Origin of the sequence: Nocardia sp. NPDC060255 (assembly GCF_042727395.1) — a bacterium.
Taxonomy (GTDB): Bacteria; Actinomycetota; Actinomycetes; order Mycobacteriales; family Mycobacteriaceae; genus Nocardia.
Map to the genome: position 1 here is coordinate 1 of NZ_JBHXAU010000001.1, position 453,243 is coordinate 453,243.

The 453,243-nt window shown below is 67.0% G+C and carries 436 protein-coding genes, 2 tRNA genes, 1 pseudogene and 2 riboswitches (1 of these 441 only partly in view); of the genes and pseudogenes, 192 read left to right on the top strand and 247 right to left on the bottom strand.

The window, feature by feature from the left end; all coding sequences use genetic code 11:
* The first annotated feature begins 152 nt into the window (after window positions 1-152).
* Window positions 153-491 carry an MmcQ/YjbR family DNA-binding protein gene (locus ACFWF1_RS00005; RefSeq protein ID WP_379284348.1) on the top strand — a complete coding sequence of 113 codons (339 nt, stop codon included), beginning with the start codon at window positions 153-155 and terminating at the stop codon, window positions 489-491.
* On the opposite strand, the gene ACFWF1_RS00010 is transcribed toward ACFWF1_RS00005, so the two are convergent.
* Window positions 488-1,462 carry a dipeptidase gene (locus ACFWF1_RS00010; RefSeq protein WP_379284347.1) on the bottom strand — a complete coding sequence of 325 codons (975 nt, stop codon included), beginning with the start codon at window positions 1,460-1,462 and terminating at the stop codon, window positions 488-490. The two genes, ACFWF1_RS00005 and ACFWF1_RS00010, sit on opposite strands and share 4 nt — an antisense overlap.
* A gap of 181 nt (window positions 1,463-1,643) precedes the next feature.
* Here ACFWF1_RS00010 and ACFWF1_RS00015 point away from each other — a divergent pair, with 181 nt between their 5' ends.
* Together ACFWF1_RS00015 and ACFWF1_RS00020 are read left to right on the top strand one after the other, a co-directional pair.
* Window positions 1,644-3,701: a prolyl oligopeptidase family protein gene (locus ACFWF1_RS00015; RefSeq protein WP_379284346.1), complete on the top strand. Its 2,058-nt coding sequence runs from the start codon at window positions 1,644-1,646 to the stop codon at window positions 3,699-3,701.
* A gap of 77 nt (window positions 3,702-3,778) precedes the next feature.
* On the top strand, window positions 3,779-4,435 hold the full coding sequence (locus tag ACFWF1_RS00020; RefSeq protein ID WP_379284345.1) for a TetR/AcrR family transcriptional regulator C-terminal domain-containing protein: 657 nt from the start codon (window positions 3,779-3,781) through the stop codon (window positions 4,433-4,435).
* Here ACFWF1_RS00020 and ACFWF1_RS00025 read toward each other — a convergent pair.
* From ACFWF1_RS00025 to ACFWF1_RS00035, 3 genes are all read right to left on the bottom strand, one after another.
* Window positions 4,432-5,292 (bottom strand): alpha/beta fold hydrolase, encoded by an 861-nt coding sequence (locus ACFWF1_RS00025; RefSeq protein ID WP_379284344.1) that lies wholly within the window; start codon window positions 5,290-5,292, stop codon window positions 4,432-4,434. The genes ACFWF1_RS00020 and ACFWF1_RS00025 overlap by 4 nt on opposite strands.
* 49 nt (window positions 5,293-5,341) lie before the next feature.
* Window positions 5,342-5,974 carry a TetR/AcrR family transcriptional regulator gene (locus ACFWF1_RS00030; protein ID WP_379284343.1) on the bottom strand — a complete coding sequence of 211 codons (633 nt, stop codon included), beginning with the start codon at window positions 5,972-5,974 and terminating at the stop codon, window positions 5,342-5,344.
* Window positions 5,975-6,650: 676 nt separating this feature from the next.
* Entirely contained in the window at window positions 6,651-7,115 is a 465-nt protein-coding gene (locus tag ACFWF1_RS00035) for a MarR family winged helix-turn-helix transcriptional regulator (RefSeq protein WP_379284342.1), read from the bottom strand.
* A 124-nt stretch (window positions 7,116-7,239) separates the two neighbouring features.
* Between ACFWF1_RS00035 and ACFWF1_RS00040 the strand changes: the two genes are divergently transcribed.
* Window positions 7,240-8,262: an SMP-30/gluconolactonase/LRE family protein gene (locus tag ACFWF1_RS00040; RefSeq protein ID WP_379284341.1), complete on the top strand. Its 1,023-nt coding sequence runs from the start codon at window positions 7,240-7,242 to the stop codon at window positions 8,260-8,262.
* Between the two features lie 75 nt (window positions 8,263-8,337).
* On the opposite strand, the gene groL is transcribed toward ACFWF1_RS00040, so the two are convergent.
* On the bottom strand, window positions 8,338-9,963 hold the full coding sequence (groL, locus tag ACFWF1_RS00045) for a chaperonin GroEL (RefSeq protein WP_379284340.1): 1,626 nt from the start codon (window positions 9,961-9,963) through the stop codon (window positions 8,338-8,340).
* A 207-nt stretch (window positions 9,964-10,170) separates the two neighbouring features.
* Window positions 10,171-10,464 carry a hypothetical protein gene (locus ACFWF1_RS00050; RefSeq protein ID WP_357385170.1) on the bottom strand — a complete coding sequence of 98 codons (294 nt, stop codon included), beginning with the start codon at window positions 10,462-10,464 and terminating at the stop codon, window positions 10,171-10,173.
* A gap of 89 nt (window positions 10,465-10,553) precedes the next feature.
* Here ACFWF1_RS00050 and ACFWF1_RS00055 point away from each other — a divergent pair, with 89 nt between their 5' ends.
* Window positions 10,554-12,611, top strand: coding sequence for an NAD(+) synthase (locus tag ACFWF1_RS00055; RefSeq protein WP_379284339.1), 2,058 nt, complete (start codon window positions 10,554-10,556; stop codon window positions 12,609-12,611).
* Between the two features lie 126 nt (window positions 12,612-12,737).
* Window positions 12,738-13,412 carry a suppressor of fused domain protein gene (locus tag ACFWF1_RS00060; RefSeq protein WP_379284338.1) on the top strand — a complete coding sequence of 225 codons (675 nt, stop codon included), beginning with the start codon at window positions 12,738-12,740 and terminating at the stop codon, window positions 13,410-13,412.
* Window positions 13,413-13,595: 183 nt separating this feature from the next.
* On the opposite strand, the gene ACFWF1_RS00065 is transcribed toward ACFWF1_RS00060, so the two are convergent.
* The 6 genes from ACFWF1_RS00065 to ACFWF1_RS00090 form a co-directional block, all read right to left on the bottom strand.
* Window positions 13,596-14,324 carry a Clp protease N-terminal domain-containing protein gene (locus ACFWF1_RS00065; RefSeq protein WP_379284337.1) on the bottom strand — a complete coding sequence of 243 codons (729 nt, stop codon included), beginning with the start codon at window positions 14,322-14,324 and terminating at the stop codon, window positions 13,596-13,598.
* 112 nt (window positions 14,325-14,436) lie between these two features.
* Window positions 14,437-15,525 carry an NAD(P)/FAD-dependent oxidoreductase gene (locus tag ACFWF1_RS00070; RefSeq protein ID WP_379284336.1) on the bottom strand — a complete coding sequence of 363 codons (1,089 nt, stop codon included), beginning with the start codon at window positions 15,523-15,525 and terminating at the stop codon, window positions 14,437-14,439.
* A gap of 97 nt (window positions 15,526-15,622) precedes the next feature.
* Window positions 15,623-16,702 (bottom strand): RNA polymerase sigma-70 factor, encoded by a 1,080-nt coding sequence (locus ACFWF1_RS00075; protein ID WP_379284335.1) that lies wholly within the window; start codon window positions 16,700-16,702, stop codon window positions 15,623-15,625.
* Window positions 16,703-16,764: 62 nt separating this feature from the next.
* Window positions 16,765-17,667, bottom strand: coding sequence for a CDP-alcohol phosphatidyltransferase family protein (locus ACFWF1_RS00080; RefSeq protein WP_379284469.1), 903 nt, complete (start codon window positions 17,665-17,667; stop codon window positions 16,765-16,767).
* The gene (locus ACFWF1_RS00085; protein ID WP_379284334.1) at window positions 17,667-18,401 is read right to left on the bottom strand and encodes a phosphatidylserine decarboxylase; all 735 of its coding nucleotides are present in this window, start codon (window positions 18,399-18,401) and stop codon (window positions 17,667-17,669) included. Before ACFWF1_RS00085 ends, ACFWF1_RS00080 begins: the two co-directional genes overlap by 1 nt.
* A 102-nt stretch (window positions 18,402-18,503) precedes the next feature.
* Window positions 18,504-18,776: a GlsB/YeaQ/YmgE family stress response membrane protein gene (locus ACFWF1_RS00090; RefSeq protein ID WP_379284468.1), complete on the bottom strand. Its 273-nt coding sequence runs from the start codon at window positions 18,774-18,776 to the stop codon at window positions 18,504-18,506.
* A 260-nt stretch (window positions 18,777-19,036) separates the two neighbouring features.
* Between ACFWF1_RS00090 and ACFWF1_RS00095 the strand changes: the two genes are divergently transcribed.
* Window positions 19,037-20,074 (top strand): beta-ketoacyl-ACP synthase III, encoded by a 1,038-nt coding sequence (locus ACFWF1_RS00095; protein WP_379284333.1) that lies wholly within the window; start codon window positions 19,037-19,039, stop codon window positions 20,072-20,074.
* A 157-nt stretch (window positions 20,075-20,231) separates the two neighbouring features.
* Here ACFWF1_RS00095 and ACFWF1_RS00100 read toward each other — a convergent pair whose 3' ends face one another.
* Window positions 20,232-20,690, bottom strand: a complete 459-nt coding sequence (locus tag ACFWF1_RS00100; protein ID WP_379284331.1) for a hypothetical protein — start codon at window positions 20,688-20,690, stop codon at window positions 20,232-20,234.
* Window positions 20,691-20,973: 283 nt separating this feature from the next.
* On the opposite strand from ACFWF1_RS00100, the gene ACFWF1_RS00105 reads away from it, so the two are divergent.
* Window positions 20,974-21,198 (top strand): hypothetical protein, encoded by a 225-nt coding sequence (locus ACFWF1_RS00105; RefSeq protein ID WP_379284330.1) that lies wholly within the window; start codon window positions 20,974-20,976, stop codon window positions 21,196-21,198.
* Between the two features lie 336 nt (window positions 21,199-21,534).
* On the opposite strand, the gene ACFWF1_RS00110 is transcribed toward ACFWF1_RS00105, so the two are convergent.
* Together ACFWF1_RS00110 and ACFWF1_RS00115 are read right to left on the bottom strand one after the other, a co-directional pair.
* Window positions 21,535-21,801 carry a hypothetical protein gene (locus tag ACFWF1_RS00110; protein WP_379284329.1) on the bottom strand — a complete coding sequence of 89 codons (267 nt, stop codon included), beginning with the start codon at window positions 21,799-21,801 and terminating at the stop codon, window positions 21,535-21,537.
* 118 nt (window positions 21,802-21,919) lie between these two features.
* Entirely contained in the window at window positions 21,920-22,453 is a 534-nt protein-coding gene (locus tag ACFWF1_RS00115; RefSeq protein WP_379284328.1) for an SMI1/KNR4 family protein, read from the bottom strand.
* A gap of 552 nt (window positions 22,454-23,005) precedes the next feature.
* Between ACFWF1_RS00115 and ACFWF1_RS00120 the strand changes: the two genes are divergently transcribed.
* The gene (locus ACFWF1_RS00120) at window positions 23,006-23,155 is read left to right on the top strand and encodes a hypothetical protein (RefSeq protein WP_379284327.1); all 150 of its coding nucleotides are present in this window, start codon (window positions 23,006-23,008) and stop codon (window positions 23,153-23,155) included.
* 25 nt (window positions 23,156-23,180) lie between these two features.
* Here ACFWF1_RS00120 and ACFWF1_RS00125 read toward each other — a convergent pair whose 3' ends face one another.
* Complete coding sequence (locus tag ACFWF1_RS00125; RefSeq protein WP_379284326.1) at window positions 23,181-23,888, bottom strand: SIMPL domain-containing protein; 708 nt, start codon at window positions 23,886-23,888, stop codon at window positions 23,181-23,183.
* Window positions 23,889-23,939: 51 nt separating this feature from the next.
* Window positions 23,940-24,395 carry an SRPBCC family protein gene (locus tag ACFWF1_RS00130; RefSeq protein ID WP_379284325.1) on the bottom strand — a complete coding sequence of 152 codons (456 nt, stop codon included), beginning with the start codon at window positions 24,393-24,395 and terminating at the stop codon, window positions 23,940-23,942.
* Between the two features lie 207 nt (window positions 24,396-24,602).
* Here ACFWF1_RS00130 and ACFWF1_RS00135 point away from each other — a divergent pair, with 207 nt between their 5' ends.
* The 13 genes from ACFWF1_RS00135 (at window position 24,603) to mnhG (ending at window position 38,907) form a co-directional block, all read left to right on the top strand.
* Window positions 24,603-24,767 (top strand): hypothetical protein, encoded by a 165-nt coding sequence (locus tag ACFWF1_RS00135; RefSeq protein WP_379284323.1) that lies wholly within the window; start codon window positions 24,603-24,605, stop codon window positions 24,765-24,767.
* Window positions 24,768-24,833: 66 nt separating this feature from the next.
* A complete protein-coding gene (locus tag ACFWF1_RS00140; protein ID WP_379284322.1) occupies window positions 24,834-26,501 on the top strand; it encodes an FAD-dependent oxidoreductase in 1,668 nt (555 codons plus the stop codon).
* A 15-nt stretch (window positions 26,502-26,516) separates the two neighbouring features.
* Entirely contained in the window at window positions 26,517-28,028 is a 1,512-nt protein-coding gene (locus ACFWF1_RS00145) for an ATP-binding protein (protein ID WP_379284321.1), read from the top strand.
* Complete coding sequence (locus ACFWF1_RS00150; protein WP_379284320.1) at window positions 28,025-28,378, top strand: UBP-type zinc finger domain-containing protein; 354 nt, start codon at window positions 28,025-28,027, stop codon at window positions 28,376-28,378. The genes ACFWF1_RS00145 and ACFWF1_RS00150 overlap by 4 nt, the downstream gene beginning before the upstream one ends.
* Window positions 28,379-28,462: 84 nt before the next feature.
* Entirely contained in the window at window positions 28,463-28,906 is a 444-nt protein-coding gene (locus ACFWF1_RS00155) for a hypothetical protein (protein WP_379284318.1), read from the top strand.
* 50 nt (window positions 28,907-28,956) lie between these two features.
* Window positions 28,957-31,257 (top strand): AAA family ATPase, encoded by a 2,301-nt coding sequence (locus ACFWF1_RS00160; RefSeq protein WP_379284317.1) that lies wholly within the window; start codon window positions 28,957-28,959, stop codon window positions 31,255-31,257.
* Between the two features lie 135 nt (window positions 31,258-31,392).
* Window positions 31,393-32,688, top strand: coding sequence for a hypothetical protein (locus ACFWF1_RS00165; protein WP_379284315.1), 1,296 nt, complete (start codon window positions 31,393-31,395; stop codon window positions 32,686-32,688).
* A gap of 111 nt (window positions 32,689-32,799) precedes the next feature.
* A complete protein-coding gene (locus tag ACFWF1_RS00170; protein ID WP_379284313.1) occupies window positions 32,800-35,730 on the top strand; it encodes a Na+/H+ antiporter subunit A in 2,931 nt (976 codons plus the stop codon).
* Window positions 35,727-36,110 carry a Na(+)/H(+) antiporter subunit C gene (locus ACFWF1_RS00175; RefSeq protein WP_357385137.1) on the top strand — a complete coding sequence of 128 codons (384 nt, stop codon included), beginning with the start codon at window positions 35,727-35,729 and terminating at the stop codon, window positions 36,108-36,110. Before ACFWF1_RS00170 ends, ACFWF1_RS00175 begins: the two co-directional genes overlap by 4 nt.
* A gap of 29 nt (window positions 36,111-36,139) precedes the next feature.
* On the top strand, window positions 36,140-37,720 hold the full coding sequence (locus tag ACFWF1_RS00180) for a Na+/H+ antiporter subunit D (RefSeq protein WP_379284467.1): 1,581 nt from the start codon (window positions 36,140-36,142) through the stop codon (window positions 37,718-37,720).
* A gap of 5 nt (window positions 37,721-37,725) precedes the next feature.
* Window positions 37,726-38,271, top strand: coding sequence for a Na+/H+ antiporter subunit E (locus tag ACFWF1_RS00185; protein WP_379284466.1), 546 nt, complete (start codon window positions 37,726-37,728; stop codon window positions 38,269-38,271).
* Window positions 38,268-38,528 (top strand): monovalent cation/H+ antiporter complex subunit F, encoded by a 261-nt coding sequence (locus ACFWF1_RS00190; RefSeq protein ID WP_379284312.1) that lies wholly within the window; start codon window positions 38,268-38,270, stop codon window positions 38,526-38,528. The genes ACFWF1_RS00185 and ACFWF1_RS00190 overlap by 4 nt, the downstream gene beginning before the upstream one ends.
* A 46-nt stretch (window positions 38,529-38,574) precedes the next feature.
* Window positions 38,575-38,907 carry a monovalent cation/H(+) antiporter subunit G gene (gene mnhG / locus ACFWF1_RS00195; RefSeq protein ID WP_379284311.1) on the top strand — a complete coding sequence of 111 codons (333 nt, stop codon included), beginning with the start codon at window positions 38,575-38,577 and terminating at the stop codon, window positions 38,905-38,907.
* Between the two features lie 150 nt (window positions 38,908-39,057).
* On the opposite strand, the gene ACFWF1_RS00200 is transcribed toward mnhG, so the two are convergent.
* The 5 genes from ACFWF1_RS00200 to ACFWF1_RS00220 all read right to left on the bottom strand — a co-directional run bounded on the left by ACFWF1_RS00200 (window position 39,058) and on the right by ACFWF1_RS00220 (window position 43,442).
* Entirely contained in the window at window positions 39,058-40,362 is a 1,305-nt protein-coding gene (locus tag ACFWF1_RS00200; RefSeq protein ID WP_379284465.1) for a DUF5933 domain-containing protein, read from the bottom strand.
* Between the two features lie 129 nt (window positions 40,363-40,491).
* On the bottom strand, window positions 40,492-41,637 hold the full coding sequence (locus ACFWF1_RS00205) for a glutamate--cysteine ligase (protein ID WP_379284310.1): 1,146 nt from the start codon (window positions 41,635-41,637) through the stop codon (window positions 40,492-40,494).
* A gap of 13 nt (window positions 41,638-41,650) precedes the next feature.
* Window positions 41,651-42,337 (bottom strand): superoxide dismutase family protein, encoded by a 687-nt coding sequence (locus tag ACFWF1_RS00210; RefSeq protein ID WP_379284309.1) that lies wholly within the window; start codon window positions 42,335-42,337, stop codon window positions 41,651-41,653.
* A 159-nt stretch (window positions 42,338-42,496) separates the two neighbouring features.
* Window positions 42,497-43,078 (bottom strand): LytR C-terminal domain-containing protein, encoded by a 582-nt coding sequence (locus ACFWF1_RS00215; protein WP_379284308.1) that lies wholly within the window; start codon window positions 43,076-43,078, stop codon window positions 42,497-42,499.
* A 19-nt stretch (window positions 43,079-43,097) separates the two neighbouring features.
* The gene (locus ACFWF1_RS00220) at window positions 43,098-43,442 is read right to left on the bottom strand and encodes a DUF3263 domain-containing protein (protein ID WP_379284307.1); all 345 of its coding nucleotides are present in this window, start codon (window positions 43,440-43,442) and stop codon (window positions 43,098-43,100) included.
* 188 nt (window positions 43,443-43,630) lie between these two features.
* On the opposite strand from ACFWF1_RS00220, the gene ACFWF1_RS00225 reads away from it, so the two are divergent.
* The 3 genes from ACFWF1_RS00225 to ACFWF1_RS00235 are packed head-to-tail and all read left to right on the top strand — an operon-like array spanning window position 43,631 to window position 46,064.
* Complete coding sequence (locus tag ACFWF1_RS00225; RefSeq protein ID WP_379284306.1) at window positions 43,631-44,221, top strand: peptide deformylase; 591 nt, start codon at window positions 43,631-43,633, stop codon at window positions 44,219-44,221.
* Entirely contained in the window at window positions 44,211-45,215 is a 1,005-nt protein-coding gene (locus tag ACFWF1_RS00230) for a GNAT family N-acetyltransferase (protein WP_379284305.1), read from the top strand. The genes ACFWF1_RS00225 and ACFWF1_RS00230 overlap by 11 nt, the downstream gene beginning before the upstream one ends.
* Before the next feature lie 33 nt (window positions 45,216-45,248).
* The gene (locus ACFWF1_RS00235) at window positions 45,249-46,064 is read left to right on the top strand and encodes an exodeoxyribonuclease III (RefSeq protein ID WP_379284304.1); all 816 of its coding nucleotides are present in this window, start codon (window positions 45,249-45,251) and stop codon (window positions 46,062-46,064) included.
* Window positions 46,065-46,073: 9 nt separating this feature from the next.
* On the opposite strand, the gene ACFWF1_RS00240 is transcribed toward ACFWF1_RS00235, so the two are convergent.
* Window positions 46,074-46,655 carry a Uma2 family endonuclease gene (locus ACFWF1_RS00240; RefSeq protein WP_379284302.1) on the bottom strand — a complete coding sequence of 194 codons (582 nt, stop codon included), beginning with the start codon at window positions 46,653-46,655 and terminating at the stop codon, window positions 46,074-46,076.
* Between the two features lie 64 nt (window positions 46,656-46,719).
* Window positions 46,720-48,642: an acyl-CoA dehydrogenase family protein gene (locus ACFWF1_RS00245; protein WP_379284301.1), complete on the bottom strand. Its 1,923-nt coding sequence runs from the start codon at window positions 48,640-48,642 to the stop codon at window positions 46,720-46,722.
* A 182-nt stretch (window positions 48,643-48,824) separates the two neighbouring features.
* On the opposite strand from ACFWF1_RS00245, the gene ACFWF1_RS00250 reads away from it, so the two are divergent.
* From ACFWF1_RS00250 to fahA, 3 genes are all read left to right on the top strand, one after another.
* The gene (locus ACFWF1_RS00250; protein WP_379284300.1) at window positions 48,825-49,451 is read left to right on the top strand and encodes a TetR/AcrR family transcriptional regulator; all 627 of its coding nucleotides are present in this window, start codon (window positions 48,825-48,827) and stop codon (window positions 49,449-49,451) included.
* Between the two features lie 304 nt (window positions 49,452-49,755).
* On the top strand, window positions 49,756-50,952 hold the full coding sequence (locus ACFWF1_RS00255) for a homogentisate 1,2-dioxygenase (RefSeq protein ID WP_379284299.1): 1,197 nt from the start codon (window positions 49,756-49,758) through the stop codon (window positions 50,950-50,952).
* Complete coding sequence (fahA, locus tag ACFWF1_RS00260; RefSeq protein WP_379284298.1) at window positions 50,949-52,130, top strand: fumarylacetoacetase; 1,182 nt, start codon at window positions 50,949-50,951, stop codon at window positions 52,128-52,130. Before ACFWF1_RS00255 ends, fahA begins: the two co-directional genes overlap by 4 nt.
* A gap of 66 nt (window positions 52,131-52,196) precedes the next feature.
* On the opposite strand, the gene ACFWF1_RS00265 is transcribed toward fahA, so the two are convergent.
* Window positions 52,197-52,886, bottom strand: a complete 690-nt coding sequence (locus tag ACFWF1_RS00265; protein ID WP_379284297.1) for a TetR/AcrR family transcriptional regulator — start codon at window positions 52,884-52,886, stop codon at window positions 52,197-52,199.
* 97 nt (window positions 52,887-52,983) lie between these two features.
* Here ACFWF1_RS00265 and ACFWF1_RS00270 point away from each other — a divergent pair, with 97 nt between their 5' ends.
* Complete coding sequence (locus tag ACFWF1_RS00270) at window positions 52,984-54,387, top strand: lipase family protein (protein ID WP_379284296.1); 1,404 nt, start codon at window positions 52,984-52,986, stop codon at window positions 54,385-54,387.
* 133 nt (window positions 54,388-54,520) lie between these two features.
* Window positions 54,521-54,629, top strand: a riboswitch (TPP riboswitch).
* Window positions 54,622-56,271 (top strand): phosphomethylpyrimidine synthase ThiC, encoded by a 1,650-nt coding sequence (thiC, locus tag ACFWF1_RS00275; protein WP_379284295.1) that lies wholly within the window; start codon window positions 54,622-54,624, stop codon window positions 56,269-56,271. It overlaps the preceding riboswitch by 8 nt.
* Before the next feature lie 155 nt (window positions 56,272-56,426).
* On the opposite strand, the gene ACFWF1_RS00280 is transcribed toward thiC, so the two are convergent.
* From ACFWF1_RS00280 to ACFWF1_RS00300, 5 genes are all read right to left on the bottom strand, one after another.
* Entirely contained in the window at window positions 56,427-57,008 is a 582-nt protein-coding gene (locus ACFWF1_RS00280) for a YbhB/YbcL family Raf kinase inhibitor-like protein (protein ID WP_379284294.1), read from the bottom strand.
* Between the two features lie 76 nt (window positions 57,009-57,084).
* Window positions 57,085-57,630 carry a 3-isopropylmalate dehydratase gene (locus tag ACFWF1_RS00285; protein WP_379284463.1) on the bottom strand — a complete coding sequence of 182 codons (546 nt, stop codon included), beginning with the start codon at window positions 57,628-57,630 and terminating at the stop codon, window positions 57,085-57,087.
* Between the two features lie 2 nt (window positions 57,631-57,632).
* Complete coding sequence (locus ACFWF1_RS00290; protein ID WP_379284293.1) at window positions 57,633-58,880, bottom strand: aconitase/3-isopropylmalate dehydratase large subunit family protein; 1,248 nt, start codon at window positions 58,878-58,880, stop codon at window positions 57,633-57,635.
* A 3-nt stretch (window positions 58,881-58,883) separates the two neighbouring features.
* Window positions 58,884-59,759 carry an oxaloacetate decarboxylase gene (locus ACFWF1_RS00295; protein WP_379284292.1) on the bottom strand — a complete coding sequence of 292 codons (876 nt, stop codon included), beginning with the start codon at window positions 59,757-59,759 and terminating at the stop codon, window positions 58,884-58,886.
* Window positions 59,759-61,189 carry an MmgE/PrpD family protein gene (locus ACFWF1_RS00300; RefSeq protein WP_379284291.1) on the bottom strand — a complete coding sequence of 477 codons (1,431 nt, stop codon included), beginning with the start codon at window positions 61,187-61,189 and terminating at the stop codon, window positions 59,759-59,761. Before ACFWF1_RS00300 ends, ACFWF1_RS00295 begins: the two co-directional genes overlap by 1 nt.
* 181 nt (window positions 61,190-61,370) lie before the next feature.
* On the opposite strand from ACFWF1_RS00300, the gene ACFWF1_RS00305 reads away from it, so the two are divergent.
* Window positions 61,371-62,414 carry an Lrp/AsnC family transcriptional regulator gene (locus tag ACFWF1_RS00305; RefSeq protein ID WP_379284289.1) on the top strand — a complete coding sequence of 348 codons (1,044 nt, stop codon included), beginning with the start codon at window positions 61,371-61,373 and terminating at the stop codon, window positions 62,412-62,414.
* A gap of 13 nt (window positions 62,415-62,427) precedes the next feature.
* Here the strand turns inward: ACFWF1_RS00305 and ACFWF1_RS00310 are convergent, their stop codons facing one another.
* Window positions 62,428-63,225 (bottom strand): LLM class flavin-dependent oxidoreductase, encoded by a 798-nt coding sequence (locus ACFWF1_RS00310; protein ID WP_379284287.1) that lies wholly within the window; start codon window positions 63,223-63,225, stop codon window positions 62,428-62,430.
* Window positions 63,226-63,445: 220 nt separating this feature from the next.
* On the opposite strand from ACFWF1_RS00310, the gene ACFWF1_RS00315 reads away from it, so the two are divergent.
* Window positions 63,446-63,844, top strand: coding sequence for a hypothetical protein (locus ACFWF1_RS00315; RefSeq protein WP_379284286.1), 399 nt, complete (start codon window positions 63,446-63,448; stop codon window positions 63,842-63,844).
* A 172-nt stretch (window positions 63,845-64,016) separates the two neighbouring features.
* Here the strand turns inward: ACFWF1_RS00315 and ACFWF1_RS00320 are convergent, their stop codons facing one another.
* Window positions 64,017-64,508 (bottom strand): tetratricopeptide repeat protein, encoded by a 492-nt coding sequence (locus tag ACFWF1_RS00320; protein WP_379284285.1) that lies wholly within the window; start codon window positions 64,506-64,508, stop codon window positions 64,017-64,019.
* Window positions 64,509-64,562: 54 nt separating this feature from the next.
* On the bottom strand, window positions 64,563-64,970 hold the full coding sequence (locus tag ACFWF1_RS00325) for a VOC family protein (RefSeq protein ID WP_379284283.1): 408 nt from the start codon (window positions 64,968-64,970) through the stop codon (window positions 64,563-64,565).
* A 57-nt stretch (window positions 64,971-65,027) separates the two neighbouring features.
* On the opposite strand from ACFWF1_RS00325, the gene ACFWF1_RS00330 reads away from it, so the two are divergent.
* Window positions 65,028-65,483 (top strand): MarR family winged helix-turn-helix transcriptional regulator, encoded by a 456-nt coding sequence (locus tag ACFWF1_RS00330; RefSeq protein WP_379284281.1) that lies wholly within the window; start codon window positions 65,028-65,030, stop codon window positions 65,481-65,483.
* On the opposite strand, the gene ACFWF1_RS00335 is transcribed toward ACFWF1_RS00330, so the two are convergent.
* Window positions 65,480-67,018 carry an MFS transporter gene (locus ACFWF1_RS00335; RefSeq protein ID WP_379284280.1) on the bottom strand — a complete coding sequence of 513 codons (1,539 nt, stop codon included), beginning with the start codon at window positions 67,016-67,018 and terminating at the stop codon, window positions 65,480-65,482. The two genes, ACFWF1_RS00330 and ACFWF1_RS00335, sit on opposite strands and share 4 nt — an antisense overlap.
* A gap of 246 nt (window positions 67,019-67,264) precedes the next feature.
* On the opposite strand from ACFWF1_RS00335, the gene ACFWF1_RS00340 reads away from it, so the two are divergent.
* Window positions 67,265-68,164, top strand: a complete 900-nt coding sequence (locus tag ACFWF1_RS00340) for a thioesterase family protein (RefSeq protein ID WP_379284279.1) — start codon at window positions 67,265-67,267, stop codon at window positions 68,162-68,164.
* Window positions 68,165-68,171: 7 nt separating this feature from the next.
* Here ACFWF1_RS00340 and ACFWF1_RS00345 read toward each other — a convergent pair whose 3' ends face one another.
* Both ACFWF1_RS00345 and ACFWF1_RS00350 read right to left on the bottom strand, forming a co-directional pair.
* Complete coding sequence (locus ACFWF1_RS00345; protein WP_379284278.1) at window positions 68,172-68,579, bottom strand: VOC family protein; 408 nt, start codon at window positions 68,577-68,579, stop codon at window positions 68,172-68,174.
* Window positions 68,580-68,661: 82 nt separating this feature from the next.
* A complete protein-coding gene (locus ACFWF1_RS00350; RefSeq protein ID WP_379284277.1) occupies window positions 68,662-69,309 on the bottom strand; it encodes a TetR/AcrR family transcriptional regulator in 648 nt (215 codons plus the stop codon).
* Window positions 69,310-69,395: 86 nt separating this feature from the next.
* Between ACFWF1_RS00350 and ACFWF1_RS00355 the strand changes: the two genes are divergently transcribed.
* Together ACFWF1_RS00355 and ACFWF1_RS00360 are read left to right on the top strand one after the other, a co-directional pair.
* Entirely contained in the window at window positions 69,396-70,532 is a 1,137-nt protein-coding gene (locus ACFWF1_RS00355) for an epoxide hydrolase family protein (RefSeq protein WP_379284276.1), read from the top strand.
* Between the two features lie 123 nt (window positions 70,533-70,655).
* Window positions 70,656-71,279 carry an NAD(P)-dependent oxidoreductase gene (locus tag ACFWF1_RS00360; RefSeq protein WP_379284274.1) on the top strand — a complete coding sequence of 208 codons (624 nt, stop codon included), beginning with the start codon at window positions 70,656-70,658 and terminating at the stop codon, window positions 71,277-71,279.
* 68 nt (window positions 71,280-71,347) lie between these two features.
* On the opposite strand, the gene ACFWF1_RS00365 is transcribed toward ACFWF1_RS00360, so the two are convergent.
* A complete protein-coding gene (locus ACFWF1_RS00365; protein WP_379284273.1) occupies window positions 71,348-72,496 on the bottom strand; it encodes a GTP-binding protein in 1,149 nt (382 codons plus the stop codon).
* A 91-nt stretch (window positions 72,497-72,587) separates the two neighbouring features.
* On the opposite strand from ACFWF1_RS00365, the gene thiD reads away from it, so the two are divergent.
* Window positions 72,588-73,451, top strand: a complete 864-nt coding sequence (gene thiD / locus ACFWF1_RS00370; protein WP_379284272.1) for a bifunctional hydroxymethylpyrimidine kinase/phosphomethylpyrimidine kinase — start codon at window positions 72,588-72,590, stop codon at window positions 73,449-73,451.
* A 180-nt stretch (window positions 73,452-73,631) separates the two neighbouring features.
* On the opposite strand, the gene ACFWF1_RS00375 is transcribed toward thiD, so the two are convergent.
* Window positions 73,632-74,354 (bottom strand): TetR/AcrR family transcriptional regulator, encoded by a 723-nt coding sequence (locus ACFWF1_RS00375; protein WP_357385863.1) that lies wholly within the window; start codon window positions 74,352-74,354, stop codon window positions 73,632-73,634.
* Window positions 74,355-74,495: 141 nt separating this feature from the next.
* Between ACFWF1_RS00375 and ACFWF1_RS00380 the strand changes: the two genes are divergently transcribed.
* Window positions 74,496-76,085 carry a flavin-containing monooxygenase gene (locus ACFWF1_RS00380; protein WP_379284271.1) on the top strand — a complete coding sequence of 530 codons (1,590 nt, stop codon included), beginning with the start codon at window positions 74,496-74,498 and terminating at the stop codon, window positions 76,083-76,085.
* Window positions 76,082-76,930: an SDR family NAD(P)-dependent oxidoreductase gene (locus ACFWF1_RS00385; protein WP_379284270.1), complete on the top strand. Its 849-nt coding sequence runs from the start codon at window positions 76,082-76,084 to the stop codon at window positions 76,928-76,930. Before ACFWF1_RS00380 ends, ACFWF1_RS00385 begins: the two co-directional genes overlap by 4 nt.
* Window positions 76,931-76,937: 7 nt before the next feature.
* On the opposite strand, the gene ACFWF1_RS00390 is transcribed toward ACFWF1_RS00385, so the two are convergent.
* Entirely contained in the window at window positions 76,938-77,936 is a 999-nt protein-coding gene (locus ACFWF1_RS00390) for an Lrp/AsnC family transcriptional regulator (RefSeq protein WP_379284269.1), read from the bottom strand.
* 138 nt (window positions 77,937-78,074) lie between these two features.
* On the opposite strand from ACFWF1_RS00390, the gene ACFWF1_RS00395 reads away from it, so the two are divergent.
* A complete protein-coding gene (locus tag ACFWF1_RS00395; protein ID WP_379284268.1) occupies window positions 78,075-79,592 on the top strand; it encodes an MFS transporter in 1,518 nt (505 codons plus the stop codon).
* Between the two features lie 99 nt (window positions 79,593-79,691).
* Here ACFWF1_RS00395 and ACFWF1_RS00400 read toward each other — a convergent pair whose 3' ends face one another.
* Window positions 79,692-79,817, bottom strand: coding sequence for a hypothetical protein (locus ACFWF1_RS00400; protein ID WP_379284267.1), 126 nt, complete (start codon window positions 79,815-79,817; stop codon window positions 79,692-79,694).
* 159 nt (window positions 79,818-79,976) lie between these two features.
* Here ACFWF1_RS00400 and ACFWF1_RS00405 point away from each other — a divergent pair, with 159 nt between their 5' ends.
* Together ACFWF1_RS00405 and ACFWF1_RS00410 are read left to right on the top strand one after the other, a co-directional pair.
* Window positions 79,977-81,287 (top strand): glycosyltransferase, encoded by a 1,311-nt coding sequence (locus ACFWF1_RS00405; protein ID WP_379284266.1) that lies wholly within the window; start codon window positions 79,977-79,979, stop codon window positions 81,285-81,287.
* Complete coding sequence (locus tag ACFWF1_RS00410) at window positions 81,284-83,338, top strand: glycosyltransferase family 39 protein (protein ID WP_379284265.1); 2,055 nt, start codon at window positions 81,284-81,286, stop codon at window positions 83,336-83,338. The genes ACFWF1_RS00405 and ACFWF1_RS00410 overlap by 4 nt, the downstream gene beginning before the upstream one ends.
* 60 nt (window positions 83,339-83,398) lie before the next feature.
* Here ACFWF1_RS00410 and ACFWF1_RS00415 read toward each other — a convergent pair whose 3' ends face one another.
* The 9 genes from ACFWF1_RS00415 to ACFWF1_RS00455 form a co-directional block, all read right to left on the bottom strand.
* Window positions 83,399-84,181 (bottom strand): SDR family oxidoreductase, encoded by a 783-nt coding sequence (locus tag ACFWF1_RS00415; RefSeq protein WP_379284264.1) that lies wholly within the window; start codon window positions 84,179-84,181, stop codon window positions 83,399-83,401.
* A 104-nt stretch (window positions 84,182-84,285) separates the two neighbouring features.
* Window positions 84,286-85,164, bottom strand: a complete 879-nt coding sequence (locus ACFWF1_RS00420; protein WP_379284263.1) for a phosphotransferase family protein — start codon at window positions 85,162-85,164, stop codon at window positions 84,286-84,288.
* Window positions 85,165-85,350: 186 nt separating this feature from the next.
* Window positions 85,351-85,965, bottom strand: coding sequence for a TetR/AcrR family transcriptional regulator (locus ACFWF1_RS00425; protein ID WP_379284262.1), 615 nt, complete (start codon window positions 85,963-85,965; stop codon window positions 85,351-85,353).
* A 4-nt stretch (window positions 85,966-85,969) separates the two neighbouring features.
* A complete protein-coding gene (locus ACFWF1_RS00430; RefSeq protein ID WP_379284260.1) occupies window positions 85,970-86,752 on the bottom strand; it encodes an enoyl-CoA hydratase family protein in 783 nt (260 codons plus the stop codon).
* A gap of 11 nt (window positions 86,753-86,763) precedes the next feature.
* A complete protein-coding gene (locus ACFWF1_RS00435) occupies window positions 86,764-87,924 on the bottom strand; it encodes an acyl-CoA dehydrogenase family protein (protein ID WP_379284259.1) in 1,161 nt (386 codons plus the stop codon).
* Window positions 87,921-89,927 (bottom strand): acetyl/propionyl/methylcrotonyl-CoA carboxylase subunit alpha, encoded by a 2,007-nt coding sequence (locus ACFWF1_RS00440; RefSeq protein ID WP_379284258.1) that lies wholly within the window; start codon window positions 89,925-89,927, stop codon window positions 87,921-87,923. The genes ACFWF1_RS00435 and ACFWF1_RS00440 overlap by 4 nt, the downstream gene beginning before the upstream one ends.
* Window positions 89,928-89,935: 8 nt before the next feature.
* On the bottom strand, window positions 89,936-91,534 hold the full coding sequence (locus ACFWF1_RS00445; RefSeq protein ID WP_357385033.1) for a carboxyl transferase domain-containing protein: 1,599 nt from the start codon (window positions 91,532-91,534) through the stop codon (window positions 89,936-89,938).
* Complete coding sequence (locus ACFWF1_RS00450; RefSeq protein ID WP_379284257.1) at window positions 91,531-92,685, bottom strand: acyl-CoA dehydrogenase family protein; 1,155 nt, start codon at window positions 92,683-92,685, stop codon at window positions 91,531-91,533. Before ACFWF1_RS00450 ends, ACFWF1_RS00445 begins: the two co-directional genes overlap by 4 nt.
* Window positions 92,682-94,397: an acyclic terpene utilization AtuA family protein gene (locus tag ACFWF1_RS00455; protein WP_379284256.1), complete on the bottom strand. Its 1,716-nt coding sequence runs from the start codon at window positions 94,395-94,397 to the stop codon at window positions 92,682-92,684. The genes ACFWF1_RS00450 and ACFWF1_RS00455 overlap by 4 nt, the downstream gene beginning before the upstream one ends.
* Before the next feature lie 198 nt (window positions 94,398-94,595).
* On the opposite strand from ACFWF1_RS00455, the gene ACFWF1_RS00460 reads away from it, so the two are divergent.
* A complete protein-coding gene (locus ACFWF1_RS00460) occupies window positions 94,596-94,757 on the top strand; it encodes a hypothetical protein (protein ID WP_379284255.1) in 162 nt (53 codons plus the stop codon).
* A gap of 1 nt (window position 94,758) precedes the next feature.
* On the opposite strand, the gene ACFWF1_RS00465 is transcribed toward ACFWF1_RS00460, so the two are convergent.
* The 6 genes from ACFWF1_RS00465 to thiO form a co-directional block, all read right to left on the bottom strand.
* A complete protein-coding gene (locus tag ACFWF1_RS00465; RefSeq protein WP_379284253.1) occupies window positions 94,759-95,682 on the bottom strand; it encodes an adenylate/guanylate cyclase domain-containing protein in 924 nt (307 codons plus the stop codon).
* A 417-nt stretch (window positions 95,683-96,099) separates the two neighbouring features.
* A complete protein-coding gene (locus ACFWF1_RS00470) occupies window positions 96,100-96,861 on the bottom strand; it encodes an ABC transporter permease (protein ID WP_379284252.1) in 762 nt (253 codons plus the stop codon).
* Window positions 96,861-97,805 (bottom strand): ABC transporter ATP-binding protein, encoded by a 945-nt coding sequence (locus ACFWF1_RS00475; RefSeq protein WP_379284251.1) that lies wholly within the window; start codon window positions 97,803-97,805, stop codon window positions 96,861-96,863. Before ACFWF1_RS00475 ends, ACFWF1_RS00470 begins: the two co-directional genes overlap by 1 nt.
* Window positions 97,806-97,971: 166 nt before the next feature.
* Window positions 97,972-98,736: a thiazole synthase gene (locus tag ACFWF1_RS00480; protein WP_379284250.1), complete on the bottom strand. Its 765-nt coding sequence runs from the start codon at window positions 98,734-98,736 to the stop codon at window positions 97,972-97,974.
* A complete protein-coding gene (thiS, locus tag ACFWF1_RS00485) occupies window positions 98,729-98,947 on the bottom strand; it encodes a sulfur carrier protein ThiS (RefSeq protein WP_379284249.1) in 219 nt (72 codons plus the stop codon). Before thiS ends, ACFWF1_RS00480 begins: the two co-directional genes overlap by 8 nt.
* Window positions 98,944-100,041 carry a glycine oxidase ThiO gene (gene thiO / locus ACFWF1_RS00490; protein WP_379284248.1) on the bottom strand — a complete coding sequence of 366 codons (1,098 nt, stop codon included), beginning with the start codon at window positions 100,039-100,041 and terminating at the stop codon, window positions 98,944-98,946. The genes thiS and thiO overlap by 4 nt, the downstream gene beginning before the upstream one ends.
* A 204-nt stretch (window positions 100,042-100,245) precedes the next feature.
* On the opposite strand from thiO, the gene thiE reads away from it, so the two are divergent.
* Complete coding sequence (gene thiE, locus ACFWF1_RS00495) at window positions 100,246-100,944, top strand: thiamine phosphate synthase (RefSeq protein WP_379284246.1); 699 nt, start codon at window positions 100,246-100,248, stop codon at window positions 100,942-100,944.
* A gap of 48 nt (window positions 100,945-100,992) precedes the next feature.
* On the opposite strand, the gene ACFWF1_RS00500 is transcribed toward thiE, so the two are convergent.
* On the bottom strand, window positions 100,993-101,697 hold the full coding sequence (locus ACFWF1_RS00500) for an NUDIX domain-containing protein (protein ID WP_379284245.1): 705 nt from the start codon (window positions 101,695-101,697) through the stop codon (window positions 100,993-100,995).
* A gap of 180 nt (window positions 101,698-101,877) precedes the next feature.
* On the opposite strand from ACFWF1_RS00500, the gene ACFWF1_RS00505 reads away from it, so the two are divergent.
* From ACFWF1_RS00505 to ACFWF1_RS00515, 3 genes are read left to right on the top strand one after another with little or no spacing between them, the layout of a single operon-like run.
* On the top strand, window positions 101,878-103,266 hold the full coding sequence (locus ACFWF1_RS00505; RefSeq protein WP_379284244.1) for a hypothetical protein: 1,389 nt from the start codon (window positions 101,878-101,880) through the stop codon (window positions 103,264-103,266).
* The gene (locus tag ACFWF1_RS00510; protein WP_379284243.1) at window positions 103,263-104,243 is read left to right on the top strand and encodes a glutamate ABC transporter substrate-binding protein; all 981 of its coding nucleotides are present in this window, start codon (window positions 103,263-103,265) and stop codon (window positions 104,241-104,243) included. Before ACFWF1_RS00505 ends, ACFWF1_RS00510 begins: the two co-directional genes overlap by 4 nt.
* A gap of 5 nt (window positions 104,244-104,248) precedes the next feature.
* On the top strand, window positions 104,249-106,588 hold the full coding sequence (locus tag ACFWF1_RS00515; RefSeq protein ID WP_379284242.1) for a serine/threonine-protein kinase PknG: 2,340 nt from the start codon (window positions 104,249-104,251) through the stop codon (window positions 106,586-106,588).
* A 384-nt stretch (window positions 106,589-106,972) separates the two neighbouring features.
* Here the strand turns inward: ACFWF1_RS00515 and ACFWF1_RS00520 are convergent, their stop codons facing one another.
* Complete coding sequence (locus ACFWF1_RS00520) at window positions 106,973-108,181, bottom strand: acetate kinase (RefSeq protein WP_379284240.1); 1,209 nt, start codon at window positions 108,179-108,181, stop codon at window positions 106,973-106,975.
* 101 nt (window positions 108,182-108,282) lie between these two features.
* Window positions 108,283-110,355, bottom strand: coding sequence for a phosphate acetyltransferase (gene pta / locus ACFWF1_RS00525; RefSeq protein WP_379284239.1), 2,073 nt, complete (start codon window positions 110,353-110,355; stop codon window positions 108,283-108,285).
* Between the two features lie 218 nt (window positions 110,356-110,573).
* Between pta and ACFWF1_RS00530 the strand changes: the two genes are divergently transcribed.
* Window positions 110,574-111,080: a nitroreductase family deazaflavin-dependent oxidoreductase gene (locus ACFWF1_RS00530; RefSeq protein ID WP_379284238.1), complete on the top strand. Its 507-nt coding sequence runs from the start codon at window positions 110,574-110,576 to the stop codon at window positions 111,078-111,080.
* 1 nt (window position 111,081) lies between these two features.
* On the opposite strand, the gene ACFWF1_RS00535 is transcribed toward ACFWF1_RS00530, so the two are convergent.
* Window positions 111,082-111,531, bottom strand: a complete 450-nt coding sequence (locus tag ACFWF1_RS00535; RefSeq protein ID WP_379284236.1) for an RpiB/LacA/LacB family sugar-phosphate isomerase — start codon at window positions 111,529-111,531, stop codon at window positions 111,082-111,084.
* Between the two features lie 67 nt (window positions 111,532-111,598).
* On the opposite strand from ACFWF1_RS00535, the gene ACFWF1_RS00540 reads away from it, so the two are divergent.
* A complete protein-coding gene (locus ACFWF1_RS00540; RefSeq protein ID WP_379284235.1) occupies window positions 111,599-112,240 on the top strand; it encodes a type 1 glutamine amidotransferase family protein in 642 nt (213 codons plus the stop codon).
* Window positions 112,241-112,295: 55 nt separating this feature from the next.
* Window positions 112,296-112,745, top strand: coding sequence for a MarR family winged helix-turn-helix transcriptional regulator (locus ACFWF1_RS00545; protein ID WP_379284234.1), 450 nt, complete (start codon window positions 112,296-112,298; stop codon window positions 112,743-112,745).
* Window positions 112,746-112,771: 26 nt separating this feature from the next.
* Here ACFWF1_RS00545 and ACFWF1_RS00550 read toward each other — a convergent pair whose 3' ends face one another.
* Window positions 112,772-113,530, bottom strand: a complete 759-nt coding sequence (locus ACFWF1_RS00550) for an HAD-IIA family hydrolase (protein ID WP_379284462.1) — start codon at window positions 113,528-113,530, stop codon at window positions 112,772-112,774.
* 311 nt (window positions 113,531-113,841) lie between these two features.
* Here ACFWF1_RS00550 and fgd point away from each other — a divergent pair, with 311 nt between their 5' ends.
* Both fgd and ACFWF1_RS00560 read left to right on the top strand, forming a co-directional pair.
* Complete coding sequence (gene fgd / locus ACFWF1_RS00555) at window positions 113,842-114,852, top strand: glucose-6-phosphate dehydrogenase (coenzyme-F420) (protein WP_379284232.1); 1,011 nt, start codon at window positions 113,842-113,844, stop codon at window positions 114,850-114,852.
* A 157-nt stretch (window positions 114,853-115,009) separates the two neighbouring features.
* Window positions 115,010-115,978 (top strand): hypothetical protein, encoded by a 969-nt coding sequence (locus tag ACFWF1_RS00560; protein ID WP_379284231.1) that lies wholly within the window; start codon window positions 115,010-115,012, stop codon window positions 115,976-115,978.
* A gap of 35 nt (window positions 115,979-116,013) precedes the next feature.
* Here ACFWF1_RS00560 and ACFWF1_RS00565 read toward each other — a convergent pair whose 3' ends face one another.
* The 3 genes from ACFWF1_RS00565 to ACFWF1_RS00575 form a co-directional block, all read right to left on the bottom strand.
* On the bottom strand, window positions 116,014-117,228 hold the full coding sequence (locus ACFWF1_RS00565; protein WP_379284230.1) for an O-succinylhomoserine sulfhydrylase: 1,215 nt from the start codon (window positions 117,226-117,228) through the stop codon (window positions 116,014-116,016).
* Between the two features lie 52 nt (window positions 117,229-117,280).
* A complete protein-coding gene (locus ACFWF1_RS00570) occupies window positions 117,281-117,697 on the bottom strand; it encodes a rhodanese-like domain-containing protein (RefSeq protein WP_379284228.1) in 417 nt (138 codons plus the stop codon).
* Window positions 117,698-117,711: 14 nt separating this feature from the next.
* Window positions 117,712-117,828, bottom strand: a riboswitch (SAM riboswitch).
* Window positions 117,829-117,891: 63 nt separating this feature from the next.
* Window positions 117,892-118,338 (bottom strand): hypothetical protein, encoded by a 447-nt coding sequence (locus ACFWF1_RS00575; RefSeq protein ID WP_379284227.1) that lies wholly within the window; start codon window positions 118,336-118,338, stop codon window positions 117,892-117,894.
* Window positions 118,339-118,688: 350 nt separating this feature from the next.
* Here ACFWF1_RS00575 and ACFWF1_RS00580 point away from each other — a divergent pair, with 350 nt between their 5' ends.
* Together ACFWF1_RS00580 and ACFWF1_RS00585 are read left to right on the top strand one after the other, a co-directional pair.
* Entirely contained in the window at window positions 118,689-120,077 is a 1,389-nt protein-coding gene (locus tag ACFWF1_RS00580) for an FAD-dependent oxidoreductase (RefSeq protein WP_357384974.1), read from the top strand.
* A 59-nt stretch (window positions 120,078-120,136) separates the two neighbouring features.
* Window positions 120,137-121,009 (top strand): amidohydrolase family protein, encoded by an 873-nt coding sequence (locus ACFWF1_RS00585; protein ID WP_379284225.1) that lies wholly within the window; start codon window positions 120,137-120,139, stop codon window positions 121,007-121,009.
* 2 nt (window positions 121,010-121,011) lie between these two features.
* Here the strand turns inward: ACFWF1_RS00585 and ACFWF1_RS00590 are convergent, their stop codons facing one another.
* The gene (locus ACFWF1_RS00590) at window positions 121,012-121,494 is read right to left on the bottom strand and encodes a DUF456 domain-containing protein (RefSeq protein WP_379284224.1); all 483 of its coding nucleotides are present in this window, start codon (window positions 121,492-121,494) and stop codon (window positions 121,012-121,014) included.
* A gap of 244 nt (window positions 121,495-121,738) precedes the next feature.
* Here ACFWF1_RS00590 and ACFWF1_RS00595 point away from each other — a divergent pair, with 244 nt between their 5' ends.
* Complete coding sequence (locus tag ACFWF1_RS00595; protein WP_379284222.1) at window positions 121,739-122,836, top strand: CaiB/BaiF CoA transferase family protein; 1,098 nt, start codon at window positions 121,739-121,741, stop codon at window positions 122,834-122,836.
* Window positions 122,837-122,905: 69 nt separating this feature from the next.
* Here ACFWF1_RS00595 and ACFWF1_RS00600 read toward each other — a convergent pair whose 3' ends face one another.
* Entirely contained in the window at window positions 122,906-123,733 is an 828-nt protein-coding gene (locus ACFWF1_RS00600; protein WP_379284220.1) for an SDR family NAD(P)-dependent oxidoreductase, read from the bottom strand.
* 133 nt (window positions 123,734-123,866) lie between these two features.
* On the opposite strand from ACFWF1_RS00600, the gene ACFWF1_RS00605 reads away from it, so the two are divergent.
* Window positions 123,867-124,457 carry a TetR/AcrR family transcriptional regulator gene (locus ACFWF1_RS00605; RefSeq protein ID WP_379284219.1) on the top strand — a complete coding sequence of 197 codons (591 nt, stop codon included), beginning with the start codon at window positions 123,867-123,869 and terminating at the stop codon, window positions 124,455-124,457.
* Window positions 124,458-124,500: 43 nt separating this feature from the next.
* Here ACFWF1_RS00605 and ACFWF1_RS00610 read toward each other — a convergent pair whose 3' ends face one another.
* On the bottom strand, window positions 124,501-126,003 hold the full coding sequence (locus ACFWF1_RS00610) for a PLP-dependent aminotransferase family protein (protein ID WP_379284218.1): 1,503 nt from the start codon (window positions 126,001-126,003) through the stop codon (window positions 124,501-124,503).
* A 62-nt stretch (window positions 126,004-126,065) separates the two neighbouring features.
* On the opposite strand from ACFWF1_RS00610, the gene ACFWF1_RS00615 reads away from it, so the two are divergent.
* The 3 genes from ACFWF1_RS00615 (at window position 126,066) to ACFWF1_RS00625 (ending at window position 128,215) form a co-directional block, all read left to right on the top strand.
* Window positions 126,066-126,485 carry a hypothetical protein gene (locus tag ACFWF1_RS00615; protein ID WP_379284217.1) on the top strand — a complete coding sequence of 140 codons (420 nt, stop codon included), beginning with the start codon at window positions 126,066-126,068 and terminating at the stop codon, window positions 126,483-126,485.
* A 55-nt stretch (window positions 126,486-126,540) separates the two neighbouring features.
* Window positions 126,541-127,110: a methylated-DNA--[protein]-cysteine S-methyltransferase gene (locus ACFWF1_RS00620; protein WP_379284216.1), complete on the top strand. Its 570-nt coding sequence runs from the start codon at window positions 126,541-126,543 to the stop codon at window positions 127,108-127,110.
* Window positions 127,111-127,384: 274 nt separating this feature from the next.
* Window positions 127,385-128,215, top strand: a complete 831-nt coding sequence (locus tag ACFWF1_RS00625) for an alpha/beta fold hydrolase (protein WP_379284214.1) — start codon at window positions 127,385-127,387, stop codon at window positions 128,213-128,215.
* Between the two features lie 57 nt (window positions 128,216-128,272).
* Here the strand turns inward: ACFWF1_RS00625 and ACFWF1_RS00630 are convergent, their stop codons facing one another.
* The 3 genes from ACFWF1_RS00630 to ACFWF1_RS00640 form a co-directional block, all read right to left on the bottom strand.
* Window positions 128,273-129,244, bottom strand: coding sequence for a hypothetical protein (locus tag ACFWF1_RS00630; protein WP_379284212.1), 972 nt, complete (start codon window positions 129,242-129,244; stop codon window positions 128,273-128,275).
* A 299-nt stretch (window positions 129,245-129,543) separates the two neighbouring features.
* Entirely contained in the window at window positions 129,544-132,144 is a 2,601-nt protein-coding gene (locus ACFWF1_RS00635; RefSeq protein ID WP_379284210.1) for a LuxR C-terminal-related transcriptional regulator, read from the bottom strand.
* Between the two features lie 89 nt (window positions 132,145-132,233).
* The gene (locus tag ACFWF1_RS00640; protein WP_379284209.1) at window positions 132,234-133,523 is read right to left on the bottom strand and encodes an adenylosuccinate synthase; all 1,290 of its coding nucleotides are present in this window, start codon (window positions 133,521-133,523) and stop codon (window positions 132,234-132,236) included.
* 372 nt (window positions 133,524-133,895) lie between these two features.
* Here ACFWF1_RS00640 and ACFWF1_RS00645 point away from each other — a divergent pair, with 372 nt between their 5' ends.
* From ACFWF1_RS00645 to ACFWF1_RS00660, 4 genes are all read left to right on the top strand, one after another.
* Entirely contained in the window at window positions 133,896-134,555 is a 660-nt protein-coding gene (locus ACFWF1_RS00645; RefSeq protein ID WP_379284208.1) for a hypothetical protein, read from the top strand.
* Complete coding sequence (locus tag ACFWF1_RS00650) at window positions 134,552-135,334, top strand: site-2 protease family protein (protein WP_379284207.1); 783 nt, start codon at window positions 134,552-134,554, stop codon at window positions 135,332-135,334. The genes ACFWF1_RS00645 and ACFWF1_RS00650 overlap by 4 nt, the downstream gene beginning before the upstream one ends.
* A gap of 286 nt (window positions 135,335-135,620) precedes the next feature.
* On the top strand, window positions 135,621-136,487 hold the full coding sequence (locus tag ACFWF1_RS00655) for a glycosyltransferase (protein ID WP_379284206.1): 867 nt from the start codon (window positions 135,621-135,623) through the stop codon (window positions 136,485-136,487).
* 243 nt (window positions 136,488-136,730) lie between these two features.
* On the top strand, window positions 136,731-137,597 hold the full coding sequence (locus ACFWF1_RS00660) for a glycosyltransferase family 2 protein (RefSeq protein ID WP_379284204.1): 867 nt from the start codon (window positions 136,731-136,733) through the stop codon (window positions 137,595-137,597).
* Between the two features lie 292 nt (window positions 137,598-137,889).
* Here the strand turns inward: ACFWF1_RS00660 and ACFWF1_RS00665 are convergent, their stop codons facing one another.
* Window positions 137,890-138,993, bottom strand: a complete 1,104-nt coding sequence (locus tag ACFWF1_RS00665; RefSeq protein WP_379284461.1) for an aromatic acid exporter family protein — start codon at window positions 138,991-138,993, stop codon at window positions 137,890-137,892.
* 58 nt (window positions 138,994-139,051) lie between these two features.
* On the bottom strand, window positions 139,052-139,504 hold the full coding sequence (locus ACFWF1_RS00670; RefSeq protein WP_379284203.1) for a DUF3151 domain-containing protein: 453 nt from the start codon (window positions 139,502-139,504) through the stop codon (window positions 139,052-139,054).
* A 154-nt stretch (window positions 139,505-139,658) separates the two neighbouring features.
* Between ACFWF1_RS00670 and ACFWF1_RS00675 the strand changes: the two genes are divergently transcribed.
* The 3 genes from ACFWF1_RS00675 to ACFWF1_RS00685 all read left to right on the top strand — a co-directional run bounded on the left by ACFWF1_RS00675 (window position 139,659) and on the right by ACFWF1_RS00685 (window position 143,763).
* A complete protein-coding gene (locus ACFWF1_RS00675) occupies window positions 139,659-142,061 on the top strand; it encodes a hypothetical protein (protein WP_379284202.1) in 2,403 nt (800 codons plus the stop codon).
* Between the two features lie 213 nt (window positions 142,062-142,274).
* A complete protein-coding gene (locus ACFWF1_RS00680) occupies window positions 142,275-143,348 on the top strand; it encodes a fused (3R)-hydroxyacyl-ACP dehydratase subunits HadA/HadB (RefSeq protein ID WP_379284200.1) in 1,074 nt (357 codons plus the stop codon).
* A gap of 100 nt (window positions 143,349-143,448) precedes the next feature.
* Window positions 143,449-143,763 carry an excalibur calcium-binding domain-containing protein gene (locus ACFWF1_RS00685; RefSeq protein ID WP_379284199.1) on the top strand — a complete coding sequence of 105 codons (315 nt, stop codon included), beginning with the start codon at window positions 143,449-143,451 and terminating at the stop codon, window positions 143,761-143,763.
* Window positions 143,764-143,766: 3 nt separating this feature from the next.
* Here ACFWF1_RS00685 and ACFWF1_RS00690 read toward each other — a convergent pair whose 3' ends face one another.
* Both ACFWF1_RS00690 and fbaA read right to left on the bottom strand, forming a co-directional pair.
* Window positions 143,767-144,885 (bottom strand): BTAD domain-containing putative transcriptional regulator, encoded by a 1,119-nt coding sequence (locus tag ACFWF1_RS00690; RefSeq protein WP_379284197.1) that lies wholly within the window; start codon window positions 144,883-144,885, stop codon window positions 143,767-143,769.
* 34 nt (window positions 144,886-144,919) lie between these two features.
* Entirely contained in the window at window positions 144,920-145,954 is a 1,035-nt protein-coding gene (gene fbaA / locus ACFWF1_RS00695) for a class II fructose-bisphosphate aldolase (RefSeq protein WP_379284196.1), read from the bottom strand.
* Window positions 145,955-146,296: 342 nt separating this feature from the next.
* Between fbaA and ACFWF1_RS00700 the strand changes: the two genes are divergently transcribed.
* Together ACFWF1_RS00700 and ACFWF1_RS00705 are read left to right on the top strand one after the other, a co-directional pair.
* The gene (locus ACFWF1_RS00700) at window positions 146,297-146,953 is read left to right on the top strand and encodes a DedA family protein (protein WP_379284460.1); all 657 of its coding nucleotides are present in this window, start codon (window positions 146,297-146,299) and stop codon (window positions 146,951-146,953) included.
* A 52-nt stretch (window positions 146,954-147,005) separates the two neighbouring features.
* Window positions 147,006-147,656 carry a DedA family protein gene (locus tag ACFWF1_RS00705; protein WP_379284195.1) on the top strand — a complete coding sequence of 217 codons (651 nt, stop codon included), beginning with the start codon at window positions 147,006-147,008 and terminating at the stop codon, window positions 147,654-147,656.
* A gap of 40 nt (window positions 147,657-147,696) precedes the next feature.
* On the opposite strand, the gene ACFWF1_RS00710 is transcribed toward ACFWF1_RS00705, so the two are convergent.
* The 3 genes from ACFWF1_RS00710 to ACFWF1_RS00720 all read right to left on the bottom strand — a co-directional run bounded on the left by ACFWF1_RS00710 (window position 147,697) and on the right by ACFWF1_RS00720 (window position 151,063).
* Window positions 147,697-148,782 (bottom strand): glycoside hydrolase family 76 protein, encoded by a 1,086-nt coding sequence (locus ACFWF1_RS00710; protein ID WP_379284459.1) that lies wholly within the window; start codon window positions 148,780-148,782, stop codon window positions 147,697-147,699.
* 260 nt (window positions 148,783-149,042) lie between these two features.
* The gene (locus ACFWF1_RS00715) at window positions 149,043-149,696 is read right to left on the bottom strand and encodes a LuxR C-terminal-related transcriptional regulator (protein ID WP_379284194.1); all 654 of its coding nucleotides are present in this window, start codon (window positions 149,694-149,696) and stop codon (window positions 149,043-149,045) included.
* A complete protein-coding gene (locus ACFWF1_RS00720) occupies window positions 149,693-151,063 on the bottom strand; it encodes a sensor histidine kinase (protein ID WP_379284193.1) in 1,371 nt (456 codons plus the stop codon). The genes ACFWF1_RS00715 and ACFWF1_RS00720 overlap by 4 nt, the downstream gene beginning before the upstream one ends.
* A 92-nt stretch (window positions 151,064-151,155) precedes the next feature.
* Here ACFWF1_RS00720 and ACFWF1_RS00725 point away from each other — a divergent pair, with 92 nt between their 5' ends.
* From ACFWF1_RS00725 to ACFWF1_RS00735, 3 genes are all read left to right on the top strand, one after another.
* On the top strand, window positions 151,156-151,491 hold the full coding sequence (locus tag ACFWF1_RS00725; protein WP_379284192.1) for a DUF4190 domain-containing protein: 336 nt from the start codon (window positions 151,156-151,158) through the stop codon (window positions 151,489-151,491).
* Window positions 151,492-151,548: 57 nt separating this feature from the next.
* Window positions 151,549-152,235 (top strand): TrmH family RNA methyltransferase, encoded by a 687-nt coding sequence (locus tag ACFWF1_RS00730; RefSeq protein ID WP_379284191.1) that lies wholly within the window; start codon window positions 151,549-151,551, stop codon window positions 152,233-152,235.
* Between the two features lie 126 nt (window positions 152,236-152,361).
* Window positions 152,362-152,808 (top strand): hypothetical protein, encoded by a 447-nt coding sequence (locus ACFWF1_RS00735; protein WP_379284190.1) that lies wholly within the window; start codon window positions 152,362-152,364, stop codon window positions 152,806-152,808.
* A gap of 66 nt (window positions 152,809-152,874) precedes the next feature.
* Here the strand turns inward: ACFWF1_RS00735 and ACFWF1_RS00740 are convergent, their stop codons facing one another.
* The 7 genes from ACFWF1_RS00740 to clpB form a co-directional block, all read right to left on the bottom strand.
* Window positions 152,875-153,570 (bottom strand): lysoplasmalogenase, encoded by a 696-nt coding sequence (locus ACFWF1_RS00740; protein ID WP_379284188.1) that lies wholly within the window; start codon window positions 153,568-153,570, stop codon window positions 152,875-152,877.
* Window positions 153,571-153,573: 3 nt separating this feature from the next.
* Window positions 153,574-154,632: a beta-ketoacyl-ACP synthase 3 gene (locus ACFWF1_RS00745; RefSeq protein WP_379284187.1), complete on the bottom strand. Its 1,059-nt coding sequence runs from the start codon at window positions 154,630-154,632 to the stop codon at window positions 153,574-153,576.
* Between the two features lie 44 nt (window positions 154,633-154,676).
* On the bottom strand, window positions 154,677-155,258 hold the full coding sequence (gene pyrE, locus ACFWF1_RS00750; RefSeq protein WP_379284185.1) for an orotate phosphoribosyltransferase: 582 nt from the start codon (window positions 155,256-155,258) through the stop codon (window positions 154,677-154,679).
* A gap of 2 nt (window positions 155,259-155,260) precedes the next feature.
* Window positions 155,261-156,073 (bottom strand): SDR family NAD(P)-dependent oxidoreductase, encoded by an 813-nt coding sequence (locus ACFWF1_RS00755; protein WP_379284184.1) that lies wholly within the window; start codon window positions 156,071-156,073, stop codon window positions 155,261-155,263.
* Window positions 156,074-156,119: 46 nt separating this feature from the next.
* The gene (locus ACFWF1_RS00760) at window positions 156,120-157,283 is read right to left on the bottom strand and encodes a hypothetical protein (RefSeq protein WP_379284182.1); all 1,164 of its coding nucleotides are present in this window, start codon (window positions 157,281-157,283) and stop codon (window positions 156,120-156,122) included.
* A 76-nt stretch (window positions 157,284-157,359) separates the two neighbouring features.
* Window positions 157,360-158,163 carry a DUF5666 domain-containing protein gene (locus ACFWF1_RS00765; protein WP_379284181.1) on the bottom strand — a complete coding sequence of 268 codons (804 nt, stop codon included), beginning with the start codon at window positions 158,161-158,163 and terminating at the stop codon, window positions 157,360-157,362.
* Between the two features lie 179 nt (window positions 158,164-158,342).
* Window positions 158,343-160,898: an ATP-dependent chaperone ClpB gene (clpB, locus tag ACFWF1_RS00770; RefSeq protein WP_379284180.1), complete on the bottom strand. Its 2,556-nt coding sequence runs from the start codon at window positions 160,896-160,898 to the stop codon at window positions 158,343-158,345.
* Window positions 160,899-161,164: 266 nt separating this feature from the next.
* Between clpB and ACFWF1_RS00775 the strand changes: the two genes are divergently transcribed.
* The 3 genes from ACFWF1_RS00775 (at window position 161,165) to ACFWF1_RS00785 (ending at window position 164,384) form a co-directional block, all read left to right on the top strand.
* Entirely contained in the window at window positions 161,165-162,100 is a 936-nt protein-coding gene (locus ACFWF1_RS00775; RefSeq protein WP_379284179.1) for an NADP-dependent oxidoreductase, read from the top strand.
* Between the two features lie 329 nt (window positions 162,101-162,429).
* Complete coding sequence (locus ACFWF1_RS00780) at window positions 162,430-163,590, top strand: FAD-binding oxidoreductase (protein ID WP_379284178.1); 1,161 nt, start codon at window positions 162,430-162,432, stop codon at window positions 163,588-163,590.
* A gap of 14 nt (window positions 163,591-163,604) precedes the next feature.
* Entirely contained in the window at window positions 163,605-164,384 is a 780-nt protein-coding gene (locus ACFWF1_RS00785; protein ID WP_379284176.1) for an FAD-binding oxidoreductase, read from the top strand.
* 96 nt (window positions 164,385-164,480) lie between these two features.
* Here ACFWF1_RS00785 and ACFWF1_RS00790 read toward each other — a convergent pair whose 3' ends face one another.
* The 5 genes from ACFWF1_RS00790 to dnaK all read right to left on the bottom strand — a co-directional run bounded on the left by ACFWF1_RS00790 (window position 164,481) and on the right by dnaK (window position 170,335).
* On the bottom strand, window positions 164,481-165,650 hold the full coding sequence (locus ACFWF1_RS00790) for a globin domain-containing protein (protein ID WP_379284175.1): 1,170 nt from the start codon (window positions 165,648-165,650) through the stop codon (window positions 164,481-164,483).
* 569 nt (window positions 165,651-166,219) lie between these two features.
* The gene (locus ACFWF1_RS00795; RefSeq protein WP_379284174.1) at window positions 166,220-166,627 is read right to left on the bottom strand and encodes a heat shock protein transcriptional repressor HspR; all 408 of its coding nucleotides are present in this window, start codon (window positions 166,625-166,627) and stop codon (window positions 166,220-166,222) included.
* Window positions 166,627-167,787: a molecular chaperone DnaJ gene (gene dnaJ, locus ACFWF1_RS00800; protein ID WP_379284173.1), complete on the bottom strand. Its 1,161-nt coding sequence runs from the start codon at window positions 167,785-167,787 to the stop codon at window positions 166,627-166,629. Before dnaJ ends, ACFWF1_RS00795 begins: the two co-directional genes overlap by 1 nt.
* Window positions 167,788-167,813: 26 nt before the next feature.
* A complete protein-coding gene (gene grpE / locus ACFWF1_RS00805) occupies window positions 167,814-168,491 on the bottom strand; it encodes a nucleotide exchange factor GrpE (RefSeq protein ID WP_379284172.1) in 678 nt (225 codons plus the stop codon).
* Window positions 168,488-170,335 (bottom strand): molecular chaperone DnaK, encoded by a 1,848-nt coding sequence (dnaK, locus tag ACFWF1_RS00810; protein WP_379284171.1) that lies wholly within the window; start codon window positions 170,333-170,335, stop codon window positions 168,488-168,490. The genes grpE and dnaK overlap by 4 nt, the downstream gene beginning before the upstream one ends.
* A 341-nt stretch (window positions 170,336-170,676) precedes the next feature.
* Here dnaK and ACFWF1_RS00815 point away from each other — a divergent pair, with 341 nt between their 5' ends.
* Window positions 170,677-172,278: an FAD-binding oxidoreductase gene (locus tag ACFWF1_RS00815; protein WP_379284170.1), complete on the top strand. Its 1,602-nt coding sequence runs from the start codon at window positions 170,677-170,679 to the stop codon at window positions 172,276-172,278.
* Window positions 172,279-172,294: 16 nt separating this feature from the next.
* Here ACFWF1_RS00815 and ACFWF1_RS00820 read toward each other — a convergent pair whose 3' ends face one another.
* Window positions 172,295-172,789, bottom strand: a complete 495-nt coding sequence (locus tag ACFWF1_RS00820; protein WP_379284169.1) for a MarR family winged helix-turn-helix transcriptional regulator — start codon at window positions 172,787-172,789, stop codon at window positions 172,295-172,297.
* A 110-nt stretch (window positions 172,790-172,899) separates the two neighbouring features.
* On the opposite strand from ACFWF1_RS00820, the gene ACFWF1_RS00825 reads away from it, so the two are divergent.
* Both ACFWF1_RS00825 and ACFWF1_RS00830 read left to right on the top strand, forming a co-directional pair.
* Entirely contained in the window at window positions 172,900-174,591 is a 1,692-nt protein-coding gene (locus ACFWF1_RS00825) for an MFS transporter (protein WP_379284168.1), read from the top strand.
* Between the two features lie 5 nt (window positions 174,592-174,596).
* Window positions 174,597-174,896, top strand: a complete 300-nt coding sequence (locus ACFWF1_RS00830) for a hypothetical protein (protein WP_379284167.1) — start codon at window positions 174,597-174,599, stop codon at window positions 174,894-174,896.
* Window positions 174,897-174,972: 76 nt separating this feature from the next.
* On the opposite strand, the gene ACFWF1_RS00835 is transcribed toward ACFWF1_RS00830, so the two are convergent.
* Entirely contained in the window at window positions 174,973-176,409 is a 1,437-nt protein-coding gene (locus tag ACFWF1_RS00835) for an MFS transporter (protein ID WP_379284165.1), read from the bottom strand.
* An 87-nt stretch (window positions 176,410-176,496) separates the two neighbouring features.
* Between ACFWF1_RS00835 and ACFWF1_RS00840 the strand changes: the two genes are divergently transcribed.
* The 3 genes from ACFWF1_RS00840 to ACFWF1_RS00850 all read left to right on the top strand — a co-directional run bounded on the left by ACFWF1_RS00840 (window position 176,497) and on the right by ACFWF1_RS00850 (window position 178,323).
* Window positions 176,497-176,937 (top strand): winged helix-turn-helix transcriptional regulator, encoded by a 441-nt coding sequence (locus tag ACFWF1_RS00840; protein WP_379284164.1) that lies wholly within the window; start codon window positions 176,497-176,499, stop codon window positions 176,935-176,937.
* A 62-nt stretch (window positions 176,938-176,999) separates the two neighbouring features.
* Window positions 177,000-178,160, top strand: coding sequence for a zinc-binding dehydrogenase (locus tag ACFWF1_RS00845; RefSeq protein ID WP_379284163.1), 1,161 nt, complete (start codon window positions 177,000-177,002; stop codon window positions 178,158-178,160).
* Window positions 178,161-178,206: 46 nt separating this feature from the next.
* Complete coding sequence (locus ACFWF1_RS00850; RefSeq protein WP_379284162.1) at window positions 178,207-178,323, top strand: hypothetical protein; 117 nt, start codon at window positions 178,207-178,209, stop codon at window positions 178,321-178,323.
* Here the strand turns inward: ACFWF1_RS00850 and ACFWF1_RS00855 are convergent.
* From ACFWF1_RS00855 to ACFWF1_RS00865, 3 genes are read right to left on the bottom strand one after another with little or no spacing between them, the layout of a single operon-like run.
* A complete protein-coding gene (locus ACFWF1_RS00855) occupies window positions 178,304-179,848 on the bottom strand; it encodes a dynamin family protein (RefSeq protein ID WP_379284161.1) in 1,545 nt (514 codons plus the stop codon). The genes ACFWF1_RS00850 and ACFWF1_RS00855 overlap by 20 nt on opposite strands.
* Before the next feature lie 55 nt (window positions 179,849-179,903).
* On the bottom strand, window positions 179,904-181,769 hold the full coding sequence (locus tag ACFWF1_RS00860) for a dynamin family protein (RefSeq protein WP_379284458.1): 1,866 nt from the start codon (window positions 181,767-181,769) through the stop codon (window positions 179,904-179,906).
* 52 nt (window positions 181,770-181,821) lie between these two features.
* Window positions 181,822-183,990: an IniB N-terminal domain-containing protein gene (locus tag ACFWF1_RS00865; protein ID WP_379284160.1), complete on the bottom strand. Its 2,169-nt coding sequence runs from the start codon at window positions 183,988-183,990 to the stop codon at window positions 181,822-181,824.
* A 293-nt stretch (window positions 183,991-184,283) separates the two neighbouring features.
* On the opposite strand from ACFWF1_RS00865, the gene ACFWF1_RS00870 reads away from it, so the two are divergent.
* The 6 genes from ACFWF1_RS00870 to ACFWF1_RS00895 all read left to right on the top strand — a co-directional run bounded on the left by ACFWF1_RS00870 (window position 184,284) and on the right by ACFWF1_RS00895 (window position 193,685).
* The gene (locus tag ACFWF1_RS00870; protein WP_379284158.1) at window positions 184,284-185,984 is read left to right on the top strand and encodes an Hsp70 family protein; all 1,701 of its coding nucleotides are present in this window, start codon (window positions 184,284-184,286) and stop codon (window positions 185,982-185,984) included.
* Window positions 185,977-188,577, top strand: a complete 2,601-nt coding sequence (locus tag ACFWF1_RS00875) for a LuxR C-terminal-related transcriptional regulator (RefSeq protein ID WP_379284157.1) — start codon at window positions 185,977-185,979, stop codon at window positions 188,575-188,577. Before ACFWF1_RS00870 ends, ACFWF1_RS00875 begins: the two co-directional genes overlap by 8 nt.
* Window positions 188,578-188,623: 46 nt before the next feature.
* Window positions 188,624-189,730, top strand: a complete 1,107-nt coding sequence (locus ACFWF1_RS00880; protein WP_379284156.1) for a hypothetical protein — start codon at window positions 188,624-188,626, stop codon at window positions 189,728-189,730.
* Window positions 189,731-189,896: 166 nt separating this feature from the next.
* Entirely contained in the window at window positions 189,897-191,255 is a 1,359-nt protein-coding gene (locus ACFWF1_RS00885; protein ID WP_379284154.1) for a S1 family peptidase, read from the top strand.
* Between the two features lie 78 nt (window positions 191,256-191,333).
* Window positions 191,334-192,659, top strand: a complete 1,326-nt coding sequence (locus ACFWF1_RS00890; RefSeq protein WP_379284153.1) for a S1 family peptidase — start codon at window positions 191,334-191,336, stop codon at window positions 192,657-192,659.
* A gap of 138 nt (window positions 192,660-192,797) precedes the next feature.
* A complete protein-coding gene (locus tag ACFWF1_RS00895; protein ID WP_379284152.1) occupies window positions 192,798-193,685 on the top strand; it encodes an NRDE family protein in 888 nt (295 codons plus the stop codon).
* 59 nt (window positions 193,686-193,744) lie between these two features.
* Here the strand turns inward: ACFWF1_RS00895 and ACFWF1_RS00900 are convergent, their stop codons facing one another.
* Complete coding sequence (locus ACFWF1_RS00900; protein ID WP_379284151.1) at window positions 193,745-194,455, bottom strand: hypothetical protein; 711 nt, start codon at window positions 194,453-194,455, stop codon at window positions 193,745-193,747.
* Window positions 194,456-194,910: 455 nt separating this feature from the next.
* Between ACFWF1_RS00900 and ACFWF1_RS00905 the strand changes: the two genes are divergently transcribed.
* Both ACFWF1_RS00905 and ACFWF1_RS00910 read left to right on the top strand, forming a co-directional pair.
* A complete protein-coding gene (locus ACFWF1_RS00905; protein ID WP_379284150.1) occupies window positions 194,911-198,132 on the top strand; it encodes a (Fe-S)-binding protein in 3,222 nt (1,073 codons plus the stop codon).
* A gap of 479 nt (window positions 198,133-198,611) precedes the next feature.
* Window positions 198,612-199,379, top strand: coding sequence for a lytic polysaccharide monooxygenase (locus ACFWF1_RS00910; protein WP_379284149.1), 768 nt, complete (start codon window positions 198,612-198,614; stop codon window positions 199,377-199,379).
* A gap of 55 nt (window positions 199,380-199,434) precedes the next feature.
* Here the strand turns inward: ACFWF1_RS00910 and ACFWF1_RS00915 are convergent, their stop codons facing one another.
* The 3 genes from ACFWF1_RS00915 to ACFWF1_RS00925 all read right to left on the bottom strand — a co-directional run bounded on the left by ACFWF1_RS00915 (window position 199,435) and on the right by ACFWF1_RS00925 (window position 202,560).
* Window positions 199,435-200,583, bottom strand: coding sequence for an acyl-CoA dehydrogenase family protein (locus tag ACFWF1_RS00915; RefSeq protein WP_379284147.1), 1,149 nt, complete (start codon window positions 200,581-200,583; stop codon window positions 199,435-199,437).
* Window positions 200,583-201,812 (bottom strand): acyl-CoA dehydrogenase family protein, encoded by a 1,230-nt coding sequence (locus tag ACFWF1_RS00920; RefSeq protein ID WP_379284145.1) that lies wholly within the window; start codon window positions 201,810-201,812, stop codon window positions 200,583-200,585. Before ACFWF1_RS00920 ends, ACFWF1_RS00915 begins: the two co-directional genes overlap by 1 nt.
* Before the next feature lie 151 nt (window positions 201,813-201,963).
* Complete coding sequence (locus ACFWF1_RS00925; RefSeq protein WP_379284144.1) at window positions 201,964-202,560, bottom strand: YdcF family protein; 597 nt, start codon at window positions 202,558-202,560, stop codon at window positions 201,964-201,966.
* Window positions 202,561-202,634: 74 nt separating this feature from the next.
* Between ACFWF1_RS00925 and ACFWF1_RS00930 the strand changes: the two genes are divergently transcribed.
* A complete protein-coding gene (locus tag ACFWF1_RS00930; RefSeq protein WP_379284143.1) occupies window positions 202,635-203,957 on the top strand; it encodes a UDP-glucose dehydrogenase family protein in 1,323 nt (440 codons plus the stop codon).
* Between the two features lie 138 nt (window positions 203,958-204,095).
* Window positions 204,096-205,400, top strand: coding sequence for an Hsp70 family protein (locus tag ACFWF1_RS00935; protein ID WP_379284141.1), 1,305 nt, complete (start codon window positions 204,096-204,098; stop codon window positions 205,398-205,400).
* Between the two features lie 24 nt (window positions 205,401-205,424).
* Here ACFWF1_RS00935 and ACFWF1_RS00940 read toward each other — a convergent pair whose 3' ends face one another.
* The 3 genes from ACFWF1_RS00940 to ACFWF1_RS00950 all read right to left on the bottom strand — a co-directional run bounded on the left by ACFWF1_RS00940 (window position 205,425) and on the right by ACFWF1_RS00950 (window position 209,835).
* Window positions 205,425-206,696, bottom strand: coding sequence for a YibE/F family protein (locus ACFWF1_RS00940; protein ID WP_379284140.1), 1,272 nt, complete (start codon window positions 206,694-206,696; stop codon window positions 205,425-205,427).
* A 432-nt stretch (window positions 206,697-207,128) separates the two neighbouring features.
* The gene (locus ACFWF1_RS00945) at window positions 207,129-208,385 is read right to left on the bottom strand and encodes a pyridoxal phosphate-dependent aminotransferase (RefSeq protein WP_379284457.1); all 1,257 of its coding nucleotides are present in this window, start codon (window positions 208,383-208,385) and stop codon (window positions 207,129-207,131) included.
* Between the two features lie 109 nt (window positions 208,386-208,494).
* Window positions 208,495-209,835, bottom strand: coding sequence for a helix-turn-helix domain-containing protein (locus ACFWF1_RS00950; RefSeq protein WP_379284139.1), 1,341 nt, complete (start codon window positions 209,833-209,835; stop codon window positions 208,495-208,497).
* A gap of 259 nt (window positions 209,836-210,094) precedes the next feature.
* Between ACFWF1_RS00950 and ACFWF1_RS00955 the strand changes: the two genes are divergently transcribed.
* The 4 genes from ACFWF1_RS00955 to ACFWF1_RS00970 all read left to right on the top strand — a co-directional run bounded on the left by ACFWF1_RS00955 (window position 210,095) and on the right by ACFWF1_RS00970 (window position 212,582).
* Window positions 210,095-210,544, top strand: coding sequence for a hypothetical protein (locus ACFWF1_RS00955; RefSeq protein WP_357384834.1), 450 nt, complete (start codon window positions 210,095-210,097; stop codon window positions 210,542-210,544).
* A 112-nt stretch (window positions 210,545-210,656) separates the two neighbouring features.
* Entirely contained in the window at window positions 210,657-211,271 is a 615-nt protein-coding gene (locus tag ACFWF1_RS00960) for a TetR/AcrR family transcriptional regulator (protein WP_379284138.1), read from the top strand.
* 20 nt (window positions 211,272-211,291) lie between these two features.
* Complete coding sequence (locus tag ACFWF1_RS00965; protein ID WP_379284137.1) at window positions 211,292-212,095, top strand: helix-turn-helix domain-containing protein; 804 nt, start codon at window positions 211,292-211,294, stop codon at window positions 212,093-212,095.
* 79 nt (window positions 212,096-212,174) lie between these two features.
* Complete coding sequence (locus tag ACFWF1_RS00970; RefSeq protein WP_379284136.1) at window positions 212,175-212,582, top strand: hypothetical protein; 408 nt, start codon at window positions 212,175-212,177, stop codon at window positions 212,580-212,582.
* A 25-nt stretch (window positions 212,583-212,607) separates the two neighbouring features.
* On the opposite strand, the gene dcd is transcribed toward ACFWF1_RS00970, so the two are convergent.
* Window positions 212,608-213,207: a dCTP deaminase gene (gene dcd / locus ACFWF1_RS00975; protein ID WP_379284134.1), complete on the bottom strand. Its 600-nt coding sequence runs from the start codon at window positions 213,205-213,207 to the stop codon at window positions 212,608-212,610.
* A 159-nt stretch (window positions 213,208-213,366) separates the two neighbouring features.
* Between dcd and ACFWF1_RS00980 the strand changes: the two genes are divergently transcribed.
* The 6 genes from ACFWF1_RS00980 (at window position 213,367) to ACFWF1_RS01005 (ending at window position 218,854) form a co-directional block, all read left to right on the top strand.
* Complete coding sequence (locus ACFWF1_RS00980; RefSeq protein WP_379284133.1) at window positions 213,367-214,140, top strand: SDR family NAD(P)-dependent oxidoreductase; 774 nt, start codon at window positions 213,367-213,369, stop codon at window positions 214,138-214,140.
* 45 nt (window positions 214,141-214,185) lie between these two features.
* Window positions 214,186-214,905: a phosphatase PAP2 family protein gene (locus ACFWF1_RS00985; protein WP_379284132.1), complete on the top strand. Its 720-nt coding sequence runs from the start codon at window positions 214,186-214,188 to the stop codon at window positions 214,903-214,905.
* A gap of 17 nt (window positions 214,906-214,922) precedes the next feature.
* The gene (locus ACFWF1_RS00990; protein WP_379284131.1) at window positions 214,923-215,702 is read left to right on the top strand and encodes an HAD family hydrolase; all 780 of its coding nucleotides are present in this window, start codon (window positions 214,923-214,925) and stop codon (window positions 215,700-215,702) included.
* Window positions 215,703-216,228: 526 nt separating this feature from the next.
* Window positions 216,229-217,242 carry an acyl-CoA dehydrogenase gene (locus tag ACFWF1_RS00995; protein ID WP_379284130.1) on the top strand — a complete coding sequence of 338 codons (1,014 nt, stop codon included), beginning with the start codon at window positions 216,229-216,231 and terminating at the stop codon, window positions 217,240-217,242.
* A gap of 56 nt (window positions 217,243-217,298) precedes the next feature.
* Window positions 217,299-217,559, top strand: coding sequence for a hypothetical protein (locus ACFWF1_RS01000; RefSeq protein WP_379284129.1), 261 nt, complete (start codon window positions 217,299-217,301; stop codon window positions 217,557-217,559).
* 116 nt (window positions 217,560-217,675) lie between these two features.
* Window positions 217,676-218,854, top strand: coding sequence for a serine hydrolase domain-containing protein (locus ACFWF1_RS01005; RefSeq protein ID WP_379284128.1), 1,179 nt, complete (start codon window positions 217,676-217,678; stop codon window positions 218,852-218,854).
* Between the two features lie 42 nt (window positions 218,855-218,896).
* Here the strand turns inward: ACFWF1_RS01005 and ACFWF1_RS01010 are convergent, their stop codons facing one another.
* Window positions 218,897-219,505, bottom strand: a complete 609-nt coding sequence (locus tag ACFWF1_RS01010) for a hypothetical protein (RefSeq protein WP_379284127.1) — start codon at window positions 219,503-219,505, stop codon at window positions 218,897-218,899.
* Between the two features lie 384 nt (window positions 219,506-219,889).
* Here ACFWF1_RS01010 and ACFWF1_RS01015 point away from each other — a divergent pair, with 384 nt between their 5' ends.
* Window positions 219,890-220,837, top strand: a complete 948-nt coding sequence (locus ACFWF1_RS01015) for a hypothetical protein (RefSeq protein ID WP_379284126.1) — start codon at window positions 219,890-219,892, stop codon at window positions 220,835-220,837.
* Window positions 220,838-220,841: 4 nt separating this feature from the next.
* Here ACFWF1_RS01015 and ACFWF1_RS01020 read toward each other — a convergent pair whose 3' ends face one another.
* Window positions 220,842-221,552 carry a class I SAM-dependent methyltransferase gene (locus ACFWF1_RS01020; protein WP_379284125.1) on the bottom strand — a complete coding sequence of 237 codons (711 nt, stop codon included), beginning with the start codon at window positions 221,550-221,552 and terminating at the stop codon, window positions 220,842-220,844.
* Window positions 221,553-221,785: 233 nt separating this feature from the next.
* Between ACFWF1_RS01020 and ACFWF1_RS01025 the strand changes: the two genes are divergently transcribed.
* The 5 genes from ACFWF1_RS01025 (at window position 221,786) to ACFWF1_RS01045 (ending at window position 226,199) form a co-directional block, all read left to right on the top strand.
* Window positions 221,786-222,184: a VOC family protein gene (locus tag ACFWF1_RS01025; RefSeq protein ID WP_379284124.1), complete on the top strand. Its 399-nt coding sequence runs from the start codon at window positions 221,786-221,788 to the stop codon at window positions 222,182-222,184.
* 179 nt (window positions 222,185-222,363) lie between these two features.
* The gene (locus ACFWF1_RS01030) at window positions 222,364-223,563 is read left to right on the top strand and encodes an MFS transporter (protein WP_379284123.1); all 1,200 of its coding nucleotides are present in this window, start codon (window positions 222,364-222,366) and stop codon (window positions 223,561-223,563) included.
* 68 nt (window positions 223,564-223,631) lie between these two features.
* Complete coding sequence (locus ACFWF1_RS01035) at window positions 223,632-224,051, top strand: Dabb family protein (protein WP_379284122.1); 420 nt, start codon at window positions 223,632-223,634, stop codon at window positions 224,049-224,051.
* Between the two features lie 822 nt (window positions 224,052-224,873).
* Window positions 224,874-225,047 (top strand): hypothetical protein, encoded by a 174-nt coding sequence (locus ACFWF1_RS01040; RefSeq protein ID WP_379284121.1) that lies wholly within the window; start codon window positions 224,874-224,876, stop codon window positions 225,045-225,047.
* Between the two features lie 18 nt (window positions 225,048-225,065).
* On the top strand, window positions 225,066-226,199 hold the full coding sequence (locus ACFWF1_RS01045; protein WP_379284119.1) for a hypothetical protein: 1,134 nt from the start codon (window positions 225,066-225,068) through the stop codon (window positions 226,197-226,199).
* Between the two features lie 280 nt (window positions 226,200-226,479).
* Here ACFWF1_RS01045 and ACFWF1_RS01050 read toward each other — a convergent pair whose 3' ends face one another.
* Window positions 226,480-226,626, bottom strand: a complete 147-nt coding sequence (locus ACFWF1_RS01050) for a hypothetical protein (protein ID WP_379284118.1) — start codon at window positions 226,624-226,626, stop codon at window positions 226,480-226,482.
* 145 nt (window positions 226,627-226,771) lie between these two features.
* On the opposite strand from ACFWF1_RS01050, the gene ACFWF1_RS01055 reads away from it, so the two are divergent.
* The gene (locus ACFWF1_RS01055) at window positions 226,772-228,151 is read left to right on the top strand and encodes a pentapeptide repeat-containing protein (RefSeq protein WP_379284117.1); all 1,380 of its coding nucleotides are present in this window, start codon (window positions 226,772-226,774) and stop codon (window positions 228,149-228,151) included.
* Window positions 228,152-228,751: 600 nt separating this feature from the next.
* Here the strand turns inward: ACFWF1_RS01055 and ACFWF1_RS01060 are convergent.
* The 19 genes from ACFWF1_RS01060 to ACFWF1_RS01150 all read right to left on the bottom strand — a co-directional run bounded on the left by ACFWF1_RS01060 (window position 228,752) and on the right by ACFWF1_RS01150 (window position 242,258).
* Window positions 228,752-228,970, bottom strand: coding sequence for a hypothetical protein (locus tag ACFWF1_RS01060; RefSeq protein WP_379284116.1), 219 nt, complete (start codon window positions 228,968-228,970; stop codon window positions 228,752-228,754).
* A 28-nt stretch (window positions 228,971-228,998) separates the two neighbouring features.
* Window positions 228,999-229,214, bottom strand: coding sequence for a hypothetical protein (locus tag ACFWF1_RS01065; RefSeq protein WP_379284115.1), 216 nt, complete (start codon window positions 229,212-229,214; stop codon window positions 228,999-229,001).
* Window positions 229,215-229,225: 11 nt separating this feature from the next.
* Entirely contained in the window at window positions 229,226-230,440 is a 1,215-nt protein-coding gene (locus tag ACFWF1_RS01070; RefSeq protein ID WP_379284114.1) for a hypothetical protein, read from the bottom strand.
* 401 nt (window positions 230,441-230,841) lie between these two features.
* Window positions 230,842-231,135: a hypothetical protein gene (locus ACFWF1_RS01075; RefSeq protein ID WP_379284113.1), complete on the bottom strand. Its 294-nt coding sequence runs from the start codon at window positions 231,133-231,135 to the stop codon at window positions 230,842-230,844.
* A gap of 191 nt (window positions 231,136-231,326) precedes the next feature.
* Window positions 231,327-232,010, bottom strand: a complete 684-nt coding sequence (locus ACFWF1_RS01080) for an MspA family porin (RefSeq protein WP_379284112.1) — start codon at window positions 232,008-232,010, stop codon at window positions 231,327-231,329.
* 352 nt (window positions 232,011-232,362) lie between these two features.
* Complete coding sequence (locus ACFWF1_RS01085; RefSeq protein WP_379284111.1) at window positions 232,363-233,001, bottom strand: hypothetical protein; 639 nt, start codon at window positions 232,999-233,001, stop codon at window positions 232,363-232,365.
* Between the two features lie 101 nt (window positions 233,002-233,102).
* Window positions 233,103-233,273, bottom strand: a complete 171-nt coding sequence (locus tag ACFWF1_RS01090; RefSeq protein ID WP_379284110.1) for a hypothetical protein — start codon at window positions 233,271-233,273, stop codon at window positions 233,103-233,105.
* A 426-nt stretch (window positions 233,274-233,699) separates the two neighbouring features.
* The gene (locus ACFWF1_RS01095) at window positions 233,700-234,698 is read right to left on the bottom strand and encodes a GAF domain-containing protein (protein WP_379284109.1); all 999 of its coding nucleotides are present in this window, start codon (window positions 234,696-234,698) and stop codon (window positions 233,700-233,702) included.
* 82 nt (window positions 234,699-234,780) lie between these two features.
* Entirely contained in the window at window positions 234,781-235,599 is an 819-nt protein-coding gene (locus tag ACFWF1_RS01100; protein WP_379284107.1) for a hypothetical protein, read from the bottom strand.
* Window positions 235,599-235,805, bottom strand: a complete 207-nt coding sequence (locus tag ACFWF1_RS01105) for a hypothetical protein (protein WP_379284106.1) — start codon at window positions 235,803-235,805, stop codon at window positions 235,599-235,601. The genes ACFWF1_RS01100 and ACFWF1_RS01105 overlap by 1 nt, the downstream gene beginning before the upstream one ends.
* Entirely contained in the window at window positions 235,802-236,191 is a 390-nt protein-coding gene (locus tag ACFWF1_RS01110; protein WP_379284105.1) for a hypothetical protein, read from the bottom strand. Before ACFWF1_RS01110 ends, ACFWF1_RS01105 begins: the two co-directional genes overlap by 4 nt.
* Window positions 236,188-236,658 carry a hypothetical protein gene (locus ACFWF1_RS01115; protein ID WP_379284104.1) on the bottom strand — a complete coding sequence of 157 codons (471 nt, stop codon included), beginning with the start codon at window positions 236,656-236,658 and terminating at the stop codon, window positions 236,188-236,190. Before ACFWF1_RS01115 ends, ACFWF1_RS01110 begins: the two co-directional genes overlap by 4 nt.
* A 440-nt stretch (window positions 236,659-237,098) precedes the next feature.
* Entirely contained in the window at window positions 237,099-238,445 is a 1,347-nt protein-coding gene (locus tag ACFWF1_RS01120) for an AAA family ATPase (RefSeq protein WP_379284102.1), read from the bottom strand.
* On the bottom strand, window positions 238,442-239,962 hold the full coding sequence (locus ACFWF1_RS01125; protein WP_379284100.1) for a hypothetical protein: 1,521 nt from the start codon (window positions 239,960-239,962) through the stop codon (window positions 238,442-238,444). The genes ACFWF1_RS01120 and ACFWF1_RS01125 overlap by 4 nt, the downstream gene beginning before the upstream one ends.
* A 99-nt stretch (window positions 239,963-240,061) precedes the next feature.
* The gene (locus ACFWF1_RS01130; protein WP_379284099.1) at window positions 240,062-240,259 is read right to left on the bottom strand and encodes a hypothetical protein; all 198 of its coding nucleotides are present in this window, start codon (window positions 240,257-240,259) and stop codon (window positions 240,062-240,064) included.
* The gene (locus tag ACFWF1_RS01135) at window positions 240,256-240,657 is read right to left on the bottom strand and encodes a hypothetical protein (RefSeq protein ID WP_379284098.1); all 402 of its coding nucleotides are present in this window, start codon (window positions 240,655-240,657) and stop codon (window positions 240,256-240,258) included. Before ACFWF1_RS01135 ends, ACFWF1_RS01130 begins: the two co-directional genes overlap by 4 nt.
* The gene (locus ACFWF1_RS01140; protein WP_379284097.1) at window positions 240,654-240,890 is read right to left on the bottom strand and encodes a hypothetical protein; all 237 of its coding nucleotides are present in this window, start codon (window positions 240,888-240,890) and stop codon (window positions 240,654-240,656) included. Before ACFWF1_RS01140 ends, ACFWF1_RS01135 begins: the two co-directional genes overlap by 4 nt.
* Window positions 240,891-240,896: 6 nt before the next feature.
* The gene (locus tag ACFWF1_RS01145) at window positions 240,897-241,856 is read right to left on the bottom strand and encodes an AAA family ATPase (protein WP_379284096.1); all 960 of its coding nucleotides are present in this window, start codon (window positions 241,854-241,856) and stop codon (window positions 240,897-240,899) included.
* A 165-nt stretch (window positions 241,857-242,021) separates the two neighbouring features.
* The gene (locus tag ACFWF1_RS01150) at window positions 242,022-242,258 is read right to left on the bottom strand and encodes a helix-turn-helix domain-containing protein (RefSeq protein WP_379284095.1); all 237 of its coding nucleotides are present in this window, start codon (window positions 242,256-242,258) and stop codon (window positions 242,022-242,024) included.
* A 198-nt stretch (window positions 242,259-242,456) separates the two neighbouring features.
* Between ACFWF1_RS01150 and ACFWF1_RS01155 the strand changes: the two genes are divergently transcribed.
* The 4 genes from ACFWF1_RS01155 to ACFWF1_RS01170 all read left to right on the top strand — a co-directional run bounded on the left by ACFWF1_RS01155 (window position 242,457) and on the right by ACFWF1_RS01170 (window position 245,946).
* The gene (locus ACFWF1_RS01155) at window positions 242,457-242,846 is read left to right on the top strand and encodes a helix-turn-helix domain-containing protein (RefSeq protein ID WP_379284094.1); all 390 of its coding nucleotides are present in this window, start codon (window positions 242,457-242,459) and stop codon (window positions 242,844-242,846) included.
* A gap of 235 nt (window positions 242,847-243,081) precedes the next feature.
* Entirely contained in the window at window positions 243,082-244,194 is a 1,113-nt protein-coding gene (locus ACFWF1_RS01160; RefSeq protein ID WP_379284093.1) for a tyrosine-type recombinase/integrase, read from the top strand.
* Between the two features lie 116 nt (window positions 244,195-244,310).
* Window positions 244,311-244,381, top strand: a tRNA-Gly gene (locus ACFWF1_RS01165).
* A gap of 281 nt (window positions 244,382-244,662) precedes the next feature.
* Entirely contained in the window at window positions 244,663-245,946 is a 1,284-nt protein-coding gene (locus ACFWF1_RS01170) for an alpha/beta hydrolase (RefSeq protein ID WP_379284092.1), read from the top strand.
* Window positions 245,947-245,987: 41 nt separating this feature from the next.
* Here ACFWF1_RS01170 and ACFWF1_RS01175 read toward each other — a convergent pair whose 3' ends face one another.
* From ACFWF1_RS01175 to ACFWF1_RS01200, 6 genes are all read right to left on the bottom strand, one after another.
* Window positions 245,988-247,109: a methyltransferase gene (locus tag ACFWF1_RS01175; RefSeq protein ID WP_379284091.1), complete on the bottom strand. Its 1,122-nt coding sequence runs from the start codon at window positions 247,107-247,109 to the stop codon at window positions 245,988-245,990.
* Between the two features lie 215 nt (window positions 247,110-247,324).
* Window positions 247,325-247,849, bottom strand: coding sequence for a flavin reductase family protein (locus ACFWF1_RS01180; protein WP_379284090.1), 525 nt, complete (start codon window positions 247,847-247,849; stop codon window positions 247,325-247,327).
* Window positions 247,842-248,351, bottom strand: a complete 510-nt coding sequence (locus ACFWF1_RS01185; protein WP_379284456.1) for an NADPH-dependent FMN reductase — start codon at window positions 248,349-248,351, stop codon at window positions 247,842-247,844. The genes ACFWF1_RS01180 and ACFWF1_RS01185 overlap by 8 nt, the downstream gene beginning before the upstream one ends.
* 52 nt (window positions 248,352-248,403) lie before the next feature.
* Window positions 248,404-249,690: an acyl-CoA dehydrogenase family protein gene (locus ACFWF1_RS01190; RefSeq protein ID WP_379284088.1), complete on the bottom strand. Its 1,287-nt coding sequence runs from the start codon at window positions 249,688-249,690 to the stop codon at window positions 248,404-248,406.
* Entirely contained in the window at window positions 249,690-250,805 is a 1,116-nt protein-coding gene (sfnG, locus tag ACFWF1_RS01195; RefSeq protein ID WP_379284087.1) for a dimethylsulfone monooxygenase SfnG, read from the bottom strand. Before sfnG ends, ACFWF1_RS01190 begins: the two co-directional genes overlap by 1 nt.
* Before the next feature lie 121 nt (window positions 250,806-250,926).
* On the bottom strand, window positions 250,927-252,312 hold the full coding sequence (locus ACFWF1_RS01200) for a styrene monooxygenase/indole monooxygenase family protein (protein WP_379284086.1): 1,386 nt from the start codon (window positions 252,310-252,312) through the stop codon (window positions 250,927-250,929).
* Window positions 252,313-252,410: 98 nt separating this feature from the next.
* On the opposite strand from ACFWF1_RS01200, the gene ACFWF1_RS01205 reads away from it, so the two are divergent.
* Window positions 252,411-252,899 (top strand): GAF domain-containing protein, encoded by a 489-nt coding sequence (locus ACFWF1_RS01205; RefSeq protein WP_379284085.1) that lies wholly within the window; start codon window positions 252,411-252,413, stop codon window positions 252,897-252,899.
* Window positions 252,900-252,944: 45 nt separating this feature from the next.
* Here ACFWF1_RS01205 and ACFWF1_RS01210 read toward each other — a convergent pair whose 3' ends face one another.
* The 5 genes from ACFWF1_RS01210 to ACFWF1_RS01230 all read right to left on the bottom strand — a co-directional run bounded on the left by ACFWF1_RS01210 (window position 252,945) and on the right by ACFWF1_RS01230 (window position 256,699).
* A complete protein-coding gene (locus ACFWF1_RS01210; RefSeq protein WP_379284083.1) occupies window positions 252,945-254,375 on the bottom strand; it encodes an LLM class flavin-dependent oxidoreductase in 1,431 nt (476 codons plus the stop codon).
* The gene (locus tag ACFWF1_RS01215) at window positions 254,372-255,592 is read right to left on the bottom strand and encodes an acyl-CoA dehydrogenase family protein (RefSeq protein ID WP_379284082.1); all 1,221 of its coding nucleotides are present in this window, start codon (window positions 255,590-255,592) and stop codon (window positions 254,372-254,374) included. Before ACFWF1_RS01215 ends, ACFWF1_RS01210 begins: the two co-directional genes overlap by 4 nt.
* Window positions 255,593-255,753: 161 nt before the next feature.
* Window positions 255,754-256,089: a hypothetical protein gene (locus tag ACFWF1_RS01220; protein ID WP_379284081.1), complete on the bottom strand. Its 336-nt coding sequence runs from the start codon at window positions 256,087-256,089 to the stop codon at window positions 255,754-255,756.
* 102 nt (window positions 256,090-256,191) lie between these two features.
* Window positions 256,192-256,488 (bottom strand): hypothetical protein, encoded by a 297-nt coding sequence (locus ACFWF1_RS01225; RefSeq protein WP_379284080.1) that lies wholly within the window; start codon window positions 256,486-256,488, stop codon window positions 256,192-256,194.
* Window positions 256,475-256,699: a hypothetical protein gene (locus ACFWF1_RS01230; protein WP_379284078.1), complete on the bottom strand. Its 225-nt coding sequence runs from the start codon at window positions 256,697-256,699 to the stop codon at window positions 256,475-256,477. Before ACFWF1_RS01230 ends, ACFWF1_RS01225 begins: the two co-directional genes overlap by 14 nt.
* A gap of 133 nt (window positions 256,700-256,832) precedes the next feature.
* Between ACFWF1_RS01230 and ACFWF1_RS01235 the strand changes: the two genes are divergently transcribed.
* The gene (locus ACFWF1_RS01235) at window positions 256,833-257,618 is read left to right on the top strand and encodes an alpha/beta fold hydrolase (RefSeq protein WP_379284077.1); all 786 of its coding nucleotides are present in this window, start codon (window positions 256,833-256,835) and stop codon (window positions 257,616-257,618) included.
* An 8-nt stretch (window positions 257,619-257,626) separates the two neighbouring features.
* Here ACFWF1_RS01235 and ACFWF1_RS01240 read toward each other — a convergent pair whose 3' ends face one another.
* From ACFWF1_RS01240 to ACFWF1_RS01250, 3 genes are read right to left on the bottom strand one after another with little or no spacing between them, the layout of a single operon-like run.
* Complete coding sequence (locus ACFWF1_RS01240) at window positions 257,627-258,292, bottom strand: TetR/AcrR family transcriptional regulator (RefSeq protein WP_379284075.1); 666 nt, start codon at window positions 258,290-258,292, stop codon at window positions 257,627-257,629.
* A complete protein-coding gene (locus ACFWF1_RS01245; protein ID WP_379284074.1) occupies window positions 258,277-259,041 on the bottom strand; it encodes a crotonase/enoyl-CoA hydratase family protein in 765 nt (254 codons plus the stop codon). Before ACFWF1_RS01245 ends, ACFWF1_RS01240 begins: the two co-directional genes overlap by 16 nt.
* Entirely contained in the window at window positions 259,038-260,570 is a 1,533-nt protein-coding gene (locus tag ACFWF1_RS01250; RefSeq protein WP_379284073.1) for an acetyl-CoA acetyltransferase, read from the bottom strand. Before ACFWF1_RS01250 ends, ACFWF1_RS01245 begins: the two co-directional genes overlap by 4 nt.
* A 149-nt stretch (window positions 260,571-260,719) precedes the next feature.
* On the opposite strand from ACFWF1_RS01250, the gene ACFWF1_RS01255 reads away from it, so the two are divergent.
* The 4 genes from ACFWF1_RS01255 to ACFWF1_RS01270 all read left to right on the top strand — a co-directional run bounded on the left by ACFWF1_RS01255 (window position 260,720) and on the right by ACFWF1_RS01270 (window position 264,792).
* The gene (locus tag ACFWF1_RS01255; RefSeq protein ID WP_379284072.1) at window positions 260,720-261,481 is read left to right on the top strand and encodes a crotonase/enoyl-CoA hydratase family protein; all 762 of its coding nucleotides are present in this window, start codon (window positions 260,720-260,722) and stop codon (window positions 261,479-261,481) included.
* 177 nt (window positions 261,482-261,658) lie between these two features.
* The gene (locus tag ACFWF1_RS01260; RefSeq protein WP_379284071.1) at window positions 261,659-262,765 is read left to right on the top strand and encodes a DUF4185 domain-containing protein; all 1,107 of its coding nucleotides are present in this window, start codon (window positions 261,659-261,661) and stop codon (window positions 262,763-262,765) included.
* Window positions 262,766-262,859: 94 nt separating this feature from the next.
* The gene (locus ACFWF1_RS01265; protein ID WP_379284070.1) at window positions 262,860-264,080 is read left to right on the top strand and encodes an erythromycin esterase family protein; all 1,221 of its coding nucleotides are present in this window, start codon (window positions 262,860-262,862) and stop codon (window positions 264,078-264,080) included.
* A gap of 10 nt (window positions 264,081-264,090) precedes the next feature.
* Complete coding sequence (locus ACFWF1_RS01270; RefSeq protein WP_379284069.1) at window positions 264,091-264,792, top strand: class I SAM-dependent methyltransferase; 702 nt, start codon at window positions 264,091-264,093, stop codon at window positions 264,790-264,792.
* Window positions 264,793-264,824: 32 nt separating this feature from the next.
* Here ACFWF1_RS01270 and ACFWF1_RS01275 read toward each other — a convergent pair whose 3' ends face one another.
* Entirely contained in the window at window positions 264,825-265,421 is a 597-nt protein-coding gene (locus ACFWF1_RS01275; protein ID WP_379284068.1) for an alpha/beta family hydrolase, read from the bottom strand.
* 263 nt (window positions 265,422-265,684) lie between these two features.
* Here ACFWF1_RS01275 and ACFWF1_RS01280 point away from each other — a divergent pair, with 263 nt between their 5' ends.
* A complete protein-coding gene (locus tag ACFWF1_RS01280; RefSeq protein ID WP_379284455.1) occupies window positions 265,685-267,520 on the top strand; it encodes an acyl-CoA dehydrogenase in 1,836 nt (611 codons plus the stop codon).
* A gap of 48 nt (window positions 267,521-267,568) precedes the next feature.
* Here the strand turns inward: ACFWF1_RS01280 and ACFWF1_RS01285 are convergent, their stop codons facing one another.
* The 32 genes from ACFWF1_RS01285 to ACFWF1_RS01440 all read right to left on the bottom strand — a co-directional run bounded on the left by ACFWF1_RS01285 (window position 267,569) and on the right by ACFWF1_RS01440 (window position 296,707).
* On the bottom strand, window positions 267,569-268,672 hold the full coding sequence (locus ACFWF1_RS01285) for a GGDEF domain-containing protein (protein WP_379284067.1): 1,104 nt from the start codon (window positions 268,670-268,672) through the stop codon (window positions 267,569-267,571).
* 422 nt (window positions 268,673-269,094) lie between these two features.
* Complete coding sequence (locus tag ACFWF1_RS01290; RefSeq protein ID WP_379284066.1) at window positions 269,095-269,325, bottom strand: hypothetical protein; 231 nt, start codon at window positions 269,323-269,325, stop codon at window positions 269,095-269,097.
* Window positions 269,326-269,821: 496 nt separating this feature from the next.
* The gene (locus ACFWF1_RS01295; protein WP_379284065.1) at window positions 269,822-270,577 is read right to left on the bottom strand and encodes a hypothetical protein; all 756 of its coding nucleotides are present in this window, start codon (window positions 270,575-270,577) and stop codon (window positions 269,822-269,824) included.
* A gap of 97 nt (window positions 270,578-270,674) precedes the next feature.
* Window positions 270,675-270,959, bottom strand: coding sequence for a hypothetical protein (locus ACFWF1_RS01300; protein WP_379284454.1), 285 nt, complete (start codon window positions 270,957-270,959; stop codon window positions 270,675-270,677).
* 352 nt (window positions 270,960-271,311) lie between these two features.
* A complete protein-coding gene (locus ACFWF1_RS01305) occupies window positions 271,312-271,764 on the bottom strand; it encodes a hypothetical protein (RefSeq protein WP_379284064.1) in 453 nt (150 codons plus the stop codon).
* 286 nt (window positions 271,765-272,050) lie between these two features.
* Entirely contained in the window at window positions 272,051-272,491 is a 441-nt protein-coding gene (locus ACFWF1_RS01310) for a hypothetical protein (protein WP_379284062.1), read from the bottom strand.
* A gap of 26 nt (window positions 272,492-272,517) precedes the next feature.
* The gene (locus ACFWF1_RS01315) at window positions 272,518-275,970 is read right to left on the bottom strand and encodes a hypothetical protein (RefSeq protein WP_379284061.1); all 3,453 of its coding nucleotides are present in this window, start codon (window positions 275,968-275,970) and stop codon (window positions 272,518-272,520) included.
* A gap of 177 nt (window positions 275,971-276,147) precedes the next feature.
* A complete protein-coding gene (locus tag ACFWF1_RS01320; protein ID WP_379284060.1) occupies window positions 276,148-276,525 on the bottom strand; it encodes a hypothetical protein in 378 nt (125 codons plus the stop codon).
* Between the two features lie 65 nt (window positions 276,526-276,590).
* Window positions 276,591-276,899, bottom strand: a complete 309-nt coding sequence (locus tag ACFWF1_RS01325) for a hypothetical protein (RefSeq protein WP_379284059.1) — start codon at window positions 276,897-276,899, stop codon at window positions 276,591-276,593.
* Window positions 276,900-276,950: 51 nt separating this feature from the next.
* A complete protein-coding gene (locus tag ACFWF1_RS01330) occupies window positions 276,951-277,250 on the bottom strand; it encodes a hypothetical protein (RefSeq protein ID WP_379284058.1) in 300 nt (99 codons plus the stop codon).
* A complete protein-coding gene (locus ACFWF1_RS01335; protein WP_379284057.1) occupies window positions 277,251-277,460 on the bottom strand; it encodes a hypothetical protein in 210 nt (69 codons plus the stop codon). It lies immediately after the preceding gene.
* Window positions 277,460-278,233, bottom strand: coding sequence for an N-acetylmuramoyl-L-alanine amidase (locus tag ACFWF1_RS01340; protein ID WP_379284056.1), 774 nt, complete (start codon window positions 278,231-278,233; stop codon window positions 277,460-277,462). The genes ACFWF1_RS01335 and ACFWF1_RS01340 overlap by 1 nt, the downstream gene beginning before the upstream one ends.
* Before the next feature lie 32 nt (window positions 278,234-278,265).
* Window positions 278,266-278,703 carry a hypothetical protein gene (locus ACFWF1_RS01345; RefSeq protein WP_379284055.1) on the bottom strand — a complete coding sequence of 146 codons (438 nt, stop codon included), beginning with the start codon at window positions 278,701-278,703 and terminating at the stop codon, window positions 278,266-278,268.
* Between the two features lie 169 nt (window positions 278,704-278,872).
* The gene (locus tag ACFWF1_RS01350; RefSeq protein ID WP_379284054.1) at window positions 278,873-280,162 is read right to left on the bottom strand and encodes a hypothetical protein; all 1,290 of its coding nucleotides are present in this window, start codon (window positions 280,160-280,162) and stop codon (window positions 278,873-278,875) included.
* A gap of 100 nt (window positions 280,163-280,262) precedes the next feature.
* Entirely contained in the window at window positions 280,263-281,315 is a 1,053-nt protein-coding gene (locus tag ACFWF1_RS01355; protein ID WP_379284053.1) for a hypothetical protein, read from the bottom strand.
* Window positions 281,312-282,268, bottom strand: a complete 957-nt coding sequence (locus ACFWF1_RS01360) for a hypothetical protein (RefSeq protein WP_379322145.1) — start codon at window positions 282,266-282,268, stop codon at window positions 281,312-281,314. The genes ACFWF1_RS01355 and ACFWF1_RS01360 overlap by 4 nt, the downstream gene beginning before the upstream one ends.
* A gap of 126 nt (window positions 282,269-282,394) precedes the next feature.
* Complete coding sequence (locus ACFWF1_RS01365; RefSeq protein ID WP_379284051.1) at window positions 282,395-283,438, bottom strand: hypothetical protein; 1,044 nt, start codon at window positions 283,436-283,438, stop codon at window positions 282,395-282,397.
* 22 nt (window positions 283,439-283,460) lie between these two features.
* Window positions 283,461-285,080, bottom strand: a complete 1,620-nt coding sequence (locus ACFWF1_RS01370) for a phage tail protein (protein WP_379284050.1) — start codon at window positions 285,078-285,080, stop codon at window positions 283,461-283,463.
* Window positions 285,080-285,973 (bottom strand): phage tail protein, encoded by an 894-nt coding sequence (locus ACFWF1_RS01375; RefSeq protein WP_379284049.1) that lies wholly within the window; start codon window positions 285,971-285,973, stop codon window positions 285,080-285,082. The genes ACFWF1_RS01370 and ACFWF1_RS01375 overlap by 1 nt, the downstream gene beginning before the upstream one ends.
* The gene (locus ACFWF1_RS01380; RefSeq protein WP_379284048.1) at window positions 285,970-288,489 is read right to left on the bottom strand and encodes a hypothetical protein; all 2,520 of its coding nucleotides are present in this window, start codon (window positions 288,487-288,489) and stop codon (window positions 285,970-285,972) included. The genes ACFWF1_RS01375 and ACFWF1_RS01380 overlap by 4 nt, the downstream gene beginning before the upstream one ends.
* A gap of 62 nt (window positions 288,490-288,551) precedes the next feature.
* A complete protein-coding gene (locus ACFWF1_RS01385) occupies window positions 288,552-288,866 on the bottom strand; it encodes a DUF5361 domain-containing protein (protein ID WP_379284047.1) in 315 nt (104 codons plus the stop codon).
* Between the two features lie 62 nt (window positions 288,867-288,928).
* Window positions 288,929-289,219, bottom strand: a complete 291-nt coding sequence (locus tag ACFWF1_RS01390; protein WP_379284046.1) for a hypothetical protein — start codon at window positions 289,217-289,219, stop codon at window positions 288,929-288,931.
* 126 nt (window positions 289,220-289,345) lie between these two features.
* Window positions 289,346-289,933 (bottom strand): hypothetical protein, encoded by a 588-nt coding sequence (locus ACFWF1_RS01395; protein ID WP_379284045.1) that lies wholly within the window; start codon window positions 289,931-289,933, stop codon window positions 289,346-289,348.
* A 156-nt stretch (window positions 289,934-290,089) separates the two neighbouring features.
* Entirely contained in the window at window positions 290,090-290,476 is a 387-nt protein-coding gene (locus ACFWF1_RS01400) for a hypothetical protein (RefSeq protein ID WP_379284044.1), read from the bottom strand.
* Between the two features lie 50 nt (window positions 290,477-290,526).
* Window positions 290,527-290,961, bottom strand: coding sequence for a hypothetical protein (locus ACFWF1_RS01405; protein WP_379284043.1), 435 nt, complete (start codon window positions 290,959-290,961; stop codon window positions 290,527-290,529).
* Window positions 290,962-290,981: 20 nt separating this feature from the next.
* Window positions 290,982-291,590, bottom strand: coding sequence for a hypothetical protein (locus tag ACFWF1_RS01410; protein ID WP_379284042.1), 609 nt, complete (start codon window positions 291,588-291,590; stop codon window positions 290,982-290,984).
* 915 nt (window positions 291,591-292,505) lie between these two features.
* Window positions 292,506-292,703, bottom strand: a complete 198-nt coding sequence (locus tag ACFWF1_RS01415; protein ID WP_379284041.1) for a hypothetical protein — start codon at window positions 292,701-292,703, stop codon at window positions 292,506-292,508.
* A 615-nt stretch (window positions 292,704-293,318) separates the two neighbouring features.
* Window positions 293,319-293,528 carry a hypothetical protein gene (locus tag ACFWF1_RS01420; protein WP_379284040.1) on the bottom strand — a complete coding sequence of 70 codons (210 nt, stop codon included), beginning with the start codon at window positions 293,526-293,528 and terminating at the stop codon, window positions 293,319-293,321.
* A gap of 458 nt (window positions 293,529-293,986) precedes the next feature.
* Window positions 293,987-294,682, bottom strand: coding sequence for a hypothetical protein (locus ACFWF1_RS01425; protein ID WP_379284039.1), 696 nt, complete (start codon window positions 294,680-294,682; stop codon window positions 293,987-293,989).
* 40 nt (window positions 294,683-294,722) lie between these two features.
* The gene (locus ACFWF1_RS01430) at window positions 294,723-295,517 is read right to left on the bottom strand and encodes a hypothetical protein (RefSeq protein ID WP_379284038.1); all 795 of its coding nucleotides are present in this window, start codon (window positions 295,515-295,517) and stop codon (window positions 294,723-294,725) included.
* Entirely contained in the window at window positions 295,517-296,299 is a 783-nt protein-coding gene (locus ACFWF1_RS01435; protein ID WP_379284037.1) for a hypothetical protein, read from the bottom strand. The genes ACFWF1_RS01430 and ACFWF1_RS01435 overlap by 1 nt, the downstream gene beginning before the upstream one ends.
* Before the next feature lie 90 nt (window positions 296,300-296,389).
* The gene (locus tag ACFWF1_RS01440) at window positions 296,390-296,707 is read right to left on the bottom strand and encodes a hypothetical protein (RefSeq protein WP_379284036.1); all 318 of its coding nucleotides are present in this window, start codon (window positions 296,705-296,707) and stop codon (window positions 296,390-296,392) included.
* A gap of 92 nt (window positions 296,708-296,799) precedes the next feature.
* On the opposite strand from ACFWF1_RS01440, the gene ACFWF1_RS01445 reads away from it, so the two are divergent.
* Window positions 296,800-296,943 carry a hypothetical protein gene (locus tag ACFWF1_RS01445; protein ID WP_379284035.1) on the top strand — a complete coding sequence of 48 codons (144 nt, stop codon included), beginning with the start codon at window positions 296,800-296,802 and terminating at the stop codon, window positions 296,941-296,943.
* 121 nt (window positions 296,944-297,064) lie between these two features.
* On the opposite strand, the gene ACFWF1_RS01450 is transcribed toward ACFWF1_RS01445, so the two are convergent.
* Window positions 297,065-297,289 (bottom strand): hypothetical protein, encoded by a 225-nt coding sequence (locus ACFWF1_RS01450; protein WP_379284034.1) that lies wholly within the window; start codon window positions 297,287-297,289, stop codon window positions 297,065-297,067.
* Window positions 297,290-297,432: 143 nt separating this feature from the next.
* Here ACFWF1_RS01450 and ACFWF1_RS01455 point away from each other — a divergent pair, with 143 nt between their 5' ends.
* Complete coding sequence (locus ACFWF1_RS01455; protein ID WP_191093744.1) at window positions 297,433-297,690, top strand: helix-turn-helix domain-containing protein; 258 nt, start codon at window positions 297,433-297,435, stop codon at window positions 297,688-297,690.
* A gap of 191 nt (window positions 297,691-297,881) precedes the next feature.
* Here ACFWF1_RS01455 and ACFWF1_RS01460 read toward each other — a convergent pair whose 3' ends face one another.
* A complete protein-coding gene (locus ACFWF1_RS01460) occupies window positions 297,882-298,139 on the bottom strand; it encodes a hypothetical protein (protein ID WP_379284033.1) in 258 nt (85 codons plus the stop codon).
* A gap of 268 nt (window positions 298,140-298,407) precedes the next feature.
* Window positions 298,408-300,312, bottom strand: a complete 1,905-nt coding sequence (locus ACFWF1_RS01465; RefSeq protein ID WP_379284032.1) for a VanW family protein — start codon at window positions 300,310-300,312, stop codon at window positions 298,408-298,410.
* Between the two features lie 307 nt (window positions 300,313-300,619).
* Between ACFWF1_RS01465 and gnd the strand changes: the two genes are divergently transcribed.
* Window positions 300,620-301,648, top strand: a complete 1,029-nt coding sequence (gene gnd / locus ACFWF1_RS01470; protein WP_379284031.1) for a phosphogluconate dehydrogenase (NAD(+)-dependent, decarboxylating) — start codon at window positions 300,620-300,622, stop codon at window positions 301,646-301,648.
* 153 nt (window positions 301,649-301,801) lie between these two features.
* Here the strand turns inward: gnd and ACFWF1_RS01475 are convergent, their stop codons facing one another.
* Window positions 301,802-303,124, bottom strand: a complete 1,323-nt coding sequence (locus ACFWF1_RS01475; RefSeq protein ID WP_379284030.1) for a lipase family protein — start codon at window positions 303,122-303,124, stop codon at window positions 301,802-301,804.
* Window positions 303,125-304,396, bottom strand: a complete 1,272-nt coding sequence (locus tag ACFWF1_RS01480) for a hypothetical protein (protein WP_379284029.1) — start codon at window positions 304,394-304,396, stop codon at window positions 303,125-303,127.
* Between the two features lie 433 nt (window positions 304,397-304,829).
* Here ACFWF1_RS01480 and ACFWF1_RS01485 point away from each other — a divergent pair, with 433 nt between their 5' ends.
* The gene (locus ACFWF1_RS01485; RefSeq protein ID WP_379284028.1) at window positions 304,830-306,584 is read left to right on the top strand and encodes an SDR family oxidoreductase; all 1,755 of its coding nucleotides are present in this window, start codon (window positions 304,830-304,832) and stop codon (window positions 306,582-306,584) included.
* A gap of 211 nt (window positions 306,585-306,795) precedes the next feature.
* On the opposite strand, the gene ACFWF1_RS01490 is transcribed toward ACFWF1_RS01485, so the two are convergent.
* Entirely contained in the window at window positions 306,796-308,118 is a 1,323-nt protein-coding gene (locus ACFWF1_RS01490; RefSeq protein WP_379284027.1) for an acetyl-CoA C-acetyltransferase, read from the bottom strand.
* Between the two features lie 285 nt (window positions 308,119-308,403).
* Here ACFWF1_RS01490 and ACFWF1_RS01495 point away from each other — a divergent pair, with 285 nt between their 5' ends.
* Window positions 308,404-309,762, top strand: a complete 1,359-nt coding sequence (locus ACFWF1_RS01495) for a 3-oxoacyl-ACP reductase (RefSeq protein WP_379284026.1) — start codon at window positions 308,404-308,406, stop codon at window positions 309,760-309,762.
* On the top strand, window positions 309,762-310,628 hold the full coding sequence (locus tag ACFWF1_RS01500; RefSeq protein WP_379284453.1) for a MaoC family dehydratase: 867 nt from the start codon (window positions 309,762-309,764) through the stop codon (window positions 310,626-310,628). The genes ACFWF1_RS01495 and ACFWF1_RS01500 overlap by 1 nt, the downstream gene beginning before the upstream one ends.
* Window positions 310,629-310,698: 70 nt before the next feature.
* Here the strand turns inward: ACFWF1_RS01500 and ACFWF1_RS01505 are convergent, their stop codons facing one another.
* The 3 genes from ACFWF1_RS01505 to ACFWF1_RS01515 form a co-directional block, all read right to left on the bottom strand.
* Window positions 310,699-311,856 (bottom strand): DUF5685 family protein, encoded by a 1,158-nt coding sequence (locus tag ACFWF1_RS01505; RefSeq protein ID WP_379322146.1) that lies wholly within the window; start codon window positions 311,854-311,856, stop codon window positions 310,699-310,701.
* A gap of 108 nt (window positions 311,857-311,964) precedes the next feature.
* The gene (locus tag ACFWF1_RS01510) at window positions 311,965-312,564 is read right to left on the bottom strand and encodes a TetR/AcrR family transcriptional regulator (RefSeq protein WP_357384726.1); all 600 of its coding nucleotides are present in this window, start codon (window positions 312,562-312,564) and stop codon (window positions 311,965-311,967) included.
* A gap of 88 nt (window positions 312,565-312,652) precedes the next feature.
* Window positions 312,653-313,816, bottom strand: a complete 1,164-nt coding sequence (locus tag ACFWF1_RS01515; RefSeq protein WP_379284025.1) for a glycoside hydrolase family 3 N-terminal domain-containing protein — start codon at window positions 313,814-313,816, stop codon at window positions 312,653-312,655.
* A gap of 204 nt (window positions 313,817-314,020) precedes the next feature.
* On the opposite strand from ACFWF1_RS01515, the gene ACFWF1_RS01520 reads away from it, so the two are divergent.
* The 5 genes from ACFWF1_RS01520 to ACFWF1_RS01540 all read left to right on the top strand — a co-directional run bounded on the left by ACFWF1_RS01520 (window position 314,021) and on the right by ACFWF1_RS01540 (window position 321,061).
* Window positions 314,021-314,509: a universal stress protein gene (locus tag ACFWF1_RS01520; protein WP_379284024.1), complete on the top strand. Its 489-nt coding sequence runs from the start codon at window positions 314,021-314,023 to the stop codon at window positions 314,507-314,509.
* A gap of 185 nt (window positions 314,510-314,694) precedes the next feature.
* Complete coding sequence (locus tag ACFWF1_RS01525; RefSeq protein ID WP_379284023.1) at window positions 314,695-315,786, top strand: isochorismate synthase MenF; 1,092 nt, start codon at window positions 314,695-314,697, stop codon at window positions 315,784-315,786.
* A 169-nt stretch (window positions 315,787-315,955) separates the two neighbouring features.
* Window positions 315,956-316,126 carry a DUF2613 domain-containing protein gene (locus ACFWF1_RS01530; RefSeq protein WP_357384718.1) on the top strand — a complete coding sequence of 57 codons (171 nt, stop codon included), beginning with the start codon at window positions 315,956-315,958 and terminating at the stop codon, window positions 316,124-316,126.
* Window positions 316,127-316,217: 91 nt separating this feature from the next.
* Window positions 316,218-320,546, top strand: a complete 4,329-nt coding sequence (locus ACFWF1_RS01535; protein WP_379284022.1) for an alpha-(1->3)-arabinofuranosyltransferase family protein — start codon at window positions 316,218-316,220, stop codon at window positions 320,544-320,546.
* 14 nt (window positions 320,547-320,560) lie between these two features.
* Window positions 320,561-321,061: a DinB family protein gene (locus ACFWF1_RS01540; RefSeq protein ID WP_379284021.1), complete on the top strand. Its 501-nt coding sequence runs from the start codon at window positions 320,561-320,563 to the stop codon at window positions 321,059-321,061.
* Between the two features lie 4 nt (window positions 321,062-321,065).
* Here ACFWF1_RS01540 and ACFWF1_RS01545 read toward each other — a convergent pair whose 3' ends face one another.
* The gene (locus ACFWF1_RS01545; protein WP_379284451.1) at window positions 321,066-322,301 is read right to left on the bottom strand and encodes an acyltransferase family protein; all 1,236 of its coding nucleotides are present in this window, start codon (window positions 322,299-322,301) and stop codon (window positions 321,066-321,068) included.
* A gap of 231 nt (window positions 322,302-322,532) precedes the next feature.
* Between ACFWF1_RS01545 and ACFWF1_RS01550 the strand changes: the two genes are divergently transcribed.
* Entirely contained in the window at window positions 322,533-323,660 is a 1,128-nt protein-coding gene (locus ACFWF1_RS01550) for a DUF3068 domain-containing protein (protein WP_379284020.1), read from the top strand.
* A 330-nt stretch (window positions 323,661-323,990) separates the two neighbouring features.
* Here the strand turns inward: ACFWF1_RS01550 and ACFWF1_RS01555 are convergent, their stop codons facing one another.
* Window positions 323,991-325,271, bottom strand: a complete 1,281-nt coding sequence (locus tag ACFWF1_RS01555; RefSeq protein ID WP_379284019.1) for a polysaccharide biosynthesis protein — start codon at window positions 325,269-325,271, stop codon at window positions 323,991-323,993.
* Between the two features lie 446 nt (window positions 325,272-325,717).
* On the opposite strand from ACFWF1_RS01555, the gene ACFWF1_RS01560 reads away from it, so the two are divergent.
* Window positions 325,718-327,559: a hypothetical protein gene (locus ACFWF1_RS01560; RefSeq protein WP_379284018.1), complete on the top strand. Its 1,842-nt coding sequence runs from the start codon at window positions 325,718-325,720 to the stop codon at window positions 327,557-327,559.
* A 61-nt stretch (window positions 327,560-327,620) separates the two neighbouring features.
* Here the strand turns inward: ACFWF1_RS01560 and ACFWF1_RS01565 are convergent, their stop codons facing one another.
* Window positions 327,621-328,793 (bottom strand): glycosyltransferase family 4 protein, encoded by a 1,173-nt coding sequence (locus ACFWF1_RS01565; protein WP_379284017.1) that lies wholly within the window; start codon window positions 328,791-328,793, stop codon window positions 327,621-327,623.
* 236 nt (window positions 328,794-329,029) lie between these two features.
* On the opposite strand from ACFWF1_RS01565, the gene ACFWF1_RS01570 reads away from it, so the two are divergent.
* The gene (locus tag ACFWF1_RS01570; protein ID WP_379284016.1) at window positions 329,030-329,824 is read left to right on the top strand and encodes a class I SAM-dependent methyltransferase; all 795 of its coding nucleotides are present in this window, start codon (window positions 329,030-329,032) and stop codon (window positions 329,822-329,824) included.
* A gap of 2 nt (window positions 329,825-329,826) precedes the next feature.
* Here ACFWF1_RS01570 and ACFWF1_RS01575 read toward each other — a convergent pair whose 3' ends face one another.
* On the bottom strand, window positions 329,827-330,129 hold the full coding sequence (locus tag ACFWF1_RS01575; RefSeq protein WP_357384703.1) for a hypothetical protein: 303 nt from the start codon (window positions 330,127-330,129) through the stop codon (window positions 329,827-329,829).
* 209 nt (window positions 330,130-330,338) lie between these two features.
* On the opposite strand from ACFWF1_RS01575, the gene ACFWF1_RS01580 reads away from it, so the two are divergent.
* A complete protein-coding gene (locus ACFWF1_RS01580; protein WP_379284015.1) occupies window positions 330,339-331,781 on the top strand; it encodes an aldehyde dehydrogenase in 1,443 nt (480 codons plus the stop codon).
* On the opposite strand, the gene ACFWF1_RS01585 is transcribed toward ACFWF1_RS01580, so the two are convergent.
* The gene (locus tag ACFWF1_RS01585; RefSeq protein WP_357384699.1) at window positions 331,782-331,985 is read right to left on the bottom strand and encodes a hypothetical protein; all 204 of its coding nucleotides are present in this window, start codon (window positions 331,983-331,985) and stop codon (window positions 331,782-331,784) included. It abuts the gene before it with no gap.
* Window positions 331,986-332,421: 436 nt separating this feature from the next.
* Complete coding sequence (locus ACFWF1_RS01590; RefSeq protein ID WP_379284014.1) at window positions 332,422-333,372, bottom strand: GlxA family transcriptional regulator; 951 nt, start codon at window positions 333,370-333,372, stop codon at window positions 332,422-332,424.
* Between the two features lie 171 nt (window positions 333,373-333,543).
* Here ACFWF1_RS01590 and ACFWF1_RS01595 point away from each other — a divergent pair, with 171 nt between their 5' ends.
* From ACFWF1_RS01595 to ACFWF1_RS01610, 4 genes are all read left to right on the top strand, one after another.
* Complete coding sequence (locus tag ACFWF1_RS01595) at window positions 333,544-333,873, top strand: helix-turn-helix domain-containing protein (protein ID WP_379284013.1); 330 nt, start codon at window positions 333,544-333,546, stop codon at window positions 333,871-333,873.
* Entirely contained in the window at window positions 333,870-334,700 is an 831-nt protein-coding gene (locus tag ACFWF1_RS01600) for an ImmA/IrrE family metallo-endopeptidase (protein ID WP_379322147.1), read from the top strand. The genes ACFWF1_RS01595 and ACFWF1_RS01600 overlap by 4 nt, the downstream gene beginning before the upstream one ends.
* Window positions 334,697-335,323, top strand: coding sequence for a hypothetical protein (locus ACFWF1_RS01605; protein ID WP_379284012.1), 627 nt, complete (start codon window positions 334,697-334,699; stop codon window positions 335,321-335,323). The genes ACFWF1_RS01600 and ACFWF1_RS01605 overlap by 4 nt, the downstream gene beginning before the upstream one ends.
* 104 nt (window positions 335,324-335,427) lie before the next feature.
* Window positions 335,428-336,183: a phosphohydrolase gene (locus tag ACFWF1_RS01610; protein WP_379284011.1), complete on the top strand. Its 756-nt coding sequence runs from the start codon at window positions 335,428-335,430 to the stop codon at window positions 336,181-336,183.
* Between the two features lie 121 nt (window positions 336,184-336,304).
* On the opposite strand, the gene ACFWF1_RS01615 is transcribed toward ACFWF1_RS01610, so the two are convergent.
* From ACFWF1_RS01615 to ACFWF1_RS01655, 9 genes are all read right to left on the bottom strand, one after another.
* Window positions 336,305-336,901 (bottom strand): hypothetical protein, encoded by a 597-nt coding sequence (locus ACFWF1_RS01615; RefSeq protein ID WP_379284010.1) that lies wholly within the window; start codon window positions 336,899-336,901, stop codon window positions 336,305-336,307.
* Between the two features lie 27 nt (window positions 336,902-336,928).
* The gene (locus tag ACFWF1_RS01620) at window positions 336,929-337,246 is read right to left on the bottom strand and encodes a hypothetical protein (protein ID WP_379284009.1); all 318 of its coding nucleotides are present in this window, start codon (window positions 337,244-337,246) and stop codon (window positions 336,929-336,931) included.
* 42 nt (window positions 337,247-337,288) lie between these two features.
* Window positions 337,289-337,633 carry a hypothetical protein gene (locus tag ACFWF1_RS01625; protein ID WP_379284008.1) on the bottom strand — a complete coding sequence of 115 codons (345 nt, stop codon included), beginning with the start codon at window positions 337,631-337,633 and terminating at the stop codon, window positions 337,289-337,291.
* 93 nt (window positions 337,634-337,726) lie between these two features.
* Entirely contained in the window at window positions 337,727-338,125 is a 399-nt protein-coding gene (locus tag ACFWF1_RS01630) for a hypothetical protein (protein WP_379284006.1), read from the bottom strand.
* An 83-nt stretch (window positions 338,126-338,208) separates the two neighbouring features.
* Complete coding sequence (locus ACFWF1_RS01635) at window positions 338,209-338,571, bottom strand: hypothetical protein (RefSeq protein ID WP_379284005.1); 363 nt, start codon at window positions 338,569-338,571, stop codon at window positions 338,209-338,211.
* 362 nt (window positions 338,572-338,933) lie between these two features.
* On the bottom strand, window positions 338,934-340,766 hold the full coding sequence (locus tag ACFWF1_RS01640) for a phosphoenolpyruvate carboxykinase (GTP) (protein ID WP_379284004.1): 1,833 nt from the start codon (window positions 340,764-340,766) through the stop codon (window positions 338,934-338,936).
* A 284-nt stretch (window positions 340,767-341,050) separates the two neighbouring features.
* Window positions 341,051-342,628, bottom strand: a complete 1,578-nt coding sequence (locus tag ACFWF1_RS01645) for a hypothetical protein (RefSeq protein WP_379284003.1) — start codon at window positions 342,626-342,628, stop codon at window positions 341,051-341,053.
* On the bottom strand, window positions 342,615-343,748 hold the full coding sequence (locus ACFWF1_RS01650; protein ID WP_379284001.1) for a hypothetical protein: 1,134 nt from the start codon (window positions 343,746-343,748) through the stop codon (window positions 342,615-342,617). Before ACFWF1_RS01650 ends, ACFWF1_RS01645 begins: the two co-directional genes overlap by 14 nt.
* 63 nt (window positions 343,749-343,811) lie before the next feature.
* Window positions 343,812-344,594, bottom strand: a complete 783-nt coding sequence (locus ACFWF1_RS01655; protein ID WP_379284000.1) for an SDR family oxidoreductase — start codon at window positions 344,592-344,594, stop codon at window positions 343,812-343,814.
* A 187-nt stretch (window positions 344,595-344,781) separates the two neighbouring features.
* On the opposite strand from ACFWF1_RS01655, the gene ACFWF1_RS01660 reads away from it, so the two are divergent.
* The 4 genes from ACFWF1_RS01660 to ACFWF1_RS01675 are packed head-to-tail and all read left to right on the top strand — an operon-like array spanning window position 344,782 to window position 350,746.
* Entirely contained in the window at window positions 344,782-346,125 is a 1,344-nt protein-coding gene (locus tag ACFWF1_RS01660) for a lipase family protein (protein WP_379283998.1), read from the top strand.
* A gap of 59 nt (window positions 346,126-346,184) precedes the next feature.
* The gene (trmB, locus tag ACFWF1_RS01665; protein ID WP_379283997.1) at window positions 346,185-346,997 is read left to right on the top strand and encodes a tRNA (guanosine(46)-N7)-methyltransferase TrmB; all 813 of its coding nucleotides are present in this window, start codon (window positions 346,185-346,187) and stop codon (window positions 346,995-346,997) included.
* Window positions 346,994-347,722 carry an NYN domain-containing protein gene (locus ACFWF1_RS01670; RefSeq protein ID WP_357384686.1) on the top strand — a complete coding sequence of 243 codons (729 nt, stop codon included), beginning with the start codon at window positions 346,994-346,996 and terminating at the stop codon, window positions 347,720-347,722. The genes trmB and ACFWF1_RS01670 overlap by 4 nt, the downstream gene beginning before the upstream one ends.
* Window positions 347,723-350,746 (top strand): MMPL family transporter, encoded by a 3,024-nt coding sequence (locus tag ACFWF1_RS01675; protein WP_379283995.1) that lies wholly within the window; start codon window positions 347,723-347,725, stop codon window positions 350,744-350,746.
* Window positions 350,747-350,897: 151 nt separating this feature from the next.
* Here ACFWF1_RS01675 and ACFWF1_RS01680 read toward each other — a convergent pair whose 3' ends face one another.
* Entirely contained in the window at window positions 350,898-352,661 is a 1,764-nt protein-coding gene (locus ACFWF1_RS01680; RefSeq protein WP_379283993.1) for a DUF2339 domain-containing protein, read from the bottom strand.
* A 434-nt stretch (window positions 352,662-353,095) separates the two neighbouring features.
* Window positions 353,096-353,554 (bottom strand): hypothetical protein, encoded by a 459-nt coding sequence (locus ACFWF1_RS01685; protein ID WP_379283991.1) that lies wholly within the window; start codon window positions 353,552-353,554, stop codon window positions 353,096-353,098.
* 187 nt (window positions 353,555-353,741) lie between these two features.
* On the opposite strand from ACFWF1_RS01685, the gene ACFWF1_RS01690 reads away from it, so the two are divergent.
* Window positions 353,742-354,932 (top strand): helix-turn-helix domain-containing protein, encoded by a 1,191-nt coding sequence (locus tag ACFWF1_RS01690; protein ID WP_379283990.1) that lies wholly within the window; start codon window positions 353,742-353,744, stop codon window positions 354,930-354,932.
* 9 nt (window positions 354,933-354,941) lie between these two features.
* On the opposite strand, the gene ACFWF1_RS01695 is transcribed toward ACFWF1_RS01690, so the two are convergent.
* The 4 genes from ACFWF1_RS01695 to ACFWF1_RS01710 form a co-directional block, all read right to left on the bottom strand.
* Window positions 354,942-355,598, bottom strand: a complete 657-nt coding sequence (locus ACFWF1_RS01695) for a DUF1707 domain-containing protein (protein WP_379284449.1) — start codon at window positions 355,596-355,598, stop codon at window positions 354,942-354,944.
* 125 nt (window positions 355,599-355,723) lie between these two features.
* Window positions 355,724-356,359, bottom strand: a complete 636-nt coding sequence (locus ACFWF1_RS01700; protein WP_379284447.1) for a response regulator — start codon at window positions 356,357-356,359, stop codon at window positions 355,724-355,726.
* Window positions 356,360-356,425: 66 nt separating this feature from the next.
* Window positions 356,426-357,601 carry a MacS family sensor histidine kinase gene (gene macS / locus ACFWF1_RS01705; protein ID WP_379283989.1) on the bottom strand — a complete coding sequence of 392 codons (1,176 nt, stop codon included), beginning with the start codon at window positions 357,599-357,601 and terminating at the stop codon, window positions 356,426-356,428.
* Window positions 357,582-358,826, bottom strand: coding sequence for an AI-2E family transporter (locus tag ACFWF1_RS01710; RefSeq protein ID WP_379283987.1), 1,245 nt, complete (start codon window positions 358,824-358,826; stop codon window positions 357,582-357,584). Before ACFWF1_RS01710 ends, macS begins: the two co-directional genes overlap by 20 nt.
* Before the next feature lie 158 nt (window positions 358,827-358,984).
* Here ACFWF1_RS01710 and ACFWF1_RS01715 point away from each other — a divergent pair, with 158 nt between their 5' ends.
* The 3 genes from ACFWF1_RS01715 to ACFWF1_RS01725 all read left to right on the top strand — a co-directional run bounded on the left by ACFWF1_RS01715 (window position 358,985) and on the right by ACFWF1_RS01725 (window position 362,080).
* On the top strand, window positions 358,985-360,496 hold the full coding sequence (locus ACFWF1_RS01715; protein WP_379284445.1) for an adenylate/guanylate cyclase domain-containing protein: 1,512 nt from the start codon (window positions 358,985-358,987) through the stop codon (window positions 360,494-360,496).
* 4 nt (window positions 360,497-360,500) lie between these two features.
* Window positions 360,501-361,589, top strand: a complete 1,089-nt coding sequence (locus ACFWF1_RS01720) for a YbhN family protein (protein WP_379283986.1) — start codon at window positions 360,501-360,503, stop codon at window positions 361,587-361,589.
* A 110-nt stretch (window positions 361,590-361,699) separates the two neighbouring features.
* Window positions 361,700-362,080, top strand: a complete 381-nt coding sequence (locus ACFWF1_RS01725; protein WP_379283985.1) for a DUF3054 domain-containing protein — start codon at window positions 361,700-361,702, stop codon at window positions 362,078-362,080.
* Window positions 362,081-362,083: 3 nt separating this feature from the next.
* Here ACFWF1_RS01725 and ACFWF1_RS01730 read toward each other — a convergent pair whose 3' ends face one another.
* Window positions 362,084-363,763, bottom strand: coding sequence for an NTF2-like N-terminal transpeptidase domain-containing protein (locus tag ACFWF1_RS01730; protein WP_379283984.1), 1,680 nt, complete (start codon window positions 363,761-363,763; stop codon window positions 362,084-362,086).
* A 397-nt stretch (window positions 363,764-364,160) separates the two neighbouring features.
* Between ACFWF1_RS01730 and ACFWF1_RS01735 the strand changes: the two genes are divergently transcribed.
* Both ACFWF1_RS01735 and aroQ read left to right on the top strand, forming a co-directional pair.
* The gene (locus ACFWF1_RS01735) at window positions 364,161-364,772 is read left to right on the top strand and encodes a hypothetical protein (RefSeq protein ID WP_379283982.1); all 612 of its coding nucleotides are present in this window, start codon (window positions 364,161-364,163) and stop codon (window positions 364,770-364,772) included.
* A 65-nt stretch (window positions 364,773-364,837) separates the two neighbouring features.
* The gene (gene aroQ / locus ACFWF1_RS01740; protein ID WP_379283981.1) at window positions 364,838-365,278 is read left to right on the top strand and encodes a type II 3-dehydroquinate dehydratase; all 441 of its coding nucleotides are present in this window, start codon (window positions 364,838-364,840) and stop codon (window positions 365,276-365,278) included.
* A gap of 17 nt (window positions 365,279-365,295) precedes the next feature.
* On the opposite strand, the gene ACFWF1_RS01745 is transcribed toward aroQ, so the two are convergent.
* On the bottom strand, window positions 365,296-365,742 hold the full coding sequence (locus ACFWF1_RS01745; RefSeq protein WP_379283979.1) for a nitroreductase/quinone reductase family protein: 447 nt from the start codon (window positions 365,740-365,742) through the stop codon (window positions 365,296-365,298).
* A gap of 211 nt (window positions 365,743-365,953) precedes the next feature.
* Between ACFWF1_RS01745 and ACFWF1_RS01750 the strand changes: the two genes are divergently transcribed.
* A complete protein-coding gene (locus tag ACFWF1_RS01750) occupies window positions 365,954-367,081 on the top strand; it encodes a glycerate kinase (RefSeq protein WP_379283977.1) in 1,128 nt (375 codons plus the stop codon).
* Here ACFWF1_RS01750 and ACFWF1_RS01755 read toward each other — a convergent pair.
* A complete protein-coding gene (locus ACFWF1_RS01755; RefSeq protein WP_379283976.1) occupies window positions 367,078-367,428 on the bottom strand; it encodes a winged helix-turn-helix transcriptional regulator in 351 nt (116 codons plus the stop codon). The two genes, ACFWF1_RS01750 and ACFWF1_RS01755, sit on opposite strands and share 4 nt — an antisense overlap.
* 143 nt (window positions 367,429-367,571) lie before the next feature.
* Between ACFWF1_RS01755 and ACFWF1_RS01760 the strand changes: the two genes are divergently transcribed.
* Window positions 367,572-368,453 carry an NAD(P)-dependent oxidoreductase gene (locus ACFWF1_RS01760; protein WP_379283975.1) on the top strand — a complete coding sequence of 294 codons (882 nt, stop codon included), beginning with the start codon at window positions 367,572-367,574 and terminating at the stop codon, window positions 368,451-368,453.
* An 11-nt stretch (window positions 368,454-368,464) separates the two neighbouring features.
* On the opposite strand, the gene ACFWF1_RS01765 is transcribed toward ACFWF1_RS01760, so the two are convergent.
* The 4 genes and pseudogenes from ACFWF1_RS01765 to ACFWF1_RS01780 form a co-directional block, all read right to left on the bottom strand.
* Entirely contained in the window at window positions 368,465-368,707 is a 243-nt protein-coding gene (locus ACFWF1_RS01765) for a helix-turn-helix transcriptional regulator (protein WP_379283974.1), read from the bottom strand.
* Entirely contained in the window at window positions 368,697-369,548 is an 852-nt protein-coding gene (locus tag ACFWF1_RS01770; RefSeq protein WP_379283972.1) for an ABC transporter permease, read from the bottom strand. The genes ACFWF1_RS01765 and ACFWF1_RS01770 overlap by 11 nt, the downstream gene beginning before the upstream one ends.
* Before the next feature lie 33 nt (window positions 369,549-369,581).
* Window positions 369,582-369,659: transfer RNA gene (locus ACFWF1_RS01775), tRNA-OTHER, on the bottom strand.
* Between the two features lie 362 nt (window positions 369,660-370,021).
* A pseudogene (locus ACFWF1_RS01780) lies at window positions 370,022-370,474 on the bottom strand (ATP-binding cassette domain-containing protein); the annotation flags it as partial.
* A gap of 159 nt (window positions 370,475-370,633) precedes the next feature.
* On the opposite strand from ACFWF1_RS01780, the gene ACFWF1_RS01785 reads away from it, so the two are divergent.
* The 3 genes from ACFWF1_RS01785 to ACFWF1_RS01795 all read left to right on the top strand — a co-directional run bounded on the left by ACFWF1_RS01785 (window position 370,634) and on the right by ACFWF1_RS01795 (window position 372,463).
* Window positions 370,634-371,431 carry an ArsR/SmtB family transcription factor gene (locus tag ACFWF1_RS01785; RefSeq protein WP_379284444.1) on the top strand — a complete coding sequence of 266 codons (798 nt, stop codon included), beginning with the start codon at window positions 370,634-370,636 and terminating at the stop codon, window positions 371,429-371,431.
* Between the two features lie 148 nt (window positions 371,432-371,579).
* On the top strand, window positions 371,580-372,062 hold the full coding sequence (locus tag ACFWF1_RS01790; RefSeq protein ID WP_379283970.1) for a peptidylprolyl isomerase: 483 nt from the start codon (window positions 371,580-371,582) through the stop codon (window positions 372,060-372,062).
* Window positions 372,063-372,109: 47 nt separating this feature from the next.
* Window positions 372,110-372,463: an MmcQ/YjbR family DNA-binding protein gene (locus ACFWF1_RS01795; RefSeq protein WP_379283968.1), complete on the top strand. Its 354-nt coding sequence runs from the start codon at window positions 372,110-372,112 to the stop codon at window positions 372,461-372,463.
* Window positions 372,464-372,478: 15 nt separating this feature from the next.
* Here ACFWF1_RS01795 and ACFWF1_RS01800 read toward each other — a convergent pair whose 3' ends face one another.
* Entirely contained in the window at window positions 372,479-372,841 is a 363-nt protein-coding gene (locus ACFWF1_RS01800) for a hypothetical protein (RefSeq protein ID WP_379283967.1), read from the bottom strand.
* Window positions 372,842-372,959: 118 nt separating this feature from the next.
* A complete protein-coding gene (locus ACFWF1_RS01805) occupies window positions 372,960-373,652 on the bottom strand; it encodes a nitroreductase family protein (RefSeq protein ID WP_379283966.1) in 693 nt (230 codons plus the stop codon).
* Between the two features lie 303 nt (window positions 373,653-373,955).
* On the opposite strand from ACFWF1_RS01805, the gene ACFWF1_RS01810 reads away from it, so the two are divergent.
* The 3 genes from ACFWF1_RS01810 (at window position 373,956) to ACFWF1_RS01820 (ending at window position 376,006) form a co-directional block, all read left to right on the top strand.
* Window positions 373,956-374,288: a hypothetical protein gene (locus tag ACFWF1_RS01810; RefSeq protein ID WP_379283965.1), complete on the top strand. Its 333-nt coding sequence runs from the start codon at window positions 373,956-373,958 to the stop codon at window positions 374,286-374,288.
* 16 nt (window positions 374,289-374,304) lie between these two features.
* Window positions 374,305-375,807 carry a hypothetical protein gene (locus ACFWF1_RS01815; protein WP_379283963.1) on the top strand — a complete coding sequence of 501 codons (1,503 nt, stop codon included), beginning with the start codon at window positions 374,305-374,307 and terminating at the stop codon, window positions 375,805-375,807.
* A gap of 73 nt (window positions 375,808-375,880) precedes the next feature.
* On the top strand, window positions 375,881-376,006 hold the full coding sequence (locus tag ACFWF1_RS01820) for a hypothetical protein (RefSeq protein ID WP_379283962.1): 126 nt from the start codon (window positions 375,881-375,883) through the stop codon (window positions 376,004-376,006).
* A gap of 82 nt (window positions 376,007-376,088) precedes the next feature.
* Here ACFWF1_RS01820 and ACFWF1_RS01825 read toward each other — a convergent pair whose 3' ends face one another.
* Window positions 376,089-377,657, bottom strand: coding sequence for an alpha/beta hydrolase (locus ACFWF1_RS01825; RefSeq protein WP_379283961.1), 1,569 nt, complete (start codon window positions 377,655-377,657; stop codon window positions 376,089-376,091).
* Window positions 377,658-377,862: 205 nt separating this feature from the next.
* Between ACFWF1_RS01825 and ACFWF1_RS01830 the strand changes: the two genes are divergently transcribed.
* Complete coding sequence (locus ACFWF1_RS01830; protein ID WP_150400259.1) at window positions 377,863-378,174, top strand: GNAT family N-acetyltransferase; 312 nt, start codon at window positions 377,863-377,865, stop codon at window positions 378,172-378,174.
* Here ACFWF1_RS01830 and ACFWF1_RS01835 read toward each other — a convergent pair.
* Window positions 378,168-378,929: a lysophospholipid acyltransferase family protein gene (locus ACFWF1_RS01835; RefSeq protein WP_379283960.1), complete on the bottom strand. Its 762-nt coding sequence runs from the start codon at window positions 378,927-378,929 to the stop codon at window positions 378,168-378,170. The genes ACFWF1_RS01830 and ACFWF1_RS01835 overlap by 7 nt on opposite strands.
* Before the next feature lie 114 nt (window positions 378,930-379,043).
* Between ACFWF1_RS01835 and ACFWF1_RS01840 the strand changes: the two genes are divergently transcribed.
* The 3 genes from ACFWF1_RS01840 to ACFWF1_RS01850 all read left to right on the top strand — a co-directional run bounded on the left by ACFWF1_RS01840 (window position 379,044) and on the right by ACFWF1_RS01850 (window position 381,000).
* Complete coding sequence (locus ACFWF1_RS01840) at window positions 379,044-379,688, top strand: YqgE/AlgH family protein (RefSeq protein ID WP_379283959.1); 645 nt, start codon at window positions 379,044-379,046, stop codon at window positions 379,686-379,688.
* Between the two features lie 62 nt (window positions 379,689-379,750).
* Window positions 379,751-380,260 carry a sigma-70 family RNA polymerase sigma factor gene (locus tag ACFWF1_RS01845; RefSeq protein WP_379283957.1) on the top strand — a complete coding sequence of 170 codons (510 nt, stop codon included), beginning with the start codon at window positions 379,751-379,753 and terminating at the stop codon, window positions 380,258-380,260.
* On the top strand, window positions 380,257-381,000 hold the full coding sequence (locus ACFWF1_RS01850) for an anti-sigma factor family protein (RefSeq protein ID WP_379283956.1): 744 nt from the start codon (window positions 380,257-380,259) through the stop codon (window positions 380,998-381,000). Before ACFWF1_RS01845 ends, ACFWF1_RS01850 begins: the two co-directional genes overlap by 4 nt.
* A 60-nt stretch (window positions 381,001-381,060) precedes the next feature.
* On the opposite strand, the gene ACFWF1_RS01855 is transcribed toward ACFWF1_RS01850, so the two are convergent.
* The 3 genes from ACFWF1_RS01855 to ACFWF1_RS01865 all read right to left on the bottom strand — a co-directional run bounded on the left by ACFWF1_RS01855 (window position 381,061) and on the right by ACFWF1_RS01865 (window position 383,441).
* Window positions 381,061-381,831: an ABC transporter permease gene (locus tag ACFWF1_RS01855; protein WP_379283955.1), complete on the bottom strand. Its 771-nt coding sequence runs from the start codon at window positions 381,829-381,831 to the stop codon at window positions 381,061-381,063.
* Window positions 381,831-382,802: an ATP-binding cassette domain-containing protein gene (locus ACFWF1_RS01860; protein WP_379283953.1), complete on the bottom strand. Its 972-nt coding sequence runs from the start codon at window positions 382,800-382,802 to the stop codon at window positions 381,831-381,833. Before ACFWF1_RS01860 ends, ACFWF1_RS01855 begins: the two co-directional genes overlap by 1 nt.
* A 123-nt stretch (window positions 382,803-382,925) precedes the next feature.
* Window positions 382,926-383,441 carry an EXLDI protein gene (locus ACFWF1_RS01865; RefSeq protein ID WP_379283951.1) on the bottom strand — a complete coding sequence of 172 codons (516 nt, stop codon included), beginning with the start codon at window positions 383,439-383,441 and terminating at the stop codon, window positions 382,926-382,928.
* 178 nt (window positions 383,442-383,619) lie between these two features.
* On the opposite strand from ACFWF1_RS01865, the gene ACFWF1_RS01870 reads away from it, so the two are divergent.
* The 5 genes from ACFWF1_RS01870 to ACFWF1_RS01890 all read left to right on the top strand — a co-directional run bounded on the left by ACFWF1_RS01870 (window position 383,620) and on the right by ACFWF1_RS01890 (window position 389,020).
* Window positions 383,620-384,405 (top strand): MspA family porin, encoded by a 786-nt coding sequence (locus ACFWF1_RS01870; RefSeq protein WP_379283950.1) that lies wholly within the window; start codon window positions 383,620-383,622, stop codon window positions 384,403-384,405.
* Window positions 384,406-384,547: 142 nt separating this feature from the next.
* Window positions 384,548-386,227 carry a thiamine pyrophosphate-binding protein gene (locus ACFWF1_RS01875; protein WP_379283949.1) on the top strand — a complete coding sequence of 560 codons (1,680 nt, stop codon included), beginning with the start codon at window positions 384,548-384,550 and terminating at the stop codon, window positions 386,225-386,227.
* On the top strand, window positions 386,224-386,937 hold the full coding sequence (locus ACFWF1_RS01880) for an SRPBCC family protein (RefSeq protein WP_379283948.1): 714 nt from the start codon (window positions 386,224-386,226) through the stop codon (window positions 386,935-386,937). The genes ACFWF1_RS01875 and ACFWF1_RS01880 overlap by 4 nt, the downstream gene beginning before the upstream one ends.
* An 8-nt stretch (window positions 386,938-386,945) precedes the next feature.
* Window positions 386,946-387,989, top strand: a complete 1,044-nt coding sequence (locus tag ACFWF1_RS01885) for a 3-oxoacyl-ACP synthase III family protein (RefSeq protein ID WP_379283946.1) — start codon at window positions 386,946-386,948, stop codon at window positions 387,987-387,989.
* Complete coding sequence (locus ACFWF1_RS01890; protein ID WP_379283944.1) at window positions 387,986-389,020, top strand: aminotransferase class I/II-fold pyridoxal phosphate-dependent enzyme; 1,035 nt, start codon at window positions 387,986-387,988, stop codon at window positions 389,018-389,020. The genes ACFWF1_RS01885 and ACFWF1_RS01890 overlap by 4 nt, the downstream gene beginning before the upstream one ends.
* Here the strand turns inward: ACFWF1_RS01890 and ACFWF1_RS01895 are convergent.
* Complete coding sequence (locus tag ACFWF1_RS01895; RefSeq protein ID WP_379283943.1) at window positions 389,017-390,021, bottom strand: bile acid:sodium symporter family protein; 1,005 nt, start codon at window positions 390,019-390,021, stop codon at window positions 389,017-389,019. The genes ACFWF1_RS01890 and ACFWF1_RS01895 overlap by 4 nt on opposite strands.
* Before the next feature lie 143 nt (window positions 390,022-390,164).
* Between ACFWF1_RS01895 and ACFWF1_RS01900 the strand changes: the two genes are divergently transcribed.
* Window positions 390,165-390,971: an MBL fold metallo-hydrolase gene (locus ACFWF1_RS01900; protein ID WP_379283942.1), complete on the top strand. Its 807-nt coding sequence runs from the start codon at window positions 390,165-390,167 to the stop codon at window positions 390,969-390,971.
* Window positions 390,972-390,976: 5 nt separating this feature from the next.
* Here the strand turns inward: ACFWF1_RS01900 and ACFWF1_RS01905 are convergent, their stop codons facing one another.
* The 3 genes from ACFWF1_RS01905 to ACFWF1_RS01915 are packed head-to-tail and all read right to left on the bottom strand — an operon-like array spanning window position 390,977 to window position 393,144.
* Window positions 390,977-391,312 (bottom strand): hypothetical protein, encoded by a 336-nt coding sequence (locus tag ACFWF1_RS01905; RefSeq protein WP_379283941.1) that lies wholly within the window; start codon window positions 391,310-391,312, stop codon window positions 390,977-390,979.
* An 8-nt stretch (window positions 391,313-391,320) separates the two neighbouring features.
* On the bottom strand, window positions 391,321-392,193 hold the full coding sequence (locus ACFWF1_RS01910; protein WP_379283939.1) for a DUF692 domain-containing protein: 873 nt from the start codon (window positions 392,191-392,193) through the stop codon (window positions 391,321-391,323).
* A 24-nt stretch (window positions 392,194-392,217) separates the two neighbouring features.
* Window positions 392,218-393,144, bottom strand: coding sequence for a TIGR04222 domain-containing membrane protein (locus tag ACFWF1_RS01915; RefSeq protein ID WP_379283938.1), 927 nt, complete (start codon window positions 393,142-393,144; stop codon window positions 392,218-392,220).
* A 154-nt stretch (window positions 393,145-393,298) separates the two neighbouring features.
* Here ACFWF1_RS01915 and ACFWF1_RS01920 point away from each other — a divergent pair, with 154 nt between their 5' ends.
* Entirely contained in the window at window positions 393,299-393,679 is a 381-nt protein-coding gene (locus tag ACFWF1_RS01920; protein WP_379283936.1) for a cupin domain-containing protein, read from the top strand.
* Here the strand turns inward: ACFWF1_RS01920 and ACFWF1_RS01925 are convergent.
* Complete coding sequence (locus tag ACFWF1_RS01925; RefSeq protein ID WP_379283935.1) at window positions 393,676-394,083, bottom strand: SdpI family protein; 408 nt, start codon at window positions 394,081-394,083, stop codon at window positions 393,676-393,678. The genes ACFWF1_RS01920 and ACFWF1_RS01925 overlap by 4 nt on opposite strands.
* Window positions 394,084-394,434: 351 nt before the next feature.
* Here ACFWF1_RS01925 and leuS point away from each other — a divergent pair, with 351 nt between their 5' ends.
* On the top strand, window positions 394,435-397,281 hold the full coding sequence (leuS, locus tag ACFWF1_RS01930; protein WP_379283934.1) for a leucine--tRNA ligase: 2,847 nt from the start codon (window positions 394,435-394,437) through the stop codon (window positions 397,279-397,281).
* A 1,102-nt stretch (window positions 397,282-398,383) separates the two neighbouring features.
* Here leuS and ACFWF1_RS01935 read toward each other — a convergent pair.
* On the bottom strand, window positions 398,384-399,157 hold the full coding sequence (locus ACFWF1_RS01935) for a polysaccharide deacetylase family protein (RefSeq protein WP_379283423.1): 774 nt from the start codon (window positions 399,155-399,157) through the stop codon (window positions 398,384-398,386).
* A gap of 146 nt (window positions 399,158-399,303) precedes the next feature.
* Window positions 399,304-400,005 (bottom strand): SDR family oxidoreductase, encoded by a 702-nt coding sequence (locus tag ACFWF1_RS01940; RefSeq protein WP_379283399.1) that lies wholly within the window; start codon window positions 400,003-400,005, stop codon window positions 399,304-399,306.
* 196 nt (window positions 400,006-400,201) lie between these two features.
* Here ACFWF1_RS01940 and ACFWF1_RS01945 point away from each other — a divergent pair, with 196 nt between their 5' ends.
* Entirely contained in the window at window positions 400,202-401,539 is a 1,338-nt protein-coding gene (locus tag ACFWF1_RS01945; RefSeq protein ID WP_379283398.1) for a glycogen debranching protein, read from the top strand.
* A 91-nt stretch (window positions 401,540-401,630) separates the two neighbouring features.
* The gene (locus tag ACFWF1_RS01950) at window positions 401,631-402,365 is read left to right on the top strand and encodes a glycoside hydrolase family 25 protein (RefSeq protein ID WP_379283397.1); all 735 of its coding nucleotides are present in this window, start codon (window positions 401,631-401,633) and stop codon (window positions 402,363-402,365) included.
* Between the two features lie 64 nt (window positions 402,366-402,429).
* Here ACFWF1_RS01950 and ACFWF1_RS01955 read toward each other — a convergent pair whose 3' ends face one another.
* Entirely contained in the window at window positions 402,430-403,233 is an 804-nt protein-coding gene (locus tag ACFWF1_RS01955) for a hypothetical protein (RefSeq protein ID WP_379283422.1), read from the bottom strand.
* 74 nt (window positions 403,234-403,307) lie between these two features.
* Window positions 403,308-403,832: a lipoprotein LpqH gene (locus tag ACFWF1_RS01960; RefSeq protein ID WP_379283396.1), complete on the bottom strand. Its 525-nt coding sequence runs from the start codon at window positions 403,830-403,832 to the stop codon at window positions 403,308-403,310.
* A gap of 144 nt (window positions 403,833-403,976) precedes the next feature.
* Between ACFWF1_RS01960 and ACFWF1_RS01965 the strand changes: the two genes are divergently transcribed.
* The 3 genes from ACFWF1_RS01965 to ACFWF1_RS01975 are packed head-to-tail and all read left to right on the top strand — an operon-like array spanning window position 403,977 to window position 407,855.
* Window positions 403,977-405,320, top strand: a complete 1,344-nt coding sequence (locus ACFWF1_RS01965; protein WP_379283421.1) for a hypothetical protein — start codon at window positions 403,977-403,979, stop codon at window positions 405,318-405,320.
* Complete coding sequence (locus tag ACFWF1_RS01970; RefSeq protein WP_379283395.1) at window positions 405,320-406,345, top strand: hypothetical protein; 1,026 nt, start codon at window positions 405,320-405,322, stop codon at window positions 406,343-406,345. The genes ACFWF1_RS01965 and ACFWF1_RS01970 overlap by 1 nt, the downstream gene beginning before the upstream one ends.
* A gap of 1 nt (window position 406,346) precedes the next feature.
* A complete protein-coding gene (locus tag ACFWF1_RS01975; RefSeq protein WP_379283394.1) occupies window positions 406,347-407,855 on the top strand; it encodes a tetratricopeptide repeat protein in 1,509 nt (502 codons plus the stop codon).
* A 34-nt stretch (window positions 407,856-407,889) separates the two neighbouring features.
* Here ACFWF1_RS01975 and ACFWF1_RS01980 read toward each other — a convergent pair whose 3' ends face one another.
* A complete protein-coding gene (locus tag ACFWF1_RS01980) occupies window positions 407,890-409,041 on the bottom strand; it encodes an RNA-guided endonuclease InsQ/TnpB family protein (RefSeq protein WP_379283393.1) in 1,152 nt (383 codons plus the stop codon).
* A gap of 91 nt (window positions 409,042-409,132) precedes the next feature.
* Between ACFWF1_RS01980 and ACFWF1_RS01985 the strand changes: the two genes are divergently transcribed.
* Window positions 409,133-410,395, top strand: coding sequence for a CHAT domain-containing protein (locus ACFWF1_RS01985; RefSeq protein WP_379283392.1), 1,263 nt, complete (start codon window positions 409,133-409,135; stop codon window positions 410,393-410,395).
* Between the two features lie 40 nt (window positions 410,396-410,435).
* Here ACFWF1_RS01985 and ACFWF1_RS01990 read toward each other — a convergent pair whose 3' ends face one another.
* The 7 genes from ACFWF1_RS01990 to ACFWF1_RS02020 form a co-directional block, all read right to left on the bottom strand.
* Window positions 410,436-410,723: a type II toxin-antitoxin system Phd/YefM family antitoxin gene (locus ACFWF1_RS01990; protein ID WP_379283391.1), complete on the bottom strand. Its 288-nt coding sequence runs from the start codon at window positions 410,721-410,723 to the stop codon at window positions 410,436-410,438.
* Between the two features lie 40 nt (window positions 410,724-410,763).
* Window positions 410,764-411,168 carry a nitroreductase family deazaflavin-dependent oxidoreductase gene (locus ACFWF1_RS01995; protein WP_379283390.1) on the bottom strand — a complete coding sequence of 135 codons (405 nt, stop codon included), beginning with the start codon at window positions 411,166-411,168 and terminating at the stop codon, window positions 410,764-410,766.
* A gap of 75 nt (window positions 411,169-411,243) precedes the next feature.
* Window positions 411,244-412,083, bottom strand: coding sequence for an alpha/beta fold hydrolase (locus tag ACFWF1_RS02000; RefSeq protein WP_379283389.1), 840 nt, complete (start codon window positions 412,081-412,083; stop codon window positions 411,244-411,246).
* A gap of 29 nt (window positions 412,084-412,112) precedes the next feature.
* Window positions 412,113-412,409: a hypothetical protein gene (locus ACFWF1_RS02005; RefSeq protein ID WP_379283388.1), complete on the bottom strand. Its 297-nt coding sequence runs from the start codon at window positions 412,407-412,409 to the stop codon at window positions 412,113-412,115.
* A gap of 91 nt (window positions 412,410-412,500) precedes the next feature.
* Window positions 412,501-413,226: an amino acid ABC transporter ATP-binding protein gene (locus tag ACFWF1_RS02010; protein WP_379283387.1), complete on the bottom strand. Its 726-nt coding sequence runs from the start codon at window positions 413,224-413,226 to the stop codon at window positions 412,501-412,503.
* A complete protein-coding gene (locus ACFWF1_RS02015; RefSeq protein WP_379283386.1) occupies window positions 413,227-415,023 on the bottom strand; it encodes an ABC transporter substrate-binding protein/permease in 1,797 nt (598 codons plus the stop codon).
* A 235-nt stretch (window positions 415,024-415,258) separates the two neighbouring features.
* Window positions 415,259-416,053 carry an LLM class F420-dependent oxidoreductase gene (locus ACFWF1_RS02020; RefSeq protein ID WP_379283385.1) on the bottom strand — a complete coding sequence of 265 codons (795 nt, stop codon included), beginning with the start codon at window positions 416,051-416,053 and terminating at the stop codon, window positions 415,259-415,261.
* Between the two features lie 231 nt (window positions 416,054-416,284).
* On the opposite strand from ACFWF1_RS02020, the gene ACFWF1_RS02025 reads away from it, so the two are divergent.
* Entirely contained in the window at window positions 416,285-417,370 is a 1,086-nt protein-coding gene (locus ACFWF1_RS02025) for an ABC transporter ATP-binding protein (protein WP_379283384.1), read from the top strand.
* Window positions 417,371-417,447: 77 nt separating this feature from the next.
* Here ACFWF1_RS02025 and ACFWF1_RS02030 read toward each other — a convergent pair whose 3' ends face one another.
* Complete coding sequence (locus ACFWF1_RS02030) at window positions 417,448-417,723, bottom strand: hypothetical protein (protein ID WP_379283383.1); 276 nt, start codon at window positions 417,721-417,723, stop codon at window positions 417,448-417,450.
* A 208-nt stretch (window positions 417,724-417,931) separates the two neighbouring features.
* Window positions 417,932-418,453 (bottom strand): winged helix-turn-helix transcriptional regulator, encoded by a 522-nt coding sequence (locus ACFWF1_RS02035; protein WP_379283382.1) that lies wholly within the window; start codon window positions 418,451-418,453, stop codon window positions 417,932-417,934.
* Window positions 418,454-418,552: 99 nt separating this feature from the next.
* Between ACFWF1_RS02035 and ACFWF1_RS02040 the strand changes: the two genes are divergently transcribed.
* Window positions 418,553-419,722, top strand: a complete 1,170-nt coding sequence (locus tag ACFWF1_RS02040) for a thiolase family protein (protein ID WP_379283380.1) — start codon at window positions 418,553-418,555, stop codon at window positions 419,720-419,722.
* 35 nt (window positions 419,723-419,757) lie between these two features.
* Here ACFWF1_RS02040 and ACFWF1_RS02045 read toward each other — a convergent pair whose 3' ends face one another.
* Entirely contained in the window at window positions 419,758-420,096 is a 339-nt protein-coding gene (locus ACFWF1_RS02045; RefSeq protein ID WP_379283379.1) for a hypothetical protein, read from the bottom strand.
* Between the two features lie 184 nt (window positions 420,097-420,280).
* Window positions 420,281-420,679 (bottom strand): hypothetical protein, encoded by a 399-nt coding sequence (locus tag ACFWF1_RS02050; protein ID WP_379283378.1) that lies wholly within the window; start codon window positions 420,677-420,679, stop codon window positions 420,281-420,283.
* A gap of 142 nt (window positions 420,680-420,821) precedes the next feature.
* Here ACFWF1_RS02050 and ACFWF1_RS02055 point away from each other — a divergent pair, with 142 nt between their 5' ends.
* Complete coding sequence (locus ACFWF1_RS02055) at window positions 420,822-421,808, top strand: o-succinylbenzoate synthase (protein WP_379283377.1); 987 nt, start codon at window positions 420,822-420,824, stop codon at window positions 421,806-421,808.
* Window positions 421,809-421,897: 89 nt separating this feature from the next.
* On the opposite strand, the gene ACFWF1_RS02060 is transcribed toward ACFWF1_RS02055, so the two are convergent.
* Together ACFWF1_RS02060 and ACFWF1_RS02065 are read right to left on the bottom strand one after the other, a co-directional pair.
* A complete protein-coding gene (locus ACFWF1_RS02060; RefSeq protein WP_379283376.1) occupies window positions 421,898-422,410 on the bottom strand; it encodes a TIGR04338 family metallohydrolase in 513 nt (170 codons plus the stop codon).
* 522 nt (window positions 422,411-422,932) lie between these two features.
* A complete protein-coding gene (locus ACFWF1_RS02065) occupies window positions 422,933-423,796 on the bottom strand; it encodes a DUF2786 domain-containing protein (RefSeq protein WP_379283375.1) in 864 nt (287 codons plus the stop codon).
* Window positions 423,797-423,917: 121 nt separating this feature from the next.
* Here ACFWF1_RS02065 and ACFWF1_RS02070 point away from each other — a divergent pair, with 121 nt between their 5' ends.
* The 6 genes from ACFWF1_RS02070 (at window position 423,918) to ACFWF1_RS02095 (ending at window position 430,749) form a co-directional block, all read left to right on the top strand.
* The gene (locus ACFWF1_RS02070) at window positions 423,918-425,219 is read left to right on the top strand and encodes an ABC transporter substrate-binding protein (RefSeq protein ID WP_379283374.1); all 1,302 of its coding nucleotides are present in this window, start codon (window positions 423,918-423,920) and stop codon (window positions 425,217-425,219) included.
* Window positions 425,220-425,265: 46 nt separating this feature from the next.
* Window positions 425,266-426,288, top strand: a complete 1,023-nt coding sequence (locus ACFWF1_RS02075) for a carbohydrate ABC transporter permease (RefSeq protein ID WP_379283373.1) — start codon at window positions 425,266-425,268, stop codon at window positions 426,286-426,288.
* A complete protein-coding gene (locus ACFWF1_RS02080) occupies window positions 426,288-427,166 on the top strand; it encodes a carbohydrate ABC transporter permease (RefSeq protein ID WP_379283371.1) in 879 nt (292 codons plus the stop codon). The genes ACFWF1_RS02075 and ACFWF1_RS02080 overlap by 1 nt, the downstream gene beginning before the upstream one ends.
* A gap of 247 nt (window positions 427,167-427,413) precedes the next feature.
* Entirely contained in the window at window positions 427,414-429,666 is a 2,253-nt protein-coding gene (locus tag ACFWF1_RS02085) for a transglycosylase domain-containing protein (protein WP_379283370.1), read from the top strand.
* Between the two features lie 188 nt (window positions 429,667-429,854).
* Window positions 429,855-430,313, top strand: a complete 459-nt coding sequence (locus ACFWF1_RS02090) for a GyrI-like domain-containing protein (RefSeq protein WP_379283369.1) — start codon at window positions 429,855-429,857, stop codon at window positions 430,311-430,313.
* A gap of 10 nt (window positions 430,314-430,323) precedes the next feature.
* Window positions 430,324-430,749, top strand: coding sequence for a GyrI-like domain-containing protein (locus ACFWF1_RS02095; protein ID WP_379283368.1), 426 nt, complete (start codon window positions 430,324-430,326; stop codon window positions 430,747-430,749).
* 96 nt (window positions 430,750-430,845) lie between these two features.
* Here the strand turns inward: ACFWF1_RS02095 and ACFWF1_RS02100 are convergent, their stop codons facing one another.
* Together ACFWF1_RS02100 and ACFWF1_RS02105 are read right to left on the bottom strand one after the other, a co-directional pair.
* Entirely contained in the window at window positions 430,846-431,946 is a 1,101-nt protein-coding gene (locus tag ACFWF1_RS02100) for an inositol-3-phosphate synthase (RefSeq protein WP_379283367.1), read from the bottom strand.
* Window positions 431,939-432,496: a PadR family transcriptional regulator gene (locus ACFWF1_RS02105; protein WP_107653374.1), complete on the bottom strand. Its 558-nt coding sequence runs from the start codon at window positions 432,494-432,496 to the stop codon at window positions 431,939-431,941. Before ACFWF1_RS02105 ends, ACFWF1_RS02100 begins: the two co-directional genes overlap by 8 nt.
* Window positions 432,497-432,666: 170 nt before the next feature.
* Between ACFWF1_RS02105 and ACFWF1_RS02110 the strand changes: the two genes are divergently transcribed.
* The 3 genes from ACFWF1_RS02110 (at window position 432,667) to ACFWF1_RS02120 (ending at window position 437,899) form a co-directional block, all read left to right on the top strand.
* Window positions 432,667-433,077: a DUF5318 domain-containing protein gene (locus ACFWF1_RS02110; protein ID WP_191093751.1), complete on the top strand. Its 411-nt coding sequence runs from the start codon at window positions 432,667-432,669 to the stop codon at window positions 433,075-433,077.
* A 97-nt stretch (window positions 433,078-433,174) separates the two neighbouring features.
* Window positions 433,175-435,928: a transglycosylase domain-containing protein gene (locus ACFWF1_RS02115; protein WP_379283366.1), complete on the top strand. Its 2,754-nt coding sequence runs from the start codon at window positions 433,175-433,177 to the stop codon at window positions 435,926-435,928.
* A 153-nt stretch (window positions 435,929-436,081) separates the two neighbouring features.
* A complete protein-coding gene (locus tag ACFWF1_RS02120) occupies window positions 436,082-437,899 on the top strand; it encodes a glycosyltransferase family 87 protein (protein ID WP_379283365.1) in 1,818 nt (605 codons plus the stop codon).
* Here ACFWF1_RS02120 and ACFWF1_RS02125 read toward each other — a convergent pair.
* Together ACFWF1_RS02125 and ACFWF1_RS02130 are read right to left on the bottom strand one after the other, a co-directional pair.
* Window positions 437,881-439,509: a TerD family protein gene (locus ACFWF1_RS02125; RefSeq protein WP_379283364.1), complete on the bottom strand. Its 1,629-nt coding sequence runs from the start codon at window positions 439,507-439,509 to the stop codon at window positions 437,881-437,883. The genes ACFWF1_RS02120 and ACFWF1_RS02125 overlap by 19 nt on opposite strands.
* Window positions 439,510-439,539: 30 nt before the next feature.
* Window positions 439,540-440,943, bottom strand: a complete 1,404-nt coding sequence (locus ACFWF1_RS02130) for a TerD family protein (protein ID WP_379283363.1) — start codon at window positions 440,941-440,943, stop codon at window positions 439,540-439,542.
* Window positions 440,944-441,127: 184 nt separating this feature from the next.
* Here ACFWF1_RS02130 and ACFWF1_RS02135 point away from each other — a divergent pair, with 184 nt between their 5' ends.
* The 4 genes from ACFWF1_RS02135 (at window position 441,128) to ACFWF1_RS02150 (ending at window position 444,115) form a co-directional block, all read left to right on the top strand.
* Entirely contained in the window at window positions 441,128-441,751 is a 624-nt protein-coding gene (locus ACFWF1_RS02135) for an AIM24 family protein (RefSeq protein WP_379283361.1), read from the top strand.
* 10 nt (window positions 441,752-441,761) lie between these two features.
* Window positions 441,762-442,457, top strand: a complete 696-nt coding sequence (locus ACFWF1_RS02140; protein ID WP_379283360.1) for an AIM24 family protein — start codon at window positions 441,762-441,764, stop codon at window positions 442,455-442,457.
* Between the two features lie 2 nt (window positions 442,458-442,459).
* Window positions 442,460-443,224, top strand: a complete 765-nt coding sequence (locus ACFWF1_RS02145) for an AIM24 family protein (protein ID WP_379283358.1) — start codon at window positions 442,460-442,462, stop codon at window positions 443,222-443,224.
* A gap of 108 nt (window positions 443,225-443,332) precedes the next feature.
* A complete protein-coding gene (locus ACFWF1_RS02150; RefSeq protein WP_379283357.1) occupies window positions 443,333-444,115 on the top strand; it encodes a hypothetical protein in 783 nt (260 codons plus the stop codon).
* On the opposite strand, the gene ACFWF1_RS02155 is transcribed toward ACFWF1_RS02150, so the two are convergent.
* Together ACFWF1_RS02155 and ACFWF1_RS02160 are read right to left on the bottom strand one after the other, a co-directional pair.
* Window positions 444,116-444,877 (bottom strand): NAD-dependent epimerase/dehydratase family protein, encoded by a 762-nt coding sequence (locus ACFWF1_RS02155; protein ID WP_379283356.1) that lies wholly within the window; start codon window positions 444,875-444,877, stop codon window positions 444,116-444,118.
* Window positions 444,878-444,901: 24 nt separating this feature from the next.
* Complete coding sequence (locus ACFWF1_RS02160; protein ID WP_379283355.1) at window positions 444,902-445,699, bottom strand: MBL fold metallo-hydrolase; 798 nt, start codon at window positions 445,697-445,699, stop codon at window positions 444,902-444,904.
* A 46-nt stretch (window positions 445,700-445,745) separates the two neighbouring features.
* Here ACFWF1_RS02160 and ACFWF1_RS02165 point away from each other — a divergent pair, with 46 nt between their 5' ends.
* Window positions 445,746-446,174 carry a MerR family transcriptional regulator gene (locus tag ACFWF1_RS02165; protein WP_379283354.1) on the top strand — a complete coding sequence of 143 codons (429 nt, stop codon included), beginning with the start codon at window positions 445,746-445,748 and terminating at the stop codon, window positions 446,172-446,174.
* 5 nt (window positions 446,175-446,179) lie between these two features.
* Here the strand turns inward: ACFWF1_RS02165 and ACFWF1_RS02170 are convergent, their stop codons facing one another.
* From ACFWF1_RS02170 to ACFWF1_RS02185, 4 genes are read right to left on the bottom strand one after another with little or no spacing between them, the layout of a single operon-like run.
* A complete protein-coding gene (locus ACFWF1_RS02170) occupies window positions 446,180-447,025 on the bottom strand; it encodes an HAD family hydrolase (RefSeq protein ID WP_379283353.1) in 846 nt (281 codons plus the stop codon).
* The gene (locus tag ACFWF1_RS02175) at window positions 447,022-449,520 is read right to left on the bottom strand and encodes a phosphoribosyltransferase (protein WP_379283351.1); all 2,499 of its coding nucleotides are present in this window, start codon (window positions 449,518-449,520) and stop codon (window positions 447,022-447,024) included. The genes ACFWF1_RS02170 and ACFWF1_RS02175 overlap by 4 nt, the downstream gene beginning before the upstream one ends.
* Window positions 449,517-450,731, bottom strand: coding sequence for an HpcH/HpaI aldolase/citrate lyase family protein (locus ACFWF1_RS02180; protein ID WP_379283350.1), 1,215 nt, complete (start codon window positions 450,729-450,731; stop codon window positions 449,517-449,519). The genes ACFWF1_RS02175 and ACFWF1_RS02180 overlap by 4 nt, the downstream gene beginning before the upstream one ends.
* Before the next feature lie 13 nt (window positions 450,732-450,744).
* The gene (locus ACFWF1_RS02185) at window positions 450,745-451,962 is read right to left on the bottom strand and encodes a hypothetical protein (protein WP_379283349.1); all 1,218 of its coding nucleotides are present in this window, start codon (window positions 451,960-451,962) and stop codon (window positions 450,745-450,747) included.
* 145 nt (window positions 451,963-452,107) lie between these two features.
* On the opposite strand from ACFWF1_RS02185, the gene ACFWF1_RS02190 reads away from it, so the two are divergent.
* Together ACFWF1_RS02190 and ACFWF1_RS02195 are read left to right on the top strand one after the other, a co-directional pair.
* Window positions 452,108-452,683 carry a TerD family protein gene (locus ACFWF1_RS02190; RefSeq protein ID WP_379283348.1) on the top strand — a complete coding sequence of 192 codons (576 nt, stop codon included), beginning with the start codon at window positions 452,108-452,110 and terminating at the stop codon, window positions 452,681-452,683.
* 217 nt (window positions 452,684-452,900) lie between these two features.
* A protein-coding gene (locus ACFWF1_RS02195; protein ID WP_379283347.1) for a DUF475 domain-containing protein crosses the window boundary here: on the top strand, window positions 452,901-453,243 show its beginning. The gene runs 758 nt beyond the window's last position; the window shows 343 of its 1,101 coding nt (coding positions 1-343); it begins with the start codon at window positions 452,901-452,903; its stop codon lies beyond the right edge, outside the window.

The window sequence follows — 453,243 nt, forward strand, 5'->3', positions numbered from 1 at the left end:
TGTGTGGGTTTTTTTTTTTTTATTCTGCCCCGGTTGGGGGGGGGGGGGGGGGGGGCCGCCCGGGGGTGGGGGTGGGCCCCCGCCGGGGCCCCCCCCCCCACACCGGTTTCCGGCACGGCTCAGGTGTCGTACCCCGGCGCGATACTTGGCCGATGGTGACAGCTGATGACGTGCGGCGGGTGGCGATGAGCCTGCCGCGAACAACCGAGGCGCTGGTTCGCGACCGGGTCAAGTATCGGGTCGGCCGGATCGTCTACCTGGCGCTGTCTCCGGACGAAACACGGATGGGCTTCGCGTTTCCGAAGGCCGAGCGGGTGGCACTGGTCGAAGCCGAGCCGGGCAAATTCATGATGCCGCGCCCGGTAGACGAGCGGTACAACTGGGTCCGGGTGCGGCTCGACGCCATCGACGAGGCGGAGCTGACCGAGCTCATTGTCGAGGCGTGGCGGATGTGTGTGCCGAAGCGGGTGGCCGCCGAGCATCTCGGTTAGTCGCGCCACACCTGTTCGGCGACCCGGGAGAAGTTACCGCCGAACACCGCCGCTCGATCGGCTTCGCTGAAACCGCGCCGCGCCAGCACCTCGTCGAGGCCGGGCACCCGGCTCGTGCCGAGCAGCTCCTCCGGCGGAACCCATTGCAGCGGGCCCCATTTGGTGTACGACTCGGGGAACAGTTCCGGATGGTCGGCGAGCATGCCGTTGAAGTCGTCGGCGTCGAACGAATAGTCCGACCCGATCCCGATGTGCTCGATGCCGACCAGCTCGACGCCGTGCTGGACGTGATCGGCCATCGCTTCGATGCGTGCGGCACCGTCGTCGATGCCATTGTGGCCCAGGAAGATACCCACGCCGTTGATGCCGATCACACCGCCGGTCGCGGCACAGGCCTTCGCCTGTTCATCGGTGATATTGCGCGGATGCTCCCACAGCTCGGCGAAATTGGAATGGCTGTAGATCATCGGCACTTGCGTGTGCGTGGCCAGGTCGAGCCCGGTGCGGCGGGAACAGTGCGATCCGTCGACGAACATGCCGACCTCGTTGAGCTTGCGCACGAGGTCTTCGCCGAAGGCGGTGAGCCCGGTGTCGTCGGCGTCGAGGCAGCCGCAACCGGCCTTGTTGGCGCTGTTGTAGGTCGGCAGCATCGAGCGGACGCCGAGGTCGTAGAACAGTTCCACGTTGTCCAGGTCGCCGCCGAGTGGGCCGGAGTCCTCCAAATCGAAGGCCAGCGCGATGGTTTCCGGATCGCCGAGGTCGGAGTGGCTGTGCACCAAGCGGAATCGTCCGTCGGCCAGCGCGTCCGCGCGGTACTGCCGGGTCAGCTTGACCGAATCCTCGGTCGAATGCGGCGAATACCCGACATTCACCGACAGGTACGACCCGAGTGGATATCGGGCGAGGTCCGCGATCCGCGCCGACGGCACCAACGGCAGACAGCAGTGCTGCTCCCAGAGAAAGTGCGGCAAGGAAACCTCCTGATCGGATCGGCCTCGAACCGCGATCGTAGGCGAGCGGATCCCCGGGCGGACCGCAGCCGCGCGGGTGTCGCGCAGTACGTCATGTCCCATTTGCCTGATTCGCTCAGGGCGTAGCACCCTTCTAGCGACCCCGACGCTCTGATTTGCGCTGGTCGGCAACAATGAGGGGATGAGTGGCGTTGAGCAGAATGTGACTGACCCCTACCTCTGGCTCGAAGAAGTAACCGATGAGCGGGCCCTGGACTGGGCGCGTGCGCACAACAGTGTGGTCGTCGAGCGATTCGCCTCCTCCGACCGGTTCAGCGAGCTGGAACATCGCATTCTGGACATGCTCGACACCGACACCAAGATCGCCTACCCGGGCCGGCGCGGCAGCTGGCTCTACAACTTCTGGCGCGATGCCGAGCATCCGCGCGGGCTGTGGCGGCGCACCACGTTCGCCGAATACGCCAAGGAGTCGCCCGCCTGGGACGTGCTGATCGACCTCGACGCGCTGGCCGCCGCCGAAGATGAGAACTGGGTGTGGGGCGGCGCCGGGGTGCTGCGACCCGAACAGTCGCGCGCGCTGATCAGCCTGTCGCGCGGCGGCGCGGACGCCAAGGTGGTGCGCGAGTTCGACATGGCGACACGGGAATTCATCGATCCGGCGGACGGCGGCTTCTTCCTGCCCGAGGCGAAATCCGAGATGCGCTGGATCGATATCGATTCGGTGTACATCGGTACGGACTTCGGGCCGGGCTCGCTGACCGACTCCGGCTACCCGCGCATCGCCAAGCGCTGGCAGCGCGGCACCGAATTGGCCGAGGCGGTCACCGTTTTCGAGGGCGAGGCCGGGGACGTCGCGGTCTCCGCGGGCTACGACCGGACTCCCGGCTACGAGCGGCACTACATCGGCCGCGCCACCGATTTCTTCAACGAAGACGTGTACCTGCTCGAAAACGACGGCACGCTAAGGCATCTGGACACACCCACCGACGCCAGCGAGTCCTGGTACAAGGATTGGCTGCTGGTCCGGCTGAAGTCGCCGTGGGAGGTCGGCGGCAACTCCTATCCGGCAGGCGCGCTGCTGGCCATCAACTTCGACAAGTTCCTCTCCGGCGCACGGGATTTCGAGGTGATCTTTACCCCCGACGCACACACCTCGCTGCACGGCTACGGCTGGACCGAGAACCACCTGCTGCTCATCACCCTCGAGGACGTGCAGACCAAGCTCTACGTGGTGACGCCGGGCCCGGACGGCTGGCGCCGGGAGTCGCTGGCCGACACCCCGCCGATGGCGACCACCAGCGTGCTGAACCTCGACCCGCTCGAGGGCGGCGACGAATTCATGCTCACCACCAGCGGATTCACCACGCCCGCCACGCTGCTGGCCAGCTCGGTCGGCGGCGAGACCGAGCAGCTCAAGCAGGAGCCCGGCTTCTTCGACGCCGACGGGATCGAGACCGAGCAGTTCTTCGCCACCTCGGACGACGGAACGCAGGTGCCGTACTTCGTGATTCGCCATCGCGACCGCAAGGGCACCCCGGGCCCGACGGTGATGTCCGGCTACGGCGGCTTCGAGGTCTCGCGCACGCCCGCCTACAGCGGCGCGTCCGGCATGGGCTGGCTGGCCCGCGGCGGCACCTGGGTGATGACCAACATCCGCGGCGGCGGTGAATACGGCCCGCAGTGGCACACCTCGGTGCAGAAGGCCAACCGGCACAAGGTGTACGAGGACTTCGCCGCGATCGCGAAAGACCTTGTCACGCGCGGCATCACCACCGCCGATCAGCTCGGCGCGGTGGGCGGCAGCAACGGCGGGCTGCTCATGGGCGTGATGCTCACCCGCTACCCGGACCTGTTCGGCGCGATCGTCTGCCAGGTGCCGCTGCTGGACATGAAGCGCTACCACCTGCTGCTCGCGGGCGCCTCGTGGATCGCGGAATACGGCGACCCGGACAAGCCGGACGAGTGGGCGTACCTCAGCGAGTACTCGCCGTATCAGAACGCCAAAGCCGAGGTGGCCTACCCGCCGATCCTGCTCACCACCTCCACCCGCGACGACCGGGTGCATCCCGGCCACGCCCGCAAGATGGCCGCGCTGCTGGAGGAGCAGGGCCACGAGTTCTGGTACCACGAGAACATCGAGGGCGGCCACGGCGGCGCGGCGGACAACAAGCAGTCGGCGTTCCAGGCCGGCCTGATCTACGAGTTCTTCACCCAGATGCTGCTCGAGCGGCGCGGATAACCGCTGGTACGAGGCCCAGGGGCCTACGGTGTAGATATCATCTACGTCGTAGACCTGGGCCCGGGAGGAGAGCTGTCGTGGATTCCGACAACGTCGTCGAGGTGAGCCGCAAGCGGCGCGCCCGCACCCGGCGGGCGAGTCCGGCGCCGACGACACGCACCACGTTGAACCGCGACTATATCGCCGCGGTGGCGCTGACCCTCATCGATCGGACCGGTGTCGACGGATTTTCGATGCGCAAACTCGGCACCGCGCTCGGCGCCGACCCGATGGCCGCCTACCGGCACTTCACCGATCAGCAGGAGCTGTTCGACGGCATCGCGGACGCGATGTTCGCCGAGCTGGACATGGAATCCCTGCCGTGGCAGGAACCTTGGCGCGACCTGATGCGCGCCTACGCGCACCGGCTGCGTTCCACGCTGCGGCGGCATCCGAACGCGGTGCCGGTCTTCGCGACTCGTCCGGTGCGCAGCGAACTGGCCGTCGAGACCGGTAGCTGGATGGTGGAACACCTACAGGGCCACGGATTTTCGGCGACGGTCGCGCTGCAGCTGACCCGTTGCCTGCGCGAGTACGCGATCGGTCATATCCTCAGCCACGCCATCGCCACGGTCGCCGCGCAGCGCACCGAAGAGCCCGAACAAGCCACGGACACCGATCATTTCGAGGTCGGGCTGGACGCCATGCTGGACGGCTTCAGCCGCCATCTCGAGCCGGGCCGCCGACACATCTAACGATCGCGCAGCCACTTCTCGATCTGGTCGATGGTGGTGCCGTACTCGCTGATCCAACCGTTGTGCCCCAACGGTTCCGGCTGATGCCACCTGGTCACGTCGGCCTTGGGCAGCTTCGCCAGCAGGTGGTCGGCGGAGCCGGGCGGGGTGAGGTCGTCGCCGGTCATCGTGATGGACAGCACCGGCAGCTTCAGGCGGGCGATGCGCTCCTCGTAGTCGATGTCCGCATCGACCGGCTGGAAGCGGCCGGTGCGGGCCAGCCGCGCCCAATCCGCGATCAGCACCTTGGACTGGCGGCCGAAGCCGCCCGCCGGGATCCGGTCGCCGGGCCAGAAGCCGGCCAGGCCGGCGGTGAGCGCGGCGGCCGCCGAGCCGACGAGGACGCCGGGGCTCGAAAGTCCCGGATAGCCACGGTAATACGGCGTTCCGGAGGCGATCAGGATCAGGCCGCCGAGCCTGCCTCGGATCCGCGAGGCGTACATGACGGCGAACTGGCCGCCCATGCTGTGCCCGAGCAGGTACGGCGTGCTGGCCGGGAACCGGTAGCGCACCACCTCGAAGATCGCCGGAAAATCGACCGAGACCAGTTCCTGGTAGCCGTAGCTGCTGGCGGCGCTCGGCTTCGGCCTGCTGTCACCGTTGCCGCGCAGCTCACCGATTGCCACATCGAACCCGCGCGCCGCCAGTTTCCCGGCGAACCCCTCGTAGTACCCGGCGGGTACGCCGAGCCCGGGCGCGATCACCAGCACCGGGCGCGGCGCGTCCGGCGTGATCGGATGCCGGTGCGCGCCGCCGGCCGGGATCAATCGCACCGGAACCGTGCTGCCGTCCGGCATTTGGATCGGAACCGTCTCCATCATCCGCACGCTACCGGTCCCCGGCCACCGCGCCCTGGCCGATCGGCGGTTACGCGCCGACCGCCCCCATGATCACCCGGCTCAGCACCCTGATCACGTCGTCGAGCGGCGGACGCGGGTCGGCGCCGCTCCACGAGTCCACCACGTAGTTGACCGCGCCGATGATCGCGAGTACCCGCATCTCGTAGTCGCCGGTCGGGATCTCGCCGTGCATGGCCGCGTCCTCCGCGGCACCCGCCAGCAGCGAGCCCCAGACCCGGCGCAGCTCGAGCCGGAACTTCTCCACCTTCGGGCCCGCCCCGACCACTTCGACCAGCGCGACGCGCGCCTTGCGCGGGTCCGAGCCGATGGACTCGACGTAGGCGCGGGTGGACGCGTCGATGATCTCGAGCGCGCTCGCGTCGGCCTTGCTTTCCAGTGACTTGGCGACCGCGTCGCGCGACTCGCGATCGATCTGTTCGTAGAGCTCTAGTAGTAGGGACTCGCGTCCGGTGAACTCCTCGTAGAACTGTCGTGAGGAGAGTCCGGCGTCCTTACAGATGGCGCCGACCGAACTATTGGCGTAGCCGTCGCGCGCGAAGACCGTCAGGCCCGATTCCAGAAAACGCGCACGCCGCTGACGTTGCCGGTCCTCGACGGGTTGCCCGGCATACATTCGACCCGTATTCGCATCCTGTGACATTGGGCCAGACAATACAGAAGCCCAAGAAGCGCTCGACATGGATCGGGCCCTTGGTATCAACCCGCAACTGACCAGCCGTTAGCCGAAAGTTGGCAGAGTTGTTGCCAACTCATCGTTCGCTTACTCAGCAGTTTGCGTACTGTGCCGACGACAGGTGCGCACGCACGCCCGATAGTGCTGTGCGACATCGATAGTTGCGATAAGCATCGACTAAATCCATTGTCACTGACTGTTTGCCATAACAGACCATACCGATGGACGGCGATGTGCGTACGCGATTTTGACGGGAATTTGTAGAATGAATTCTCAACCGAACTGGACCGCTGGTTATGCCTGATTCGTCCTGTCCACCAACGACGTTCGAGGCGTACCGGTAGTACCGAATAGCGCGTCGAATAGACGACATAGGCGTACCCCCCGCCTTCGCCCGGCTAACCGCGGCTGACCACGGAGTTCGTCGAGCCGCACTATTGGAGTGAGCCACCTGCCGATTGCGCGAGAGCTACCCGCTCGGCACCACAGTGGACGGTGGCACAACGCGAGCGTTCGCGGGAGCGACCCTCGAAGACCCACCGCGATCTTCGGCAACGGCGACTAGATCGAAATGACCACCGCGACAGAGCTTCTCGGGCCCGTACCGCACCCTTGACAGCGGCTGACTCCTGGTCCTTTCGGCCTATTTCTTTGGGGCCGTGGAGGTTTCGGGCCGAACAGAATCGAAGAGATCCGCGCAGCGCGCCAGCAGCTCCTGCAGGGTCGCGCGTTCGGCATCGGTGAATCCGGCGGCCACCGCGCGCTCCACCCGGACCGCGCGGGCGTCGGCGTCCTTCATCACGGCGGCGCCCGCTTCGGTGAGGCGGGTTTCCAGGATGTTCTTGTGCCAGGCGTGCGGGGTGCGTTCGATGAGGCCGCGGTCCTGCAGGTTGGTCAGCACGGTGTTCATCGTCGGCGGGGTCACGCCGCACAGCCGGGCCAGGGCGGCGGCCGAGATGCCCGGGTTCTCGTCGAGGAAGAGCAGGGCGGAGTACTGCGGGACGGTGACGCCCGCGGGCTTCAGCGCGGCGTTCTTTGCCGTTTGCAGCGCCTGCTCGGCGCGCTTCACGTACGAGCCGAGGCGCTCGGAGGAGTGCAGGGACGTCATTACCGCATGGTATCTGCCCGACCTTCCATAAGACTCTTGACTGATATTAGAACTCTAATCTATCTTCGTACACATATTTAGATGTGAGCACGTCTAAGTGATAGACCTGATGAGAGGCACGACCATGTCCCACGCAACCCGCCGCCGCATGGCGACCTTCGCCATCGCGGTGGCCTGCACCGCCGGCGCGGCCTGTGGCAGCACCGAGAACGCGGCACCGCCCACCCCCGCCGCGCAGTCGGTACGGATCACCACCGCCTACGACCTGCCGGGCGACCACGTCTATCCGGAAGGCATCGCCGCCGATCCGCGCAACGGCGACACCTACGTCGGCTCGTTCGCCACCGGGGCCGTCTACCGCGCCACGCCCGGCGCCAAGCAGGCCGAGGTCTTCCTGCCCGCGGGCGCCGACGGCCGCAAGACCGCCAACGGGCTGAAGGTCGATCAGGCGGGCCGGCTCTGGGTGACCGACTCCACCGCGGGAGTTGCCGTGTACGACATCGCGACTCGCGCCCTGATCGCCCGCTTCGACGTGCCGGGCGCGGCGGCGCGCTTCGTCAACGACCTGGCCATCACCCCGGACGGCACCGCGTATCTGACCGACACCACCCGCAGCGTCGTCTACCGCGTCACCGCCGCCGACGTGGCGGCCGCTGCGGCGCACGGCGGACGTGCCGATATGACAACACAATTCGACCTGAGCACGATCGTCGCGCCGCACGCCCCGGATGTCTTCACACTGAACGGCATCGTCGCCGACGCGGGCGGCAACTACCTGCTTGTCGTCGACATGAGCGTCGGCGACCTGTACCGCATCGCCCTCGCTCCGAACACCGCAGACCCGATCCGCAAGGTCGCCCTGCACGGCGGCGACCTGATCCACGGCGACGGACTGGAACTGCGCGACAACACCCTCTGGGTGGTGCAGAACACCGACAACGCGCTCGCCCGCTGGACCGTCACCGACGACGGCGCCGCGGCGACGCTGGACCAGCGCATCACCGACGAATCCCTGGGCCTGCCAACCACATTGGTCCGCGTAGGCAACCAAACCCTGGTTGTCGCTTCACAATTCGACAAGGGCGGCCCGATGGGGCCAGGCACCCCGAAGGAGCCCTTCACCGTCCTGTCCGTCGACGGCCTCTGAGCAAAACGCCGGAAGCCGGCCCACCCGAGGGTGGACCGGCTTCCGGTTGCTAAAGGTGTTGCCGGGTGGCTGGACTCAGAAGTCCATGCCGCCCATGCCACCGGTCGGGTCGCCGGCAGGTGCGGCGGACTTCTCCGGCTTGTCGGCGACGACGGCCTCGGTGGTGAGGAACAGGGCCGCGATGGACGCCGCGTTCTGCAGCGCGGAGCGGGTGACCTTCACCGGGTCGGCGACACCGGCGGCGAGCAGGTCCTCGTACACGCCGGAATCGGCGTTGAGGCCGTGGCCGGCCGGCAGGTTGGAGACCTTCTCGGCGACAACGCCCGGCTCGAGGCCGGCGTTGAAGGCGATCTGCTTCAGCGGCGCGGACAGCGCGACGCGCACGATGTTCGCGCCCGTCGCCTCGTCACCGGTGAGCTTCAGGTCGTCGAGCGCGGGCGCCGACTGCAGCAGGGCCACGCCGCCACCGGCGACGATGCCCTCTTCGACGGCGGCCTTGGCGTTGCGCACGGCATCTTCGATGCGGTGCTTGCGCTCCTTGAGCTCGACCTCGGTCGCGGCACCGGCCTTGATGACCGCAACACCGCCGGCCAGCTTGGCCAGACGCTCCTGCAGCTTCTCGCGGTCGTAGTCCGAGTCCGAGTTCTCGATCTCGGCACGGATCTGCTGCACCCGGCCCTTGATGGCCTCCGGGTCGCCCGCGCCCTCGACGATGGTGGTCTCGTCCTTGGTGATGACGACCTTGCGCGCCTGGCCGAGCAGCTCGACGCCGGCGGTCTCCAGGGAGAGGCCGACCTCTTCGCTGATGACCTCGCCACCGGTGAGGATGGCGATGTCGGCGAGCTGCGCCTTGCGGCGGTCACCGAAGCCCGGCGCCTTGACGGCGACGGACTTGAAGGTGCCACGGATCTTGTTGACCACCAGGGTCGACAGGGCTTCGCCCTCGACGTCCTCGGCGATGATCAGCAGCGGCTTGCCGGCCTGGATGACCTTCTCCAGCAGCGGCAGCAGGTCCTTGACGGTCGAGATCTTCGAGCCGACGAGCAGGATGTACGGGTCCTCGAGGACCGCTTCCTGACGCTCGGGGTCGGTGACGAAGTAGCCCGAGATGTAGCCCTTGTCGAAGCGCATGCCCTCGGTGAGCTCCAGCTGGAGCCCGAAGGTGTTGCTCTCCTCGACGGTGATGACACCTTCCTTGCCGACCTTGTCCATGGCCTCGGCGATGAGCTCGCCGATGGACGAGTCGCCCGCGGAGATACCGGCGGTAGCGGCGATCTGCTCCTTGGTATCGATCTCCTTGGCGGAGTCCAGCAGGCGAGCCGTGACGGCCTCGACAGCCTTCTCGATGCCGCGCTTCAGGCCGAGGGGGTTGGCGCCGGCCGCGACGTTGCGCAGGCCTTCACGCACGAGCGCCTGGGCGAGCACGGTGGCGGTGGTGGTGCCGTCGCCAGCGACGTCGTCCGTCTTCTTGGCAACTTCCTTGACCAGCTCGGCGCCGATCTTCTCGTACGGGTCCTCCAGCTCGATCTCCTTGGCGATGGAAACACCATCGTTGGTGATCGTGGGGGCGCCCCACTTCTTCTCCAGGACAACGTTGCGACCCTTCGGGCCCAGCGTCACCTTGACCGCGTCAGCGAGGGCGTTGAGGCCCCGCTCGAGACCGCGACGGGCCTCTTCGTCGTACGCAATTGTCTTGGCCATGGCGTTGTTGAGATCCTCCATGTGTATGGCTGACACACAGGACGACCGCAGGTTGGATCGCCCCATTACGCTGGCCAGGTTCGGTGCCCGCGACGGACGACCGAGGGTGTCGATGGAACCCGGTCTCACCGTCCCGACCTGGCACTCACAGGTGCAGAGTGCCAAAGCCATTTCTAGCACTCGGGGGTGCCGAGTGCAAGGTCGGGTTCAGGCCCGGTCGTCCACTCGGAGCACCAACGCGACGAACGCGTCGGTCCGGCGTTCCTCCGGGGACCTCGGCTCGCCACCCTCGACGGTGACCAGCTCCGCATCGTGCAACAACAACTCCGCCTCGACCCGCATGATCGCCCGAATAAATGGGGGCGCCACCTCGGGGGGAAGGTCTCCGTTGACGACATAGCTGCCGTCCGGCTGTGACTCTGTGGACACATACGAAAGCGCACGCAGCAGGTCGGCGCGCAGTTCCCCCGCGATTAGGTCGGAATCCGTTTCATCCGCCATTGCTATAGCTTAGCGGGCGAGCATCGAGGGTAGGTTCCGGAGGAGAAAATCATGATCATCTCCGGCATCCTCGTCGAAGGGGGACGGCAGTGCACGAACTGCCCTTCGAATCGATCTACCGGCACGACTTCGCGCGGGTGGCGGTGGCCGTGCCCCGGGTGCGAGTCGCGGACCCCGCCTACAACGTCGAGCAGACGCTGCTGCTCGCCAGGCAGGCGGCGGCCGACGCGGTGGTGCTGACCGTTTTCCCGGAGCTCGGGCTGTCCTGCTACACCGCCGACGACCTGTTTCACCAGGACGCGCTGGACGACGCGGTGCAGGCGGCGCTGGCCGAGGTGATCGCCGCGAGCGCCGACATCGACACGGTGCTGGTGGTCGGTGCGCCGGTGCGGACCCAGGGTCGGCTGTTCAACTGCGCCGTCGCGGTGTGCCACGGCGTGGTGCTCGGTGCCGTGCCGAAGAGTTACCTGCCGAACTATCGGGAGTTCTACGAGAAGCGCCAGTTCGCGGCGGCGCGGGAGAACCTCGACACACATGTCACGATCGCCGGGCAGCGGGTGCCGTTCGGGGCCGACCTGCTGTTCACGGCGAGCAATCTCGACGGGTTCGTGTTCCATCTGGAGATCTGCGAGGACGGCTGGGTTCCGTTGCCGCCCAGCGGTTATGCGGCGCTGGCCGGGGCGACGGTGCTGGTCAACCTGTCGGCGAGCAATATCGTCATCGGCAAGGCCGACTATCGCCGGGCGCTGTGCACGTCGCATTCGGCGCGCTATCTGGCCGCCTATCTGTATTCGGCTGCGGGACATGGGGAATCGACGACCGACCTGGCATGGGACGGGCAGGCGCTGGTGTGCGAGAACGGTGATCTGCTCGCCGAGGGCGTACGCTTCGCCGATCAGCCGCAGCTGGTCACCGCCGACCTCGATCTGCGCCGGCTGGCCGCGGATCGGCTGCGCACCACCAGCTTTGCTGACAATGTGCACGACCATCGGGAGCGGCTGACTCGGCTGCGCCGGATCGAGGTCGAGCTGCCGATTCCGGCGGGCGCGGTTGATCTCCGACGCGAAATCGAGCGCTTCCCTTACGTTCCGGCCGATCCCGCAGTGCGCAACGAACGCTGCGCCGAAGTGCAGCACATTCAGGTGGAGGGGCTGAGCACCCGGCTGCGCGCCACCGGGCTGCAGCGGGTGGTCATCGGCGTTTCCGGCGGGCTGGACTCAACCCTGGCGCTGATCGTGGCGGCCAAGACGATGGACCGGCTCGGGCTGCCGCGGGCACATGTGCTGGCCTACACCATGCCCGGGTTCGCGACCAGCACCCGAACCCGCACCGACGCGCATCGGCTGATGGACGCGCTCGGGGTGACCGCGCAGGAGATCGACATCCGTCCGTCGGCCACCCAGATGCTGCGCGACCTGGGCCACCCGGCCGCCGACGGTGCGCCGCAGTACGACATCACCTACGAGAACGTGCAGGCGGGCGAGCGCACCTCGCACCTGTTCCGGCTGGCGAACCAGCACGGCGCGCTTGTCATCGGCACCGGTGATCTGAGCGAACTCGCCTTGGGCTGGTGCACTTTCGGCGTCGGCGACCACATGGCGCACTACAGCGTGAACGCGTCGGTGCCCAAGACGCTGATCAAATACCTGATCGCCTGGTCGGTCGACACCGCGCAGTTCGGGCCCGCGGCGGGCGAGGTGCTCTCATCGATCCTGCGGACCGAGATCTCGCCGGAGTTGGTGCCCGACACCGATTCCGCCGCACCGGGCCAGAGCTCCGAGGCCACCGTTGGCCCCTACGAACTGCAGGACTTCCACCTCTACTACCTGCTTCGTTTCGGCTACCGCCCCAGCCGCATCGCCTATCTGGCCAGGCACGCGTGGTCGGACGCGAGCCGAGGACAGTGGCCCGATCTGATTCCCGCCGATCAGCGCAACACCTACGACCTCGGCACCATCAAACAGTGGCTCGCGGAGTTCCTGCGCCGGTTCATCCAGACCAGCCAGTTCAAACGCTCGACGCTGCCGAACGCGCCGAAAGTCGGTTCCGGCGGCTCGCTCTCACCGCGCGGGGACTGGCGCGCGCCGAGCGACGCGTCGGCCGCGGCTTGGCTGGACGAACTCGCCCGCAACGTGCCGGAGGCCTGACCGGCTGCCCGCCAAGGCAATCCGACTCGGGCGGACCGGATCTGCAGAACAGGCGCAGCCGGACGAAGTCCGTCCGCAGCCGCGCATGGCCGGAGCGAATGCGGCGGTTCCGCATAGGGTGGGCTGGTGAGTGAAGCACCCGGCTGGAATGCCATCGACGGCGCGCTACGGCCGTTGTACGGCGATATCGAACCTTTCCATTGGGCCACCGATCACCGCTGGTCACTCGGCGGGCCCGATCCGCTCGACGGGATCAGCGCATACTCACGCACCGAACCGGTACCGCATTGGCACTACATCAGTTACGGCATGACCGAGCTGTACGAGAAGGAGTGGGACAACCCCGGCGAGTCCGGCTGGGGCTTCGAGTTCACCTTCCGGCTGGTGCGCAAAGCCGCCGACACCGAGCCACCGGTGTGGCCCGCGAACTTCCTGCAGAATCTGGCGCGCTATGTCTTCCAGTCCGGCAAGTGGTTCGAGCCGGGGCACACCATCAAAGCGAACGGCCCGATTGCCGCCGATCAGCCGAGTTCGGACATTCACGCGGTGGCATTCACGGTCGACCCGGAGCTCGGCACCATCGAAACTCCGCACGGCAGTGTGCGATTCCTGCAGATCGTCGGGCTGACGATGCCCGAGTATCGGGCCGCGCAGGGTGGAAAGACCCTCGCATTGCTCGACGAGCTGGCACCTCACCTACCGCTGTACGTCACCGATACCGAGCGCGAGCCGCTGGTGTCCGAGCCGAAACCCCAAGCGCAGTGGCCACGTTGGGGTGGCGGACTGCGCGGACGCGCCTAAGGGTTCATGCCGCGCGCAGCAGGTCGAGCGGACGCTGCTCGCCCCGCCGCACCACCTCACGCGAGCGGATCATCCGCCTCCTGCGCATCCGTGCGGCGGTGGCCGCACGAATTCCGAAGCGCGCGCGGCGGATCCGGCAACTAAGCGACGTCAGACGGGCCAGACCGGCTGCCCGTCCGCGCCTCATGACTTTTCGGTGTAGAACGCGGACAGCAGCTCGAGGATGTGGGCTTCGGTCTTCGTCTTGTCCATGCCGAGCCCGGTGAGCAGGCCGTTGCCGTTCTCCTGTTCGAGCAGGGCGAGCAGGATGTGTTCGGTGCCGACGTAGTTGTGGCCCAGGCGAAGTGCCTCGCGGAAGGTCAGTTCGAGGACCTTCTTGGCTTCCGGGTCGAAGGGGATGAGCGGGGGCACCTCGCCGGTGCTCGCGGGCAGCACGACGGTCGCGGCGGCGCTCACCGTCTCCAGGGTGATGCCGCTGGTGAGGATCTCTTTCGCACCGATGCCGTTGGGTTCGGCGAGCAGGCCGAGCACCAGGTGCGGGGTGCTGATCTCCGAGTTGCCCGCGGTGCGGGCGGCTTCTTGCGCGGCCACGATGACCGACCGCGCTCGATCGGTGAACCTGGCGAAACCCGCGTTCGGGTCCAGCTGGGCGGCTTGACTCACATCGCCCGGTCCCTTCGGCACGAACCGCTTCTGCGCGGCCTGCTTGGTGACGCCCATGCTGACGCCGATGTCGGTCCAGGAGGCGCCGGCGCGGCGGGCCTGGTCGACGAAGTGGCCGATCAGGTGATCGGCCAGTTCGCCGAGGTGGTTGCCGGTGACCACTGCGTCGGACAGTTGGTCGAGCACGTTGTCGGGGCGGGCTTTCTTGATGCCGTCGATCAGATCGTCGAGGCGATACGGGATGGTCATGCCGTCAACGATAGGTTGACGATTTGTAGGCGTCAACCCTGAGTTGACGATTCCGGACGCTGATGCGGAAAGGGCCCACCGGCACCGGAAAGCACCTCGGCGACACCAGAATTCAGGGCCGAGCGGCCCACCCCGCGCCGCGCACGATCCGCTCCTTCACCCAGGCCGCCGTCCGGCCGGTCAGCACGGTGCGTCCCGGCGCATCGTCGGCGTGCAGGAACTGGATGAGCCCGTCCCGGCGGCCGAGGCTCAGGCACTGCAGCGCGTACCGGAACCGCAGCTGCCGCGGCTCCACACCACGCAGCCGCGCGGCAACGGCATCGGCCGCGTACTTGCCGGTGGGCAGCGCGGTCGCGCAGGCCATCCGCAGTTCCCGGCCGCCCGGACCGGCGATCACCGCGCTGTCGCCTGCCGCGTAGATATCCGGGTGCGAGATCGACCGCAGCGACGGGTCGGTCAGCACCCGGCCCGCGCCATCAACCGAAAGGCCAGCTCGCGCAGCCAGATCCGGCACCGCGAAGCCCGCGGTCCACACGGTCGCCGCCGAATCGATCACCGTGCCGTCCGCCAGCCGCACCCCGCCCTCGGTCACCTCGATCACCTTGGCGTCCGAGCGGATCTCGACACCGAGCCGCTCGAGCACACGGCGGATATGCGCCTGCGCCCGTGGCGACAGCCACGCACCGGGCTCGTCGGGGCTGAGCAACACGACACGCGAATCAGGCTGAGACTCAGCCAGTTCCGCGGCTAGTTCGATCCCGGTGGCCCCTGCGCCGACGACAACGACTGTGCCCGGGGGAGCCTCGAAGCGGTCCGCGTTCTCGGGTGTCGACACCGAGTAGGCGTGTTCCGCGACGCCGGGGACGCCGTTCGGGTCGCCGATACTCCCCAGTGCGTAGACAAGCGTGTCGTAGCCGAGAGCAGTTGCGGTATCCAGCAATACCCGCTTGTCCCCGGTATCGATAGCCGTCGCACGGGCACACACGAAGCGGTTCTTTTTGCCTGCCAAGAGTTCCCGCAGGTCCCATGTCGAAATCCGTTGCCCAGCAGCCTGTTGATGCAGCCGTACCCGTTCGACGAAGTGGGCGCGCGCGTCCACGACGGTGATCTCGGCGTCCGGTGCCTTGCTCGCGAGGCGGCCCGCTGCCGCCAGGCCCGCGTATCCGGCGCCGAGTACAACGATCCGATGCTGTCCGGTCATGATGTGGCTCCTTTTCGATCGGCCGACACCCTTTAGACCGAACAGCGCCACCCTCCCTGACACTACGGGCCGTGAAGCACGTCACTCTTGCGCGAAGCTACCGCGACGACCCCGCCGACCTGGCGAAATAGGCCAGCTTGGCGGGATTCACGACCAGCCGCAGCGTGGCGATCGCGCCATCGACCAACTCCACCGCGACAACGGCCACGGGCACATCGTTGACCCTGGCCACCGCGGCGGGCGCGCCGTTGACCTCCTCGACGAAGATCTCCATCCCGGGCACCTCCCACCGGAACAGGCCGGACAGGTACCGCGCGACCTTCTTCGCCCCGACAACCGGCCGCTGAGCCGCGTTGACCTGGCCGCCGCCGTCCGCGATCGAGACGACGTCGGCGCTCAGCATCTGCTCCAGCGACTCGAGGTCCCCGGTGCGCGCCGCCTTCAGGAACCGCTTGATCAGCTCACCGGCGTACTCGTTCGGAATGTCGAAGCGCGACCGGCCTTCCCGCACCCGCACCCCGGCGCGCCGATAGACCTGCTGCGAGTTGGCCTCGCTGATGGTGAGCATGTCGGCGATCTCGCGGTGCGCGTAGCCGAACGCCTCGCGCAGCACGAACACGGCCCGCTCCACCGGACTCAACCGCTCCAGCGCGGTGAGCAGCGCGAACGAAACCAGCTCGCGCTCCTCGACGCTCTCCAGCGGACCGAGCGCACCGAACTCGGTGGACACCGGCTCGGGCAGCCATGACCCGACATAGGTCTCCCGGCGCGCCCGCGCCGAAACCAGCCAGGCGCGGCACAGATTCACCAGCACGGTGGTCAACCAGGCCTCGGCGGATCGGATTCGGCTGCGGTCGGCGGCATCCCAGCGCAGATAGGTCTCCTGCACGGCGTCTTCGGCCTCACCGGCCGAGCCGAGCATCCGGTAGGCGAGTGCGAACAACCGAGGACGATGCGTCACGAATACGCCCAACCCGTCCGGCTCCACCGCTACCTTCTTCCGCGCCCGCCCGCCGGATATGACCGTACCGCTCGCCCGTGCGGGCAGCCGCCTATGTTCGACCCGCGCCGAATCCGCGATGCCGAGCAACCGCTTCAGGCCGAATCTCGCGGCACCGAAGCCGCCGATACCCCATCCACTGAAGCCGAAGCCACCCACTGCTGCCAGAGTGCCCATGCTCCAAGAGCATTGTCGCCCTGGCTTTCCAAGACCTTAAGAAATCCCAGTAGGAAACAGCGTCAGCGGGACAGGTCGTTGGGGTCCCGCTGCCTGCCGCCCGGCCTGCGCAAACGCAGCCGGGCGGTGGAGCCGCGGATGGCAGGGCGCCGGATCACCGGGCGACGCTGGGCCCGGCGTTGCGCGCGCCGCTCGGCGGGCTTGTGCGTCCAGGTTTCCGGGCGGGCGGCGACCCAGCGCTGCGAGTGCCAGGCGAACGGGATGTGCGCCAGGTACAGCGCGACCAGGATCAGCAGCAGCACGGTCGGATAGGTGACCAGCAGTGCGGCGGCCAGCGCGACGAGCACCAGCAGCCCGGCGGCCGCCTGCGGCGCCACCGACACCGACTTCATCGCCAGCGTCGGCACGGTGCTGACGGCCAGGGCGGCCGCGAGCACGGTCCACGCGGCGACCCCGTAGAAGCCGACCCACCAGCCGTCACCGAACTGCACCGACAACGCGACGGGCACCATCGCGATGAGCGCCGCCGCGGGCGCGGGCACCCCGACGAAGTATTCGCGCGACCACTCCGGGCGGGTGTCGTCGTCGAGCAGGGTGTTGAACCTGGCCAGCCGCAGCACGATGCTCACCGCGAACAGCAGGGCGATGATCCAGCCCGCGGTCTCGGTGTGCAGCAACGTCACGTACAGCACGAGCGCGGGCGCGACGCCGAAGGAGATGGCATCGGAGAGCGAATCCAGCTCCGCGCCGATCTTGGTGGTGGCGTCCAGCATTCGGGCCAGCCGGCCGTCGAGCGTGTCGAGCACCGCCGCCGCGCCGATCATCGCCAGCGCGATGTCGAGGCGATTGTCCAGGCCGAACTTCACCGCGGACAGTCCGGAGCACAGCGCCAGAATGGTCACCACGCTCGGCAGCAGCCGGATCGGGCGGCGGCGCTGTCGCTGGGTCGGAGCAGCCGCCTCCATCATGAAACGGCGGATGAGCTGGACCCGAGCACCGCCAGGACGGTCTCGCCGCCGATGGTGCGCTGTCCCGGCTCGACGAGCAGCTCGGTGCCCGCCGGGAAATAGGTGTCCACGCGCGAGCCGAACCGGATCAGCCCGTAGGTGTCACCGATCGTCAGCACATCGCCGACCTTGGCGTCGCACACGATGCGGCGGGCGAGCAGGCCCGCGATCTGCACCACGATCACCTGCTGCCCGGCCGGGGTGTCCAGCACCATGGTGTTGCGCTCGTTCACCGAGCTGGCCTCGGGCAGATCCGCCGAACGGAACTGGCCCGGCTGGTGCAGCACCGTGCGGACGATGCCGGACACCGGCGTGCGCTGCACGTGCACGTCGAGCACGGAAAGGAAGATGCTCACCCGGGGCACCGGCTGGTCGCCGAGGCCCAATTCCGCTGGCGGCGCGGCGGTATCGACGAGGGCTATCTCGCCGTCGGCCGGCGCGACAACGGCACCGGGACGGTTGGGCGCCACCCGATTGGGGTGACGGAAGAACGTCGCGCACGCGGCGGCGGCCAGCAGGCCCGTCCGGCGCACCCACTTGCGCTTGCCGCCGAGGACGGCGACCGCGAGCGGTGCGGCGACGAACGGCAGCCCGGCGGGATGCAGCGGGGGAATCGCGTTGCGAACCAGGTCGGCGACGTGGCCGACTCCGGTGCGTTCAGGCGTGCCGGGCGGCGTGGGACGGCGGGCCACAGGCTCCTCTTTCGTGCTAGATGCAGTCGGATCGCGCCGTCGAGCATCGGACCGGCGCAAGCGTTCACACCTTACGGGAAAGGAGCCTGTGGCACGGTGTCGTCAGCTTCGGACTCGACGTCCTGTCACCAGACCGACCAGGAACAGCAGAATCACCGCACCGGCGATGCAGGTGAAGAAGCTGAACCAGAGGCCGCCGCCTTCGACATCGACGCCGAACAGCTTCAGCAGGAAGCCGCCGAGCAGACCGCCGACGACACCCACCACGATGTTCAGCAGGATGCCCTGCTGAGCGTCCGTCTTCATGATCTTGCTGGCGATCCATCCGGCCAGACCGCCGATGATGATCCACCCGATAATCCCGAGACCGAGCATGGTGTCCTCGCAATCCGCGCCTGCCGTCCGCCGAACCGTAAGGATGCAGACACATAGTTGGGGCACGCTGGACTGAGCATTCAGCATGCTAATCGGCGTATACCCGGGGTTTGTGAGAATACGCACGGCGAAACGCCGACGTTCGGGCTAATATGAGGGTGCCTCATGTCTACGGCTCCGTAGGTGGTGGCTGATGAGGGATCCATTTCGAGGTTCGGGGACAACCCGGCGGCGGTGCCGCAGGTACATAGGAGACGCACATGGCTGCTCGAATCGCCCAGACCACCGGGGCAGAGCACACGGCGATCCTCGGGCTCGGCGTATACCGCCCGGTCCGGGTCGTCACCAACGACGAGGTGGCGGGCCCGATCAACTCGAGCGACGAGTGGATCCAGACGAGGTCCGGGATCAAGACCCGGCGCTTCGCCGGAGAGTCGGAAACCGTCCAGAGCATGAGCGTCGCCGCCGCACAGGGCGCACTGGAATCGTCGGGGATCGCGGTCGATCAGGTCGATTGCGTGATCGTCGCGACGTCCACCCATCTGCTGCTCACCCCCGCGGCCGCACCGCGGATCGCGACCGAGCTCGGCATGAACGGCTCGGCCGCCTTCGACGTCTCCGCGGGTTGCGCAGGCTTCTGCCACGCGCTCGCGCTGGCCTCGGACCTGGTCCGCGGCGGCACCGCCGGGCACGTGCTGGTGATCGGCGTGGAGAAGCTGACCGACACCATCAACCCGAAGGACCGCTCGACCGCGTTCCTGTTCGCCGACGGCGCGGGCGCGGTCATCGTCGGCCCGTCCGACGAGCCGGGCATCGGCCCGACGGTGTGGGGTTCGGACGGCACCCAGCATCACGCGATCCGGCAGGACAAGGACTGGGTCGAGTTCTTCCGCGAGATCGAGGAAAAGGGCACCGACGCGGTGCGCCCCTACCTGGCGATGGAGGGCACGGCGGTATTCCGTTGGGCCGCACACTCACTGGAGAAGGTGTGCCGCGACGCCATCGACCGGGCCGGCCTGGCCACCGACGACCTGGACGCGATGATTCCGCACCAGGCCAACGGCCGGATCATCGAGATCATGGCGCGGGTGCTGAAGCTGCCGGAGAACTGCGCGCTGGCCAACGACATCGAGGAGACCGGCAACACCTCGGCCGCGTCGATCCCGCTGGCCATGGAGGCGATGCTGCGCAAGGGGCAATCCAAGCCGGGTGATACCGCGCTGCTCATCGCGTTCGGTGCGGGGCTTTCCTATGCGGCACAGGTAGTTACGTTGCCGAAGTACGCGATCACGGTCTAATCAGCTGAGCCCCCAGGTGACCTTCACGGTGAAGGTCACCGTTTGGGTGCCCGGTTCCAGCGGCACCGACTGCGGTGCGGCGTCGCGCGCGGACATCTTGGCGCTAAGTGGCGCGGGCCCGCTCCGGCGTATTGGTGGTGGCGATGCGCCCCACCGGTCACCGGGGTTCCGGGACCGACGAAGGCGCGGTAATCGGTTGAGCACCGCAGAACTTCCAGTCCCCGTTCTCCTTCTTGAACCGGTATGTGATTGGCGGGTTGGGCAGGACGGCGCCGTTCTGCTGGTCGTTCTCGTAGTGCGTCACAATGGCAGCGGTCCCTTCATTTTGATAAATGAACGGGCTCACAAAGTTGTCAAGGATCATCTTTCCGTCGGCTTGGAAGTCCTTTTTAATAAGTTCCTCCGCAGACTTGCCCTCACGGGGTTTCTTGAGCATGTCGGCGTATTCTGCACAGCTTGCGGCGGCTATCTCGTCGAGGCTCTGTGAATTGAACGCGGTAAGGTACTTGTCGTACGCGGTGCGCAGGGGACCATCGTCGCTCTTATCATTGGCCGATGTGCCGCCGGAGCACCCCGTCAGACTTGCGATACCCGCAAGTGCGGCAATCGTCGCCACGGCAGTCCTATTCATTTCGATTCCTAGCTCCAATCACCCTAATGGCCACGTACCAGAGGCCCAACGCAACGGCAGTGGAGAGTAGAACGATCAGCGTGTATAGCCACGAACGAGCACCAGCCCAGTATGCGATGCCTGCTGAAGAGAAGATAATGATGAAGCATGTTGCCACCAGCACAACACGTTTCCACACTCCCTCTCTCCTATCACGAATCATGACAAAACCTGAGTTATCGACATAGATTCCAGTGATTACCAGCGTCTCGACGTTATCGTTGGCAACGTGCGGATTCTTACACAGGCATTTCTTTCCTTCACGGTGAAGGTCACCGTTTGGGTGCCCGGTTCCAGCGGCACCGACTGCGGTGCGGCGTCGCGCGCGGACATCTTGGCGCTGTTGTCGTCGCGGCTGTTCGCCTCGGAGATGGTGATGACCTTGGTCAGCTTTGCCGTACGCGACTGTCCTGAGAAGGTTGTTGTGCTGAGAAGATCATGGGGCTCGATCTGATGTCAAATGTTGTGTACTTGCGCAACTGCCCGGTGTGCTTCGTTCGGTCTCTGAGGGACGGTGCCAGACCTGTTATCGGTGTTCGGATCCGCAGATCCTCCACAACCCGTCGTGCCATTCCATATTGATGCGCAGAGGTTCGTTGGTAGCGCCGCCGAGAGCGTCAATGGGGCGCTCGTAGAAGGCGGTGGTATCAATGTGAGCACGGTCGCGAGTGGAATACTCGATCAGGTTGGTGAACTCCACGTGTGGGCGGCCATGGCTGGCGTACTGCTCTCGGACCCAGGTGCCAAGCGCGTCAGGGCCTTCCTCGTCCCAGGATTGTTGCAGGATCGGTCAGGTGATCTCGTACACCTGACCACTGTTCTGCTCGCCGATGGCATCGAAATAGCGGCGCACCGCGTCCAAGATCAGCACATTTTGTTTGGTGTAGAAGGGGTCCAGGATCGGCAGATCTCGCTGATCGAAGTAGGTTTTGTCGGTGATCGGGGTGGCTGTTTCCCGGTAGAGGTTGGGGTCATTGTTCTCGACGCTGTTGCGGGAGTTGTAGTAGCGCCCGGCCAGGGAGATCCCCATGGTCACGATGGCCGCGACCGCGACCACTGCCCAGATGCGGGCAGTGGGCCAAACGCCTCGCCCACGTACCTTGGGCTGTCCCGGCCGCTTGCCCGACTCAGGCGGTGGTGGTGTTGCGTCTTCATTATCGGGAGGGTCTGGAAGGTCAGCCATCGTTGCTTTCCCCTCGCGCGATGTCTCGCTCCATGGTGTCTCTCCATTCGGCCATCCAGCTGTAGTAGTCGGGGATTTCGGCGTCTTCGCCGGACATACAGTCGTAGCATCGGCTGACCGGTTCGTACTCGTCGATCGAGAACGCGGCGACGAGGAAGTGGGCGGTGTTGAGGTTGTCGGCTATCAGCACAAGTTTGTGGCCCACTGCGGCGGTCAGTGGGTTCTGTTCAGAGTCGAAGTAGGCGTTGACGCCGACCATGGATTCCTGCCACACCGAACTTTGCCCGAGTTCATCGGCACCAAACAGATACCAGTCGGCACCAAGACTCGCCCACCCGTTACACCTGGCGAGAAAGCCACGAAACACGTCATCGAACCGAACTCCCAAACGCCGTTCCGCATCAGCGATAACCTCTGGCTCTGCCGGTGGCCTCGGATCCTCGACCTCTAGGCCGAAATTCACCGCCGGGTCACGGTGAAGCGCTGCCATACGGTCGATCAGCGTGTTCCAGTCGTTAATGAACACTCCCGTCGCAATGTGTAGTCCCTGCGTGCTCGATAGATGTTGGTGAGGCTACTCGCCAACATCTGCGATACATGTCCCGTCCGAGGCCCAGACACCCGGGACGAAGACGGTAGCCATGTATCCGTACCGGTACGACGCATGCTGCCCGCCGATTGAACTGTTCAGGCTTGCTCGTCATCCGCACCCAACCTCCGGCTGCCTCCTCAGAGCCACCCCATGTCGTATCCGGTGCATGCCCCACGTCGTACCCGTGGTAGTACTCCTTATTGCGCCGCCGCTCTCTGCGTGCAGCGTTGTCCGCATCTGTTCGCAATATATTGCCGGTTTCAGGGTTGATCACGTTGGTGGGGACGTGTGGGCGAGGTCGTGGGCCTTATTGGCCATGCCGATATATTCGCAACGCTGGGCGGCCTCTTCCGGGGTTTCTGGTGGCCCGCTCTTAGGATTGGCGCCGCACACGGCCACCGGGCCCCCGCATTTATTGTTTACCTGTAGCCGCGAAAATTCCTTGCAGCAGTCGGTCGAGTTGCCCGTTCTTCTCCACTCGTTGAATTGGGCAATGGTTTCTCTCTGCTTTTGTTCTTCGGCGAAGCCCAGACCGATCTGGTACAGCTGCTGCTTGCCGGCTACCTTCAGGCACGGTCACCGCTTTCCTATGCGGCGCAGGTGGTTACGTTGCCGAAGTACGCGATTGCGGTGTAGTTCGATAACCCGCGCCCGCGCGAAGTCACTCGAGCCCCCAGGTGACCTTCACGGTGAAGGTCACCGTTTGGGTGCCCGGTTCCAGCGGCACCGACTGCGGTGCGGCGTCGCGCGTGGACATCTTGGCGCTGTTGTCGTCACGGCTGTTCGCCTCGGAGATGGTGATGACCTTGGTCAGCTTTACCCCGGCGAGCACCGCGTATTGCTCGGCGCGAGCCTTTGCGTCGGCGAACGCGCGTGCCCGGGCGTCGGCGAGCAGCTGCGAATTGTCGTCGATCGCGAAAGACACCGAGCGCAGCCTGGTTTCGTTGCCACCGGCCTTGATTGCGCTGTCCAGCACGCCGGACGCCTTGCTCAGATCCCGCACGACGACGCGCACCGAGTTGCTCGCGCGGTAGCCGACGACGGTGTTGTCTGTGCCGCCCGCGTATTGCGGCTGGATCGAGACGTCGGTGGTGCGCACGTCCTCCTTGGTGGCGCCCGCGCCGACGATGGCATCGGTCATCGCCTTGGCGCGGTCGTTGGCGCGGGAGATCGCGGCCGAGACGTTGTCGGCGGTCACCTCGACGCCGATGTCGGCGTTCAGGATGTCGGGCGCGCCGCGCACCTGCCCGCTGCCGACCACGGTGACTTCGCGCTCGGGTCCCGAATCGGAGCTGCCACAACCGGTCACCACCACGGTGGCCGTCGCGAGTACGGCAACCACCATGGGCCAGTGCGTCATTCGTCGCATAGTCGGCAATTTACGCACCGAACCGGGCACGCCGAGCGCGAACACGCCGAACTAGTTGTGTGCCTCGACCACGGTCTTGATCTTGCCGAGCGTTTCGTTCATGCCGCGGACCAATTCCTCCTCGAACGGCTGCTCGCCGCCGAGCGCGGCATTGATCGACTTGCGGGAAAACCAGCTGACGCCGTTGGGCACGTCGCGCCGCTCGATGAGCCGGGTGCCGTGTTCGGTCGGCTCCAGCGTGTAACTCCAGATCGAGCGGTTCTCGTTGATCTTGAAGGCGAACGCCTGGTTCGGTTCGTACCGCACGATGCGCGCGGTGGTCGGCCAGTATTTCTTGCCGTCGGTGTTCAGGTTGAGCACCCAGGTACCGGCCTTCGGGGTACCGAGCGGCAGCATCCGCACACACTGCGGGCTGAACTCGGGCATCCGCTTCAGGTTCGAGACCACCGCCCACACGCGGTCCGGCGGGGCGGCGATATCGATGGTGGCTTCGAGATTCTTCGGCAACGCTGCCTCCGGGATCCATGCGAGCGAACCGACAGGTTGTCCGGCCGAGCGCGTTTGATGGGTAATGCGCATATTAATCGGGAAGACAGTTGGGTCACATTCCGCATGTTGTCCATCGATCTTGGTAATGGCCAGCGCACAATGCCGGATAGAAGAAGCAAAGACACTGCCTCCAGATATCTTCCGTCCAACGTGAGGTGATCGGCCGTGAACCTGCGCTCCCTCTTACACCGGCGGCATGCCGACCAGGTGCCGCTGCTACCCGCCGACGACTCCGACGGCGGCCCGCCCGCCCGCGGCCCCGCCGCCGAGAAACTCGAGCGGCTGCTCACCCCCAACGAACTCGACCTGATCCGGCACCACATGCTGTGACCCGACTTGTCCGCCACGAGTGAAACACCGACGACACGGTTTGCACCGAGGATTCATACTCGTTAGGTGACTTCACCCGCTGCCACGAAACCGGCCATCCTGAGCGTCGACGACGATCCGGGTGTCTCCCGCGCGGTCGTGCGCGACCTGCGGCGCCGCTACGGCGCCGAATACCGGATTCTGCGCGCGGAATCGGGCGCCCAGGCGCTCGACGCACTGCGTGAGATGAAACTGCGCGGCCAGCCGGTCGCCGTCTTGATCGCCGACTACCGGATGCCGGGCATGGACGGCATCGAATTCCTCGAGCAGGCGATGGACCTGCACCCGTTCGCGCGCCGCGTGCTGCTCACCGCGTACGCCGACACCAGCGCCGCGATCAACGCCATCAACGTGGTCGACCTGGACCACTACCTGCTCAAGCCGTGGGACCCGCCGGAGGAGAAGCTGTATCCGGTGCTGGACGGCCTGCTCGACGCCTGGCGCGGCAGCGAGCACCGGCCGGTGACCGAGACCAAGGTGGTCGGCAACCGCTGGTCACCGCGCTCCTCGGAGGTGCGCGAGTTCCTGGCCCGTAATCAACTGCCCTACCGCTGGTATCTGGCCGACGAGCCGGAGGGCGCGCGGCTGCTGGAGGCGGCGGGCGCCGATCCCGAGCGCTGTCCGGTGGTGATCACCGCGGCGGGCGACACCCTGGTGCAGCCGTCGGACAACGAGCTCGCGCAGAACGTCGGGCTCACCGTCAACGCGACGGGCGACTTCTACGACCTGATCGTGGTCGGCGGCGGGCCGGCCGGCCTCGGTGCCGCGGTGTACGGCGCCTCCGAGGGCCTGCGCACCGTGCTGGTCGAGCGCACCGCCACCGGCGGCCAGGCCGGGCAGAGCTCGCGCATCGAGAACTACCTCGGCTTCCCGGACGGGGTGTCCGGCGGCCAGCTGGCCGACCGGGCGCGGCGGCAGGCCGCGAAGTTCGGCGCCGAGGTGATCACCACCCGCGAGGTGGTCGCGCTGGAGGTGAACGGTTCCGCGCGCACGGTGCGCTTCGCCGACGGCGGCAAGCTCTGCGCGCACACGGTGATCATCGCGACCGGCGTCGACTATCGCAGGCATCCCGCCCGCGGCGTCGACGACTTCACCGGGCGCGGTGTGTATTACGGCTCGGCGATGACCGAAGCCTCCGAATGCGCCGACCGCGACGTCTATATCGTCGGCGGCGCGAATTCGGCGGGCCAGGCGGCGGTGTTCTTGTCGCGCAACGCGAAGACGGTGCATTTGGTCGTGCGGTCCGGCTCGCTGGACAACTCGATGTCGCACTACCTGATCCAGCAGCTCGCACAGCTGCCGAATATCAAGGTGCACACCAATACCGAGGTGATCGCCGCCGACGGCGACGATCATCTGCAACAGATCGTGTTGCGCAACAACGAAACCGGCAACGAGGAAAAGGCCGAGGCCGAGCGCCTGTTCCTGTTCATCGGTGCCGCACCGCAAACCGACTGGCTCGACGGCCTGGTCAAGCGCGACCAGGCCGGTTATGTGCTGGCCGGGCCCGATCTGATGATCGACGGCGCGCGGCCTGCGGGCTGGGAATTGCCCCGTCCGCCACACCATTTGGAAACAAACGTGCCCGGCGTTTTCGTGGCGGGCGACGTGCACGCCGATTCGGCCAAGCGCGTCGCATCGGCGGTCGGCGAGGGTGCGATGGCGGTCATGCTCGTGCACCGGTACCTAGCCTAACCAGGAGGCTGGCAAATGAATTCAACGGAAAACGCGGACCGCAGCAGCCGAGGGGTGTGCGACCCAGCGGAACTGCGCACTCTGTTCCTGTTCGAGAAGCTCAATGACGAACAGCTGGACTGGCTGTGCCGGGACGGGCGCATCGAGACCATCGAGCCCGGGCTGGTCTTCCGCGAGGGCGAACCGGCCACCTGCTTCTACGTGCTGATCGAGGGCGAGGTCGTGCTGACCAAGCTCTCCGGCGGCACCGAGATCGAGCTGGTCCGCACCCAGCACCACGGCGCCTACTCGGGCGCCTGGATGGCGTATATCGGGGACAAGGTCGACCAGACCTACAACGGGTCGTTGAAGGTGACGGTGCCGTCGCGGTTCTTCGTGCTCGACGCCTCGATCTTCGCCGAGATGATGAACGAGTGGTTCCCGATGGCGGTGCACCTGCTGGAGGGTGTGTTCTTCGGCAACCGGAACGCCAACGCGCGGGTCGGCCAGCGTGAGCGGCTGCTCGCGCTCGGCTCGCTGTCGGCGGGTCTCACGCACGAGCTGAACAACCCGGCCGCCGCCGCGGTGCGGGCCACCTCCGGCCTGCGTGAACGGGTCGCCGGCATGCGGCACAAGCTGGCCATGATGGCCGACGGCAAGTTCGACCCCGCATCCCTCGGCGCACTGGTGCGGCTGCAGGAGGAGGCGGCCGCCCAGGTGGCCAAGGCGCCGGAGCTGACGCCGATGGAGGCGGCCGATCGCGAGGACGTGCTCGGCGAGTGGCTGGAAGAACACAACATCGGCGACGCCTGGAGCCTCGCACCGAACTTCGTGCAGGCCGGGTTCGATGTCGACTGGCTGGAGCGGATATCCGCCACCCTCGAGGGCAGCACGGAAAAGGTGTTCGAGGGCGCGATCCGCTGGTTGAACTACACCATCGAGACCGAGCTGATGATGAACGAGATCGCCGACTCGACCACGCGCATCTCGTCACTGGTCAATGCGGCCAAACAGTACTCGCAAATGGACCGGGCACCGTTCCAGGTGGTCGACATCCACGATCTGCTCGACAGCACGCTGGTGATGCTCAGCCGCAAGATCGGTGACGGAGTCGAGGTGGTCAAGGAATACGACCGCTCGCTGCCCCAGGTGCCTTGCTACGCAGCGGAATTGAACCAGGTGTGGACCAACCTGATCGACAACGCGGTCTACGCGATGGGCGGCCAAGGCACGCTGTCGATCCGCACCAGGCACGAAAACGATTGCGCCGTCATCGAAATCGGCGATACCGGCCCCGGCATTCCGGAGGACGTGCGCAGCCGCATCTTCGAGCCGTTCTTCACCACCAAGCCGATGGGCGAGGGCACCGGGCTCGGCCTGGACATCTCGTTCCGGATCGTGGTGAACAAGCACGACGGCGACATCCAGGTCGATTCCGAGCCGGGCAACACCAGATTCACCGTCTGGCTGCCGTTGAACCGCACGCCCGACGATCCGGCGGAGCAGAATCAGCCCGAACCCGAAACCACTTCAGGAGGTCGACGATGACGCAGGAACTCGAGGGCATCGATACCGCGGTGGCGCCGAGCGGTGCGGGCTGCGTGGAATGCGATGCCGCCCAAGGCTGGTGGGTGCATCTGCGCCGCTGCGCGCAGTGCGGCCACATCGGCTGTTGCGATACCTCGCCCGCCCAGCACGCCACCCTGCACGCGAAAGAGACCGGCCACCCGTTCATTCAGAGCTTCGAGCCGGGCGAGGATTGGTACTACAACTTCACGACCGAGGAAATGTACGGCGACGGACCGGAACTCACGCCGCCGACCAGCCACCCGGCCGACCAGGGCACGCCGGGCCCGCGCGGCCGGGTGCCCGCGGACTGGCAGGCACACATCCACTGAAACCCCGCGCACCCGGTACGCTGCACCCGACGTGCCGGGTGCTCCGGTGCTAATCGGACACATATCCACCGGGGAAAGCACGGTATGAAGCGAACTTCCGCCATCGTCCTGGTCACCGGGACGGTGGCTTTGCTGCTGGCAGGCTGCGGCCAGTCCTCGAACGATGCCAGCGACGCGAACGGACTGCGCAAGGGCGACTCTGCCACGAGCGCGACCTCGGCGGCAGCGAAGCCGTCGACACCGGCCGCCGCGTCGAGCACGGGCACGCCGGCCAGCGCGCCGACGGCAGAGCTGCCGAGCGCTCCCGTCTCCACCGATCCGGCCAAGACCACCTGCGGTGAATTCAAGAAGCTGGACTCCGAGGCGGAGAAGGCCGTGATCGAGCAGATCCTGGCGGCCAACCCGGACAGCAAGTTCACGGGCAGCCCGAATGTCGCGCTCGGCACGGCGAAACTGGTCTGCCTGTCCGGCAGCGTGGCCGAGACGCCGGTTGCCCAGGCCGCCGGGATCGTGCCCAAGACCAAGTAGCTCCCGCCATCCCCGGCCCCCACCCTGCGTCGGCGCGGCAGAATGGCACGGTGGCAGAACTCGCGCTCACCGCTCGGCTCAATCCCTCCGCCGCCGACGCCCGCCGTGGCGTGGTGCGGCTGCATCCGGAGGCGCTGACCGCGCTCGGGTTGCGTGAGTGGGACGGCATCGCGCTGGTCGGTGCGCGGCGCACCGCGGCGGTGGTCGGGGTGGCCCCGGCGGACACCCCGGCCGGGGTCGCGCTGCTCGATGACGTGACGCTGTCCAACGCGGGCCTGCGCGAGGACGCGACGGTGGTCGTCGCGCCGGTAACCGTGTACGGCGCCAAGCAGATCTCGGTGAGCGGCTCGGTGCACGCCACCCGCACCATCCCGGCGGCGACGCTGCGCCAAGCGCTGCTCGGCAAGGTGGTGACCGTCGGCGACACGGTCTCGCTGCTGCCCCGCGATCTCGGCCCGGAGATCAGCTCCGCCGCTGCCTCCCAAGCACTTTCGCGCACCTTCGGCATCGCGTGGACCACCGAGTTGCTCACCGTCACCGCGACCGATCTGCGCGGCCCGGTCAGCGTGCAGCCGAACACCGCGGTCGTCTGGGGCGCCGGGGTGGTCGCGGCCAGGGACGCCGCCGACCGGGCGCTGGCGGGCAGCCCGATCCCCGCGGGCGCGGCCGCCCGCGGCGCGACCGAGGCGGCCGCGTTCGACGGCGCGGCGGCCGCGAACGGCGCCCCGGACGGCCGGAGCGCGGCCGTCCGGGATACCGATCCGCAGATCACCGTCAAGGATCTGGCGGGTGCGCACAGCCAGGCGACGAAACTCGCGGAGTGGCTCAGCCTCGCCCTCGACGAGCCCGAATTACTCAAAACCCTCGGCGCCACACCGCGTCTCGGCGTCTTGATCACCGGCCCGGCCGGCGTGGGCAAGGCCACCCTGGCCCGCGCGGTCACCGCGCCGCGCCGACTGGTCGAGCTGGACGGCCCGACGATCGGGGCCGCCGAGAGCGGCACCAGGCTGCGCGCGGTGGCCGAGGCGGTGGCCAACGTCTGTTCCGGCCAGGGCGGCATCCTGCTGATCACCGATATCGACGCGTTGCTGCCCGCGCAGGCCGAGCCGGTCGCCACGCTCATCCTCGATCAGCTGCGGGCCGCGGTCGCGGAGCCGTGCGTCGCCTTCCTCGCCACCACGGCGCACCCCGCCGGGATCGACCCCCGGCTGCGCGCGCCCGACCTATGCGACCGCGAACTCGCCCTCGCGCTGCCCACCGCCCCGGTGCGCAAGTCGCTGCTGGAGCAGTTGCTGCGTAAAGTCCCGACGGCCGAGCTGAAGCTCGACGAGATCGCCGCGCGCACACCGGGATTCGTGGTGTCCGACCTGGCCGCACTGTGCCGGGAGGCGGCGCTGCGGGCCGCGTCGCGGGCCAGCAGGGGCCACACCGATCCGCAACTGACCCAACCGGATCTGGTCGACGCGCTGAAAGTGATTCGGCCGCTGTCGCGTTCGGGCATGGACGAGCTGGCCATCGGCAGCCTCACGCTGGACGAGGTCGGCGACATGGTGGAGACCAAGCAGGCGCTGACCGAAACGGTGTTATGGCCACTGCGGCACCCGGATTCGTTCGCCCGCCTCGGCATCGACCCGCCGCGTGGCGTGCTGCTCTACGGTCCGCCCGGCTGCGGCAAGACCTTCCTGGTGCGGGCGCTGGCGAGTACCGGCCAGCTCAGCGTGCACACGGTGAAGGGCGCCGAGCTGATGGACAAGTGGGTCGGCTCCTCCGAACGCGCGGTGCGCGAATTGTTCCAGCGCGCACGCGATTCCGCGCCGTCGCTGATCTTCCTCGACGAGGTGGACGCGCTGGCGCCGCGGCGCGGCCAGAGCGGCGACTCCGGCGTCGGCGACCGGGTGGTCGCCGCGCTGCTCACCGAACTCGACGGGGTGGAACCGCTGCGCGATGTGGTGGTGCTCGGCGCGACCAACCGGCCGGAGCTGATCGACCCGGCGCTGCTACGGCCAGGCCGGTTGGAGCGGCTGGTCTTCGTGCCGCCGCCGGACAGCGCGGCCCGGCTGGAGATCCTGCGGACGGCCGGGCGCTCGGTGCCGCTGGCCCGCGACGTCGACCTCGCCGCGCTGGCCCGCAAGCTCGACGGTTACTCCGCGGCCGACTGCGCGGCGCTGCTACGAGAGGCCGCGCTCACGGCGATGCGCCGCGACCTCGACGCCGCCGACGTCACCGCGGCCGATGTGGCGGCGGCCCGCGCGACCGTCCGGCCGTCGCTGGACGCACTGCAGGTCGAGTCGCTGCGCCGGTACGCGGAGACGCGGGGCCAGCCGACGGGCAACGAAGGCCGGTACCTCTAACGATTGCCGACCGGATGGCAAACGCACTGTAAACCGCAGCTTTCTGGCATTTCACCCATTTCGACATGCGCCCGCGAAGTGATGGCAATCACAGAATCGCAGGTCGCGCGCAGGTATGTTCGGCACGTGCGGCGGATGGGTGATGCGTTCGACGCGGTCACGGCCTTCTTCGGAGCCGCGGTCGCGGGTGTGACGCTGTTCCTGCCGGTCACCTTCTCCTCGATCCGGGAGAGCACGCCGTATCAGATCACCAACCTGTGGGACAGCGTGCCGCGCGGCGCGGCCATCGGCGTGATCGTCGCGGTCGCGGTCGCGGTGCTGGTCGGCACCGCCTTCCGCCCGGCCACCGCATGGGCGGTCGCCCTGCTCGGCACCATCGCGCAGCTGGTGAATCACGTTGTCGGCCGCCATGTTTCGTCCGCCGACATGCTCACCACGCAGAACTACGTGGACGCGGCGTGCGCCGGGATCCTGCTCGGCGGGCTCGGCGTCGCCGCGCTGCGCAAGCCGGTGCTCGCCGGCGGCTACGCGCTCGGCTGTGCCGGGTTCTTCGTGTTCAGCGACCTCGCGGACTTCCTCGACATCGAGGACGACCCGTTCGACGTGCTGGAGACGCCGCCGAGCTGGCTGATCGGGCTGACGATGGTGCTGCTGGTGCTCAGCACCCTGCGGAATCGGAGCAAGGCGGGCGAGCCGGAGCCCGCGCGGTTGTCCATCGACCTTCCGGTGGCGCCGATCCTCGCGGCGATGGTGCTGGCCCTGGTGATCCTCGCTGTCACCGAATGGCTGCAACGGCAATACACCAACGCGCCCGCGATCAATCACGCGGTCGATATCGGGCTGACCGCCGCCGCCACCGTGTTCGCCGCGACCGCGGCGGCCATGCTGCTGCCCGGCCGCGACGGCTACGGCGTGTATCTCGCGGTCAGTTTGACGGCGGTCGCCGACGCCTTCGGGTATGCCGCCCGGCCCGGCTGGAGCGTCTGGGTGTTGCTCGCGCTCACCGCCGTCGGCCTGTTCGCCGGTGCCCGGCGGCCCTCGGTGCCGCTGGCCGTCGCCCTGCTGGCAAGCATCGCCGTCTTCGCGATCAGCACGCCGCCGGACGCGAACTGGATCCTCTTCTCCCTCGGCAGCGCGGCGCTCGCGGTCACCGCGGGCTACTGCTGCGCCACCGCCCGGCCGCAGTTCGCCCCGAGCGGCGTGCTCGCGCTCGCCGCCCTCTACCTGCCGACGGTCATTTCCGTGCTGCCCGACGACACCAAGAGCTGGCACGTGACCGACGACGCGGCGCACGACACCACACCCGGCCGTGCCGCACTGGCGATCGTGCTCGGCAGCGCGGTCGGCCTTGCCGTGCTGCACCACTTCCGACCGCGCGGCCGACCAGAATCGACCGACCCCGCCAGCGACGAAGCGTTAGCGGACATATAGCCCCAGTGGCGTCATGTACCCGACGCCATACCCGACGAGGACGCGGAAACCCCAGGCTCCACGTAAGATTGTCCCGCACCACCCCGCCGCCCCTACCCGACGGAGTGCAGTTTGCTCGCAATCCTGCTCGCCCTAGCCGCAGCCGCGCTCGTCGCACCGCTGTGGGTAAAGGCGCTGGGACGCAACGCTTTCTACGTGCTTGCCCTGGTCCCGCTCGGCGGCCTGGTCTGGGTCGTCGCGAATTGGGGTAGCACACAGCGGGTTCGGCTGGCGTGGGCGCCGAGCATCGAGATGAACATCGATCTGCGGTTCGACTCGCTCGCCGCGATCATGTCGGCGCTGGTGCTCGGCATCGGCGCGCTGGTGCTGTGCTACTGCGCGAGTTACTTCGAGGACGACGAGCCGCGCCTCGGTGTTTTCGCGGCCGAGATGGTCGGCTTCGCCGGGGCCATGTTCGGCCTGGTGACCAGCGACAACATGCTGCTGCTCTTCGTGTTCTGGGAAGTGACGACGGTGCTGTCGTTCCTGCTCGTCGGCCACAACGCCGAGCAGGCGAACAGTCGGCGCGCGGCCATCCAGGCGCTGCTGGTCACCGCCGCGGGCGGGCTGGCGATGCTGGTCGGGTTGATCATCCTCGGCGAGACCAACCACAGCTACCTGCTCTCCGACCTGCTGGCGCAGGCGCATCCGCCGCACGGGCTCGCGGTGAACGTCGCGGTGGTGTTGATCCTGATCGGCGCGCTCAGCAAGTCCGCCGTGGTGCCGCTGCACTTCTGGCTGCCCGGCGCGATGGCGGCGCCGACCCCGGTCAGCGCGTATCTGCACGCCGCGGCCATGGTGAAGGCCGGTGTGTATCTGGTGGCGCGGCTGGCGCCGGTGTTCGCGGAGAACCCGGTCTGGCATCCGCTGGTGCTCACCCTCGGCGTGGCGTCGATGCTGCTCGCCGGGTTGCGGTCGCTCGAGGTGGTCGATCTGAAGCTGGTGCTGGCCTTCGGCACGGTGAGCCAGCTCGGCTTCCTGATCGTGCTGGTCGGCATCGGCACGCCCGACGCGGCGCTCGCCGGGGTGGCGATGATCGTGGCGCACGCGATGTTCAAGGCCTGCCTGTTCATGGTGGTCGGGATCATCGATCACGGGGCGGGCACCCGGGATCTGCGCCGGCTCTCGGGGCTCGGCCGCCGCGCCCCGGTGCTGTGCGGCATCGCGATACTCGCCGCGTTGAGCATGGCCGGGATTCCGCCGCTGGTCGGGTTCGTCGGCAAGGAAAGCGCGCTGGGCGCGATCCTGGACGCCGATACCCTCGCCGGGCCCGCGCGGGTGGCGCTCGCGGTCGGCGTGGTGCTCGGGTCGATGCTGACCGTCGGCTACAGCATTCGCTTCGTCTGGGGTGCCTTCGCGGACAAGCCGGGGATTGCGCGACCGACCGCGCACGGCGCGCATCGGGTGCGCAGGGTTTCCGACTACGCCGCCGAAAGTACCGGGCCGACAACGGATTCCGATGATGGATCGCACGGCGTCGAAGACGGCGGCTGGCACGCGCCGAGTGCGTTGTTCCTGGCCGCGCCCGCGGTGCTCGCGGTGGCGAGCCTGGCCGCCGGTCTGGCGGCGCCGGGCACGGATCACCTGCTGAGCCCTTACGCGGAAACGTTTTCCGAGGATCTGCTGTCCTATCTGTCGCTGTGGCACGGCTTTACCGTCCCGCTGGCGCTGACGGTCGCGATCATCGCAGGCGGTTTCGCGCTGTTCCGGCTGCGTGATCGCCTCCGCGATCCCACCCGGCCGCGGCTCGGCAACGCGGACCGGGCCTACGACGCGGCGCTGCGCGGCATGGATCAGCTGTCGCTGCGGATGACCGGCGCGGTGCAGCGCGGGTCGCTGCCGCTGAGTCAGGCGACGATCCTCGGCACGCTGATCATCCTGCCGACCGTGCTGCTCGCCCTGGGCACCCGCACCGGAGTGCGACTGCGACTGTGGGATTCGCCGTTGCAGGCGGTGATCGGCGGGATCCTGATCGCGATGGCGCTCGGCGCGACGGTGCTGCGCAACCGATTGGCCAGCGTGCTCGTGGTCGGGGTCACCGGCTACGGCTGCGGCGTGATCTTCGCGCTGCACGGCGCGCCCGATCTCGCGCTGACCCAATTCCTGGTCGAGACACTGACTTTGGTCATCTTCGTACTGGTGTTGCGCGCGTTCCCGGCGGAGATCGAGGCAGGCCGGGCGACCCCGTTCAAGGCGCGCCGGGCGGTGCTGGCCGCGCTGGTCGGCACGGCCGTCACGGTGCTCGGCGCGTTCGCCGTCGCCGCCCGCACCGCCGAGCCGATCTGGCACCGAATCCCCGACGCCGCTTACCAATTCGGTGGCGGCAAGAACGCCGTCAACGTGCTGCTCGTCGACGTCCGCGCGTGGGACACGCTCGGCGAGATCTCGGTGCTCGTGGTCGCCGCGACCGGCGTCGCCTCGCTGGTGTTCCGCAGCCGCCGCTTCGGCAGCGCCCCGCGCGCCGCCGATTCGCCGAACTACGACCCGGACCTGGTGAGCTGGCTGCCCGCCGGACGGCTGGTCGATCGCGCGGACCGCTCGATGGTCATGCAGATCACCACCCGGCTGGTGTTCCCGACCATCATGGTGCTGTCGGTGTACTTCTTCTTCTCCGGCCACAACGCGCCGGGCGGCGGTTTCGCGGGCGGGCTCACCGCCGGGCTCGCGCTGACCTTGCGCTATCTCGCCGGTGGCCGGTACGAACTCGGCGAGGCGCTGCCGGTCGACGCGGGCCATCTGCTCGGGGCCGGACTGGCCTTGGCCGCCGGAACCGCGGTCGGGTCACTGTTTTTCGGCGTGCCCCCGCTGTCCTCGGCGATCTTCGAAGTGACGCTGCCGCTGCTCGGCCACGTCAAGCTGGTGACCGCGCTGTTCTTCGATCTCGGCGTCTACCTGATCGTCGTCGGCCTGGTGCTCGACGTGCTGCGCAGCCTCGGCGCGCGACTCGACAGCGAGCTCGCGGTCAGCGAAACCTCCTCGACCGCTGGAGGTTCCGTCGAATGACCGCCAACCTCACGCTGCTGATCGTGATCGGGGTCCTGGTCGCCTGCGGGGTGTATCTGATCCTGGAGCGCGCGGTGTCGAAGATGCTGCTCGGCATGATCCTGTTCGGCAACGCGGTGAACCTGCTGATCATCACCCTCGCGGGCCCGGACGGCCGCGCGCCGATCCAGGGCCAGACCGACACCACGCACCGGGACACGGCCGACCCGCTCGCGCAGGCGATGGTGCTCACCGCGATCGTGATCACCATGGGCCTCGCCGCGTTCGTGCTTGCGCTGGCCTATCGCTCCTACACCATCACCACCACCGACGATGTCGAGAACGACCAGGAAGACGTCGATATCGCCCGCAGGCGCGAGCGAGAGGACCCGGAAGATTGAACCTCTCCCCCGGCCTGCTGCCGATCCTCATGCCACTACCCGTGCTGGTGCCGCTGCTCGCGGCGGCGGGCACGCTGGTCTTCGGCCGCAGGCCACGGACCCAGCGCACGTTCATGCTCGGCGCGCTCACCGCCGTCGTCGTCATCTGCGGGCTGCTGCTGTATCTGGCCGACCGCGACGGCACCACCGCATTGCAGGTGGGCAACTGGGAGACGCCGATCGGCATCACGCTGGTGGTGGACCGGCTGTCCGCGGGGATGCTGCTGGTCTCCTCGATCGTGCTGCTCGCCGTCGCGCTCTACGGTTCCGGCCAGAACATTCGCGACGGCGACGAGCGGCAGCCGACCTCGATCTATCGGCCCACCTATCTGGTGCTGACCGGCGGTGTCTCGGCCGCGTTCCTGGCCGGTGACCTGTTCAACCTGTTCGTCGGCTTCGAGATCCTGCTGGCCGCGTCGTTCGTGCTGCTCACCGTCGGCGGCACCGAGGAACGGATCCGCGCGGGGGTGTCCTATGTGATGGTCTCGATGCTGGCGTCGCTGATCTTCCTGACCGGCATCGGCATGACCTACGCGGCCACCGGCACGTTGAACCTGGCGCAGCTGGCCCAGCGGTTCGGTGCGGTGCCGGAGGGCACCCGCACGGCCATCTACGCGGTGCTGCTGGTGGCGTTCGGCATCAAGGCGGCGGTGTTCCCGCTGTCGAACTGGCTGCCCGACTCCTACCCCACCGCGCCCGCGCCGGTGACCGCGGTGTTCGCCGGCCTGCTCACCAAAGTCGGTGTGTACGCGATCATCCGGACGCACTCGCTGCTGTTCCCCGGCGGTGAGTTCGACTCGATCCTGCTGGTGTGCGGGTTGCTCACCATGCTGGTCGGCATCTTCGGCGCGATCGCGCAGAGCGATATCCGGCGACTGTTGTCGTTCACCCTGGTCAGCCACATCGGGTACATGATCTTCGGCGTCGGGCTGGCCAGCACGGCCGGGCTGTCCGGCGCGGTTTTCTATGTGGCGCACCACATTCTGGTGCAGACGGCACTGTTCCTGGTGGTCGGCCTGATCGAGCGGCAGGCGGGCTCGACCTCGCTGCGCAGGCTCGGCGGGCTGGCGACGGCGAGTCCGCTGCTGGCCGTGCTGTTCCTGATTCCCGCGCTGAATCTCGGTGGCATTCCGCCGTTCTCGGGGTTCATCGGCAAGGTCGCGCTGTTGCAGGCGGGCGCGGATGACGGCAGCGTGCTGGCCTGGACGCTGGTGGCGGGGTCGGTGCTCACCAGCCTGCTCACGCTGTACGCCATCGCGCGGGTGTGGAGCAAGGCCTTCTGGCGGCCGCGGGTGGAGGCGCCCGAGGGACACCTCACCGCCGCGAAAACTCCGTCGCTGATCGAGGATTCGACGGACGTGCTCTACGACGAGCGCCCGCACCCCGGCCGGATGCCGCTGTTGATGGTCGGTTCGACGGCGGCGTTGGTCGCTGTCGGGCTCAGCCTGACGGTGCTCGCGGGTCCGATCCTGCGCATCGCCGACCGGGCGGCCGCGGATCTGCGCGATCCCGGCGTGTACATCACTGCGGTGCTTGGCAATTCGCCTCCGGCGCCGGGAGCGGATAAATGAGCGGGGTGAGTCGCGAGACGGTCGTGCGGGTCGGCGTGCTGAGTTGGCTGACCGTTGTCTGGGTCGCGCTGTGGGGCGATCTCAGCATCGCCAACGTGCTGGCCGGGCTTGCGGTGGGCGCGCTGATCATGGTGGCGCTGCCGCTGCCCCGGGTGCCGGTCAACGGGCGGCTGCATCCGCTGTCGCTGGTCGAATTGATCGTGGTGGCCGCGTATTACGCGATCGAATCCAGTCTGCAGGTGGCGTGGTTCGCGATCCGGCCCGCGCCGCCGCCGGTCTCCGGGGTGCTGCGCGTCTACTTGAGCACCAAATCCGATCTGGTGCTCGTGCTGTGCACCGACCTGCTCAACCTGATCCCGGGCACCATGGTGCTGGAGATCGATCGGCGGCGCTGCGTCGTCTACGTGCACGTGCTCGACGTGAGCAGCGACGCGGCGGTGGACAAGTTCTACCGGACCACCCGGCGCCTGGAGAAGCTGCTCATCTCGTCGTTCGAGCGCCACTCCGAATGGCGCTCCACCCCGGCCAGGCCGCCGGAGGTGGCGCCGTGACCGTTGTCGCCATCATCGCGGGCGTGCTGCTGACGGCCGCCGCCGTGATCACCAGCTATCGCATTCTGGCCGGGCCGAGCACCCTGGACCGGATCGTCGGCATCGACTCGCTGATGGCCATCGCCGCCTCCGGGCTGGCCGTCTGGGCCGCCTACAGCGAGGACACCACGATCATTCCGGCGATCATCGCGCTGGCCCTGGTCGGCTTCCTCGGCTCGGCCGCCGTCACCCGCTTCCGCGTGAAGGACGAACAGTGAACCCAATGCTGCTGAAACGACCGGCATTCCGACCCGGAGGCAACCGATGACCTTGTGGCAGTGGATCTCCGGCGCACTCATCCTCTTCGGCGCCACCCTGGCCCTGACCGCATCGATCGCGATCGTGCGCTTCCCCGACACCCTCACCCGCATGCACGCCGCCACCAAACCCCAAGTGATCGGCCTGATCCTGGTCCTGGCAGGCGCAGGCATCGAACTATTCGGCCACGGCAACGTCTGGGCCCTAGTCCTCGTCGGCCTCTTCACCCTACTAACCGCCCCGGTAGTAGCCCACCTCATCAGCCGCACCGCCTACCGCGAACAAAGCCACCGAGACGGCCTACTCACCGTCAACGAACTCGGCGACAGCATCGACTGAGCTCGGCCATTCGATTTCTACCGAAACGCGAAGATCTATCTCGGTCGTAGCGGACTATGCACTGGGAGCCTGACACTCCGGGCGTGCGGAAGGGATCAGCCATGCGAGTCGTACCCATAGTGGACGAATGACACCGCAGCACTGCGAACCTCAGCGCGAGGCGGTCTCGACCTCGCGCTGTGACGCTGTGGTCTGGCGTTGGCCTGCGAACCAGGTGGCGTGGAAGGCGGCGGCCAGGCCTGCGAGCAGGGCGAGGATGACTGTGCCTGCGAGGACTGGGTATTCGGCCATCGAAACCGGTAGGTAGCGGTAGGACAGTAGGAGGATGGCGAGGACTGCGGTGCCGCCGACGACGAGGCGGATGCGGAACCAGCCCCAGCCGCGCTCGGGATCGCGGAGCGCCGATTCGACGGTCAGGCACAGCACCGCGCCCGCGACGAGGTCGATGCCGTAGTGGTAGCCGAAGCCGAGGGTCGCGGTGACGGTGGCCAGCAGCCAGAACGCGCCGCCCCAGCGCACCAGGCTGGGTGCGGGGCCGCCGTCGGTGTCGCGACGGGTGTGCAGGAACACCGACAGTGCCCAGGCGGTGTGCATGGACGGCATGCAGTTGCGCGGTGTCGCCGAATCGAACGGCATCGGCATCGGGTTGCGGTCCAGTGGCGGCACCACGCTCGGCCAATAGTTGCCCAGTTGCAGCCCGTGCCCGTCCGCGCCGAACGCGAACATCGGCCCGACCACCGGGAAAATCACATAGACGATCGGGCCGACCAGCCCGAGCACCAGGAACGTGCGCACCAGATAGTGGGTCGGCCACCGGCCGCTGGACACCACCCGGCGCAGCTGCCACACCGCCACCACGATCGCCGCGACCGGCAACTCGATGTAAACCCAGTGCAGCACCCCGTAGACGACCGGGCCGAGCACGTCGAGCACCCGACCCATCACCCAGGACGGATCGCCCAGCGCGTGATCGGCCAGCAGCACATATTCGTCGAGCACCGTCGGCCTGCTCATGACTGTCACGTGCAACCACACGTCGCCGACCTTGGTGGCGAGGATGAGCAGCGCACCGAGCGCGGCGGCGTGCAGCGCGTTGCGCCGTTCGGTGCCGTCCCAGCGCAGCCAGGCGAACACCGCCAGCCCGGTGAGCACGATCACCGGACCGTTGCCGATCGCGAACGACTCTCCGGCCAGCAGCCGGACACCCAACCACACCAGGTCGATGGCCACGGCCACACTCAGCGCGATGATCCGGCGGCGCGCCGAAATGCCAACCAGCGCAAGGACCAAGCCCGCCCACGGCACCGACATCGATTTGGGGGTGCCGACGTAGTCCTGCCATAGGCTGCCGAGCGGGCCCTGGAACCCTTCGCGCATGGCCACGATTTGCAGCGCGATCAGCAGTACCGGCACCGCGGTGACGCCCGCCGCGACCCATACCCGGGTCGGCGGCACACGCAACCGAGGAGCGGCACTTCCTACTCTGGGTCCCGGGTCTTCGACAAGCACTCGACCATAGTAAACGGGGGGTGAACGCCATCCCACTGGCCGACTGAACAGTGGGCAACCGAACCCACCGGGGAATTATTGCTCGAGCTCCTTGACCAGCGCGTCTACCACCGCGACCAGGTCACCTTGCGCTGCGGCGGCGACTTTTCGCTGCCGCTGGTATGACGCACCTCGCTCCGGGATCTCCGCGACGAACGCCAATTCGTCCGCGCAGCCGAGCCGTTTCGCGGTCGGCTCCAACCGGTTCAGCAGATCGGTCACGTCGTCGGTGACCAGTCGCTCGTTGCTCTTGTCATCGACGATGACGATCGCGTCCAGCCCGTAGCGGGCAGCACGCCACTTGTTCTCCTGCGCGTGCCACGGCGGCAGCGACGGCAGCGTCTCGCCCTCCTCGAGCCTGCGGTCCAAGTCGACGATCAGGCAGTGGATCAGCGCGGCCATCGCCGCCAGCTCGGCGCGCGTCGACACCCCATCGCACACCCGGACTTCGATCGTCCCCCACTTCGGCGCCGGCCGGATGTCCCAGTGCATCCCGCCGAGCTGCTCGAACACCCCCGTCTTGAACTGGTCGTGCACGAAATGTTCGAACCCCTGCCAGTTTTCGAATTGAAACGGCAGACCGGCCGTGGGTAGCTGCTGGAACATCAGCGTCCGGTTGCTGGCGTAGCCCGTGTCGGCGCCCGCCCACATCGGCGAGGACGCGGATAGCGACAGCAGATGCGGGTAGTGGATCAGCAGCGCGTTCAGGATCGGAAAGACCTTGTCCCGGTGCGAAACTCCGACGTGCACGTGCACGCCCCAGATCATCATCTGCCGGCCCCACCACTGGGTGCGCTCGATCAGCTCGTCGTAATGCTCCGAACGGGTCAGCTGTTGCGCCGACCACTGGGCGAACGGATGGGTGCCCGCGCAGAACAGGTCGACTCCGAGCGGGTCGGCGGCGCGCCGGACCGCGTCCATGGTGCCGCGCAGATCATCGACCGCCTCGCCGACGGTCTCATGCACGCCGGTGACGAGCTCGACCGTATTGCGCAACAGCTCCTTGGTCACCTGCGGGGTGCCATCGTGCGCGTGTAGATCACCCAACGAATCGAACACCGCCGCAGCGGTATTCGATAGATCGCGGCTCACCTTGTCGACGAGTGCGATCTCCCACTCGATACCTATGGTGGGCCGGGGCGATCCATGGAAGGGAACGTGTTCTCTGCCTGCCCCGGCCATATCGGCTCCTGCGCTACTGGATCACACCGCAGGCAACGCGGCCGCCCGCGTCGCCTGTCGCTAGCGTCGTATCATCCGGGCCGGCAACGCCGTCGGCCCGGAGGTATCGGTTCGGGATGTTGCCGAAGTTGTCGGCGTCGGCGTGGATCATCAACGCCTTGTTCTTCAGATCGTCGAGCGTCAGCGCGTCGGTGGTGGTGACCAGCTTGGCGGTGCCGTCCGAGCGGACCTCGAGCGAGGTGAGATCGCCGCTGGCCGGGTGCGTGTTCGCGCTACCGACCTGCAGATGGCCACCGGCGGAAAGGAAGTCGCCGGACGGGCCGCCGGTCGGCGCGACCGAGTTGGCCTCGCACTTGCCGATCGAGTGCACGTGCAGGCCGTGGAAGCCCGGGCGCAGGCCGTGCGCCTCGACGGTGAACTGCAGGTGGTTACCGTCCTTGACGATGTTCGCGGTGGCGACCGAGGCGCCCGCGGCGTCCTTCAGGTCGACCTTCACGCCCGTGTTCGCCTCGGCACTGCCGGTTTCCTTGCCGGATTCGCTCGCGGGCGGGGCGGCGGCACCGCTCCACACCGGCGGGGTCGTCCCCTGCACGTCACTCGACTCCTGACTGTTGGTGCAGCCTGCGAGGCCGAGGACCGCGATCGCGAGCACCGGGGTCACAGTCCGCCAGGACGGGCGACGAGTTGTGGACGGGGCCATCGGGGAACTCCTTTATGAGTACCGAGTTTACGAAGTTTACGAGTAAAGCTGGGTGGACACGTTCGTTACCGGACAAGATGATGCCACGTCCGCCGTGTCGCGCCGTGACAGGCCCGTTCAGCGGCACGTCGCCAGTTGACGCGGCCAGGTCGCCAGTTGTCAGTTGCCCGTCACGATGACGGTGACCCCGGGCGAGGACTCGCCCAATCCGCTCGATTTCGGTTCCGCGGTGATGCCGAGCTGCTGCGCGATGGCTTGGCCCGCCTCTTTGTCGCCGGGCGAATTGCCGTAGTACACGGTGGTTTTCGGGATATTCGCGCCGGGGTAGTTGCCGGTCTCGACGACATTCCAGCCGTCGGCGGTGAGCTGGCCCGCGGTCTTGCCGGCCAGCCCGACGATCATGCTGTTGTTCAGCACGGTCACCGGAACCGCCTTGGCGGCGGCCGTGGTGGTCGCCGGAGTCGTGGTCGTCGGCGTGGTGGTCGCCGCGGACGACGGGGCGACACTCGTGGACGACGCGGCGTCCGGGGTCTTCGCGGGCGTGGTGGCCGCGGGCACCTGCGGTACCGGCTTGGCGCTGGTCGAGGTGGCCGACTCCGCGGGACCGGATCCTGAGCTGTCGGCATCGGACTTCGACAGCGACATCGCCCCAAGGCCACCGAACACGATGGCCAGTGCGATCAACACCATCGCCAACGCTCGCAATGGCGGCCCACCGGAGGTGGGATTCGGGTAGCTCACCTAGTCGAGCCTAGCCCGGTCATACCTGGAATCCGAGCCGTCGCGCGGCCCTGGCCTTTTGCCTGCTCGCCCGCAGCCTGCGCAGCCGCTTGACGAGCATGGGGTCGGCGGCGAGCGCCTCCTGCCGATCCACCACGGTGTTGAGCACCTGGTAGTACCGAGTGGGCGACATGCCGAACAGCTCCCGGATGGCTTCTTCCTTGGCCCCCGCGTACTTCCACCACTGGCGCTCGAAGGCCAGGATGTCGTGTTCGCGACGGCTCAGGCCGTCGCTGTCGCCGGTCGTTTCCGCTGCCGTGACATCGTCGCTCGCGGAAGGGTCGCCCTGGATCGCGGAAAAGTTCCGTGCCGCTGCGCCGTCCATCTTGCTCCCTCGCCGAGTTACCACCAGACGAAAAATGGTGCTTGTACGTCGCGGATCATTCAACCACGAGAGCGTGGGATCGCCGGGGGTACGGCGCGGCGTGTTCCCTACCTGCCGGTAGGCGTGTCGCGGGAAGGTTGCCGCCCCCGCACGGTCGGCGACCGGGCGGCGCGGCAATAATTGGTCCCATGGCTATCCTCCCGATCGTGATCGTCGGCGACCCGGTTCTGCACAACCCGACCGAGCGGGTCACCCATTCACCGGAGGAATTGGCCGAGCTCATCGCGGATATGTACGACACGCTCGACGCCGCGCACGGTGTCGGCCTCGCGGCCAATCAGGTCGGCGTGCCGCTGCGGCTGTTCGTCTACGACTGCCCCGACGTCGCGTCGGACGGCACCGCTACCCGACGCCGCGGCGCGGTGATCAACCCGGTCCTGGAGACCTCGGCGATCCCGGAGACCATGCCGGACCCGGACGACGACGAAGAGGGCTGCCTGTCGGTGCCCGGCGAGCAGTATCCGACCGGTCGTGCCGAATGGGCCAAGGTCACCGGCACCGACGAGCACGGCAACCCGGTCGAGATCGAGGGCAAGGATTTCTTCGCCCGCATGCTGCAGCACGAGGTCGGGCACCTGGACGGCTTCCTCTACGTGGACGTGCTGATCGGGCGCAATGCCCGGGCGGCGAAGAAGGCGATCAAGCGCAACGGTTGGGGCACACCGGGACTCAGCTGGATTCCCGGGACTGTCGCGGATCCGTTCGGCCATGACGACTGACCCGGATTTTCCGGAGATCCCGCTCGGCCGCCGCGTGGTGCTGCGTTATCGGCTGCCCGCCGGTTATCCACAGCCACTCACCGATGTGATCGGCGAACTGGTCTCGCTGGATCCGCCGACCGTGCGCGGGGCCGACGGGCAGGTCGTTTCGGTGACGCCGGATCGGGTGGTCGCGTTGAAAGCGGTGGGGCCCAGGCCGATTCGTACTCGCGAGATCAGGTCGCTGGAAGCCGCGGCGGCGGATGCCTGGCCCGGCATCGAGCACACCTGGATCGACGGGTGGTTGGTGCGCGCCGGGCACGGGTACACCGGTCGCGCGAATTCCGCTGTGCCGCTGGGTGGTTCCGACGGGCCCGCCGTGGTGACGCCGGCGGCGATCCACCGCATCGGCGAGTGGTACACCGAGCACGGGTTGCCGCTACTGCTCGTGTTGCCCGATCGACTGGCTCCCATCCCGCCGGGGTGGGACAGTTGGAGCGAGACCATCGTGCTGGCCATCGACATCGAGAATTTCGTGCTCCCACAGGGGCCTTCGATGGTGCGCGTCGCCGGCACACCGGACGACGCCTGGTTGGACTTGAACCGGTATGAAGGCGAAGCGCCGACACCGCAACGACTTTCGGCGCGGGAACCGGATGTCGAGGTGTTGACCGCCGTGCGCGACGGCGAGCTCGGGTTCGCCTCGCTCGGCGTGCCGACGCCGATCGCGATCGGTCGCGGCGCGGTAACCACGGCGCCGGACGGGCGGCGGTGGGTCGGACTCACCTGTGTGGCGGTGGGCGCGGAGCATCGCAGGAAAGGGCTCGGTTCGCTGGTGTGCGCCGAGCTGATCCGGTGGGGTCACGCGCGCGGTGCGACGCACGCGTACCTTCAGGTCGAGGCCGGAAACAGTGGCGCCCTCGCGCTGTATCGCGAGCTGGGTTTCGTCGAACACCACATGTATCGGTACGCATCCCCGACGAACCACCCCCACCGGTCCGCCGGCCTCCGGTAAAACGGAGTCATATCCCTACGAAGGAAGGCCGCTGTGCGCCTCGCCACCTGGAACGTCAATTCGATCCGCTCCCGGCTCGACCGGGTGGCGGAGTTTCTGGACCGCCAGGACATCGACGTGCTAGCGATCCAAGAGACGAAGTGCCGCGACGACCAGTTCCCGTTCGAGCGGTTCGACGAACTCGGTTACGAGGTCGCCCATCTCGGCATCAACCAGTGGAACGGCGTCGCCATCGTCTCCAGGGTGGGTCTGAAAGATGTGGAGTTCGCCTTCCCGAACCAGCCCGGCTTCGACAAGGAGGCCGGTGAATCGCTGATCAGCGCGCCGGTCGTCGAGTCACGCGCCCTCGGCGCCACCTGTGGCGGTGTCCGGGTGTGGAGCCTGTACGTGCCCAACGGCCGTGCCTTGGACGACCCGCATTACACCTACAAGCTGGAATGGCTTGCCGCCCTGCGCGACAACGGCGCCCGCTGGCTCGCCGAAGACCCCGCGGCCAAGATCGCACTCGTCGGCGACTGGAACATCGCCCCCACCGACGACGACGTCTGGTCCCCCGAATTCTTCGACAACAAAACCCACACGTCCCAACCCGAACGCGACGCCTTCCAGTCCTTCCTCGACACCGGCTTCGCCGACGTCATGCGCCCCTACGCCCCCGGCCCCGGCGTCTACACCTACTGGGACTACACCCAACTCCGCTTCCCCCGCAAAGAGGGCATGCGCATAGATTTCATCCTCGCCTCCCCCACCCTCGCCACCACCGCAACCGACGCCGTAGTCGACCGCGAAGAACGAAAAGGCAAGGGCGCCAGCGACCACGCCCCCGTAATCGCCGACTTCACCGTCTGAATACGGCGATTACAACGCCCACTGCTCGAGCGGCTCGGTATCGAGAGTTATATCGAGCGGCGCAGGGAGCAGCACCTCGGCACCGAACGGCATCGTCATTATCTGCTGATACCGATCTGCGCTGACACCGCTGTAGACAGCGACCTCGCGGGCCGCTCGATCGATCAGTAAGTAGACGGGAATACCCGCTGCCGCGTAGGCCTGTGGCTTGTCTGTTCGGCACCGACGATCGGCGTCCTCGGCGCGCGATGTGACTTCGACAACCATTAGTACCGGATCCGCGTCTGCCCATTTGCTTTGGCCTACAAAGGCTTCGGCGTCGGCCAGCACGCCGTCCGGGCGCGCCCGCCCCGTGCGATCGGCACCGACGATGAGTCCTTGCACAGTCGACAACCACAGCTCCGGCCGGTTCAGCACGAACAGGCGTATCAGCCACGCGACGGTGCAGCCGTGATTCCCATTCGGCGGAGGTTTCGCACTCAACTTTCCCTCGACGAACTCCAACCGCAAACCCTCCGCGATGCGGTGGGCCGCCTGAGCGAGTTCCTCGAACTCCGCTGTGCTCATCAGCGGCTCCCGAACCATGGCCATGGCGTCACGATACTGGCAGCGGCCTGGACCTTTGTGGGTTCAGGCCGCTGCCCTAGCGTTCGACCTATGGGTTCATTTCGTAGGTGCCTGCGAGGGCTCGGGCTTGGGTGAGGACCTGGTCGAAGCGGGCTCGGTCGGGGATTGGGCGGCGGATGAGGTCTAGGGCTCGGGTTTGCTGGGGTTTGGTGGCGGTGGGTTTGGTGTGCAGGGTTAGGGCGTTTTTGGCGAAATCTCGGACGAAGTTGTCGAAGATTTGGTCGAGGACGGCGGGAGTGGTGCCTTCGATTTCGGCCTGTTCGAGGACTAGTTGGGCGTAGGGGAGGGCGGTGAAGAGTTCGCCAAGGGCGAAGAGGAAGTCGACGTCGCGTTGCTGGGCGGCGGTGGGGGGCGCGGCGGCGAGCAGGGTTTGGAAGGCAAGGGCCTGTTCCAGGAAGACGGCGACGTTCGGGATGTGGGTGAACTTTTCGAAGACTTGGCGCCAGTCGCTGAAGCGGATGCGGCCCAGGCCGCTGCTCGGGCCCTGGCGGAAGAGGAATTCGTCGTCGGCGGTGTCGCGGCGGGTCGGCACGGGAGCGTATGCGGCACCGGCGAATTCGGCGCGCAGCTTCGGCACCGCGGCGCCCGCGCGTGGGGCGAGCTTGCGGCTGGACCAGCTCAGCGCACCGGAGACGGCGCGCAGGGTGCCCTTGGGCGCGGAACCGGCACCGGGCAGGAATTGCAGGGCGGCGAGGCCGGCGTCGGCGGGATGGAACATGTAGTTGGCCATGAACTTCAGTGCCAGGGCCATGTTCACGTGCACGGTGCCCTCGAGCCTGGGCAGGCCGAACAGTCCGAGCATCGCCATCGGGAAGTACATGTCCTTCTCGAAACCGCGGGCGGCGATCACGTCGGCGAGGTCCTCGATGATCCGCTGTCCCTGCCGGGTGACGGTCATCTTCTCGATTGCGTTGAACAGCAGGTAGCGCCGGTCTTCCGGTGCGGCGGAACGCATGTAGTCGATCGCCCGCTCGCTGTAGAGCTTCATCGCGATCAACCGCGCGTACGAGTCGGTCATCAGCGACTGCACCTGCGGGAACTCGGTTACCCGATGCCCGAACAGGATTCGGTTCTCCGCGTGCGTAATCGCCTCGTAGTAGGCGTGTTCGCAGGCACCGACGGCGCCGAAGCCGAGGTTGAATTTGCCGACGTTGACGGTGTTCATCGCCGCGTGGAAGGCGGCCTCGCCGCGGTGCAGGATGTCTTCCTCGGCAACGGGATACCCGTCGAGATCGAAGGCGGCCACGTACATCTGGCCGTCGACGACATTGCCGCGCAGATGGTATTTCTCGTGCTTGCTGTCCGCGACGAAGAACAGATAGCCCTCGTAATCCTCTTGCGTCGGTTTGCTTTCCAGCGCCTTGGCGCTGTCGATGATCGGCTTGTCGGAGCGGCGGCCGAACACCGAGACCAGCGCGGCCTGATTGCCGTTGCCGATGTAGTGCTTGCCGCCGGTGGCGCGGTAGCCGCCGCCCGGCTGCGGCTCGACCGTCATGTCGGTCGAGTAGACGTCGGCGCCGTGCTCCTTCTCGGACAGGCCGAAGGCGAAGATCTCGCCGGAGTCCAGCAGGGCGGCGGCGCGCTGCTTGGCCGCCGCGTTGTCGCTCTGCCAGATCGGGCCGAGCCCGAGGATGGTGACCTGCCAGACGTACCAGTACTGCATGGAGTAGAAGCCGAGGATCTTGCTCGTCATCGCGATCCGCGCGGTGTCCCAGCGCTTGTCCGGATCGCCGTTGGCCTCGGCGGCCGGTGTGAGGAAGGTCGCGAAGAGCCCCTCGCGCTTCACGAAATCGAGGAATTCGGCGTACCAGACCCGATCCCGATCCTCCTGCTTGAGCACCGCCTTGCCGCGGCCCTCGAACCAATCGACGGTGGCGCGCAGCAGCCGCCGGGTTTCCGCATCGAACTCGGCGAACTCGCAGGTCTTCGGGTTGAACAGGGTTTCGGTCATCGCTGACTCCTCGGCCGTGGCATCGCGCTTGCGCCTGCGTGCAGGTCGCTCGACAAGGTCGGTCGGCACCATCCGCCGACTTCATGCACGACTGTAGCATTAACATTCGTGGATGTAGGAAGTTGAGCTACAGGCGCAGGACCAGCGAGAACTCAGCAACCTCCGCTGCTATGTTGGTGCCCATGGGTAGCGATTCGGCCGTGCAGCCGCGGCAGCGAGCGCCGCACCTCGGCCCGGAACGCCGCCGCCCGCAGGTGCTCGATACCGCGCTGGCCATCGCCGTCGAGCACGGCATCGCGGCGATCACCATGGCCGCCATCGCCGAGCGGATGAACGTCACCCGTCCGGTCGTCTACGCCTGCTTCGCCGATCGCGTCGAACTGATCGAGGCGCTCATCCAGCGCGAGGAAAGCTACCTGGTCGACGACCTGCTCGGCGTGATGCGGCGCCGCGACGTCGACGCGGGCGAGACCGTGTTCATCGAAGGCTTCCGGGCACTGCTGGAGAAGGCGGCCGCACGGCCGGACGCCTGGCGCCTGCTCTACGGCAATCCCGATCCGGCCGTTGCGGATTCGTTCGGTCGCGGCCGCGCACTCGCCATCGAACGCTGCAGCGCACTGTTGCGGCCGACGCTGCGCGCCTGGGGCACCGAAGACGCCGAGCGCAAACTGCCGGTGCTGGTGGAGCTTTGGGTGTCGGCGGGCGAAGGGGCGGTGCGCAACCTGCTCTCGGACGAAGGCGCTTGGACACCACAGGATCTCGGTGCCTTCGTCGGCGCCGCTGTATACCGCGCCTTACGGCACGCCTGAGCTCCTCTCCGGATACTCACAGGCGACAGTCACCTCGACGACCGGCCGGTTGATCGGGCTGGGTCCGCCCATGCCCGACGAGTTATCCATGCGCTCTCGACATCAGCCGACCTGTGCGTCAACCGCCTTGTTTGACAAATCGTCGGCTGCTAACCGAACAGCTAGTCGAAATGCCTCCCGATACTCCGATGTTCCGGCAGAATTCGCCCTGTCGGGGGCGGATTCCGCCACTACGCCCGGCTGGCCATCACTACGATGGTGACTTAGTCGAACCAGGCCACAAGCCAGGCAAGGAGGTGCGGTCATGGCGTTCTACCGACAGGTAGGAGCGGTGCCGCCGAAACGGCATACCCAACATCGGGACGAACAAGGCCAGCTCTACTACGAGGAGCTGATGGGCGAGGAGGGCTTCTCCGGCGACTCGTCACTGCTGTACCACCGTGGGCTGCCGCCCGCGATCGTCGACTCGACGGTGTGGGAGCTGCCCGATCAGTCGACCACCCCGAATCATCCACTGCGGCACCGGCATCTGCGATTGCACGAGTTGTTCCCCGATGACACGCCTGCCAGGACCGACGCGGTGACCGGCCGGCGCCTGATACTCGGCAACTCTGATGTGCGCATCTCCTATGTCGTGGCCAAGGGCGCGTCGCCGCTGTACCGCAACGCGATCGGCGACGAGCTGGTCTACCTGGAATCCGGTGCCGCCGTGCTCGAAACGGTCTTCGGCGCGGTGCCAGCGCGGCAGGGCGATCAGGTGCTCATCCCGCGCGCGACCACGCACCGCTGGCTGCCCACCGGCCCGGAACCCTTGCGCGCGTACGTGATCGAGGCGTCCAGTCATATCACCCCGCCGAAGCGGTACCTGTCGAAGTTCGGCCAGCTGCTCGAGCACGCGCCCTACTGCGAGCGCGACCTGCACGGCCCGGCCGAGACGCTGACCGCGACCGGCACCGACGTGGAGGTGCTGGTCAAGCACCGGCCCGGCGGCAAAGTCGTCGGCACCAGGCTGCTGTACGCCACCCACCCGTTCGACGTGGTCGGCTGGGACGGTTGCCTGTATCCGATCACCTTCAATATCAGCGACTTCGAACCGATCACCGGCCGCATCCATCAACCGCCGCCCGCCCATCAAGCCTTCGAGGGGATCAACTTCGTGGTGTGCAATTTCGTACCGCGCAAGGTGGACTACCACCCACTGTCCGTCCCGGTGCCGTACTACCACTCCAACGTGGACTCCGACGAGATCATGTTCTACTGCGGCGGAAACTACGAGGCGCGCAAGGGATCCGGGATCGCGCAGGGCTCGGTGTCGGTGCACCCCGGCGGCTACGCGCACGGCCCGCAGCCCGGCGCCTACGAGCGCAGCATCGGGCTCGACTACTTCGACGAACTCGCCGTCATGGTCGACACCTTCCGGCCGCTGGAGCTCGGCGAGGGCGCCCTCGCCTGCGAGGACCCGGCCTACGCCTGGACCTGGTCGGGTCGGGGGCCCGCGTGAAAACTCGCGTCGAGGTACCCAGCGATTCGCTGTTCGGCGAGGACAACCTGCCCTACGGCGTGTTCGCCCCGGACGGCCAGAATTACCGCGTCGGAACGCGATTGGGCGATTCGGTCATCGATCTCGCGACCGCGCTCGGCGATCCGGAATTCGCCGAACCGAGCCTGGCCGCCCTCATGGCGCAGGGCCCGCGCCGCTGGCGCGAGGTGCGCGAACGCGTCCGCGAACTGGTCGGCAATGAAATCGACAGTGCCGCAATACATCCGATGCACGAGGTGCGCCTCGGCCTGCCGGTGCCGATCGGCGACTACGTCGACTTCTACGCCAGCCTCGACCACGCGACCAACCTCGGCCGCCTGTTCCGGCCGGACAGCGAACCGCTGCTGCCGAATTGGCGGCATCTGCCGGTCGGCTACCACGGTCGGGCGGGCACCGTGGTGGTGTCCGGCACCGAGGTGATCCGGCCTAACGGTCAGCGCCGAACCGATTCGGGCACACCAGATTTCGGACCTTCTCGGCGGCTCGATATCGAGGCCGAGCTCGGCTTCCTGGTCGGTGTCGGCTCCGAACTCGGCGATCCCGTCGAGACCGGCGAGTTCGCCGAGCGCGTCTTCGGCGTCGTGCTGGTCAACGACTGGTCCGCCCGCGATATCCAGGCCTGGGAGTACCAGCCGCTCGGCCCCTTCCTCGGCAAGTCCTTCGCGACATCGATCGCACCGTGGGTCACGCCGCTGGCCGCGCTGGAACCCGCGCGGGTGCCGACACCCGAACAGTCCCCCGAACCCCTGCCCTACCTGCGGGAAAAGGAGCCGTGGGGACTCGACATCGACCTGACGGTGTCCTGGAACGGGGAGGCGGTGTCGCACCCGCCCTTCTCCCGGATGTACTGGTCACCCGCGCAGATGCTGGCTCACCTCACCGCGAACGGCGCCATCACCCGCACCGGCGACCTGTACGCCTCCGGCACCATCTCCGGCCCGGAGCCGGATCAGCGCGGCTCGTTCATCGAACTGTCTTGGGGCGGTAGCGAACCCGTGCTGGTGAACGGCCAAAAGCGCACCTTCCTGGAGGACGGCGACGAGGTGGTCATCACCGCGTCCGCGCCCGGTCCCGACGTGCGGCGCATCGGCCTCGGTGAGGTCAGGGGCCGCATCCAGCCCGCGCGCCCGCGCGGATAAGCAGCACAGCACAACGACGCGAGTCGGGCCGATCAGCTCGGCCCGACTCGCGTCGTTTTCGATGATCTATTGTCCCGCAACGGCTCCCCGGCCCGCGTAGACCACCGCGATGAACCCGGTCAGGTCCTCGATGAGCAGGTCCTTGCCGTCCGGCGTGCCACCGTCGTCGTGATGGTGCAGCCAGTCCGCGACGAGCTCGAACATGCCGCCGATGGCGGCCAGCGCCAACGCGAGCCGTGCTCGTTGCACACCGGGATCGCTCGCCGGTTCGCCGGACCACTCCCGGTCCAGGAAGGCCGCCGACCACCGCCGGTTGCTGCGCCGAATCCGCTCCACCGTCGGCGAAATACCGCCCGCCTCACCGAAAGTCACCTTGGCCAGGCGCGGGTCGTCGGCGATGGCGTGCACGAACGCCGCGATCACCGGCGCGGCCCGCTGCGGCCAGGCCAGCTCGGCGGCCGCGACGGCGCCGGTGATCACCCGTTGCTGGATCTGCGCGGTGAGTTGTTCGAGCAGCGCGATGTAGCACGCTTCCTTGCTGTCGAAATGGTCGTAGAACCCTTTGGTTCCGACATAGGCGCGCTGGCAGATCTGCTCGATCGATGTTCCCGAATAGCTGTGCTCGGCAAACAGTTCGGTGGCCGCGTCGAGCAGCTGATTGCGCCGCTGGGCGCTGCGCTGTTCGGCGTCGAGTCCACGGATCCGGCGGCGAGCCGGCCCCTCGGCAGGCCGCGCGGCGGATTTGCTGCGGGTCATACCTCGACCATAGCTCGATAGGTTTTAAAAAGAGTTCTTGTTAGTAACAGGTTCTCATGCTGTAATCGCTGTCACGTTGATGAGGAAGGACGCATACGTGTCAGTGATCAATGGTGATCCGACCGGCCGCCCGCGGACCGGAAAACGTACGGTGGCCGTGTTGGTGACGATGGCGATCGCCATGGCCACCGTGCTGCTGAACGGCGCGGTCCAGCCCGCGCCCGCCGCCGCACAGCCACTCCCGAACGAGGACTCGTTCTACCAACCCCCCGAAGGATTCGAAGGCCAAGCACCCGGCGCGATTCTCCGATCGCGGGAGGTGCACCTGGCGGTCCTGACCGCGCTGCCGCTCAATGTGCGTTCCTGGCAGCTGCTTTACCGCACCACCGATCTCAACGAACAGCCCACCGTCGCCGTCACCACGGTCATCCTGCCCGCGGGCGCGGATCCGAATCGGTCCCGTCCGCTGGTCTCGCTGCAGTTCTACTACGACAGCGCGAGCAACGACTGCTCGCCGTCGTATGTGCTGCAACAGGGTTCGGGCCTGGCCGGGCTCGAGGGCATCCACTCGCAGAGCGAACTGATCGCGATCGCCGGGCTGATCAGCCAGGGCTGGGCGATCTCGGTGCCGGACTACGAGGGACTCGACGGTCACCTCACGGTGCCGAAGGAACCCGGATACCTGACCCTCGACGGCATCCGCGCCGCCGAAGGTTTCCAACCGCTCGGCCTGGACGGCACGAACACCCCGGTCGCCCTGTGGGGCTACTCCGGCGGCGGCATGGGCTCCGGCTGGGCCGCCGAAATGCAGCCGACCTACGCACCCGAACTGAACGTCAAGGGGATCGCCCTCGGCGCGCCGACCTCGGATGTGGTGTCGCTGCTGCACGTCAACGGGTCGATGTTCTCGTCGCTGATCGGCATCGGCATCTCCTCACTGCGCAAGGCCTATCCGAAATTCAAGGAGGCGGCCGACCGGTACCTGACGCCCGAGGGGCAGGCGCTGATGGACCGGACCGAGCGCACCTGCCTGCCGCGCAACGCGGTCACCCAGATGTTCGTCGACTACGGGCGACTGCTGACCATTCCGATTCCCGACTTCCTGCAGGTTCCCGAGATCAAGGAGACCTTCGAGCAGACGGTGCTCGGACGCAACATCCCCACCGCGCCGATCTTCCTGTACCAGGGCGTTTTCGACGAAGCGGTGCCGGTCTGGACCAATGACCGGCTCGACCAGCAGTGGTGTGCCGGTGGCGCGTCCGTCATCTATACCCGCGATCATCTCAGCGAGCATCTGAGCCTGCCGTCGCTCGGCATGGCGGGCACGCTCAACTGGCTGAAGGCGCGGCTCGCGCCCAACGCACCCGACCAGGTCGGCTGCCGCACCGACAACGTGGTGTCCATGCTGGCCGACTTCAACGCCCTGCTCACGCAGATCGAGATCAACCTGAACGCCACCTTCGGCGCGCTGGGTTTCCCGATCGGCCCACGCGAGCGCTGATCGCCCGCCCGTTGCCTGGCCCCCGACCGGAATGTCCGGTCGGGGGCCAAGCTTTTTCGGGTCCGCGGGGCGGAGCTCGTCCGATCATGGGGCGACCCACAGGATGTGGCTGTAGTCTCGGCCTGGAAAATTTCACACCGCCAACGGGGGCTCGCACCAGCGGGCTGAGAGGACGGCTAGGGCCGTCGACCGTATGAACCTGACCGGGTAATGCCGGCGTAGGGAGGAACAATCATGGCTACTGCTACGTCCAAAGACGGCTCCGAGATCATCGACACCGTCACCACCGGACCCATCGAAGGCAGTGTCAAGCACTACACCGAGGTGGACGGGCTGCGCATTCCGGTCCGTCGGGTCAATCTGACGAACGGTGAGCATTTCGACGTCTACGACACCTCCGGCCCGTACACCGACGACACAGCCCAGATCGATCTGGAGTCGGGCCTACCGAAATTGCGTGACACCTGGGCAAAGCCCGAGGTCGACGGGCCGCCGACCCAGCTCGCCTGGGCGCGCCAGGGCATCATCACGCCCGAGATGCGTTTCATCGCTGCCCGCGAAGGTGTGACACCGGAGCTGGTACGCGACGAAGTGGCCCTCGGTCGCGCGGTGATTCCCGCCAACCACAAGCATCCGGAGCTGGAGCCGACCATCATCGGCAAGAAGTTCCTGGTGAAGATCAATGCGAACATCGGCAACTCGGCCGTCTCGTCCTCGATCGCCGAGGAGGTGGAGAAGATGGTGTGGGCGACCCGCTGGGGCGCGGACACCATCATGGACCTGTCCACCGGCAAGAACATCCACGAGACCCGCGAGTGGATCCTGCGCAACTCCCCCGTCCCGGTCGGCACCGTGCCGATCTATCAGGCGCTGGAGAAGGTGAACGGCGATCCGACCAAGCTCACCTGGGAGATCTACCGCGACACCGTGATCGAGCAGTGCGAGCAGGGTGTCGACTATATGACCGTGCACGCTGGCGTGCTGCTGCGCTATGTGCCGCTGACCGCCAAGCGGGTCACCGGCATCGTCTCGCGCGGCGGATCCATCATGGCCGCTTGGTGTTTGGCGCATCACCAGGAATCGTTCCTGTACACCAACTTCGCGGAACTGTGCGAGATCCTGGCGAAGTACGACGTGACGTTCTCCCTCGGTGACGGCCTGCGGCCCGGCTCCATCGCCGACGCCAACGACGAGGCGCAGTTCGCCGAGCTGCGCACCCTCGGCGAGCTGACGAAGATCGCGAAATCCTTTGGCGTGCAGGTGATGATCGAGGGCCCGGGGCACGTGCCGATGCACAAGATCGTGGAGAACGTGCGGCTCGAGGAGGAGCTGTGCGAGGAGGCGCCGTTCTACACCCTCGGCCCGCTCGCCACCGATATCGCGCCCGCTTACGACCACATCACCTCGGCCATCGGCGCCGCGATCATCGCACAGGCGGGCACGGCCATGCTCTGCTACGTCACCCCGAAGGAACATCTGGGGCTGCCCAATCGGGACGACGTCAAGGTCGGCGTGATCACCTACAAGATCGCCGCGCACGCCGCCGACCTGGCCAAGGGGCACCCGCACGCACAGGACCGGGACAACGAATTGTCCAAGGCGCGTTTCGAATTCCGCTGGCGCGACCAGTTCGCGCTGTCGCTGGATCCGGACACGGCCAGGGAATACCACGACGAAACCCTGCCCGCCGAGCCCGCCAAGACCGCGCACTTCTGCTCCATGTGCGGGCCGAAGTTCTGCTCGATGCGCATCTCCGCGGACGTGCGCGAGTACGCCGCCCGCAACCAGCTCACCGATGTGGCGGCGATCGAGGCCGGGATGGCGGAGAAGTCCGCCGAGTTCGCCGACAGCGGGAACGCGGTTTACCTGCCGATCGTCACGTAGGTCGAGTTCGCCCGTCCAGCAACACGTCCGGCTCCCGCGCAGCTGCGGGAGCCGGGCGTGACGACACGTCGATTCGGGGCCAGTGGGCTGACGTCGTTGGCGGTGCTGTTGCGCGTGTTGCTTGCACTGCTGAGGTAGTCGGAAGTGCAAGGGCCTCAGCTACGTTCGTAGGTCCCGGTCAGCTCTCCGCGGGCGATGACGTGCCCGTTGATGGCAAGCAGTGTTTTGGCGAGCGTCGCATCACCTCTGAGTCCGCTCGTGGTATCGAGTGCGAAGATCTGGAAGACATAGCGATGCGGACCGTGTCCCGGGATAGGGCGTGGACCTGCATATCCCCGGCGTTTGAAAGCGCCGACGCCGATATGAAACGGCAGGTCGTTCGAGACTTGGCCGCGCTCGAGGTTGAGGACACCTTCGGGGAGCTCGTTCACCTGCGGATCGATACCGGTGACCAGGCAGTGCACGATCGGGCGTGGCAACGGAACGTCGGGGTCTTCGACAATGAGCACCAGCTCGACTGTTGACGCTGGGACGCCTGCCCATTTCAGTGGTGGCGAGATGTCATCCCCAACGCCTTTACCGGCATGCCGTTGCGGGATTGGCGTCCCGTCGGCGAAGGCTGTACTCGTTAGAGTGATGAGCGCCGGCGCATCGCGGGCGGCCGGGCGATGTGCAGCAATCTTGTCGATACCCGCGCGGACGGGTCGCAACAGACGCCCAATCGGGTGTTTGATCATGTGAACTCCGTTGGTCAGCGAGCACGAGGGTGAGGTGCGGTGTGAGTTGTTCAGGAGCGGCGTTTCGGGTTCGGTGTCACGCTCCGGATCCGCTGTCGACGGGTATAGCACCCGACCGAAACACCTCTAGTAGTTCGATCGGCAGATACCCCTGCTCGGAAAGACGCGCCAGGACACCACCGCTGGCGAGAATCTCGAGGATCAGCGGCGGCAGCGGCGGTGCCTGGCCCGATATGCCGGTGACGTCGTTGCGGTAGGTCCCGGTCGCGAAGTCGAAGCTGCCTTCGTCGCCGTCGGAGAAGATCTGCGTGACCCCGGGAGCAGTCAGGGCGGGCAAGCCCGAATTGATGGCATTGCGGAAAAATAGGGAGTTGAATTCCTCGGCGATCAGTGCCGCGATGCCGAGGCTGCGGAACAGTGCGGCGACCGGTCGGGAGGATCCGACACCGAAGTTCTTGCCCGCGAGGACGATATCGCCGGGCTCGACCAGGTCGGTCCACCCAGGACGGATTTCGTAGAAGACATGCTTCGCGGCTTCGGGGATGTCGAGCTTCATCGCGAATGCCGGGTACATGGCGTCGGTATTGATGGAGTCGCCGAAGACCCAGACCCGGCCGGTGATGGTCATGCGGTCACCCTCCGGGGGTCGGTGATGTACCCGGCGACGGCCGACGCGGCGACGGTGGCCGGGGATGCCAGATAGATTTCGGCTTCGGTGCTTCCCATGCGGCCTTTGAAGTTTCGAGTGCTCGAGGTGAGGCAGACTTCACCGGAGCCGACGACGCCCATGTGGTAGCCGAAACACGCCCCGCAGGTGGAATTGGTGACCACGCCACCGGCATCGGCGATGTCCTGGAGATAACCCAAGCGCATCGCGTCGCGGTAGACCTGCTGCGAAGCCGGAGTCACCAACAACCGCACCCCGGGCGCGACGGTCCTGCCACGCAGGATCCGCGCGGCGATCCGCAGATCGTCGAGTTGGCCATTGGCGCAGGAGCCGATGAAGGCCTGATCGATGGTGCGCCGTTCGATCTGGGATACGGGTAATCCGTTGTGGCTCACCGTGCCCGGCCGTGCGACATAGGGTTCGAGACCGGCCAGATCGATGGCGCGGACGGCGAGGTATTCCGCGTCCGAGTCGGCGTCGGCGGGCTCGAAGTCGCGCACTCCCCTGTCGGTGAGGAACTCCCGCAGCACGTCATCGACACCGAAAGTGGCGAAGTCAGCGGAGATTTCGGCTGCCTGGGTGGCGATGGTGCGGCGGTCGTTGAGTGGGATGCTCGCCAGGCCGGAGCCGCCGAATTCGAGGTTCTGGTTGGTGGCGTCGCCGTAGGTGTCGGCGATGGAGAGGAAGACGTCTTTGCCGCTGATCCCCTCGGGGAGTTGGCCGTTGAGTTCGTAGCGGATGGTGGGCGCGACCTGGAGCCAGGTGGAACCGGTGCAGAGGATGGAGTACAGCTCGGCGGGCCCCAAGCCGCGAGCGGCGGTGTTGTAGGCGCCACCGGCGCAGGTGTGCGAATCGGTGCAGGCCAGCACTTCGCCGGGGCGGGCAAGACCGTTCTCGGCGATCACCTGGTGGCAGATGCCGTGGCGGCCCACGTCGAAGAACTTCTCGATTCCGAAGTCTGCGACGAACTTTCGTGCCTTCGGTCCGCCCTCGGCGTCCTCGAGTGTGGGTGCCGGGACCGCGTGGTCCATGATCACGGCGACTTTGTCCGGATTGTGGATCCGGCTGGGCGGGATCCACAGCGTCGCGAATTGCAGGTCGATCATGACGCACATGTCGACATCGACGGTGACGATGTCACCTGGACGAACCTGTGCGACACCGGCTTTGCGGGCCAGCAGGTTCTCGATCATGGTCATGCCCATGGTTCAGGCTCCTTCCGAACGGAAACGCTCGCCGAGCTCGGACCATTCGGCCAAGCCGAGCAGATCGAAGAACTCGGCGGGTTCGGCGGGCAGCCACGGCGACGGATCGCGGCCGAGGAGTTCGGCCAGGCCGGTCAGCATGGCGAACGTCGCGGCACCCAGTGGCAGCGAGGGATGGATCGCTATCGCGTAGCCGAGCTCACGCAATCGGGCGGTCGATTCGATCGGTGTCAGCCCGCCGATCACTAGATTGATCAGCAGCGGTGCCGACACCTCCTTAGCGATCTGCTCGATCTCCTCGATGCCCTGCGGCGCTTCGACGAAGATCACATCGGCACCCGCGGCGGCGTACGCGTTGGCGCGGTCGATCGCGGCGTCGATGCCAAGGGGCCCGCGCGCATCGGTGCGGGCGATGACCACCAGATCGGGATCGGTGCGGGCATCGAGTGCGGCCGCGAGTTTGGCGACGAACTCGCCGGTATCGACGAGTTCCTTGTCCGGCAGGTGCCCGCACTTCTTCGGAAATGCCTGGTCCTCCAACTGGATTGCGGCAACCCCTGCGGCTTCGTACTCGCGGACGGTGCGGATCACGTTCAGCGGTGCACCGTAGCCGGTGTCGGCGTCGGCGATGAGCGGGATATCGCCAAGCGTGCGCACCAAAACCCTTGCACGCTCTACCATTTCGGTCTGGGTGAGCAAGCCGATGTCGGGTAGTCCGAACCCGGAGGCCGCTACCCCCGCACCGGTCAGGTATGCCGCGCTGAACCCGATCCGGCTCACGAGTGACGCGGAGATTCCGTCGAAGACGCCGGGGGCGATGATCACTTCAGCACCGGCAATGGCCGCGCGCAGCTTTACCCGGGCCTCGTGGTGGCTCATTACAGCTGTTCCTTTCCAGCCAAAGCTCCCGCGACCGGCGCGGCCAGCAGGTGGGCCAGATCGCGGATATCGGCGAGTTCGTCAAGCCTCAGGACTGCTCGCTGAATTGCATCGAGTCGTTCGGTGGCCACCAACGGGCCGACTAGTGCTCGGTATTTGGCAATGAGATCGTCGTTGGTGACCGGGTCGGATGGGCCGCCGTGGGGCTGCACGATCCTGTTCTCCAGCACGGTGCCGTCGTTGAGCGTGATGGTCAGCTCGGAGGCGTAACGCTCGGAGGCGGGCCCGTTCTGGATGTTCTCGTCCAGCTTGACCTCGACCTTGCCGAGCAGCTCCCACACGTCATCGGCGTCGAGGCGTTCCTCGGTGAACTGCGGCGGCAGCACCGCGCCGTCGAGTAACGCCACCGAGGCGGCGTACCCCAGGTTCATCTGCGCGCCGATCGACGTCAGCGGACGCTCCGGTTGCCACCAGCCGTGCGAATAGACGGTCTGCCCGACCCGAATCTCGATGTGCGCGATGGACTTCGGGTCGATCCGGTGTTCGGCGCGCAGTTCGAGCGCGGCCTGGATGGTCCCGTGCAACCCGCCTTGGGCGGCATAGGATTTCACCATGATCACTTCGGTGTGCCAGCTCTCGCCGAGTCCGGCGATGACCCGCGCGGGGTCCGGGTTGTGGCCTTCACCGAAGACGGCCAGATAGCCGCCGTAGGGTCGGTCGAATACCTTCTTGATGCCGGTGTAGCCCCCTTCGGCCAGTCCCGCGGCGTAATAGCCGTTGCGCGCGGCGAATCCGTGTTGCATACGCTTGGACATGGCCTCGTATTGGGCGGCCATCAGGCCCCCCGACTGGGTGCCCGCCATGCCGAGGGCATCCTCGAGCATCGCGGCGTCGAGTTCGCGTAGCTTGCCCGCGGCCATTGCGGCAGTGTGGGTGCCGAACACCGGGCCGCTGTGCCAGCCCCGCGACAGCATCTCCGACCCGTGTAACGCCAGCCCGACCCGTGGCCCCACCTCGTAACCGGCGATGGCCGCGGTCAGCGCCGCCGCCCCCGACGCACCGCCGAACTGCTGCGCCGACGCCAATAGCACGGGCAGGATCAGCGAGTTGCTATGCAACGGTGCCAGGGGATGGAAGTCATCGAGCTCGAAGCCCTGAATGAAGGTGCTGTTCAACAGGACTGCCGCAGGCCCGCTGGTGGTGGCTCCGGTGCCTATCACCGACACCTCGCCCGCGCCTTCCAGGCCCAAGACGGACTTGGTCGCAACCCGCGACCACGGCAGTTGCGCACCGACCAGCCCGCACGCCACACCGTCGAGGAGAAGGTGTTTGGCGCGCGTGCGCACGCGTTCGGGAATCGTGTCGAGCGTGAGCTGCTCGACCCAGCTGGCAAGCGGAACTGTGACCTCGGGGGTTGTCGTGTCGCTCATGCAATTAGTGAACTACCGACAACCTTGCCGATCGTGAAATCGAAGGAAAAGTCGATGCGCGTGAGATCCGAAGATGGAACTATCCGCTGATCGACCGACTAATGTCGGAAATAGCGAATCTCCGACCGATACGGTGCAGGTCGGCTCGGTGGCGTTGGTGCAGATACCAGAGGGAGCAGATATGCCCGAGACCCGTGCACGGGCCGGCGTCGACGAACTCGAACTGACGTTGCTCGATGCCTTGCACGCCAATCCGCGGGCGAGCTTCGAGCGACTGGGCTCGGCGTTGAACATCTCCGCCGTCACCGCGGCCCGTCGATGGCAACGACTCTCGGAATCGGGCCGGGCCTGGGTGTCGTCAGTGCCCGGCCCGAAGTTGGCGCTGGCCGGGGCGGTGTACGAGGTCAAAGCCGAACCAGGACGTGTCATGGAGGTCGCGCAGGCACTGGCCACGATCCCTCAGGTCGGGAGCGTGTACTTCACCGACGGAGCCTTCGACATCCATACCCTGGTGTTCACCGGAGACATGCAGACGCTGACGGCACTGCTCTTGGAGCGATTACCGCACATCCCCGGAATCGCCGGAGCTCAGGCGCATGTCGGCCTGCGTTGGCACAGCGGGGTCCAATGGCGTCTGGGCGCAATCGACACGAGTCAGCAACGTTCAGTGGTCGACGAAACCGAGAATGCGGGCGGGCAAGCAGCACGTGACCGCTCGTTCGAGCCCGACGACCGCGCCCTATTTCTCGCTCTTCAACGCGACGGGAGAGCCCGATACCGTGATCTCGCAAGAGAACTCGGCACCTCCGAGCATCTAACCAAGCGTCGACTGGCTTCGCTCGTCAAACGCGGAATGATGAATTTCCGCACCGACTTTGCGCGCAGCGAAGGGGGCTGGCCCGCCGAACTCGTCTTATGGCTCACCGTTCCGCACCCCGAGCTACGCCGCGTCGGTGACGAGATCGGGCAATGGCCGGAGACGAGGATCTGCCTGTCCACCATCGGATCGGCCAACCTGATGGTGATGTCGCAGGTCCACCAGATCGCCGAGCTCTCCGAAATTCTCGACCGGATCCACCGGACATTCCCCATGGCGGCGGTAGCCGACCAGCGAGTAGTGCTGCGGCCCTGCAAATCCTGGGGCCGCATGCTCGACAGTGCCGGTCATGGGACCGAAGTCGTCCCCGTCGACCCCTGGGCGCCGATCACCGAACCCTCTAGCTGACCACGGCCTGTCATCACACGAGCTTTGCGACGACCGGTGCGAACCTTTCGGCGGAGTCGGCGCCGATGATGAAGTAGGAGAAGCCGATTTCCTCTCGGCGCCGCTGGATTTCCTCGATGGCGGCGGCCGGGTCGTCCGGAAGTACGGTCAGCGCGTCCGCTGCGCGGAGCGCTGCGGGGTCGGTGTCGGGAGGTCCCATGTGCGGTGCGACGCTGTCGCCGATGACCGGCACGGCGAGCGCGAGCTCGATGTTCGGAACCGCGCGGAAGTCCTGGGCCAGTCGCGCGACTTCAGACCGTGGTTGAGGCCCCAGCGCGAAGGTGACCGTGTCCGCGACCTCGGCCGCCAGTGCCCGGGCCTTCGGGCCGAGTACCGCCATCGCCACCGGCGTGTGCAGGTCGGGGCCATCGAGATCGCGTAGCGCCCGGACGGTTTCACCGATCTGGGCCAGCCGCTCGCTCGGCGGGAGCACGGGCAGTCCCTTGTCGCGGAGCTCGTCCTCGATTCCCGGCCTGCCGGTGCCGATGCCCATCTCGAAACGACCGTCGGTCAGCAGCGACAGCGAATGCGCTTCCCACGCCGTCATCCAGGGCGGGCGGAACGGTGAGGCATACACCCAGGTGCCTACGCGCAGATCGGTAAAGGCCGCGGCAGTGGCCAGTAAGGGACCAGGCGCCGGTTGCGTGAGCGGGAAATCCGGTACCAGCAGCGTCGAGTAGCCGCTGTCGGCGATGCGCCGCACGCGGTCTCGCCACGTCGGCAGGTCAGTCATGAGCGGGGCGACAACCCCGAATCGAAACGGTCGCGTCATGGCCGAATTCCCTCTCTGTCGGTTCATTTAGACATAGTGACGGCCGACCCACCCGAAACTCATCGGAACAGTCCGACGGCTACCCGACCGAAACCCGTGACAGTGGGCGTCAGGCGGGTGTCAGGTCGATGTCAGCGAGCCCAGCCAGAGTGGGCACATCGAACAAAACGAACGGCACCGACAGAGTCAGTGCCACAACCGATTTCGAGGAGTACACACCATGTCTATCACCATCACCCTCAGCGACCAGGACAAGAGCACCCTGCGGACCGCCGCCTACGGCGCTGTCGCGCTCATGGCTGCCGCCGGTGCGCCGCACAAGGGCATCTCGCACGGCTCCATCGCCCTGACCTCGGCGACCGGGCTGGTCGGGCACGTGCTCTCCGCTAAGTCCAAAGATATTCACCTGCAAGGTAAGTCGGTCGCCGACCTGGCCGACCACGTGCTGCCGAGCCTGACCGCGGCCATGCACCTGCTCGGCAAGCAGTATCCGGGCGAGGACGTCAACTTCCGCGACACCGTCCTCGTCGCCGTCGAAGCCGCTCAGTCCAGCAAGGGCGAGCCGAGCCCTGCCGTGGCGGCGATGGGGCGCAAGATCACAGCGGCCCTCGACGCCTGACGAATGCCGGCTCGGCGCTGTACATCTGGTCGCGGGGTCCGCTCAGGACCCCGCGACGCGCTACCACGGGACCTCGGTGCCGTGTCGACGAGCAGGAGCGGCGCCCCCTGCATCGGCTCGCGCTCAAGGCAATCGGCGAGGAACCCGACGCGGCGGGCTGAACGGAAGGGCCTTACTCGACCAATTCGCGGGCGTAATTCGCGGTGGAGCGCTGGTATCGAGGCAGATGCGAGGCGAGGGCGCCGAGTGTCAGCGAGAGTGCCTCGCGGTCGCGGCCGAGAGTGGACAGGCACAGGGCCAGGAACGCGCGTACGGCGTCGTCCAATTCGTCGGACCGAGCGGCGAGCTCCTCGGTCAAGAGCTTGACCCCCTCCTCCGCCTGACCGATGTTCCGTAGCGAACTCGACAGTTGGATGGTGGCCTGCCGCCGCGGGCTACCGTCGAGCCCACGCGTCAACGCCTCCCGATACAGCGGAATCGCCTTGTCGGAGTGGCCCGTTGAATCCCAGGCACCCGCCTGCTCGAAGGGGCCGAGCGGGTGATCGCTGGGCAACTCGGCGACCAACGCATCGATCACGGCACGGAACTCGCCGGCCCGGGCTTCGTCGTAGTCATCGAAGGTGGCCCAGGCCGCAGCTACCCGCTCTTCCCAATCTCGGTTCACGCTGCCAACTTTCGCACAGATCGCGCTGCGGCCGAAGGGTCCTGCCGAGCACGGTCAGTAGGACTGGAGTTCGATCAGAGTGCCGTCGGGGTCGCGGAGGTGGGCGGTCCGTAGGTTGGGACCCCACTGTGCACGGTCGGTGGGAGCGGCGACGACGGTTGCGCCGTGTCGGATGCAGAGGTCCAGGCCTGCATCCACGTCTTTGACGCGGCAGACGAACATGACTGCGTCTTGGGCAGGGGCGGATTGTGTTGGCAGGGTGGTGGTTCCCGCTATGTCGGCCATGGCGGCGCGGTCGAACAGGACCAGGACGGCTTGGTTGTCGACGTCCCAGTTGGCGTAGGGGCCTGCGGCGGTGCCCTTGATCAGTTCGGCGCCGATCAGCTCCGGGAGTACGGCGGCGTAGAAGGTGAAGCAGTCGGCGAAGCGGGTGACGAGCAGTCTCGGATGCAGGGCGTCCATGGCATTCTCCATTTAGTAGGTTCTGACCTATTATAGGTCTGGCCCTACAATAGGTCGATGGACGCTGGACGCGCATTGCCGCCGAGCTTGCTCGGGTTGGATATCTACCTGCTGTCGCGAGTGGGCAAGGCCGCCCGCGGGCAGTTCGCGGATCGGTTGGCGGCGCGGGGACTTCGCCTGTGGCACATGGCGATACTCGCCGCCCTGGCCGACTTCGGGCCGCACGCACAGCGGGATCTGGCCGAGCGGCTCACCATTCACCCCAGCGATGTGGCCAAGATCGTCGACGAGCTTGCCGCGGCCGGGCAGGTCGAGCGCACGCGAGACGAGACCGATCGACGACGGATGACCGTGCGGATCACCCGCACCGGTCGCGCCGCCCTGACCGCGCTCGACAAGGACGCGCACCAGGTCGGTGCCGACTTGCTCGCGCCGCTGAGCCCGAAGGAGCGCGATCAACTGTCCGACCTGATGCGCCGCCTCTTCGACCACGCCTACCCGTCTGAGAGCTAATGGGATCCGGTAACTCGGAATCCTTTGGGAACCAACCAGACTGCGACAACAGCGACGGTGATGACGATCGCCGCGGAGATGTAGGCGGTGGTGGTGAGAGCGGTGTCGAAGGCGTGGCGGGCGGTGGCGAGGACTTGCTCGCGGGTCGCATTGTCCAGGCGGTCGGCTACTTCCACGGCACCACCGATGGATTCCCTTGCTTCATCGAGGTTTTCACCACGCAGCGGGAGCCCCACCATGTTCTCGGTGAAGATGCGGCCGTGGATGCTACCGAGCAAGGCGACACCGAGGCCGATGCCGAGCTCGTAGTTGGTCTCCGACACGGCCCCGGCCTGCCCGGCACGTTCCGGCGGCACCGCGGAGACCAGGACGGCGGCGGCCGCGGTGATCGCCAGACCGTCGCCGAGGCCGAAGGACGCGAGCACCAGTGCGACAACGGGATACGTGGTCGGCTCGGGACTCAGCGCCAGCCCGAGGAAACCGATGGCCAGCGCGCCGAGCCCGATGGCGAGCACCGCGCGAACGCCGATGTGCTGCATCAGCCACGGGGTCGCCAGCGACGCGACCAGCAGGGTCAGCGCGGACGGCAGGGTGCGCAGGCCCGCCTCGGACGGCGAGTATCCGTGCACGTACTGCAACCACAGCGAGATCAAGAACAGCGCGGCGCCGATCGCGAGCATGGCGAGCAGCGTGGCCAGCGCGGCGGCAGAGAAGGCGCCGTTACGGAACAACCGCACGTCGAGCAGCGGGTCGGTAGCGGCGAGCTGGCGGCGGGCGAACCAGACGAGCAGCAGCACGCCGAGCACCAGGATCACCCAGTCCGCCGGTGCGGGTGTGCCCTTGGCGACATGCTTGATGCCCCAGGCCAATCCGACGATGCCGACAATGGACAGCACCGCGGCCAGCCAATCGAGCGAACCTGATTGTGGCGCACGGTATTCCGGCAGCAGCCAGGCGCCGACCGCCACGGTGAGCACGACGACGGGCACGTTCAACCAGAACGCCGAGGCCCAGCCGAACTGTTCGACCAGCACCCCGCCGACGATCGGGCCGATGGTCGCGCCCGCGCCCGCCACCGCGGCCCAGATGCCGATGGCCAGGGTGCGCTCGCGCACATCGGTGAAGATGTTCCTGATCAGCGACAACGTCGACGGCATCACCATCGCGCCGCCGATGGCGAGCAGCACCCGCCCGGCAATCAACTGCCATGAACAATGCGACGTCGCCGCCACCACCGAGGCCACCCCGAAGAGCACGAACCCCAGCAGGAACAGCAGCTTTCGGCCGACCCGGTCACCGACCGCGCCCGTGGTGATCAGCAAACCGCCGAGCACCAGCCCATATACGTCGATGATCCACAGCTGTTCGAGCTGCCCCACCCGCAGATCGGCGATCAGCGACGGCAGCGCGACATTCAAAATGGTGGCATCCATCGCCACCAACAACAGGCTGGCGCACAGCACAGCGAGCATCACCCACCGCACGCCACCCACCGTCGATTTGCCGGCCTCCGCCCCAGGCACACTCGCAGCCATCCCGCCTCCTCACTAGCCCCAACCCAGCATCCACCGCGCTCTAGCAAACACCAAGTAACCGCGCCGCCGGTCATCCAAGGAACAACTAGCGCAGGGTTCGGCGCGCCAGGTGGGCAGCGCATCGACTACGCACTGACAACTCGTTCGGCTTCAGCGGACACAACGTGGGGCTGGCCTTCGGCCGAGCCTGATACGCCGGACCACCCCCGATCAGTTGCCCGACGGGCCATCTGATTTCGTGAGGACATGGGTAACTCATCGGGCACGCCGGAAACCGGTCCCGGCAATCGATCGCCGGCCCGCGACGAAACGTCCGCGAGCTCCCACAATCGGCAAGAGTCGCGGAGAGGCGAGCTAGCGGCTTTCTACCTACCTGACGACGCAGACCCGAATCGGTTCGTTTCGACCGAGCTGACCCGGGGGCCGTGGTCGCCGGATGCGCAGCATGCCGGTCCGCCCTCCGCCCTGCTGGGGCACGCGATCGAGCGCTGTGAGCCGCGCGAGGGGTTTCAGGTGGGACGGGTCGCTGTGGAGATCCTGGGGCCGATTCCGTTGGAGCCGCTCACCGTTCGGACCCGCGTCGCGCGTGCGGGCCGCAGTGTGGAGTTGATCGAGGCGAGCTTGTCCAGCGATCGTGGCCCGGTAATGCAGGCCAACGCATGGCGATTCAAGCGAGCCGAGCCGGAACTGCAACTCCCCCAACATATCCTGCCGACCGGTGCCCGCCCCGGACCTGAGCACGCACCGGGCGCGACGCTGTTCCCGTCGGACCAGGCCGTCGGCTTCCACACCGGCATCGAATACCGCTTCGTCACCGGCTCTTTCGTCGAAACTGGACCGGCGATCTGCTGGATCAGGCTGAAGTACCCGATCGTCGCGGGCACCGACCCGAGCCCGCTGGAACGCACGCTGGCCGCCGCTGACTCCGGCAACGGCGTCAGTTCAGTGCTCGACTGGTCCAGTTACCTGTTCATCAATACCGATCTCACGGTCACCCTGCACCGGCAGCCTGCCGGTGAATGGGTCTGCCTGGACGCGGTCACCTATCCGCAACCGCACGGCATCGGCCTGGCCGAATCCGCGCTCTTCGACGAGAAGGGGCCGCTGGGCCGCAGCACCCAGACCCTGTTCCTCACCACCCGGTGAGTGGTCGTCAGGGGCGAGTGGAGATCTGCTGGACCGTCCAGCCGTTGCCGTCGGGGTCGGCGAAGAAGACGAAGCCGATGTTATCGAGCGGGTCGGCCACGTCGGGCGGGTTGGCGCCGAGGATCTGCACGTCGCTCACGTCTACGCCGCGAGATACCAACTCGGCGTGCGCCTTTCGGATATCTGGCACGACCAGTTGCAGGCCCTGCAACGACCCGGGCGTCATCTTCGGGACGGCGCCCTCGCCGATCACGATGGAGCAGCCGGAGCCGGGCGGGGTGAGCTGCACGATGCGCATCCCCTCGCCGGGCACCACGTCGTGGTCGATGACGAAGCCCAGTTTCCGCGAGTAGAAGTCCTTCGCCCGGTCGATGTCCGACACCGGGACGATCACCACCTCGAGCGTCCAGTTCATAGCGGGGTCCTTTCGCGTCTGCAGTATTCCTACCAGCGCGGACGGCGCGCGGCGGGCGAATTCGCCGGCATTGCGCGACGGCTCATTGCCGCCGCTCCCAACGCCAGGCGAACTCGCCCGCCCTGGGCGGGGGGCCGGGCAGTTCACCGTCCACGGACAGGCCGGCCACCAGCATGGCCAGCACCCGGCGGCGCAGCTGCGCGGTGCGATCCGGATCGGGCATCGAGATGGCCGCGCACGATTCCAGGATGAGGCCGAGATCCTCCGAGGTGACACCGGGACGCAGCCGGCCGGTGGCCCGCGCGCGGCGCACGATCTCGTCGTTCGCCTCGGCCGAATGCGTCACGGCGGGCAGGATCGACTCGTCCGGGGTGAAGGTGCCTGCGAGGTGCACCGTCAGCGAGTGCACGTCGGCGTCGACGACGCGCTCCAGAAAACCGACCAGCCCCTGCCAGCCGTCCGAATCCTCCAGTGCCGCATCGGCTTCCACGTTGTAGCGGCGCAGCCCGTCGTAACAGAGCGTGCGCAGCAGGACCTCCTTGCTCGGGTACCGGCGATACAGCGCGCTGATCCCCACTCCGGCCCGCTCGGCGACGGCGGCGATCGGGGCATTGGCGTCGGCCAGGAACACGGCGCGCGCCGCGTCCAGGATCAGCCCGTCGTTGCGGGCCGCCTGCGCCTTCCGGCCGGGCAAGGCCTTCTGAGCTGGAGCATCGGGTGATTTCGGCATGACTTCAGCCTAGCACTTGAAACGGAATGATCCGTTCTGCTACTGTTCAAACGGAACGAAGCATTCCGTTTCACAAGGAGATCGCCATGAGCACCATCAAGCCCTTCCAGATCAACGTCCCCCAGGCCCAGCTCGACGATCTGGCCGACCGCCTGCGCCGGGCCCTGTGGCCGAGCGAACTGCCGGGCGTCGGCGACTCCTACGGCGTGCCCGTGGATCGGGTGCGCACTCTCGCGCAGTACTGGCTGGAGACCTTCGACTGGCGGGCGCTCGAGGCGAAGCTGAACTCCTACCCGCAGTTCACCACCGAGATCGACGGCGAGAACATCTACTTCCTGCACATCCGGTCGGCCCGCGCGGACGCGCTGCCGGTGGTCCTCACCCACGGCTGGCCCGGTTCGGTGCTCGAATTCCTCGATCTCATCGAGTCGCTGACCGCACCGGAGTCGCCCGACGATCCCGCCTTCCACCTGGTGATTCCGGCCCTGCCCGGGATGGGTTTCTCCGGCCCGACGCACAGCACCGGGTGGACCCTGCGCCGCGTCGCCAAGGCCTGGATCGAGCTGATGGATCGGCTCGGCTACCAGCGCTTCGGTGCGATCGGCAACGACGGCGGCTCGATGGTCTCCCCGGAGATCGGCCGCCTGGCGCCGGACCGGGTGGTGGGTGTCCATGTGACGCAACTGTTTTCGTTCCCGTCCGGCGATCCGGCCGAATTCGCCGACCTCTCGGCGGCGGACCTGGCGGCGCTCGAGCACCTGAAGTGGTTCCAGGACAACAAGATGGCTTTCAACATCCTGTGCAGCCAGCAGCCGCAGACGCTGGCCTACGCGCTCACCGATTCGCCGCTCGGGCTGTTGGGTTGGAACGCCCAGCTTTTCGGCGAGAGCCTGGACGCCGAGTTCGTCATCGGCAATGTCGCGCTCTACTGGCTGACCGGCACCGCGGCATCCTCGGTCCGGTTCTACTACGAGGAGGCGCACAGCACCGATCGCCCGACCGGGCCGACCACGACCCCGACCGCGCTGGCCATGTTCAAGGGCGATTTCCAGTCGATCCGCCGGTTCGCCGAGCGGGACCACCACAACATCGTCAGCTGGAACTCCTACGACGCGGGCGCGCCGACCGCCGGTCCGAACGATGCCGCAGGCCACTTCGCCGCGCACGAGGCGCCCGAGCTGCTCGTCGGCGACATCCGGCAGTTCTTCGCCAAGATCGGCTGAAGTCCGGCCGCGCGAGACAGTCTCTTATGTCATCGAGACTCGAGGCCATGGTTCGTCTCACTGAGCGCTGTTGTACTGGATTCACCAACAGCTCAACAGCTTTCGACAAAGGAGAGAAAGACCATGAAACTCGCAGTCTTCGGAGCCACCAGCACGGTCGGTCGCCTGGTGGTCGCGCAGGCCATCGAGGAGGGGCACGAGGTGACCGCCTTCACCCGCAACGCGGCGGGCCTCGGGCAGCGGCACGAGCGGCTGCACATCGTGGAAGGCGATGTGCTGGACACCAATTCGGTCGGCCGGGCGCTCGTCGGCCAGGACGCCGTGCTGATCTCGCTCGGCGCGGGACGCAAAGGCGTGATCCGGGCCGAAGGCACCCTCGCGGTGCTGGAGGCGATGAGCCGGACCGGGGTCAAGCGGGTGATCGTGCAGACCACGCTCGGCGCGGGCGACAGCAGGGGCAACCTGAACTTCGTGTGGAAGTACCTGATGTTCGGGATGCTGCTGCGCCAGGCCTACGCCGACCATGTGCAGCAGGAGGCGTACGTGCGGGCCAGCGACCTGGACTGGACCATCGTGCGGCCGAGCGCGTTCACCGACGGCCCGCGCACCCGCGCCTTCCGGCGCGGTTTCCCCGCCGACGAGCGTGGGCTGGCGTTGAAGATCTCCCGGGCCGACATCGCCGACTTCATGCTCGAGCAGCTGAACGACACGACCTATCTGCACCAGGCCCCGGGTATCTCGAACTGAGGGCGGGACACGTGCTGCCCACCGCGACCCACGCTTCGGCCCCGCCGAGCGTGGGTCGCCCTCTGCTGCTACGCGTGCTCGTGCAATTCACCCCAGGCCGGAAACGGGTCGGGATAGCCGGCCCATTCGGCAGGCCCCTCGGCAAACTCCGCATCCGTGAGCAGCGCGTTGTCGAGCAAGACACGCACCTTGTCCCGATCGAGCTTGATGCCGATGAAGACGATCTCTTGTCCGGCAGGCACTTCCAGCGCCGACCACCACGCGGCGGGCTCGAAGACAAGATTGGGTCCGGCCTGGGACCAGATGGCCGCCAAGGTCGCACGGCTGGCGATCCAGCAGAAACCCTTGCTGCGCAACAACCCTCGTAGTTCACCCAGCGCATCGGACAGACGCTGCGGATGAAACGGCCGGTCCGCAGTGTAGGTGAGGCTACGGATGCCGTACTCCTCGGTCTCCGGCGTGTGCCCGCCCGCCAACTCCTCCTCCCAGCCCTCGGCCTCGGCGGCGACCACCGGGTTGTACCGGCCGGTGTCGAGCACGTCGGCCAGTTCGACAACGCCGTTGGTTGTGCGCAGTACGTGAGCACGCGGATTGAGCTTGCGCACAGTAGCTTCCACCGCGCCCGCGGCCGCCGCGCCGACCAGATCGGTCTTGTTCACCAGCAGCACATCGGCGAATTCCACCTGATCCACCAGCAAGTCGGCGATGGTGCGCGTATCCCCCTCGCCCGCTTGCAGATTCCGCTCGGCCAGCGCCTGCCCCTTGGCCACCTCGGCCAGGAACGTGGACGCGTCGACCACCGTCACCATGGTGTCCAGCCGCGCGATATCGCCGAGTTTGAACCCGTCCTCGAACTCCCAGTCGAAGGTCGCGGCCACCGGCATCGGCTCGGAGATACCGGTCGACTCGATGACCAGCTGATCGAACCGGCCGTCGCGGGCCAGCCTGCCCACCGCCTCGATCAGGTCCTCGCGCAGCGTGCAGCAGATGCAGCCGTTGGTCAGTTCGACCAGTTTCTCCTCGGTCCGGTCGAGGTGTCCCTGTCCCGCGACGAGCGCGGCGTCGATGTTGACCTCGCTCATATCGTTCACGATGACCGCGACCCGGCGGCCCTCCCGGTTGGCGAGGATGTGGTTGAGCAGCGTCGTCTTGCCCGCGCCGAGGAAACCGGACAGCACGGTGACGGGGAGCAGGTCGGGGGTCGGTGCAGGGTTCATGTCTTAATGATAATGGTTTTCATTTATCGTTAGCACCCGGGGTTGCCGGTTGCCCGTGGCGGCGCGGGCGAACGGTCGTAGGGTTTGTCTCGTGAAGCTGCTGCCATTGACCCCCGACGGGCAGACTCCCGTCCGGGTGCTCACCATCGCCGGGACCGATTCCGGTGGAGGCGCCGGAATCCAGGCCGATTCGCGCACCATGGCCCTGTGCGGGGTGCACGCCTGCGTAGCCGTCGCGGCGGTGACCGTGCAGAACTCGAAGGGAGTCAGCGACTTCCACGAGATTCCGCCGCACATCGTGGCCGGTCAGGTGCGCGCCGTGGTGACCGATATCGGCGTCGGCGCGGTCAAGACCGGCATGCTGGCCTCGACCGCCATCATCGAGGCCGTCGTCGAGGTCTGCCAGGAGGTCGGCATCGGCCGCGACGGGCGGATTCCGCTGATCGTCGATCCGGTCGCGGCCTCCATGCACGGCGACCCGCTGCTGCACGAGGAGGCCCTGGATGCGGTGCGGCACACGCTGTTCCCGCTGGCGACGGTGGTGACGCCGAACCTCGACGAGGTCAGGCTGATCACCGGCATCGACGTCACCGATGACGCGTCGGCCCGGCAGGCCGCGCGGGCCCTGCACCAGCTCGGCCCGCAGTGGGCGATCGTGAAGGGCGGGCATCTACGGTCCTCGGAATACAGCACCGACCTGCTTTTCGACGGCGAGACGTTCCTGGAATTCACCGCGCCGCGGATCAGCACCACCAACGACCACGGCGGCGGGGACACCCTGGCCGCGGCGACCGCGTGCGCGCTGGCCAACGGCTACTCGGTGCCGGAAGCAGTGGAATTCGCCAAGGAGTGGACCTACCGCTGCCTCGCCGCCTCGTACGATCTGGGCGCGGGCCACGGCCCGGTGTCCCCGCTCTGGCGGCTGCACAACGACTGTCGTCGGGGCACCCCCTGAATCTCGTAATTCCCCACTTCAAATGCCCCTTAGGGGCCGATTCTTGTCGGTGGGTGCTGAGACAATAGACGTGTCGCAAACGCGGTTGGCCTCGATGAAGCGGTCCGATCAGAACAACGTAGTTCGGGTGGCTGCGACGACAGCTTCGGCGCCGGCCCGCGCGGTCGGCGGGGCAGGGCGTTACTCGCCGGAAAAGGCAAGGTGCAGTGGCAGATCAGTGTCGATGACGATGCCGTTGAGCCGGGCATTGGCCGCCGTGAGCGCGGCGATGGTTTCGGCGAGATAGGCGACGAACTTCTCGATCGGCATCGGCTGCGTCTTCAACCGGTTCGCGCCGAGCCACCAGTCGGTGGCCGAGCCCACCGCGCCGAAGATCGAATAGATGACCAGTTCGACACTGTCCACGTCCACCGGGGTGTCGGCCGCCAGCTCGGCGAACAGGTCGGCGGCGCGCTTCGCCGACTGGCGAGCGGACTGCAGCGCGCGTTCGGAATCGTCGGACTGCTGCGCGAAGTGGCTGTGCAGCATGAAGCGGAAGACGTTGGGGTGCTCCGACACCACGAGCGCGTACTCCGCCGCACCGCGGCGGACCAGTTCGTGGGCCGAGTCGTTGGTCAGGTCGACGCCGGTGATCAGCTGCTCCCAGAGCATGTCGCGGACCCGATCGACGATGGCGTTGTAGAGGTCGGTCTTGTCCTCGAAATGCCGGTACAGCTTGGGCTTTGCCGCGCCGGCCTCCTTGGCGATATCGCCCATGCTGACCTCGGGCCCGAACTTGTCCAGCGCGCGGAACGCCGCGTCGACGAACTCCTCGCGCACCTTCAGCCGATGCTCACGCCAGCGTTCCGTGCGTGCGTCGACGCGCTTGCGTGGCACCTCGTCTGTTTTCCGGCCGCTGCGCATCACAATTCCGGATGCTACCTGCTACCAGCGGTACCGATGACCGGGTCGCGGCGTTGACATCGGAAGAGGCGTGGGACACACTCGGAAAAGTACACGGAACCGGTGGTACGAGATACTGAACACAGAGAGCCGGTGGGGACGATGGCGTCCGCGATCCACACCCGCGTCCTGATCGTCGGCAGCGGCTTTTCCGGCCTCGGCATGGGCATCGCGCTCGATCAGGCGGGCATCGACGACTACCTCATCGTGGAGCAGGCCGACGAGATCGGCGGTACCTGGCGGGACAACACCTATCCCGGCTGCGCCTGCGATGTGCCGACCCATCTGTACTCGTATTCCTTTGAGCCACGCACGAATTGGCGACGGCTGTTCTCCGGGCAGCAGGAGATCTTCGACTATCTGAAGGAAGTCACCGGCAAATACCGGCTGCGGCCGCGGATCCGTTTCCACCAGCACATGGCACACGGGTACTGGGACGAGGCCGAGCGGCGCTGGCACGCGTTCAGCGCGGACGGTCAGGAGTATGTCGCGCAGTTCCTCGTGTCCGCGGTGGGGGCGCTGCACATTCCGAGCATTCCGGAGTTCGAGGGCAGTGCGGATTTCACCGGCCCGGCTTTTCACTCGGCGCAGTGGGATCACGGAGTCGAGCTCGCGGGTAAACGGGTCGCGGTGATCGGAACAGGGGCCAGCGCAATCCAATTCGTGCCCGAGATCGTCGGCGACGTGGCCGAACTGACGGTGTTCCAGCGCACCCCGCCGTGGGTGATGCCCCGCGCCGATGTGGAGTTCTCCGCCCGATTTCGGCGGGCGCTCGCCCGGGTGCCCGGTCTGCGCCTCGCGCTGCGCAATGGGATCTATTGGGGTGCCGAGGTCGGCGGGTACGCGATGAACTGGCGGCCCACGCTACTGAAGGTGCTGGAGCGGGTCGGTAAACGGCATATCGAACGGCAGATCGCCGACCCTGTTCTGCGAGAACAGGTTACGCCCAACTATCGGGCGGGCTGTAAGCGATTGCTCGGCTCCGACACCTATTATCCGGCGCTCGCCGACCCCAAGACCGAGTTGGTCACCGAGCGCATCGACCGGTTCACCGCGGACGGCATCGTCACGGCCGACGGCGTCGAGCGCAAGGTCGATGTGATCATCTACGGCACCGGTTTTCACGTCATCGATTCGTTCAAGAATCTCCCGATGGTCGGTCTGCACGGCGTCGACCTGGGCGAGCGCTGGGCGCGGGAAGGGGTGCAGGCGCATCGCGGGATCACGGTCGCGGACATGCCCAACGCCTTCTTCCTGGTCGGCCCGAATACCGGCCTCGGCCACAATTCGATGATCTTCATGATCGAGGCGCAGATCCACTATGTGCTGCAGGCGATTCGGCAGGTGCGCGCGCAGGGCGCGGTCGCGCTGGCGCCGCGGCGGGCGGCGCAGGATCGATTCAACGCCCGGCTGCAGGACGGACTGGCGCGCTCGGTGTGGAACACCGGCGGCTGCCAGAGCTGGTATCTGGACGAGCACGGGAACAACCGCACGCTGTGGTCCGGATTCACCTGGCAGTACTGGCTGCAGACCAGGCGACTGGATCCGGCGGAATACGAATTCTTCAGTCCCGCACCGAGTTCACCGACGCGTCCCACCTTGGTACTGGAAGACCATCCGGCACAAACGTTTCCCACAGCTCTGACCAATGGCCGGCCGACCCCAGCCAGTAACCCCAAGGACGTTCCATGAAGAACTTCACCGGCAAAGTCGCCGTGATCACCGGCGCGGGCTCCGGCATCGGCCGTGGCCTCGCGCTGGAACTCGCCCGGCGCGGTGCCCAGCTCGCGCTGTCCGACATCAACACCGAGTCGGTCGCCGACACCGCCGGTCGCTGCGAAAAGCTCGGTGCCACAGCGATTCCCTATGAGCTCGATGTCGCGCACCGGGCGGCGGTCTACGCACACGCCGCGGATGTGCGCGGCGAATTCGGGCGGGTGAACCTGGTCTTCAACAACGCGGGCGTTGCCCTCGGGGCCGACGTCGAGGACATGGAGTGGGACGACTTCGACTGGTTGATGAACATCAACTTCTGGGGCGTCGCGCACGGCACCAAGGCCTTCCTGCCCGACCTCATCGCCTCCGGTGACGGCCACATCGTGAACGTGTCCTCGGTGTTCGGCCTCGTCGGCGTGCCCTCCCAAAGTGCCTACAACGCCGCAAAATTCGCGGTGCGCGGGTTCACCGAGGCGCTGCGGCAGGAGATGCGGATCGCCAGGCATCCGGTCGGTGTCACCTGCGTGCATCCCGGCGGGGTGACGACGAATATCGCGGTGAACGCGCGCGGCCTCGGCGACGATGTCGACCTCGAGACGCTGCGCCGCAGTTGGGACGCCATCACCCTGACCAGTCCGGACGCCGCGGCGAAGACCATCCTGCGCGGTGTGGAGAAGAACAAGGCCAGGGTGTTGATCGGGGCCGACGCCAGGGCCATCGATCTGATCCCGCGCCTGCTCGGCCCGGCCTACGAGGACCTCGGCGTGCCGCTGTACCGGGCGGGCAAGCGGACGGCGGCGCGGTTCGGTATCGCGCTGTAGGTAGGCCCTATCGGCGACGCGCCGCGCGGGGTGGCACCGGCGGCGGTGGGATCAGCAGGCCCGCCGTGGTGCGCGAACCCGCCTGCTTGAGGCGCTCGAGCACCGGTGTCAGCTCGAAGCTGTGCACGCCGTCCAGGGTCGCCATCTTGGTGGTCACGTAGTGGTACAGGCCGTCGGCGGTGTCCGCGGTGAGCACGGCGAAAACGTTGAACGGCCCGGTAACCGCTGCGGCATAAGCTGTTTCGTCGTGCTCGGCGATGGCCCGGCCCACGGTATCGAACTGCGCCGGCGCGACACGGAGCCAGAGGAAGGCCCAGAGGCTGGATCCCAGTGCGGCAGGGGCGATGTCGAGATCGAAGTACAGGATGCCTGCGGCCTGCAGAGCGGCGATGCGGCGCGCGATCCGGCCGATGCTCACGCCGGTGGCACGGGCCAAGACCGAGAAGCTGGCGCGCCCATCGCGGGCGAGCAACTCGAGCAGTATGCCGTCCTCGTCGCGCAGCCGCAGATCAGCGTCGGCGTAATCCGTTGCCGCCGTGCTTTTCTCTGTCCGGGCGACTTGTCTGCTGCGCCAATCGACAGCACCCGGTCCGACGAAGCGGTGCAGGATCATCGCCGCCGCGATGTCGTGCACCGGTGCCGTGCGCTGCAGCCGCTGCACCAGTAGGTCGTCACGATCCTGCGGCGTGCGGGGGTGCAGCGAGAAGTTTACCTCGGCACCGGCGGCCGCGATGCTGACCCAGGCGGCGTCGTCGCGGCGGGCCAGCGCCTCGGCCACCTGCCGGGCGCCGTCCGGTCGGCAGTGCACCCGGATGATCCAGTCGTTCTCGCCGAGCGCGCGGGAGTCCACCGCGCCGATCACCCTGACCACGCCGTCGCGGCGTAACCGCCGGTAGCGGCGGGCAACGGTCTGCTCCGCGATGCCGAGATCGGCGGCGACTCGATTGAACGAGACGCGCGGGTCGAGCTGCAGGGCTTGCACGATCTGCGTATCAACGTCATCCAAGATGGAGTTTTTGCCTATCGCGGCGGCGCTCATAGGGAGGAAATCTACGCCTGATCCACATCGGGGCGACCGTACTCATCGCTGATCCGGATACTCGACGCGGTCTCGACCCACGAATCTCCAGAGAGGACAACGGTTTTGCGTAAATGGCTGCCGCTGCTGACGGTGTGTCTCGGCACCTTCATGCTGCTGCTCGACGTCACCATCGTGAACGTCGCACTACCCGACATGCGCAACGACTTGGACGCGTCGTTCAGCTCGTTGCAATGGGTGGTCGACGGATACGCCCTCGCCATGGCCGCGCTCATGCTCGGTGCGGGCTCGATCGCCGACCTGGCCGGGCATCGGCGGACCTATCTGGCCGGTTTGGTCCTGTTCGCGGTTTCCTCGCTGATCTGCGGGATCGCGCCGAATCCGACCGTGCTCATCGTGGCAAGGGTGGCGCAGGGGATCGGCGCGACCACCATGGCGTGCACCACCTTCGCCCTGTTGAACAACTCGTACACGGGACGGGACCAGGGCACGGCGTACGGCGTCTGGGGTGCCGTCGCGGGCGCGTCCAGCGCCATCGGGCCGATCATCGGCGGCCTGCTCACCGATCTCGCGTCGTGGCGCTGGATCTTCTTCGTCAACCTGCCGGTCAGCGCGGCGGCCATCGCCCTGTGCGTCTGGGTGCTCGCCGATGTCGAGCGACCACACCGCGGCCGGGTCGATGTGGCGGGCATGGCGTCGTTCACCGTCAGCGCCGCGGCGGCGACCTACGCGCTGATCCGGGCGAACGAACACGGTTGGTCGAATGCGCTCACCTGGTGGCTGCTGTTGCTCGCCGCGGTGTCGCTGGTGCTATTCCTCATGGTCGAAAAGGCTTCGGCGCAACCGATGCTCGATCTGGCGCTGCTGCGGGACCGTTCATTCGTCGGGGTGCTGGTCGCCGCCGGTGCGTTGTTCTTCGCGGCGTTCGGTGCGCTGATGTATACCCAGATCTGGTTGCAGTCGGTGCTCGGGTTGACGGCGATCCAGGCCGGGGCGGTGGGACTTCCGTTATCGGTCATGGCCTTTCTGGTCTCCGGCGGCATCGGGCGGTTCCTGCACGGCGAGCACCGCGGCCGGATCATCGCCGGCGGGCTATTCGCGACCGGTGTCGGCGGTGTGCTCGGCGCGCTACTGGTGCACGGCGAAGCCGGTTGGGTGGCACTCGTTCCCGGCTTCCTGGCCATCGGCCTGGGTGTCGGACTGGCCACCGCGACGCTGAGTTCGGCTGCGATGGCGGCGGTTCCGTGGCAGCGAGCCGGAATGGCAACGGGGGCAGTGAATACCGCGCAGCAGCTGAGTTTCGCGCTCGGTATCGCGACGCTGGGCAGCGTTTTCACCGCGCGGGCCGCCGACGTGCTCGGCGATCGTGGGTTGCCGGATGCGGAGACCACGGCGCGAGCGATCGGGGGCGGTCAGTCCGGGACGTTGTTGCAGCAGGTTCCGGCGGCAGCGCGGTCCGGGCTCGCGGAGGCGGTGCGTGCGGCGGCCGCGGCGGGTGTGCAGAGCACTCTCGCGGTGAGCGGCGGTGTGGCGTTACTCGGCAGCGCGCTCGTATTGCTGCTCATGCGGAGGCGGGGCAACCCGGCCATGGAAGTTGCCGAAGCAGAGGAGGTGCTCGCCTGATTTGCCGGAATTCGGCTTCGGCTGCCTGATTTGCCCGGGTCAGCCTGCCGGGGAACTCTCCGCTGAGCGAGGGGACCATACGCCTCGCTCAGCGGTGGGTCAGCGCTTTTTCGGATCGACGATGCCCTGCTCTGGGGCGGACTTCAGCTTCTTGTCCGTGCGCTTCTCCTTGAGAGACTTCCCGGACTTCTTCGACATCGAGCTGCGCGGAGACTTGTCGGACAAGCGTGGTCCTTTGCTCGGAGGACCTGAACGGTCCCGCTACCGCCGACGGTACGCTACGCCCGCGCAGGCCGGGACCAATCCGCGCTGGTAGCCGTGCCCCCAGGAACCTCACAGCTGAGGCCCAGCTCCGTGACAACCGGACCGTCGAGGGTAGTTGTCATGACCGAGACTGTGACCGTCGCGGCGGCGGAATTAGCCGAGACACCGGGTTCACCCGTGCTGGACGTGGTGATACCCGTCTACAACGAAGAGACCGACCTCGGCGTGTGTGTGCGCAGGTTGCACGCATATCTGCGCCAGGGGTTCCCGTTTCCGGCGCGGATCACGGTAGCCGACAACGCCAGCACCGACGCTACCCTCCAGGTGGCCGAGCTGCTCGCGGCCGAGTTGGACGGCGTGCGGGTGGTGCACCTGGACGCCAAGGGTCGAGGGCGGGCACTGCGTGCGGCGTGGGAGGCCTCCGACGCACAGGTGGTCGCCTATATGGACGTCGACCTGTCGACCGACCTCAACGCGCTGCTGCCGCTGGTGGCACCGCTGATCACCGGGCATTCGGACCTGGCGATCGGCACCAGGCTCAGTGCGTCGTCCCGCGTCGTGCGCGGGCCGAAGCGCGAGATCATCTCGCGCTGCTACAACCTGTTGCTGAAAGCCTCACTGCAGGCACGCTTTTCGGACGCACAATGCGGGTTCAAGGCGATGCGCAGCGACGTGGCGCGCAAGTTGCTGCCGCTGGTGCGCGACGGGGAATGGTTCTTCGACACCGAGCTGCTCGTGCTCGCCGAGCGGGCCGGGTTGCGCATCCACGAGGTGCCGGTGGACTGGATCGACGATCCGGACAGCCGCGTCGACATCGTCGACACCGCACGCAAGGACCTGCAGGGCATCGGGCGGCTGACGCGGGCGCTGGCCACCGGCGCCCTGCCGCTGGAGGAGCTGCGCCGCGCGGTCGGGCGCGAGCCGCTGGTGCCCGGCGTGCCGCTCGGGATGGTCGGGCAGTTGGTCCGGTTCGCGATTGTCGGCGTGCTCAGCACCCTCGCCTATCTGCTGCTTTACGTTGTGCTGCAATCGTTTACCGATGCGCAGGTGGCCAATTTCCTGGCGCTGCTCGTCACCGCGGTGGCCAATACCGCGGCCAACCGGGCGTTCACGTTCGGTGTGCGCGGGGCGACCGGCGCGGTGTCGCATCAGTTCCAAGGGCTGGTGATCTTCGGCATCGGGCTGGCGTTGACCAGCGGGTCGCTGTTCACGCTGCACCACTGGGCGCCGGACGCGCCGGTGCATCTGGAGTTGTTCGTGCTGGTGCTGGCCAATCTGCTGGCCACCATTCTGCGGTTTGTCGGGTTGCGGTGGGTTTTCCGGAATACCCCGAATCCGGCGCGGCGGACGGTGCTCTCCGTGCAACCCGATGCGGACGCGCCCGAGTCCGACCCCGCGGTGGCGCGCGGCGGCGAAGGCGGTACTCGATGACCGCGACACTGGCGCCGCCCACCGCGGCACCGGCGGCTCCGGCACCCGAACGCAAAACCCGGTGGGAATACCCGGCTTTGGCGGTGCTGCTGCTCGGCACCGGGATCGCCTACCTGTGCAATCTGAGCTCCAGCGGTTGGGCCAACTCGTTCTATTCCGCTGCGGTGCAGGCGGGTTCGGTGTCCTGGAAGGCGTTCTTCTTCGGCTCCTCGGACGCGGCGAACTCGATCACCGTGGACAAGCCGCCCGCCTCGCTGTGGTTGATGGAGCTGTCGGTGCGGGCGTTCGGGCTGAACAGCTGGAGCATCCTGGTGCCGGAGGTGCTACTCGGTGTCGCCAGCGTGGCGCTGCTGTGGGCGACGGTGCGCCGGACGTTCGGGCCCGCCGCCGGACTGCTCGCCGGGCTGGTGCTCGCGGTGACTCCCGTTGCGGTGCTGATGTTCCGGTTCAACAATCCGGACGCGCTGCTGGTGTTCCTGATGATCGCCGCGACCTGGGCGCTGACGCGGGCGGTCGAAGACGGTCGCTGGCGATGGCTGGTGCTCACCGGTGCGTTCCTCGGATTCGGCTTCCTCACCAAGCAATTACAGGTGCTGCTGGTGGTTCCGCCGCTGGCCCTGACCTACTTGATCGCGGGACCGCCCAAGCTCGGTAAGCGCGTCCTGCAGCTGCTCGCCGCCGGGGCCGCCATGGTGCTGGCCGCGGGCTGGTGGCTGCTTGCCGTTGAGCTGTGGCCCGCCTCGTCGCGGCCGTGGATCGGTGGGTCACAGAACAATTCGATCCTCGAGCTCACCCTGGGCTACAACGGGCTCGGCCGCCTCACCGGCGACGAGAGCGGCAGCGTCGGGCCGGGCGGTGGTGATCTGCCCGCCGGTGGCAACGGCATGTGGGGCAGTACCGGCATCACCCGCATGTTCGAGCCCGCGCAGGGCGGTCAGATCGCCTGGCTGATCCCGGCCGCGCTGGTCGCGCTGGTGGCCGGAATCCTGTTGCGCGGCAAGGCTGCCCGCACCGATCGGCGACGTGCTTCGCTGATCATGTGGGGCGGTTGGCTGTTGGTGACCGGATTGACCTTCAGCTTCATGGCGGGGATCTTCCACCAGTACTACACGATCGCGCTGGCCCCGGCGGTCGCCGCGCTCGTCGGGATCGGTGCGGTGCAGCTGTGGCGGGAACGCCGGCGGCTGTGGGTTCGACTGATGCTGGCGCTAGCCGTTGGCCTCACTACCGCGACGGCGTGGATGTTGTTGTCCCGCAGTGCTCATTGGATGCCGTGGCTGCGGTGGACCGTGCTGGTGGTCGGCGTGCTCGCGACGATCGCCGCGCTCGTTCCCGCGCCGAAGAAGTTGGCCATCGTCTCCGCGCTGGCCATCGCGTTCGCCGGATTGGCCGGGCCGACCGCGTACGCCGTCGACACCATCGCGACCTCGCACGCGGGCGCAATCCCCTCTGCGGGACCGAATGTCGGACGGTTCGGCATGTTCGGCCAGCGGCCACCGTGGGCCGAGGGGATGAACGGCATGCCGGGTGGTCCCGGTGGTCCCCAAGCCGACGGACATCCCGGCGGCCGCGCACCCAACGGTGGACGCCCTGGAAACGGCCAGCCAGGCCAGCCACCCGGCATGGGTCCGCAAGGCGGCATGCCCGGCAACGGAGCCGACGCGATGGGTGGTATGGGCGGCCTGCTCGGCGCCAGTAAGCCGAGCGACAAGGTGGTTTCGCTGCTCGAGCAGCACGGCACCGACTACACCTGGGTCGCCGCCGCCACCGGCTCGAACAGCGCCGCAGGCTTCCAACTGGCCACCGAACTCCCGGTGATGCCCGTCGGCGGCTTCAACGGCAGCGACCCCTCCCCCACCCTCGACCAATTCAAAGACTATGTGGCCCAAGGAAAGATCCACTACTACATCGGCAGCGGCCGAGAAGGCGGCGGCCGCGGCCGCGACTCGGCAAACCCCTCCACCAGCTCCCAGATCGCCCAGTGGGTGCAGGAGAACTACACCGCCACCGAGGTAGACGGCATCACCCTCTACGACCTCACCACCCACTGACGCGAAAGATCCGCACCGCCATGAGGTTCACCGGCGGTGCGGATCTTTGTGTGTCAGAGACTATTTCGCGGCCGGGTAGGTGGCGTCGAGCCACTCGGCGTAGGTGGGGCCTGCGAGCGTAGCGTGCGGGCCGGGGAGGAGCGTGCCGTCCTCGAAGGCCTCGCGGTCTGCGTTGTCGGGGTCGCTGGACTCGATGATTTGGGCGGGGCCGCCGGTGCGGTCGGCGAAGAGGGTGGCGGCGCCTGCCATCGTTTCCGGTTGGGGGCCCGCGATTTCGGGGAAGGGAGCGTCGGTGGATGCGGGGGCCGGGTTGACGGCCAGGTCGACGAGGGCCTCGGCGACGGTGCGAGCGGCAACGAGTTGGGTGCGCATCTTGGCGACGTAGGCGACATCGCCCTGGGTGCCCCACTGAGTCATTACCTCGACCAGTTCGTGGAACTGGGCGGCGCGCAGAATCTGCACGGGCAGCGGGCCTTCGAGGACCCGCTGCTCGTGCGCGAGCTTGGCGGCGTTGTAGCCGGCGGTGGCGTTGTCGATACCGATGATGGAGACGACGACCAGGCGCTCGACACCGGCCCGCTGGCCCGCCTCGTGCAGGTTGCGGGCGGCGGCGGTGAAGAATTCGGTCGCAATGTCCTTGTCGGCGGACGGTGTGCTGGAGGCGTCGATGACGACCTGCACGCCGTCCAGTGCCTCGACCAGGCCCGCGCCGGTCTCGAGGTCCACACCGTTCTTCCTGGAGAACGCCACCACCTCGTGGCCCTGCTCGGTCAGTACGTCCACCACGTGCTTGCCGAGCCGTCCGGTCGCCCCGGCCACCGCGATCTTCTTGGTCGTCGTCATGGTCCCTGCTCCTCTGTGTCAGTGCGTTGTTCCGCGTTCACAGAGAGGACGCGATAGCCGCGGCGAGTGTGACATCACGACAAAAGCGCAGGTAGATCAGGTTCTCAGCGGAGCGTGGTCAGCAGGCGCTCGTGCACGACGCCGCGGACGACGGAACTGAGATCGGGTTTTTCGGCGAGCAGTTCGAGCATGCGCAGGATCTGCAGGGCTTCGATGCGCTGCGCCAGGTCGGGATCGGCGGGGTCGAAGCCCGCGCCCTCGAGGAAGTCGGGCCAGGCCGGGATGCCGGGATCGGCGAAGCTGACCGACCAGGCCCACCAGGCGGGATCGAAGAGCGGGTCGGCGAGGCGGACGGACTCGAAATCGAGCAGGCCGGTGATGGATTCGCCGTCGGTGAGGATGTTGACCGGTGCGAAGTCACCGTGCGCGAGAACCGTTGGGCGGTCGGCGAAGAGGGTGGGCAGGGATTTCAGGGTTCGGTCCAGGGTGGCGCGTTGCGCGGCGGCGAGGTCGAGCCGGGCTGCCCAGGCGGTCGCGCTCTCCACCAGGCGGGTGGGACTGGCCCACAGGTCGTCGAGTTGCAGCCCCGCGGTGGGCAGGCGGCGGAAAGCGGCGAGCAGGGTGCCCATCTCGCGGGCGATGGTCGGGAACTGCGGGCTGGCGAAGCCGATTTCGGCGCTGGCCGGGATCGGGACGCCGGGCAGCGCGTCGAAGACGATCCAGGCCGGGTCTGCGTCGAGGTCGAAGCGGCGGATGCGCGGAATGGCGATGCCGCGCTTGGCGGCCGGTTCCAGCAGGGTGTGCATGATCCGTAGGCGGCGCTCGGCGTCGTCGGGATTGCGGTAGCGCTGCAGCACCATCCGGTCGCCGTCGGCGAGCGTGAGCAGGTCGGTGCGGTTCTGGAAACCCCATTCGGCGGGCGCGCTACCGGCAATCGGCTGGCCGAGGGTCTGCTCGAGCCCGCCGTACTCCGCATGGTCCATACGGCAGACCCTAAGGCACGTACGGACTGTTGCGCGCCGATCCGTGCTGCTGCGCGGACCGGGGATCGCGGGGTCGGCCGCGGGCGCGATCATTCGCCCCGGTCGGGGCATCGATACCGCGGCATCGGCCGCTCATGCGGAGAAAGATCACTGATCCGGACCGGAAGACCGCGCGCCGGAAACCACTCAGCGTGGCGCGTTCAGCGCCGCGTGCAGGGTGGCCGCCCACTGCTGGACGATCTGCTTGCGGCGGGCCGAGTCGTCGGTGAGCACGTCGGCCAGGCCGAGTCCGCGCGCCAGGTCGAGGGTGGCCTGCACGAGGTGGTGGGTGACCGGGTCGGCGTCGTCGACGCCGAGTGCCGCCACCGCGCGCCGGTGCGAGATCCGGCCGAACTTGGCTTCCAGGGGGACAATTCGTTCCCGCAGCGCCGGATCCGCGGCGGCGTGCGTCCATACCTGCAGCGCCGCCTTGAACAGCGGACTGGTGTAGGACTCGACCAGGCCTGCCACCACGGCCTCGGTGCGGCCGAGCCCGTCGGCCAAGGTGGCGACCGCGATCGCCTCGTCCTTGGACTGCTGGGTCCGGCTGTCGAACATGTACTCGAGCGCGGCGGTGATCAACTCTTCCCTGGTCGGGAAGTGATGCTGCGCCGCGCCCCTGGACACCCCGGCCCGTTCGGCGACGACCGCGACCGTCGCTGCCGCCCAGCCGGTTTCGGCCAGGCAGTCGATGGTCGCCTCCAGCAGGCGCTGCCGGGTGGCTCGGCTGCGGTCCTGCTTGGGTTCGTGGGGTGTGGCCATAGGGTTATTCTGCCCAGCTCGGCGCGCGACGCTGCAGGAAGGCCGCCATGCCCTCGTGCACCTCGGCGGTGCCGAAGAAGCTCGCCGAGCGCTCGGCCAGTGCCTCGGCCGAGACGTCGAACTCGGCGAGCATGGCCGCGTTGACCAGTCGCTTGCTCTCGGCCAGCCCCTGCGGGGAGCCTTTGCGCAGCTCGGCGCGTAGCCGGGCCACCTCGGCCGCCGGGTCGGCGGCGCTGGTGCTGATCAACCCGATCCGCTCGGCGACGCCGGCATCGAACTTCTCGCCCGTCATGAAGTACCGGCCTGCCGCGCGCGAGGTGAGGCGCGGCAGCAGGGTGAGCGAAATCATGAACGGGGCCAACCCGATTCGCACCTCGGTGAGGGCGAAGCTGCTCGTCGGGCCCGCCACGGCGATATCGCAGGCCGCGACGATGCCCATGCCGCCCGCCCGCACGTTGCCGTCGATCTGCGCGATCACCGGCTTCGGGGTGGCGAGCAGGCGGCGCAGCACGCCGATCATGGTGCGGGTGCGGTCGTCGGCCGCCACCGCGGGATCGGCGTTGCTCGCCTCGCTGAGGTCGGCGCCCGCGCAGAAGGTGTTGCCGGTGTGCGCGAGCACGATTCCCCGCACGGCGTCGTCGGCCGCCGCGTCGTCGAGTCCCCGGAGAAGTTCGGCGACGAGCTTGGCCGACAACGCGTTCCGGTTGTGCGGCGAGTCGAGCGTGAGCGTCGCGAAACCGTCCGCGACGTCGTAGCGGACGAACGGACCCGTCACGGTGTCGGTCATCGACAGCCTCTCTAGTAGGACTTGGGCAGGCCCAGTGAGTACTGGGCGACGAAGTTCAGCACCATTTCGCGGCTGACCGGGGCGATGCGGCCGATCCGCGCCGCGGCCAGCATGGCGGCCAGGCCGTACTCCTTGGTGAGGCCCGCGCCACCGTGCGTCTGGATGGCCTGATCGAGCGCCTTGATACTCGCCTCCGCCGCAGCGTATTTCGCCATGTTGGCGGCCTCGGCGGCACCCATCTCGTCGCCGGAGTCGTACAGCGTGGCGGCCTTGCGCATCATCAGCTTGGCCAGCTCCAGCTCGATCTTCACCTGGGCCAGCGGATGCGAAATGCCTTGGTGCGCACCGATCGGCGTCTTCCAGACGGTGCGTTCCTTGGCGTACTCCACCGCGCGGTCGATGGCGTAGCGGCCGAGGCCGATGGCCATCGCGGCACCCATCACCCGCTCCGGGTTGAGGCCGGCGAACAGCTGCATCAGCGCGGCGTCCTCCTTGCCGACCAGGGCGTTCGCAGGCAGGCGTACGTCGTCGAGGAACAGCGTGAACTGATGGTCCGGCTCGATGATGTCCATTTCCTGGGGCGTCTTGTGGAAGCCCTCGGCATCGGTCGGCACGATGAACAAGGCGGGCTTGAGCTTGCCGGTCTTGTGGTCCTCGGTGCGCGACACGATCAGCACGGCCTCGGCCTGGTCCACGCCGGAGATGAAGATCTTGCGGCCGTTGAGGATCCAGTCGTCGCCGTCGCGGCGCGCGGTGGTGGTGATCTGGTGCGAGTTGGAGCCCGCGTCCGGCTCGGTGATGCCGAAGACCATCTTGGCGGAGCCGTCGCCGAGCTTGGGCAGCCACTGCGCCTTCTGCTCGTCGGTGCCGTACTTGGTGATGATGGTGCCGCAGATGGCCGGGGAAACGACCATCAGCAGCAGGCCCGCGCCCTGGGCGGAGAGTTCCTCCATCACCAGCGCCAGCTCGTACAGGCCCGCCCCGCCGCCGCCGTACTCCTCCGGCAGGTTCACCCCGAGGAAGCCGAGTTTGCCTGCCTCGTCCCACAATTCGGTGAGCGGCTCGTTGGCGCGCGCCTTCGGCAGCACGTAGTCGCGATAGTTGTACTTCGCGGCCAGCGCGGCGACCGCGGACCGTAGCGCGGTCTGCTCTTCGGTTTCGATGAAACTCATTTGTTCTCCTGGGTTTCGGTGCCGTCGGCAGGATCGACGACGGCGAGGACGGCACCGACTTCGACCTGCTGGCCGACGGTGACATTGACGGCGCTGAGCACACCGGCGGCGGGCGCGGCGATGGTGTGCTCCATCTTCATCGCCTCCAACCACAGAATGGGCTGGCCCTGTTCGACATGGCTGCCGACCTCCGCGCCGAGCCGGATCACGCTGCCCGGCATGGGCGCGAGCAGCGAGCCGGTGGCGACCTGATCGGCGGGATCGGTGAAGCGGGGCAGTTTGCGCACGCTGACCGGCCCGAGCGGCGAGTCCACGCACACCAGGTCGGCGTACCGGGCGACGGCGAAATGCCTGCGGACTGCGCCTCTTTCGCCAGGAACGGCGAGGACGACGCGATCCGGTGTCGCTTCGACGAGTTCGAGTCCGTCGTAACCGTCCACCGAGACGACACCGCGGGTATAGCGGTAGCCGATGTCGTGTGTACCGCTGGTGCGGCTCTCGAACAGCTTGTGCGTCGACTGGGACGGCAGGTTTCGCCAGCCGCTCGGCAGCCCGCCGCCGACCCGGGCGGCGCCGCGGTTGGCTGCGGCGTCGGCCAGTGCGGCGGCCACGATGGACAGCGCTTCATCGGCCTCGGACACCAAAGGCGCTGCCAGCGTGTCCAGTCCGTGGGTGGTGAAGAACGCGGTGTCGGTGTCGCCCGCCAAGAAAGCGGGGTGCCGCAGCACTCGGACGAGCAGGTCGCGGTTGGTCACCAAGCCGTGAATCTTGGCCCGGTGCAGCGCGTTGGCGAGCAATCGTGCTGCCTCGTCGCGGGTTTCGGCGTAGGAGATGACCTTGGCCAGCATCGGGTCGTAGTGCACGCCGACGACCGAACCGTCCACCACGCCGGTGTCCAGCCGTACGCCGGGCCGGTCGAGCAGATCGAATTCCGTGACCACCGAGGGGATGTCGATGTGGTGAACCGTGCCGCTCTGCGGCTGCCAGTCGTGCGCCGGGTCTTCGGCGTAGAGCCGGACCTCGATCGAATGTCCGCGCAATGCCGGTGGTTCGGCGGGCAGCGCGGCGCCCGAGGCCACCTCGAGTTGCAGGCGAACAAGATCCAGCCCGGTGGTGCATTCGGTGACCGGATGTTCCACCTGGAGACGGGTGTTCATCTCCAGGAAGAAGAAGTCACCGCGCTCGTCGGCGAGGAACTCCACCGTGCCAGCGCCGGTGTAGCCGATCGCGCCCGAGGCGAGCCTGGCCGCCTCGAAGAGTCGCTCGCGCATCCCGCCGGTGCGTTCGACGAGTGGCGACGGCGCCTCCTCGATGACCTTCTGATGCCTGCGCTGGATGGAACATTCGCGCTCGCCGACGGCCCAGATGGTGCCGTGCGTATCGGCCATGACCTGCACTTCGATGTGCCGACCGGTCTCCAGGTACCGCTCGCAGAACACCGTCGGATCACCGAACGCGGACTCGGCCTCGCGGCGCGCGCCCTCGATCTGTGGTTCGAGCTCGGCGAGGGCGCGCACCACGCGCATGCCGCGGCCGCCGCCACCGGCGGACGCCTTGATCAGCACCGGCAGGTGCGCCTCGGTGACCTCGGCCGGATCGAGCTCGGCGAGGACTGGGACACCGGCGGCGTCCATCATCTTCTTCGAGGCGACCTTGGAGCCCATCTGCTCGATGGCCTCGACCGGCGGGCCGATCCACACCAGTCCGGCAGCGAGCACCGCCTTGGCGAAATCGGCGTTCTCGGAAAGGAATCCGTAGCCGGGGTGGATCGCGTCCGCACCGGCGGCCAGTGCGGCCTCGATGATCAGTTCGCTGCGGAGGTAGGTTTCCGCGGGCGTGTTGCCCGGAAGCAGTACCGCCGCATCGGCTTCGGCAACGTGTGGGGCCGCGGCATCCGCGTCGGAGTAGACCGCGACGGTGCCGATACCCATCCGGCGACACGTGGCGAATACTCGGCGGGCAATCTCGCCACGGTTGGCGACTAGAACGTTGGTTACGTGCATCCCCGGCCTCACATTCGGAAGACGCCGAAGCCATCGGCGCCCTTGATCGGGGCATTGTGAATGGCCGACAAGGACATTCCCAATACGGTGCGGGTATCGCGCGGGTCGATGACGCCGTCGTCGAACAGGCGCCCGGACATGAACATGGCCAGCGACTCGGCCTCGATCTGCGCCTCGATCATGGCGCGCATGCCGGCGTCGGCCTCCTCGTTGAACGGCATGCCCTTGGCCTCGGCCGCCGCGCGACCGACGATCGAGATGACACCGGCCAGCTGCGCGCCGCCCATCACGGCGGATTTCGCGCTGGGCCAGGCGTAGACGAAGCGCGGGTCGAAGGCGCGACCACACATGCCGTAATGCCCGGCGCCGTACGAGGCGCCCATCAGCACCGAGATGTGCGGCACCTTCGAGTTGGAGACCGCGTTGATCATCATCGCGCCGTGCTTGATGATGCCGCGCTGCTCGTATTCTTTGCCGACCATGTAGCCGGTGGTGTTGTGCAGGAACAGCAATGGCGTGTTGGTCTTGTTGGCCAGCTGGATGAACTGGGTGGCCTTCTGCGATTCCTCGGAGAACAGCACGCCGCGCGCGTTGGCCAGGATGCCGATCGGATACCCGTGCAGCTCAGCCCATCCGGTGACCAGGCTGCCGCCGTAGAGCGGCTTGAACTCGTCGAAGTCGGAACCGTCGACGATGCGCGCGATCACCTCGCGCGGATCGAACGGGATCTTCAGGTCGTTGGGGACGATGCCGAGCAGGTCTTCCGGGTCGTACAGCGGCTCGATCACCTCGGCGCGCGGGGCGGGGCCCTGCTTGCGCCAGTTGAGCCGCCGGACGATGGAGCGGCCGATGCGGATCGCGTCCTGCTCGTCGAGCGCGTAGTAGTCGGCCAGGCCGGAGACGCGGGCGTGCATGTCGGCGCCGCCGAGCGATTCGTCGTCGGACTCCTCGCCGGTGGCCATCTTGACCAGCGGCGGGCCGCCGAGGAACACCTTGGAGCGCTCCTTGATCATCACCACGTGGTCGGACATGCCCGGGATGTAGGCGCCGCCCGCGGTGGAGTTACCGAAGACGAGCGCGATGGTCGGGATGCCCGCCGCCGAGGCCTGGGTGAGGTCGCGGAACATGCGCCCGCCGGGGACGAAGACTTCCTTCTGCGTCGGCAGATCCGCGCCGCCGGACTCGACCAGCGAGATCACCGGCAGCCGATTCTCCCGGACGATGTCGTTGATGCGCAGCGTCTTTCGCAGCGTCCACGGGTTCGAGGTGCCGCCGCGCACGGTCGGATCGGGCGCGACGATCATGCACTCGACGCCCTCGACGACGCCGATGCCCGCGATAGTGCTTGCGCCGACGTGGAATTCGCTGCCCCAGCCCGCCAGCGGGCACAGCTCCAGGAACGGCGAGTCCTCGTCGATGAGCAGCTCGACCCGCTCCCGTGCGGTCATCTTGCCGCGCTTGCGATGCCGGGCCAGCTTGTCCGGTCCGCCGCCGTCGATCGCCTTGGCGAACTCGCCCTCGACCTCGGTGAGCTTGGCCGTCATGGCTTCCGCCGCCGCGGCGTACTCCGGCGAGGCGGTGTCCAGGGTGCTGCGTAGTGTCGTCAAGACTGGTACCCCAATCGTTTCGCGGCGAGGCCGGTGAGGATTTCGGTGGTGCCGCCGCCGATGCCGAGGATGCGCATATCGCGGTATTGGCGTTCCACTTCGGATTCGCGCATGTAGCCGAGGCCGCCGAACAGCTGGACGGCCTGGTTGGCCACCCATTCACCGGCTTCGACGGCGGTGTTCTTGGCGAAGCACACCTCGGCGATCAGGTCGGTCTCGCCGTTCGCGCTGCGCTGGGCCACATCCCGGGTGTAGACGCGGGCGACGTCGATGCGCCGGGCCATCTCGGTGACCGTGTTCTGCACGGCCTGCCTGCTGATCAGCGGGCGGCCGAAGGTTTCCCGGCTGCGCACCCAGTCCAGGGTGAGGTCGAGGCAGCGTTGCGCGCTCGAATACGCCTGCACCGCAAGGCCGACGCGCTCGCTGACGAACGCGCCCGCGATCTGGAAGAAACCGGAGTTCTCCGGGCCGACCAGGTTCGCCGCGGGCACCCGCACGTCCACGTAGGACAGCTCGGCGGTATCGGAGGCACGCCAGCCCATCTTGTCCAGCTTGCGGCTGACCGTGAAGCCCGGTGTGCCCTTCTCCACCACGAGCAGCGAAATCCCGCCGGAGCCAGGGCCGCCCGTGCGCACCGCGGTGACCACGTAGTCGGCGCGGCAGGCGGAGGTGATGAAGGTCTTGGCGCCGTTGACGATGTAGTGGTCGCCGTCGCGGCGAGCGGTGGTGGTGAGGTGGCCGACGTCGGAGCCGCCGCCCGGCTCGGTGATGGCGAGCGAGCCGATCTTCTCGCCCGCCAAAGTCGGTCGTACCCAACGCTCGATGTGCTCGGCGTCGCCGGAGGCGATCATGTGCGGCACCGCGATGCCGCAGGTGAACAGCGACGCGAACAGGCCACCGGAGGCACCGGCCTGGTGCAGTTCCTCGCAGACGATCATCGCGTCGATGCCGTCACCACCGGAACCGCCTACAGCTTCCGGGAATTGGATCCCGAGCAGGCCGAGTGCCCCGGCCTTCTTGTGCAGCTCGCGCGGGATCTCGCCGTCACGCTCCCACTCGTCCATGTAGGGCAGGACCTCCCGCTCTGCGAAACCCCTTACGGTAGAACGTAATTCGCGACGCTCAGGGGAATTCCAGGGACTTACACTCATGGCAACAGCTCCAATGGGACGTCGAGATGACGGGACCGCAGCCATTCGCCGAGCCCCTTGGCCTGGGGGTCGAATCGAGCCTGATAGGCGACCCCCTGACCGAGTAATCCTTCGATGATGAAGTTCACCGCCCGCAGGTTGGGCAGTACATGTCTGGTGACCGTAAGCGAAGCGGTCTCGGGCAGTAGCTCTTTGACGCGTTCGACGGTGAGGGTGGTGGCGAGCCAGCGCCATTGCGCGTCGGTACGCACCCAGACGCCGATATTGGCGTTGCCGCCCTTGTCGCCGCTGCGCGCCAGGGCGATGGTGCCGAGCGGGACGCGGCGAGTTTCCCCGGCGGGCAACGGCTCCGGCAGCGCGGGCTCGGCGACCTCGGCCAGCGCCAGCGTGTCCGAGGACGGCGCGATATCGACGCGGGACCCGTCCGGCAGCACCGCGACGTGCGGCACCTCGGTGGCATCGACGAACCCCGGCGAGTACACCCCGTAGGGAGAACCGTTGCCGGGCATCGTCGTAAAGCTGCACCCCGGGTAACTGGCCAGCGCCAGTTCGACGGCCACGCTGGAGAACGCGCGGCCGACCTTGTTCGGGTCCGGGTCGCGTACGACGCAGCGCAGCAGCGCGCTGGCCTGCTCCTCGGTGTCGGCGTCCGGCCGGTCCAGCCGCGCGAGCGTCCAGTCCAGCTCGGCCGGTTTCACCGACAGCCACGATTCCAGCTGCCGTTGCGCCAGTGCGGCTTTCGCCTCGATGTCGAGGCCGGTGAGGATGAACTCCATCTCGTTGCGGAAGCCGCCGAGCGTGTTCAGCGACACCTTCAGCTGCGCGGGCGGCGCCTCGCCGACGACACCGCTGATCAGCACGCGATCGGGACCGTCCGCGCTGAGCGCGATGGAGTCGAGCCGCGAGGTCACGTCGGGTCCGGCGTACCGCGCCCCCTGGATCTCGTACATGAGCTGAGCTTCGATGGTGTCCACCGTGACCGCGCCGCCGGTGCCCGCGTGCTTGGTGATGACACTGCTGCCGTCCCTGCGGATTTCGGCGATCGGGAAGCCGGGCCTGCCGAGATCGGCCAGCTCGGTGAAGAACGCGTAGTTGCCGCCGGTGGCCTGGGTGCTGCATTCGATGACGTGCCCCGCCACCACCGCGCCCGCCAGCTCGTCGTAATCGGTTCGGCCCCAGCCGAAGTGGGCCGCGGCCGGGCCGACGATCACCGACGCGTCGGTGACCCGGCCGGTGACCACGATGTCCGCGCCCGCGTTCAGGCATTCGACGATGCCCCAGGCGCCGAGGTAGGCGTTCGCGGTGAGCGGGGCGCCGAGGCCGAGTTCGCCTGCGCGCGCGACCAAGTCGTCGCCTTCGACGTGCGCGATCTTCGCGTCGAGGCCGAGATCGGCGGCCACCTTGCGCAGGCGCTCGGCCAAACCGGCGGGATTGAGACCGCCCGCGTTCGTGACGATCTGCACGTTGCGTTCCAGCGCGAGCCCGAGGCAGTCCTCGATCTGCTTCACGAAGGTCTTGGCGTAGCCGAGGCTCGGATCCTTCATCCGGTCGCGGCCGAGGATCAGCATGGTGAGCTCGGCGAGATAGTCACCGGTGAGCACGTCGAGCTGCCCGCCTTCGAGCATCTCGCGCATGGCGCTCAGTCGATCACCGTAGAAACCGGAACAGTTGCCGATCCGGAGCACGTCCGGGTTGGCGGCCAGCACACTCATCAGCGGGAATGCCTCCTGTAACGGCGAACCGTCATGGCACAGCCGCGTGCCGCACCCGTGAAGTCCGCGTTCCGAGGACCAGCATCACACCGTCGCCAGAAAAAAGCAAGCATGCGTGCTTGTTAATCGCGAGTGGGTCAGATCACTGCGGGCAGCGCTGCTCGAACGGAGTGAAAAGGGCAGAGCAGAATGGGCACAATGTCCACCGACGTCACTGTGATCATCCTGCTCGCGCTGGCCGGCTTTCTGCTCGGCGGCGTCTACTCGACGTGGAAAACCGCGCGCACCTTCGCGATCGTGCTGGCAGTCCTTGCCGTGCTCGCGATCGCGGGCGCCGTGGCGTGGTGGGTCGGCGCCTGACTCAGAGCTCGGAGAGCTTGAAGATGCGCAGGTCCTCGGGGACCCCGCTCAGCGGCGCGGCGAAGAAGCTGCGCCGGTACGGCTTCACCGCGTGGCCGAGCTCCGCGAGGGTCTCGGGCTTCAGCGACTGCAGCGTCGCCTCGGACAGCATGGTGTTGCCGTTGCCGCCCGCCTCCATCACCCGGGCCGCGATCGTGACGTCGACGCCGAGCCAGTCGCCGCCGATCTCGCGCGGCGAGCCGGTGTGCAGTCCGATCCGCATCTGCGGGCGATAGTCGCGCACCTTCACCTCGGCCAGGTTGCGCTTGGCATTGATCGCGGCGCGCACCGCCCGGTCGGCCGACGGGAACACGGCCATCACGCCGTCGCCCATCCGCTTGACCACCTGACCGCCGCGCTCGGCGATCGGCGGCTCGATGGCCTTGGCGACCCGGCGCAGCAGTTCCAGGGTCGCCTCGTCGCCTGCGGACAGCGACCAACTGGAGAAGGCCACCAGGTCGGTGAACATCACAGTTACTTCCGCGTTACCTTTGCCGCGGCCGACCCGTTCCAGCATCGCCTGCCAGACCTGGAGTGCGCCGAAACCGATCTCCCTGGCCGCGCTCGGAGTGTCGCCGACCAGTTTGTCCGCGGCGCGCGCGACGGCGCGCGCACCGCCGGGTCCGGTCACCGAGAGCGGGTCGCCGAAGGAGGGGTCACCTGGCAGCTGCTCACGCGCCTTGCGGAGCACGCCGATGAAGTCCGTCCGGTTGTTCGCCGCGTTCATCAACGCGGACAGCTGGCCCTTGCGCAGCCCGGTCCCGGGACGGCGGATGGGACCGCCCTCGTCCGCGGGTACCAGCGGGATCACGACCTCGGGTTCGAGGCCGTTCTCGTCCTCCGGCTCCGACCCGGGCGCAGCACCGCCGGAAGGTGTTTCGCTCACGCCCAGAGGGTATCTCAGCCGACCTGTCGTCGGCGGATCACTGATTATCGCCACCTGCTACCTCCCGACGGATGAAGCGGGCACAACATTGGGGCCGCCGATGGATAACGAGCTGGTTGCTGAGTCGAACTGTACCCGTGGATTCAGGGCCGGTGAAGCGACGTGATTCACAGTTTCCGTGATGTTCACATGAGTCATTGACCAGCAATAATGCCGCGACGCGCCGGTGTGCTCGCACGCTTTGCGAGCCATGTCCGATAACGCCATCGGCCCGGCGTGAAGGGGATCACGCCGGGCCGATGGTCACACCGTCCGCCGGGCAGTGGCGGGGCGGTGACGGGGCGCGCGAACCTCCCGACAAGGTCGGCGCCCCAAACCCGAGTGGCGAGGGAAGGCAACTCGGGTTTGCTTAGGTCGCTACGCGTCGCGCTGGTTGATCATGATCAGCGCGCCGCCGTAGACGATCGCGGTAAAGGCGAGGAAGTAGAGCAGGCTGCCCCACGGACCCCAGTGCCAGTTGGCGCCGGACTCCGAGACGGCGAGGAAGTGGCTCGCGTTCTGGAAGGGCAGGAACGGCGCCACATTGCGGCCGAAGCTGCCGAACGCGCCGAGCAGTGGCTCGATCAGCAAGGACCACAACACGATCAGCGAGATCGCGGCCGCGGACTGCCGGACGAGCACACCGACACCGATGGCCACCGCGATCATCAGGAACGCGTAGATCGGAATGCCGTAGACGGCCCGCCACTGTCCATCCAACGTCAGGTTCGCCGCGGGGGCGGACCCGCCGATGGCCTTGGCCACCCCGATGGCCAGGAAGGCCAGGATCGTGGTGAGCACGGCGCTGAAGACACCGACGAGCAGCGTCTTGGTGATCAGCACCTTGGAGCGATTGGGCACCGCCTGGAACGTCGTCCGGATGACGCCGAAGCGGTATTCGCTGGTCACCGTCAACGCCGCCATGATCATCAGCACCATCACGCCGAAGCCGACGACGCCTGCCGTCGCGGTGCTCACGTCGAGCGTCGGGGTGCCCTCGGCGGGGTTGTCCCCGGCCGACTTGGTGACCAGCGCGAACAGCGCGGCGAGCCCGAGGGCGAGCGCGACCACGATGGCCGAGCACCACCAGGGCGACCTGGTCGAGGTGAGCTTGATTCGTTCTGCTGCCAGCACGCCCATCAGAGCGCACCTCCCATCGCCTGATCGAGGCCTTCGCCGTGGTACTGCACCGCGCCGCCGGTCATCCGCATGAACGCCTCTTCCAGCGAAGCACGTTGCGGCGCAAGCTCGAACAGCGTGATCTCGTTCGCGCCGGCCAGCTTGCCGACCGCGTCACTCGGCACGCCGGCCACCACGAGCGCGGGGCCGTCGGTGCCGGAACCGTCCTCGCGGACGGTCATGCCGTTGGAGGTGAGCACGCTGCGCAACTGGTCGAGCTGCGGGCTGCGCACGCGCACCGACTGTTCGGAGGCGCGCTCGATGAATTCCTGTGTGGTGGTATCGGAAATGAGCTGGCCGCGGCCGATCACCACGAGATGCTCTGCGGTCTGCGCCATTTCGGAGAGCAGGTGGCTGGAGACCAGCACGGTGCGTCCCTCGGTGGCCAGTCGCTGCATGAACCGGCGGATCCAGAGGATGCCCTCCGGGTCGAGGCCGTTGACCGGCTCGTCGAACAGCAGCACCTGCGGGTCGCCGAGCAGCGCGCCGGCCAGGCCGAGCCGCTGGGACATGCCCAGCGAGAAGCCGCCCGCGGTCTTGCCCGCCACCTCGGACAGGCCGACCAGCCGCAGCACCTCCTCCACCCGGGACTTGGCGATGTCGTTGGAGGCGGCCATCCACTCGAGGTGGGCGCGCGCCGAACGGTTCGGATGCACCCACTTGGCGTCGAGCAGCGCACCGACCGTGCGCAGCGGATGGTCCAATTCGCGGTATGGCTTGCCCTGGATGAGTGCGGTACCTGCGGTTGGCTTGTCCAGCCCCAGGATCATTCGCATCGTCGTCGACTTACCGGCTCCGTTCGGGCCCAGGAACCCCGTCACCTGTCCGGGTCGAACGGTGAAGGAAAGATCCTGAACGGCGACGGTCTGCCCGTAGTGCTTGGTCAGCCCTCTCAGCTCGATCATGGGGACCAGCCTGCCCGATAACGCCGCGATCCGCGTCAGTACTAGGTGTCGTGTCGAATCATCCTCGAGGATGACCACACCCCGACTCCCCCCTACCGCCACCCCGACCTCCGACCGAAGGGCGCCTTCAGTTGGGTAGACGGGGTGAAGGGCGCCTTCGGTCGGGTCAGCGGGCGGGGGAAGAGGCCTGGGCCCAGAAGCGTTTGGGGATGCGGCCCGCTTGGCGGGCCAGGTAGCCGGCCTGGACGGCGGCGGCCATGGCTTCGGCCATCAGGTGGGGTTGACGGGCCCGTGTCACCGCGGTGGCGAGTAGGACGGCCGAGCAGCCGAGTTCCATGGCCAGCGCCGCGTCACTCGCGGTGCCGATGCCCGCGTCGAGGATGACCGGGACCTTCGCCTCGGCGACGATCATCTCGATGTTGTGCGGATTGCCGATGCCGAGACCGGTGCCGATCGGGGAACCGAGCGGCATCACCGCGACGCAGCCCGCGTCCTCCAGCCGGCGCGCGAGGATCGGGTCGTCGGTCGTGTAGGGCAGCACCACGAAACCGTCGTCGACGAGTTGTTCTGCGGCGGTGACCAATTCGATCGGGTCGGGCAGCAGGGTGCGGTCGTCGGCGACCACCTCGAGCTTGACCCAGTTGGTGTCCAGGGCCTCGCGGGCCAGTTGCGCGGTGAGGACCGCCTCGGTGGCGGTGCGACAGCCCGCGGTGTTGGGCAGCGGCGCGATGTTCAAGCGCTTCAACAGATCCAGCACGCCGGTGCCGCCCGCGGCGTCCACCCGGCGCATGGCGACGGTGGTGAGTTCGGTGCCGGAGGCGATGAGCGCCTCCTCCAGCACGGCGAGGTTGTCCGCGCCGCCGGTGCCCATGATGAGCCGGGAACCGAACTCGCGGTCCGCGATTCGCAGTGGGGCGTACGTTTCAGCCACCCTGCACCGCCGTCAGTACCTCGATCTGCCAGCCGCGACCGACCGGCTCGCCCCAGCGCGACTTGGGGAACACCGCGCCGTCCACCGCGAGCGCGATGCCCTGGGTGGGCAGTTCGAGGCGGGCGAGCAGCTCTCGGACGGTGAGGGTTTCGGCGAACTCGTGATCTGTGCCGTTCACGGTGACGCCGATGGGTACGGATGTCGAAGTCATCGAACTCCTCCTGCGGATGACAAAGGGGACGGCGGGTGCGCCGTCGAAAAGCGTTGTGGGTCAGCGGATGCTGCCTCGGGCAACGGTGTTCCGGCCAGCTGGGCGAGCACCGCGTCGACGGTGAGCGGCATGGTCAGCATGCCGTTGCGGCCGTTGCCGGTGGCCGCGACGACCCGGTCGCTCAGCCTGCCGAGCAGCGGCAGGTTGTCCGGGGTGCCCGGCCGCGAGCCGGCGCTCGCCTCGGCCAGCTCGTATTCGCCGATGCCGGGGAATATCGCCTCGGCGTCGGCGATCAGGTCACGGACACCGGCGACGGTCACCGCGGTGTCGAAACCCGCCTCGTATTGTGTTGCGCCGACTACGATTCCGTCGGCGCGCGGGACCAGGTACATCGCCCGGCCGTGCACCCTGGCCCGGACCACGCGGCCCGGCGCGGGGGTGGCGCCGGGGCGGTGGCGCAGGCGCAGGATCTCGCCCTTGATCGGACGGACCGGCAACCCGGGCCACAGCCGGGCCGAGGCGGCGCCCGCGGCGAGGACGATCTGATCGTGCGGGAGTGCGTCGAGTGCGTCGACGGATTCGGCGCGGATCTGCACGCCCGCGGCCGTCGCGGCCTTGCGCAGGGCCGCGAGCAGACGCCGATTGTCGATCGCCGGCTCGGCGGGCGCGTGCAGCCCGGCGCGGACCGTGCGCGCGAGGTTCGGTTCCAGCGCGCGTACGCCCGCGCGATCGAGGACCAGCAGTTCGTGGCCGCGACCGCCCACCCAGTCGGCAACCGTGCGCAGGTCGGCCGCGTCGGCGGCGTCCAGCGCGACGGTCAGGGTCGCGTCGGCCACGAAGACCGATACGCCGGTGGCGGCGTCGATGCGGGCCGCGAAGCCGGGCCAGCGGGCCAACGAGGCGGCGCCGAACTCGAGCACCCGGTCCTCGCCCGGCCAGCCCTCGGACAACGGAGCGAGCATGCCGCCCGCCACCCACGAGGCGCCGGAGCCGACGGCGGGGTCGTACAGGGTGACCGACCAGCCCGCCTCGGCGGCCCGCCAGGCCACGCCGAGTCCGATGACGCCGCCACCCACGACGGCCAGCGTCCGCATCCGTTTCCACCTGCCTCTGTCTCCGATGGGCGGCGTCGCGGGCGCCTTCCTGGTTAACCCGTCTGCGGGCCCGTCGCGCACACCGCTGTGGTCGATTTGTGGCGTTCGACGGTCCCCTCGCAGGGACCCGCCGCGACCGCCGCATGGGCCCGGCGCTCGTGCCGCCGTTCGCTTCCCCACGGTAGCGCGGCTACGGTCGAGGGCGTGCAACCCTCCCACCCCGCCCGACCCGCAACGCCCAGGGAGCGCTTGGCAACCGCTCGGCTCTATCTCTGTACCGACGCCAGACGGGACAAGGGCGATCTGGCCAAATTCGCCGAAGCGGCCTTCGCGGGTGGGGTCGACATCATCCAGCTCAGGGACAAGGGCTCGCCCGGTGAGGCGAAGTTCGGCCCGCTCGAGGCGCGCGCCGAACTCGGCGCCCTCGCCGAGCTGAAGGCGGCGGCCCGCAGGCACGGCGGGCTGGTCGCGGTGAACGACCGCGCCGACATCGCGCTGGCCGCGGGCGCCGACGTGCTGCACCTCGGGCAGGGCGACCTGCCGCCGTGGTACGCGCGGCGCATCCTCGGCCAGGACGTGGTGATCGGGCGCTCCACCCACAATCGCGCGCAGGCCGGGCTCGCCGCGATCGACGAACACATCGATTACTTCTGCACCGGGCCGGTCTACGCGACCCCGACCAAGCCGGGGCGGCAGGCTGCGGGCATCGAACTGGTGCGCTCCACCTCCGACGCGCATCCGACCCGGGCCTGGTTCGCGATCGGCGGGATCGACGCGGACAACCTGCCGGACGTGCTCGCGGCGGGTGCGAGCCGCATCGTCGTGGTGCGGGCGATCACCGAGGCGCGCGACCCGGAAGCCGCAGCGCGGCAACTCAAGACGGCGCTGCTCGCCAACTCCTAGCCCGTGACCGGGCAGCTGATTCACCGCAGTGCTGCGCGGGTATTGAGCTCAGGACAGCACTTGACCGCGGGTGAGCGAGAGCACCGGGTCGGCGGGCGCGTTGTCCGGTGTCGGATCAGCGGGCACGGCGCCGTCCACCGCGCTGCTCGCCGGATCGACGATCCGGGCGTAGCCACCGGGGCCGTCGGGATCGGAATGGAGCCAGACGAAGCCTTGATCGGCGAGATCGACAGTGCGCGGCAGTGCGGCGGCGACGGCGCGGTCGTCGGCGAGCTCACCGAGGCACACGCGGGCGGGCTCGGCGCGCAAGCCGGGCCAGGAGGCGGCAAAGCCGGGATGCAGCAGCCGGGCGTCGACCTCGGCCTCCGGAATCCAGGCGAGCTCGGAGCTCTCCCGATTCCGGCTGGTCGGCAGCGTCGTCACGGCGTCGGCGATCACCGTGGTGTAGGTCCAGCCGCTCGGCGCGGCCGCGGTCACCCGCTCGCCGCGCACCCGGACGTCAGCGGGATCGATGCCCGCCTCCTCCCAGGCCTCGCGCACCGCGGCGTGCACGGGCGTCTCGTGGCTGTCGCGGGCGCCGCCGGGCAGCGCCCAGGTGCCGCCCTGGTGACTCCACGGCGCGCGATGCTGCATCAGCACCGCCGACCCGCCGTCGGCGAGCGGGGCGCGCAGCAGCAGTCCGGCGGCGCCGAAGCGGCCCCAACGCCGCATGCCATCGGGGTCGCGCGACCACCCGTCACCGTCACCACGCATCTCGCACCCGTCCTCAATCCGCCATCGCAGGGCACCGCGCTGCTGCCAAGCAGGGGTATTTCACACGCAACGGCACCGCTACGACCACAATAAACTCCGCAACAGCAGACACGGGGTGACCGTTTATCCGGTCGGTCCGTCGAGAAATCCGCGAATGCGGCCCAGACTGGGGAGGTGGATATGGCTCGGATAGAGCAGGCGACGGCGGTCCTTCGGCCGTCGTCCACCCCCGAGCTCGCCGCGCGGGACAGTCCAGGCGCGCTGCGGGTCGCATTCGTGCGCGAGCAGTTCGACCCGGCCCGGCTGCGCTTGTTCGCCAGTTCCTCGCCGGGCCGGCTGATCGCGATCGGGCTGCTGTTGATCACGGTGTGCGTGGCCGCGGGCTGGGTGACCGGCGCGACCGTCGGCGACCGGCAGCAGACGCTGAAGATACTGCTCGACGACACCGAACCGGACGCCTACTCCGCGCATCGGCTGTACACGTCGCTGTCCATCGCGGACGCCGCGGCGAGCACCGCGTTCATCTCCGGCGGGCTGGAGCCGCAGGCGGTGCGCGATCGGTACAGCCAGGCGGTCGGCGAGGCCGCCGCGGAATTGGTGGCGGAGACGGGGCGGGCCTCGGGCACCGAGCCGACCCGGACCGACAGCACCGATACCCAGTTGCGCACCGGGATCGCCACCAGCCTGCCGGTGTACACCGGTGTAGTGGAGACGGCGCGGGCGAACAACCGCAGCGGATATCCGGTGGGCGCCGCCTATTTGAGCGAAGCGTCCAACCAGATGCAGACGGCCGTGCTGCCGATGGCCGAGGAACTGCAGAATCGGCGCCAGGCGGCGGTGACCGAGGCGCAGCGCAATCACGTCCGGCCGCCGTGGACCGCCATCGTGCTGGTGATTCTCGCGCTGGTCGCGCTGGTATGGGCGCAATTCGAGCTGGCCAAGCGGTGGCGCCGGGTGCTCAATCCCGGGCTGCTGCTCGCCTCGGGGGCGGTGCTGATCCTGTTGACCTGGACGGTGATCGCGGGCGCGGTGTCGGCCACCTCGATGATCCGCGGCCGCGACGACGGCGCGGTGCCCGCCTCGCGGCTCACCGAGAGCCGGATCCTGGCGCAGCAGGCGCGGTCGGCGGAAACGCTGAAACTGGTCAGCCGGGACGCGACCGGCGACTACGACCGGACCTACGACGCGAACATCGCCCGCCTCGCCGACCTGCTCGGCGGCTACCCGAGTTCCGCGCCCGCCGCCGACGACGTGCGCAATGCCATTCCGGCACTGGGGCGTTGGCGGGTGGCGCATCAGCGGATGAACGACACACTGGCCCGCGGCGACTTCAACGGCGCGGCCACGGTGGCGACCGGACCGGGCGCCGCGGATGTCGCGGCCCAGGTGGACGCGCTGGACAAGGCACTGGAGCAAGGCATCGACAAGACGCGGGACACATTGCGCGACAACATTTCCCAAGCAGCACGGGTGCTCGACCTGATGGGGCCCGGCGCGCTGGTGCTCGGCATCGTCGCGGCGGCCTGCGTCGGACTCGGGCTGTGGCCCCGGCTGCGGGAGTACCGGTGAGGGCCGGGCCCGGCCTCGTCGCCGTCGCGCTGGTCACCGTCGCGCTGGTCGGTGGCTGTGCGAGCGGCTCGCCGATGTCGCTGCCGACCAGCACGGCGAAGTACACCGAACCGCCGTTGCCCGCGAAAGTCATTCCGGTGCTGACGGATTCGCCGACGCCGACGGCGGCCGCGCCGCAATGCGGCGACCCGACGGCGAGCCTGCGCCCGACCGGCCTCGGCGGCGCGGCCGGCGGGCCGACCATCGACGCGATCCGGGCCCGCGGGCGGCTGGTGGTCGGGCTCGACGCGGGCAGCAACCTGTTCAGCTTCCGCGATCCGACCTCCGGCGCCATCGTCGGCTTCGACGCCGATATCGCCAGGGAAATCGCCCGCGACCTGCTCGGCAGCCCGGATCTGATCGAATACCGCACCCTCGGCTCGGCCGACCGGGAACGCGCGCTGCAGAACCGCGACGTCGACCTCGTCGCGAAGACCATGACGATCAATTGTGAACGGCGCCAGCGGGTCACCTTCTCCACCGTGTACTACCGCTCCAACCAGCGGGTGCTCGCGATGAAGAACTCCGGGATCAACGGCATCGCCGACCTCGCGGGCAAGCGAGTATGCATCGTGCGCGGCACCACCTCGCTGGACCACATGCGCCACGATCAGCCCGCCGCCACCATTCTCACGGTGCCCACCTGGGCCGACTGCCTGGTCGTGCTGCAGCAACGCCAGGTCGACGCGGCGAGCACCGACGACTCCATCCTGGTCGGGCTGGCCGCGCAGGACCCCTACACGGCCGTGGTCGGCGACAGCATCAGCGTCGAGCCGTACGGCATCGGCATCCCCAAGGGCGACGACGATCTGGTGCGCTTCGTGAACGGCACGCTGGAGCGCATTCGCCAGGACGGCACCTGGGATCGCATCTATCGCCAGTGGCTGTCCTTGCTCGGCCCGTCCCCCGGTCCGCCCGCCCCGACCTACGCGGATTGACGGCGATGAGCACAGCGGACGACGCCACCCCCGACGCGGACGAAGCCACCGCCGCCCCCGCGGCAGGCGAGGAGTCGGTGGAGCCGGTACACACCGAGCTGGCCCGGGGTTCCCGGCCGACCCCGAGCGAGGCGGCCTCGGCCGAAACCATCATCGGCGCTTGGCGAACCGACTCCGAACCCGACTCGGCGGCGACCATGCGGACCTCGGGCCGCAGCGTGCGCACGGCACGGTCCCGGCCGACGGTGCGCAGGCTCGGCGGCGGACTGGTGCCGATCCAGACGGTCGAGCCCGCCGATCCGCGGGCCGCGGTATTGACCGATCCCGTTGTCTCCGAAGGCAAACGCTTCTGCTGGCGGTGCGGCAATCCGGTCGGGCGGGCGAGCGCCATCCGGCCCGCGGTGACCACGGGCACCTGCGATACCTGCGGTGCCCCTTACGATTTCCGGCCGTCGCTGCACGAGGGCGATCTGGTGTCCGGCCAGTACGAGGTGCAGGGCTGTATCGCGCACGGCGGGCTCGGCTGGATCTATCTGGCGATCGACCGGAATGTCAGCGATCGCTGGGTGGTGCTGAAAGGCCTGCTGCACACCGGTGATGCCGAGGCGCAGGCGGTGGCCGTGGCCGAGCGCCAATTCCTGGCCGAGGTGGCGCACGCCAGCATCGTCAAGATCCACAACTTCGTCGAGCACACCGATCAGGACGGTGCCCCGATCGGCTACATCGTCATGGAATACGTCGGCGGCCGGTCGTTACGCGAGATCCTCAACTCCTACGAGCGCCCGTACCGGATGCCGGTCGCCGAGGCGATCGCCTACCTGCTGGAGATCCTGCCCGCGCTGGAGTACCTGCACTCGATCGGGCTGACCTACAACGATCTCAAGCCGGACAACATCATGGTCACCGAGGATCAGGTGAAGCTGATCGATCTCGGTGCCGTCGCCACCATCGAATCATATGGAAACCTGTACGGCACCAGGGGATTTCAGGCACCCGAGATCGCGAAGACCGGGCCGACCGTCGCGTCGGACATCTACACCGTCGGGCGTACCCTGGCCGTGCTCACCCTCGAGATGCCGATGGAACAGGGGCGCTACCTCGACGGCATCCCCGATCCCGCGGATCATCCGGTGCTGGCGCGCTACGAGTTCTTCTACCGACTGCTGCTGTGCGCGACCGACGCGGACCCGGAACGCCGATTCCCTTCGGCCCGAGCGATGTCCGCGCAGTTGTCCGGGGTACTGCGGGAGATTCTCGCGCTGGAGACCAGTACCGAACATCCGCAGTTGTCGACGGTGTTCAGCCCGCAGCGGACCAGCTTCGGCACCGAGGAGCTGATCAGGCAGACCGACGCGTACGCCGACGGCCAGGCGCGCAGCAAACAGCTCGACGCGCGCGATGTGGTTGCGGCACTGCCCATTCCGTTGCTCGACTCGGCGGACCCGTCGGCGCCGCTGCTGGCCACCACGGTGCACGCCGAACCCGCGGAGTCGCTGGAGGCGCTGCGGGCCGCCAAGGAGCGGGCCGAGAACGATCCCGGCAACGCACCGGAGACCTTGGATCTGGAACTCCGGCTGGCCGAGGCGCGGGTGCGGCTCGACCTCGGCGAATCGGCCGCGGTGCTGCATCTGCTCACCCGATTACCCGAAAACGATTGGCGCGTCAGTTGGTATCGCGGCTTGGCGCTGCTGCTCGACGTGGAATACGAGAAGGCGTTCGCCAGCTTCGACGATGTGCTGCAGGTGCTGCCCGGCGAGATCGGGCCCAAGCTGGCGCTGGCGGCGACCGCGGAACTCGTACTGCAGCATTGGGATTCGCCCGATCCGGAACAGTGGCGGGCCTACGCCGAGAAGTTCTACGACACCGTGTGGCGCACCGACCGCGCGGTGGTGAGCGCCGCGTTCGGCCTGGCCAGGCAGTTGGCTGCGGTCGACCGGGTGGTGGACGCGGTGCACGCGCTCGACGAAGTGCCCGCCGCGTCACGGCATTTCACCACCGCGCGAATGACCGCAGTGCTGCTGCTGCTCACCGCCGCACCGGTGGCCGAGCTCGACGAATCCACCCTGCACATCGCCGCGTCCCGGGTGCTGAGCCTGCCGACCGGTGAAGGTCGAGCGGTGCAGATGCGCGTGCTGGTGCTCGGTGCCGCGCTGGCCTGGCTGCAGGCGGGGAACGAGCCGAAACGGTCGGACGCCATGCTGTTCGGGGCACCGTTCACCGAACGCTGCCTGCGCGAGGGCACCGAGGCGGGACTGCGCGCCCTGGCTCGCAGCGCCCCCGGCCGCAACCACCGCTATGCGCTGGTCGACCTCGCCAACTCGATCCGCGCCAAGACCTGGGTTTAACGCCACTCACGAAATCCTCATGATGCGCTCGGCAGAATCGGCATCGGATCAGGTTCGCGCGGCACACCGAGGCCCGCACCAGACCACCGCATGCCACCGGGACAGCGCCCTCGCCAGTCCCGGGGGTCGTCGCCTGGACTGCCCTCCGGAGACGACTCACAGCATGCGGCGAGCGGGATCATCTTGGTGCGCCTGCTTTTTCAGCGGAAGATCCACCCGGTCGGCCTTCCCTCCCGGCCGGGGCTTTCCCGCCTCTCCGCGTATTTAGGCCAGACTTAGGTGCGGCAGGAGTAGCGTTGGCGGCCGGCGGTGACCTGGTAGGTGGGTTAGCCCGTGCCCGGTGAGTTACCCATGTTCTTGCGAAATCTGTTGGTGATGAGGGGTTTACGCTGTTTCGGCGATGGCGTGCGCGGCGCGGGCGATGGCAAGTTCTTCGTTCGTGGGCACGACCAAGACGGCCACCTCGGCGTTCGGCGGGGAAATGTGCCGGGCGGTGCGGGATTTGGCGGTGTTGGCGGCCGGGTCGATCTCGATGCCGAAGCGGGAGAGGTCGGCGAGGCCGTCGGATCTGACCTGGGGGCTGTTCTCGCCTACGCCCGCAGTGAAGGTGATGGCGTCGACGCCGCCGAGGTCGATCAGGTAGGCGCCGAGGTAGCGGCGGAGGCGGTGGATGTAGACGTCGTAGGCGAGTTTCGCCGCGGTGTCGCCGTTTTCGATGAGGCGCTGCAGTTCGCGGAAGTCGTTCACGCCGGACAGGCCTTTGAGGCCGGAGTCGCGGTTCAACAGGGTGTCGATCTGGTCGATGCCGAGGTGGGCCGAGCGCATCAGGTGCGCGATGATGCCGGGGTCGATGTCGCCGGATCTGGTGCCCATCACCAAGCCCTCCAGCGGGGTCAGGCCCATGGTGGTGTCGATCGGGTGGCCGCCGCGGATCGCCGAGGCCGAGGCGCCGTTACCCAGGTGGAAGACGATCTGATTCAGTTCCGCCGGGTCGCGGCCGAGCAGCTTCGCGGCCTGACCCGATACGTACTCGTGCGAGGTGCCATGGAAGCCGTACTTCCGAATGCCGTGCGCGGCGGCGACTTTCGCGTCGATGGCGTAGGTCTTGGCGGCGTCGGGCAGGCCGTGGAAGAACGCGGTGTCGAACACGGCCACCTGCGGCACCTCGGGCAACAGCTCGCGCGCGCTTTCGATGCCCGCGACATTCGCCGGATTGTGCAGTGGGGCAAGCGAAGACAGGTCGACGATGGCCGCGACCACGGCGTCATCGATCAGCGTCGGCCGATAGAACACCTCACCGCCGTGCACCACCCGATGCCCGACCGCGCGCACCCCGGCGTGCGCCAGGTCGTGTCCGGTCTCGGCGAACATGTCGAAGATCAGCCGCAGCCCCGCCGGGTGATCGGCGATGGCACTGCGGCGCTCGATGGTCTCGCCGTCGGACTGATGCTCGATCCCGGCGTTGCCCTCACCGATCCGATCGACCATGCCGGCGGCGGTCACCGCGCCCGACTCCGGGTTCAGGAGTTGGTACTTGATGGACGACGAGCCGGAATTGATCACCAGCACCAGGTCATCCACTACCTCAGTCATCGCGCCTCCCGTGTTCGGCGGCATTCCCGCGCTCCCTCAGCAACCACGCGCGCGAACCACCTGTTCCACCTCGCGAACCAGCTGTGTCGCGAAAGACACCCTCACTCACCCTGCGCCTGAATCGCGGTGATCGCCACGGTATTGACGATGTCGGCGACCAGCGCACCGCGCGAGAGGTCGTTGACCGGTTTGCGCAGACCCTGCAGCACCGGGCCGATGGCGATCGCGCCCGCACTACGCTGCACCGCCTTGTAGGTGTTGTTGCCGGTATTGAGATCAGGGAACACGAATACTGTTGCCTTGCCTGCCACTTCGGAATCCGGCAGCTTGGTGGTCGCGACGGTCGGCTCGATCGCCGCGTCGTACTGGATCGGACCCTCGACCGGCAACTGCGGCGCCCGCTCACGGACCAGCTTGGTCGCCACCCGCACCTTGTCCACGTCCGCGCCGCTGCCGGACTCACCGGTCGAATAGGACAGCATGGCGATGCGCGGCTCGATGCCGAACCGGGCCGCGGTGGCCGCCGAGGAGATCGCGATGTCGGCCAGCTGCTCCGAGGTCGGATCGGGGACCACCGCGCAGTCGCCGTAGGCGAGCACCCGGTCGGCCAGGCACATCAGGAACACGCTGGAGACGGTCGAGACGCCGGGTACCGTCTTGATGATCTCGAACGACGGCCGGATGGTGTGTGCCGTGGTGTGCGCGGCACCGGAGACCATCCCGTCGGCGATCCCCTTGTAGACCATCATGGTGCCGAAATACGAGATGTCGGACATGGTTTCGCGAGCACGCTCGAGGGTCATCCCCTTGTGCTTGCGCATCTCGGTGTATTCCTTGGCGAAATCGTCCAGATAGCCGGAGTTTCGGGGATCGAGCACCTGCGCGGCGGAGATATCGACGCCGAGTTCGGCGGCGCGGGCCCGGACCGACGGCTCGTCTCCGAGGATCACCAGGTCGGCGATCTTGCGTTGCAGCACCCGGCCGGCCGCGCGCAGGATGCGATCGTCGTCGCCCTCGGGCAGCACGATGCGCTTGCGGTCGCCCCGCGCGCGCTCGATGAGCTGGTATTCGAACATCTGCGGCGTCACGACGCTGGTGAGCGGAACTTCGATGCGCCGCAACAACTCCGCGGCGTCGACGTGCTCCTCCATCAGCGCCAGCGCGGTGTCGACCTTGCGCGGGCTGCCTGCCGACATCCGGCCGCGGGTGCGGTAAGCGGCGCTCGCGGTGTCGTAGGTGCCGAGCTCGGTGGTGAGGATCGGCAGCTTGGGCTTCAGGCCCGACATCAGCCGCGCCACCGCGGGATGGGGCAGCATGCCGCCGTTCATGATGATCCCCGACAGCGACGGAAAGCCTTCCGCCTCATGCGCGTTCACCACGCTGAGCAACACGTCGGAGCGGTCGCCCGGCGCGATCACCACGACGCCGTCGACCAGCCGCTCCAGAATGTGCTCGGCCGTCATGCCGCCGACCATGATCTTCAGCGCCTCGCGCTGCAGCAATTCCTGGTCGCCGCTGTACATTTCGCCGTCGATGGCGCCGCACAGCTCGGCCATGGTCGGCGAGATCAGCAGCGGCACCTCGGGCAGCGTCCAGGTCGGCACGGCGGAGGTGCGCAGCGTGGCGGCGACGTCGTCGATGTGGTCCGGGTCGCAGCGGTTGGCGATGATCGCGACCAGCTGGGCGTGTTCGAGGACGAGCTCGCTCTGGCACAGCTCGGCCAGGTGCTTCACCTCGGCGGGGGTGCGGCCCGAGCCGCGGACCACCAGCAGCACGGGGGCGCCGAGGTTCACCGCGATCCTGGCGTTGAAGCGGAGCTCGCTGGGGCTGGCGACGTCGGTGTAATCGCTGCCGACCACCACCACCGCGTCGCACACCTTCGCGACCTCGTGGAACCGCATCACGATCTCGCTGATCGCGGCGTCCGGGTCCGCGTGCACCTGCTCGTAGGTGACGCCGGTGGCCTGCGCGTAGTCGATATCGGCGGTGCTGTGTTCGAGCAGCAGCTCGAGGATGTAGTCCGGTTCGGTGGTCGATCGGGTGATCGGGCGAAACACCCCGACCCGTGCGGTGGTCGCGCACAGCATCTGCAGCACGCCGAGGGCCACCGTCGACTTCCCGGTGTCACCTTCGGGTGAGGCGATGTAGACGGTGGACGGAGCGTGATCGGCCATGCCCGAAAGCTTAGTGAACCAGCCGCTATCCACGCCCCTAGGCGAGGCTCCCCCGCCTCTCCGCGTCTTCAGGCCAGACCTAGGTGCGACTCCAGTAGCGTCGGCGACCGGCGGTGACCAGGGTGAATGGGCTAGCCGATCCCAGGCGAGTTACCCATGTTCTCTCGCTATAAGTCGGCCGGCGACAAGTCGATGTGACCACCGATATAGTCCGGTCCATGGCTGAGCAGTTTCCGAACCGGCAGTGGGGTTCGCGCACCAACGCACTCTCCCGACTAGCAAACAAGTTCGCGGCGACCAAGCCCGGCTCCTGGCTGATCCGCAAGATCACTCCGCTGGACCGCGCACTGCTCGAGCGCACCGACGCCAAGTACACCGTGCTCGGACCGATCGGCGCGCCGGTGATTCTGCTGACCACCATCGGGCGCAAGTCCGGCCAGCCGCGCACCCAGCCGCTGCTCTATGTGCACGACGGCGACGTGCTCTACGTGATCGGCAGCAACTTCGGCCAGGAGCGCCATCCCGCGTGGACCGGCAATCTGCTGGCCACTCCCGCCGCGACGGTCGCCATCGCGGGCCACCGCCTCCCGGTCCAGGCGACCCTGGTCGAGGCCGACGCCAAGGACGCGATCTTCGCCCGCTTCGTCGAGATCACCGGCGCGTACGCCGCCTACAAGGACCGCACCACCCGCGATCTCCGCATCTTCGCCCTGCACCGGGCGTAACTCACTGCTCCGCGCTTTCGATCGCGGACAGGTGGGCGATGTTGGCCTGGTCGTCGGGTTCGGTGCTCGGTGCGGTGGCGAACCAGGCGTCGAGGATTTCCTGGAGTTCGGCGGTGGAGGTCGAACGTAGGCTCAGGGCAAGGACATTCGCGTTGTTCCACTGACGCGCGCCCTTGGCCGTCGTGGCGTCGCCGCACAGGGCGGCGCGGATGCCTGCGACCTTGTTGGCGGCGATCGACGCGCCGGTGCCGGTCCAGCAGCAGACGATGGCCTGGTCGGCGCGGCCCTGCGTGACGTCGCGGGCTGCTGCCTCGCTCGCCCAGGCCCAGTCGTTTCGTTCGGACTCTTCGAGTGCGCCGTGCAAGATCGTCTCGTGCCCGCGCCGGGCGAGTTCCTTGATCAGGTCCTGTGCCACGCCGACGGGCTCGTCCGCAGCCACTGAGATCCGCATACCCCCAGCTTAATGCGGCATATCAGAAACATTGACAGCATGCTGTCAAATATGACAGGATGCTGTCATGACCACGAAAACAGTTCACGTTGCCGTCTACGACACCTTCGCCGACTGGGAGATCGGTGCGCTTACCGCGCACCTCAACCGGACGACCTGGCAGCGCGAGCCGGGCACTTGGCAAACGAAAACGGTTGGGCCGACCACGGATCCGATCACCACCCTCGGCGGGATGCGCATCGTGCCGGAGATGGCGCTGGCCGATCTCACCCCCGCCGAGAGTTCGATGCTGATCCTGGCCGGGGCCGACACCTGGGACGGCGAGGAGCTCATGCCGTTCGCGGGCAAGGCGCGCGAGTTCCTCGACGCGGGCGTTCCGGTCGCGGCGATCTGCGGCGCGACGCTCGGGCTGGCCAGGGCGGGCCTGCTCGATACGCGCGAGCACACGAGCAATGTGCGGGAGTTCTTGCTGTACAGCGGATATGCGGGTGCCGACCACTACGTGGAGGAGGCCGCGGTGACCGACGGTGACCTGATCACGGCAGGCGGTACCGCACCGTTCGAATTCGCGCGTGCGGCGCTGGGACGGCTCGGCGTGTACGAGCCGCACGTCCTCGACGGCTGGTACCGGCTGTACGGGCACTCCGATCCGGCGGGCTGGGCGGTGCTCGCCGGATACGAGGAGCAGCGGTCCGGCGCACACGTCTGATACGGAAGAATCGCACCGCGATCCGGTCGAACGACCGGATCACCAGGAGGTGCAGGTGACGAGGAACGCGCAGGAGCTGTTCGCCACGGCCGCCATCACGTCGTTTCGATTGAACGGCCAGTTCCTCGCCATCGCCGAGGAGCTGGCCAGACCGGCCGGTCTCACCGCGGCATGGTGGCAGGTGCTCGGCGCGGTGATGACCGAGCCGCTGCCGGTGGCGGGCATTGCCAGGGCAATGGGCATCACCAGGCAAAGCGTGCAGCGCATCGCGGATCTGCTGGTGGACAAGGGACTTGCCGAATACCGGCCGAACCCGGCGCATCGGCGCGCCAAGCTGGTCGCGATCACCGACGAGGGGCTCGCGGCGGTGCGCCGCATCAATCCGCAGCACGCGGTCGTCGCCGAGCGCCTGGTGGACGAGCTCGGCTACGACCGGTTCCTGGCGATCGTCGACGCGCTGACCACACTGTCGGCGACACTCGACGGCATCACCGACCCCGGATGATCACTGGCCGACGCCACGCCGTGCGATCAGCCCGCGAACGGCTCCTTGGTGCGCCCGACCAGATCAGCGACGGAGTCGAGCACCATCGTCGGCCGGTAGGGATACGCCTCGACCGAAGACCGAGTCGAGATGCCCGTGGTGACCAGGATGGTGCGCATGCCCGCCTCCAATCCGGAGATGACGTCGGTATCCATCCGGTCGCCGATCATCACCGTGGACTGCGAGTGCGCACCGATCCGGCGCAGTGCCGAACGCATCATCAGCGGGTTGGGCTTGCCGATGTAGTACGGATCGCGCCCGGTCGCGCGGGTGATCAGCGCGGCCACCGAGCCGGTCGCGGGCAGTGAGCCGTCCCGGGACGGGCCGGTCGGGTCGGGATTGGTCGCGATGAAGCTCGCGCCCTTCTCGATCAGGCGGATCGCGGTGGTGATCGCCTCGAAGGAGTAGTTGCGGGTCTCGCCGAGCACCACGTAGTCGGGATTGCTGTCGGTGAGCACGTAGCCGATCTCGTGCAACGCCGTGGTGAGGCCGGATTCGCCGACCACGTAGGCGGTTCCGTTGGGCCGCTGCTCGTCCAGGAAGGTGGCGGTGGCCAGCGCGGAGGTCCAGATCGCCTCCTCCGGAATGTCGAGTCCCGTGTGCCGCAACCTGGCCTGCAGGTCGCGCGGGGTGCGGATGGAGTTGTTGGTCAGCACCAGGAACGGGGTCTCGTTGGCGCGCAGTTCGGCGAGGAACTCGTCGGCGCCGGGCACCAGTTGGTCCTCGTGCACCAGCACACCGTCCATGTCGGTCAGATAGGACAGGATCGGTTCATCAGTCACCAGACAATTGTCCGCTACCGGACAGGTCTCTGGGGGTAACTCCGACTCGATGCGACCCTTCGCACACCTTCGAGTGCCGCTGACTATGGTCGAAGAGGGCCGTATGACGTATGTGCGAAAAGCACGGGGCAGTGCTCGAATGATCACCGAGGTGCGGGAACGTTCACGGTCCCGCACCGGTTGAAGCGAAGCATGACCGCAGCGTGTCTGCGGCCAACAAACGGTGTGCGGGAATGCCCGCACAGGTGTGCAGCGAAGCGACAGGAGTGGCGCACATGGGTGAGCTCAAGCTCGGATACAAGGCGTCGGCGGAACAGTTCGGGCCGCGCGAACTGGTGGAGATCGCGGTGCTGGCCGAGGACCACGGCCTCGACAGCGCCACGGTGAGCGACCACTTCCAGCCGTGGCGGCACAAGGGCGGGCACGCGCCGTTCTCGCTGGCCTGGATGGCGGCGGTCGGCGAGCGCACGAAGCGGATCCAGCTCGGCACCTCGGTGCTCACGCCCACCTTCCGATACAACCCCGCCGTGATCGCACAGGCCTTCGCCACGATGGGTTGTCTGTACCCCGACCGGATCATGCTCGGTGTCGGCTCCGGCGAGGCGCTCAACGAGATCGCCACCGGATACCAGGGCGAATGGCCGGAATTCAAGGAGCGTTTCGCGCGGCTGCGCGAGTCCGTCGACCTGATGCGCGCGCTGTGGACCGGCGACCGCGTCGACTTCGCGGGCGAGTACTACAACACCGTCGGCGCGTCCATCTACGACGTGCCCAAGGGCGGCATCCCGATCTACGTCGCCGCGGGCGGACCGCTGGTCGCGCGCTACGCGGGCCGCGCGGGTGACGGCTTCATCTGCACCTCGGGCAAGGGCATGGACCTCTACACCGAGAAGCTGATGCCCGCCGTCGCCGAGGGCGCCGCCAAGGCGGGCCGCACCATCGACGACATCGACCGGATGATCGAAATCAAGATCTCCTACGACACCGATCCCGAACTGGCACTGGAGAACACCCGCTTCTGGGCCCCCCTGAGCCTCACCCCCGAACAAAAGCACAGCATCACCGACCCGATCGAAATGGAAGCCGCCGCCGACGCCCTCCCGATCGAACAGATCGCCAAGCGCTGGATCGTAGCCAGCGACCCCGACGAGACCGTCGACCTCATCAAGCCCTACCTCGACGCCGGCCTCAACCACCTCGTCTTCCACGCCCCCGGCCACGACCAACGCCGCTTCCTCGACCTCTTCCAACGCGACCTCGCCCCCCGCCTCCGCGCCCTGGCCTGAGTCACAGACCCAGCACACCCCTCACAGCAGTTAGAGGTGCTGTGAGGGGTGTCGAGTCTCTGTGACCCCCTCAACGAACCTCTCCACAGGCGGGAGTTGTCCACAATTCGGGGATTGGCGGTGGCGGCGGGAGGGTTCGCTGCCGAGGATGGTCGGCATGGATCTTCCTGTTCCTATTGCGCGGCGGGACGCGCTCGCGGGTGGCTTCACTGATCGGGAGTTGCACGGGGTTGCGTGGCAGCGGGTTCGGCGCGGGTCGTATGTCACCGCTGCTTCGGGGCAGGCCGTGTCTGCTGAACATCAGCATCTGATGTTGACGCACGCTGTGGCCGGGGCTTCGAGTGCCGAGGCGGTGGTCAGCCATGTCTCGGCGGCGATCGTGCACGAATTATCTTGCTGGGCACTCTCGTTGGGGCGGGTTCATCTCACCCGCGCGCGGCGCAGCGGCGGCAGGGTGACTCGGCAGGTGGCCTTGCACTCGATGCGGATCGATCCCGATGAGATCGTGCGGGTCGGGGGTCTCCGCGTCACCAGTGTGGCGCGAACCGTCATCGACCTCGCCAGGTCCGTTCCGTTCGAGCAGGCCGTCGTCGTCGGTGATCACGCGTTGCACTCTGGCAAAACAACCCGCGACGAGTTGCTCGCCGAGCTCGCACGTTCGGCGGGGCGGCCGGGTAATCCGGCGGCGCGGCGGGTGGTGGCCTTCCTCGACGGCAGGTCCGAGAGTGTCGGCGAATCGCGCAGCCGAGTAGCGTTGCGCGCCGCCCACTTCCCCGAACCCACGCTGCAAGCTCAGATCACCACCGCGACCGGCAAGATCGTCGCGCGAGTCGATTTTCTGTTCCCAGAGCTCGGTGTCATCGGCGAATTCGATGGTCTGGTGAAATACCGCGGTGCCCGTGTCGGCGATCGGCCACCCGAGGACGTGGTAATCGCGGAGAAGGCGCGCGAGGACACCCTTCGCGCACTCGGCTGGCTAGTCGTCCGCTGGACCTGGCGCGACCTGGACTCCCCGCACAACTGGTTCGCTCGCTTGACCCGCGCCGCCGAAATCGGCCGCCGGACCGAACGAACCGGCGGCTGGCATGTGTGCACAGACCCTCCGTACTCCTCACAGCAGGTCTAACTGCTGTGAGGAGTGTTGACGCTCTGTGAGCCTTGCTAGCTGAGGGCGTGGTCGAGGTCGGCGAGGAGGTCGGTGACGTCTTCTAGGCCGACGGAGATGCGGACTACGCCGTCGGTGAGGCCGATTGTGGCTCGGCCTTCGGGGCCCATGGCGCGGTGAGTTGTGGTGGCGGGGTGGGTGATGAGGGATTTGGCGTCGCCGAGGTTGTTGGAGATGTCGATGATGCGCAGGCGGTTGAGGACTTCGAAAGCGCGCTTCTTGGCTTCGTGGGCCGGGGCGTTCAGTTCGAAGGTGACCACGGTGCCGCCTGCGCTCATCTGGCTGGTGGCCAGGTCGTGCTGCGGATGTGATTCCAGGAAGGGGTATTTCACCCAGCTGACCGACTTGCTGGTCTCCAGGAAGTTGGCGATGCGCAAGGCGGATTCGGTCGAATGGCGAACGCGCAGTGGCATTGTCTCCAAACCCTTGAGCAGCGTCCACGCGTTGAACGGGCTCAGTGCCGGGCCGGTATGGCGCATCAGGGTTTTCACCGGGCCGTCGATGTAGTCCTTCGCGCCGAGGATGGCGCCACCGAGTACCCGGCCTTGGCCGTCGATGTGCTTGGTGCCGGAGTAGACGACCACGTCGGCACCGAGTTCGAAACCACGCTGCAGCAGCGGGGTGGCGAAGACGTTGTCCAGCACCACCTTCGCGCCCGCGGCGTGCGCGAGTTCGGTGACCCGGCGCACGTCGACGAGGGTCTGCATGGGGTTGGCGGGCGTCTCGAAGAACACGGCCTGGGTGGGCACGGACAGTGCCTGTTCCCACTGGTCCAGATCCTCGCCGTCGACGAAGACGGTCTCGATGCCCCAGCGCGGCAGGATCTCGTTGCACACCACGAAGCAGGACCCGAACAGGCTGCGCGCGGCGACAAGTCGATCACCGGCACCGAGCAGCGCGCCCAACGCGGTGAAGACCGCGGACATTCCGCTCGCGGTCGCGAAGCACGCCTCGGCGCCGTCGAGCAGTCGCATCCGCTCCTCGAACATGGCCACCGTCGGGTTGCCGTAGCGGGAGTAGACGAAATGCTCCACGTCACCGGTGAACGCGGCCTCGGCGGCCTCCGCGCTCTCGTAGACGAAACCGGAGGTCAGGTACAGCGCCTCGGAGGTTTCCTCGAAACCGGAGCGCCGCAACCCGCCTCGCACACCGAGAGTCGCGGGGCCGACGCCCTCGGGCAGCGGCTTATCGAACGCACCACCGGTGATCACGACCGCCTCCCGCCAGAGCTCCGCGAGAACATGTCAGCCGAACAGCAAAGGCTCATGACTGCCGCCAAGGCAAACCGAGGGCACGCCAGCCGGTGCCGCCGCGATGTCCGTCCGCGCCGACCGGCCCTTCGAAGCCCTCGAGCACGTTGTACGAGGTACCGAACCCGGCCTGTGTCGAGGCGATCGCCGCGCCGATCGAGCGCTGCCCCGAACGGCACAGGAAGATCACCGGCGCTTCCGGGTTGTGCCCGTCGAGCGCCGTGACCAGCTGCTCGGTGAACTCGCCGTTGCGCGTGCCGGTCGAGTCGACCCACTCGATCAGCACCGTCGGGCGCTCGATCGAACTGGTGTCGGGCACGCCGACGAACTTCCACTCGGCCTCGGTGCGCACGTCGACCAAGACGGCTTCGGGGTTGTCTCGCAACAGATCCCAAGCCTGCTGCGGGGTGATGTCACCGGCATAACTCATCTGGACCCTCCTAGAATCCGCACTTGCCGCGCTCGGGTTTGACGCGCGGCCAGGTCGTCACCCGGAGCACCCCACCGCGGAGGAGGGTTGCCGACCAGTATTGCCGGGGCTTAGCACTGGTTCTCATGACCTTCTGCTGAGATTGCCTGGACTAGGGCCGCCCTGTCAAATGGCTGCTCACGGTATGAGAATGCTCAATTACAGACCAACCATTTGTCACCGGATCTGGTCAGATTCCAGGTCGCGGTCGCCTCGGTGCCGTCGACCTTGGTGGTGACCGTCGCCTTCGCCCGATCGCCGTCCATCTTCGGATCGTCGAGTTTCGTGATTTCCACGGTCTTTCCGCCGCCGGAACGCCCGGCGAGTGGGGAGCGTTTCGGGTCGAAGCCCTGGCAGCCCGTGCCTGGTGGGGGCACCAGATCGGTGGTGTTCGACCCTTCGACGAAGTTGCGCACGGCGGCGGCGATCCGGTCCGATTCTGTGACATTTTTCTCAGCGGGCGACACGACCCCGCCGATGATGATCGCGCCGAGCACGATGACCGCGAGGACGGCCGCGGCGACGAACGGCGCCACGGAACGCTTGTCGGTCTGATCGACCGTGATGACTTCGTCCTCCGCGGGTGACTGCTGATCGCTCATGCCCACGATGATCCCTGGTCGGCAGGGATATCCGATGCGCACCCCCGACCCGGGTGACCGTCGATGACGAAGGCCGTTGCGCCGCGCGGGGAATCAACGTCGCGAGATCGGGTAACCCGAATAGCACGCGTCGATGGCATCCATTCAGTTCACGCACCGCCGAGGGCCGCCCCACCAACCACCGATAGAATCGCGAGACTGCGGCCTGCTGTCATAGCCGCGGCTGGAGTGGCCACGAGCCGACAACTCCAGTGTCCGCGCCGCCAGGTGCAACCAGCCAGCGCGTAACTTAGCCTAGGCTAAGGAAGACGCCGTTAATTTGTTCTCGACCAAAAGGGTGCGCGTAAAAGATGACCGAACAGAGTGCAGCTAACCGCCCGCTCCGCATCGCCATCGTGGGCGCCGGACCGGCCGGGATTTATGCCGCCGACGCGCTGATGAAGTCCGATGCCGAGGTCAGCATCGACCTGTTCGAGCGCATGCCCGCGCCGTTCGGGCTGATCCGCTACGGCGTCGCGCCGGACCATCCGCGCATCAAGGGCATCATCACCGCCCTGCACAAGGTCCTGGACAAGCCGCAGGTGCGCCTGCTCGGCAACATCGACTACGGCACCGACATCACCCTCGACGACCTGCGCACCTTCTATGACGCGGTCATCTTCTCCACCGGCGCCAACGCCGACCGCGCGCTCGGCATCCCCGGCATCGGCCTGGACGGCTCCTACGGCGCGGCCGACTTCGTGTCCTGGTACGACGGCCACCCGGACGTACCGCGCACCTGGCCGCTGGACGCCGAAAAGGTCGCCGTGCTCGGCGTCGGCAACGTCGCGCTCGACGTGGCCCGGGTGCTGGCCAAGACCGGCGACGAACTGCTGCCGACCGAGATCCCGCCGAACGTCTACGCGGGCCTCAAGGCCAACAAGGCGCTCGAGGTGCACGTGTTCGGCCGCCGCGGCCCGGCCCAGGCCAAGTTCACCCCGCTGGAGCTGCGCGAGCTGGACCATTCGCCGACCATCGAGGTCATCGTCGATCCCGAGGACATCGACTACGACGAGGGCTCCGAGGCCGCGCGCCGCCACTCCAAGCAGGTCGACATGATCGCGAACACGCTCGAGCAGTGGGCGATTCGCGACGTCGGCAACCGCCCGCACAAGCTGTTCCTGCACTTCTTCGAGTCGCCCGCGGAGATCCTCGGCGAGGACGGCAAGGTCGTCGGCCTGCGCACCGAGCGCACCCAGCTCGACGGCACCGGCAACGTCAAGGGCACCGGCACCTTCAAGGAATGGGACGTGCAGGCGGTCTACCGCGCCGTCGGCTACCTGTCGCAGAACCTGACCAACCTGCCGTTCGACGACCAGGCCGGCACCGTGCCCAACGAGGCGGGCCGGGTGATCGGCGACGAGAACGCCGACGGCGCCGACCGTTACGTCCCGGCCACCTACGTCACCGGCTGGATCAAGCGCGGCCCGGTCGGCCTGATCGGCCACACCAAGGGCGATGCCAACGAGACGGTGGCCTGCCTGCTCGACGACAGCGCGAACTTCACTCCGGCCGCGCAGCCGGAGCTGGACGCCGTCACCACCTTCCTGGAGGGTAAGGGCATCCCGTTCACCACCTGGCAGGGCTGGTACCGCCTGGACGCGCACGAGCGCTCGCTCGGCGAGCCGGAGGGCCGCGAGCGCGTCAAGGTGGTCGAGCGCGAGGACATGCTGCGGGCCAGCGAGCCGCACAAGGTCTGAGCGACCCGCTTGTTACCTCCGCGACAGCGGAAAGACTCGCACTGAGGCATTCTGTACAGGTGTTCGATGCCCATCTCCACATCTTCGATCCGCGGTTCCCGCGGTTCGAGAACGAGGGCTACCTGCCCGGCTCCTTCACCATCGCCGACTATCGAAAGCGCATGTCGCGCTTCGATGTCGGCGGCGGCGCCGTGGTCAGCGGGTCCTTCCAGGGCACCGACCAGACGTATCTGAAGGCGGCCCTCGCCGAGCTCGGCGCGGGCTGGGTCGGCGTCACCAGGCTCGACCTGGACGCCACCGACGACGAGATCATCGAACTGGACCGGATCGGCATCCGCGGCCTGCGCTTCAATCTGAAGCGGGCCGCCGCCGACATCACCGGCATGACGCTGCAGGCGCTGCGCGCCCATGAACTGGTCGGCTGGCATGTCGAGGTGTACATCGACGGGCAGATGCTCGCGTCGCTGCAACCGGTGATCTCCAAGCTGCCGGTGTTCTGTATCGACCACCTCGGCATGTCCGACGAGGGCCTGCCCTACCTGCTGGATCTGGTGGATCGGGGCGCCAAGGTGAAGGCGACGGGTTTCGGCCGGGTCGCGCTGAGCGTGCCGGACACGCTGCGGCGCATCCACGCGGTCAATCCGGAGGCGCTGATGTTCGGCACCGACCTGCCCGGCACCCGCGCGGGCCGCCCGTTCCAGGATTCCGATGTCGACCTGATCTGCGATGTGGTCGGCACGGATATGTTCGCCGTGCTGGAGGACAACGCCCGCGCGTTCTATCGCCTCCCGGCCCGGGTCCGCCCGCTGCCTGCCGACCCGGCGCCCACGCTGCCCATGTACACCACCGAGCAGCCGACCATCCCGATCCGCCGCGACAGTCTCCCGAAACTCGAAGTGGCAGACACCATCCCGCTGCCCATCATCGAATAGCGTTAGGTGACGATGGCACCAACAACCCAGACGCCGGTGGCGAGTAGCGCGCCGAGCAGTTCTATGAGCATCGACAGGCCTACGCCTTTGAGTGCGTGAACCGTTGACTGCCAGGCTTGTTGGCCGACGCGGAGGCGTTGGAGTTCGGAGAGATAGACGCCGAGCACGAAGCCCACGAACAGGCCGACCACTGGGATGACGAAGAAGCCGACGATGCCGAGTACCGCGCCGAGGATCAGCGATCGGTTGGCGACGCCCGCGTCCTTCATCTTTCGACCGGGCCAGGTGTATTTGATGACACCGGAGAGCACGAGCAGGGCGGTGCTGATGGCGAAGACGGTCCAGGCGGTAGCGCCGCCGGTCATGAAGGCCCACACCGCGATTGCGCCGAAGATCAGGATGACGCCGGGCAGGATCGGGATGATGATGCCGAGCAGGCCGACGAGAATGACCAGGCCGACAACGACGTCGCCCCCGGCACTCACGACTCCACCTCGCTAGCGCTCGGCTCCGTCATGCGCGTGGCGCGCTCTCTCATGACTCCACCCTCACCGCCGGCTCGGTTGCCGCGCTGCTGGGATTGTGGCCTACCCGGTTGGCCGATGCACAGCGAAGGCCGCGAGAGAACGACTCGACGTTATTGTCATACTGTCAATACACCTCCCGGGCCGCTCCCGGGGCAGCGCCGGACCGCCGGTGTACTGGATCAACGACGAACCGAGGTAGGGCGTGAGCACTCCATCCACCGCCGTCAAAGGCCCGCTCGCGGGCATCAAGGTCATCGAGCTGGCCGGCATCGGCCCCGGCCCGCACGCCGCGCTGCTGCTGGCCGATCTGGGCGCCGACGTGGTGCGGATCCAGCGGGCCGGGCAGATCCCCGGCGGGTTCGACCGGCCGCAGCAGCGCGGGCGGACCATCGTCGAGGCCAATCTCAAGGACCCGGCCGATATCGCGAAGGTGCTCGGGCTCATCGAGAAGGCGGACGTGCTGATCGAGGGCTTCCGGCCCGGCGTGACCGAACGGATGGGGCTCGGCCCGGACGACACGCTCGCGCGCAACCCGCGCCTGGTCTACGGCCGGATGACCGGCTGGGGCCAGGAGGGCCCGCTCGCCGATCGCGCCGGACACGACATCAACTACATCTCCCTCACCGGCGTGCTGCACGCGATCGGCCGCAAGGGTGAGCGGCCGGTGCCGCCGTTGAACATGGTCGGCGACTTCGGCGGTGGCTCGATGTTCCTGGTGTTCGGGCTGCTCGCCGCGCTGGTCGAGCGGCAGACCTCCGGCAAGGGGCAGGTCGTCGATGCCGCGATGGTCGATGGCGCCCTTGCCCTTTCCCACATGATCTGGGGCATGCGCGGTTATGGCGCGTGGTCCGACGAGCGCGGGGTGAACCTGCTCGACACCGGAATGTCGTTCTACGACACCTACGAAACCGCCGACGGCAAGTACATGGCGGTCGGCTCGATCGAGCCGCAGTTCTACGCGCAGCTGCTCGCGGGGCTCGGCATCGACCCGGAAGGCCTGCCCTTCCAGCTCGATCCGGCGGGCCAGGAAACCCTGAAAAAGCTGTTCACGGAACGCTTCCTGACCAAGACCCGCGATGAGTGGGCGGACATCTTCGTCGGCACCGACGCCTGTGTCTCCCCCGTTCTCACGTTCGAGGAAGCCACGAAGAACGAGCACATCACGGCCCGCGGCTCGTTGATCGAGGTCGACAACATCACCCAGCACGCCCCGGCGCCGCGCTTCTCCCGCACCCCGAACGGCATCCCCACCCCGCCGCCGAACGAAGCGACTCCGATCGAAACTGTTTGGGCGGACTGACTTCTCGCTACCACGAAAAGGCCCCGGGCTTACCGCCGGGGCCTTTTTCGTTGACTCGACCCGGCCTGGTCAAGCGGTAACCGCGGCAGGCTCGGCGTTGATCGGACGACCGCCGTCCGCGAGCCCACGGGTGACGAGCTTGGCGATGCGGGCCACCAGTGTGCGCGGGCGGCGCGGCAGCAGATGCGCGCTGGCGAAGTTCTGTACGCCCGGTACGACGTACCCCTTGTTGCGTTCCAGCGCGCGTAGCGCGGACCGGACAACCTGTGTGGCACTCCCCATTTGGCCGAGGGCGGCATCGCGAGTGCCGACGGTGTCGAAGAACGCTGTCTCCGTCGGGCCGGGGCAGACGGCGAGGACTTTGATACCGCGACCACGGTATTCGCTCCACAGCGACAGGCTGAAGTTGAGCACGAACGCCTTCCCGGAGGAGTACGTCGCGAAATAGGGCGACGGCTGGAAAGCCGCGATAGAAGCGACATTCACGATCTCACCGCTACCGCGCTGCAACATGCCCGGGATCAGCCGACGGGTAAGTCCCGCCAGCGCAACGACATTGACCATCAGCTGATCCTGCTCGCGATCAGCGCCGAGGTCTTCGAAGCGGCCTGCGCTGCCGAATCCCGCGTTGTTGATCAGGATGTCGATCGAGAGTTCCCGTGCCGCAACCTCATCCACCACTCGTGCGGCGGCGTCTGGCGCGGTGAGGTCTTGGCCGATCACGTCTACCCGAACGCCGTGTCGCTGATGCAGTTGCGCGGCAAGGGATTCCAGTCGCGGCAGCGTGCGAGCGACCAGGACGAGGTCGTCGCCGCGGGCCGCCAATTCGGCGGCGAACTCCGCACCGATGCCGGACGAGGCGCCGGTGATGAGAGCGGTCTTTCCAGTGCGGGTCATTTCCAGCTCCTTCGATCTGATGCAACACCAGAGTAGCAATCTTTCTATGAACTGCAACAGTAATGTTGCATGTCAATGGTAAGCCGCAGCTCACATGTAGTGTGTTGAGGAGATCTCACGGAACGGAGCCCCCATGTCGCCCACATCCGCACGCCCCTTGCGTGCCGATGCCGAGCGCACCGTCCGCGCCATCCTGGACGCCGCGGAACGAGTGCTGAGCGAGCACCCCAACGCGACCCTCGAGCAGATCGCCGAGGCCGCCGGGGTCGCCCGCACCACCGTGCACCGGCGCTTCGCCAATCGGGACGACCTCGTGCGCACCATGGCGGTCGCCGCCTGGCGGCAGATCGCGGCCGCGGTCGACGCCGCCCGGCCCCAGACGGCCCCGCCGCTGGTCGCACTGCATCAGGCCACCGCCAACGTCATCGAGATCAAGTACGGAGCCTCGTACGCGCTCGACCGGGTCGACAGCACCGACCCCGAGGTCGTCGAACTACAGGCCGACGTCTTCGCGAAATGCGACGCGGTGCTCGAGCGTGCGCGCGCCGACGGGTTCATCGCGGCCGGCGCCGACCTGACCTGGGTCCGGCGGGTCTATCTCGCGCTGATCACCGAAACCGTGCACGGCAGCACCGAATTGGACGGCACCACCGACCCGGATACCCTCGCGGGTCGCGTCATCGACACGCTGCTCGCGGGCGTCGGCACCGGCCGACGCCAGTAGTCGGCAACTACCGGCCAGCGTTATCCCTTGTGGCGCAACGACATCAGTAGCAGGTGAGCGGCTGGAGCGCGTCGGCGGCGCGCGGCGTCAGCGCCTCGTAGGCCGCGGCGATCGCCTTGACCGCCAACCGGAGGTCGGGTTCCTGATGGGTGAAGGGCAGTCGGATGAACCGCTCGAACGCACCCTGGACACCGAATCTCGGTCCGGCGGCGAGCAATACGCCGTGGTTGGGCGCGGTGGCGGCCAGCGCAGTGGAGACGGGCGCGGGCAGCTGCGCCCACACCGACATGCCGCCCGCGCCGTAGCCGAGGCGCCAATCCGGCAGTTCCTCGGCGACCGCCTCGAACAGCGCGGCACGTTGGGCGCGCAGCTGATCGCGGCGGCGGTCGAGGATGGCGCCCGCGTTGGCCAGCAGGTGCACCGTGGCCAGCTGGTCCATCACCGGCGTGCCGAGGTCGACCGTGGAGCGGATGCCGAGCAGCTTCGTGATCAGGGGTTGGTTGGTGCGGATCCAGCCGACCCGCAGGCCGCCCCAGAACGACTTCGAGGCCGAGCCGATGGTGACGATCTCGTTGCCCTTGGCGAACGCGGCCACCGGCGGCTGCTGCTCGCCGGACAGGTGCAGATCGCCCATCGACTCGTCGATCACCACGGTCATCCTGGTTTCCCTGGCGATGGCGGCCAGTTCCGCGCGGCCGTCGGCGTCGAGCAGCAGGCCGGTCGGGTTGTTGAAGTCGGGCACCAGATAGGCCAGGGTCGCCGCGGTTTGCCTTGCGGCACTGCGAATTCCGTCGAGGTCCCAGGCTTTGTCCGGCGATTCGGGCCGCAGCGGCACCGGCACCGGCCTGGCACCGACATCGCGGATCGCCTCGATCGCGTTCGGGTAGGTCGGGTGGTCGATGAGCACCCGGGCCGCGGGCGCGGTGAGCACATTCAGCAGCAGCCGCAGGCCGTGCTGGGCGCCGAGGGTGACCAGGATCTGGTCCGGTTCGGTGGGCAGGCCGCGCTCGGTGTAGCGGCGCGCGACCGCCTCGCGCAGCGTGAGCACGCCGACCGGATCCATGCCGTGGGTGCCGAGATAGGTCGGCAGGCCTTCCAGCGCAACCGAATACGCCTCCTGCATCTCCAGCGGCGCGGCCATCGCGGCATAGGTCATGTCGATGGTCGGCAGTTCCGAGGACGCCATCATCGCCAGGATGCTCCTGGCCGGCTTGCTGCCGTCGTGCTGCACGTCGCGCGGCAGGGCGACGGTGCTGCGCGAGCCCTGGCGGCTGATCAGGTAACCGTTCTCGCGCAGCAGGGAATACGTGGAGGTGATCGTCGTGCGACTGACCGCGAGGGTGGCGGCGAGATCGCGTTCACTGGGCAACGCGACGCCGAGCGGGGCCCGGCCGTCATGGATCAGCAGCCGAATGCCCTCGGCGAGTGCGAGATACGCCGGGCGGGCGGAGCGCCGAGTCGACTCGATGTCGCCGTCCTCGACCACGTTCCGCCACCGGCCAAGGTCGCGGGCCAGGGTGCCCGCTCCGATAACTCTCGTCGCCATAAGGTCCAGTATTGAGGCAGTGGCTATTTAAAGCAAGGCCAGTCGAGGCGCAGGCTGGCACCATGACCACATTCGCCACCCTTCTCGTCGTCGCCGCCTTCGGCTACCTGATCTATCGCTACCTGCCGAAGGGCACCGGGCGGGCGTTCCGGCTGGACCGATACCACCCGCACTCACCGATGTCCGACTGGCCCTCCTCCTACTACGACGAGCAGCGCCGCTATTCGGATCTGGCCGCCATCTACGGGCGCAGTGATGTGCCGGAACAGATCTCGCCGCAGGTCGCGCCGGTCGACCGGACCGAGCCGCCGCGGCTGACCACCGTCGAGCCGGTCCGGCAACCAGCCGAAACGCCGGTCACCGAGTACGCCTGGCGGTCGCGCCGGACGGTCGCGCACCGCCACGACGAGGCGCGGCGACCCGCGAAGGGCGTCCGGCGGCTCGTCACGGATCCGAGCACGCTGCACGACAAGGCCAGTTGAGCAAAACTGGACTTGTTTCTCGAAACCTGTCGGTCCCGCCGTGCACACTGAGACCATGAGTGACGCCAGTTGCCTGTCCGCCGAGGCAACACTCTTCGACACCGCGATCGGCCTCTGCGCGATCGCGTGGAGCGGTGCGGCCGTGATCCGGTTCCAGCTCCCCGAGGCGAACCCGGCCGCGACTCGCGCGCGCATCACGCGCCGCCGCACCGGCCTGCCGGACGACGAGGTCCGCGAAGAGGAGCCGACGGGCGTGATCGCCGAGGCCATCACCGGCATCCGCGCCCACCTGGCCGGTGAACTCGACGACCTGCGCTGGATTCCCTTGGATACCAGCGCGATTCCGGAATTCCATCGCGCGGTATTCGAGGTCACCCGCGCGATCGATCCCGGCCACACCCTCACCTACGGCCAGGTCGCCGATCGCATCGGCGCGCCCGGCGCCGCCCAGGCCGTCGGACAAGCCTTGGGCCGCAATCCGATCCCGCTGATCATCCCGTGCCACCGGGTGCTCGCCGCCGACAATGCGCTCACCGGCTTCTCCGCGCCCGGTGGCGTCACCACCAAGCAGAACCTGCTGGAAATCGAACGGACACCGGGGTTCGGCGAGCCGACCCTGTTCTGAGTGAACGGTTTTCGCGCTCAGCGTGGTGCACGATCCGGCCTGACGCGACCGGCAGGTGGCAGACCAGAGGGAGCGCCCCGCTCCTGGACGGTTTCCGTACATAACGTTCACGGGCATACCGGACACGAGACCGGCATAGTGAGCAGCATCACAGACTTTCGCGGGGTCTGGTCTGTCGCTACCGCCGTCGATGAATCCATGCACCCGGCACCGTCTGAACAGGCAAGGCACCAACGCATCGTTGGCCGACACCCGCGTCGAAAGTGAGATTGTTGTGGAGACCGTGACCTCCGCCGACGGCACTGTGATCGCCTACGACCGGCACGACGGCCACGCCGGAACCGTCATCCTGATCGGTGGTGCCTTCGGCTACCGGAAGTTCCCGAAGATGGTCGAACTGGCCACCACGCTCAACGAGCAGTACGGCCTCACCGTGCTCAACTACGATCGGCGCGGCCGCGGCGACAGCACCGACGCCGCGGGCTACGACGTCGAGCGCGAGATCGATGACATCGCCGCCCTGGTCGAGGCGGTCGGCGGCTCGGCGATGCTGTTCGGCTGGTCGTCCGGTGCGGCCCTCGCGCTGCGCGCCGCCGGATCCGGCCGCATCCTCGGCATCACCAAGGTCGTCGCCTTCGAGCCGCCGTTCGTGGTCGACCAGGAAGGCTTCGTTCCGGCCACCGACCTGGAGACCACGCTGCACGAGCTGGTGGCCGCCGACCGCCGCGCCGACACCGTCCGTTTCTACATGACCAAGGCGATGGGCATCCCCCGACCGATGGTCTCCGTCATGCGTTTCACGCCGTTCTGGAAGAACCTCGTCGCCACCGCGAACTCGACCCCGCACGACTGGGCGGTGATGCGCGACTACATGCGCGGCGAACCATTACGCACCGACGACTGGACCACCGTCAAAGCCCAAACCCTGGTCATCGCGGGCGCAAAGAGCGACGCCCTGCTCCGCAAGGGCGCCAAGGCCATCGCCGCCGTCCTGCCCGATGCCGAACTCCAGGAAATCGCCAAGCTCAGCCACAACCCGAACGTCAGGCTGCTGGCCCCCGCCGCAGGCGAATTCCTCACCGGCACAGCGGAAGCCGCCACCTAGCCGGTACAACAGCCAGACAACGCTGTTCGGCCAGGGTGCGAATAGCCGCCCCAGCTATTAGGCGGTGGCGCCGAACCCTGCGCCCGCGCTGCCGCCGAGAATGCCGCCGACAACGCCACCAGCCACTGCCGCCGGGATACCGATTACCGCGGCACCGGCTACCGCGCCGACGCCGGCGCCGATCGCGGCACCCGCACCGGTGGTCGCGGCGGCGATGGGCCAGGCCGCGACGAAGGCGGCGCCTACTGCGGGGAGCGCGCCCGCACCGCCGGTCGGGACTCCCGCGGCGGCAGCTGCGATCGCGCCACCGGCGGCGGTTCCCGCGACGCCGACCGCGAAGCCGATGCCCGCACCGACGCCGGCGCCGAGGGCGGCACCACCGAGTCCGCCGGCCACCGCGGCCGGGATGCCCGCGATCGCGGCACCGGCAAGTGCGCCACCGACCGCGCCCGCCGCGGTCGCGGCCGCGATCTTGTCGGAGCGGGTGGGATTGATGCCGATGGAGCGGCCGCCGGTGGCGATGGCGGCCTCGACGTCCGCGGCGGTGGTGTTGACGCCGTCGAGGAGTTCGTTGGGCACCTCGTTCGGGGCCGGTGCGGTGAGGTCACCGATGCGCAGGGTGCGCGGCGGCGGGGCGATCGGGGCGACGGGTTCGACCGGCTCCGGCGCGTGCAGTTGCTGCGGCTGGATCGGCGGGGCCGGTTCCGGTGCAGGGACCGGGCGGGCGTAGTTGAGGCTTTGCGAGTCGGCGGGGTCGGCCGGGGCGGGCTTCGGGCCGGTGGCGCCCTGCTGGTTCGGGGTGGTGACGCCGGGCTGACTCGGGGTGGTGACGCCGGGCTGACTCGGCGCGGGCGTTGCCGGGGCGGTCGGGGCGCTCGGGGTGGTCACGCCGGGCTGTGTCGGGGTGCCGGGATCGGCGACCGCCACGCCCGAGCAGGCGACCGCGATGGCCAGCGGGAGAGCCCCGACGATCGGGCGCATGGTGCGCCGGGTCGCCGGATTGTTCAGTTCTCGATACCGACGAGCCACGTCGAAGCACCACCATCAGGTTGGGTCAGCCAGCACGTCCCCGCGTACTGCGCGCTCGCACCCTATCTGTAGCTGATCGGATGCTGTCAAGTCGAGTTGGCGACTTCACACCTCCCGTACACCCCGCCGACCAGCAGGCAAAAGTCCGAATTGCAGCAGATTCTTTCACCGATCGTTAGAGCGAGCACTATTAGCTGGAAATGCGCGAAAGGGTCGTGTCGCGCTCGAGTAACACCGCTATCCACTTCGGCCAGAACCGGATTCAACGCCGAGCAGCACTCTCGACGCGGGCGATGGGTTCAGGACGACGATTCGCCGCGCATCAGGGCACCGAGCGACTCGCGATCGGTGACGTCCATCTTGATGCAGGCGCGGTAGAGGTGGCCCTCGACGGTGCGCACCGAAACGGTGAGGCGGTCGGCGATCTGCCGGTTGGACAGTCCCGCCGCAACGAGATTGGCGATCTCGCGTTCACGCGCCGTCAACGGCAGCGGCTGAGCGGCCTGCCGCAGCGCGGGCGTGCTCGCCCCGCCGCAGGCGGCCGCCAGGCGATTGGCCGCGGCGGCGGATTCCAGCAGTCGGCGGCGATCTCCCGCGCGCTCGTGTGCGGAGGCCGCCTGCGCGGCCGAGTCCGCCGCGGAGAGCAGCGCGCCGATCCGCTCGAATTCGGCTGCGGCGGCATCGAGTCCGGGCCCGTCGTGCGCGGCGAGCGCGACCGCGTGCCCGGCCTGTGCCTGCACCAGTTGACCGTCCACCCGGGCCGCGAGGTCGGCGAGCCTGCCCGCCGCGGACTGATCACCGAAGCGGGCGGCGGCGTGCAGCGCCATCGCCTCGATCGCGTGCTGGTTCGAGCGGGCGGCCGCGTCGGCCGCACTCATCGCCAGGCGGATGGCCGGGGTGACCGTGCCCTCGGCGGCGGCGTGCCAGGCGCGCGCGATTTCCAGCTGTGGTTCGTAGACGGCGCTGTGTCTACCGCCACGCGCGGTCGCCTCCGCGATGGCCTCGGCCGCTTCGGTGGACCGGCCCAGCGCCGAATACGCCTCGGCCAAACGGATTCTCGCGGGAAACATCCAGGCCGCCGCCCCCTCGGCGGCGAGCGCGGCCAGCGCCTGCTCCAAGTTCTCGATACCGTCCGGGAAATGCCCCTGCGCCACATCCACGGTGCCCTGCAGAATCTTGGACATGCCCCACGCCAAATACTGACCGGGTGCCGAGTAGCCGAAATACGCTGCGGCACAACGCCGTGCGGCTTCGAGATCGCCGGTCAGGGTCAGCGCGAGTACCTCGGCGTGGGTCGACATGAAGCGGTTGAGCCCGTCGATCTCGCTTTCCACCTCGTGCCCGCGTTCGGCGTACTGCCGGGCGGCCTCACCCTTGCCCATCAGCGCCAGCGCGAGCCCGCCGCCGAAGGAGGCCCACCAGATCGCCCACGGCGGTGCGCCTTTCACCGACATCGCCTGCTCCGCCTCGGTGATCGCGGTGTCGATCCGGTTCTCGTTGACCGCGCACGCGGAGGCCAGGCCGTCGAGGATGGCCGCGATCTTCGGGTGGGTGACCTTGCCGCGGACCAGCTTCAGCACCTCGTCGGCCCGATCGGCATCGCCCATGGCCCACAACAGATTCGCCACCCGGGTGCTGCCCCAGCGGGCCAGCTGCACCTCGGTGAGCTGATCGGGATCGAAGCTGGCCAGCGTGCGCTCGGCCTCGATGCGGTGGCCCTGCCACAGCAGCGCACGGGCGAGCAGATCGGCGGATTCCACCCCGCCGCGGCGTTCCACCGCCGCCCTGGCGAAGCGTTCGCCCAGCGGCAGATTCGCCAGGCCGATGGCGTCCGCGGCGGCCGCCTCGAACAACTCCAGATCGGCGGATTTGTCACTGTCCAAGGCTAATTCGGCCAGCCGGATCCGGTCGGCGGCGGAATTGATCGGCCGTTCCTTCAGCGAGGAGTACAGCCGACCGCGCAACCGGCGGGCCGAGGCGATGCCGAGCCTGCGCCGGATCACCTCGCCGAACAGCGGATGGTTGTAGCGCACGATCAGCTGGTGCGAATTCTCGACAACCCGGATCACGCCGCGGGTTTCGGCGGACTCCACCGCGCCCTCGCCGGCCAGCTCGGACAGCACGTCGAGGTCGATCGGCTCGCAGAAGGTGAGCAGCTCCAGCACGTGCAGCACGTCCTCGGGCAGCTGCTCGACCCGATCCTCCAGCAGCGCAGCCAGTTCCGAGGTCACCGCCGCCCGCCCGCGCAGCTGCCACACGCCGTTCACCTGACGCAGCGAGCCCGCCTCCAGCGCGCCCTCGACCAAATGCCTTAGGAACAGCGCGTTTCCGCCGGACGATTCCCACATCAGGTTCGCGGTGAACCCTTCGAGCTGCCCGCCGAGCATCGACTCCACCAGGTCGACGCTCTGCCGCTGACTGAACGGATTCAGGTCGATGCGCAGCAGGTGGCCGTCTTTCCACAGCGAAGTGACCGCGTCGGGCACCTGCACCCCGCTGCGCACGGTGGCCACGATGTGCGCCGCCTTGTCGATGGCCAGCTGCAACAACAGCGTCGCGGACAACTGGTCGAGCAGATGCGCGTCATCGACGCCGATGATGGTGTGCCCGTCCGCAAGCAGCGCTTCCCGCGCCGCGGACATGAACGTCACCGGGTCATGGGCGGTATACACGCCGACCATATGCGCGAACACCCCGAGCGGGATGCTGCGCGCCGATTCGGTGCCCGCTACCCACCGAATATTGCCGCCTACCGCAGCGGTCGCCTGCCTTGCCAGCGTTGTCTTACCGACACCGGCATCGCCGGTGAGGACCGCGCCGACATGTTCCGTGCCGGTGAGAGCAGCGCGAATCGCATCGAACTCGGTCACCCGCTCGACCATCGGCCAATTCCGAGCCATAACTCTTACTGTAGATCTAACCGATCATGGAACGTACCTAACGAACGATGAACGGCCACAATCATTCAGCCAGTTATAACGTTCTGGTATCAGCCGAGCACGTCGTGCCGGACGATGGTCTGATCGCGACCCGGTCCGACGCCGATGCAGGAGATCCTGGCCCCGGAAAGCTCCTCCAACCGCAGCACATACGCCTGCGCGTTGGCGGGCAGTTCCTCGAAGGTGCGGGCCCCGGAGATGTCCTCCCACCAACCCGGCATCTCCTCGTAGATCGGCTTCGCGTGATGGAACCCGGTCTGCGTGGTCGGCATCTGCTCGACCCGCTCGCCGTCTACGTCGTAGGCGACGCAGATCGGCACCGTCTCCAGGCTGGACAGCACGTCGAGCTTGGTGAGGAAGTAGTCGGTGATGCCGTTGACGCGGGTCGCGTAGCGGGCGATGACCGCGTCGAACCAGCCGCAGCGCCGGGCCCGGCCGGTGGTGACGCCCACCTCGCCGCCGGTCTTGGCCAGGTAGGTGCCGAACTCGTCGAACAGCTCGGTCGGGAACGGACCGGAGCCGACCCGGGTGGTGTAGCACTTGAGGATGCCGAGCACCGCGGTGATCTTGTTCGGCCCGACGCCCGCGCCGACCGCCGCGCCACCCGAGGTCGGGTTGGACGACGTGACGTACGGGTAGGTGCCGTGGTCGACGTCCAGCAGGGTGCCCTGCGAACCCTCCAGCAGCACGGTCTCGCCGTTCTCCAACGCCACGTTCAGCTTCAGCCTGGTGTCGGCGATGCGGTGCTTGAAGCCCTCCGCCTGCGCGAGCACCTCGTCGACCACCTGCTGCGGGTCGAGCGCGCGGCGGTTGTAGATCTTCACCAGCACCTGGTTCTTGAACTCCAGCGCGGCTTCGACCTTCTGGGTGAGGATCTTCTCGTCCAGCACGTCGGCGACGCGCACGCCGACGCGGGCGACCTTGTCCTGGTAGCAGGGGCCGATGCCGCGACCGGTGGTGCCGATCTTGTTGTTGCCGAGGAAGCGCTCGGTGACCTTATCGATGGCCACGTGGTACGGCATGATCAAGTGCGCGTCGGCGGAGAGCAGCAGGCCCGAGGTGTCGACGCCGCGCTCCTCCAGTCCGGCCAGCTCGTCGAGCAGCACACCCGGGTCGATCACGACGCCGTTGCCGATGACGTTCGTCACGGCCGGAGTAAGGATGCCGGAGGGGATCAGGTGCAGCGCGAAATTGTCGCCGTTGGGCAGCACCACGGTGTGGCCCGCGTTGTTGCCACCCTGGTATCGGACCACCCATTGCACCCGGCCACCGAGTAGATCGGTCGCTTTGCCCTTACCCTCGTCGCCCCACTGGGCGCCGATCAGGACGATTGCCGGCATGGTTCTATCTCCTACGGTTCGACGTGCAACACCCTGAGCGATGGCGGCCGGCGGAACCGGCGGGGCGGGTAAACGCCCGTGTTGCAGCTACTGCCGTGTCGAGGCGGTGGCCGGGAGCACAGTCTAGTCGACGCGTCGGCGACGGCATCGGACCGCATCTCTGCGTAGGCTGATTAGCGGCGTTCGCAAGCCCTCCGTGGTTACGCTGCGCTGCCGCCTCCGGGCTTGACGCTCACGCCGCAGGGCTCGACAACCTGTGATCAAAGCCTGGCCGGGCTAAGGTTGCAGCCGTCGGGACCAGGCAGGGTTCGGCGGAACTGGCGAAGGGTCCGACGGGTGTGTCGGCTCGAACCGAGGAGGGTGTACGGCAGTTTGAGTACCCACGTTCTCCGTTGCGACGGCGCACCGGTACCTATCGCCCTCGCGGCGCTGCCGACCAGTTCGACGGCCGCCATCCCCGATACCACCGAGATCGACGAACTGCTTCCCGTGCTGGCCGCCGACAGCCTGCCTCGGCTCATCGTGCTCGGTGACGACGCGGCGCTGGCCACCGTGCTGACCCACCTGATGCGCACCGAGCGCTTGCACGTGGAGCTCGGCTATGTGCCGGTCGAGAAGACCTACGGCTCCCGCGCCTATCAGACGGGCACCGGAAACGCCGCCGCCAAGCGGGCCATCGACGGCCGGGCCACCAAGGTGCCGCTGATCCGCGACGACACCGGCACGGTGCTGGTCGGTCGAGCCAAGATCACCGGGGTCGGTGAGGAAAGACTCGAGGGGGAGGCCTACGTGGACGACGTGCAACTGTTCTCCGGCAAGATCACCGCGATGCTGGTGTCGCCGACGCTGCACCAGCCGGGCGTGCGGGCCACCGCGCAGCGCGGCATGCGCAAGCGCCGCTGGGTCGAGGGGCGCGCCGCCCAGCTCGGCACACCGGGCGCGGTGGTGACCCGCGACGGTATCCGCAGCGAGCGAACGGTGCCGCGGTCCAGTTTCTATCGGCATCACGAGCCCTGGTTGCTGGTCCGATGACCGCCCAGTTCCCCGCCGAACGGCGCTCGCGCGCGGTACGGCCCAGCCCGATCTTCCTGCTCGTTGTCCTCCTCACCATCGGCGGCGGCGCGCTGGCCTGGGACGCCGATCTGGACTCCACCCGCGCCAAGGTCGGCGTGTTCGTGCTCGTGGTGTTCGGCTGGATCATCACGCTGTGCCTGCACGAATTCGCGCACGCGTTCATGGCCTGGCGGGCCGGTGATCACGAGGTCGAATTGCGCGGGTACCTCACGCTGAATCCGTTGAAGTACAGCCATCCGCTGTTGTCGATCGTGCTGCCGATGGTGTTCATCGCGCTGGGCGGCATCGGCCTGCCCGGCGGCGCGGTATACGTGCACACCCACAACTTCTCGCCGCGCACGCAGCGCATCATCAGCGGCGCGGGCCCGGCGGTGAACGCGCTCTGCGCGGTGCTGCTGCTGGTGCTCGTGCGGGTATTCGGCAGTGCCAGTTCGCATCCCGCGCTGTGGTTCGGGTTGAGCTTCCTCGGCTTCCTGCAGATCACCGCGGCCCTGCTGAACCTGATCCCGCTGCCCGGGCTCGACGGCTACGGGATTCTCGAGCCATCGCTCAGCTACCAGACCCGGCGCGCGCTCGACCAGTTCAAGCCGTTCGGCATGCTGATCCTGTTCGCGCTGCTGTTCACCCCCGCTATCAATGGGATCTTCTTCGACGCGGTGTACGCATTGTTCGAAGTGTCTGGGGTGCCATCGAATTGGTCCCGCTTCGGCAGCTATCTGACGCGTTTCTGGACTTAGCACCGGGAGATGCCGCGACCGATTCGATCGAGTAGGGTGCGAACTCGATGATCGTTTCGGGGGGAATGGGGTATTCACGCATGCGAGATCGGTAGTAACCACGATCGTCGTGCAAGGTATCGGCACACCACGCGATAAGTGGCCGAACTGCCGTCTTCGGACCGGCGTCACCGTAGATGTCCGCGTCCGGCCGACCGCCACCGCGCGCGAACGCGCGCATCGCAGCGAAAACCGGCCGCTCCGTTGGGGTTTCCGCTGCCTATCAGCAGACGTTGGAGCTCGAGCTATGACCAGCACAGCAACAGCGACGGTGCTATCCGTCGTCATTCCAGCATTGAATGAAGAAAAGTCGATCGTGCGCGCGCTGGATCGTCTCGTCGTCCAGGACGCGATCGACGAAATCATCGTCGTCGACAACGGCAGCGAGGACGACACCCGGCAGATCGTGCGCGACTACGCGGTCGACCACCCGGAGGTCGCCCTCATCGAGGAACCGAAGCCCGGCATCCCCGCCGCGCGCAACGCCGGATTCGACCGGGCCCGAGGCGATTTCCTCGCGCGGACCGACGCGGACACGCTGGTCGGGCCGGACTGGGGCGAGGTGATCCGGCACACGCTGACCGAGCATCCGGACACCGCCGCCGTCACCGGGATCACCACCTATCACGACTCGCCGATCGGCTTCTTCCTGAAATTCGGCCTGTACCTGCAGGATCGGCGCGGCAAGCTGGGCGGGCAAGTCGGCAACATGCACGGCCCCAACATGGCCATCCGCCGGTCCGCCTGGCGGGCGGTGCGGGCGGAGACCACCACCCGGTCCGATGTCGCCGAGGATCTGGATCTGGCGCTGTGCCTGACCAAACGCGGGCTGCGGATCGACCAGCTGACGAACATGCGGGTGCAGACCTCCGCCCGGCGCCGCCGGACCGGTCCGCGCGATTGGTGGCGATTCCAATTGACGGGGTTGCGCACCATCACCGACCAGGGCTATCAGGTGCGGCCGTTCCACCGGGCCGTCATCGTCGGCGCCTGGCTGACGCACACCGTGCAGTGGCCGATCTACCGGCTGTGGGACTTCGACCGCCGACGCTTCACGCTGCGACCGGCACCGGCCCGGGTCTCCGCGGTCGGCGACTCGGCGAGTCCCACCTGAGCGGTGGTGCCCCAAAGCCTTGGGGATTCTGTCTGTGTCCCAAGACAACTAGGGTCGAACCAGTGATCTCATCGGGTGGGCCCATCCGATAATCAGCAGCTTTCGCGGACCTGGCCACAATCGCGGCCGGGTCCGCGCTCGAACACCTCACATCATCTAAGCCGCACGTCTGTTCAGGGCAGGTAACAGACCGTTCTGGCGGTATTTGGCATGCCCGACTGAGAAATTGGAGCAGCACCACCCATGAGCACCCCCGATTCGGTGACGGCTTTATCGATCGTCATCCCCGTGCTGAACGAGGCCGCGTGCATCACGCAAACCCTCGACCGTCTGGTGATTCAGGACTCGATCGACGAGATCATCGTGGTCGACAACGGCTCGGACGACGGCACCCGCGAAATCGTGACTGATTACGCGCTCAGCCACCCGAAAGTCGAACTCGTCGACGAACCGCAGCGCGGTGTCGCGCGCGCCCGCAATACCGGATTCGACAAGGCGCGTGGCGATTTCATCGGACGCACCGACGCCGACTGCCTGGTCGCGCCCGACTGGGGCGCCGTCATCCGGCAGCACCTCACCGAGCATCCCGACGTCGCCGCGGTCACCGGCATCACCACCTACTACGACTCGCCGGTCGGCTTCTTCCTGAAATTCGGCTACTACCTGCAGGATCGGCGCGGCAAGCTGGGCGGTCGGGTCGGCAACATGCACGGCCCGAACATGGCCATCCGCCGCACCGCCTGGCTGACGGTGCGCGAGGACACCGTGGTGCGGCCGGACGTGATCGACGACCTCGACCTGGCGCTGTGCCTCAGCAAGCGCGGCCTGCCGATCGACCAGCTCAAAAACATGCGGGTCGAGACGTCGGCGCGGCGGCGTCGGACCAGCCCGAGTCGCTGGTGGCAGTTCCAATTGGGTGGCCTGCGCACCATCACCAATCAGGGCTACCAGGTGCTGCCGTTCCACCGGGCGGTCATCGTCGGCGCCTGGCTGGCGCACACCGTGCAATGGCCGATCTACCGGCTGTGGGACTTCGACCGGCGACGCTTCACGCTGCGCCCGGGCCAGGCCAGGATGTTCCCGCTCAGCAAGGCCGAAGGCGACAGCTGACGAACGCGGAGCCGCCCGGTCGGACCCCGGCCCAGGCGGCTCCACTCCTCGCAGCGGGCGAACTGCCCCGACCCGCCGGCCACCACACCTATGGCCGATGGGGCAGTTCGCTTGTGTGCGAAGTGGTCGACCGCGACACCCCTCGTTCGATCGCGGTCACCTGTTCAAGTTATGGGGCGGGGACTGCCGGAACACGAGTAGCGGACTACCTCAAAGAGCAGCGCGGGGGTTCTTACCGCGGCGAATGACCACCCGCTGCTGGCACGAGTGTCCAGAATCCGCTGAGTAGTCGTCAGTCCTCGGGCGTCACGAACGGCTTGGGCACCGTCGGCGGGAGCAGCGCGATCGCGGAGATGCGTTTCACGCCGCACACCTGCATCAGATCGACCACGATCGAACGCACCTGGGCGAACACGACGTGGGCCGAAAGTCCGGCGCCCTCAACGAGTTCCGGACGCGCCTCCTTGGCGACGGTGCGCAGCACCCTGGCCGCCTCGGCCTGGTCGGGCTGCTCGCCCGGATCGGCGAGCATCATCCGGCGCACCACTTCGCTTGCCTGGCCGAGCCGTTCGACCTCGTCGATCAGGCGCGGGTCGAGTATCTCGTCGTCCTGGACCAGGGTGAGCGAGCGGCGCAGCAGCACCCTGGTATTGCGCACCGCGTTGTCGAGCGGATCGGCGGTGGCCTTGATGCGTTCGAGGCGGGCACGAGAATTCCAGTACAGCGGGGAGATTCGGCTGATCTCCTTGCCGCCCTCCAGCGTGGCGCGCAGCGTATCCAGCTGCGGTTGCGTCGCGCGGACCGCGGTGAGCGCCGAGCGCAGCTTGTCGGGATCCTGTTCGAGCAGGCCGTCGGCGCACTCGGTGAGCGACTTGCTCATCACCGCAAGGATTTCCGCCGCCTGCTCACGGGCGCGCCGCACCGGGTGCAGTGGAATCGACGCCACCACAACGACTCCCACCATGCCGCCGACCAGCGCGTCGATCATCCGGGAGAAGCCGCCGCCCGCCGAGGGCGGCAGCAGGGTGGCGACCAGCACGGCGGAACCGGCCGCCTGCATGGTGATGATCGAGCCGCCGTCTAGGAACACCGCGGCGGCCATGGCGACCGCGACCACCAGCGCGATCTGCCACACGCCGGTACCGGCCCTGGTGATGAACAGGTCACCGATGCCGATGCCGACCGCGACACCGACCACCAGCTCCACCGAACGCCGCAGCCGGGCGCCGAACGAGATGCCGATCGAGACCACGGCCGCGGTCGGTGCGAAAAATGGCTGTGGATGTCCGACGAGCTCACGCGCGATGAACCAGGCCAGCGCGGCACCGACCGCGCACTGCAGAATCGGCAACGCGGACAGCCGCAACCGCGCCCACGAGGAACGCAGCCGATCCATGCTGCTGGCCCGGGCGACTCCGACGCGCGGCTTGATATTGAGGTCGATCAACTACGTCTCAGTCGAGACCGAGCTCAGCCGCAGCACGCGGATCGCAATCTTCCAACAGATCGAGGCAGCGCGCGTACTCCTCGGTCTCGCCGATGATCTTGGCCGCACGAGCCAACGCGCCGACACTGCGGAGGAAACCTTGGTTGGGCTCGTGGCTCCACGGGACCGGGCCGAAACCCTTCCACCCGTTGCGGCGCAGCAGATCGAGGCCGCGGTGGTAACCGGTGCGGGCGAACGCGTATGCGGCGACGATGTCGTGGTTGATCGGTTCGTCCTGGGCTTCGCCCCTGGTCAACGCGGCCTCGGCCAGGTAGGCCCAGGCGATCGACGCGGCCGGATGGTCGGCCGCGACGCGGACCGGATCGGCCTTGTCGAGCAACGCTTCTTCCGCGTCGGAGATTTCGGGGAGGAGTACCGGTTGGGGGCCGAGCAGATCACCGAACGAGGTCATGCGGTTCATTGTGCACCGATGACCGGTTACCTCCGCATTCACTCCGGACAAACGGACAGACATTTAGCCGCGGCCATGCGCGCTGTGAAGTCGGACTTCGTTCGGGTGTGCCCGTTAAGCTGGCCGTCGAGTTCAACTGTTCCGCCTGAGCGAGGGGTAGTGCGTGTCCGACCCGAACGACGACAAGAACCCGGCGCGGGAGAGCGCCACCCCGGCAACCCCGGCCGCAGCTGACGCACGTCCCGACGCCACCACGGAACGCAACCCGGTCGCCGGGGCGGCCAAGCCCGCCGCTCCCACCCGGCCCATCCCCGCTCCGGACAGCTCGGCTCCGACGACCAAGGGTGCGGCGAACCCGGGCTCGACCGCACCGGCTGCCGAGAAGTCCGGCACTGCTCCCGGCAAGCCAGGTGCGACGGCCGGAAGTAGCGCGGGTACAACGGGCTCCGCTGCGGAAACCGCCAGTTCGGGAAGTACGGACTCCGCCGCGCCGAAGGCCCCGAACTCAGGCCGAGGCTCCGGCAGCTCCGCCGAAGCGGGCGTGCGTAAGCCAGCCGCTGCGAGTGGTGCCGCCGCCGTGCAGGGCAAGGACGCCGCCGCATCCGGTGCGACGCCCGGAAATACCGCAGCGGCAGCCTCTTCCGCGCAGGGAACCGCAGCGGCCGACGCGAAGTCCGGCCCGGCGGCTCCCTCGACACCGGCCGGTGCCGCAGGGCAACAACCCGGCGCGGTGGACCCCAGGTCCGTGCCCAAGATCAGTCCACCCGCACAGCCCGCGAATCCACCCGGCACCGCCGCCCCGCGACCCGGCTCAGCCGACGCGGCAAAGCAGGCAGCGCCAGGTGCCGCGGCAACGTCTACGGGCGGCGCATCCGCCGGTGCGGCCGGAGCCAGCGCCTCGAGCGGAGCTGCTGAAACAGCTTCGGCCAGCCCGAAAACCGGCGCGGCTCAACAGGATGGCCCCGCTTCGAGTGATCGCCCGGCGGCCGACGGCGCCGAGACCGAAGCGATCCAACGCGACGGCCGGAACAAGTCCGGCGCCGAGTCTTCCCGAACTGGTGCTACCGCCCCGGGCGCGAAAACCGCAGGAACGCAACAAAACAAGCCCGCTTCGGGCGACGTGGTTTCCGACATCGCCAAGGGCGGCGCCCTCGGTACTGCGGAAAGTGCCGCGATCAAGCGCGGCGATTCGCCCGCGCCCGGCTCCACTCCGGCTAGCACGGGAGCATCGGCACCGTCTGCGCCGACGGGCCAGCCGGGCTCGACACCCGCTGCCGCGCAACAAAACAGCCCCGTGCCCGGCAACGCCGCGACAGCGACACCCGATACCGCCGGGTCCGATAAGACAACCAGTGGGTCGGGCGCGCCGGCGGCCGCAGCTGCCCAAGGCGGAATCGCCAGCGGCACAGCCGCGTCCGAGGCGAAGACCGAAGCGATCAAGCGGGGCGCGAAGGCCAGCCCTTGGTTCGGTGGCACGAAAGCCGCTGCGGCCCAGGCCGGCACACCCGACAAGCCCGCTGCGGCGGTGCCACCTGCGGAAGCCGCCCCGAAGGACCAGGTGCCCGACGGGGACGCGCCGACCACGGTGATGCGGGTGCAGCGGCCCGGCCCGCCGGTCGAGGACGCCGCGCCCGAGGCGGATACCGTCAAGATGCAGTCGGGCCCCGGTCAACAGGCACCGCCCGGGTCCGAAGACGTGACCATGGCCATGCCGGTGATCAAGCCGGACGACGCGCAGACCGTAGCGCTGCCGATCCAGCGCCCCGCCGACGCGCCGAAGCCCGCCGGGACCGACCGGGTCACGCCGAGCGGCGGGCGCGTGCCGATCACCAAGCCCCCGGCCACGCCGCGCTCCGCCCCCGGCCCGAAACAGCCTGGTCCGCAAGGACCTTCGTCGCCGCCGAGCGGACCGGGACCGGTCGAGGACACTCGCCCCGCCCCGCCGCAGCCCGGCCTGCCGCGACCGGGTTCCGCGCCCTCCCCCGCGGACATCCAGCCGACGATGCCCGCACAGCAGCTCGGCGGACCGCGTCCGCCGCAACCGCGGCCGATCGCGCAACCGCAGCGGATCGCCCCACCCGCGCAGGCCCCGGTCGACGCGGTTGCACCAGCGTCCGCACCGGGCCGCTCCAAGCGCTGGCTGCTCGCGGTGGCGGGCGCGGCCGCGCTGGTGGTCGTGCTGGTCGGGGTGATCGTGGCGGTGTTCGCGAACTCGACGGACAATTCGCCGGAGACCAAGGTCCGCGCCGCGATCACCGACTACACGCAGGCGCTGAAGACCGGCGATCTGACCACCCTGCAGAGCACCACCTGCGGTCCACTGCACGACTTCTACAAGGGCATTCCGGCGGATCAGTTCGCCGGCGTGCACCAGCTGTCGATGGACCGGCGCACTATTCCGGTGGTGGACGAGGTCGATGCGGTCAAGATCACGGACAAGACCGCGGTCGCCCAGGCCACCGTCTACACCGAGGCCGATCCGAACAAGCGCTCGGCACGCACCTTCGATCTCCAGCAGACGGACAACGGCTGGAAGGTCTGCGACCCGCCGACCAGCACTCCGTAATCGACCGGAAACGTGAAATAGGCTGCCCGTCCGCCGGGCAGCCTTTTCACGTTTTATAGCCGATATACATCACCGCCGATCGCTATAGATCGCACGTCACGAGCCCGCAAGTGAAGACCTGGCGAATTCGATAGCAATTCCGCATCGATCGGCGGTAGCGCTGCTCACACTCAGCTGGTCAACGGTCCTGTTCATTAGTAGCGTGGCCGCATCATGGGCAGTGAACAGACGATGGCGCTCGAAACCGATGACGTGCAGCAGACGGCGACACTGGCCGGACAGCGGTTCCGGGTGCGGGACCACTACGAGGTCGGCCGGGAGAAGATCCGCGAGTTCGCGCGAGCGGTGCAGAACCACCACGGCGCGCATCACCAGGAAACCGACGCGCACAAGCTCGGCCACGACGCCGTCATCGCACCGCCCACCTTCGCCTCGGTCATCGGCTCGTCCGGCACCCGCTCGCTGCTCGAATCGGTGCTCACCGAATACGACCTGTCCCAGATCCTGCAGACCGATCAGGTCTTCCAGGCCTACCGGCCCATCCTGGCCGGCGACCGGCTCACCAGCGAGATCCTGATCGAGTCGATCCGGCAGTTCGGCGACAACGATTTCGTGGTGGTCCGCTCCGCCCTGGTCAACCAGCACGGCGAGCTCGCGCTGATCGGCTCCACCACGATCGTGGCGCGCCGCGGCGTCGAGGTGGACCCGAGCCTCGCCGAGGTGGTCGACAACATCATGATGCACGGCCAGGTGGTCGAATTCCCCACGGCCGAAGACGGATTGGACGACACCTCGGCGCTGATCCCGCTCGGCCTCGGCGAGCTGCCCGCCCCGGCGGCCGAGCGCGCGATCCTGCCGGTGCAGACGCTGCCCGACTTCGACCAGCTCGCCGTCGGCGACCAGCTGCCCGCCGGATCCTTCCGGCTGGCCCGCGGCGACCTGGCCAATTACGCGGGAGTGTCCGGCGACGCCAACCCGATCCACTTCAGCGACCACGCCGCCCAGCTGGTCGGCCTGCCGACGGTGGTCGCGCACGGCATGCTGACCATGGGCCTGGCCGGTGGCTACCTGACCTCCTGGCTCGGCGATCCGACCGCCATCGAGAAGTTCAGCGTGCGGTTCTCCGGCTTCGTGCCGGTGACCGCGAACGCGGCGAGCACGGTCGACTTCGTCGGCCGGATCAAGTCGCTCGATCCGGATACCCGGACCGCGACCATCGTGCTCGGTGGCACCTCGGAGGGCCGAAAGTTGTTCGGGCGGGCCATCGCCGAGGTCCGACTATCCTGAGGACCCGTTCCGTCGCAGGTCAGCGTAGGTCTCCGGCACGGCTTCCGGCTCACAGCTGATCCACACCCCGCGGCGCGCTGTTTCGGCGCACGATGGAGTCGTGACCTACTCAGTAATGCGCCGCGTGGCACCGGCGATCGGCGCCGCATGTCTCGTGGTCGGCGTCGTCGCACTGGTGCCGTCGACCGCCTCCGCCGCAGCACCCACCACCGCAACCTTTATCGACAGCCCGAATGATTCGTTGCCGACGCCGGATCGCAACGGCAACGGCGACAGCGACCAGAAGAAGCGATCGACCAAGATCTACACCGACTGCGATCAGGTGCGCGCCGAAGGCGTCGGAACGCTCTACCGCGGCGAGCCCGGTTACAACTCCTTCCTCGACCAGGACGGCGACGGCATCGCCTGCGACTGACGCCTACAAGACCGCCTGGAAGATCAACATCGTTGCGCCGATGCGGATCTGGTCCCCGTCGGCGAGCAGCGCGCCGTTCTCGATCGGGTCGTCGTTGACGTAGACGCCGTTGGCCGAGTGCAGGTCCTTGATCAGCAGACCGGCCCGGCTGGGCATGATGTGCGCGTGGTACCGGCTGGCCTTCGGGTCGTCGAGCACCAGGTCGTTGTCGGTCATCCGGCCGATCCGCAGGCCGCCCTGCGCGATCGCGACCACCCGTCCGTCGGGCATCCGCAGCTGTCCGTTGCGCACCGTGCTCGGCGCCTCGGTGACGGTCTCGGTCATCGCCGCGGCCATCCGTTCGACCTGCCGGTGTTCGGCCGCGCCGAGCGGTTCCTGGCGCAGCACCCGATGTTCGAGCTCGATCAGCGCGGGACCGGGGTCGATGCCGAGTTCGTCGGCGAGCACGGCCCGCACCCGGCGGCACGCGTCGAGCGCGTCGGCCTGTCGGCCGGACAGGTACAGCGCGGTGATCAGCTGGCCCCACAGCGGCTCGCGCAGCGGATGCTCGCCGGTCATCGCGACCAGCTCGCCGATCACCGATGACGCACGCCCCAGGGCGATTTCGGCGTCGATCCGGGCGGAGGCGACGGCGAGGCGCTCCTCGTCCATCGCGGTGGCGAAGCCGTCGGCGAACTGCAGGCCGGTGAGATCGGCCAGCGCGCGGCCGCTCCATTCACGCAGCGCGGCACCGAAAAGCTGTGCGGCACCGGCGTGATCGCCGAGCGCGGCCGCCCGGCTGCCCGCCTCCCGCGTCGCCTCGAAACGGCCGAGATCGCAGGCGGTCTCGGCCACTTCCAGGCGATAGCCGGAGGATTCGGTGCGCAACACCGTCGCCGGATCCACTCCCGAATTACGCAGCGCCTTACGGATATTCGAGACGAATACCTGCAGGCTGGCGGCGTAGGAGTCGGGCGGATCCTCGTTCCACACCATGTCGGCCAGCGCGGCCGACGACACGGCGCGCCGCCGATTCACGGTGAGCGCGGCCAACAGAGCCCGCGGCTTGGGCCCGCCGACCGCCACCGGCTCACCGCCGACGAGCAACCGGACGGGCCCGAGCACGCGCACATCCAGACACATGAGCTGTCGAGCCCCCGGTGGGTTGATGAGTGGGTCAGGCGCTGATCGACCTTCCCGCGGACTTCAGATCATTGCACGCCTCGGTGACACGTGCCGCCATCGAGGTTTCGGCCTTCTTGAGGTAGCTGCGCGGGTCGTAGACCTTCTTGTTGCCGACCTCGCCGTCGACCTTGAGCACACCGTCGTAGTTGGTGAACATGTGGCCGGTGATCGGCCGGGTGAACGCGTACTGGGTGTCGGTGTCGACGTTCATCTTCACCACGCCGTAGCGCAGCGAATCCTCGATCTCCGACTTCAGTGAGCCGGAGCCGCCGTGGAAGACGAAGTCGAACGGCTGCGCGTCCTGGCTCAGGCCGAGCTTGGCCGCGGCCACCCGCTGGCCCTCGGCCAGCACCTCGGGCTTGAGCTTGACGTTGCCCGGCTTGTACACGCCGTGCACGTTGCCGAACGTCGCGGCGAGCAGGTACTTGCCGTTCTCGCCCGCGCCCAGCGCGTCGATGGTCTTCTGGAAGTCCTCGGGCGAGGTGTAGAGCTTGTCGTTGATCTCGGCCTCGACGCCGTCCTCTTCACCGCCGACGACGCCGATCTCGACCTCGAGGATGATGTTGGCCTGCGCACAGGCCTTCAGCAGTTCCTTGGCGATCTCGAGGTTCTCGTCGATCGGGATCGCGGAACCGTCCCACATGTGCGACTGGAACAACGGGGGCTGCCCGTTCTTCACCCGCTCCTGGGAAATGGCGATCAGCGGCCGGACGAATCCGTCCAGCTTGTCCTTCGGGCAGTGGTCGGTGTGCAGCGCGATGGTGATGTCGTATTTCGCGGCGATCACGTGCGCGAATTCGGCCAGCGCGACCGAACCGGTGACCATGTCCTTCACGCCCAGGCCGGAACCGAATTCGGCACCGCCGGTGGAGAACTGGATGATGCCGTCGCTACCCGCGTCCGCGAAGCCCTTGATGGCCGCGTTGATCGTCTCCGACGACGTGCAGTTGATGGCGGGAAAGGCAAAGGAGTTCGCTTTGGCCCGACCGAGCATCTCGGCGTAGACCTCCGGAGTCGCGATGGGCACAGTAAGACCTCCGTGATTGTTGCGGCAAAGACCTATTTTGTCAGCCACCACACTAGGACAGCGGTGTTTCGCCTGGTATCCAGGGAGGCCGGAGCCGGGTCAATACCGGTGACCAGCCGGTAGTCGACCGGGAACCATCAGGTGACCAGTCGGTAGTTTCGCGCACAGCGCGGGGTTTCTCAGTCGAACCCGGTACTGTGGGGCCGGTAATTACGCTGGCAGCTTCCGATGCGATGGCAAGCGATCAGGCCAGCCGTATCCAGAACAGGAGACCGCGTGATTCTGCTGGCAGCGACAGAATCGGTGACGAGCAACCTCGCTCTCAAAGAGTTGCTCGACCCGATGCACCTGCTCACGGAGACGTGGCTCAAGAACGCGGTGCTCCCGGCCATCCTGGTGATCGTTTTCATCGAGACCGGCCTGCTGTTCCCGATCCTGCCCGGCGATTCGCTGCTGTTCACCGGCGGCCTGCTCGCGGCGCAGGCGAATCCGCCGGTGTCGATCTGGCTGCTGCTGCCCGCCGTGATCGCGATCGCCTTCGCCGGTGACCAGAGCGGCTATTGGATAGGCCGGGCGATCGGGCCCGCGCTGTTCCACAAGGAAGACACCCGTTTCTTCAAGAAGCACTACGTGACCGAGACGCACGAGTTCTTCGAGAAGTACGGTCCCAAGACCATCATCCTGGCCCGGTTCGTGCCGATCGTGCGCACCTTCATGCCGGTGCTGGCCGGTGTGTCCAAGATGGACTACCGCAAGTTCGTCGCGTTCGACATCGTCGGCGCGGTGCTGTGGGGCGGCGGCGTGACCGTGCTCGGCTACTTCCTCGGCAATGTCGCCTTCATCCGCGACCACGTCGAGGCGATCTTCCTGCTCATCGTGCTGATCTCGGTGCTGCCCGGCATCTTCGCGGTGGCGAAGAAGCTGCTCAACCGTGGCGCGGAGCCGGCGGCCCGGCAAGAAGCCGAGTTGTCCGTCTCGACGAACGAGCCGACCCGCTGAGCTCGTGATCGCGGCGTCCTCGCCCCTAGCAGTGGGCAATTTCGATCCGCTGATGTCAGCGGGGCCCGCGCTCGTCTGGACAGTGGTTCTGGCCTTTGTCTTCATCGAGTGCGCGGTCATTCTCGGGCTCTTCCTACCCGGCGACTCCATGTTGATCACCGCGGGCATCGTGATGGCGTCCAACGCCTCCGGCGAAGCGCAGGTGTGGGCGCTGTCGGTGGGCACCATGCTCGCGGCCATCGCCGGTAATCAAGTGGGCTATGTCATCGGGGCGCGGACCGGGCATCGCCTGGTGGCGCGCAAGAACGGCCGCTACATCAACACCCGCAATCTGCAACGGGTCACCGAACTGCTGGAGCGGCACGGGTTCGTCGCGGTGCTCGTCGCCCGCTGGATTCCGTGGGTGCGCACGCTGTGCCCGACGGTCGCGGGCGCGGCGGGCATGGATCATCGCAAGTTCACGGTGGCAAGCACCGTCGGCGCGATCATCTGGGCGCCGATACTGCTGCTCATCGGGTACTACGCGGGCGGCTTCCTGGATCGGGTGCCGTGGCTGATGCCGATCGTGATCGGCACGCTGGTGCTGGGCCTGATCATCGGAACGGTGCTGGGGATCCGGCACTACCGGCAGGAAATGGCCAAGCCCGCAGAGGAATTCGAGCTGGAGACCTCGCCGAGCGGCATCACCGACGCGGACGGCTGAGCGGAAAGCGAAGTCGCAGGGCCGATTACAGTCCGACTGATTACAACCCGGCCGCGCTGACCAGGTAGGCGGCCTCCATCAGCATCCAGCCGGACAGCTGCACCGACAGGTCGCGTTCGGGCACCTTGGACGAGGTCACCGAGCCGCCGGCGGTGAAGTGGCCCGCACCCGCGATACCACCGGGCAGCGTCGCCGGTTGGCTCCAGTCGTGCCCGAACAGCGGCTCGCCCTCGACCTCGAGCCGGTTCGCCCAGGCGGCCGTCGCCGAGGCGCGCACGATCTGGGCCGCACAGCGTCGAGTCTCCTGCTGCGCCTTGTCGTCGCCGGGCAGCATCAGCGCGACCACCGCGAGGTAGCGGGCCAGGATGCCGTTGAACAGTCCGCCGTCGCCGCCACCGCCACCGTTGACGATGCCCCGGGTGGTCATGTGCTCTTCGACGGCCTCGAGTAATCGATGCACGCGCTCGCCGTGTCTCGGCTCGCCGGTGTGCATCGCCAATTCGGTTTCCACGCCGAGCACCACGCCCTGGCAGTAGCTGAACACCGGACGCTCGATCTCGCCGGAGGGCAGGTGGATGCCGTCGAGGATCAGGCCGCTCTCCGGATCGCGAAGCGTCGCGTCCAGCCAGTCGGCCATCTCCTGGGCTCGCGCGTGCCGCCCGAGCCGCAGCAACGCGATGGCGGCCGGGCCGTTGGCGGGCGCGTTGTAATAGTCGGAGCCGATGCGCCACGGCACGGCGCCGACCGTCGGATCGAAGCCCTCGTACAGCGGCTTCTCCAACGCGATCAGCCCGCCGCGCGCCTCGGTGACGCCTGCGGTCCGCTCGGCGCGTTCCAGCGCGATGGCCAGCCAGGCCATGTCGTCGTAGTACTTGTTGGTCCAGCCGGTGATGTTGCGGATGCGGTGCGAGCGCGCGATCGCGGCAATCCGCTTGCGCCGCACCGGGGTTGGCAGCCGGTTGGCGGCGTCGACCGCGCAGTCGATCAGGTGGGCCTGCCACCAGTAGTGCCACGACCCGAACGCGCGCTCCCGCTTGGTCGCCGGCCAGCCGACCACCCCGAGCTCGGTCCCCGGCAATGCCCACAGCGCGCGCACATGCCGGGACACGATCGCCGATTCCGCCATGTCCGCGCGTTCGGACCACAGCGCAGGTGTCACTGCGGCATCCCGCCCGGCCTGCGAGCGTTCACCCAGCGACCGCGGCGTCGCGCGCCGCGGATCCTGTGCCCTCCGCGTGGTCATGCACCAATGGTGCCAGCCCCGCCCGGATTTCCGCGCCCGATTTGTTACACAAGCGATGTGTATTTGTTCTCGCACCCATGTCCTACAGACATCCGATGCGCCGGACCCGCACTGTTCGGCCGAATCTCCGGCGGCAGCACCGATCAGCCCTTCAGGCGCAGCACCGCGAGGACGCGGCGGTGGTGCGTGTCGGAGGGGGGTAGGTCGAGTTTGGTGAAGATGTTGCCGATGTGTTTTTCGACGGCGCGTTCGGTGACGGTGAGGCTGGTGGCGATGGCGTTGTTGGACAGGCCCTGTGCCATCAGTTCGAGGACCTCGCGTTCGCGCGGGGTGAGGCGGGTCAGGGAATCCTGTTGCCGGGATGCGCCCATCAATTGGCTCACCACCTCCGGGTCTAGGGCGGTGCCGCCGGTGGCGACACGGTGGAGGGCGTCGACGAAATCGCGGACGTCGGCCACCCGGTCCTTGAGCAGGTAGCCGACACCGCTCGCGCCGCTTGCGAGAAGTTCGGTGGCGTAACGGGTTTCGACCCATTGGGAAAATACGAGCACGCCGGTCATCGGGTACTTGCGGCGCAGTTCGATGGCGGCGAGCAGGCCCTCGTCGGTGAAGCTCGGTGGCATCCGCACGTCCACCACGGCGACATCGGGATTGTGCAGGCCGACCACGTCGCTCAATGTTGTCGCGTCGCCGACCATGGCGACCACCTCGTGACCGCGTTCGGTCAGCAGGCCCGCGAGCCCGTCCCGCAGGATCGCGCTGTCCTCGGCGATCACGATGCGCAGCGACTCGTTCATCGCGAGCCGTCTTTCGGCAGCAGGATGGTGACCACGGTGGGGCCGCCGGTCGGGCTCTGCACGGTGAGGGTGCCGTCGACGGTGCGCGCTCGCGCGGCCAGGCCGGAAAGCCCACTGCCCGCGGCGAATTCGCCCGGGGCGGGTTGCAGCACACCGCCGATTCCGTTGTCCCGCACGGTGACCGCGATGGTCCGCGCGTCCGTCGGGACCACCGAGATCCAGGCCCGGGTCGCGTTGGCGTGTTTGATCACATTGGTGATCAACTCGGCCACCGAGAAGTAGGCGATCGCCTCGATCGCCGGATCCGGCCGTTCGGGCAGGTGTGCCCGCAGCTCCACCGGAACCGAGCTGCGCGCGGCCAGGGTCTCCAGGGCCGGGGCGAGCCCGAGTTCCAGTGCGGGCGGGTGGATTCCGCGCACCAGCTCGCGCAATTCGGTCAGCGCCTCCTTGGAGCTGGCGTGCGCGTCCGCGATCAGGTCGCGCGGATCGCCGCCCGTGGACAGCCGATCCTCGGCCCGGCCGAGCGCCATCGCGATGGTGACCAGGCGGGCCTGGGTGCCGTCGTGCAGATCCCGCTCCAGCCGCCGCAGCGTGGCCGTCGAATCGTCGACCGCAGCCTTCCTGCCCTGCTGCAGCTCGACGATCCGCCGATCGCCCGCGGTCACGCTCAGCAGCGCGATGGTCAGCAGTCGATGAATCCAGCAGACCGCACGCAGCAGCCAGGGCAGCGCGAAGCAGCCGACGACACCGAGCGCCGCGAGGCCGAGCACCCGAGGCCAGGTCTCGATGTAGTAGTCACCGAACTGGGCCAGCGAATGATGTTCCACGCCTTGGGCATCAATGTTGATCGGATCGAAAAGCCACCAGGGGATCGGTGAGAGCGCGACGAACACCGTCATCGCGATAACGATCAGCAGCAGCCAGCCGACCACGACACCCAGCACCGACTGCGCGAGCAGGAACAACGCGGCCCGCCAACTGGCCCGATCGGTGAACGCGCTCTTGACGAAGCCGAGCACGCCCGGCCCCGACTGAAACGGCGGCGGTGGCGTCACTTCCGTGTCGAGCAGATCCTTGGCCAGCGCCCGATAAATCCGGGCCCAGGTCCGGCCGCCGAGCAGGATCAAGGCCAGCAGCGGCAGCCCGACGATGGTGACCGCGATCGCCGCACCGCCGCCCATGAGGTACATGTACGCGACGGCGAGGCAGCCGAGGACGAACACGGTGAATACGTAGACGAGTTCTTTCCAGAAGCGGGCCTGGAACGGGGCGCGTAGCACGGCACGGGCCACCCGCTCGGCGGAACGCCCGGCTTTTCCGGGCGTCGGGTCGAGCACGAGGGTGGGTTCGGCGTGTGTCTCGGTCATGGCTCCCATGGTTGTCGGCGCGGCGGCGGTGTTCGATGGAGCTGTCCGCCGAATATGTGGTGTAGCCAGCTACACCCACTACCATCCAGCTGATGAGCTACCCGCCGCAGCAGCCGCCGTACGGCTATCCAGCCTACGGGGCCTACGGACCGCCGCCGGAACACCCACAGGCCACCATCATCCTGATCCTCGGCATTCTCAGCCTGGTGTTCTGTCAGATCATCGGCCCGGTCGCCTGGGTGCTGGGCAGGCGGGCGCTCAACGAGATCGACGCGTCCGGCGGTGCGCTGGGCGGGCGCTCGAATGTGATGGTCGGCTACGTCTGCGGGATCATCGCCTCGGCGCTGATCATCGTCGGCATCCTGTTCGTCGTGCTGTTCGTCGTGCTCGGCCTGGTCGGCGTCTGGAGCAGCACCAACACGTACTGACCCGCGCCGATCCGGCCGCATGACAGCGCGGCCGGGGACGGAATTAGCATCGTCGGAGTGAATCACCCAGTGCCGGACGCGGCGGAGCAGGACCCACCCGGGCCGACCGAGTGGGGCGAGCACCCGCACGGTGTCGGCCCGTGGGCCGCCGAGCATGCCGAGCCGCCGCCGGACGATCCCCGGCTCGACCCCGAACTACTGAGCGGCGGCGACCGCCGCAACGTGGTCGACGCCTACCGTTATTGGACGCGCGAATCCATCGTCGCCGACATCGACCGGCGCAGGCACCCGTTCCACGTCGCCATCGAGAACTTCGGGCACGACGCCAACATCGGCACGGTGGTCCGCACCGCCAACGCCTTCGCCGCCGCGGCCGTGCACATCGTCGGCCGGAAGCGGTGGAACCGGCGTGGCGCCATGGTGACCGATCGTTATCAGCACATCGAGCATCACGCGAGCATCGCCGAGCTGCTGGATTTCGCCGCGCGCGCAGGGCTCACCGTGGTCGCGGTGGACAACGTGCCGGGCTCGGTCCCGCTGGAAACCGCGGAGCTGCCGCGCGACTGCCTGCTGCTGTTCGGCCAGGAGGGCCCCGGCGTCACCGAGCACGCGAAAGACGCTGCGGCCATGACCGTTTCGATCGCCCAGTTCGGCTCGACGCGCAGCATCAACGCGGGCGTCGCCGCCGGAATCGCCATGCACGCCTGGGTCCGCCAGCACGCGGATCTCGCCGACGCCTGGTAGCGGATCCGGCGCATAGCGAACCGACCGGAACGGCCGCCACGGCCCGACTGTCACGCCCTGATTTGCGCACGTCAGTGCCGCTGCGGGCCTATCCTGAAGGTCCGGCAGTCGCCGGTGGAGGCTGGGATGGATCACGGGCGAATTTTGCGCACGGTGCTCGCGGTGACCGCCGCGTACCTGGTTGTGCTCGGGCTGTGGTTGGGCTGGATAGTTCAGCACACGCCGTCGGGGACGTTGCCGTATCAGATCGTGGCGTTGGTCGGGCTGTTCGGGACGTGCGTGGGGATCGGCATGATGGTGGCGTCGCGGCCGTCCAAGGCGGATCGGCGATTGTGGCGGGAGGGCTTGGAAGGGTGGGCGACGGTGCACGGGGTGCATCCGCTGGAGCGGACCGATCATCACACCGAGCTGACCGAACTGGATTTGGAGTTGACCATTCCAGGATCCGAGACTTACCGGGGGACAATCATTTTCGACGTCACGCCGGCGGACAAGCCGCGCCTCGCGGTCGGCGAGACCATCTCGATCCGGGTCGATCCGGCGAACCGGGATCGGATCATCGTGGTGCTGTAACCCGTACAGCGGCACCGGTTCTGATTCGTCGCACCTGGAATCGCATGCGATTTCCGGTGCCGGAAATCAAGAGTGGTGCGACCGGTGCGCGGCGGGGTCGGCGAGCAGGGACTGGGCGGCGGCGTAGGTGGCCAGGATGACGCCCTCGGTGAGCCGGCGGGTGCGTTCGGTGTGGGCGAAGAGGCGGCGGAGCACGATCAGGCCGTCGGAGATGGTGAACAGTAGGGCACCGATGCCTAGTCGGCTGCGCGGGTCGGTGTTGGGAATGTTCACGCCCGCAATGGATTTCGCGCCCGGCGCCAGTGCGGGGTCCGAGGCGAGCACGCCCGCGATGCTCAGCGTCGCGCCGTAGGCGGTCAACGGTGCGGCGACGGCAGGCGCCTTCGCGCGGAGCAGGGCCGCCGCGCCGAGCCAGGCACCCAGTCGCGGCAGCGCCACCTCGGCACGTGGACGCGCGCCCTTGCGCAACCACAGCGCCGAATACCCCGCCTGCATCACCGCGAACGACGACGCACCGGCGATCAGGCGGCGGTCGTTGTCCGGGTCGATGAGCAGGATGTCACCGAGCGTCGCGGCGCCGAGCGAGCCGAGCAGCACGGCGCGATCCGTGGGATCGATGTCGGTGCCGCTGCTGACCACGTCGGCGGCCAGCAGCGGCATCAGCAAGGGTTTCGCGATCCACTGCACCGTCTCGCGACCGATCACGGCGGCATAGACGGTGACAGTGGCCGCGGCGAGAAACCCGGCCCGGAACCACCGCATCGGTCAGAAGCTCGGCTCGACCGGCTTGGGCGGCAACGTGACGACCTGACCCGCGTAGCTGAGTCCGGCGCCGAAGCCGAGCAGCAGCGCCAGCTGACCGCCCTTCGCCTTGCCGGTCACCAGCATCTCCTCCATCGCCAGCGGGATCGACGCGGCGGAGGTGTTGCCGGTCTGCACGATGTCGTTGGCCATCGGGATGTCGTCGGCCAGGCCGAGGTTCTTCTTCATCAGCTCGTTGATCCGGGCATTGGCCTGGTGCGGGACGAAGACCTCGATGTCTTCCTTCGCCACCCCGGACCGCTCCAGCGCGGTGGACAGCGCGCGCGGCAAAGTGACTGCGGCCCAACGGAACACGCGTGGGCCCTGCATCCGCAGCGACATCCGGCCGATCGGCTCGACCGCCGGGTCGGTGCCCTGCATGGCCTGCGCCTTCTCCATGTATTCGAGGAAGTTGACGTCCTGCGCGATGGCGCCCGCGTTCTCGCCGTCGCTGCCCCAGACCGTCGGCGAGATGCCGTTCTCCGCGCTCGGCCCGACCACCACCGCGCCCGCGCCGTCACCGAAGATCATCGCGGTGCCGCGGTCGGTGGGGTCGAGTCCGACGGTCATCGTCTCGGCGCCGATCAACAGCACGTACTCGGCCGAGCCGGCCCGGATCAGGTCCGCGGCCACGCCGAGGCCGTAACCGAAACCGCCGCACCCGGACGTCAGATCGAACGCCGGGATCCCGTTGATGCCGAGGTCGTGCGCGATGGACGGGGCACCGTGCGGGGTCAGCATGAGCCAGCTCGAGGTGGCCAGGATCAGCGCGCCGATCTTGGATCGGTCGATGCCGCTGTTGACGATCGCGCGCTCACCGGCCGCCGCGGCGATCGACTGCAACGTCTCGTCGCCGCTGATCCACCGCCGGTTCTCGATGCCGGTGCGCTCGAAGATCCACTGCGGGGTGGAATCGAGGACCTTGCACACTTCCTCGTTGCTGACAATTCGCTGCGGTCGATAGGCACCGATACCGAGCATCGCAACATTGTCGCGATTTTTGTTGATTGCAATGCTCACCACTGGAGATGACCCTTCACCTTTGAAGAACTAGACCGCTGTCCAGGCTAGCTGAGGGCCAAATCCTTCAGCCCGAGGATGGATCGATACTCCAGCCCCTCGGCCGCGATCACCTGGTCGGCCCCGGTCTCCCGGTCGACGACGGTAGCGACACCGACCACGGTCGCGCCCGCGTCACGCAGCGCGCGCACCGCCGTGAGCGGGGAGTTTCCGGTGGTCGTGGTGTCCTCGACGACGAGCACCCGCTTGCCGACGATGTCCGGGCCCTCGATCTGGCGCTGCATGCCGTGCGCCTTCGCCGCCTTGCGCACCACGAAGGCGTTGATCGGGCGGCCCGCCGCGTGCATCACGGCGAAGGCGACCGGATCGGCACCCATGGTGAGCCCGCCGACCGCGTCGAAATCCCAGTCCGCGACCAGCTCGCGCAGCAGCTTGCCGATCAGCGGTCCCGCGCTGTGGTGCAGCGTCGCGCGGCGCAGGTCGACGTAGTAGTCGGCCTCTTTGCCCGAGGACAGGGTGACTCTGCCGTGCACGACGGCGAGCTCGCGCACCAGCGCCGCCAATCTGTCTCGGTCGGCACCGGCTGCGATGCCGAGCGCCGACTCGTTCGTGGTTGCCTCGTCGATCATTCCTAAGTCCTTCCGCGTGTGTTGAACAAGCCGCGATTCAGTCGGGCCGCCAGGGCTCGCGGGATCATCCCGGCGACGGTGGTAAGCGTTTTGTACTGCACACCGGGCACACTGAGCACCCGGTCCTTCTCCAGATCACGCAGGGAACCGGCAACTACCTGGTCCACACTCAGCCACAAGGCTTTCGGCAGCGACGACGCATCGATACCGGCTCGCTCATGGAATTCGGTGTGCACGAATCCCGGGCACAGGGCCTGGACCCGGACACCTGTTCCGGCCAGTCCACCTGCCAACCCTTCCGTGAAGGATACGACGTAGGCCTTGGCCGCCGAATACGTCGAGCCCCGTCCGGGGATCACCCCCGCCACGCTGGCCAGATTGACGACCGAACCCTTGGCCGCGGCGATCATAGACGGCAGCGCCGCGCGGGTGAACTGCACCACCGCGGTGATGTTGACGTCCACCTCGTCCTGCAGCTGCTCGGGCGAGAGCGCCCAGAACTCCGCCGAGTGCGCGAATCCCGCGTTGTTGACCAGGAATTCGACGCCTTCGGCCAGCCGGGCCGCCACCCGGTTCCGGTCGGCCCGCTGCGTCAGATCGGTGACGAGCACCTCGCAGCGGGTGCCGAAACGATGCTCGAGCGCCGCGGCGAGGGTGGCCAGCCGCTCCTGATCGCGGGCGACCAGCACCAGGTCGTAGCCGAGCGAGGCGAGGCGCATCGCGTAGCCGTGACCGATGCCGGAGGTCGGTCCGGTGATCAACGCCACGGGACGGGTAGCGCCGGGCAGCCGGGTGACCGCGGGGTGTTCGGTCACCTGCGCTCGATCGGCCGGAGAACCGCGCGGACGCGGGCCGAGCCGATCACTGCGGCACAGGTCCCTGGTACGGACGGAAGCCGGGATGGAACGGGCCGCCGGGCGGTTCGGCCGCGGCGTCCTCCTCGCGCGCCGCCGGGCGACGGCCGGGCTCGCCGGCCCAGTCGTCGTCGGCGGGGAGTTCGTCTCGCTGCGCCGGCGCCCACGTGTCGCGCGGCTCGGGCGTGCGCTGGTCCCGCGCCTCGGGCGACCATTCGTCGCGCGGTTCCGGCGACCATTCGTCGCGGCGCTCGGGGGTCCACTCGTCGGCGGTCCTGCGGTCCTCGCGGACCCGGGCCCGCGCGTCCGGCACCACGGCCAGCGACGGGCGGCGCGGCGGCTCCGGATCCTCGGGTGCGGACAGCGGGGCGCGGTCCTCGTCGTAGTCCTGTTCGACGAACGGCGCCTCGTCGAACTCCTCGTCCTTGCGCAGCCGCGGCGGCTGCACCCTGGCACCGCCGAGCGGCTCGTCGAGCTCCTCGGCCGCGGCCTCCTCCGGCCGCTGCCTGCCGCGCGGACGCGGGCGGCCCGGATCGTGCCCGCCGTTGTCGAAGCGCGGCTCGCTGACCGGCGGCAGCACGTGCAGCAGCCCGGACAGGCGCAGTACCGCGTCGATCGAGGTCTCCCACTCGCGCGAGGAGGTGCCGACGGACAACATGCCGAGGGTCCAGTTGCCCTCGCTCCAGAGCATCTGCACGGTGTCGGGCAGCGTCTCGATGAACGCCACCATCCGCTGATCGACGGCGTGCCTGGCGATTTCCGGGTTGGTGGCGAACACCACCCGATCGCCGATCGCGCCGAGCAGTTCGAGATCGGCGTCCTTCGGCGGCGACGCGGTCTTGAGCCGCATGTCGACATCGATGTCCGAGCCGATCTGGCGGCGCACCGCGATCAGCGTCGCGGAGTCCTCCAGATCGAAGAGCACGAACTTCTCACCCTTGCGAATGCCGGACACCACATCGACCGCCGAGAGGTAGCCGAGCTTGGCCAGCGCGCCGCGCCGCCAGGTCGAGGGGAGCGCGGGCTCCACCGACACATACGTGTAGCCCTGGGATTTCGCCCAGACCTGCCGCGCGTGACCGGTCCGCTGTCGCTGGATCCGATCGAAATACAGCAGCACGATCGCACCCACGAGTGCGATCGCCGCCAAGCCGAACCACATTGCCGTCATCGGTGTCCAGCTTAATGGGCGCGGACGGACAACGTCCGTCGACAGCCCGAGCCGGCCCGAGCGAAGCAGCGGTCGTTCATCTTCCGCCGCCGGGCAGCGCGGTGCTGATGATGACCTTGGCCTGAATCGATCCGTCCGCGGCCTTGTCACCCTGGATCAACACGATGTCGCCGACGGGCAGATCGGAGACCTTGGTGCCCGACATCGAGATCACCTGCGTCTTGGCGTCGGTGTGCACGGTGGTCGTGGCGCCGAGCAGGGTGCTGACGGTGAGCGTGCCGCCGTCGTTGGCGGTGATGGTGCCCATCGTCGCGCCGAGATTGTCGATGCCGCCGCCGAGGCCGGGCACGCCGGGCAGCCCGCTCGGTGTGGGGCGCGGCGATCCGGGCAGCGGACGGCTCGCGGTCGGGACGGTCGAGGTGCTCGCGGCGCTGGTCGACGACGAATTCTTGTTGGCGAACACCACTCCGCCGACGATGCCGAGCACCGCGACCAGCGCGACGATCCCGAGGATGAGCGCGATCCACAACCCGGTGTTGCGCCGCCGCGGCGGTTCCGGCGGCAGGTCCGCGGGCGGCATGCCGCCGGGCGGGACGGGACCGCCGGGCTGCTGCGCGGCGCCCGCCCACTGATCGCCGTAAGTGCTTTCGTAAGCGCCCCATTGGTTGTCATGCGGCGGGAACTCGCGGGTGGCGTTCGGTGGCGGCGGTGCCCACGGCTCGAACTGTTCGGTCGCCGGATATGCCGAGGGTGCGCCGGTCCCGTACGCCTCGGCGTACTCCGTGGTGTGCAGCGGCTGCTCGAACCCGGACTTGCCGCCCAGGTGCTCGGTCGGTGCCTCCGCCGGCCGCTGCCCCCACGGATCGTTCGGGTTGGTCATGGGTTCCAGGTTAGGCGTTCCGTCGCGTTCGCTCCGGTCTTGCGCGATCTGAAGTCGTGACGCGCCAGATGGGCCCTGCTCCGGCGGCTGTACTGCCCGTCGCGGTCGGGGGTGTCGCCCCATTCGACAAGTCGGCGGTCGATACCCGTAGGCATCGACCGCCGACTCACTGCTGTTCCTTACTTGCCGACGATGAGCCCGTCACCATCGGGCGTGACCGTCACCTTCACCACGTCGCCGTCGGTAACCTCGCCCGCCAGTAGCTCTTTGGCGAGGGTGTCACCGATCGACTGCTGGATCAGCCTGCGCAGCGGCCGCGCGCCGTAGACCGGGTCGTAGCCGCGCACGGCCAGCCAGAACCGGGCCGAGTCGCTCACGTCCAGCTTCAGCCTGCGCTGCGACAGCCGCCTCTGCAGCTGGTCGAGCTGGATGTCGACGATGTGCTCCAACTGCTCCTCGTCCAGCCCGTGGAACATCACCACGTCGTCGAGGCGGTTGAGGAACTCCGGCTTGAACGCCGAACGCACCGCGTTCATCACCAGGTCGCGATCGCCACCCGCACCGAGATTGGAGGTCAGGATGAGGATGGTGTTGCGGAAGTCCACCGTGCGGCCCTGGCCGTCGGTGAGCCGTCCCTCGTCGAGCACGGCCAGCAGGATGTCGAACACATCCGGGTGCGCCTTCTCGATCTCGTCGAACAGCACCACGGTGTACGGCCTGCGCCGCACCGCCTCGGTGAGCTGACCACCCTGGTCGTAGCCGACATAGCCGGGCGGGGCACCGACCAGGCGCGCCACCGAGTGCTTCTCGCTGTACTCGCTCATGTCGATCCGGACCATGGCGCGCTCGTCGTCGAACAGGAAGTCCGCCAACGCCTTTGCCAGCTCCGTCTTACCGACACCGGTCGGGCCGACGAACATGAACGAGCCGGTCGGCCGGTTCGGGTCCGCGACACCGGCGCGCGCCCGGCGCACCGCGTCGGACACCGCCTGCACCGCCTCGGTCTGGCCGACCACCCGCCTGCCGAGTTCCTGCTCCATCCGCAGCAGCTTCTGGCTCTCGCCCTCGAGCAGCCTGCCCACCTGGATACCGGTCCAGGCCGACACCACCTCGGCGATGTCGTCGGGGCCGACCTCTTCCTTGAGCATCACTTCGCCGTCGGCCGCTGTGCCGGAGACCTTTTCGGCCTCGACGAGTTTCTTCTCCAGCGCCGGGATGGTGCCGTAGCGCAGCTCGGCGGCCTTGCCCAGATCACCGTCGCGCTCGGCCCGTTCGGACTCGCCGCGCAGCGACTCCAGCTCCTCCTTGAGGACGCGGACCTGATCGATGGCGCTCTTCTCGTTCTGCCAGCGGGTCATCAGCTGGTTCAGCTTCTCCCGGTCGTCCGCGAGTTCCGAGCGCAGCTTCTCCAGTCGCTGCTTGGAGGCCTCGTCGGTCTCCTTGCTCAGCGCGACCTCTTCGATCTCCAGGCGCCGCACCGCGCGTTCGACCTCGTCGATTTCCACTGGGCGCGAGTCGATTTCCATCCGCAGCCGCGACGCCGACTCGTCGACCAGGTCGATCGCCTTGTCCGGCAGGAACCGGGAGGTGATGTAGCGGTCGCTGAGGGTGGCGGCGGCCACCAGCGCGGAGTCGGTGATGCGCACGCCGTGGTGCACCTCGTAGCGCTCCTTGATGCCGCGCAGGATGCCGATGGTGTCCTCCACCGACGGCTCGCCGACCAGCACCTGCTGGAAGCGGCGCTCCAGAGCGGCGTCCTTCTCGATGTGCTTGCGGTACTCGTCCAGCGTGGTCGCACCGACCAGGCGGAGCTCGCCGCGGGCCAGCATCGGCTTGATCATGTTGCCCGCGTCCATCGCGGACTCGCCGGTGGCACCGGCGCCGACGATGGTGTGCAGCTCATCGATGAACGTGATGATCTGTCCCGCACTGTTTTTGATGTCCTCGAGCACGGCCTTGAGCCGCTCCTCGAACTCGCCGCGATACTTCGCGCCCGCGACCATCGCGCCGAGGTCGAGCGACACCACGGACTTGCCGCGCAACGACTCCGGCACGTCACCGGCCACGATGCGCTGGGCCAGGCCCTCCACGATCGCGGTCTTGCCGACGCCGGGCTCGCCGATCAGCACCGGGTTGTTCTTGGTGCGGCGGCTCAACACCTGGACCACACGCCGGATCTCGGTGTCCCGGCCGATCACCGGGTCGAGCTTGCCCGCCCGGGCGGCCTCGGTGAGGTTGGTGGAGTACTTCTCCAGCGCCTGGTAGCTGCCCTCGGGATCGGGGCTGGTCACCCTGGCGCTGCCGCGCACGGCGGTGAACGCCTCACGCAGCGCGTCGGCACTCGCGCCGTACTTCTTCAGCAGCATCGTCACATCCGAGTCGCCGGCGGCGAGGCCGACCATGACGTGCTCGGTGGAGACGTACTCGTCGCCCAGCTCGGTGGCCAGGCGCTGGGCCGCGGTGATCGCGGCCAGGGCCTCGCGGCCGAGTTGCGGAGTCGTGGTCGCGCCGGTCGCGCTGGGCAGCCGGTCCACGATGTCCTGGGCCTCGCGCCGCACCGTCGCCGGGTCGACGCCGACCGCCTTGAGCAGCGGGGCGGCGATGCCGTCGGTTTGATCAAGCAACGCCACCAGCAAGTGGGCAGGCCGGATCTCCGGGTTGCCCGCGGCGGAGGCCGCCTGCAGCGCGGCGGTCAGGGCCGCCTGGGTCTTGGTGGTGGGATTGAACGAGTCCACGAGTCACCTTCCTACTGGTCGATTGTGCTGGCGCCGAAGCCTGATCCGCACGAATCTCGCGCGGCTCCGCGCCGTTCTCTCCATCCAACGTGGGAAAGGTTGAGTCTGTTCCGCTCAAGTTTAGAAATTTTCGCCGCGTCTGCACGGTACCGCCGCGACACCCTGCCAATGCCGCGAATCACAGCGTCCATGCGGTATGGATGCATACGATGACCTTTGTCGTTAGTTGATGCATCACTCTTCAGCCCGATTCAAGGAGCGAATGGATGCGCGCGATCGTCGTACGGAAGTTCGGAGCCGCACCCGAGTTGACCGACATGCCGGTCCCCGAGCCCGGACCGGGCGCGGTGCGGGTGCAGCTCGAGGCGGCAGGCGTCAACCCGTTCGACGCGAAAATGGCCGACGGGATACTGGACGGCAAGCTGCCGCACGACTTTCCGATGATCCTCGGGGTGGACGGCGCGGGCACGATCGCCACCGTCGGCCCCGGCGTCGGCCACTTCGCCGTCGGCGACCGGGTGGTCGGCAAGTTCCTGACCCCACCGGCCGGCCACGGCTCCTTCGCCGAATACGCGGTCATTCCCGAGGGCGGCACGCTGGTGCATATCCCCGAGGGCGTGCCGACCGTCGCGGCCGCGGCACTGCCCACCGCGGGCGTCACCGCCCAGGACATGGTGGACGCCACCAAGATCGAGCCCGGCCAGACCGTGCTGATCGTCGGCGCCACCGGCGGCGTCGGCTCCTTCCTGGTCCAACTCGCGAACATGGCGGGCGCCGACGTCATCGCCACCGCCCGCGGCGAGGTCGCCGACCAGATGACCCGGCTCGGCGCCGCCGAAACCGTCGACTACACCGCGGGGCCCGTGCGCGACCAGGTCGCCGCCGCCCACCCCGACGGCGTCGACGTCCTCTACGACCTGGTGAGCCCGCCCGAGGTCCTCGCCGACCTGACCACCCTGGTCCGCGACGGCGGTACCGTCTACTCCACCATCTGGTCCGCCGACGAAGACGCCCTGCGCACCAGAGGCATCCGCGGCGGCAACATCCAATCCAGCGGCGGCGCACCGGAATTGGCCCGACTACTGGATCGAGTGGCCGAAGGCGACGTAGTGGTCCCGATCGACGCCACCATCCCGCTCGCCGACGGCACCAAGGCCATCGGCGCGGCGGGCGCCCGCGGCAAAACGGTCCTCACCATCTAGCCTGCACGCTGCCCGGTAACCAGCCGACCAAACGCCCTCGGTAAACACCCTGCCCGAACGGGCCGGGCAATCCGACAGATAACCTGTCAGCAGCGGCCGAAGCTCCAGCGAGGCCGTATCCCACCCGCGCGGCGCATGCCGCGCGAGCGCCGGTGAGCAAGCCCTGTGGACATGACAGGCTCGCGCCCTAGCCGAGCGCCGACGAGGCGTCGTCACAAGCAGGTTGTGCATACCAACACGACCACGGCTTTTTCAGGGATACTGATCGCGAGGACGGCCGGTTACGGATACGTCCCCGGGCAGAACTGAGGGAAAGGAAGCTTCGCGTCGTGGATGCGCGTTCGGCTGCGCTGGTCCGCGCCAACTTCCGTTCGGTGATCGAGTCACCGCACGGACCCGAACGGTTGGTCAGTGCGTTCTACGGTCATTTGTTCGCCGAGAACCCGCAACTGCGTGAACTGTTCCCGCCTGCGATGGAAATGCAGGCAAAGCGGATCGTCACCGCCATCCAGTACGTGCTCGATCACCTCGAGGACTGGGGGCGGGCGCAGAAGTTCCTGGAGCAGTTGGCCCGTGACCATCGCAAATACGGAGTCGACGCGGCGCACTACGACGCCGCGGGCCGGGCCTTGCTTTCGGCGTTCCGCGCGTACAACGGCATCGGGACCTGGCATCGCGGGCTGGAGGAGGGCTGGCGCGACATCACCATCCTGATCTCGGCGTCCATGGCCATCGGCGCGAACTCCGACAAGTCCCAGCCGTACTGGGAGGCGACCGTGGTCGGTCATCGCCGGGTGCTCGAGGACCTGGCCATCGTGCGGTTGCAATCGGAGAGCCCGATCCCCTATCAGGCCGGCCAGTACGTGCCGCTCACCGTGCCGCAGCGGCCGAAGATGTGGCGCTACTTCTCGCCCGCGATCCCGGCCAACCCGTACGGCGAGATCGAGTTCCACGTCCGCAAGATCCGCGGCGGCTGGGTGAGCCCGGCCATCGTGAACGAGACCAGGGTCGGCGACCGCTGGCAGATCGCCGGGCCGCTCGGCGGGCTGCACGTGGACCGGGACAGCGGCCGCGACGTGCTGCTGATCGGCGCGGGCACCGGCATCGCCCCGCTGCGTGCCCAGCTGATCGAGATGGGGCAGCGCGGCATCAACCCGCGGGTGCACTTCTTCATCGGCGGCCGCTACCCCTGCGATCTCTACGACGTGGAGAACATGTGGCAGCTCTCGCAGAGCAATCCGTGGCTCACCATCGTCCCGGTCTGCGAACAGAAGACCAATCCGTGGTGGTATCCGCATCCGCCGCAGGAAGAGCCGTACGGCATGCACCGGCGGCTGATCGGTAACCTGGGCGCGGTGGTCGCGAGCTTCGGCGCCTGGGCGGACCGGCAGATCCAGATCGCCGGGTCGGCGAAGATGATCGCGGACACCCGGCGCGCGTTGATCGCGGTCGGAACTCCGGAGCACATCATCAGCTCCGACCCTGTGTGACGAAGGAGGCCCCCATGGGGGACCCCAGTGCGCTCGGTAATGGCGCACCCCTGCAGACCGAGTGGACCGCTACGGTCGTCGGGCACCATCGAATCCGCCACGACCTGGCGGTGATTCGCCTGATCGGCGAGTTCGTCCCGTTCCTCGCGGGCCAGTCCGTCGAGGTGACCGTGCCGCAGCAGCCGAGCATGCGGCGCAGGCTGTCCCCGGCGCTGCCGCCGTCGCTGGACGGCAAGCTGGAGTTCCATGTGCGCACGGTGCCCGGCGGCTGGTGCAGCGGTTCGATCGTGGCCGACACCCGCCCCGGCGACGAATGGCAGATCCGTGCGCCGTTCGGCAGGTTCGCGATCGATCCGGCGGGCGATGAGGTGGTGATGATCGCGGGCGGCACCGGCCTGGCCCCGCTGCGGGCGCAGATTCTGGACCTGGCGCGCGAGCCGGAGCCGCCGCACACCTATCTGTTCTTCGGCGGGCACACCCCGCGCGACCTGTACGCCTCGGACATGCTGTACCTGCTGGCCGGTGAATTGCCGTGGCTCACGGTCATTCCCGTGGTGGAGAGCCCGGACGACCCGAGCTGGGAAGACGAGTGGTACGAGCGCAGCCGGGTGAAGATCGGCTTCCCGCTGGACGAGATGCTCTTCGGCACGCTCGCCGAGGTGGTCGGCTCGCACGGCGCGTTCGACAACCATCAGGTGCTGGTGTGCGGCTCCCCCGCCATGGTCAATGCCACGGTGGATCGCCTGCTCGCCACCGGAACTCCGGCGGAGCGGATTCAGTTCGAGGGCGTGTGATCGCCTGCCCTGCCGGAATCCGGCCGCGGAACTGGGCGCGACCGGATTCCGACTGAGCCCGGGATAACGGGAGGGGTCGAAATCCCGGACGGCCGGTCAGAACAGCGGGTCGTGGCGGATGTTCTTGGTGAGCGTCCCCGCGGCCATCATGCGGAACTTGGTGGTCTGCACCATCGATGGGGAGCCGACGATCTGCACGTCCCGGTCGGCCCAGGCGCCGAAGCTGGCGACCACCTTGCCGATCTGGCCGGTCAGCCGCGGCTCCAGGCCCGCGTGCGCGGGCGACAGTTCACCGGATTCGGTGTACCACCAAGGGTTTTCGTCGTGTTCGGTGACCGGTGTGACGGTCAGCCAGCGGTTGCTGACGGCCAGGCTGTTCAGTGTGTCCAGGTCGTAGAGGTCGCACGGATGGTGGCCGCCGACGAACAGGTGCACCTTCGGGTTGGTGCGCCGCTGTGCCATCGCCATCAGCTGGGCGCGCAGCGGCGCGATGCCGGTGCCGCAGCCGACCATCAGCATCTTGCGCTTGGTGTTGCGCGGAATGCCGAGGCCGCCGAGCGGCGAGCCGAGCAGCCACTGGTCGCCGACCGCGGTCTGGCCGACGATGGCCGAGCTGACCCAGCCGCCGAGCACGCCGCGGACGTGGAACTCGATCTCCCCGTTGGCATTCGCGGGCACGGCGGGCGACATGTAGCGCCACATCCGCGGCCGGGCCGGTATCTGCACGCTCAGGTATTGACCGGCGGCGTATTGCATCGGCTGGTCCAGTTGCAACCGCAGCACGGTGAGATTACGCAGCACGTTGCGGCGTTCCATCACGGTGCCGGTCCAGACCGGTGGCGTGGTTTCCTTCTCCGCCGCGCCGATCATGGTCTCGCCGATGATCTTCAGGCCCTCGTCCCAGGCCCGGTCGACCTCGTCGGTCCACATCTCGGTGCCCGCGTACACCTGCATCGCGGTCTTCAGCGAGACCGCGACCGCCGTGTAATGCGCGGGCTGCACACCGTATTTGCGGTGATCACGACCGAGCTGAGAAAGGAAGGGCAACAGCTTGTTCGGCTCCTCGAGCCGATCCAGGGCATAGGCGATGGCCTTGACCAGGCGGTCTCGCTGTGCGTCCATGGCTGCTGGAAAGAAATCGCGGACTTGGGGGTAGTCGGTGAATAGGATCGCGTAGAACGATCTCGCTAATTTCTCCGGCCCCCCTTCCTCCGCAGCAACCGCCTTGAACGTCGTTCTGATCAAAGCGACAGTCCGCGAATCCATTTGTGTCACAACCCCATTTCGCACTCGAACACAAACTGTGCCGGCGAGTGAGGTGCTGCGGGACACTCGTCAGCAGCCGTTGCCAAGGAGTGTAGGCGAGGTTTGCCAGGAGCGGAATCCTCCGTTTAAACAACAAGCGTGTAATTCCTCGGAAACGAGGACACCCGGCGTAAAACACTCATGAAACAGACTGGCAGACCGCAAAAACTGGATGAAATCGGTCACGGATACACCGAATTTGCAAGACTCGTTATGCAGTCTTCGCTTCGATGGCGATCTCAGAGCGACCGTGCGGCAACACCACTGGACACCCGACCGACTGAGTCGGGCCGTGCCGCACGCCACGCCACCGGGGCTCCCGATGAAACTGACCAGTCGGCTATCGACCGAAAACGGCCGACCTGATGCGCTGTCGCACACCGAGTCTCGGCTTACCGTTGGCTAACCTCCGAAATGCCGAGTGCGGCATGACTTCGGGCCGCTGACCTCGGCGCATGATCAATATGCCGAGGCCCGCGGCCCGATAGTTAGCTAGCCGTATTCAGTATTGTTGCGGCACTGTTGTTCGCTCAAATACCACGGCGATTACGCGGTTGCCACACCACCAGTGCGGTACTGCGTTGCGGCGGCGAAAGATCGGGCCGATAGCCCGCTCGCAACCGATCCAGCTCGGCCGATAGTTCGGCGACGCGCTGCTGCAATTCCTCGACCTGATTGGTGAGTTCGATGATGCGTTTGATGCCCGCCAGGTTGACGCCCTCGTCCTGAGACAGCCGCTGCACCTCGCGCAACAGCTCGACGTCCCTGGTCGAGTAGCGTCGCCCGCCGCCCGAAGTCCGTTGTGGCGTAACCAGTCCCAGACGGTCATACGTGCGCAGGGTCTGCGCGTGCATGCCCGCCAGCTGGGCCGCCACCGAGATCATGAAGAACTCGACGCGCGACGAACCGCCGCCCGCCTGCTTCGGATCATTGGACATCAAGCACCTGCCCATCCTGCCCGTGGGTCGAAGCCGCTGGCCTTCTCCGCCTCCGCGAAACGCCGAAGCGCCTCGGCCGCATTGTCGTCCAGCTTCTGTGGCACCGCGACCTTGACGGTGACCAGCAGGTCACCGGCGCCGCCGCCGCGCTTGGGCACGCCACGACCGCGCACCCGCAGGATGCGGCCGTCCGCGGTGCCCGGCGGCACCTTGACGCCGACCCGCCCCTCCAGGGTGGGCACGGACACCGTGGTACCGAGCACCAATTCGCTGTAGCTGACCGGCAGCACCAGGGTCAGGTCGTCGCCGTTGCGGCCGAAGACCTTGTCCTGGCTGACGTGCACGCTGACGAACAGGTCGCCCGACGGCGCGCCGCGCAGGCCCGCCTCGCCCTGACCGGCCAGCCGAATCCGTTGTCCGTCACTGACCCCCGGGGGAATCCGCACCGTGATGGTGCGCGTGCGGTTCTGGATGCCGCTGCCGTGGCAGTCGACGCACGGGTCGTCGATGATCGAGCCGGTGCCCCGGCAGTCATCGCACGGCTCGCTGAAGCCGAACGCGCCCTGGTTGCGGCTGATGATGCCGGTGCCGTTGCAGTGCGGGCAGACCCGCGGGCTGGTGCCGGGCTTGGCGCCGCTGCCGTGACACGTGGTACACGGCGACGGACTGGTCATCCGCAGCGGAACCGTGACGCCCTGCGCGGCCTCGCGGAACCCGAGGGTCGTCTCGGTCTCCACATCGGCCCCGCGGCGCGGCCGGCTCGTCGTGCGCTGGCCGCCCCGGTTGAACAGGCCGCCGAGCAGGTCACCGAGGCCACCGTCGCCGGCGTTCGCGCCGCCGAAGATGTCACCGATGTTGAAGTCCTGCGAAAAGCCGCCCGGCGCACCGGGAGTGAACCCGCCGCCGCGTGGATAGCCGCCGCCCGCGAACAGCTTGCGGGTCTCGTCGTACTCCTTGCGCTTGGCCGGATCCGACAGCACCGCGTGGGCTTCGCTGACGGTCTTGAACCGCTCCTCGGCCTTGGTATCACCGGGATTGGCGTCCGGATGCAGATCGCGTGCCAGCTTGCGGTACGCCTTCTTGATCTCGTCCTGCGAGGCGCCGGAGGAGACACCCAGTTCCTTATAGAAGTCCTTTTCGATCCACTCCCGTTGACTCACCGGATATCTCCTCCTCTCGCGTCTTATTACTGTTTGTTCGCGCCGGCATCAGCGTCCGATGCCTCGCTCGGATCGGTGCCGGCCGCATCGGCCACGCCATCGGTTACCCCGACCAGCGCGTGCCGAAGCACCCGATCGCCGAACCGATAGCCCTTGCGCATCACGATGCCGATCACCGGGTCGTGCCCGGAGCCCTCGTGCTGCACGGCCTCGTGCAGGGTCGGGTCGAAAGGCTCACCCGCCGAACCGAATTCCTCGAGCCCCTGCTTGTGCAGCGCGGTGGCCAGCTTGTCGGCCACCGACTTGAGCGGTCCGTTGTCCAGGTCACCGTGCGCCCTGGCCCGATCGAGATCGTCGAGCACGCCGAGCAATTCGGTGACCACGGCGGACTTGGCGGTGTCGATCGCGGTCTTGCGATCGCGTTCGACGCGGCGCCGGTAGTTGGCGTACTCCGCGGTCAGCCGCTGCAGGTCGGCGGTGCGCTCGGCGAGTTCCTTGCTGATGGCGTCGGCCAGCAGCTCGGCCCCCTGCGCGGTACCGATGATGGACTCGGTGCCGTTCCCGGCGTCCTGGCCGGAGCCGGCGGCGTCTTGCGCCGCCGGCTCGCGAACCTCACCGGTCTCCGGGTCGATCTTGCGATTGTCCACGAAGGTGATCGGCTCTTGCTCGGAGTTGCGCTGCTCCGAATTGTTGCCGTGGGTCACTTCTTCTCCGTGTCCACCGGCTCGTCGACAACCTCGGCGTCGACGACCTCGTCATCGGCGTCGGTCGCCGAGGAGCCATTGCTGGACGCGGCCGACTCGTTGGCCGACGACTCGTAGATGGCCTGGCCGAGCGCCTGCGACTCGGTCGCCAGCTTCTCCACGGCCGCCTTGACCGCGGCGATGTCGGTGCCCTTGAGCGCCTCGTTCGCCTCGGCGATGGCCGCCTCCACCTTGGACTTGATGTCCGCGGGGACCTTGTCCTCGTTCTCCTTGATGAACTTCTCGGTCTGGTGCACCAGCGACTCGGCCTGGTTGCGGGTCTCGGCCTCCTCGCGGCGGGCCTTGTCCTCGGACGCGTGCTGCTCGGCGTCCTTCACCATCCGGTCGATCTCCTCCTTGGACAGGCCGGAGCCGTCCTGGATCTTGATCGTGTTCTCTTTGCCGGTGCCCTTGTCCTTCGCGGTCACGTGCACGATGCCGTTGGCGTCGATGTCGAAGGTGACCTCGATCTGCGGCACGCCGCGCGGGGCCGGCGGGATGCCGGTCAGCTCGAACGAGCCGAGCAGCTTGTTGTGCGAGGCGATCTCGCGCTCACCCTGGAACACCTGGATCTGCACCGAAGGCTGGTTGTCGTCGGCCGTGGTGAAGGTTTCCGAGCGCTTGGTCGGGATGGTGGTGTTGCGCTCGATGAGCTTGGTCATCACGCCACCCTTGGTCTCGATGCCCAGCGACAGCGGGGTCACATCGAGCAGCAGGACGTCCTTGACCTCACCCTTGAGCACACCGGCCTGCAGCGCGGCGCCGACGGCGACGACCTCGTCCGGGTTCACGCCCTTGTTCGGCTCACGGCCGCCGGTCAGTTCCTTGACCAGCTCGGAGACGGCGGGCATGCGGGTGGAGCCACCGACGAGCACGACGTGGTCGATATCGGCGACATTGATGCCCGCGTCCTTGATCACGGACTGGAACGGCGCACGGGTGCGGTCGAGCAGGTCCGAGGTGATCTTCTGGAACTCGGCGCGAGTCAGCTGCTCGTCGAGGAACAGCGGGTTCTTGTCCGCGTCGACGGTGATGTAGGGCAGGTTGATCGAGGTGCTCTGCGAGGAGCTGAGCTCGATCTTCGCCTTCTCGGCGGCCTCACGCAGCCGCTGCAGCGCCATCTTGTCCTTGGTCAGGTCGATGCCCGCACTGGCCTTGAACTTGTCGACCAGCCAGGTCACCACGCGCTCGTCCCAGTCGTCGCCACCGAGGTGGTTGTCACCGGAGGTCGCGCGGACCTCGACGACGCCCTCGCCGATTTCCAGCAGCGAGACGTCGAAGGTGCCGCCACCGAGGTCGAAGACCAGGATGGTCTGTTCCTTGTCGCCCTTGTCCAGGCCGTACGCCAGCGCGGCCGCGGTGGGCTCGTTGACGATGCGCAGCACGTTCAGGCCGGCGATCTGGCCGGCTTCCTTGGTGGCCTGCCGCTGGGCGTCCTCGAAGTACGCCGGCACGGTGATGACCGCGTCGGTGATCTCCTCACCGAGGTAGGCCTCCGCGTCGCGCTTCAGCTTCATGAGCGTGCGCGCGCTGATCTCCTGCGGGGTGTACTTCTTGCCATCGATCTCGACGGTCCAGTCGGTGCCGATGTGGCGCTTGACCGAGCGGATGGTGCGGTCGACGTTGGTGACGGCCTGGTTCTTGGCCGGCTGGCCGACCAGCACCTCGCCGTTCTTCGCGAAGGCGACGATCGACGGGGTGGTGCGCGATCCTTCCGAGTTGGCGACGACGACCGGTTCTCCGCCTTCGAGTACGGCGACGACCGAGTTCGTGGTCCCGAGGTCGATTCCGACCGCACGAGCCATTGTTGTTCCTCCTATTTGACGTACTTACTGGTGTCGGTGCTGGGCAAGTGTCGCCCTACGGCCAGGTCGCCCTGTGCCGTGAGACCTCGCCCCAGCACCTGACGGAGCACGGTCCCAGCAACGCTGAGCGTGGTCGGCTCAATCCTGCCCCCAATTATCACCGGGAGTCAACTCAAACTTGAGTCCGACACACTCAACACTGTCGAATAGCTCAACGGCCGACCGACGAGGATCATTCCCGAACGCCGACCCCAATTTCGTCCGTTCGCGATTCTCGTCTCCCGGACCCACCCGGGCCACCCGTGGTGCAATAGCTCCCGCTGCGGGCGAGAGGAGTCACGGTGTCGACGAAGACGCGGTCATGGTGGGGGTGGGGCAACGTCGAGGACGCGGTCGACGGCGCGGAGCGGGCGGCGCTGACGGCGCGGGTCGCGGCGATCCTGCCCGGTGCGGATCTGACCGCGCACGAGCCGCCGACGATCGAATCGCTCGCACTGCCCGCGCCCCGGGTCGCCGCGCCGGACGCGCTCGCCGAGTTGGTTTCCGTGGATCCGGCCGATCGGGCGGCGCACGCGCACGGGCAGGCATTTCGTGATGTGGTGCGAAATCTGCTGAGCGACGTGCGAACTCCGCCTGATCTCGTCGTCCGGCCGCGCACCGAGGCCGATATCGTCGATGTGCTCGATTGGGCGAGTCGCGCCAAGATCGCCGTAATCCCTTTCGGCGGTGGCACTTCCGTGGTCGGCGGGGTGGAGCCGCGACTCGACGGCGATTTCGCCGGTGCGGTGAGCCTGGATCTGGCCGCGCTCGATCGCGTGCTCGAGATCGATCCCACCAGTCGTGCCGCACGAATTCAGGCCGGCGTGTTCGGGCCGGCGCTGGAAGACCAACTGCGCGAAGCGAAGCTGACCCTGCGGCATTTTCCGCAGTCGTTCGAGTTCTCCACGCTCGGCGGGTGGCTGGCCACCCGGGCGGGTGGGCACTTCGCGACGCTGTACACCCACATCGACGACCTGGTGGAGTCGATGCGGGTGGTGACGCCTGCGGGTATCAGCGAATCCCGCCGGTTGCCCGGTTCCGGCGCCGGGCCCGCGCCGGACCGGATGTTCCTCGGCTCCGAGGGAACGCTCGGTGTGATCACCGAGGCTTGGGTGCGGTTGCAGGACCGGCCGCGGTGGCGCGCAACGGCTTCCGTGCACTTCGCCGACTACGGCCGCGCGGTCGCCGCCACTCGCGCCATCGCACAGTCGGGGCTGTATCCGACCAACTGCCGACTGCTGGATCCGGCCGAGGCCTTCCTCAATGCCGGTGCGGCGACCGCGGGTGGAGTGCTGGTACTCGGCTTCGAATCCGCGGATCACCCGACGCGGCCGTGGATGGAGCGCACCGTCGAGATCGCCGTCGAGCACGGCGGCACGTTGCCGGAACCCGTGCGCTACTCGGATTCGGATACGAACACGCACAGTGGCGGTACGGCCGACACCTGGCGCTCGTCGTTCCTGCGCATGCCCTACCAGCGCGATGCCCTTGCCGCGCAGTCGATGATCACCGAAACCTTCGAAACCGCCTGCACCTGGGACAAATTCGAAGCACTGAAGGCTGCCGTGACCGCCGCGGCGAACGACGCGATCCGCGCGGTGGGCGCGACCGGCGTGGTCACCTGCCGGTTCACCCACGTCTATCCGGATGGGCCCGCCCCGTACTTCGGCATCTACGCCACGGGCCGCTGGGGCAGCACGGTCGCGCAGTGGGATGAGATCAAAGCCGCTGTGTCCGAGGCACTCTCGGCCGCAGGCGGGACGATCACGCATCACCATGCGGTGGGCCGGGATCACCGGCCCTGGTACGACAAGCAACGCCCGGAACCGTTCGCGCTCGCGCTGCGCGCGGCCAAGTCCGCCCTCGATCCGGCGGGCATCCTGAATCCCGGTGTGCTGCTCTGAATTACCGAAACCCAGGTCAGCAGGGGCGCATTCGCTCGTGGGTGAGACCGGGGTGAATGCCAGGGCGTAAGCCGTTGCTCGCGGCCATCCGTTGCAGCAGCCGCAGCAGCGTCGCTCGTTCCGCCGGGTCGATGTCGGCGAACAGCTCGCCGTCGAGGACGGTCACCGCCTCTTGCGCGCGGACCAGTACGTCGTGCGCGGCGGGCAGCAGATAGACGGCGTGGGCGCGGCGGTCGGTCGGATGCCTGCGTCGTTCGACGAGCTGTCGTTTCTCCAACTCGTCCACCAGCCCGACCATCACATTGCGATGGATGCCGAGCGTCTCGCACAGCTGCTGCTGCGTTTGCCCATCGTGTTCGCGCAGCATCCGCAGCATGCCGAAGTGCCGGGGACTGATGCCGAGGGGCGCGAGCAACTCGCCGAAGCGGCCGCCGGTGTAGGAGCCGAACTGGCCTAGCAGGAAGCCAGGCTGGTCGGACAGCGGCGGGAACCTCGGATCGGCTTCGGTCACGCACCCAGCATACCGTTAATGCACCCATAATGATTGCCATCTTGCGTGATAATCACTTCATGTGCATAGTTTGAGAGGTCGCCACGCCCATCGAATCGAAGAGAGCCGCCGTGGACCACGACCTTTCCACCACAACCCCACTCGACCCCCGCCGCTGGATCGCCTTCGCGGTCGTCCTTGCCGCGGGCTTCATGGATCTGCTCGACGTCACGATCGTCAACGTCGCCGTCCCGAGCATCCAGTCCGACCTGAAAGCCCAGTACTCACAGATCGAATGGATTGTCGCGGCCTACGTGCTGGCGTTCGCCGCGGTGCTCATCACCGGCGGCCGGCTCGGCGACATCTACGGACGCAAACGCGTCTTTCTGGTCGGCATGGCCGGATTCACGCTGGCCTCCGCGGCCTGCGGGCTCAGCACCGACCCGACGATGCTCATCGCGTCGCGCTTCGTACAGGGCGCGATGGCCGGCCTGATGGTGCCGCAGATCCTGGCCATCATCCGGGTCACCTTCCCGGACAACGAACGCGCTAAAGCGATTGCGCTCTACAGCGCGGTCGGCGGGTCCGCGTCGGCGGTCGGTCTTTCGCTCGGCGGGCTGCTGGTGCAGTGGGACCTGTTCGAGCTGGCCTGGCGACCGATCTTCCTGGTCAATATCCCGGTGGGCATTGCCGCACTGTTCGCGGCCGCGGCCGTGCTGAAGGATTCTCGCTCGCCCGCGCCGCCGCGATTGGATGTGGCCGGCATGGTGCTGGCCGTCGGTGCCGTGCTGCTGCTGGTCTATCCGATCACCGAAGGCCGCCGACTCGGTTGGCCCGCTTGGACTTTCGTCATGATCGGCGCAGCGACGCTGACCTTTGCCTTGTTCGTCGGCTACGAACGCAGACGGGCGCGAACCAGCGGATCGCCGCTGATCGACCTCGGCCTGTTCCGGTCCAGGGCGTTCGCGATCGGGCTCGGCAGCTGGCTGCTGTTCTGGATCGGGCTCGGCGGGTTCTTCCTGGTCTGGACGCTGTTCATGCAGTCGGGGCTCGGCTGGTCGCCGATGCGGGCCGGACTGACGGCGGTGTTCTTCGCCGTGGGCGCCGGTGTGGGCGCAGGCGTTTCGGTCGGCGTGCTGGCGCCCAGGTTCGGCAGGCGGGTGCTGATCGCCGGCGGCGTGGTGAACGCGATCGGGTTCGGCCTCTACGGCTGGCTTGCCGCGCACTACGGCGCCGAGATCGCCTCGTGGCAAATGGTTTTCCCGCTGCTGGTGATCGGGACCGGGTTCGGCGTGGTGGTCGCGCCGACCATCGATCTGCTGCTCGGTCAGGTACCCGCCGGCGAAGCGGGCGCGGCGTCCGGACTGCTCAATACCGGGCAGCAGCTCGGCACCGCGCTCGGCGTGGCACTGGTCGGTGTCGTGTTCTTCACTCAGCTCGACCATGATTCGGGCCGCGGGGTGGACGCGGTGACCCCGCAGATCCGCGCCGAGCTCGCGGTGGCCGGCCTGCCGCTGCCCGCGCAGGACGAGATCCTCGCCAATTTCCGTGCCTGCGTGCGGGATCGATCCGCCGAGATCGATCCGACCGTGGTGCCGGACAGCTGCCTCGCGCCCAGCGGTAGCGACGAAGCCGGCCGGATATTGGCCGAAGCAGGCGCGAACGCGGCGAACTTCGCGAACACCTTCGACTACACGCTCTGGTACGGCATCGGCATGCTGCTGCTGGTATGCCTCGGGTTCTTCGCGCTGCCGAAGGACGCCAAGCTCGAACCCCACGAAACCGATACCGCGACAGCGGATCTGACACCGATAGGAGTATGAGGACAATGGATATCTTGGTCATCGGCCGCGGGCCGAGCGTGGTGGAATCAGGCATCGCCCAGCTCCGGGCACAGGGCTTCAGCGCACACGGCGTGATCGCCGACGAGGACGCCCTCGCGGTGCTCGCCGCCGATCCGGTCGACTACCTACTGATCGGCGGCGGCGTGGAAAGCGATTCACGCGACCTCCTGATCAAAAAGGCCGAGCAGTACGGAACCTCGGTGATCGAAGCCAACCGCAAGGGCCGCGACCTCGAAACCTACCTCCAGGAGGAGGTCTTCCCCATCCTGCGCGCCAAGCAGTGACGCACTCCTTCTGATCTCCCGCACCCGATTTCGAGTGCGGGAGATCAGAAGCGTGCGGCTGATGGCCAGCGCGACCTCAGGCGCGCACGAGCTCAGGCACCTCTCCGGTCTCGGCGGGTATGGTGCGGCGCAGGCCGGTAGCAGCGATCACGCCCGCCAGCACCGCGGCCAGCACCGGAACGATCAGCGCGGTACGCAGTCCGTCCATCCCCACCTCGCCCGCGTCGACAGCCGCGACGTTCACCGCCGTCACCACCGAAATCCCCAGCGCGGCACCGAACTGGATCGCGGTGTAGAGCAAACCGCCCGCCAAACCGTGCTCCGCCTCGGCGATGCCGTCGGTGCCCGCGATGGTCAACGGCCCGTAGACGAGCGAAAAGGCAACGGCGAGCAGCAACATCGTCGGCAGCATCGCGAGATAGGCCCGATCGAGATCGGTCGGCAGGAACAGCGCGTACGCCAGCGCCGCGAGCACCACGCCACCGAATACCACCCGGACGTTGCCGAACTTGCGCACCAACCAGGGTGTCAGTAGCGGCGCGAGCAGTGCGTCCAGACCGAGCACCGCCATCGCGAGGCCGGTCTGCACGGTGCTCCAGCCGCGCAATTCCTGGAAGTACAGCGTCGCCAGGAATTGGAAGCCCATGAACGAGCCGATGAACAGCACCGCGACCAGATTGGTGCGCACCAGCGCGGCCGATCGCAGGATGCCGAGCCGGACAAGCGGTGTGGCACTGCGGCGTTCGTTCACGACGAACACCCCGAGCAGCGCTACCCCCGCGGCGAAGGCAGCGACGGTCAGGACCGGGCCGTCGCTCGGATGTTCCAGCCGGACAACGCCGTAGACGAGCAACAACATCGCGCCGGTCACGCTCAACGCGCCGGGCAGATCGAAGCCGCCTCGAACCCGTTCCGGCACACCGGAATCCCGGACCAGCGCGAACGCGGCCGGTAACAGCACGGCCGAGACAAGCACCGGCACGAAAAACACCCAGCGCCAGCCGAACGCGGTCAGCAAGCCACCGACCACCATGCCGAGCGAGAATCCGCCCGCCGCGACTTCCGCATAGAACAGCAGCGCCTTGTCGCGCACCCGGCCCTCGGCGAAGTTGGTGGTGATCAGCGAGAGTCCGGCCGGGGCGAGGAACGCCGCGGCCACTCCGGTCACGAAGCGAGCGGTCAGCAGCAGCCAGCCGGTGGTGGCGAAACCACCGAGGCCGGAGAAGACCAGGAACACGGTCAGCCAGACCAGGAACATCCGCCTGCGGCCGAGCAGGTCGGCGGCGCGGCCGCCGAGCAGCACGAATCCGCCGTAGCCGAGCACGTAGGCGGACACCACACCGCTGAGCATCCCGGTGGACAGGCCGAGTTCGGCCCGGATCGAGGGCAGCGCCACATTGAGCATCGCGACGTCGATGCCCTCCAAGAAGATCGCCCCGCACAACACCGCGAGCACGCCCCAGGCGCGGCCGGACATCTCCGTGAAGACCTCGGCGGCTCTGGATTTCATCATCACGACTCCCCGAACAGAATTGGTTCCCCATAGTGGGGTCGGTTACCTCTTGATACCGAGGGAAAGTCTCGGGCAGAATCGACGACCATGGAAGACGGCACATTGAAGTCACCCGGGCACTGCGGGGATACCGCCGCCGACTACGACGTTCTCCAGTGGGACACCCGCGTCGACTGCGAGGTTCGCCAGATCCTCGATCGCGTCGCCGACAAGTGGTCGCTGCTGGTGATCGCGCTGCTGGATCAGCGGAGCCTGCGGTTCACCGAGTTGAAGCGCAAGATCGACGGGGTCAGTCAGCGGATGCTCACCCGCACGCTGCGCCAGCTCGAGCGCGACGGATTGGTCTCGCGCACGGTCTATCCGACGGTCCCGCCGCGCGTCGACTACGCGCTGACCCCGCTCGGGGGCAGCCTGCACACCACCATCAAGGCCCTGGTCACCTGGACCGAGGGACATCAGAACGAAATCGCCTCGGCGCGCAACGCCTACGACCGCCGCACCGCCGAAGAGGCACTGGCCGCAGTCTGATCACTGTTTTACCGAGCGGCGCGCCGTAGCGTGAGAGCCGCTGCCGATACGAGGAGTTCACTATGCGGGCCGCCGTCGTCACCAACTCGAAGTTCGAGGTCACCGACCTGCCGACACCGATACCGGGGCGCGGGCAGCTGCTGATCGACGTATCGCGCTGCGGCATCTGCGGTTCCGATCTGCATGCGCGAACTCATGCCGATGAGATGGCCGAGTTGAGCGTGGCAACCGGCTACGACTCGTTCATGCGGTCGGATCAGAGCGTGGTGCTCGGCCACGAATTCAGTGGCGAGGTCGTCGATTACGGGCCCGGGTGTCGCAAGCGGTGGGCGACGGGCACGCCGGTGGTGGCGCTGCCGATCGTGCGGCACGGTTCGAAGCCGCAGCTGACCGGGCTTTCGGTCGAGGCGCCCGGCGCGTATGCCGAGCAGGTGGTGGTTCAGGAATCGATGACCCTGCCGGTGCCGAACGGGTTGTCCGCCGAACACGCCGCCCTCACCGAACCGATGGCGGTGGCCTGGCACGCGGTGCGCAAAGGGCGAGTAGGCAAGGGGCAGCACGCTTTTGTGATCGGCTGCGGCCCCATCGGCCTCGCGGTGATCAGCATGCTGAAGGCCGCGGGCGTACGCACCGTGATCGCCAGCGACTTCTCCCCACGCCGCCGCGAACTCGCGACCGCGTGCGGCGCGGACATCGTCGTCGACCCCGCCACCGACTCACCATGGACCGCCGCCCCGAAACACGGCCGCATCAACGGCGTCACCGACATCCTCAACCTCGGCTTCGACACCATGGACCGCCTGCGCCGCGTCCCGAACCTGCCCTGGTGGTACATCTTCCGCCTCGCGACCACCCTCAATGCGGGCCCCTCCGGACCCGCCATCTTCGAATGCGTCGGCGTCCCAGGCATTCTCGACCAAATCCTCACCGCCGCACCCCCACTGTCCCGCGTGGTAGTCGTCGGCGTCTGCATGCAACCCGACCGCATCAACCCCGCCATGGCCATCAACAAGGAAATCGAACTCCGCTTCGTCCTCGGCTACGACCCAGGCGAATTCCGCGACACCCTCCACCTACTCGCCGAAGGCAAAGTAGACCCCACCCCCCTGATCACCGGCACCGTCGGCCTCAACGGCATCGAATCCGCCTTCACCACCCTCGCCACCCCCGACCACCACGCCAAAATCCTCATCGACCCAACAAGTCCAGCCACCACACTCTGACGACCGCGGGTATCAGCTAGATCGGGTTCAACGTGGTCTGGAGCCTGTGGATTGGAAGGTCATGCCCAGCGTGGGCCTAGGCGTCCGCGAGATACGGGTGCGTGATCACACCGGCGCGCTTCGAGTCATCTATGTCGCGAAGCCTACTCGGGTAACTGGGTGAGGGTGCCTTCGGCGCTGCGGGCGGCGGTTAGGCAGGCGGTGGTGGTGAATTGGTCGGCTAGGGGGTGGCGGGCTCGGGAGCGCCATTTGCGGACTGCGGCTATGGCCTGGTCTCGCTGCGTCGAAGGTGCGGCGTCGACTGGGAGGCCTAGGCGGAGGTGGGGGGCTATGCCGGAGCCGCCGATGAGGCGGTGGAGTTCGGCTAGATCTGGTGGGGGCAGGGTTAATTCGTCGGTGCGGAGGCGGCCGAGTAGGCGGAGTTCGGCGAAACCGTGGACGTCGGCGAGGAGGGTGCGGACGCGGGGCAGGAGGGCGTCGGCCTCGCTGCCGGGGTAGGCGGTGAGGACGCGGGCGAGGGCGGTCAGGGCGGAGTGGGCCTTGAGTTGGTCGGCGCGCTGGCCGAATTGGACGTCGAGAACCGAGCGGAGCTCGTCCACGCCGCTGCGGTTGGTCAATTCCGCTGCCAGCGTGGCGGAATCGCGTACGCCGAGCCGGATCAGGGTGACGGCCATGCGAATGCCGAACAGGCCGAATCGTTCCGCGAGCTGGGCTCTGAGTTCCGGGGCCACCGGTAGGGCGACGTCGGGGCGGGCGAATCGATCCGCGGAAAGCAGTGCCGTGCTCAGTTCGTCGACCGGGACACCGGCCAGCGCCTCGAACGCCGCGTACTCCTGTTGGCGCAGCGTCGCGGCGGCGAATGCGAGCAGTCCGGCTACCGGAATCACGGCCTGGCACAGGCCCGTTCGTTCCAGTTCGCCCGCGAAACGGGTCGCGACGTCGCGCGCCGAATGCAAGGCGTCGATCCGGCCCGCGCCGATCTCGTCGGCCCTGGAGACCACGCCGACTACCCCGAGCGGACCCGAAACACCCTGCGCCGCTCCGGTTCCGGCGCCGACCCGTTCGAGGAACCGGACGTCGGCGGCATCGAGCCTGCGCAGCAGATACACGACCGCATCGGCGCCCGGAACCGCAACGCCCTGCTCGGCCTGCTCCATATCCACACCTGGCGTGAGCAATCGGGCCGTGCGCCGCGACACCTCCCGCGACAGCGACGAGGTGCCCGGCGTATCGATGATCGTCGTGTGGGCCAGCGCGGCGGCGGGCCACTCGACCTCGAGGTGATCGACTTCGCGCGCCGCGGGCGCGTTCCAGTTGAGGCGATCCAGGTCGAAGGTCAGCCCGTGCGTGCCGCCACCGCGTCGCACCACCACGTTGGCGCGGGCGCCGTCGCCCGCGTGGGCCGTCACGCTTGGTGTGGAGCCGTAGCGGTACCAGGTGACAACTCTGGTGCATTCGGTCGCATCGGTGGGCGCGATGTCCTGTCCGACAAGGGAATTGAGCAGCGTGGACTTACCGGCCTTCAACGAACCGGCGAGCGCGATGCGCAACGGTTGATCCAAGCGACCGGCACAGTCGGCGAGCAGGGCCCGCGGCCTCGGCTCGCTCGCCAGCGCCGCACGCGCCGCCCCGACCAGCCGATGCGCCTCGGCCACGATCCCTGGCGCCGCGCCGACCTCTCGCCTCACGACTCCACCTTTCGCGAAGGCGCGCTGTGTCTTTGGTTCACTCGCCGACGCTCACTCACGAGGCCACCGTACCGACGGTCGCGCCGGGCAGCGCGGCCTGCATGGCGTCGGCGTAGCGACCGAGCTCGGCGACCACAGTCAGCTGCCGCTCGAGCACCGAGCCGCGCTCAGCCCGGCGGGCGTTGGCCATGGTCGCCGCCTCCTGCGCGGCCCGCAGCGAATCGTCGATCGACCGTAGGCTCCGCTCGGCCATACCGGCGTAGTGGTCGCGCAGCGCCCGATGGATGCGGTGCAGCCGGTCCTTGGATTCCTTGCCCGTCTGGAACGCCACGTCGTCGACGAACCGGCGGACCGCGACCTTCGCCTCGTTGCGCCGCTTGGCCAGCCTGGCCTGCTTGTCGTCGCGGAAAGCCTTGCCGCCCACCACGAGTCCCGCGCCGAGTGAGATCGGGTTGAGCAGCGCCAGCCCGGCGAACGTGCTGGCCAGCCCGACCATCAGCACACCGCCGTAGGAGCCGCGCATGCCGACGAGCAGTTTGCTGCCGAAACCGATGTCGGGCTCCAGGTCGGCGAGGGTGCCCGCACCGACGTGCCTGCCCTCGACGGCCGCATCGGACCGCACGTCCGGCAGATCGGCGGTGCCGATCTCGGTGAAATGCTCGGCCACCCGCTGCGCGAGTTGCAGTGCGCGGGAATGGGTCCACAGCAGGTTGTCACCGACCGCCGTATCGATGGTGCCGGTGAGGTATTCGGCAATGCTGTCCCAGTGCCGACCGGGGTCGTGGTCGTCGATCCACTCCTCGGTGGTTCTGGCGATGCCGCGCAACCGTTCTCGCAGATCGTGGTCGACATCGCCTGCCAGGTCGGTGATTCCGTCGGCGAGGGTGGTCTGCCACGCGGCGGTGCGGCGGTGCAGTTCTTCGGCCGAGGTCCGCGCGGCCTGGAGTTCGCGGACCGCCGCCGCGCCGCGTTCCGGGTCACGCACCGCGACCAGCTCGCTCCCCAGGGCAAGCGCCAAATGTTCGGCGGCGGAACGGATGTCCCGAGCCACCGCGGCGCGAGTGGCGAGCTGATCACGCGCCACCACCTGATCACGCAGGAACTGGTAGAGCGCGCCGAAGCCCGATTCCAGGCCGAGCTGCTGGTCCTGCAGGCGCAACGCGTGGCTGCGCAGCAACGAGGACACCGCGATCATCGGCACATCGAGACCCGCCTTGTCGAGGTGCCGCCGATCGGCCTCGTGCACCTGGCGCCAGTGCGGGTACAGGTCGGTCTTGGTGACCAGCAGCGCGACGGTGGGGCACAGCTCGCGCACCTGACGCAGGAACGCGAGCTCCGGCTCGGTGAGTTCGGTGGAGGCGTCCGAGAGCACCAGCACCGCGTCGGCGGCCGGCACCATACTCAACACGCCTGCCGCGTAAGAACTTCCGTGCCCGCCGACGCCCGGGGTGTCGACCAGCACGATGCCGTCGGCCAGCAAGGCGTTGGGCACCTGGATCTCCAAGCGCAGGATGCGCCGCCCCTGCGCCATCGGGGAACGCGCGGTGATCGTGCCGATCTCGTCGATCGGCACCGGAAGTCGGGTCTCCGGGCCACCGGAGTCGCCGCCGGGGCCGGTGAGCACCAGTTCCGCCTTCGGCTCGGGGCCGTAGGCGAGCATCGTGGTGATCGTGGTGGTCACGTCGTCGCCCACCGGGCAGATCTCGAGATTCAGCAGCGCGTTGACGAACCGGCTCTTGCCCTGATCCAGTTGTCCCGCAATGACAATGCGCCGCCGCGGGTCGCGGACCCGATCGGCCGCCACCTCTAGGCGGCCGACCAGATCGTTGCGACCGGCGGCGCGTGCCGCCGCGATGGTTTCGCCGAGTACCGACAGCAGCGGTATCGCCGGTGGCGTGGCGTTCGGTGCGGGCGTCCCCATCGCGGTATCGACCTCTTCCAGTGGAGCGAGCATTGTCAGTGCGGTGGCGCGATCAGTGCAGCATCGCGTCGCCGGCGAGATCCGCACCGGCACTGCCGGCCAGATCCGCGCCCGCGTGCGTATCGCCGAACAGTCCCGCGTCGCCGTGCGCACCGGCAGTACTGTCCAGCCCCGATCCGAAGGCACTGGAAACATCCAGTGAAGACCAGGCGTTACCGGTCGACCCGATGTCACCGCTCAACCCGGCACCGGTATCCACCGCACCATGAGTCGCGCCGCCAACCGAACCACCAAGCCCCGCGCCGGTATCCACCGCCCCATGCGTTGCGCCACCGAGCGAGCTACCGAGGGTCGCGCCGGTATCCACGGCACCATGAGTCGCGCCGCCGAGCGAACCACCAATGCCCGCACCCGTATCCACCGCTCCATGAGTAGACCCATCGAGCGAGCCACCAATGCCCGCACCTGTATCCACAGCACCATGGGCAATGCTGCCGAGCGAACCGCCCAGGCCCGCGCTGGTATCCACCGAACCGTGGGTGCTCCCATCGAGCGAACCACCCAGTCCCGCACCGGCATCCACCGCGCCGCCGATACCCGTGGACAGATCGCCACCGAGACCCGCGGCCGAACTGATCCCCGTCGACAACCCGGTCTCGAGGCCGGTCGCCGCATGGGCACCCGCATCGAGGCCACCGCCGAGACCGGTCTCGAGACCCGTCCCGACCTGCGCACCGACACCAGCCGCACCGTCGAGCCCGGCGGAAAGCCCACCGCCCAGACCGGCACCGGCATCCGCCGCAGCTCCGATCCCGGTGGACAAGCCCGTCGCCAAACCGGTTGCCGCGTGCGTGCCCGCATCAACCGCGCCACCGATCTGAGCGCCACCATCGAAGGCGCCGCCCAGTCCCGTCGACAGCCCGGTCTCCAAACCCGAACCTACGTGTGCCCCAGCATTGATCGAGCTGTCCACACTCGTGGCGAACCCGGTGCCGAGATCGGCGCCCACCTGCGTACCGGCGCCGAGCACCGCACCCGCGCTGCCGGAAAGCCCGGTCTCCAGACCCGATCCGACCTGCACGCCCGTGTTCACTGCGCCATCCACTGCAGAGTTGAGCCCACCACCGATGCCGGTGCCCGCGCCAACCGCCGCATCGAGTCCGGTCGCCAGCCCGGCCGTCGCCTGCGCCGTCGAATTAGCCACGCCGCCAACGGTTGTGGACAATCCACCGCCAAGCCCGGTGGCGAGATCAGCATTCAGATCAGCCGCACCTTGCGCGACACCATTGAGCCCGGTCGACAATCCGGCCGCAGCTTGCCCGGTCGCGTCGAGCGCACCGCCCACACCGGCCGACAAGCCCGTGCCGAGATTCGCCGCAGCGTCGACACCCAATCCCGTGGACAAACCGGCGGCCAACTGACTCCCGGCATCCACCGCGCCGTGCAGTCCGGCATTCAGACCGGCACCGAGATCAGCACCCGCACCGGCCGCCGCATCGAGTCCGGTCGTGACACCGGTCACCGCGTGCAGCGCACCCTGCAGTCCGGTGGAGAGGTCAGCCCCGGCCTGAGTGCCCGCGCCGATCGCGGCATCGAGTCCGGTGGAGATTCCGGTCGTGGCCTGCCCCACCGCGCCGAGGGCACCTCCGATACTCGTTTCGAGCCCCGTCCCCACGTGCAGCCCGGCATCCACGGCACCCTGCACATCGGCACCGATACCGGTCACCGCTTGCCCGGCGACACCGAGCGCCCCGCCGACCGCGGCGGACAGATTCGCACCGATATCGGCAACAGTCCCGAGACCTGCGGAAAGCCCCGCGCCGAGATCCGCGCCGGCCTGCAGCCCGGCACCGATCGCGGTGTTCAAGCCCGCGTTGAGGTCGAGACCCGTGCCGACCTGGCCACCCAGGTCGATGCCCAGATCAGCGCCGAGGTTCAACCCGGCATCGGCCGCCGCGGCGGTACCGACGGTGCCCGCCGCACCGAGCACGGCGGCGGCACCGGTCTGCGCACCGGCGGCGACGATCGCCGACAGCTGGGAGCCGCCCGCGACCAGCGCCGACTCGGCGACCATCGGGGCGACGGCGGCGATGTCCTCCGGCGTGACGGCGGGCAAACCCGCCGCCACCAGCGCCTGCGTCGGGTTGGCGCAGTAGCCGACCGCCGCCTCGTGGTCGCGCAGCAGGTTGAGGATGAACTCGAGAATCGCGTTGGGTGTCATCAGAAAATCTCCTGAGAGCCGGCGGACCTTCGCGATCCGCATCGTTGGAATGCATTTCACGCTAGGGGCGCCGCTCGTTACGCGTAACGGGGCCGACCCCCACAACTCACCCGATCCCGCCCTTAGGGGCATCCGCGGCATTAGGGGAATTTCCCCGGAAGTTCCCCGGAAGCGGTAACGGCTGACGGCCAGCAACCGAAACACCGAGTGCGTCGGCGTGCTCGTACCGCCTTCCGCACACGGACTAGACAGCAGCGACACCGGACCACAGAGTTTTCGAACGGGGTTCACGAATGACACAGCGTCTGGCGCTCGGCATCACTGTCGGGGCGTCGAATTCGGTCGCGGTGGCGGCAGCGGAGGATGGCGGCGACCGCGTGGTCACCCATCCCAGCGTGCTCCGCCTCGCGGCGGACACGCCGCCCGCCCTCGGCACCGCCGCGCACGCCGCCGGAGGGCATTCCAGCGACGTGCTGGTCGAGGGTTTCCTCGCCCGGGTCGGCGATCCGGTGGACATGCTCGCCGAGGACGGCACCGCACATTCCGCCGCCGACCTCGTCGCCGCCGCCGTCGCCTGCCTGATGGACGAGATCAGCACGCAAGCCCGCGAGCACGGCTCGACGGTCGCCTGCCACCCGGCGTGGTGGCCCGGGCACACCGTCGACATCCAGCGCGCCGCCCTCGATCGGGAGGGCCTGCGCGAGGTGACCCTGGTGCCGGAGCCGGTCGCCGCGGTCCGCTGGCTCGAGTCGGCGCACGGCCCGCTCGGCGACGGTGCGGTGATCGTGTACGACCTCGGTGCGGCCGGCCTGACCGTCTCGGTGGTGCGCACCGGCGATCACGCAGGCCTGCTCGGCACACCGCTGCGGACCACGGACGTCGCCGGTGCGGAATTCGATCTGCTGACCATGCGCTACGTGCTGGCAAACGCTGCGCTGGCAAATGATTTCGACCCGTACGACCCAGTGGTCGAGCGGGAATTGTCGGCATTACGCGAGCGCTGCAGAACAGCGAAAGAAGAGCTGTCGATAAATACCGCCACGGTCGTGCAGGTGCGGCTGAATCCGGCGGATACGCACAGCGGCAACGTCCGGCTGGTGCGCGGCGAGGTGGAGGACCTGCTCCGCGCGCCCCTGCTGACCTCGATCGACCTGATCCGTGACGCGGTGCACCGGGCCGGGCTCGGCATCGGCGATATCGGCCGGGTGCTGCTCACCGGCGGCGGCGGCGCGATCCCCTTGGTCGCCGAGCTGATCTCCACCGAATTCGGTCTTCCGGTGGTCGCGGCCCCCGACCCGGCCAACACCAGTGCCCGCGGTGCCGCCGCGCTTGCCGCGGACCTGGCGACGGTCACCGCGCCGGTCGCACCGCCCGCGCCCGCCGCGCCGCAGACCAAAGAGCTTCCCTCCGTGGCCATCTCGCCGCTGCCGCAGGACGACGCGCCGCGCAAGCCGCGGTTCAGTGGCAGGCAGCGCGCCGCCATTGTCGCGGGCGCCGCGGTCGTGATCGGGTTGCTGGCCACCGGCACCGTCGCGATCGGCACCGGCGCCCAGCCCGGCCCGAGCTCGCCCTCGACCGGACACTCGACCGCGGCGGAGATCGCCGCGACCAATGGGGCACCGACCGGTGATCCGGCCAATCCCAACGCGCCGGTCGCCGCGACCGACTCGACCGCGGGTCGCCCGAAACCCGCTGCGGGACAACCTGGTTCCCCCGCCGCGACGACCGTGGCCGTGGTGAACAGTCAGCCCGCCGCCGACCAGCCCGCCGCACCGCCCGCGGAACCCGGTGCGCCGCAACCAGCCCCGCAGCCACAGCCCGCTCCGGCGCCCGCGCCTGTTCCCGCCCCGGGTAACTACCCCGCGCCGCCGACCCCGCCGCAGGCACCGAGCCTGCCGACCGGTGTCCTGAAGGACCCGATCGATACGGTCGGCAACACCGTCGGCACCGTGCTGCGTGCCCCCGGCCAGATCCTCGGAGGCAACGGTGGCTGACATCGCGTTCGACACCCTGCCGTCCGCGCGCGAGATCCTCCGGGAACTGGAGTCCGCCGACCATCAGCCGGTCGTCTTCCTTATTCGCGGCCGCTCGCAGACCGGTAAAACGACCCTGCTCAACGAGATTCGCCTGCGGCTGCGCGCACGCGGCATTCCCCTCCAGGACACCCCGGCCGTCGAGCAGGCGCCCACCGATAACGTCAGCTCCGCCAACGGTTCCGGCGCCCGCCCGGCGCCGACGGCCGAGCTGCGCCCGGCCCTGATCGTCGACAACGCCCACACGCTGAGCCCGTCCGAACTCGAATACCTGTGCACCACTATCGAATCCGGCCAGCGCACGGTGGTGATCGCGGCCCAGCCGCGCCCGCACGACCTGCGCCTGCGCGCGCTGGCCGACACGGTAGCCCGGCGTGGACGGGTGGTGGAACTGCGCGCCCTCGGCGTCGCCGACATCGCCCCGTTCGCCAGGGAACTCGGCATGATGGTGCCGCGCCCGGTGTCCCAGCACATCCATCGGCAGACCGACGGCATCCGCGGCGGCGTGGTCGCCGCGCTGACCGCCGCCTGCTCGGCCCGGCTCGACGCGGGCATCGGCGCGGTCGACGCGGCCATCGCCGCCTGGGCCCGCGCGCTGCTGGACAACCTCGCGCCGGACCTGCTGGAAACCCTCGTCGTCGCCACCACCGGCGCCGGCCTGGACGCCAGCGAGCTCACCGAGGTGCTCGGCGTGGAACCCGTTGCCGCACAGCATCTCATCGATCGAGCCAGGGCCAGCGCCCTGGTCACCGATGCCGACCTGCTGCTCACCCCGGCCGTCGGCCCGCTGCGCACGCTGCTGGGCGACCGCCGGTTCGTCGCGGTCCAGCGCAAGCTGCTCGGCGCGCGGCTGGACGCGGGACTACTGCGCGACCACACCGCGCTGCTGCTCGCCGAATCCGGCGTCCGCGATCCGCGCCTGGCCGAATTCCTCGCCGCCGCAGCGGAAAAGGCGGGCCGCGAGGCGGTGCGCTACTACGCGGCGGCCGCGGCGACCGGCGCCGACCCCGATCTCATCGCGCTGCGCTGGGCCGAGGCCGCCGGGCGCAACGGCGACGGCGAAACGGCCATGCGGCTGGCCGAGCCGGTGCTGGCCCGATCCGGTGTGTCCAGCGCGGAACTCGCCGACGCGGTGCGGATCTGCGCCGCCGCGCTGACCCGGCGCGGCCTGGTTGCCCGTGCGGCCCAACTGTATTCGTGGCTCGGCGCGCAACGGGTCGGCGCGGACTGGGCCATCGGGGCCACGGTGCTCTCGCTGGCCGGCGACGTCTCCGGCGCGGCGGAGATGTCCGGCTCGTCGACGCAGTGGCCGCCGACCGAGGCCACCGCCCATGCCCGACTGATCGCCACCGCACTGGCCGGCACCCTGGGCCGCGGCATCCCTACCGCGCCAACGCTATCCACGAACGGCACGCCCGCAGCGGTCTCCGCACTGGTGCAAGCCGCGCACGCCGATTCCGGCGTCGACCGCTTCCTCCCGTGCACGGCGGTGTCCATCGCGACGCTGCTCTGCCTCGGTACCGGCGAGCCGCGCCGCGCGGGCGACGCACTGCGCCGCGCCACCGCCAGCGGCCTGCGCTGCCATCAGCTCCAGGTGCTCGCGGCCTGGTCGGCCATGCTCGGCGGCGACGAACGCGCCGCTGCGGCAACGGTTGCCGCGCTCGATCACGATTCGCTCGACGTCCGCGACCGCCTGCTCGCGCACGGTGTCGCCGTCGGCCTGGCCAGGCGCACCGGCGACCACGCCGCGCTGTCGAAGGCCTGGCAGGCGGCCTATCTGATGTTCGACGACGTAGAGGCCGACCTGCTCGCACTGCTGCCCATCGGCGAATTGTGGCTGGCCGGAATCCGATTGCGGGACGAGGGCCGCATCGCGCCGTTGATCGACTCCGCACAAGCACTGCTGCACCGGCTGGCCGAGCCGCCCGCCTGGGCGAACGCCTTCCACTGGTACGGCGTGCAGGCCGCGATCCTGCACGAGAGCCCGCAGGAGCTGTTGCCGCATGCCCGGCAGCTGAAGGCCGCGGCCGAAGCGGGCGACCGGCACGCCGCCGTGCTCGCCGACGCGGGCCGCACCTGGGTGCTCGTGCTGCGCGGCGAGGTGTCGGCGGCACCGGTCGAAGCGGCCGTCGCCGGACTGAGCGAGATCGGCATGACCTGGGACGCCGCCCGGCTGGCCAGCGAGGCGGCCCTCGCCGCGGCCGATTCGGCGACCGCGACCGCGCTGCTCAAGCTGGCCCGCACGGTCCGCGCCGACGCCAAACCGCAGGACCCGATCCTGCCGCCGGCCGCGACACCGCCGCAGCCGGGCAGCAAGCCCGCCCCGGATCCGGCGGTCGGCGAGCCGACCGCGATCCTCAGCGAGCGCGAGCGGGAAGTCGCCGAGCTGGTCCTGCTCGGGCTGACGTACCGGGAGATCGGTGCTCGTCTGTACATTTCCGCCAAGACGGTGGAGCATCATGTCGCCCGTATTCGGCGCCGGATCGGTGCTCGGTCCCGATCGGAGTTATTGTCGATGCTCCGCGCCATGGGACACGGCTCCCTACTGGTGTGACAGAGTGCGGATTCGTCAGCCGGGAAGCCGAAGCGAGGTACTGAGGATGGCCACAGGGGTGGGCCTACGCATCGCCGAGGACGAGTGCACGGCGGCGATCGTCACCGACGGCGGCGAAGAACCGTTGTTCATCGTCCGCGAGTCGCTGCTGTACATGTCCGACGACGGTGACGCCACACTCGGCGGACCACCGCCGGACGAGAATGCCCATGCGATCACCGGCTTCGCACAAGCCGTCGGCGATCCGGCGGGCATCTCGGTCGACGACGGCGAGGCCTATCGGGCCGAGGACCTGGTCGCGACCGCGCTGTTCTGCCTGATCAACCTCACCGCCGACCACCTCAACGGTCCGGCCGAGTTCTACGCGACCCACCCCGGTGACTGGCCGCGCGAATACGTGCAGGCCCTGCGCGACGCACTCGACTACCTGGGTCTGCGGTCGGTGCTGCTGGTCAGCGAGGCCGACCTGCCGAGTGCCGAGGCCGGCGCGCCGGGCAGCACGTACGCCTACGACGCCGCCCGCGCGGCACTGGCCGCGGTGCTGTCCACGCCGGCGGGCAGTACCCCGCCGGACCCGAGCCATGCCGAGAACTCGACGGTGGACACCGTCATCATCCCGGCCGTGCCCGCGTCCGAACCGACGCCGCAGGCCTACTCGGCGGCCATCCCGATGGCCGAACCGGTGGCGACGGCGGAAACCGCCACGCCGCAGGAGCCCGCGCGCAAAACCGAACCGGCGAAGGACCGCAAACAGCTCCCACTGCTGATCGCCGCCGCCGCGCTGATCGGACTCGTGCTCGGCGGCTTCGCGATGGCCGTGCTGTTCCGTGACGACGGCAGCACGCCGGTGCCGCCGATGCGCGACGCCAAATCCGATCAGGTCTCGGTGAGTCCGACGCCGCCTCCCGCACCGCCGATCAACTTCCCGACCGTTCCGGTGACACCGACCACAACCGAGGCACCGGTCACCACCACCATCGCACCACCACCGCCGCCGGAGACGACGCCACCTCCGCCGCCGCCACCGACCACCGAGCCACCGACGACGACGCCCAGCCCGTCCACGCGGCCACGGCCCACCACCACGACGCCGTACAACCCCTTGCCGCAGATTCCGACGATCCCTGGCCTGCAGATACCGGGCAGTCGGTGATTAGTAGAGACCTTCCCCGGTTTGTGCCTTAAAGTGATGCGCTGACCGGTGTTGTCGGATGAATTGCAGGCGCCCGGTCTGTTGATGGCGGACGACTGTGAGCCAACGGATTCCAGGCCCGTTGCCGCGGATTGAGCTGGCACGTGCGTGCCAACGAAGGGATTTCATGCGCAAGTTGGTGGCGCGCCGCGCCACGGTCAAAGCTGTCGCCCTCGCTTCGACCGTTTTCCTCGCACCCTTGCTCTGCACAACCATCGCCGCGGCGGCACCGGCGACACCCGCACAGCTGAATGCCGAGAACCTGCCGTCGGAACTGGTGCAGGCGATCGCCCGAGATCTGAAGATGACCCCGACGGAGTACCTGGACCGTGCGGCCCGCGCCCAGCAGCTGCGCGACTACGCCCGCGATTTCCGCTCGGAACGCCCGGAGGCCTTCGCCGGCGCCTGGATCGGCACCGACGGCAAGCCCGTCGTCGCGGTCACCTCGCTCGACGCCGCCAAGATCGCCGCGGCCGACGGCTACCAGACCCGGCTCGCCCCGGTGTCCGCGGACGGCCTGGAAGGCTCGCTGATGCAACTGAATCAGTGGATCACCAGCCTGCCCAAGGAAATCTCCACCGCGATCAACTCGGTCGCCATCGACTTCCTGAACAGCCAGCTGGTGCTCAGCGTCGCCAACACCCCGGCAGGCCACCTGCTGAACCTGCCGACCCTGATCGCCAACGTCAAGGTCATCCTCTCGCCCGGCAGCGGCGGCGGGGTGGAGCGGCGGCCGATGGGCGGCGACACCTACATCAGCGCCCCGGTTTCGCTGCACGACGCCTCGCTCAAGGGCGTCGACGTCTGCTCGTTCGGTTTCAACAGCATCGACGCGGCCGGCAACGCGCTGAATATCAGTGCGGGACACTGCGATCCGAACGTCGACCAGGGCAACCAGGGCGCCACCGTCTACTTCCCCAACGTCAAGGACATCCCGAACAGCCCGGAGCTCGGCTCCTTCGTCCAGGCGAAGCTGGGCGGGCAGAGCGCGCTGGACTACTCGGTGATCAAGCTGAACGACCGCGCGGTGCGCGCGGGCATGGACCAGCCGACCGTGCGCGGCGCCAACGGCACCACGATCGCCATCACCGGCACCGCCGACCCGATCACCGGCGCGCCGGTGTGCAAGTCGGGGCAGTCGTCCACCTTCACGTGTGGCTTCGTGGTGGCCGATCGGGTGGAGACCCAGCTGTACACCGCGGAGGGCGTGAGCAAGACCGTGCGCGGCTTCGCCAGCTCGGCCTGCACCCTCGGTGGCGACAGCGGCGGCGCGATCGTGTCCGGCACCCTCGCCCTCGGCATCACCAGCGGTTCCAACGCGGCCGAGGCACCGGACTGCAACGAGGCCAATATCGCCTTGGCGCAGTACGGCGGCACGGCCAGTCTCGGCATTCCGATCCGGCCGATCCTGGCCGATATCGACGCGTCGTCGGGCGGCGGCGTCGGCAGCGGCATCGCGGTGCGGACCCGGCCCAACGCCGGGTAAGACGTGCTGAGCGCCGGGCGGCAAAACCGGGCCTCGTTATAAGTAGGCATACCGCGCTGGAGCCCATATAGTCTGGGCATGCTCCTGCCACGTATAGGTCATCTCCGATCAGCTGCGCGACAGACCCGGGTCCGAAAAACAGTTATCGCCGCCTCGGCGGCGATACTGCTGTTCGGGCCCACGGCGGCAGTAGCGACGGCACAACCCGATCCGGCGCCGAGTCTGCCCGCCGAACTGGTCAGTGCCATCGCCCGAGATCTGAAGATCTCCCCGGAGGAGTACCTGCACCGCGCCGACGTGGCCCAGCAGGTTGCCGGATTCGCCACCACCGCGCAGCGGCAGTTCCCGGCGGTCTTCGCCGGTTCCTGGCTGGACGACAGCGGCAAGGCCGTCGTCGCGCTGGCCCAGGGTCCCGGTGCCGACGATGCCCGAAAGGCCGCGGAGTCAGCGGGTTTCGAGGTTCGCAACGTCGCCAAGAGCGAGTCCGCGCTGCGCGGTGAGAAGACCGCGTTCCAGCGTTGGCTCGACGGTCAGCCCGAGGCGGTGTCGGCCCTCGTGCGTGGCGTGGTGATCGACACGGTCAACAACAGCATTGCGGTCCGCGTCGACAAGCCCGGCCTGCCGATGCCGAACTTCATCGACCCGGCCCGGGTCATCGTGATGGCGCCGCCGGTGGCCGGTGAGCAGGGCACGCTGCAGGCCACCGAGATCGCCGGCGCCGCGAACGGCGTGCTCGCCGGCGGCGACGGCTACGCCTCGGTCGCCGGGCGCCTCTCGCTGCGCTGCTCGCTCGGCTTCAACGGCACCGACCGCAACGGCAACATCGTGAATGTCACGGCGGGCCACTGCAACCCGGACATCCCGTCCGCGGGCAACGACAACGCCGCGCGGGTGCACGAGCTCAACGGTGACCGGCTCGGCAACGAGCTCGGCCGCTTCGAGAAGTCGGTGCTCGGCGCGCAGGACTACTCGATCGTCCGGATCGCCGACCAGGCGCGGGATCGGTTCAGCAACAACGAGGTGCGGGTGCCCGGTGCCGCGTCGGTGCGCATCGAGGGCGTCGCGACTCCGGTCGTCGGCGCGCCGGTCTGCAAGTCCGGTTCGCGGACCGGTTTCAGCTGTGGCGTCGTGAACGCGGTCGACCAGACCGTGCAGGTCGGCGAGCGTGAGCTCACCCAGGCCTTCTCGGCCAACATCTGCGCGCTGCCCGGCGACAGCGGCGGCCCGATCGTGACCGGCCGGCTCGCCCTCGGCATCTCCAGCGCGTCGTCGGTGGCCGACTACCCGATCTGCGAGATCCCCAACCTGATCGGTGCCCTGACCGGCAACGCGCCGCAGCTGTTCGCGCAGCCGGTGAGCGTGGTGCTCTCGGACAACCCGGGGCTGAAGATTCGCACCAACTAGTTTCACCCAGTCGAGATGGCCGGCCGCGACACGCGGCCGGCCTTTTCGCTGTCCCGGCGACGGTTCCACCGGCCTTGCGCGGCCCGTCCAGCGGGCAATGCGTGCTGCGTCCGGCAATGTTCCGGCATTCTGGACTGTATGTGTTTGGTACTGATCGGCTGGCGAGCTCATCCGGAGTATCGGTTGATCGTCGCGGCCAACCGCGACGAGTTCTATGCCCGGCCGACCGAGTCCATGCGCTGGTGGCCGGAGGTACCCGGGCTACTGGCCGGGCGGGATCAGGGGGCCAAGAACAAGCCCGAGGGTGAACCGCCGGGCACCTGGCTCGGTCTGATGCGGGAAGACAAGGGCCACAACCGATTCGCGACGGTGACCAATGTGCGCAACCCGAAGAACGAACGCGCCGACGCCCGTTCCCGCGGCGCGCTGCTGATGGACTTCCTGCGCGGCACCTCGGCTCGGCACCCCGGCGTCGACTTCCTCGGCCCGGAGAAATACGTGCTCGACATCGCGACCGCCCCGGACGACTACAACGGCTACAACCTGGTGGTGTCCGACCTGGAATCGCTGTGGTGGCATTCCAACCGCAGCGACACGCCGCCGCGCGAGCTTACTCCCGGCTTCCACGGCCTCTCCAACGGCACATTCGTCGGCTCGGCAGGGCTGAACCCGGGTGAGCCGGATTTGACCGCCCCACAGCCCATCTGGCCCAAGGTACGCAGCGGTGTGATCGAACTGCGGGCGGTGGTCGAGTCCGATCCCGGTGCCGTCGACCGCTATTTCGCGGTGCTGGCCGATCGCACCAAGGCCGCCGACTCGGAGTTGCCGGACACCGGGGTGCCGCGCCTGCTGGAGCGGCGGGTGTCGTCCCGGTTCATCGCCGACGCCGCGCACGGCACCCGGGCGAGCACGGTGCTGCTGGTGCGCGAGGACGGCTCGTTCGAGATGGCGGAGCGGACCTTCGGGCGGTTCGGGCGGCGCAAGGGTGCGGTGTCGTTCCACGGCACCCTGGATCTTCCGGCCTGAAAACGACGACTGGCCCGCCTCTCGCGACGAGAGGCGGGCCAGTTGTCAGAGAGCGTTTCCTACTTGGCCGGGAGCGGCTTGTCGGCCCACTTGGTGGTGCCGTCCGCAGCCTGGAAGGTGTTGAGCAGCTCCAGGCCCGCGGCGATCAGGGTCGGGCCGCCGACCACGATGGTGCCGAGGATGCCGCCGATGCCCGCACCGGCCACCAGGCCGGGGAAGCAGAACGCGGGGATGGTCAGGATGCAACCGATGGTGGCACCGATGGCCGTGCCGACGAAGCCACCGATCGCGGTCGCGATGCCGAAGTTGCTCGCGAATTCGTTCTGCGCGCGCTGGTTCTCGATCGGCGACGCGATGTCCTGCGCGACCGTCGGCTTGGCGATGACCGGCTTGTCCGTGACGACCAGGTCCGCAGGCTTCTGCGGGGTCACCTCGAGAACGGCGCCGTCCTTCTTCACCTCGGTCTTGACCGGAACGAGCTTGCCGTCGACGTCCACGTCGAGCGGGAACGAGACGAGGGTGTTGCCCTGGCCGTCCCGGACGTTGGCGACGGAGATCTTCGGATCAGTGGCGGTAGCTCCGTCCTTCTCGGTGACCGAGAAGGTGCCCCCCTTGAGCGACGCGACTACCGTCTTGTCGACCAGCTTGACGGAGTAGTTGATGCCGGGGTCGGCCGGTGCGGCGACAGGCTCGGCATGCGCGGTCCCGAGACCGATGGTCATCGCGCCGATGACCAACGCGGCACCCGCGGTGGTTCTGCGGAGGTTCATTCAGTTTCCAATCCATCATCAGGTCGCCTGCCCGCCGATCCCCGCACGCGAGAGCGCTCTTCATCAAATCCGGGCGGTCGCCCCGGATCCTCCCCGAGCAGTGTGAAGACAGGCACAGCAGACAGAACGTCGTGAGCGTAATCCACCGACGAGCCATAAGCGAGATCCATTACGGGCCTTGCAGACTAAGCCTGTCCTTACCGATTAGGCCGGATGCCTCGACGTTTACGGTGGTGATCACCTGAAGACGCGCCTGGATTGGCAACCCTCGTGTGACGTTCATCACAGACTTAATTTGAGTCAAGCCCCAGTAAGAGGGGGCATAGCCCAGCTGTAAATGGTACGACGGATAGCATAAGTTACCGGTGGGTAACTTACTGCCGGTTAGGATACGAGCCAATCGGGGCGGTCCCGAACCGCCCCCGCTCGTGTTGCCTCTAGAGAAAGGTCGCGACATGAATGCCCTGACAGTGACGCTGGGCACGATTGGGGCGACGCTCAGCCTCCTGTGTTGGGCGTCGTTCTTCGGCGGCGTCCGCAGCATCGTCCGCGCCATCATGGTCGGACAGCCCGCACCGGATCGCTGGCGACCGTTCTTCCCGCGTTTCAAGCAGATGGTCATCGAGTTCCTCGCGCACACGCGGATGGCCAAATTCCGCACCGTCGGCTGGGCGCACTGGCTCGTGATGATCGGCTTCATGGGCGGCGCCATCCTGTGGTTCGAGGCCTACGGTCAGACCTTCGACCCGTCCTTCCACTGGCCGATCATCGGCGCCTGGCCGATCTACCACCTGTGGGACGAGATCCTCGGCATCGGCACCGTGGTCGGCATCGGCACGCTGATCATCATCCGGCAGCTGAACCACCCGCGGCTGCCCGAGCGGCTGTCCCGGTTCAGCGGCTCGAAGTTCGCGCCCGCGTACGTGATCGAGCTCATCGTGCTGATCGAGGGCCTCGGCATGATCTTCGTGAAGGCGGGCAAGATCGCCGCCTACGGACATTCCGACCCCTACACCGACTTCTTCACCATGCAGGTGGCCAAGCTGCTGCCCGCGAGCACCACCATGGTCGCGCTGTTCGCGTTCGTGAAGCTGATGTCCGGCATGGCCTTCCTCTACCTGGTCGGCCGCAACATCACCTGGGGCGTGGCCTGGCACCGGTTCTCCGCGTTCTTCAACATCTACTTCAAGCGCGAAGACGACGGCGGCGTCGCGCTCGGCGCGGCCAAGCCGATGATGTCCAAGGGCAAGCCGGTCGACATGGAGACCGCCGACCCGGACAACGACACCTTCGGCGCCGGGCGGATCGAGGACTTCTCCTGGAAGGGCTGGCTCGACTTCACCACCTGCACCGAGTGCGGCCGGTGCCAGTCGCAGTGCCCGGCCTGGAACACCGGAAAGCCGTTGTCGCCCAAGCTGCTGATCATGTCGCTGCGCGACCACGGCAACGCCAAGGCGCCCTATCTGCTGGCCGGCGGCCGGAAAGACATGGGCGGCGACGAGATCGGCCTGGTAGACGCCGAGGGCAAGCCCAACGAAGCCGCGCTGGCGAAGATCTCGGACGCGGCCAAGGCCGAGGCGGAGCGTCCGCTGGTCGGCGGTGCCGACGTCAGCGGCATCATCGATCCCGAGGTGCTGTGGTCGTGCACCACCTGTGGTGCGTGCGTGGAGCAGTGCCCGGTCGACATCGAGCACGTCGACCACATCATCGACATGCGCCGCTACCAGGTGCTCATCGAATCGGAGTTCCCGTCCGAGCTCGCAGGCCTGTTCAAGAACCTGGAGAACAAGGGCAACCCGTGGGGCCAGAACTCCAAGGACCGGCTCAACTGGATCAACGAGGTCGAGTTCACCGTTCCGGTGTTCGGGCAGGATGCCGACAGCTTCGACGGCTACGACTACCTGTTCTGGGTCGGCTGCGCCGGTGCCTACGAGGACCGTGCGAAGAAGACCACCAAGGCGGTCGCCGAGCTGCTCGCCACCGCGGGCGTGAAGTTCATGGTGCTCGGCGCCGAGGAGACCTGCACCGGCGACTCGGCCCGGCGCGCGGGCAACGAGTTCCTGTTCCAGCAGCTCGCCGCGCAGAACATCGAGACGCTGAACTCGGTGTTCGAGGGGGTCGAGGAGAAGAAGAAGAAGAAGATCGTCGTCACCTGTGCGCACTGCTTCAACGCGCTCAACAACGAGTACCCGCAGGTGGGCGGCAACTACGAGGTGGTGCACCACACGCAGCTGCTCAACCGCCTGGTGCGCCAGAAGCAGCTGATCCCGGTCGCCTCGGTGTCGCAGAACGTCACCTACCACGACCCCTGCTACCTGGGCAGGCACAACAAGGTCTACAACGCGCCGCGTGAACTGATGGAAGCCTCCGGCTCCACGCTGATCGAAATGCCGCGGCACGGCGAACGTTCCATGTGCTGTGGTGCCGGTGGCGCGCGCATGTGGATGGAAGAGCAGCTGGGCAAGCGCATCAATGTCGACCGGGTCGACGAGGGGCTGAACACGCTCGCGGCGAACCCGGGCGCCACGCCCGGCAAGATCGCGACCGGCTGCCCGTTCTGCCGCGTCATGCTCAACGACGGTGTCACCGCCCGTCAAGAGAAGGGCGAGGGTGAAGGGGTCGAGGTCGTCGATGTCGCGCAGCTGATGCTCGATGCCATCGATCGGGTGGACGCGGCGAAGCTCACCGAGAACCTGGTTGTCATCCAGCAGCCGAAAGCGCCGGTGGTCGAAGAGGTTTCCGAGCCGGAGCCCGAACCGGAGACGGCCGCACCCGCGGCCAAGGCGGCACCCACCGGTGGTGGGCTCGCGATGAAGGGTCCGGCGAAGAAGCCGGGCGGGCTCGGCATGAAGGGCGCCGCGAAGGCGCCCGGGACCGCGCCGTCCGAATCGCCTGCGGCCGAGGCCGAATCAGCTTCCGAGGCACCGGCCGCGCCGGTCAAGGGCCTGGCTATGAAGGGCCCGGCGAAGAAGCCAGGTGGGCTCGGGATGAAGGGGGCCGCCAAGGCACCCGGCGCCAAGGCCGATACCGAAGCCCCTGCGGCCGAAGGCGACTCGACTCCCGAGGCACCGGCCGCACCGGTCAAGGGCCTCGCCATGAAGGGCCCCGGCAAGAAGCCAGGTGGGCTCGGGATGAAGGGGGCCGCCAAGGCACCCGGCGCCAAGGCGACTCCGGCCCCGGCCGCTGAGACCGCTCCCGAGTCCGCTCCTGCGGCCGAGGCACCGGCACCCAAGCCGGTCAAGGGTTTGGGGATGAAGGGTGCGGCCAAGGCGCCCGGTGCCAAAGCGCCCGGCGCAAAGGCCCCGGCGGCTCCCGCCGAGAGCAGCGCTACCCCCGAAACCGCGGCCGCCGAAACGGTTTCGGAACCCACCGAAACCAAGCCGTCGATTCCGGCCAAGGGGTTGGCCATGAAGTCCGGGTTCAAGCGTCCCGGGGCGAAGGCACCGGGCGGCTCCGCACCGGCGGCTCCGGCTGAGCCCTCGCCGGCCGAGGAACCCGTCGCGGATGCCACCTCGGCAGAGCCCACTTCGGCAGCGGACTCGACTGCGGCAGAGTCGGTTTCGGAGCCAGATCAGCCCACGAACGGCAACGGTGCCGCCGAAGCGACTCCCCCGGCAGCCAAGCCGGGCGGTCTCGGCTTCAAGTCCGGCGCGAAGGCTCCCGGCCGCAAGGGCTGATCGCCACAACTACATAGTTATCCAGACTCGACCCGGATCCGCACGATGGATCCGGGTCGAGTCGATTTCCGGCACCTCGATCGAATTGATCCAGCGACCACCGCTCTCGATGGCCCGATTACCGATCATGATCGGGTCGCGGCACAATTCGATCATTCCGTTGACGCGCTAGCGGATTCCGCTGGGCGCCAACATACTTTCGGCATTCAGCGAAATCTCGGCGGGCGAGTGGGGAGGCACTGGGGAATGCCTTGCATATAGCGCAATACCCACCAGTTCCCTTACGCCACTGTCGATCCCGGTCATGAATAGCCGCGAGGCGCGAAACGCCCGCCGTACGGATACCTCGGCGCCTTGCTCGGCTCCAGTCAGCGCCCTATCGTTTTCGGCACATTAAGAGCTCGAAATGTTCCCTCTGCCATGACGTTTGATTACTGATCAGTATGCCGGCCCCTGCTGCTCAGGCTATTAGGAGCGCAATGATCAACAAACGAAAGCTGACGGTACTCGGGACAGCAATAGGAGTCGCACCTTTCCTGGCGGTCTTGTTCCCGGCCGGTCTGGCGAACGCACACGGTTACGTTTCGTCGCCGCCGAGCAGGCAGGCCCAATGCGCGGCAGGCACCGTGTCCTGCGGCCCGATCAAGTACGAGCCGCAAAGCGTCGAGGGACCGAAGGGCCTGCGCACCTGCAACGGCAATCTTTCCCAATTCGCCGACCTCAACGACGACAGCAAGCCGTGGAAAGTATCCACCGTCGGCCAGTCCGCCACCTTCACCTGGACGAACACCGCCCGGCACAGCACCTCCAATTGGGAGTATTACATCGGCAACACGCGCGTCGGCGTGGTCCCCGGCAATAACCAGCAGCCCGGCCAAACCGTCACGCACACCGTGAATTTCGGCAATATCACCGGCCGCCAGAAACTCCTGGCCATCTGGAACATCGCCGACACCGCCAACGCCTTCTACTCCTGCGTAGACCTGAACATCGGCGGCACCCCGCCCACGACAACCCCCACTCCCACCACGACGACCACCCCACCCACGACAACAACGGCGCCACCGACCACCACAACGCCACCCACGACCACCCCACCCGCCTCCCGCCCATGGGCCGCGGGCACCAGCTACGAGGCAGGCAACGAGGTCAGCTACGACGGCCTCCGCTACATCTGCCTCCAATCGCACACCGCGATTTCCGGCTGGGAACCGCCGAACACCCCCGCGTTATGGCAAAAGATCTGAGCCACACCGCATCCCGGACCTCCACCCCGCGTCGAGGTCCGGGAGGGTTGCCGGTCTAAGGCCGGGTCAGGGCGGCGTAGCGGGCGAGGTGCTGGTCGGCGGTGCCGAATTCTTGGTCGATGGCGGTGAGCCGCTTGAAGTAGTGGCCGATGGCCAGTTCTTCGGTCATGCCCATGGCGCCGTGTAGTTGGACGGCGTTCTGGCCGATGAAGCGGGCGGCGCGGGTGACGGTGACCTTGGCGGCGGAGACCGCGCGGGCCCGGGCCGGGGTGTCGGCTTTCAGGGAGTAGATGGCCAGGTAGACCGCGGCGATGGCTTGTTCGAGTTCCATGTACATGTCGACCATGCGGTGTTGCAGGACTTGGAAACTGCCGATGGGCTGGCCGAATTGCTTGCGCTGCTTGACGTAGTCCAGGGTGTCGGCGAGCACCTTGCGCATGCAGCCGACGGCCTCGGCGGCGATGGCCGCGATCGCTTCGTCCACGGTGGGTTCGATAGCGACCCAGGCGGTTCCGTCGACACCGAGCAATGCGTCGGCGGGCAGGACGAAGCCGGTGAAGGTGATGTCACTCGCGACGCGGTCATCGATGGTCCGATAAGAATGCACCTCGACGCCGGTGGGCGGGTGGTCCGCGTCGAAGTCGGTGCAGAACAACGAGATACCGTGTTCGTCGCGGCGACCGCCCGCGGTGCGTGCGGTGATCAGCAGGTGGGTCGCCAGCGGCGCACTGGTCACCACGGTCTTCGTACCGTCGATGCGCCACGAATCACCGTCGCGCCGGGCGGTAGTCGACACATCGTGCAGCGTCTGGCCCGAAGTCGGCTCCAGTGCGGCGAATGCGGTGCGCACGTCGCCGGAGACGATCTGCCGCAACAGCGCATCCGCGCGCTCACCACCGGACCGGTTCAACAGTCCGGCGCCGATGACAACGGTGTCCACGAACGGCTCGACCACCAGCGCCCGCCCGAGTTCCTCGGCGATCACCATCAATTCGACCGGGCCGCCGCCCATTCCGTCGACCCGTTCGGGCAGGGTCGCGCCCAGAATGCCGAGTTCGTCGGCGAATCCGCGCCACACCGCGGGCTGCCACCCGGCGCCGACCTTCGCCGCGGTGCGGCTCTTCGCCAGTTCGTATCGGGCGCCGAGGAATCCGGCGATCGCGGTGCGGAGCAGTTCCTGCTCGTCGGTCAGGGTGAAGTCCATCAGAGCCCCAATGCTGCTTTGGCGAGGATGTTTCGCTGAATCTCGTTGCTGCCCGCGTAGATCGATCCCGCGCGGTCGTTGAAGTAGCGCAACGGCGCGACGGCTTGCCACGCCGCACCGCTGCGGTAATCGTCGGCCGGCGGCGTGAATTCCGCGATCGGCCCGCCCGGTTTCGTGGCGTGCGGCTGATACACGCGGCCGCGCGGACCGGCGGCCGTCAACGCCAGTTCGGTCAGTTTCTGACTCAGTTCGGTTGCCAGAATTTTCAGCATCGAGGCGGCCGGTCCCGGGTTGTGTCCCCGCGCCATCGCCGAAATCGTGCGGTACTCCAAGATTTCGAGCACCTCGGTGCGAATCCGCGCCTCGGCCAGCCGCGCCGCGAACGCCGGATCGTCGATCAGCGAATTGCCGTCCGGCCCAGGCTGTTGCGCCGCCTCGACGGCGATCTCCTGCGCCATCGCCTGCAGGTACGGCGCCATCGACCCGCCGCGCTCGTGCACGAGCAGGTATTTCGCGACGGTCCACCCGTCGTCGATCTGCCCGAGCACGTTGCTCTTCGGCACCCGGACGTTGTCGAAGAAGACCTGGTTCTGCACCTGCTCACCCGAGGTCATCACCAACGGCCGAATTTCGATGCCCGGCGTGCGCATATCGATCAGCAGGAACGTGATGCCCTGCTGCTTCTTCCCGGATCGCGAGGTGCGCACCAGGCAGAAGATCCAATTCGCCTCGGTCGCATGGGTTGTCCAGATCTTGCTGCCGGTACATACCAGGTCGTCGCCGTCCTCGACTGCCGCCATCGTCAGCGACGCCAGGTCGGACCCCGCCTCTGGCTCCGAATACCCTTGGCAGAAGAAAACTTCCCCGGTCAGAATCCCCGGCAGATAGAACGCCTGCTGCTCCGCCGTCCCATACGCGATGATCGCGTGCGCCACCATCTTGATCCCCATCGGCGACAACGCGGGCGCCCCCGCCAACGTCGACTCCCGATTGAAGATGTAGTGCTGCGTCAAACTCCACTCACACCCGCCGAACTCCACCGGCCAGGCAGGCGCCGCCCACCCCCGCTCGTGCAGAATCCGCTGCCAGGCCATGCTCGCCGCGTGGTCCGGATACACACTCGTCGCCAGCCGCCCCGCCCGCCGCAACTCCGGCGTCAGCTTCGCCTCGAGAAACTCCCGCACCTCATCCCGAAACGCCGAATCCACCGCTGACCAGTCGTAATCCATCAGCCCTCCCAGAGGGTGCGCACCATTGCATCGCATCCGACAGGCGCCCGAAGCGAGACAGACCCAAGTCATGTCCCTCGCACTGTACCAAAACTGATGTCAGCTGCCAGCACTTGTCGGAAAGCGCCGTTGAGGTAAACCGAGGGCGCGGCTAGCAGCCCTCGAAGGCGGCCTTGAGGTAGCCCGCGGATTGATAGACATAGTCGTAGGTCCAGCGGGCTACGGATAGACGGGGCTCGGGGTCGGCGAAGAGAAGTTCACCGGGCCAGCACTTTTCGAGGATGTAGCGGGCTCGGGAGATGTGCGGGGTGAAGGTGACGACGATGACGCGGTGCCAGCCGTTGGCGGTGGCTAGGCGGGCGAGTTCGCGGCCTTCGCCTCGGGTGGTGCGGGGCGAGGGGTCGAAGCACACGACCTCGAAGCTGTAGCCGCCGTGGCAGATTCGGTTGATCATGGCGCTGTGCTCGTAGGGGTTGGAGACGAGGACGCGCGGGGCCAGGCCCTCGTGGGCGAGGCGGAGGGCTAGTTGTTCGCGGCCGTCGTGGGCTCCGCCGAGCACGAGGATGGCGTCGGCGGGGGCCGGGGTGTCGGTGCGCGGACGCACGTAGACGGGCCACAGGGCGGTCACGATCACGGCGGCGACAACGGCGAGGATCAGCCCGGTCCAGGCCCATCGGCGGCGTCGCATCCGATCGATGCTAGCGGCGTCATCGCAGGTCAGGGTGTCCAGCCCGATATATGTCGCCACATGTACACCTACCGTTGCCGTGACCCTTGCCTCGGTGACGTGGTGCGGCCACCGGCAGGGCTTATCAATCGATCATGCGATGCACAGTCTTCGGAACCGGGTACCTCGGGGCCACGCACGCAGCGTGCATGGCCGAGCTCGGGCATGACGTCATCGGGGTGGATGTCGACCCGGGCAAGGTCGCGAAGCTGTCCGATGGTGTGGTGCCGTTCTACGAACCGGGTCTCGAGGACGTGCTGCGGCGCAACCTCGACACCGGCAGGCTGCGATTCACCACCTCCTACGCTGAGGCGGCCGCCCACGCCGACGTGCATTTCCTCGGCGTCGGCACGCCGCAGAAAAAGGGCGAGTACGCCGCCGACCTGAAGTACGTGCACGCCGTGGTCGACACGCTGGCGCCGATGCTGGAGCGTCCGTCGGTGATCATCGGCAAGTCGACGGTGCCGGTCGGCACGGCCGCGGCGCTCGGTGTCAGGGCCCGCGAGCTGACCTCGACCGACGTCGAGGTGGCCTGGAACCCGGAGTTCCTGCGCGAGGGCTTCGCGGTGAAGGACACGCTGCGCCCGGATCGTCTTGTGCTGGGGGTGGATCGGGCTCGCGCCGCCGCGGGCTGGGTCGAGGACCTGGTGCGCGAGATCTACGCGGACCTGATCGCCGACGAGGTGCCGTTCCTGCTGACCGATTTGGCCACCGCCGAATTGGTCAAAGTGTCGGCGAATGCCTTTCTGGCAACTAAGATTTCGTTTATCAACGCGGTATCGGAAGTCTGCGAGGCGACCGGCGCCGATGTCACCATGCTGGCCGACGCGCTCGGCTACGACGCGCGCATCGGCCGCCGATTCCTCAATGCCGGACTGGGTTTCGGCGGCGGTTGCCTGCCGAAGGATATTCGGGCGTTCATGGCGCGCTCCGGCGAACTCGGCGCCGACCACGCGGTGGCATTCCTGCGCGAGGTCGACAACATCAACATGCGCCGCCGCACCAAGGTGGTGGACATGGCGGCGCGCGCCTGCGGCGGTTCGCTGCTCGGCGCGAATGTCGCGGTGCTCGGCGCGGCGTTCAAACCGGAATCCGACGATGTCCGCGATTCGCCCGCGCTGAATGTCGCCGGAATGATCCAACTGCACGGCGCGGTGGTGACGGTGTATGACCCTAAGGCGCTGGAGAATTCACGCCGGGTGTTCCCGACGCTGAACTACGCGACCTCGGTGGCGGAGGCGTGTGAGCGAGCCGACGTTGTGTTGGTGCTCACCGAATGGGACGAGTTCACGGCGCTGCGCCCGGAGGATCTGAATCGGGTAGTTCGGACAAAGTCGATCATCGACGGGAGGAATTGTCTCAATCGTGCCAACTGGCGAGCGGCCGGATGGGTGTACGCGGGACTCGGCACACCGTAGAGTGGCGTCGCGAAGGCGGGGTCTACGGCCGGACGAATAGTCCTGCCGTATGCACAGACGCTCGTCGACGGTATGGTCCGGGGAGCGGGCCTTCGCGCTGGCTCGCATGTCGTGAAGTGTGAACGAGATGGGCAGCTGATGAGTTCGGTATTGGGAGTTTCGGTGGGGGCCGGCGCTGTCCGTATGGCGCGTCCGCACACCGCGAACCCCCACGGACATGTCGAGGCGCATTCGTTCGATCTGCAGACCATTCCGGTTGCCGAGCAGACGGTGGAGGAGCTGGCCGCCGAGGCGATCGGCGTCACGCTGGAGACCACGCCAGGCATCACCGCCACCGCCATCGCGTACCGCAGCGAGCAGCACGCGCATGCGGTGCGGGCGGCCATGGCGCGCCAGCAGCTCACCAACTACGAACTCGTCCCCGAGGTCGTCGCCGCGCTCGAGTTCGCCCAGTCCACCGGCGATATCCGCGGCATCTCCTCGCTGGTCGTCTACGACCTCGGCAGCTCCGGGCTCACCGTGAGCGTGGTCGACACCCAATCGCGCGAGGTCCGCTACAGCGAGCGCACCAGCGATATCAGCGGCGACTATCTCGACTCGCTGATCCGCGAACAGCAGATCGCCTCGGGCCGGATCGCGCATCCGCCGGATGCCGCCGGTCTGGCCGCGCTGGACGGACTGTGTCGCGAGGCCAAGGAGCAACTGTCCACGAACACCGCGGTCGCGCTGCCCAGTGAGCAGGGCCTGGTGTTGCTGGCGCAGGAGAACTTCGAGTCGCTGATCATGCTGGCGGTCGAATCGTCGGCGCGGATGGCGCGCGACGTGATCACCCGCTCGGACCGGCCGGTGCACGGCGTGCTCGCCATCGGCGGCTGCGCCCGGATTCCGCTGGTGGCCAGGGTGCTCGAGCGTTGGATGGGGGTGCCGGTGATCGTGCCGGAGAGCCCGGAGACGGTGGTCGCCCGCGGTGCGGCGCTGCTGGCCCGGCCGGTGCTGCCGGAGCCCGTGGCCGCGCCCGCGACCCTCGACCCCGAGCTGTCCCCCGCGTGGTTGTCGGCCCCGCCCAAGCGTCGCAAGCGCGAGATCAGCGGCGCGGTGCTGACCGTCAGCGCGCTCGCGGTGGTCGCCGCGATCGGTCTCGGCCTCGGCTACGGCCCGCAGGTGCTGCAACGCGATTCGCACAGCGAGGGCTCGCCCTCGGCGCCGACCACCACCTCGCCGCGCACCACCAACCTGGCCCCGCAGATCGCGGTCGCGCCCGCCACCCCGACCGAGTCGGCGGCGGAATCGGTCGCCGCGCCCCCGCCGCGCCGCCAGACCACCACCGATCCGCCGCCACCCGCGCCCGGCCCGAACACCATTGTCGTGCCCGGCCTTCCGCCGATCGTGGTGCCGACGATCCCGCCCGAGGTGTTCCCGTTCCCACCGCCTCCGCCGCGCTGATCGGCGGTATGCGTTCACGCGGAATCAGTTGCGCGCGTGCCGGGCTCGACGCGGCGGCTCGACGTGTTCGCGCCGGCCGAACGGTTTGGCGAGCACCACCGCGATAGCCGTGGTCAACGGCACCGACAGCGCGAGCGCGATACCGCCGACGGAGGAACGGGCGATCTCGATGGCCACCGCATCACCGGTCAGCACATCGCGAATGGATCGGCCCGCGACGCTGAACAACATCAGCAGCGGCAGCGCGCCACCGGCATAGGCGAGCACCAGGGTGTACACCGTGCTCGCGATGTGGTCCCGCCCGACCCGCATGGCCGCCGTGAAAACCTCACGCCGAGTGGCCGACTCGTCGATCGCCGCCAACTCGAACGCGGCCGACGCCTGCGTGATGGTGACGTCGTTGAGCACACCGAGCGAGCCGATGATGAACCCGGCCAGCAGCAACCCGGTAATACTGACGTGCTCGATATAGGTGGCGACGTTGGTGTTCTGCTCCTCGGACAGCCCGGTGAGATGCGTCATCTTGATGGCGACCCAGGACAGCAGCGCCGCGACCAGCATCGAGGTCAGCGTGCCGAGCAGCGCGGAGCTCGTGCGCAGGTTCACTCCGTGCGCGAGATACAGCACGGCATAGAGGATCAGCGCACCCGCGACCAGCGCGACCGGGATCGCCGGTTTGCCGTCCAGCAGCGCGGGCAGTAGGAACATCACCAGCACCGCGAAGGCGAACACCAGCCCGAGCAGTGCGCGCAGCCCGCGCCAGCGCGCCACCACCACGACCACCACGACGAACACCGCGACGATCAGCAGCAACGGCATGCCACGCGAGTAATCCTCGAACGAATACATCGGGGTGCCGCTCGGATCCGCCTGCCGCACGATCCGGATCTTGTCGCCCGCGTGCAGATCGGGTTGCCCTGGGCCAGGCGGGATTTCGAACAGCGTCTTGTTGCCCTTGTGCGGCCCGGACTCGATGTCGACGAGGCTGCGCTGACAGGTGTAGGGACTGTTGCGCGGCACGTCCGGCTTCTCCACGAACACCTTGCCGTTGGAGGTGCTGCCGCACGGCCCGATGTCCTGCATGACCACCGTGCCCGCCTCGGTCTGCACCGCGCCGCCGCCGGCGTTCTGCATCGGCAGCGGAATGTCGATGTGCTGATTGCTCGGCCATAGCAGGACCGCGCCGAGTAGCACGACGGCGCCGATGACGGTGAGCAACCCGACGACGACGCGGGCGGCGTTGGCACCGATCGCGATCGGACCGGAGTGGTCGTGGTGATGGTGGTGCTCGGTCATGGCTGCGCGGGGCTCCTACCCTGTCCGTCGTATGCACTGGGTTGTTCCCAGCGGGCAGGAACGGCTGTTCAGCCGGAGTCGGCTGCCCGCAGCCGAGCTTAAAGGATTTCATTTTCAAAAGCGGCGTGGCGACCGGAAAGGCCGGGCCGGAGTCGGCGCGGTGGAAGGTTTCGGAGGGGGCGGCGGAGAGCAGGGGGATGTCTCCGCCGCCCACAGGTCGGCGGCCCAGGGGGGTAGGCGGCCGAACCCGAGACCGGGTTAACCCAGGGGGGTAGGCAACCCGGCCGGGCACTCGAAAGTGCCGAGTCCTACTGTACACAAAAGTACTTCTAATGCGCTAGCTAGTCTCCAAACTTCGCATATATCCGTACATTCGGTCTGTTTAAGAGCTAGAAGCGGGGCGACTCGGCAGCCCCGCCGAGTCGCCGCAACCTACTGGCGATAGCTCGACAGGAAGTTGCCGAACCGCTCGATGGCCACCGCGAGGTCCCTGGCCCACGGCAGCGTGACGATCCGCAGGTGATCATGCGCCGGCCAGTTGAAGCCCGTGCCCTGCACCATCAAGATCTTCTCCTGCAGCAGCAGATCCAGGATCAGCTTCGAATCGTCATGGATCTCATGGACATTCGGATCCAGCCGGGGGAACGCGTACAGCGCGCCCTTCGGCTTCACACAGGACACGCCGGGAATCATGTTCAGCCGCTCCCACGCGACATCGCGCTGCTCGAGCAGCCGCCCGCCGGGCAGGATCAGATCCTCGATGCTCTGATGACCGCCGAGCGCGACCTGAATCGCGTGCTGCGCAGGCACATTCGGGCACAGCCTGGACGAGGCGAGCAGATCGATGCCCTCCAGCAGGCCGGACGCGTGCTCCTTCGGGCCGGTGATGGCGAGCCAGCCCGCGCGGTAGCCGGCCACCCGATACGCCTTGGACAGCCCATTGAAGGTGAGGCACAGCAGATCTGGCGCAACCGAGGCCAGCGAAATGTGCTTGGCGTCGTCGTAGAGGATCTTGTCGTAGATCTCGTCGGCGAGCAGCAGCAGCTGATGCTTGCGCGCGATATCGGCGAGTTGCTGAAGAATTTCCGCAGAATATACGGCGCCGGTCGGATTATTCGGATTGATCACCAAAAGCGCCTTGGTTTTGTCGGTGATCTTCGATTCGATATCGGCGATGTCGGGCTGCCAGCCGCTGGACTCGTCGCACAGATAGTGCACCGGCGTGCCGCCGGCCAAACTGGTCATCGCGGTCCACAGCGGATAGTCCGGCGCGGGGATCAGCACCTCGTCGCCGTTGTCCAGCAGCGCCTGCATGGTGATGGTGATCAGCTCGGAGACGCCGTTGCCGAGATAGACGCTGTCCACGTCCAGCTCCGGGAAGCCGGGCACCAGCTCATAGCGGGTGACGATCGCGCGCCGGGCGGACAGGATGCCCTTGGATTCGGAGTAGCCCTGGGCATACGGCAGCGCCGCGATGATGTCGCGCATGATCACATCGGGGGCCTCGAACCCGAACGGGGCCGGGTTGCCGATGTTGAGCTTGAGGATCCGATGCCCCTCGGCCTCCAGCCGTGCTGCCTGCGCGTGTACCGGTCCACGAATCTCGTAGACGACGTTCTGCAGCTTCGTGGACTGCTCCAGAACACGCGGCGGGCGATGCGGTAGATGACTTGGGCTCACCCGTCCTATCGTGCCATCCGTCGCAAGAGGATAAAGCCCCGCTTGTCAGCAATTGCCCGTATTTCACTGCGCCGATGCGAGCACGCCCGCTGCGGAATCGGGCGATGTGATGAGGACCTCAGGAAGCGGGGTTGCCAGGAGGTATCCCTTTCGCGGCGGTGGCGCCGCAGAATTCTTCGATTCGCTCGTCCAGGAAGCGCGCCTCGACCACGTCCCGGAAGGCGGGATCCGCAATCCTGCGGCGGACTCCGGTCAGCCGCTCCTCCAGGGGGGCGATGCGTTTGTCCTCAGCGAGACCGAGCACCGGGCTCAGTGCTTCGGCCGCACCCTCCAGACTGCCGTTGATCAGGTGCGCGGCCGCGCAATCTACTCGCGCAAGCGACTCGGCACCGTACGAACGTTGCTCGGACGGGCCACTCGCGTACAGCTCGATGGCCCGTTGCGTGGCGGCGAGCGCCGGTGCCGCCTGCCCCAGATGGATGTAGGTTGCGCCCGCGTAGTACTGGGCCTTCGCGGCGCTGAAGCCGAACACGCCGCCCACTTCGTCGTGCAGTGTGTCGGTCTCGGACACCTCGCGGGCATCGTCGGCCGCGCGGATACAGCGATCGGCGTCGGACGAGCTGCCGAGCTTCGACCAGATTCGTGCCTCGATATTGAGCAGCCGCACCTTCGCGGTCGCCGACTGCGCGAACTGCTGGCCGCTCTGCGCCAGCAGCACCCCGCGCCGCGGCCGTTCCGACCAGTATTCGATGAGCGCGTGCATGCCCCGAGTCCAAGCCCGCAACCCGTTGTGCTCACACAGTTCCGAGTAGGCCCACGCCGCTCTGATCTGCTCACCCGCCGCGTCGTAATAACCGAGGTCGGTGCTGGCGTTGGCGAGCAGACCGGACAGCGTGCCCGCGACCAGGTACAGGTGACTGGTGTCCGCAGGGCGCTGATGCCCCTCCAGCAGCCGATAGACCCGGCGCCGCACCCGCAACATCTCGACCATCATGGGCACCGGGGGGACATGCACGTAGTCGTTCGCGATGCGGGTGACATCGGCGTCGAGCTGTTCCAAGGTGGTCGCACCCACATTCGTGCTCTCCGCCTGGCCGGCGTGCTCGCTGGCCTCATGGGCAGCCGCCATGATCAGATCCCTCTCCGAAATCTCTGCTAACGCATCGCCTCTCATCGCACCGGCGTCTATGAGAGCCAAAAGGTCCGCGTCGCTCGAATATTGGGCGCGCGCCGAGGTATCGGCGGGCGCATCGAACTCCGGTGCAGTCAGTCGGTCGGCCACAGTCTGATCGATCATCGCCGCAAACCGTGCCCGCACAACGTCGTCCGACCTGGCCAAGGAGGTATCGAGAGCGGCTTGATTGATCGGACGTGGATGGACCCGGACGCCGCCGGCCTCCCACTTCGACACCAGGCGTTCGTGTACCCCGAGGTGGGCCGCGAACTGCCGGATGCTCATGCGCTTGGCATCGCGAAGGGCACGGGCCTCTTTACCTGACCATTGCCGGACCACGATGTCATCCCTTCCGAACGAACTCTTTCCCAGGGTACGAGGGGTTTGTGAGCTCGGCCATATACGAAACAGACCTGGTATCAGAAGAATCCGAAACGGTGGCTGGTGACAGAGGCAGCGGAAAGGCAGCAGAAGGCGGGCGTGCGGGCAATACCGCATCCGGGGCCGGACCGGGACCCTTGAGGGCGGAGGCAAGGAGTTCGCCGTGAATGTGGAGAAACTCAGGACTGTTGACGATTGGGTGGCGTTCTATCGGCACGAGTTCGGGCTACCGGTGACCGAGCGTGGCGGCTTCGTCATGCTGCCGATCACCGGCCGCGTTTGCGTTGTCCACCTGCCTACCGCTCGTGCCGAAAAGGTGCGCGCAGCACTGGATCAGCAAGGGACCAGGGGGCCCATGCTGGCCAGGCAGATCCGGTGGAGCTTTCTGGCCGAGCCGGACAGCAGGCCGGGAACGCAGGTATTGGAGGTGCTCAATCGTCTCGATATCGGCATTCCTGCCATCGGCAGTGCCGTGATGTTGCCGACCGGCCTCGGACGGTGGACCCGGGAAGGGTGCTTCTGGGTATCCCCGCCGCGGCGCGGCGACACGCTGCCACCGCTATCCGTCATCATCACGACGGCGCTGGCGGTGGGAGCGGGCGGCGGGGACTGATCACGCGCCGCGATCGGTTCCCGTTGCCGTCCGGCGCCGGACCGGGCCGAGTCCGCCCCTTTTTTGGCAGTCGACGGGGCGGACTCGGACCGGGCTTTCGATGGCCCGCGACATGACCGCGCAAGCGCGGCGCCAGCAGGCCGAACGCCGGGCCGGCACCGAGGCCAAGTTGATCGACGCGACGATTCAGTGCATCGTCGAGATCGGTTATCACCGCATGTCGGTGCGGGAGATCTGTCAGCGCGCCGGGGTGTCGCACGGTGGACTGTTCGGCCGATTCGACACGCTGTTCGACCTGATCGTGGCCGCCGCCGTGGAGGCGGGGCGGCGGTTGACCGCCGGGTTCATCGCCGCGGTCGCCGAACTGCCGGACGAAGCCGACCTCGCCGCGATACTCGAGCTGCTGCGCGACAGCGCGCGGGTGCCGACGAACGCGGTCTGGATCGAACTGAACGTGGCGGCACGCACCGATCCGGCGTTGGCCGCGCACATGGCCGTCGCTCGCGCCGAATACCGCGCGGCCATCGTGGAATACGCGGTCACGCTGCCGGTCGCGGCCGGGGTTCCGCCCGCGGCCTTGCGCACGGTGGGATCGATTGCGCTGCAGTACTTCGACGCGAGCGCGAGCACCGACGCCGCGTTCCCGACGCCCGAACAGGACAGTGCCCAGTTGGCCGCGTTCACCACCATGGTGCGGGCCTATCTCGACTCGGTCCGGTCCGGCTGAGCTGCCTTTACTGTTGCGGGATGGGCAGTGATCGGCTGAGTGACCTGCGTGGGACGTATCAGGTGCGCGCGCACCAGGTCGTTCCCGCGCCGGCCGCCGCCTTCGCCGGGCTCGACGTGGTTCGCTGCTTCGGGTTCGACGTGCTGGAGCCGAGTCCGGTGCGGCGCAGGAAGATTCCGGGCGGCACGGTCAAGATCGTGTTCGCGCTGGAGGGCACCTTCGAGGGACGCAGCCTCGACCCGACCGCGCTGGTCATCGGTTTACACGATCGGGCGGGGACGGCCGGGCACGTCGGGCGGATGCGTAGCGTTCAGGTGCAACTCGATCCGTTGACCGCGCGCCGGTTGCTCGGGGCGCCGATGGACGAATTACGCAATGGTGCAGTCGAACTCGCCGAATTTCATGGCGGGTCGGTGCGGCGACTTGCCGAACGTCTCGCCGAAACACCAACCTGGCCCGACCGATTCGACTTGGTGGCCGATTATCTCCGCACGCGATCCGGCGAGTTGGACGAAGACCGCGCGATCACGCATGCCGTACGGGAATTGCGGCGGTCCAAAGGGATATTGCCCGTCGCTACCCTCGCGGCGGAAAGCGGCTGGAGCGCAAGACATTTCCGGCGAAGATTCGCCGAACAGGTCGGGCTGCCGCCGAAGGACTACGGTTCACTGCTGCGCTTCTCCGCCGCGCTCACCGCGTTGACGCGCGAACCCCGGTGCGACATGAGCCGTCTCGCCGGCGATTTCGGCTATTACGACCAATCGCATCTGATCCGGGATTTCCAGCGTTTCGCCGGTGCACCACCGGGCCGCCTGCTCGGCTGAGCATGTCCTATTCGTCCAATACCGTGGCGGCGGCCGAACGTAGCGTTCCACGCACCTCGACCGCGAAGGAACGTCCACGATGTCCGCTTCACCGATCACCGTGCGGATTGCCGCCCTCGGCATCGCCATACACGCGATCAACCATGTTCTCGTCCTGGTGTTCTCGCCGTTCAGCTGGAACGTCGGCACCGTCTTCCATCTCATCCACGCACCGCTCTACGCCGCCCTGGTGTGGCCGGTGCTGCTCGGCAAGAACTGGGCGCGAATCCTGATCACCTTCTTTCTCGGTGGCCAGTTCCTCGGACGGTTCGTCGTATGGGTGATGTTTCCCAGTGCGGGCGCGCACCTGGCGCTGCTCGGCGGGTGGGCGCTGTCGGTGGTGGTGCTCACGCTGCTGTGGGTGCCGGGATCGACGCGTCGCTACTTTCGCCGGGCGCGCACCGTGGCCGTGCCGGAGTCCGCGCCGGTCGCGGAAGTGACCGAGTGACAGTCACTTTCGACAACGTGTAGCGCTACCGCGACTTCGCGGCGTCCACCGCCTCGGTGGGCAGCGGGAAGTTCAGGTAGGACTTCGACGGCGTCGGACCGCGCTGCCCCTGGTACTTCGAGCCGGTGGTGGCGCTGCCGTACGGGTGCTCGGCCGGACTGGTCAGCCGGAGCAGGCACAGCTGGCCGATCTTCATGCCCGGCCACAGGGTGATCGGCAGGTTGGCCACGTTCGAGAGCTCTAGGGTGATGTGGCCACTGAAGCCGGGATCGATGAAACCCGCGGTCGAGTGCGTCAGCAGGCCGAGCCTGCCGAGGCTCGACTTGCCCTCCAGCCGGCCGGCCAGATCGTCCGGCAGCGTGCACACCTCGAGGGTGGAGCCGAGCACGAACTCGCCAGGATGCAGCACGAACGGCTCGCCCGCGGCGGGCTCGACCAGACTGGTCAGCTCGTCCTGGCGTTGCGCGGGATCGATGTGGGTGTAGCGGGAGTTGTCGAACACCCGGAACATCCCGTCCAACCGCACGTCGATACTCGACGGCTGGATCAGGCTCTCCAGGAGCGGCTCGACGCCGAGACGCCCAGCGGCGATCTCCGCACGGATGTCACGATCGGAAAGCAGCACGCCGAGCAGCGTAGCGCCTGCTCGTCCGTGCTCGGCAGCCGCACAGCGGCAGGCGGCCTCGCGCCGCTCCGGGGCGCCCTTCGCCGCGCGGCGAGACAGCGCGGCCGATATTCTCGCGTTCGTTCGGGCGCGGTGGCCCGCGACCGAAGGGATGTTCGCATGACCGAGGCTTCGCTGTTCGACCTGACCGGCCACGTGTCCGTGATCACCGGCGGCAATTCCGGCATCGGCCTCGGCTTCGCCCGCGGACTCGCCAGGGCGGGCGCTGATGTGTGCATCGTCGGTCGCAATACCGAACGCAATGCCGATGCCGCCGACCTCCTGCGCGCCTATGGCGGCCGGGTGCTCGCGCTGTCCTGCGATGTCGGGGACGAGCAGCAGGTGATCGACACCATCGCCAGGACGGCCGACGAGCTCGGCCGGATCGACTCGTGCTTCGTCAATGCCGGTGTGCCTGCCGGTGCCGCACCGTTCCTGGATACCGATCTCGCCGAGTTCCGCCGGGTCACCTCGATCAACCTCGACGCCGCGTTCGTCACGCTGCGCGAGGCCGCGAAGGTGATGGTGACGCAGGGCGATGGCGGCAGCCTGGTCGGCACCGCCAGTCTCGCTGCCCGCCAAGGTGTCCCGCGTGGGCAGTCGTACGCGGCGAGCAAGGCCGGGCTGATCGCGATCATGAACTCCATCGCGGTCGAGCTCGGCAAGCACGGCATTCGCGCCAACGCGGTACTGCCCGGGTGGATCGAAACACCCATGACCGACGGTGTTTTCGCGTGGGACCGGTTCCGCGACCGGGTGCAGCCGCGCATCCCCGCGAAGCGCTGGGGGCGGCCGACCGATTTCGAGGCGGTCGCGGTGTACCTGGCGAGCCCCGCCAGTTCGTATCACACCGGGGACACCCTGCTCATCGATGGCGGCTACAGCATGTTCTGAGCGCTCCTCAGCCAATCCTCAGCGCTGAGATGGGATCGTGGGATGGTGACCACGAATTCCCCACCCGAGCGGATCCGGAACCGAGTGCCGGTACTCGCCGTGGTTGCTGCGGTTCTGGCCGTTTTCGTCGTCGGATTGACCAGCAATGTGCTCGGGAAAGACGGGCTCACCGCGATCGACGGACCCGTGTCGGACTGGGCCATCGCACATCGCAACGGCACACTGACGCCCCTCGCGAAAATAATCAGCAACCTCGGCGGCACCGTCGCGATGACCATCCTGGCAGTACTGGCCGTCGTCGCCTTCGGCGCGCGCGGGTACCGCCGGGAGGCCGTGCTGGTCGCCGTCACCGGCCTCGGCGCCTGGGTGCTGGTGGACGGCGGCAAGAACCTCATCGGACGGCCACGCCCGCCCATCCACGATCACCTCGTCGTCAAAACCAACTTCGCCTACCCGTCCGGCCACAGCCTCGGCTCGATCGCCGTGATCGGCATCCTCGCCATCCTGCTGATCCCCCGGCTGCGCCACCCGGCCACCCACTGGATCGCGGCCATCGCCGCCACCACCTTCGTTGCCGCAGTTGGCCTTTCCCGCATCTACCTCGGCGTCCACTGGCCGACCGACGTCCTCGGCGGCTGGTCCCTCGGCGCGCTCTGGGTCATCCTGTCCTTCAGCGCTTACCGGTATGTCAACCAACGGCGGGACCGGGCCGCCGCGGAACTCCCACACTCCGGCGAACCCACTCGGACAGACGACACGGTCTAGCCGTACGGTTCACCCTCGTGCCGGCACCCACCTCACGCCCCGATCACATCCGTGCGGTCGTCTTCGACTGGCGGGGCACACTCGTCTCGGAACTGACCCCGCAGGGCTGGGCGCGAGAGGCACTGCGTCTGGCAGACCGCCCCGACGACGACGAGGCCGTCAACACGCTACTGCGAGACATCCGAAAAGCCGCCGGCGAACCGAACCGACTCCAGTCGCCGCACGGCAACACCAGCTACGAACGCCACAAAGAAACCTTCCACTCGGTATTCAGCGACGCTGGACTCGACACTCGCCTCGCCGAGGCACTCTTCGCCGTGGATTCCGACCCGAAACACAACAAGTTCGCGGCCGATGCGGCAGACACACTCACCGCCCTCCGTGCGAACGGTTGCCAGATCGGCGTTTTGAGCAACATTCACTTCGACATCCGTCCAGAGTTCGCCGAAGCAGGCCTACTCGCCTCGATCGACACCTTCGTCCTGTCGGGCGAGCGCGGCATCCAGAAACCTGACCCCGCCATATTCGAACTGATGCTCGAGGAACTCGGCACTGCTGCCGAACACACCCTCATGGTCGGCGACCGCTTCACCCGCGACGGAGCCGCAGCTACTGTCGGAATGCCGACCCTGCTAATCCCCCCACTGACCAACCATCACAAACGTCAGCTCCACCTGGTGACGAACACCGTCGGCATCACGCGAAGTCCGGCGATGCCGGTGATGTGCGATGTTCCTCACGATCTCTGGGATGATATCGAATCACCGGCCACCAGCGTCGAGGCCGCGAATCAGTAAGTCCGACAAGGTATTTAATGGGAATGTTGGCGTTTCCCACCGTGCTCGAGGCGTCCTTGGGTAAGCGCTGAATGCGGCGGCCATCGCCGCCACCATTGCCGCGACGCCGGTGCACCCGTCCACACGACGCCACCGACCGGACTCGTCACGATCAGCCCCCCGGCCGGACGCAGCACGCTGGAGATCTTCCGGAAATCGCGGACGCGACCGTTCTCCGCGACGACTCGTGGTTCGCGGCCCAGTGTTTCGATCAGCAGGTCGTCGCGGCTCGGCATACATCGATCCTGCATGAAATAGCCCCGCTCGTCGTTCGCGCCAACCTGGCGAACCGCTCGCGTATGCGAAGGCTATCCGTCTCTTATCGACCACCAGTTTCGATGTCGTGGGCCAAACTTATTGTCCGCCTGCAATTCCGAGGGGTCAACGCTGATGAATGCGGCCACATCGACGCTCCGATAGCATCTGGACAGGCCGACTCTGCGCCTACCGTCGAGTGCGAGCGATATGTCGAAGGGAGGGTGCCTGCATGCCAAGAGTCTGGACACGCGAAGCGGAGTTGCTCGTTGAAGAAGTTCTCGGCAAACACGCCGCCGAGGTCGATCGGACCGGCCACATTCCGCCCGGGAATCTTGACGAACTCGCCCACCGCGGGTTCTACGGGTTCGTGCTTTCCGAGGGAATGACACCCGATGTACTGATCGACACCGTCGCTACGGTCCTGAGTGGCTGTTTGGCCACCGGGTTCGTGTGGGCACAGCACCTCGGTGCCCTCCGCTCCCTCGCCTTCACCGACAACGAGTCGCTGCGCAATCGGTATCTGCCGGCCATGACCGCCGGGGATTTCCGGTGCGGAGTGTCCTACGCGGGCGCACGATCGACGCCGACGCTCTTCGCCGAGCGAACCGACAAAGGATTCATTCTCGATGGCGTCGCACCGTTCGTCACCGGTTGGGGCCACATCATTGGATTGGCCACCTCGGTGCGGGTTCGCGACGGCTCGGACGAATCTGTGACAACCCTGCTGATTCCGCTGCAGGAGGCCGACGGCCTGATACCCGAGCCGATTTCCCTGATCGCGGCGAACGCAAGCGACACCGTACGACTCACGTTTGCGCACACCGTGGTCGCGGAAACCCAGGTCATCAGCAGCACGCCCGTCACCGAATTCAAGTCGAGCAGAGAAGGACTGGCGGACTGGATCAACAGCGCGCTCCCGCTCGGCGTCCTCGCGGGCTGCCTACCGGAGCTCGCCGAACACGGTGTCGATGTGACCGCCTACGAGGCCCAATACGCCGCTCTGCGAAACCGATTCGGTCCCGCACTGGGTAACGCCGAAGCGACCTACGCCCTCCGGGCCGACATCGCCCACGCCGCCGTCGAAGCGGCGGCCGCAGCTGTCGTTGCTGCGGGCAGCCGGGCGACCGCCATCGGCTCCACGCCCGAACGCCTGATGCGGCATGCGGCGTTCGCGCTCGTGTGCACGACCCGCGACCCCATCAAATCCGCGCTGCTGACTCAGCTCGCACCGGGCGCAGCGTGAGTCGCACGATCCAGGAAGTCGAAGTGCGCACCTAGGCCTTCGCGGACGACCCACTGATGACCTATATCTGGCCGCGGCAACGACTGTCGCTCGCCGAAGTCTCGCGAGTCCTGCGGCCGGGCGGTCGACTCGTGGTCGGGGTGGGTGACCCGTCGTACATAGCGACGACGCCTTGGCGCAACGGACTGCTCAACCGGCCGATGACGGAGGTGGCGGGTCTCATCGAAGAGGCGGGATTCAATATCCAGGATCATCGACGAATTGGTGAGTCCGACAAGGCATTTCACGTGTATATTGCCGTCTCCGACCGTGATTGAGGTGTGCTGGGGTACGCGCTGAATGCGGTGGCTCGGACTGTCGAATAGTGTCTTGGCGGCGAGGGGGTTTCGTTGGGTTGGCGTGCCCCGCCGGAGTTGGTCGAGGAGGCGGTGTCGTGGTGGACGGATTGGTCGAGGGTGGGTTCGAGGGGGTTCGTGACGCGTTCGCGCAGGCGCAGGCCGATGACGAGGGGGCCGCACAGTTGTGCGTGTATCGGCATGGCCGGGTCGTCGTCGATCTCTGGGCGGGGCTGGACCCGATATCCGGTATGCCGTGGGATGGGGAATCGCTGTCGGTGCTGATGTCGGTGTCGAAGGGGGTGACCGCGACCTGCGTGCACATGCTGGTCGAACGCGGGCAGCTCGACCTGTCGGCTCCGGTCCGCGAGTACTGGCCGGAGTTCGCGGCAGGCGGCAAAGGCGAGGTGACCGTCGCCGATCTGCTGGCACACCGTGCAGGTCTGCCCGGCTTCGACCCGGCGGCGGGCATCGGCGCCCAAGAGCTGACGGACTGGTCGATGTGCACCGCCGCCCTCGCGTCGATGACTCCCCTGTGGCAGCCGGGAACCGCGTTCTACTATCACTCGATCACCTGGGGATACCTGGCCGGCGAGCTGATCAGGCGAATCACCGGCAAGACCGTCGGCGATTTCCTTGCCGCCGAAATCGCGGAACCGCTCGGGTTGAGTCTGTGGATCGGGCTTCCAGAAAACGAGGAACACCGGGTTGTTCCGCAGTTCAGCCGCCAGGAGCAGCCCACGCCCGCGCAAATAGCGTCGGTACTGGGCAGGATGGGGATAGACCTCGACGCGCCATTGATCCGGACACTCCTCGCGACCGTGGAAACCCGAGAGGCCGGAATAGCCCTGCTCAATACCCGCGAGGGCCACGCGGCCGAGGTCCCGGCGGGCAACGCGATCGGCAACGCCCGCGCACTGGCGCGGATGTATGCCGCGACCATCGGCGAGGTCGACGGCATCCGACTGCTGACACCGGCAACCGTGACACAAGCACAGCAACCCCAAACCGACCACCTGCGCGGACCGGCACCCCTCGACATCCTCCCCATCACCCACCGCTTCGCCAACGGCTACGAAATCCCCGGCCCCGCCCACGCCATGCTCGGCAACGGATCCTTCGGCCACAACGGCACCGGCGGCCGAATCGCCTTCGCCCACCCAGCATCCGGCCTCGCCATCGGCTACACCTGCACCAACATGCTCGTGGACGACGTAGCAGGCCCCGACCCCCGCTGGCTCCCGTGGATCGCAGCCCTCGAAAAGACCCTCGACTAGTTCAGCGCGGGTTCGATTCCGCCCCGCCTGTCGTCTCGCCGACTACTGCTTCAAGGGATGTGATGAGATCGCGTTCCAGGTGAAGATACCCTCGTCGAGATCCACGTCGACCGCCAGGAAGTGGAGGGTCGCGACGTCGAGGGAGGCGGGGGTTTTGATGGTGGAGAGGGCGAGTTCCAGTGGGGCGGAGTCGCGTTCGGCGGTGCCGTAGCCGAGGGATACGTGTGGCATCGGTGGCGGGGCTGGTAGGGAGCGGTCGGTTCCGAAGACTTGCACAGCCGCGTCACGGGTGGCGGTGTAGAGGTGTTTCCATTGGGTGTCTTCGGGGGCGGCTACGCCGACGCCGTAGTCGTGCAGCCATGGGCCCTGCATCGGGATCGCGAACGAAGGGGTGTCGGCGGCGAGGGCGGCCAGCGCGGTGGAGTAGCGGTCGAGGGCTTCGGCATCTACTTCGTTGCGCCACCAGGGGATTCGAGTGACTGTCGCGTGTTGCCAGCGCGGCTGCACGGCGGCGCAGCCCTCGAATGCTTCGACGGCGTCCAGCGCTGGCTGTACCGACGCGATGAACTCCGGATCGGGCAGCACGTAGACGTGCAGCGAGCCATGCAGCTGGGGCCAGTCGAGATGTGGTGAATCGAAAAAGTTCCGCACGGGCCTATCGTATGGGCACGGACGAATCACCATGAGCGGGCAGCGAACCCAGCTCGCGTGCGATGCAGTCCGCCGCTAGATGATCGCCGCGATCACGCAGTTGCGTAATCCGTGTGTGGACAGCGTCGACGCCGTACGACGCAACGATTTCGTGAATGCCGTGCGGTGCTACCGAATAGCCGGCGCTACCCGCAACCTGCTCCCTCGACGCGTGCTGGTACATGTGGAGACCCCTCCCGTTGCAGCCGAAAGCCTCATTCGCACAAGAGAATTAGCTTCCGACGCGGGAGTCGCTCACCAGCCGGGTACGAGCGCCAGTTTAACATCCTCCCATCGCGGCGAACACGTCGAAATCCGCTCCCTGCCGAACTAGGCTGCCCGGTCATGGACCTACCGAGGCTGTGGGTTGGCATCGACCTCATCGGCACCCTGCTGCACGGCGAGATCGTTGTGCATTCCGCCGGCGGTCAGCCGGTGGCTCGGCGGCTCCGCCGCATCGCGCCGAAGCTGGGCTTCGACCACACCGGGGAAGCCCTGTTTCGCGGTGTCGTCGCGGACCTCATGAACGGACCGCAGATCGACCACACTCGCACCGAGGCCGGGATCGAATGCCGGACACACTGGATCACCGCCGCCGACGGCACCGCGGTTGCGCTGCTGGTGTGGCTGGCATCGCCGCCGGTGACATCGCGCCCGGTGTACAACAGCTGGATCATGGACCTGCGCAAGCTCGCCACCTCGCCCGACGGCGACGACTTGGAGCTCTACGGCGTCAAACGCACTGTGGGTGAGTACAAACCGATCATGGGGGTGTTCCGCAACTTGAACCCCGATGACGCACCCGGATGGACCGCCTTGGTGTACGACGCGGGGCACGAGCGTGAGGGCGTCACCGTCGACGCCGTATGGTCGATCCGCCCGGCGGACAACTGGGTGCATTTCTGGTCGTCGGCAACGAATCTCGGCGCACCACGGCCGGGGCGCTCGGTCTACGGGCTCACCCTGCATCTGCCCCATCGTGAGCTCGACACCCGGCTGGGCACCCTGGTCCGATACACCGGCGCCAGCCTGATCATGGTCGACGTGCATTCCCGCTACGTCGTGTCCGGCTCCGGAGATCTCGCCGAAGCGCTGCTCGCCGACGAACCGCGCCTGGCCCGCGTGCTCACCCAGATCGACCTGGACCGCCTGATCGCGGCGCCCGTCAACGATGTTGTCGAGCAGACGATTTCGATCGAGGGATCACTGTTTCAGGCCGCGCTGTTCGCGATGCCCGCCGGCCAGGTTCGGCCCGGCTCGCTGATCGGGATCCTGCTCGTCCCGGCCAGGTGACCCGTCAGTCCGGTTCGGTGGCGCCCGCCTCCGGTGTGCGGCGCGGCCCGCGCGCCGTCCACACCGCGGCCGAACCACGCGTGCCGACCTGCACCGACTCGAACGCGCGCTCGAGCGCGGCCACCAGGCCCGACAGGTCGTCGGCCGCGTTGTGGAAGACGCCGGTCCGCCAGAAGCGGCGCAGCGTGGCCCGGCTCAACGCCGTATGCGGGACATCCTTGGCCAGGACGCTCGCTCCGAAGAACACCCCGTCATCGGCCATGACATCGGCAATGTGACCGAAGGCGTTGCCTTTGCTGTCCCACCCGCCCGGCACGCAATGCATGAGCCAGGTCGCCGAGACCGAGCCGAACCGGCGGCGGTCGACCGGTAACGGCTGCAGCACGCTCCCGATCCGGGTCACCGGGTCGATGCCGCGTTGACGCAGACGCCGACTCGTCTCATCGAGCGAATGCGGGTTCAAATCGACCAGGGTGACCGTTGGCTGGGTCGTGGGGTACACGGTGTGACACAGATGCCACCCGGTACCGGTGCCGATGTCCAGGTGATCGCCGGACATGTTGGCGTTGTACAGGGCAAGCGTCTGCCGGAGGGGGCAGCGCCACACGAAACGACAGTTGAACCAGACCCAAAAGTCATAGATGGACAGAACTCTCGGCGAGTACATCGCCGATCCATCGCGCTCAGCCTGACTGATACCGGACGTTGAATCCATACCCGACTCCCTCGCCTACCTGGCAGGGCACTCCGAAAACGAATACCCGCCAAGGCATCTGAACCCCCGGACGGGAATCACTCACCGACCCGCTATACGGCCACAACCTTACCGCTTCGGCCTCCGCCCTGCGGGTACTTCTTACCCGTTCTGCCCTACTCAGGGTGAACAATCGCGCTAAGGTATTGGTGGACAACTGATTTAGGCTCCTCGGGAGAGACGAGGCCAGCATCATGTCAGAAGGCATCCACGGGGGACCGGCGGCCGGCGCGAAAGTGCTCTCGCTGCATCACGTCTCGATCAACGTGCGCGACATCGATCGAGCCCTGCACTTCTATGTCGACGTGCTGGGCCTCACTCAGCGGACCGATCGCCCTGACAACCTCGGGATCGAGGGTGCCTGGCTCGACGTCGGCGACCGCCAGCTCCACCTCATCGAACAACCCGACGTCCCGTCCGCCCTCGGTCAGCATTTCGCCCTTCTCGTCGACCAGCTCGACCTCGTGGTGTCCACGTTGCGAACGCAGGGACTGACCGTGTCCGATCCCGTTCGGATAGGTCGAGGCCGCCAGTCCTTCCTGTCCGATCCCGACGGGAACGTCGTGGAGCTGCATCAAGCTTCTCGGACCTGACCGAACGCGACCGGCGGCGGTTGCCCCGCCGTCGACCGCGCGGTGCAGACGAGCCACTACCTATTCGCCGTCTCGACTGCGTATCTAGGTGAAAATCACCGACGCGAATGCCGGTGCGTGGATGGAAATCTTCATGTCAGCAAGGCGAGCACGACTTGCCGGACACGAGGAGGAACACCATGAACGCGGCACCTTACGAGGCGGTGCAGACAGAGCCGGCCACCCCAGCACGTATCGCTCGTGCCACTGTGCTGGCGGCCGCGACGCTGACGGTGATGGGTCCGGCGGTCATCGCACCGAGCCTGCCCGCGATGCGCGAGGCGTTCTCGGCGGTGGCGGGCGCGGATGTGCTGGTGCGGCTGGTGCTGACCATCACGTCGCTGGCGATCGGCCTGAGCGCACCGCTGGCGGGCATGGCCGCGGACCGGATCGGGCGCAAACCACTACTGGTAGGCAGCCTCGCGCTGTACGCGGTGGCGGGAGTGGCCGGGTTCTTCCTCGACGGTATCGGTGCGCTGCTGGTGAGCCGGGCCCTGGTCGGTGTCGCGGTCGGTGGCATCATGACCGCGATCAGCGCCATCATCACCGACTGGTTCGACGGACCACAGCGGGCGAAATTCCTTGGCCTGCAACAAGCCTCGGCCAGCATCGGCGGTGTGGTGTTCTTGCCCCTGGCGGGTGTGCTGGCCGCGTCGAACTGGAAGCTGCCATTCTGGATCTACGGCGTCGGCGCGCTGATCGCGCCGTTCGCACTGCTCGCTTTGCGTGAACTGCGACGCGACAAGGTTTCCGGACCGGTGGGTGCCGAAGCCACCGGTGCGCGGTCGGGGGTTGTCGCTCCGATCGCCGGGCTCTACCTACTCGCCTTCCTGGTCACCCTGGCCTTCTACATGGCCCCCACCCAACTGCCGTTCCTGCTGGCCCAACTACACATCGGTCCGGCCTTGGTCGGTGCGGTGATCGCCGCGACCACCCTGAGCAGCGTCGCCGGCGCACTGGCCTTCCCGGCACTGCGAGGCCGCTGGTCACCGAGTGTCCTGACCGCCGCCAGCATCGCACTGCTCGGCATCGGCTGGATGCTGGTCGGCACCGCAGGCACTGTGGTGCAGGTAGTGGCCGGGCTACTGGTGGGTGGGTTCGGTGTCGGGCTGGCGGTGCCGAACCTGAACCTGCGACTCAGCGATCTGGCACCTGCGGCCACTCGCGGCCGGATCCTCAGCGGCCTGGTCACCGCGATCTTCCTGGGCCAGTTCGTTTCTCCGCTGATCGTCGCACCACTCATCCACGCCACCAGCATCAACGCCGCGTTCGGCTGGACCGGAATCGCCATGACCGTAGGCGCGGGCATCGCCCTGCCTCTGCTCCGTAATACCAAGTAACACCAACGAATTCACCACCAACCACCGAGTCCGCATCCGCGGGTTCACCCGAATGAAGGATGAAAGACATGATCTACCACGGCAACCGCTTCACCCTCCGCGCCGACGCCTCCCCCGAAGCCGTCGAGGAAGCCCTCGAGAGCCTGCGCAACCAGGGCCGGTCCATCCCCTCGGTGAAGTCGTTCGTGGTCGGCCCCGACTTCGGTGGCGAATACCAGTGGGGCGCGGTGTTCGTCATCGAGGATCTGGCCGGCTACTGGGAGTATCTGATCCACCCGGCCCACCGCAACACCGACCGGGTCGGCCTGCCCCTGGTCGACAAGTTCGCTTCCTTCGACATCACCGACGACGAGGACCCGGCGATGGCGGAGAAGATCGCCGAACTGCACCAACGCCGCTACGACAGCGACCCGGAACTGACCAAGCTGGTCTCCGACCTCGGCGAATACAGCGGCAGCGCCGCACCCGGACACCACGGCGAAAAGTAAGCGACCCCTCAACCCCCTGCCGGACCTCCTGTCCGACAGGGGGTTGCTCGTTGTCCAAGGCGGGGCATCACCGCAGGTCAGCGGCATCTACCTGGACTTTTCTCGCCTGCTGGCGGACTCTGCTAAAGTCTCGGAAGTACCTTCACAGGTTCGCCGATGTAGTTCAATGGTAGAACTTCTGCTTCTGCCGCAACAGGATTCGGCTCTCTGCGATCATCTTCGCTTATATACTCTCATCAGCATGAATAGCCTGTGACTATCTTCTTTCGAATCCTCCTGTGCCGCATCCAATTCGGCCGGATTCGGCTGAAAATACGGAGTAAATAAGGACCTTCACTGGGTAGCGGCGGCCCGATGAAACTCGACCACGAACCCGCGACCAATGGACTAGCAGTCCACGGCTCACGAAGAGGTTAACCCCGATGGCTCGGCCACCTTCAGTGGTCAGGACACGGACCTTTTCTTTACACCTACCGAGATGGATGCCTTCGCCAAGGGCGTTGTGGACGGCGAGTTCGAGTTGAATCGCACGTAAGTCAAACGTCAACGGCCCCGCTTCGAACGTACGTCGGAGCGGGGCCGTTGACGTGTCAGAGCCTACATCGGGCGTGTGTCCGCGGCCGGTTGCGGGAGAACCACAGCGAGTAGCCGGTGAGGCACACGATAGGCGCGCCAATTACGGAAGATCGCGAACTCGCTGCACGTGGCAATACAGCCCACTCGCATCAATTGATGTCAGCGCGTTGATCGGGCGGCCCACGTCGCACAGCGGGCGGAGGTAGTCGTTGCGCGATATGCCTCTGCCGTATGTTCGGTGGAGTCATGCTGATCTTCTTCTTGAAGCTCGCAGGTTTCGCGTTCCTCGACTCGCTGAACGTCCAGATCACTGAGTTGACCGAGCAGCTGAGCGCGGCCGAGCAGTCACCGCCGGACCTTGCGGCGGGTAACTTCCTGTGTCAGTTACGGTTTCATACAGCGCAGAAACGCCAGCCGTGAGGAAATTTGGGGGTCCACATGTCAGCAGACGAAACACCAGTACCCGCACACGCAACCTTGTTGGCCGGCCTCAGCCGCCAGGACGTCGAGGTGGCCATCGCGAGGTCCGGATACCCGTTTCAGGCCGTTGTTGCGGATCGGCTGGCCAGAGCAATCAACCGGCACGTCAAGGTCTCTGGGTTCTCCGGTGTGCACGAGGAGTGGAGCTACACCGACACCGACACGGGGCAGACACGCGCTGTCGACATCATGGCCAGCGCGTCGCTCGGGACTTCCGAGAAGCCCGGCGGCGCCCTGACGTACCCGTCGCTGGAGCTTATCGTCGAGTGCAAGCAGAGCGAGTTGCCGTTCACCTTCTTCTTGCAACGGCAGACGCGCACCGACAGCATCGACCTCCACATCCCCGAAGCGCGCAGCTCGATCATGGTCATGATTCCCGAGAGTCCGAACAACACCCGCGGACCGCGGTTGATGCAGGTGCGGGACGTTTTCGGTGCATTGGACTTCCGCTTCTTCAATTGCCCAGCACCGCACGCATTTTCCGTAACGAAGATCAAGCGATCACCCAAGCCTGAGGTGTCGGGAGACGAGGCGCACCGTTCATTGACCCTGCCACTCCTGAAGGCTGCTGACTATCTCGACTCGCTGGCGATGAAGGACTCCACTAGGAGGGGATCGGTCAGCATCATCGTCTGCCTCGTCGTCCTACGGGCTCCGATGCTGGGTGTCTGGGTGAAAGACGGTGTGCCCCAGGTCTCTTCGATGCCATGGTATCGAGTCTTGCACCACGAGCCACTCGGTGCCGCAGACGAATTCGGGCAGAAGACTCGGACGAGGTACTACGACGTGGTTCACGAAGAGTACTTGGACCACTACATATCTACGATGATGCATGCTCTGAACAACCTGGCAGACCGCATTCACCCGCACGATATCGAGCTCAGGACTGGAATCGGAATGGGCGGAGATGGCGAAAAGCCATGGGAAACACTGCGATCAGTTCCATCCGACGGACTCGCCGAGGAGATCGCCGTGCCGATCGGACCGATGGTTGTGCGACTTCCCGGAGGATTTCCGATGGAGGAGGTGAATCCGATCATGCCAGACGAGGACCATGAGATCCCGTGGTGGAATGTCAAATACGAGGACTAATCGTTAAGTGCGTGAGCGGCAGCGGACGTCAGTGCAGTGAACAGCGTTGCGGTGGCGGTCGCCGTGACGAACACGATGTCGAACTTGGCGACTGTCCGTAACGACTGTGTTCCAGGTGCTCCCACCAGATCCCTCGTCTTCTAGCCCGAATCATCGGGACACCTATGCTTTCAACACTGCGGCCCAGCTGCCCCGAACTACGATTCGTACCATCTACATGTGATGCGGGTGGCTCTTCCTGGCACGTATCCGCAAGCTGCGAACATCCGATATTCGGCTATTATCGCGCGTCGGAAGTCTGGCTCTGCTCGTCGTCGACGGGCACGAGTCGCCTGAGATCCGCAGGCCACTGATAGATGCCGGGTTTCGGCTCGTCGACAGCTTCGACGAGCGCGCGGTTCGGGTCGCCGTCGACGCCGATCTCCACGACACGGAAGACGTGGACGCCACCGGCGACGAGGCGGACCTTGGAGCCTTCTTCGATTGCCCCGTGTGCAGGTTAGCGGCGCAGACCGACAGGTTCGGTTCGCTGTAAAGCTACCGTCAGCGCGCGGTCTCTGTACCGTTTTGCTGTGTCCGAGGTGGAGAAAGCGACGACCGAGACGGCCCCGGTGGAAAGCCCTAACCGCGGGCTGGTCTTGATGCGGAACCGATCGCTGTGGTTCGGCCTCGTAGGCACAACGGTCGGTGGTGGCGTCGCGGGGTTCAGTGCAGCCCTGTTGTTCGGTGTGCAGGCAGGGTTTTCGCAGCCGCTCGCGACATTCCTCGCTGGTGCCGGAGCGCTGAGTGCTGGTGTTCTCGCCTACCTCAACGGTGAACGCACCCGCAACCTCACCAAGCAGCAACACGAAGCTGACACGAAGCGTGAGCGCGAGCGCCACCAGGCCGACATGGACCGTGAGCGCGAGCGGCACGCGGAAGACTCACGCCGCGCAGAAGTAACGGGCTTGCGTGACCGCTACACCGCCATCGCCGCCCAGATCGCCGACAACAACTCCGCTGCCATCCGGCAAGCGGGCGTCTACGCGCTGACCGCGCTCGCCGACGACTGGCATGCCTTCGGCGAAGACGACGAACGACAGGTCTGCATCAACCTGCTCCAGTGGTACCTGCGCGTTCCTTTTCCGGAGGGTGAAGATCCGGAGAAGCCGGATCTGTCGGAGCGGGAGATCCGTCAGACCATCGTCGTGATCCTGGCTGAACGCCGTCGTCGGCCTGTCGAGCATTCGAAATCTTGGGCTGCCACCGCCATCAGCATGAATCAGGCATCACTACCGAACTGCGTCCTTCAAGGTAACGACCTGTCTGATCTGAGTTTTTCCAAAGCAGACTTGACCAGCGCGAACCTGAACGGAGCGGACCTGACCAGCGCGAACCTGAACGGAGCGGGCCTGAGCGGCGCGTATTTGATCGATGCGAACCTGAACGGCGCGAAGCTGCACGGCGCGAAGCTGAGCGGCGCGTACCTGATCGAGGCGGACCTGAACGGCGCGGACCTGTATGGCGCGAAGCTGAGCGGCGCGAGCCTGATAGGTGCGAACCTGAACCGTGCGAACCTGAACCGTGCGGACCTGAACGGCGCGCGCCTGAACGGCGCGAACCTGCACGGCGCGAAGCTGCACGGCGCGAACCTGAACGGCGCGGACCTGCTCTACGCGGACCTGACCAGCGCGAATTTAGGCGGTACGAGCCTGACCGACACGAGGTTGAACAGTGCGAACCTGATCGACGCGGACCTGACCCGCGCGAACCTGAACGGCGCGAACCTAAACGGCGCGAACCTAAACGGCGCGGACCTGACCGGTGCGGACCTGACCAGCGCGAACCTAAACGGCGCGAAGCTGAACCGTGCGAACCTGACCGACGTGAATCTGACCGAAATAACTACCGATGAAGGTACGCAGTGGCCGGAGGGGTTTACTGCACCACAGCCTAATCCTGACCGCCGATAACGGCGGACGAAGGAACAGATTTCGCAGGGAGATCCCGCGCAGTGGAGACGAGCCAGGAACCAGGTGGCGTGTTAGCCGGTAATGGTGTCGCTCACCCACCTTCATCGTCGACCCCGATGCAAACCCCGGCGGCCGCCTGCCCACCGCCAGATGCGGCCGCCTCCGCGCCGCATATGCCGAGGCAATCAGTCGATGTCGTCAGTTACGAGGACGAAGACGAGGACGAGTATTACCGCAATTTCAGCATCACCCAACAAGACGACTATCGGCCCCGATCGAACCGCCCACACAACCGGTAAAAGAGAGCTGGTCCGCGGCGATTGAGCCGAAGGCAGGCGCCCCCCACCCTCGGATGGCTCCGACGCAGCATCTCAGCCAACGAACGTCCGCACATGCCGTGGGACACGAAGTCACACGATGCGAGTAAGACCGAGCAGTGCCCGACACCGGCGCGGGCGCGAGCCCGTACAGATACGGTGCCACCTCGACATCCTCGCTACCAGAGTTCGCAGTAATCGGCTCGATCCGCCGGTCGGCCGCTACCTGCTTGTTCACCACCCCGGCCTCCGTGTACGCCAGTACGATCCGCACGCAACGCCCCTATTCGGAATCGTCAAAACCTTCCGTCCAGTAGTCCTTATCTATTTCGAAGCGATGGATAACGAACCGGTCGGGAAGGTCACGGAAGCCTGGCAGCACGCGTAGCCGCTCAATCGCCGCCTCCGCCTCCGCTTCGGAGGTGTACAGCCCGATTTCCTTTACTTCGTCCTCACCCTCATTCAATTCATACTCATGGTTAACGAGGAAAACACACTCCACAAAGCGCCTCCTTAACTGTCGACATCAATCATGCGGTCGCGAATCCGCGAGTCCAGTGATCTCTATTCAGCGAGTGTCTCACGATTTGAAAATCGCCTGGTCGGTGGCTGAATCCTGGCAGCTTCACCATTCGCTCGATCGCCCGTTTCGCATTGGCTTCACTGGAGTAGACGCCGATGATGCGCAGCTTCTCGGCACCGTCTGGTAATTCGTAGTAATGCTGTAATAGATATGGTTCGTTCATTCGATTACCTCCTATCTTTCACCCTTCGGCTTCGGCGGGTCCTGCCACGCTCGATCGCCGTACTTCTTGATCTTGCTGTACTCGCTGCGCGGTCCTGTATCCTCCGGTTTCAGGTCCCAGTTCCCCTCACCGTATTCCTCGTCCATCAGTCTACGCGCGTAGTCTTTTCCGCTCTCCCCTTCGCGAGGCGGTTTGCCTTTCGCGAAATTCGGCACGTTCGTTGCCCGCTCCTTATCAGATCCGGGTTTGGGGACTTTTGAGCGAGGAGTGTCGCTTGGTTTGTTCTGGCTGAACCATTTGCCCATCAGCTCTTTGAGTCGATCGAGGCCGACGCCGGCGGCGCGAGCGGCGTCTTCGATCATTTTCTGGAACTGATCGGGGTATAAAAGGGCCCAGACGGCCCCGACCGCGAGGACGACGCCCAGGATGATCGCCCACAACGGCAGCGACGCGATCGCCGCTATGGCACCGGCGACGAACGGGATCGCGAGCACGAAGAACGCCACCATCGTGTTCGGCCCGGACTTTTCCGGGTCCTCGTCTGGATTGTTGTCGCCCGGAGGCTGATCCGAGCTGTCGTCGCCGGAGCCTGGCGTCGCTGCTGCACCGGTTTCATCGCTAGAGGGCGGGCTGCCGCCGGAGGTGCCGCCGTTCCCGTAGCCACCACCGCCGTTGCCGGTGGCGGGTGGGTCCTCGACATGCGGTTGGGCGGGTCGCAGCGATTCCGCGTCCGGTGGGGGCGTGTGTGGTTGAGCGGGCTTGTTCTCCTGTTGCGGTGGTTGTTTGGGTGTGGCCATCGCCGCTGGTACCCGCCCGGGGCGAGTGCTGCCCGCTGGCGCGGAGTCAGTACGTGAAGAGATGTCTGCGGTGCCGCCGAGCTTGCCCCGCGATCGTGTGGTAGATACACCGCCAGCCAAGAACGCGGTGACACCGACGAGCAGAATCGCTGGCATCCGTCGATCCGCATCAGCAGACACGAGTTCCGGCCCACCGCCGTGAGGCTGGCCTGTCGGAGCCACGACGACATTGGTGGAGGAGTCCCCGCCGGGTTGCGCGGGGTCCTCGGGCGTGGCCGGTGTCGACGGTGGCGCAACCGAACCGCGCAGCAGGCGTTGTTTCAGATCAGCGAACTCCTGATCCGACAGCACCCCCCGCTCATGCAGTCGCGCCGCCCGTTCCAACTGGGACACGATATCCGCGCCGAGCGGTGCGGGCGCTTCAGGCACGGGGGCCGGTAGCGTTCCCGGCTGCGCCGGGGCGGGTGGGGCTGGCGGCGGGTTGCCGGGTAGGACGGGTTCGGGTGCGCCGGGGACCGGGATGATGGGGGTCCCGTTGTAGGGGCCGGGTGCGGGCGGGACATAGGCGCCGCCGTTGGGTCCACCGCCAGTGCCAGGCTGATCCGGGAACGCGGGGACCACGGGTGTAGGTACCGGTGCGGTGCTCGGCACTCCGGGCTGGGGTTGCGGTGGGGGCGGAGGTGGGCACGACACCATCGGGGAGGGGATACAGATCGGTTGTGCTGCAACAGGACTGGCCAACAAGGCGGCGACACTACCAGCGAGGACCGCGGCCGCCATCACGTACCCGGTTACTCGCCGCCTCATTGACGACACCGTGGCCGAGGTCCTCACCGGCCTGATCCGGGCCCGGCCTCACCGGTACGGATCCGTGCGATCAGTGCGTCGGCGCCTTGCCAGAACAGTCGGCCCGCGATCGACATGACCACGAAATAGCCTAAATACACCCAGATCGCACCGTAGTGATCGGCCCATCCGGGTATCCGGTTCAACAGTGCAAACGCGGCGATCAGCACGCCCAGTCCAACCACCAACGCGGCCACTGGACGAATCAGTCCTTCACTGGAATCCGCTGCCGGTGACTCCGCGGGGTTGCCTGCCGCTGTCGATGCTTTTGTAGTCACTGCCCATGCTCCCTTCGCCTGCTTCTACAGCCGTGGTCGAACTAGGGGGAATGCGGGAGAGCTGTTGACGCGACAGCATCTTCAAGATCGGTACCGTCGGGATGCTACTCCGCTAGCTCACTGCCTTGACCTGCATCAATGACGACCGTTTGCAACGATCCGGTCACTTGTAGGGAGACCAGTGATGGTGATCAGAACGACTGGGGTTCCCCGTAGACGGTGACCGAGTCGTCGCGGGTGGCGGTCGACACGGTGAACGAGGCGATGGTGCGCATCGCGACCTGCCCGATACAAGCATCCACATGTAACGCCACCCCTTTCAACGCCAAGTCCCCCGTCGCGGCGGCGATCGGCTTGGAACCCAGGGTCACGGTGGTGATCGAACCCGGCCGCAGCGTCACCGCGACATTGCCGCCGAGTCCTGCGTTGGCACCACCGTTGAGACCGGCTGTGCCCGCAGGGGACTGCGACAGCGTCCCGTTGCCGGAGGCTCCGAGGTTGGCGCCGAGGTTGGCGTTCAGCCCCAAGGTCAGCCCGGGTGAAACATCGGTATTGCAGCCGATCATCACCCCCGCCGCGATCACTCCCGCCCGCACCGGGGTGCTGCCTTGTCCACCGATCGTCGCACTGGCCGTGACCGACAAGAACGCCTCCCGAGAGAACGCCGCAGCGTTCAACGGCGGAACCGGATCCAAAGTCTCCTCGGTCTTGGCTACCGAAATCTCCCAGCCCTCCGGGGATTGCATCGTCTGAGCCTTATCGACGCCCGGTTCCGCGAACCCGACACCAGCAACAGGCACACCCAGCAGCAACACCAACGACACCGGGCACACCGCCCTGACGAACCAGCCGAGCCTACCTTCGGACACGAGCATGCAGGTCAAACCTCCACAATCGGCGAATCCTCAACGACACGACAAAAGTCCGGCAAACACTAGCCGCCGACCAAACCCGAACAAGTCATTCCAGGCGGAACACACCGGCCCTCTGCGATCGAAGTCTGGCCGGAACGGAGACAAGACCTTTCACGTACAGGGCTTCCGACCAACCGTCCGCCATGGACTGTGTCAGCCAGACTGGCCGTGCTGGCCAACGGTGTATTCGTAGCCACAACCGACCGGGATTGATGCCACATCGTGTTCTCAGTTCCGCATACCCGGGGATGGTGAACATCTCGGAAATGCATCCGCTATGCCGCATATCGTGTGGAACTTGCTCGTGCCTTGGCTATTCGAGGACACCGAGAGGAAGCTGACAGCCGAGTGCGGCGGCGAGGAGCCGGTAGTGGGTGGGCGCCCAGCTGGTGCGGCAGGCTTGGCAGGTGCAGCCCGCTGCGGTGATCTGGAGGGCAGCTTGGCGGACGAGTTCGCCGGAGGCGTCGGGGCGGTGGACGGTGCGGACTGCGCAGGCCGGGCATGCTGCGACCAGTTCCCACCGGCGAACCGGCTCGAGCAGCGCCTTCCCGGCTCCGGCCCAGTGCATCAGCAGTGAGGTCCACGCGTGTATGTGCTCGAGGTCCTCGGGTGCCCACTCGGTCGCGGCGAGCTGGTTGAGGCGGCGCACGGTCTCGGATTGGCCGTTGTCGGGGCCGGCGTCGGGACACCAGGCGGTGACCGTGGTGTCGATATCGGTGAGCCAGTCCAGGCCTTCGACCCAGGCCGGGGGCAGGCTGCGTGGCCGCAAGGTTCCGCCGTCGCCTTGGCGTGCGGCCAGTTCGGCGCGGATCTCGTCGTAGACCGATTCGCCGTAGCCGCTGCGAGTTTCGCCGTCGCTGTCGGTGTGACTACGCAGCCGGTGCCCGATGAGGGCGTGGACCGCGTCCTCGAGCTCGGTGGATACGACGATTCGTGGAATAGTGCGGGTCATGGGCGTGAATCCGGTTGTGTCACAGCGACGATCACCATATATCTACCCTAGCGTGCATCAGTAGATATGGCAGCAGTGCGTTTCTGGTGAGTCGATCGCGGTCAGCTGGCGCGGTTGAATTGTCTTGCAGCGGCTATCAATTGGTGAAACTGCTGTTGGTAGGCGTGGCCGACCAGCCCGCAGAGCATATTGACGGCTTGTTGTTCGTCGCAGTGGAAAAACAGTGTCCGCGCTTGGTTGTAGGACAGGCCCAGCAGCTCTTGGGCGAGCATGGGGACTGAGCGGCGTTTGCCGACGGTAGATGACGATTTCGTGGCATTGGGTCCATTCGGCTCCGGCGAGGGTGACAGTCCATCCGGCGACGCTGTGGGCGGTGCCTTCGGGGCGCGCGTCGGCCCAGACTCGATGATCGTGCAGGTGTGGTTTCGCACTCAGGGTGCGAAGAACTGTGTTGGCGAGCGGCAGATTCAGGACGATAGGCACCGGAACCTCCGGGCTGGCAACATGAGTATCCCCCAACCGGCCGAGTTAGCCTCGGCCCTGGAATCAGCGACTCGTCAGTGGTCGGCCCGGCCCGGCGTGACAAATCAAGCTGATGACAACGGTTCTCACGAGGGGGGCTGGCCAGGGTCGAGGGGGCCTAACCCCGAACAGACGATCTTAAACGTGTCATCCATCATAGAGGAACCCCCGCACCGCTATTCGCTTGCCGTGGTGTGCACCATGCTGACCAAGATGGCCGCTGCATCCGAATCTTGGGTCAGCAGCACACGTTTGGCTTCGATTCGGACTCGTGCCCAGCCGCCGTGGATGTCTCGCAGCCGTAGCGTCACGTTGGCGGGTCCGTCCCTTGTCGCGCGCGCCGCCTTGCGCGCGGCGGGGAGGTCGTCAGGGTGCAGTGCGGGATCACGGTCGGGATCGCCGGTGAGTTCCCAAGCGATACCGGGCATTTCAGCGCCGAGCCACCGGTGGGCGATGAGTGTTTTGAGATCGACCAGGGCGTGATAGACGCCGGGCACGGAGAGCTCGGCGGCCATCAATGCTTGGGAGAAGCTCTGCGGTGGCGGTGAGGCGGGCTCGTCGCGGCCCGGGCTGATGTCGATCACCAGACCCTGTAGGAACCGCCGACCATCGACTCTCGCTCCGCGGGCACAGAAGTGGAGGTCGCGAGCTACACCGTCGTGACGAATGATGGGCCAGGTGTTCTGGTAGAGCGTGGTGTCGTCGGCTTGCATGGCCAGCGCGAAGGCAGCACCTTCGTCCTCGGCGAAGTTCAGGTATTGAAACGCAGTCATCCGAGAGATCTCGGCGCGTCGGCGATTATCCGGAACCTGGTACATGTCGTGAGTTTCATCAGTGTAGAAGGCGGTCATCGTTTCGAGATTCAAATCGCACGCCGCCGACCGCGGAGGTGCTGGAACCTCGATCCCGGTGCGTCCGACCCAGATTCGGATGCCATATATGTGGCCGGTGGTGTTCGTGATCGGCTCGGCGATGAGATGCTCGCCGCGTGCGGTGGAGGTCTCTTCCCAGCGATGCCCGCTGCGGCGGACCTGGTTGGTCAGACGCCGAGTGGCTTTGAGCGTCTCGTTGCGCAGGACCTTCTGGAGTGGTTGCAGGCGTACGGATTTGCGCCCGATGGCCATGACGTTCGGATCTTTACGGATGCATTCGATCAGTAGCCATTCCCCCAGCATCTGTCCCAGAATAGTGGAAACGGCGGGCTTCACAGTAGGTGGTATTACCTACGTCAAGCCCGCCGTTCCATGGGCGAGGGCCTCAGTCGGCTATCGCGATGACCCTTTGGCCGGTGATCTGCTGGACGAACAGGTCCGGGTCGACACGTCCGTCCGCGTGGTAGCGGGCTCGCAAGTTCGGGTCGACTTCGACGATGACACCGTGCTCGTCGATGGCTGCTTGGTAGTGACTGGCGTCCTCCCTGGCGAGGACGCCGTGCCAGTGCCCGTCAACGGAGAAACGGTTGCCGACCTCGGGTTGTGTGGTTCCTGGTGGGTGGTAGCGGAAGATCGCGGTCTCGAACTCTGGTCCGTCGGCGGCGATGGTTCGCTTGATGTGGGAGACGAACACATAGAGCGTGTCCCGCCACGGCCGCGAGAGCCGGTAGGTCCAGATCCGGCCGCGGTAGTGGTCGGCGTTGCCGTGGAACGGGATGCGGTAGGCGCAGCCGTCCGGCGGCACCGGGCCGGGCGGCGGCTCGGCCTGAACCTTGGTCGTGTCGGTTTCGATCAGCTCGATGATGTTGATCTGAATCGGGATCGGGATCCGTCCTCGCATCGCCAGAACACGTTGGAGGAGCGGCTGTACCGGGCCGTGGAACTGGGATCCAGGACAGAACACGGGACTGTCGTCTGCGGCGTAGTCGTAGGCATTGAGGGCTGCCTCGCAGTCCTCGCAGCCGCAGTACCGCAGCCGCAGCACCAACAGTCCCATACGGACCGGCAAGGAGTGCCATTCCTGGGGGCAGTGCAGGCAGTACTCGACGGTGCCACTGTCGGGTTCGCGGGCTAGTTGTTCATCGACCAGGGCGTCGATGGCATCGACAAGGAGGCGATCAGGGGTCGGATTATGGTGCGGCATCAGTAAATTCCGAGTTTGTCTAGTCGGTCCTCGACGGCATTTGCGGCCTCGTCGGGGTCGGGGCGCAGCGCTTCGAGACGGCGGACGGTGCCCTCGATGTCGCGGTAGATGACTCTGGCGCGCCACCGTTCGGGCTCGTTCCCGCGCGCGGGAAAGTAGGTGATCTCGATGGCCGTGCAGGTGCCTGGCTCGATCGGTGGTCTCATCGGCTACTCCCGATGACACCTTTGATGCGCAGGTCCGCGAGGGTCATCGCCCACTGCCAGGGATGGCCCTTGTTCTCTTGGGATTGAACGACGTTGAGCCACAACAGGTCTTGACCCCAGATGTCGAAACGCACGAAATGCATGACGGTGCTTGCCGCGCTCAGGGCGAAGGCATCGTGCTCGGCCAGGGCGTCGGGGTCGGCCCCCAGTTCGAGCAACGCGCGCCCGATCAGCCGTGAGCCCTGCCAGCCGCCGTCGGCGTCACGCACGAAGTAGCGATTGCCATGGGGATGACGGTGGGCGGTGGGTATGACGGCGTCCGGGGTGGTCATGACGAGTTCGCGGACCTTGCAGACCAGCGCGGTCGCGGTGATCGTGGTGTTCACAGCCGCCCCCTGGCGATGCGGTCGATGATCTCGGTGAGGTCATCGAGGGTGTTGGCGGAGTGGAACAACTCGGATGCTTGAGGTTCGGAGAGCCCGAGTCGCCGCGTGGCATATTCGGCGGCACGGATCTGCTTGCCGGTGGCCAGGTCTCGTGCGGTGGTCAGATCGGCGTCCAGGAGCACCGGAGGCAGGGTCGTGTTATCGGTGAGACCAGTGGTGCGCAGAGTCATCGTGTCGTAGGCCCAGCCCACCTCGGGATCGAGTTCGACGACCCAGCCCGCGACGCACATCGCGATCGGGCACAGCGGGGCGCCGGTGTCGGCGCGGACGATGGTGGAGATGTCGACCATCCGAAAGAACTGCTGATCCCATGTCAGGCCAGGGTGGCGGCGTTGATCGGGCAGCAAGGCGATAGTCTGGATCACCTTGCGCGCGAACCGAATATCGGGTGTGGCGCGACGAATCATGACGAAACACCGCGTCCGGCAGTATATTCGGCACCAACGAGGCGTCCCGCTGCCAAAAGATGCAAGGACAACGCCGGTAGCCAGGTGGCGTGGCAGCACGGGCAATAGCCCGTGGCGACGGTCTTGCCGCCGATGAAAGTCAGGCCGGGGTCCAGGGTCAGCGGCGAGCATGCCGGGCAACGCATACCAGCCAGGTCCTCGAGGCCCGGTCTAGGCGGTGATGCGGGCCTTGACCTGGGTTCTTCGGCCCCCTCGTGCTCGAGCGGGCAGTGCAATTCCATGACGATTGTCATCGTTTCTCCCGTAGATGCGGTATTCAATTCGCAGGGCATCGGTGGTGCTAGCCACATGAAATCCCCTGCACCCCATTGTATTTCACTCACTATTCGTACTCAATACCTTAATTCGGTTGCAGTGCAATTAATTTCAATGACGGTCGTCTATTGGAATATGCCTCGGCTGCCGCACAGCCGGAAGTAGTTGTCGCCGGGTGTCCAGGGCAGCCCGTGGGTGGAGTGGTAGAGATCGTGCGGGAACAGTCGCTCGTCGCGGGCGTAGCGCCACTGGCGCAGATTGACCACGCTGGGGTGTTCTTCTTCCTCGTGCCCGCGGGCCGGGACCAGGCCGTAGCCGAACTCAGGCCAGCGCAGCAGCAGCGAGGATCCGATCGGGCGCACCGAGCGTGAACGGCCGTCGGCTGCGTGGGGGATGTGGCCCTCCAGAATCAAGGTGAACCGGTACTTCACGCGGAGCCGATCAAGGATGCGCACCAGCTCCCGTGCGCCTTCGGCGACCTCGGTGTCGAGCCCGTTGAGTCGATACAGCGGGCCGGCGACCACGAGCGCGGGCTGGTGCGCGGCGATAGCGGCCTCGATGCGGCGCAACTCGCGCGGGTCTTCCAGGCGCACGCCGTCCGGGCGGGCTTCGATGCGTAGTTCGTCGTGCCAGTCCGGGCGCGGGTGGTTCTGTTGCGCGCACACCGCGTCGATACGTGAGACCAGATCACGGTAGCGGCGGCGCAGCTGGCCGGGCAGGTTCTCCGCGTCGAGGACCAACACCCTGTGCGAGCTGGCACGCGGGGCTCCGGCGCCGATGATCGGCGCGGCCAGGAACGGGTGCAGGCCCGCGGTGACCGCGCAGGCGATCTGGGCCAGCAGCATCGACTTCCCCAGACCTTCGATGCCGGTGAGGATCATCCGGTCGCCGTACTCGAACAGCTGCGGGATCAACCAGTCGTAGGAGTCGCTCCCGGCCAGCAGTTCCGCCACCGAAGGCGGTAGCGCCGCCTCACCGGGTGAGGCCGGGTCGGTGAAATCCAAGTCGAGGGCCTCGCGCGCGCGGGCGACGACCTGACCAGTTAACGACAGCTCGCCATTGCGGTGCAGGACATGCAGTTTCTGGATCATCCGGGTCGCTTCGGCGACAGCGGTGCGCGCATGCCACAGCGTGATGATGCGATCAGCGAAATACGGGACCGATCCGGGTACGCCCCTGCCGAGCAGCTCCAACGTGATCAGGCGTAGGCGTCCGGTGTCGGCTCCGAGTTCGCCTCTGGCGCTGGCCTTTTCCAGGACCACGACCGGGTCCGCGGGTTGTCCGGCGCGCACGAGCTCGACCAGGATGGCGTGCAGCAGCTGGTGGGCGGGCCGGTAGAACGCCTCGGTCGGGACATCGGCGACCATGGCCGCTACCTCGGCGTTGTCTTCGGTGTAGAGCGCCGCGCCGAGGATCTGTTGCTCGGCTTCGATGTCGCACATCTCCGGGTACTCGAAATCTGGGTTGTTCATGCGGTCGCCTTGGTGAGACGCTCACGCAGTTTCGAGGCCGCCCACATCCCGGTCTCCCGCATCGCGCTCACTTCGGCGCGCAGCCGGTCTTGATGGACACCGGTATCGAGCAGGGCTTCCAGTTCGGCGCGCAGTGCCTCGCGGGCCGGTCCCGGAGGGTTACCGCCCTGGCTGGCGATGGCGTCGATGTGATCGCGCGCCAGCCGGTAGGCCATCGCCCGCCGCTCACCCGCAGTCACCGGGTCCGGGGTGGGCAACGCGAGGTGCGCGGCCGCCATGCGGCGGGCGTAGCCGTGGTCGCCGTGTGGATCGAAAAGCCGGTCGACGGCCGGGTTTTCGACGACGTCGGCGGTGGCGAGGTACTCGGCGCGGGTATCGATGACCGCCTCGGCGCGGTCGAGTTCGGCTTGGGCTCGGGCGTGGCGGATCGCGCCGGCATCAGGGTCGGCCAGCACGGCGACGGCATCGGGGGCCAGGCGAGCCAAGACGCGGCGGCGCAGCGCCGGGGTCGCCGGGATTTCCGGTGCGGCGGCGTTGAGCCGGTCGGCGACCTCGTCGCCGCCATGGCGAGGACGCGGTGCGGGGCGTGGTGGCGGGAGAGGTTTTTCCTCCCGCGCGTCACCCTCGTAAGGGGGGAAACCTACTGGAGTAGAGATATTTATGACTTGTGAATTGTGAGACGCGCCCGCGTTGGTAGCCGGAGCTCTGGCCGCAACGCTAGCGGTTTCGCTAGCCGTGTCTCGTCGGTTCGCGGCTTTGGCGAGCCCTCCTTTTCTACCTGCTGACCTGGCCTGTTCGGTCCTTGCGGTGGGGTCGAGGTAGTGGGTTTGGTGGCGTCGAAAGTCGTGCATGGTGAAAAAACCGTGACCGCATGGTGTGTCCGGTGTGCATGCACCGTGCTGGCACGGTGCCGTTGTGGTGCATGTGTGGTGCTGCCATGATCCGGCCGTGGTGAGCGCGTCACGGATGCGTGGTGGCGCGATCCTGCGTGCCTGACCGAGGGCGATGACACCGTTGGTGCGGTTGCGGGCGCAGTAGATCCACAGCTCGATCAGCTTGAGCTTCGTCACCGGCGTGAGCGGACCGGTTTTGCGGTTCTCGAGGAAGTCGAGGCTGAGTTTGAGGTAGCCGCGGGTGTCCTTCACACGACGGCCAGAGGCAGGGCCGTGCACGGTTTGGTGGCGGTGGTAGTCGTGCATCGTGAAGTAGTCGCGCCCGCACGGCGCCGACGGCGTGCACGCCCCGTGCTGACACGGTGTCGCCGTGGCGCATTCGTGGTGATGCCAGCAGCGCGCGAGGGTGAAGACCTCACGGATGCGGCCGGGTATCGCGCGGCGGGCCTGGGCTGCGGCGATAACGCCGTCGGTGCGGTTGCGCGCGCAGTAGAGCCACAGCTCGATGAGTTTGAGCTTGGCCACCGGTGACAGCGGGCCGGTTTTGGGGTTCTCGAGGAAGTCCAGGGCGAGTTTGATGTATCCGCGACTGTCTCGGGGGCCTTCGCGGGCTTCAACAGGCATGCGTGTACTCCGAAAGTCATTGCGCACCAAACTGGCTCGACGTCACCAGGAGTGACGTGGAGCCGTTCGGCGTGCCACGGGCACGAGAGGGTGTGAGGTTCAGGTCAGTGGCTCGACCTCGCGGGACTCGTGCTGGCCGTCATGCCAGCGGCGTTCGGTCACTCGCGCGCTGCCGCTGCCGCTTTCCACGACGTAGCGGCACTGCCACAGCACGCGGGTGAGATAGCCGTCCTGGTCGATGATTTCGTCGATGACCACCCAGTCCTGGCCGTCACCGAACGGATCGACTGTCCTCACGGCGTGGTATCGACGGGGGTGTAGACCGGTGCGCGCCTGGGGCGTTGAGCCCGTGACTGCGAGGAGCGGATGCGGCTACGTTTGAGCGCGATCTGCACCAGCATCAACGCGATCCCACCGTCGAGGGTGTGGAGCTGTTCGAGGGTGAAAGGCTCACCAGCAGCGATGAATTCATCGAGCCGATCGGCTATCCGCTGCTCGGCCTTGGACAGGACCAGGCAGTCGTAGCGCAAGATGCGGGTACGCAAGGTGGCTACGGTCAGCCCGAGGCGCGCCGCGATCGCTTCATGGGTCATGTTCGCTTCGCGCAGGAACCGATACTCGGCGACGAAGATCCGCTGGGCGTCCTCCTTCGACGTCGTGATCGCGTCGAGGGAAGGACGCCTGCGCCCGCTCACGCCGACCTCAGTTCGACCAGCTCAGCCAGGTAGGCCCAGTAGTCGCATTCGACCCACCGCAGCGGACCGGAGTCGCCGTTGAGCCGAAACCCTTTGTCCGCCAGCAGGTGTGGCTTCGTCTGGGATCTCCACTGCCGCACCAGCTGTTCGGTGACACGGAGCCTGTCTGCTATCTCGACGATCTCGATCAACCCGTGCATGCAGGCCGGTGCCTCGCATTTCGGTCTTGCCATCTGTTCTCACCCCCTCCCCTCTGCGTAGTCATCGCCCTCTTCGGCCGCCGCAGCAGCGCGTTGCGCGGCCTGCTGCTGCTCGACGGCCTCCATGGCCGCCTTGATCGCCACGATCAGCTCCCGCAGCGTCGTCGGGGTGCCTTCGTGATCGACAGTGGGTGCGCCGAGCATCCGATAGGACTCGACCTCGAGGTAGATCTCACGCAACTGCGTCATCTCTTCGACATCGAGAATCCGCTGCCGGAACTCCGAAACCGTCGGCACGGCTTGCCCGGCGTCGAGCCAGTCGGCGATCTGGGTCGCGAGTTCGGCGCCGGGCTGGGCGATGACCTGATTGGCCAGAAACGGCAGCCGGGTCTTGGAGATGTGCAGGTTGTTGCGCAGATCCAGATCAGCGACGATGTCGAACTCGTACTCCAGCCCGTCGCGCTGCACTGGTTTCGTGCCGACCTTGCGCGGGACGGCTTTGCCTTTGGAATCCTCTTCGACGAGGTATTCGGTCTTGGTTCGCAGGGTCACGATCAGATGCCCTGGATAAGTGAGCATCGCTTCGATCATCTTGCGTTCGTCGGGGGTGACTTCCTTCCAGCCCGAGAAGCTGTTGGTGCCGGTCTTGCGGCGGTCGACCTGTTCGAGCATCCCGTCGGGACCGAACCAGTAGTGCGACCAGGAATCGATAATGAAGGGGCTGAAGCCTTTTCCGGCCGCGGCACCGAGGATCTCGACCAATCCCAGCGGTGAGAACCGCTCGGGTTCAAAGGTTTCCCACTGCCAGCCATTGAGCCCCTGGTACATGCTGGCGCGGCCGTGTTCGGTGTCGACCATCCCGATCATCGTCTTCTCGCGCTGTGCCCATTCCCAGGCCATCGCCAGCGCGGTGTAGGTCTTGCCTGACCCCGACGGGCCGGCCAAGGCCAGCCGTGCCGGGGTCTTGCGCCGCACGGCGGGTTTGAACTCGATCGCCATCACGACCACCTGCTCAGCGGCAACGCGGTGCGCCCGTCTGTCGGCTTCGCGGCAGTCGGGTTAAACTGATATCGCATAACTACTCCCGTAGATGTGCGCCGACCCGGCGGAGTGCTAGCCCGCCGGGTCAACTATTTCTCTCCCGTAGATCTGTTGAGCATTTGCTCAGTCCATGCCTCCGTCCTTCTCGTCGGGGAACAGCTCGTGAGTGGGGATCTCCAGCGCCGCAGCGATTTTCGCTGCCAGCTCCGGGCTGCATGACCTTCGTGCTCCAGAGCGCAGCAGACCGATGATGCTCTTGCCGCATCCGGCCCGGTCGGCCAGTTGGCGCACCGACCAGCCCTTGGTGGTCATCGCATCCCGCAACGCCGTCTGACTTCTCAAACGCGTGCCGTTCACCATCAAAGTTCCCTCCCTCTGCACTCCTTCCCCCTGCCACAGACACTAACAACTGAAGGCATCAGTGTCTACTGACATGAACTTCGGTATAGACCATCGCAGCAGCTAGAAGCGACAGATAGCAGATATGTTCCGCATAGGTTCAAGACATTCGATATCGTGTATAGAGTTGGTGTGGACACATGCCTTACCCTTGTGGACATGGCAAGAACCCGCCCGATACCCGAACCGTGGGCCTCCGCGATGGCCGCGGTCGGTATCAAGAGCCGCAACCAGCTCGCCGACGAAGCGGGCGTGCACGCCACCACCGTCACTCGCCTGATCGACAACCCCGAACATCCAGCCGCCCTGGATACCATCCGCGCCATCGCGACCGCACTCAAGCTCGACACCCGCGACGTCGCACACTGGTCCGGCATCGCGCTGGAACTCGACGAGCCCTACAACCCACCGCCAGAAGCCGCGATCCTGGACCGCGACCAGCGCAGACTCGTCTCTGACCTCATTCGCGCCCTGGCCGCGAACAATCGACACCCCCGGCCTCCGTTGAAGATTCAGACTACCGGCGTCGTTGTACTTTCCAACGACTAGCCAAACAACCTGGAATTATTAGCTATTCGGTGATTCAATCGCACTGAATCACCGAATAGTGTTGTGGTCCCGTAGAATTGAATAGCACAACACCGGCTAGCACCGGTCGAATCATCTACGGGAGCACAAATGCAGAATGTCCATGACGCTGCGCGCGTCATAAATAGGACTTGCCATGCCTAGGTCCAGAACAAAGCCTGGCACTCACGGCAAAATCACCCGGAAGAAACTGAGCGTGGACGGGGTGAAACCGGAGAAATGGGAAGCGAATACGTACTACCGCGACCTCGACGGACGTCGTCGGCAGGTGACAGCCACCGGGCCATCAGGACCGAAAGCTGAATCCGCCCTTAAAGACAAGCTCACAAACCGTCATAGAACCAGCCAACCGACAGGTGAACTAGCTCCGGAATCCACTATCGAAGCTTTGGCGAAGATGTGGCTTGCCAAGATAAAGAGCTCTAAACGATGGTCGACCTATCGGCGCTACCGCAGCGTCACGTTGGGCCACATAGTGAAAAAGCTCGGCGGCCTGACCATAACCGAGTTGGCAGCAGCCAAGATGGAGGCGTTTTTCGACCGCCTCAAAACCGACGTCGGAGTGCCGACCGCGCATCTGGCTCGCGTCTGCCTGACCGGAATGTATGACCTCGCCACTCGGCTCGGAGCCCCAATCTTCGGCAACCTCGTCAAACTGACCTCCGCCATCTCTCTCGGTCGCAAGCCAGTAATCTCACTGAAACCGTTGCAGATCAAGATGATTCGCAAACTGCTGCGCTCCGACCGGCGGGCATGCCACAACGCCGTCGCCGACATCGTCGACGTCATGCTCGGCACAGGTGCACGCATCGGCGAAGTCGTCGTGCTCCAGTGGAAACACCTCGACCTCGACGCGAAGATCCCGACCCTGCTGATCGAAGCGACAGCCGCGTGGGGCGACGGCAAGAGCGTCTACGCCCAGCCATACCCCAAGGGTGGACCACAGGCCCGCCGACGACTGAAATTGCCGGACTGGCTCGTCGTCGTGCTGCGAGCTCTGCGGGACGCAGCCGACCACGACCCCGAGGATCTGGTCTTCCCGTCACGGGCGAACACGATCCGTCACCCCAACAACGTCCGCACCCAGATCTACGAAGCTCGCGACCGCGTCGGCCTGGTCGATATCCCGATGAACCCGCACACCTACCGCAAGACCGTGGGCACCAAGATCGGGCAGAAGGACATTGAGAAGGCCGCCTCGCAGCTCGGGCACGCGAGTAGCGTCACCACCAGGCGGCACTACGTCGAGCCCGCTCACGAAGGTCCTGACGCCCGGGAGTATCTGGAGGACTTCGCCGACCTCAGCTGAAAATGAGGAGTAAGTAAGGACCTGGGCCTCTACCAGGCTCGATCCAGAGCGACCCGGAAGGGAGTTGACCGACATAGTGCCTGGTCTGATAGGCTCGCGGACGCGCTAGCGCGCAGGCCGATGTAGTTCAATGGTAGAACTTCTGCTTCCCAAGCAGACAGCGCGGGTTCGATTCCCGTCATCGGCTCTTATCGCGAAAGCCCTGGCCAGGGATCCTGGTGCAGGGCTTTTTCTTGTTTGTAGCACCCGGGGGTGAGTTGGGGTGGCCCGGTGGGGGGATGTGGGCGGGGAATAGGTGGGCCGACGATCTGGGGCATGTTGGTTCGTCGCGCTGTGTTGGTAGTAGGTCTGGCTGTCGGACTCGGGGCGGGGGTGTTGGCCGCGTGTACTGCGGAGGCGAAGCCGAGCGCCTCGTTGACTTGGCAGCCTTGTTCGGAGAATGCCGAGTTCGACTGTGGCACAGTCACTGTGCCGATCGACTGGGCAAAGCCGGACGGGGAGCGGATCGAGGTCGCGGTGGTGCGGGATCGGGCTGACGAGCCGTCGAAGAAGGTGGGGACTTTGGTTTCGCTGCCCGGCGGGCCGGGGTCGTCAGGGGTGGACGAAATCATCAAGGGCGGAAAGTTTTCCGCGGAGCTGCGGGCGCGGTTCGATATCGTCAGCCTTGATCCGCGTGGGGTGAAGCGGAGTCATCCGGTGCGGTGTGATGCGGGGCTGGCTGCGTATCGGCCGAACCTGGTGCCGGAGCTGGGTGGGCGGATCGATGAAGTGCAGTCGTATGCAAGGGATCTCGCGGCGAGCTGCCGGCAGTACACCGGGGCGCTGATGGATCATCTCGATGCGGCGAGCGTCGCACGGGATGTCGAGGCGGTGCGGGTGGCGCTCGGGGTGGATCAAATCAGTACCTACAGCAGGTCTTACGGGACGATGCCCGCGCAGGCGTACGCGGAGCTGTTCCCGAAACACCTGCGGGCCATGCTGTTGGACAGCGTGGACGATCACAGCCTGGACGGCCGGGCGTTCCTGGCCAGCGAAGCACGGGCGGGCAAGGACACTTTCGGCGAGTTCGCGGCATGGTGTGCCCGGGATCCACAGTGCGTGTTGCACGGGGTGGAGGTCGACCGGATCTTCGGTGATGTGTATGCCAAGGCTGTGCGCGGCGAGCTGCGCGACCTCACCGACGCGACCAAACAGGTGGGACCGTTCGACCTGAACGCGCAGGTCGTTCAACTGCTCTTTCGTCCCGAATGGGTCCGGCTGGCAACGGATCTGAAAGCATGGGCAGACCAGCCCGCAGGTAGCCCGCTGCCGCCTGCGACGCCTCAGCAGCTGGGCAAACCAGCGCCGATGCCGGAGATCATTGTCTGCTCCGACTGGCGTTTCGACATCGCGGGCCAGGATCAGTGGACACAACTGTGGCGCGAACAGAACGCCAACTCCGCACCGCTGCGCGCCCACTTCGCTTGGGGCGCAGGCTCGCTGTGCTCCGGCTGGCCGATCGCGCCGCCCAACCCGGCGCACCGCCCGCAGATCACGGACGGCCCACCGGTTCTCATCATCAACTCACTGCACGACCCGGCGACGCCGTACGAGTGGGCGCTGGGCGTCGCGAAGAACACGCCACGCGCCACCCTGCTGACCTATGAGGGCTGGGGTCACGGCGTCTATGACCGCTCCCCCTGCACGACCAACGCCGCCGATCAGTACCTCATCAACCTGACCATCCCCCAAAACCGCTGTCCCGCAGCCTGATCAAGGCCGCCGAGCGGGCGCACCAGGTGCCACCCCGATCACTACGGGGAGACAACCAGCCGCCAGAGCGAGGTGACTTCCGCGGCGCGGGCGGCGTGCAGCGGGTCGGTGGCGTCCTTGGCCCGCGGGTGGCGCGGGGTGGTGTCGGTTTTGTCGATGACGCGCAGTCCAGCCGAGCCGATCATCGCGAGCAAGTCGGCACGGGTGCGCAGCCCGAGATGTTCGGCAAGGTCGGACAGGATGAGCCACCCCTCACCACCAGGCTCGAGATGGTCGTCCAGGCCCGCCAGGAAGCCGCGGAGCATGCCGCTGTCCTGGTCGTACACACCGTGCTCGATCGCGGAGGTCGGGCGGGCCGGCAGCCACGGCGGATTACAGACAATGAGATCGGCGCGGCCCTCCGGAAACAGCGCAGGCCCGACGATATCGACGGACGCGGCGAGCCCGAGCCGGTCGATGTTCTCCCGGGCGCAGGCCAGGGCGCGCGGACTGTCGTCGGTGCCGATGACGTGCCCGACCCCGCGCCGGGCCAGCACCGCGGCCAGCACTCCGGTGCCGGTGCCGAGGTCGAAGGCGGTGTGTACGGCGGACGACGCGAGCGGGGTGCGCGCGACCAGGTCGACGTACTCGCCGCGAATCGGGGCGAAGACGCCGTAGTGCGGGTAGATGCTGGCGTCCAGCGCCGGTATCCGCACACCCTTCTCCCGCCACTGGGCGGCACCGAGCACGCCGAGCAGCTCGGTGAGGGCGATGAGCATGGGCTCGTGCGGCGGCCCGTACACGTCGTCACACGCCTTGCGTACGTCGGGCGCGCGGCGCAGCGCGAGCGTGTGGTCGCCCTCCAGCTGGACGAGCAACTTGCCGAGTACCCGCGCGCGATGGTTGCGCGCCCTGCGCTGCAGCCGGAACGACTCGGCCGGACTATCGCCTGGTCCAGGCGTTTTCCGGTCGACGCGGCGGCTCATCGCCTGGAGCAGCTGCCTGCCATTGTGGTAATCGCCGCGCCACAGCAACGCCGTGCCTTCACAGGCCAGGCGATAGGCGGTCTCGGCGGTCATCCGATCGTCGGCCACCACGATCCGGGCCGGGGACGGTGTCGCGCTTTCGGAATGCCAGGGTGCGGATCGGACGGTATCGGCTTCGGTCCAGGTCATCGTGGACATCGGCGGCTCCTCGTTGTCGAGCATGCGGGGACACGGAGTGCACCGCGACGAGGAGTTATTGCGGTTGGGTGTTCCTACCGCGTCGAGGTGCGCGAGGAAACGTCACCGAGAACCATGCCCATTGCCATGACCGACCCTTCCGAATAGATGCAATTGCAGTTTCCCACACCGGCCGAGGACCAGGGCCGATCGGGTCGCCCGCTGCGCACGATCGGTCAGCCTGCGATCTGGCTGCGCACCTTGGCCTCCGCATCCAATCGACGGAATCGACTGCCATGGAAGACAAGTGGATCGACATCGGTACGAGTGGCGATCCGGTGGATCCGCAAAATGACCACCGCATGGTCACCCGCGGGCACGTGCGCCTCGGGCACGCCCTCGATCCAGGCGGACGCGCCGTCGATGAAGATCGCCTCGCCCGTGCCCCGATGCAGCTCGGTGCCCCGGAACCGATCACCGTTGCGGGCGCCGAGCGAACGGGCCGCGTCCTGCTGATCGGTGCCGAGCAGGCTCAGGCCGAGATGACCGGCGGTGGCGAGCTTGGGCCAGGTCGAGGAGGAATTCTGCACGCAGAACGACACCAACGGCGGATCCAGCGAGACCGGCACGAAGGTGCTCACCGCGAGACCCTCTGGGGTGCCGTCGATTTCGGCGCACACCGCGACCACACCGCTGGGGAAATTGGCGAAGGCGCCGCGCAGTCCACTGCCGTCCGCGGGAAACTCGAAGAGCTCATGCATGATTGGTCACCGCGGCGGTATCGGCCAGCGCCTGCACGACGGAGCGCCAGCGGTCGCTGTAGCGATCGATCACGCCGTCCTCCTGGAAGGTGCGGTCCGACAGATACAGACCGGGCAGCGCCGTGGTGGCACCCAGCTCGACGAGCACCGGCTTGAGCAACAGATCGGGTGCCAGCGCGTGCACGGGGCCCGCGCCGAGCATCACCGGAACGCCGAGGACGCCCGCCAGTCCGGTCCCACCGTCGAACTGCTCGAGGAACAACTTCAACAGCCCGGTATAGGTGGCCTTGAAGGTCGGGCTCGCGAAAACGACGAGCTCGGACTCGGATACGGTGCGCACCGCCGCCGCCACGGCCGGATCACCCCAGCCGAGCAGGGCGGCGCCGAAATCGACCAGGTCGATGACGGTGGGCTCCACCTCGGGACGCAGCCCCTTCGCGACCAGCGTGGCCGCCGTCAAGGTGCGGGAGGCGGGCTTCGGATTGCCTACTACGACCGTCACTGTCACTTTTCGTATCCTTTTCAATCACATGCTGTTTCGACCGGTAGACCGGTCAGATCACGCCGTGCAACGGTGGCGCGGTGCCGTGCAACAGCGCACGGCCGAGGTGCTGGTACTTCCATCGAATCGGATCGTGCAGGGTATGTGTGCGCGCGTTGCGCCAGAAGTGATGCAGATTGAGATCGGATGCGGCACTGCGGGTTCCCCCCACTTCGAACAGCGCACTGGACACCTCGTTGGCCGCGCGGTCGGCGAGCACCTTCGCTGCGGCTACCGCCAGCGATGCCCGACCGGCGGCATTGTCTTGTCCGCTATCAACTGTGCCACTCGACGGGAATCTGGCAAGCCCCCCTTCGGGGGGTTCCGAAATACCCTGCTGTCCGGTTCCGGTGGCCGCGTCGACGGCGGCACCCGCCGCGGTGAGGGTCGCCTCGGCCGCGGTCACCGTGACCGACAGTTCGCCGAAACGCTGAATCAACAGCGGGTCATCGATGGCGTTCGCGACACCGGACTCGAACCATGGGCGGCTCGTGGTCCGCACGAATTCCGTTGCGGCGGTGAGCGCACCACGCGCGATCCCGGCATCGATCGCCACATGCAGCAGTTGCGCGAACGCGCCGTAACCGGTGGGCGCCTGCACGGCGGCGGCCCGCCGGATCAGCTGATCTCGCCCGACCAGCACCTCCTCGAACGTGACGGTGCCGCTGCCGGTGGTGCGCTGGCCGACGCCGTTCCAGTCATCGATGATCCGCACGCCGGGCGTATCGGCGGGCAGGTACGCGATGTACTCCCCCGGCTCCAGGCCGCTGCGTCCCTCGGGATCGTCGAGCCTGGTCAGCACGGCGAGCAGATTCGCGAACAGTGAACCGGTGCAATAGAACTTGCGCCCATCGACGCGGAACCGATTCCCGGCGGGTCGCAAAGTGGTGGAAATATCGGCGATGGTCGCACCGCCGCGCTCGGACTGGGCGTTGGCGATCCGCCCACCGTCGAGCACCTGCGCGAAGTAGCGTTGCCGCTGCTCAGCGGTGCCGGCCAAGCGCACCAGATTCACGTACACGAAGTGACTGTGCGGAATCTGCGCGATATTCGGATCGGCGGCCGCGAGGATCCGCACCACCTCCGCCACCGCGCTCGGCGGCAGGCCCGCGCCGCCGTACTCGGCGGGCACGGTGATGGCGAGCAGCCCGCTGGCCGCGAGCCGCTCCACCTCCTGATGCGGCAGTACCCGGCCGCGGTCCCGCGCGGCCGCCCCCTGGGCGAAGTCCGCTGCCAGCTGCGCGGCGACCGAAAAAGCTTGCGCGGCCGACGTTATTCGATCGGCCGCGACCGCAGTCATCAGCCGACCGCCGCGACCGGCCGTCGCGCGGCCTCCAATTCCCGCACCAGCGGAAGCACTTTCGCGCCGAAGTACTCGATCTCCTCCTGAAAGTGCAGGAAGCCGCCGAGAATCAGGTCGACACCGAGCTCACGGTAGGCGACGATGCGCTCGGCCACCTGCTCCGGCGTGCCGATCAGCTTAGTGCGGAAACCGTCGTTGTACTGCACGAGATCCTCGAACGACGAGTCGGCCCACATGCCCGTGCGGTCCTTGGTGGACGCACCGGCCTGCTGCACCGCGTCCCGGAAACCTTCCACCGCAGGCTTGTTCGCCTTCTCGATGATCTCGCGCAGGGTGTCGCGCGCTTCCTTCTCGGTGTCGCGGGCGATGATGAAGCCGTTCAGGCCGAACTTCACCTCCCGGCTATTGGCCCTGGCGATCGCGCGCAGGTCGTCGAGTTGTTCGGTGACGCCGTCGAAATCCTTGCCGTTGGAGAAGTACCAGTCGGCGTAGCGGCCGCCGTTGCGGCGGGCCGCGGTCGAGTTACCGCCTTGGAACAGTTCGGGATTCGGGCGCTCGGGGGTGTTCAGCGGCTTTGGCTTCAGCGTGAAGTCGCGGATCCGGTAGAAGTCGCCGCCGTAGTTCACGTCGTCCTCGGTCCAGATCTTGCGGATCACCTCGAGGAATTCGGCGCTGCGCCGGTACCTTTCGTCGTGCTCCAGCCATGGCTCGCCCAGCGCGGTGAATTCGCCCGCGAACCAACCGGATACGACGTTGATGGCGAAGCGGCCGTTGGACAGGTGGTCGGCGGTGGCGCCGAACTTCGCGAGCACCGCCGGGTGCCAGAGGCCGGGATGAATGGCCGCGATCACCTTCAGGCGTTCGGTCGCGCCGAGCAGCGCAAGGCTGAACGAGGTCGACTCGTGCTGGAACTCGGCCCCGTAGGACGCGGTGTAGCGCACCTGGGACAACGCGTACTCGAAGCCGTTGTTCTCCGCGGTCTGCGCCAGCTTCTTGTTGTACTCGAAATCCCAGCCGGTGCGCTGCTCGATCTCGCTGGTGACCAGTCCCCCGCTGACATTGGGCACCCAGTAGGCGAATTTGATCTCATCGGCGATCTGCTCCGTGGTCATAGCTGTGCTCCATGGGGTCGGGGGTAGCCGTCGATCTCCTCCCACTCCAGCACCGCGATCCGACCGGCACGAGGGTTTGAATCTGTGCGATCGGATCGCGGTGCTGGCGATGTTCGGGTTGTCAGGCGTGGGTGAGGGTGTCCGCGTAGGTGGATCGGGCGAACGTTCCGGCCGGTGCGAAGCGGCCGAGCAGGGCCGCCGCGTCTTCGCCGGTGACGCGGGTGATGAAGTCGTTGGCCGCTTCGACCGAGTCGACCGCGAGGAACGGCTGGGGGTGATGCAGCAGGCCGACGAGCGCGGCGGCGAACTTCGGGTCGACGCTCGCGGCGGCGAAAAGCGTGTTGCCGATCTCGGCCAGCTCTGGATCGCCGAGGAACAGCCGGGTGACCTTGTTGGCGGCGTCACCGCGCACCGCGAGGAAGCCCGCGTACTGCTCGGTGAACCACGCCTCGTCGAACGCGCCGTCGTGCACCGCCGCAGCCGCGACGAGCCGCTGCGCCTGGATGAGCCCGCTCTGCGCGCCCTGGCCCGCGATCGGGTCGTAGGCGGCGGAGGTGTCACCGAGCGACGCCACCACGTGCCCGCCCGCCGTGTGCCCGACGGCGGACCGCACCACCGGCCGGACCGCACCCTTCAGCCAGGAATGCGGGTCGTCGGCGATCACCTGGGTGGCCAGCACCTCGGGCAGATCCCAATCGATGAAGTCCCGGTACAGATCCTGCACGATCCGGTGCGCGGACTCGGCGGAATCCGCTGCGGCGAAACGGGTTTCCCACTCGCTGCCCGGACGCGCCCAGCCGAGGAACGCCCAGCTCGGGCCCGCGTCCTTGTGCAGGTACGGGCCCCACCAGGCCTCGCCCTGCTCGGCCAGGATGGAGAAGCCGCTGTGCCCGCCGCCCGCCGCACTGCGGTGCGCGAAAACGTCCTTGTCGTAACCGATTCCGGTCACCGTGACGGTGAGCAACGTGCGCTGCGGTGCGTCGTACGGGGTGCGTTGCTCATCGATGGCGAACAGGTCGGACAGTCCGCCGCGGCCGGTGGCGACCAGCGTGAGAGCGTTGGCTGCGGCGATCGTATCGAGAGTTTCCGGGGTCACCTGCTCGACGACGAAACGACCGCCGCGCTCCTGGAAGGCGGTCAGTCGTTCGTCGGCCTTCAGGCGGGTGTCGACGGCGATACCGACGTAACCGTCGAAATGGCCGTCGAATTGGATCAATTCGGCGCGGTCCGGTCCGGCGATGCGGACACTGAGTCCGGTGTGCCGCGGTGCCCGCGCGGTATAGGTGTCCAGCCCGAGCGCGGACTCGGCCTGCTGGGTGATGCCGAATTCGAGCGCGGTGCCGGTGGCGGGGACATCGTCGCGCAATGCGCGTTGATCGCGGTCGCTGTAGAGGGTGACGTCGAAGCCGGCGTCGAGTAAGCCTAGTGCCGCAGTGACACCGGTCTGGCCGGCACCGATTACCGCGGCCGAACGGATGGAACGGGGAACGGAATTCTGCGTTGTCATGTTCGGATCATCCGCGCTGTGACCTGGCCCTCGTGAGTGTTGCGATCAGCGAGAATCAATGGGCGGACAGCAGTTTTGCCTGGCGTACCATTCGGGCCATGTCGTTCACCGTTGCCGATCTGACCGGAGACCGGACCGAGCAGTACCAGCAGCTCGCCGCGCAGGCGCAAGCGTTGGTGGCGGACGAGCCGGACCGGGTCGCCAACGCCGCTAATGTCGCGTCGCTGGTATTTCATGCGCTGCCCGACCTGAATTGGGTCGGGTTCTATTTCTATGACGGAGCCGAGCTCGTCGTCGGCCCGTTCCAGGGCAAGCCCGCGTGCGTCCGCATCGCGATCGGGAAAGGCGTATGCGGGACCGCGGCACAGACCAGGGAAACTCAACTGGTGCCCGATGTGCACGCCTTCCCCGGCCATATCGCCTGCGACGCCGAAACACGCTCCGAGGTCGTTATTCCGTTGGTGCACAATGGTGCACTCGTCGGCGTATTCGACCTCGACAGCCCAAAACCGGACCGGTTCGACGACATCGACAAGGCCGGGCTGGAATCCGTCGCCACGGCTTTTCTCGATTCCCTCCCGTCTTAGCCTGTCGTTCCGGCGAACACCCGGGTGCTCGCCGGAACGCTCGGACTATGGCGTGGTGATGGCGACTCCCGGACGCGAAACGTCCTCGGGCAGCACGGTGGATCCGGGTGCGCCCACCCGATAGCGCGCACCGCGATGCTCGTCGGGCAGCCGGTCGCCCGCGCCGAACAGGGCGTTGCGCAGGGTGCCCGGAACGTAGTCGGTGGCGTAGGCGCCGCGTTCGGCCAGGACCGGAACAACGTGCTGGACAACGTCTTCGAAGGAACCGGGGGTGATGGCGTAGGCGAGGTTGAAGCCGTCGAGATCGGTATCGTCGACCCATTCCTGCAGCCGGTCCGCGACCGTGGCGCCGGATCCGACGAACACCGGGCCCATCCCGCCGATACCCGCCCATCGGCCGATGTCGCGCACCGTCCACTCGCGGCCGTCGTCGTCGAACTCCTGGAAGGCGGCGACGGCGGACTGGATGGCGTTGCTCTCCACCTGCCCGATCGGATCGTCCAGGTCATAGCCGGACAGGTCGATGCCCATCCAGCCGGACATGAAGACCAGGCCGCCCTCGATGCTGGCGTAGGACAGGTACTCCTCGTGCTTGCGCTGCGCCGCCTCGTCGGTGGCGTCGGTGATGATGGTGGCCAGCGCGTAGATACGAGCCGAGTACGGATCGCGGCCCGCCTCCTGCAATGCCGCGCGGATGCGGGAAACGGTCTGGGCGAGAAGTCGTTTCGACGGCGCGGCGATGAAGATGGCCTCGGCGTTCTCCGCGGCGAAGCGGACGCCGCGGGTCGACGCGCCCGCCTGATAGATCACCGGCGTGCGCTGCGGCGACGGCTCCGAAAGGTGAATGCCGGGCACCGTGAAGTGCTTGCCCTGGTGGCCGATGTGGTGCACCTTCGCCGGGTCCACGTAGACGCCCGCGGCGGCGTCGCGGACCACCGCGTCGTCCTCCCACGAGCCTTCCCACAGCTTGTACAGCACCTCGAGGTATTCGTCGGCCTGGTTGTAGCGCTCGTCGTGGTCGAGCTGGTCGTCCGCGCCGAAATTCCTTGCCGCCGAGGGCAAATAGCCGGTGACCACGTTCCAGCCGATGCGTCCGTTGGTCAGGTGGTCGAGGGTGGAGAGCCGGCGCGCGAACGGAAAGGGATGCTCGAAGCCGGTGCCGGTGGTGATGCCGAACCCGAGGTGCTCGGTGACCGCGGCCATCGCCGAGACGAGCAGCAGCGGGTCGGCCACCGGGATCTGTGCGCCCTGCCGCAGTGCCGCGACGTCGGTGCCGCCGTAGACGTCGTAGGTGCCGAGCACGTCGGCGATGAAGACGCCGTCGAATCGCCCCTGCTCCAACAGTTTCGCCAGGTCGGTCCAGTAGCTCAGTTCCTTGTACCGGTGCGACTGGTCGTCCGGATGCCGCCACAGGCCCGGTGATTGGTGGGCGACGCAGTTCATGTCGAAGGCGTTGAAGCGAATTCGGCGGGTCACTGCGCCGCCTCCGTCGCGGGCTTGCGTTCGCCCGCGCTCCAGGCGAACGGCAGGTCGGCGCCGTTCAGCAGGTGATCGCCGATCGCCCTTGCCTTTTGGATGGCCGGATTGTGCACCGAGATGGTGCGGGCGTTACGCCAGTGCCTATCCAGCCGTTGACGTTCCGAGACGACCGAGGCGCCGCCGACCTCGAAGAGCAGCGTGGTGGCGGGCAGTACCAGATCGATCACCGCGAGCTGCGCCTGCGCGGCGGCGAGTTCGGCTGCCACCAAGGACTTTTCGTCTTTAGCGCCGCTCGCGAGCACCTCGTCGAGGAGATCGGCGACGGCGAGCACCGTGGACCTGGCGGCGAACGCGGCGGCCGACAGGCGGCCGATCACCTGCTGCACCAGCGGATCCTGGCGCGGCACGCCCGCGGCGGAATGCGAGTAGCTGCGGGTGCGTCCGGCCACCCACTCCCGGGCGTCCAGCTCCGCGCGCTGGGCGATACCGGCGAGCACCGACAGCTGGACCAATTGCAGATACGCGGTCGCGTAGGTCGGGCCGGGTGCGCCGTAGCCCGGGCCGAGGATTCGTTCCTCGGTAATCACGACATCGGTGAATTCCGTTGCGCCGCTGGCAGTCAGACGTTGCCCGAAGCCGTCCCAGTCGTCGTGCTGGCGCACGCCTTCGGCATTCGCGTCGACGAGCACACCCACCCGCTCGCCGTCACGGTCGGCTGCGGCCAGGATGTAGTCGGCGTACAGCGAGCCGGTGCTGTAGTACTTCACGCCGTTGAGCAGCCAGCGGTCGCCGTCCTTGGTCAGCCGGGTGCGGTAACGGTCGACCGCACCCACCCCCGGCTCGGTGATCGCATTGCCGACCAGTGTGCTCGTCGTCGTCCGCAACCACTGCTCGCGGCTCGGTCCCGGCTCGGCGAGCAGCTGATCCTCGACGAACGAGAAGTGCACGCGCAGCGCCTGCGGCAGGTTCGATTCGGCCGCCGCCAGCTCGATCAGCAGCCGGAACAGCTGCCGCACGGTGACGCCGTACCCGCCGAACTCGACCGGCACCCGCAGCGCGCCGAACTTCGCCTCGCGCAGCCAGCCCACCTCCTCGAACGGCAGGCGTCGATCGACTTCGCGGGCCACCGCGCCCTGCGCGATGCGCTCGAAGATCGGTCCGAAGACCGCATCCAGTTCGGAGTCTGTGGCGGATTCGGCCTCGATGGATGTCATCACCCCACGATGGCGCAGCGCCGTGCCCGGCTCACTGGTTGCGCGCACCGCGATCGAAATGGTGGTCCGGCGCGGTTGCCAGCGGCGAAGGCGGTCCGCAGCGCCGAAGAACTCGGCGCCGGGTCAGGACCGCGTATCGAGCTGGTTTTCGCCCGGTGACGTCAGTGCGGGGCGGTGATGCACTCGGTGGCGATGCGGGTGCTCGCGGTGCGCGCCTTTTCCGCGTCGTCCTTGCTCATGCCGAGGGTCTCCTGGTCGGCGGCCTTCGTGTCGTACTCGTTGCTGACCATCACCCGCAGACCCTCCTGCGAGATGCCCTGGTCGATGAAGAGTTTCGCGGCGCAGTCGGCGAGTTGCTGACTCTTGAGGCCCTTGTCCTGCAGGGACTTGGCGAGGTCCGCCTGCGTCACCGTCGACGCTGCCGCCGCTTTGTCGTTGCCGCATGCCGCGAGCACCGGCAGCGCGATGAGCGCCGCGGCGATCAGGGAGATCCGCACCTGAATCCCTATCTGTCGAAATGGACACCGTCGAATGGACGCTGTGGGACGTCGGCCCCGATGGTACCCATCAGGTCGGAAAGCTTCGCGGGGTACAGATTTTCACAAATCCATCGCGGCGCGCAGCGCGGTATCCAGGCGTTCCAGTGTCTCGGATTCCATTTCATCGACGCGTTCCGCGAGCCACCCCCGGAAGATGCGGCCGATATTCCCGGCGTGCACCCAGCCGTAACTTTCTACCGGCACCGCGAGGATGTCCTGGGGATCGTCCTCGACCACCTCGGCGGCGATCAGCCACGGCCTCGGCGACTCGTTGATGCCGTCACTGCTGATGAGCACGACGGTGCGGCGTCGCGGCGAACCATGCGGGTTGTAGATCCACAGTTCACCCCGCCGCACGCATCGCCTCCTCGGCGGCGGCCAGCTCGGCCGCGTCGGCGGCGGCCTGCGCCGTCACGTCCGGTGCCGGACCACACCCGGTGCGCACGGCCTCACGCCGAGCGGCCTTCGATATCCAGGCCGACGGCGACATGCCCGCGCGGGCCGCAGCCTGCTCGGCGAAGGACCAGGCGGCTTCGTCCAGCGAGAGGGTGACCTTACGCGTTGCCATACCATTTATCGTACCGACTTTTCGGGCCGCTGCCAGCGGAAATTATGCGGTCATCGGCAGCAGACCGGCAACTGATGGCTGGTGACTGCTGTTACGGTGGGCGCACCGCCGGGCGAAGAGTTGGGATGGCTGGATGACTACTTTGAACCATCATCGGGTTGGCGCGGGTGAGCCGTTGGTGCTGGTGCATGGCATCGGCAGCCGGTGGCAGGTGTGGGAGCCGATCATCGATACGCTCGCCGAGTCTTACGAGGTGATCGCCGTCGATCTTCCCGGCTTCGGCGATTCGGCACCGCTGGCCACGACTACCGTCGACACACTCACCGATGCGCTCGCGGAATTCCTTGCCGCGCAAGGGATCGACCGGCCGCACCTGGCCGGGAACTCGATGGGTGGGCTGATCACGCTGAACCTCGGCGCCCGCGGGTTGGCGCGCTCGGTCACCGCCTTTTCGCCGATTGCCTTCTGGGACAAAGCCGGTCGCATCTGGTGTCAGCAGTCGCTCGGTAAGTCACGGCTGCTCGCGCGCCGGCTGAAACCTGCACTGCCGGCGATCCTGGGTACCGCTGCCGGGCGGACCGCCTTCCTGACCCTGGTGTTCGGTAAGCCATGGGCGGTCAGCACCCAGGTGGCGGTGGATACCGCGAACGGTGCGGCCGACGCACCGGGATTCGAGTCCGCGCTGGCTTCGTTCGCCGACGCGAGGTTGCACGAAATCGGCGCTCTGGCAGACATTCCCGTCACGATCGCCTGGGGCAATCGCGACATCCTGCTGACCTACCGCACCCAGAGTCGCCGCGCCCGCGCGGAACTACCCGGGGCCGAACACATCACCCTGCACGGCAGCGGACACACGCCGTTCTACGACGACCCCGCCGCGTGCGCGCAAGCAGTGCTGAATACCGTCGGCAAGAAGTAAGACCGCGGTCAGCGCTCCGGACGCGGCTCGGTCAGCGTGTCCGGGTGCGCCGTCCCCAGCAGGATGCGTACCGCATTTCGCCAGCGCTGCTGGATGATTCGGTTCCGATCCAGCTCACCGGTCAGCAGCACCCGCAGGGCGAGACCGGTCATGATCTCGATGGTGAACTCGGTAATCGTCGGCACCCGAGGGTCATCCGGGAACTCCGCGCGGAAAACGTCCCGAATGCTGTTGTGCATCAACTCGAACAGCCGCTGCTCCAGCGGCAGGAACGCGGCGAGCAGTTCGGGGTCGGTGCGCGCGCCGACCCACATCTCCAGCGCGGCCCAGAACGACGGCCCGCTGAGCATCCGCATGGTCAGCTCGACCGCGGCCTCCAGCCGATCCGCCGCGGCCGGGAGTTCCGCGAATTCCCTTGTCAGCTGGTCGAATCGGCGGGCGGCGAGATGCTCGACCGCACCGGCGAGCAGATCCGCCTTGGTCGGAAAGTGATGCTGCAGCGTGCCGCGCGGCACGCCGGCCCGCTTCTGCACCTCGAGCGTGGTGGTGCCCGCGTAACCGACCTCGGTCAGGCTCTGCACCGCTGCGTCCAGGAGCCGCGTGCGCATGCGCGCGCGGCGCTGCGCCTGCGTCTCCCGGACGCGTTCCCCGGCGGAAGTCAGCGTCCCTGCCATTGGGGTTCGCGCTTCTGCGCGAAGGCGAGCGCGCCCTCGGCGGCATCCTTGGAAAATATTGCGGGCAAAGCGATCTCACCCTGCTTGGCGAAGGCCTCGGTCACCGTCCAGTCCGGCGACTCGTCGATGATCCGCTTGCTCGCGGCGACGGCCAGCGGTGCGGCGGCGGCGATCGCGGCGGCCAGCTCCAGGGCCACAGCCAATGCGGCGCCCGGCTCGGTGACCCGATTGACCAGGCCCAACTGATAGAGCCGTTCGGCGCTGATCCGCCCGCCGGTGAGTGCGAGTTCGGCGGCAATGCTGCGCGGCAGGCGCTGAGTCAGGCGCAGCACACCGCCACCGGCAGCAACCAGGCCGCGCGTCACCTCCGGGATACCGAACTGGACGTTGTCGGCGGCGACGATCAAGTCACCGGACAGTGCCAATTCGAAGCCACCGGCCAGCGCGAAACCCTCGACCGCCGAAATCATCGGTTTCACCGGAGGTTTCGCGGCGATACCGAGCGGCCCGCGCCGCTGCGTCATCGGCATCTCACCCTTCGACGCGGCGACGAGATCCATACCCGCACTGAAAGTTCCGCCCGCACCGGTGAGCACCAGCACCCTGGCGGTGTCGTCAGCCTCGAACTCGTCGACGGCGGTCTCGATGGCCTGCGCGGTCGCGAGGTTGATGGCGTTGCGAGCCTCGGGCCGATTGATGGTCAGCACGGTGATGGCATCGCGTCGTTCGATCAAGATCAGGTCGGTCATCGGACAGTCCTCTCGGAGAGCAGAGTGAGCTTGTCAGCCGCGGTGATGTCGGCGGCGGCGCCGAGCGGATCGCCGTCGTCGAACGCCGCGACGGTTTCGGCGTCGGACGCCCGGATCAGTATGCGGGCACCGGTCGGCGTCAGCGCGCTGACCACGACGGCTTCTGGTTCGTCGACGTGGTCGGGCGCAGGTCCCTTGCGGTAGGCGACGGTGTACGACTCGACCGTGGCCGGTCCGGTGTAGCCGGGGGCGGTGTCGCGACGGGCGGCGGGGACCCCCGCCTCGATCGAATGGAACAGCTGCGCAGGCGGTTCGGCCGAGTACACGCCGACGCCGTGCTTGGTGATGTACCAGCCGAGCGCGGTCGCGAGACCATAGGCGCTCGGGTCCTCGCGCAACAAGCCGACCAGCGTCGCGATCGAATGGGTGCTGTAGTTATTGCCCGGGCCACCGCCGAACGTCAGCCCGCCGGTGACCGACAACGGCCGCGCGGGATCGTCGATCGGCAGCCCGAGCGCCTCGGCCGCGACCTGCACCGCGATCGGGAAGCAGGAGTACAGGTCGATGTGCGCGACATCGTCGATGCCGATGCCTGCGGCGCCGAGCGCGGCCTGTCCGGCAGCGGCGATGGCGGGCGAGGCGGCCAGGTCCGCGCGTTCGGAGACGAACCACTCGTCGGTCGCGGTGGCACCGCCGTGCGGGAACACCCAGTGGTCGCGCGGCACCCCGGCCGCGGTGGCGGCGGCCGCGCTGCACAGGATCAGCCCGGCGCCCTGATTCACCGAGAGATTCGCGATGAGCAGCTTCGGATACGGCGTAGACACCATCCGATTCGCGGGCGTCGGCGTGACCAGATCGGCGGCGGATTGCGCTGCGGGTTGCCACGCATAGGGATTGCCCGCCGCCACTGCGGACAGCCGTGACCACAGTCCGCCGATCCGCGCGCGGTGTTCCGCTTCGCTCAATCCGAGCCGACCGCGCAGCGCGGTTTCCATCAGGGCGTAGAAGTACACCGGGCCCCACAACCCGGCCGCGGTTTCCATGTCGGAGTTGGGCGCGCGGTCCGAGCCGATGAGTTCGGTTGGCTGCACGTCGTCGGACTGCTCCGGCCAGTGCAGCGCGGCACCGGTGCGGGTGGCGGTGTTCCACGCGGCCACCGCCTCGGCGCCGGTGATCAGCGCAATGTCGGACTGCCCGTTGGCAATCGCCTGGGCGACCGTGTTGACCAGGCGCTGCGGTGCGTCGCCGCCGAAGCGGACGGACTGCATCGTGCGCTTCGGGGACGCGCCGAGTTCGGCCGCGACCAGCGCACCGAGATCCGGGTACGGCCTGCTCACCGGTGCCGCGGCCGCGATCAGGTCGGCGGCGCGCACCAGCCGATCGCCGGTGCCGCTGTCGGCGCCCGCGCGGCGCAGCGCTTCGGCGGCAAGCTCGACCGGACCGGGCAGTCCCGATTCGCCGCTTCGGTGCACGACCTGCCCGGCGCCGACCAGCACCGGCGTCCGGGGATCCATTCCCGCTGGCAGCATTGTTCCTCCGATGATCTCGCGGGCGTCGACGGCACCGCCGGCGCGGATACCGTCAGCATTGACGGTAACTCGGGTTTGATTAGAACAGAGGCCACACGACCGGGGCAATGGGCCGGGACACTGAACTGACTCACGGGTAAGATCCGGGCATGGGCACCAACATCGCGCTGCGGTTCGACGGCGACCGCGCCTACGTCACCCTCGACCGGCCGGACAAGCACAACGGCCTCACCATCGACATGCTCGGCGACCTGATCGACACCGCGCACACCATCGCGGGTCGCGACGAGGTGCGCGCGGTCATCCTGACCGGCAACGGCCCGAGCTTCAGCAGCGGCCTCGACATCGCCAAGGCGACCGGCGACCCGCTGTCCATCGTGCGCAGCTTCATTCCGCTGCCGTGGCGCGGCACCAACAGGTTTCAGGAAGCGTGCTGGGCCTGGCGCAGGCTGCGGGTTCCGGTGATCGCCGCGGTGCACGGCCGCTGCTACGGCGGCGGGCTGCAGCTCGCGCTGGCCGCCGACTTCCGCTTCGCCACCCCGGACGCGGAGTTCTCGGTGATGGAGGCCAAGCACGGCCTGGTGCCCGACATGACCGGTGCGGCAACCCTGTCCCGGCTGATCGGCGTCGACAAAGCGCTGCTGCTGGCGATGACCGCGGATACCGTCGACGCCGCGTACGCCGAGCGCATCGGCCTGGTCACCGAGGTCACCGCGGATCCGGTGGCGGCCGCGGAGAAGCTCGCCGACCGCATCGCGACCCGCTCGCCGCATGCCGTCGCGGGCGTCAAGCGACTGTTCGACAAGGCATGGGAGGCCTCGACACGCCGCACCTTCGCGGTGGAACGCGCGACGCAACTGCCGCTGATCATTCGGCTGGCCACGACGCGGAGCAAGCCCACCAAGAGCTAGCGGTCAACCAGCCCATTTGAAGTAGGCGCCACATTTTCGACGACCGCACTGCTAGCATTTCCTAGAGATTTGCCAGCCAGTCGAATTGTGGTGCGTACACACCGCGAGTGGTCTGCGTATCGCGGGAGTCTGTGTTTCGCATTGCTTCTCGGCGAGGACACGGAGGGCTCACGAACCTTGACCAAGACGGCAGCCATCTTGCTTTCGGCGTTGACGGGCGCTTCGGCATTGTTTATCATCGCGAGTACCCCCGCCATCGCGGACCCAAACACTATCAATCCGATTCCGGTACTCAACGGAAGCAACGGCCTGCCCAACCTCGTCGGGCGCACCAAGGCCGTGTTCCAGATGACCGGCATGGCCAGCCCGAACAATACCCAGGCCTACAACGTGCTCGGCACCGACCTCGGCATCATGTGGGACAACGGGAACGGCGAGTTGCTGACCGCATTCGGCGACACCGCGGGCGTCGGATTTCCGAACCTTCTGGCCGGAAGCATGTGGTCTTGGCGGTCGAATATTCTGACGCGCAGCCACACGCAGAATCCGGCGGGCGGCATCTACTTCGACAGTGTGGTCCGCGATGTATTCGGTCAGGCGCGCGATCTGGTGCCGAGCCCGAAAATCCCTTTTCTGGAGATTAGCCGCATTCCCACCGCAGGCATCTCGGTGGGCGGCGTCCAATTCATGAGCCTCATGTCCGTGCGCAGTTGGGACGAGGTCGGGCAGTGGAGCACCAACTACTCCGGACTCGCCGCGTCCGGCGACAACGGCGAGACCTGGGGCGAACTGCCCGCCACCCGGCGCCCGGATGACGGCGGCAACAGCAACTTCCAGATGAACGCCTTCCTCAAGGACGGCGGATTCGTCTACGAGTACGGCACCCCGTCCGGCCGTAACCAGGAGGCGTTCGTCGCGCGGGTGCCGGAAGCCCAGATCGCCGATCTCGGCGCGTACGAATACTGGGACGGCGGGGCGTGGAAACGCGGCGACGTCAATGCCGCGGCACCGATCATGTGGGGCGTCGGCGAGCTGTCGGTGATGTACAACGCCTATCTCGGCCAGTACATCTCGCTCACCACCGACCCGTTCAACTCGGTGGTGTTGCGTCGCGCGTCGGCGCCGACCGGTCCGTGGAGCGATCCCGAGGTGCTGATCGACACCAGGGAACTGCCGAGCGCGTATGCGCCGTCGATCTTCCCGTACCAGACCGGGCGTGACCTGTACTACCTCACGACCGTGCACAGCCAGTACAACGTGCTGCTCATGCGCACGCCGCTGTAAGGGTTCCACCGCCGAGTTCCCGCGCGGCCTTGACCTCAACAATGCTTCATGTATGAGGCTTGGCCGTGTTGGATCGTCGTCGCCAGGAGGAACCATGGGAACCGTCGCACCCGAGATCGCCACCGTCCGTGCGTGGCTCAGCGCCAATGCCCGTCCGATCATCGATACCGATCCCGGTTACGCCGGATCCGACCTCGATCCGCTGATCGATCGGCTCGGGTCGGCGACGGTGGTCTGGCTCGGTGAGTCGACCCGGTTCTCCCGGCAGATCTACGGGGTGCAGGAGCGGGTCTTCCGAGCGCTGGTCGAGCGACATGGTTTCCGCGGGTTGGCAATTCAGGACAGTGCCCGTTCCGGCGAGCGGTGGGATCGATACGTGCGCACCGGAGCCGGTGCTCCCGAATCGGTGCTCGCCGGCTCGTGGCGGCCGTGGCGGACCACGGAAACCGTTGCCGCACTGGAATGGATCCGCGCGTTCAACCAGACGCATCCCGACGACCAGGTTCGAGTGTTCGGTGTCCAGCCGCCGAGCGCGGAGCCCGCGGACTACTACGTGGTGCTGGACTATGTGCGCCGGGTCGCGCCGGATCGGCTGGCCGCCATCGAAGCTCACCTCGCGCCGATTCGGACGGCGCATCAGGTGGATGAACATGTCCAGCGCCATCAAGGAATTCATCCCGGACGCCCGTTTGCCGAACACGCGCGGGATGCCGTCGCCGTGTTCGAAAACCTGCCGACCACAACGGAATACGCGGACGTCCACCGGCATCTGCAGTTGATTCTCGACTTCCACGAGAACAGCGTCGCCGGACAGGGCGGATTCGCCCGTGACGAGCGGTCCGCCGGACAGCGCGTCATCGATTGGCAGCGCGACACGGGCGCGAAGATCGTCTACTGGGACGGCATCGCACACACCACGAACCTCCGATTGGGCATGGGGACAGCGGAATTCCGCGGCCTCGGCGCCTACCTGCACGACGAGTTCGGCACCGGCTATGCCTCGGTCGCCCTCGGCTTCCACCACGGCGACCTCGGCACGACCACGGCGCCCGACCCGCAGCCCGAGCTGGTCGACGCGATCCTCGGTTCGGTCGACCTGCCCGCCTACTACGTAGACCTGCGCGATACCGCGCCGGACTCGGTGCGTGAGTGGCTGGAAAGCCCGGCCAAGGCACGCGTCATCAGCGGCATCTACGACCCCGCCAAGGATGCCGAAGCCAACATCTCCGTGGCATCGCTGGCCGACGCCTTCGATGTACTGGTGCATATCCGGGAAAGCTCGCCGGTGCATTGGCTGCCGCTCGACGATCAATAGACTCGCGGTCATGGATGCGACCGACTGGGACGAGCGCTACGCCCAAACCGACTTGGTCTGGGGCGCACCGCCGAACAGCACTGTGGTGGAGCACGTGTTCGGACTCGAGCGCCGGACGCCGCTGCGGCCCGACCGCCCCGACGGCGACGCACCCGAGCTGCCCCGCGCGCTGGACCTGGCCTGCGGCGAGGGCCGTAACGCCCTGTGGCTGGCCACCCACGGCTGGCAGGTGCACGCCGTCGACTTCTCGCAGGTCGGCGTCGACAAGGGCCGCACCATCGCCACCCGGCTGTCCCGTTCGGTGCGCAGCCGCGTCAGCTGGCAGTGCGCCGACGTCACCGATTTCGACGCGGCCGAGATCACCGGTCCGTTCGAGCTGGTCCTGATGGTCTTCCTGCATCTGCCCGCGGACGAGCGGAGCAAGGTGGTGCGCCGGGCCGCGGACCTGCTGGCGCCCGACGGCACCCTGCTCGTCCTCGGCCACGACTCCACCAATCTGACCGACGGTTACGGCGGCCCGCAGAACCCCGCCGTCCTCTTCACCCCGGACGACATCGTCGCCGACCTCGCCGAGCTGATCGCCGACCACCGCATACGAATCCAGCTGGCCGAGCGCATCTTCCGCCCCACGGAAGGTCGCGACGCCATCGACGCCCTGGTCATCGCCACCCGCCCGGCCACCGAATCGGACGAGATCGCCCCGGCCTCATGAGATAGTCCCGACGGCGCTGCGACCGCTGCCGACTACGTACTCCACCGCTGCAACCACGGCGTGACGGTGGCTGCGATGACGTCGAAGCCGGTGCGGAACGAGTGTGGCTGGCCGGGGATCACTCGCACCTCCGCGGCGTCGGCAGCATCCGGGATGCCGAACGGATCGCTGCCGCCGTTGATGACGACGACCTCGATGTCACCCGCGTCGAGCAGTTCCTCGCGCCGAGTCTTCTCCGGCTTCCCCGGCGGATGCAGCGGAAACGACAGCGCGATCACTCCGCGCGCCTGGACCGCAACCGCCGTGCGGCAGGCCACCCGGGCGCCGTTGCTGCGGCCGCCCTGGATCAGCGGAACCTTCTTGATCCGAGTCCGCAGCGCGGCCACGATCTCCAGCCATGCCTCGTCCTGCTTGACCGCCGAGCCCGGCGCGCGCCGTCCGGCGACCCGGTACGGCTGCACCACCCTGGCCACCGCGCCGCCCAGGTCCAGCGCGGCATCGCGCACGGTCAGGATGTCTTTCGCGTCGACCCCGCCGCCCGAGCCGTGGGTCAGTACCAGCAGGAAGGTGGGCTTGCGCGGCCGGTCGAGCTCGATCTCGGCCGGTCCGGCACTCGTCTCGATGCGCACGGTTCACGGTAACCCGGCGTCGGCGTGTCAACTCGGGACACCACGCGCGTCGCTGTTTTTCGCGTCACATTCACGCTCCAGCCTTTGCCAGTCCATTACCGACCGGTAATATAGGTCGTAAGTTACCCGCCAGTAGCATGCGGTCGATCGTTTCGAGCGACCTGCGAGCAGTCGCTACGCGGGCCGGCTAACCGGTAGACGAGAAACGGGCGGGAACGGTCAACCAACCGACCGCACCAACTCAACGGAGAGTGAGTACTGACATGGGTCACTACAAGAGCAACGTCCGCGACCTGGAGTTCAACCTCTTCGAGGTCCTCGGTCTCGGGTCCATCATCGACGGCGACGCCTACGGCGACCTCGACACGGACACCGTGAAGGAGATGCTCAACGAGGTACGTCGCCTCGCCGAGGGTCCCCTCGCCGAGTCGTTCGCCGACGCCGACCGCAACCCGCCGGTCTTCGATCCGGAGACGCACACCATCGCGATCCCCGAGTCGTTCAAGAAGTCTTTCCGCGCCATGCAGGAAGGCGGCTGGGAGAAGCTCGGCATCCCCGAGGAGCTCGGCGGACTCGGCGTGCCGCGCACCGTGCACTGGGCGATCAGCGAGCTGATCCTCGGCGCACAGCCCGCCGCCTACATGTATGCCGCAGGCCCCGGCTTCAACACCATCTTCCACAACAACGGCACCGACGAGCAGAAGAAGTGGGCTCAGATCGCGATCGACCGCGACTGGGGCGCCACGATGGTGCTCACCGAGCCCGACGCGGGCTCCGATGTCGGCGCCGGCCGCACCAAGGCCATCAAGCAGGAAGACGGCACCTGGCACATCGAGGGTGTGAAGCGCTTCATCACCTCCGCCGATGCCGACGACATGTTCGAGAACACCATCCACCTGGTGCTGGCCCGCCCCGAGGGAGCCGGCCCCGGCACCAAGGGTCTGTCGCTGTTCTTCGTGCCGAAGTTCCACTTCGACCACGAGACCGGCGAACTCGGCGACCGCAACGGCGTCTTCGTCACCGGCGTCGAGCACAAGATGGGCCTGAAGGTCTCGGCCACCTGCGAGGTCACCTTCGGCGGCAACGGCATTCCGGCCAAGGGCTGGCTCGTCGGCGAGGTGCACAACGGCATCGCGCAGATGTTCGACGTCATCGAGAACGCGCGCATGATGGTCGGCACCAAGGCCATCGCCACCCTGTCGACCGGTTACCTGAACGCACTCGACTACGCCAAGCAGCGCGTCCAGGGTGCCGACCTGACCAAGATGACCGACAAGGCCGCGCCCCGCGTGACCATCACCCATCACCCCGACGTGCGGCGCTCGCTGGCCAGCCAGAAGGCCTACGCCGAGGGCCTGCGCGCGATCTACCTCTACACGGCCGCGCACCAGGATCCCGATGTCGCCCTGCAGGTTTCGGGTGCCGACGCCGATCTCGCGGACCGGGTCAACGACCTGCTGCTGCCGATCGTCAAGGGTGTCGGTTCCGAGCGGGCCTACCAGTACCTGACCGAATCGCTGCAGACCCTGGGCGGCTCCGGCTTCCTGCAGGACTACCCGATCGAGCAGTACATCCGCGACGCGAAGATCGACTCGCTCTACGAGGGCACCACCGCCATCCAGGCGCAGGACTTCTTCTTCCGCAAGATCGCCCGTGACCGCGGCGTCGCGCTGGCGCACGTGGCGGGCCAGGTGCAGAAGTTCATCGAGACCGAAGCGGGCAACGGCCGCCTGAAGGGTGAGCGCAAGCTGCTCGCCACCGCGCTGGAAGACGTGCAGGGCATGGCCGCGACGCTCACCGGGCACCTGATGGGCGCCCAGGAGAACCCGTCCGAGCTGTACAAGGTCGGCCTCGGTTCGGTGCGCTTCCTGCTCGCCGTCGGCGATCTGCTCATCGGCTGGCAGCTGCTGCGCCAGGCCGAGATCGCCATCAAGGCGCTCGACAACGGCGCCACCGGTGCCGACGAGTCGTTCTACCAGGGCAAGGTCGCGGTCGCGCAGTTCTTCGCACGCAACATGCTGCCGGAGCTGACCTCGGTCCGCACCATCCTGTCGAACCTGGACAACGACATCATGGAGCTCGACGAAGCGGCGTTCTGACGCAGCAACGACGAAAACGGCCCGGATCACTCCGGGCCGTTTTTGTGTTCAGGCAGCGCTGGATTCGATGAGTTCGTCGATGACGACCGTATTGCCGCCGAGCTGTTTGGCTCGATACATGGCGGTGTCGGCGCGCTGGATCAATACCGAGTGCGGCAGCCAGGCGTCGTCGACGACCACCACGCCGATGCTCGCGGTCACCGCCACCGGTTCCCCCGGCTCGGCCGATCGCCGCACCGGCTCCGGCTCCGCGACAACGCGCCGCACCAACTCCGCCTGGGCCCGCGCCGTCGCCACACCGAGGTGCCCGAAGAGGATGAACTCCTCACCACCCGTGCGCACCACCACCATTCGCTCTCCCACCGCGGCACGCAGCCGGTTCGCGGTCCGCACCAGCACCTCGTCGCCCACCCCGTGCCCGAAGCGATCGTTGACGTCCTTGAACCGATCGAGATCCAGCGCGATCGCACAGGTCTGCGTCCGGCAGCCCGGCGCACCCACCTTCGCGAGATGCAGTTCCAGGCCGCGACGATTCAACAGCGCGGTCAACGGATCGGTGATCGCGTCCTGGCGCAGCACCCAGTAGCAGAACTGCATCGACGGCAGCAGGACAACGCCCGCGGCCACCGAGATCAGCACGATCGCCAGGCCGACCATCGGATCGCCGCCCACCGCCACCATGCTGATGGTCAGCGCCACCACCGAAAGCACGGTCCAGGTGGCGTGCACCGCCAGCACTTTCGCGTTGTGCATGACCGCCAGATAGCCACCCGTGACCACCAGCAGGATCACCCCGAGCGCGCCGTACACCCGATTCGCTTCCTGCAGGCAGGCCACGGTGATCGCCAGGTCCGCAGCCGCGAAAAGCGCCAGCGATTCGACCCGGCTCGGCCACGGCAGAAACCACCAGCGCACGGCCCAGAACAGCGCGAAGGCGGCAATGATCCAGTCGAGCGCCCGGCCGATCTCGCTGGGCGGACCGGTGTCGGAGGCCAACACCAGGATGGCGATGCCGGCGAGCACCACACCACCCGCACCGACGATCACCTTGGTCCAGTGCACTGCCGCGTTCGAGTCGAGGGCGCGCGCCAGCCAGTTGTAATCGGCCTGATCGTGCCACCAAGCCTTGACCATCACGCGAGCATTGGCCACCGGACCACCACCAAGCGCAGAAGGAGCAATTCCATCGCATACGCCGAGCGCAAGATTTCGTCGTCGGAATCTCACCAGCTAACTGGTCAAGTGTATGACTGTCTGGCCGGTGGTGCACGCGTCCGCCCTGTGTCAGGTAGCTCATTTGTAAAGGGTCATCGCTGATCAACGGCACTTTTGTGCATTCGACCAAGGCTGCGGCCCGAGTCCCGCCATCGCGAACCACCGCCCGAGATGACCGATCGGAATCTCGGCAAGTGTGAACCTTCAGCAAACGCCGACGACATCCGCCCCACCGAGGTGAACAGGTCGCGGATACGACAAAGCGGCCCGGATCACTCCGGGCCGCTTCGTGAAATTCCGGACGCCCCGCCGTCCATCCCCAGCAGTACGCGGGGCCGTATCTCTATCTCTTCGACGAGCTACTTGGCGCCCGCCGAGCCGGTCGACAGCGCCTTGACGAGGTCCGTGATGGCCTTGCTCGAGCCCGTCCCGGTCGGATCCGGCTCACCGACACCGATCACCGGCTGCACGGTGATACCCGGCTCCACCGTGATGGCCGGTGCCGCACCGGCGGTAGCCAAACCCGACCCGGCGACGATGACACCGGCCGCCGCGGCCAGCACGATCCCGAACACACGCATTTTGCTCATTCAGCTGTTTCCTTTACAGAATCTTCCCTGGTCGAAAACCCCATTGGCATCGACCGAGGCCAGTTCTATCACGCAGATTCAGCATCCAGCGACCATTCAGCCATCGCGGCTTTTCGCCATTGATTGCTAATCGATTGCAAGTCGCAGGTCATACAACTTTCAAAGTGTAAGCTAGTGTTTAGCCAGGCTATGACCCAATTTCTACCGGCAATCTCATTGGGGGCGGAGACTATAGCTGCTGGCAACCGGCCTGATATCCGGTGCGATAGACATCCGGTATCGCTAATTACGGTATCAATCGGATGGATATAGCAAACAGTGAGCACGCAATCGTTCGTGATGAAGTTCATCGACCGAATGAAACATTCGCTAACCCAGCAATCCACCGGCTACGGTGTGATTCATCGCATACGGAATGCATGTAACATCAGTGGCCGATCCGCCGAATACAGCCCTGCGACACCAAAGGGCCGCCGAGCTACCAGCGACTCTGTGGTTATAGGTCCAATCGCGCGATGCCGTGCTCACCGGCCACAAAGATCGCCTTATCGGTAACCGCTATACCCTTCGGATCTCTGAGAGCATTCTTCGGGAACGGCACCACCGACTGCACTCCATCCGGGGTCATCTTCAAAACTCGCGCACCGTAGGTACCGAAGGCGCCGGACTGAACCAGATACACATTCCCAGCCGAATCTATATCCAGACCCGTCGGCCCATCGACCTCGGTGAACGGCAACTTGGTCTCGTTCCCGGCCACGTCGCGCCGAATAGTGCCTGCGCGCTCCATGCTGTTCGAGACAGTGATGGTGCCCGCGCTGTCGACATAGATGCCGAACGGGAAATCGAGATTACCGGGCAGGATGGTCTCCTGAGTGCCGTCCGGTGCTACCCGGACAATACGATTGTTCGCGCGATCCACTACATACAGGTTGCCCGCTGTATCGACATGAACGTCCGAAGGATTCCGAAGCTCAGGGATCCAAATACGGGTCTGCACACCAGCAGGACTGAGGCGCCACACAAGACAAAGACCCCACGCTTTCTCATAAAAATAATCGGTAACGTATACGTTTCCCGATCCATCCACAGTCACCCCGTATGGAATGGTGAGCCAGTTGAACGGCAGTATCGTCTGCCCTCCACTCGGCGTCCACTTCACCACACGCCCGTGCCCGTTCGAATTATCTGTGAAATAGATATTGCCAGCGGTATCGACCGCCACACCAGCCGAACCATACACATTGGCCATGTGTTCACTCCTTCATCAGTTTGCACTTGTGCCGAACACGACAAAGCGGCCCGGATCACCGGACCGCTTGACCTTCTTCGTTATTTTGTGAACTCGTCTACGGAGATTCAGTCTCCGCGGCTATCCTTTCCGCCTCCCCATCGGCGAACAAGAGCGAATGATTTTCCGCATTAGAGCCGTCCAGCTGCCCGGCGAATGCCGCGTGCGCGGCCTCGATCAGCGCGGGCGCGACGTCCGGATAGGCGCCGGCCACTCGGGCCAACGCCCGAAAGGTCTCATAGTCGAGGCCCCGATGGTTGCGGACGCCTTCCCCTGCCAGCGCACGCGCGAACTCACCGTCGAAGGTCACCCGCAGCTGCTCGTCATCGGGGTCATGACTCATCTGGCTCACGTCTGCCTCCTGGATTGCAAATCAACGGCCATGCACCCCGAAACTCATACCAGCGAAGCACAACCCAGGCCGCCGACAGATAATCCGCAACACCTCCCTGAGCGCCAACGGAACCCGACCGACACCCTGCTCTCCAGCAAACCGATCGATCTCCTCATCAGAAGCACCAACCACCGCGCCACGACGCAACCCAGCAGCGACAACCCCATCGAAAATCGCTCGAACCCGTTCGCTCGCCCCACCCAGCTGCCCACTCATAGTGGAAACACCCTCTCGCAAACGATGCACACTTTCCACCAGACTGGTGAAATAATCACTTGGCTCAGGACAGCCGATATGCCGCTCAGGCGATTCGCACGTAAGTGCCGGCGCCGGAAGCGATGGTCGACGCCGTGCCACCGATCCCCACCGTGCAGCGGGCCTCGACCTTGACTACATCGCCCTCCTTGAGGTCGAAGGTTCCGGAAACCGTCAACACACCGGACGTTCCACCCTGCTCGGGACCGAGCACAACAGTGCCATTGACAACCAACCGCGCCTGCTGGGAAATCCCACCATCGAGGCCGGCACCGCCACCGGAGAACGGGAGCCTGGCAATCACGGTCGCACCAGCCTTGGCCTTGAGCGCCTGAAGTCCGTTGCTGACGACTGTCGAACCCGGATACCCCGCAGTGTCGGCGTTCCACTTGATGATCTGGCTGAAGTCGCCGACCAGCTGCTGAGTGCCGTTCTTGGTCATAGCCGACGGTACGAAGGCCGCCGCCGGATCCATACCACTGATGACGAGCAGCGGCATCAGAAAACAATCCGTAGGTAGAGGCCAGCCCGAGACATAGTTGTCCTACTTTCTGAATAACTGTGCGCACGGCAAGTTTCGCGCGGGTCAGATGATCTGTACGTATGCGCCGTTACCTACGACTATGGTTGTGCGTCGATTGCCGAGGACCTTGCCGCTCCCGACGAATCAGCCAACACCACAAGACTATTCGTCGACTCCAGCAGATTTGCGACTCGTTCGCCAACTGGGTAGGAACACCCACTATCTTTACGTGATGTCCAAATATTGAGCTGCGGCAAGGTATTCAGCGTAGGTGCAGATCGCTGACCGGCAACCTGCCCAAAGCGTGGAGTCTTTCGAAGGTCTCGAGTGCATCGCATACCTGACCATCCTGCCAAACGCCTGACTCCCGAGCCAGTGATGCCAGTTCACTTACCGACAGTGGATGGATCACATCGCGAAGATAAATCGTCTCACTGATACCGAGCAGCGAATACTCTGACTTCAACGCATACGCAGCCAACAAACGCACCTCGCCGTATAGCGCAGGAAGCGATATGACGCATGGCGTGGCGTTGTCAATAAATTCCACAATATATGGAACTATCCGTTCATCGGCAATAGGGCTATCACGTAAGACACCAAGTGCAGTCCAACGATTCTCCGGATTCTGTAGCGCGTTAACGAAGAACTGAAAGGTTTCCTCCCTCTCTGCCGATGCCGATTGACATTCTTCCTTCGCCATCTACTTCCCCCTTCGAAGTTGTAGTTCTATTTCCAACTGTCGAGCTCTTTATCTCTGACCAGGCGGATCAGGCGCGCATAGCTGACACTGCCGCCGGGTTCGAGCCCTAGCTTCGCGGCAATCGTACCGCCGATTGGCAACCTAGTCTCTCCCTGTGCGATCCACGCCGCAAGCTCTCGACTTTGGTGCAACGGCCTGCCGTTGACAATCATGTACTCCAAACCTTCCGCGCGGACCGGATCAATCGCGGCGGCAACAATTGGAGAAAGATTAACGCGTCCGTTAGTGATATAACTGACAGCTTTCGAGATGAACTTATATTCCTCCCATAGCGCCTTTTCATGGGCTTCATGATAGAAGTCCTTGAACTGGATCCGGAATCCTCCAAGTGCACCTGGCGATGAACCCAGTGATTGACCTGTGTAATCAAATCCTGTAACGCGCTTGATACGTTCGAGCGCTGCCAACTCTTCCGCTTCGTGCAGTATGTATGCCGCATCTCCGATCGTGGCCTTTACTTTATTTTCAGACCCGACGAGCGCGTCCTTTCTCGAAAGCCTGAACCAAGCATCAAAATTCTCTACCCGAAGCTCGAGTCCTGGATTATTGAAATTGTATTGCCTTATCCTGGCAAGAAGTTCTCGATCAACATTGACGCCCAGATTGTTCAGCTTCGATAATGAACTGCGAATTACCCCAAGATCGTCGCCATTCAGCAACGTACGTTGTAGCTCTAACACTGCCTTTCTACGCTCGGATTCGGATAGGCCGGGGAATCTCCCTCCCCATTGGAAAGGCTCGTAAAGCGCCCGGGAGCCGCCCGGCAAACCTTCTCCGGAAACCGCCATACGAGGTTCACCACTAACGCTCGGGCGTACCGCGTCCGTCGGGGCGCTCGGCTTCTTGACCTCGGATATCGAAGCCTGCGGAGACTGGCCGCCCCTGGTATGGGCGGGGCCTTCCGTCTGCACCGCGGCTTCTAACGAAGACTCTGCTGTCTCTGCCTTACCTGACACTGGGACAGTCGGTCCGGACTCCGGCAGACCGGCCCGCGGGACCGGATTGGAACTCGCCGAACTGCTCCAGGGAGCCGGTGACGGCTCCTTCGGCACAGCGATTTTCGGCAACCCGTCTACTCCCGCTGAACCACCCCAAGAGACGGACGGCTGCTCCGTTGGCAAGCCAGCCTTGGGCACCGAATCCGAGGCTGCTGAACCTCGCCACGCAACCGGCGCGGTGGAGTCTGCCAATCCCGTACGAGCCGTATTCGCAGCGATGCTGGGTGCGGCTCTCTGAGCAGCGGCTGTTGCGGCTGCCGCTGCTTCGCGAGCCAGGGCTGCGGCTTCGCGGGCTTTGAATGCAGAGGCGACTTTGGCACCGACGCGGAATGCGACACGACCGGTGCCGTCGAGAACTGCCAAGGTCGCCAATTCGAATGCCAAATCCTCGAACTGATCTGCAGCACTCGGCCCACGGCCAGGTTCGGTTGCCCAGTGGATACCGCTGCTATCCTCGATCATTACCCCGCCGCCGACCACCTTGTAGACCTTGTCGGCGGAAACACCCGGAGGCATCGGAACTTCGATCATTTCGGCATTGACGCCGGTGTCGGGCCGGTGCACGAACCGACGATTGCTTGTGTTTTCGAACGCCTTGGGCTCTACCTCGAAGTCGTACTCGCCACCGTTTACCCAACTGTGTCCGACTATAGTGGGTTTCCTGGCTTCACTGCTATCAGGAATGACCGCCCTACCATCAACATCATAACGGATAATCGAGTCACCTACTTGCACAAGGTGATTTCCATGAGAGTCGATCATCGATCCATCTGGATAGAGGTCGAACTGCAGGAACCTATTCGGATCCGACGCTTTTCCTGGTTTTTCTCCTATCGACACGACATGATCTATACCATTCTTTCCAGCTACGCTGACCTGAACAAGAAGGCCGTCTTGCCAAACGGTTTTTACCATTGCATTCTTGTCGCCTTCTAAATTTCTGATCATATCCGACAACTGTTGTGCAGCAATGTAATCTGGGTTCGACAGATCAGGCTTGTTCTTGTCACCGCTAGTCGCGTACGCCACCATGATCGCGCGGTTCATTTGGTCGTCAGCTTGCTTTCGGACAACACTCAGCGGAGCTGCATCTACCCTCACACCATTCTTGCGGATCGTGCCGCCAAGCAGTGACCCGGCCGGGTCGTACAGCTGGTCACTGATCAGGTGGCCGTACTTGTCGAAGACCCTCTCACGGAAGTTATCCCCCTCCTTCTGTTGCACATGCAATTCGAGCGCCGCGTGGTCGAAGCCTTCTCGGCTGGTCGGTGTCACGTCCCATCGGACGCCCTCGTCGTCGGTGTGATATCCGTAACCATTCGAATCGATATCGCTGATGGTTGCCGTCTTTATCACGCCATTTCCGACCGGCGTAGATAACGTACTGCCCGTTGAACCGTTCGGATTCGTGTAATCGGTTCGTACGGTGCCGTCGTTGCGTACCTTCGAATCGGCCGTAGACACTGTGCCGTCGGGATTCACAGATTCAGTATGTGCATTCTTGCCGTCGGCACCGATATCGGTCGAAATCTGCGCCGGACCGGACGGGTCCATGCCGACCGGCGCCGTGTAGATCTTTGCCTGTCCAGGCGGTGCGCCATTGGTTCCATCGGGGTACCGCACCGAGTACGAGCCATCGGCATTGGCCGTCCACGTCGTTACGCCGCCGTTGCCGTCGGAGACCGAACGCACCTGCGTAATCGTGCCGTCGGTATTACGAATTGTAGTGTCGATCGTTTGCCCGCCGGTACCGGCGACGATCACGCTCGTTGCCACAGCACCGTTGTCGGCCGTCGTCTCCCAAGGCACGCCTTCGGACGGCAGGGTGGGAGCCGATGCGGGCTGCCCGACACTATCACCTGGTTTGTCGGTGCCGGGGTTTGTAATGACCGGAGCCTGTTGCGGATTCTGATTCGGCGAGACCGGTTGCGGGTTCTGCTGCGGCGCCGGATTGTTCGCCGGTTGAACCGCAGCTCCTTGGGATGGTTGGTTGGCTCCAGGAACCGGCGGAGTTTGCGTCTGCTCGTCCCGCCGCGCCTGATTGGCTGCCGCCTGCTCCTCCGGAGTCATCGATCGGTCGCCCGGGCCGGTCTGGTAGCTCACCGGTTTGATCACCGACGGCGACACGAAGGGCACATCGGCAGCCGCGACCTGAGCCGAATCCGGCACTGTGGAACGCGAATCCACAATCGGCCGGGCCGACTCGACCAGTTCCTTACCCGCGAAGATTCGTGCCAGCTTCTGACCAGAAGAGGCTGCAGTCATTCCATGGAAGTCATAGACGCGACCGCCGCGGCCACCGGGTCGCGTCGAATCATCAACCGCCACAACACCTGCCGACAACGAGGACAGATGCGCGGTACGCGCCGACGCCCACGGCGCCACCTCGGTGTGCGTCGGCCATGCCGAATCATTAGCCATCACAGACCTCAATCAGAATCAGAATTGGAGAAATCGATAAGATGCCGCGATTTCAACCCCTCGAACTCGACGGCACGACAACGAAGCGGCCCGGAAGTTCCGGGCCGCTTGTCATTTCGGGTGAGTCAGTCGAAGATCAGGGCTCGGTATCGCCCGCCCCGATGATCTCCGGAAGCTCTACGGGAGATCGAATCCCGTATTCGGCTGGTTCGGCGGATAGTCGCCGTTACCGTACAGATCGATCTTCCACCACAGAAACAGCTCATTGTTGATAAAGGCGTTGGCTTCGGAGATGCCCGAGTATCCCCCCTTGGGGTTGGGGTCCGGGCTACCCGGTGACGGCTGAGTCGGTTCCGACCCGACCCTGATCAGGCAGGTCGACGTACCTATGGGCTCATCCGAGCCACTGCAGAACAACTTGATCTGCGTGGCCGGCGCAGGCCGCGGCCCGGGCGGCGCGATCGGTTCTGCCCACACCAATTTGCTACCGAAAGGTACCTTGATAGTTGTCCATTCCTGCTTGGGTACTATGAAAAATGTACTGATTCTCGTCATTGCGATCCTTCAAAAATATCGACGGCAACGTAGGCGAGTGCCATACGATGCCGCCGCTGGTCTGCTTACATCGGGGGCGCGTCGACGTACACCCACGTGCCGTTGCGCCAGACCTGGTGCGCGTAGTACAGGATCTGGTGGCCGTCGCGCATGCGTCGCACACCGAGTTCCCAAGCGCCGTTGAACTCTTCGCCGCCGAGGCCGACGCGGATCTTATGCACTTCGACGCTGTTGTTGTCGTATCGAATGACCAGGCGGACGGTGTTGGAGCGCTCGTCGGTTTCGACTTCCTGGACTCGCTTGAAGCCGGGGATGTGGATGGTGTCACCGGAGAGGGTGGGTTGCACCTCTACGACCATGAAGGTTTCGGCCATGAGTACTGTGCTTTCTGTGATGAGTCCCGCGATGGGCGGGGCTGTCCTGCTTCAGATTTCCTCTTGCAGTGAGGAGGGGATTTTGTAGCGGGCCTTCGGGGGCTCTTGGCCGGGGACGTGCAGGCGGAGGAAGCCGCGCAGTTCGTCGATATGTTGCTGGAGCGCGCGGATCAGGCGGATCGCTTCGCGGAATCGCTTCTTGTCATCTGCCGCTTGGGTTTCCAGCGTGTCGACGCGGGTGCGGAGCTTGCCGACCTCACGTGCCTGCCAGGCGGTGATCGCCCCGATGACGGTGGCGACGGCGATGCCGAAGGCCTGCACCAGTTCGGGATTCATCCAGTGCTGGGTCATTCATAGCCTGCCTTCCCGCCGGTCGACCGGGGTCACCGCCGGTCGAATGAGCAGGCCGGCCAGCACCGGAGTGAGCAGGCCGTAGACGGCGAGTACCGCTTCGACCCACGCGGTGTCTATCTGGTGCCCAAGGACGAAGGCGATGACTCCGGTGACGGCGACGAGCACCGATCGGATCAGCGCGGGTTCGGGAATCCTGTTGATAGACATCAGATCCGCCCTTGCGACGAGGCGAGCAGCCGGTCGATCTTGAGTTCGAGCGCCTTCAGGCGCTGTTCGTTGCGGAAGTCGGCGGCGTCGGAGTTGAGCACATAGCCCGCGACGGTGTCCCGGTATTCCGAGTCCGCGACGCGGGACTGGAAGCCATAGGTCAGCTCGAAGTGCACTCTGCGCAGCTTGTCGAGCAGTTCGCGCTGCTCCATATCTGAAAGTGCCATCAGTGCACTGCCTTTCATTCGTTCCGCGACATCGGCGCGGAATTGGTTCATATCCATGGCACCCGGGTCCCACTTGCCCTGTTTGGGGCCGGCCCATTCCTTGTGCCCGATCACCCGATCGGCGCCGTGACCGAGCTTGCGCAGAATCGCCGCGCAGATCCCGACGTAGGCGTCGTATTGCTCGTCGGACCAGCCCTCGGTGCCGTTGTTGGCGGCCTCGATGCCGATCGTGTGATAGTTCGCGTTGTCCTCCGGCAGGCCGGGCCACGAGCCGGCACCGGCATGCCAGGCGACACCGACTGCGACCACCGTGACGGTCCCGTCCTGCGCCAGATGCAGCTGCGACAGTGGGCCTTCCAGCGTTGGAATCCCATAGGCTATTTCGGTCGGCGGGGTATTCGAGCCACCGGTGTGATGGGCGACGATGCCCCATATTTCGCCGAAATCGCCGTGGCCGCGTTCACGCCAGCCGGGGAATTCCACAACTCGCAGGCCCTCCGCGCGCAATACCTCCGCGAGCCATACCGGATCGCCGGTCCAAGACATGCTTGTCCTGCCTTTCTCTGAAGAGCTGAGAGTCAGGCGGCGTCGAAGTAGACGTAGGTGCCGACACCGCCTTGCACCGTGGCACCGTTGAGGAAGTTTCCGTTGACCATGTTCAGCGCGATCCGATCGCCGGCCGCGACGGCGATCGCTTGCGCGGGAATCGTCGCGACGGTCTGTGCCTGAGCGAATTCCACGCTGGCGACCTCGGTGCCGTTGCGCACGAGCTGAGCCCACAGGCCGCCCGCCGCACCCCAGCCGCCGGCCAGGGTGACCTGGGTGCGGACAACCACATTTCCCGGCGCGTTGACCAGCAGCGTGTTGGCATCCAGCACCGTGCTCGAGTAGTCGGGGCGGACCACCCAGTTCACCAGCTGCGTGGTCTTGTTCTTGTCGGCGTTCTGGTTACCGTTCTTGTTCATGCCCATCGGCATCGCGGATTCGGTCACGCCGGCCGCAATGATGAATGCCATCGCTAAGCCTCCGCTGCAGGCGTCGCGTTCGTGGGATTCTCGGGCTGAGTGGCAGGAGGTACGCCGGGCTCCGCTGGCTTCGGCGTTGTGCCGGAACCGTTGGAAACAGGGAGCTCATTGACATCTGGCAGTGGGTAGGACATCGGCCAGCCGACATACATGGACGCCATCAGACGGTCACACCCTTGATGCTGGCTTGCAGACCCTTGCCTGCGCCGGCGTCCAGCGTGGTGATCAAGACCGTGACCCGCTCACCAGGATTGAGGGTGTAGCTGAGCGGAATCGTGGTATCGCCAGTCTGATTCGCCGCGGGGATGGTCGCCGACGACCCCGTCACCGTCGTAGTGCCGTTCACCCGCAATTCGACGACAAGGTTCCCGGTGCCCGCGGTTTCGCCTCGATAGGTCACCGAACTGACCGCGATCTTGCGCTCGATCCGCAGACCTTCCGGCATCACGTTGCCGACACCGGCGACTCGAGTTCCACTGTGCGACTTGAACGCGATGTCGTAGATCTGACCGGCCGCCGTGGGCGTGCGGGGGTCGGATAGTCGCGCATCCGTGCTGGCGATCGTGTCGATCGCCGTGCGGGCGGCCGCCGCGTCGGCCGCGGTGAGCAATGTCCGGCCGAGTGCGGTCGAATCGGCGATCTGGTTCGCCGGGTGGGTGTGCGCGGTAGGTGTGCGCGGATTCGTCAGACGCGGGTCGTCACCGGCGACCGCAGTGGTCGCGGTGGCACCGATGACCGGCGGAAACGTCGCGGGCTTTCCGGTGATGCCGGCCCAGTCGGTGGTGCCCGCCTGACCACGGATGACGACGCCCTGTCCGTTCGGCGTCCAGCCACCCGCCGCCGCGTGATAGACGTACAGCAGCCCGTCCGCCTTCACCACATACTGGGCGCCCTCCGCGGGGGTCGCGGGCAACTGCGCATAGGCGCCGACCTGTCCATCGATCTTGATGCCTTCACCACGCGGGCCCATCACGACGGCGTTGCCCGCCGAGGCAGGCACCGGCGACACCAGTGTCAGATCGACCAGACCGGTCGATCCGACATCCGGCTTCTGCGGATCAGCTCCCGGAACATACTCGGGCACAGTGAAACTGAAGGAGTCCATCGGAACCCGTTCACCGTCGTAGGACAGGTCGAACGACACCCGCCAGGTCCACTGCGAGGGATTGGTGGCGGCGCTGGGTGCGACGAGCCGCACGCCGGGCCGACCGCGCCAGGTGATGAAACCCCACTGGTCCAGCTGACATTCGTAATGACTCGGCAGCTGGACATAGGTCGCCGGGCCCAACTCCGCGCCTGGGACAAGCACTTTCGGCGCATCGGCGGTGAAGGTCAGCGTGCCGGTCAGTGGCACGAACTCGGGGGTGTCACCGACGTCGCCGTCGTCGATGATGTTCGCGAGGAAGCGCCCGACGACTTTGCCGTACTTCAGCGGGGGCAGATCGGCCATGGATCAATGCCTTTCGGACAGCAGGCAGCCGGAAACGGCATGCCGGTTTGCGGAAAATGAGAGCGGCCGTTTGTTCAGCCGATGAGAAGACGCAGTTCGACTACACAGGCAGCGCACGAACGTTGATATGCGAATAGTTGGAGTAGATGTTGTACCCTCCGGTACCCTCCACTCGATGCGCGACGACGTATAGCGTGACCGTCTGGTTCGCGGGTACCACGCCGAAGGTGGCTCCCGGCTTTGTCGGATATTGAAACCCCGGTGAGACCAACACATACGCGACGCGCGGGACCCGGTGACTCCAGCCGAATCCGACGAGATCACCGGTGGGACTGCCGATACGAACCTCGACATTGCAGCGCGTCGGCTGGTCCGTCTGCACCTGCACGCCACCCTCGACGAGTGGCCGCCATGCCGTCGGCTGCGCCGGAATCGTAATAGCGGCAATAGTTTTCACTTCGGCCGTGACGTTCTGTGCGGCAGTGAACTGTTTTTCCCCGATCACCCATGGCCCGCTCGGCCTCGGGCTCGGCATGGGACGGAATTTTTGCGTTGCGGCATCCCAGGCGAGGACGTGGTCCTGCTCGAGTGGACGTTCCTGGTTGATCAGAACATCGGAGGCATCCTGGATCCGACCGGTCGCCCCCGGATCGCCCGCGTCGCCGGTCACACCGCGCGGAAAGGTGATCTCCAGCTGCTGGGCCGGTGCGGTACCCGTGATCCGGGCGGCCGCGGCCGAGCCGGTGGCGCCCGCGACGGCGGCTCCGGTCAGCTGGTTCGAGGCACCCCGGCTGCCGACCGTGCGGAAGGCGTTGCCGAAGGCGACGAATCCCATTCCGGTCCAGTAGTAGATGCTGTTGTCCGCGACGACGCGCCAAGCTTTCCGCGCGTCCGCCGTGGTGAGCCGAAGTTGGTTCAGCGCGGCCACATCGGCGATGTCGCCCTGCCACGCCCACGGCCACGCCGCCTCGCCTTCCGGCCCGACCGCACCCTGACTACCTTCCCGCAGCTCGATCAGCGCTTCCCGGTCGACCAACTCGAACGGGTTCACCGTGTAGGGCAGCCCGATCGAGTCGGCGACGCCGCGCATGGTGATCATGATGTCGTCCTCGTAGACGACGGTCTCGCTGTGCACAGCGTCGTCGGCGGTCACAGTGCCCCCACGGGTCGGGCCAGACACACGATCTGCGCGTCGGCCATGAAGTAGTCGTAGCTGGCCGTGCCGGTGGCCCGGCGCACCAGCACAAACAGCGTCACCGGCTGTCCGGCGGGCACAACACCGACGGTGCTGTCCGGAGTCATTCCGCGCACCCCGTAAAAGGGCTGGAATCGGGCGCGGGTACTGGCGCCGGTCACGAAGCCGGAGCCGAGCGCCACAATTTGACCGGCCTCCGAGCCGATCCGTACTTCGGCATCGATACGGGTGGTGAACTCGTTGTAATTCTCGGCGGACCGCACGACGACACCACCGGTGATCATCGGGCGCCAATCGGTGTCTTGTGCCGGGATAGTCAGCTGGGCAATGCTTTTCGTAGCCGCGGTGATACCGGCCTCCGAGCCGGCAAAGCCCGGGCTACCATCCCAGGACCGACCCTCGAGGATGGTCCACGGTCCACGTAGACCGGGGTACGGCCGAGGCTTCCACTTCCCGGTGGTCGAGTCCCACGTCGGTACGGCTCGATCGATATGCGGACCGTCCGCATAGTCCGGTGCATTGCGGATCGGCCCGGGGCCGCCGACTTCACCCTTTTTACCTTTGCCGCCTCGCGGCACCGTGAGATTCAGCGTCAGATCGGGCGGCGTGCCGGTCACCGTTACCTGGAGTTCGGACCCTACGGGCCCGGTATCCACCGCACCGATGGTGATCGTGCATGGCTGACCGTCCGGTCCCGCGGCACCGAAAGCCGCAGCGAACTCATCGAATCCGGTGCCATTCCAGTACACCAACGCGCCGGTGGACAAGACCCGCCACGCTTTGCCCGCATGCGCGATCGTCAGTTTGGGGGCGAGCGCGGAGAGCGCGGGCTGATCCGCGATGTCGCCTTCCCAACGGAACGGCCGAGCGGGTACACCCTGATCACCCCGCTTGCCGGACGTACCGGTCATCAACTCCAGGGAACCGTCGCGGGGCGTGCCGTGCATAGCCTGCACGACGCCAGGTGCACCGACACCCTCATCGATGCCTCGTATCTGCGTCGATGCGAAATACTCTCTTACAGTGGACATCTCACCTCACTCGATAGGTTCTGCGAAGACGACAAGCGACGCGCGGTCGGGCTTGAACCCGATCTTGAGGCTGCCCGAGCCGACCTTCTCGACCGCGACCACCAGGTTCGCGGGTTGCCCTGCGGGAACGGCGGCGAAATCCGAGGACGGCGACAGCGCTTTCGTCGTGGTGCCGTCGCGATAGCAGGGAGTGACCGGCAGGTACAGCCAGTCGCCGGCGGCGGCGATGGAGGTGGCGACGATCTCGCCCTGCGAATGATGGACCCGCACAGTCGCTTCCGCGCCGATCCCGACGTTGTTGGGGTCCGCACGGCTGAACATGTGTCCGTACACGACAGGTCGCCAGCGGAAGGGCAGTGGCGGGATGGTCAACGTGGCGGCCTCGACTCGGCCGGTGTTTTCCAGTTGGAGAGCCGCGAAGTCCTCCTGGTACCAAGACCAGGGGCCGAGCCCGAGGGGCGCGGCCGTTGCACGAAACTTCCGGCTGGACCGGTCGTAGGCGAACACACTGCCGACCCCCGGCGTCCGCACCTTGTCATAGTCCGGCGACTCGGCGATCGATCCGGACGCGCCCGGCGGCCCCTTCGGACCGCGCAGGCCGGCCGGGACGGTCACCTTCAACTTCTGGTCCGCGCCAGTACCGCTGAATTCGACGGCAGGCACGGTCAGGTCTTCTCTGCCCGCGGTCTCGGTGACGGTGATCGTGGTCGCCGCGGCGACCGGCCCCCGCGGTCCGACCGCATCCGGCGAGTGCCGCCACTCGGTACCGGTCCAAACATCCATACCGTTGTCATCGAGCCGATGCCACCAGCTGCCGCGATCCTCCGGACCGAGCCCGACCGGCCGGGCCGCCGCGTTGGCGATCTCGCCCATTTTCCGGAACGTGGTGCGTGGTCGGCCGCGCCGGCCGGGTTCACCGGGTGGGCCGGGCGGGAGGTCTAGGTTCACGAAGCCGTCGGAGACGGTCGTCTGTGCGGTCAGCACGGGCAACCCGTCGACGTCGGGCGCCCGCCTGATCGTGATGTGGGCGGGAAAGGTTAAGTCCGCCATGGTTTCTCCTCTTCGAAAAGGCTCAGAAGATGAGCAGGTCGAGATCGGCGCCGACGTCGGTAGCCAGATCCTTGATCGCGGCGGCGACGCGGCCGAGCCGCTGCCAGGCCTTGACGATCGAATCCTCTTCATCGGATCCGTCGCCGACCACGATGTGCCATTTCGCGGGGGTCTCGCGGTCGTCGGTGAAGGTCAGCTCGGTCACGTAATCGGTGAAGATCTGGCCGTCCAGGGCGAAGCCGATCTGGTCGCCGAGCCCGTAGTCCTTACCGAGGATGTAGGGAGCGTTGTCCTCCACGCTCACCCGCTTGCTGGTGTAGCCGCGGGTCAGGTGGATGCCCTGGCGGGCGGCAACCAAGCCGTCCAGGTTGAAGGCCTTGTCGCTACCCGAGATATACAACTCGCGGAAGGCATACGGCCCGGCGGCGTGCACCCGCTCCATATCGCGGTAGACATTCCATGCGAGGAACACGTCGTTGAGCTGACCGCGGTAGAGCCAGCCGAGCCCGATCAGTGACAGCAACCCCTTGATCACGACCTCGATGCCCGCGTTCACCCAGCCGGGCGATCGGCCGCCGACGATGATGTCGGTGGCGGTGGGCTTGTGCAGTGCGATCTCGGACTTCCCGATACCGGAGTACTCCCCTTCGAAGTACCACACCCACGGGAAGTTTCGGATGGTGCCCTGACTGAGCTGCTCGCCGTACACCGCTTCGTATTCGGTGGCGGAGTTCAAATTCGGGTAGCGCTTGGGCGTGGTGCCGTCGCCCGCGAATTCCTCGAACCAGGAACGGATTCCGTCGAGCAGCGTGCCGGTCGCACCGGTGACACCGGACTTGTCCTCCGTCTCGAGCACGACGGTCGGCCGATCCAGGTAGAACCACTCCGGCGCGGGCTGTTCGTCCTCCCCGGGCAGGAAGAACCTGGCGGTCAGCATGACCCCGGAGTCTTCGAGCATGGGTGCGAACAACTTGTCCGCCATGTCGAAGCGCGCCGATGCCGCACTCCATTTGCTGGTGTCGTGCAGCGGATCCACCGGGACGACAGCGATCGGGAAAAGCAGGTTGCCGGTGTCGCCCCACTCCGGCAAGCCGGCATCCCGGGGTGGCACCCAGCCCGGCGCCTGCAGGCGCATCAGGTTGGTCGTCAGGTAGTTGGTGATGATGGTGCGGACCGGCCCGAACTGGATCATATGCCGCGGGAACTGCGCGAGGATCGGCGCGAAAGGACTTGCCCAGCAACAGATCGTCGCGATGTGGTTCCAGCAGTGGATGGCTTCGATGTCGACGGTTTCGACACCGTAGTCGTCTCGGACGATCGACGCCTTGGTGATGTAGCCGTCCCAGCGAAAACCCCTGGTGTTCACGGTGATCGGGATGGTGGCGTCTTCATGGTCGGTGTTGTTGAACAGGTGGTCGAAGTGGACCATGTCGCGCGGGCAGATCATCTTGAGTCCGCCCGGCGCATTGCGGGGATAGGTGAATTCCAGCGAGAGGTAGCTGTGCTCCTCGCCGACCTCCTGCATCCATTTGTCCCAATAGCGCACCAGGACATCGGGATCGCGCAGCGATTCCTGCTCGTCCTTGTACGCCTTGTCCATGTGCAGGGCCTCGGCCTGCGGGTCCCATGCCGGCATGCTCATCAGAACGGCCTCGACGATCGCGGCGTGACCGAGACGATCAGACTGGACTGCACAGTGCCGCCATCGACCTGCACGATGATGTCGGTGGCACTCCATTGCGGCAGCGCGGCGAGCCATCGGCGACCGGCCAGCCGGCCCCAGACGTTCTCGAATATCGTCGAATTCCCGGAGTACAGGCGGGCGGTGCGGTGCCGCGGATGCGTATCGATCCGCAGCGTCTGGCCGGCCGTCAGCCGCGGCGTATGCACCAGCCGGGGTTGGGCGTCGCCCGTCGGATCCAGAATCGCCCAACGACCTGGGCCATTCATCGTGTACCGTGGCCAGGCAGGCTGATCGGCCGCGTTGCGCGCCCGCACTTTGCCCTCGTTGAGTGCCGAAGTGTTGGTCCACACCGCGGTCTCGTCGAAATGCCGTTCCAGTGGGTCCATCGCCGTCGCCGACATCTTGTACAGCGCAAGGGCATTACGTGCCGGATCGATCTCACCGACGGCTTCGGGTGCGCTGTCGAGCTGCACCTGCTGGAATCGCCAGCCTTGATGACGGGTGTAAAACCCGATGGTGGACGGCTTGTCGGTGGACCAGCCGCGGAACCAGGCGTCGTGCACCGCGTAGAAGTCCCGAACCGGATTGGCACCAGGGCTTTTCGCGGATTGGGAGATCACGGCGATGAAATCCCATTCCTTCTTCGCCCGGACCGACCGCTGGAAGGTCGCGCCGTCCTGGCGGGCGCCCTCGTTGACGAGCAGTTGCACCGGGGCGAACATGAATCCGGTCTGGTTCGAGAGCCGCACGCCTTCCCGACCGGCATTCGAACCGGACAGGTGCCACACCCTGCCGTTGATGTCCCACAGGACGACCTTCGTGTACTGGCTGTCCAGTAACTGGTGGGTCATCGGCCGAGCCCTCCTCCGCGTTGTTGCGCCACCGAGCGACGCCGGCGAACCCGCTCCACCGCGATGGCGGCGCTCTTGGGGTCCATGCCGTTGAAGTTGTAGATGTCTCCCCGGGCGGTGCGACCGCCCGGACCCTTGGCCAGGTTGGTCAGGCCGAAACCACTGCCGAGCTCCTCTTTCGCCGCGCCGGCCGCGATTTCGATCGGCTTGGTGACGAACTCCGCGGCGGTGCCGGCGACTACCGAACCGATCATCGAGCCGATCGCGGGAGCCAGCGCACCCAGTGGACCGAGGAACGGGGCGACCAATGTCCCGGCCGCCGTACCGAGCGTGCTGCCGACCGTGGACGCCGCGCCCTTGATCGCGCCGGTGATACCGCCGACCACGCCGTGCTGCTGCAGGCCGCTGATGCCGCCTTGCAAGGCGGCGAGGCCAGTCCGCTGATCGTCGGTCATCTCCGGCGTCGGAGCCTGTGTGCCCGTTGGGTTCCAGTCGACGCCGGTGTACTTCTTGACTACCGAGGCGATGCTCGACGACCACTTACCTTCGGGATCGGCGCTCTTGTAGATATCGCCGAGCGCGTCGCCCTGCGCGGCGCCGAATTGGGCGCCTGCTTCGATGATCTGGTTGCCGTTCTCGCCGAGCAGCGGCGCGAACGTGGCGGCCGCGTCTCCGCCGAGCTTGCCGCCTGCGACGTTGAGGAAATCTTTGAAGCTGCTCTTCGTCGGGTCGTAGATCTCGTCGCTCAGCGCGAGAGATTGCGCGCCGAATCCGGCCGCGCCGACCGACGGTGTTCCCGCAGTCGGTGAATCACTCTGCGGTACAAGATTATTCGGCGCCTCGAGGGAATTGTCCCCCGGGATGACCGACCCATCACTCGGCGCGCCCTGCAGACCGTTCTTCGCCGGCCGGTTGCGGACCAGGTACGAACCTGTCGGAGACTGCCGAGCAGTCGACGGACTGGCACCGTAGCTGTAACTCGACGCGCCGCCACCGGAATACGAGGCCCGCGAGCCGGACGCGTCAGCACCCGATTCCGTCTGTCGCGGCACGAACGAATTCCCGTCCTCGCCGCCTGCGGTTTCCCCGGTACCGAGGCTGGTCGGCCCGCTGGCACCGAGGCCGCCGGTTTCGCCGGACAACGTCATCGATGCGGACAGGCTGCCGCCGAACTTCGAGCCGATCAGACTGCCTAGCTGCTCGCCGATCACCGGCGCCAACTCGCCTGCCGGGCCTAGCGCCGGTGCGAGCACCGAGCCCAATGCCGCACCGACCCGGCCGCCCGCCTCTGTTGCCGCGCCGACGATCCCCTGCGCCAGCGCATTGGACAACGATCCGAGCTGACTGAGGCCCTCGGACTGACGGGGCGTGTTATCGGTCGACGCGGTCCCGATCGGAGCCTGATACGCGCGACCGAAGCCGAGCGCCTCCGGCGTGCCCTGGGTCCGCACCTGCATGGCGGCGCCCAGCGGATTGGGTTCACCGAGACCGACCGGATCCGAGCTGGTCGCCGACTCCCGGGTCGGGGACGCCGCGGTGCCTCCGGACCCGAACACCGAGCTCAACATGCCGCCCGGCCCGAATGCGGGCGCGATTACCGAACCGAGCGCGGCACCGGCGGCGCCGCCCGCGTTGATGGCGGCATTTCCGATGCCGCCCAATGCATCTGCGACCAAGCCGAACAGACCGAAGTCTTGCGGACGGAAGGCCGCGTCGGATCCGGCCGTGCCGATCGGGCTGCGAAGCAGTTCCCGCCACCGCTGTGCCGCCGAACCCTCGGCGCCGACCAGACCACCGTCCGCGAAGCCCGGCAGCATGCCGCCCAGGTAGGACGCGGACGGCACCCACCCGCCATTGATCGCGGCCAGCAGCGGCAACGTATCGGACGTCGCCGCGGCATTGACCACGAACTCGCCGGGTGACAACCGAGCGAGCACCCGATCGTCCCGCGACCCACCCGGGCCTGACACTATGCCGCCGCTCGCGAACCGCTGCGGCGTCCGGCCCCCGATACCCGAGTCGGGCACGCCCGATTCATCGACTATCTCGTCGCCGGAGTTGTTGTCGCCCTTGCGATCCTGCACCGGATTGGACAGGGTGGCCGTCGAGCTGACCCGGACGATCCTGGTCCGGGTCCTGCCGCCTTTCGCTTCCGGGTCATAGCGGTTGAGCGCGCCGGCGGCGATCCAGTTGGTGAAGAACCTCGGTACCGCGCCGAGGATTTCGTGGAAAGCCTTGGCCAGCGAACCGATCTGAACGGAATCACCGGTGATTCCGTTCGCGGATACCGACGAATCGCCGGCTACCAGAATCGGATCGTCACCGGGGAGGGTGATGATCGAGGTCCCGGTGACCTTCCCGCCCTCCCAGACCGCACCGCTCGGCAGCGTGACCTTGTGCCCGGGGGCGGGCTGGCCGCTGTTGGCCATGGCGAGGATGTCCGGCATCGCCATGACCGGCGGGCGTGTGGTCGAAGGGCTCTTCGAGTCCGGCGGAGTCCGCACATCGGAGCTCATTTGTTTCTCCACATTCGCATCTACTTTCTCGGCCGCTTGCGCAGATCAACCCCCGCGCGCTGTTACTCGTCCCAGTCGAGGAACTTGTTCATCTCGCCGATCCCGGTGGCCGTGCCGATTCGCTCGCGACCGGACTTCACGCCGGGGCGCGGCACGAGTTCCGGACGGTTGCGCCCGTTCCTCGCGTCGTCGGTCTTCGCCCAGACAAGCCAGCGCAGTGAGTCGGTGATGTCGGCCAGCAAGAACTGGTCGAGTTGCCAGCGGTGGCCTTCGGGGTTCATCGCGCGAAACAGCGCGGATTCGGTGGGCAGCCATCTGATGATCGCCTTGAGCTCACGCCAGCCGAGCACCTCGGTGCCGAGCTGATGCCGGCGCAAGCCGAGCGTGATCAGGTCGTATTCGATTGCCTCGCCATGCTCTTCGAGAAGGGCATCGAGGCTTAGGATTCCCCCAGGTTGACTCCGGAGTGGGTGCGCCATGCGTCGAGCAGCTCGTGGTAGGCCTCCGGATCCATCTCGTCCAGCACGGCGAGCGACTCAGCGGACAGCGTCAGCTCCAGCAGTGTGTACATCGCGTCGACGTCGCCGAGGCGGCGGATGCGACGGATCAGGCCCGGCTTGAGATAAGACAGCGATGGCAGGTGCAGCTCGGCACCGTCCACCTGGTAGACGAAGTCGTCCTTCACCTGGACCGGACGGTTGAGGGTGATCGGAGCTTTCGGGGAAGTCATTGGTTCGCAGACCCTTTCATGACGTTAATAGGTGCGCAGGTAGTGGAATTTGTTCGGAAATAAGGGCCCAACGGCGGCGGGCGGGCCTGCGCGTAGGTGTTTGACCCGCCGCCGTTGGGGGCTTTATCAGGCGGCGGTCTTGATGCCGTCGTCGAGGTAGCGGAAGGCCTTGATGCCTTCGTCGTTCTTGAACGCCTCGATGGTGATGTTGAAACCGGCCAGTTCCTTGGACACGAACTTGCGCTCCTGGACCTGCGAGATCGAGGCATTCGGCAGCACGATGCGCATCTTCTTGTCCTGGCTCAGCATGTCGAACACCCAGGCGCGGCGCGGCAGCACCTTGCCGGTCTCCTGGATCGTGTACAGCTTGCCGGAGGTCGGCGTCGCGGGGGTGGGGACAACGCTGCCGTCGCCGAACACCTGAGTCAGGACATCCTCGTCCCACACCGCGTACAGGGTGAGGCCGAAGCGGACCGAATGCTCGGTCTGCAGATTGGCGATGATGTCGGCGTTCCAGTCCTTGATCTGTTCGATCTTGCGCTCGCCCTTGGACTCGATACCGTCCTCGGAGACGTAGCCGAGCGGCTTGAACGCGTCGACCGGCTTGGCGCTCGCCCCGACCGGCAGCAGAGTGTTGATCGGGGCAACGAGCACACCGCCGGAGACGGAGACCGGAGTACCGGTACCGATGTACTTGCTGGAAGGTGCAGCCATGTTGTTTTCTCCCTTGGGATTGTTGCGCAGGCCCATGGGAATTGGTTATTCAGTTGTGGCTCCCATGAGGGGGAGTCAGGCGAGGAGCAAGCCTCGCACGTTTGAGGTAGCCGCCCATTCCCAGAGCTGGGAAGCGGCGAGCTGATGCGGTTCGGGTCAGTAGACCTGGGTAGCGGGTCGATCGTCGGAAACGGCGAATCCGCCCCAATCGACGATCTCGTAGCCTTGGTCGTAGCCGGCAAGCATCGAGACGAGCAGCTGCTTCACGGTCTGCTGGCCCCAGGTATTCCTGTAGAAGACCTGACTGCCTCGCAAGTCGTCGCCGGACGCGTAACTGACTACGCAGTCCGGCCAATAGAATCTGGCCTGGACCTGCGAGAACTGTTCGCTGCCCACCTGATTGATCGGGTGGATGTCGAAGAGATAGGCGCTGGGGCCGGAATTGCCGGGAACGCGGACGAGCCGCGCATACCGAAATGGCTCGGCAATCCACTTCACCAGAAGCGTTTCATCCTTCTTGAGGCTGATTTCACGCTGTGTCACTGCATTTCCTCCTTGCACAGACGTTCAGTTATCCTGCGTTGCTGGATGATTCAGGCGACTTTGCCGCGCACGATCAGGTCCGCGACGATTACCTGCCGAGGGGCCGCGGTCGCCGGGTCGGCGTCGTTCTCGATGCCGACATCTTCGAAGTACTCGCACCACACGGTGCCGAGGTAACCCGGCGCGGCAGCCGAAAGGATGGCGCGGACCAGGCCGGCCAAATCAGCTGCGGCGCCGGAATCGTCGGTGCATTCGAGAACGACACGAGGACGATCCAAGATCAGGCTCGGGCCACGGCGACCCTCGCGGTCTTCGATGTCCTGCCGGCGCGCTCGGTCATTACGCTTGACCCGCACCATGCGTGGCGGCCGTGGCTCCGGAATCCGGGTGACCACCTTCGCGGTGTCCGAAGCGGCGGCGAGTTGCGCGGTCAGGTAATCGACCAGTGTTTTCTCGATGTCGGGGAACACGATTCGTTCAGTCATCGCGCTACCACCTTTCGTGGCTATGGCTCTTGCCGGGCTTGCTCGATCCGCTGACGCAGTTGATCGACGACTCCCGCATAGGCTTCGGTCTTGGTCGCGGCGTCGAAGGACAGGCCGCGGGGATGGACGGCGTACCAGCGGCCGTCGTCGGTCTGGTTGACCTGGATGTCGTCGAGGTCGTAGAACGACTCGGGATCCGGTACGGGCCACTCACCGTTCTCGTCTTTGGTGACGTGCAGGCCGGTATCGAACGCACCGGGCGCACCACCCGGCGTAGCCGCCCAGCGGATCTCCTCCAATTCGGGATGCACTCGCACACCGCGCTTTACGAGATATTCGGCGACCCGCGTCGCCTGCTTCATGCCGGTCACCGTCGGTTCCGCTGTCTTGGGCGACTGCTTGCTCTGCCATTGCGGAAGATGGATCACCGACAGTTCCTCGGCCAGCGCCTTCACCTGCGGATCCAGCTCCGCGGTGTCCACTGACTCAGCGAGCTTCCCACTCAGCGCCTGCTGGATGAACGCCAGGAACTCCGGAGTAACCAGCTGTCCGGCATCGGTCTGCACGTACTCCGGCGGCGGTTGATGATTGGCGAACTGGATGGATTCGACAATTTTCTTGTCAGACATGCTGTTCCCTCATGAATTGCCTCCGAATGTGGGCATGAAAAAAGCCCGACCTGTAGCAGGATCGGGCTCGGCTAGCGTGTGTGGCGAGTGCGAATCAACTCGCGGGTGTTCTTCAAGGAGTGCCCGAGGCTCCCCCCTTCGGAGCCTCGGGCGCGACCAGAACTTCGCGGCTCGGCATGAGCCACGAAGTTGCGGTCGGTGTATCCCCTTCGCGTTGATCGCCTCACCACCGTTCGATGGATGGCGATCATCCCCTCGCGACCTCCGCCTGCGCCGCTGCCGTTCGGAGCGGTACAGCGGAGGTACGGCAGCTGCGACTGCCGATACACAGTGGTATCACATGATGGGACGAGAGAGCGAAATCCGTTTCCCGGCAACGACAAGTGGAGTTAGCCAGTGTGTAGCAGACTCGGAGGTGATCACGTTGCCGGCAGGGCGCGGCCGCAGCATCCGCCTCGAGCGGACAAGTTCTCTCGAACATCGCAACATGTCTCGCCGGTTTACAACCAGCCTATGCGGGGTAGCTACGTTCGAATGACTTCGCGACGGCGGTATCCGGTGCGGCAGACACCGATCGAATCGGGTTGAGCCACTTACCGGAAGGCATGACGTCGGAATCCCGTGGGTCGACAGCAGCTATCCGTCGGTAAACTCAGAGACAAGAGTCACAGCCATATCTCGTAACGATATCGGCAAAATTTCGATTGTTCCGACCTCTGTTTACTTGCCCAGAGACTGGCCCGAAATCTTGTGCCTATTGCACGACAGTCGCCACTTATTGTAAATGACAATGCTTTTCGACACTGCCTATGTCGACCAGATCACAGGCCGAGGAGCGGCAGGATCAGGGGTGCGAGATCGTAGGCCAGTTTCAGCAAGTCGAGGATGATGGTGAGCATGGGTTCACCTCCTCTCTCAGTGACGGCGGGATGAGTCCGGCACGATGCGGCCCGCGGTGATCAATGCACTGAAGGCCAGCGCTTTTCGGCGGCAATGCTCGGTCGAGCAGGCGCGGTGGACCCGCATCGACTCGTGCGCCTTGGCGATGGTGAGTGGTGCTGCGGGGGTGGCGTGGTCGGCCATGTCGAGCAGTTCCGCGACGGTGTTGTCCATGTCAGACCTCGGATAGTCGAAAGATCCACGGCACCAAAGATTTCGCGGCGCGGCGTGGCAGGCTTGAGCCCCACCCCCGATCAGGGGGTGTATCGGGGGTGGGACGAAACGCCCCGGTCGCTTCTTCGGTCTGCTACCGCGAGCGCGAGAGTCGGCGGGAGACTGGAGCGGAAACCGGGGCGGGTATGTGGCAAGCTCTTGCCCGCTTGTCGTCGATCTCGAAGAGGTTTCGGGGGCATGCCACATGTCGAGGGCGGAGCGAAATACGCTCTGCTGCTTCATCGTTCGCGGCCCCGCCCACCAGAGTGGACGGGGCCGCGAAGGATAGAAGTATGAAAGTGATTGGTAGTGAGGAAGTTTCCCGGAAAGTTCCGGGTGAGGGCGCAGCTCTGGCGCTGCACAAAGCTTCACCTAAAGCGCGGCGGATGTCAACCCCCGGATACGAATCGGGCTCGAATTCGCAGGTAGGCGGCCACTTTTGAGCAGTCCGAGCCGGACTGCCGGGTGCCCGGAAACGACAATTGCCCCACCTCCTGCGAGGTGGGGCAATCATGTCTGCCCTCCGAGCCGATATGCCGTCCGGTGTGGATCAAGGCATATCGGTGTCTTCAATTACTACTTCGCTGCCCCCGAGCCCGTGTTCAGCGCCTTGATGAGATCGACAAGCACATCGGATGAACCGGTGCCCTTGTCCGCCACGTTGCCCTTGGCATCGGCGCTGAGGCTGGCGGAGCCCGTGTCGGCGGCCGAGGCCAGGCCGGAACCGGCCAGGATGATGCCGGCGCTAGCCGCGAACACAACGCCGAACACGCGAATCTTGCTCATCTGGAAATCTTCCCCTTGAAGAATTGAACCCTCCATCGGCGACCTGCTGGTCGTCGAGCAAGATTTTTCTATCACAAGGATTCGTCGGTCAGCGACCTTTCGGCCACACCGTTGACTACGGTGCCATTGCCCATCGATAACGGGGCATGCACAGTGAGGACTTCGGAACAATACCTGCGAATCTGGTGTCTTACTGCGACTTCTACGGCCATCCGGCCGATGCAGGGTCAAAATCTACATATCGGCATGTTGACGCCCGGCCAGTAGCACACGGAAGGCGAAGCGTCTCAAACCCGCGAACCGGTATCCAGCAACTCCAGAGCACGAATCCACGGGCAGCCGACTCGATTTCGAGTACCCAGCAATTCAGAGGTTATGTTGTGATTCATTTCATATGGAAGCACTGTAACTTTCGTCTACCACGACCGATTGAACTGCGGATCTTGTTTCAAGACACATCAATTCGAGTCTTTCGCGTGGACCGAGGATCGACGCCGCGTCGGATACAGCAGATGTTCGTCCAATACCGCACCGACGGTGTACAACTCCGGCCACCCCGGCGCCCACGGTCCAGGAAGCGGCGCGATTCTTCCTGCGCTCCTGAGTGTTTGAATCCGACGTACAGTCAACCCTTGATACTGCGCACCGAGCTCCTTTGCCAGCGAGGCGATCCCGGACGCGTTGAGCCGATGCCGACGGGCCTGCTCCACCATCCCTTCGTCCAGGACCACCGGCGCCGCCGGCGGGCAAACGATGCACAGCGCGGCCTGCACCACCGTCCGGATCTCCTCAGACGCCCCCTCCGCACCCTCGGTCATAGCCAGCGCGATGAGGTTTCGGTCGAGCCAGCGCGCGAGGCCCGGCGTGGCCGGTGACCCGGCGTAGTCGAGGCCGCGCTGCTCGCACACCAGCCGCACCCAGGACACGAGCACCGCGTGCAACTCATCGGCGGCACGCGAGGCGGCAGGGTTGTAGGGCAGCGGCTGTTCGCTCGGCCGACGGTTCATCCGGTAGTCGCCACGGGTGCTGAGCCGGGACTGCCTGGTCCTAGAAACGTCGAGATCCTCGGCGAGATCGGGGATTTCGCGGAGCAGCTCGGCGAGTGCCCGGAGTTCGGCACGGTCGAGGTAGAGGTGGTTCGGGTGCTCGGTCACCGGGAACCCGCCTTGGCAGACCATTGCGCGGTGGTGGTCGTCATGGTGTCGCTTCCTCTTCGGTGGAATGCCAGTGGTCGAGCGAGGTCACCGTGCGGTGATCGCAGCGGAGCACGGGCGGATCGGGATTGACGGCGAGCAGTTCGGCGGGTGGGTTACGCCAACCGGCGTCGTCGCACATGGCGCAGTTGCGGGCGGCCTCGCGGCGCTGGACCGCATCGGCACGCAGGTCGTCGCCGTGTGCGAGGTCCCACCGCTGTCTGGCGCGCCGGGCATCGGCGCAGGCACCGCACGGTGGTGGCGCCGGGTGATTGCGGTGGATGGAGCATTGTCGAGCCGGCGGTGCGGATCGTGCTCCCCTGGAAGAATTTCCAAGGTCATGGGCAGGGACAGGGGTTGGGAATTGCTCGGGCAGTTGGTTGACCACCGGCTGAGCGGGAGCCGAAGCTGTTGTTGCAGTGAGTGTTCGAGCATTAGGCGCAGCACTTGCTTGCGCTCGGAGCTGCCGGGCCTGCCCGGAAACCTGTCCGCCTTTGCGACCCGCGTCGGCCCGTTTCCGGCGTCGGTCTTCGATCTCGGCCTTGGACATCTGCCGTTCGGCCCAGCCGTGGAACCGGTAGCCGCCGTCGGCAGTTGTCCACAGCCCAACCTCCACAAGCTTTTTCGCCTGGGTCGCCGAGCCGAGGCCGCGCACGATCGCGGCGGGCACGAAGCCCTCGGTGAGCTGCTGCATCGACCAGGAACCCGCGCGCACCCACAGGCCCATCGCGGCATTGCCCGCCGCGACGGCCTTGGGATGGAAGCCGAGCTGGTCGTCGACCTGGAACCAGGGCATCAGCGGGCTCCCACAACCACCTCACGGTTGATCGCCTCGGCGAGCAGCCGGGCGTGGCCGTGTCGGACATAGTCCTCGGTGTGCCGCCCATCGAACAGATAGCCGCGGGCGTAGGCGATGGCGCCGCCCCAGGTGCGCCAGTTGGCCGGCGACCACCAGCGTTGCAGCTGGCGGCGGGTCGCGATCTCGATGATGCTCTGTCCCCAGCGCACCATGGCTTCCGGTCCGGACAGGCTGAAATACGCACTGAGGTCGGCGATCAGGCGCAGCGGATTCCCGGCGGGGAGCGCGGTGATCGGATCACCCGCCGCGGCAACCCAATACGTCGGGATCCCGGTGATGTTCCGCTGTCCGATCACGCCGTAGCCGCCGGGATCCTTGCCGAGGCACCGGCCGGCCGGTCGCAGCGGGTCCGCGATCAGCGCACAGGCCACCACCTCCAGGTGCGGGAACAGGCCGTTCCCGATGTCGGCGGCGAGGTCGCCCGCGATGCCTGCGCCTTGTGAATAGCCCGCCAGCAGTATCCGATTGGGCGTCGCTTCGATGGCTTCGAGCAAGGCCCGCCTGCCGATGGCGACGCTGTCGGCGAACGCGACGTGTCGTCCGTAATCCGCCGGGTAGGGCACCATTCGCACGACAAAACGCTTCGGGTCGAGGGCATCGGCGAACGCGGCGGTGATCGCATCGCCGTTCGGATTCCAGGTACCTCCGACCATCAGCACATCGATGATCTCGCCGGGAGTCGGCAACTTGCCGAATAAACGGCGGCCGAAAATGGCCACGGACCTTTACCTTTCGTCGACGACGCGACCGGATGAGCCCATGACGGAACCATCCGATCAGGTCGGAAATGAGATTCGAGGAGTGTCGGATCAGCGGGAAGCGAGGAACAGCGGGCCGGGGCGGGCTGCCGCGGTGCCACAGTGCTCGCAGGTATCTGCCGCTGCGACAGCGGTTTCCAGTCGAAGATTCGACGGATGGGTGGCGATGGCATTGCCGAGTTCGGCACACACCGGATTGGGATAGCCGTAGTCGACGTACACCATTCGGTGATCCACATCGACGATGACGCCGTGTTCGGTGGCACCGCGTTCGGCCGCGAGCCCGATGAAGGTGACGCGCGCACCGATATGGTGCCGGAATATTTCGAGAGCGGGGTTCGCGCGACGGGTTCGCGCCGGTTTTCTCACCGCGGGCTCTGTTCGTCGTCAGCAGTCGCTTCCGCGGCGCGATGCGGCGTGGCAACGAGTGTTGTACTCCGAACCCGAGATTCGCGTGGATCGTGAATGAGAACTACTGCGACGGCATGCGGTTCGCCGCCGCCGAGGTAGGGAATGCCGGAGATGCCGGGCCGCCACGCACCGAATCCGGCGAGCCGCGGCACGCTGCGCGCGACCTGATCGAGGGCCGTCGCGGCGGTAGCTGATCGATCGCTCAACACGGCTTATCCGCCTTGCGGCGCTGCGTGATTCGCGTCACAAAATGTTTGGTGCGACACGCCGGGCTCCCCAGTTGAGACGCGCCGAGCGACCGGCGGTCGGCGACGGTCATCGCCCTTCCCCCTCGTCGGGCAGCAGGTCGACAACTCGGCAATCCAGCGCCGCGGCGATCCGAACGAGTTCGTTCACCGTGAACGAGCCGTGCGCGGCAAGCAGGCTGCGCAGGTCGGATGCCGGCAGCCCGGAACATGCGGCCAGGCCCTCGAGACAAAGTCCCACGTCGGACATGGCGCGCCGCACCCTCCCGGCAACCATGTGGTCTAGGTGTTCCATACGGAGCACATTAAGGTCCGTTTGGACCTGTTGCAACTCTTTCGTGACCTTTATGGGTGAAATGCCCGGTACCTGCGGGGATCCTTGGCGTTTTTACGGCATGTCGTTTGCCAGGTAGCCATTCGGACCTCAGAATGGTCCGTATGGGTGTGGAAAAGGTACCTTCGGACATCAATCGTGCGGTCGGAGCGGAGCTCAGGGCGGCCAGGGCTCGACGGGCTCTGACGCGCCCGCAACTCGCCGCGCTGACCGGACTCGGGGTCAGCACGATCCAACGCTTCGAGAACGGCGATCGATCGCCGGACATGCAGCAGCTGCACGCACTGTGCACCGCGCTCGACATTCCGATGCGCGAGTTCGTCGCCGCAGCACTGCGCGACGTCGAACGCCCCGAGGAGTAGCGCGACCCAACCGATAATCGCCAACCACTGCCGTCGCCGCCCAGGTATCGGCGGTGCGAAAGCTACTGCGCGGGACAGTTAGTCGAACCGGCTACCGGCGAAATGTTGCGGCGCAGCACTTCACGCCCTGCAATCGGCGCCAGCGCCGTAAAGAGTCGTGCGGGCACACTGACTGCCGGCACGTGAAACGCCTACGCGCAGCGTGGATCTGCGCCGTCGACCACCACCATGTCATCGACGATCACGCCGGTTGCCGCCTCGGCGTACTGCAGCACCGCCTCGATCGGATCAACACCCATCGCCCATGCCGCGCGCACCACGTCGCACAACGTGCCACTGCCCTGCACAACTCGCAGGGCGACGTCCGCTCCGATAGCAATACCCAGCGTGCCTGCGGCGCTGCTTCCCCGCCCTGCCGCATACGGTCTGACTGAGTCGATCTGGTCCACGACTGGCATCCCCTTCACTCGCTCTACCTTGAGCCCCACTCCGAGACAGAACCGGACTGGCGTCCCGGAATCTGGCGTAGTTATATCCCATTCGCCGGGGGGTCGCTCACCAAAGTCGCCCTGCCGCAGAATGTTTCGTCGCGCCCCGGACCGACCAGCAACGCGTTATCGGATAGCCAGAAGTTGGCTCGAGCCGCGAGAAGCAGCCAGGTGGCGGCGACGCGCGGCTCGTCGACGAGGACGGGGCGCTGCCCCGGAGTCGTTGCGCTCACTCACATTTCACGACGGGGATGGGGTCGTACTTGACCGTCCTGGTGTGCCGGTAGACCTCGCGACCGGAACGCTTGTCGGTGATGATGCGGGTGTCGGACGTGGTGAAGCCCGGCGCGCCCTCGGAGGCGATGCAGTCCTTGCCCTTGGGCAGCTTGACGGTGGTCGGCTCGGTCGGCTTGGTCCGGTCGCCGGTGACGGATTCGACCTCGACGGTCTTGGTGCCCCAGAGTCGTACGGTCACTTCGGAATCCGTGGTGACGGCCTCGATGAAGACGCCGGTGGGGGTGTTGTTGCGGAAGCTCAGATCGATCGCGCCGTCGAAAACGGTCGCCTCGCGCGCGGCCGGGTAGCGGGAGATGTAGTAGCTGTGCTCGGTGTGGCCCGCGTCCTCCATGCCCGCGAAGTACGCGGCGTTGTAGAGGGTGGTGGCGAACTGGCTGATGCCACCGCCGACGGCGGTGCCGGGCCTGCCGTGATCGATGATGCCGGACTCGACGTAGCCTTCGGCCGTGCCGCGCGGCCCGGTGAAGTCGTTGAGCGAGAACGTATCCCCCGGCTTCACCACCGCGCCGTTCACCTTCCTGGCGACCACCTTGATGTTGACGCCGGACGGACCGCTGAATCCGTTGGTGGTGAACGAGCCCATCGGCTCCACGACGCCGAGCCCCTGCGCCGCCTCGGTGGTGAGCTTCGGCTCCACCTTTTCGTAGACCGCCTGGCCGTTGCGTTCCTGCGGCGCGGCGAGCAGCGCGGTGAACTGCTCGAAGGTCTTCGGCCAGTTGATCTTGTCGCCGACGACCGCTGGCACCACCGTCGGTTTGCCGCCGGTCAGCGCGAACGTCGCGTCCTTCGCCTCGATCTCCGTCGCCACCAGCTGGGGCGCCAGCAAACCGACCGCGATGTTCTGATCGACGGCAGGCGCGAGGCCGCCCTGACCATCGGGCGCGAAGGAAAGCACGGTGGCGATCTGCTCCGGATCGAGCTTGGCCGACGCCCCCTTGCCCGCGAACGTGATCGGCGCGCGCACCGCGGGCTCGGCCACCGTGCGCAAGGCCTGATCGACCGCTTCCGGCCGCACGGTGAGCGGCGCGGGGTGCACCGGCAGGTCGAGCGTGATGCCGGTGATCCAGTTGCCGATCAGCTCGTCGCGGGCGGCGGCGACATCGAGAACCCGGCCGGGCACCGGGGCGACGGCGACGGGTCTCGCCTTGTCGAAGGCGATCGTTCCCTCGACGGACGGCCGATCGTGCACGCGCAGCGCGGTCAGCTGGCGGTCCAGCGCGGCGTCGTCCACGGCGCTGGCCACCGCGACATCGCGGGCGGCGAAGAACGAGGCGAGCCGGGTGAGCGGATTGAGCGGCTGCGTCCCGATCCGCGCCCAGGTGCCGTCCCAGTCGACCGCCAACCCCGCGGCGGTCGGCACCAGCCGGGTCTGCACGTCACCGATGCGCAGCGGCAGCTCCCGGTCGGCTCGCGGGGTGAGCTCAGCGCGCAGCTTCGCGTCCGCGGCGGCGGTATCCAGGCCGCCGACCTCGATACCCGCGACCACGGTGCCGCGCGGCACCTGCCCGGAGCACAGCACCCAGTCGACCGCGTAGCCGATTCCGGCCACCGCGAGCACCGCACCGACCGCGATACTCGCCCGCCGCACCACCGTGCGATTCAGCCGCTTCGGCGGGGGGCCGGAGATCGGCCGCCGGGCCGGGCGCTCGGCGGGCTCGGCCCGATGGGTGGCGCGGCGGGTCGGGACGACCCGGATCGGTTCGGTGGGTGCCGAGTCGTCGGCCGAGCCCTGGGCCGGGTTCGCCTTGTTGGCCTGGGCCGATTCGAGCAACTGGCGTAAGCCGACCTCGCCCGCCGGTTGGTGGCCACGGCGTCCGGTGCTCGACTGGCTCGTCACGAACCGTCCTCCCCGTTCGGTTGAGTTGGGACTCACAGGATGCGAGTTCCCGCCAACGATAGTGCGCGACGCCGACATCGGCCGGTGAGCACCGATCTGCAGCAAACTCCGTGCAAAGGAGCAGGTGGTATACGCAAAGGGCCCCGCGCAGTTGCCGGGTCGGGGGTCTGGCAACTACGCGGAGCCGATCTGATTATCGGTGCGGCGCACCGTGCGTTACACCGCCGGACGGACCAGGATCGGACCGAAGCGGGACAATCCGGTAGACGAGGGTCCGGCCACCGCACACACGAGGGAGATGGATGGCATGCAGCTGGGAATGATCGGCCTCGGGCGGATGGGCGCCAATATCGTGCGCCGCATCGTCAAGGACGGGCACACCGCCGTCGGCTATGAACGTCGCCCACATCAGATCGATATCCTGCGCGAGGAGCTCGGCGACCACTTCCAGGGCAGCACCGACCTCGCGGATTTCGTGCGCACCTTGGAAACGCCGCGGGTGGTGTGGGTGATGATCCCGGCGGGCGCGACCGGGGCCGTCATCGACCAGGTCGCCGAGCTGCTGGAGCCGGGCGACATCATCATCGACGGCGGTAACAGCCGCTACCACGAGGACATCAAGCGGGCCGAGCAGTTGCGTCCCAAGGGCATCCACTACGTGGACATCGGCACCTCGGGCGGCGTCTTCGGCCTGAACCGCGGCTTCTGCCTGATGATCGGTGGCGAAACCGATCCGGTGAAATACCTGGATCCGCTGCTGAAGTCCATCGCCCCCGGCGTCGACGCGGCCGAGCGGACGCCGGGACGCACCGGTGAGCCGTCGATGGCCGAGCAGGGCTACCTGCACTGCGGGCCCGCCGGCGCGGGGCACTTCGTGAAGATGGTGCACAACGGCATCGAGTACGGCGCGATGGCCGCCTACGCCGAGGGACTGAACATCCTGCACAAGGCGAACTACGGCAACGAGCACGACGGCGAGTTCTCCGCCGAGGAGACGCCGCTCGAGCATCCCGAGTACTACAAATACGACCTGGACGTGCCCGAGGTGACCGAGGTATGGCGCCGTGGTTCGGTGGTCGCCTCCTGGTTGCTGGACCTCACCGCGAGCGCGCTGTACGCGGACCCGAACCTCGATTCCTACAGCGGCCGGGTCTCCGATTCCGGCGAGGGCCGGTGGACGATCGATGCCGCGATCGACACCGGCGTTCCGGTGCCGGTGCTCGCTTCCGCACTGTTCCAACGGTTTTCGTCGCGCGGCGAATCGCTGTACGCGGACAAGATGCTGTCGGCGATGCGCAAGGCGTTCGGCGGGCACAACGAGCTACCCGGGGCGTAGCGAAAACCGCGGCTCCCGCACGGTGCGGGAGCCGCGGTACTCAGCGGCCGGTCAGAAGCCGGCCGCCTGCGCCATCAGCTTGGCGACCGCCAGCGGGCCATACCAGAACAGATAGTTGATGCCGTAGAGAAATGCCATGGCGGGTAATCCTTTTCAGTCGAAGTTGCGATCTATCCAGTCGATCGTCTGCATGCCGAACAGGTCGGTGCCCCAGCCGTAGATGTCGGTGAGCATGCGGACCATGCCGCAATCGGTGGGCTGGTAGGTGACGTCGGTGCCGCCTGCCCGGTAGATATCGGCGAGTTCCCGCGAGTCCTTGGCGGGCACCAGCGACATCGGTGAGTCGTCGGCGACGCAGGAGGTGATGGCCACCTTGGCCTTCGGAGTGCCCGAGCGACCGAGGACGTTGTCCTCGAACGCGCGCTGGAAGGCGGGTTCATCGGCGGGGCTCAGCCCCGAGTTGAACAGCGTGTTCAGCGGCAGGAACGGCAGCCCGAAGTAGGCGGGTGTCTGGCACTGGGTCCGGAAGGCGTTCGCCAACCCGACGCCCGCCGGGTTCAGCTTCGAATTCACCGCCATCTCCGGGTACGCGGGCTCCAGACCGAGCAGCGTGGCCAGCGCGAAACCGGAACCTACCGAGCCGTCGGCGACCCGCATGAAGTTGCGCGGGTTGACGACCATCCCTTCCAGCAGAGCGGATTTCACGTCGAGCTCCGGCGCGTAGGCCGGCTGCAGCTCGGCGGCGAAGGCCGCGCCGACACCACCGCCCGCGATGCCGAACAACGCGGTCTGCGCCTTCGGATCGAGTCCGGCCTCGCGATGCGCCAACGCCGCACGGACACCGTCGAGCTGGGCGTGCGCGGCGAACTTACCCGCGAAGACGCCGTGCGGCGTGCGATCCCCGTCGTTGCCGACGTCGGAGATCATCACCGCGTAGCCCTTGTCGAACATCAGCGCCAGCGGCCCGAGCGCCGACCACGACGAACCGTCCAGCGGATCGCCGCCGGTCCACTGCGTGCTCGGATGACAGGACCAGCCGACGCTGTCGTTGGCCTCCTGATAGGAGATCAGCTTCTTCTCACCAACGGGCGCACCGTGATTCGGGATCATCAGGATGCCGGTGCTGATGGCCGGGGTGACGCCGTCGATCCCGGTGGTCACGTACATCAGCTTGTAGGCCTCGACGTCGGGCGGGGTGCTGCCGAGGAACATCACGTCGACCTTCTTCGCCTTCAGCAACGTCCCCGGCTGCTCGGCGCCGGTCAGCGGCGGCTCCTGATAGAACGGGTCGTTGGCGAGCAACGCCTGGAACGCCTGATCCGGCGGAACCGGTTGCGCGCCTTGGATCTGCCCCACGACGAAGCCGTTGAAGACTCGGTCGAGTCCCGGCGTCGGCATTTCCTGTTCTGCGGCAGCGGTTCCCGCGCAGAGCACCAGCGAGGCGGCCGTCACGACGGCCACGGTGAAGCGTTTCATCTAGCGCACCGCCATCGTGTCGATCGGGGTCACCTGGATCTGCCGGGCGGCGGAATCCAACAGCTGGGGAATGTTGAACAGCGGTCGATGCGATTCCATTTGTACCTCGTACGGCGTGCGCATCACGGCTTCCAGTGCGGGCCAGTTGTTTTCGACCTGGAACTTGTACTTCGGCAGCAGCTCGGTGGTGATGTAGTCCCAGCGGGAATCGAATTCGGACCAATTCCATTCCGGCAGTGGCAATGTCACCAGTGCCGGCCGGCCGTCGGCCATGGTGACCTGCATGCGCACCGGATTGTATTGCCGTGGCGGTGCGACGCCCGCGACCGACGGCGATCCGGCGGCACCGCTGACGTAGGTGATCGCCTCGCCGACGCTGCCCTTGTACCCGCGCACCGAGTCCCACTGGTCACGGATCACCCACTCTTGTTCCCTGCGCAGCAAAGTCCCGTTGCCCGAGGCGATCCGGCCGTAATCACCGGAGGCCACCCCACGCCAGGCTGCCATGATGTCGTCGCCGAACAGCCCGGCCGCCTGGAACTCCTGCAGTGCGGGCAGGCCTTCGGTGACGTAGGCGTCGTGCATCGGCATCAGATCCGAGAAGATGTTCTTCTGCATCACCAGGATCATCCCGATGATGTAGCGCAGGTCCTCCGGCGAAATCTGCGAACCCGCCTCGGCCAGCGCCAGCAGCCCGTGCGGAAGTTGGGCCACCGCTTGCGGTCCCGCGGCCTGCTCGACCGCGGCGATGACACCGCGCGCGGATTCGGAGAGGCCGGGCAGGCCGTAGATGTTGCCCATCAGCTCGAAATCGACCAGCCCGCCGCCGAAGTCGGCGCCGACCTGACCACCCATGCCGGCCCACTGCAGTTCGCGGTGGTTCAGCTGCAGGTCTTCGTAGTAGCGGTAGGACCTGATCAGATTGGTGCGGTTGGCCTCGACGCCCGCGCGCGGATCCCAGGACCGCAGGTCGATGCCCGCCTTGTTCGTCGCGTCGACCAGCCAGTACTGATAGAGCAGGGCGGCATATCGGGTGGGCGCGACCCCCTGGGCACGCGCCTCGTCCAACAGCCCGCGCAGCTCGTTCACGTCATAGGGCAGTTCAGGATTGACGCCGCCGGGACTGCTCGCGGCATCCCGGTTCACCAGCGGCAGGTCCAGGTAGCGGTCCACGTCGCCGGCGGCTCCCGCAGGGGCGGTGGCCGCGAGTCCGAGACCGGTCGCGGCCGCGAGAGCCAGTGCGGTGGCGCGCAGCGCCATACCGATTCGCATCAGCTGTTCAGCCTTCCTCTCTGCTAGCTCGATTCGAGTAATTCGTTAAGCCAAAGAGATGTCTTGCCGGTAGCTGTTTATCGATAAGGCAGTGATAAATCGCCCTGCCAGTCGCATAGCCCCGGTAGCACAGTAGGTGACGTGCAGGTAAACACACAGATCAACCCTGCCGCAAACCTCGATGTGACGAGCGTTCAGCAGCCGAAGAAAACGTGTAACACGTAAGTTGCCTGCTAGTTGCTGATAAATCGCCCTGCGGACGTGGCGATATACCTAGGTCATGTGAATCGAAATTCATGAGATAGCTCACAAGGACCACGGGCGGACCATCAGGGCGGCGGGGGCTACCCGAATCTCACCGTCTCAGACAGAATGAGTCGGAAGCTACGTCCACGGACCGCGACCGCCGCGGCCCGGATAGTGGGGTGAATCCATGGCCGAGAAACATGTGGTCCGCAATGGCGAGGTCGACCTCGCCGTCTACGAGCAAGGGAATCCGGACGGGCCGACGATCCTGCTGCTGCACGGCTGGCCGGACTCGCATCACCTGTGGGACAACGTCGTTCCGCAGCTGACCGACCGGTTCCGGGTATTGAGCGTGGACAACCGCGGCCACGGGGAATCTTCCAACCCGCCTGGCACCGCGGCCATTTCGACCACGATGCTGGCCGCCGACTATGTCGCGGTGATCGAGGCACTCGGCAACGGCGCCCCAGTGCACGTGCTCGCGCACGACTGGGGCAGCGTCGCCACCTGGGAAATCGTCTGTGGCCCTAACGCCACACGCCTGGTCGCGTCGTTCACCTCGGTCTCCGGGCCGAGCATCGCGCACGTGAGCAAGTGGGCGCGCGCCCGGCTGTCCAGGCCGACGCCGCGCAATATCGCGCTGCCGCTGGCCCAGCTCGGATCGTTCGCCTACTCGACCTTTCTCGCGCTACCGGGCCTGCCGACGGCGGCGATCAAGCTAGGGATGAGCGAGCAGCGTTGGCGCTCCGCGCTTTCCGCGGCCGAGGGCGCGCCGCCGGAGCGGATTCACCTGGCGCCGACCTTCAAGCAGGACATGGCGAACGGGCTGCGCATCTACCGGTCGACCTGGGCCGCCAATCCGCTGCGGGCCCGCGACCAATTCACCACGGTGCCAACCCAGATCATCATCGGCACCCGCGATCCGGCAGTGCGGCAATCGAGTTACGCCGACGAGGATCGGTGGGCCGATCAGGTCTGGCTGCGAGTGGTGAAAGGTGGACACTGGCTGCCGTTCTCGCACCCGGAACTGCTCGCCTCCGCCGCGATCGAATTGATCGACTCCGTGACGGGTGCGCCACCGGCGCGGGCGTTGCGCCGGGCCCGAATGGGTTTGTCGCGCAAGCCGTTCGAGGATCAGCTCGTCGTGATCACCGGTGGCGGCAGCGGTATCGGCCGGGCGACCGCGCTGGCCTTCGCGCGCGCGGGTTCCGAAGTCGTGGTGTCCGATGTCAACGGCGTCGCGGCCGAGGCGACCGTCGCGTTGATCGCCCAGTCCGGCGGCAAAGCGCACGCCTACGAGTTGGATGTGTCCGACGAGTCCGCGATGCGCAAGCATGCCGACGGCGTGATCCGCGAGCACGGTGTGCCCGATGTCCTGATCAACAACGCGGGCATCGGACAGGCCGGGCGGTTCCTGGACACCTCGGCCGAGGACTTCGACCGGGTGCTCGCGGTCAACCTGCACGGAGTCGTCAACGGCTGCCGCGCTTTCGCCGGTGCGATGGCCGAGCGCGGGCTCGGCGGGCACATCGTCAACCTGTCCAGCATGGCCGCCTACACCCCGCAGCAGGCGTTCACCGCGTACTCCACCAGCAAGGCGGCGGTGTTCATGTTCTCCGACTGCCTACGCGCCGAATTGTCCGGCAGCGGAATCGGTGTCAGCACCATCTGCCCCGGCATCGTGCACACCAATATCGTGGCGAACACCCGAATGTCCGGCGTCTCCGCCGAGGAAGAACAGCGCAGGCAACAGCTCTACGACCGGCTATATCGCCTGCGCGGATACGGTCCGGACAAGGTCGCCGAGCAGATCGTGCGGGCCGTGCGGAAGAACAAGGACGTGGTCCCGGTGACTCCGGAAGCCCGGCTGCAGTACGTCTTCGGCCGCTTCGCACCGAGCGTTGTCCGATTCGCCGCCGCCCGAGGCAGTTTGGTGCGCTGATAGCCGAAGGCGGTATTCGGTCACAAAATAACCGAATACCGCCTTCGTCGCATGTCCACAACTGATCGCCTCAGCGCGACAACTGATTTCGTCAGCACATGGGTAACTCACCGGGGACCGGCTAACTCACCCGGCACCCCTCCGTCGGCCGCCAACGCCACCGGTGCTGTACCTCAGTCTGGCCTGAAGACGCGGAGAGGCGGGGGAGCACCTACCGCTCGACGATGGCGACGACGCCCTGGCCGCCCGCGGCACAGATGGAGATCAGCGCGCGGCCGGATCCCTTCTCCGCCAGCAGCTTCGCGGTCGAGGCGACGATGCGCCCGCCGGTCGCGGCGAACGGGTGACCCGCCGCCAGCGAGGAGCCGTTGACGTTGAGCTTGCTGCGGTCGATCGAGCCGAGCGCGCCGTCCAGGCCGAGCCGCTCCTTGCAGTAGGCGTCGGACTCCCACGCGGACAGCGTGGCGAGCACCACGGAGGCGAACGCCTCGTGGATCTCGTAGTAGTCGAAGTCCTGCAGTGTCAGGCCGTTTCGGGCCAGCATGCGCGGCACCGCGTAGGTCGGGGCCATCAGCAGGCCGTCCGGGCCGTGGATGTAGTCGACCGCCGCGACCTCGCTGTCGACCAGGGTGGCCAGCACCGGCAGGTTGCGCTCGGTGGCCCATTCCTCGCTGGACAACAGCACCGCGGAGGCGCCGTCGGTCAGCGGGGTGGAGTTACCCGCGGTCATGGTGGCGTCGCCCGCCTTGACGCCGAACACCGGCTTCAGGGTGGCCAGCTTCTCCACCGTGGAGCCGGGACGCAGGTTGTCGTCGCGGGTCAGCCCGAGGAACGGGGTGATCAGGTCGTCGAAGAAGCCGCGGTCGTAGGCGGCGGCCATGTTCTTGTGCGACAGGTAGGCCAGCTCGTCCTGCGCCTCGCGCGGCACGCCGAATTCCTTGGCGGTGATCGCGGCGTGCTCACCCATGGACAGGCCGGTGCGCGGCTCGGCGTTGCGCGGGATCTCGATGCCGAGCATGCTCGGGCGCAGCTGGCCGACCAGCTTGAGGCGGTCCTTGTTGGACTTGGCGCGGTTGGCGTCGAGCATCCACTCGCGCATGCCCTCGCTGACTCCGATGGGGGCGTCGGACGTGGTGTCGGTACCGCCGCCGATGCCGGCTTCGAAGCGGCCCTGGGCAATTCCGTCGCCGACGGTGACGATGGCCTGGAGGCCGGTGCCGCAGGCCAGCTGCAGGTCGTGGGCCGGGGTGTACGGGCTGAGCTTGCTGCCGAGCACGCTCTCCCGGATCATGCCGTGCTCGCCGACCCGCTTGAGCACGGCGCCGCCGACCACCATGCCGAGCCGCTCGCCCTGCAGGCCGAAGCGGCTGACCAGGCCGTCCAGCGCCGCGGTGAACATGTCCTGGTTGGAGGCGTGCGCGTACGCCTTGTCGGAGCGAGCGAACGGAATCCGGTTGCCGCCCACGATCGCGACCGGGCGGGTGGTCTTACCGGTCTTGGCGGTGCTCTTCGCCGAACGGGATTTGGTTGTCACTCGAGTCTCCAGGTCTCGTTGGGGATGTTCGGCGCTCCGGAGTCCGCGTGGAAGTCTCCACTGATCGGCGCCCCGTCGCGGTTGGTTTACATTAAACTTACTCTGGAGTAAGTTTGTTGTCGACACCGTACCCCCGCAAATGTGCGTGAGCAGACCAAATGCCGGGGGAACCAGCAGACCCGAGAACAGCATCGCGGCGTGAGCGACAGTCCCGGAGGCGGTAGCTTGCGTAACCACACGGCAGGGACCGTGCACGCCGCCGACCACACAGAAAAGGTAGGAACAGTGGCAGCCAGCAAGAGCAAGGGTGCTCCCAACCTCTACGGATCGTTCGTACATTCCTCCCCGGGTCAGTTCCTGGCGAGCAAGCTCGGGCTGCCGCAGCCGGAGAACCTGCGTCGCTACAAGGCGGGCGAGGCGCCGCTGCCCGGGCCGGTGCTGCTCGGCGGCAAGGGCCGGGTGGCCGAGCCGCTGCGCACGCTGCTGACGGACTACACCTTCGCCGATTCGGCAAGCGCCGGAACCAAGTTCGGCGCGCTGGTGTTCGATGCGACGGGCATCGGCTCGGTCGAGGATCTGTCGCAGCTCTACGAATTCTTCCAGCCCGCCATGCGCAGCATCGCCGCCTCGGGCCGCATCGTGGTGATCGGCACGACGCCCGAGCTGGCCTCGACGGTGGACGAGCAGATCGCCCAGCGCGCGCTCGAGGGCTTCACCCGCTCGGTCGCCAAGGAACTGCTGCGCGGCGCCACCGCACAGCTGGTCTACCTGCACCCCGAGGCTTCGACCGGCGCGACCGGCCTGGAGTCGACGCTGCGCTTCCTGCTCTCGGCCAAGTCCGCGTTCGTCGACGGCCAGGTCATCCGGGTCGGCAAGGACGACGCCACCGCGCCGGCCAGCTGGGACCGCCCGCTGGACGGCAAGGTCGCCGTGGTCACCGGTGCCGCGCGCGGCATCGGCGCGACCATCGCCGAGGTGTTCGCCCGCGACGGCGCGACCGTGATCGTCGCCGACATCCCGGCCGCCGGTGAGGCGCTGTCGCAGACCGCGAACAAGGTCGGCGGCACCGCGCTGGCGCTGGACGTGACCGCGCCCGACGCCGCCGAGAAGCTGGCCGAGTTCGCCACCGAGCGCTTCGGCGGCATCGACATCATCGTGCACAACGCGGGCATCACCAGGGACAAGCTGCTCGCCAACATGGACGAGGGCCGCTGGAACTCGGTGCTCAACGTGAATCTCGCTGCGCCGCACCGGATCACCGAGGGCCTGGTGGCCCGTGGCGCGCTGAAGGACGGCGGCCGGGTGATCGACGTGTCCTCCATCGCCGGCATCGCGGGCAACCGCGGCCAGACCAACTACGGCGCCTCCAAGGCCGGTGTCATCGGCATGGTCAACGCCGAGGCGCCGAAGCTGGCGGAGAAGGGCATCACCATCAACGCGGTGGCGCCCGGCTTCATCGAGACCGCGATGACCGCCGCCATCCCGCTGACCACCCGCGAGGCGGGCAGGCTGATGAGCTCGCTGCTGCAGGGCGGACAGACCGTCGACGTCGCCGAGACCATCGCCTTCTTCGCCAGCCCGGCGTCGAACGCGGTGACCGGCAACATCGTTCGCGTCTGCGGGCAGAGCCTGATCGGAGCATGATGTCGCAAGTGATCTCCCTGACAGAGACACCGAAGAACGGCCCGCTGTACCTGAAGGCCGCGCTGGGTGCGATTCCGCTGCCGCTGGTTTCGGGTCGCAAGCCGACGCTGCCGGATCGGTCGAGTCAGCTCGACGGCCTGCGGGTGGATCCGGATCACCTGGCCGCCTACTGCCGGGCGACCGGGCTGCGGTTCGGCGACGCGCTGCCACTGACCTACCCGTTCATCCTCACCTTCCCGATCGTGATGCAACTCGTTGTGCAGCGCGACTTTCCGTTCGTCGCGGTCGGTGCGGTGCACGCGGAGAACCTGATCGAGCGGACCCGCGACATCTCGGTGAGCGAGCCGCTGGATATCAAGTCGCACATCGAGAATCTGCGCGAGCACCCGAAGGGGCTGCTGGTCGACGCGATCAGCGAGATCAGCGTCGGGCGGGAGCTGGTCTGGCGGCAGGTCACCACCTTCCTGCACCAGCAGCGCACCTCGCTGTCGGGCGGGCCGAAGCCCGAACCCAAGCCGGAAGAGGCCGCGCCGCCGCCGCTGCGCACCTGGCGGATCGATCAGAAGACGATCAGCCAGTACGCCGCAGCGTCGGGCGACCACAACCCGATCCACATTTCGTCGTTGGGCGCCAAGGCTTTGGGCTTCCCGAAGCCGATCGCGCACGGTATGTGGTCGGCCGCGCACATCCTCGGCACGATCGAGGGCCGGGTGCCGGGCAAGGCCACCTACGCGGTGAAGTTCGGCAAGCCGATCTTCCTGCCGTCGACGGTGAACGTTTATGCGGATCAGGTGGCGGGCGGCTGGGATCTGGCCGTGCTGAACCCGAAGAAGGGGTTCCCGCACCTCACCGCGACACTGCGTTGACGCACTGAACGACGTTGACGCACCGAACGACACCGGAGCCGCACCCGATCAGGGTGCGGCTCTGGTCGTTTCAGCAGCTGCAGTCGCAGCAGCAGCCGCCACAGCAGTCGCCGCAGCCGCAATCACCGCAGCCGCAATCACAATCGGCGCAATCGCAGGGGCTGCAATCGCAGTTGTTGATCCACGGTTGCTTGCGTTCGCCGGTGCACGGCTGCGTGTGTTCGGCGCAGCAGGCATAGCCGGTGCAATACGAGCCGAGGATCAGAGTGAGCGATTCACTCAGGCCCGGCCGCTGACCCGTACGCCGCGAGTCCATTCGCACGTCGGCGTGGTCGTGGGACACCCCGCAGGTATGGCCGACTACCGTGCCGATGCCCTGGCCAAGTTTGCGGAGCACGGACGCCAGCGGGTCGAGCAGCATCCAACGGACGGTGGGGACTGCATCCAGTTCGGCTTCTGTGACGGCTTCGCGCAGTCGTGAATCCGATTCCCGCAGTAGGTCGTACGCCTGCGGCATGGTGGTGCCGGTCGCGGCGAGCGGGTTGAACCGGCCGCGCGTCAGGTCCTGCTCGTAGTCCTGCACGGCATCGGCGAGATGCGCGATCCGGCCGAATTGCCAACCGGCAGTGCGTAATGCGTCGACATTTTCCGGGCGATCGGCCAAAACCGCTGTGTGCGCGAAGAACTCCGATGCGCAGAGCTGGGTCGGTGCGGTCAATAGTGCCAGCGCATCCGCCCCGGCGCCCGCGGCCTGCTCCAACTGCGTCTGCGCGTTCAGCGCGGCGACGAGCGGTGCCACATCCAGGCCGATCCGCTGCGCACTCACCTGCGCCTGCCCAGCCCACCGACTCGCGGCCTTGGCCATCGGCGTACGAGCCAGGACGGACGCATCACCGTCGTCCACGTGGTCACGAACCTTGGCCGATGCCAACAACAGTGACGCCGTCGCGGCCAGCCGCACACCGGGCGAATTCGCGGACGCGACCGACGCGCGCTGCATCCCCCGCAGTGCGCACCGTCCCGCCGTCGTGCGCTCGACCGCGCCCGCGGACTGCGCCTCGGTGAGCATGCTCAACACAATCGCATCGACATTCGTTGTCGCACGGGCCAATTGGCCGTGCCCGTCCCGTAATCCCAGACACAGCCCGCACATATGCGTGCGCCATTCGGCCGCATCGATTCCATACTTCGCCGCGCCGTGCGAACACGGCCTGAGCAACCCGAACAATTCCGCCCCGTTCTCCCCGGCTCGTCCTGGTTGGAGCCGGTCCGTGCTTGATGATCTCCGCACTCTGACCGGCCGTCAACCACACGGCAACCGCAACGAGGGCGTCGCCTACTCCGCCTTCTTGCGTCCCGCCAGACCGCGCCACGCGAGATCGTCGAGCAGGTCGACGGCCTCGGCGACCTCGATGCGGCCGCTGGCCACCCGGTCCGCGATGGCCTCGCCCGCGCCGATCACCGCGACCGCGACCACGTCGAAGTTGGTGCCGGGCTCGGGGTGCTTGGCGCTGGATTCCAGCAGTTTGGCGGTCAGTTCGATGACGCGCTCGCGGGCGTTCTCGATCTCGGACGCGAACGCTTGCTGGCCGATGGCCTGCCGATAGAGCACCTGCCACGAGCGGCGATTGCGGTCGACGAACCCGAGGAAACCCTCCAGCGCGACCCGCACCTGTTCATGCGGCGACAGCTGCGGATTGCCTGCGGGCACCACCGATTCGATGAAGCGCAGTCCCTCGCGCTGGATGCAGGCGCGGAACAATTCGTCCTTGGAGCCGTAGTACAGGTACAGCATCGGCTTCGATATCTTCGCCTCGGCGGCAATGGCATCCATCGACGTGTCGTGGAAGCCTTTCCGCGAGAACACCTCGACGGCGGCATCGAGCATCTGCTGCTCACGAACCGCCCGAGGAAGTCGCTTCGTTCCGCCCGCCATCCACTCTCCTACCAATGGTGAAGCTCATATATTACTCCAAGGTAAGTTCCGCGGGTCGTATTTGCTCACCAGTCGCGGAAACAGTGCCTCAGCAGCGCGGCAGCGCGCCCTTGAAGGTGGCCATCCGCAGCACCGACGCGTCCACCCGGGCGGCGGGTAAGCGGCCCGCCGCGACGGCCTGCTCCAGCTGATCGAGCACGCTGGATACCGCGTTGGTGCTGATCCACAGCGCGTTGTCGGCGCCGGCGACCAGCGCGGCCTCCACCGCGTCGGCGATGGACAAACGGCTGGTGATCGCGGCCATCCCGCTGAGGTCGTCGGTGAAGATCGGGCCGTCGAACGGCGCGGCACCATAACCACTCCCCCCACGCAGCAGCGCCATGACCTGCGGGCTGATACTCGCGGGCACATCGGGGGTGGTGAGGCCGGGGACGTCGAGGTGACCGACCATCACGCCCGCGCCGGACTTGATCAGGTTGCGGAACGGGACGAGGTCGACGTTCTGCAGGTCCGCCAGCGGCGGCGTGCGGACCGCGCCGCGATGCGAATCGCCCGAGCCGGAACCGTGACCGGGGAAGTGCTTCAGCACGGTGCCGACCCCGGCCTCGCGCATGGCCCGGATGTAGGCGTCGGCGTACTTGGTGACCACCGCGGGATCGTCGGAGAAGGAACGGTCGCCGATGACGGAATCGTCGGGCTGGCTGCTCACATCGCTGTCCGGCGCGAAGTCCACCGTCACACCGAGGTCCTTCAACGCGCGCCCCCTGGTCAGCGTGGCGTCGTGGAACTGCTCGGCGGTCATGGTCTGCGCCGTCGCCCTGGCCGATGGCGCCTTACCGATCAGGCTGCCGACCCGGGAAACGCGGCCGCCTTCCTCATCGATGGTCACCATGAGCGGCACCTTGGCCGACTGCTTGACCTGGTCGAGCTGGCCGGTGGTCAGCAGCGAGAGATCGGTCCAACTGCCGACGAAGATGCCGCCGACCTGTTCGGTGCGCACCACGTTCGCGGCGTCGGCGTCACCGGTGATGCCCACCGTCAACAGCTGCGCCAGCTTCTGCCGCAGCGTGAACTGCGCGAGATAGCCTGCCGTGCAATCCGGTTTCGTGGATGTTGTTGGCTGCGTGGACGATACGGACGTCGACGCGGGATTCGCCGCCCGGGACGGCGCGGAGTCGCCGCCACCGCCGCTCGAGCAGCCGGTCGCGACGGCGGCCAGCACGGCGAGCATGAGCAGGGGCGTCTTCCGCATGGACGTCAACCGTACAGAGCGCTTGCGTGCCGCGAATGCGCGAGGCCGCACTGATCGCGGTATCGCGGCCCCGGTGGGTCTGCCCGCCTGGTTACCCGAGCTGGGTGTCGCGAGGCGAGATCGATTCCGCGCGGCAGCAGGTGGGCCGGGCTGGGTCAAGGTAGCCTTGGTCAATAGCCGTGAGTCTCCCACCAGGAGGTCACCATGCCCTGCGATCTGATGCTCATCGCCTACGACGGGTCCGAGAACGCCAAGCGGGCCATTGAATACGCCGGGCGGTTCCTCAGCGCGGACAAAGCGATCGTGCTCACCGCGTGGGAGCCGATGGTGCGCCAAGCCGCTCGCCTGTCCGGCCTGTCCGGGGTGATGCAGCCGGAGTGGGTGCCCGAGGAGGAGATCGAGGACGTCGCCTACGTCGACGCCCGCACCATCAACACCGAGGGCGTCCGGCTGGCCAAGCTCGCCGGGCTCAATGCCGAGGCACGCACCGCCGAATGCACGACAACCATCTGGAACGCCATCGTCGAATGCGCCGACGACCTGGACGTCGACATCATCGTCGCGGGCACCCGGGGCGCCACCGGCATCCGCGCCCTCATGCACAGCAGCGTCGCCGACGCGGTCCTCAAACACTGCCACCGCCCGGTGCTGATGGTGCCGCCCGGCAAGGAACCCGTCGCCAAAACGGGCTAGCCGGCGCGTACGTGGCACACCGTTGAATCGTGCTCGCCGCGGCTACGTGCCGATCACGAACGAATGAGCCAGTGACGCAGCGGCCTGACGTGCTCCCGGCGAAACCGAACGCTCACCAACTGGAGTCGTGAGTGCGCTCACGGGTAGGTCGCGGTGGGGCCGTACGGGACTAGTGTCGAGAGACTATGGATGGTTTCCTGCTTGCTCAGCCGGACGAGGTGGTCCGAGCCTCCGGCAGCCGGGTCGCGTTCGATGAGGCGGATCGGGCGGTGGCCGCGCTGCGGGACGGCGCGGCGATGATCGTCGGTGCGCTGCCGTTCGATCCACGTAAGCCCGCCGCGTTGAGTGTGCCGGAGCGGGTGCGGCACACCGCGGGGCCGTGGCGGCCCGCGGCGCTGCCCGACCTGCCCGCCGTGCGGTTCGTCACCGAAATCCCCAGTGCCGCCGAACATATCGCGCGAGTGACGAAACTCGTTGAGCAGCTGAAGGATTCGGCGCAGCCGCTGCGCAAGGTGGTGGCGGCGCGGTCGGTGGTGGCGGAGGCGGCCGACGCGCTCGAGCCCGAGCTCGTCGCGGCCCACCTATTGGCACGGCATCCGCACGCGAATGTGTTCGCGGTCGACCTGACACCGGCCGGGCGCACCGGTGCGACGCTGGTCGGCGCGACACCCGAGGTGCTCATCGCCCGGCACGGCGACACGGTCACGCTGCGGCCGCTGGCGGGCACCGCGCCGCGCCGCGCCGACCCGGACGCCGATGCGGCCCAGGCCCGGGAACTGCTGGCCAGCACCAAGAATCGGGACGAGCACGCCTTCGTCATCGAGTGGATTCGGGACCAGCTCGCCCCGGTCTGCGCCGAACTGTCCATCCCCGACGGCCCGGAACTGATCAACACGCACGAGGTCTGGCACCTTGCCACCCCGATCACCGGGCGGCTGCGCGACGCATCGACCACCGCCCTCGACTTGGCGCTGCTGCTGCACCCCACGCCCGCCGTCTGCGGCACCCCGACCGAGCTCGCGCTCGACACGATCGCCGATCTGGAGGAAGACCGCGGCTTCTACGGCGGCGCGGTCGGCTGGTGCGACGCGAGCGGCGACGGCGCGTGGGTGGTCGCCATTCGCTGCGCCGAGTTGTCGGCCGACGGACGCACCGTGCAGGCCTACGCGGGCGGCGGCATCGTCGCCGCCTCGGACCCCAAGGCCGAGCTGGACGAGACCACCGCCAAGCTGCGCACCCTGCTCGGCGGGCTGCACTGCGCCATCCCGGCACACTGACCCGGCGCACTCGCCGTCCGCGCAGGCGGCTGATAGCGCCGTCGATCCGCTGTGATCGCCGCCCAGCCGCGTTACCTGCCGGGAATCGGCGGGCTGAACGCACCGGATGGCGGACCGGGCTGCTAGGTTGACCGGGAATGTGCCTGCATCGATGTATTGGAGTGCCGCAATGAAGTTTGCTGTTCCAGGTGTTGCGAGTGCTGTCGGCGGCGCCGTACTCGGCGTGATCGCGGTGCTCCTCGTCACGGTGGCGGTGCAGCAGAACTCGCGTCCGGACATCGACCGCAGTGGCGACAAGGACTCCGCGCTGCTGAACAACGTCGAGTACGGCAGTCGCTGAGCTGACCCCCGCTTCACCTGCCGACTCGCTCGAACCGGCGGCGCGGCGGCACAGTACTGCGCCGCTGGGTAAACGCTGGTTCGCCGCGACGGTGCTCGCGGCGTTTTTGCTGACCTTCCTGCAAACGCCGGGACTCACGGTCGCCGACACCAAATACGACCTGGCGCAGAATCCGCTCGGCTTCCTCGAACGCGCCAGTCATCTGTGGAGCAGCCAGGCCCCGATGGGCCAGGTGCAGAACCAGGCCTACGGCTACTTCTTCCCGCACGGCGCATTCTTCTCGCTCGGCCATGTACTCGGCCTGCCTGCCTGGGCCACCCAGCGAATCTGGTGGGCATTACTGCTGCTCGCCGGATTCTGGGGCATCATCCGGCTCTGCGAGACCCTCGGCATCGGCACCCGCGGGTCGCGCGTCATCGCGGCGGTCACCTTCGCGCTGTGTCCCCGCGTGCTCACCACGCTCGGCTCGATCTCCTCGGAGACGCTGCCGATGATGCTGGCGCCGTGGGTGTTGCTGGCACCGGCGGCGCTGGGCATCGGTTACCGAAATCGACGGCGCGCGGTCGGTCCACCGGCAACAGCGGCGGACGCGGATCGCACGCGGGACGACTCCGGCCAAGCGGCTTCGGGACACGAGCGACGCGGCGGGGCGGCATCGGCGGCCGGAAGCGCGCTGGCACTCGCGCTGATGGGGTCGGTCAATGCCGTGGCGACGGTCGCGGCGTTCCTGCCCGCGTTGGTGTGGTGGGCGTCCTACCGGCCGAACCGGGCGTGGTGGCGATTCACCAGGGCTTGGGTTCCGTTGCTGGTGCTCGCGACGTTCTGGTGGGCGGTGCCGCTGCTGCTGCTCGGCAAGGTGAGCCCGCCGTTCCTGGACTACATCGAATCCTCCGGCGTGACAACGCAATGGGCCTCGCTCGCCGAGGTGCTGCGTGGCACCGACAGCTGGACGCCGTTCGTCTCGCCGGAGCGCATCGCGGGCGCGGTGCTGGTGACCCAGCCCGCGGCGGTGCTCGCCACCGGGCTGCTCGCGGCGGCGGGCATGGCGGGATTGGCGATGCGGTCCATGCCGTATCGCGGGCGGCTGACGCTGATCCTGTGCGTCGGGCTGGTCGGCATCTGCGCCGGATACGCCGGTGAGCTCGGTGGGCCGTTCGCGGAGTCGGTGCGGGTCTTCCTGGATTCCGGCGGCGCGCCGCTGCGCAATGTGCACAAGCTGGAGCCGCTGATTCGAATCCCGTTGGTGCTCGGCCTCGCACAGCTGCTCGCCAGGGTGCCGCTGCCCGCCTCGGTGCCGATGCCGGTGTGGCGCAGCGCGTTCGCGCATCCGGAGCGAGATCGTGCCGTCGCGGTGGCCGCGCTGATCCTGACCGCGCTGGCCCTGTCCACCTCGCTGGCCTGGACCGGCAAGCTGGCCCCGCGCGGTGCCTACGACCACGTGCCCGGGTATTGGCAGCAGACCGCGGACTGGTTGCAGCACAACGCTTCCGATACCCGCGCGCTGGTGGTGCCCGGCGCACCGTTCGGCAGCCAGGTGTGGGGACTGACCCGCGACGAACCGTTGCAGGCGTTGGCGAGCACGCCGTGGGCGATCCGCGACGCCGTGCCGCTGAACCCGCCGGGCACCATCCGCGCGATGGACTCGGTGCAGCGGCTGATCGCCGACGGCAGGCCGTCGGCCGGGCTCGCGGCGACGCTGGCCGGGCAGGGCATCGGAATTCTGGTGCTGCGCAACGATCTCGACCCGGAGACGTCGCGGTCGACCCGGCCGATGTTGGCGCACAGCGCGATCGACGGTTCGCCCGGCCTGACCAAGGTGGCCGAGTTCGGCGATCCGATCGAAGCCAAGGTGATCGCCGAGGATCTGGTCGCCGACGGTGATCTGCGGCCCGCCTACCCGGCGGTCGAGATCTACCGGGTGCAGACGCCGGCTCCCGGCACGCCGACCGAGGTACGCAGCGGAACCGGTGCGCCACAGTCGTTCCCGGGCGCGTACACGGTGCCGCTCGGCGCGGTACCCGTGGTGCAAGGCGGGCCCGAAGTGCTCGAACGACTGCATCGCGATCCGGGCACCGGCGACACCCCCACCCTGCTCGCGGCCGACGCGGCGCGCGCGGGACTGCCGAGCGGGCCGGTGACCGTCACCGACACCCCGATGGACCGGGAGTCCGACTTCGGTCGCGTCGACAACCATAATTCCGCCGTCCGCGCCCCCGACGACGCCCGCCGCACACACAACCTGGTGCCCGACTACCCGGTGCCCGGCGCCCCACTGGTGCGCGGGGAATGGTCGGGCGCGACCATCACCGCGTCCAGCTCGGCCGCCGACGCCACCCAGCTGGGCGGCGCGGCACCCGGCAGCTCCACCGCGGCGGTCGTCGACGGCGATCCGGCCACGGCCTGGATCAGCAACGGCGCCGAACACGCTCTCGGACAATGGCTTCGGCTGGACCTGGCGCAGCCGATCCGGGTCGGCCAGCTGACCTTCACTACCAGCGCCGCCGCCATCGGCGATCCGGTGAAGTGGGTCGAGGTGCGCACCGCCAACGGCACCGTGGCGAGTCACATCCCCGAACCCGGTAAGCCGGTGTCGGTTTCGCTGCCCGCGGGCACGACGCAGTGGGTCACCATCACCGCGATCCGCACCGAAACCGGCAAGAGCGGTGGGCAGTTCGGCATCAGCGAGCTCACGCTGGACGACTACGCCGACCGCGAGCAGCCGGTCCGCGTCGACATCCGGCACCGGACGGTACTGCCGCCGACGCAGGCGGGCGCGCAGGTCCGCGGGTGGGATCTCGGGCAGGAGTTCCCCGGGCGCAGTGCGTGTTTCGATTCGCCGAACCGCGTGCGCTGCAGCAAGGCCCTCGCCTTGGCGCCCGAGGAACCCGGCACCTTCGAACGCACGCTCTCGGTGCCCGAACCCATGTCCGTCACGCCCGAGCTGACCGTCCGGACCAGGCAGGGTCCCGCGCTAGAGGCACTGCTCACCGACCACGACCACCCGGTCGCCAGGGGCAAGGCCGACGTCGGCGACCTGCGCGGCGCCGCGTTCGCCGCGACCGACGGCGACCCGCGAACCAGCTGGACCGCACCGGAGGACTCGGTGCGGACACTGACCGGCGCCAAGCCGACCCTGACGATCGAGCTCCCCGAGCCCGCGCTGGTGACCGGGCTGGAACTGACCCCGTCGCTCGGCGGCCTGCCCGCCGCACCCACCTCGGTGGCGGTCAATCTCGGCGACGGCCCCCAGGTGCGCGAGCTGGACAAGGGCGATCCCGGCACGTCGACTCGAATTTTCCTGCACCCCTACGTCACCGATCGCATCGAGCTCAGCATCCAGTCCTGGCAGCCGGTCCTGGACATGACGGCGCTGGGCTTCGTACAGTCGCAGCCGCCGGGCCTGGCCGAAGTGTCGGTGCTCGGTCCGGACTACCCGGCCGCCGCGGCACTCGACCGGGACATCACCGTCCCGTGCGAAATCGGGCCGACCATCAATATCGACGGACAGCTCCGGCGCACCACCGTCACCGCCACCGCGGCTCAACTGCGTTCCGGCGCACCGATTCCCGCGCACCTCTGCCCGGATGACGCTTCGTCCCAGCCCGATTCGCTCGCGCTGCCACGGGGGCGCGCCGACGTCACCGTGGGGCCGACCGATCTGTTCTTCGTCGACCGACTCCGCCTCGAGCGCACCGGGCTCGCCGCGCCGGCCGAGCCGGCCGCCGGGACCCGGCTGCTCGTGTTGCCGCTGAGCACGAACGTCGGCTGGCACGCAACAACTTCCGACGGACACGCCCTGGCGCCCGTGGTCATCGACGGCTGGCAGCAAGCGTGGCTGCTTCCGCCCGGCACGACAGGGCCGGTCACCGTCTCGTTCCCCGCCGACCGCTGGTACCGGCTCGGCATCTTCGGCGGACTATTCCTACTTCTCCCGCTCATCGCATTGGCGATTCCGCGTCGCGCACGCACAGCGAAAACGGTTGAATCCAAGGCGAATACCCTGCCTGACCAGACTGACGCCGCCCCGGCAGCAGGCGCGCAGGCCGCCGAGACGAATGCCGTTGGCGGCGTATCGGGTTCCGCACCGCGAACCTGGGGCCCGCGCTGGCTCGGCGCAATCGGCCTCGCGGCCGCGGCGACCGTGATCGCCGGCCCGGCCGGAACCATCATCGCCGCAGGCACACTCGCCGCCGCGCACTTCTATCCACAGGTCGCACCGAGAGTGCTCGTCATCGTGGCGGGCGTCGGCACGGCACTGTCGGCGGCGGCGCTATCGACCGGCCCGTGGCGCGCTTCAGGTGGATACATGGGCGGCTCACTGTGGGCTCAACTGCCCGCCGTACTCGCGGTGATCGCCGTCGGTGTCGCCGCGCTGCCACCCCGTCGGTCATTCGGGCTGCGCCGCAACGGACCTCGTTGATAATGTGACCCCGCGTGAGTACCTGTGCTGAATGCGGTTTTGTCTACGACCTGACCCGCGCGACCGATGTCGCGCTGTTGGCCAGAGAGCACGCCGTGGAATACGCGGACCTGCTCCTCACCGATTCGCCGAAACTGCGGCAGCGACCGGACGCCGGCACCTGGTCCCCGCTCGAATACGCCTGTCACATGCGGGATGTGCTGCTCATGCAGCGGGAGCGCGTTCTGGCCGCCCGCCGTACGGACACGCCGGAGACCACGCCGATGGGCCGCGACGAGCGGGTCGAGCACGACGGCTACGCGGATCAGAAGCCGTCCGATGTCGGCCGTCAACTCCGGGACGCCGCACTGTTGTTCGCCAATGTGCTCGACCGACTGGACGCCGGGGACTGGGAGCGGACGCTGATCTTCAGCTACCCGGAGCCGGAAAAGCGTTCGCTGCGCTGGCTCGCGCTGCACACCCTGCACGAACTCCGGCACCATCTGCTCGACATGCACCGGCAGCTGGATACCTGACCTGTCACGGAGCCGCGAGGCGATCTTCCTCTTCGACTTCCGGAGCGGGCTTCGCCCGGTCCCGGCCGCGCGCCCACTGCCGCATCGGTTCCTCGATCAACGCGTAACTGGCCGCCGCGACGGGCAGGGTCAGCACAATGGTGAGGACGACGACGTAGCCGAAATCCCCGCTGAACGGCACGATCCCGAACACCGGGAACACCACCCACAGCACCGCGAGATGCCACAGGAAGATGCCGTAGGACCACCGCCCGATGGTCGCGGCCACCCGCGATTGCAGCCATCGATGCGGCCGGCCGGTATCGCCGAGCACCAGCGGGGCGAGCAGCGCGAAGCCGATGATCGCGCCGAGTCCCATCTTCGACGCGTACTGCCACGGCTCGGCGTGCGTGAGTCCGCCGGGGCCGCCGATATCGGTGGCCGAGAGCAGGAAAGCGGCCAGTGCGACGGTCCACATCAACCACTGGTTACCTGCCAGCCGACGCCAGCGTGATAGCCGTTCGCTACCAAAAGAAAGTTCGGCGAGCACCATTCCCATCGCGAACCACGGCAGATATCCGGGCAGCCAATTGTCGGAATGGATCGCGTCCGGCGTCGGCACCGGAATGAAGTTCCAACTCAGGCAGACCGCCGCCAAGCCGAGCAGCATCGGAACCCGCCATCGAACGGCATTGCCGCGCAACCACACCGCCGCGAACGCCAGCAACGGCAGCACCAGATAGAAGGCCACCTCGACCGAGAGACTCCACATCTGCGTGAGCCCATCGGTCAGCGTCAACGGCACGAACACCTGCAGCAGCGCCAGATTCGACACCCAGACGCGCAACCCCGCGGTCCCCGCCGCACTCGGCAGCAGCACCAGCACCACACTGACCACAGCCCAATACGCAGGCAGGATGCGCGCGGCACGATGCCGCAGGTAGTAACCGAGCGACGGCGCCCGGCCGAGCCCGCGCGCCGCGGCGGCATGTGGCCGCCAGAGCAGAAAGCCGGAGAGCGCGAAGAACACCGCGACCGCCATGTCGAACCGGCCCCACACCCGCCCGATCACCGGTGTCCCCGCGGCGCCGGTCTGGAATGCGACGTGCGTCAACAACACACCGAGGGCGGCCATCCCGCGCATGCCTTCGAGCGCGGGCAGAAAGGCGCGGTTCGGCACTGATTCGGTCGCCGGGGCGTCGGCAGCGGAGGCAGTGGACGCGGTTACAGGCCCACCCGCCGCCCGGCCACCACCCCTCATCGAATCGCTGCGCGATGCTTTCACTCTTCGGGCTCCAGTCTGCCTTGCCAATTATCAGGTGATAACTCGACGTTTCACATTCCGCGCTAAACTCGGGCGATTTCTCGGCCGTTTCCGGCCTCGGCACCGCATGGTACGACACCGGACTGTTAGTGTCGGGGCTCACGAGTGCCGCGGGCGGCCCGCCGTACTCGCCGGAACGACCCCTGTTCTACGACGAGGAGAGTTTGCATGGCACTGAGTGCCGGAACCAGAAGGACGGTGGCCTGCCTGCTCGTGGGTCTCGGCGCGTTGCTGATTGTCGCCGCGCTGCTGATCCCGACCTACACCGTCGGCAAACTGGCGAAGACTCCCCTCGATCTCGAGATCACCACCATCGCGACCAATGTGCCCGGCGAGGACAGCCTGGTGCTCGACTCCAAGTCGCTCACCGCGCCGGAGGGGGCCGCGAAGATCGACTCGAACGTGCCGCTGGTCTCGCAGCGCTTCCTCACCGTCGAGGAGCCCTCCGACGCCGACGAGATGACGGTGCAGGCGGGTCAGACGTTGCGGCGCATCGACAAGCAGGGCGACACCGGCCTGCTCACCGCGACCATCGACCGGGTCACCATCGACCGCAAGTCCGGTGAGCCCGTCGCGAAGGATCCCAACGGCTCCATCGCGGTCACCGTGGACAAGGAAATGAAGTCGGTCGCGGATCCGGTGCAGCACACCGGCCTGCAGTACCGCTTCCCGATCGGCACCGAGAAGAAGAACTACCCGTACTTCGATCTCAACGCGCGCAAGACCTTCGACATCAACTTCGTCGAGGAATCCGAGATCAACAACATGAAGGTCTACCACTTCCAGCAGGCCATTCCGGCGACCAACCTGTACGACGTGGTGAAGGCGCCGACCAACAAGCTGACCTTCCCGGCCGCGAAGTGGGGCGTGCCCGGCGACGGCGACGTCACCATGGCGCGCTGGTACACCAACACCCGCGACCTGTGGGTCGAGCCGAAGACCGGCACCGTGATCAAGGGTGGCGAGCAGATCCACCTGTACTACGGGCGTGACGCCAAGCCCGAGGTCACCGCGCTGAAGTCGCACATCGTGTTCGACGAGAACACCATCGAGTCGCAGATCTCGGTGGCCAAGGAGAACATCGACAAGCTGTCGCTGTACGGGCGGATCATGCCGATCGTGCTCGGTGTCGTCGGCGTGATCGCGCTGATCGTCGGTGCGGTTCTCGGTATTCGCGGCGGCGGTTCGACTCCTGCCGCAGCGGGCGGCGGTGGGCCGCTGAGCCAGGGTCGTGGCGCACGGCGTGCGGACAGTGATCCGCCGACTGAGCAGATCAACATCACGAAGCAACCTTGAGTTAGCTGAAGCGCTCGGCCCCCGGTCATCGACCGGGGGCCGAATTCGTTTTCGCCCTCAGCTTTCGCACACCGACTGCCTGAACTCCAGCCGCTATCCGGAATCGCTGGACCGATCGCGCGCATGAATTCTGCTGCCGCGCAAGAATTCTCCAGCAATTTCGTTCGCTTCGAGCAAATCAGTGCGCGTCTACGCCGACGGCGGCGCGCAGGGCGATGGTGTCGCGGTGGGCGGACCGGCGCGCGGAATCGCCAGCCAGGCAACAGCATTGGACTCGTCAGATTCGGAGACCACGTCAATGCGCGCGAACCCATGGTTCGGGCGGCTTGCCTACGGTAGTCGCTCGGGTTGGCGGGTGGGCGCGCCGCTGTCGCGATCGGCGGTGCGCAAGACGATGATCGCGACCACGAGGGTGGTGGCGGCCGCGACGGAGGCGACCGTCGTGATGAGGGTGGGGATCGAGCGGGCGAACGAAACCATCAGTGTCACTTCGACGGCGAGGCCGAGCCAGGTCAATGCTGCCAGGGCGGTGCGGTCCACCGCGATGGCGGAAAGCATCGCGCCCTGCAGGACCGCGAGGATGGCGCCGTGTAAGGCGAACAGCCACAGCAGGCCTTGGATGGGGGCGTAATCCTGGCCTGCCAGTAGCGGAGCCAACGGCGCGGCGAGCGCGGCGCAGCCAACAGCCACGATGCCGATGCCGGACAACACCGCGAGCGCCGATCTGATCGCGCGCGCCGAGTGCGTGGGCTGGGCCATCCGTGGATACAGCACGACGCCGACCGCCTGCGGCAGCCAGAACGCGATCTTCGCGGCGATGGTGCCGAGCGCGTAGCGGCTGGCGTCCGCGTCGTCCAGAACCATCCGGACCACGATCAGGTCCGTGGACGACAACGCCATCAACGCCGCCTGCACCTGCGCGGCCCGCAGCACCGGAAGTACGCCGATGGCGTGGACTACCGCGTCTTCGTCGGTTCCGGTGCGCGCCCGCGAGGGTGGTGCGGTTCCGGTGCGCGCCCGAGAGGCCGGTGTCCCGGCGACGAAGCGCGCGAATACCGCGGCGACCGCGATGCCTAACGCGGCCGCGCACAGGGCCAGCGCGGCGCCGCCACCCACGGCGAGCACCACAAGCGCAGGGGCCACCCGGAGAATCCCGGCGGCACCGAGTACCACGCCTAAAGCCCGAAACCGCCTGCCGCCCTGGAGAACTCCCTGTTCACCGGACAGCAGCACCAATGCGGGTGCCGCACCGAGCGCCGCCGCGCACGCCGCGACACCGACGTTCAACGCAGTGGTTACCACCGGCACCAAGACCGCGACGACCACCGCCACGATCACCGCACACCGCCACTGCAACCCCCGCAGCGCTCCGACGCTCGCGCCCCGAACCAACTCCCTGGCCACCACGTTCTGCAACGCCAGCGCGGGCACCGCACACAACAACTGCACCGCGAGCAGACTCGCGAACTCGCTGTACCCCGAAACCCCCAGCCACCGCCCGGCCAGCAACTGCAGCAGATACCCCGCCACATTGGCGGTCATCGCCCCCGCCGTAACCAACGTCAGATCCGCCACCACAGGAAACCGACGGACAGCAGACACGCCCGCCATCGTCCCACCCGCCTGTCAGCAGGGACGTCCCGCCCTGCCGCACCGGCCCGGCCACGAACCGCTGCCGGTCGCCGGCTCGCCGAAAAGTGGACGCCCACACCTACCGATTCGGCGCCCGACCTGGCGGACTCACAGTTCCTCCACACGCCTCACAGGGCCTGTACTCCCTGTGAGGCGTGTGGAGGGTCTGTGAGTTCAGGCGCTCAACGGGGCTGTCGACGCCTGAGCTGCCAGCGGACGTTCTCGCCGTAGCCGTTGCGGCGGTCCTTGGCGTAGCTCAGCTGCTTCTTCTCCTGCGGGGATCTCCTGACCACGGATCCCACGGTATGGCGGCCGGGAATAGCTGCCCAGTTCTTTTCCGACCGTGGCAGCACGGTGCGCGGGGACCTCGGACCGTAGGGTGCACAAGCGTGACGGAGAGCGGGCAGAGGCGACGCGACCGGTGGGTGAAGTTTGTCCCGGCCGGGTACAGCGCGGTGCTCACGCTGCTCATCGTTGGTCCGCTGCTCGGATCCGGGTATCTGTTGCTGCGGGATGCGGTGAGTACGCCGCGGTCTTATCTGACCGATTCGGCGCTCGGACTCGGGGACGCCGCGCCTCGTGCCGTGCCGCAGGACGCGCTGCTCGCGGTGTTGTCGTCGGTTGTCGACGGTGGCCTGATCGTCAAAGCCATTCTGCTGGTCGCGCTGTGGGCGGCGGGCTACGGTGCGGCGGTGCTGGCGCGCGAACTGCTGGGCGCGGCGGTCCCCGCGCAGTTGGTCGCCGCCACGGTGGCGCTGTGGAATCCGTATGTGGCCGAACGTCTTTTGCAAGGTCACTGGAGTTTGCTCGCCGGGTATGCCGCGTTGCCATGGGTTGCCTTGGCCGCGTATCGGATTCGGACAGCTGCGGGGCGTCACGCTGCGAGCAGTTGGGCGTTCTTGGCGGGATGTCTTGCCGCAGCGGGGCTTACGCCGACCGGCGCCTTGCTGGCCGGTGTCACCGCGTTGGCGCTGGCCGGGCGACGGCATCTCGCCGGTGTGCTGGCGTTGCTGCTCGCCGCGTCCGTGCCGTGGTTGACCGCCACCGCGTTGTCCGGGGCGGCCGGCGAGCCGTCCGATCCGGCAGGCATCGCCGCATTCGCGGCCCGCGGCGAACCCGGTCTCGGCACGCTCGGCAGTCTGGCCGGGCTCGGCGGCATCTGGAACGGCGACGCGGTACCCGATTCGCGCACAACACTTCTCGCGTTGATCGGCACCGTTCTGCTGCTCGTCATCGTCGCGATAGGCGTGCGTTCGGTGATGACCGACGGCAATGACCTGTACGTCCGCAGTGCACTCGTCGTACTCGCAGCGCTCGCCATTCTGCTGCCCACACTCGGCGCGACCCCGTGGGGCATGCACGTGCTGGAATGGCTCGTAGCCCACGTGCCCGGTGCGGGCTTGCTACGGGATACCCAGAAGTATGTGGCGCTGGCGATGCCCGCCTACGCGTTGTGCGCTGCCGCAGGTTGCGGGGTGCTCGCCGGGCGATTCTCGACTGGCCGAGCATCCACACCAAACGACAGTGCACCGCGCACAGTCGATACACAGCCTTCGGAATCCTTGGCGCAGCAAGAGATCGGCGCCTCGACGACCGCCACCTCCGACGGCGCTGCGCTGCCGAGCGCCACTTTCGACCCGGTGTCGAAGTTATCCCCAACTGTGACGGGTACGGTCGCAACAATTCTCATCGCCCTGCTGGTACTGCCGCTGCTCGATCTCGCGTGGGGCGTCGGCGGTGCGATGCGACCTGTGCACTATTCCGCCGGGTGGCAGCAGGTCGCGGACCGGATGGACGATCCCGGCGACGTCGCGGTACTGCCGGGCGGGATGTTCCGGAAGTTCCGATACAGCGGGAAAGCGCCTGTCCTGGATCCCGCTCCGCGCCTGCTGCCGCAGGACGTCCTGCAAACCGGCGAACTCCCGGTGCGCGGCCGCACCGTATCCGGCGAAGGCACCCGCGCCCGCGCAGTGGAAACCCTGCTGCTGCACGGCGGTTCAGCCGAGGAACTGGCCGACCACGGCGTCGGCTGGGTACTGCTCGAGCGTGGCACCCCCGGCCCGCTTGGCGAATCGAAATCAACACTCGCACAACTCGATCCGATATTCAGCGACAACGATCTCGCCCTGTACCGGGTCCCTGGAACCATCCGGCAGCGCAGGGGATCAGCGACAGATCGCGCCCTTACCCTTGCGGCCCACGCACTTTGGCTGGTCCTACTCGTCGGCGGCCCACTCGTCGCAACGATCACGCGCCAAAAGCGCTGAGCCACAGCGATCCGAGCCAGCACAACTCGACCGGACGTGGCGCGTATGCACCGGGACAGGCTCAGTGGGCCGATCGGGGGGCGATCAGTCCGGAAGAGTGCTCACCGCGGGCGACTGCGGCCAACACCTCGTACACGCCGTTTCCCGTTTGCTCCCACGAGAATTCACGTGCCCGCGAGCGAGCCTTCTCCCCCATGACAGTCCGCGCGGCCCGGTCATCGAGCAATTCGCCTACCGCGTCGGACAATTGGGCGACATCGTCGACCAGGAGACCGGTAACCCCGTCTACGACGGAGTCGGTGAGTCCGCGCGAACTGCGGTACCCGATGGTCGGCACACCGTGCTGCGCGGCTTCGATGACCGCCAGACCCCAGCCTTCCTTACGCGAAGGCAGCACGTGTACCCAAGCGCGGGAAAGCAATTCATGCTTACGACGCTCATCGACGTGGCCGTGGAAGGTGACCGCGTCGGCGATGTCGAGACTGTGCGCGTCGGCCTTCAGGTTGTCCGCCCACCAGCCGTCGCCGATCACGTCGAGGTGCAGGCCGGGAATTCGAGTCCGCAGTCGTGCGACCACGGCGAGCGCGTCCTCTATCTGCTTGTGCGGCACCAGCCGTGACAGCACCACGATGCGCGGGTTCTCGGTGCGTGTCTCGGTGGCGCCGGTCGGCGCGCCGGCGGGAACCGGTTCGGCACCGTTGCGCACCACCGCGATCCGGGACTGTTCGACGCCGAGGGTGGCCAGTTCTTCGGCCGAGGGCAGCGAGACGGTCAGGTACTGGTTGCGTCGATGCACCCGCGGGGACAGCCGCGACTCGATGAACCAGCCGATCCGGCCGACCAGTCGTCCGGCGACCGGCCACTGTTCCCGGTGTCCGTGGTGCACCAGCACGACGGCGGGCGCCTTGGTGGCGGCCGCCGCGAAGAACGGGATGCCGTTCTGGGTGTCGATCACCGCGTCGGGGCGCAGGCCGCGCAGCGGTCCGAGGCCGAGCCTGCCCAGTGCCATCGCGGCCAGGGCCCGCGGGTAGACGGAGAAACGGCCGCCCGCTCGGCTGATGTCGATGCCGTCGACGTGCTCGCGTTTCGGTGCCCCCGGGTAGCGGGCGGTGCGCAGGGTGACCTTGACCCCGCGTGCCGCGAGCTGCGCGCCGACCTGCTCGAGGTACCGCTCGCTGCCGCCGCCCTGCGGGTGCCCGGTGTCACGCCAGCACAGCAGGAGGACTTCGCGCACGGTCGAGCTTCTCTCGGTCAGGTGGTCCCGGTCGGGAACGTCGGATATCGCGCTACACCCTAACCCGAGCGCTACGCCCAAGCCTGATCACCGACCGATCCGCAGGCGCATTGTCGGCAAATACGGCTGGTCGACCGGCGGCGTCCGCCCAGTTCATTTTCAGCGCGAACCGTGCAGTCCGGCGAACGACCAGTCCTCGCCACGAGGGAAGAACACGTTATGCGAGACTCGGCGCCGTGTTGAAAGCCGAAAAGACGCCGTCCGCTGGTGTGCGATCGCGCGCGCCCCGGTTCGCGCGCCGGGCGACGTTGCGCCGGTCGCTGCGGTTGCTCGGCAGTTTCCGGTTCGAACAGTCCGATCCCGCGGTGTTCTACGGCGGTTTGGCCGAGGACAGCGCGGCGATGATCGGCGATTTCTACACCGACCTCACCGGCAATGGTTTGGCCGGAGCGACGATTCTGGATGTCGGCGGCGGGCCGGGTTATTTCGCCGACGAGTTCGTCAAGACGGGTGCGCGCTACATTCCGGTCGAGCCGGATCCGTCGGAGATGCACGCCGCCGGATTGTCGGTGGCTGGTGCGGTGCGCGGCTCGGGAATGGCGTTGCCGTTCCGCGATGACGCGGTGGATATCTGTTTTTCCTCGAATGTCGCCGAGCACGTGTCCAGGCCGTGGCTGATGGCGGACGAGATGGTGCGGGTGACGCGGCCAGGTGGGCTGATCGTGTTGTCGTACACGGTGTGGCACGGCCCGTTCGGCGGGCACGAGACCGGGCCATGGCACTACCTCGGTGGCGAGTACGCGGCGCGCCGGTATCGGCGCAAGCTGGGGAAGGAACCGAAGAACCGGTTCGGCCAGTCACTGTTCGCGGTGCGCGCGTCCGACGGGTTGCGTTGGGCGGCAGACACTTCCGCCGATGTGCGGACCATCTTCCCGCGCTATCACCCGCGCTGGGCTTGGTGGCTGGTCCGTATCCCGGGGATGCGGGAGCTATTGGTGAGCAATCTCGTGGTGGTGGCTACCAAGAAGTAGCTCTAGGGCTCCAGCCAGCCGCGGCGCCAGCTGCGCCTGCCGCACGGCTCGTGCATCGGCCGGGTCCACGGCGATTCCTGAATGGCCAGTCCGACGGTTTCCAGCGTGGTCAATCCAACCTGATCCGCTAGCACACCGACGACGGCAATGGCCTCTGCTGCCTGCATGGCTGCGGTGGCTTGCTCGATTGTCAGCGTGCGACCGGGTAGGAAGGAGACCACCCATCCGCCCGCACCAACGCTTTTCGCTTGATGCTCGGTTTGATCGCTGGTCATCAACGATCGGTCGACCACTTGCACCGCCATGACTCGGGCTCCCCAATGGTGGTATCGGTTCAGGAATCGAGCGAGCTGATCAGTAGCTACAGCATCCTCTTTCCAGCAACAGAACGCAATAGTGCGTTCTACGAAAAGCGGACCGACAGGTTGGGATTGGTCCTGCTCAGTGGGACTGCGCGGACCCAGAACTGACACAGGTTACAGACAACCGGGCGGCAAAACTGTAACGTGTTCTCATGCATTACGACAGCTTGTTCATCGGCGGCCGCTGGACCGCGCCAGCCTCCGCCGAGCGCGTTCAGGTCATCTCGCCGGCCACGGTCGAGCCGGTGGGCAGCGTCCCCGCGGTGGTTCGCGCCGACGTCGACGCCGCGGTCGCCGCGGCCAGGCACGCCTTCGATCACGGCCCGTGGCCGTCGACCCCGCCGGAAGAGCGGGCCCAGGTGCTCACCCGCGCCGCGCGGCTGATCGAGGAGCGCTCGGCCGACCTGATGGCCGCGCTCACTGCGGAAATGGGCGCACCGCAGATGATCGCGATGACGCTCAACCAGATTCCCGCGGTGGCCGCCCTGGATTCCTACGCCGGGCTCGCGAAGTCGTTCCCGTGGAACGAGACTCGCACCGGACTGTTCGGCACCTCGCGCGTCAGCCGGGAACCGCGCGGCGTCGTCGCGGCCGTCACCGCATGGAACGTGCCACTGTTCCTCGCCGCCAACAAGCTCGCGCCCTCGTTGCTAGCCGGCTGCACGGTGGTGCTCAAACCCGCACCGCTGACGCCGATTACAGCGAATATACTCGCCGACATCTTCACCGAGGCGGGTCTGCCCGAAGGCGTGCTCTCGGTGCTGCCCGCCGAGGCCGAGGCCGCCGAATACCTGGTCTCACATCCCGGCGTCGACAAGGTCACCTTCACCGGAAGTACGGCCGTCGGCAAGAAGATCGGCGCGATCGCCACCGGACAGCTCAAGAGTGTCTCGCTGGAGCTCGGCGGCAAGTCCGCGGCAATCCTGTTGCCGGACATGGACATCGCCGGTATTCCGGTACTCGCATTCTCCGGTTTGATGAACAGCGGGCAGGGTTGCGTCGCGCAAACCCGAATCCTCGCGCCGCGCAGCCGGTATGACGAGATCCTCGACGCGCTGGTCGAACACGTGAAGACGATGAAGGTCGGCGACCCCAACGATCCGACCGTGCAACTGGGCCCGCTGATTTCCGAGCGCCAGCGCGAGCGGGTCGAGGGCTACATCGCCAAGGGCAAAGAAGAGGGCGCGCGTGTCGCGCTCGGCGGCGGGCGGCCCGAGGGCCTGGATCGCGGCTGGTTCGTCGAGCCGACCATCTTCGCCGACGTGGACAACAAGTCGACCATCGCCCAGGAGGAGATCTTCGGCCCGGTGCTGTCGGTGATCCCGTACGAGACCGAGGACGAGGCCGTGGCCATCGCCAACGATTCGGTCTACGGCCTGGCCGGCTCGGTGTGGACCGCGGACGTCGAGCACGGCGCGGAGATCGCCGCACGCGTGCGGACCGGGACCTACGCGATCAACTGGTACGCGTTCGATCCCAGCTCACCGTTCGGCGGCTACAAGAATTCCGGCCTCGGCCGGGAAAACGGCCCGGAGGGCCTCGACTCGTTCTGCGAACAGAAGTCGCTGCTCATGCCCATGGGCTGGGCAGGCTGATCAGTCGGTCGGCATGACCACCCGCAGCACGGGCTCGCTGTGGCGGCCCGTGAGGCTCGGCGCGTCGACGATCTCGACGCGCCAGCCGGGGGGCAGCACGGCCTGCAAACGCCCGGCAGCGCGGCGCAGCGGTGTGCTAGCGGTCGCCAGTTCGAAACCGGCAACCAGGGGCGTGATGGACGCCCCGGTCTCCAGATCGGTCATGCTCCAACCACCTCTCGCGCGTCGATCTCATCGTTCGCCGCGAGCATCGCGGAAACCCGATGTCGATAGGGAAGTAGTTCAGTCGATCAGTAAACAGTTGGCAATCTGACTGACAGGTCATGAGACCAAGAACACGGCAAGCATAAGCCACTTGTGCGCAAATCTCGCACACCGGGCAACTACCCCATATCGAGCTTCGGCAAACCTATGGTGCTCGTGACCTGTGCACACCGACCATTACCAATAGCACCACAACAATGGGTTCGCGCGACGGGAAACACGCCATAACAGTGATTGATGATCTGTCATTAATCGCAAGGCGGGTTGGCGGGCGGACATCTGTCGTTCGCGACAGGTTGGGGTACGCCATGATTCACGGCGGCCGCGCCGAAAGTTGCTGTCGCACCGCACTGGATTGCGTCTACACACCGACCGGTCAGTGGCGCAACGAACGACGATAGTCAGCCGGAGTTGTGCCGGTTGCTGCCCGGAGGTGCGTACGCAATGCGGTCACGCTGCCGAATCCCGACTGCGCCGCGACCACTTCGACTGGCAGGTCAGTGGTTTCGAGCAGTTCCCGGGCCCGCATCGTGTGCTGCGCGTCGAGCCAGCGTCGCGGTGTAGTGCCGACCTCCGCCTTGAACCGGCGGATGAACGTGCGCTCGCTCATCAGCGCGTTCGCGGCCAGCGCCGAAACATCAGATGCCGCAGCGGGGTTCTGCGTCGCCCACGCCAAGGTCGCGGCCAGTCCGCCGTGGAAATCGCTGCCCGCCAAGGCATCAGGAATGTATTGTGCCTGGCCGCCCGCACGATGCGGCGGTGTCACGTTCCAGCGCGCCAATTCCGCCGCCGGGCTCGCGCCCAGTTCCCGGCGGGCGATGTGCAGGCAGAGATCCAATCCCGCCGACAGGCCTGCGGAGGTGAGTACGTCACCGTCATCCACATAAAGCGCCGTCGGATCCAGTTTGACGGCGGGGAACATGGCGGCGAACTCGTCGCAATAAGCCCAGTGCGTGGTGGCGGGCCGATTGTCCAGCAGACCGGCCCGCGCGAGCACGAACGCGCCGACACAGATGCTCACCATGGTCGCGCCGCGCGCCGCCGCGGCACGCAGTGCCACAAGCGCTTCCTCCTCGGGAGGCAACGTCGGCAACCCGATGCCGGGCACTACGACGATGTCAGCGGAAGCCAACGCCTCCAGCCCATGCTCGACCCGCAGATCAAACCCGTTCGGCGTCCACACCGGCCCAGGCCGCACCCCACAGGTCTCCATCTGAAACCCCACCGGCACCCCGAACTTCCCCGGCCCATGCCGAAACACCTGCACCGCACAGGCGAGGTCGTAGGTCATAACGCCATCCAAGGCGAGGGCGACAACCTGCTTCACCAGCCCAGTTTGGCATGAATCCGACCATGACTGCCATCCCTGCCATCGGCGTTGAACGCGCCTCGGGACCCGACCGATCAGGCAGCCGGAATATTGCCTTGTACTGCGGTTTTCTCTATACTGAATCACACAATCTGATTCTGATTCAGAGGGAGGCGCGGCATGACTTCGATGACGATCGGCAAGCGGATCGAGCGTGCACTGCGCGCTGCCGGGCTGAGCCAGCGCGACTTGGCCACCGAGACGGGGATTTCCCAGTCGACCCTTTCGCGGACCATCGCCGGTGAGCGACCAGCGAAGATGAATGAGCTGGTAGCTATCGCTCAGGCCACTGGAGTGATGTTGGCCGAACTCACCGGCACCTCCAAGGTGGCAGATCAGGTGCGCTGCGCCGCGCGTTCAGCCAACTGCGCGCCGATGGATTCCATGTACGAGCAGATGCTGCATTTCCTCGAGCTCGATGCCTACCTCGATGACCAAGCGATCGAGGCGATCGGATGATCGCAGAGTCGGAGGGCCGGGATGCGGCCGAGCGCTTCCGGAAGGAACATCATCTCGGCTCTCAGCCACTCGGGGATCTTGTCACGTTGATCGAGCAAACAGTCGGTGCCGACGTTGCTGTGCTCGACACCGGCGTCGATCAGCACGGTATGACGATGCGGCGAGGGCACTACGGGACCGTGTACATCGCGGTAGCCCGGACCCCGAACCCGATGCGGCAACGTAGCACTCTCGCACACGAATTGGGCCATGTGGTCTTCGATGATTGGGCAGACCAACCACAGCTCGATTCGGCCAGCCCAACCGAAAGCCGGGCGAATGCGTTCGCCCGGCATCTACTGCTCCCGCTTCAGAGTGTCGCGGATCTGACGGCTGCGGAGTCCGGGCACGACCACCTCGCGATGTTGTCCAAAATTGTGCAACGCTTTCAGGTCTCGCCAGCGATCGCCGCGATCGCGTTGGAGCAGGTCGGATGTATCAGCACCGCTGACAAGGCACGGTTCATGTCCGAAACCACTCCCCGGCTGGCGGCGCGGTTCGGGTGGTCGGATCAATATCAGGCGCTGCAGATGGAATCGAACCGCCGACGAGCCCCGCAGCGGCTGCTGACTCGAGCGATCTCGGGTTACCTGCAGAATGCGGTTTCGATCCGAACGATTGCGACACTCCGCGGTCTCGACGCCGCAGTAGTCGAGAAGGAACTTTCAGACGCTGGACTCACCCCTGCAGAACTGGTCCCGGCCTGGGTTGATCCCGGCGATCTTCCCGACGTCGATGTCGATCTCACCGAACTCGACGCGGACTTGGGCGATAGCGGGATCGTATGAGGGCAAGGCCGGTCATCGATGCTGGACCCGCGCTCAATTTTCTGGCCATCAACCAAGAACGCCTGTTGATCAGCGTGCTCGGCCCGATCAGTACGCCCGAGACCGTTGAGAACGAGGTGCTGCGTAAATCAAGAACAGACCACAGGTTCCAACGTGTCGGTCTGGTGTGGTCCAAGCTGACACCCAAATGGATTGAGGTTCTGTCCGACGATTGGACCCAGGAGCTGGAAGCGGTCTGTCATCGCCTCACCCAGATGTCATGGTCCGAGCGCCAGAAACAGGCGAAAGACCTGGGCGAGTTGTTGGTCGTCGCACACGCGGTCGCCGCGGCAGAACAAGGTCACCACGTAACCGTCGTCATCGATGACCGATCCGGCGCCAAAATGGCCACCGCCGAGTCGTTGCGCCTCAACCGGCTTCGTGCGCAACGGCATCCAGTCGGCTCGATTGTCCTAACCAACACCGCCAGCATTCTGGAACGAGCCGCAGGCAGTGCACACGTCCCCGATCGAGCCGCGATGAAAGCGATCTACCGGAATCTGCGTGAATACGACGACGGGCTCCTCCCGATCAGCGAAACCTCACTGCTGTCTTCAGAACTGTGGCAGGTAAGGCAACGATAGGCACGTTTGGCACGCATCCGAGCATCACTGTCATGCGTGCCACTCACCATCCGCGGCCCATACACGCTTGACTGAACCCGATTCACGAGCGAGAGGAACCGGGGATGACCACGTTTACCGGGATCGATTGGGACTGGGCAACCCGAACAGGTGGCGCTTTGTCGAGCCGGCAACGTCGGCAACTCATGGTCACTGTCACCCGCGCACTACCCACCATGCTCGCCGACCGCGCCCGCCTCACCATCGGCCGCCGCGGTGCCGGCCGCCTCGACTTCGCCGGCCTCCGCCTACCCGACTCAACGCTCGCCCGCGCGGCGGAAGCCGAAGCGCACGAATCACTCTCACCCCACGTCCTCGGCCATTCGTACCGCACCTACTTCTTCGGCCGAGTCCTCGCCGAACTAGACGGCGCCCGCTACGACGACGAAGTCGCGTACATCGCCTGCCTACTGCACGACCTCCAACTCGAACACCCCACGCCCGGAAGTTGTTTCGCAGTTACCGGCGCCAAGCGCGCCGTCGATTTCGTGTCCAGCGCCGGCGCGACGCCCACCCAAGCCCAGGCAATCGGCTACGCGATCGCCACCCACATCACCCCGGGCGACGGCAAAAACCTCAGCGACCCAGGCCGTTTCATCTACGCCGGCGCCTCCGTCGACGTCATCGGCAGCCGCATGTCCGAACTCGACCCGGATTGGGTAGCAGACCTCCTGAAACGCCACCCGCGCCTCAACTTCAGCAACCACATGATCACCGCCCTCACCAACGAGGCCAAAGCCATGCCTCGAGGCCGAACCCGTTGGTTGAACACCTACACCGGACTGCGCCAACTTATCCGCTTCGCGCCGTTCTCCGAATAGCCACTTCCCGATTAACTTCACAATTCTCCATAAGCTCACTCGCGGCATGCAACTCGGACTTCGAGCGCAAAGGAATTTGCAATTCTTGCCGCGCTCCGTTACCCCACCAGCTCTGTCAATTCTATTTTATATGGACCCAGATAACCGAACGGATTACCAGATCGTGAACCGTGAGCGCTGGAACTGAACTCAGTTCTCCGTGGAGAATATCAACAGCCCGGGGCAGCGCTACCAAGTCGGGAACGGGGGAGATATGAGACCGCCCGCTCAGCACAATTGAATCCCAATCCAGTTCTTCGGTTACTCCAGCCGAGTCAACTATGGCCGCGAGCAGATTAGTATCTGGATGTAGGATCGCATCGACCAGACCCTGAACCGCGACGCTTTTCTGATCCGAAGTCAGTGCGTCGAGGCCGAACTCCTGGACAACGGGGCCGTTCTCGATACGACGAACCCTGGCAACTACGTCCGTCCTGTCATCGAGCCAGAGTTGGTACGTCAATTCGTTGCGACTTTGCAACGATATATCGGATGCAAGCCCGGACCGAGAGACAAGGATCTGCTGACCCATCATCTCCCGTTCTGCACTGAGCTCAGTGAATGCACCGGTCGCCGGATTACCAATATGGAACCCGCCACTCTCGAGATCCGTTAGCAGTTGCGCCGCCATCCGCGCCGACCAGACATCGACGTATCGGTAGACGAAACCATCCGACATGTCCTACTTCTCCTACCTTTCCAATCGTCATTCCGCATGCGGCGGAACGACTTCCAATAGTCGCGCAAGGCCTGCTAGATACGACTGATCGTCCGGGCATAGAGACATCGACGCCAGCCCGGTAATCTCTTGACGCGCGGCGTCACGAATAGCAATAGTCAACTCAGCGGCTTGATTCGCGTCGAGCAAACCGAAGTCCAGTCCGCCGTTCGCGTTGGCACGGTGTTGTATCTCGGCCAGCTCGGGCCGGATCACTTCACTGCGCAAGCCCGCAGCGAACAGCCGGTCGAAAATACTGCCGGATACCCACCGCTCGCGGTCGTGACCGAAGCGGATAGACAACATCAGAACCCCTCCGCTAGTTGAGACGACGCCGGTCCTGCTCTGTCACTTCGGGGAGTCGCGTGCTTCGAACTCGATACAGGCAAGATCAGGCCAGTGAGTAGGGGAAACATCGGTGACCCATGCATACTCCAACCCCGACAGTAAGCCATCTGTGACCCATACCAGTATCTCACCCTGGTAATCACTCCCATCGAATACTCGCGCTCCTACCGGCAACGGACCATCAGATATGTCCGCCTTTGCTGCACCCGGCGATACCGTGATGTCGATGATCCACTTCGCAGTAGTCGGTGCAGCAGTGGCAGTATCGAGCTGCGCCAACAGCTCGTCGCGACCGAGCAAGTTCGACGACCGCACAAATCGATCGATTATCTCGAACTCGATCACAGACAGGCTCCGCCACTTCTTCACACCGCTCATGGTCTGAGTAGTTCTCCGATCTCGGACGTATGCATTTCCAGTAGCTGCCGATTCTCGCTGCTAGTCGGTAAATTCAGGGTGTATCCATACCGATGCCAACTCGTCGTGGTCGAGCCCGACGAGCGTTCCAGTGGCGATTTCGAATAGCCGTGTCGATGCTGATCCGTACCGGCTAACCCTTACCCAGCCCGTCCGGCGGTCGTACTCTGTCTTCCAATCGATGCCCTCGTCGAGCCCGATGGAGACTCCCGGTATCAATGGCGGCTCCGCCCGGACAGTTACTACAGCTGATTCGACATCCTGCGGCCGCACTTCTGCGTCGGACCAATTCGGCTGGTAGTGCAGGCCCCAGATATGCAGTGCGCGACCGGATTCGATATCTATCTCGAGCTGCAGGTATTGGATCACCAGAGAAGTGACGCCGCGTCTGCCGAAGCCACTCTCGACGGCGGTGGGCATCACATCGAATGAGTGCTCCGACCTCCGATAGATCGGCGTCAGCGGAATGGGAACGCCTGGACGCACCCCGAAACTTATACGACTCATGTGCCTGGTGACAGTCGGTCGACGCCACCGCGCCAAGGAAGTTCGTCCTCGAAATCGCTTGCCGCTACAGCAGGAAACCCTGCTTCCCACAGCGCGACCAAGGTTCGCCGAGCTGTGGTGAGGATTTCTTGTGGATCAATCGGATCCCGGGCCTCGATCTCTACCATCGATGGCCAGAATAGGAAGTCATCTGAATCGCCTTTGGCATCAGGATTTTTCAAGACATCCACGGTCGCAGTGGGCAGCGTCAAGGTCCGGAGTGCGAAATTTTCGCCTAGCAATCCGGCGATCAACTGCATCAGGACCGGGGGCTCTGCGCTTCGCACAAATATTTTGCAGAACCGATATTTCTCACACACGGACCCTCCGTTCGGGTTGTGTCGTGGACGGTGCCGATGAGTGCATGAGAACCCGGGGAGGAGCGAAGCTCAGTTATCGGAAGAATGATAGACGCAGCGCTGACAGCTGCGCGAGGAACCACACCGGATGCGGGGAGGATCCGCATGTGCAGCGAGTGGCACATGGTTACGGCAATGCCGTAGGAGCCCTCTCCACCATGTGCCACTCGCCAGTGCCCAAGTTGGCCGTAGGCACAGGGCACGTATAGCCGGTGGGCGGGGGTCCAAACGGGGGCGGTGCGGTTGTGGCGGAAATTGTTGGGGTGCAAACGAAACCGCCCGCACCGTTGGGAACGGTGCGGGCGGTTGAGGTTTCGAGCTGATCAGCCGAGGCGTTCTTTCAGTGCCTCGAACTCGTCGCGCACGCCCGAAGGCAGCTTGTCGCCGACGAATTCGAACCATTCCTCGATGAGCGGGATCTCCTTGCGCCACTCGGCGGCGTCGACCTTGAGGGCCTCGTCGACGTCGTCGGGGTCGACCTTGAGACCTTCGAGGTCGAGGTTGGCGGCGACGGGCACGTTGCCGACGGCGGTGGCGGTGGCCTCGGCCGAACCCTCGACGCGGCCGACGATCCACTCCAGCACGCGGGAGTTCTCACCGAAGCCGGGCCACAGGAAGCGGCCGTCGGCGCCGCGACGGAACCAGTTGACGTAGAAGATCTTCGGCAACTTGGTGGCGTCGGCGTTCTTGCCGAGGTTGATCCAGTGGTTGAGGTAATCGCCGACGTGGTAGCCCATGAACGGGATCATGGCCATCGGGTCGCGGCGCACGGTGCCGACCTTGCCCTCGGCCGCGGCGGTCTGCTCGGACGACAGGGTGGCGCCCATGAAAACGCCGTGCTGCCAGTCGAAGGACTCGGTGACCAGCGGGATGGTGGTCTTGCGGCGGCCACCGAACAGGATCGCCGAGATCGGCACGCCCTGCGGGTCGTCCCACTCCGGCGCCAGCGTCGGGCACTGCGACATCGGCGTGCAGTAGCGCGAGTTCGGGTGGGCGGCAAGGGTTTCGGTTTCCCGGAGGAACCAGTCGTTACCCTTCCAGTCGATCAGATGATCGGGCTCGCCCTCCAGGCCCTCCCACCACACGTCGTTGTTGTCGGTCTGCGCGACGTTGGTGTAGACGGTGTTGCCCGCCTCCATGGTGGCCATGGCGTTGGGGTTGGAGCTGTGGTTGGTGCCGGGCGCGACGCCGAAGAAGCCGTACTCCGGGTTCACCGCGTAGAGCTGGCCGTCCTTGCCGAAACGCATCCAGGCGATGTCGTCGCCGAGGGTCTCGGCGCGCCAGCCGGGCACGGTCGGCTGGATCATCGCGAGGTTGGTCTTGCCGCAGGCGCTCGGGAAGGCGGCGGCGATGTAGTAGGCCTTGTTCTCCGGCGAGATCAGCTTGAGGATCAGCATGTGCTCGGCCAGCCAGCCCTCGTCGTGCGCCATGGCCGAGGCGATGCGCAGCGAGTAGCACTTCTTGCCGAGCAGCGCGTTGCCGCCGTAGCCGGAGCCGTAGCTCCAGATCTCGCGGTCCTCCGGGAAGTGGGTGATGTACTTGGTGTCGTTGCACGGCCACGGCACATCGGCCTGACCGTCGGCCAGCGGCGCGCCGACGGAGTGCAGCGCCTTCACGAACGGGCGGTCGGTGCCGAGCTTCTCCAGCGCGGCCTTGCCCATGCGCGTCATGACGCGCATCGAGACGACGACGTATTCGGAGTCGGTGATCTCCACGCCGAGCTTGGGGTCCTCGGCACCGAGCGGGCCCATGCAGAACGGCACCACGAACAGGGTGCGGCCCTTCATCGAGCCGCGGAACAGCTCGGTCATGGTGGCGCGCATCTCGGCGGGGTCGACCCAGTTGTTGGTCGGGCCTGCGTCGGCTTCGCTCTTGGAACAGATGTAGGTGCGCGACTCCACCCGAGCCACGTCGGAAGGATCGGAGAGCGCGAGGAAAGAATTCGGCTTCTTCTTCGGATCGAGCTGCTTGAACGTGCCCGCCGCGACGAGCTGGGCGGTGAGGCGGTCCCATTCTTCATCGGAACCGTCGGCCCAGACCACCCGCTCTGGTTGCGTGAGTTCGGCGACTTCCTGTACCCAGGCGAGTAGTTCGCTGTGCTCGGTCGGCGGCTTACCGTCGGATCCACGAAGACCAGGAATGGTCGCTGAGGTCATGAAAACTCTCCTGAGATGGGCGGTCCCTACGATGCGTCCCCGCCTGGCTGACCATTCGAGCGACCTGCGAGCAGTCGCTACGGCAAAGGCCCTTGACCAGCGCGAACTAACACCGAGCGCCACCATTGGCGGGAAGGCACCCGCTACGACCAGTCGAAAGCGCGCCCCGGCTGGACGGCGGACGAGGACTTAGCGGACGCCCAAGTTCCTGGTTAGAGGTTAACGCGATGTGACGACCGGTACTGAATCGGGTTCGTCACTATGTACCCATTCTTATGAGTTAATCAACCCGTGATCCAACGATCGAGGATCGCGATATCCCGTTCGCACGCGGCCAACTGACCCGGTTGTTCGGTGACCATGCGCCGTAAACGAGCCTCGAGTTCGGCGACTCTGCGATCGGTGTCCACCATACGGGTCGTGCTCACCTGTACGACCCAATCGGCCAGCACCGTCTCGGTTTCCACGAGCGCGGTCGCGACCCGCTGCTCGAGCTGGGCTTTTACATTGATCAGCGCGTCGGACACCCACTGCCGCACGTGCGCGCGATCGGCCAGCTGCCCGCGCGCCCGCACCACCCAGCCCGCCGCGCCCGCACCGAGCAGCAGGGTCACCGGGACGCTCGCGAAATCGAGGGCGGGCACCAGAGAAAGTGGCGAAACCAACAGCCTGCCGAGGCCGACACCCGCCGACGCGCCGAGCGCGATCATGAGGTGATCTTCGACACCGCGGTGCCGCGGATCGGGATCGGGGCCGACCCGGGGTGCGGGGTCGCGGCGGCGCAGCGGCAGGCTGTTTCCCGGCGCGACGTCCCCGATGATGTGTGTGGTGAGTTCGGCGAGTCGCTGGTCGATGGCGAGGTCGACCGCGCCGGTCAGTTCGGTGGCGGCGTGTTGCAACCGCTCCGGGTAGCCGCCGAGCTCGTTGCGGCGCAGCCGATCGAGATCGGCGCGGGTCGCCGTGTGCAGCGCCCTGATCCGGGCGCCGAGATCGGTCATCAGGTCGACCCGAGCCAGGTGCAACTGGCCGCGCAGGGTGGACATCGCGGTGGCCCGGCCGCCGTCGCGACCGGCGAGCAGCACGGCGCGCTCCTCGCGCAGCTTGGCCGTCTCGGCGCCGGAATGCAGCGCCGTCACCTGCTCGCCGACCCGCTGCCTGGTATCGCTGAGCACGCGTGCGGTCACCGCCGCGAGCCTGCCGCCACCCTCGGCTTCCGCGCCGAGGGCAGCCGCGGTCAAGGCCGCGTGCAGCGCGCCGAGCCCGGACCGATCCATCAGTCCCGCGTCGTTCGCGGTGCGCGCCGCGGTGGCGAGGCGCGCCGACACCGGCATGATGTCCAGCTCGACGGCGCCCTGTGCGGCGAGCAGTTCCAGATCGCGGGCCCGCACCGAGCGCCAATCCTGGTAGGCGTGAATACCGTTCATGGCGAGCAGGATGCGGGCACCGTCCGCGCGCAGGCGGTGCACGATGCGCAGGGTGTCGGCACCGATCGTGGTCCCGGCGTCCAACAGGATCAGCGCGACCGGCGACGGCGCGGTGCCCGACGGCGACGTGGTCTCCACCGCCGCACTCGCGTCGGCCACCGGATCGGCGATAGTGATGCGCGGTTCGAAGCGGGCGAGCTCGGTCCGCAGCAGCGTGGTGTTGGCGTCGGCGGGCCCGATCAAGGTCACCGCGCCGGCCGCGCCTGCCCCCTGAACCGCGCGCAGCAAGGCGATTCCCTGCGGATTCCACCGTGCCACCACGGCTTCCACCTCGGGCGGTGGACTGACGGAACGAGCGGTCTCGGGTGCGACAGCCGCCTCGGCAGGCAGCTCGAGCGGTCGGTCGGCCCCGGCGGGCGGGGGTTCAGAGCCCGGCACTGCTCATCCGTTCCCATAGTCGGATATAGCCGTTGTGCACGCGTAACGCGGCCCGTCGCGCGGTGGGCGGCATGTCGCTGGACACCACGGCGCGCCAACGGGAGGCACGGGCCATCGCGTCGTCGGCGTCGGCCGGCGCCGGCGCGGCATAGCCCGCGGCGAGGTGGGCGACGGAGGGGTGGGCCAAGCCCGCGCACAGGCCGAGCCAGCGGGCGTCGTCGCCGAAGAGGTACGCCTCCAAGATGTCTCGGGCCGTGCTGCCCTCGTCGGGAACCGCCCTGGCGGCCAGCCGGGTGAGTTCGTCGAGGAGTTCGCCGCCACGCAGCGCGGAGACCTGCTCGTAGCGGCGGTGCAGCAGGCGGTGTAGCGCGTCGATTCCGCTTGCGGCGTGCAGGATTTGCAACAAAGTCTGCGGGGCGAGCTCCGGATCGTGGCCGAGCGCGGCCAGCGCGCAGCTCACGCCGTACAGGTCCCAGCGCTGCAGCAATTCTTCGCGACCGGCCAGGTCCGGACCGGGCGCGACGAACAGATCCGGCGAAAGCGTCAGCGCGGCATCGGCATTCGCGGCCAGCCTGCGCAACACGAGCACATCGGCGTCGGTCATCGCACCCGACCTGGTGCGCAGGGCGAGCGAGGCGACCACCGGAAGCACGGCGGTACCGACCTCCCGGCCGTACTGCTCGGCGGCGGCGACCGCGTCGCCCCAGCGCCCGCCGATCGCATCGGCCTTGTTCAACACCACGATGGTGCGCTCCGGCGGCAGCGTCGCCAGCACGCGGCGGTCCGCGGGCGAGGGTGCGGCGGACAGCACGTAGATGACGATGTCGGCGTCGAAGGCGGGATCCGGCATGTCCGGCTCATCGACCGGACCGGTCTCCACGGCCGACATGAGCGCGAGCGCCTGCAGCACCGTCGTGCGGCCCGCGTGGGCCCGGCCCATCACCTGGATGCGCGGCGGCGTGCGCCAAGCGCTGACGGCGGCGCCCGCGGCATAGCCGATCTGCTTGTCCCGCCCCGTGCCGAACCGCAGGTCGGCGAGGAGCCGGTCGAGCTGGTCGTGTTCGCGCGCGGGCACGCCGCGTTCGCGCAACGGCCCGTCGGACTCGGTGGCTGTCGGCATGTTGCACCCCCTTTACGGTGCGCAATTCTTGCAGAAGACGCGACGCGACAGGTGGCGACCGCCTCAGGTACCGCTGAAGTATTTGTTCGCGGTGCGCACGGCCCAGTTCGGCGCGTACTTGGCGGCGACCGCCAGGGCCTTCGCCTGCGCGCCGATCTCGTAGTGCACCTTGGGCAGCCTGCCGCGCTTGCGGGTGGCGTCCCAGATGCCCGCCGCGACGTCCTCGGCGGTGAGCCGGACGCCGAGCGACTTCGTCGTGCCGGTTTCCACCCCGTGCACCATGGCGGTGTCCACGAACAGCGGCCAGATCGCGATCACCCGGATGTCGTGGTGCTCCCATTCGAGATCCAAGGCCTCCGTGAGGCTTTTGACCGCGGCCTTGCTCGCGCCGTAGCTGGCCAGTTCCGGCTGGCCGTAGATGGCCGACGCCGAACACAGGTTCACCACCTGGGCGCCCGGAGTGTCGCGCAGATAACTGAACGCGGTGTGCGTGCCAGTGAGCACGCCGCCGAGGTTGACGTCGATGATCGTCTGATGGGCGGACAGTTCGAGGCCCTCGAACGGACCCGCGCGCAGAATGCCCGCGTTGTTGATGAGGATGTCGAGCTGTCCGGCGGCGGTGTGGAATTCGGCGAGTCGCTCGGCCCACTGGGTGGCATTCGTCACATCGAGTATTCCGGTGTGCACGCTGCCACCTGTGCCGGTGACGTCGGCCGCGAGCCTGGTCAAGCCGACTTCATCGATGTCGTAGGCGCCGACGCGGTACCCCTGCGCAGCGAAAAGCAGGGCCGTCGCCCGGCCGATCCCGGCCGCGGCACCGGTGATGAACACTGACGGTCTGCCCATACCGGGCAGTCTAGTGCGGTCGACCAGGTAGGAGCGGGCTTCCCAGAGCCCGACCGGTCATTTACCCTGCATTCAAGTGGTCGGCGCCATTGTTGGTGCGCAACTTCGCTTTTCGAACGCGGCGCATCGACCTCCAGGAGCGCTTGCGAGCGCGAATGCGCGAGGCCGCACCGACGAGGAGGTCGCGATGACAGCTGATGTCATCGGCACTGCCGATACGGAGCCCGCCCTAGCGGACGGGAAACCGCTGCTGCCGAGCAGCGACCCGTTCCATCGGCCGCCCAAGGGTTTCGCGGCCAAGCCGCCCGGCACCATCCTGCGCAGCCGCAAGATCGAACTGGCGCTGTTCGGTGTTGTGCCGCAGCAGGTCTCGGCCTGGCAGCTGCTCTACCGCAGCTGCGATATGCACGGCACGCCGGAGGCCGCGATCACCACGGTGCTGCTGCCGCTGGACGCCGATCCGCGAGAAGACCGGCCGTTGCTGGCCTTTCAGACCGCGATGGACGCCGTCACCGAGAAATGTTCTCCTTCTTACGCATTGCGCTACGGCGCCCGCGCGCTCGGCTCGGTCACCCAGTTCGAGTGGCTGCTGGTCGCGAACGCCTTGCGCCGCGGCTGGGCCGTCAGCATCGCCGATCACGAGGGCCCGCGCGGAAACTTCGGCGCGCCACGCGAACCCGGCTACCGCGCGCTCGACGGCGTGCGCGCCGCGCAGCGGTTCGCCCCGCTCGGCCTGGGCCCGCACACGCCGATCGCGGTGTGGGGCTACTCCGGCGGCGGCATGGCCAGCGCCTGGATGGTCGAGATGGCACCCACCTACGCGCCGGAACTCGACATCGTCGGCGCGGTGCTCGGCGCACCGGTCGGCGACCCCGGCCAGGTCTTCGCCCGATTGAACGGCACCAGCTACGCGGGCCTGCCCGCCATCGTGATCGCGGCGCTGCGCAGGCTCTATCCCGTACTCGGCGCGATGCTGCAGAACGAACTCACCCTGGACGGCCGCCGCTTCGTGGCCCGCGCGGAAAACGCGACGCCGTTCGGCGCCATCTTCGGCCTGGCCAACAAGCGGATGGACGACTACCTGAGCCGTCCGCTCGACGAGGTGATCGCGACGCCGGAGTTCCAGGCCATGTTCGACGATCTGCGCCTTGGCAATTCGACGCCGACCTGCCCGCTGCTGGTGGTGCAGCCGATCCACGACCAGGTGATCCATCTGGACGGCATCGACGGTCAGGTCGAGCGCTACCGGCGCGGCGGCGCGCAGGTCACCTATGTGCGCGACCGGCTCAGCGAACACTTCTCGCTGCTGCCACTGGCCACCCCGATCAGCCTGGAGTGGCTCGCGGACCGGCTGGCCGGGCAACCGGTGAGCGACGTGGGCGACCGCACCGTGTGGTCGGTCGCCGCATCACTGACCGGAGCGCGCGGCCTGTACGAGATGATGGTGACCGCGGCCAAGGTCGCCCTGGGCCGACCGCTGCGACAGGAGAGCGCGCCGGTGGCCAGGATCGACCGCGCACGCGCCGCCTGACCTCCCGATGGACGGCAAGCACGCACTCGATTGCCGCACCACCGCGCCGATGCTGGACAATGGATGCCGTGAACGACGCCGCGAACAATACTGCCGAGTCAGTTCCGGGCCCGCCGTCCACAGGTTCGGCCCGGAATGAGGGCGAGCCCCGGAACAACACCGGCTCTCGCCTGTACCCACGCGTAACCAGCTTCCGGTCGCGCCGTGGCGCGCTGACCGCGACACAGCAGCAATCGTGGGCCCGCATGTGGCCGACGATCGGCCGCGAGGTCGCCGACGAACCGCTGGACGCCGCCGCCTGGTTCGGCCGGGAAGCGCCCCTGGTCGTCGAAATCGGCTGCGGCACCGGCACGGCCACCTCGGCGATGGCACAGGCCGAACCGCACCTGAACCTGATCGGCATCGAGGTGTATCGGCCCGGTCTCGCCCAGCTGGTGCAGCGCATCGAACGGCAACAGATCGACAACATCCGGCTGCTGCGCGGCGACGCCGTCGACGTACTGGAAAACATGATTGCTGCCGAATCGCTGACCGGCGTTCGAGTCTTCTTTCCCGATCCGTGGCCGAAGGCGCGTCATCACAAACGACGCCTGCTGCAGCCCGCGACTTTCGCGTTGATCGCCAATCGACTAAAACCGGGCGGTGTGTTGCATGTCGCGACAGACCACGCGGACTATGCGGAACACATTGCCGCGGTAGGCGCGGAAGAACCGCTGCTCAAAGGCCTTAACGAGGCCACAGGCGGCGTCAGCGCGGACCATCGCGACAGCGCGCCGATCGGTTTCGAAAGGCCCGTCACGAAATTCGAGGGCAAGGCACATCGTGCCGGTAGCGCCATTACTGAGCTCATATGGGGGAAGATTCAATTATGAGTGTCAGTGAGATGGCCCACGAGGTGGTCGATGTTGCCGGGGAGGTGCAGGGAACCGGATCGGAAGGTCTGGGTGGCGCAACGCCGGATGTGCGCCGGGTCCTGCTGGTGTGGGATGCCCCGAACCTCGACATGGGCCTCGGGGCCATTCTCGGCGGGCGGCCGACCGCGGCCTACCGTCCCCGATTCGACGCGCTCGGCCGCTGGCTGCTGGCCCGCACCGCCGAACTGTCGGTCGGCACCGTGCACCGGGTCGAACCGGAAGCGACCGTCTTCACCAATATCGCGCCCGGCACCGCCGACGTGGTGCGGCCGTGGGTCGAGGCGCTGCGCAACGTCGGCTACGCGGTATTCGCGAAGCCCAAGATCGACGAGGACTCCGATGTCGACGCGGACATGCTCGCGCACATCGAACTGCGCAGCCGCGGTGCCGGACTGGCCGGCATCATGGTCGCCTCGGCCGACGGCCAGGCGTTCCGCGAACCACTCGAAGAACTGGCCGCGAGCGGAATACCCTGTCAGGTACTCGGCTTCCGCGAGCATGCCAGTTGGGCCGTCACATCCGATACCCTCGAGTTCATCGATCTCGAGGACATCCCGGGCGTATTCCGTGAACCACTGCCCAGGGTCAGCCTCGACTCGCTGCCCGACGAGGGCGCCTGGCTGCAGCCGTTCCGGCCGCTCACGGCGCTGCTCACCTCTCGCCCAGCGCAAGGAGTCGCTTAAGTGTTCACACGCTGGGGCGATCTGGTCTACAAGCTGCGCTTCGGCGTCATCGGCATCGTCGCGGCCGCGCTGTTGGCGCTGGGCGGGTACGGCCTCGGTTTGGGCGACCACCTCAGCTCCAGCGGGTGGGACGACCCGACGTCGGAATCCTCGCGGGGTGCGCAGATCGCGGACGCCGCCTTCGGGCGCGACCACAACAGTGACGTCATCGTGCTGTACACCGCGCCGGACGGTAAGACGATCGATGATCCGGATTTCAAGCAGAAGGTCGTCGACAGCCTGAACCGGCTGCCGCACGACTACCCGGAGATCAGCAAGATCAACGGCGCCTACTGGCCGACCGAGACGGGTCAGACATCGCCGCTGACCTTCGGTTCCAAGGACAAGAAGTACACCTTCGCGTCGATCGCCATCAAGGGCAACAACGACACCGAGATGCTGAACAACTTCCGGAAAGTGAAGGACGTCTTCACCATTCCGGGAGTAGACGTGCAGGTCGCCGGCCTGCAGGCGGTGGCGGGCACGCTGAACGACACCATGGCCGAGGATCAGCACCGGATGGAGATCCTGGCCATCCCCGCCGTCGCGGTGTTGCTGTTCTTCATCTTCGGCGGTCTGGTCGCCGCCGGGCTGCCGCTGATCGTCGGCGGTCTCACGGTGATCGGCGCGCAGGGCATCGTGCTCTTCATCACCAGATTCACCGAGGTCAATTCGTTCGTCGCACCGGTTGTTTCGATGATCGGCCTCGGTTTGGCGATCGATTACGGCCTGTTCATCGTGAGCCGATTCCGTGAGGAACTCGCGGAGGGCTACAGCACCCCGGCCGCGGTGCGCCGATCGGTGATGACCGCGGGCCGCACCGTCGTGTTCTCCGCGACCATGATCATCGCCAGTCTCGGCGGCATGCTGCTGTTCCCGCAGGGCTTCCTGAAGTCGATCGCCTACGGGTCCATCGCCACCGTCTCGCTGGCGGCGCTGACCTCGATCACCATCCTGCCCGCGATGCTCGGCGTGCTCGGTCCGCGCGTGGATATGTTCGGGTTCAAGCGGTTCCGCAAGACGAAGACCGCCGATGAGGTGGAGAACGGCTTCTGGGGCAAGTCCACCCGCTGGGTGATGCAGCATCCGCTCAAGATCGCGATCCCGATCTGCATCCTGTTGCTGCTGTTGATCATTCCGGTCAAGAACCTGGCCTTCGGCGGCATCAACGAGCGATATCTGCCGCCGGACAATACGACCCGGCTAGCGCAGGCGAAGTTCGACTCGATCTTCCCGCTGCGCAAATCCGACCCGATCCAGCTGGTGTTCGTCTCCGACGACAGCAACAAGGTCGGCAAGGCGTGGACCGCGGCCAAGCAGGCGCCCGGCCTCAACGGTACCTTCGACGTGCCGTCCCGATCGAATACCAACAACCAGGTCTATCGCACCAGCGCGACCCTCGCCGACTCCGAGGACGCCGACCCGACCATCGACTATCTGCGCGCGATCGACGTCCCCGACGGCGTGACCATGTACGTCGGCGGGCAGCCGGTGATCCAGAAGGACAGCATCGACGCGCTGCTGCACCGGATGCCGTTGATGATCGGGTTGGTGCTACTGGTCACCACCCTGCTGATGTTCCTGACTTTCGGCTCGCTGGTGCTGCCGATCAAGGCCGCGCTGATGAGCGCGCTCGGATTGGGTTCCACGCTCGGCATTTTGACGTGGATCTTCGTCGACGGGCACGGGGCCGGGCTGCTGAACTTCACCCCGCAGCCGATCATGTCGCCGGTGCTGGTGTTGATCATCGCGGTGATCTACGGCCTGTCCACCGACTACGAGGTCTTCCTGCTGTCCCGGATGGTGGAGGCGCGCACCCAAGGCGCCTCGACCACCGAGGCGGTCCGCATCGGTACCGCGCAGACCGGCCGCATCATCACCGCGGCCGCGCTGATCCTGCTCGTGGTCACCGGTGCGTTCGCGTTCTCGGATCTGGTGATGATGCAGTACCTCGCGTACGGCATGATCGCCGCACTCTTCATCGACGCCACCATTCTGCGCATGCTGCTGGTGCCCGCGACCATGAAGCTGCTCGGCGACGACTGCTGGTGGGCGCCCGCCTGGATGAAGAAGATCCAGCAGAAGATCGGGCTCGGCGAGCCCATCCTCGACGACGAGCGGCCCGGCGGCGGTGAGGTGGTCGACCTGGTCAAGACGACACCGATCACCGACCCGGTCACCATGCAGATCCCCGCCATCGACAACGGCAATCGGCCGCGCAAGCCGCGGCGGCCGCGCACGGTGGAGGAGATCGAGGCCGAGGCGCCCACCCAGCATCTCAACAAGATTCCGCCCGCTCCACCGAAGCCGCCCGGTTCTCCGGCACCGGCTCCGCTCGACCCGACTCGGCAGCGGCCGACGCCGCCGTCGGGGTTCCTGTCGGATCCGAACATGCCACGTCCGGCCGGTACTCCGGCCACGGGGGTAACCCCAAATGGGCAGCCACCCATACCTTTCCCGGCGATTCCGCACGATCCCACCGGGCCGCGACCGGCTCCGCCCGCGTTGCCCTTCGACATCGGTGGTGCTCGGTCCGAAACGTCTGCGGGGACCTCGTTCTCGGCGTTCGAATCGCCTGCGGCAAGTCCTTTCGAGCCGCCCGCGCCATCGATAGTTCCGACACCTCCGTCTGTTCCGACACCGTCGGCCCAGGGAGCCAGACGTCCCGAGGCCAAGTTCGAGCCGACGCAGCCGACACCTTCGCTGGCCCCCTTGGATCCGCCCGCATACACCGAATTCATCGCGCCGCGACAGGACTCGCCCACCCCCGCGGAGCCGCCCACCCATCACGCAGCCCCCGAACCCGCTGCCGCAGTGGACGATTCGACCGATCCCGGCGACCCGAACCGCAACAGCATCGAGGATTGGATGGCCGGACTCCGCTCGTCTCGCCGGTCCGGCAAGGCGGACGAGGGTCGGCATTCCGGCGGAGACGGGCGCACCGTCAGCGTCAACGAACTGCTTCGCCGACGCGATCGGGAGTAGTCCGAGCGCAGCACCGCTTGTTGACCGTGACCGAAGCCGCGCGGTTACACCGGCATTCCGGCGCTCGACGACCAGGTTTGCGCTCTGTGACACGGCCGGGTCGTTACCGAACACAGGAGGTTGCGGTCCGGAGCTACCGCCGGGGGCCGGGTCACGGGGTCGGCGCTTCCCCTGGTTCGCGCGAGTTCGTCCCCGCCTCGGCGAACGCTCGCGCGTACCTGGTTCCGACGACGAGTAGTAGGACGCCGACGGCGAGGAACGCGGCTACGCGGACCAGGCCGTCGAGGGTGGCCAGGTCGAACAGAAAGAGTTTGGCCAAAGCTGCTGCGGTGACCAGTAGTCCGGAGCCGAGGGCGAGCTTGGCTACTGCGGTGGCTTTGCCGATGTTGCGGAGTCCGTAGAACAGGGCGGTGGTGGCGCCTGCCATCCACAGGATGGTTGCGGCGCTGTGGCCGATGACGAAGCCGTCGTCCGCGCCGGTCGCGATGCCGATCGAAACTGTCGCTGCGGTTACCGCGTATAAACCGGCGATGCTTGCGACGATCCACTGCAGTTCGGCGGTGCTCCGCATGCTCGGCAGTCGGCGTGCGCTCCACACCGCTACGGCAACCACAGCGATAGCGAGCACTGCTCCTAGCACCGTCGAGACGCTGAGGCTTTCCGCCGAACGCTGTTGGGAAGCAAGGACATCCGGTCCGGCGATGTTCAGGAAGGCCAAGGCGCCGAGTGTTGCGAAGGCCGCGCCGATGCCCGCCGTGAAGCCGGAGCGTCGTTGGCCTGCCACGCCGAGGAAGCCCACGGCCACCAGGAACCATGCGGTCGGCAAGGTCCGCGGATCGGTCACCGCAACACAGACCTCGAGTAGCGCGAGGGACCCGGCGACGGCTGCGACGGCTGCGGTGTGACTCGGAATCTTCGCTACCGCAGTCAATTTCGGGACGAGCGCGGTTCCGGCCACCGCCAGCAACACCATCGCGAAGATCCCCGCGATCGTTGCCGCGATCGGTCGATCGAGCTCATACAGCCCGGGCGCGGCCAGCATCGGCACCATTGCCAGCGCGAGCATCAGCGAGGCGGTGAGGTCAGCGGGCCTGCGGCGAACGACCAACACAGTTCCGGCCAGCCCCACCGCTGCCACCGCCACCGCGGCGAGCAACAGCAACGGACGTTCCTCAACCGAAGGGCCACTCAGCATCGCCCCAGCGATGAGTTGGAACGTGGCCAGCACCGCGGGCAATGTCCGCACCACGTGCAGATACGGCCAGTCCCGAACCAATTGCACTGGCACACAAGCCAACTGCAACACGATCAGGAAGGCGAGCAACACCAACTCCGTCGTCAGCACCGGCGACAACACCGCCGCGCCGACCACGACCAACACCGCCAGCGGCTGCGACTGCCACCGCATCGCCAGCGCGACGCCGATAGCGGCGACACCGAACGCCACCGCAAACCCGATCACCGGATGCAACCAGTGGTAAATCGAAGTCACCGCAACAACATCGAGATATGCCCCCGCAATACCGGTGGCCGCCAACGCAATCCCGCCAACTCGGCCACCGACCCGCCCGAACACCCGCATCCCGGCTGCCACCAACGCCGCCGAAAACACCGCGCCCGCAACAACCCTCGGCACCGGCCCGAACCACCCCGCCTGCGCGGCCAGCACCAACAGCATCACCACACCGATCAACGTGACGGCCACCCCGGCCACGGCGAGCACCCGACTGATCACCCCGTCCCGCTGCCACCAAGGCGTATGCGGAACCGGCGGCCCCAGCCGCGGCGGAGGCGGCGGCCGCATTCCCGGTGGCAGCATCGGCGCACCCACCGGCGGCACTGCCCCACGCGACGGCATCCGCCCGGCCTGCGGCGGCATCACCCCACCCTGCGCCCCCGCAGCCCATCCGGGCATCGCCGGAGCGAACTGCGGAACATACGCCGGTACCGGCGAACTCGACGGAACCATGCCGGGCGGAACTTGCTGCCACGGCACCTGAGCCGACGGACCCGTCACCGGCGCTGCCGGAGTCGGAGCCCCTTCAACCGGTGCGCCCGCCGAAACCCCCTGCACCCCAACCGAACCCCCCACAACCTGATTCCGCAACAATTCCAAATCCCGCCCAAGCACCCCCATCTGCGCCCCCAACGCAGAGAACTCCCCCGAGATGCGCGAAATCAACGCCGGATCGATAGATGTGGTCATAACCCCATGCTGTCCGCCCACCCCACCTACCAGCATGAGTAATTCCCCCCGGTAGACCCCAAATATCTACCCGACTTTCCGCGTGCGAACGCCGACCGACCCCCACCCCGATGCAGCGGGTGGGGGTCGGTCTCGGCAGGTGGTCAGGGAGTGGTGGTTTGGAGGGTGGTGGCCTGGTGGATGGCGTTGATGACGGCTTGGCGTGGGGGCATGCGGAGGGCGCCGGGGGCCGGTTCGCCTGCCCAGTGCCAGCCGAGGGTGGAGTCGGTGGTGGGGAGGAGGATGTGGTGGCCGCCGGGGACGATGGTGACGTGATGGCCGGCCAGGTAGCGGCGGACGGGGACCTCGACGGGGTGGGCCGGGGTGGGCGGGGTGACCAGGAAGGTCCAGTTGCGTTCGCCGGGGTCGGCGATCACGGGGGCGGTGTGCGTGCGGTCGAGGGTGGCGAGGACTTTGCGGCCCAGGTCGGGCGGCATGACGATGGCGCCGAGGATGGAGCCGGTGGTGACCATCGGGCGGCCGGCCAGCAGTTGGACCGGGAGGCCGTACAGGTCGCGGAGCAGATGGGCGATATCGAGTGGGGTATGACAGCGCTCGAACATGGATTTACCCTTCGGCGAGAACAGCGGACCGGATCGCGGAGGTCCCGCCTTTTGCTATCAAAGTTGCAGAAAGGCAACGGTATTCCATCCAGCAGTCAACGAGTCGTACGTAATGTCCCACTTTGGTCGAGTTCGGTGATTTAGCGTCGTACCCTGAAACTTAGATGTAACAAAAGGAATTGGGTACATGGACGATTCGTCGATCGGCGTTCGCATCCGCCTGTTCCGCGGCAAGGCGCTCACCCAGCGCCAGCTCGCGGATCAGGCCGGAGTCAGCGTCGACCTGGTGCGCAAACTCGAGCAGGGCGGCCGCCAGACCGCCTCGATCGCCAGCCTGCAGAAGCTGGCCCGCGCACTGGATGTGGACATCGCCGACCTCATCGGTAAACGCGCGGGCGTGCCGTCCAGCGATCCCGATTCGGGCATCGTCGCCATCCGCCGCGCGCTGACCCCGGTCGACGACCTGCTCGGCGAGACCAACGAGGACGCGGCGATCAGCCTCGACGAAGGCCGCCGCGCCGTCGACTACGCGTGGGGTGCCTACTGGGTCGGCCGCTACGAACTGCTCACCTCGATCCTGCCGTCGGGGCTCACCCAGCTGCGGGCCACCGTCCACGCCGCGCGCAACGGGTCGGTCGCGCCGGCGAATGAGCTGCTGGCCCGGATGTATTGGGTCACCGGTTGCACGCTGGTGCACCTCGGCCAGACCGATCCGGCGTTCCTGGCGATCCGGCAGGCGCTCGCAGCGGCCGAGGACGGCAACGACCCGCTGCTGCTCGGCACCATCCGCGGCTCGGTCGCCTGGCAGTTGCTCGTGCAGGGCCGCTACGACGAATCGCGCCGGGTCGCGTTGCGTGCCGCGGCGAGCTTGGAACCGAGCGGCGAGGTCACCCCCGAGCACCTGTCCGCGTACGGCTCGCTGGTCTTGCTGAGCGCGACCGCCGCGGGCCGGGCGCAGGCGATACCCGATGCGTTGTCGCTGGTCGAGGCCGCGGGCGAGGTCGCACTGCGTCTCGGCAGCGACCGCCGCGACTACGAAACCTATTTCGGCCCTTCCCAAGTCGTCATGCAGACGGTCGACGTCAACGTGTCCTCCGAGCGCTATCCCGAGGCGTTGGCCGCCGCCAAGGCGATGCCCGCCAACGGTGGCCTCCCGCAGGCCTCCCGCGCGCGCCATCTCACCGATACCGCGGTCGCGCTGACTCGCACCGGCCAGCATCAGCGCGCACTCGACACGCTGCTCACCGCCGAACGAGTGGGTGGCGCCGACTGGCTCAAATACCAGTCGCTGCCGCGCCACATCGTTTCCGAACTACTCGATCACGACCGCCGAGTCCCGTTGCGCGCCTTCGCCCGCCGGATCGGCGTCAACACCTGACCCGAACGGTCAGTTGCCCATCATTCGACGCCAATGCGCCATGAAGGTGTGTTTGGCGGTGATGGAGCCGAACCGAATGCGACCGCGCACGACCAGATGCAATGGTCCGAACGGCGGTCCGGTGCGCACCTTGTTGTTCACGCTGGAGCCGATCAGGTCGACGTCGTTGAGATCGACGGTCGCCTCCGCAGGCAGGATCAGCGTGAGCGAGCTGCAGTAGTCATCGACGGTCAACTCGACCACCTGGGTCGACATGATCGCCTCGGTGAAATCCAGGGTCACCCCCGAGAGCCAGCTGTTGAGCTGCAGCGACGGCGCGACATGCCATGGCCCGCGCCTGTTCACCCCGGACAGGCGAGAGCGGATCACGCCGCCGGGCACGGTGGGCACGCCGAGCGGGGCCGGCGCCGGACGGTGCTGCTTCACGAACGAGGGCGCGGTGTTCACGAAGGTCGACCGCGGCGCGGCGGGCTGGCCGACCAGGCGGACGCCGGGCAGATCGATCAGCACGGCATTCAGCTCGCCGCGGGTCTTCGCGGCCAGCGCGGTGTCCATCCGCTCGGTGAACTCCCCGAGCGAGAGCATGCCGAGCCCGACGGCGCGCTGCAATAGCTGGCCGACATGCTCGCGTTCGACGTCGGACACGCGTAGATCCCGGTCGCCTATCGCGTCTCCGGAGCCGACGCCACTGGATTCCGATTCGGGTCCGCCCATGATTCGAGATTACCGATCTGCAGGCCGAGATGTATCAGGGCGATCCCGGATAACGGTGTACGACTTTCGGTCACCGCTTACTCGTCGAGGCCCTGCTCGATCGCATAGCGGGTGAGCTCGACCCGGTTGGCCAGCTGCAGCTTGCGCAGGGTCGCCTGGACGTGATTTTCCACGGTCCGATGACTCAGTCCGAGCCGGGACGCGATCTGCTTGGCGGACAACCCCTTCGCCACCATGCGCAGCACCTCCGTCTCCCGATCGGTCAGTGCCGGGCGGTGTGGCTCGTCGGGTTCGGCCGGTGCCGTGGCCATCCGCCGGTATTCGCCGAGGACCAGGCCCGCCAGGCCGGGCGTGAAGACCGGCTGTCCGGCCGCGGTCGCATGCACCGCCTCGATCAGCTCCGCTACCGACGCACTCTTCACCAGGTAACCCGACGCGCCCGCCTTGATCGCGTCGAGCACATCGTCGCGTTCGGCCGACGCCGAGAGCACCAGCACCCGGCTGTCCGGCGAGACGCGCAGCACCTCCGCGGTGGCCTGGGCGCCGTTTCCGTCGGGCAGCTGCATGTCCATCAGCACCACGGCGGGCCGCACCGCCGCCGCCCGCCTGGTCGCCGCGCCGACCCCGTCCGCGGTGGCGGCGACGTGGAAGCCCGCCTCGGTGAGGTCGCGCGAGACGCCGTCGCGCCACATCGGGTGGTCGTCCACCACCATCACCGAAATAGCCTCGGCGGCAACGTTATCGGTCACGCCACACCTCCTGGGTCGATCGCAACGGTCTCATGTTCGCGGTACCCGGAATTCCCACTCGGTGCCGAATCCGACCCCGCCCTCGGTCTCTGTGAGCAGTTCGGCGGTCCCGCCGAGCGCCTCGATCCGGCCGACGATAGATCGGGAAACCCCTAGCCGCCCTTCGGCTTCCGCCTCTGCCAGTCGACCGGGCGGAATACCGACGCCATCGTCGCGCACGCTGATCACCAGCTCTGCCCCGGTATCTTCCAGCAGCACATAAGCTTTCGCGTCGGGTCCGGCGTGCAGTGCGACATTGGACAGCGCCGTCGCCACCGCCGCCGCGATCTCCGCGCCCGCCCACCGTCCGATGGGCACCGGATTACCGGGGGTGGACACGAACACCGACGGCGTCGCATGGACGGTCAGCAACGGACGCAGATCGACCTCGGCCCCGCCGGAATCCTCGCGCACCGCGCTTTCGCTGATCAGCACCCGCAGCGCCACTTCCTGTTCCGCCGCGCGCTGCGCCAATTCCTCCGTGGGCCCGCCGATCTCGGTGCCACGCCGCTTGATGTAGCTGAGCACCTGCAGCACGCCATCATGCACCTCACGCGAAAGACGTTCCCGCTCTTCGGTAGCCGCGGTCAACCGGACCGCGCGTTCGAGCTGGTCCTGCGCCCGGCGCGCGGTATTGGCCGCCAAACCCAGTGCCAGGCCGACGGAAACGAGCACCGGCACGGTCGCATCGGTCCACACGTCCTCCCCCCACTGGTCGCGCACGGTCAACGCGACGGCCGCGATCAACGCGCCGGACAGCACCCCGGCGATCGGCCCGCGCAGGATCGCCGCGCCGATCACCGCATTGGTGGCCCACAGCGTGGTCGGCAGCGTCTGATGTCCGTGGTACCAGTCGTAGTCGGCGACCAGCCTGGTGGCCGCCATCAGCACGATCACCACCACGTGGTCACCGAAGACCACCCAGACGCGCACCCGCCGCACGTCGGGAAACTGCCACTGCGACAACATGATCGCCGACGCACCGGACCACACCGCCATCAGGGCGATGAGCACCCAGCTCAACCGCTGATTCTGGTAGTAGGGCGCCGACGCGACCTGCTGCAGCACCGCGTACAGCAGCGTCACCAGCCGCAACGCCTGCGCGGCCCGCCACAGCGGCGTGGTCGCCACGTCGGACGAGCGCGGCTCAGCCTTTCGGCGCGCCATCATCGGATTCCGGCTCGGCGACCCGGGTTTCGCGAGTGTCCTCCTTCGCCAAGGTCGCCGCCACATCGAACCGGCCCGGATCCGGATCGTCCGGCTCGACCTCCCCGGTCTGTAGTTCCTCGAACAACTCCTCCGGGCTTTCCGTGAGCAGCGACCGAATAGCGGTGTTCATCACCGCGACGAACGGCACCGCGAGCAGACCACCCGCGATCCCGCCGAGCACCACGCCCGCGGTGATCGCCAGCACCACCGCCAGCGGATGGATGCTCACCGCCCGGCCGAGCAGCAACGGTTGCAGCACATGGCCTTCCAGCTGCATCACCGCGATGATGATGCCGAGCACGATCAGGGACGTGATCAGCCCCTTGGTCACCAGCGCGATGAACACCGCGACGAACCCGGCGACGAACGCGCCGATGATCGGGATGAACGCGCCGATGAACACCAGCGAGGCCAGCGGAAGCGCCAGCGGCACACCGAGAATGCCGAGCCCGGTGCCGATGCCGATGGCGTCCACCGCCGCGACGGCCACGGTGGCGCGGACGAACCCGACCAGCGTGCCGAATCCGAGTTGTCCGGCGGTGCGGACCTTCTCGCGCTGTTCGGTGGGGATGATCCGGGTGACGAAGCGCCAGATCTGATCGCCGCCGTAGAGGAAGAAGATGAGGATGAACAGGGTCAGGAAGGTGCCGGTGAGCAGCTCGGCGATGACCGTCGCGGTGGTCAGCGCACCGCTGGTGAGCCGGTCCTGATTGGACTGGATGGTCTTGATGATCTGGTCGCCCACATTGCGGATCTGATCGTTGCTCAGATGCGGCGGGCCGGTGATCAGCCAATCCTGGATCTTGTGAATGCTGTTGGTGAATTCGTCGGACAGCTGCGGCACGCCCGCGATGAACTGCTCGACGACAAAGGTCATCACCCCCGCGACCAGCCCGAGCGATCCGACCAAGGCGACGAACACGCCGACCGACCGCGGCACGCCTAGTCGTTGTAGCCAGTCGACCAGTGGCGCGAGCAGCGCCGCCGCGAGCAGCGCGATAGCCAAGGGGATGACCACCGTCGCCAGCTTCTGCACGATCGCGGCCAGCGCGAGCACCACCGCGAACATGATCAGCAGTCGCCAGCCCCACTCCGCCGACACCCGCACGATCGGGTGCACGGAGTCGGCGGCAGGCCGCGTCAGGGAGGCTTTCCGCTTCGAGCTCGGCTTCGGGTCCGTCACCTGGCCGAGCATAACGAGCGAAGCAGACAGTTGTCCGTCCTCAGCCTGCGCGAGCCGGGCGAATGCCAGGGGGCGCGACAGCGCCGCGGCGAGGCGCGCATGATCGAAACGCTAGATTGTTGGTTGTGTCAGCGCCCCTGGAAGCGGTCAAACAGACCATGCGAACGCGCTGGCCGCTGTACCTGACCTCGATGCTGCTGGCCAACGCCTTCGGCGCGGTGCTGGTCTGGGCCTTCATCCAGTACGGGCTGCCGGTGCCCGAGGGCGCGCACGACGGCGCGCGCAGCACCGGCCTGTTCATCCCCGCGCTGGTCTTCCTGACCGGCGGCCTGCTCAGCATGGCCGCGTCCGCACTGATGCTGCGCCCGGTGATGCGCTGGCAGATGCGCGGCGGACCACCGAGCCGCCAAGAGCAGATGGCCGCGCTGCACGCCCCGCTGCGGCAGGCCATCCTGCATCTGGCGCTCTGGCTGATCGGCGGCGCGATCCTGGCGTTGCTGATCATCACCGACGAACCCAAGCTGGCGGGCGCGGTCATCGTCACCTTGTGTATGGCCGCCACCATCGTGTTCGGCTTCACCTACATGCTGGGCGAACGCATCCTCCGCCCGGTCGCCGCCGCGGCGTTGACCGCTGGCACGTTCGACCACACGCTGACCCCCGGTGTCGGCACCCGGATGGCAATGACCTGGGGCATGGGCACTTTCGCCCCCACCATCGCGATCGTGCTGCTGTGTATCACCCAGATCTCCTCGGACGTGAAGTTTTCCGCCCAATCGCTGGCCATCTCCATCCTGTTGCTCTGCGGCGTGGTGATCCTGCAGGCGCTGGCGCTGTCCATGCTCACCGGCTCCAGCATCTCCGACCCGGTGCGCCAGCTCAGCCAGGCCATCGACCGGGTGCAGGAGGGCGCGCGCGACGTCCAGGTCGAGGTGTTCGACGGCAGCGAGATCGGCCTGCTGCAGGTGGGCTTCAACCGGATGATGGAAGAGGCCGCCAAGCGCCGCCAGCTGCAGGAACTGTTCGGTCAGCACGTGGGCGAGGAGGTCGCGCAGCGCGCACTCGACTACGGCACCGAGCTCGGCGGTGAAACCCGGTTCGTCGCCGTGCTGTTCGTGGACATGGTCGGTTCCACCGCGACCGCCGCCGAGCGCCCGCCGACCGAGGTGGTGAGCCTGCTCAACGAGTTCTTCCGGATCGTGGTCGACGTGATCGACCGGCACAACGGCTTCGTCAACAAGTTCGTCGGCGACGCCGCGCTGGCCATCTTCGGCGCGCCGCTGGACCGGCCGGACGCGCCGACCGCCGCGCTGGCCGCGGCCCGCGAACTGCGCGAGGTGCTGCGCGAAGTGCCCGGCCTCGATATCGGTATCGGCGTATCGGCGGGTCTGGCCGTCGCCGGAAATATCGGCGCCGCAAATCGTTTCGAATACACGGTGATCGGCGATCCGGTCAACGAGGCCTCCCGGCTGACCGAGCTCGCCAAAGACCAGCCGGGCCGCACCCTGGCCTCCGGCAGCGCGTTGTATTTCGCCGATGAAAGCGAGCAGGACAAGTGGGAAACCGGCGACGAGGTACAGCTGCGCGGACGGCGGCGAAAAACGCTGCTCGCCTATCCGAAGGAGGGCGATCAGCCTACAGACAGCGAAACGGTGCGTTCGTTAGGCTGACCGGGTGACGGCTGATGGGGAACCGGCGGGAGAAGCTGCGCCGCCGCCCATGCCCGAACGCCGCAGTGGCAAATTCTGGTGGGTCAAATGGGTGCTCGGCGTCGCCCTGCTGGCATTGCTGATCGCCGAAGGTATCTATCTGTGGCCGCGACTACACGAATCGTGGCGCAAACTCAGCGACATTCACTGGGGGTGGGTCGCCGCCTGTATTTGGCTGCAGGCCTTGTCGATGAGCGGATTTGGGCGGGTGCAGAAGCAACTGCTCAACGCCGGGGGTGTCGCGGTAAGTCAGCGTAAATCCGTCGCGGTGGTCTACGGCGCCACCGCCATGTCCGTCACGTTGCCTGCGGGCCAGGTGTTTTCCACCGCCTTCACCTATCGGCAGACCCGCCGCTTCGGCGCCAGTCCGATCGTCGCGTCCTGGCAGCTGGTGTTCTCCGGCGTGGTCGCCGCGGCGGGGCTCGCGCTGCTCGGCGTCGGCGGCACACTGCTGTCCGGCGGCACCATCGGGCCGTTCAAATTGATCCTGTCGCTGGCCGCGGTGGTCGCGGTGGTGTGGGGCGGCAACTATGTCTCGCGCAATCCAGGCTCATTGGAGGCGCTGCTACGCAAAGCGCTGAGCCTCGTCAACCGGTTACGCAAGCGCCCAGCCGACCAGGGCGCCAACAAGATCGCCGATGTCCTCGCGCAATTGGAGTCGGTGGATCTCGGCAAGCGCGACGGCGCGCTGGTCGCGGTGTGGGCGGTGCTGCACCGGTTCGCCGACGTGGCCTGTCTCGGCGCCGCCTGCTACGCCGTCGGCGCCGACCCTCGGCTGGCCGGGCTGCTGCTCGCCTTCGCCATCGGTAAGGCGGTCGGCTCGATTCCGTTCGCGCCCGGCGGGATCGTCTACGTGGACGCGACGCTCATCTACGGTCTCACCGCGGCCGCCGGGCTGCCCGCCGCGCAGGCGGTGGCCGCCGCGTTCATCTACCGGCTGGTGAGTTTCATCCTGGTCGCGATCGTCGGCTGGATCGTTTTCCTGTTCCTGTTCCGCACCCCGCAGGACGACGACGCCGAATTCGAGAAGGAATTCTCCCAGCGCCGCTTCTGAATATTTGGCCGCGGCGCTCGCAAGACTCGCGCGACGTGGATGCGGATGGCCGAACACGCAGCGCGCGGGCGCTTCACATCTCGCCGGACCCACCCAACTACGCTGGCCGGGTGAAGAAACTGGTGCCGTTGTTGGTAGATGCGCTACTGGTGATCCTGTTCTGTGCGATCGGCAGGCGCAGTCACGACGAGGCGGTACTCACCGGGCTACTTCGCACGCTATGGCCGTTCGCGATCGGCCTGGCCATCGGCTGGACCGTAGCGGTGGCCGCCGCGAGCCGGATGTTCGGCGACGCGGGCCGCGATACGCGATTCGACGGAACCGCGCTGTGGCCCACCGGAATCCTGGTCTGGCTCGGCACCCTCTGCGGCGGCATGCTGCTGCGGGCGGTCAGTGGTCAGGGCACGGCGTTCAGCTTCATCGTCGTCGCGACGGTGGTGCTCGCGCTGTTCCTGCTCGGCTGGCGCGCCGCCATCACCGCGTTGAAATAAGGCCTACGTCTCCGGCGCGGCCAGCGACTGCAGCATCCGCACCGCCATCCGCGCGGTGGCGTCGCCGCTGTCCACGTCGTTGATGTGGATGGCGAAGGCCAGGTCGCCCATGATCGCGATCAGCCAGCCGTCGCGTCCCGCAGTCGCGCTGTAGCCGTTGACGTCTCGGTACCCGCGCAGGCTCGCGAGGTCCGGCGCGTTGGTCGAATCGCGCAGCATGCCGTGCAGCCGGTCGGCGATCTCCGGCGACAGCGGGGCGAGCTGGGCGTCAGTGGTGCTCGGCCGGGCCACCTCGATCATCGGCGGCGGCACCGCGCCGCGGGCGATCGCGGCGGCGGCGATCGCCATCCCGAAGGGGCTGGCCAGCACCGCATCCGAACCGCCACCCTGCCTGACCTGCTCGGCACTGCGGCCCGCGACGGCAAGCCGCCCGGTCACCTCGTCGAGGCCGGGCACCTTGAAGTCGATGCCGACGCCGAGCGTGGTCGCGGCCTCGGCCGCCTCCTGCACCGGAATATCTTGCGGTGCCTTGCCTTTGGCGACGGCCGCGATATTGCGGAACAGCTCGATATTGCCGCCCACCGGATACAGTCCGGTGAAGGCGACCGGTCCGTGCTCGCTGGCCTGGGTGTTCTGCGCGACCGCGACCACCGCGCCGCTGGAGGGCTGGATGGCCACGATCGAGGCGGGCGTCGCCGCGCTGACCACCGCGTCCTCGGCGGCGCGCTGCAGGCGCTGGTCCATGGTGCCCGCGATGTCTGGGCCGGGCGGGCCCTGCACGCCGGCCAGCTGACCGACGAAGCGACCGTCCTGTTCGAAAATCTGCACACCCCAGCCGGAGTGGTTCGCCTGGCTTTCCTGCTGCACCTTGCTCAGCGCGTCGAGCATGGGCGACCAGACCCGGCGGTCGGCGGAGATGAGCCGTGGCTGCTTCTCCATGACCACGCCGGGGATCGGCGCCATGTTCTTCTCCAGGATCGCGAAGTCGGGCTCGCGCAGGTTCACCGCGACCACCGGCTTGCCCTGCGAGGTGGCCACCTGCTGCATCAGCGACGGCCCGGTGATCAGCGGCGCGACCGGCTCGATGGCCTTGGCCAGTGCGTTGGTCGAGCCGACCGGGTCGGGCATCTTCGCGGGGTCGAGCTTGATCACGTTGATGGTCTGCTCGGTCATCAGCGGCTGGCCCGCGATGTCGTTGACCCGCGGGGCGGGGGCTGGCTCGGTGCGCACCAGGCGCACGGTGCGATTGTGATCGAGCTGTGGCATGACGATCGCCGGATCCCAGGAGATCCGCCAGCCGATGGCGAGCTTGCGTACGTTGCCCTGCAGGCTGTAGGTCCAGTTCTTGCCCTCGCCGAAGTTCCAGTCGGCGTCCATGCTGAAGATCGCCGCCTCGGAATCGAGGCCGATGTATTGCGTCTTCTTGAAATCGCCCTTGCCCGGTTGCAGCCCAGCAAACATTTGCTTCAGCGTTGCCGAAGCCGCCGACGGATACGACGTGAGCTCCGAAGCCTTGACGTAATCCTGCTTGTCCAACAGCTCGGTGAAGCGCTCTACGACAGCCTCGGCCTCGTTCTTACCCTCGTGTACGCCGCACGATCCCATCGCGATCGCGAGCGCCGCCACCCCCGCGAGTGCCATAGCGCCCCGGACGCGGAAGCGGCGGGATCCCCAGACATCCATGTCGCCCACTCTTCACTCTTGTCACTCCAGTAACAAGACCACCGTACCTGAAAAAGACCTGTCTGCGGTGCCTACGCCGCGAGGACGTTACCTATGCTCAGCATCTCAATTGTGCCCGAAAGCTCCCGTCTCGGGGGACCGATCATGATCGTTGTCCAGTGCTGCGGCGACAACCGGCGCCGCTACCGTACCGGGGCCCCACGCAAAGTTGTGCGCTTACTGCCTTACTCGGCGTTTCGGATCAATGAGTACCCAGAGCGAGCGTCTACGAACCGCAAATCACCCCCGTTAACCAGCGGCGAACTCTGTTCGCACAGAGCGGAACTATTGTCCGGGATTGCGACGTAATCTTGTAATCACTGTAAGCAAAGCTGAAAAGTGAGTAGGTGAATCCCTCATGAGACACGAACATCGGGGTCGAGGATTCGGACGACCGGGCGGCTGGCAGCAGGCCGACCTGCCGGATCCCGCGGACGCGCCGGACTGGTTCGCGGGCAGGTTGCCCGAGGACTGGTTCGTCGGTTCCCCCGTCATCGAGATCGACCGGGACGAGATCGTCGTGATCGGCGAACTGCCGATCACCCAGCCCGAGAAGACCCCCGTCGAAGCACCTGCGGAAGGCGACGCGGACGCGCCGACCGAGGAAGTTCCGCAGGCGACCAAGGAGGGCGCCATCTCCCGCTTCCGCGAATCGACCCGCGGAGCCCGCATGCAGATCGCCGACGAGGCACAGCGTCGTTATGGGCGCAGCGTCGCGTGGGGCGTGTCGGTGGGCGGCGAGCGAGTCATGTTCACCCACCTGGCGGTGCCGGTGATGACCCGGCTGCGGCAGCCCGAACGCAAAGTACTCGACACCCTTGTCGACTCGGGCGTGGCGCGCTCGCGGGCCGACGCACTGGCCTGGACCGTGAAACTGGCCGGCAAGCACGCGGAATCCTGGCTGGAAGAACTGCGCGGCGCCATGCGCACAGTGGACGACCTGCGCTCGGAAGGGCCGCAGGGACTCTAGCGACGCGCCCGGACGCAGTAGCTCTGCGCCGGGAAGGTCATTCGATACGGACTAATGTTGCGGGCATGTCCGCACCCGGTCCGATCCTGGTTCTCAACGGCCCGAACCTGAACATGCTCGGCACTCGTCAGCCGGAGGTCTACGGGTCGGCGACGCTCGACGACGTCGTCGAACTCTGCAGGCAGACCGCGCAACGCTACGGCCGCGAGATCGTCGCCTGCCAATCCAATTCCGAAGGCGCGCTGATCGACCGGATCCACGCGGCGCGCGGCGTCGAATCGGGCATCGTGATCAATCCCGGCGGGCTCACGCACACCTCGGTGGCCCTGCGGGACGCGCTGGTGATCCCGGAACTCCCCATCGTGGAGGTGCACATCAGCAATGTGCACGCCCGCGAGGAGTTCCGGCATCACTCCTACATCTCCCCGATCGCCACCGCGGTGGTCGCCGGCATGGGCATCCAGGGCTACGCCGCCGCGATCGAATTCCTCGCGCGCTCAACCTGATTACGCGGGCCGCGCGTTCAGTTGATCTGGAAGACCGGGAAACCCGGTGCGATGGCGGCCAATTCGTCGTCGGTTGCGTCCTTGGTGACGCCCTCGAAAAACTTGCCGACCTCCCAGCCCCACTTCCGCAGGTAGAGCCGCAGCACCGGGACCTTGTCCGCGTCGGCGAGCTCGGTGGCGGTGAATTCCTCGACCTTGCGGCCGAGCCGCAGCTCGCCGTCACCTGATACGCGCAGGTTGCGCACCCACTGGGTGTGTCCGCGCGGAGCGACCAGGAACCGGGCGCCGTCCTCACGAACCAGCAGGTTGACCATCGTGGTCCGCCACTCCCCGCTCTTGCGGCCGCGGACGGCGAGCAGCCGCGAACCCATCACGCTGATACCGAGCCTGGGCAGCCAGTTGAAGATCCGGTTCATGATCGGATCCAGGCCGGCCGGGCCGATGTAGCGGGTGCTGTGGTCCATGATCTTTACTCCTTAGTGAGCACTGCTCTCTGTTGCGATAAGTGTTCCACTTTGGCGAACACAAAGTCAAGAGCACTGCTCTCCTTTTCTGTCTTCCCTGCTCACCAGCGCGTTCGCAGTCCATCCACAGGTCTCACAGGGGATGACAAGCCTGTGGATGGACGACACGGGCCGACGCGCGCCAGCCCGGAACGCACCCGACAATGTGGGGATGACGCGCGAGACCGTTCGCCGGGTAGTGCTCGCCCCGGACAAGTTCAAGGGGTCGCTGACCGCACCGCGGGTAGCGGCGGCCCTTGCCGCGGGCATCGCGCGGGTCGCGCCGCGGGTGCGGATCCGGCAGGTGCCGGTCGCCGACGGCGGCGACGGGACGGTCGACGCGTTCGTCGCGGCCGGGTGGGCGCGGGTCGAGTTGACCGCGCCCGGTCCGACGGGCGTGCCCGACCGCACGTCGTACGCGCGGCACGAGACGACGGCCGTCATCGAATTGGCGACGGTCGTCGGACTGGAGAAACTCCCTGGGGGGCAACCGGATCCGCTCGGCGCGAGCACCTTCGGCCTCGGTGTCGTCATCGCGCACGCCCTCGATCACGGTGCCACCGCCATCGTCCTCGGGCTGGGCGGCAGCGCCTCCACCGACGGCGGCGCAGGCATGGCGCAGGCGCTCGGCGCCCGGATTCTGGACGCCGGTGGCGACGAATTACCCTATGGTGGCGCGGCTTTGGCGCACGCCGCCGAGCTGGACCGCTCCGCGATGCACCCCGGAATCGCCTCCGCCACTTTCACATTGGCCTGCGATGTGGACAACCCGCTACTCGGGCCGACCGGCGCCGTCGCGGTCTACGCCCCCCAGAAGGGTGCCGACACAGCGGATCTCGAAACGCTGGAGTCCGCGCTCACCCACTGGGCACAACTCGCGGGACACGATGTCGCAAGCGAGCCAGGCGCGGGCGCCGCGGGCGGAACAGGTTTCGGCGCACTGGCTTTGCTCGGCGCACAGGTGCGCAGCGGCATCGAGGTGATCCTCGAACTCCTCGACTTCCCTGCCCTACTCGACGGCGCCGACCTGGTGATCACCGGCGAAGGCTCACTCGATACGCAAAGCCTGCACGGCAAAGCCCCGATCGGCGTCTGCGACACCGCCCGCAAGGCAGGCGTCCCCGTCATCGCCGTCGTCGGCCGTACACTCCTTGCCGCCCAGGAGATTCGAGCGGCGGGCTTCACCGCCTGCTACCCGCTCACCGACCTGGAACCGGACCCCGCCCGCTCGATCGCCGGCGCGAGCCGCCTCCTGGAAGAGGTCGGCGCGCGGATAGCCGAACAGCACCTGCGCCGCTAGGTCACCGAGGCGAGCAGGTTGCCGAGCAGCTCGTTGCGGTACTTCTCGCCCCATTCTTCAAGGGGGCGCAAGGCTGCGGCGAGTTCTACGCCGAGCGGGGTGAGGGAGTATTCGACGCGGGGCGGGACCTCGGGGTAGACCTCGCGATGCACGACGCCGCTCGCCTCGAGGTGGCGCAGGTTTTCCGCGAGCACCTTCTCGCTGACGCCGGCGAGCAGGCGGCGGATCTCGCCGAATCGTTGCGGGCGGGCGCTCAGCGCCCACATCAGGTGCAGTTTCCACTTGCCGCCGACGACATCAATCGCCACGGACATGCCACACACGTCGTGATCCGCGTCACCGCTCATGTCCACCGCACTCCTTCTGACCGCATTTCGAACCTCTAGGTAAGCAACCCCACCTGAACGTTCGGTCTTCCCGACCCTACCTGCGGCAACGAGTATTGATTCCGGCGCCGACATCATCCGATCGAGAACCGAAGGGACACATAATGTCCGAACAGACCAGCCCCCGCTCCGTCTCCGTGGTCGGCCTCGGCCCGATGGGCCAGGCGATGGTCCGGGCCTTCCTGGCCGCCGGTGTCGAGGTGACCGTGTGGAACCGCAGCAGCGACAAAGTCGACGCGATGGTCGAGCTCGGCGCCAAGCGCGCCGCGACCGTCGCCGATGCACTGGACGCCAACGCGGTGACCGTGCTGAGCCTCACCCACTACGCCGCCATGTACGACGTGCTCGGGCAGGCCACCGAGCACCTGGCGGGCAAGGTGATCGCCAACCTGTCCTCCGATTCGCCGGACAAGACGCGCAAGGGTGCCGAGTGGGTCCGCTCGCACGGCGCGCAATTCCTTTCCGGCGGCGTGATGTCGGCGGGTGACAATATCGTCCATCCCGCGTCGTACATCTTCTACAGCGGACCACGCGAGGTCTTCGACGCACACGCCGAACTACTGCGGCCGCTGAGCCCGCAGGAGTACCTCGGCGCGGACGACGGTCTCGCACAGGTCTTTTACCAGGCGCTGCTGACCATCTTCCATCCGTGGTTGCTCGCGTTCGACCAGGCGACGGCGCTGATCGACCGGTCCGGGCACAGCATCGCCCAGTTCGTGCCGTTCGCCGTCCGCTCGGCCGCCGCGTTCCCCTATTTCATGGAGGAGTTCTCGGTCGCCAACCAGAACGGCGGCTGGGCCACCCTGGCGAGTCTGAAGATGATGGACGCGGGCGCGCAGCACATCATCGACGCCAGCGAGGAGGTCGGCGTGGACGCGACGTTCTCGCACACCGCACAGTCGTTGTGGCGCAAGGCCGTTGCCGCCAGTGAGGCGAAGGGCGAGGCGGTGTCGACCTATGCACTCCTCCGCGGCGAGCAGGTGTAGCTGGTTGCGGTTCAAGCGGTTTCGCTAGTAGACCCGAGACGCGGGAAGGGGGCGGTGGCGAAGATGACCTCCACCGCCACCTCGAAGTAGGCCGAAATCCGCAGTGCGAGATGCAGGCTCGGGCTGTACTCGCCGCGCTCCAGATAGCCGACCGTCTGATAGTGCACGCCGAGCGCCTCCGCCAACTCGCGCCGCGAGATGCCGCGCTCGGCGCGCAGCATCGCGATGCGGTTATAGATCGCCTCAGTAGGCACGCTGTATCGCCTTCTCGCGGCGGGCGGCAACGCTGGAGCCGGACTCGCGGCGCGCCATTCTGCGCAGCACCATCGGCGCGAGGAGCAACCCGAGCACCGCCCAGACCCCGAGCACCCCAATGGTTTCGAGTGGCCGCCAGGAGTGGCCGAGTTCGACGGCCGCCGCCTGATCCGGCAGCATCGCCGAGCGCATGCCGAGCCCGAGCCAGTACACCGGAAATACCTGGGCCGCGCCCTGCACCCAGCCGGGCATCGACGTGATCGGGTAGAAGATGCCGGATACCGCGACCAGTCCCATGACCGGGAACGACATGAACGCGAAGTCGCGTGGGTTGGCGAACATCGACCCGAACACCGCACCGACCGGCAGGGTCGCGAGCAGTCCGAGCACCATCACCCAGAGCAACGTCAGCCACGACCCGGCATCATCGAGTGCTAGCCCGTCGACGATGAACGACCCGGCCACGAGGATGAGCGCACCGGGAATGAGCACCATGCCGGACACCAGAATGATTTTGCCGACCAGGAAGCCGACCATGCCGTTCGGAGTCGCCTTGGCCCGCAACAGCGTTCCGTCCTCGCGGTCCATGGTGAGCTGTTGACCCATACCGATCATCCCGTTGATCGCGACCAGCATGCCGATCACGCTGGGTAATGCGAGCGAGCCGAGCAGCAACCCGCTCGACTGGAATGACGCGTGCCGCATGAAGAACAGCACGATCAGCACGAGCACGGGCCAGAAAAGCAGCCCGAACAGTTCTTGACCATTGGTGAGCAACTGCCGCAGCTCGATCCTGCCGCGGGTCCAGCCCTGGCGAACGGCCACCGCGATCGGGTTCATCGCCCCACCTCCTCGATCGTGCGCAGCTCGGACTCGACCTGACCGGATTCGAACCGGCGCACCAGTGTCATATAGGTGTCCTCCAGTGAGGCGCGGCGAACCCCCAGGTCGCCGATCGCGTCGCCGTATTGCTTGAACAGTTCGTGGACGAACTTGGTCGATTCGGCGGTGGCGTGCACGAAACGTTGACCGTCGTTGGTCCAGCTCACCTCCGCTTCGCCGGCGATCCGGCGAGACAGCTCGTCGGCCGAACCATCGGCGATGATCCGCCCGCCGGCCAGGATCAGAATCCGATCGGCGAGTTTCTCGGCCTCATCGAGGTCGTGCGTGGTGAGCAGGATGGTGGTCTGCTGGTCGTCGGCCAGTCGATGCACCAGATCGTGGAATTCGCGCCTGGCCTCCGGGTCGAATCCCGCGGTCGGCTCGTCCAGGAACAACACCTCGGGACGTCCGACGATGCCGATCGCGACGTCGATCCGGCGGCGCTGGCCGCCGGACAGGTCTTTGATCTTGCTGGACGACTGGTCGGTGAGGCCCACCGCCTTGATGAGTTCGTCTGTGTCCCAAGGCCGTTGGACGCTGTCGGTGCGGTAGGGCGCATAGAAGGCACCCAGATAATCCAGCAGTTCCCTGACTCGCCACTTGCCGTGATCGCGCCACGATTGCAGGACGACGCCGATGCGCGCCCGCCACGCCTCGCCGCCGTGCGCCGGATCGACACCGAGCACCTCGACGCGGCCCGCCGATCGCATGCGGAAGCCTTCCAGGATCTCGATGGTGGTGGTCTTGCCCGCGCCGTTCGGGCCGAGCAGCACCAGCACTTCGCCGTGCCGCGCTTGGAACGTCACATCGTGCAGGACATCGGTGCTGCCGTACCGCATCCGCAATTTATCGACGTCGATAGCGACGCCCTGCCCCACTGTCATACTTCTCCCCCCGTTGCGGGCTCCCGTCGATTCGTAGCATATCTACTACATTCCGCCGCGACAATGCTTTCGTCGAAATCGAGCTCTCTTGACATGCAGCCATCCGGCTGCCTAATCTCAAACATGCAACCAAACGGTTGCATAATGCGGAAAGGTGACATGGACGAGGTATTCAAGGCGCTGGCCGACCCCCATCGCCGACGGCTGCTCGACAGCCTGAATACGCGCAACGGGCAGACCCTGCGCGAGCTGTGCGCGGGGCTGGCGATGACGCGGCAGTCGGTCAGCAAACACCTCGCCGTGCTGGAGGCGGCCAACTTGATCACCACCCGCCGCAGCGGCCGCGAAAAACTGCACTACCTCAATGCCGAACCCATCAACGCCATCACCGAACGCTGGATCACCCGCTACGACCGTGGGCGCGTGCACGCACTCGCCGATCTCAAGAAAGCTTTGGAGGCAGACCCGATGAGCGACAACACCTTCGTCTACACGACCTTCATCAAGACCACCCGGGAAAAGCTGTGGCAGGCCCTCACCGAACCGGCCTTCACCAAGCTGTACTGGGGCTCGTCCTTCGACACCGACTGGCAGCCCGGCTCCGAAATGGTTTGGCACCAACAGGATTGGACCAGCAAGGACCCGGAACAGGTGGTGCTGGAGGCGGACCCGTACAACAAGCTCGCCTACACCTGGCACACCTTCGATCCCGCGTTCGCCGAGGCCTTCGACATGAACCCCGACGAAGTCGCCGCCTGGGCCCGCGAGCCGCGCTCCCATGTTTCCTTCGAACTCGAACAGGCCAGCGACGGCGTGGTCAAGCTGACCGTCGTGCACAACAACTTTCCGCCGAACAGCGGTGTGCAGGAAGGGATCAGCAGCGGCTGGCCGGGCATCCTGTCCAACCTCAAGACGTTGCTGGAGACGGGCGAGGTGCTGCCGGACCTGGCCGTGTAGTTGTCGCAGCAGGCACCGGTGCGGGGCCGAAACGGTTTCCTCGCGGCCGCGCACCGGTAAGCTGCACGGGTCCGTGTCCAGCTCGGTTGGAGCACGCGTCCGTCAGGGCGATTGCGGGACTGAGCCCGTCGCACAAATTGGGGAAATCATGATCAAGGTCCTGCTCCAAACCTCTATGGGTGACATCGAGCTCGAACTCGACGAAGCGAAGGCACCCAAGACCGTGCGAAACTTCCTGACCTACGTGAACAGTGGCCACTACGACGGCACTATCTTCCACCGCGTGATCGACGGCTTCATGATCCAGGGCGGCGGGCTGGACAAGACCATGCGGGAAAAGCCGGCCCCGAACCGGGTCGAGAACGAGGCCAAGAACGGGCTGAAGAACGTCATCTACAGCGTAGCCATGGCCCGCACCTCCGACCCGCATTCGGCGTCGGCCCAGTTCTTCATCAACACCAGCGACAACGGGTTCCTCGACTACCCGGGCCAAGACGGTTGGGGCTACGCGGTATTCGGCAAGGTCTCCCGCGGCAACGACGTCGTCGACCAGATCGGGAAGGTCAAGACCGGCGGCCAGGACGTGCCGGTCCAGCAGGTCGTGCTCACCTCGGCCACCGTGACCCGCTGACCAGCGGCGCAGGTATATTGCGGACTCTGACTTGTGAGGGGTCCGCGGTGGCAGTACAGAGTGATGAGTTCTTCCGGGTCGTCGGCGGCCTGGTCGACGTGCAGGGCACCAAGGGTGACAAATACACCTCGTACAAGGTGCGCGGGAAGTTGTTCGGTTACTACTGGCCGCGCACCCAGACGATCGGCTTGAAACAACTGCTGTCCGAACAAAAGGCGCTGGTGTCCGAACGACCCGACGTCTTCGAAGAACAGTTCACGGCAGGCGGTTTCGGCTGGGTCGTCGTCCACCTGGCGGGGATCGAGGCGGACGAACTGGCCGAGCTCGTCTTCGAAGCCTGGCGGTTGTCGGCTCCCGAGGACCTGGTCGCCCAGGTCCCGGACCTGCCGCGAATCAGCTGAGCGGCCGCGGTTTTCCTAACCGCGGTAGATCTCCACATAGGCGTTGGTGGCAATGGCGACGACGCCGGGACCCACGCCGGTGCACGCGGTCGATATGCGCTGGCCGTCCGGGGTGAACGGGTAGCTGAGGATCTTGTAGGGGCCGACGCCGTAGAGCGGGAACGGGCCGCTGGCGTACAGGCCGAAGCAGTCGACGTGCAGGACGTAATTGCTGCCACCATCGGGTTGGCAGGTCGCGGACGCACCGAAAAGGTCCCGCTGGACGGCGCAATCCTGCGGCGCGGCCTGCGCGGCGCCGGCGCCGATAACGGCAACAAAGGCGAGCCCCGAAACACCGGCGGCCGCGAGACGCGCGGCAGTGGTAATTATCTTACGCATTTTAACTCCTCCTGTTGCGAGTGATGTCGGTGTGCGGCGCCGAAATGTTACTTCTGTGCAGCCGAATTCAGTGCCCCCAAATTTGGGGGCATCGCCGAAACCCGTAAAATATTGCGCCCTATCGGATTCGAACGAGCACCTGATCCATTGTCTTGCGCACCAGGTCGGGGACGACGGCATCTTCGGCAGGATAGCCGATAGGGATTACCGCGAAAGCCTTTTCGTTGCGAGGCCGCTGCAGCACCTCAGCGAGGAACTTCATCGGGCTCGGGGTGTGTGTCAGGGCGGCCAGGCCCGCGATGTGCAGCGCGGCAAGGAGCATGCCCACCGCGATGCCTACCGACTCGTCGCCGTAATAGTGCTTGTAGGTGGTGCCATCCGGGCGCAGGCCGAAGCGCTGCTGGAAGACGACGAGGAGGTAAGGGGCGTCGGTGAGGTGCGGTTTGTGCTCATCGGTGCCGAGCGGCTGCAGCGCGGATAACCACTCCTCGCCGAGCCGCCCGTTGTAGGAGATCCGCTCCTCCGCCTCGGCCGCCTCCCGAATCCTGGTGCGCACGTGGAGATCTTCGACGAGCACGAACGTCCATGGCTGCTGATGGGCACCCGACGGCGCGGTGTTCGCCACCGCGATCGCATCGAGCACCAACTGCTCCGGCACCGGTTCGGTCGAGAACATCCGCACGGTCCGGCGCTCGTCCATCCGCGCGCGAAACGCGGCGGACGCGGCCAGCGCCTCCGCAACGGGAAGCCGGTTCGGGTGGTACGCAACTGGCTGATAGGGCTGACCGTGCAGCGGCATCCATGTCGTCATGGATTGCAGTGTGATCCGCACCGACTGAGCAGGCAACGCCGAGCCGGACTTACCGTCCACCCAACCAGACATCTGACGCGAAACAGACCGGGTGCGCCTCGGCTGCGAGCCACACCCATCCCTGGCGCGGTCCACCACGAATACAGGGGGTGTCCGGCGTCCGCGATCGGGCGGAGTATCGCGACGCGAGGCAAGCGCAATCAATAACCGCGCGTTCATTTGTGGGGTTCCTGGTGCTGGGCGAGCGCAGGTTCCGGGCTTGTGCACGAGGATGATTCGACCGAGAAATAGGGGATCTTTGGCATGCGTTTTTCACGATTTACCGGTGTCCGATGGTCTTATGTGCCCGCACTGGCGGTAGTTGCGTTGGCGGCGTTCGCCGTTCCGACCGAAGCCGCGGCATTGCCCGCGGTATGCGTCACCGATTCCTGCGCGGACGTTCCGCAGGGCGAACAAGCCGCTCGCACCGGCGAACCCGACAGCCCGCGCACCGACGAGGGCGCGCTGCCCGACGACGAGGGCGCACTCGAAGACGATGTGTCCGAGGAGATTCCGCCTCCCGCCGACATATCCGACGCCGAGATGAACGCGGGCGATCCCGCTGACGAGGATTCCGAACTTCCGTCGGGCGAATGAGAAATAGGGGTCTCTGATGCGTGTTTCGAAATTTACGGCTGTTCGATGGATATGCGCGCCCGCGCTGGTTGCGGGGGCACTCACGGTGGTATCGGTTCCCGCGCACGCCGCAGAATTGCCCTCGATATGCAAGTCCGCCGCAGGCACCATCACCTGTGACGGCGATCTGCAGGACGGCGACACGGTCGAGGGGACCGATGGCGACGACACGATTGTGATCAAGGGCAACGTGCCCCAGGGCGCGGTCGTTCGCGGCAAGGGTGGGAACGACACGATCAGCGCCTATGACGTCGGGACGTTCATCTGCAATGGCGATATCGGCGCCTACGCGGGCAAAGGTGGCGAGATCGACGGCGGCGATGGCGACGACACCATCACCGTCGGCGGCGGCAAACGGTCGCCTGAGTGCGAGAAGAAGTTCGCCGGCATCGACATTCCGCTCGGCAATGTGAGCGAACGCGGCAAGGTGTCCGGCGGCGCAGGCAACGACAAGATCACCGTCGGCACGCTGGGTTATATCAAGAGCAATCAAGACCACCCCGAGCTGAGCCTGGAGGTCATCGCCGGTCGAGTCGACGGCGGGACGGGCGACGACACCATCGACGTCGGGTGGGTCGCGACCGGTGCCACCTTCGACAACCCCGCGACTGCCGATGGCGTCTACGGCGGCGAGGGTAACGACACCATCCACGCGGGCGACGTCAACGGGCTCGGACTGGTGTCCGGCGGGCCGGGCCGGGACACCCTGACCGTCGACGGCATGAACACCGGCGAGGTCGACGGCAACGAGGGCGACGACACGTTCATTGCGACCAAGGGCCCGCTGCGGGGTCTCGCGAAACTGCGCGGCGGCCCCGGAAACGACACCATGACGATCAAGTCGCTGCAAGGCGTCGCGAGCGCGCTCGGCGAAGAGGGCGACGACGTCATCAACGTCACCTACATCAACGGACCTGATGGCGAGATCGTCTCGCCGGGCTACAACGCCGGTTCCGCGGACGGTGGGCCGGGCAACGACACCATCACCGTGGAGGTGATCGGCCGGACGGGCGGCGTGCTCGGCGACGACGGCGACGACACCATCACCGTGAAGAGCCTCAACGGCCCGGAAGACCCGATCAGCGGTGAGGGCGACGAGCTGAAGTGGCACGCGGGCATCATCAACGGCTGGGACGGCAACGACAAGATCACCGTCGGGCTGGTCGGCAAGATGGGTCAGGTGTGGGGCGACGGCTACCCGGACGCCCCGGCCAAGGGCAAGGACATCATCAAGGTCACCGATCTCAACGATCAGGCCAAGATCCGCGGCGGACCGCTGGCCGACGTCATCACCGTGACCAACATCAACAGCAAACAGGCCTCGGTCAACGGCGAAGGCGGCAACGACAAGATCACCGTCACCGGCAAGAACGCGGGCACGGTCATCGGCGGCGCCGGTTCGAAAGACACCTGCAACGCCAAGGGCGCGAAAAAGACCTGCGAGCTCCCGGCGAAGAAAAAGCAGAAGCAGAAAAAGTAGCGAGATCCGCGCTGAGCGGACAACTTCGAAACATCCTGGCAGCCGACAAAGCGGAGGTAAGACAATGGGTTCGATGAGTTTCGATTGGGTTCTGAATGGTCACCGCAACGGCGATCCGTTGGCGAGCGCGCTGTACGGCCCGCTGTATATGGTGCTCAACGCGCTCGCTGCCCTCCAGGGTGGCGGCGGCAATCTCTGACAGGACACAGTCCTAGCGCCGCGCACTGTGCGATTCGGGTTTCGGTAACCGAATCGCACAGTGCGCGAAGCATTTGTACGCCTCAGCGCACCGGAATCGGCGCCTCCGGGGCCTCGGTGATCGTGACCCGCCCGGTGTCGAGGTAGGTCATCACCGCATCATCGACAACCCGGTTCCCGCGGCCGAAGTTCCCATGATCCCCACCCTCGACGGAGATCAGGGAGCCCGTCAACGCGCGTGACATCGCCGGTCCCCCTTCATATTTGGTCAAGGCATCGTGGCGACTCTGCAGGATCAGCGGTCGAGTACCGAGACCGGCACCGGTGATCCGGACGGGCGTGGTGACGGGCTTCCAGGTCCCACAGGCCATTCCGGAGCGAACCAGGTCGGCGCGCGCATCCATGGCGTCGCCGCCGGAGGCGATGGTGGCGATCGCCGAGCCGATCACCTCGAGTCGCCCCGGGATCGCGTTCTCGTTGCAGGTGATCGCGGCGAAGACGAACTGCCCGGTGGAGTCGGTGGAGGTGACGCCCTCGATGGCGCGCAACCGTTGCACGTTCGCCGGATTGGCCAGCGCGTCCGCCATCGCGCGCGCGAAAATAGGCCAGTAGGTGCGCGTATAGCTGGCGACCGACGTCGCGCCGAGCAGTGGGCCTTGCGTGGTAGCGCCACGAGAGATCAAGGTACGCAACAGGTTCTGCAGTTTCCCGGTCTGCTCGAGGCTGCCGGTGTAACCGTCGCGAGCGATCTCGGCCAGCGGCTCGGGCAGCGAGCCGGGCAGGTCGGCGAGGCTGGCCGGTGGTGGCGTCAGGTTGGCGTACCAGCCACCACCCTGGTCGACCGCCATCCGCACCCAGTTCTGATAGACCTGTAAAGCCGTGTCACCGAGGTGGTATTCGGCGCTGTGGTCGGCGATCCAGGCGAACAGATCATCGAGTCGTCGCTTGCCCGCGATCTGCTGCTGGGCGAATTCCTCGGTCCACACCCAGTCGGGATTCACGTTGGAGTCCAGCACCATTCGCTCGACCCGGTCGGGAAACAGCGAGGCGTACACCGCGCCGAGGTAGGTGCCGTAGGAGGTGCCGAGATAGCTGATCCGGTCCAGCCCGAGCGCGGCCCGCACCGCGTCCAGGTCGCGGGCGGTGTTCTCGGTGGTGATGGTGTCGAGGTACCCGGGATGCGTCTCGTCGCACGCCTTCTTGATGGCAGTGCGGTCGCCGCCGCCGAGCGGCACCTGGGCGCCGCCCTCGGCGGTGCAGTCCAGCGGGGTGGCCCAGCGCAATCCGCGCGGCTGCACCGCGATCCGATCGTAGTGGGCGTTCAGCTCGGCGGGCAGCACCTCGGTCCGCAGGCCCCAGAAGTCCAGCCCGTCCGCGCCGGGCCCACCGGGGTTGGCGAAGATGGCGCCGCGCCGCTCACCGGTTGCCGCGATCCGGCTGACGGTCACCTGAATCTTCGGCCCGTCCTGGTCGGCGTAGTTCATCGGCACGTCGACGACAGCGCACTGCACGCCGTGACCCGCGACCACCGAACCGTCCGGGCAGGCCCCGAACAACGGCGCGGCCTCAGCCGAGCCGGCGCCGATCGATCCGCCGAGCAGGCAGACGGCCATGGCAGCCGCCGCCAGCGAAAACAGTCGTACCTTCATCATGTTTCGTACCTCCACGGGCCGCCGCCACGCGTGCGTGCGCGACCCCGATCATGAGCATTCTGCGCAGGCCGGCACCGGCAGACAAGTCGAGCACCGGATTACGCCGGTCAGGCCCTCGCGGGCGCGGCCGTCCCCAGACCGAACGGGGCCGGCGATATGCGGCGCGGAATGCGCGGATGACGTCGCACGGGAGTAGCGTCGAGCCATGTCGACGGAGGTCCGTATCAACACCGCTCTGGAACGCTTCGAGCTCTATGTCGACGGTGACAACGCCGGATATGTCGAATATCAGGACACCCAGTCCGAACGCGCGTTCGTGCACACCGAGATCTACCCCCGCTACGAGGGCCAGGGCTACGGCCGAGTACTGGTCGAGGCGGCCCTGAACAGCACCGCGGAAGACAAACTCGGCGCGCTGCCGATGTGCCGGATGGTGCACCACTTCATCGAGACCCGCCCCGAGTATCTGGTGATGGTGCCGCACTGGGCGCGCGACAGCCTGAACCTGCCTCAGTAAGCGGCGACGGCTCCGTCGAGGGCCTGCTGCAGATCGGTGCGCACCAGCCGCGCGATATCGCCCGGCTTGCTCGGCAATTCGGTGATCGGCACGCCGAAGTAGAAGCTGGCCGACTTGGCCTGTTCCTTGTCCGGCTGCACCGTCGGGTCGGCGCGCGGCCCGTAGCTCAGGCCCATCGACACCAGTACCGGCTCGACGCCGAGCTTCATCGCCCGAAAGGCGATGTGCCCGATCCCGCTACCGACCGGCTGCACCTGGGTGGGGTCGACCTCGTTGCAGGTGCCCTCCGGGAACACCGCGACCCCGTCACCGCGCACGATCCGCTGCGCGCAGATGTCCATCATCCGCTGACCGGCCGCGTTGACCGCCCGAATCCCGTGGTCCTTGCCGCGGAATACCGGAATCCCGCCCATCATGTCGATCTTGCGACGCTGCTCGGGCTCCTCGAACAACTCGTCCTTGGCCAGCACCCGGACCCGCCCGATCACCGGTCGCAACGCGCTGCGCCACGCCGCCGCCGCGACCGTGTACGGATCGTTCTCGGAAAGATGATTGATCGAGATCAACAGCGGTCGGCCCTGCCGGATCGCCGCGCGCAAACCGGCCTGCGCACCCTCGGCGTAAGAGACGCGGGGATAGTAACGACGACCCAGAATGGCGTATGCGGCCCAGGCTTTCAGCCGATTCTGCCGATGCTCGAGATAGAAGTCGTACACGGTATCGCTGTTCTCGAGGCGTACCTCGGGAGGTTCCATGACACGGACTCTACGACGGCCGCAAGCGCCCAGCATCGGGCCCGGAGACAAATTCCCGGCACCGAACTGCTCAGCAGAAGCGCATATCGCCGAAACAACTGCGATGATGTCCGAGTGGCACGCGCAGACGACCCGGATGATCGGAAAACTCGCGGCGGGCACGGCGACCGCAAGCGGCGCGATTTCCGGCACGGCGAGCAGACGGTGCGCGCCGGCACCCTGCTGGTGTCGGCGACCGAACTGGCCGAACCTACCTTCCGGCGCACCGTTGTCTACATCATCGAGCACAACGATGCGGGCAGCCTCGGCGTCGTGCTGAACCGTCCGAGCGATACGGCCGTGCACGACGTGCTGCCCCGCTGGACCGAGGTGGCGGCCGCGCCGCGCACCCTGTTCATCGGAGGCCCGGTGAAACGCGACGCGGCGCTGTGCCTCGGCACCATCCGCGTCGGCGCGACCATCGACGGCATCCCCGGCCTGCGCCGGATCGACGGCCGCGTGGTGCTCGTCGACCTGGACGCCGACCCCGAGGAGATCGGGCAGCTGGTCGAGGGCATCCGCATTTTCGCAGGTTATGCGGGCTGGACCTTCGGGCAACTGGAGGGCGAGCTGGAGAACGACGACTGGATCGTGCTGTCCGCGTTGCCCTCCGACCCGATCAGCACCGGCCGCGCCGACCTGTGGGCGCACGTGCTGCGCCGCCAGCCGCTGCCCCTGTCGCTGCTGGCGACACACCCGATCGAACTCGAACGAAATTGAGATGTGCGCATTCATTGAACCGTTCACCCCTGCTGAGTCGTGGGATGAGCGGGAGGTGAGCAATGCCCGACAACCGAACCGAGTTGTTACGGGTCCTGTACGACGAACACGCCGCCGCTTTGTGGCGGTACACGCTCGGTTTGGTTCGCGACCCTGGACGGGCCGAGGACATCGTGCAGGAGACGTTGCTGCGCGCGTGGCAACGCCCGCAGGTGCTGGATCAGTCCGATACGTCGGCGCGCGCGTGGCTGTTCACGGTGGCGCGCAATCTCGCCGTGGATGAGCATCGCAGCGCCCGCAACCGGCGCGAGTTCCGCACCGACGCACCGCCCGAGCAGGCCACGCCCGATCAAGCCGATCGCGCGCTGGACGGCTGGGTGGTCGCGGACGCGTTGGGCAGGCTCAGTCCCGATCACCGCGAGGTGATCGTGCGGGCCTACTATCGGGGCCTTTCCACCCACCAGATCGCCGAGGAGCTCGACATCCCGGCGGGCACGGTGAAATCCCGGATGCACTACGGCATGCGGGCACTACGGCTGGCATTACAGGAGATGGGGGTGACGAACCAATGACCGACATCGCTGACGACTACACCACGTGGGACGCGCCCTACGTGCTCGGCTCCCTGACCAGAACCGAGCGCCGGGAATACGAAGAGCATTTGGCCGGCTGCCCCGCCTGCCAGGCCGCCGTCGCCGAGCTGGCCGGCATGCCGGGCATGCTCGCGATGGTCGAACCCGCGACCGCGCTCGCGATGATCGAGCTGCCCGAAGCCATTGCGGCGGAGCTCGGCTCGTCGTCGGGGCCGGGCTCGGCCGATGCCGGTCCGCCGGTGCCGCAGTTGCTGCCGCGGCTCGCCGACGCGGCCGAGAAGCGCCGGCGTCGCAGCCGGTGGGTGTCCGTCGGTGCGGCGGTCGCGGCGGCCGCTGCCGCCGTGGCCATCGCGGTTCCGGTGGTCGCCACCGTGACCTCCTCGGGCAACACCAGCTCCGACCAGGTGGTCGCGGAACGCAGTATGCAACCGCTCAAGCCGAATCCGGTGACGGCCAGCTTCAAGGTGGTGCAGGCCAACGGCAAGACGCGGATCGTCATGACCTGCAGTTACGGACCGAGCGACCAGCAGTACAACTGGAATCTGAAGTTGTTCGTGCTCGGCACCGACGGCAGCCAGACCGAACTCGATCAGTGGCCGGCCGGACCGGGCACCGAGCTGACGATCGACCGGACCGTCGACAAGACGCCGGAGCAGATCCAGGCCGTGCAGATCCGGTTGGCGTCCTCGGGCGAGACGCTGCTGTCCGGCACCGTCTGAGCACACACCGATCCCCCGCCGGAGGCCGGCGGGGGATCGGTACCCCTCGTCGCGAAGTGGTCAGCTGGTCTGGCGACGGAAAATCGAGTTCGCCCAGAGGAATCCGGCAAGCGTGAGGCCCGCGCACCAGACCAGCGCGAGGATGCCGTTGTTACCGATCTCGGTACCCATCAGCAGGCCACGCACCGTCTCGGTGATCGGGGTGAACGGCTGGTACTCGGCGAACTGGCGCAGCCCGACGGGCATGGTGTCGGTGCTGACCAGACCGCTACCGAGGAACGGCAGCATGATGATCGGGAAGATGACGTTGCTCGCGCCCTCGGGGTTCGGCGACAGCAGGCCCAAAGCGACCGCGAGCCAGTTCAATCCGAAGATCGTGAAGGCGAGCAGGCCGAACGCGGCGATCCATTCGAACACGTTGGCATCGGGTCGCCACCCGATGAGCAGCGAGACCAGGGCCATCAGCACGATGCCGCCCAGCGCCTGTAGCAGCGCGCCGAGCACATGGCCGGTCAGCATCGACGACTGCGTAATGCCCATGGTGCGGAACCGATTAACGATCCCCTTCGACGTGTCGGTCGCGATGGACACCGCCACCGACGCCGTGATGTAGGCCGGAACCATCAGCAGCATGCCCGGCGCGAGGTAGTCGATGTAGTTTCCGCCGGAAGACTTTTCCAGCGCGCCGCCGAAGACGAACTTGAAGATCAGCAGCAGAATGGTGGGCATCACGATGACGCCGACGCTCATGCTCGGATACCGCTTGGCATGAGTCAGGTTGCGCCGCAACATCGTTGCCGAGTCGGCCAGGGCGTAGGACATGGTACTCATCAGACGGTTTCCTTTTCGGAGGTCGGCTGGCCGGTGAGGGTGAGGAAGACATCGTCGAGGTTGGGGGTGTGCACGGCGAGTCCGTCGACCTCGATCTGCTCGTAGTCGAGCCGATCCAGCAGGGCCCGTAGCGATTTCACGCTGCCGTCGCTCGGTACGGCGAGGGTCAGGTCTTCGTCGGCGTCGTCCACCACCTGTGCGGCGACGCCGAGTGCGGCGGACGCGGCGGACAAGGCGGCGCGGTCGGCGAACTGCAACCGGATGTGCCCGCCGGGCACCAGCCGCTTCAGTTCCGCCGCAGTGCCTTCCGCGACGATCCGGCCGTGGTCGAGCACCGCGATCCGGTCGGCAAGGTAGTCGGCCTCCTCCAGGTACTGGGTGGTGAGGAAGACGGTGACGTTGTAGTCGTCGACCAGTCGGCGGATAAGCTCCCAGATCACCCGCCTGCTGCGCGGGTCGAGGCCGGTGGTCGGCTCGTCGAGGAAGATGATGCGCGGGTCGCCGACCAGGGTCATGGCCAGGTCCAGCCGTCGGGTCATACCGCCGGAGTAGGTGGACGCGGGCTTGTCGGCGGCCTCGGTCAGGTCGAAACGCTCCAGCAGATCCGCTGCCAGCCTTCGGGTTTCGCGTCGCGGCAGGTGATGCAGGTCGCCCATCAGCTGCAGGTTCTCCCGGCCGGTGAGCAGCTCGTCGACCGCGGCGAACTGGCCGGTGACGCCGATCGCCTTGCGCACCGCGTCGCGGTCGGCCTCGACATCGTGGCCGCCGACCCGGTTTTCGCCGGCATCGGCGTGGATCAGCGTGCTCAAGATCTGCACGGTGGTGGTCTTGCCCGCGCCGTTCGGGCCGAGGAGCGAGTAGATCGTGCCCTCGGGGACGGTGATGTCGATGCCGTCGAGCACCACCTGTTCGCCGAACGATTTGCGCAGGCCCGATGCCGAAATGGCGGGTGCGCGATGGCCGTTGACCATGACGGTCCTTTCGATGAATTATATAGTTGAATGCGCATGCGCGCATGTTTAATCGACACCGCTCCCAGGGAGCGGCTTTCGGGTCGAGCAGGTGCTATTCAGTTGTGCGGAAGCACGATTCGGCTAGATGTCGAGGTCTTCGATCTGCGGCCGCTTCGCGATATCGACGACCCGCTCGTAAACCTTGTCCGGCAGCTTGCCTTTCAACTCCTCGATCGAGTCGACGATCTCCAAAATGAAATCGCCCCAGTCCTGTTCGCCGACGCCGAGCATGCGCCGCCAGTTCTTCAAATCCTTGAGCCAGTTGGCCGATTGCGGATATTCGTCCCAGCTGGCGTAGTGGGCGTGCAGCACGAACTTGCCTTTGCGACTGCGGAACACCCGGACGTGTTCCATCCGATGGTCGTTGACGTCGTTCGTCTCGAAGAGCAGCGCGCCGGAGAACCGGACCTGCCGGACGCCGTTGTGCCCGACCCGGACGATGACCTCGTCGTACCCTTCTTGCCGACCTTCCTCCAGTTCGATGAACCGGCGCAGCGCCGTGGTCACCGCCCCGGAAAGATTGCCGCCGACCAGTTCCTGGGCCCGCTGGAACAGCGGCAGATCGTCATCGGCAACATAGATCGTCTTGTTGGGCATGATCCAACTATACGTAGATGTATACGTACACGCAAGCCTTGCGACACCGCCCGGCGAAATGCGGCATTTCAGAATACGGCTCTTGTAGGTTGCTGGAAGGTCACTATTATCCGCCGACTGGCAGCGAACCGCCAGCTCGGCACCAGCTGCTGGACGCGGATTGCGAGAAGGTGCGGCTGTGAAGCCTCAGAACGCCGAGCGAAAGCACAGCATGCGATTGGTGCTGGGTAGTTGCCTACTGTCGCTGGCCTTGCCGCTGACCGCCCCGACACCCGCGTCGGCCAAGTTCGTCGATCCCGCGACTTTGCCCGTCCGCATCGGCCACCAGCTGGTCAAACGAACCATGGACGGCTACGCGTTCATGATCATCGAGGCGAACACCGCGGCCAACGTCACGCCGCCGCTCGACCACAACCCGTTCAGCAAGGAAGCGTTCCTCTCCGGAATCGGCATCGGCCAGGTCGACGGGCCCAAGCACGGCAAGATCGTCAGCGCGGTACTCGAGGTCGGCTACGAGATCGGCTATCCGGTGGCGTTGGCGCCCAACGGGATCACCGCCACGCTCAACTCGCCGTCGGTGGCGGTCACCGGCAACGCCAAGCCGAAGATCGCGGGCACCACCGCATCGCAGTCCCAGTCGCAATCTCAATCCGAGTCCCAGCCTGCCGCCGAGTCGGAAACCCCGTTGAACTACGAACTCGGCGGTGAGTTCGGCGCACTGGCCACCGTGCTGCCGTCCCAGCAGACGTCGTTCCAGGTGGGGCACGGCGGCATCGTCGCGACGACGTTGGCGACGGTCGCGCTGACCCAGCCCATGGCCTACGCCGACCTGTCCAACACGCATCTGACCGTCACCGGCGCGTTCGGACCGGTGACCGTGCGGACCTTCGTGAAATTCACCCTGGTGACCCCCGGCGGGCAGACCAGCGAGGTCGTCTACAGCGATCCCATCGAGCTCAGCTGAGCGTCCTCCAGTAGCGGAGTCGTCAGCCCACTTCCGGTTCAGCGTTGAACCGTCCGCGCTTCCCACCCGTATCACTCCTGTACGCAGAAAGTGATCTCGCGTGTGCCCAGGGCACAGGGGGATACCGCGGGAAGGAGTGCCGATGCAGAGCCGGGTCGTGGATTATTTGGTGCAGGCGGTTTCGGCCTTGGGAGTCCGGCACATCTTCGGCGTGGACGGCGCGAACATCGAGGATCTGTACGACGCGATCTTCGATGCGCCCGACGACGTGACCGGGGTGATCGCCAAGCACGAGTTCTCGGCGGCCACCATGGCCGACGGGTATGCCCGCTCGACCGGTGGACTCGGCGTCGTCGCCGCGACGTCCGGCGGTGGCGCGATGAATCTCGTTGCCGGACTTGCCGAATCGTTCGCCTCGCGGGTACCGGTGCTCGCGCTGGTCGGTCAGCCGCCGACCGCGCTGGAGGGCAATGGCGCCTTTCAAGACACCAGCGGACAGGCGGGCACCATCGACGCTGCCCGGATGTTCCACGAGATCACCCGCTATTGCGCCCGCGTCGAATCCGCCGCCGACCTGCCCGACCTGCTGGCCAGGGCGGTCGGCGCGGCCCGGCGCGGCGGGCCTGCCGTGCTGCTGCTGCCCAAGGACGTGCAGCAGGCCGACATGGGCGCGGCGCGGCCGATTCGGTTGCCCAGCAAGGTGTATCGGCGCGACGAGGCCGGTCTGGCCCGGCTGCGCGACGCGCTGACGACGGCGCGGCGAACCGGGAAGATCGTGATCATCGCCGGTGATCAGGTCGCCCGGGACGACGCGCGGGACGAACTGGCCCGGTTGGCCACCGTCCTGGATGCCGCGGTCGGCGTCGCGCCCGATGCCAAGGACACCTACGACAACACCGATCCCGGCTTCTGCGGGGTCGCGGGCACCATGGGGCATCCCGAGCTCGGCGCGGCCCTCCGGTCGGCGGCATTGTGCCTGCTCATCGGCACACCGATGCCCATCACCACGCGGACCGGGCTGGACGAATCGCTGGCCGGGGGCACGGTGGCGAGCATCGGGGTGACGCCGCCCCATCTGCCGGCCATCCATGCCACCAGTACCGACCTGGCACGCACCTTGAGCGATCTGGCCGACGAATTCGCCACTGCCACTGGGGCACCCGAGCATCGCGCCACCACTTCGCTTACGCCACTCCATGTTCCGGCGGCCTCCGGTCCCGGTTTGCGCTACCGGCAGCTGGTGGAGACCATCGACGCCGGCCTGCCCGATGGCACCGACGTCTTCGCCGACGCGGGCAATACCGGTGCGGCGGTAGTGCATCACCTGCGAGTGCCGCGCGGCGGCCGGTTCGTGGTCGCGCTCGGGATGGGTGGCATGGGTTACGCGTTCGGCGCGGGTATCGGTTCCGCTTTTGCCCGCGGGCAGGACGGGGTGCGGCGTACCGTGGTGGTGGCCGGTGACGGCGCGTTCTTCATGCACGGCATGGAGATACACACCGCCATCGAGCACGCGCTGCCGATCACCTTCATCGTGCTCAACAACAACGCCCACGCCATGTGCGTGACCAGAGAACAGCTGTACTACCGAAACCGCTACAGCTTCAATCGATTCCGGCCCGCGCACCTCGGCGACGGCGTCGGCGCCATGTTCCCCGAACTCCCCGCCTTCTCGGTGCGGCTACCGACCGAGCTGGCCGCGACGCTGCGGCACTGCATGGAAACCCCAGGGCCGTCGTTCATTTCGATCGACGTGGACCCGGACGAGGTACCACCGTTTCTTCCGTTCTTGACAACCATCGAGCAATCTAGGAGCACTACATGACCGCATCGCGTAGCGATTCCCTCAGGGATGGTGGCCGGGTGACGGGCGGGCTTACCAGCGCCCTGCCGGCCCTCAGCGATATCCCGGAGCACGAGTTGCCGCCCGGTCTGTTGCGGATCGAGAATTCCGACAAGGACGCGACCACCCCGATCATCGTGGACATGCTGCGGTCGGTGTACCCGCACGACCAGATCTTCGGCGAATACTGCCCGGTGCAGGCCTATATCGCCGCGCCGCCGCGCGAGGTGTACGAGTACCTCGCCGACACCCGCTCGCTGGAGGAGTGGACCTACAGCCTGCGCGGCTTCGTGCCGACCGAGGAACCCGGCCTGTGGCTGGCCTACGACCGGCTCGGCGACGAGACCGAGATCTACACCCGCACCGTCGCACATCCCGAGGGAATGACCGTCGACTACCACTGTGCCTGGGACCAGTCGCAGCACCTGTGGATGATCTACCTGTTGCGGGTCGTCGACGCGCAGACGGTGTTCAACAAGCCGGGTTCGGTGGTGCTGTGGGTCAATTGCCGGCATCCGTTCTACGACGAGAACCCGTATCCCGAGACCGCGCCCGCGAAGCGCCCGGTGTGGGTCGGCGACTTCTGGGACATGTTCTCCGCCGGCCACCAGCTGGAGATGGACAACCTCAAGGCGATCTGTGAGTACCGGGCGGCCCACGGCCTGCCCATCAAGCCCGACTGGATGAAATGAGACCCGGCATGACCTCGACAAACCCGGACGCGCCCGCGCTGCCCTCGGTCAGCCTGGTCGATGTGGCCAGCTACCTGCCGGGAGAGCCGGTCGGCACCGAATACTTCACCCAGTTCTCCCGCTCGGACCGGATGGCCAAGAACGTGATGTTCCGGTCGCCCAAGGCCCGCCACCACGTGGATCGGGACGAGACCGCGGTGGACATGGCCGAGCGCGCCGTCGCGCCGTTGATCGAACGCCATGGCGCGCAGTTCATTTCGGACATCGATGTGCTGATCACACATACTCAGCTGCCGGACAATCCGGTGCTGGGCGCCGGGCCCGAGGTGGCCAAGCGGCTGGGCGCGCACCCCGGCTTCGTGTACGACGTGCACAACGGCGGTTGCGCGGCGTTCGTGCACATGATGTCGATCGCTCGAATGGTGTTGCAGACCACCAACGCTCGCACCGCGCTGATCGTGGCGACGCAGAACAGCGCGGGCCCGGTGTTCACCCAGCCCGACATCCGCAAGCTGGCGCAGGCGCCGGTGCCCGGTGACGGCTGCGGGGTCGGGCTGCTGGTCAAGGACGACAGCGCGCCGATCCTGGACATCGAATGCCGCACCTATCCCGAATTCGCCGGGGACATGGACTTTTCCACCAACGGCGACCGCAAGTACTGGGAGCCGGGCGAGGGCCAGGGCTGCGTCAGCTTCACCGAATCGAAGATCACCAAGGTGTTCGCGCGCGGCAACCGGCTGGTGCCGGAAGTGGCACTGGCGGTGTGTGATCGGATCGGCGTGAAGGGGCGTGACATCGACACGTTCGTCACCAATCAGCCGAACCGGCTGTTCCTGCGCAACTGGCACGACGCGCTCGAGCTGCCCGCCGAACGCCATCCGGACACCTTCGATATGTGCGGAAACCTTTTCGCCGCAGGCATTCCGGTGACCTTGGATGTAGAGAACCGGGCAGGCAGGCTGCGCAACGGCTCGGTGGTACTCATGTCGGCGTTCGCGCACGCGGGTGACTTCGCCGGAGCCGCGGCCATTCGGTGGGGCGCGGCGCGATGAGCCCGCACCTCGTCGACGAGACCACGCCGTCGCGGCGGCGTGGCCGCTCGTCGACGCAGCCCCGGTTCGATCTGACCCTCAGCGAAAACCCGTTCCCGCCGCTGCCTTCGGTGCTGCGCGCGGTGAACAGCGTGCTGGCACAGGCCAATCGGTATCCGGAGTTTCTCCCGTTGCGGCTGCCGAAGCTGATCGCGCGGCATCTCGGCGTGCAGCCGGATCAGGTGGTGGTCGGCTCCGGCGCGACCGGCGTGGCGATGCAGATCATCCAGTCGCTGACCACGCCCGGCGCCGGAATGGTCTACGCGGCACCGACCTTCGACGGGTACCCGATCATGGCCGAGATGGCGGGCGTCGAGATGGTGCCGGTGCCGTTGGACGGCACCGGCAACCAGGATCTGCGCACGATGACCAAGGCCATCGACAAGTGGACCGAGCTGGTGGTGGTGTGCCGTCCGCACAATCCGACCGGCACGGTGGTCTCGGCAGGCGAGTTGAAGACGTTCTTGAGTAGCGTGCCCGCACGGGTGCCGGTGATCCTGGACGAGGCGTACGTCGAGTTCCTCGGCGCCGCCGACTACATCGACCCGCTGGCCCTGCTGAGCAGGCATCCGAATCTGCTGGTGCTGCGCACCTTCTCGAAGGCCTACGGGCTGGCCGGGCTGCGCATCGGGTACGCGTTCGGCAGGCGCGAGCTGATGGCCAGGGTGCGCAGGCTGCAATTGCCGTTCGGGGTGAGTTCGGCGGCGGTGGCCGCGGTGTCCGCGTCCTACGCCGCCGAACCCGAACTGGCCGCGCGGACCATGCGGATCACCGCCGCGCGGGAAACGCTGCGGGACGCGTTGCGGCACTGCGGGATCGCGGTGCCGCTCAGCCACGCGAACTTCCTGTACCTGCCGGGGCCCGGCGTATCTACCGCGCTGCGGCGGGCAGGCATTGCCGCCAAGGCGTATCCCGATGGGAGCGCGCGTATTTCGGTCGGCGATCCGGCGGCGGATCACGCGGTGCTGGAAGCCTTGGCGACGCTGCGTTAAGCGGCGGCCGGCAGTTCGCCTTCCTCGCCGGACTCCTCCGCCTTCTTGGCCCAGCGCTGCGCCAGGGCGGCGCAGGTGATCAGCTGGATCTGGTGGAATATCATCAGCGGCAGCACGATCAGGCCGACCGGCTGGCTGGCGAAAAGCACTGTCGCCATGGGCAGTCCGGTGGCGAGGCTCTTCTTCGAGCCGCAGAACACGATCACGATCCGGTCCGGCATGGCGAAACCGAAGATCCGGCCGATCAGCATGGTCGCGGCGATGACGAGCGCGAGTAGCACACAGCACACACCGGCCAGCGCGAGAATCCGCCACGGCGAGAGCATGTGCCAGATGCCTTCGACCATGCCCGCGCTGAACGCGCTGTAGACGACGAGCAGGATCGAGCCGCGGTCCACCAGCTTGGTCGGCTCGGCGTACCGGCTGAGCCAGCGGTGCACCTTCGGCCGGATCAGCTGGCCGATGGCGAACGGCACCAGCAGCTGCAGCACGATGTCGCCGATCGAGGAGAAGTCGACGCTGGCCTGGCCGGTGGTGTTCATCAACAGGATGACCAGCAGCGGAGTCACGAAGACACCGAGCAGGTTCGACGCCGTCGCGCTCACGATCGCGCCGGGCACATTGCCCTTGGCGATCGAGGTGAAGGCGATCGAGGACTGCACGGTGGACGGCACCAGGCACAGGAACAGCAAACCGGTGTACAGATCGTCGGTGAGCACCCCCGGCACCAGCAGGTGGGCCGCCAGGCCGAGCAGCGGGAAGAGCACAAACGTGCTCGCCAGCACGACGATGTGCAGCCGCCAGTGGGTGAGGCCCGCTAGAGCTTCCTTCGGCGATAGCCGGGTGCCGTACAGCAGGAATAGCAATGCGATGGCAATCTTCGTCAGCACACCGACTACGTCGGCCGCGGTACCCCGGGCGGGAAACACGCTGGCCAGGGCAACCGTAGCGAGGATCGACAGGATGAATCCGTCGATATAGAACTTGCTGAGGAATCGCACACCACACGCTAACGCCGAGGGTGTGTCCGGATGGAACCGAAAAGTACGTAATTCGTCACACCATGGGACCTCTGGACCTACTAGATAAATACGAACGTTCGTCCGTACACTTGCCGCAACGTAGTGCGAACGAGGGAGCAGCAATGAAGATCCGTAGACTCGGCTGGGCGGGCGTGGAGATCGAATTCGACGGAGCCACACTGGTGATCGACGCGGTGCAGGACAGCGAGCCGCTGCGCAGTTCGCTGCCGGATGACGCGTTGACCGCCCCGCGACAGCCGAATGCCGCACTGGCCGCCCTGGTCACCCACCTGCATTCCGATCACGCCGACCCCGCCGCACTGCGCCGCATCCTGACGACGGACGGAATCGTCCTGCGCCCGGCGCCGATGGTGGGTACGGGCGATGATGTCCGGTTTACCAAGGATGCCGAAGAAGGTTTTACCGCACACGATCTGACGACCCGGGTGATGGCCGAATGGGAGACCACCACGGTCGGCCCGTTCGAGGTCACTGCCGTTCCTGCCGTCGACGGCCTCGGCGACCCGCAGGTGAACTGGGTCGTCACTGCAGGCGGCCACCGCATCTTCCACGGCGGTGACACCATCTTTCACGGCCTGTGGTGGCTCATCGCCCGCCGGTGCGGTCCCATCGACGCGGCGATACTGCCGATAAACGGTGCGGCAGTGCGGTTTCCACACCTGCGCCCGGCGAGCCCGCTGCCCGCCGTGCTCACCCCGGAGCAAGCGGCGACGGCGGGCCACATCCTCGGCGCGCGCACCATCATCCCGATCCACTTCGGCCTCGACAGCCCGCCGTACTACGTGGAGGTCGACGACTCGCTGGCCAAGTTCCAGGCCGCGGCGGCCGACCTCGGTGCGCACGTCACCGTGTTGGCGCCGGGCGAATCACTGGCGCTCGGCGCTCTGGTGACAACGCACAGCGAATAGCCCGGCTATCGACGTCGGCGCAGGAACGACGTACGGGAGCCGCCGCTCGGCTGGTGCGCGATACCCGCGTATTCGGCGAAAGCCGTTGCGTCCGAAGCGGTGGAGGTCTTCGGTTTGCCGGTGGCCCAGGCGAGGAAACGTTCGGTGAAGTCATCACCGCAGGCGTGCACCAGCAGCGGGAAACGGCGTGCGACCTCTCCCGCGCGTTTGTGCAGCAATGCGCGGGCTGCCGCGGCGACGGCTTCGGTATCGAAGCCGTCGGGGATCGGGCTCCCGGCCACCAAAGCCCGGACCAGCGCTGCCTGTCGCTCTGCGAGCACGTCGGCAGCGGTTGGCGCCACGGGCGGCCTCATGTGCGCGCCGATCGGGCGTGGCCCGTGATGGACGGGCGATGCGCGGCCGCCGCGAGGGCGTCGAGTTCGTCGAGGAGTTCGGCGGCGGGCGGATAGTTGCCGTCGCGTTCCAGCATCAGCGGTACGGGGTGGATACCGGTGAATTCGCTGACGAGCGTGAGGACTTCGGCGGGGATCGGGTCGGTGTGCGTGTCGTGGTAGCGGCCGCCGGATTCGTGGCCACCTGCGACGTGGCAGTAGGCGACGCGATCAGCGGGCAACCGCAGGAGTTCGTCGAGGGGGTCGCGGGCGCGGTTGCGGGCGTTCGCGTAGACGTTGGCGATGTCGAGCAGCAGATACACCCCGGTGCGGTCGACGAGTTCGGCGAGGAATTCCGACTCGGTGTATTCGTCGTCGGGCCAATCGAACAGTGCCGCAATGTTTTCCACAGCCAGCGGTACGTCGAGCCCGTCCTGGGTGCGGGAGATGTTGCGGGCCAGGACATCCAAGGCGGCTTTGGATCGGGGTACCGGAAGCAGATGTCCCGCTTCGACTCCGCCGGCCCGGACGAAGGCGACGTGCTCGCTCACCAGTGGTGCGCCGACCGCCTGCGCGCACGCGGCGAGATGTTCGATCCGGTGCTGGTCCACCGGTTCGGCGCCACCGAGCGACAGCGAAATACCGTGCGGCACAATGGCTACCCCGCGGCCGATCAAGGCCGTCAGTTCGTCGGGGATCGCGACTTCTGACCGGCCGAGCAGCCGTCGCCGCACCGGCAGCGATTCCGCGATCACCTCGCCGAACCCGAGGCCGGCCAGCTCCGCGATCACCCCGCAGATCTCCGGACGCCAGCCGATACCGAGCGCCCCGTCCGGCAGCGGTCCGCTCATCCGAGGCTCCGATGCGGGTCGCGGTCAGCCGCCACAGCCACCACCGCAGCCGCCACCACCGCCACAGCCACCACCACCGCTGTCGCCGCTGCTGCCGCCGTCGCCGCTCGAAGAGCTCGGCGGCTGAACAGCACTCGCGAGACCGGGGTCGAGCGACATGAGCGCGGCACCGCCGAAGACCGCGGCGGCAAGCGCGGCGCTCTCGGCTCCGTAGGTGGCGTAGGCGGGCGAATTGGACGGCCGCAGATGCGCATTGCTACTGGTCGCGTTCTTGCGGGCCAGTCGGCCGAGCGGAGTCAGCCTCGGCTTGGCCACCACGAGCCAATAGCCGAACGCCTGCACCACCAGCGCGATGACCAGGAACGCGACGGGGTTGTGCTGCAGCGTCCCTGCGATGAACCGCACCACACCGACCGCGCCGACGATCAGCACCGGCAGCCCCGCGTCCCACAGCCTGCGCCGGAAGGCCGCGTCGGGAAAGTAGCCGCGCTTGATCATCGAGTCGCGCAGCGGGCCGAGGGCCGCCGCCGAATTGGCGGTCAGCGAGACGACCGTCGGCTTGGCGCCGGCGACGATCCGGTCGTAGATCGACCGGGTGAACGGGTCGAGGCGATGCTTGTCCGCGTCCGTCAATGGCCGCGCCGGTGCGGCCGCCGAGTCGATCAGGTCGTGGCTGCGCAGCCGGGCCAGTGCGGTCAGCACCGCGCGGCGATCGTCGAACAGCATGGCGATCTCGGGCAGTGACAGGTCCAGGCCCGGTCGCTCGACGCCGCGTTTGTCGACGGCGCCGCGGGTCACCCGCAATCGCATCAACAATCCGAATAGCAGTGCGAGGCCGATGAATGGCCAATACAACGCCATGAAGTCGGGTCCGGAGATTCCCCAGGTATCGCCTGCGGCGACAAAGTCGAGCGAGTTCATTTCCACCCCGAAAATCAAGCTGTACTGCAACGCCCCAAGTATGGACTGCCGATACCGCTGCCGACAGGGTTCGACCCGAAATGTAACTCGGCCGATTCAACCCACTCGGATATCGAAGCGCCACACGGAAAGGCCTGGTCGGCACAGTGCTACGCGGACCGTATCGAAATGGTTCGATGGTCTGATGCGACGCGAGTATCAGGTGAACGCGGCACCCGCGCAGGGCACGGCGAGTCGCGTGCTGCTCCGCTTCGCCGTCGGTCGCCGCGAGTTCGTGCTGCGCCAGACCATCATCGAGCCCGGCGGCAGCAGCGGCTGGCATTATCACGACGGCACGCTGCTGGTTGTGGTCACGCGCGGCACCCTTGATCATCCCGGCGCGGACTGCGCACCGGTGGTCTACCGTCGCGGGCGCGTCTTTCGTGAGCCGAGTGGCCCGAGTTATCCACATGTCGCACGCAACCGTGGCGCAGTACCGGTTCACCTGTGCGTGCTTTACGTCAATCCGATCGGGAGTCCGCTGTCACGCAGCGTGCCCGCACCGGACTGTGCAAGAGATATCTAGGTCGCGGGCTGGCACGCGTCGCGCAGCGAGCAGGCGCCACACGCACTGCCGCAGCCGCCGACCTCCGCGGGCGGTGCGATGGCGGCAGCCGTCGAGGCCGCGGCGTTGGCTCCGGCACCGAGGGTGAAGAGGGCGACGACGACCGCACCCGCACCGACGAGCAGCGCGACGACGGCACTCGCGGCGAGCGCGACGAGACCACCGGCGAACAGCAGTGCACCCGCTGCCAGCGAGGTGGGGGCGGCGACGCGATTCGCGACGCGGAAGGTCTCGTCATCGGACAGGGCGGCCTCGGTGTGCACCCCGACGAAGCGGTTGCGCGGCAGCCTGCCGATCAGTCCGAGAGCGCCGGTTGCGATGGCCACCAGGGCCAGCACGAACAGGACGAGAGCGACGACGAGCACTCATGCAGGCTAGCGCATCGGTGTCATCGACCCGCCGAGAGCTCCCCGCAACTGATCAGCACCCGACCACGCACCGGCCCGGACAGGCGTGTTCCACACTGTGCGGCGCCAGGCCGGAGCTGTAGCAACCAAACGCACTGTTGGGACCGCTCGGATGGGAACGACAACCCGCGAGTAACGAGAAGACGGTGCGGCACAGTCCGATCCCGACGGGCGGGTAGCTTTCCCCGAGGCGTGAACGCGGACGCGCCGACGCAGGCAGCACAGCCCGATTTTCAGTACTGCGGTCCGCACGTTCTACCCTGATAGACGAAGTTTGTCGGGGATCGGCGATCACAAGAAGGCAGGACCGTGCAGGACACTCGTGCAACCGATAGCGATGTACCCGAGCACCGGTACACCGCGGACCTCGCGGGCCGCATCGAACGTCGGTGGCAGCAGACGTGGGGCGAGCGCGGGACCTTCCACGCGCCGAATCCGGTCGGCCCGCTGGCCGGTGCCACCCCCGCGGACAAGCTGTTCGTGCAGGACATGTTCCCGTACCCGTCCGGTGCCGGTCTGCACGTCGGGCATCCGCTCGGCTACATCGCCACGGATGTTTTCGCTCGCTACCACCGGATGCACGGCCGCAACGTGCTGCACGCGCTGGGCTACGACGCGTTCGGCCTGCCCGCCGAGCAGTACGCGGTGCAGACGGGCAAGCACCCGCGCGACACCACCGAGTCGAACATGATCACCATGCAGCGCCAGCTCGATCGCCTCGGGCTGGGCCACGACCGGCGGCGCACGTTCGCGACCACCGATCCCGAGTACTACCGCTGGACCCAGTGGATCTTCCTGCGCATCTACAACGCCTGGTACGACCAGGAGCTGGGTCGCGCCCGCCCGATCGGCGAACTGGCCGACCAGTTCGCCAGCGGCGCTCGTCCCGCCCCCGACGGCAAGGACTGGGCGACGCTGACCGCCACCGAGCGCGCGGCCGTGCTCGACTCGTATCGCCTGGTGTACCAGACCGATTCGATGGTCAACTGGTGCCCCGGCCTCGGCACGGTGCTGTCCAACGAGGAGGTCACCGCGGAGGGCCGCAGCGAGCGCGGCAACTTCCCGGTGTTCCGTAAGCGGTTGTGGCAGTGGATGATGCGCATCACCGCGTATTCGGACCGGCTGGTCGACGATCTCGATCACCTGGATTGGCCGGAGAACGTGAAGGCCATGCAGCGCAACTGGATCGGGCGCTCGCGTGGTGCGCAGGTCAAGTTCGATGCGAACGGCGCGCAGATCGAGGTCTTCACCACCCGGCCCGACACGCTGTTCGGTGCAACGTATGTCGTGCTGGCGCCGGAGCACGAGCTGGTCGACACGCTGACCGCGGCCGCCTGGCCCGAAGGCACGGATGCCCGCTGGACCAACGGGGGTGGCGCGAACCCCGCGGATGCCGTTGCGGCCTACCGCAAGTCGATCGCGGCCAAATCCGATCTGGAACGCCAGGAGAACAAGGAGAAGTCCGGCGTCTTCCTCGGCAGCTACGCCACCAACCCGGCGAACGGCGCACCGATGCCGATCTTCATCGCCGACTACGTGCTGAGCGGCTACGGCACCGGCGCGATCATGGCGGTGCCCGGCCACGACCAGCGCGACTGGGATTTCGCCACCGCGGTCGGGCTGCCCATCAAGGAGGTCGTGGCCGGCGGTGACGTCACCGCCGCGGCCTACACCGGCGACGGCGCCATCGTGAATTCCGATTACCTGGACGGACTTTCGATCGACGAGGCCAAGGCGACGGTAATCGCCCGGCTGGAGTCCGACGGCCACGGCAAGGGCACCATCCAATACAAGCTGCGCGACTGGCTGTTCGCCAGGCAGCGCTACTGGGGCGAGCCGTTCCCGATCGTCTACGACGAGGACGGCGCGCCGCACGCGCTGCCGGAATCCATGCTGCCGGTGCTGCTGCCGGAGATGGACGACTTCGCCCCGGTGACCTTCGATCCGAACGACGCGAACTCCGAGCCGTCGCCGCCGCTGGCGAAGGCGACCGACTGGGTCAATGTCGAGCTGGATCTCGGCGACGGGCCGAAGCGGTACCGGCGCGACACCAACGTGATGCCGAACTGGGCGGGCAGCTCCTGGTACCAGCTGCGCTACGCCGACCCGACGAACTCGGAAGCGTTCTGCGCCAAGGAGAACGAGCAGTACTGGCTCGGCCCGCGCACGGCCGAGCACGGCCCGGACGATCCCGGCGGCGTCGACCTGTACGTCGGCGGTGTCGAGCACGCGGTGCTGCACCTGCTGTACGCGCGGTTCTGGCAGAAGGTGCTGTTCGATCTGGGTGACGTGTCCGGCTACGAGCCGTACCGGCGCCTGTTCAACCAGGGCTACATCCAGGCCTACGCCTACACCGACGAGCGCGGCGCGTACATCCCGGCCGCCGAGGTGGTGGAGCGCGACGGCAAGTTCTTCTGGACCGACCCGACCGGCACCGAGATCCCGGTGAACCAGGAGTACGGCAAGATCGGTAAGTCGTTGAAGAACGCCATCTCTCCCGATGAGATGTGCGATCTGTACGGCGCCGACACCTTCCGCTTCTACGAGATGTCGATGGGCCCGCTGGACACCTCCCGACCGTGGGCGACCAAGGACGTCGTAGGCGCACATCGCTTCCTGCAACGGATGTGGCGTCTGGTGGTGGACGAGGAGACCGGCGGCATCCGGGTCACCGAGGCCGCGGCCGCAACCGAAACCCTGCGCTTGCTGCACAAGACGATCGCCGGTGTCGACGAGGATCTGGCCGCGCTGCGCGACAACACCGCGGGCGCGAAGCTCATCGAGCTGACCAACCACCTCACCAAGACCTACCCCGACGGCGCACCACGCGCGGTAGTGGAACCACTGGTGCTGATGCTGGCCCCACTGTCGCCGCACATCGCGGAGGAACTGTGGGAACGGCTGGGCCACACCACCTCCCTGGCCCACGGCCCGTTCCCGATCGCCGACCCGGCACTACTGGTAGACGAATCCGTCGAATACCCGATTCAGGTAAACGGCAAGGTACGCAGCCGAATCCAGGTCCCAGCGGATGCGGACACCGCAGCCATCGAGGCGGCCGCCCTGTCCGACGAAAAGATCGCCACACTCCTGAACGGCGCCGCCCCCCGCAAGCTGATCGTCGTCCCCGGCCGCCTGATCAACATCGTCGCCTGAGCCCCCTCGAGTCGAGAGTCATATGGTCGCTAAACGATCTTGACCAGCAACCATATGACTCTGCTCGATCACGCCAACAACCATTTGACTCTGCTCGACTCGATGACGCCAGCACCCACCTGACTCGCCTCGCTTTTCCCGAGCATCTTTGAACCGGACCACAGCCAGTCCTCACGCTGGAACACAAGCGTTGCCCATCACAAGCCGCGGAAGAGCAGGTCGGGTACCCCACCTGACGCGCCCAGCACTACTCCGGTCATCCAATGGGCTGTCGAAAACCTCGGAGCCAGCACACCACCGGAGTTCTCTGTGCGTACACAAACCCGGACCAGTACACAAACAGACCCTCGGAAAGGTGCACTTATCCGGGCAAGTGCTTCTTAGGGACTCCAGGCGATGACCTGTCCAGTGAGCTGAAGACCTGATCCCATGTTTTCTTGTGAGTAGTGCTGGGCACGTCGTGTGCCGTACCCGACTTTAGGTGCACGTCAGGTGCGCGATCTCACGTTCCCGAGGTGGTCACCTGGCTGTGGTTGCGTCACAAGCGCTTTGGATAAGAGCGGGGTGGTCGGCGGCGGTTTCGGTGCGCGATCAACCCCACCAGGCGGTCCACGGCGGCTTCAGTGCGCGATCAACCCCACCAGGTGCACCCCGACCCTGGCATGCCCGAGATCTGCACTCTGACTCGGGATCGGCACTGGGAATAGGGCCCTAAAGCCGGTGCAGGTCCCGAGAGAGTGCGCAGATTCTGGGTTCGGCGGGGTGGGGTGGGGGCCAGGCACTCGTGGCGGGGGTTGTACCCGGTTTCGAGCACCGAACCGCACCCTCTCTCGGAATCCGCCCGGCAGCGGGGCCCTGATCTGGGTGTGCGATCCCGACACAGGGTGCGTATTCCGCTGCGCACGTGGGGAATTGGAAGCCGCTCACCCTTTGTTAAGCGGCTCACCCCGTGGACGCGTACCGGGTGTGAGGGTGACACAAAGGGTGAGGTGGTCGGCGTAGGGCGCTGATTGGTTTCAACGTTAAGAGAGTCGAATGGTTGCTGTCCGAGGTTGATTGGTGGGCGGCGGCTCGGCTCGGTTCGGCTCGGCTGGTCGGTGGGTTAGCGCGGGGGTAGTAGGACGTCGTTGAGGGTTACCAGGGAGAGGTTGCGTTCCTTGATGATGTCGACCAGTTGGCCGTAGCAGTGGGTGACGGCGGGGGCGTTGGCGTGGCCGATGATGATGGTTTGTGGGTGGAAGTACTTGCGGGCGCACTCGAGCAGGTAGTCCTCGGTGATCACGCCGGAGTCCGACAGTGAGCCGTACCACATGGTGGGCACGGTGTAGCCGAGGTCGGCGGCGACCTTGTCGACGGTGGGGTTGTGCCTGCCGAACGGCGGGCGGTAGTACGGGGCGCCGTCGACGCCGAAGTTGTTCTGCAGGTAGGTCTTCGCGCGTTGCAGCTGGTCGGCTATGGCGCCGGCGGAGAGTTTGGTCAGGTCGGGGTGGTCCCAGGTGTGGTTGCCGAGTTGGATCTGGCCCGAATCGACCAAGGGGCGCAACGCGTCTCGGTGGATCGCCCATGAGTCGTAGTAGGCGGTCACGAAGAAGGTGAATCGGGCGCCGGTGTCCTTGGCGAACTTGATGTACGCGCCGACGACCTCGGCGCTGGCCCCGTCGTCGACGGTCAACGCCATGCTGGTGCCGGGACCCGGCAACCCGGTGATGGTGGCGGCGGGAATCGGTGTCTTCGGTCCGCCGGGCGGGGGCGGTAACAGCGGCGGTTTCGGCGGCGCGAGTGGTCCGCTGCCGGCCGAGCCGCTGTTGATCGGATCACCCTCCGCGACCGCGCACCCGGCCAATACGGCGGCAGTACCTGCGGCAAGCATCAACATCCGACGTCTATCCACTGCTTTGAACCCTTGCTCTGGTCGAACGAGCCGTCACCCATACCCGGCGCGACGACGCACAAACAGCGCCAGGCTACCGATCGAATCTGTCCACCGCCTGAACCGTTGATCACGCGGGAACGACGGGCCGACTAGCTCGACGCCGGTCGCAGCACAATCTCCGTCGGATGCCCGTCCCGTGGCGTCTCGATCGCATTGCGCACCACACCCGCGACCGTCTCCGCGCGCAGGAACTGCTCGGGCCGGTATTCGCGGCCCTCCATCGCGATGATCTCGCGCTGCATGTCGGTGTCGATGCGGCCGGGATGAATCGAGGTCACCCGCAGCGTGGGTTCCTCCAGCCGGAGCGCGTCGGCGAAAGCGCGCAGCCCGAACTTGCTGGCGGCGTAAGACGCCCAGCCCGCGTTCGCGCGCAGCCCGGCGCCCGAATTGATCAGCAGCACATGGCCGTCCGCGGCGCGCAGCGCGGGCAGCAGCAGCCTGGTCAGCTCGACGACCGCGATCAGGTTGGCCTCCAACGTGTTTCGCCACTGATCGACCGTCGACTCGGCGATCGAGGCCAGGTCCTGGATGCCCGCGTTGTGCACGAGCACGTCCAGCCGCCGGATCGGCTCGGCCGCCGCGGCCACCGCCGGATAGTCGGTCAGCTCGACCGGCCACCCGGTCGCCTCGGGCAGTTCCTTCCGGATGTCGCGCAGGGCGTCGGCGGATCTGGCACCGAGCAGCAGGTCGTGCGTCGGCGCGAGCTCACGGGCGATGGCGGCGCCGAGTCCACGACTGGCGCCGGTGATCAGCGCGGTCGGCTTCGGGGAGCTGGTCACGGCATTGGTCATGCGCCCCACCGTAATAGCCCGCGAAAGCAGAGCGATGCACGCATACATCTATGCGAAAATCTCGAGCAGCGAATTACGGACGGGGCATTCGAGAGTGACAAGCGCCGAGCACGAGCCGCCTACCGGCAGGTGGGACGACGCCGAGTCGGACACCGCCGAGCGGGCGTACTTGCCGGTGGCATCGCAGAATAGGGGGATGGCACACCCGGGTTTCACTCCGACACAGCTCGCGGCCCGCGCCGCCTACCTGCTGCGTGGCAACGACCTGGGCACGATGACCAGCGCCGCGCCCCGGCTGTATCCGCACATGTGGAGCTGGGACGCCGCGTTCGTCGCGGTCGGGCTCGCCCCGCTGAGCGTGGAACGCGCCGTGATCGAGCTGGACACCCTGCTGTCCGCGCAGTGGAAGAACGGCATGATCCCGCACATCGTCTTCGCCAACGGCGTCGACGGCTACTTCCCCGGCCCGTCCCGCTGGGAATGCCGCAAACTGGCCGCCAACGCGCCGGACGGCCCGGACACCTCGGGGATCACCCAGCCGCCCGTGCACGCCATCGCGGTGCAGCGCATTCTCGATCACTCCCGGCGGCACGGCCGCAGCACCCGCGCGGTCGCCGAGGAATTCCTGAACCGCCGCTGGCCGGATCTGGTGCGCTGGCACCGCTGGCTGGCGCATGCGCGCGATCCCAAGGAGACCGGGCGGATCACGCTGTATCACGGCTGGGAATCCGGCATGGACAACTCGCCGCGCTGGGACCGTGCCTACGAGAACGTGATCCCCGGCGACCTGCCGCCGTATCACCGCGAGGACGTGCGGGTGGTCGCCGATCCGACGCAGCGGCCGACCGACCGCGAGTACGACCGCTACCTGTGGCTGGTCGAGCAGATGCGCCGGGCCGGCTACGACGACTATCAGCTGTCCTCGACGATGAGTTTCGCGGTCGAGGATGTGTTCGTCACCGGGATCTTCGCGCTGGCCTGCGAGGTGCTGGCGAATATCGGTGAGGAGTACAAGCAGCCGCACGCCGACGTCCGCGAACTGTACGGGTGGGCCGATCGCTTCCGGGCCGGCGTGGTCGCGACGGCCGACGCGCGCACCGGCGCGGCCAGGGACTTCGACGTGCGGTTGCAGCGCTGGATCGGCACCGAGACGCTGGCGATGTTCGCGCCGCTGCTGTGCGGCGGGCTGCCGCGCGACGCCGAACGCAGCCTGCTGCGCACGTTCGAGGGGCCGCGCTTCTGCGGGCATCCGGATCTGCGCTACGCGCTGCCGCCGTCGACCTCGCCGGTGTCGCGGGACTTCCGGTCCCGCGAGTACTGGCGTGGCCCGGTGTGGCCGGTGATGAGCTGGCTGTTCTCCTGGGTGTTCGCCCGGCGCGGCTGGGCCGAGCGCTCGTTCATGCTGCGCGCCGAGGGCCTGCGCCAGGCCAGCGACGGCAGTTTCGCCGAGTACTACGAGCCGTTCACCGGGGAACCGCTCGGCAGCATGCAGCAGTCGTGGACGGCGGCCTCGGTGCTCGATTGGCTCGGCTGAGGGCGGTCCGACCGGCGTTCAGGTAAACATTGCGAACTGCACCTTGTGCAACATTGGTCACTTTAAGATCAAATAGCTATCGTCGAACACCATGGACACCTCGCGTTGGAGCTCGACCATCCGTCGCCGCGGCACGGCGCTGTCGCTGATCGCCTTGACCGGCATCCTCACGGTTACCTTGTCCGCACGCGCCGAGGCCACGCCGACGGGCCCGGACGTCTCGTCCTGGCAGCACATCGACGGCCGGCTGATCGACTGGTTCGCGGTGCGGCGCTCCGGTCACGCGTTCGCCATGGTCAAGGCCACCGAGGGCGTGAGCTACATCAACCCGTACTTCGTCGCGGACAGCCTGCTGATGCGCGCGGCCGGCGTCGCCCGCGGGACGTACCACTACGCCAGGCCGAACCTGGCGCCGGAACCACAGGCCGCGTTGTACGCCGCGGTGGTGCTCGGCCAGAACGGCGCGCTGGATCTGCCGCCGGTGCTCGACCTGGAGACCACGGGCGGGCTGCCGCCTGCCGCACTGATCGACTGGACGCACCGGTATCTGAACGCGGTGCAGGCGCTGACCGGACGGACTCCGGTGGTCTACACCTATCCGAACTTCTGGCGCACGGCGATGGCCGACACCAACGAGTTCACCAGGTACCCACTGTGGATCGCCGACTACCGGGGCAACGACGCACCCGAGGTGCCGGGCGGCTGGCCGACCTGGACCTTCTGGCAGACCACCGACAGCGGCGGCATCGACGGCATCGCGGGCAACACCGATCTGAACGTATACAGCGGCGCTCAGGGCGATTTCGCGCGCTTCGCCAATATGTAGTGCCGCGGACATGCGAATGCCGCGTTGTTCGAGAAACTCGAAGCAACGCGGCATTCGCTGGCGGCTAAGCATTCACCGCAAGGGCGATGACGACCTCTTGCTCGTTCGCGGGCAGATAGTGCACCCGCAGGATGCGGCCGACCTGCACCTGTCCGACGCGACTCGGGGCGAGGAACTTCTCCACCCGGGTGCTGAAGGTCGAGCCGTCCGGCCGGGTGACGGCCAGGCCGAGTTCGATCTTGGAGTGGCCGTCGCGGATCTCGCCGGGGACCGAAAGCGACTGCACCACAGCCTGAGTGGCGATGCCGCGCTCGGCGATGTCGAGCTTGTGCCTGGTCGTGATGCCCTTCCGGATCATCGACTCGTTCATGGCCCGCTGCGCGATGGTCGTATCGCCGGACCTATCGACCTCGACCTTGTCGGTCCGGCCCGGCAGGTAGCGCACCGGCAGCACCACACCGGGCTGCAACAGCGCCAATTCCGTAAGCGGCACAATCATTTTCGCGGTGGCGGTGAAGTTCTTGCCGTCGACGCCCTCGACGCTGAATTCGATGCGCACCTGCGGTTGGTCGTTGACGGCCAACCCGGTTTGCCCGAAGGACTTGATGGTGCCGAGACCGACCGGGGCGTCACGGAATTCGGCGCTGTTGCGGCCGGTGAATGCCGTGACAATGCCTTCGCCGGTGAACGCGAAAACAATGGGGACCAGGGTGATCGCGGTGATCGGCAGCGCCATCTGCCAACCGACCCACGCCATTTCGGCGGGCTCGAATTCGTTGGGGCTGACGTAGGTGAGGCCGTGAAAGATGTAGTAGCCGATGGCCAGTGCGGCGAGTGCGGCGGTGATCCAGCGGAGAGTTTTCATGATGTTCCTCGATGATTCGAAAGTGGTCGCCACGCTGTCGGCCCGCTCGAGCCGAACTCGAGCGGGCCGCGGACGATTCAGCCGCCGACGACGGTCGAGCAGGCGAAGGTGACATCGAACTTGGACGTCTTCGGGCCGGCCAGCGGGTTGCTCAGATCCGCGCTGACGCCCTCGCCGGTGACCTTGTAGGTGTTGCCGTCCTTGGTGAGCGTGGCCGAGCCGCCGGGCATCCCGTTGCCGAAGCCCACCGCGTACGGCTGGCCCGCGTCGCCGCCCTTGCTGCCCGCGATGCCGACCGCCTGCACCGTGTCGGTGCCGGTGATGGTGGCGCTGACCGACAGGTTGCCGTAGGCGGTGTTGGCGGCGTCGGTCAGCGCGAGCGCCAGGGTGCCGCCCTGCTTCGCGCAGGTGGTGGTGAACTTCGCGTCGAACGCCTTGCCGTCGACCGACGCGATCGACTTGCCCGACGGGGCCGAGTTCGTCTGCGGGGCGGCCGAGGACTTGGGCGGGGTGCTGCTCGCGTTGTCGCTGCAACCGGTGACGAAGAAGGCGGCCGCGGCGGCGGAGGCGACGAGGGCTGCGGTGATGGACTTGGTGTTCATGGTGTCTCCTGTGTTCGTGCGGCCCGGGTGTCTGGGCCGATACGAGAAACCTAGGAACGGTTCGCGTCCTACCGATCCCAGGTTTTAGCCGGGTCGAATCGGACAAAAGTCCGTTAACCTGGTCGAATGCGACGACCGCGCGCCATGGTGCTCGACGAGGTGTGGCGCAAGCTCGACGGCGTCGAACCGCTCAGCGGTCCGCACGGCGGGCCGTTGCGCCGCACGGTGAAGCTGATCCTGGATCCGCTGGTGATCCGGCCGGTGCAGCATCTGGCCTGCGCCGGGCCGATCGTGACGGCCGACGGCGCGGTGCTGCTGGCCGCGCGGGTGCACGCGGCGGCGGATGTGCTGCGCGCGACGGCGGCCTGGTTCACCGTGCTCAAGCAGGTGCGGCGGGCGTTGCGGATCACCGAGGGGCACCCGCAAGATCTGTACTTCCAACGGTGTTTCGAGCTGGCGACGACGTCGGGGATGCCGGATCCGTTGCGGGACAGGGCTATCGCCGAGGCGGCGTTGCGCGACGTGCACGAGTACGCGGCGGGCCGTACTACTCAGGCGTTGAAGAAGTATGTCGCCGAACGAACTCCGGAGCTTGCGAGCCTGGTCGAGGTCGCGTGGCGACGGCGGCCGCTGGCCGGTCCGGCGGGCGGTGACCACACCGGCGCGGTCGCCGAACTGCTCGACGCCTGTGCCGCGGCCCGGCTGGCACAGCGTCGAGACAACGGGCAGGCGGCACTGGACGCGCTGGTCGGCACGCACGCGGGGACCCATGCCGGCATACGACTGTGGCGGTCCGAACCTGGTTACGCCGCAGACGAACTGGGCCTCACCACGCATCCCGTGCCGCGGCCGCCCGCCATCGGTGCGTCGGCCTCGAAGTCCACCTTGGGCCTGCCGTTCGATCGCACCGTGTACGAGCGGGTGTTCACCGCGTTGCAGGCTTCCAGCGAACGCGCAGAGCTGCCGCCGATCCCGGAGCTGGTGACCACCGAGATCGCTCGGAGTTGTTCGCCGTGGGCGCTTTTGGACGAGACACTCCGGGTGACGGCGACGGCGGGCGTCGCCCTCGCGCGCGAGCTCGCGCCGATCGGGACCGTTCGGCGGCAACGTTCCGAAGTCGGTATGGCACGCTTGCCTGCGGGCGAGACTACCGCGCACCGAGTTGTCAACAGCCGCTGGCAACGTGAGGCCTACGTGTTGCAGGCCCGGCGGCTGGCGGTGCGCGCCGGCACCGAGTCGCCGCCGACCGGGCCGCTCGCCGCGATCGCGGCCGAGTTGTCCACACCGTGGCGCCCGTACCTGCGGCGGCTGTGGGTTCGCCTGCACGGGCGCGATGTTCGGGAGTTCGCGGTGGATGACCCGGATGAACTGTGGGATCTGCTCGACGGTGTGGCGCGCTCGGTCATCCTCGATCACCGGACGCGAGTCAAACAGGCATTGAGCGCGAGTGCGGCCGAATCGGATTCGACGGAATCGAGGGCGAGCTGATGAACGGCACGGTGCGGCTGCGGCGGGCCGCCGACGGGCTCTTGGTCATCGCGCCCGACGGTGCGCCGACCGTCCTCGACGGTGCGCCGGAGATCGACGTGCTGGTGCTCGAGGCGGCGGGCGGGCATCTGACGTGGAGTCTGCTGGACGGACCGGCACTTCCGGCCGCGGTGATCGATGACGTGAAGCCGGCCCAGGACTGGCTGTGGGCGGTCTTCGGCGAGGAGGTCGCGCTCGCGGTCGACGCGGGCGAGACCGGCGAACTGACCGCCGCGCCCGGCTTGCCGGAGCTCGTCACGAGCGCGTGGCGGCTCGGGTACGCGCACTGGGCGGCGCGGTGGTGGCCCGCATCAATCATCGATGGCATTGCGCCACTGGACGATCGGCTGCTGCTGGACGACATCGCGACGCTGTCGGAGGAATGCGAGATGATCGTCGACGGCGCGGACGAGCCGTTCGAGGTGGCCGAATCGCACGACCGGATACCGGAGGCGCGCGGCCGCGCGGAGGACTATGCCCTTGCGGCGGGACCGGCGGGGACAACGCCGCCAGGCGCCTTGGTGCTGGCCAGGGGCAGCGGCGGCTGGGATTGGCGCCGCTGCCCACCGAAGCTGCTCGACGCCTCCGAACAGGCCGTGTCATGGGAAGTGTTGCGCCAGAACGGAAGTACGACGGTCTCGGTGCGCGCGGTCGCCGCGCCGCAGAGCCACTTTCCCGCATACCTGCATCCGCATGCGCTGGTCCGCACCAGCGCCGGAACCGCCGACGCGGCGCTGACCCTGGCCGGTGACATGTGGACTACCGAGGTGCCCGCACCCGAAGGCGCGGAATCCGCAGTGACCGTTGCGATCTACGTGCCGGGTGTCGGCGCTGACAGCTCGGAACACGGCGGCCCGGCGGTGCGCCAACGGATACGCGACCTCGCTGTGCAGCGCCTGCGCCGCGCGGCCGATCCCGCAGATGATTCCGGCGACGCGCCATTGCTGGCCGAAATAGACGCTGCTGCTTCAGATTCGGACTTCTGAAATGACCGACGAAACACCCGATGACGGCCGCGCTCTGCTCGCCGCAGGCGCAGACGCCTACACCCGCGGCGACACCGCCGGAGCGCTGCGCATCTTCGAGGACGCCGCCCGCACCACCACCGGCAGCGTCCGCATCGGCGCCATCGTCAACGCGGCGAGCATGGCGGACGAACTCGGCGATCACGCCAGATCACTCGGCCTGTACCGCGAAGCGCTCGCCGCCATGCCCGAGGACGCCCCGCGACTGCGCCCCAACACGCTGGTCAACATGTCGCAGGCGTTGCAGCACCTCGGCGAACTCGACGCGGCGCAGCAAGCATTGGAGCAGGCACGGGAGTTGCTCGCCGACGACACCGAGCAGGGCGTGCTCCGGGTGGCCTGCCTGCTCTCGTTGACCGCGGTCGCCCTGCATCGCCAGCACTGGGCGCACGCCGCCGAGCTCGCCACCGAATCCCTGGACGCGGCATGGCGTTTCGCGCCGCAGCTGGCCGGCCACCCGCTGATGAACCTGGCCGCAACGTATTTCGAGACCGGCCGCCGCGACCTCGCGGTCGACTTCGTCCAGCAGGCGCTCGCCGCGTTCGAGGCGGCGGGCGACCGCAACGCCGTCGCCGAGACCCAGCAGAACCTCGCAACCATGCTGGTCCGCACCGATCGCCTCGACGAGGCCGAGGCGCCACTGCGCGCGAGCCAGCAGTACTTCGAGCAGGCCGGGCTCGGCTACCGCGCCGGAATCGGACTCAAGACACTGGCTTTCCTCGCCGAGGGTCGCGACGATCTCACGCAGGCACAGGAGCTCTACAGTCGCGGCCTGGCCTATTTCATCGAATCCGGTGCGGTGCTGGATGCCGCCGACCTGCGCATGCGCCTGTCCACGGTGGCGTTCAAGAGCGGCAGGTACGAGGAGTGTGAGGCGTTGCTCGCCGAGGCCTTCGACGCGTACGCCGAACGTGGTCTCGGGTTGCACTGTGCCCAGCTCGATTACTGGCATGCGACGCTGCTGGAAGGTGCCGTCGCGGACTCGCCCGAACTGCTCGCCCAAGCGGTCGGCGTCGCCGTCCCGGCCGCACTGGCCATCGACGCGGTGCGCTACACGCTGCCCAACGGCAACCAGCGCGACCAGTGGAACCGCCAGATCGCCGACCCCGCTATGCGATTGGCCTTCCGCTTCGCCTACCTGTCCGGCAACGGACTGCTGCTCGCCGACCTGATCGAAACACAGTGTGCGGGAACAACCTTGAATATCGATAGATCCGACGACCGCCCCGCGGTCCGGCTGCCGCTCGAACTCCTCGATCCCCCAGCCGATCTCGCCGAGCGCCCGGGAGCCAGCGCGCTCCAGCTGGGCGCGGCGCTCGCCGAGGTCGCGGCCAGCGCGGGCCTGCCGGTCTCCCCGCCGCCGCGCCTCGCCCTGGCCGCCGAGGGACGAATCGCGTTGGCCCCCTACATCGCCGCAGCCGAACAACGCTACGGCCGAGTGATCCGAGACAGCCGGGTACTGACCGTTTAACGCCGCCCCTACCTAGAGGTAGGAGATTTCACGCTCAGACCGCAACCGAACCAACCGCCCGAAGGAGGTGACCCGATTGTCTGACATCCTCAACACGTGTGTGGCCGCGCTCTGCCACAGCCAGAATCACCCTGGCAGCGTTCCGGTCCCGACAGTCGGTGTATCCACAGTCGTGGCACCGGAAGGTTCGTTCCCCGAGTTCGAGTCGCTGCTTGGCTCTCGCGAAACAACTCGAACACGTCATGCTCGTATAGGCGGGCCGCACCAACACCACCCTCCGGCCAGCCCGCACACCACGCTCGACCAACTCCCGCTTCGCCGCACCGATCGCCGCATCAGCCGCCTTACGCGCCATCGTGGACTTCGCCAGAAATATTGGCTTGAAGTCCTCCACCGCGATCACATCATGACGGTCGACAACACTTTTCGCCCAGACCCGCGAATCGTGCTCGGTTTGCCGGGCCGCCTTCTTGTACAGCTTCGCGGCCACCCGAGCGGCCCCGTGATACCCACTCGACTGCGGACCGCGCGTGCTGTGCCGCCTGGCCATCTTGCGTTGCGTCCGAGCCAGTTCCGCCGCGCAGCGGGTGCGGTAGCCACGATAGGGAAGATCGAACGCAGGATCGGTCGTGGTGGCCGTAGTGCGCACACCCCAGTCGATGCCGATACCGCCTTCAGTCATGGCAGCGGGTTCGATGGCACGACGCACGACAAACGACGCATACCAATGTCCGAGCGAATCCCGAGTGATCCGCACACTGCTCGGCTCGGACGGCAGGTCCCGCGACCACACCACCGGGACATTGATGCCCTTGGCCAGCACCAGCCACCCATCGCTGATACGGAATCCGCGGCGCGTGTACGCCAACGACACCCGAGCCCTCTTGCGAGCCTTGAACACCGGCCGACCACGACCCTTGACGGTGAACGATTGAGTGAGCGCTTGCGCGTAGGTCCGCAACGTCTGCTGTTGCGCGACCTGCGACCCTACCCGCAACCACGTGTTCTGGCGGCGAGCCCCGGTCAGCAGCCTATTCAACATACCGAAAGTCGGCTTGTTGCCCGACTTCTGCTGGTGGACAGCCTCATTCCACAAGAACCGGCAGCGATGCCACTCAGCCAGAAGAGCAGATTCCGCAGTGCGGCCCGGCCGCAACCGAAAGCTGTACCGCACCACCTCTTCCATGACTCATAACCTAGCCCGCACCACCGACACAGAATCGAGGACAGCGCTTCCACCCCTCATGAACGACGGGTTGTCCGCGCCAATACATCTGATGACGCAAGAACAGCCGACCGTCGTGGTGCGTATGGCGGACGCGGGAGACGTGTACATGTCCTGGCGTTGGATCGGGGACACCGCGCCACGCGGTGCCGCGATGCTGCCGGGCGAACCGGTAGTGGAGGCCGTGCGGCGGCTGTCCGACGCCCTCCCGCATCCAGCCGAGTCTGGTGGGCTCGAACGCGCCATGACCACCGGGGCCTTCGCTGAGCTCGGCACCGAATACCTTGTTGCCCAGGCTCTTTCTCGTGCGTTGTTGCCCCATGCGCTGGCCGCCCAGCTGTACGAGCTGTACCAACGCGGCATCCGCCCGCACATCCGACTACAACCGTCGCCGCGGGCGGCCCAGGTGCCGTGGGAGATCATCGCTCCCGGCCCGGAGGCCCGCCTGATCGACATCGCCGACGTCAGCCTGCTCGCACCGGCCAGCATCGTGCACGCGCCGGGCCGCACCGCGCGCACCTGGTCCGCGACGCACCGGGCACCCGTTGTCGCCGTGCTGGATCCGCGCGTTCCCGGTTTTCGCGCCGACTCGATCCTCGGCTCGGTGCTCGGCCGCATGTCCGCGAATGCCCCACTCACCCAACGGATCGCCGAGTACGCGGCACAGGATCGCCTGCGGCCCGCGGTGCTCGACCCGACGGAGGTCTTCCGCCGGACCGATATCGACCGCACCTGGCTGAGCACAGCATTACGCGACGGCGCGAGCCGCCTGATCTACGTCGGACATGTCACCGCCGCACCGCCCGAATCCGGCCAGAGCGAGGACGCCGAACTCCATCTGGCCTGCACCGCGGACACCCTCGGCTTCGTCGGCCCCACCCGCGGCCATCGCCCGTTGTCCGCCAAGGACTTCCTGCTCGGCACGCACACCCTCGCGCCGGAACCCGCTGACGGCCGGGACCTTTGGCCGATCCCGAGCCGAGTGGCCCTGATCGCCTGCGAGAGCGGCGGCGACCTGCGCTTCACCGAGGCACTCGGACTGACCGCGGCGATGATCAACGGCGGCGCCGAGCTGGTGACCGCCAGCCGCTGGCCGCTGCCCACCGACCTCGCTTTCCACCGCATCGCGAGCGCGCCGCCCGACGCCCACCCGCTGCACCAGGCCATCTGCGCCATCGACGCCGCGCACGAACAGCCGGACCCGGTCGCCGCGCTCGCCGCATGGCAGCGCGAACGCCTGCACGCCTGGCGCACCGAACGCACCATCGAGCATTCGCCGCTGCTGTGGTCGGCGTTCGCCACGCTGTGCGCCTGAGTCAGCCACGGGCGCCTGAGTCAGCCACGGGGCGCCTGAGTCAGCCACGGAGGCCGCGGTCCACCGAGGGATGCACGCCGAGCAGGTCGAGCATCTCCGAGATGGACATCGCCCGGAATTCGGTCGCGCCCGCGTAGCCGGGTCGCGCCGCGTCCGCCAGTTCGGCGTAGAGGTGCAGGCGGTCATAGTCGGCCATCGACATGATGACCGCCACTTCGGTGCCGTCGTCGGTGATCACGGCGTCTTCGCCGGTCGCTATTACGTCGCGGACAACGGCGGTGATGTCGGCGGACAGCTCGTGGAGATTGCGTGTGTTCGTGTTGGGCATGCTCCGCATTCGGAGCGGCCTGCCCTTTTGGATCGGAGTTTCACCGTCTTGTCAGCGCGACGATCGGAATTGTCCGGTCGGTTTTGGTTTCGTGGTCGGCGAAAAACGGATAGAGCTGCTTCAACATGGTCCACATGTGGTCGCGTTCGGCGCCGGTGAGCGGGGTGCCGAGGGCGTCGTATTCTTCGTCGCCGACTTCGACGGTCACCTCGGGATTGCTCACCAGGTTCTGATACCAATCCGGATGCGCCGGGGCACCGATGTTCGAGGCGATGACCAGCAGGCGGTCGCCGTCGAGATGGAACATCATCGGCGTGGTGTGCGGTTTGCCGGTGCGGCGGCCGATCGTGGTGAGCAGCACGAGTTTGTCGCGGTGCATGCCCTCGATCTCGCCGCCCGCGCGGAATTGGGTGATGGTGGTGCGGTTGATTTCTTTGACGTCCATGAACTCGCCTCCGGTGCGTAGACCTTGTAGTCCACAATTCACCCCCGGCGGTGCTGTGTCAGGGGAACGGCCGCGTTAGGTGCGGTGCGCGAGCAGGTGCTGCATGATCAGCCGGGTCAATTCCTCGGGTGCCTGCTCCGGGATCCAATGCGAGACTTCCTCGAGCATTTCGAATCGATATGGCCCGGTCACGTGCTTTTCGGTGGCCAGGGCCGCGGTGGAGCCGATGGAGCTGTCCTCGGTGCTCCACACGTACAGCGTCGGCACCGAAACCGGTCCGGTCGGCCCGGACAGGTGCATCGCCCGATACCAATTCAGGGCCGCCGTCAGCGCCTCCGGCTGCGAAAGGCGATGGACGTATTCGTCGATGCGTTCCTCCGGGATCTTCCATTCGAAGATCTTCCGCAGCCCGGCCCCCTCGTCCATGAGCAGCGCCCGCTCGGCCACCCGTGGCTTGCGCAGCAGCGAAAAGTATTGCGACCGTTGCGCTTGATCCTCGTCCTCGATCATCGCCCGCAGGAACGCGGCGGGATGCGGCAGCGACACCGCGGTGAAACTGCGGATCCGTTCCGGAATATCCGCCGCTGCCGCCCACCCGACATAAGCCCCCCAGTCGTGCCCGACCAGATCGAAGCGCTGCCAACCCAATTCGTCGGCGATCGCGACGACATCGCCGACCAACTCGTCGAGCCGATAGTCGGCGACCTGGTCCGGCCGCACACCGGGCGAATACCCCCGCTGATCAGGCGCCACCACGTGGCACCCACCACCACCGAGCGCGTGCAGCTGAAACTCCCACTCGATGGCCGCCTCCGGAAAGCCGTGCAGCAGCATGACTTCCCGTCCCCCGGCATCGCCACTGGACAGCGCATCGAACGTCCCAGCAGCGGTAGGAATCTTGATTGCCTCGATCACGGGGTCGACTCTAGAACCTCACACCAACTTCAGTGCTCGTCGTAGTGCCCGTCGTGGGCGGCGTGGCGGTGGCCGTCGTGCACATAATCGACGTGATCGCCGTGCTGGACGGTGTCGTGGCCGCAGTCGGGGCCGTGCTCGTGCGCGTGATCGGTGTGTTCGGCGTGGCCCTGCGGCTCGCACTCGTCGTAGTGGCCGTCGTGTTCGCGGTGCAGGTGACCGTCGTGCGCGTAATCGACGTGATCACCGTGCTCGATCACCGCGTGCCCGCAACCCGGGCCGTGCGCGTGATCGTGCGCGGTGTGCTGCATATGTGCCGTTGTCATCAGATCTCCCTCTTTCCAAGCGTGGACAGATGGATATGTGAGCGCAGACACATTAACAGATGCGCATCAATGCGAGTTAGCCGAGGGTGCGCTACAACACCTGGGAAAGGAAGCGCTGCAGGCGCGGCGTCTCGGCGTTGTCGAACAGCGCGTCGGGCGTGCCGGTCTCCACCACCTGCCCCTCGTCCATGAACACAACCCGGTCGGAAACCGTTCGGGCGAAGCCCATTTCGTGGGTGACCACGACCATCGACATGCCACCGGCGGCCAGGTCGGCCATCAGCGCGAGCACGCCCTTGACCAGCTCCGGGTCCAGCGCCGAGGTGGCCTCGTCGAAGAACATCACCTCCGGCTTCATGGCCAGCGCGCGGGCGATGGCGACCCGCTGCTGCTGCCCGCCGGACAGGTTGGCCGGCCGCGAGTCCAGCTTGTCGGACAGCCCGACGATCTCCAGCTGCTCCGCCGCCACGGCACGCGCCTCGTCCTTGGACAGTCCGCGCAGCTTGCGCGGGCCGAGCGAGACATTGTCGGCGACGGTCTTGTGCGGGAACAGGTTGAAATGCTGGAACACCATGCCGATGCGCTGGCGCAGCTTGTCCGGGTCCTCGGTGAGCACCGACTTGCCGTCGAGCAGCACATCGCCCTGGTCCGGCTCGTGCAGCCGGTTGAGCACCCGCAGCAGCGTCGACTTGCCCGAGCCGGACGGGCCGATGACCGTGGTGGTCTTGCCCGCGTCGACGTGGATGTCGATGCCTCGAAGGATGTGGTTGTGCCCGAGCTTCAGGTGCAAATTGGTTCCGGTGAGGGAGGCACTCATCTATCCGCGCCCTTCCGTGATCGTGGCGGCCTCGACCGGATCGATCGGCCGGTCCGGCCTGCCGGTGCGCATGCGGCGGTCGATGTAGTTCACCAGGTGGGTGAGCGGGATGGTCAGCAGCAGGTAGACCAGGCCGGCGGCCACCAGCGGGGACAGGTTGCCGGTCTGCGCGTTGAGGTCACGACCGACCGCGAACAGTTCGCGCTGGGTGGCGAGCAGGCCGAGGAAGTAGATCAGCGACGAGTCCTTGATCAGCGCGATGAACTGGTTCATCAGCGCGGGCAGCACCCGCCGGACACCCTGCGGAATCACCACCAGCGTCATTGCCTGCCGGTAGCCGAAACCGATCGCGCGAGCCGCTTCCAGCTGACCGGCTTCGACCGACTGGATGCCGGAACGGAAGATCTCGCCGATATACGCCGAGGCCAGCAATGCCAGCGCTACCGCGCCGAGCCAGTACGGGTTGCTGCCGGTCACGTTGCGGACCACCGGGCCGATGCCGAGGCCGATCAACAGGATGATCACCACCGCGGGCAGGCCGCGGAAGATGTCGGTGTAGACCCGGGCGGGCCAGCGCAGCCAGCGGGTCCGGGCGATGCCCGCCACCGCGAGCAGCATGCCGAGGATGGTGCCGAGGACACCCGAAACCACCGCAAGGATCAGGGTATTCGGCAGACCGGTCTTGAACAGGTCGGGAAAGGCCTTGCGGTACAACGACCAGTCGAAGAACGTGTCCTTCAGCTGCTGCAGCGTTGATTTCGGCGCGACCACCGTGGTGTCGGCCGGTTTGTGTTCCGCCGCAATGGCGGCGAAGTCCGGCAGTTGCGGCAGCTGCGCCGCCTTGGAGCCCGGCTTCCAGCCCGGCGGCAGTTCCCGCGGCACCCAGTCGCTGTAGAGCTTGGCGTAGGTGCCGTCCGCGATCACCGCGTCGAGGCCGCTGTTGAGCGCGTCGGTCAACGGCTGGTTGTTCTTGGACACCGCCCAGCCGACGAAGTTGTCCAGGCTGAAGGTGTTCTGCACCACCGCCGTTCCGTCACCCGGCTTGATCGCGCCCTCGGCCTGCGCTGACGGCGCCACCCAGGCGTCGACCTGGCCGGACTTCAGGTTGGCGTAGGCGGTGTTGTAATCGGGGAACTTCACCGGATCCAGGTGCAGCGTGTTGATCACGTACTCGTCCTGCACCGTGCCCTGCACCACCGCGATCCTGGTGCCGCGGTTCAGGTCCGAAAAACCTTTGATGCCACTGGAATTGGGGGCGACGAGGGAGAAGTACCCGAAGTCGTAGCCGTTGGTGAAGCCGACCAGCTGGCGGCGCGCGTCGGTGGTGGTGATGCTCGACGACCCGACGTCGAAGCGGTTACCCGCCACCTGCGCGAGCAGTCCGGCGAACTCGGTGCCCGAGAACTCCACCTGCAGGCCGAGTTTCGTGGCGATCGCCTTCAGCAGCTCATTGTCGAAGCCGGTGAAGGTGCCCTTGCCGTTCACGCAGATGCTCGGCGGCGCGTCCGACAGCGTGCCGACGCTCAGCTTGCCCGGCGTGATCAGCCCGAGCTTCGAGGTGTCGATCGAGGACACCGGCGCGGTGCTCGCCGTCGTGTACTTGTCCGCGCCCGCGGTCTGCGCGGAGGCCAGGTTGGTCGGCGCGGCCGACGCCGCACTCACCCCCGGCGGGGAACACAGGTTGCGTTCCGAGGACGCATCATCGGAGCCGGAACCACACGCCGTGGCCGCGAGACCGACAGCAAGCAATATCACGGCGATCAACGCACGAGACCGCACAGCGGGCAGACCAGCCATGATGAAGAACCCTAGCCGCGACCAAGTGTTAACTCGCAGCTACCCCGCCGCCGACGTTGCGTCACCTGGAATGCGACAAGTCGGACCAGCGGCGACAGAGTTCGGATCAGCGTGATCCGAATTCGGCGGCACGGGGGCGTACCCCGGTCGGCAATTCAGATCAGGCCGGATCCGGCAGCACATCGCCGGTAGGCGCCGACTCGCCGCGAGCCTGGTCCGACTATTAGCGCAAGGGTTAGGCGAGCCCGCTGACCTGCTCGGGGTTCACTTCGTCACGCCAGCGGATCGCTCGCTCGACCTCGCTCAGGTCGTAACCCGGGCCACTGACGCCGACGGTGAACAGCGAAACACCGGCCTCGACGAGAGCCGACGCCTTCTCGACGCCCGGCCACTGCACCGAGCGCTCGATCCGCGCCTCGTCGGTGCCGACCGCGGCGCAATGCTCGGCGAGCACCTTGTTCTTGCGCGCGAGCGAGTCGAGGTCGGCGAACGTGTGCCACATGTGCGCGTACTCGGCGACCAAGCGCAGCGTCTTCTTCTCACCACCGCCGCCGATCAGGATCGGGATCTCGCGGATCGGCTGCGGGTTCAGCTTCTTCAGGCGGGCGCTGAGCCGGGCCATGTTCTCCTTCAGCAGCGCGAGCCTGGTGCCGGGCGTGCCGAACTCGTAGCCGTACTCGTCGTAGTCCTTCTCGAACCAGCCCGCACCGAGCCCGAGGATGAGCCGGCCGTCGCTGATGTGGTCCACAGTCCGCGCCATGTCGGCGAGCAGATCCGGGTTGCGGTAGCCGCCACCGGTGACCAGCGCGCCGATCTCCACCCGCTCGGTCTGCTCAGCGAAGGCACCGAGCATCGTCCAGCATTCGAAGTGCGCACCCTCGGGATCGCCACTGAGCGGAAAGAAGTGATCCCAGTTGAAGACGACGTCAACACCCGCATCCTCAGCCCGCAGTACCGCATCACGAATCAGCCCATACTTGGGCGCATGCTGCGGCTGCAGTTGAACTCCGATACGAACCGGTCGGCTCATGAAACTCTCCTCGTCGCTCGGATTTGGTCCCCCGAACGAGGCTACCGGCGCTGACAGTATCCGGCCGGGGCTCTCGGCAATCCGATCCGCCATCGAGAGGCGTTGCGCCCTCTGCACTTCGCGCGAACTCGAGCATTTCGAGCGGGAAACGAGCAGATCTAGTAATGTCGCCGGTCAACCCTTACTCGGATCGTCCGGCACGTTCCTGCCGGTGATGGGATGTGATTTGTCATGGCCACAGTGACCTTCGACAGCGCGACCAGGCTCTACCCTGGTTCGACCAAACCCGCTGTCGACCAGTTGAATCTGGAAATCGAAGACGGCGAATTCCTGGTCCTCGTCGGCCCGTCGGGCTGCGGTAAGTCGACCTCGCTGCGCATGCTCGCCGGGCTGGAGGACGTCAGCGACGGGCGCATCCTGATCGGCGCCAAGGATGTGACGCACGCCGAACCCAAGGAACGCGATATCGCGATGGTGTTCCAGAACTACGCGCTCTACCCGCACATGACCGTCGCGGAGAACATGGGCTTCGCGCTGAAGCTGGCCAAGGTCGCCAAGGCCGAGACGCAGAAGCGGGTGCTCGAGGCGGCGCAACTGCTCGACCTGGAGCCGTACCTGGATCGCAAGCCGAAGGCGCTGTCCGGCGGTCAGCGCCAGCGCGTCGCGATGGGCCGGGCGATCGTGCGCCAGCCGCAGGTGTTCCTGATGGACGAGCCGCTGTCCAACCTGGACGCGAAGCTGCGCGTGCAGACCCGCACCCAGATCGCGCAGCTGCAGCGCAGGCTCGGCACCACCACCGTGTACGTCACGCACGACCAGGTCGAGGCGATGACCATGGGCGATCGGGTCGCGGTGCTCAAGGACGGCCTGCTGCAGCAGTGCGCGACGCCGCGCGACCTGTACCAGGACCCGGTCAATGTGTTCGTCGCAGGCTTCATGGGCTCGCCCGCGATGAACCTGTTCACGCTTCCGGTGTCCGACGGTTCCGTGTCGCTCGGCGGGCACGTGCTGCCGCTGCCGCGCTCGGTCATCGACGCGGCCGAGGGTTCGGTGTCGGTCGGCATCCGCCCCGAGCACTTCGAGCTCGGCAACGGGGCCGGCTCCGGCATCGAGATGGAGGTCGACGTGGTCGAGGAGCTCGGCTCCGACGCCTACATCTACGGCCGCACCACCTCCGAAGGCAACGCCGTCGGCGAAACCATTGTGGCGCGCGCGGATTGGCGCAACCCGCCCGCCAAGGGCACCCGGGTCCGCCTCTCCACCGACCCGCAACACACCTACTTCTTCTCCGCCAAGGACGGCCGCCGCCTGCACTGAGCCCCGCTCAGTCAGCACAAGCCACCGAGCCCGGTCCGCAATGGACCGGGCTCGGTCATTTCCGCACCTCACAAAGGTCAGCGCGCCAACCACCCGGCAAAGCGCCGAGTCAGAAACGGCATGATCACCCACACCATCGCACCCACCGCCACCGGCACAATGCACGCCAGTCGCAACGGCGTCGGCAGCGGTTCCAGCAGCGGAGCCGTCACCGTCACCAGAACGGTGAGCATCGGGTAGAGCCCAATAAGCGTCAGCAGCCAGAACTTCCATTTCGCCGGATGCCGGTCGCTCGTCGCTACCGCAACGTGCTCTACCGACTCAGCCTGCGCAATTTCCTTCGTAGCAAACACTTTTCACTCCTCTGCGCTCGCGGTAAGTCCGCCGTCACAGAGAAGACGACGTAGCTCCCGCACCTGTGACATCGAACTGCACCGAGCTCGCCTTTGTTCCGATCGACGCTCGAGCGCCGCAAATCGGGTCGACCGCCGATCCCGTTCGCACTGGCTTACCGGATAGCGGCGCAGGCGAACCGCCATGTGGCGCTTCGAGAGTGGGCGTTCAGCGCTTGGTCTTGCGGGTGCGGCGGGAGTCCAGGTAGTCGTCGTTGACGCGGATGCCCAGTTCTTCGAGGGCTATCTCGCGGCCGGAGTCGCTGCGGACTTGGACGCGGACGGGGGAGCCGGTGGATTCTTCGACCAGCAGGAGTGGGGGTGGGCCGGGTTGGAGGTAAGTGTCGCCCCACTGCATCAGGGCCAGGACTACGGGGAGTAGGTCGCGGCCCTTGGGGGTGAGGATGTATTCGTGGCGGGTGCGTTTGCCCTGCTCCTGGTAGGGCTGCTTGGTGAGCAGGCCCGCTTCGGTGAGTTTGCGGAGCTGGGTGGCGGCCGCGGCGTCGGTGATGCCGACGCGGTGGGCGAAGCCGTCGAAGCGGGTGGTGCCGTAGTAGGCCTCGCGCAGGATGAGCATGGTCGAGCGGGTGCCGACGAGTTCGATCGCCTTGGCGATCGAGCAATCCGTGGTCTGCCACGAGCTCAGATCGGCCAACGGTCCTTCCATCACTGCTGCCATGACCAACATCATACCCTTGCTGACTTGTCTCGACTATCGTCAGGTGTAACCTGACTATGTGTTGATAGAGCCAGGCAAGGCCGCCCGGTTCTCGGTCCGAAAGGAAGCACGATGAGAGACGCGGTAATTGTCGAAGCGGTACGCACTCCGATCGGCAAAGGCAAGCCGAACGGCGCGCTGCATGACGTCAATGCGGTGGATCTGCTCGCACACAGCCTGCGCGAAGTGGTCGATCGCAGCGGCATCGATCCGGTGCTGATCGACGACGTGATCGGTGGCATCGTCACCCAGGTCGGCGAGCAGGGCGCCAACATGACCCGGCGCGCGGCACTGGCCGCCGGGTATCCCGAATCCGTCCCCGCGACCACGGTGGACCGGCAGTGCGGCAGCAGCCAGCAGGCGATCCACTTCGCCGCCCAGGGCGTGATCTCCGGGGCCTACGACATCGTCGTGGCCGCCGGTGTCGAATCGATGGGCCGAATCCCGATGGGCGCCAACCTGATCGGCTCCGAGGATGTCTCCGGCGTCGGCTTCGCCGCACGTTATCCGGAAGGCCTGGTGCCGCAAGGGATCAGCGCTGAACTGATCGCCGCCAAGTGGGGCCTGACGCGCACCCAGCTCGACGAGTTCGCCCTCGGCAGCCACGAAAAGGCCGCGCTGGCAACGAAAAACGGCCTGTTCGCCAACGAGCTCGCGCCGATCAACGGACTGAGCACCGATGAGGGTATCCGGGTCGGCAGCACCCTCGACTCGCTCGCCAAGCTGCGCCCCGCCTTCTATGACGAGGCGATGTCCGCCCGGTTCCCGCAGATCGGCTGGGAGGTGACCGCGGCGACCGCGAGCCAGGTCAGCGACGGTAGCGCCGCGGTGCTGATCATGACCAGCGAACGCGCGAAGGAACTCGGACTGAAGCCGCTGGCCCGGCTGCACAGCTTCGCCGTCGTCGGCGACGATCCGCTGCTGATGCTCACCGCGGTGATTCCGGCGACCCGAAAGGTGTTGCAGCGCGCGGGACTCCAGATCTCCGACATCGATCTGTTCGAGGTGAACGAAGCTTTCTCACCGGTCGTGCTCGCCTGGGCCAAGGAGACCGGCGCCGACCTCGCCAAGGTGAACGTCAACGGCGGCGCCATCGCCATCGGCCACCCACTCGGCGCCTCCGGCTCCCGCCTCGCCACCACCCTGGTACACGCCATGCAGGACCGCGGCGCCCGCTACGGCCTGCAAACCATGTGTGAGGCAGGCGGTTTGTCGAACGCCATGATTCTCGAACGCCTCTGACCCGAACCGGCGCCCATCGCGAGGTGGGCGCCGAGTCAGATCGACGCGAGCACCAGCGCGATCAGAAATCCGGCCACCCACGACTCGACGATCAGCGGCACCGCGATCAACGGCGTCCACCCGATCGGCCTGCGCGCCCGCACCTTGCGCACCATCAACCAGACCGCCCAGATCACCGATGCCGCAATCCCTCCCCAACCGACGACCTGCGCCACCGACAGGTATCGCCATGCCCCACCGTCCGGGTCGTCTCGCGCCACCACCTCGTAAAGCGGCACGAACGACGCGATGAACCAGGCGAAGGCGACCGTCATCAACGACCCGAGCCCCGCGCGTACGAGGTCCGGCACACGCTCCGGTCGTTCCCACGCCATACCCCAGGATGACCCGCGCCCACCTACCGCGCAGCCCGCGCGCAAAGTCGCACGCCGGGCACACGTTGCTGACGGTCCACGCGTGACGGGTGCGCCGAGTATCAGTGCGCGCATGAAATTGCTTGGCGCGCACGAGTTTGCCGACGATTCCGTGCGCAGCGGCACAGTTCGTGCGCGGGATGGGTCAGTGACCGGTGTAGACCTGGGAGGCGAGGGCTACGCCGCCGGCGAAGGAGGCGACGATCAGGAGGGCGGCTAGTACTGGCCAGTACCACATGTGCCGGCGCTTCAGGCCGGCCACGATGATCATTACGAGGGAGCCGACCAGGGCGAGAGCGGTGCCGCCCCAGGAGACGATGAAGGCGGCGCCGAGGTAGCTGTCGTTGCAGTTGTTGGTGCCGCACGCGTCGGTGGCGAAGGCGAAGAAGAGGGTGGCGTAGGCGGCGAGTAGGCCGAGCAGCGCGGCGCAGGAGTACAGCACGATGGTGAGGACCAGGTCCCAGGTCCGCTGTTGCGGCTGTGGCGTCGGCTGCTGCCATTGCGGCTGTTGCCACTGCTGCTGCGTTGTCGGGTAGTAGGTCATGTACTCAGCATCGCGATCGACCGGCGTGCGCAGGACCGCAAAACTACTCAGACCGCATGGGGAGAATTCGGCAAACAGCTGGTCAGGCGACCGTTGCCGGAGCGAAGCCCGAACCTGGCAGCGCCCGTTAAGCTGGGCGGCGATGACCGATCACGTTGTTGAGAGCATCGTCTACGCGATCCCGATGCGCACCCGGTTCCGTGGCATCACCGTGCGCGAGGGGATGCTGATCCGAGGGCCGCTCGGGTGGGGCGACTTCTGTCCGTTCACCGAGTACGACGATCGGGAGGCGGCCGGATGGCTGGCCACCGCGCTCGAACAGGTGACGGTGGGGTGGCCGGAACCGGTGCGCGATCGGATTCCGATCAACTGCACGGTGCCTGCGGTCGATCCGGAGCGTGCGCACGCGATTGTCGCGGGGTCGGGGTGTGGCACCGCGAAGGTGAAGATCGCCGATCATCCCGATTCGCTCGCCGAGGATCTCGCCAGGGTCGAGGCGGTGCGGGACGCGCTCGGTCCGAGTGGGGCCGTTCGGGTGGACGCCAACGCGGTCTGGGATGTCGAGACCGCCGTCGCGCACATCGCCCGAATCGACAAGGCCGCAGGCGGTTTGGAGTACGTCGAACAGCCCTGCCGGACCATTGAAGAACTGGCCGCGGTCCGCCGCCGCGTGGACGTCCGCATCGCCGCCGACGAATCCATTCGCCGCGCCGAGGACCCGCTGCGGGTCGCCGTCGCGGGCGCTGCGGACATCGCGGTGCTGAAATGCACTCCGCTGGGCGGTGTTCGACGCGCGCTGCGGGTGGCCGAAGCCGCCGGCCTCCCCTGCGTGGTCTCCTCAGCCCTGGAAACCAGCGTCGGCCTGGCCGCGCAACTCGCCCTCGCCGGCGCGCTCCCCGAGCTCGACTTCGCCTGCGGGCTCGGCACATTGTCGCTGCTCACCGGTGATGTGGTTGTCGATTCACTGCGCCAAGTCGACGGCTATCTGCCGGTACCGAGAACTCCGCCGCAGCCTGATCCGGCCCTGGCTGAGCAACACCGGCAGCGCGACCCCGACCGAACCGCGTGGTGGCAGGACCGACTGGGCCGAGTCCTCCGACTGGTCGAGTTCACCCAAGAACGGAACTGAGCAGCCGCACTTTATCTCGGGATCTGCACTGTCTATAGGGCCCTAGAGAGAGTGCAGATCCCGAGTAAAGGTGCAGATCGTGGGATCAGTCAGCCGAGGCGGACACCGCAGCCCAGCAGCGTCGCGCGCAGCACCAGGGCGGCTTCCGGGCCGATGATGCCGTCGACCAATTCCAGGTAGCGGGTGCAGAATTCGGGGCCGTGCGGTGCGACCGAGCCGGGGTCGGGCTCGAGATGATGCGCCATTTCGTGCAGCACTACGAGTTCGCGGAGCGCCCACGCGGTGCCGCCGGTGTGCAGCGGCACGGCGAGGACGGCGTCGGCGGCCTCGTAGTGGGCGGCGGTCGCGCCCGCGCGCGAGCGGACCCGGACCGAGGTGCTCGCGCGATCCCATTGGGCCCGAACCCAATTGAGGGCAAGCACCTTGTCGGCGTAGCTCTGCACGGAGTCGACCGAGGCGAAACGACGTTCGATCGGCAACGTGAGGTGCGAACCGTACAGCTCGACCATGCGACTGCCATGCTCATCGGCACGGTCGAACATCCCACGCACCAACTGCTCGGCGTCATATACCTTGGCGCGCTGCGTATCTCGTACGCTCATGACTCCGCCTCGCCCGCACTCGAAGGCAGCGGGCGCGCACCGCATCTCAGGTGCGCTAGCTGCCGCACGCTCACAACTCCCCCTCGCCAGCGCTCAGCTGCGTCGTACACGCAGGCGCACTGCGCCTCAGGTTCACACGCTGACACTCGCTCACAACTCCCCCTCGCCAGCGCTCAGCTGCGTCGTACACGCAGGCGCACTGCGCCTCGGGTTCACACGCTGACGCTCGCTCACGAATCCCCCGCGCCAGCCACTCGACTTCGCCGCACGAAAACGCGCACTGTGCCTTAGGTTCGTCCGCTGACGCTCGCTCACGAATCCCCCTCGCTGACGCTCGGTTCCGTCGTGCCGGAGTGCGCACTGTGATTTCGGTTCACTCGCCGGCGCTCGGTCACGAGCATCGTCCACAAAAGACACCGGCGCGACCCGAGTCAGCCCGCCCCCGCGCGCCTGTTGAAAGACACGCCGCAGTCCATTCCGAATTCCCGCGTCCTCCGACCCGGCACGGGAAATCCGCAGCACTCACGCCGACCCGTTGGTCGAACCACGCGACTTCCGCGTCAATTGCCCACGCGCCGCACCGAGTTCGGGCGAGGTGCCGAGCCGAGCCGCCTTACCGGCCCGGTCCCCCGCGCGCCGCGCCGCCGCCGAATGTCCGGCCGAGGCCTGCGGCCCGCGCCAGGTCCCGCGCGCTTCGGAGGTGCTGGTGTAGAAGTCGGTGAGCTCGATCTCCTTGTTGCGCAACGCGAGCGCGGTGCCTGCCCCCGCGGTGTCGCCGGGCACCACCTCGGCTTCGACCTCCGCCTTCACCGCGGCCAGCCGCTGCCCGATCCGCGCGGCGAACGCCATCTGGAAGTTCAACCGCGCGGTGACACCGGCGACCGGGGCCTGCACCCGCCGTTGTACCTTGCGTCCCCAGCGCTTTTCGGTGACCACCTTCTCCACCGTCGCCGAGCGGTACTGCCCGGACTTGATGTATTGATCCGAGGCCCGCACCATCTGCACGAGCAGACTGGCGTACAGCGCCTCGCAGGTGTCGATATCGGAATCGAAACCGTAGGCGTACACCTGGGTCGAGGTGCGAGCGACATCGCAGCGCACATCATTGGCGTGCGCGATGGCGACGAACAGTTGGACGTAGGTGCGCAATCCGCGCTTGCCCGGCTCGCCGATCGGAATGATCCGCTGAATCGGCGTCGGCCTGCGCTCACGTCCCGCGATGTGCGCACGCGCCACCGTCAGATCGATGGACGATCTGGTCGCGAGTCGCTGGGCCGCGGCGAGAAACGCCTCGGCCTCGTGCTCGTTGTCGGTCGATTCGGCCTGGCGCAGCAGCCCGCCGATGCGGGTCAGCATCCGCTCGGGAACCGGGTTCGGCGATGTCATCACACGCCAGAGTAGCGAGGACTTCCCGCCACAATCCCGCGAGTCACTCCCACACCATGTATCTTGCGTTGTGCAACCGGCAGGGTGTGCTAATGCTCACGATCGACTTGGAGTGTCCGCGATGGCTGTGAAAAAGGTGTCGTCCCTACGAGCGTCGCTCGTACCGAAGGCCGCGTTCGCGGCCGTCTCGGTCGCGTTGCTGGCGGCGACGTTCACCAGTTCCTGCTCCAGCGACAGCGGCGGGAGTCCGACGAGCCAGAACCTCAGCGGGCGCGGGCCGATCACCTACGTCGAGGGCAAGGACACCACCGAGACCGGCGCGGTCAAGCAGCTCATCGAGCGCTGGAACGCGTCGCACCCGGACGAGCAGGTGACGTTCAAGGAACAGTCGAACGACGCCTCGCAGCAGTACGACGACCTGGTCGAGCACATGCGGTCCAAGCAGTCCACCTACGACGTCGTCGCCCTTGACGTGCCGTGGACCGCCGAGTTCGCCGCGAAGGGCTGGATCCAGCCGCTGAAGGATTCCTTCGCCATCGACACCTCCGCGCTGCTCTCCCCGCCGGTCGCCAGCGCCACCTACAACAACACGCTGTACGCGGCGCCCCGGAACACCAACGGCGGCCTGCTGTTCTACCGCAAGGACCTGGTGCCTAACCCGCCCAAGACCTGGACCGAAATGATGGCCCAGTGCCCGATCGCCAAGGCGCAGAACATCGGCTGCTACGCCGGGCAGTTCGCGCCGTACGAGGGCCTGACGGTGAACGCGGCCGAGGCGATCAACGCCTACGGCGGCAGCTTCGTCGGCGCCGACGGCAAGACCCCGACCGTGAACAGCCCGCAGGCGCGCGCCGGACTCAAGGTCCTGGTCGACGCCTACAAGGACGGCAACATCCCGCAGGAAGCGATCACCTTCAAGGAGCCGGAGAGCAGCAGCGCGTTCTCGCAGGGCAAGCTGATGTTCCTGCGTTCCTGGCCGTCCACCTACGGTGACGTCGGCGGCGACGCGTCCTCGGTGAAGGACAAGTTCGGTGTCGCCCCGCTGCCCGGCGAGAACGGCGTCGGCGCGTCCACCCTCGGCGGCTACAACGCGGCGATCAGCGCGTACTCCAAGAACAAGGCCACCGCGCTGGACTTCCTGCGCTTCCTGATCAGCGAGGACGCCCAGCACATCGTCGCCTCGGGCGCGCTGCCCTCGGTGCGCGCCTCGATGTACGACGACCCGGCGCTGATCGCGAAGATGCCGTACCTGCCCGCGCTCAAGGATTCCATCGCCAGCGCGGTGCCGCGTCCGGTCACGCCGTTCTACCCCGCGGTGTCGAAAGCCATCCAGGACAACGCTTATGCTGCGCTCAAGCAGTCCAAGTCCGTCGACGACGCGATCATCGGGATGCAGAAGGGCATCGAGACCGCGGGATCGTAGGCGGATAGCGCAACGGACCCGACGAGACCCGTAGGAGAGAGAAACGGTGTCGGATCCTTCGGGAGCGGCCAGCACTGTGCCGAGTGACGAGTTCCTGCCACGCAAGCGTGGCCTCGGCGAGACCCTGGCTTCGGAAATGCGGCGCTCGGGCAAAGCCTGGCTGTTCGTCACGCCGGTGCTGCTGGCGCTGGCCGTGGTCATCGGTTATCCGGTGATCCGGGCGCTGTGGATGTCGTTCCAGAAGGATTCCGGTTTGGACCCGGCGACGGGCATGTTCGTCGAGGGCGGCGGCGCGGGCATCTCGAACTACACGCACTGGCTGCTGCAGCAGTGCCAGGCGGGCGGTGAGACGGTCAGCTGCCCGACCGGCAACCTCGGTTCGCAGTTCTGGCTGGCGATCGGCGTCACGCTGTTCTTCACCGTGATCACGGTGACGCTGGAGGCCACCCTGGGCCTCGGCTTCGCCATGGTGATGGGCAAGACGTTCAAGGGACGTGCGCTGCTGCGCGCCGCGGTGCTGATTCCGTGGGCCATCCCGACCGCGGTGACCGCGCGGTTGTGGGAGTTCATGTTCCAGTACGACGGGGTGGTGAACCGGGTCCTCGGCACGCACATCCTGTGGACCTCCGACGCGTGGCCCGCGCGGTTCGCGGTGATCGCGGCCGACGTGTGGAAGACGACACCGTTCATGGCGTTGCTGCTGCTGGCCGGGCTGCAGGTGATCCCGGCCGACGTGTACGAGGCGGCCAGGGTCGACGGCGCCTCGGCCTGGCAGCGGTTCACCCAGATCACGCTGCCGCTGCTCAAGCCGGCACTGCTGGTCGCGGTGCTGTTCCGGACGATGGACGCGCTGCGCATGTACGACCTGCCCGCGATCATGACGCTGAGCAACCCGTCCACCAGGGTGGTGTCGATCCTGGTGGTCGATCAGGTCCGGCAGGGTCCGAACAGCGCGGCCGCGCTGTCGACGATCACCTTCCTGATGATCTTCGCGGTGGCCTTCGTACTGGTGAAGGTGTTGGGCGCCAACGCAGTCCGCACTCAGGAAGAACAGCGGGAGGCGCACTGATGTCGGTTCGGACTGCTGAAAAGCCTGCCGCACAGGCCGTTTCGTGGACGCAGCGGCTTCGGTCGGTACGGCTGTACGTCGGTGTCGCCATCGTGCTCGTGTGGGGGCTCGGGCCGTTCTACTGGATGACGGTCACCGCGTTCCGCGATCCCGCCTACACCTTCGACAGCACGCCGTGGCCGACGCATGTCACCTTCGAGAACTTCCGCAACGCGTTCGACACGAGTCGCGGCAACAACTTCGGCAAGGCGCTGGCCAACAGCGTGATCATCGGCTCGGCCACCACCGTTGTCGCGCTGGTCCTCGGTGTGATGGCCGCATACGCGCTGGCCCGGCTCACCTTCCGGGGCAAGTACATCGTGTCCGGGCTGATCCTCAGCGCGTCGATGTTCCCGGTGGTCGTGCTGGTCACCCCGTTGTTCCAGCTGTTCACCAATATCGGCTGGATCGGCAAGTACCAGGCGATGATCGTCCCGAACATCTCGTTCGTGCTGCCGATGACCGTCTACATCCTCGCCTCGTTCTTCGCCGAGCTTCCCTGGGAACTCGAGGAGGCCGCGCGGATCGACGGCGCCACCAAGCTGCAGGCGTTCCGGCTGGTGATGCTGCCGCTGGCGGCGCCCGCGGTCTTCACCACCGCGATCCTCGCGTTCATCGCCGCGGTGAACGAATACCTGTTGGCCCGACTGCTTTCCAGCGGCAGCACCGAACCGGTGACCGTCGCGGTCGCCCGGTTCTCCGGCAACGATCCGCTGGTCGAGCCCTACGCCGCGATCATGGCCGCCGGCGTGATGGTGTCGATCCCGCTGGTCATCATGGTGCTGCTGTTCCAGCGTCGCATCATCTCCGGCCTCACGGCGGGTGGCGTCAAGAGCTAGAAACACCGCTCAGCGCACGTTTTTCCGGCAATAGCCGGAATTACGATGTGCCGCATCGGCCCGGTGATAGCATCGCGGGTCACCCACGGCGCGAGTAAAGTCGTGCCCGTGGGGGCCCATTTCCGATCGTTGTTCGTGCAGGTGAGTTTCGGCCGACGCTCCGGGAGGAGATGATCGTGAACGAGCGCCAGCGAGTGCACCGGGGTTGCCGCGCGTTCGAGCGCACGAATCGCCGCGAGGCGCTGTCGTGAGTTCGTTCGGCAAGCGGCGACGTAGTGCGAGAGCCAAACCGGAACCCGCGCCCTATACCTCGATCGCCGGTTTCAACGAGCTCGACACCGCGCCACGTCGAAAGCGACACGCCCGCCCGGCAAAAGAGCCCAAATCCCCGCGGCCGGCGCCCGATCCGCATCGCCCGCCACGCACCCGCGGGGAACGCTTCCGGCGCTTGGTGCTCGCCCTGTTCATCATCTTCGGCGCGGTGCCCGCACTGCTGTTCGTGCTCGTCTACTGGAGTGCCGAGATCCCCGATCCGGATTCGGTACAGACCAATCAGATCGCCACCGTCCTGGCCGCCGACGGCAGCACGGTGATCGCCAAAGTGGTGCCGCCCAACGGCAATCGGAGCCCGATCCCGCTGGCCGAGGTGCCGCAGCCGGTCCGCGACGCGATGCTGTCCGCGGAGGACCGCAACTTCTACACCAACCCCGGCTACTCGACCTCCGGCTTCCTGCGCGCCGCCCGCGACAACCTGCTCGGGCGCGACAACGCGGGCGGCGGTTCCACCATCACCCAGCAGTACGTGAAGAACGCCTTCCTCGGCTCCGAGCGCACGCTCACCAGGAAAATGCGCGAGCTGGTCATCTCGGCCAAGATGGCGCGGCAGTGGAGCAAGGACGACATCCTCGCCGCCTACCTCAACACCATCTATTACGGCCGCGGCTCCTACGGCATCGCCGCGGCGAGCAAGGCCTACTTCAACAAGCCGGTGAACCAGCTGACCCTGGCCGAGGGCGCGGTGCTCGCCGCGCTGGTGCGCACGCCGTCGATCCTCGACCCGGAAACGCACCTGCCCGACCTGACCGCGCGCTGGAGGTACGTGCTCGACGGCATGGTCGAGATGGGCGTCCTGTCGCCGGGCAACCGGGACGCCACGGTCTTCCCGGCGATCATCCCGCTCAACGAGATCCCCGACGACAACGTGGCCCGCGGCCCCGAGGGCCTGATCCGCGCCCAGGTGGTCCGCGAACTGCGCTCGTCCGGCATCAGCGAACACGAACTGGACACCGGCGCCCTGCAGATCACCACCACGATCGACACGAAGGCACAGCAGTCCGTGTTGAGCGCCGTGCACGACCGGCTGGCCGGGCAGCCGTCCGAACTGCGCGCCGCGATCGTGTCGATCGACCCGCGGTCCGGCGCGGTGCGCGCCTACTTCGGCGGCACCGACGGCATCGGCTACGACTACGCGCAGGCGCCGCTACAAACCGGTTCGGCGTTCAAGCCCTTCGCGGTGGTCGCCGCGCAGCAGCAGAGCATTCCGCTCAACCGCATGCTGGACAGCTCCCCGGTCACCGACCGCGGCACCAAGATCACCAATGTGGACGGTGAATCGTGCGGCCGGTGCACCATGGCCGAGGCGCTGAAGCGCTCGCTCAACACCAGCTTCTACCGGCTGACCATGTCGATGTTCGACGGACCCAAGGCCATCGCCGACGCGGCGCACGCGGCGGGCATTCCGGAGGAGATCCCCGGCGTCGCGGGCAAGACGCTGACCGAGGACGGCGGCCGCCCGCTGAACGGAATCGTGCTGGGGCAGTACCTCGTTCGGCCCATCGACATGGCGTCGGCGTACGGGACGATCGGCGCGTCCGGCGTCTATCACCAGCCGTATTTCGTGCAGCGCGTGGTGACCGGAGACGGACGGGTGCTGCTCGACCGTGGTGCGCCCGAACAACGCACCGGCAAGCAACTGCCCGACGGCCAGCAGCGCATCCCCAAGGCGATCGCCGAGAACACCACCCAGGCGATGACGCCGATCGCCGCGTACTCCAACGGACACGCCCTCTCCGGTGGCCGGCCGTCCGCGGCGAAGACCGGCACCACCCAGCTCGGCGACTCCAAGCTGAACAAGGACGCCTGGATGATCGGCTTCACGCCCGCGCTGTCCACGGCGGTCTGGATCGGCACCGAACAATCGCAGCCGATCCACACCGCCCGCGGCACCGACATCTACGGGTCCGGCCTGCCCGCCGACATCTGGAAGCAGGTGATGGACGGCGCGCTCGACGGCAGTCCGGTCGAACAGTTCCCCGCCGCGCCCAGCGCCGCCGCGGCGATCACGCCACCGTCGGCGAGCAAGCCGTCCGGCGGCACCTACGACATCCTGAATCCGCCGCCCGGCCCGCCGCGGGAGCCGGTAGTCATCATCCCGCCCGCGCCGCAAACACCTAAGGAAGTGGAAATTTTTCCCGGACTGACCATCCCGGTGCCGGGATAGCGATGATGCTGTGACCTTCCCGCACCCAGGGGAACGGATGACATGGCAGCATCGTTTGCCAGAGTGAGAGCGAACAGCGAGTGTGTCGGACAAGGCCGACGCCGACGCCGCGGGATCGATGCGGAAGGATATGCGCTCGAGCGACGACGCCGCCAATTGGAGACAGACGAGACATAGGGGCTACGCCGGTGGATTTCAATGTCGTTGACCAACCCGAGACGCTGGTGGCGGGAACAGTACTTCGCAGCCCAGCGCTCGCGGTCGAAGGACCGCGCCGCGCGAAAGTCGAAGAGGCGTGGAAGCGCAACCTGGCCCGCCAGCTGCCCGGGCCGCCGACGACCGCGTATGTCGACCACGCGCCGGAAATCAATTCGTATTTAACCCATATCGTCGGCTACCGCTGCCGCGGCGTGGACGACTTATTACCCGGTGACGTGCTGGCCCGGGTGCCCGCGGGCAAATTCGCCCGGTTCATCGCCAGCGGCGACAACCTCGGCGACACCATCGTGCACATCTGGCGCTCGGTATGGGACGCCGAGGCGGCAGGCCGATTCGTGCGCGCCTACACCGGGGATTGGGAGCACTATCCCGACGCGCGCACGGCCGAAGTCTTCGTAGCGCTGGCAGACGATCAAGTCGACGGGTAGGAACAACACTGTGGACTTCGAGATTGTCACGTTGGACGAGAGCCTGGTCGCCGGACTGACCGTTCCGCTCGCCGGACGCGAGGTGACCGCGCGCGACCTCGACCTGGTGAACTTCACCTGGGACCGCTACCTGGCGCGGGAGAAGAGCGTGCCGCGGGTGGCCGCCTACATCGGCCAGAACGACCACGCCGTCGCCGTGCTCGGCTACGAGGTGGCCGCGATGGACGAGATGGACGCGGGCGACGTGCTCACCCGCGTCCCACAGGGCCGCTACGCCAAGTTCGTCGTCTCCGACAAGCCCTATGACCTGTTGCGCACCGCGTGGGCTCAGGTGCGCAAGGCGGAGAGCGCCGGAACCATCACCCGCTCGCACACCGCGGAGATCGAGCGCTACACCGGACCGACCTCGGTCGAGGTCTACGTCTCGCTGGACTGATCCCCGGCAACACGCGAAATGAGCCGGGCCCCACGAAAGTTCGTGGGGCCCGGCTCATTCGCGCTCTGCGCTACCGAACTACACAGCGCTACCGAACTACTCGGTGCCGATGATGAACGCCTCGAGCTGCGTGCGCGCGACGTCGTCGGCGAGCTGCTTGGGCGGGGACTTCATCAGGTAGGCCGAGGCCGGGATGACCGGTCCGCCGATGCCGCGGTCCTTGGCGATCTTCGCCGCGCGGACCGCGTCGATGATGATGCCCGCCGAGTTCGGCGAGTCCCACACCTCGAGCTTGTACTCCAGGCTCAGCGGCACGTCGCCGAAGGCGCGGCCCTCGAGCCGGACGTAGGCCCACTTGCGGTCGTCCAGCCAGCCGACGTGGTCGGACGGGCCGATGTGCACGTCCTTGGCGCCCATTTCCTTCTTCAGGTTGCTGGTGACGGCCTGGGTCTTGGAGATCTTCTTCGACTCCAGGCGCTCGCGCTCCAGCATGTTCTTGAAGTCCATGTTGCCGCCGACGTTCAGCTGCATGGTGCGATCGAGCTGCACACCGCGGTCCTCGAACAGCTTGGCCATGACGCGGTGCGTGATGGTCGCGCCGACCTGGCTCTTGATGTCGTCACCGACGATGGGAACGCCTGCCTTGGTGAACTTCTCGGCCCACACCGGGTCGGAGGCGATGAACACCGGCAGCGCGTTGACGAAGGCGACGTTCGCGTCGATGGCGCACTGTGCGTAGAACTTGTCGGCCTCCTCCGAACCCACCGGCAGGTAGGAGACGAGGACGTCGACGTTGTTGTCCTTCAGGACCTTGACCACATCGACCGGCTCGGCCTCGGACAGGTCGATGGTCTCGGCGTAGTACTTGCCGATGCCGTCGAGGGTCGGACCGCGCTGCACGACAACGTCGCTCGGCGGCACGTCGGAGATCTTGATGGTGTTGTTCTCGCTGGCGAAGATGGCCTCGGCGAGGTCGAAGCCGACCTTCTTCGCGTCGACGTCGAACGCGGCGACGAACTTCACGTCCCGGACGTGGTACTTGCCGAATTTGACGTGCATGAGGCCGGGCACGGTCGCGGTCTCGTCCGCGTCCTTGTAGTACTGCACACCCTGGACCAGCGAGGAAGCGCAGTTGCCCACACCTACGATGGCGACGCGAACTTCTGTGGCGTTGTCAGCCTTCTTGTCATCACTCATGGCCGATATTTCCCTCTTTCTGTGGTGCCGCCTTCGTCGATTGCTCCGCCGCAATCAACTCGTTGAGCCAGCGCACTTCGCGCTCGCTTGATTCGAGTCCGAGCTGGTGGAGCTGCCGGGTGTAGCGATCGAGTGACCCGCTGGCCTTCTTGATCGCCTCCCGGAGTCCTTCTCGGCGCTCCTCGACCTGGCGTCGCCTGCCCTCCAGGATCCGCATCCGCGCGGTCGCGGGGGTGCGGCTGAAGAAGGCCAGATGAACGCCGAAGCCGTCGTCGGTGTAGTTCTGCGGTCCGGTATCGGCGAGCAGTTCGCTGAACCGCTCGCGGCCCGCCGGAGTCAGTTGGTAGACGCGGCGGGCTCGGCGCGTGACCACGCCCGCCGGAATCTCCTCGGCGATCAACCCGTCCGACTGCATGCGGCGCAGCGTGGGATAGAGCGACCCGTAGGAGAAGGCCCGAAACGCGCCGAGCAGGCCGGTGAGCCGCTTGCGCAACTCGTAGCCGTGCATGGGCGATTCGAGGAGCAGCCCGAGAATTGCCAGCTCGAGCACCGGGCTTCACCTCCCTGACTATGTACAGACCTAACCGATGGATGCGACTCCACACTATATCGGGCCGATATAACTGTGCACAGTCCTGGTCGATATAAAGCTGGATCTACCGGGCATCTCATACCCCTGAGCCAGGGCGGCCCCTCGGCAACACCGCTACTCTGGTTCTCGTGCGAATCCAGCGGCAGGTGGTCGACTACGCCCTACGGCGTCGGTCGTTGCTGGCTGACGTGTATGCGGGCCGCGTCGATGTCGCCTCGGTGTGTGATGCGAATCCCTACCTGCTGCGTGCGGCGAAGTTCCACGGCCGGGGGAGCGAGGTCACATGCCCGATCTGCCGGAAAGAACAACTCACGCTTGTATCTTGGGTCTACGGCGACGGTCTCGGACCGGTGGCGGGCTCGGCTCGCACACCGGAGGAGCTGACCCGCCTCGCCGAGACTCGTGAGGAGTTCTCGGTCCATGTCGTCGAGGTATGCCGCAGCTGCAGCTGGAATCATCTGGTGCAGTCTTACGTCCTCGGTACCACGCCGGCGCCAACGCGGCGTCGCACCGGGACCCGGCGCACCGCAGCCGAATGAAGTGCCTGGTCATCTGCCCGTCGGATGACTCGCGGAGCCAACACGTGTCCGCTGCGGTCGAGATGACCGCCCCGAGCCATCCGCAACGTTACGAGTTATGGAGATCTTGTCAGTGAATTCGCCCTACGAGACTTCCCCCTACGGCGATGAACCGCATGGCGGCCGTCCTCCACGGAGTTCACAGCCTGGTCCCAATCCCTATCAGAATCCGCGCCCGGGCCCGCCGCCCGGGCCTGGTCCCCGGCCCGGACCGCCGCCCGCGCAGCGCCCAGCCCCCTACCCGGGGGAGCTTCGTGGCCCGCAGCCGCAGCGTCGTCCCGGCCCGCCCCCGCCGCCGCAGCAGCGGCCGCCGCAGGGACGACCGAACCTCGCCCCGCCGCCCGGCGCGGGAGCCACCCAGAAGATCGAGCGGAACTCGCTGACCGACGCGGTCTCCGAGCGCAACCGCCGTGGCGGCCCGCCCACCGGGCCGCGGCCGACCGCCGAGCGGGCCCGCCGCGTCGGCGATCCCGGCAACGGCACCGGCGAACGCAGGCAGACCGCGGGTGGTCCGCCGTCCGGGCCGCCCCCGCGCCGCAACGGTGGCAGCGGCGGCGACGGCTCCGGCCCTGGCAAGCGCAAGCCTGGCGCGAAGAAGAAGTCGCCGTGGCGCATCGTGCGCCGGGTCATCTACGTGATGATGGCCATGGCCATCCTCATCCCCAGTGGCGTCTTCCTCATCGCGTACACGACTGTTTCGGTACCCAAGCCCGGTGACCTCAAAACCAATCAGGTCGCGACCATCCTCGCCTCCGACGGTGAGTCGGTGATCAGCAAAGTCGTTCCGCCGGAAGGCAACCGGACCGACGTCACGATCGAGCAGATCCCCGCGCACGTGCGCAACGCGGTGATCGCCGCCGAGGACCGGGACTTCTACTCCAACCCCGGCTTCTCGATCTCCGGCTTCGCCCGCGCCGCCAGGGACAACGTGCTCGGCAAGGAAAGCGCGGGCGGTGGTTCCACCATCACCCAGCAGTACGTGAAGAACGCACTGGTCGGTGACGAACGCTCGCTCACCCGAAAGCTGCACGAGCTGGTCATCTCGGCCAAGATGGCGCGCCAGTGGAGCAAGGACGACATCCTTGCCGCGTACCTGAACACCATCTACTTCGGTCGTGGCGCCTACGGCATCGATGCCGCCGCCAAGGCCTACTTCGAAAAGCCGGTGACGGAACTGACTCCCGCCGAGGGCGCGGTGCTCGCCGCCACCATTCAGCAGCCGTCCGGCCTGGATCCGGAGAAGAACCCGGAGGGCGCGAAGACGCGCTGGAACTATGTGCTCAACGGCATGGTGGACGGTGGCAACCTGCCCGCCGCCGAGCGGCAGGGCATGCAGTATCCGCGGGTGGCCCCGGTCTCGACGACCAAGGACAAGACCCTGGACACCGGCCCGGAGGGCTTGATCAAGACGCAGGTGCTCAAGGAGCTTGCCGCCGAGGGCATCAGCGAGCAGCAGATGAACACCTCGGGCCTGTCGATCACCACGACGATCGATCCGAAGGCGCAGAAGGCGGCCGTCGACGCGGCGCAGAAGAAGATGCAGGGCGAGCCGGAAAAGCTGCGTGCCGCAGTCGTTTCGGTGGATCCGAAGACCGGTGGGGTGAAGGCCTACTACGGCGGCGAGGACGGCCAGGGCTGGGATTACGCCAATGCCGGTCTGCAGCCGGGCTCTTCGTTCAAGGTGTTCGGTCTGGCGGCGAATCTCGAACAGGGCGTTCCGCTTTCGCAGCTGTACGACAGCTCGCCGGTCACCGTCAACGGCATCAAGATCACTAATGTCGAGGGTGAAGGGTGCGGCATGTGTACCATCGCCGAGGCCCTGAAGCGGTCGCTGAACACCAGCTTCTACCGCATGGAAGTCGACATGGGCAACGGCCCGCAGAAGATCGCCGACATGGCGCACAAGCTCGGCATCCCGGAGAACATTCCCGGCGTCGGCAAGTCGCTCACCGAAGCGGACGGCAACGGCCCGAACAACGGTATCGTGCTCGGCCAGTACGACTCTCGTCCGCTCGACATGGCTTCGGCCTACGCCACTCTGGCGGCCTCCGGCGTCTATCACAAACCGCACTTCGTGCAGAAGGTGGTCGCCGCCGACGGCACCGTGGTGCTCGATCGCGGTGAGGTGGCCGGCGAGAAGCGGGTCGACGCCGCAGTGGCCGACAACGTCACCGACGCGATGAAGCCCATCGCGGCCTGGTCGCGCAACCACAATCTGGCGGGCGGCCGCGAGTCGGCCACCAAAACCGGCACCGCCCAGCTCGGCGATACCCTCGACAACAAGGACGCCTGGATGGTCGGCTACACGCCGTCCCTGTCGACCGCGGTCTGGGTCGGCGCCGTCGACAGCACCGCGCTGCGCAACTACCAGGGCGGCATGATCTACGGTTCCGGTCTGCCGTCCGACATCTGGAAGGCCACCATGGACGGTGCGCTGGAAGGCACGAAGAACGAGACCTTCCCGAAGCCCGCCCCGATCAAGGGCCAGGCCGGTGTGCCCGCGTGGTCGGCCCCGTTCACCCCGCCGTCCACCACCGAGGCGCCGCCGCTGATCCCGCCGATCATGCTGCCGCCGCAGATCGACACCCCGTTCGGCCCGATCCAGATCCCCGGTGCCCAGCCGCGCCCGCAGGCGCAGCAGCAACCGCAACAGCAGCAACAGCGCGAGGACGGACCGACGCCGCTGCCCGGCCAGCCGATGGCGACCGACCCCTCGTCGCCGAGCTCGACCGGCTCGCCGCGGCCCGGCGCCAACGGATACACCAATCAGGGGGAGAGCACCGGCTCTCCGCCCACCACCCGCAGCAGGTAACCCGGCCCTGCGGCACCTGAGCCGAGGTGCCGCAGGGTTTTCGGTAAAAGCCCGCGAGGAGCGTGATCTGTCCTGCGCGTACCGCCGCCACCCAGCCGAGTGGGGACGACGCGATCCGAACCCCTAGCCGAACTCAAGGTAGCGTCGGGTGCCGTGACCGATCAGGAACTGGTGGACCAGCGAACGAACGGGAGCGTGCCGCAATCGGGTGGGGCGTCTTCCGGTGGCGCGCACTACATCGCCCCCGGCCCGCTCGCGCCGGATCTGCGGTCGGCCGACGCACGGGATCGGCCGAGCCGCAACGATTCGCTGACGGCGCAGCTGTCCACCGTCATCGGCGGCCCGGTCGGTGAGCACGCGCTGATCGGGCGGGTGCGGTTCTGGACGCCGATGCGGGTGCTGCTGGCGTTCACCGTGGTGTTCCTCGCGTTCGGCTGGTTCGGCAAGGCGGGCTGCATTCAGCAGACCGGCACCGCGGACGGATCGCTCACCCTCGATTGGAACAACGGCCGCCAGTACGTGGCGATGTGCTACTCGGACACCGTGCCGCTGTACGGCGCGGAGCGGTTGAACGAGGGTGCCTTCCCGTACAAGAAGGACTGGACCGAGACGACCCCGGACGGTGGCCGGGCAACCCGGTACATGGAATATCCGGTGTTATCCGGTCTCTACCAATACCTTTCGATGCGGATCGCCAAGGCCTGGGATGCCGCGCCGCTGCCCGGCGCGCTGCAGGTGGTGATCTACTTCAACGTCGTCGCGTTCGGCCTCGCGCTGGCCTGGCTGGTCACCGTGTGGGCGACCGCGCAGCTGGCCGGGCGCCGGGTGTGGGACGCGGCGCTGGTCGCCTGCTCGCCGCTGGTGATCGTGCACATCTTCACCAATTTCGATGCGCTGGCAACGGCTTTGGCCGCGACCGGGCTGCTGGCCTGGGCACGCCGACGCCCGGTGCTCGCCGGACTGCTGCTCGGCCTCGGCGGCGCCGCCAAGCTGTATCCGCTGCTGCTGCTCGGCCCGATCGTGGTGCTGTGCCTGCGCGCCGATCCGATGCAGCGGATGCCGAGCACCCAGCTCGGGCTGCGGCTGCGCGATATCGACAGCTGGTCGACGGCGCGGGACTGGATCCGCGAAACCCCTTATCGCGTCCACCTTCTCAGCACCCGGCCGCTCGGTGCCGCAGCCGTCACGGTATCCGCCGCGCTGGGCACCTGGGCCGTGGTGAACCTGCCCATCGCCGCGCTCTATCCGGACGGCTGGCGGGAATTCTTCCGGCTCAACACCTCCCGGCACGCCGACCCGGACTCGCTGTACAACGTGATCACCTCGTTCACCGGCTGGACCGGTTTCGACGGGACGCTCACGCACGAGCAACAACCGGTCATCCTGAACGTGGTGTCGCTGCTGGTGTTCGTGGCCGCGTGCGCGGTGATCGGCTACATCGCGCTCACCGCGCCGCAACGGCCGAGGCTGGCGCAGCTGTGCTTCCTGGTGGTCGCCGCGTTCCTGCTGACGAACAAGGTGTGGAGCCCGCAGTACTCGCTGTGGCTGGTGCCGATCGCAGTGCTCGCGCTGCCGCACCGGCGCATCCTGTTGGCCTGGATGACGATCGACGCGCTGGTCTGGGCGCCGCGGATGTTCTACTACCTCGGCCTGGACAAGAAGGGCCTGCCCGAGCAGTGGTTCACCGGCACCGTGGTGCTGCGCGACCTCGCGGTGATCGCGTTGTGCGCCTTGATCGTTCGGCAGATCTATCGCCCCGGCGAGGATCTGGTACGCCGCGACTACGTCGACGACCCGATCGGCGGCGTCTTCGACCGGGCACCGGATCCGTTGCTGGCGTGGCTGCCCGAGTTCTTGCGCCCCCGGGTGGCGCCGACCCGCGAGTGGCGCTCGCAGGCCGGCGATTCTAAAACCGGTAACCACGCAGTGGTAGCCAACGTCGCGAATCCGATTCAGTGGGTGCGCAGGTAACGCGCGAGCAGCGCCGGTTCCTGGGGTAGCAGGTCCAGGTCCAGCTGCCACGGGCTGCCGGTCCACGGATCGAACAGCGGTGTCCCGTCGACGGTCGGCAGGTGCCTGCAGGACTGGGACAGCATCGCCACGGTGCTGTCCGCCGAGTCGGATTCGTCGCTGCCGATGATCACCGTCGACAGCCCGATCAGGTCGCCGCGCATGATCAGCGAACCGATCCGCTGCGCGTCCGAACTCTGGTAGCCGTGCGGGAAGTCGGCGGCGACCAGGATCCGGTGCTCGGTCGGCGCACTGCCCATGCCGCTGGTGAAGGCCAATTCGGCCAGTTCGGCCGCCTGCACCAGGGCCTGCAGCCGCTCGGAGATCTCGGTGTGGTCGGTGATCGGCGGCCCGTTCAGCACCGGCGCGAGTAGGCCGGTGAAGCCGCTGAACGCGCCGGTCAGATCGATGATGTCGACCAGGGTGCGCCGACCGGGCGTCGAGGTGAGCAGCCGCGCGAGCAACGCGCCGACCACCGGTGCGACCGCGCGGGTGGACTCGGTGTCGATCCACAGCGGCCGATTCAACGGCACCGGAACGCAATACGGCACCCGCAGCGTGCCGCGTTCGCGCGCGTACAGCTCGCCGAGCCGGATGCCGTCGCTCGGCGTGATCGGCTTGTCCCAGACCGGTGAGTCCCAGGACGCCAGCGCGGGCGGCAGCATCAGGTCGGCGTCGGCGAGCTCGCGGACGAGCTGCGCGCTGTCGCGCTGATGGTTGCTTTCGGCGGTGGCGATCAACTCGTCGTTACGCTGTTGCGCGGCCCGGCGCGCGGCATCGGCGGCCGGGGTGTTGCGGGTCGCGGGATCCGAGACGGCGACGGACAATTCGTGATCGAGCCGCTTGGCCGCGTAGTCGCGGGCCGAGACCAGCGCGGCGGCCGAGCGGGCGGCGTCCTCGAAAATCATCCACAGGCGTTCCAGGCCGTGCCCGACCTCCAGCGGCGCCGCCGTGGCGGAGCGGGCCTCGCCGGCCATCGGCCCGGCCATGGTGTGTACGCCGGGGCCGGGCTGCTGGGTCGCGCTCGGCTGCGGCGAGTCGCCGGTCTGCGCCGCCGAGCCGGTTTGCGCCGCCGGGTCCGCCGGATCGTCCTCGACCTCGACGCCGTGCGCGGTCAGCAGCACGCCGAGGCCGCCGGAGTAGCCCTGTCCGACGGCGCGCAGCCGCCAGTCGGTGCCGCGGCGGTATACCTCCAGGCAGATCAGGGCCGCCTCGCCGGACGACGGCGTGATCACGAATTCCGCTGCCACCTGGTCATTTTCGGACAACGTCGCGGTCACCGAGCCGAGGCCGCCCGGCCGCCCGGGCACGGCGGGGTCGGCGCTCACCACCAGCAGCACCGCCTTGGCGTCGCCGCGCACCTCGGGCAGCGTGACGGTCACCTGATTCGCGTCCAGCCGCACCCCCGCGGCGCTCGGCTGGTTGTAGAAGACGAAATCCTCGGTGGCGAAGACCTTGAGGTTCTCCGCCACCACCAGCGCCGAAACATCCAGTGCGGCTTCGGCTTTCGCACCGAATCGAACGACTTTACCGGTCAGCGAGATGTTCTGGCCGGCCTTCAGTTGAATCACGTTGTCTGCCTTGCTGTCCGCGTCACCCGATCAAACGTGCTGCAGAAACCGGCCGAGGTGCGGCACGGCTTCACCCGGGTGCTTCGCCGCGAAGCCTTCGCCGATCGCCTGCAGCTTCCAGTCGTTGCCGACCCGGAACACCTTGGCCATCGCCATCGCGGTGAAGGGCATGCCGCCGGCCAGGGTGTACCTGGCCAATTCGGCATTGTTGGTGCCATCGACCAAGCGGCAGAACGCATTCTGGATCTGCTCGAAAGTGTGGCCCTTGTAGGAGGTCACGATGAACACCAGCGTGCTCACGTGCGCCGGGATGCGGGTGAGATCGACCAGGATCACCTCGTCGTCGCCCTCGCCCTCACCGGTGAGGTTGTCGCCCTGGTGCCGGATCGAGCCGTCCTTGGAGGTCAGCTGGCCGTAGTAGGCGACGTCGACCGGGTTGTTGTCGGCGAACATGACCACCGAGGCGTCGAGATCCACGTCGACGGTGCGGTTGCCGAACATGCCGCGGTTCTTCACCGGATCCCAGCCGAGACCCATCTTGACGAAGGTCAGCGCGGCGCCGCCCTCCTTGCGCAGGGTGACCCGCTGGCCCTTGGTCAGGCTGACCGGGCGGTCCTTGCTCAGGCTCACCTCGGCGGGCGGCTGCTGCGGAACCGGCTGCCCGGGCGGCGGATAGCCACCCTGCGCGGGCGGCGGGTAACCGCCGGGGCCGGGCGGGGGCGGGTAGCCGGGGCCCGGCGGTGGGTAACCGGGTCCGGGCGGCGGGTAGCCACCGGTCGGCGCGCCCTGGGCCGGGTACGCGGGCGCGGTCGGCGGGTAGTTCGGCGCGGGCTGCGTGGGGTAGGCCGGCGGCTGCTGGGCCTGGTATGCGGGCGGCGGTGGTGCGGCCTGCGGTGTGGGCTGGGCCTGCTGCGTGGGTTGCGCGGGCGAATCATCGACCGTCACACCGTGGTCGGTGACCAGCGCGGCGAAACCACCCGCGTAGCCCTGTCCGACAGCACGCACCTTCCAGCTGCCCTGGCGGCGGTACAGCTCGAGCGCGATGACGATCGACTCGGTGCTCAAACCCTCGATCTGGTACTCGAACAACCGATTACCGGTCGCGTCCGACACGATCGCGGTGGGCGCGGGGAACCGGCCGAAGTTGCTGGTCGCGTCGTCCAGCGTGATCACCGCGCGGATCTGCGCGATATCGGCGGGCACCGCGTTCAGCGACACCGCAAGCGAGGCGGGCTGCCCGGCGGGTGCCGGCTGCAAGTTGACCCCAGGTCCGCTCGGCTGGTTGAAGAAGACGAAGTCCGCGTCGGTACGGACCTTGCCCTGTTCGGTGACCAATAGTGCGGACAGATCCGCGGGCGCCGTGAGCTGGATGGAGACCACCACGTCGTTCGTGGCCAGCGGACCGTTTTGGCCCTTGGCGAGTGTTGCGGACAAGTTAGACCCTTCGCTTGTCGGTGCGTTCGAATGCCACTCTACGAGAAACGCTCGGGTGACGGTTCCGCTAATCGAGTCGATGAACCCCGGCAGTTCTGGGGGCCATCGGTTAATGTGACGACACGCAGTTGGAATGTGGTGGTTTTTCCATGTTCCCGAACGAGACAGCAGGCAGCACACCCTCATGGCGCAACTGTTCGAACAATCCAAGAAGGTGATCGAGGCCCATCTCGCCGGGACCAGTCTCCGCGCGATTTCCGGCTCGATGGTCGCCTACGAAGGCAATGTGCAGTTCAAGGCGGCCGGATTCGGCGGCGGCGACGGCGTGCTCGCCGGGCTCAAGCGCCGCGCGACCGGCGAGAAGCTCTCGCTGATGGAATGCTCCGGCAACGGGCGGGTCTTCTTCGCGGTGAACGGTCAGCACGTGACCGTGGTCGACCTGAACAACGAGACATTGCAGGTGGAATCCCAGCAACTGCTCGCGTTTGCCGGGAACCTGCGCACCGACGTGCGATTCGCCGGGCTGCGCGGGGCCTCGACCGGCGCGGGCTTGTTCACCACCACGGTGACCGGGCAGGGCCAGGTCGCGCTGCTGTCGGCGGGCGGGCCGCTGATCCACCTGGAGGTGGCGCCGCAGTACCCACTGGTGGTCGACCCGGACGCGTTCGTCGCGGCGCGCGGCAACCTCAATCAGTCCTTCGTCACCGACGTGTCCTGGCGCACGTTCGTCGGCCAGGACGCGGGCGAGGCGTTCTCGCTGCGCTGGGACGGCCAGGGCGTGGTGCTGATCCAGCCGGCGGAACGGTAAGGGCGAGCGGATGTTCGAGAAAGTCAACGGCAAGGTAGTCAAGGTCAATGTCGGAATGGCGGGTGGCGTGGCCGCCCGCACCGGCGCGATGCTGTTCTATACCGGCGACGTTTCCTTTGCGCCGCACCAGATTCCGGGTGGCCAGGGGATGGGCGGCGGCGGGCTGATGCGGGTGGCCGGTCGCATGATGGCGGGTGAGCACGAACGCACCATGCTCGCGCAGGGCACCGGCGAAGTGCATTACGGATTCGCGGGGCTGGAAGTCCATGTGGTTCAGATGCAGCCGGGTGCGACGCTGCGAGTCGAGGCGTCCCGGTTGCTGGCCAATACCGCGGGATTGCAGAGTTCCATTGTCTCGGTGATGAGTTCGGGCGGCGGAGGCGGTGGCGGCGGGCTGATGGGTGCGCTGCGCGGTGCCGCTACCGGGGCGCTGACCGGTCAAGGCATGTTCACCACGCAACTGTCCGGCCAAGGCTCGGCGGTGCTGCTGGCACACGGTGGTTTCCTGGAATTGCAGGTGGGCGGGCCTAATCCGATCGTGGTCGACCCGCAGGCCTTCGTCGCCGCGTACGGCAATGTGCAGACCGAACTGAAAACCGCACTCAGCTGGCGCGACGCGGTCGGCCGCGGCTCCGGTGAAGCCATGCAATTGCATTGTGTCGGACAGGGTGTCGTGTACGTGCAGGCCTCGGAAGAGAAGTTGTGACAATGCCGGAAATTCTGAATCCGATGAATCTCGGTGCGAGCGATAACCTTCCGGGAAACAGCTACGCCTACTGCATCGACCTGAACAAACCGTGGTTCATGCGCAAAGGCGCGATGATCGCCTACTACGGCGACATGCGATTCCAGATGCTCACCCACGGCCTGCAGGGCGGGCTGTTGCACATGGTCGCGCAACAATTCTCGGCGCCGCTGTTCACCGGCGACTATGTGGTGGCCGAGGGACACGGGAAGCTGATCATCGGCGACCGCGGCTACGACATCAATTCCTATGACCTCGAGGACAACGGCAACCTCACCATCCGCGCCGCCAACCTGCTCGCGTTCGAGCCCGGTCTGTCGCTGAACCAGTCCATCGTGCCCGGCTTTCTCACGCTGATCGGCACCGGCAAGTTCCTCGCGTCCTCCAACGGCCCGGTCATGTTCGCCGAGCCGCCGCTGCGGGTCGACCCGGAAGCCCTGGTCGGCTGGGCCGACTGCCCCTCCCCCAGCCACCATTACGATCAGCGCTGGATCTCCAGCTTCCTGGCCGCCGGTGCCGCCCGCTTCGGCGTGAACTCCGGCGAGGAACGCCAATTCGATTTCACCGGCACGGGCACTGTGCTGATCCAATCCAGCGAAAAGGTGCTCAGCGACGCCATGTTGGTGCGCACCATCGAAGGCCAGATCCAAAGCGGCATCACGCCGAGCGGCTTGCAACGACTTCAGGGCGTCATCGCCCAGCAGTTGGGTGGGCAGCAGGGGCACTGAGACCCGCGGTCGGACCTGGGAATCCTCCCTCGGGTCATCCGTTCGGCGGACTCAGCGTTCGTCAGGGCGGCGTTAGTTTTCCGGCAGGACTTCTTGCTGGGAGGCGTTATGAGTGTCGGATTGATATTCGTCATCATTGTCGGCGCGATCGTGTTGATCGTGAAACGGTTCATGGGGGAACCGGTAGACGCGCGGGATACGTTTGTGACGCCGTTGATCCTGGTGGGCATCGGTGTTTACAGCGTGACCAAGGTCGAGGACCTCAGCGGGATCGACATCGTGTGGTTGGTGATCGGCGGTGTGGTCGGTATCGCGTTCGGGGCGGTACGTGGCACCACTACCGTGTTGTTCGCTCGCGACGGGCACCTCTGGCAGCGGTACACGGTGAAAACCCTTGTCATATGGGGAACTTCGGTGGCCGCGGGTTTCGGGATCAGCCTGCTCGGCAGCACCATGGGGATGCATCACGATGCCAAGCCCGTCACCTTGTCGATCGGCATCGGCATGCTCGGCGAGATGCTGACACTCGGCCTGCGGGCGCTGTCCAGCGGTATTCCGTTCGCGCCGGACAAGAAAGCCGCAGCTCGATCCAACGCGAATAACCAACGCGGAGCGGATAATTCGTATCTCGACCGCTTCTTGAACAACCTCGGGCACCCCGGGACGGCGCAGCCGCGCGAACCAGGCCTGCCGGACCGCGACTTCGGGCACACCCCGCCACACAGCCGGTCCGATCGAGACCAGTACCTGCGCAAGTCCGCGCCCGCCGAGCCACGATACGACCAGCGCGGAGACGACCGCGACTACCGGGAGCAACCGCGAACCGATCGCTCGCCAACGCTGCGCGACGGCCTCGACTGGCTCAACCAGGTCCGCGACCGCAGGCCGTGATCACCGGCCGGTCACTCGGCCCGCCGCAGCCACAAGTTCGTTGACGCTGGTACCGCTACCACTGCCGATGTTGTATCGCCGACACGAACCAGGTTCAGGCATATGCGCGACCGCCGCTACGAAAGCTGTTGCGGCATCGTGGATATGCACATAGTCACGAACGGCGGTGCCGCCCCCGTTGATCGCCAGGCAAGGACTATCCCCCGCCGCCACCGCCAGAATGCGCGGCACGATCCTGATCGGATCCAGATCCGCGCCGCCCGCAATGTTGAACAGCCGCACGACCACAGCGGCCAGCTGACCAGTCGCCGCCTGCGCCGCAATCACCGATTCGGCGGCCAGCTTGCTCGCCGCGTACGGATGTGGCGGTTGGTCCGGCAACTCCTCCGACATCGGCTGCCGCTCCGGCGTCCCGTAAATCGATGCGGTGAAAGCGAAGACCAGCCTGCCTACCTTCGCCTCGGCCATCGCCCGCAGCAGCGACACCGTCCCGCCGACATTGACCTCGAAATAACGCAGCGGATCGGCGAAGGATTCACGAACGCGAGTGAGCCCGGCCAAATGACATACCGCATCGACGCCGTGCAGGGCTGTGGTCAGCGTCGCGGTATCGAGCAGGTCGGCGACTCGAACCGCTACCCCGTGCGGCACGCGCGCCCGCGCACGATGCACCAGCCCGACCACGTCATGCCCGTCGGCTCGCAACGCCTCGACAACGGCGCTGCCGAGATAGCCGTTCGCTCCTGTCACCAATACCCGCACCCGAGCAATTGTCGGACACGGCCCTCACTGATAGCTGCTGAGCTCCCACGGATCGTGCGCACTGAACACCGAGACCTTGTCGCCGTGGTCGCGCACCAGTTCGCGGAGCCGGGCCTGGGTGCCGACCCGCAGGTCGTGGTGCACCTCCGAGGTGGTTTGCACGATGTCCAAGATCGGGTGCGGGTGATGGACCTGTTCCAGTTCACGGTGGTAGTAGTAGGCGTCGCCGCTGTGCAGCAACCAGAGCTCGCCGTCGCGGACCGCGACTCCGGTGTGGCCCGCGGTGTGGCCGCCCAGCGGGATCAACTTGAAGTCGGCGGACAGGCCTTGCAATGGAGTCGAGAGGAACCCGAACCAGTCCTCGCCCGCCTCCGGCTGATAGGTGACCCAATGCGGGTCGTGCGCCCAATGTGCTTCGCGGTAGCGAAAACTCGGCGCCTGCGCCACTGCCGCCTCGAGTTCCGCAGCCAGCACGTGGACCCGGGCCTGCGGGAAGTCGGGCAGACCACCGCAGTGGTCCACGTCGAGATGGGTGAGGATGATGTGGCGGACGTCCTCCGGCGCGTAGCCGAGACGCGCGACCTGGCGAATGGCCGTCTCGTCCTCGTCGAGCAGCGGCTGGGCCATGGTCACCCAGTCCGCGCCGAGGGTGCCGTTCGGGTCGCGGACATTGTCCAGGCCCAGCCCGGTCTCGACGAGAACCAGTCCGTCCGAATCGGTTTCGACCAGCAGACAGTGGTTGACCGCGTGCGCGGGCGCCGGGCCGTCGTAGGTCGCTTCGATCTGTCGCACAGAGCCGCAATTGAGGTGATGAATGTTCATGCCGAGTAGTCTCTGACTTGAAGCGCGCTTCAAGTCAAGGAGAACAATGACCGACACCCTGCTGGACATCGCCGAGGTGGCCGAGGAGTCTGGGCTCGCCCCGTCCGCGCTGCGGTTCTACGAAAAACGCGGCCTCATCACCCCGGCAGGGCGCAACGGCCTGCGCCGCACCTTCCGCCCCGAGGTACTCGGCCGGCTGGCCCTGGTCTCCTGCGCCCGCGGCGCCGGTTTCACCATCGCCGAAATCGCCAGATTCCTCCGCGCCACCCCCAGCGACACCGAACTCCGCGCAGGCATGGCCCGCAAAGCTGGCGAACTCGACGAGGACATCGCCCGGCTTACTCGGATGCGCGACAGCCTCCGGCACGCGTCGACGTGCACCCACGAGCCGCTCGTGGAGTGCCCCGACTTCAAGTCGACCTTCGAAGGTCCTGCACCCCAGGCGATTCGGATGCGCAAGCCGAAACCGGCCTGAACCGGCTATGCGGCCGACGGTGCGCCCTTGATGAACCAGTTGATGATTTCCTCGCCCGCGAGGATGCCGGTGGCGCGGGTGATGGTGAGGTTGGGGTGGGTCCAGTTGAGGTGTTCGAGTTCGCCGTGGCGCGGGCGGATGGCGTAGTCGGCGGCGCGCAGCATCTCGGCGTCGAGGGCGCCGTCGCCCGCCGCGAAAGTTGTTGCCTCGGTGTCGAGTTCGCCGGAATCGTGCAGGCGGCGGCGAACCTCCGCGACGGCGTGGCTCTTGCAGACGACGTCGGGCATCGAGTAGATCTTGCGGCCCTGCTGGGAGGCGGACCAGCCGCGGGCCCGGCACCAGGCGTCCCACTCGGCCAGGAAGCCCGCGGGGACCTCTTTGGGGCGCACTACCAGGTAGCAGAAGAGGTCGTCGGCCTCCCTGAACTTGGTGACCCACGAATCGTCGATGCGGGCCCGGAGTTCGGCGGTGACCTCGGCGAGGGTCGCGCCACCCGCGCGGACCTTGGCGTCGATGTCGATGCGCCAGCGCAGGTCCGGCACGCCGTCGACCAGGATATTGCCGCCGTTGCTGGTGATGGCGTAACGCCATGGGGCGCCGGGCAGTTGGATGCGGTTGAACTGCTTGATGGTCCGCGTGGTGGTCGGAATGACCGCGGCGGGCTCGGTGAGAGTCTGCATGCGCAGGGCGGCGGCCGTCGTCATGAACGACAGCGGCGCGCCCTCGAGGTGTTCCACGCAGACCGTCGGCACGTCGGTATGCGCGCTGAAGGCGTTGCGCGAGTAGATCATTGTTCGGTCCAGGTCGGTGGCGACCAGCGTATGTCTTCGTAGCCTGCGTAGGTCCATCATGTCTGCACGTCCTTGATCAGTCCCATGCACGAGTAGGCCAGGTCGGGCACGACCTCGACCGGCACGCCGCGGGCCGCGGCGAGCAGGCGGATATGCGCGTGCTCGGGCGCCTCGGCGTCGCGAACCAGCACCAGCGACGGCATCCGCCGCAACAGCACCCGGGTGGTCTCGCCGACACCGGGCTTCACGAAATTCACACTGGCGATGCCGTATTCGGCGCGCACCTGTTCGACCGAGGCCCAGCCGGTCCAGGTCGGCGTGCGATCGCTGCCGAGTACGGCCGCCACCGCCGCAGGCACCCGATCGCGGACGGTGCCGAACGCGGCACCGACCGTGTCGAGCAGGCGCAGGGAGACATCGTCGGCGGCCAGTTCGCGGTAGTACTTGGCCCCGTGGAACTCGCCGGGCCCGATCAACGTGTCGTTCAGCACCGTGCGGGAAACCAGGCCGGACACCGTGGAATTCAGACAGGCCGAGGCGATCAGGAAGTCGTCGCGCGTGCCGTAGGTGCGGACGCAATGCCCGGGATCCGCGAGCACGGCGAGCTCGGCGTTGAACCGGGCCCCGCCCGCCGCGTGATAGGCGTCGAGGGCCTCGGCGAGCTCGTGCGTGATGGCACCCTTGCCGGTCCAGCCGTCCACGAACACGATCGACGCCGGATCATGATGGCGTGCAAGATAATCCAGTGCGACAGCATCGATACCGCGATCACGCACGATCGACACCGCGTAGTGCGGCACGTCGAGACTCGGCAGATGGGCAGCACGCCCGGATTGCAGCCAGCGCCGCATGAGAAGGCCGATCGGCGTACCGGCCCGCGCCAGCGATACCAGCACGATGTCGTCGCCGCGTTCGGACACCACGAGCTCCGCGACGGTCGCCACCGCCAGTGCCAGCCGTTCGGCACTGGCGGCGAGCACCTCGTCGAACAGCGAGCGGTAGGCGGCGTCCGGCTGATACTCGATCGGCAGCGATTCCGCGTAGTGCGCGGCACCGGACTGGATGCGGCGTTCCCGCTCGGCCACGTCGGCCTCGAGGTCGACGTCGGACAGATCCTTCAGCAGCCAGGAAACCTCCTCGGCCGCATACGAACCGAACGCGGGACCGTGCAGCGGCTCCGGGAGTGCCGCGACCGCGCTGCGCTCGGCGTGCAGTGTGCGCGGATCGGCCCCAGGCAGCAACGCGACCAGCACATCGGCACCGGAGGCGGTCAGTACGTCGACGAGTCCGCCGTCGGCGACGAGTTCCTCGGTATCGGCCGGTGGATCGATGACGACCACCAGCACCGGATCACCCGGCACGCCAGTGGAATCCGCACCGTCCGGTTGCCCGGAGAACTCGGCGGCCCAATGCGCGTTGTACAGGTAGCGGGGCTGTTCCTGGCCGGATTCCGGTGCGGTGAACCGGAATCCACGGCGCAGCGGATACCCCGGCTCATCCAGCACATAGGCTGGTGACCGCGTAGTGGTCTGGTATCGAGTCGGCGTACCCGAATCCGCCAACGCCGCCGCCAACCGCAGCGGCAGATACATCAGCTCCTCGTGCGCGAGCACGATCACCGGCCGACCCGCGAACTCCGCCGCGAGCCGCGAGCGCAACACGTCGTTCGCGGCACCGACGGCGGCATCGAAGGCCGTGAAGTCCGAACGCAAAACCCCGTGCCTGCCGCCCTCGGGCACCGCAGTCGGCCAAGGCAGATCGAGTCGGGTGAACGAGCCACGCTGCGTGGCAATTGGATTCAGTTCGGGTTCCGGCAGTTCGGCAACCGCGTCCACCAATCCCTCCGGCAGCACGGTGTGCCCCGACGCCAGGCAGACGGTATCGATGCTGGCCCCCAGCTCCGCTGCCGCCGTGTCGAAGGCAATGCGATCCGCCTCCAACCGCATATCCACCAGCGAAGCCAGCACATAATGCGAGCGCGGCGAGAACGCATGCAACGCACGAATCGCGTCGAGTGCGGTAGCACCGGTGGAGATTTCGTCATCGACCAGCACCAGCGGCAGATCGTTGACGAAGATATCGGCGGGCATGGGCTGCAGCTGATGCGAGGTGGCGTGCGAGTGCCCCTCCTCGAACCCGGTCAGCGTCTGCGCCTCGGCGACATCCCGCCGCGTCGAATGCAGGTAACCGACCGCACCGATCCGCGCAGCCACACAATGCCCGAGTCCCGTTGCGGTTTCGGCGAATCCGAGCACCAGCGCCTCACGATCGCCCAGCACCGCTCGCACCAGATCACCCAGCCGATTCCCGCCGTCGAGCACGACCCGGGGATCGGTCGGCAGATGTTTACCGAGCACGGTGGACACCAGTAGATGCGCCCGCTTCGGATTGCGCCGCAACCCAGGCTGAATCAGCTCCGCGATCGCCAACTCGGCGGGCAACGCACTCGCCGACCGCTCCTCGACCGCGCCATACGACTCCGCATGCTGCAGCCGAAGACCGAGATTTTTTGTCGCCCAAGGAATTCCGACAATTTCTAGCGCGGCACCGCTCATACCGTTACCAACGCCGTCAGCAAATCCACGAACGAAACTCCCTTATTGGCCACACCGAACACCCGCGCCCGCAACAGCGTCTGCCGCGCCCAGCTGCGGTGCGGGCGCATCTCATTCATCTTGTTCCGATATCCCGACGCCGCCACGCCGCCGACATCCACCTGCAGGATGTCCAACGCGTCCGAGTACTCCTCGTGCGTCACCACCGACAGCGCGTGCACCGCCGCCACATGCGACGGATGGATCACCGTCTTGCCCTGGATCCCGTTGGCCCGGTCCAGCGTGATCTCGCGCAGCAACCCATCCAGGTCGCGGCTCACCAGGTACTGCCGGAACGGCACCGCGTCGGATTCCTCGAACGGCGCGGTGCGCAGTAACGGCCGGAACATCCGCTCGTGATCGGCGAAGTACTCCCAGACCGGCCCGGTGATCACGAACCCGGTCCCGTCCGCGCGCCCGAGGTAGTTCACGATGTCGGCGATCACATCGGCGACCACCCGCACGTCGTAGATCGTCAGGTCCCGATCCCGGCGAATACCGAACGTCGAACACATGTCGGTCGCGCCGACCCGCACCGCGAGCACCCGGTCCCGGTGCGCGGCCAGCAGTTCGGCGATCCGGGTCAGCTCCTGATCGCGCGTCTGCCGGTGCACCAACCCCGCCGATTCGAGCACCGGCATCCCGTAGATGGGCCGATCCAACCGCTCGACCGCCGCACTCAACGCCGCCAGATACTGCGGTCCCGTACTGCTGTCGAACTTGGGGAAGACGAACCCGGTCAGCACCGAGGCGCCCGCGCCCAACTGCTCGACGATCTCGGTGATGGTGTCCGCGTCGCGCACCCGAACAAACAGCAGCGGATTCGAATCCCCATTGGCGGCAAGTAAATTCAGTGTTTCCACGGTCTGCCGCTTGGCGAACTCGACCTCGTGGTCGGCGACCGCGTCCTCCAGGTCGATCACCATCGAGCACACGCCGCGCTCGGCGCGTTTGCCGATGGTCGATGCCAGGTCCGGCCGGGTGGCCGGCGCGTACAGGGTCGCGCCGAGCGCGACGGCCAGTAGTTCTCGATCGGTGTAATCGTCGCCGAACGGCTCCGGTTCTCGAAAGAAAAGATTGCGTGCCTCGGGGCCGTGCAGCTGCCGGAAGTGGCGCAGCGGCATTCGCTTCCGCAGGGAAACTTCCCGCTGGACGGCGATGCCTGCGGTCATCGTTATCCCACCCTCATTCTCGTCGTGGTCCTGCTTGTTTTCTCATTCGATCCACTACCCCGGCTATGAAGTCGGTGATGGTATCCAGCTCCACCACATAGGCCCAGTAGTCGGGGTGGCGCCCCGTCAGTGTTTCGCTGATTCGATCGATCCGGGCGGCCTGTGCGTCGAGCACAGAGCCCCATTCGGTGACGAGCCCGCGACTCACCGCGAGCATTTGGGCGTCCCGCAGCCGAAATCGTACGGCCTTGGCTTTCTCTTGCGGGTCGGACCTGACCGCACGCAACGTGGCGAGCCGCTTGGTAACGGCGTCGACCTGGTGTTCGGCCTCCGTGAGATACCCGCGGGCGGATGTGGTCAGATCAAGTGCAATCTCCGGGTTGTTCTCCGCCGCTGCCGCACGCGCCCGGCCAAGGGCAGCATCCGCGGCGTCGATGGCTCGCTGGCTTTCCCGCTCATTGTCAGCTAAATCCGCGGAACTCGCAGCGTTGAATTCGCGCAGCAACCCCGAGTATGCCGGTGCCAGCCCCTCGGCCCTGGTCCGGGCGGCGGCCAACCGGGTGGTCACCGAGGAGATCGCGGTCTTCGCGGCGGCGGCCCGAGATGGGGCCTGCGCCAACGCATCCGCCAATCGCTTCGTCGCCGCCTCCAACCGGTTCGCCGCCTCGCGCACCACCGCCGCCGACGCGCCCGAACCGGCCGCTTCCAATGTGATGAGAGCCTCATCCACGGCCGCGGCGTGTTCGCGCACCGAGGGGTAGTTCGCGTACTCGGATTCGGCCGCCTGCCCGCGCACCCCCGCCGCCGCGACCTTCACCTGCTGGGCCAGTTGCGGCACGGTGCCGAGCACCGCGACCGCGTGCTCGAGTTGCGCCTGATTGCCGCGATAGAACTCGTCGACGGCGCGGGCCGCGTCGGTCAGCTGTCTGGTCACCGTCTCAGCCTGCTGCGGTCCCTGCGGCAGCGGGGTTCCGTCGCGTTCGGCCTGCTCGAGCTGCTCGGTCAGCGCCACATACGCACCGGCGGCGTCGTAGCAACGACTCCGCACCGGCTCCCAGGCGGCCGCCATCCGGCGGTCCGGGAACACCTGCTCGGCCGCGTTGACCGCCGCCTCCGCCGCGCTCTGCCGCTTGTCCATGTCGAGGAACGCCGAGGCCAGCGCCTGTCGCGCCGACTCGATCCATTCGTTGTTCCCGGCGGACCGAAACCATCCGCGCCTGCGACCTACCACGCCCCGATCTTAGAGATCTCCCGTGTTCACCGGGGGTTCTGTGGGTTCCTACGCAAGTTCGCGGAAACCTACTACTGTCGTAAGGCGTACCCGGCGATTCGGACATGCTGGGAACCAATGACGGACTATTGAAAGGGAATCCCGCATGGGTGTCAGTTTGTCCAAGGGCGGCAATGTCTCGCTGACCAAGGCGGCGCCTAACCTGACCGCCGTCGCCGTCGGCCTAGGGTGGGATGTGCGGACCACTACCGGTACCGACTTCGACCTGGACGCCAGCGCGATCGCGACCGGCGCGGACAAGAAGGTGCTTTCCGACCAGCACTTCGTGTTCTTCAACAACCTGAAGTCGCCGGACGGCGCCATCGAGCACGCGGGTGACAACACCACCGGCGAGGGCGAGGGCGACGACGAGATCATCAACGTCGACCTGGCCAACACCCCGCCGACCATCGAGAGCATCTTCTTCCCGGTCTCCATCTACGATGCCGAGACCAGGCAGCAGTCGTTCGGTCAGGTGCGCAACGCCTACATCCGCGTGGTCGACCGCAGCAACAACAACGAGCTCGCCCGCTACGACCTCACCGAGGACGCGTCGACCGAGACCGCGATGGTGTTCGGCGAGCTGTACCGCAACGGCGCCGAGTGGAAGTTCCGCGCGATCGGCCAGGGCTACGCCTCCGGCCTCGCCGGGATCGCCCGCGACTACGGCGTGAACGTCTAAGGAACACTGTGCCGTTCGGAGGGGGCCCGGCGACGGGCCCCCTCGTCATGCGCCCGGGCCAACCGGGACGACCCGAGAACGCACCCGCTGCGGTGGGCGCGAACACCGTTGGACATCCGGCGGTTCAGCGGCCACGCTGGTAACAGCGGCGTCAGATCGGTTACATAAAACGAGCGCTCGGACGGATGTCCGGCCGACGCAAACGAAAGGTCCCCGCGTGGTCCTGCGCATTTTCGGCATGTCAATCATCGTGACGGTGCTGTCGCTCGCCGCCGCGCTGCTCTACGGAGGACCGACCGCGCTGGCGCTGGCCGCGATCCTCGGCATCCTCGAAGTGTCACTGTCCTTCGACAACGCTGTCATCAACGCGACGGTGCTGGAGCGGATGAGCGCGTTCTGGCAGCGCATCTTCCTCACCGTCGGCGTGCTGATCGCCGTGTTCGGCATGCGCCTGGTGTTCCCGCTGGCGATCGTCTGGGTCACCGCCGGGCTGAACCCGGTGAAGGCCTTCGATCTTGCGCTGAACCCGCCCGCCGACGGTGCCGCGCACTTCGCCAACG

What these genes read in the sequence shown, in the direction of transcription:
- ACFWF1_RS01550 (WP_379284020.1), top strand. Translation starts at nt 322,533, where the DNA reads ATGGCACTGAGTGCCGGAACCAGAAGGACGGTGGCCTGCCTGCTCGTG.
- ACFWF1_RS01390 (WP_379284046.1), bottom strand. Translation starts at nt 289,219, where the DNA reads ATGACTTCCCCGAAAGCTCCGATCACCCTCAACCGTCCGGTCCAGGTG.
- ACFWF1_RS00450 (WP_379284257.1), bottom strand. Translation starts at nt 92,685, where the DNA reads ATGAGTGTAAGTCCCTGGAATTCCCCTGAGCGTCGCGAATTACGTTCT.
- ACFWF1_RS01555 (WP_379284019.1), bottom strand. Translation starts at nt 325,271, where the DNA reads ATGGCGGGCGTGTCTGCTGTCCGTCGGTTTCCTGTGGTGGCGGATCTG.
- ACFWF1_RS02040 (WP_379283380.1), top strand. Translation starts at nt 418,553, where the DNA reads ATGAGAGACGCGGTAATTGTCGAAGCGGTACGCACTCCGATCGGCAAA.
- ACFWF1_RS01755 (WP_379283976.1), bottom strand. Translation starts at nt 367,428, where the DNA reads ATGAGCGGTGACGCGGATCACGACGTGTGTGGCATGTCCGTGGCGATT.
- ACFWF1_RS01970 (WP_379283395.1), top strand. Translation starts at nt 405,320, where the DNA reads ATGAACGGCACGGTGCGGCTGCGGCGGGCCGCCGACGGGCTCTTGGTC.
- ACFWF1_RS02190 (WP_379283348.1), top strand. Translation starts at nt 452,108, where the DNA reads ATGGGTGTCAGTTTGTCCAAGGGCGGCAATGTCTCGCTGACCAAGGCG.
- ACFWF1_RS01420 (WP_379284040.1), bottom strand. Translation starts at nt 293,528, where the DNA reads ATGAGCAAGATTCGCGTGTTCGGCGTTGTGTTCGCGGCTAGCGCCGGC.
- ACFWF1_RS01200 (WP_379284086.1), bottom strand. Translation starts at nt 252,312, where the DNA reads ATGACAACGCAGAATTCCGTTCCCCGTTCCATCCGTTCGGCCGCGGTA.
- ACFWF1_RS01455 (WP_191093744.1), top strand. Translation starts at nt 297,433, where the DNA reads ATGGGTGTGGAAAAGGTACCTTCGGACATCAATCGTGCGGTCGGAGCG.
- ACFWF1_RS01885 (WP_379283946.1), top strand. Translation starts at nt 386,946, where the DNA reads ATGACCTCGACAAACCCGGACGCGCCCGCGCTGCCCTCGGTCAGCCTG.
- ACFWF1_RS00355 (WP_379284276.1), top strand. Translation starts at nt 69,396, where the DNA reads ATGAGCACCATCAAGCCCTTCCAGATCAACGTCCCCCAGGCCCAGCTC.
- ACFWF1_RS00455 (WP_379284256.1), bottom strand. Translation starts at nt 94,397, where the DNA reads ATGAGTGTGCTGGCCGCCAACCCGGACGTGCTCCGGATCGGCAACTGT.
- ACFWF1_RS01830 (WP_150400259.1), top strand. Translation starts at nt 377,863, where the DNA reads ATGTCGACGGAGGTCCGTATCAACACCGCTCTGGAACGCTTCGAGCTC.
- ACFWF1_RS01690 (WP_379283990.1), top strand. Translation starts at nt 353,742, where the DNA reads ATGGACGATTCGTCGATCGGCGTTCGCATCCGCCTGTTCCGCGGCAAG.
- ACFWF1_RS01615 (WP_379284010.1), bottom strand. Translation starts at nt 336,901, where the DNA reads ATGTCGGATGGTTTCGTCTACCGATACGTCGATGTCTGGTCGGCGCGG.
- ACFWF1_RS01985 (WP_379283392.1), top strand. Translation starts at nt 409,133, where the DNA reads ATGACGCAAGAACAGCCGACCGTCGTGGTGCGTATGGCGGACGCGGGA.
- ACFWF1_RS00375 (WP_357385863.1), bottom strand. Translation starts at nt 74,354, where the DNA reads ATGCGCAGCGGCCGGAAAACAGACGAGGTGCCACGCAAGCGCGTCGAC.
- ACFWF1_RS01485 (WP_379284028.1), top strand. Translation starts at nt 304,830, where the DNA reads ATGGCCGAGAAACATGTGGTCCGCAATGGCGAGGTCGACCTCGCCGTC.
- ACFWF1_RS01095 (WP_379284109.1), bottom strand. Translation starts at nt 234,698, where the DNA reads ATGCTGGGGGAATGGCTACTGATCGAATGCATCCGTAAAGATCCGAAC.
- ACFWF1_RS00970 (WP_379284136.1), top strand. Translation starts at nt 212,175, where the DNA reads ATGTCCGCTTCACCGATCACCGTGCGGATTGCCGCCCTCGGCATCGCC.
- ACFWF1_RS00240 (WP_379284302.1), bottom strand. Translation starts at nt 46,655, where the DNA reads ATGGCCATGGTTCGGGAGCCGCTGATGAGCACAGCGGAGTTCGAGGAA.
- ACFWF1_RS00540 (WP_379284235.1), top strand. Translation starts at nt 111,599, where the DNA reads ATGACCACGAAAACAGTTCACGTTGCCGTCTACGACACCTTCGCCGAC.
- ACFWF1_RS01515 (WP_379284025.1), bottom strand. Translation starts at nt 313,816, where the DNA reads ATGCGGAAGACGCCCCTGCTCATGCTCGCCGTGCTGGCCGCCGTCGCG.
- ACFWF1_RS00935 (WP_379284141.1), top strand. Translation starts at nt 204,096, where the DNA reads ATGAGTTCGGTATTGGGAGTTTCGGTGGGGGCCGGCGCTGTCCGTATG.
- ACFWF1_RS01875 (WP_379283949.1), top strand. Translation starts at nt 384,548, where the DNA reads ATGCAGAGCCGGGTCGTGGATTATTTGGTGCAGGCGGTTTCGGCCTTG.
- ACFWF1_RS01230 (WP_379284078.1), bottom strand. Translation starts at nt 256,699, where the DNA reads ATGGCAACGCGTAAGGTCACCCTCTCGCTGGACGAAGCCGCCTGGTCC.
- ACFWF1_RS01890 (WP_379283944.1), top strand. Translation starts at nt 387,986, where the DNA reads ATGAGCCCGCACCTCGTCGACGAGACCACGCCGTCGCGGCGGCGTGGC.
- ACFWF1_RS01310 (WP_379284062.1), bottom strand. Translation starts at nt 272,491, where the DNA reads ATGGCGAAGGAAGAATGTCAATCGGCATCGGCAGAGAGGGAGGAAACC.
- ACFWF1_RS01975 (WP_379283394.1), top strand. Translation starts at nt 406,347, where the DNA reads ATGACCGACGAAACACCCGATGACGGCCGCGCTCTGCTCGCCGCAGGC.
- ACFWF1_RS01105 (WP_379284106.1), bottom strand. Translation starts at nt 235,805, where the DNA reads ATGAGACCACCGATCGAGCCAGGCACCTGCACGGCCATCGAGATCACC.
- ACFWF1_RS01685 (WP_379283991.1), bottom strand. Translation starts at nt 353,554, where the DNA reads ATGTTCGAGCGCTGTCATACCCCACTCGATATCGCCCATCTGCTCCGC.
- ACFWF1_RS01945 (WP_379283398.1), top strand. Translation starts at nt 400,202, where the DNA reads ATGGCACACCCGGGTTTCACTCCGACACAGCTCGCGGCCCGCGCCGCC.
- ACFWF1_RS02145 (WP_379283358.1), top strand. Translation starts at nt 442,460, where the DNA reads ATGCCGGAAATTCTGAATCCGATGAATCTCGGTGCGAGCGATAACCTT.
- ACFWF1_RS01760 (WP_379283975.1), top strand. Translation starts at nt 367,572, where the DNA reads ATGTCCGAACAGACCAGCCCCCGCTCCGTCTCCGTGGTCGGCCTCGGC.
- ACFWF1_RS01250 (WP_379284073.1), bottom strand. Translation starts at nt 260,570, where the DNA reads ATGCTGCCAGCGGGAATGGATCCCCGGACGCCGGTGCTGGTCGGCGCC.
- ACFWF1_RS01600 (WP_379322147.1), top strand. Translation starts at nt 333,870, where the DNA reads ATGATCGCAGAGTCGGAGGGCCGGGATGCGGCCGAGCGCTTCCGGAAG.
- ACFWF1_RS01940 (WP_379283399.1), bottom strand. Translation starts at nt 400,005, where the DNA reads ATGACCAATGCCGTGACCAGCTCCCCGAAGCCGACCGCGCTGATCACC.
- ACFWF1_RS01270 (WP_379284069.1), top strand. Translation starts at nt 264,091, where the DNA reads ATGGATGCGACCGACTGGGACGAGCGCTACGCCCAAACCGACTTGGTC.
- ACFWF1_RS00735 (WP_379284190.1), top strand. Translation starts at nt 152,362, where the DNA reads ATGGATCACGGGCGAATTTTGCGCACGGTGCTCGCGGTGACCGCCGCG.
- ACFWF1_RS01315 (WP_379284061.1), bottom strand. Translation starts at nt 275,970, where the DNA reads ATGGCTAATGATTCGGCATGGCCGACGCACACCGAGGTGGCGCCGTGG.
- ACFWF1_RS00790 (WP_379284175.1), bottom strand. Translation starts at nt 165,650, where the DNA reads ATGGATTCGCGGACTGTCGCTTTGATCAGAACGACGTTCAAGGCGGTT.
- ACFWF1_RS01380 (WP_379284048.1), bottom strand. Translation starts at nt 288,489, where the DNA reads ATGAGCTCCGATGTGCGGACTCCGCCGGACTCGAAGAGCCCTTCGACC.
- ACFWF1_RS00610 (WP_379284218.1), bottom strand. Translation starts at nt 126,003, where the DNA reads ATGGCGACGAGAGTTATCGGAGCGGGCACCCTGGCCCGCGACCTTGGC.
- ACFWF1_RS00410 (WP_379284265.1), top strand. Translation starts at nt 81,284, where the DNA reads ATGACCGCGACACTGGCGCCGCCCACCGCGGCACCGGCGGCTCCGGCA.
- ACFWF1_RS00665 (WP_379284461.1), bottom strand. Translation starts at nt 138,993, where the DNA reads ATGGATCGGCTGCGTTCCTCGTGGGCGCGGTTGCGGCTGTCCGCGTTG.
- ACFWF1_RS00895 (WP_379284152.1), top strand. Translation starts at nt 192,798, where the DNA reads ATGTGTTTGGTACTGATCGGCTGGCGAGCTCATCCGGAGTATCGGTTG.
- ACFWF1_RS00765 (WP_379284181.1), bottom strand. Translation starts at nt 158,163, where the DNA reads ATGACCAACCCGAACGATCCGTGGGGGCAGCGGCCGGCGGAGGCACCG.
- ACFWF1_RS00830 (WP_379284167.1), top strand. Translation starts at nt 174,597, where the DNA reads ATGGATATCTTGGTCATCGGCCGCGGGCCGAGCGTGGTGGAATCAGGC.
- ACFWF1_RS00905 (WP_379284150.1), top strand. Translation starts at nt 194,911, where the DNA reads ATGAATGCCCTGACAGTGACGCTGGGCACGATTGGGGCGACGCTCAGC.
- ACFWF1_RS00910 (WP_379284149.1), top strand. Translation starts at nt 198,612, where the DNA reads ATGATCAACAAACGAAAGCTGACGGTACTCGGGACAGCAATAGGAGTC.
- ACFWF1_RS00005 (WP_379284348.1), top strand. Translation starts at nt 153, where the DNA reads ATGGTGACAGCTGATGACGTGCGGCGGGTGGCGATGAGCCTGCCGCGA.
- ACFWF1_RS01910 (WP_379283939.1), bottom strand. Translation starts at nt 392,193, where the DNA reads ATGAGCGGACCGCTGCCGGACGGGGCGCTCGGTATCGGCTGGCGTCCG.
- ACFWF1_RS02065 (WP_379283375.1), bottom strand. Translation starts at nt 423,796, where the DNA reads ATGACATCGCCGAACCCGGTTCCCGAGCGGATGCTGACCCGCATCGGC.
- ACFWF1_RS01375 (WP_379284049.1), bottom strand. Translation starts at nt 285,973, where the DNA reads ATGACCCACCAGTTACTGGACAGCCAGTACACGAAGGTCGTCCTGTGG.
- ACFWF1_RS00915 (WP_379284147.1), bottom strand. Translation starts at nt 200,583, where the DNA reads ATGGACTTCACCCTGACCGACGAGCAGGAACTGCTCCGCACCGCGATC.
- ACFWF1_RS01290 (WP_379284066.1), bottom strand. Translation starts at nt 269,325, where the DNA reads ATGAGCAAAATGCGTGTGTTCGGGATCGTGCTGGCCGCGGCGGCCGGT.
- ACFWF1_RS00210 (WP_379284309.1), bottom strand. Translation starts at nt 42,337, where the DNA reads ATGGCCCCGTCCACAACTCGTCGCCCGTCCTGGCGGACTGTGACCCCG.
- ACFWF1_RS00885 (WP_379284154.1), top strand. Translation starts at nt 189,897, where the DNA reads ATGCGCAAGTTGGTGGCGCGCCGCGCCACGGTCAAAGCTGTCGCCCTC.
- ACFWF1_RS00415 (WP_379284264.1), bottom strand. Translation starts at nt 84,181, where the DNA reads ATGACGACGACCAAGAAGATCGCGGTGGCCGGGGCGACCGGACGGCTC.
- ACFWF1_RS01800 (WP_379283967.1), bottom strand. Translation starts at nt 372,841, where the DNA reads ATGCGTAAGATAATTACCACTGCCGCGCGTCTCGCGGCCGCCGGTGTT.
- gnd (WP_379284031.1), top strand. Translation starts at nt 300,620, where the DNA reads ATGCAGCTGGGAATGATCGGCCTCGGGCGGATGGGCGCCAATATCGTG.
- ACFWF1_RS01820 (WP_379283962.1), top strand. Translation starts at nt 375,881, where the DNA reads ATGAGTTTCGATTGGGTTCTGAATGGTCACCGCAACGGCGATCCGTTG.
- ACFWF1_RS01860 (WP_379283953.1), bottom strand. Translation starts at nt 382,802, where the DNA reads ATGGTCAACGGCCATCGCGCACCCGCCATTTCGGCATCGGGCCTGCGC.
- ACFWF1_RS00710 (WP_379284459.1), bottom strand. Translation starts at nt 148,782, where the DNA reads ATGGCGGAATCGGCGATCGTGTCCCGGCATGTGCGCGCGCTGTGGGCA.
- ACFWF1_RS01145 (WP_379284096.1), bottom strand. Translation starts at nt 241,856, where the DNA reads ATGGCGATCGAGTTCAAACCCGCCGTGCGGCGCAAGACCCCGGCACGG.
- ACFWF1_RS01215 (WP_379284082.1), bottom strand. Translation starts at nt 255,592, where the DNA reads ATGACATCCATCGAGGCCGAATCCGCCACAGACTCCGAACTGGATGCG.
- thiO (WP_379284248.1), bottom strand. Translation starts at nt 100,041, where the DNA reads ATGCGGACGCTGGCCGTCGTGGGTGGCGGCGTCATCGGACTCGGCGTG.
- ACFWF1_RS00845 (WP_379284163.1), top strand. Translation starts at nt 177,000, where the DNA reads ATGCGGGCCGCCGTCGTCACCAACTCGAAGTTCGAGGTCACCGACCTG.
- ACFWF1_RS00265 (WP_379284297.1), bottom strand. Translation starts at nt 52,886, where the DNA reads ATGACCCGCAGCAAATCCGCCGCGCGGCCTGCCGAGGGGCCGGCTCGC.
- ACFWF1_RS01125 (WP_379284100.1), bottom strand. Translation starts at nt 239,962, where the DNA reads ATGCCTGTTGAAGCCCGCGAAGGCCCCCGAGACAGTCGCGGATACATC.
- ACFWF1_RS01655 (WP_379284000.1), bottom strand. Translation starts at nt 344,594, where the DNA reads ATGGGCAGACCGTCAGTGTTCATCACCGGTGCCGCGGCCGGGATCGGC.
- ACFWF1_RS01745 (WP_379283979.1), bottom strand. Translation starts at nt 365,742, where the DNA reads ATGGACCACAGCACCCGCTACATCGGCCCGGCCGGCCTGGATCCGATC.
- ACFWF1_RS00420 (WP_379284263.1), bottom strand. Translation starts at nt 85,164, where the DNA reads ATGGACCATGCGGAGTACGGCGGGCTCGAGCAGACCCTCGGCCAGCCG.
- ACFWF1_RS01770 (WP_379283972.1), bottom strand. Translation starts at nt 369,548, where the DNA reads ATGAACCCGATCGCGGTGGCCGTTCGCCAGGGCTGGACCCGCGGCAGG.
- ACFWF1_RS02140 (WP_379283360.1), top strand. Translation starts at nt 441,762, where the DNA reads ATGTTCGAGAAAGTCAACGGCAAGGTAGTCAAGGTCAATGTCGGAATG.
- ACFWF1_RS01900 (WP_379283942.1), top strand. Translation starts at nt 390,165, where the DNA reads ATGAAGATCCGTAGACTCGGCTGGGCGGGCGTGGAGATCGAATTCGAC.
- ACFWF1_RS00405 (WP_379284266.1), top strand. Translation starts at nt 79,977, where the DNA reads ATGACCGAGACTGTGACCGTCGCGGCGGCGGAATTAGCCGAGACACCG.
- ACFWF1_RS00145 (WP_379284321.1), top strand. Translation starts at nt 26,517, where the DNA reads ATGAATTCAACGGAAAACGCGGACCGCAGCAGCCGAGGGGTGTGCGAC.
- ACFWF1_RS00960 (WP_379284138.1), top strand. Translation starts at nt 210,657, where the DNA reads ATGACCGCGCAAGCGCGGCGCCAGCAGGCCGAACGCCGGGCCGGCACC.
- ACFWF1_RS01300 (WP_379284454.1), bottom strand. Translation starts at nt 270,959, where the DNA reads ATGAGTCATGACCCCGATGACGAGCAGCTGCGGGTGACCTTCGACGGT.
- ACFWF1_RS01965 (WP_379283421.1), top strand. Translation starts at nt 403,977, where the DNA reads ATGGTGCTCGACGAGGTGTGGCGCAAGCTCGACGGCGTCGAACCGCTC.
- ACFWF1_RS01575 (WP_357384703.1), bottom strand. Translation starts at nt 330,129, where the DNA reads ATGGCGGTGCAAGTGGTCGACCGATCGTTGATGACCAGCGATCAAACC.
- ACFWF1_RS00600 (WP_379284220.1), bottom strand. Translation starts at nt 123,733, where the DNA reads ATGACCCGCACTGGAAAGACCGCTCTCATCACCGGCGCCTCGTCCGGC.
- ACFWF1_RS00250 (WP_379284300.1), top strand. Translation starts at nt 48,825, where the DNA reads ATGGGTAGCGATTCGGCCGTGCAGCCGCGGCAGCGAGCGCCGCACCTC.
- ACFWF1_RS02015 (WP_379283386.1), bottom strand. Translation starts at nt 415,023, where the DNA reads ATGGCTGGTCTGCCCGCTGTGCGGTCTCGTGCGTTGATCGCCGTGATA.
- ACFWF1_RS01265 (WP_379284070.1), top strand. Translation starts at nt 262,860, where the DNA reads ATGGGAACCGTCGCACCCGAGATCGCCACCGTCCGTGCGTGGCTCAGC.
- ACFWF1_RS00650 (WP_379284207.1), top strand. Translation starts at nt 134,552, where the DNA reads ATGACCGCCCAGTTCCCCGCCGAACGGCGCTCGCGCGCGGTACGGCCC.
- ACFWF1_RS01280 (WP_379284455.1), top strand. Translation starts at nt 265,685, where the DNA reads ATGGGTCACTACAAGAGCAACGTCCGCGACCTGGAGTTCAACCTCTTC.
- ACFWF1_RS01475 (WP_379284030.1), bottom strand. Translation starts at nt 303,124, where the DNA reads ATGAAACGCTTCACCGTGGCCGTCGTGACGGCCGCCTCGCTGGTGCTC.
- groL (WP_379284340.1), bottom strand. Translation starts at nt 9,963, where the DNA reads ATGGCCAAGACAATTGCGTACGACGAAGAGGCCCGTCGCGGTCTCGAG.
- ACFWF1_RS00570 (WP_379284228.1), bottom strand. Translation starts at nt 117,697, where the DNA reads ATGAGTTATGCCGGTGACATCACCCCGCAGCAGGCTTGGGATCTGTTG.
- ACFWF1_RS00425 (WP_379284262.1), bottom strand. Translation starts at nt 85,965, where the DNA reads ATGGCCACACCCCACGAACCCAAGCAGGACCGCAGCCGAGCCACCCGG.
- ACFWF1_RS01405 (WP_379284043.1), bottom strand. Translation starts at nt 290,961, where the DNA reads ATGACTGAACGAATCGTGTTCCCCGACATCGAGAAAACACTGGTCGAT.
- ACFWF1_RS00360 (WP_379284274.1), top strand. Translation starts at nt 70,656, where the DNA reads ATGAAACTCGCAGTCTTCGGAGCCACCAGCACGGTCGGTCGCCTGGTG.
- ACFWF1_RS01620 (WP_379284009.1), bottom strand. Translation starts at nt 337,246, where the DNA reads ATGTTGTCTATCCGCTTCGGTCACGACCGCGAGCGGTGGGTATCCGGC.
- ACFWF1_RS01035 (WP_379284122.1), top strand. Translation starts at nt 223,632, where the DNA reads ATGATCTACCACGGCAACCGCTTCACCCTCCGCGCCGACGCCTCCCCC.
- ACFWF1_RS00340 (WP_379284279.1), top strand. Translation starts at nt 67,265, where the DNA reads ATGGGTAACTCATCGGGCACGCCGGAAACCGGTCCCGGCAATCGATCG.
- ACFWF1_RS01650 (WP_379284001.1), bottom strand. Translation starts at nt 343,748, where the DNA reads ATGCCGACAGCCACCGAGTCCGACGGGCCGTTGCGCGAACGCGGCGTG.
- ACFWF1_RS01320 (WP_379284060.1), bottom strand. Translation starts at nt 276,525, where the DNA reads ATGACGAGAATCAGTACATTTTTCATAGTACCCAAGCAGGAATGGACA.
- ACFWF1_RS01545 (WP_379284451.1), bottom strand. Translation starts at nt 322,301, where the DNA reads ATGAGGGGTGGTGGCCGGGCGGCGGGTGGGCCTGTAACCGCGTCCACT.
- ACFWF1_RS00205 (WP_379284310.1), bottom strand. Translation starts at nt 41,637, where the DNA reads ATGGCCGGGGCAGGCAGAGAACACGTTCCCTTCCATGGATCGCCCCGG.
- ACFWF1_RS00380 (WP_379284271.1), top strand. Translation starts at nt 74,496, where the DNA reads ATGGCGTCCGCGATCCACACCCGCGTCCTGATCGTCGGCAGCGGCTTT.
- ACFWF1_RS01175 (WP_379284091.1), bottom strand. Translation starts at nt 247,109, where the DNA reads ATGTCCACGATGACCTGGACCGAAGCCGATACCGTCCGATCCGCACCC.
- ACFWF1_RS00900 (WP_379284151.1), bottom strand. Translation starts at nt 194,455, where the DNA reads ATGAACCTCCGCAGAACCACCGCGGGTGCCGCGTTGGTCATCGGCGCG.
- ACFWF1_RS01450 (WP_379284034.1), bottom strand. Translation starts at nt 297,289, where the DNA reads ATGGAACACCTAGACCACATGGTTGCCGGGAGGGTGCGGCGCGCCATG.
- ACFWF1_RS02135 (WP_379283361.1), top strand. Translation starts at nt 441,128, where the DNA reads ATGGCGCAACTGTTCGAACAATCCAAGAAGGTGATCGAGGCCCATCTC.
- ACFWF1_RS01500 (WP_379284453.1), top strand. Translation starts at nt 309,762, where the DNA reads ATGTCGCAAGTGATCTCCCTGACAGAGACACCGAAGAACGGCCCGCTG.
- ACFWF1_RS00475 (WP_379284251.1), bottom strand. Translation starts at nt 97,805, where the DNA reads ATGATCGAGCTGAGAGGGCTGACCAAGCACTACGGGCAGACCGTCGCC.
- ACFWF1_RS01030 (WP_379284123.1), top strand. Translation starts at nt 222,364, where the DNA reads ATGAACGCGGCACCTTACGAGGCGGTGCAGACAGAGCCGGCCACCCCA.
- ACFWF1_RS02160 (WP_379283355.1), bottom strand. Translation starts at nt 445,699, where the DNA reads ATGAACATTCATCACCTCAATTGCGGCTCTGTGCGACAGATCGAAGCG.
- ACFWF1_RS01730 (WP_379283984.1), bottom strand. Translation starts at nt 363,763, where the DNA reads ATGGATGTCTGGGGATCCCGCCGCTTCCGCGTCCGGGGCGCTATGGCA.
- ACFWF1_RS01835 (WP_379283960.1), bottom strand. Translation starts at nt 378,929, where the DNA reads ATGGAACCTCCCGAGGTACGCCTCGAGAACAGCGATACCGTGTACGAC.
- ACFWF1_RS00040 (WP_379284341.1), top strand. Translation starts at nt 7,240, where the DNA reads ATGTCCCACGCAACCCGCCGCCGCATGGCGACCTTCGCCATCGCGGTG.
- ACFWF1_RS00255 (WP_379284299.1), top strand. Translation starts at nt 49,756, where the DNA reads ATGGCGTTCTACCGACAGGTAGGAGCGGTGCCGCCGAAACGGCATACC.
- ACFWF1_RS00690 (WP_379284197.1), bottom strand. Translation starts at nt 144,885, where the DNA reads ATGTGTCTGGATGTGCGCGTGCTCGGGCCCGTCCGGTTGCTCGTCGGC.
- ACFWF1_RS02055 (WP_379283377.1), top strand. Translation starts at nt 420,822, where the DNA reads ATGACCGATCACGTTGTTGAGAGCATCGTCTACGCGATCCCGATGCGC.
- ACFWF1_RS00940 (WP_379284140.1), bottom strand. Translation starts at nt 206,696, where the DNA reads ATGACCGAGCACCACCATCACCACGACCACTCCGGTCCGATCGCGATC.
- ACFWF1_RS00030 (WP_379284343.1), bottom strand. Translation starts at nt 5,974, where the DNA reads ATGTCACAGGATGCGAATACGGGTCGAATGTATGCCGGGCAACCCGTC.
- ACFWF1_RS01825 (WP_379283961.1), bottom strand. Translation starts at nt 377,657, where the DNA reads ATGATGAAGGTACGACTGTTTTCGCTGGCGGCGGCTGCCATGGCCGTC.
- sfnG (WP_379284087.1), bottom strand. Translation starts at nt 250,805, where the DNA reads ATGACCACGGAGCAGATCGCCGATGAGATCAAATTCGCCTACTGGGTG.
- ACFWF1_RS00620 (WP_379284216.1), top strand. Translation starts at nt 126,541, where the DNA reads ATGAGTGACGCCAGTTGCCTGTCCGCCGAGGCAACACTCTTCGACACC.
- ACFWF1_RS01140 (WP_379284097.1), bottom strand. Translation starts at nt 240,890, where the DNA reads ATGGCAAGACCGAAATGCGAGGCACCGGCCTGCATGCACGGGTTGATC.
- ACFWF1_RS01630 (WP_379284006.1), bottom strand. Translation starts at nt 338,125, where the DNA reads ATGCCCACCGCCGTCGAGAGTGGCTTCGGCAGACGCGGCGTCACTTCT.
- ACFWF1_RS00605 (WP_379284219.1), top strand. Translation starts at nt 123,867, where the DNA reads ATGTCGCCCACATCCGCACGCCCCTTGCGTGCCGATGCCGAGCGCACC.
- pyrE (WP_379284185.1), bottom strand. Translation starts at nt 155,258, where the DNA reads ATGATCGACGAGGCAACCACGAACGAGTCGGCGCTCGGCATCGCAGCC.
- ACFWF1_RS01395 (WP_379284045.1), bottom strand. Translation starts at nt 289,933, where the DNA reads ATGGCTGCACCTTCCAGCAAGTACATCGGTACCGGTACTCCGGTCTCC.
- ACFWF1_RS01345 (WP_379284055.1), bottom strand. Translation starts at nt 278,703, where the DNA reads ATGGCATTCATCATTGCGGCCGGCGTGACCGAATCCGCGATGCCGATG.
- ACFWF1_RS01350 (WP_379284054.1), bottom strand. Translation starts at nt 280,162, where the DNA reads ATGGCCGATCTGCCCCCGCTGAAGTACGGCAAAGTCGTCGGGCGCTTC.
- ACFWF1_RS01115 (WP_379284104.1), bottom strand. Translation starts at nt 236,658, where the DNA reads ATGATTCGTCGCGCCACACCCGATATTCGGTTCGCGCGCAAGGTGATC.
- ACFWF1_RS00245 (WP_379284301.1), bottom strand. Translation starts at nt 48,642, where the DNA reads ATGACCGAAACCCTGTTCAACCCGAAGACCTGCGAGTTCGCCGAGTTC.
- ACFWF1_RS01295 (WP_379284065.1), bottom strand. Translation starts at nt 270,577, where the DNA reads ATGGCCAATGTGTATGGTTCGGCTGGTGTGGCGGTCGATACCGCTGGC.
- ACFWF1_RS00150 (WP_379284320.1), top strand. Translation starts at nt 28,025, where the DNA reads ATGACGCAGGAACTCGAGGGCATCGATACCGCGGTGGCGCCGAGCGGT.
- ACFWF1_RS00025 (WP_379284344.1), bottom strand. Translation starts at nt 5,292, where the DNA reads ATGGAGACGGTTCCGATCCAAATGCCGGACGGCAGCACGGTTCCGGTG.
- ACFWF1_RS01245 (WP_379284074.1), bottom strand. Translation starts at nt 259,041, where the DNA reads ATGACCGACCTGATCTTGATCGAACGACGCGATGCCATCACCGTGCTG.
- ACFWF1_RS00440 (WP_379284258.1), bottom strand. Translation starts at nt 89,927, where the DNA reads ATGCACGTAACCAACGTTCTAGTCGCCAACCGTGGCGAGATTGCCCGC.
- ACFWF1_RS00220 (WP_379284307.1), bottom strand. Translation starts at nt 43,442, where the DNA reads ATGGACGGCGCAGCGGCACGGAACTTTTCCGCGATCCAGGGCGACCCT.
- ACFWF1_RS01080 (WP_379284112.1), bottom strand. Translation starts at nt 232,010, where the DNA reads ATGCTCGTGTCCGAAGGTAGGCTCGGCTGGTTCGTCAGGGCGGTGTGC.
- thiS (WP_379284249.1), bottom strand. Translation starts at nt 98,947, where the DNA reads ATGACTTCGACATCCGTACCCATCGGCGTCACCGTGAACGGCACAGAT.
- ACFWF1_RS00980 (WP_379284133.1), top strand. Translation starts at nt 213,367, where the DNA reads ATGACCGAGGCTTCGCTGTTCGACCTGACCGGCCACGTGTCCGTGATC.
- ACFWF1_RS00860 (WP_379284458.1), bottom strand. Translation starts at nt 181,769, where the DNA reads ATGGGGACGCCCGCACCGAACGCCACGCCACCGGCGATACCGCTGCTG.
- ACFWF1_RS02025 (WP_379283384.1), top strand. Translation starts at nt 416,285, where the DNA reads ATGGCCACAGTGACCTTCGACAGCGCGACCAGGCTCTACCCTGGTTCG.
- ACFWF1_RS01335 (WP_379284057.1), bottom strand. Translation starts at nt 277,460, where the DNA reads ATGTCTATCAACAGGATTCCCGAACCCGCGCTGATCCGATCGGTGCTC.
- ACFWF1_RS01415 (WP_379284041.1), bottom strand. Translation starts at nt 292,703, where the DNA reads ATGGACAACACCGTCGCGGAACTGCTCGACATGGCCGACCACGCCACC.
- dnaK (WP_379284171.1), bottom strand. Translation starts at nt 170,335, where the DNA reads ATGGCTCGTGCGGTCGGAATCGACCTCGGGACCACGAACTCGGTCGTC.
- ACFWF1_RS00175 (WP_357385137.1), top strand. Translation starts at nt 35,727, where the DNA reads ATGACCGCCAACCTCACGCTGCTGATCGTGATCGGGGTCCTGGTCGCC.
- ACFWF1_RS02100 (WP_379283367.1), bottom strand. Translation starts at nt 431,946, where the DNA reads ATGAGTGATGACAAGAAGGCTGACAACGCCACAGAAGTTCGCGTCGCC.
- ACFWF1_RS00835 (WP_379284165.1), bottom strand. Translation starts at nt 176,409, where the DNA reads ATGATGAAATCCAGAGCCGCCGAGGTCTTCACGGAGATGTCCGGCCGC.
- ACFWF1_RS00580 (WP_357384974.1), top strand. Translation starts at nt 118,689, where the DNA reads ATGACCGAACAGAGTGCAGCTAACCGCCCGCTCCGCATCGCCATCGTG.
- ACFWF1_RS01580 (WP_379284015.1), top strand. Translation starts at nt 330,339, where the DNA reads ATGCATTACGACAGCTTGTTCATCGGCGGCCGCTGGACCGCGCCAGCC.
- ACFWF1_RS00350 (WP_379284277.1), bottom strand. Translation starts at nt 69,309, where the DNA reads ATGCCGAAATCACCCGATGCTCCAGCTCAGAAGGCCTTGCCCGGCCGG.
- ACFWF1_RS01750 (WP_379283977.1), top strand. Translation starts at nt 365,954, where the DNA reads ATGACGCGCGAGACCGTTCGCCGGGTAGTGCTCGCCCCGGACAAGTTC.
- ACFWF1_RS00680 (WP_379284200.1), top strand. Translation starts at nt 142,275, where the DNA reads ATGGGCAGTGAACAGACGATGGCGCTCGAAACCGATGACGTGCAGCAG.
- ACFWF1_RS01025 (WP_379284124.1), top strand. Translation starts at nt 221,786, where the DNA reads ATGTCAGAAGGCATCCACGGGGGACCGGCGGCCGGCGCGAAAGTGCTC.
- ACFWF1_RS00740 (WP_379284188.1), bottom strand. Translation starts at nt 153,570, where the DNA reads ATGCGGTGGTTCCGGGCCGGGTTTCTCGCCGCGGCCACTGTCACCGTC.
- ACFWF1_RS01855 (WP_379283955.1), bottom strand. Translation starts at nt 381,831, where the DNA reads ATGAGTACCATGTCCTACGCCCTGGCCGACTCGGCAACGATGTTGCGG.
- ACFWF1_RS01045 (WP_379284119.1), top strand. Translation starts at nt 225,066, where the DNA reads ATGTCAGCAGACGAAACACCAGTACCCGCACACGCAACCTTGTTGGCC.
- ACFWF1_RS01325 (WP_379284059.1), bottom strand. Translation starts at nt 276,899, where the DNA reads ATGGCCGAAACCTTCATGGTCGTAGAGGTGCAACCCACCCTCTCCGGT.
- ACFWF1_RS02150 (WP_379283357.1), top strand. Translation starts at nt 443,333, where the DNA reads ATGAGTGTCGGATTGATATTCGTCATCATTGTCGGCGCGATCGTGTTG.
- ACFWF1_RS01960 (WP_379283396.1), bottom strand. Translation starts at nt 403,832, where the DNA reads ATGAACACCAAGTCCATCACCGCAGCCCTCGTCGCCTCCGCCGCCGCG.
- ACFWF1_RS00615 (WP_379284217.1), top strand. Translation starts at nt 126,066, where the DNA reads ATGACCACATTCGCCACCCTTCTCGTCGTCGCCGCCTTCGGCTACCTG.
- ACFWF1_RS00880 (WP_379284156.1), top strand. Translation starts at nt 188,624, where the DNA reads ATGGCCACAGGGGTGGGCCTACGCATCGCCGAGGACGAGTGCACGGCG.
- ACFWF1_RS02020 (WP_379283385.1), bottom strand. Translation starts at nt 416,053, where the DNA reads ATGAGCCGACCGGTTCGTATCGGAGTTCAACTGCAGCCGCAGCATGCG.
- ACFWF1_RS00505 (WP_379284244.1), top strand. Translation starts at nt 101,878, where the DNA reads ATGGCTCGGATAGAGCAGGCGACGGCGGTCCTTCGGCCGTCGTCCACC.
- ACFWF1_RS01065 (WP_379284115.1), bottom strand. Translation starts at nt 229,214, where the DNA reads ATGAACGAACCATATCTATTACAGCATTACTACGAATTACCAGACGGT.
- ACFWF1_RS01980 (WP_379283393.1), bottom strand. Translation starts at nt 409,041, where the DNA reads ATGGAAGAGGTGGTGCGGTACAGCTTTCGGTTGCGGCCGGGCCGCACT.
- ACFWF1_RS01340 (WP_379284056.1), bottom strand. Translation starts at nt 278,233, where the DNA reads ATGTCTTGGACCGGCGATCCGGTATGGCTCGCGGAGGTATTGCGCGCG.
- ACFWF1_RS00335 (WP_379284280.1), bottom strand. Translation starts at nt 67,018, where the DNA reads ATGGCTGCGAGTGTGCCTGGGGCGGAGGCCGGCAAATCGACGGTGGGT.
- ACFWF1_RS02005 (WP_379283388.1), bottom strand. Translation starts at nt 412,409, where the DNA reads ATGACAACGGCACATATGCAGCACACCGCGCACGATCACGCGCACGGC.
- macS (WP_379283989.1), bottom strand. Translation starts at nt 357,601, where the DNA reads ATGGCGCGCCGAAAGGCTGAGCCGCGCTCGTCCGACGTGGCGACCACG.
- thiC (WP_379284295.1), top strand. Translation starts at nt 54,622, where the DNA reads ATGGCTACTGCTACGTCCAAAGACGGCTCCGAGATCATCGACACCGTC.
- ACFWF1_RS00305 (WP_379284289.1), top strand. Translation starts at nt 61,371, where the DNA reads ATGCCCGAGACCCGTGCACGGGCCGGCGTCGACGAACTCGAACTGACG.
- ACFWF1_RS01805 (WP_379283966.1), bottom strand. Translation starts at nt 373,652, where the DNA reads ATGACGACATGGATGCCGCTGCACGGTCAGCCCTATCAGCCAGTTGCG.
- ACFWF1_RS00720 (WP_379284193.1), bottom strand. Translation starts at nt 151,063, where the DNA reads ATGACCGAGACACACGCCGAACCCACCCTCGTGCTCGACCCGACGCCC.
- ACFWF1_RS01715 (WP_379284445.1), top strand. Translation starts at nt 358,985, where the DNA reads ATGCGAACGCGCTGGCCGCTGTACCTGACCTCGATGCTGCTGGCCAAC.
- ACFWF1_RS01990 (WP_379283391.1), bottom strand. Translation starts at nt 410,723, where the DNA reads ATGCCCAACACGAACACACGCAATCTCCACGAGCTGTCCGCCGACATC.
- ACFWF1_RS00715 (WP_379284194.1), bottom strand. Translation starts at nt 149,696, where the DNA reads ATGAACGAGTCGCTGCGCATCGTGATCGCCGAGGACAGCGCGATCCTG.
- ACFWF1_RS00080 (WP_379284469.1), bottom strand. Translation starts at nt 17,667, where the DNA reads ATGGAGGCGGCTGCTCCGACCCAGCGACAGCGCCGCCGCCCGATCCGG.
- ACFWF1_RS01605 (WP_379284012.1), top strand. Translation starts at nt 334,697, where the DNA reads ATGAGGGCAAGGCCGGTCATCGATGCTGGACCCGCGCTCAATTTTCTG.
- ACFWF1_RS00760 (WP_379284182.1), bottom strand. Translation starts at nt 157,283, where the DNA reads ATGACGGCAATGTGGTTCGGCTTGGCGGCGATCGCACTCGTGGGTGCG.
- ACFWF1_RS02010 (WP_379283387.1), bottom strand. Translation starts at nt 413,226, where the DNA reads ATGAGTGCCTCCCTCACCGGAACCAATTTGCACCTGAAGCTCGGGCAC.
- ACFWF1_RS01020 (WP_379284125.1), bottom strand. Translation starts at nt 221,552, where the DNA reads ATGGATTCAACGTCCGGTATCAGTCAGGCTGAGCGCGATGGATCGGCG.
- ACFWF1_RS01845 (WP_379283957.1), top strand. Translation starts at nt 379,751, where the DNA reads ATGCCCGACAACCGAACCGAGTTGTTACGGGTCCTGTACGACGAACAC.
- ACFWF1_RS00550 (WP_379284462.1), bottom strand. Translation starts at nt 113,530, where the DNA reads ATGGACGGTGTGCTGGTGCACGAGGACCAACTGGTGCCCGGCGCCGAC.
- ACFWF1_RS01180 (WP_379284090.1), bottom strand. Translation starts at nt 247,849, where the DNA reads ATGCATGAGCTCTTCGAGTTTCCCGCGGACGGCAGTGGACTGCGCGGC.
- ACFWF1_RS00775 (WP_379284179.1), top strand. Translation starts at nt 161,165, where the DNA reads ATGCGCGCGATCGTCGTACGGAAGTTCGGAGCCGCACCCGAGTTGACC.
- ACFWF1_RS01040 (WP_379284121.1), top strand. Translation starts at nt 224,874, where the DNA reads ATGCTGATCTTCTTCTTGAAGCTCGCAGGTTTCGCGTTCCTCGACTCG.
- ACFWF1_RS00515 (WP_379284242.1), top strand. Translation starts at nt 104,249, where the DNA reads ATGAGCACAGCGGACGACGCCACCCCCGACGCGGACGAAGCCACCGCC.
- ACFWF1_RS00315 (WP_379284286.1), top strand. Translation starts at nt 63,446, where the DNA reads ATGTCTATCACCATCACCCTCAGCGACCAGGACAAGAGCACCCTGCGG.
- ACFWF1_RS00660 (WP_379284204.1), top strand. Translation starts at nt 136,731, where the DNA reads ATGAGCACCCCCGATTCGGTGACGGCTTTATCGATCGTCATCCCCGTG.
- ACFWF1_RS00070 (WP_379284336.1), bottom strand. Translation starts at nt 15,525, where the DNA reads ATGACCGGACAGCATCGGATCGTTGTACTCGGCGCCGGATACGCGGGC.
- ACFWF1_RS00295 (WP_379284292.1), bottom strand. Translation starts at nt 59,759, where the DNA reads ATGAGCCACCACGAGGCCCGGGTAAAGCTGCGCGCGGCCATTGCCGGT.
- ACFWF1_RS01255 (WP_379284072.1), top strand. Translation starts at nt 260,720, where the DNA reads ATGGGCACCAACATCGCGCTGCGGTTCGACGGCGACCGCGCCTACGTC.
- ACFWF1_RS00655 (WP_379284206.1), top strand. Translation starts at nt 135,621, where the DNA reads ATGACCAGCACAGCAACAGCGACGGTGCTATCCGTCGTCATTCCAGCA.
- ACFWF1_RS01530 (WP_357384718.1), top strand. Translation starts at nt 315,956, where the DNA reads ATGAAGTTTGCTGTTCCAGGTGTTGCGAGTGCTGTCGGCGGCGCCGTA.
- ACFWF1_RS01850 (WP_379283956.1), top strand. Translation starts at nt 380,257, where the DNA reads ATGACCGACATCGCTGACGACTACACCACGTGGGACGCGCCCTACGTG.
- ACFWF1_RS01150 (WP_379284095.1), bottom strand. Translation starts at nt 242,258, where the DNA reads ATGGTGAACGGCACGCGTTTGAGAAGTCAGACGGCGTTGCGGGATGCG.
- ACFWF1_RS00635 (WP_379284210.1), bottom strand. Translation starts at nt 132,144, where the DNA reads ATGGCTCGGAATTGGCCGATGGTCGAGCGGGTGACCGAGTTCGATGCG.
- ACFWF1_RS00225 (WP_379284306.1), top strand. Translation starts at nt 43,631, where the DNA reads ATGGCTATCCTCCCGATCGTGATCGTCGGCGACCCGGTTCTGCACAAC.
- ACFWF1_RS00930 (WP_379284143.1), top strand. Translation starts at nt 202,635, where the DNA reads ATGCGATGCACAGTCTTCGGAACCGGGTACCTCGGGGCCACGCACGCA.
- ACFWF1_RS02035 (WP_379283382.1), bottom strand. Translation starts at nt 418,453, where the DNA reads ATGATGTTGGTCATGGCAGCAGTGATGGAAGGACCGTTGGCCGATCTG.
- ACFWF1_RS01015 (WP_379284126.1), top strand. Translation starts at nt 219,890, where the DNA reads ATGGACCTACCGAGGCTGTGGGTTGGCATCGACCTCATCGGCACCCTG.
- ACFWF1_RS00180 (WP_379284467.1), top strand. Translation starts at nt 36,140, where the DNA reads ATGCCACTACCCGTGCTGGTGCCGCTGCTCGCGGCGGCGGGCACGCTG.
- ACFWF1_RS00700 (WP_379284460.1), top strand. Translation starts at nt 146,297, where the DNA reads ATGCACCTGCTCACGGAGACGTGGCTCAAGAACGCGGTGCTCCCGGCC.
- ACFWF1_RS01995 (WP_379283390.1), bottom strand. Translation starts at nt 411,168, where the DNA reads ATGGACGTCAAAGAAATCAACCGCACCACCATCACCCAATTCCGCGCG.
- ACFWF1_RS00125 (WP_379284326.1), bottom strand. Translation starts at nt 23,888, where the DNA reads ATGCGACGAATGACGCACTGGCCCATGGTGGTTGCCGTACTCGCGACG.
- ACFWF1_RS00090 (WP_379284468.1), bottom strand. Translation starts at nt 18,776, where the DNA reads ATGCTCGGTCTCGGGATTATCGGGTGGATCATCATCGGCGGTCTGGCC.
- ACFWF1_RS00865 (WP_379284160.1), bottom strand. Translation starts at nt 183,990, where the DNA reads ATGACACCCAACGCGATTCTCGAGTTCATCCTCAACCTGCTGCGCGAC.
- ACFWF1_RS01735 (WP_379283982.1), top strand. Translation starts at nt 364,161, where the DNA reads ATGAGACACGAACATCGGGGTCGAGGATTCGGACGACCGGGCGGCTGG.
- ACFWF1_RS02045 (WP_379283379.1), bottom strand. Translation starts at nt 420,096, where the DNA reads ATGGCGTGGGAACGACCGGAGCGTGTGCCGGACCTCGTACGCGCGGGG.
- ACFWF1_RS00950 (WP_379284139.1), bottom strand. Translation starts at nt 209,835, where the DNA reads ATGAGCATCCGGCAGTTCGCGGCCCACCTCGGGGTACACGAACGCCTG.
- ACFWF1_RS00430 (WP_379284260.1), bottom strand. Translation starts at nt 86,752, where the DNA reads ATGACCGACACCGTGACGGGTCCGTTCGTCCGCTACGACGTCGCGGAC.
- ACFWF1_RS01935 (WP_379283423.1), bottom strand. Translation starts at nt 399,157, where the DNA reads ATGTTGATGCTTGCCGCAGGTACTGCCGCCGTATTGGCCGGGTGCGCG.
- ACFWF1_RS01120 (WP_379284102.1), bottom strand. Translation starts at nt 238,445, where the DNA reads ATGAACAACCCAGATTTCGAGTACCCGGAGATGTGCGACATCGAAGCC.
- ACFWF1_RS01660 (WP_379283998.1), top strand. Translation starts at nt 344,782, where the DNA reads ATGACAGCTGATGTCATCGGCACTGCCGATACGGAGCCCGCCCTAGCG.
- ACFWF1_RS02175 (WP_379283351.1), bottom strand. Translation starts at nt 449,520, where the DNA reads ATGAGCGGTGCCGCGCTAGAAATTGTCGGAATTCCTTGGGCGACAAAA.
- ACFWF1_RS00470 (WP_379284252.1), bottom strand. Translation starts at nt 96,861, where the DNA reads ATGGGCGTGCTGGCAGCAGAACGAATCAAGCTCACCTCGACCAGGTCG.
- ACFWF1_RS01785 (WP_379284444.1), top strand. Translation starts at nt 370,634, where the DNA reads ATGGACGAGGTATTCAAGGCGCTGGCCGACCCCCATCGCCGACGGCTG.
- ACFWF1_RS01000 (WP_379284129.1), top strand. Translation starts at nt 217,299, where the DNA reads ATGACCTATATCTGGCCGCGGCAACGACTGTCGCTCGCCGAAGTCTCG.
- ACFWF1_RS01100 (WP_379284107.1), bottom strand. Translation starts at nt 235,599, where the DNA reads ATGCCGCACCATAATCCGACCCCTGATCGCCTCCTTGTCGATGCCATC.
- ACFWF1_RS01670 (WP_357384686.1), top strand. Translation starts at nt 346,994, where the DNA reads ATGAGTGTCAGTGAGATGGCCCACGAGGTGGTCGATGTTGCCGGGGAG.
- ACFWF1_RS00385 (WP_379284270.1), top strand. Translation starts at nt 76,082, where the DNA reads ATGAAGAACTTCACCGGCAAAGTCGCCGTGATCACCGGCGCGGGCTCC.
- ACFWF1_RS00785 (WP_379284176.1), top strand. Translation starts at nt 163,605, where the DNA reads ATGGGGGACCCCAGTGCGCTCGGTAATGGCGCACCCCTGCAGACCGAG.
- ACFWF1_RS00230 (WP_379284305.1), top strand. Translation starts at nt 44,211, where the DNA reads ATGACGACTGACCCGGATTTTCCGGAGATCCCGCTCGGCCGCCGCGTG.
- ACFWF1_RS01880 (WP_379283948.1), top strand. Translation starts at nt 386,224, where the DNA reads ATGACCGCATCGCGTAGCGATTCCCTCAGGGATGGTGGCCGGGTGACG.
- ACFWF1_RS00535 (WP_379284236.1), bottom strand. Translation starts at nt 111,531, where the DNA reads ATGCGGATCTCAGTGGCTGCGGACGAGCCCGTCGGCGTGGCACAGGAC.
- pta (WP_379284239.1), bottom strand. Translation starts at nt 110,355, where the DNA reads ATGGCCGATCACGCTCCGTCCACCGTCTACATCGCCTCACCCGAAGGT.
- ACFWF1_RS00165 (WP_379284315.1), top strand. Translation starts at nt 31,393, where the DNA reads ATGGGTGATGCGTTCGACGCGGTCACGGCCTTCTTCGGAGCCGCGGTC.
- ACFWF1_RS02170 (WP_379283353.1), bottom strand. Translation starts at nt 447,025, where the DNA reads ATGATGGACCTACGCAGGCTACGAAGACATACGCTGGTCGCCACCGAC.
- ACFWF1_RS00310 (WP_379284287.1), bottom strand. Translation starts at nt 63,225, where the DNA reads ATGACGCGACCGTTTCGATTCGGGGTTGTCGCCCCGCTCATGACTGAC.
- ACFWF1_RS01480 (WP_379284029.1), bottom strand. Translation starts at nt 304,396, where the DNA reads ATGCGAATCGGTATGGCGCTGCGCGCCACCGCACTGGCTCTCGCGGCC.
- ACFWF1_RS01090 (WP_379284110.1), bottom strand. Translation starts at nt 233,273, where the DNA reads ATGCTCGCCCAAGAGCTGCTGGGCCTGTCCTACAACCAAGCGCGGACA.
- ACFWF1_RS00435 (WP_379284259.1), bottom strand. Translation starts at nt 87,924, where the DNA reads ATGAGTTTCATCGAAACCGAAGAGCAGACCGCGCTACGGTCCGCGGTC.
- ACFWF1_RS00920 (WP_379284145.1), bottom strand. Translation starts at nt 201,812, where the DNA reads ATGGATTACGACTGGTCAGCGGTGGATTCGGCGTTTCGGGATGAGGTG.
- ACFWF1_RS00840 (WP_379284164.1), top strand. Translation starts at nt 176,497, where the DNA reads ATGGAAGACGGCACATTGAAGTCACCCGGGCACTGCGGGGATACCGCC.
- ACFWF1_RS02165 (WP_379283354.1), top strand. Translation starts at nt 445,746, where the DNA reads ATGACCGACACCCTGCTGGACATCGCCGAGGTGGCCGAGGAGTCTGGG.
- ACFWF1_RS00155 (WP_379284318.1), top strand. Translation starts at nt 28,463, where the DNA reads ATGAAGCGAACTTCCGCCATCGTCCTGGTCACCGGGACGGTGGCTTTG.
- mnhG (WP_379284311.1), top strand. Translation starts at nt 38,575, where the DNA reads ATGACCTTGTGGCAGTGGATCTCCGGCGCACTCATCCTCTTCGGCGCC.
- ACFWF1_RS02115 (WP_379283366.1), top strand. Translation starts at nt 433,175, where the DNA reads ATGGAGATCTTGTCAGTGAATTCGCCCTACGAGACTTCCCCCTACGGC.
- ACFWF1_RS02080 (WP_379283371.1), top strand. Translation starts at nt 426,288, where the DNA reads ATGTCGGTTCGGACTGCTGAAAAGCCTGCCGCACAGGCCGTTTCGTGG.
- ACFWF1_RS02060 (WP_379283376.1), bottom strand. Translation starts at nt 422,410, where the DNA reads ATGAGCGTACGAGATACGCAGCGCGCCAAGGTATATGACGCCGAGCAG.
- ACFWF1_RS00670 (WP_379284203.1), bottom strand. Translation starts at nt 139,504, where the DNA reads ATGAACCGCATGACCTCGTTCGGTGATCTGCTCGGCCCCCAACCGGTA.
- ACFWF1_RS00965 (WP_379284137.1), top strand. Translation starts at nt 211,292, where the DNA reads ATGGGCAGTGATCGGCTGAGTGACCTGCGTGGGACGTATCAGGTGCGC.
- ACFWF1_RS01700 (WP_379284447.1), bottom strand. Translation starts at nt 356,359, where the DNA reads ATGGTGGTGGACGACCACCCGATGTGGCGCGACGGCGTCTCGCGCGAC.
- ACFWF1_RS01085 (WP_379284111.1), bottom strand. Translation starts at nt 233,001, where the DNA reads ATGACCCGCACTATTCCACGAATCGTCGTATCCACCGAGCTCGAGGAC.
- ACFWF1_RS00795 (WP_379284174.1), bottom strand. Translation starts at nt 166,627, where the DNA reads ATGTCCAATGATCCGAAGCAGGCGGGCGGCGGTTCGTCGCGCGTCGAG.
- ACFWF1_RS01330 (WP_379284058.1), bottom strand. Translation starts at nt 277,250, where the DNA reads ATGACCCAGCACTGGATGAATCCCGAACTGGTGCAGGCCTTCGGCATC.
- ACFWF1_RS01155 (WP_379284094.1), top strand. Translation starts at nt 242,457, where the DNA reads ATGGCAAGAACCCGCCCGATACCCGAACCGTGGGCCTCCGCGATGGCC.
- ACFWF1_RS00300 (WP_379284291.1), bottom strand. Translation starts at nt 61,189, where the DNA reads ATGAGCGACACGACAACCCCCGAGGTCACAGTTCCGCTTGCCAGCTGG.
- ACFWF1_RS01410 (WP_379284042.1), bottom strand. Translation starts at nt 291,590, where the DNA reads ATGTCTGACAAGAAAATTGTCGAATCCATCCAGTTCGCCAATCATCAA.
- aroQ (WP_379283981.1), top strand. Translation starts at nt 364,838, where the DNA reads ATGTCCGCACCCGGTCCGATCCTGGTTCTCAACGGCCCGAACCTGAAC.
- ACFWF1_RS01525 (WP_379284023.1), top strand. Translation starts at nt 314,695, where the DNA reads ATGGATGGTTTCCTGCTTGCTCAGCCGGACGAGGTGGTCCGAGCCTCC.
- ACFWF1_RS01235 (WP_379284077.1), top strand. Translation starts at nt 256,833, where the DNA reads ATGACTACTTTGAACCATCATCGGGTTGGCGCGGGTGAGCCGTTGGTG.
- ACFWF1_RS00460 (WP_379284255.1), top strand. Translation starts at nt 94,596, where the DNA reads ATGTCCACCGACGTCACTGTGATCATCCTGCTCGCGCTGGCCGGCTTT.
- ACFWF1_RS00015 (WP_379284346.1), top strand. Translation starts at nt 1,644, where the DNA reads ATGAGTGGCGTTGAGCAGAATGTGACTGACCCCTACCTCTGGCTCGAA.
- ACFWF1_RS00290 (WP_379284293.1), bottom strand. Translation starts at nt 58,880, where the DNA reads ATGGGCATGACCATGATCGAGAACCTGCTGGCCCGCAAAGCCGGTGTC.
- ACFWF1_RS02050 (WP_379283378.1), bottom strand. Translation starts at nt 420,679, where the DNA reads ATGACCTACTACCCGACAACGCAGCAGCAGTGGCAACAGCCGCAATGG.
- ACFWF1_RS00520 (WP_379284240.1), bottom strand. Translation starts at nt 108,181, where the DNA reads ATGACTGAGGTAGTGGATGACCTGGTGCTGGTGATCAATTCCGGCTCG.
- ACFWF1_RS01510 (WP_357384726.1), bottom strand. Translation starts at nt 312,564, where the DNA reads ATGGCGGGCGGAACGAAGCGACTTCCTCGGGCGGTTCGTGAGCAGCAG.
- ACFWF1_RS00365 (WP_379284273.1), bottom strand. Translation starts at nt 72,496, where the DNA reads ATGAACCCTGCACCGACCCCCGACCTGCTCCCCGTCACCGTGCTGTCC.
- trmB (WP_379283997.1), top strand. Translation starts at nt 346,185, where the DNA reads ATGGATGCCGTGAACGACGCCGCGAACAATACTGCCGAGTCAGTTCCG.
- ACFWF1_RS01815 (WP_379283963.1), top strand. Translation starts at nt 374,305, where the DNA reads ATGCGTGTTTCGAAATTTACGGCTGTTCGATGGATATGCGCGCCCGCG.
- ACFWF1_RS02180 (WP_379283350.1), bottom strand. Translation starts at nt 450,731, where the DNA reads ATGACCGCAGGCATCGCCGTCCAGCGGGAAGTTTCCCTGCGGAAGCGA.
- ACFWF1_RS00995 (WP_379284130.1), top strand. Translation starts at nt 216,229, where the DNA reads ATGCCAAGAGTCTGGACACGCGAAGCGGAGTTGCTCGTTGAAGAAGTT.
- fgd (WP_379284232.1), top strand. Translation starts at nt 113,842, where the DNA reads ATGGGTGAGCTCAAGCTCGGATACAAGGCGTCGGCGGAACAGTTCGGG.
- ACFWF1_RS01865 (WP_379283951.1), bottom strand. Translation starts at nt 383,441, where the DNA reads ATGCCCAACAAGACGATCTATGTTGCCGATGACGATCTGCCGCTGTTC.
- ACFWF1_RS00870 (WP_379284158.1), top strand. Translation starts at nt 184,284, where the DNA reads ATGACACAGCGTCTGGCGCTCGGCATCACTGTCGGGGCGTCGAATTCG.
- ACFWF1_RS01585 (WP_357384699.1), bottom strand. Translation starts at nt 331,985, where the DNA reads ATGACCGATCTGGAGACCGGGGCGTCCATCACGCCCCTGGTTGCCGGT.
- ACFWF1_RS01190 (WP_379284088.1), bottom strand. Translation starts at nt 249,690, where the DNA reads ATGACTGCGGTCGCGGCCGATCGAATAACGTCGGCCGCGCAAGCTTTT.
- ACFWF1_RS01610 (WP_379284011.1), top strand. Translation starts at nt 335,428, where the DNA reads ATGACCACGTTTACCGGGATCGATTGGGACTGGGCAACCCGAACAGGT.
- ACFWF1_RS00575 (WP_379284227.1), bottom strand. Translation starts at nt 118,338, where the DNA reads ATGAGCGATCAGCAGTCACCCGCGGAGGACGAAGTCATCACGGTCGAT.
- ACFWF1_RS01305 (WP_379284064.1), bottom strand. Translation starts at nt 271,764, where the DNA reads ATGCCGCTGCTCGTCATCAGTGGTATGGATCCGGCGGCGGCCTTCGTA.
- ACFWF1_RS01205 (WP_379284085.1), top strand. Translation starts at nt 252,411, where the DNA reads ATGTCGTTCACCGTTGCCGATCTGACCGGAGACCGGACCGAGCAGTAC.
- ACFWF1_RS01920 (WP_379283936.1), top strand. Translation starts at nt 393,299, where the DNA reads ATGCGACGCGAGTATCAGGTGAACGCGGCACCCGCGCAGGGCACGGCG.
- ACFWF1_RS00330 (WP_379284281.1), top strand. Translation starts at nt 65,028, where the DNA reads ATGGACGCTGGACGCGCATTGCCGCCGAGCTTGCTCGGGTTGGATATC.
- ACFWF1_RS01640 (WP_379284004.1), bottom strand. Translation starts at nt 340,766, where the DNA reads ATGACCTCAGCGACCATTCCTGGTCTTCGTGGATCCGACGGTAAGCCG.
- ACFWF1_RS00095 (WP_379284333.1), top strand. Translation starts at nt 19,037, where the DNA reads ATGGCTGCTCGAATCGCCCAGACCACCGGGGCAGAGCACACGGCGATC.
- ACFWF1_RS00035 (WP_379284342.1), bottom strand. Translation starts at nt 7,115, where the DNA reads ATGACGTCCCTGCACTCCTCCGAGCGCCTCGGCTCGTACGTGAAGCGC.
- ACFWF1_RS01790 (WP_379283970.1), top strand. Translation starts at nt 371,580, where the DNA reads ATGATCAAGGTCCTGCTCCAAACCTCTATGGGTGACATCGAGCTCGAA.
- ACFWF1_RS00065 (WP_379284337.1), bottom strand. Translation starts at nt 14,324, where the DNA reads ATGACCATCCCGTATCGCCTCGACGATCTGATCGACGGCATCAAGAAA.
- ACFWF1_RS00705 (WP_379284195.1), top strand. Translation starts at nt 147,006, where the DNA reads ATGTCAGCGGGGCCCGCGCTCGTCTGGACAGTGGTTCTGGCCTTTGTC.
- ACFWF1_RS00345 (WP_379284278.1), bottom strand. Translation starts at nt 68,579, where the DNA reads ATGAACTGGACGCTCGAGGTGGTGATCGTCCCGGTGTCGGACATCGAC.
- ACFWF1_RS01360 (WP_379322145.1), bottom strand. Translation starts at nt 282,268, where the DNA reads ATGACCGGTACGTCCGGCAAGCGGGGTGATCAGGGTGTACCCGCTCGG.
- ACFWF1_RS01810 (WP_379283965.1), top strand. Translation starts at nt 373,956, where the DNA reads ATGCGTTTTTCACGATTTACCGGTGTCCGATGGTCTTATGTGCCCGCA.
- ACFWF1_RS01680 (WP_379283993.1), bottom strand. Translation starts at nt 352,661, where the DNA reads ATGCCCGGATGGGCTGCGGGGGCGCAGGGTGGGGTGATGCCGCCGCAG.
- ACFWF1_RS01430 (WP_379284038.1), bottom strand. Translation starts at nt 295,517, where the DNA reads ATGCCCTGGTTCCAGGTCGACGACCAGCTCGGCTTCCATCCCAAGGCC.
- ACFWF1_RS01950 (WP_379283397.1), top strand. Translation starts at nt 401,631, where the DNA reads ATGGACACCTCGCGTTGGAGCTCGACCATCCGTCGCCGCGGCACGGCG.
- ACFWF1_RS00050 (WP_357385170.1), bottom strand. Translation starts at nt 10,464, where the DNA reads ATGGCGGATGAAACGGATTCCGACCTAATCGCGGGGGAACTGCGCGCC.
- ACFWF1_RS00725 (WP_379284192.1), top strand. Translation starts at nt 151,156, where the DNA reads ATGAGCTACCCGCCGCAGCAGCCGCCGTACGGCTATCCAGCCTACGGG.
- ACFWF1_RS00890 (WP_379284153.1), top strand. Translation starts at nt 191,334, where the DNA reads ATGCTCCTGCCACGTATAGGTCATCTCCGATCAGCTGCGCGACAGACC.
- ACFWF1_RS00530 (WP_379284238.1), top strand. Translation starts at nt 110,574, where the DNA reads ATGGCTGAGCAGTTTCCGAACCGGCAGTGGGGTTCGCGCACCAACGCA.
- ACFWF1_RS02070 (WP_379283374.1), top strand. Translation starts at nt 423,918, where the DNA reads ATGGCTGTGAAAAAGGTGTCGTCCCTACGAGCGTCGCTCGTACCGAAG.
- ACFWF1_RS01370 (WP_379284050.1), bottom strand. Translation starts at nt 285,080, where the DNA reads ATGAGCATGCCGGCATGGGACCCGCAGGCCGAGGCCCTGCACATGGAC.
- ACFWF1_RS00640 (WP_379284209.1), bottom strand. Translation starts at nt 133,523, where the DNA reads ATGCCGGCAATCGTCCTGATCGGCGCCCAGTGGGGCGACGAGGGTAAG.
- ACFWF1_RS00500 (WP_379284245.1), bottom strand. Translation starts at nt 101,697, where the DNA reads ATGCGTGGTGACGGTGACGGGTGGTCGCGCGACCCCGATGGCATGCGG.
- ACFWF1_RS01365 (WP_379284051.1), bottom strand. Translation starts at nt 283,438, where the DNA reads ATGGCGGACTTAACCTTTCCCGCCCACATCACGATCAGGCGGGCGCCC.
- ACFWF1_RS01240 (WP_379284075.1), bottom strand. Translation starts at nt 258,292, where the DNA reads ATGGCAGGGACGCTGACTTCCGCCGGGGAACGCGTCCGGGAGACGCAG.
- ACFWF1_RS00280 (WP_379284294.1), bottom strand. Translation starts at nt 57,008, where the DNA reads ATGATCAAACACCCGATTGGGCGTCTGTTGCGACCCGTCCGCGCGGGT.
- ACFWF1_RS00325 (WP_379284283.1), bottom strand. Translation starts at nt 64,970, where the DNA reads ATGGACGCCCTGCATCCGAGACTGCTCGTCACCCGCTTCGCCGACTGC.
- ACFWF1_RS00075 (WP_379284335.1), bottom strand. Translation starts at nt 16,702, where the DNA reads ATGGGCACTCTGGCAGCAGTGGGTGGCTTCGGCTTCAGTGGATGGGGT.
- ACFWF1_RS01520 (WP_379284024.1), top strand. Translation starts at nt 314,021, where the DNA reads ATGCCCTGCGATCTGATGCTCATCGCCTACGACGGGTCCGAGAACGCC.
- ACFWF1_RS00560 (WP_379284231.1), top strand. Translation starts at nt 115,010, where the DNA reads ATGGATCTTCCTGTTCCTATTGCGCGGCGGGACGCGCTCGCGGGTGGC.
- ACFWF1_RS01595 (WP_379284013.1), top strand. Translation starts at nt 333,544, where the DNA reads ATGACGATCGGCAAGCGGATCGAGCGTGCACTGCGCGCTGCCGGGCTG.